Annotated in this window: 410 protein-coding genes, 1 tRNA gene, 1 other RNA gene, 5 pseudogenes and 1 riboswitch (2 of these 418 only partly in view); of the genes and pseudogenes, 248 read left to right on the forward strand and 169 right to left on the reverse strand. The window is 70.5% G+C overall.

Translation table 11 applies throughout. From position 1 onward, the window contains the following. On the reverse strand, positions 1 to 247 hold the 5' portion of the coding sequence (locus tag FHS44_RS42255; RefSeq protein WP_184712729.1) for a PucR family transcriptional regulator. 992 nt of this gene lie to the left of the window's left edge; the window shows 247 of its 1,239 coding nt (coding positions 1-247); its start codon is at positions 245 to 247; its stop codon lies beyond the left edge, outside the window. A gap of 469 nt (positions 248 to 716) precedes the next feature. Between FHS44_RS42255 and FHS44_RS05405 the strand changes: the two genes are divergently transcribed. Next, positions 717 to 1,598 (forward strand): DUF4394 domain-containing protein, encoded by an 882-nt coding sequence (locus FHS44_RS05405; protein ID WP_184712730.1) that lies wholly within the window; start codon positions 717 to 719, stop codon positions 1,596 to 1,598. A gap of 112 nt (positions 1,599 to 1,710) precedes the next feature. Here the strand turns inward: FHS44_RS05405 and FHS44_RS05410 are convergent, their stop codons facing one another. Both FHS44_RS05410 and FHS44_RS05415 read right to left on the reverse strand, forming a co-directional pair. After that, positions 1,711 to 2,622, reverse strand: a complete 912-nt coding sequence (locus FHS44_RS05410; RefSeq protein WP_184712731.1) for a GlxA family transcriptional regulator — start codon at positions 2,620 to 2,622, stop codon at positions 1,711 to 1,713. 12 nt (positions 2,623 to 2,634) lie between these two features. After that, positions 2,635 to 3,219, reverse strand: a complete 585-nt coding sequence (locus FHS44_RS05415; protein WP_184712732.1) for a cysteine hydrolase family protein — start codon at positions 3,217 to 3,219, stop codon at positions 2,635 to 2,637. A 185-nt stretch (positions 3,220 to 3,404) separates the two neighbouring features. Next, a riboswitch (TPP riboswitch) is annotated at positions 3,405 to 3,516 on the forward strand. Here FHS44_RS05415 and thiC point away from each other — a divergent pair. Both thiC and FHS44_RS05425 read left to right on the forward strand, forming a co-directional pair. Next, a complete protein-coding gene (thiC, locus tag FHS44_RS05420) occupies positions 3,511 to 5,208 on the forward strand; it encodes a phosphomethylpyrimidine synthase ThiC (protein WP_184712733.1) in 1,698 nt (565 codons plus the stop codon). It overlaps the preceding riboswitch by 6 nt. Positions 5,209 to 5,300: 92 nt before the next feature. Next, positions 5,301 to 5,657, forward strand: a complete 357-nt coding sequence (locus FHS44_RS05425; protein WP_184712734.1) for a DUF5335 family protein — start codon at positions 5,301 to 5,303, stop codon at positions 5,655 to 5,657. Positions 5,658 to 5,747: 90 nt separating this feature from the next. On the opposite strand, the gene FHS44_RS05430 is transcribed toward FHS44_RS05425, so the two are convergent. Together FHS44_RS05430 and FHS44_RS05435 are read right to left on the reverse strand one after the other, a co-directional pair. Further along, positions 5,748 to 6,431, reverse strand: coding sequence for a response regulator (locus tag FHS44_RS05430; protein WP_184713447.1), 684 nt, complete (start codon positions 6,429 to 6,431; stop codon positions 5,748 to 5,750). A gap of 20 nt (positions 6,432 to 6,451) precedes the next feature. Continuing rightward, a complete protein-coding gene (locus FHS44_RS05435) occupies positions 6,452 to 7,738 on the reverse strand; it encodes a sensor histidine kinase (protein ID WP_184712735.1) in 1,287 nt (428 codons plus the stop codon). A gap of 301 nt (positions 7,739 to 8,039) precedes the next feature. On the opposite strand from FHS44_RS05435, the gene FHS44_RS05440 reads away from it, so the two are divergent. Beyond that, a complete protein-coding gene (locus FHS44_RS05440) occupies positions 8,040 to 9,275 on the forward strand; it encodes an alpha/beta hydrolase family protein (protein ID WP_184712736.1) in 1,236 nt (411 codons plus the stop codon). A gap of 6 nt (positions 9,276 to 9,281) precedes the next feature. On the opposite strand, the pseudogene FHS44_RS05445 reads toward FHS44_RS05440, so the two are convergent. Continuing rightward, a pseudogene (locus FHS44_RS05445) lies at positions 9,282 to 9,673 on the reverse strand (VOC family protein). Between the two features lie 63 nt (positions 9,674 to 9,736). Between FHS44_RS05445 and FHS44_RS42260 the strand changes: the two are divergent. The 3 genes from FHS44_RS42260 to FHS44_RS05460 all read left to right on the forward strand — a co-directional run bounded on the left by FHS44_RS42260 (position 9,737) and on the right by FHS44_RS05460 (position 12,307). Further along, on the forward strand, positions 9,737 to 10,189 hold the full coding sequence (locus tag FHS44_RS42260) for a helix-turn-helix domain-containing protein (protein ID WP_312863532.1): 453 nt from the start codon (positions 9,737 to 9,739) through the stop codon (positions 10,187 to 10,189). 19 nt (positions 10,190 to 10,208) lie between these two features. Beyond that, positions 10,209 to 10,781 carry a PIN domain-containing protein gene (locus tag FHS44_RS05455; protein ID WP_184712737.1) on the forward strand — a complete coding sequence of 191 codons (573 nt, stop codon included), beginning with the start codon at positions 10,209 to 10,211 and terminating at the stop codon, positions 10,779 to 10,781. A 314-nt stretch (positions 10,782 to 11,095) separates the two neighbouring features. After that, positions 11,096 to 12,307, forward strand: a complete 1,212-nt coding sequence (locus FHS44_RS05460) for a pyridoxal phosphate-dependent decarboxylase family protein (protein WP_184712738.1) — start codon at positions 11,096 to 11,098, stop codon at positions 12,305 to 12,307. 162 nt (positions 12,308 to 12,469) lie between these two features. On the opposite strand, the gene FHS44_RS05465 is transcribed toward FHS44_RS05460, so the two are convergent. Beyond that, positions 12,470 to 12,877, reverse strand: coding sequence for a hypothetical protein (locus tag FHS44_RS05465; protein ID WP_184712739.1), 408 nt, complete (start codon positions 12,875 to 12,877; stop codon positions 12,470 to 12,472). A 163-nt stretch (positions 12,878 to 13,040) separates the two neighbouring features. Between FHS44_RS05465 and FHS44_RS05470 the strand changes: the two genes are divergently transcribed. Both FHS44_RS05470 and guaA read left to right on the forward strand, forming a co-directional pair. Then, the gene (locus tag FHS44_RS05470) at positions 13,041 to 14,558 is read left to right on the forward strand and encodes a DUF885 family protein (RefSeq protein WP_184712740.1); all 1,518 of its coding nucleotides are present in this window, start codon (positions 13,041 to 13,043) and stop codon (positions 14,556 to 14,558) included. A gap of 61 nt (positions 14,559 to 14,619) precedes the next feature. After that, positions 14,620 to 16,209, forward strand: coding sequence for a glutamine-hydrolyzing GMP synthase (gene guaA / locus FHS44_RS05475; RefSeq protein WP_376771575.1), 1,590 nt, complete (start codon positions 14,620 to 14,622; stop codon positions 16,207 to 16,209). 63 nt (positions 16,210 to 16,272) lie between these two features. Here guaA and FHS44_RS05480 read toward each other — a convergent pair whose 3' ends face one another. Together FHS44_RS05480 and FHS44_RS05485 are read right to left on the reverse strand one after the other, a co-directional pair. Next, the gene (locus FHS44_RS05480) at positions 16,273 to 16,665 is read right to left on the reverse strand and encodes a hypothetical protein (RefSeq protein WP_184712742.1); all 393 of its coding nucleotides are present in this window, start codon (positions 16,663 to 16,665) and stop codon (positions 16,273 to 16,275) included. Between the two features lie 75 nt (positions 16,666 to 16,740). Then, on the reverse strand, positions 16,741 to 17,103 hold the full coding sequence (locus FHS44_RS05485) for a nuclear transport factor 2 family protein (RefSeq protein ID WP_184712743.1): 363 nt from the start codon (positions 17,101 to 17,103) through the stop codon (positions 16,741 to 16,743). 187 nt (positions 17,104 to 17,290) lie between these two features. Here FHS44_RS05485 and FHS44_RS05490 point away from each other — a divergent pair, with 187 nt between their 5' ends. Continuing rightward, positions 17,291 to 18,562: an acyltransferase family protein gene (locus tag FHS44_RS05490; protein WP_184712744.1), complete on the forward strand. Its 1,272-nt coding sequence runs from the start codon at positions 17,291 to 17,293 to the stop codon at positions 18,560 to 18,562. Here the strand turns inward: FHS44_RS05490 and FHS44_RS05495 are convergent. After that, positions 18,469 to 19,269, reverse strand: coding sequence for a polysaccharide deacetylase family protein (locus tag FHS44_RS05495; RefSeq protein ID WP_184712745.1), 801 nt, complete (start codon positions 19,267 to 19,269; stop codon positions 18,469 to 18,471). The genes FHS44_RS05490 and FHS44_RS05495 overlap by 94 nt on opposite strands. A 267-nt stretch (positions 19,270 to 19,536) precedes the next feature. Here FHS44_RS05495 and FHS44_RS05500 point away from each other — a divergent pair, with 267 nt between their 5' ends. Genes FHS44_RS05500 through FHS44_RS05510 form a run of 3 tightly spaced genes read left to right on the forward strand, consistent with a single transcriptional unit; the run spans position 19,537 to position 22,419 of the window. Continuing rightward, on the forward strand, positions 19,537 to 20,328 hold the full coding sequence (locus tag FHS44_RS05500) for a CDP-alcohol phosphatidyltransferase family protein (RefSeq protein WP_246435082.1): 792 nt from the start codon (positions 19,537 to 19,539) through the stop codon (positions 20,326 to 20,328). Positions 20,329 to 20,353: 25 nt separating this feature from the next. Continuing rightward, a complete protein-coding gene (locus FHS44_RS05505; RefSeq protein WP_184712747.1) occupies positions 20,354 to 21,364 on the forward strand; it encodes a sulfotransferase family protein in 1,011 nt (336 codons plus the stop codon). A gap of 2 nt (positions 21,365 to 21,366) precedes the next feature. Continuing rightward, complete coding sequence (locus FHS44_RS05510) at positions 21,367 to 22,419, forward strand: sulfotransferase family protein (protein WP_184712748.1); 1,053 nt, start codon at positions 21,367 to 21,369, stop codon at positions 22,417 to 22,419. A gap of 9 nt (positions 22,420 to 22,428) precedes the next feature. Here the strand turns inward: FHS44_RS05510 and FHS44_RS05515 are convergent, their stop codons facing one another. From FHS44_RS05515 to FHS44_RS05545, 7 genes are all read right to left on the reverse strand, one after another. Next, entirely contained in the window at positions 22,429 to 23,523 is a 1,095-nt protein-coding gene (locus tag FHS44_RS05515; protein ID WP_184712749.1) for a glycosyltransferase, read from the reverse strand. Continuing rightward, positions 23,520 to 26,282 (reverse strand): bifunctional glycosyltransferase/CDP-glycerol:glycerophosphate glycerophosphotransferase, encoded by a 2,763-nt coding sequence (locus tag FHS44_RS05520; protein WP_184712750.1) that lies wholly within the window; start codon positions 26,280 to 26,282, stop codon positions 23,520 to 23,522. The genes FHS44_RS05515 and FHS44_RS05520 overlap by 4 nt, the downstream gene beginning before the upstream one ends. Before the next feature lie 179 nt (positions 26,283 to 26,461). Continuing rightward, positions 26,462 to 29,287, reverse strand: a complete 2,826-nt coding sequence (locus tag FHS44_RS41635; RefSeq protein ID WP_184712751.1) for a helix-turn-helix transcriptional regulator — start codon at positions 29,285 to 29,287, stop codon at positions 26,462 to 26,464. Positions 29,288 to 29,518: 231 nt separating this feature from the next. Beyond that, positions 29,519 to 30,250, reverse strand: coding sequence for an SRPBCC family protein (locus tag FHS44_RS05530; protein ID WP_184712752.1), 732 nt, complete (start codon positions 30,248 to 30,250; stop codon positions 29,519 to 29,521). Between the two features lie 66 nt (positions 30,251 to 30,316). Then, the gene (locus FHS44_RS05535; protein ID WP_184712753.1) at positions 30,317 to 31,189 is read right to left on the reverse strand and encodes an FAD binding domain-containing protein; all 873 of its coding nucleotides are present in this window, start codon (positions 31,187 to 31,189) and stop codon (positions 30,317 to 30,319) included. Further along, a complete protein-coding gene (locus FHS44_RS05540; RefSeq protein WP_184712754.1) occupies positions 31,186 to 33,693 on the reverse strand; it encodes a xanthine dehydrogenase family protein molybdopterin-binding subunit in 2,508 nt (835 codons plus the stop codon). Before FHS44_RS05540 ends, FHS44_RS05535 begins: the two co-directional genes overlap by 4 nt. Beyond that, positions 33,686 to 34,162 (reverse strand): (2Fe-2S)-binding protein, encoded by a 477-nt coding sequence (locus tag FHS44_RS05545; RefSeq protein WP_184712755.1) that lies wholly within the window; start codon positions 34,160 to 34,162, stop codon positions 33,686 to 33,688. Before FHS44_RS05545 ends, FHS44_RS05540 begins: the two co-directional genes overlap by 8 nt. Positions 34,163 to 34,363: 201 nt before the next feature. Here FHS44_RS05545 and tgmC point away from each other — a divergent pair, with 201 nt between their 5' ends. The 11 genes from tgmC (at position 34,364) to FHS44_RS05600 (ending at position 43,234) form a co-directional block, all read left to right on the forward strand. After that, positions 34,364 to 35,488, forward strand: a complete 1,125-nt coding sequence (gene tgmC, locus FHS44_RS05550; protein WP_184712756.1) for an ATP-grasp peptide maturase system methyltransferase — start codon at positions 34,364 to 34,366, stop codon at positions 35,486 to 35,488. Between the two features lie 328 nt (positions 35,489 to 35,816). After that, positions 35,817 to 36,662: an alpha/beta hydrolase gene (locus FHS44_RS05555; RefSeq protein ID WP_184712757.1), complete on the forward strand. Its 846-nt coding sequence runs from the start codon at positions 35,817 to 35,819 to the stop codon at positions 36,660 to 36,662. Between the two features lie 377 nt (positions 36,663 to 37,039). Further along, entirely contained in the window at positions 37,040 to 37,315 is a 276-nt protein-coding gene (locus FHS44_RS05560; RefSeq protein WP_184712758.1) for a hypothetical protein, read from the forward strand. Then, positions 37,284 to 37,802, forward strand: a complete 519-nt coding sequence (locus tag FHS44_RS05565; protein ID WP_184712759.1) for a DUF6879 family protein — start codon at positions 37,284 to 37,286, stop codon at positions 37,800 to 37,802. The genes FHS44_RS05560 and FHS44_RS05565 overlap by 32 nt, the downstream gene beginning before the upstream one ends. A 13-nt stretch (positions 37,803 to 37,815) precedes the next feature. Next, complete coding sequence (locus FHS44_RS05570; RefSeq protein WP_184712760.1) at positions 37,816 to 38,673, forward strand: helix-turn-helix domain-containing protein; 858 nt, start codon at positions 37,816 to 37,818, stop codon at positions 38,671 to 38,673. A gap of 33 nt (positions 38,674 to 38,706) precedes the next feature. After that, on the forward strand, positions 38,707 to 39,198 hold the full coding sequence (locus FHS44_RS05575) for a hypothetical protein (protein WP_184712761.1): 492 nt from the start codon (positions 38,707 to 38,709) through the stop codon (positions 39,196 to 39,198). A gap of 318 nt (positions 39,199 to 39,516) precedes the next feature. Beyond that, positions 39,517 to 39,954: a hypothetical protein gene (locus FHS44_RS05580; RefSeq protein ID WP_184712762.1), complete on the forward strand. Its 438-nt coding sequence runs from the start codon at positions 39,517 to 39,519 to the stop codon at positions 39,952 to 39,954. Position 39,955: 1 nt separating this feature from the next. Beyond that, the gene (gene fxlM / locus FHS44_RS05585) at positions 39,956 to 41,164 is read left to right on the forward strand and encodes a methyltransferase, FxLD system (RefSeq protein WP_184712763.1); all 1,209 of its coding nucleotides are present in this window, start codon (positions 39,956 to 39,958) and stop codon (positions 41,162 to 41,164) included. After that, positions 41,062 to 41,460 (forward strand): lantibiotic dehydratase, encoded by a 399-nt coding sequence (locus FHS44_RS40710; RefSeq protein WP_184712764.1) that lies wholly within the window; start codon positions 41,062 to 41,064, stop codon positions 41,458 to 41,460. Before fxlM ends, FHS44_RS40710 begins: the two co-directional genes overlap by 103 nt. 340 nt (positions 41,461 to 41,800) lie before the next feature. Then, positions 41,801 to 41,944: a hypothetical protein gene (locus FHS44_RS05595; RefSeq protein ID WP_184712765.1), complete on the forward strand. Its 144-nt coding sequence runs from the start codon at positions 41,801 to 41,803 to the stop codon at positions 41,942 to 41,944. A 114-nt stretch (positions 41,945 to 42,058) separates the two neighbouring features. After that, on the forward strand, positions 42,059 to 43,234 hold the full coding sequence (locus tag FHS44_RS05600; protein WP_184712766.1) for a protein-L-isoaspartate O-methyltransferase family protein: 1,176 nt from the start codon (positions 42,059 to 42,061) through the stop codon (positions 43,232 to 43,234). A gap of 84 nt (positions 43,235 to 43,318) precedes the next feature. On the opposite strand, the gene FHS44_RS05605 is transcribed toward FHS44_RS05600, so the two are convergent. Further along, a complete protein-coding gene (locus FHS44_RS05605) occupies positions 43,319 to 44,605 on the reverse strand; it encodes a helix-turn-helix domain-containing protein (RefSeq protein ID WP_184712767.1) in 1,287 nt (428 codons plus the stop codon). A 172-nt stretch (positions 44,606 to 44,777) separates the two neighbouring features. Here FHS44_RS05605 and FHS44_RS05610 point away from each other — a divergent pair, with 172 nt between their 5' ends. From FHS44_RS05610 to FHS44_RS05640, 7 genes are all read left to right on the forward strand, one after another. Next, positions 44,778 to 44,993 (forward strand): hypothetical protein, encoded by a 216-nt coding sequence (locus FHS44_RS05610; protein WP_184712768.1) that lies wholly within the window; start codon positions 44,778 to 44,780, stop codon positions 44,991 to 44,993. After that, entirely contained in the window at positions 44,990 to 45,322 is a 333-nt protein-coding gene (locus FHS44_RS05615; RefSeq protein WP_184712769.1) for a hypothetical protein, read from the forward strand. The genes FHS44_RS05610 and FHS44_RS05615 overlap by 4 nt, the downstream gene beginning before the upstream one ends. 276 nt (positions 45,323 to 45,598) lie before the next feature. Further along, complete coding sequence (locus tag FHS44_RS05620) at positions 45,599 to 45,844, forward strand: hypothetical protein (RefSeq protein WP_184712770.1); 246 nt, start codon at positions 45,599 to 45,601, stop codon at positions 45,842 to 45,844. Between the two features lie 14 nt (positions 45,845 to 45,858). After that, positions 45,859 to 46,092 (forward strand): BldC family transcriptional regulator, encoded by a 234-nt coding sequence (locus FHS44_RS05625; RefSeq protein WP_184712771.1) that lies wholly within the window; start codon positions 45,859 to 45,861, stop codon positions 46,090 to 46,092. Positions 46,093 to 46,357: 265 nt separating this feature from the next. Next, the gene (locus FHS44_RS05630) at positions 46,358 to 47,377 is read left to right on the forward strand and encodes a radical SAM protein (RefSeq protein WP_221460342.1); all 1,020 of its coding nucleotides are present in this window, start codon (positions 46,358 to 46,360) and stop codon (positions 47,375 to 47,377) included. Continuing rightward, positions 47,374 to 47,976: a dTMP kinase gene (tmk, locus tag FHS44_RS05635; RefSeq protein WP_184712773.1), complete on the forward strand. Its 603-nt coding sequence runs from the start codon at positions 47,374 to 47,376 to the stop codon at positions 47,974 to 47,976. The genes FHS44_RS05630 and tmk overlap by 4 nt, the downstream gene beginning before the upstream one ends. Before the next feature lie 20 nt (positions 47,977 to 47,996). Further along, a complete protein-coding gene (locus tag FHS44_RS05640) occupies positions 47,997 to 48,794 on the forward strand; it encodes an endonuclease/exonuclease/phosphatase family protein (protein WP_184712774.1) in 798 nt (265 codons plus the stop codon). On the opposite strand, the gene cyaB is transcribed toward FHS44_RS05640, so the two are convergent. Next, on the reverse strand, positions 48,791 to 49,336 hold the full coding sequence (gene cyaB, locus FHS44_RS05645; RefSeq protein WP_184712775.1) for a class IV adenylate cyclase: 546 nt from the start codon (positions 49,334 to 49,336) through the stop codon (positions 48,791 to 48,793). The genes FHS44_RS05640 and cyaB overlap by 4 nt on opposite strands. Positions 49,337 to 49,526: 190 nt before the next feature. On the opposite strand from cyaB, the gene FHS44_RS05650 reads away from it, so the two are divergent. After that, positions 49,527 to 50,015 (forward strand): NUDIX hydrolase, encoded by a 489-nt coding sequence (locus FHS44_RS05650; RefSeq protein ID WP_184712776.1) that lies wholly within the window; start codon positions 49,527 to 49,529, stop codon positions 50,013 to 50,015. Between the two features lie 170 nt (positions 50,016 to 50,185). On the opposite strand, the gene FHS44_RS05655 is transcribed toward FHS44_RS05650, so the two are convergent. Both FHS44_RS05655 and FHS44_RS05660 read right to left on the reverse strand, forming a co-directional pair. Next, on the reverse strand, positions 50,186 to 50,389 hold the full coding sequence (locus FHS44_RS05655) for a hypothetical protein (protein WP_184712777.1): 204 nt from the start codon (positions 50,387 to 50,389) through the stop codon (positions 50,186 to 50,188). Further along, positions 50,379 to 52,055 carry a PspC domain-containing protein gene (locus FHS44_RS05660; RefSeq protein ID WP_184712778.1) on the reverse strand — a complete coding sequence of 559 codons (1,677 nt, stop codon included), beginning with the start codon at positions 52,053 to 52,055 and terminating at the stop codon, positions 50,379 to 50,381. The genes FHS44_RS05655 and FHS44_RS05660 overlap by 11 nt, the downstream gene beginning before the upstream one ends. A 142-nt stretch (positions 52,056 to 52,197) precedes the next feature. Between FHS44_RS05660 and FHS44_RS05665 the strand changes: the two genes are divergently transcribed. The 5 genes from FHS44_RS05665 (at position 52,198) to FHS44_RS05685 (ending at position 56,810) form a co-directional block, all read left to right on the forward strand. Then, positions 52,198 to 53,412: an ATP-binding protein gene (locus FHS44_RS05665; RefSeq protein ID WP_184712779.1), complete on the forward strand. Its 1,215-nt coding sequence runs from the start codon at positions 52,198 to 52,200 to the stop codon at positions 53,410 to 53,412. Positions 53,413 to 53,414: 2 nt separating this feature from the next. Further along, a complete protein-coding gene (locus FHS44_RS05670; protein WP_184712780.1) occupies positions 53,415 to 54,053 on the forward strand; it encodes a response regulator in 639 nt (212 codons plus the stop codon). 38 nt (positions 54,054 to 54,091) lie between these two features. Next, on the forward strand, positions 54,092 to 55,570 hold the full coding sequence (locus FHS44_RS05675; protein ID WP_184712781.1) for a glutamate-cysteine ligase family protein: 1,479 nt from the start codon (positions 54,092 to 54,094) through the stop codon (positions 55,568 to 55,570). A gap of 107 nt (positions 55,571 to 55,677) precedes the next feature. After that, the gene (locus FHS44_RS05680; RefSeq protein ID WP_184712782.1) at positions 55,678 to 55,941 is read left to right on the forward strand and encodes a WhiB family transcriptional regulator; all 264 of its coding nucleotides are present in this window, start codon (positions 55,678 to 55,680) and stop codon (positions 55,939 to 55,941) included. Between the two features lie 50 nt (positions 55,942 to 55,991). After that, positions 55,992 to 56,810, forward strand: a complete 819-nt coding sequence (locus tag FHS44_RS05685; protein WP_246435086.1) for a CPBP family intramembrane glutamic endopeptidase — start codon at positions 55,992 to 55,994, stop codon at positions 56,808 to 56,810. A gap of 98 nt (positions 56,811 to 56,908) precedes the next feature. Here the strand turns inward: FHS44_RS05685 and FHS44_RS05690 are convergent, their stop codons facing one another. Next, positions 56,909 to 58,411, reverse strand: a complete 1,503-nt coding sequence (locus FHS44_RS05690) for a M1 family metallopeptidase (protein ID WP_312863533.1) — start codon at positions 58,409 to 58,411, stop codon at positions 56,909 to 56,911. Between the two features lie 188 nt (positions 58,412 to 58,599). Beyond that, entirely contained in the window at positions 58,600 to 59,319 is a 720-nt protein-coding gene (locus FHS44_RS05695) for a PIG-L deacetylase family protein (RefSeq protein WP_184712783.1), read from the reverse strand. A gap of 107 nt (positions 59,320 to 59,426) precedes the next feature. Between FHS44_RS05695 and pcrA the strand changes: the two genes are divergently transcribed. Further along, entirely contained in the window at positions 59,427 to 61,685 is a 2,259-nt protein-coding gene (gene pcrA / locus FHS44_RS05700; protein WP_312863534.1) for a DNA helicase PcrA, read from the forward strand. An 11-nt stretch (positions 61,686 to 61,696) separates the two neighbouring features. On the opposite strand, the gene FHS44_RS05705 is transcribed toward pcrA, so the two are convergent. The 3 genes from FHS44_RS05705 to FHS44_RS05715 all read right to left on the reverse strand — a co-directional run bounded on the left by FHS44_RS05705 (position 61,697) and on the right by FHS44_RS05715 (position 64,947). Next, positions 61,697 to 62,572: a hypothetical protein gene (locus tag FHS44_RS05705; protein ID WP_184712784.1), complete on the reverse strand. Its 876-nt coding sequence runs from the start codon at positions 62,570 to 62,572 to the stop codon at positions 61,697 to 61,699. Between the two features lie 133 nt (positions 62,573 to 62,705). Beyond that, a complete protein-coding gene (locus FHS44_RS05710) occupies positions 62,706 to 63,641 on the reverse strand; it encodes a hypothetical protein (protein WP_184712785.1) in 936 nt (311 codons plus the stop codon). A gap of 391 nt (positions 63,642 to 64,032) precedes the next feature. After that, positions 64,033 to 64,947, reverse strand: coding sequence for a hypothetical protein (locus tag FHS44_RS05715; protein ID WP_184712786.1), 915 nt, complete (start codon positions 64,945 to 64,947; stop codon positions 64,033 to 64,035). A gap of 175 nt (positions 64,948 to 65,122) precedes the next feature. Between FHS44_RS05715 and icmB the strand changes: the two genes are divergently transcribed. The 4 genes from icmB (at position 65,123) to FHS44_RS05735 (ending at position 69,566) form a co-directional block, all read left to right on the forward strand. Continuing rightward, on the forward strand, positions 65,123 to 65,530 hold the full coding sequence (gene icmB / locus FHS44_RS05720; RefSeq protein ID WP_184712787.1) for a coenzyme B12-dependent isobutyryl CoA mutase small subunit: 408 nt from the start codon (positions 65,123 to 65,125) through the stop codon (positions 65,528 to 65,530). Positions 65,531 to 65,700: 170 nt separating this feature from the next. Next, positions 65,701 to 66,882: an ADP-forming succinate--CoA ligase subunit beta gene (gene sucC, locus FHS44_RS05725; RefSeq protein WP_184712788.1), complete on the forward strand. Its 1,182-nt coding sequence runs from the start codon at positions 65,701 to 65,703 to the stop codon at positions 66,880 to 66,882. Further along, positions 66,882 to 67,757, forward strand: a complete 876-nt coding sequence (gene sucD / locus FHS44_RS05730) for a succinate--CoA ligase subunit alpha (RefSeq protein ID WP_184712789.1) — start codon at positions 66,882 to 66,884, stop codon at positions 67,755 to 67,757. The genes sucC and sucD overlap by 1 nt, the downstream gene beginning before the upstream one ends. A gap of 147 nt (positions 67,758 to 67,904) precedes the next feature. Next, the gene (locus FHS44_RS05735) at positions 67,905 to 69,566 is read left to right on the forward strand and encodes a cell division protein PerM (RefSeq protein WP_184712790.1); all 1,662 of its coding nucleotides are present in this window, start codon (positions 67,905 to 67,907) and stop codon (positions 69,564 to 69,566) included. 162 nt (positions 69,567 to 69,728) lie between these two features. Here FHS44_RS05735 and FHS44_RS05740 read toward each other — a convergent pair whose 3' ends face one another. Then, positions 69,729 to 70,295, reverse strand: coding sequence for a TetR/AcrR family transcriptional regulator (locus FHS44_RS05740; RefSeq protein WP_184712791.1), 567 nt, complete (start codon positions 70,293 to 70,295; stop codon positions 69,729 to 69,731). A 109-nt stretch (positions 70,296 to 70,404) separates the two neighbouring features. On the opposite strand from FHS44_RS05740, the gene FHS44_RS05745 reads away from it, so the two are divergent. Beyond that, positions 70,405 to 71,133 (forward strand): SDR family NAD(P)-dependent oxidoreductase, encoded by a 729-nt coding sequence (locus FHS44_RS05745; protein WP_184712792.1) that lies wholly within the window; start codon positions 70,405 to 70,407, stop codon positions 71,131 to 71,133. Positions 71,134 to 71,145: 12 nt separating this feature from the next. Then, positions 71,146 to 71,619 carry a TIGR00725 family protein gene (locus tag FHS44_RS05750; protein ID WP_184712793.1) on the forward strand — a complete coding sequence of 158 codons (474 nt, stop codon included), beginning with the start codon at positions 71,146 to 71,148 and terminating at the stop codon, positions 71,617 to 71,619. Between the two features lie 3 nt (positions 71,620 to 71,622). On the opposite strand, the gene FHS44_RS05755 is transcribed toward FHS44_RS05750, so the two are convergent. Further along, positions 71,623 to 72,033, reverse strand: a complete 411-nt coding sequence (locus tag FHS44_RS05755; RefSeq protein ID WP_184712794.1) for a hypothetical protein — start codon at positions 72,031 to 72,033, stop codon at positions 71,623 to 71,625. Between the two features lie 78 nt (positions 72,034 to 72,111). On the opposite strand from FHS44_RS05755, the gene purN reads away from it, so the two are divergent. The 4 genes from purN (at position 72,112) to FHS44_RS05775 (ending at position 75,531) form a co-directional block, all read left to right on the forward strand. Beyond that, on the forward strand, positions 72,112 to 72,753 hold the full coding sequence (gene purN / locus FHS44_RS05760) for a phosphoribosylglycinamide formyltransferase (protein WP_184712795.1): 642 nt from the start codon (positions 72,112 to 72,114) through the stop codon (positions 72,751 to 72,753). A gap of 21 nt (positions 72,754 to 72,774) precedes the next feature. Further along, a complete protein-coding gene (gene purH, locus FHS44_RS05765; RefSeq protein WP_184712796.1) occupies positions 72,775 to 74,319 on the forward strand; it encodes a bifunctional phosphoribosylaminoimidazolecarboxamide formyltransferase/IMP cyclohydrolase in 1,545 nt (514 codons plus the stop codon). A 123-nt stretch (positions 74,320 to 74,442) separates the two neighbouring features. Next, a complete protein-coding gene (locus FHS44_RS05770) occupies positions 74,443 to 74,652 on the forward strand; it encodes a hypothetical protein (protein ID WP_184713518.1) in 210 nt (69 codons plus the stop codon). A gap of 21 nt (positions 74,653 to 74,673) precedes the next feature. Then, positions 74,674 to 75,531: a bifunctional methylenetetrahydrofolate dehydrogenase/methenyltetrahydrofolate cyclohydrolase gene (locus FHS44_RS05775; protein ID WP_184712797.1), complete on the forward strand. Its 858-nt coding sequence runs from the start codon at positions 74,674 to 74,676 to the stop codon at positions 75,529 to 75,531. Here FHS44_RS05775 and FHS44_RS05780 read toward each other — a convergent pair. From FHS44_RS05780 to FHS44_RS05795, 4 genes are all read right to left on the reverse strand, one after another. After that, positions 75,528 to 76,787 (reverse strand): multidrug effflux MFS transporter, encoded by a 1,260-nt coding sequence (locus tag FHS44_RS05780; protein WP_184712798.1) that lies wholly within the window; start codon positions 76,785 to 76,787, stop codon positions 75,528 to 75,530. The genes FHS44_RS05775 and FHS44_RS05780 overlap by 4 nt on opposite strands. Before the next feature lie 70 nt (positions 76,788 to 76,857). Next, positions 76,858 to 77,760 carry an ABC transporter permease gene (locus FHS44_RS40715; RefSeq protein WP_184712799.1) on the reverse strand — a complete coding sequence of 301 codons (903 nt, stop codon included), beginning with the start codon at positions 77,758 to 77,760 and terminating at the stop codon, positions 76,858 to 76,860. Continuing rightward, positions 77,757 to 78,701: an ABC transporter permease gene (locus tag FHS44_RS05790; protein WP_184712800.1), complete on the reverse strand. Its 945-nt coding sequence runs from the start codon at positions 78,699 to 78,701 to the stop codon at positions 77,757 to 77,759. The genes FHS44_RS40715 and FHS44_RS05790 overlap by 4 nt, the downstream gene beginning before the upstream one ends. A 6-nt stretch (positions 78,702 to 78,707) precedes the next feature. Beyond that, positions 78,708 to 80,321, reverse strand: a complete 1,614-nt coding sequence (locus FHS44_RS05795) for an ABC transporter substrate-binding protein (RefSeq protein ID WP_184712801.1) — start codon at positions 80,319 to 80,321, stop codon at positions 78,708 to 78,710. Between the two features lie 244 nt (positions 80,322 to 80,565). On the opposite strand from FHS44_RS05795, the gene FHS44_RS05800 reads away from it, so the two are divergent. From FHS44_RS05800 to FHS44_RS05820, 5 genes are read left to right on the forward strand one after another with little or no spacing between them, the layout of a single operon-like run. Next, a complete protein-coding gene (locus tag FHS44_RS05800) occupies positions 80,566 to 82,524 on the forward strand; it encodes a dipeptide ABC transporter ATP-binding protein (RefSeq protein ID WP_184712802.1) in 1,959 nt (652 codons plus the stop codon). A 14-nt stretch (positions 82,525 to 82,538) separates the two neighbouring features. Then, positions 82,539 to 83,477: an AraC family transcriptional regulator gene (locus tag FHS44_RS05805; protein ID WP_184712803.1), complete on the forward strand. Its 939-nt coding sequence runs from the start codon at positions 82,539 to 82,541 to the stop codon at positions 83,475 to 83,477. Between the two features lie 40 nt (positions 83,478 to 83,517). Next, positions 83,518 to 86,091 (forward strand): N,N-dimethylformamidase beta subunit family domain-containing protein, encoded by a 2,574-nt coding sequence (locus tag FHS44_RS05810; RefSeq protein ID WP_184712804.1) that lies wholly within the window; start codon positions 83,518 to 83,520, stop codon positions 86,089 to 86,091. Then, positions 86,084 to 87,835, forward strand: a complete 1,752-nt coding sequence (locus tag FHS44_RS05815) for a CocE/NonD family hydrolase (RefSeq protein ID WP_184712805.1) — start codon at positions 86,084 to 86,086, stop codon at positions 87,833 to 87,835. The genes FHS44_RS05810 and FHS44_RS05815 overlap by 8 nt, the downstream gene beginning before the upstream one ends. After that, complete coding sequence (locus FHS44_RS05820) at positions 87,835 to 88,833, forward strand: aldo/keto reductase (protein ID WP_184712806.1); 999 nt, start codon at positions 87,835 to 87,837, stop codon at positions 88,831 to 88,833. The genes FHS44_RS05815 and FHS44_RS05820 overlap by 1 nt, the downstream gene beginning before the upstream one ends. A 176-nt stretch (positions 88,834 to 89,009) precedes the next feature. Here FHS44_RS05820 and FHS44_RS05825 read toward each other — a convergent pair whose 3' ends face one another. Together FHS44_RS05825 and FHS44_RS05830 are read right to left on the reverse strand one after the other, a co-directional pair. Beyond that, on the reverse strand, positions 89,010 to 89,474 hold the full coding sequence (locus FHS44_RS05825) for a hypothetical protein (RefSeq protein WP_184712807.1): 465 nt from the start codon (positions 89,472 to 89,474) through the stop codon (positions 89,010 to 89,012). Positions 89,475 to 89,899: 425 nt separating this feature from the next. Beyond that, positions 89,900 to 90,553: an FHA domain-containing protein gene (locus FHS44_RS05830; RefSeq protein ID WP_184712808.1), complete on the reverse strand. Its 654-nt coding sequence runs from the start codon at positions 90,551 to 90,553 to the stop codon at positions 89,900 to 89,902. A gap of 182 nt (positions 90,554 to 90,735) precedes the next feature. Here FHS44_RS05830 and FHS44_RS05835 point away from each other — a divergent pair, with 182 nt between their 5' ends. From FHS44_RS05835 to FHS44_RS05845, 3 genes are all read left to right on the forward strand, one after another. Next, a complete protein-coding gene (locus tag FHS44_RS05835; RefSeq protein ID WP_184712809.1) occupies positions 90,736 to 91,857 on the forward strand; it encodes a citrate/2-methylcitrate synthase in 1,122 nt (373 codons plus the stop codon). 118 nt (positions 91,858 to 91,975) lie between these two features. Then, positions 91,976 to 92,263 carry a DUF3017 domain-containing protein gene (locus FHS44_RS05840; protein WP_184712810.1) on the forward strand — a complete coding sequence of 96 codons (288 nt, stop codon included), beginning with the start codon at positions 91,976 to 91,978 and terminating at the stop codon, positions 92,261 to 92,263. A gap of 102 nt (positions 92,264 to 92,365) precedes the next feature. Next, positions 92,366 to 93,580: an NADP-dependent isocitrate dehydrogenase gene (locus tag FHS44_RS05845; protein ID WP_184712811.1), complete on the forward strand. Its 1,215-nt coding sequence runs from the start codon at positions 92,366 to 92,368 to the stop codon at positions 93,578 to 93,580. A 58-nt stretch (positions 93,581 to 93,638) separates the two neighbouring features. Here the strand turns inward: FHS44_RS05845 and FHS44_RS05850 are convergent, their stop codons facing one another. Further along, entirely contained in the window at positions 93,639 to 95,168 is a 1,530-nt protein-coding gene (locus FHS44_RS05850) for an RNA polymerase sigma factor (RefSeq protein ID WP_184712812.1), read from the reverse strand. A gap of 199 nt (positions 95,169 to 95,367) precedes the next feature. On the opposite strand from FHS44_RS05850, the gene FHS44_RS05855 reads away from it, so the two are divergent. After that, positions 95,368 to 97,362: a bifunctional serine/threonine-protein kinase/glutamate ABC transporter substrate-binding protein gene (locus FHS44_RS05855; RefSeq protein ID WP_184712813.1), complete on the forward strand. Its 1,995-nt coding sequence runs from the start codon at positions 95,368 to 95,370 to the stop codon at positions 97,360 to 97,362. 2 nt (positions 97,363 to 97,364) lie between these two features. Here FHS44_RS05855 and FHS44_RS05860 read toward each other — a convergent pair whose 3' ends face one another. After that, complete coding sequence (locus FHS44_RS05860; protein WP_184712814.1) at positions 97,365 to 97,901, reverse strand: PadR family transcriptional regulator; 537 nt, start codon at positions 97,899 to 97,901, stop codon at positions 97,365 to 97,367. Between the two features lie 55 nt (positions 97,902 to 97,956). Between FHS44_RS05860 and FHS44_RS05865 the strand changes: the two genes are divergently transcribed. From FHS44_RS05865 to FHS44_RS05875, 3 genes are all read left to right on the forward strand, one after another. Then, positions 97,957 to 99,417 carry an MDR family MFS transporter gene (locus FHS44_RS05865; protein WP_312863535.1) on the forward strand — a complete coding sequence of 487 codons (1,461 nt, stop codon included), beginning with the start codon at positions 97,957 to 97,959 and terminating at the stop codon, positions 99,415 to 99,417. Positions 99,418 to 99,458: 41 nt separating this feature from the next. Next, positions 99,459 to 100,436: a malate dehydrogenase gene (locus FHS44_RS05870; protein ID WP_184712816.1), complete on the forward strand. Its 978-nt coding sequence runs from the start codon at positions 99,459 to 99,461 to the stop codon at positions 100,434 to 100,436. 237 nt (positions 100,437 to 100,673) lie between these two features. After that, complete coding sequence (locus FHS44_RS05875) at positions 100,674 to 101,426, forward strand: DUF11 domain-containing protein (RefSeq protein WP_184712817.1); 753 nt, start codon at positions 100,674 to 100,676, stop codon at positions 101,424 to 101,426. A gap of 319 nt (positions 101,427 to 101,745) precedes the next feature. Here FHS44_RS05875 and galE read toward each other — a convergent pair whose 3' ends face one another. After that, positions 101,746 to 102,711 (reverse strand): UDP-glucose 4-epimerase GalE, encoded by a 966-nt coding sequence (gene galE / locus FHS44_RS05880; RefSeq protein WP_184712818.1) that lies wholly within the window; start codon positions 102,709 to 102,711, stop codon positions 101,746 to 101,748. Positions 102,712 to 102,833: 122 nt separating this feature from the next. Here galE and FHS44_RS05885 point away from each other — a divergent pair, with 122 nt between their 5' ends. The 3 genes from FHS44_RS05885 to FHS44_RS05895 all read left to right on the forward strand — a co-directional run bounded on the left by FHS44_RS05885 (position 102,834) and on the right by FHS44_RS05895 (position 106,186). Then, complete coding sequence (locus tag FHS44_RS05885) at positions 102,834 to 104,147, forward strand: hemolysin family protein (RefSeq protein WP_312863536.1); 1,314 nt, start codon at positions 102,834 to 102,836, stop codon at positions 104,145 to 104,147. 14 nt (positions 104,148 to 104,161) lie between these two features. Next, entirely contained in the window at positions 104,162 to 105,166 is a 1,005-nt protein-coding gene (gene trpS, locus FHS44_RS05890; protein WP_184712820.1) for a tryptophan--tRNA ligase, read from the forward strand. 75 nt (positions 105,167 to 105,241) lie between these two features. Continuing rightward, positions 105,242 to 106,186 (forward strand): YihY/virulence factor BrkB family protein, encoded by a 945-nt coding sequence (locus FHS44_RS05895; RefSeq protein WP_184712821.1) that lies wholly within the window; start codon positions 105,242 to 105,244, stop codon positions 106,184 to 106,186. A gap of 28 nt (positions 106,187 to 106,214) precedes the next feature. On the opposite strand, the gene FHS44_RS05900 is transcribed toward FHS44_RS05895, so the two are convergent. The 4 genes from FHS44_RS05900 to FHS44_RS05915 form a co-directional block, all read right to left on the reverse strand. After that, the gene (locus FHS44_RS05900) at positions 106,215 to 106,754 is read right to left on the reverse strand and encodes a hypothetical protein (RefSeq protein ID WP_184712822.1); all 540 of its coding nucleotides are present in this window, start codon (positions 106,752 to 106,754) and stop codon (positions 106,215 to 106,217) included. Between the two features lie 13 nt (positions 106,755 to 106,767). Continuing rightward, positions 106,768 to 107,409, reverse strand: coding sequence for a response regulator transcription factor (locus FHS44_RS05905; protein WP_184712823.1), 642 nt, complete (start codon positions 107,407 to 107,409; stop codon positions 106,768 to 106,770). After that, entirely contained in the window at positions 107,400 to 108,644 is a 1,245-nt protein-coding gene (locus FHS44_RS05910) for a sensor histidine kinase (RefSeq protein WP_184712824.1), read from the reverse strand. The genes FHS44_RS05905 and FHS44_RS05910 overlap by 10 nt, the downstream gene beginning before the upstream one ends. A gap of 87 nt (positions 108,645 to 108,731) precedes the next feature. Next, entirely contained in the window at positions 108,732 to 109,874 is a 1,143-nt protein-coding gene (locus FHS44_RS05915) for a D-alanyl-D-alanine carboxypeptidase family protein (protein ID WP_184712825.1), read from the reverse strand. Positions 109,875 to 109,962: 88 nt separating this feature from the next. On the opposite strand from FHS44_RS05915, the gene FHS44_RS05920 reads away from it, so the two are divergent. Beyond that, a complete protein-coding gene (locus FHS44_RS05920) occupies positions 109,963 to 110,181 on the forward strand; it encodes an SCO4848 family membrane protein (RefSeq protein WP_184712826.1) in 219 nt (72 codons plus the stop codon). On the opposite strand, the gene FHS44_RS05925 is transcribed toward FHS44_RS05920, so the two are convergent. Continuing rightward, on the reverse strand, positions 110,140 to 111,483 hold the full coding sequence (locus FHS44_RS05925; RefSeq protein ID WP_312863537.1) for a peptide ligase PGM1-related protein: 1,344 nt from the start codon (positions 111,481 to 111,483) through the stop codon (positions 110,140 to 110,142). The genes FHS44_RS05920 and FHS44_RS05925 overlap by 42 nt on opposite strands. Positions 111,484 to 112,250: 767 nt before the next feature. On the opposite strand from FHS44_RS05925, the gene FHS44_RS05930 reads away from it, so the two are divergent. From FHS44_RS05930 to FHS44_RS05960, 7 genes are all read left to right on the forward strand, one after another. Further along, complete coding sequence (locus FHS44_RS05930) at positions 112,251 to 113,486, forward strand: amidohydrolase (protein WP_184712828.1); 1,236 nt, start codon at positions 112,251 to 112,253, stop codon at positions 113,484 to 113,486. Positions 113,487 to 113,799: 313 nt separating this feature from the next. Then, on the forward strand, positions 113,800 to 114,879 hold the full coding sequence (locus FHS44_RS05935; protein WP_221460345.1) for a BMP family lipoprotein: 1,080 nt from the start codon (positions 113,800 to 113,802) through the stop codon (positions 114,877 to 114,879). Positions 114,880 to 114,942: 63 nt separating this feature from the next. Continuing rightward, positions 114,943 to 116,493 (forward strand): ABC transporter ATP-binding protein, encoded by a 1,551-nt coding sequence (locus FHS44_RS05940; RefSeq protein ID WP_184712829.1) that lies wholly within the window; start codon positions 114,943 to 114,945, stop codon positions 116,491 to 116,493. Beyond that, positions 116,490 to 117,662, forward strand: coding sequence for an ABC transporter permease (locus FHS44_RS05945; RefSeq protein ID WP_312863538.1), 1,173 nt, complete (start codon positions 116,490 to 116,492; stop codon positions 117,660 to 117,662). The genes FHS44_RS05940 and FHS44_RS05945 overlap by 4 nt, the downstream gene beginning before the upstream one ends. Next, positions 117,659 to 118,936: an ABC transporter permease gene (locus tag FHS44_RS05950; protein WP_184712830.1), complete on the forward strand. Its 1,278-nt coding sequence runs from the start codon at positions 117,659 to 117,661 to the stop codon at positions 118,934 to 118,936. Before FHS44_RS05945 ends, FHS44_RS05950 begins: the two co-directional genes overlap by 4 nt. Then, complete coding sequence (locus FHS44_RS05955; protein WP_312863539.1) at positions 118,933 to 119,337, forward strand: cytidine deaminase; 405 nt, start codon at positions 118,933 to 118,935, stop codon at positions 119,335 to 119,337. Before FHS44_RS05950 ends, FHS44_RS05955 begins: the two co-directional genes overlap by 4 nt. 4 nt (positions 119,338 to 119,341) lie before the next feature. Then, entirely contained in the window at positions 119,342 to 120,613 is a 1,272-nt protein-coding gene (locus FHS44_RS05960) for a thymidine phosphorylase (RefSeq protein WP_184712831.1), read from the forward strand. On the opposite strand, the gene FHS44_RS05965 is transcribed toward FHS44_RS05960, so the two are convergent. Next, on the reverse strand, positions 120,603 to 121,169 hold the full coding sequence (locus FHS44_RS05965) for a TetR-like C-terminal domain-containing protein (RefSeq protein ID WP_184712832.1): 567 nt from the start codon (positions 121,167 to 121,169) through the stop codon (positions 120,603 to 120,605). The genes FHS44_RS05960 and FHS44_RS05965 overlap by 11 nt on opposite strands. An 85-nt stretch (positions 121,170 to 121,254) precedes the next feature. Here FHS44_RS05965 and FHS44_RS05970 point away from each other — a divergent pair, with 85 nt between their 5' ends. Then, the gene (locus FHS44_RS05970; RefSeq protein ID WP_184712833.1) at positions 121,255 to 122,436 is read left to right on the forward strand and encodes an alpha/beta hydrolase family protein; all 1,182 of its coding nucleotides are present in this window, start codon (positions 121,255 to 121,257) and stop codon (positions 122,434 to 122,436) included. Positions 122,437 to 122,512: 76 nt separating this feature from the next. Here FHS44_RS05970 and FHS44_RS05975 read toward each other — a convergent pair whose 3' ends face one another. After that, positions 122,513 to 122,923, reverse strand: coding sequence for a MarR family winged helix-turn-helix transcriptional regulator (locus FHS44_RS05975; protein ID WP_184712834.1), 411 nt, complete (start codon positions 122,921 to 122,923; stop codon positions 122,513 to 122,515). Between the two features lie 86 nt (positions 122,924 to 123,009). Between FHS44_RS05975 and FHS44_RS05980 the strand changes: the two genes are divergently transcribed. The 6 genes from FHS44_RS05980 to FHS44_RS06005 all read left to right on the forward strand — a co-directional run bounded on the left by FHS44_RS05980 (position 123,010) and on the right by FHS44_RS06005 (position 128,570). Further along, a complete protein-coding gene (locus FHS44_RS05980; RefSeq protein WP_246435088.1) occupies positions 123,010 to 124,440 on the forward strand; it encodes an MFS transporter in 1,431 nt (476 codons plus the stop codon). A gap of 157 nt (positions 124,441 to 124,597) precedes the next feature. Beyond that, the gene (locus FHS44_RS05985) at positions 124,598 to 125,218 is read left to right on the forward strand and encodes an AMIN-like domain-containing (lipo)protein (RefSeq protein WP_184712836.1); all 621 of its coding nucleotides are present in this window, start codon (positions 124,598 to 124,600) and stop codon (positions 125,216 to 125,218) included. 27 nt (positions 125,219 to 125,245) lie between these two features. Beyond that, the gene (locus FHS44_RS05990) at positions 125,246 to 125,602 is read left to right on the forward strand and encodes a cupin domain-containing protein (RefSeq protein ID WP_184712837.1); all 357 of its coding nucleotides are present in this window, start codon (positions 125,246 to 125,248) and stop codon (positions 125,600 to 125,602) included. Positions 125,603 to 125,684: 82 nt separating this feature from the next. Next, positions 125,685 to 126,671: an aldo/keto reductase gene (locus tag FHS44_RS05995; RefSeq protein WP_184712838.1), complete on the forward strand. Its 987-nt coding sequence runs from the start codon at positions 125,685 to 125,687 to the stop codon at positions 126,669 to 126,671. A 117-nt stretch (positions 126,672 to 126,788) separates the two neighbouring features. Further along, positions 126,789 to 127,868 (forward strand): adenosine deaminase, encoded by a 1,080-nt coding sequence (locus FHS44_RS06000; RefSeq protein WP_184712839.1) that lies wholly within the window; start codon positions 126,789 to 126,791, stop codon positions 127,866 to 127,868. 75 nt (positions 127,869 to 127,943) lie between these two features. After that, positions 127,944 to 128,570 (forward strand): hypothetical protein, encoded by a 627-nt coding sequence (locus FHS44_RS06005; RefSeq protein WP_184712840.1) that lies wholly within the window; start codon positions 127,944 to 127,946, stop codon positions 128,568 to 128,570. 46 nt (positions 128,571 to 128,616) lie between these two features. On the opposite strand, the gene FHS44_RS06010 is transcribed toward FHS44_RS06005, so the two are convergent. The 4 genes from FHS44_RS06010 to FHS44_RS06025 all read right to left on the reverse strand — a co-directional run bounded on the left by FHS44_RS06010 (position 128,617) and on the right by FHS44_RS06025 (position 132,260). After that, entirely contained in the window at positions 128,617 to 129,171 is a 555-nt protein-coding gene (locus FHS44_RS06010; protein WP_184712841.1) for an I66 family serine proteinase inhibitor, read from the reverse strand. Positions 129,172 to 129,298: 127 nt separating this feature from the next. Continuing rightward, on the reverse strand, positions 129,299 to 130,936 hold the full coding sequence (locus tag FHS44_RS06015) for a phospho-sugar mutase (RefSeq protein ID WP_184712842.1): 1,638 nt from the start codon (positions 130,934 to 130,936) through the stop codon (positions 129,299 to 129,301). Between the two features lie 20 nt (positions 130,937 to 130,956). Beyond that, positions 130,957 to 131,760, reverse strand: a complete 804-nt coding sequence (locus FHS44_RS06020) for a purine-nucleoside phosphorylase (RefSeq protein WP_184712843.1) — start codon at positions 131,758 to 131,760, stop codon at positions 130,957 to 130,959. Between the two features lie 47 nt (positions 131,761 to 131,807). Beyond that, positions 131,808 to 132,260: a gamma-glutamylcyclotransferase family protein gene (locus FHS44_RS06025; protein WP_184712844.1), complete on the reverse strand. Its 453-nt coding sequence runs from the start codon at positions 132,258 to 132,260 to the stop codon at positions 131,808 to 131,810. Positions 132,261 to 132,442: 182 nt separating this feature from the next. Between FHS44_RS06025 and FHS44_RS06030 the strand changes: the two genes are divergently transcribed. Next, entirely contained in the window at positions 132,443 to 133,837 is a 1,395-nt protein-coding gene (locus FHS44_RS06030) for an NAD(P)H-quinone dehydrogenase (RefSeq protein WP_184712845.1), read from the forward strand. Between the two features lie 23 nt (positions 133,838 to 133,860). Then, a complete protein-coding gene (locus FHS44_RS06035; protein ID WP_184712846.1) occupies positions 133,861 to 134,691 on the forward strand; it encodes an alpha/beta fold hydrolase in 831 nt (276 codons plus the stop codon). On the opposite strand, the gene FHS44_RS06040 is transcribed toward FHS44_RS06035, so the two are convergent. The 8 genes from FHS44_RS06040 to FHS44_RS06075 form a co-directional block, all read right to left on the reverse strand. After that, complete coding sequence (locus FHS44_RS06040) at positions 134,688 to 135,887, reverse strand: pentapeptide repeat-containing protein (RefSeq protein ID WP_184712847.1); 1,200 nt, start codon at positions 135,885 to 135,887, stop codon at positions 134,688 to 134,690. The two genes, FHS44_RS06035 and FHS44_RS06040, sit on opposite strands and share 4 nt — an antisense overlap. An 80-nt stretch (positions 135,888 to 135,967) precedes the next feature. Further along, positions 135,968 to 137,653: an ABC transporter ATP-binding protein gene (locus FHS44_RS06045; protein ID WP_184712848.1), complete on the reverse strand. Its 1,686-nt coding sequence runs from the start codon at positions 137,651 to 137,653 to the stop codon at positions 135,968 to 135,970. Next, positions 137,650 to 139,416, reverse strand: a complete 1,767-nt coding sequence (locus FHS44_RS41640) for an ABC transporter ATP-binding protein (RefSeq protein ID WP_184712849.1) — start codon at positions 139,414 to 139,416, stop codon at positions 137,650 to 137,652. The genes FHS44_RS06045 and FHS44_RS41640 overlap by 4 nt, the downstream gene beginning before the upstream one ends. A gap of 9 nt (positions 139,417 to 139,425) precedes the next feature. Beyond that, positions 139,426 to 140,442 (reverse strand): iron-siderophore ABC transporter substrate-binding protein, encoded by a 1,017-nt coding sequence (locus FHS44_RS06055; RefSeq protein WP_246435090.1) that lies wholly within the window; start codon positions 140,440 to 140,442, stop codon positions 139,426 to 139,428. Between the two features lie 120 nt (positions 140,443 to 140,562). Then, positions 140,563 to 141,612, reverse strand: coding sequence for a FecCD family ABC transporter permease (locus FHS44_RS06060; RefSeq protein ID WP_184712851.1), 1,050 nt, complete (start codon positions 141,610 to 141,612; stop codon positions 140,563 to 140,565). After that, positions 141,609 to 142,667 carry a FecCD family ABC transporter permease gene (locus FHS44_RS06065; RefSeq protein WP_184712852.1) on the reverse strand — a complete coding sequence of 353 codons (1,059 nt, stop codon included), beginning with the start codon at positions 142,665 to 142,667 and terminating at the stop codon, positions 141,609 to 141,611. The genes FHS44_RS06060 and FHS44_RS06065 overlap by 4 nt, the downstream gene beginning before the upstream one ends. A 233-nt stretch (positions 142,668 to 142,900) precedes the next feature. Further along, complete coding sequence (locus tag FHS44_RS06070; RefSeq protein ID WP_184712853.1) at positions 142,901 to 144,265, reverse strand: hypothetical protein; 1,365 nt, start codon at positions 144,263 to 144,265, stop codon at positions 142,901 to 142,903. A gap of 107 nt (positions 144,266 to 144,372) precedes the next feature. Continuing rightward, the gene (locus FHS44_RS06075; RefSeq protein WP_184712854.1) at positions 144,373 to 146,145 is read right to left on the reverse strand and encodes an acetyl/propionyl/methylcrotonyl-CoA carboxylase subunit alpha; all 1,773 of its coding nucleotides are present in this window, start codon (positions 146,143 to 146,145) and stop codon (positions 144,373 to 144,375) included. A 370-nt stretch (positions 146,146 to 146,515) separates the two neighbouring features. Here FHS44_RS06075 and FHS44_RS06080 point away from each other — a divergent pair, with 370 nt between their 5' ends. After that, the gene (locus FHS44_RS06080) at positions 146,516 to 146,788 is read left to right on the forward strand and encodes a WXG100 family type VII secretion target (RefSeq protein WP_012888044.1); all 273 of its coding nucleotides are present in this window, start codon (positions 146,516 to 146,518) and stop codon (positions 146,786 to 146,788) included. Between the two features lie 72 nt (positions 146,789 to 146,860). On the opposite strand, the gene FHS44_RS06085 is transcribed toward FHS44_RS06080, so the two are convergent. Then, complete coding sequence (locus FHS44_RS06085) at positions 146,861 to 151,441, reverse strand: type VII secretion EssC family protein (protein ID WP_184712855.1); 4,581 nt, start codon at positions 151,439 to 151,441, stop codon at positions 146,861 to 146,863. A 683-nt stretch (positions 151,442 to 152,124) separates the two neighbouring features. Between FHS44_RS06085 and FHS44_RS06090 the strand changes: the two genes are divergently transcribed. The 12 genes from FHS44_RS06090 (at position 152,125) to FHS44_RS06145 (ending at position 162,770) form a co-directional block, all read left to right on the forward strand. Further along, positions 152,125 to 152,823 carry a hypothetical protein gene (locus tag FHS44_RS06090; protein WP_184712856.1) on the forward strand — a complete coding sequence of 233 codons (699 nt, stop codon included), beginning with the start codon at positions 152,125 to 152,127 and terminating at the stop codon, positions 152,821 to 152,823. Between the two features lies 1 nt (position 152,824). Further along, positions 152,825 to 153,580: a hypothetical protein gene (locus FHS44_RS06095; RefSeq protein ID WP_184712857.1), complete on the forward strand. Its 756-nt coding sequence runs from the start codon at positions 152,825 to 152,827 to the stop codon at positions 153,578 to 153,580. Beyond that, positions 153,577 to 154,878: a TadA family conjugal transfer-associated ATPase gene (locus FHS44_RS06100; RefSeq protein WP_184712858.1), complete on the forward strand. Its 1,302-nt coding sequence runs from the start codon at positions 153,577 to 153,579 to the stop codon at positions 154,876 to 154,878. The genes FHS44_RS06095 and FHS44_RS06100 overlap by 4 nt, the downstream gene beginning before the upstream one ends. Continuing rightward, on the forward strand, positions 154,875 to 155,795 hold the full coding sequence (locus FHS44_RS06105) for a type II secretion system F family protein (RefSeq protein WP_184712859.1): 921 nt from the start codon (positions 154,875 to 154,877) through the stop codon (positions 155,793 to 155,795). The genes FHS44_RS06100 and FHS44_RS06105 overlap by 4 nt, the downstream gene beginning before the upstream one ends. Beyond that, complete coding sequence (locus tag FHS44_RS06110) at positions 155,785 to 156,723, forward strand: type II secretion system F family protein (protein WP_184712860.1); 939 nt, start codon at positions 155,785 to 155,787, stop codon at positions 156,721 to 156,723. The genes FHS44_RS06105 and FHS44_RS06110 overlap by 11 nt, the downstream gene beginning before the upstream one ends. A gap of 1 nt (position 156,724) precedes the next feature. Further along, on the forward strand, positions 156,725 to 156,994 hold the full coding sequence (locus tag FHS44_RS06115) for a hypothetical protein (RefSeq protein WP_184712861.1): 270 nt from the start codon (positions 156,725 to 156,727) through the stop codon (positions 156,992 to 156,994). Beyond that, positions 156,978 to 157,424: a TadE family protein gene (locus FHS44_RS06120; RefSeq protein WP_184712862.1), complete on the forward strand. Its 447-nt coding sequence runs from the start codon at positions 156,978 to 156,980 to the stop codon at positions 157,422 to 157,424. Before FHS44_RS06115 ends, FHS44_RS06120 begins: the two co-directional genes overlap by 17 nt. Next, complete coding sequence (locus tag FHS44_RS06125; protein WP_312863540.1) at positions 157,421 to 157,828, forward strand: TadE/TadG family type IV pilus assembly protein; 408 nt, start codon at positions 157,421 to 157,423, stop codon at positions 157,826 to 157,828. The genes FHS44_RS06120 and FHS44_RS06125 overlap by 4 nt, the downstream gene beginning before the upstream one ends. Next, positions 157,825 to 158,262 (forward strand): pilus assembly protein TadG-related protein, encoded by a 438-nt coding sequence (locus FHS44_RS06130; RefSeq protein WP_312863541.1) that lies wholly within the window; start codon positions 157,825 to 157,827, stop codon positions 158,260 to 158,262. The genes FHS44_RS06125 and FHS44_RS06130 overlap by 4 nt, the downstream gene beginning before the upstream one ends. Positions 158,263 to 158,354: 92 nt before the next feature. After that, entirely contained in the window at positions 158,355 to 161,135 is a 2,781-nt protein-coding gene (locus FHS44_RS06135) for a hypothetical protein (RefSeq protein ID WP_184712863.1), read from the forward strand. After that, positions 161,132 to 161,782 (forward strand): hypothetical protein, encoded by a 651-nt coding sequence (locus FHS44_RS06140; RefSeq protein WP_184712864.1) that lies wholly within the window; start codon positions 161,132 to 161,134, stop codon positions 161,780 to 161,782. The genes FHS44_RS06135 and FHS44_RS06140 overlap by 4 nt, the downstream gene beginning before the upstream one ends. 49 nt (positions 161,783 to 161,831) lie before the next feature. Then, a complete protein-coding gene (locus FHS44_RS06145) occupies positions 161,832 to 162,770 on the forward strand; it encodes a hypothetical protein (protein WP_184712865.1) in 939 nt (312 codons plus the stop codon). A 9-nt stretch (positions 162,771 to 162,779) separates the two neighbouring features. Here the strand turns inward: FHS44_RS06145 and FHS44_RS06150 are convergent, their stop codons facing one another. From FHS44_RS06150 to FHS44_RS06170, 5 genes are all read right to left on the reverse strand, one after another. Then, entirely contained in the window at positions 162,780 to 163,301 is a 522-nt protein-coding gene (locus tag FHS44_RS06150; protein WP_184712866.1) for a methylated-DNA--[protein]-cysteine S-methyltransferase, read from the reverse strand. After that, entirely contained in the window at positions 163,298 to 164,689 is a 1,392-nt protein-coding gene (locus tag FHS44_RS06155; RefSeq protein ID WP_184712867.1) for an AlkA N-terminal domain-containing protein, read from the reverse strand. Before FHS44_RS06155 ends, FHS44_RS06150 begins: the two co-directional genes overlap by 4 nt. 61 nt (positions 164,690 to 164,750) lie before the next feature. Then, positions 164,751 to 165,692 (reverse strand): NYN domain-containing protein, encoded by a 942-nt coding sequence (locus FHS44_RS06160; RefSeq protein ID WP_184712868.1) that lies wholly within the window; start codon positions 165,690 to 165,692, stop codon positions 164,751 to 164,753. Between the two features lie 102 nt (positions 165,693 to 165,794). Continuing rightward, on the reverse strand, positions 165,795 to 165,992 hold the full coding sequence (locus FHS44_RS42685) for an acyl-CoA carboxylase epsilon subunit (RefSeq protein WP_184712869.1): 198 nt from the start codon (positions 165,990 to 165,992) through the stop codon (positions 165,795 to 165,797). Beyond that, positions 165,989 to 167,581, reverse strand: a complete 1,593-nt coding sequence (locus FHS44_RS06170; RefSeq protein WP_184712870.1) for an acyl-CoA carboxylase subunit beta — start codon at positions 167,579 to 167,581, stop codon at positions 165,989 to 165,991. The genes FHS44_RS42685 and FHS44_RS06170 overlap by 4 nt, the downstream gene beginning before the upstream one ends. A 176-nt stretch (positions 167,582 to 167,757) precedes the next feature. Here FHS44_RS06170 and FHS44_RS06175 point away from each other — a divergent pair, with 176 nt between their 5' ends. The 3 genes from FHS44_RS06175 (at position 167,758) to FHS44_RS06185 (ending at position 172,828) form a co-directional block, all read left to right on the forward strand. Beyond that, the gene (locus tag FHS44_RS06175) at positions 167,758 to 168,546 is read left to right on the forward strand and encodes an ABC transporter ATP-binding protein (RefSeq protein WP_184712871.1); all 789 of its coding nucleotides are present in this window, start codon (positions 167,758 to 167,760) and stop codon (positions 168,544 to 168,546) included. Then, a complete protein-coding gene (locus tag FHS44_RS06180; protein ID WP_184712872.1) occupies positions 168,522 to 170,126 on the forward strand; it encodes a hypothetical protein in 1,605 nt (534 codons plus the stop codon). Before FHS44_RS06175 ends, FHS44_RS06180 begins: the two co-directional genes overlap by 25 nt. Before the next feature lie 65 nt (positions 170,127 to 170,191). Beyond that, complete coding sequence (locus tag FHS44_RS06185; protein ID WP_184712873.1) at positions 170,192 to 172,828, forward strand: phosphoenolpyruvate carboxylase; 2,637 nt, start codon at positions 170,192 to 170,194, stop codon at positions 172,826 to 172,828. 6 nt (positions 172,829 to 172,834) lie between these two features. Here FHS44_RS06185 and fdhD read toward each other — a convergent pair whose 3' ends face one another. Further along, entirely contained in the window at positions 172,835 to 173,704 is an 870-nt protein-coding gene (gene fdhD / locus FHS44_RS06190; protein WP_184712874.1) for a formate dehydrogenase accessory sulfurtransferase FdhD, read from the reverse strand. 98 nt (positions 173,705 to 173,802) lie between these two features. Here fdhD and FHS44_RS06195 point away from each other — a divergent pair, with 98 nt between their 5' ends. Further along, complete coding sequence (locus FHS44_RS06195; RefSeq protein ID WP_312863542.1) at positions 173,803 to 174,627, forward strand: biotin--[acetyl-CoA-carboxylase] ligase; 825 nt, start codon at positions 173,803 to 173,805, stop codon at positions 174,625 to 174,627. A 33-nt stretch (positions 174,628 to 174,660) separates the two neighbouring features. Continuing rightward, positions 174,661 to 175,179, forward strand: coding sequence for a PH domain-containing protein (locus FHS44_RS06200; RefSeq protein ID WP_184712876.1), 519 nt, complete (start codon positions 174,661 to 174,663; stop codon positions 175,177 to 175,179). A gap of 98 nt (positions 175,180 to 175,277) precedes the next feature. Here FHS44_RS06200 and FHS44_RS06205 read toward each other — a convergent pair whose 3' ends face one another. The 6 genes from FHS44_RS06205 to FHS44_RS06230 all read right to left on the reverse strand — a co-directional run bounded on the left by FHS44_RS06205 (position 175,278) and on the right by FHS44_RS06230 (position 183,917). After that, entirely contained in the window at positions 175,278 to 176,936 is a 1,659-nt protein-coding gene (locus tag FHS44_RS06205) for an outer membrane protein assembly factor BamB family protein (RefSeq protein WP_184712877.1), read from the reverse strand. 265 nt (positions 176,937 to 177,201) lie between these two features. Continuing rightward, positions 177,202 to 178,890 (reverse strand): carboxylesterase/lipase family protein, encoded by a 1,689-nt coding sequence (locus FHS44_RS06210; RefSeq protein ID WP_221460347.1) that lies wholly within the window; start codon positions 178,888 to 178,890, stop codon positions 177,202 to 177,204. Positions 178,891 to 179,157: 267 nt separating this feature from the next. Continuing rightward, the gene (locus FHS44_RS06215; protein WP_184712878.1) at positions 179,158 to 180,435 is read right to left on the reverse strand and encodes an ROK family transcriptional regulator; all 1,278 of its coding nucleotides are present in this window, start codon (positions 180,433 to 180,435) and stop codon (positions 179,158 to 179,160) included. Next, positions 180,428 to 181,909, reverse strand: coding sequence for a glycoside hydrolase family 3 protein (locus tag FHS44_RS06220; protein ID WP_184712879.1), 1,482 nt, complete (start codon positions 181,907 to 181,909; stop codon positions 180,428 to 180,430). The genes FHS44_RS06215 and FHS44_RS06220 overlap by 8 nt, the downstream gene beginning before the upstream one ends. Next, on the reverse strand, positions 181,906 to 182,886 hold the full coding sequence (locus FHS44_RS06225; protein ID WP_184712880.1) for a BadF/BadG/BcrA/BcrD ATPase family protein: 981 nt from the start codon (positions 182,884 to 182,886) through the stop codon (positions 181,906 to 181,908). The genes FHS44_RS06220 and FHS44_RS06225 overlap by 4 nt, the downstream gene beginning before the upstream one ends. Further along, a complete protein-coding gene (locus tag FHS44_RS06230) occupies positions 182,883 to 183,917 on the reverse strand; it encodes a hypothetical protein (RefSeq protein ID WP_184712881.1) in 1,035 nt (344 codons plus the stop codon). Before FHS44_RS06230 ends, FHS44_RS06225 begins: the two co-directional genes overlap by 4 nt. 66 nt (positions 183,918 to 183,983) lie before the next feature. On the opposite strand from FHS44_RS06230, the gene ngcE reads away from it, so the two are divergent. The 10 genes from ngcE to FHS44_RS06280 all read left to right on the forward strand — a co-directional run bounded on the left by ngcE (position 183,984) and on the right by FHS44_RS06280 (position 193,006). Then, complete coding sequence (gene ngcE / locus FHS44_RS06235; RefSeq protein WP_184712882.1) at positions 183,984 to 185,378, forward strand: N-acetylglucosamine/diacetylchitobiose ABC transporter substrate-binding protein; 1,395 nt, start codon at positions 183,984 to 183,986, stop codon at positions 185,376 to 185,378. Continuing rightward, on the forward strand, positions 185,371 to 186,282 hold the full coding sequence (locus FHS44_RS06240; RefSeq protein ID WP_184712883.1) for a carbohydrate ABC transporter permease: 912 nt from the start codon (positions 185,371 to 185,373) through the stop codon (positions 186,280 to 186,282). The genes ngcE and FHS44_RS06240 overlap by 8 nt, the downstream gene beginning before the upstream one ends. Then, positions 186,282 to 187,121: a carbohydrate ABC transporter permease gene (locus FHS44_RS06245; protein ID WP_184712884.1), complete on the forward strand. Its 840-nt coding sequence runs from the start codon at positions 186,282 to 186,284 to the stop codon at positions 187,119 to 187,121. Before FHS44_RS06240 ends, FHS44_RS06245 begins: the two co-directional genes overlap by 1 nt. 79 nt (positions 187,122 to 187,200) lie before the next feature. After that, the gene (locus FHS44_RS06250) at positions 187,201 to 188,178 is read left to right on the forward strand and encodes an adenylate/guanylate cyclase domain-containing protein (RefSeq protein ID WP_184712885.1); all 978 of its coding nucleotides are present in this window, start codon (positions 187,201 to 187,203) and stop codon (positions 188,176 to 188,178) included. A 90-nt stretch (positions 188,179 to 188,268) separates the two neighbouring features. Then, positions 188,269 to 189,354 (forward strand): S-(hydroxymethyl)mycothiol dehydrogenase, encoded by a 1,086-nt coding sequence (locus FHS44_RS06255; protein WP_184712886.1) that lies wholly within the window; start codon positions 188,269 to 188,271, stop codon positions 189,352 to 189,354. Then, positions 189,351 to 189,968, forward strand: a complete 618-nt coding sequence (locus FHS44_RS06260; protein WP_184712887.1) for an MBL fold metallo-hydrolase — start codon at positions 189,351 to 189,353, stop codon at positions 189,966 to 189,968. The genes FHS44_RS06255 and FHS44_RS06260 overlap by 4 nt, the downstream gene beginning before the upstream one ends. Before the next feature lie 151 nt (positions 189,969 to 190,119). Then, positions 190,120 to 190,299 carry a (2Fe-2S)-binding protein gene (locus FHS44_RS06265; RefSeq protein WP_184712888.1) on the forward strand — a complete coding sequence of 60 codons (180 nt, stop codon included), beginning with the start codon at positions 190,120 to 190,122 and terminating at the stop codon, positions 190,297 to 190,299. Between the two features lie 15 nt (positions 190,300 to 190,314). Beyond that, positions 190,315 to 190,797, forward strand: a complete 483-nt coding sequence (bfr, locus tag FHS44_RS06270; RefSeq protein ID WP_184712889.1) for a bacterioferritin — start codon at positions 190,315 to 190,317, stop codon at positions 190,795 to 190,797. A 259-nt stretch (positions 190,798 to 191,056) separates the two neighbouring features. Beyond that, positions 191,057 to 191,725: a response regulator transcription factor gene (locus tag FHS44_RS06275; RefSeq protein WP_012888073.1), complete on the forward strand. Its 669-nt coding sequence runs from the start codon at positions 191,057 to 191,059 to the stop codon at positions 191,723 to 191,725. Between the two features lie 3 nt (positions 191,726 to 191,728). Beyond that, positions 191,729 to 193,006 carry an ATP-binding protein gene (locus FHS44_RS06280; RefSeq protein ID WP_184712890.1) on the forward strand — a complete coding sequence of 426 codons (1,278 nt, stop codon included), beginning with the start codon at positions 191,729 to 191,731 and terminating at the stop codon, positions 193,004 to 193,006. 1 nt (position 193,007) lies between these two features. On the opposite strand, the gene FHS44_RS06285 is transcribed toward FHS44_RS06280, so the two are convergent. After that, positions 193,008 to 193,493, reverse strand: a complete 486-nt coding sequence (locus FHS44_RS06285; RefSeq protein WP_184712891.1) for a GtrA family protein — start codon at positions 193,491 to 193,493, stop codon at positions 193,008 to 193,010. Positions 193,494 to 193,881: 388 nt separating this feature from the next. Between FHS44_RS06285 and FHS44_RS06290 the strand changes: the two genes are divergently transcribed. Both FHS44_RS06290 and purE read left to right on the forward strand, forming a co-directional pair. After that, on the forward strand, positions 193,882 to 194,967 hold the full coding sequence (locus FHS44_RS06290) for a 5-(carboxyamino)imidazole ribonucleotide synthase (RefSeq protein WP_246435309.1): 1,086 nt from the start codon (positions 193,882 to 193,884) through the stop codon (positions 194,965 to 194,967). Between the two features lie 43 nt (positions 194,968 to 195,010). Then, the gene (gene purE, locus FHS44_RS06295) at positions 195,011 to 195,514 is read left to right on the forward strand and encodes a 5-(carboxyamino)imidazole ribonucleotide mutase (RefSeq protein ID WP_184712893.1); all 504 of its coding nucleotides are present in this window, start codon (positions 195,011 to 195,013) and stop codon (positions 195,512 to 195,514) included. Between the two features lie 187 nt (positions 195,515 to 195,701). Here purE and FHS44_RS06300 read toward each other — a convergent pair whose 3' ends face one another. From FHS44_RS06300 to FHS44_RS06310, 3 genes are all read right to left on the reverse strand, one after another. Next, positions 195,702 to 196,238 (reverse strand): histidine phosphatase family protein, encoded by a 537-nt coding sequence (locus FHS44_RS06300; protein ID WP_184712894.1) that lies wholly within the window; start codon positions 196,236 to 196,238, stop codon positions 195,702 to 195,704. 80 nt (positions 196,239 to 196,318) lie between these two features. Further along, the gene (locus FHS44_RS06305) at positions 196,319 to 197,539 is read right to left on the reverse strand and encodes an MFS transporter (RefSeq protein WP_184712895.1); all 1,221 of its coding nucleotides are present in this window, start codon (positions 197,537 to 197,539) and stop codon (positions 196,319 to 196,321) included. Positions 197,540 to 197,719: 180 nt separating this feature from the next. Further along, a complete protein-coding gene (locus tag FHS44_RS06310; protein WP_184712896.1) occupies positions 197,720 to 198,538 on the reverse strand; it encodes an alpha/beta fold hydrolase in 819 nt (272 codons plus the stop codon). A 237-nt stretch (positions 198,539 to 198,775) separates the two neighbouring features. Here FHS44_RS06310 and FHS44_RS06315 point away from each other — a divergent pair, with 237 nt between their 5' ends. From FHS44_RS06315 to FHS44_RS06330, 4 genes are all read left to right on the forward strand, one after another. After that, entirely contained in the window at positions 198,776 to 199,012 is a 237-nt protein-coding gene (locus FHS44_RS06315; protein WP_184712897.1) for a DUF397 domain-containing protein, read from the forward strand. An 88-nt stretch (positions 199,013 to 199,100) separates the two neighbouring features. Further along, positions 199,101 to 200,594 (forward strand): alpha/beta fold hydrolase, encoded by a 1,494-nt coding sequence (locus tag FHS44_RS06320; RefSeq protein WP_184712898.1) that lies wholly within the window; start codon positions 199,101 to 199,103, stop codon positions 200,592 to 200,594. A gap of 167 nt (positions 200,595 to 200,761) precedes the next feature. Next, entirely contained in the window at positions 200,762 to 201,589 is an 828-nt protein-coding gene (locus tag FHS44_RS06325) for a helix-turn-helix domain-containing protein (RefSeq protein ID WP_184712899.1), read from the forward strand. Further along, positions 201,574 to 201,777 carry a DUF397 domain-containing protein gene (locus tag FHS44_RS06330; RefSeq protein WP_184712900.1) on the forward strand — a complete coding sequence of 68 codons (204 nt, stop codon included), beginning with the start codon at positions 201,574 to 201,576 and terminating at the stop codon, positions 201,775 to 201,777. Before FHS44_RS06325 ends, FHS44_RS06330 begins: the two co-directional genes overlap by 16 nt. An 84-nt stretch (positions 201,778 to 201,861) precedes the next feature. Here FHS44_RS06330 and FHS44_RS06335 read toward each other — a convergent pair whose 3' ends face one another. Further along, positions 201,862 to 203,163, reverse strand: coding sequence for a UDP-glucose dehydrogenase family protein (locus tag FHS44_RS06335; protein ID WP_221460524.1), 1,302 nt, complete (start codon positions 203,161 to 203,163; stop codon positions 201,862 to 201,864). 170 nt (positions 203,164 to 203,333) lie between these two features. Here FHS44_RS06335 and FHS44_RS06340 point away from each other — a divergent pair, with 170 nt between their 5' ends. After that, positions 203,334 to 204,497 (forward strand): acyl-CoA dehydrogenase family protein, encoded by a 1,164-nt coding sequence (locus FHS44_RS06340; protein ID WP_184712902.1) that lies wholly within the window; start codon positions 203,334 to 203,336, stop codon positions 204,495 to 204,497. A gap of 113 nt (positions 204,498 to 204,610) precedes the next feature. Here the strand turns inward: FHS44_RS06340 and FHS44_RS06345 are convergent, their stop codons facing one another. Further along, positions 204,611 to 205,813, reverse strand: a complete 1,203-nt coding sequence (locus FHS44_RS06345; protein ID WP_184712903.1) for a helix-turn-helix domain-containing protein — start codon at positions 205,811 to 205,813, stop codon at positions 204,611 to 204,613. Next, a complete protein-coding gene (locus FHS44_RS06350; RefSeq protein WP_246435092.1) occupies positions 205,810 to 206,106 on the reverse strand; it encodes a putative quinol monooxygenase in 297 nt (98 codons plus the stop codon). The genes FHS44_RS06345 and FHS44_RS06350 overlap by 4 nt, the downstream gene beginning before the upstream one ends. Before the next feature lie 186 nt (positions 206,107 to 206,292). Between FHS44_RS06350 and FHS44_RS42265 the strand changes: the two genes are divergently transcribed. Then, positions 206,293 to 206,667 carry an ATP-binding protein gene (locus FHS44_RS42265; RefSeq protein WP_376771576.1) on the forward strand — a complete coding sequence of 125 codons (375 nt, stop codon included), beginning with the start codon at positions 206,293 to 206,295 and terminating at the stop codon, positions 206,665 to 206,667. A 331-nt stretch (positions 206,668 to 206,998) separates the two neighbouring features. On the opposite strand, the gene FHS44_RS06360 is transcribed toward FHS44_RS42265, so the two are convergent. Together FHS44_RS06360 and FHS44_RS06365 are read right to left on the reverse strand one after the other, a co-directional pair. Then, the gene (locus FHS44_RS06360; protein WP_184712905.1) at positions 206,999 to 208,921 is read right to left on the reverse strand and encodes a hypothetical protein; all 1,923 of its coding nucleotides are present in this window, start codon (positions 208,919 to 208,921) and stop codon (positions 206,999 to 207,001) included. Positions 208,922 to 209,183: 262 nt separating this feature from the next. Beyond that, positions 209,184 to 209,528, reverse strand: a complete 345-nt coding sequence (locus FHS44_RS06365) for a hypothetical protein (RefSeq protein ID WP_184712906.1) — start codon at positions 209,526 to 209,528, stop codon at positions 209,184 to 209,186. A gap of 433 nt (positions 209,529 to 209,961) precedes the next feature. On the opposite strand from FHS44_RS06365, the gene FHS44_RS06370 reads away from it, so the two are divergent. Beyond that, positions 209,962 to 210,738: a hypothetical protein gene (locus tag FHS44_RS06370; RefSeq protein WP_184712907.1), complete on the forward strand. Its 777-nt coding sequence runs from the start codon at positions 209,962 to 209,964 to the stop codon at positions 210,736 to 210,738. A gap of 6 nt (positions 210,739 to 210,744) precedes the next feature. Here the strand turns inward: FHS44_RS06370 and FHS44_RS06375 are convergent, their stop codons facing one another. Then, complete coding sequence (locus tag FHS44_RS06375) at positions 210,745 to 211,161, reverse strand: GlcG/HbpS family heme-binding protein (RefSeq protein WP_221460349.1); 417 nt, start codon at positions 211,159 to 211,161, stop codon at positions 210,745 to 210,747. A 264-nt stretch (positions 211,162 to 211,425) separates the two neighbouring features. On the opposite strand from FHS44_RS06375, the gene FHS44_RS06380 reads away from it, so the two are divergent. After that, on the forward strand, positions 211,426 to 212,637 hold the full coding sequence (locus tag FHS44_RS06380) for a multidrug effflux MFS transporter (RefSeq protein WP_184712908.1): 1,212 nt from the start codon (positions 211,426 to 211,428) through the stop codon (positions 212,635 to 212,637). Here FHS44_RS06380 and FHS44_RS06385 read toward each other — a convergent pair. The 6 genes from FHS44_RS06385 to FHS44_RS06410 form a co-directional block, all read right to left on the reverse strand. Continuing rightward, positions 212,573 to 213,511, reverse strand: a complete 939-nt coding sequence (locus tag FHS44_RS06385; RefSeq protein ID WP_184712909.1) for a glycerophosphodiester phosphodiesterase — start codon at positions 213,509 to 213,511, stop codon at positions 212,573 to 212,575. The genes FHS44_RS06380 and FHS44_RS06385 overlap by 65 nt on opposite strands. Before the next feature lie 178 nt (positions 213,512 to 213,689). Continuing rightward, entirely contained in the window at positions 213,690 to 214,274 is a 585-nt protein-coding gene (locus FHS44_RS06390; RefSeq protein WP_184712910.1) for a hypothetical protein, read from the reverse strand. Positions 214,275 to 214,389: 115 nt separating this feature from the next. Continuing rightward, on the reverse strand, positions 214,390 to 215,187 hold the full coding sequence (locus FHS44_RS06395) for a response regulator (protein ID WP_184712911.1): 798 nt from the start codon (positions 215,185 to 215,187) through the stop codon (positions 214,390 to 214,392). Beyond that, a complete protein-coding gene (locus tag FHS44_RS06400; RefSeq protein ID WP_184712912.1) occupies positions 215,184 to 216,332 on the reverse strand; it encodes a sensor histidine kinase in 1,149 nt (382 codons plus the stop codon). Before FHS44_RS06400 ends, FHS44_RS06395 begins: the two co-directional genes overlap by 4 nt. A 68-nt stretch (positions 216,333 to 216,400) precedes the next feature. Beyond that, positions 216,401 to 216,745 (reverse strand): STAS domain-containing protein, encoded by a 345-nt coding sequence (locus FHS44_RS06405; RefSeq protein ID WP_246435094.1) that lies wholly within the window; start codon positions 216,743 to 216,745, stop codon positions 216,401 to 216,403. A gap of 46 nt (positions 216,746 to 216,791) precedes the next feature. Next, a complete protein-coding gene (locus tag FHS44_RS06410) occupies positions 216,792 to 218,315 on the reverse strand; it encodes an LCP family glycopolymer transferase (RefSeq protein WP_184712914.1) in 1,524 nt (507 codons plus the stop codon). Between the two features lie 64 nt (positions 218,316 to 218,379). Between FHS44_RS06410 and FHS44_RS06415 the strand changes: the two genes are divergently transcribed. Continuing rightward, positions 218,380 to 219,405, forward strand: a complete 1,026-nt coding sequence (locus tag FHS44_RS06415) for a glycosyltransferase family 2 protein (RefSeq protein ID WP_184713460.1) — start codon at positions 218,380 to 218,382, stop codon at positions 219,403 to 219,405. 4 nt (positions 219,406 to 219,409) lie between these two features. Here the strand turns inward: FHS44_RS06415 and FHS44_RS06420 are convergent, their stop codons facing one another. After that, positions 219,410 to 220,690, reverse strand: coding sequence for a bifunctional cytidylyltransferase/SDR family oxidoreductase (locus FHS44_RS06420; RefSeq protein ID WP_184712915.1), 1,281 nt, complete (start codon positions 220,688 to 220,690; stop codon positions 219,410 to 219,412). Between the two features lie 155 nt (positions 220,691 to 220,845). Between FHS44_RS06420 and FHS44_RS41645 the strand changes: the two genes are divergently transcribed. From FHS44_RS41645 to FHS44_RS06450, 6 genes are all read left to right on the forward strand, one after another. Continuing rightward, on the forward strand, positions 220,846 to 222,450 hold the full coding sequence (locus tag FHS44_RS41645; protein ID WP_184712916.1) for a CDP-alcohol phosphatidyltransferase family protein: 1,605 nt from the start codon (positions 220,846 to 220,848) through the stop codon (positions 222,448 to 222,450). Positions 222,451 to 222,460: 10 nt separating this feature from the next. Beyond that, positions 222,461 to 223,084 (forward strand): DUF5941 domain-containing protein, encoded by a 624-nt coding sequence (locus FHS44_RS41650; RefSeq protein WP_184712917.1) that lies wholly within the window; start codon positions 222,461 to 222,463, stop codon positions 223,082 to 223,084. Positions 223,085 to 223,187: 103 nt separating this feature from the next. Then, complete coding sequence (locus FHS44_RS06435; protein WP_184712918.1) at positions 223,188 to 223,922, forward strand: phosphocholine cytidylyltransferase family protein; 735 nt, start codon at positions 223,188 to 223,190, stop codon at positions 223,920 to 223,922. Between the two features lie 5 nt (positions 223,923 to 223,927). Then, positions 223,928 to 224,968, forward strand: a complete 1,041-nt coding sequence (locus FHS44_RS06440; protein ID WP_184712919.1) for an iron-containing alcohol dehydrogenase family protein — start codon at positions 223,928 to 223,930, stop codon at positions 224,966 to 224,968. Beyond that, positions 224,946 to 225,713, forward strand: a complete 768-nt coding sequence (locus tag FHS44_RS06445; RefSeq protein ID WP_184712920.1) for a CDP-alcohol phosphatidyltransferase family protein — start codon at positions 224,946 to 224,948, stop codon at positions 225,711 to 225,713. The genes FHS44_RS06440 and FHS44_RS06445 overlap by 23 nt, the downstream gene beginning before the upstream one ends. A gap of 196 nt (positions 225,714 to 225,909) precedes the next feature. Continuing rightward, positions 225,910 to 226,791, forward strand: a complete 882-nt coding sequence (locus FHS44_RS06450; RefSeq protein ID WP_184712921.1) for a glycosyltransferase family 2 protein — start codon at positions 225,910 to 225,912, stop codon at positions 226,789 to 226,791. 126 nt (positions 226,792 to 226,917) lie between these two features. Here the strand turns inward: FHS44_RS06450 and FHS44_RS06455 are convergent, their stop codons facing one another. From FHS44_RS06455 to FHS44_RS06475, 5 genes are all read right to left on the reverse strand, one after another. Continuing rightward, entirely contained in the window at positions 226,918 to 227,868 is a 951-nt protein-coding gene (locus tag FHS44_RS06455; protein ID WP_184712922.1) for a TIGR03620 family F420-dependent LLM class oxidoreductase, read from the reverse strand. Between the two features lie 1,042 nt (positions 227,869 to 228,910). After that, positions 228,911 to 229,744: an aldo/keto reductase gene (locus FHS44_RS06460; RefSeq protein ID WP_184712923.1), complete on the reverse strand. Its 834-nt coding sequence runs from the start codon at positions 229,742 to 229,744 to the stop codon at positions 228,911 to 228,913. Between the two features lie 296 nt (positions 229,745 to 230,040). After that, positions 230,041 to 231,243 carry an MFS transporter gene (locus tag FHS44_RS06465; protein ID WP_184712924.1) on the reverse strand — a complete coding sequence of 401 codons (1,203 nt, stop codon included), beginning with the start codon at positions 231,241 to 231,243 and terminating at the stop codon, positions 230,041 to 230,043. A gap of 85 nt (positions 231,244 to 231,328) precedes the next feature. Further along, complete coding sequence (locus FHS44_RS06470) at positions 231,329 to 232,150, reverse strand: ABC transporter ATP-binding protein (protein ID WP_184712925.1); 822 nt, start codon at positions 232,148 to 232,150, stop codon at positions 231,329 to 231,331. Beyond that, positions 232,147 to 232,851 carry a FadR/GntR family transcriptional regulator gene (locus tag FHS44_RS06475; RefSeq protein WP_184712926.1) on the reverse strand — a complete coding sequence of 235 codons (705 nt, stop codon included), beginning with the start codon at positions 232,849 to 232,851 and terminating at the stop codon, positions 232,147 to 232,149. Before FHS44_RS06475 ends, FHS44_RS06470 begins: the two co-directional genes overlap by 4 nt. 179 nt (positions 232,852 to 233,030) lie before the next feature. On the opposite strand from FHS44_RS06475, the gene FHS44_RS06480 reads away from it, so the two are divergent. Beyond that, complete coding sequence (locus FHS44_RS06480) at positions 233,031 to 233,906, forward strand: sugar kinase (RefSeq protein WP_184712927.1); 876 nt, start codon at positions 233,031 to 233,033, stop codon at positions 233,904 to 233,906. A gap of 5 nt (positions 233,907 to 233,911) precedes the next feature. Here the strand turns inward: FHS44_RS06480 and FHS44_RS06485 are convergent, their stop codons facing one another. From FHS44_RS06485 to FHS44_RS06505, 5 genes are all read right to left on the reverse strand, one after another. After that, positions 233,912 to 234,652 carry an acetoacetate decarboxylase family protein gene (locus FHS44_RS06485; RefSeq protein ID WP_184712928.1) on the reverse strand — a complete coding sequence of 247 codons (741 nt, stop codon included), beginning with the start codon at positions 234,650 to 234,652 and terminating at the stop codon, positions 233,912 to 233,914. Then, positions 234,637 to 235,767 (reverse strand): glycosyltransferase family 4 protein, encoded by a 1,131-nt coding sequence (locus FHS44_RS06490; protein WP_184712929.1) that lies wholly within the window; start codon positions 235,765 to 235,767, stop codon positions 234,637 to 234,639. The genes FHS44_RS06485 and FHS44_RS06490 overlap by 16 nt, the downstream gene beginning before the upstream one ends. 49 nt (positions 235,768 to 235,816) lie before the next feature. Beyond that, complete coding sequence (locus tag FHS44_RS42270) at positions 235,817 to 237,721, reverse strand: acyltransferase family protein (protein ID WP_184712930.1); 1,905 nt, start codon at positions 237,719 to 237,721, stop codon at positions 235,817 to 235,819. A 211-nt stretch (positions 237,722 to 237,932) separates the two neighbouring features. Continuing rightward, positions 237,933 to 239,621 (reverse strand): LCP family protein, encoded by a 1,689-nt coding sequence (locus FHS44_RS06500; RefSeq protein ID WP_184712931.1) that lies wholly within the window; start codon positions 239,619 to 239,621, stop codon positions 237,933 to 237,935. A gap of 154 nt (positions 239,622 to 239,775) precedes the next feature. After that, positions 239,776 to 241,218, reverse strand: a complete 1,443-nt coding sequence (locus tag FHS44_RS06505) for a hypothetical protein (RefSeq protein ID WP_312863543.1) — start codon at positions 241,216 to 241,218, stop codon at positions 239,776 to 239,778. Positions 241,219 to 241,321: 103 nt separating this feature from the next. On the opposite strand from FHS44_RS06505, the gene FHS44_RS06510 reads away from it, so the two are divergent. The 10 genes from FHS44_RS06510 (at position 241,322) to FHS44_RS06555 (ending at position 254,516) form a co-directional block, all read left to right on the forward strand. Next, positions 241,322 to 243,469 (forward strand): hypothetical protein, encoded by a 2,148-nt coding sequence (locus FHS44_RS06510; protein ID WP_184712932.1) that lies wholly within the window; start codon positions 241,322 to 241,324, stop codon positions 243,467 to 243,469. A 125-nt stretch (positions 243,470 to 243,594) separates the two neighbouring features. Next, entirely contained in the window at positions 243,595 to 244,428 is an 834-nt protein-coding gene (locus FHS44_RS06515) for a permease-like cell division protein FtsX (protein ID WP_184712933.1), read from the forward strand. 55 nt (positions 244,429 to 244,483) lie between these two features. Next, complete coding sequence (locus FHS44_RS06520; protein ID WP_184712934.1) at positions 244,484 to 245,413, forward strand: glycosyltransferase family 2 protein; 930 nt, start codon at positions 244,484 to 244,486, stop codon at positions 245,411 to 245,413. After that, positions 245,414 to 246,487, forward strand: a complete 1,074-nt coding sequence (locus FHS44_RS06525) for a glycosyltransferase family 4 protein (RefSeq protein WP_184712935.1) — start codon at positions 245,414 to 245,416, stop codon at positions 246,485 to 246,487. It begins immediately after the preceding gene. 49 nt (positions 246,488 to 246,536) lie between these two features. Beyond that, the gene (locus FHS44_RS06530) at positions 246,537 to 247,400 is read left to right on the forward strand and encodes a class I SAM-dependent methyltransferase (protein ID WP_246435096.1); all 864 of its coding nucleotides are present in this window, start codon (positions 246,537 to 246,539) and stop codon (positions 247,398 to 247,400) included. 2 nt (positions 247,401 to 247,402) lie between these two features. Beyond that, positions 247,403 to 248,329 (forward strand): lysylphosphatidylglycerol synthase transmembrane domain-containing protein, encoded by a 927-nt coding sequence (locus FHS44_RS06535; protein WP_184712936.1) that lies wholly within the window; start codon positions 247,403 to 247,405, stop codon positions 248,327 to 248,329. A gap of 91 nt (positions 248,330 to 248,420) precedes the next feature. Next, positions 248,421 to 249,542 carry a glycosyltransferase family 4 protein gene (locus tag FHS44_RS06540; protein WP_184712937.1) on the forward strand — a complete coding sequence of 374 codons (1,122 nt, stop codon included), beginning with the start codon at positions 248,421 to 248,423 and terminating at the stop codon, positions 249,540 to 249,542. Between the two features lie 71 nt (positions 249,543 to 249,613). Then, complete coding sequence (gene manB / locus FHS44_RS06545; RefSeq protein ID WP_184712938.1) at positions 249,614 to 250,708, forward strand: mannose-1-phosphate guanylyltransferase; 1,095 nt, start codon at positions 249,614 to 249,616, stop codon at positions 250,706 to 250,708. Between the two features lie 21 nt (positions 250,709 to 250,729). Then, a complete protein-coding gene (locus FHS44_RS06550) occupies positions 250,730 to 251,635 on the forward strand; it encodes a DNA-3-methyladenine glycosylase family protein (protein ID WP_184712939.1) in 906 nt (301 codons plus the stop codon). Between the two features lie 286 nt (positions 251,636 to 251,921). Beyond that, complete coding sequence (locus FHS44_RS06555) at positions 251,922 to 254,516, forward strand: bifunctional FO biosynthesis protein CofGH (RefSeq protein WP_184712940.1); 2,595 nt, start codon at positions 251,922 to 251,924, stop codon at positions 254,514 to 254,516. A 41-nt stretch (positions 254,517 to 254,557) separates the two neighbouring features. On the opposite strand, the gene FHS44_RS06560 is transcribed toward FHS44_RS06555, so the two are convergent. Further along, positions 254,558 to 255,193, reverse strand: a complete 636-nt coding sequence (locus FHS44_RS06560) for a TetR/AcrR family transcriptional regulator (RefSeq protein ID WP_184712941.1) — start codon at positions 255,191 to 255,193, stop codon at positions 254,558 to 254,560. A gap of 96 nt (positions 255,194 to 255,289) precedes the next feature. On the opposite strand from FHS44_RS06560, the gene FHS44_RS06565 reads away from it, so the two are divergent. Further along, positions 255,290 to 255,925 carry a DUF4386 domain-containing protein gene (locus FHS44_RS06565; protein WP_184712942.1) on the forward strand — a complete coding sequence of 212 codons (636 nt, stop codon included), beginning with the start codon at positions 255,290 to 255,292 and terminating at the stop codon, positions 255,923 to 255,925. Between the two features lie 10 nt (positions 255,926 to 255,935). On the opposite strand, the gene FHS44_RS06570 is transcribed toward FHS44_RS06565, so the two are convergent. Continuing rightward, positions 255,936 to 256,430, reverse strand: a complete 495-nt coding sequence (locus FHS44_RS06570) for an FBP domain-containing protein (RefSeq protein ID WP_184712943.1) — start codon at positions 256,428 to 256,430, stop codon at positions 255,936 to 255,938. A gap of 72 nt (positions 256,431 to 256,502) precedes the next feature. On the opposite strand from FHS44_RS06570, the gene FHS44_RS06575 reads away from it, so the two are divergent. Together FHS44_RS06575 and FHS44_RS06580 are read left to right on the forward strand one after the other, a co-directional pair. Beyond that, the gene (locus FHS44_RS06575; RefSeq protein WP_184712944.1) at positions 256,503 to 257,072 is read left to right on the forward strand and encodes a TetR/AcrR family transcriptional regulator; all 570 of its coding nucleotides are present in this window, start codon (positions 256,503 to 256,505) and stop codon (positions 257,070 to 257,072) included. A gap of 50 nt (positions 257,073 to 257,122) precedes the next feature. Beyond that, positions 257,123 to 257,596, forward strand: a complete 474-nt coding sequence (locus FHS44_RS06580; protein WP_184712945.1) for a DUF1203 domain-containing protein — start codon at positions 257,123 to 257,125, stop codon at positions 257,594 to 257,596. Between the two features lie 166 nt (positions 257,597 to 257,762). On the opposite strand, the gene FHS44_RS06585 is transcribed toward FHS44_RS06580, so the two are convergent. Next, positions 257,763 to 258,089, reverse strand: a complete 327-nt coding sequence (locus FHS44_RS06585) for a type II toxin-antitoxin system Phd/YefM family antitoxin (RefSeq protein ID WP_184712946.1) — start codon at positions 258,087 to 258,089, stop codon at positions 257,763 to 257,765. Between the two features lie 644 nt (positions 258,090 to 258,733). Between FHS44_RS06585 and FHS44_RS06590 the strand changes: the two genes are divergently transcribed. Continuing rightward, positions 258,734 to 259,525, forward strand: coding sequence for an AfsR/SARP family transcriptional regulator (locus FHS44_RS06590; RefSeq protein WP_312863544.1), 792 nt, complete (start codon positions 258,734 to 258,736; stop codon positions 259,523 to 259,525). A gap of 52 nt (positions 259,526 to 259,577) precedes the next feature. Continuing rightward, on the forward strand, positions 259,578 to 260,390 hold the full coding sequence (locus FHS44_RS06595; RefSeq protein WP_184712948.1) for a 3-oxoacyl-ACP reductase: 813 nt from the start codon (positions 259,578 to 259,580) through the stop codon (positions 260,388 to 260,390). A 58-nt stretch (positions 260,391 to 260,448) separates the two neighbouring features. Here the strand turns inward: FHS44_RS06595 and FHS44_RS06600 are convergent, their stop codons facing one another. The 4 genes from FHS44_RS06600 to FHS44_RS06615 all read right to left on the reverse strand — a co-directional run bounded on the left by FHS44_RS06600 (position 260,449) and on the right by FHS44_RS06615 (position 264,226). Next, positions 260,449 to 261,369 carry an aromatase/cyclase gene (locus tag FHS44_RS06600; protein WP_184712949.1) on the reverse strand — a complete coding sequence of 307 codons (921 nt, stop codon included), beginning with the start codon at positions 261,367 to 261,369 and terminating at the stop codon, positions 260,449 to 260,451. Positions 261,370 to 261,386: 17 nt separating this feature from the next. Next, positions 261,387 to 261,638, reverse strand: coding sequence for an acyl carrier protein (locus tag FHS44_RS06605; RefSeq protein WP_184712950.1), 252 nt, complete (start codon positions 261,636 to 261,638; stop codon positions 261,387 to 261,389). Positions 261,639 to 261,701: 63 nt separating this feature from the next. Continuing rightward, entirely contained in the window at positions 261,702 to 262,958 is a 1,257-nt protein-coding gene (locus FHS44_RS06610; RefSeq protein ID WP_312863545.1) for a ketosynthase chain-length factor, read from the reverse strand. Beyond that, on the reverse strand, positions 262,955 to 264,226 hold the full coding sequence (locus FHS44_RS06615; protein WP_184712951.1) for a beta-ketoacyl-[acyl-carrier-protein] synthase family protein: 1,272 nt from the start codon (positions 264,224 to 264,226) through the stop codon (positions 262,955 to 262,957). The genes FHS44_RS06610 and FHS44_RS06615 overlap by 4 nt, the downstream gene beginning before the upstream one ends. 214 nt (positions 264,227 to 264,440) lie before the next feature. Between FHS44_RS06615 and FHS44_RS06620 the strand changes: the two genes are divergently transcribed. The 26 genes from FHS44_RS06620 to FHS44_RS06745 all read left to right on the forward strand — a co-directional run bounded on the left by FHS44_RS06620 (position 264,441) and on the right by FHS44_RS06745 (position 290,468). Beyond that, entirely contained in the window at positions 264,441 to 265,199 is a 759-nt protein-coding gene (locus FHS44_RS06620; protein ID WP_184712952.1) for a phytanoyl-CoA dioxygenase family protein, read from the forward strand. A 63-nt stretch (positions 265,200 to 265,262) separates the two neighbouring features. Next, complete coding sequence (locus FHS44_RS06625) at positions 265,263 to 266,384, forward strand: DegT/DnrJ/EryC1/StrS family aminotransferase (protein WP_184712953.1); 1,122 nt, start codon at positions 265,263 to 265,265, stop codon at positions 266,382 to 266,384. Between the two features lie 25 nt (positions 266,385 to 266,409). Beyond that, a complete protein-coding gene (locus tag FHS44_RS06630; protein WP_184712954.1) occupies positions 266,410 to 267,153 on the forward strand; it encodes a class I SAM-dependent DNA methyltransferase in 744 nt (247 codons plus the stop codon). 7 nt (positions 267,154 to 267,160) lie between these two features. Continuing rightward, positions 267,161 to 267,775 carry a dTDP-4-dehydrorhamnose 3,5-epimerase family protein gene (locus FHS44_RS06635; protein WP_184712955.1) on the forward strand — a complete coding sequence of 205 codons (615 nt, stop codon included), beginning with the start codon at positions 267,161 to 267,163 and terminating at the stop codon, positions 267,773 to 267,775. Positions 267,776 to 267,794: 19 nt separating this feature from the next. Beyond that, positions 267,795 to 268,550, forward strand: coding sequence for an SDR family oxidoreductase (locus FHS44_RS06640; RefSeq protein WP_184712956.1), 756 nt, complete (start codon positions 267,795 to 267,797; stop codon positions 268,548 to 268,550). 21 nt (positions 268,551 to 268,571) lie between these two features. Continuing rightward, entirely contained in the window at positions 268,572 to 269,636 is a 1,065-nt protein-coding gene (locus FHS44_RS06645; RefSeq protein ID WP_184712957.1) for a glucose-1-phosphate thymidylyltransferase, read from the forward strand. Further along, on the forward strand, positions 269,633 to 270,628 hold the full coding sequence (rfbB, locus tag FHS44_RS06650) for a dTDP-glucose 4,6-dehydratase (protein WP_184712958.1): 996 nt from the start codon (positions 269,633 to 269,635) through the stop codon (positions 270,626 to 270,628). Before FHS44_RS06645 ends, rfbB begins: the two co-directional genes overlap by 4 nt. After that, positions 270,625 to 272,022: an NDP-hexose 2,3-dehydratase family protein gene (locus FHS44_RS06655; protein WP_184712959.1), complete on the forward strand. Its 1,398-nt coding sequence runs from the start codon at positions 270,625 to 270,627 to the stop codon at positions 272,020 to 272,022. The genes rfbB and FHS44_RS06655 overlap by 4 nt, the downstream gene beginning before the upstream one ends. Positions 272,023 to 272,045: 23 nt before the next feature. Continuing rightward, the gene (locus FHS44_RS06660; protein WP_184712960.1) at positions 272,046 to 273,050 is read left to right on the forward strand and encodes a 3-hydroxyacyl-CoA dehydrogenase NAD-binding domain-containing protein; all 1,005 of its coding nucleotides are present in this window, start codon (positions 272,046 to 272,048) and stop codon (positions 273,048 to 273,050) included. 79 nt (positions 273,051 to 273,129) lie between these two features. Continuing rightward, positions 273,130 to 273,615, forward strand: a complete 486-nt coding sequence (locus tag FHS44_RS06665) for a nuclear transport factor 2 family protein (protein ID WP_184712961.1) — start codon at positions 273,130 to 273,132, stop codon at positions 273,613 to 273,615. Then, positions 273,612 to 274,139, forward strand: coding sequence for a hypothetical protein (locus FHS44_RS06670; RefSeq protein ID WP_184712962.1), 528 nt, complete (start codon positions 273,612 to 273,614; stop codon positions 274,137 to 274,139). Before FHS44_RS06665 ends, FHS44_RS06670 begins: the two co-directional genes overlap by 4 nt. 92 nt (positions 274,140 to 274,231) lie before the next feature. Further along, entirely contained in the window at positions 274,232 to 274,897 is a 666-nt protein-coding gene (locus FHS44_RS06675) for a hypothetical protein (RefSeq protein ID WP_184712963.1), read from the forward strand. 6 nt (positions 274,898 to 274,903) lie between these two features. Then, the gene (locus FHS44_RS06680) at positions 274,904 to 276,028 is read left to right on the forward strand and encodes an acyl-CoA dehydrogenase family protein (RefSeq protein WP_184712964.1); all 1,125 of its coding nucleotides are present in this window, start codon (positions 274,904 to 274,906) and stop codon (positions 276,026 to 276,028) included. 52 nt (positions 276,029 to 276,080) lie between these two features. Further along, positions 276,081 to 276,992, forward strand: coding sequence for an MBL fold metallo-hydrolase (locus FHS44_RS06685; protein ID WP_184712965.1), 912 nt, complete (start codon positions 276,081 to 276,083; stop codon positions 276,990 to 276,992). Between the two features lie 32 nt (positions 276,993 to 277,024). After that, entirely contained in the window at positions 277,025 to 278,134 is a 1,110-nt protein-coding gene (locus FHS44_RS06690) for a nucleotide disphospho-sugar-binding domain-containing protein (RefSeq protein WP_184712966.1), read from the forward strand. Continuing rightward, positions 278,131 to 279,267, forward strand: a complete 1,137-nt coding sequence (locus FHS44_RS06695; protein ID WP_184712967.1) for a glycosyltransferase — start codon at positions 278,131 to 278,133, stop codon at positions 279,265 to 279,267. Before FHS44_RS06690 ends, FHS44_RS06695 begins: the two co-directional genes overlap by 4 nt. Positions 279,268 to 279,284: 17 nt before the next feature. Continuing rightward, complete coding sequence (locus FHS44_RS06700) at positions 279,285 to 279,878, forward strand: NADPH-dependent FMN reductase (protein WP_184712968.1); 594 nt, start codon at positions 279,285 to 279,287, stop codon at positions 279,876 to 279,878. Then, the gene (locus FHS44_RS06705) at positions 279,868 to 280,902 is read left to right on the forward strand and encodes a quinone oxidoreductase family protein (RefSeq protein ID WP_246435098.1); all 1,035 of its coding nucleotides are present in this window, start codon (positions 279,868 to 279,870) and stop codon (positions 280,900 to 280,902) included. The genes FHS44_RS06700 and FHS44_RS06705 overlap by 11 nt, the downstream gene beginning before the upstream one ends. A 91-nt stretch (positions 280,903 to 280,993) precedes the next feature. Continuing rightward, positions 280,994 to 281,656 carry a DsbA family oxidoreductase gene (locus FHS44_RS06710; RefSeq protein WP_184712969.1) on the forward strand — a complete coding sequence of 221 codons (663 nt, stop codon included), beginning with the start codon at positions 280,994 to 280,996 and terminating at the stop codon, positions 281,654 to 281,656. A 50-nt stretch (positions 281,657 to 281,706) separates the two neighbouring features. Beyond that, a complete protein-coding gene (locus tag FHS44_RS06715; protein ID WP_184712970.1) occupies positions 281,707 to 282,564 on the forward strand; it encodes an LLM class flavin-dependent oxidoreductase in 858 nt (285 codons plus the stop codon). A gap of 155 nt (positions 282,565 to 282,719) precedes the next feature. Beyond that, complete coding sequence (locus tag FHS44_RS06720) at positions 282,720 to 284,369, forward strand: MFS transporter (protein WP_184712971.1); 1,650 nt, start codon at positions 282,720 to 282,722, stop codon at positions 284,367 to 284,369. 313 nt (positions 284,370 to 284,682) lie between these two features. Then, positions 284,683 to 286,119, forward strand: coding sequence for an ABC transporter substrate-binding protein (locus tag FHS44_RS06725; protein WP_312863546.1), 1,437 nt, complete (start codon positions 284,683 to 284,685; stop codon positions 286,117 to 286,119). Next, a complete protein-coding gene (locus FHS44_RS06730; RefSeq protein WP_184712973.1) occupies positions 286,116 to 287,078 on the forward strand; it encodes an ABC transporter permease in 963 nt (320 codons plus the stop codon). The genes FHS44_RS06725 and FHS44_RS06730 overlap by 4 nt, the downstream gene beginning before the upstream one ends. Then, positions 287,075 to 287,917 carry an ABC transporter permease gene (locus FHS44_RS06735; RefSeq protein WP_184712974.1) on the forward strand — a complete coding sequence of 281 codons (843 nt, stop codon included), beginning with the start codon at positions 287,075 to 287,077 and terminating at the stop codon, positions 287,915 to 287,917. The genes FHS44_RS06730 and FHS44_RS06735 overlap by 4 nt, the downstream gene beginning before the upstream one ends. Next, complete coding sequence (locus FHS44_RS06740; protein WP_184712975.1) at positions 287,917 to 289,572, forward strand: dipeptide ABC transporter ATP-binding protein; 1,656 nt, start codon at positions 287,917 to 287,919, stop codon at positions 289,570 to 289,572. The genes FHS44_RS06735 and FHS44_RS06740 overlap by 1 nt, the downstream gene beginning before the upstream one ends. Then, positions 289,569 to 290,468, forward strand: coding sequence for a glutathione S-transferase C-terminal domain-containing protein (locus FHS44_RS06745; protein ID WP_184712976.1), 900 nt, complete (start codon positions 289,569 to 289,571; stop codon positions 290,466 to 290,468). The genes FHS44_RS06740 and FHS44_RS06745 overlap by 4 nt, the downstream gene beginning before the upstream one ends. On the opposite strand, the gene FHS44_RS06750 is transcribed toward FHS44_RS06745, so the two are convergent. Next, positions 290,463 to 290,666, reverse strand: a complete 204-nt coding sequence (locus FHS44_RS06750) for an acyl-CoA carboxylase epsilon subunit (RefSeq protein WP_184712977.1) — start codon at positions 290,664 to 290,666, stop codon at positions 290,463 to 290,465. The genes FHS44_RS06745 and FHS44_RS06750 overlap by 6 nt on opposite strands. After that, complete coding sequence (locus FHS44_RS06755; RefSeq protein ID WP_184712978.1) at positions 290,663 to 292,273, reverse strand: acyl-CoA carboxylase subunit beta; 1,611 nt, start codon at positions 292,271 to 292,273, stop codon at positions 290,663 to 290,665. Before FHS44_RS06755 ends, FHS44_RS06750 begins: the two co-directional genes overlap by 4 nt. A gap of 197 nt (positions 292,274 to 292,470) precedes the next feature. Between FHS44_RS06755 and FHS44_RS06760 the strand changes: the two genes are divergently transcribed. Continuing rightward, positions 292,471 to 293,079, forward strand: a complete 609-nt coding sequence (locus FHS44_RS06760; RefSeq protein ID WP_184712979.1) for a response regulator transcription factor — start codon at positions 292,471 to 292,473, stop codon at positions 293,077 to 293,079. Here the strand turns inward: FHS44_RS06760 and FHS44_RS06765 are convergent. Further along, entirely contained in the window at positions 293,044 to 293,988 is a 945-nt protein-coding gene (locus tag FHS44_RS06765) for a sensor histidine kinase (protein ID WP_184712980.1), read from the reverse strand. The two genes, FHS44_RS06760 and FHS44_RS06765, sit on opposite strands and share 36 nt — an antisense overlap. A gap of 185 nt (positions 293,989 to 294,173) precedes the next feature. Here FHS44_RS06765 and FHS44_RS06770 point away from each other — a divergent pair, with 185 nt between their 5' ends. Genes FHS44_RS06770 through FHS44_RS06780 form a run of 3 tightly spaced genes read left to right on the forward strand, consistent with a single transcriptional unit; the run spans position 294,174 to position 297,401 of the window. Continuing rightward, positions 294,174 to 295,658 carry a nitrilase-related carbon-nitrogen hydrolase gene (locus FHS44_RS06770; RefSeq protein WP_184712981.1) on the forward strand — a complete coding sequence of 495 codons (1,485 nt, stop codon included), beginning with the start codon at positions 294,174 to 294,176 and terminating at the stop codon, positions 295,656 to 295,658. After that, positions 295,627 to 296,748, forward strand: a complete 1,122-nt coding sequence (locus FHS44_RS40740; protein WP_221460351.1) for a sensor histidine kinase — start codon at positions 295,627 to 295,629, stop codon at positions 296,746 to 296,748. The genes FHS44_RS06770 and FHS44_RS40740 overlap by 32 nt, the downstream gene beginning before the upstream one ends. Continuing rightward, the gene (locus FHS44_RS06780) at positions 296,745 to 297,401 is read left to right on the forward strand and encodes a response regulator (protein ID WP_184712983.1); all 657 of its coding nucleotides are present in this window, start codon (positions 296,745 to 296,747) and stop codon (positions 297,399 to 297,401) included. The genes FHS44_RS40740 and FHS44_RS06780 overlap by 4 nt, the downstream gene beginning before the upstream one ends. A 63-nt stretch (positions 297,402 to 297,464) precedes the next feature. On the opposite strand, the gene FHS44_RS06785 is transcribed toward FHS44_RS06780, so the two are convergent. Continuing rightward, entirely contained in the window at positions 297,465 to 298,784 is a 1,320-nt protein-coding gene (locus tag FHS44_RS06785) for a coenzyme F420-0:L-glutamate ligase (protein ID WP_184712984.1), read from the reverse strand. Beyond that, entirely contained in the window at positions 298,781 to 299,734 is a 954-nt protein-coding gene (gene cofD / locus FHS44_RS06790; RefSeq protein ID WP_184712985.1) for a 2-phospho-L-lactate transferase, read from the reverse strand. The genes FHS44_RS06785 and cofD overlap by 4 nt, the downstream gene beginning before the upstream one ends. 262 nt (positions 299,735 to 299,996) lie before the next feature. Here cofD and FHS44_RS06795 point away from each other — a divergent pair, with 262 nt between their 5' ends. The 4 genes from FHS44_RS06795 to FHS44_RS06810 all read left to right on the forward strand — a co-directional run bounded on the left by FHS44_RS06795 (position 299,997) and on the right by FHS44_RS06810 (position 306,921). Further along, positions 299,997 to 301,970, forward strand: a complete 1,974-nt coding sequence (locus tag FHS44_RS06795) for a hypothetical protein (protein ID WP_184712986.1) — start codon at positions 299,997 to 299,999, stop codon at positions 301,968 to 301,970. Positions 301,971 to 302,197: 227 nt separating this feature from the next. Beyond that, positions 302,198 to 302,461 (forward strand): WhiB family transcriptional regulator, encoded by a 264-nt coding sequence (locus FHS44_RS06800; protein ID WP_184712987.1) that lies wholly within the window; start codon positions 302,198 to 302,200, stop codon positions 302,459 to 302,461. Between the two features lie 177 nt (positions 302,462 to 302,638). Beyond that, positions 302,639 to 305,503, forward strand: coding sequence for a glycosyltransferase family 2 protein (locus FHS44_RS06805; RefSeq protein WP_184712988.1), 2,865 nt, complete (start codon positions 302,639 to 302,641; stop codon positions 305,501 to 305,503). Further along, positions 305,500 to 306,921, forward strand: coding sequence for a DUF5719 family protein (locus FHS44_RS06810; RefSeq protein ID WP_184712989.1), 1,422 nt, complete (start codon positions 305,500 to 305,502; stop codon positions 306,919 to 306,921). Before FHS44_RS06805 ends, FHS44_RS06810 begins: the two co-directional genes overlap by 4 nt. Before the next feature lie 39 nt (positions 306,922 to 306,960). Here FHS44_RS06810 and FHS44_RS06815 read toward each other — a convergent pair whose 3' ends face one another. Next, complete coding sequence (locus FHS44_RS06815; protein ID WP_184712990.1) at positions 306,961 to 307,416, reverse strand: metallopeptidase family protein; 456 nt, start codon at positions 307,414 to 307,416, stop codon at positions 306,961 to 306,963. Positions 307,417 to 307,584: 168 nt separating this feature from the next. Here FHS44_RS06815 and FHS44_RS06820 point away from each other — a divergent pair, with 168 nt between their 5' ends. From FHS44_RS06820 to FHS44_RS06840, 5 genes are all read left to right on the forward strand, one after another. Next, complete coding sequence (locus FHS44_RS06820) at positions 307,585 to 307,971, forward strand: DUF3499 domain-containing protein (protein ID WP_184712991.1); 387 nt, start codon at positions 307,585 to 307,587, stop codon at positions 307,969 to 307,971. A gap of 334 nt (positions 307,972 to 308,305) precedes the next feature. Then, the gene (locus FHS44_RS06825) at positions 308,306 to 309,658 is read left to right on the forward strand and encodes a phosphomannomutase/phosphoglucomutase (RefSeq protein ID WP_184712992.1); all 1,353 of its coding nucleotides are present in this window, start codon (positions 308,306 to 308,308) and stop codon (positions 309,656 to 309,658) included. Between the two features lie 4 nt (positions 309,659 to 309,662). After that, positions 309,663 to 309,836 carry a Trm112 family protein gene (locus tag FHS44_RS06830; protein ID WP_184712993.1) on the forward strand — a complete coding sequence of 58 codons (174 nt, stop codon included), beginning with the start codon at positions 309,663 to 309,665 and terminating at the stop codon, positions 309,834 to 309,836. Next, positions 309,833 to 310,939, forward strand: coding sequence for a bifunctional phosphoglucose/phosphomannose isomerase (locus FHS44_RS06835; RefSeq protein ID WP_184712994.1), 1,107 nt, complete (start codon positions 309,833 to 309,835; stop codon positions 310,937 to 310,939). The genes FHS44_RS06830 and FHS44_RS06835 overlap by 4 nt, the downstream gene beginning before the upstream one ends. A gap of 43 nt (positions 310,940 to 310,982) precedes the next feature. Further along, entirely contained in the window at positions 310,983 to 311,942 is a 960-nt protein-coding gene (locus tag FHS44_RS06840; protein ID WP_184712995.1) for a cation diffusion facilitator family transporter, read from the forward strand. Positions 311,943 to 311,952: 10 nt separating this feature from the next. Here the strand turns inward: FHS44_RS06840 and FHS44_RS06845 are convergent, their stop codons facing one another. The 3 genes from FHS44_RS06845 to FHS44_RS06855 all read right to left on the reverse strand — a co-directional run bounded on the left by FHS44_RS06845 (position 311,953) and on the right by FHS44_RS06855 (position 314,182). Next, the gene (locus FHS44_RS06845) at positions 311,953 to 312,612 is read right to left on the reverse strand and encodes a response regulator (RefSeq protein WP_184712996.1); all 660 of its coding nucleotides are present in this window, start codon (positions 312,610 to 312,612) and stop codon (positions 311,953 to 311,955) included. Next, complete coding sequence (locus FHS44_RS06850) at positions 312,609 to 313,784, reverse strand: sensor histidine kinase (RefSeq protein ID WP_184712997.1); 1,176 nt, start codon at positions 313,782 to 313,784, stop codon at positions 312,609 to 312,611. The genes FHS44_RS06845 and FHS44_RS06850 overlap by 4 nt, the downstream gene beginning before the upstream one ends. Positions 313,785 to 313,846: 62 nt before the next feature. Further along, a complete protein-coding gene (locus FHS44_RS06855; protein ID WP_184712998.1) occupies positions 313,847 to 314,182 on the reverse strand; it encodes a MerR family transcriptional regulator in 336 nt (111 codons plus the stop codon). Positions 314,183 to 314,385: 203 nt separating this feature from the next. Between FHS44_RS06855 and ahcY the strand changes: the two genes are divergently transcribed. After that, positions 314,386 to 315,813, forward strand: coding sequence for an adenosylhomocysteinase (gene ahcY / locus FHS44_RS06860; protein WP_184712999.1), 1,428 nt, complete (start codon positions 314,386 to 314,388; stop codon positions 315,811 to 315,813). A gap of 72 nt (positions 315,814 to 315,885) precedes the next feature. Next, positions 315,886 to 317,127, forward strand: coding sequence for an adenosylhomocysteinase (locus tag FHS44_RS06865; protein WP_184713000.1), 1,242 nt, complete (start codon positions 315,886 to 315,888; stop codon positions 317,125 to 317,127). A 4-nt stretch (positions 317,128 to 317,131) separates the two neighbouring features. Here FHS44_RS06865 and FHS44_RS06870 read toward each other — a convergent pair whose 3' ends face one another. Beyond that, positions 317,132 to 317,770, reverse strand: a complete 639-nt coding sequence (locus FHS44_RS06870; RefSeq protein WP_184713001.1) for a DUF305 domain-containing protein — start codon at positions 317,768 to 317,770, stop codon at positions 317,132 to 317,134. A 184-nt stretch (positions 317,771 to 317,954) separates the two neighbouring features. Between FHS44_RS06870 and FHS44_RS06875 the strand changes: the two genes are divergently transcribed. Beyond that, positions 317,955 to 319,364 carry an LVIVD repeat-containing protein gene (locus FHS44_RS06875; protein WP_312863547.1) on the forward strand — a complete coding sequence of 470 codons (1,410 nt, stop codon included), beginning with the start codon at positions 317,955 to 317,957 and terminating at the stop codon, positions 319,362 to 319,364. Between the two features lie 53 nt (positions 319,365 to 319,417). Here the strand turns inward: FHS44_RS06875 and FHS44_RS06880 are convergent, their stop codons facing one another. Continuing rightward, positions 319,418 to 320,284, reverse strand: coding sequence for an RDD family protein (locus tag FHS44_RS06880; RefSeq protein WP_184713003.1), 867 nt, complete (start codon positions 320,282 to 320,284; stop codon positions 319,418 to 319,420). A 48-nt stretch (positions 320,285 to 320,332) separates the two neighbouring features. Further along, positions 320,333 to 320,857, reverse strand: coding sequence for a pyridoxamine 5'-phosphate oxidase family protein (locus tag FHS44_RS06885; RefSeq protein ID WP_184713004.1), 525 nt, complete (start codon positions 320,855 to 320,857; stop codon positions 320,333 to 320,335). A 106-nt stretch (positions 320,858 to 320,963) separates the two neighbouring features. Between FHS44_RS06885 and FHS44_RS06890 the strand changes: the two genes are divergently transcribed. Next, positions 320,964 to 321,446 (forward strand): winged helix-turn-helix transcriptional regulator, encoded by a 483-nt coding sequence (locus tag FHS44_RS06890; RefSeq protein ID WP_184713005.1) that lies wholly within the window; start codon positions 320,964 to 320,966, stop codon positions 321,444 to 321,446. Here the strand turns inward: FHS44_RS06890 and FHS44_RS06895 are convergent. Both FHS44_RS06895 and FHS44_RS06900 read right to left on the reverse strand, forming a co-directional pair. After that, the gene (locus tag FHS44_RS06895; RefSeq protein WP_184713006.1) at positions 321,415 to 322,107 is read right to left on the reverse strand and encodes a B3/B4 domain-containing protein; all 693 of its coding nucleotides are present in this window, start codon (positions 322,105 to 322,107) and stop codon (positions 321,415 to 321,417) included. The two genes, FHS44_RS06890 and FHS44_RS06895, sit on opposite strands and share 32 nt — an antisense overlap. A gap of 70 nt (positions 322,108 to 322,177) precedes the next feature. After that, positions 322,178 to 322,588: pseudogene (locus FHS44_RS06900) on the reverse strand (arylamine N-acetyltransferase); the annotation flags it as partial. Between the two features lie 320 nt (positions 322,589 to 322,908). Here FHS44_RS06900 and FHS44_RS06905 point away from each other — a divergent pair. Then, positions 322,909 to 323,904: a stage II sporulation protein M gene (locus FHS44_RS06905; protein WP_184713007.1), complete on the forward strand. Its 996-nt coding sequence runs from the start codon at positions 322,909 to 322,911 to the stop codon at positions 323,902 to 323,904. 46 nt (positions 323,905 to 323,950) lie between these two features. On the opposite strand, the gene FHS44_RS06910 is transcribed toward FHS44_RS06905, so the two are convergent. The 5 genes from FHS44_RS06910 to FHS44_RS06930 all read right to left on the reverse strand — a co-directional run bounded on the left by FHS44_RS06910 (position 323,951) and on the right by FHS44_RS06930 (position 329,759). Beyond that, complete coding sequence (locus FHS44_RS06910; protein WP_184713008.1) at positions 323,951 to 325,318, reverse strand: DUF58 domain-containing protein; 1,368 nt, start codon at positions 325,316 to 325,318, stop codon at positions 323,951 to 323,953. A 43-nt stretch (positions 325,319 to 325,361) separates the two neighbouring features. Beyond that, positions 325,362 to 326,321 (reverse strand): AAA family ATPase, encoded by a 960-nt coding sequence (locus tag FHS44_RS06915; protein ID WP_184713465.1) that lies wholly within the window; start codon positions 326,319 to 326,321, stop codon positions 325,362 to 325,364. Between the two features lie 266 nt (positions 326,322 to 326,587). Next, a complete protein-coding gene (locus tag FHS44_RS06920; RefSeq protein WP_184713009.1) occupies positions 326,588 to 327,790 on the reverse strand; it encodes a DUF4350 domain-containing protein in 1,203 nt (400 codons plus the stop codon). Next, positions 327,787 to 328,446, reverse strand: coding sequence for a DUF4129 domain-containing protein (locus FHS44_RS06925; protein WP_184713010.1), 660 nt, complete (start codon positions 328,444 to 328,446; stop codon positions 327,787 to 327,789). Before FHS44_RS06925 ends, FHS44_RS06920 begins: the two co-directional genes overlap by 4 nt. Beyond that, positions 328,431 to 329,759, reverse strand: coding sequence for a glycerophosphoryl diester phosphodiesterase membrane domain-containing protein (locus tag FHS44_RS06930; protein ID WP_184713011.1), 1,329 nt, complete (start codon positions 329,757 to 329,759; stop codon positions 328,431 to 328,433). The genes FHS44_RS06925 and FHS44_RS06930 overlap by 16 nt, the downstream gene beginning before the upstream one ends. Before the next feature lie 361 nt (positions 329,760 to 330,120). Here FHS44_RS06930 and mtrA point away from each other — a divergent pair, with 361 nt between their 5' ends. The 6 genes from mtrA (at position 330,121) to FHS44_RS06960 (ending at position 337,049) form a co-directional block, all read left to right on the forward strand. Continuing rightward, on the forward strand, positions 330,121 to 330,798 hold the full coding sequence (gene mtrA, locus FHS44_RS06935; RefSeq protein ID WP_012888151.1) for an MtrAB system response regulator MtrA: 678 nt from the start codon (positions 330,121 to 330,123) through the stop codon (positions 330,796 to 330,798). Positions 330,799 to 330,826: 28 nt separating this feature from the next. Further along, positions 330,827 to 332,563 (forward strand): MtrAB system histidine kinase MtrB, encoded by a 1,737-nt coding sequence (mtrB, locus tag FHS44_RS06940; RefSeq protein WP_184713012.1) that lies wholly within the window; start codon positions 330,827 to 330,829, stop codon positions 332,561 to 332,563. Further along, positions 332,553 to 334,307, forward strand: coding sequence for an LpqB family beta-propeller domain-containing protein (locus tag FHS44_RS06945; protein WP_184713013.1), 1,755 nt, complete (start codon positions 332,553 to 332,555; stop codon positions 334,305 to 334,307). The genes mtrB and FHS44_RS06945 overlap by 11 nt, the downstream gene beginning before the upstream one ends. A 49-nt stretch (positions 334,308 to 334,356) precedes the next feature. Next, positions 334,357 to 335,061 carry a ComF family protein gene (locus FHS44_RS06950; RefSeq protein WP_184713014.1) on the forward strand — a complete coding sequence of 235 codons (705 nt, stop codon included), beginning with the start codon at positions 334,357 to 334,359 and terminating at the stop codon, positions 335,059 to 335,061. A gap of 517 nt (positions 335,062 to 335,578) precedes the next feature. Then, positions 335,579 to 336,250: a ribosome hibernation-promoting factor, HPF/YfiA family gene (hpf, locus tag FHS44_RS06955; protein WP_184713015.1), complete on the forward strand. Its 672-nt coding sequence runs from the start codon at positions 335,579 to 335,581 to the stop codon at positions 336,248 to 336,250. Between the two features lie 94 nt (positions 336,251 to 336,344). Then, positions 336,345 to 337,049, forward strand: coding sequence for a response regulator (locus FHS44_RS06960; protein ID WP_184713016.1), 705 nt, complete (start codon positions 336,345 to 336,347; stop codon positions 337,047 to 337,049). Between the two features lie 69 nt (positions 337,050 to 337,118). On the opposite strand, the gene FHS44_RS06965 is transcribed toward FHS44_RS06960, so the two are convergent. Next, positions 337,119 to 338,300 carry a winged helix-turn-helix domain-containing protein gene (locus FHS44_RS06965; RefSeq protein ID WP_184713017.1) on the reverse strand — a complete coding sequence of 394 codons (1,182 nt, stop codon included), beginning with the start codon at positions 338,298 to 338,300 and terminating at the stop codon, positions 337,119 to 337,121. A 337-nt stretch (positions 338,301 to 338,637) separates the two neighbouring features. On the opposite strand from FHS44_RS06965, the gene secA reads away from it, so the two are divergent. Continuing rightward, complete coding sequence (secA, locus tag FHS44_RS06970) at positions 338,638 to 341,436, forward strand: preprotein translocase subunit SecA (RefSeq protein ID WP_184713018.1); 2,799 nt, start codon at positions 338,638 to 338,640, stop codon at positions 341,434 to 341,436. 58 nt (positions 341,437 to 341,494) lie between these two features. Here secA and FHS44_RS06975 read toward each other — a convergent pair whose 3' ends face one another. The 4 genes from FHS44_RS06975 to FHS44_RS06990 form a co-directional block, all read right to left on the reverse strand. Next, positions 341,495 to 341,956, reverse strand: a complete 462-nt coding sequence (locus tag FHS44_RS06975) for an Rv3235 family protein (protein ID WP_184713019.1) — start codon at positions 341,954 to 341,956, stop codon at positions 341,495 to 341,497. 212 nt (positions 341,957 to 342,168) lie between these two features. Beyond that, the gene (locus FHS44_RS06980) at positions 342,169 to 343,473 is read right to left on the reverse strand and encodes a PTS transporter subunit EIIC (protein ID WP_184713020.1); all 1,305 of its coding nucleotides are present in this window, start codon (positions 343,471 to 343,473) and stop codon (positions 342,169 to 342,171) included. Between the two features lie 71 nt (positions 343,474 to 343,544). After that, positions 343,545 to 344,882 (reverse strand): PTS transporter subunit EIIC, encoded by a 1,338-nt coding sequence (locus FHS44_RS06985; RefSeq protein ID WP_184713021.1) that lies wholly within the window; start codon positions 344,880 to 344,882, stop codon positions 343,545 to 343,547. A 37-nt stretch (positions 344,883 to 344,919) separates the two neighbouring features. Continuing rightward, positions 344,920 to 345,660 (reverse strand): GntR family transcriptional regulator, encoded by a 741-nt coding sequence (locus FHS44_RS06990; RefSeq protein WP_184713022.1) that lies wholly within the window; start codon positions 345,658 to 345,660, stop codon positions 344,920 to 344,922. Between the two features lie 160 nt (positions 345,661 to 345,820). Between FHS44_RS06990 and FHS44_RS06995 the strand changes: the two genes are divergently transcribed. From FHS44_RS06995 to FHS44_RS07025, 7 genes are all read left to right on the forward strand, one after another. Beyond that, on the forward strand, positions 345,821 to 346,855 hold the full coding sequence (locus tag FHS44_RS06995; RefSeq protein ID WP_184713023.1) for an SIS domain-containing protein: 1,035 nt from the start codon (positions 345,821 to 345,823) through the stop codon (positions 346,853 to 346,855). 52 nt (positions 346,856 to 346,907) lie between these two features. After that, the gene (locus FHS44_RS07000) at positions 346,908 to 347,144 is read left to right on the forward strand and encodes a PTS sugar transporter subunit IIB (protein ID WP_184713024.1); all 237 of its coding nucleotides are present in this window, start codon (positions 346,908 to 346,910) and stop codon (positions 347,142 to 347,144) included. 67 nt (positions 347,145 to 347,211) lie between these two features. After that, positions 347,212 to 347,658, forward strand: coding sequence for a PTS sugar transporter subunit IIA (locus tag FHS44_RS07005; protein WP_184713025.1), 447 nt, complete (start codon positions 347,212 to 347,214; stop codon positions 347,656 to 347,658). Positions 347,659 to 347,747: 89 nt separating this feature from the next. Then, positions 347,748 to 348,386 carry an HAD family hydrolase gene (locus FHS44_RS07010; protein ID WP_184713026.1) on the forward strand — a complete coding sequence of 213 codons (639 nt, stop codon included), beginning with the start codon at positions 347,748 to 347,750 and terminating at the stop codon, positions 348,384 to 348,386. A 47-nt stretch (positions 348,387 to 348,433) separates the two neighbouring features. Further along, entirely contained in the window at positions 348,434 to 348,691 is a 258-nt protein-coding gene (locus FHS44_RS07015) for an HPr family phosphocarrier protein (RefSeq protein WP_184713027.1), read from the forward strand. Next, on the forward strand, positions 348,688 to 350,370 hold the full coding sequence (gene ptsP, locus FHS44_RS07020; protein WP_184713028.1) for a phosphoenolpyruvate--protein phosphotransferase: 1,683 nt from the start codon (positions 348,688 to 348,690) through the stop codon (positions 350,368 to 350,370). The genes FHS44_RS07015 and ptsP overlap by 4 nt, the downstream gene beginning before the upstream one ends. 102 nt (positions 350,371 to 350,472) lie before the next feature. Continuing rightward, a complete protein-coding gene (locus tag FHS44_RS07025; RefSeq protein WP_312863549.1) occupies positions 350,473 to 351,765 on the forward strand; it encodes a glycoside hydrolase family 3 protein in 1,293 nt (430 codons plus the stop codon). A gap of 27 nt (positions 351,766 to 351,792) precedes the next feature. Here FHS44_RS07025 and FHS44_RS41655 read toward each other — a convergent pair whose 3' ends face one another. The 3 genes from FHS44_RS41655 to FHS44_RS07035 all read right to left on the reverse strand — a co-directional run bounded on the left by FHS44_RS41655 (position 351,793) and on the right by FHS44_RS07035 (position 356,939). After that, positions 351,793 to 351,918, reverse strand: coding sequence for a hypothetical protein (locus tag FHS44_RS41655; RefSeq protein WP_281401264.1), 126 nt, complete (start codon positions 351,916 to 351,918; stop codon positions 351,793 to 351,795). An 80-nt stretch (positions 351,919 to 351,998) separates the two neighbouring features. Beyond that, positions 351,999 to 356,444: a cation-translocating P-type ATPase gene (locus tag FHS44_RS07030; protein WP_184713029.1), complete on the reverse strand. Its 4,446-nt coding sequence runs from the start codon at positions 356,442 to 356,444 to the stop codon at positions 351,999 to 352,001. A 231-nt stretch (positions 356,445 to 356,675) separates the two neighbouring features. Continuing rightward, entirely contained in the window at positions 356,676 to 356,939 is a 264-nt protein-coding gene (locus FHS44_RS07035) for a hypothetical protein (RefSeq protein ID WP_221460354.1), read from the reverse strand. A gap of 13 nt (positions 356,940 to 356,952) precedes the next feature. On the opposite strand from FHS44_RS07035, the gene FHS44_RS07040 reads away from it, so the two are divergent. Next, positions 356,953 to 357,516 carry a hypothetical protein gene (locus FHS44_RS07040; RefSeq protein WP_184713031.1) on the forward strand — a complete coding sequence of 188 codons (564 nt, stop codon included), beginning with the start codon at positions 356,953 to 356,955 and terminating at the stop codon, positions 357,514 to 357,516. Positions 357,517 to 357,823: 307 nt separating this feature from the next. Here the strand turns inward: FHS44_RS07040 and FHS44_RS07045 are convergent. Then, positions 357,824 to 358,383: pseudogene (locus FHS44_RS07045) on the reverse strand (acyl-CoA dehydrogenase family protein); the annotation flags it as partial. Between the two features lie 82 nt (positions 358,384 to 358,465). On the opposite strand from FHS44_RS07045, the gene FHS44_RS07050 reads away from it, so the two are divergent. From FHS44_RS07050 to FHS44_RS07080, 7 genes are all read left to right on the forward strand, one after another. After that, on the forward strand, positions 358,466 to 359,113 hold the full coding sequence (locus FHS44_RS07050) for an HAD-IA family hydrolase (RefSeq protein ID WP_184713032.1): 648 nt from the start codon (positions 358,466 to 358,468) through the stop codon (positions 359,111 to 359,113). A gap of 131 nt (positions 359,114 to 359,244) precedes the next feature. After that, positions 359,245 to 360,462, forward strand: coding sequence for an RNA-guided endonuclease InsQ/TnpB family protein (locus FHS44_RS07055; protein WP_221460355.1), 1,218 nt, complete (start codon positions 359,245 to 359,247; stop codon positions 360,460 to 360,462). A 103-nt stretch (positions 360,463 to 360,565) separates the two neighbouring features. After that, positions 360,566 to 361,072: a DUF6912 family protein gene (locus FHS44_RS07060; RefSeq protein ID WP_184713468.1), complete on the forward strand. Its 507-nt coding sequence runs from the start codon at positions 360,566 to 360,568 to the stop codon at positions 361,070 to 361,072. Positions 361,073 to 361,100: 28 nt separating this feature from the next. Then, positions 361,101 to 361,769 (forward strand): HAD family hydrolase, encoded by a 669-nt coding sequence (locus FHS44_RS07065; protein ID WP_184713033.1) that lies wholly within the window; start codon positions 361,101 to 361,103, stop codon positions 361,767 to 361,769. Between the two features lie 70 nt (positions 361,770 to 361,839). After that, the gene (locus FHS44_RS07070; protein ID WP_184713469.1) at positions 361,840 to 362,553 is read left to right on the forward strand and encodes an HAD family hydrolase; all 714 of its coding nucleotides are present in this window, start codon (positions 361,840 to 361,842) and stop codon (positions 362,551 to 362,553) included. Between the two features lie 313 nt (positions 362,554 to 362,866). Continuing rightward, positions 362,867 to 363,799 carry a hypothetical protein gene (locus FHS44_RS07075; RefSeq protein WP_221460356.1) on the forward strand — a complete coding sequence of 311 codons (933 nt, stop codon included), beginning with the start codon at positions 362,867 to 362,869 and terminating at the stop codon, positions 363,797 to 363,799. Then, positions 363,796 to 364,992, forward strand: a complete 1,197-nt coding sequence (locus FHS44_RS07080) for a S8 family peptidase (protein ID WP_221460357.1) — start codon at positions 363,796 to 363,798, stop codon at positions 364,990 to 364,992. Before FHS44_RS07075 ends, FHS44_RS07080 begins: the two co-directional genes overlap by 4 nt. On the opposite strand, the gene FHS44_RS07085 is transcribed toward FHS44_RS07080, so the two are convergent. Continuing rightward, a complete protein-coding gene (locus tag FHS44_RS07085) occupies positions 364,989 to 366,521 on the reverse strand; it encodes a penicillin-binding transpeptidase domain-containing protein (protein WP_184713036.1) in 1,533 nt (510 codons plus the stop codon). The genes FHS44_RS07080 and FHS44_RS07085 overlap by 4 nt on opposite strands. A 109-nt stretch (positions 366,522 to 366,630) precedes the next feature. On the opposite strand from FHS44_RS07085, the gene FHS44_RS07090 reads away from it, so the two are divergent. The 3 genes from FHS44_RS07090 to FHS44_RS07100 all read left to right on the forward strand — a co-directional run bounded on the left by FHS44_RS07090 (position 366,631) and on the right by FHS44_RS07100 (position 370,451). After that, entirely contained in the window at positions 366,631 to 367,551 is a 921-nt protein-coding gene (locus FHS44_RS07090; RefSeq protein WP_184713037.1) for a LysR family transcriptional regulator, read from the forward strand. Further along, a complete protein-coding gene (locus tag FHS44_RS07095; RefSeq protein WP_184713038.1) occupies positions 367,548 to 368,399 on the forward strand; it encodes a serine hydrolase in 852 nt (283 codons plus the stop codon). Before FHS44_RS07090 ends, FHS44_RS07095 begins: the two co-directional genes overlap by 4 nt. A gap of 87 nt (positions 368,400 to 368,486) precedes the next feature. Then, positions 368,487 to 370,451: an acetoacetate--CoA ligase gene (locus FHS44_RS07100; protein WP_184713039.1), complete on the forward strand. Its 1,965-nt coding sequence runs from the start codon at positions 368,487 to 368,489 to the stop codon at positions 370,449 to 370,451. Here the strand turns inward: FHS44_RS07100 and FHS44_RS07105 are convergent. Then, on the reverse strand, positions 370,426 to 371,082 hold the full coding sequence (locus FHS44_RS07105) for a GNAT family N-acetyltransferase (protein WP_184713040.1): 657 nt from the start codon (positions 371,080 to 371,082) through the stop codon (positions 370,426 to 370,428). The two genes, FHS44_RS07100 and FHS44_RS07105, sit on opposite strands and share 26 nt — an antisense overlap. 204 nt (positions 371,083 to 371,286) lie before the next feature. Between FHS44_RS07105 and FHS44_RS07110 the strand changes: the two genes are divergently transcribed. Next, positions 371,287 to 371,958, forward strand: a complete 672-nt coding sequence (locus tag FHS44_RS07110; protein WP_184713041.1) for a hypothetical protein — start codon at positions 371,287 to 371,289, stop codon at positions 371,956 to 371,958. Here FHS44_RS07110 and FHS44_RS07115 read toward each other — a convergent pair. The 3 genes from FHS44_RS07115 to FHS44_RS07125 all read right to left on the reverse strand — a co-directional run bounded on the left by FHS44_RS07115 (position 371,930) and on the right by FHS44_RS07125 (position 376,035). Continuing rightward, positions 371,930 to 372,559 carry a response regulator gene (locus tag FHS44_RS07115; protein ID WP_184713042.1) on the reverse strand — a complete coding sequence of 210 codons (630 nt, stop codon included), beginning with the start codon at positions 372,557 to 372,559 and terminating at the stop codon, positions 371,930 to 371,932. The genes FHS44_RS07110 and FHS44_RS07115 overlap by 29 nt on opposite strands. After that, positions 372,537 to 374,570 carry a sensor histidine kinase gene (locus FHS44_RS07120; RefSeq protein WP_184713043.1) on the reverse strand — a complete coding sequence of 678 codons (2,034 nt, stop codon included), beginning with the start codon at positions 374,568 to 374,570 and terminating at the stop codon, positions 372,537 to 372,539. The genes FHS44_RS07115 and FHS44_RS07120 overlap by 23 nt, the downstream gene beginning before the upstream one ends. Positions 374,571 to 374,631: 61 nt before the next feature. Further along, positions 374,632 to 376,035, reverse strand: a complete 1,404-nt coding sequence (locus tag FHS44_RS07125) for an FAD-binding oxidoreductase (protein WP_221460358.1) — start codon at positions 376,033 to 376,035, stop codon at positions 374,632 to 374,634. Between the two features lie 808 nt (positions 376,036 to 376,843). Here FHS44_RS07125 and FHS44_RS07130 point away from each other — a divergent pair. Next, positions 376,844 to 381,721, forward strand: a complete 4,878-nt coding sequence (locus FHS44_RS07130) for an NAD-glutamate dehydrogenase (protein WP_184713045.1) — start codon at positions 376,844 to 376,846, stop codon at positions 381,719 to 381,721. A 44-nt stretch (positions 381,722 to 381,765) separates the two neighbouring features. On the opposite strand, the gene FHS44_RS07135 is transcribed toward FHS44_RS07130, so the two are convergent. Next, positions 381,766 to 382,833 carry a DUF8094 domain-containing protein gene (locus FHS44_RS07135; RefSeq protein ID WP_184713046.1) on the reverse strand — a complete coding sequence of 356 codons (1,068 nt, stop codon included), beginning with the start codon at positions 382,831 to 382,833 and terminating at the stop codon, positions 381,766 to 381,768. 95 nt (positions 382,834 to 382,928) lie between these two features. Here FHS44_RS07135 and prfB point away from each other — a divergent pair, with 95 nt between their 5' ends. Then, a complete protein-coding gene (prfB, locus tag FHS44_RS07140) occupies positions 382,929 to 384,047 on the forward strand; it encodes a peptide chain release factor 2 (protein ID WP_184713047.1) in 1,119 nt (372 codons plus the stop codon). A gap of 34 nt (positions 384,048 to 384,081) precedes the next feature. On the opposite strand, the gene FHS44_RS07145 is transcribed toward prfB, so the two are convergent. Continuing rightward, on the reverse strand, positions 384,082 to 384,273 hold the full coding sequence (locus tag FHS44_RS07145; protein WP_184713048.1) for a hypothetical protein: 192 nt from the start codon (positions 384,271 to 384,273) through the stop codon (positions 384,082 to 384,084). 235 nt (positions 384,274 to 384,508) lie between these two features. Here FHS44_RS07145 and ftsE point away from each other — a divergent pair, with 235 nt between their 5' ends. From ftsE to FHS44_RS07175, 6 genes are all read left to right on the forward strand, one after another. After that, complete coding sequence (ftsE, locus tag FHS44_RS07150) at positions 384,509 to 385,198, forward strand: cell division ATP-binding protein FtsE (RefSeq protein ID WP_184713049.1); 690 nt, start codon at positions 384,509 to 384,511, stop codon at positions 385,196 to 385,198. A 36-nt stretch (positions 385,199 to 385,234) separates the two neighbouring features. Next, complete coding sequence (gene ftsX / locus FHS44_RS07155) at positions 385,235 to 386,143, forward strand: permease-like cell division protein FtsX (protein WP_184713050.1); 909 nt, start codon at positions 385,235 to 385,237, stop codon at positions 386,141 to 386,143. 80 nt (positions 386,144 to 386,223) lie between these two features. After that, positions 386,224 to 386,691, forward strand: a complete 468-nt coding sequence (smpB, locus tag FHS44_RS07160; protein WP_184713051.1) for an SsrA-binding protein SmpB — start codon at positions 386,224 to 386,226, stop codon at positions 386,689 to 386,691. A gap of 2 nt (positions 386,692 to 386,693) precedes the next feature. Further along, a complete protein-coding gene (locus FHS44_RS07165) occupies positions 386,694 to 388,577 on the forward strand; it encodes a penicillin-binding transpeptidase domain-containing protein (protein WP_184713052.1) in 1,884 nt (627 codons plus the stop codon). Between the two features lie 300 nt (positions 388,578 to 388,877). Further along, positions 388,878 to 389,262, forward strand: a transfer-messenger RNA (tmRNA) gene (gene ssrA / locus FHS44_RS07170). A gap of 160 nt (positions 389,263 to 389,422) precedes the next feature. Continuing rightward, positions 389,423 to 390,256 carry an isocitrate lyase/PEP mutase family protein gene (locus tag FHS44_RS07175; protein WP_184713053.1) on the forward strand — a complete coding sequence of 278 codons (834 nt, stop codon included), beginning with the start codon at positions 389,423 to 389,425 and terminating at the stop codon, positions 390,254 to 390,256. A 6-nt stretch (positions 390,257 to 390,262) separates the two neighbouring features. Here the strand turns inward: FHS44_RS07175 and FHS44_RS07180 are convergent, their stop codons facing one another. Next, positions 390,263 to 391,396 carry a S1C family serine protease gene (locus tag FHS44_RS07180; RefSeq protein WP_184713054.1) on the reverse strand — a complete coding sequence of 378 codons (1,134 nt, stop codon included), beginning with the start codon at positions 391,394 to 391,396 and terminating at the stop codon, positions 390,263 to 390,265. Positions 391,397 to 391,532: 136 nt separating this feature from the next. Between FHS44_RS07180 and FHS44_RS07185 the strand changes: the two genes are divergently transcribed. From FHS44_RS07185 to dprE2, 5 genes are all read left to right on the forward strand, one after another. Further along, complete coding sequence (locus FHS44_RS07185) at positions 391,533 to 392,753, forward strand: hypothetical protein (protein WP_184713055.1); 1,221 nt, start codon at positions 391,533 to 391,535, stop codon at positions 392,751 to 392,753. A 56-nt stretch (positions 392,754 to 392,809) separates the two neighbouring features. After that, the gene (locus tag FHS44_RS07190) at positions 392,810 to 395,188 is read left to right on the forward strand and encodes an acyl-CoA dehydrogenase family protein (protein ID WP_184713056.1); all 2,379 of its coding nucleotides are present in this window, start codon (positions 392,810 to 392,812) and stop codon (positions 395,186 to 395,188) included. 154 nt (positions 395,189 to 395,342) lie between these two features. Then, positions 395,343 to 396,278, forward strand: coding sequence for a decaprenyl-phosphate phosphoribosyltransferase (locus FHS44_RS07195; RefSeq protein WP_312863550.1), 936 nt, complete (start codon positions 395,343 to 395,345; stop codon positions 396,276 to 396,278). Continuing rightward, a complete protein-coding gene (gene dprE1, locus FHS44_RS07200; protein WP_184713058.1) occupies positions 396,275 to 397,600 on the forward strand; it encodes a decaprenylphosphoryl-beta-D-ribose oxidase in 1,326 nt (441 codons plus the stop codon). The genes FHS44_RS07195 and dprE1 overlap by 4 nt, the downstream gene beginning before the upstream one ends. Positions 397,601 to 397,646: 46 nt before the next feature. Then, the gene (dprE2, locus tag FHS44_RS07205) at positions 397,647 to 398,390 is read left to right on the forward strand and encodes a decaprenylphospho-beta-D-erythro-pentofuranosid-2-ulose 2-reductase (protein ID WP_184713059.1); all 744 of its coding nucleotides are present in this window, start codon (positions 397,647 to 397,649) and stop codon (positions 398,388 to 398,390) included. Here dprE2 and FHS44_RS07210 read toward each other — a convergent pair. Next, positions 398,387 to 399,034, reverse strand: coding sequence for a TetR/AcrR family transcriptional regulator C-terminal domain-containing protein (locus tag FHS44_RS07210; protein ID WP_184713060.1), 648 nt, complete (start codon positions 399,032 to 399,034; stop codon positions 398,387 to 398,389). The two genes, dprE2 and FHS44_RS07210, sit on opposite strands and share 4 nt — an antisense overlap. Positions 399,035 to 399,124: 90 nt before the next feature. On the opposite strand from FHS44_RS07210, the gene FHS44_RS07215 reads away from it, so the two are divergent. Genes FHS44_RS07215 through FHS44_RS07225 form a run of 3 tightly spaced genes read left to right on the forward strand, consistent with a single transcriptional unit; the run spans position 399,125 to position 401,214 of the window. Next, on the forward strand, positions 399,125 to 400,588 hold the full coding sequence (locus FHS44_RS07215; RefSeq protein ID WP_184713061.1) for an FAD-dependent monooxygenase: 1,464 nt from the start codon (positions 399,125 to 399,127) through the stop codon (positions 400,586 to 400,588). Positions 400,589 to 400,616: 28 nt separating this feature from the next. After that, the gene (locus tag FHS44_RS07220; RefSeq protein ID WP_184713062.1) at positions 400,617 to 400,973 is read left to right on the forward strand and encodes a DUF1622 domain-containing protein; all 357 of its coding nucleotides are present in this window, start codon (positions 400,617 to 400,619) and stop codon (positions 400,971 to 400,973) included. After that, on the forward strand, positions 400,966 to 401,214 hold the full coding sequence (locus FHS44_RS07225) for a hypothetical protein (protein WP_184713063.1): 249 nt from the start codon (positions 400,966 to 400,968) through the stop codon (positions 401,212 to 401,214). Before FHS44_RS07220 ends, FHS44_RS07225 begins: the two co-directional genes overlap by 8 nt. Before the next feature lie 4 nt (positions 401,215 to 401,218). Here FHS44_RS07225 and FHS44_RS07230 read toward each other — a convergent pair whose 3' ends face one another. Further along, complete coding sequence (locus tag FHS44_RS07230) at positions 401,219 to 401,869, reverse strand: LysE family translocator (protein WP_184713064.1); 651 nt, start codon at positions 401,867 to 401,869, stop codon at positions 401,219 to 401,221. 255 nt (positions 401,870 to 402,124) lie between these two features. Further along, entirely contained in the window at positions 402,125 to 403,003 is an 879-nt protein-coding gene (locus FHS44_RS07235) for a LysR family transcriptional regulator (protein ID WP_184713065.1), read from the reverse strand. Between the two features lie 75 nt (positions 403,004 to 403,078). Here FHS44_RS07235 and FHS44_RS07240 point away from each other — a divergent pair, with 75 nt between their 5' ends. Further along, positions 403,079 to 403,603, forward strand: a complete 525-nt coding sequence (locus tag FHS44_RS07240; protein WP_246435103.1) for a cysteine dioxygenase family protein — start codon at positions 403,079 to 403,081, stop codon at positions 403,601 to 403,603. Here FHS44_RS07240 and FHS44_RS07245 read toward each other — a convergent pair. The 7 genes from FHS44_RS07245 to FHS44_RS07275 form a co-directional block, all read right to left on the reverse strand. After that, complete coding sequence (locus FHS44_RS07245; protein ID WP_184713066.1) at positions 403,582 to 404,349, reverse strand: PspA/IM30 family protein; 768 nt, start codon at positions 404,347 to 404,349, stop codon at positions 403,582 to 403,584. The two genes, FHS44_RS07240 and FHS44_RS07245, sit on opposite strands and share 22 nt — an antisense overlap. 17 nt (positions 404,350 to 404,366) lie before the next feature. Continuing rightward, complete coding sequence (locus tag FHS44_RS07250; RefSeq protein WP_184713067.1) at positions 404,367 to 405,116, reverse strand: hypothetical protein; 750 nt, start codon at positions 405,114 to 405,116, stop codon at positions 404,367 to 404,369. Continuing rightward, positions 405,116 to 406,948, reverse strand: coding sequence for a substrate-binding domain-containing protein (locus tag FHS44_RS07255; RefSeq protein ID WP_312863551.1), 1,833 nt, complete (start codon positions 406,946 to 406,948; stop codon positions 405,116 to 405,118). Before FHS44_RS07255 ends, FHS44_RS07250 begins: the two co-directional genes overlap by 1 nt. A gap of 137 nt (positions 406,949 to 407,085) precedes the next feature. Next, positions 407,086 to 407,706, reverse strand: a complete 621-nt coding sequence (locus FHS44_RS07260; RefSeq protein ID WP_184713068.1) for a TetR/AcrR family transcriptional regulator — start codon at positions 407,704 to 407,706, stop codon at positions 407,086 to 407,088. Positions 407,707 to 407,719: 13 nt separating this feature from the next. Then, positions 407,720 to 409,894 (reverse strand): YhgE/Pip domain-containing protein, encoded by a 2,175-nt coding sequence (locus FHS44_RS07265; RefSeq protein ID WP_184713069.1) that lies wholly within the window; start codon positions 409,892 to 409,894, stop codon positions 407,720 to 407,722. After that, entirely contained in the window at positions 409,891 to 410,511 is a 621-nt protein-coding gene (locus FHS44_RS07270; RefSeq protein WP_184713070.1) for an ABC transporter ATP-binding protein, read from the reverse strand. Before FHS44_RS07270 ends, FHS44_RS07265 begins: the two co-directional genes overlap by 4 nt. Before the next feature lie 96 nt (positions 410,512 to 410,607). Beyond that, the gene (locus FHS44_RS07275; protein ID WP_184713071.1) at positions 410,608 to 411,954 is read right to left on the reverse strand and encodes a M20/M25/M40 family metallo-hydrolase; all 1,347 of its coding nucleotides are present in this window, start codon (positions 411,952 to 411,954) and stop codon (positions 410,608 to 410,610) included. A 274-nt stretch (positions 411,955 to 412,228) separates the two neighbouring features. On the opposite strand from FHS44_RS07275, the gene FHS44_RS07280 reads away from it, so the two are divergent. Both FHS44_RS07280 and ald read left to right on the forward strand, forming a co-directional pair. After that, on the forward strand, positions 412,229 to 413,623 hold the full coding sequence (locus tag FHS44_RS07280; RefSeq protein WP_184713072.1) for an aspartate aminotransferase family protein: 1,395 nt from the start codon (positions 412,229 to 412,231) through the stop codon (positions 413,621 to 413,623). A 115-nt stretch (positions 413,624 to 413,738) separates the two neighbouring features. Further along, positions 413,739 to 414,854: an alanine dehydrogenase gene (gene ald / locus FHS44_RS07285; RefSeq protein WP_184713073.1), complete on the forward strand. Its 1,116-nt coding sequence runs from the start codon at positions 413,739 to 413,741 to the stop codon at positions 414,852 to 414,854. A 56-nt stretch (positions 414,855 to 414,910) separates the two neighbouring features. Here the strand turns inward: ald and FHS44_RS07290 are convergent, their stop codons facing one another. The 5 genes from FHS44_RS07290 to FHS44_RS07310 all read right to left on the reverse strand — a co-directional run bounded on the left by FHS44_RS07290 (position 414,911) and on the right by FHS44_RS07310 (position 418,953). Further along, the gene (locus FHS44_RS07290) at positions 414,911 to 415,921 is read right to left on the reverse strand and encodes a tetratricopeptide repeat protein (protein ID WP_184713074.1); all 1,011 of its coding nucleotides are present in this window, start codon (positions 415,919 to 415,921) and stop codon (positions 414,911 to 414,913) included. Positions 415,922 to 416,102: 181 nt separating this feature from the next. After that, on the reverse strand, positions 416,103 to 416,366 hold the full coding sequence (locus FHS44_RS07295; RefSeq protein ID WP_184713075.1) for an SHOCT domain-containing protein: 264 nt from the start codon (positions 416,364 to 416,366) through the stop codon (positions 416,103 to 416,105). 114 nt (positions 416,367 to 416,480) lie between these two features. Then, a complete protein-coding gene (locus FHS44_RS07300; protein ID WP_312863552.1) occupies positions 416,481 to 417,143 on the reverse strand; it encodes a Uma2 family endonuclease in 663 nt (220 codons plus the stop codon). A 32-nt stretch (positions 417,144 to 417,175) separates the two neighbouring features. Next, a complete protein-coding gene (locus FHS44_RS07305; RefSeq protein WP_184713077.1) occupies positions 417,176 to 417,823 on the reverse strand; it encodes a response regulator in 648 nt (215 codons plus the stop codon). Then, the gene (locus FHS44_RS07310) at positions 417,820 to 418,953 is read right to left on the reverse strand and encodes a sensor histidine kinase (RefSeq protein ID WP_312863553.1); all 1,134 of its coding nucleotides are present in this window, start codon (positions 418,951 to 418,953) and stop codon (positions 417,820 to 417,822) included. The genes FHS44_RS07305 and FHS44_RS07310 overlap by 4 nt, the downstream gene beginning before the upstream one ends. A 130-nt stretch (positions 418,954 to 419,083) precedes the next feature. On the opposite strand from FHS44_RS07310, the gene FHS44_RS07315 reads away from it, so the two are divergent. Beyond that, a complete protein-coding gene (locus tag FHS44_RS07315; RefSeq protein ID WP_184713078.1) occupies positions 419,084 to 420,850 on the forward strand; it encodes a gamma-glutamyltransferase family protein in 1,767 nt (588 codons plus the stop codon). 69 nt (positions 420,851 to 420,919) lie between these two features. Here FHS44_RS07315 and FHS44_RS07320 read toward each other — a convergent pair whose 3' ends face one another. Next, positions 420,920 to 421,087: a hypothetical protein gene (locus FHS44_RS07320; protein WP_184713079.1), complete on the reverse strand. Its 168-nt coding sequence runs from the start codon at positions 421,085 to 421,087 to the stop codon at positions 420,920 to 420,922. Between the two features lie 134 nt (positions 421,088 to 421,221). Between FHS44_RS07320 and FHS44_RS07325 the strand changes: the two genes are divergently transcribed. After that, on the forward strand, positions 421,222 to 421,983 hold the full coding sequence (locus tag FHS44_RS07325) for an SURF1 family protein (RefSeq protein ID WP_184713080.1): 762 nt from the start codon (positions 421,222 to 421,224) through the stop codon (positions 421,981 to 421,983). A gap of 53 nt (positions 421,984 to 422,036) precedes the next feature. Beyond that, positions 422,037 to 422,348, forward strand: coding sequence for a DUF3817 domain-containing protein (locus tag FHS44_RS07330; protein WP_221460362.1), 312 nt, complete (start codon positions 422,037 to 422,039; stop codon positions 422,346 to 422,348). A 51-nt stretch (positions 422,349 to 422,399) separates the two neighbouring features. On the opposite strand, the gene FHS44_RS07335 is transcribed toward FHS44_RS07330, so the two are convergent. The 5 genes from FHS44_RS07335 to FHS44_RS07355 all read right to left on the reverse strand — a co-directional run bounded on the left by FHS44_RS07335 (position 422,400) and on the right by FHS44_RS07355 (position 428,737). Beyond that, positions 422,400 to 422,591, reverse strand: a complete 192-nt coding sequence (locus FHS44_RS07335) for a tail-anchor membrane protein (RefSeq protein WP_184713081.1) — start codon at positions 422,589 to 422,591, stop codon at positions 422,400 to 422,402. 121 nt (positions 422,592 to 422,712) lie between these two features. Further along, a complete protein-coding gene (locus FHS44_RS07340) occupies positions 422,713 to 424,050 on the reverse strand; it encodes a protein kinase family protein (protein WP_184713082.1) in 1,338 nt (445 codons plus the stop codon). After that, positions 424,043 to 425,551, reverse strand: a complete 1,509-nt coding sequence (locus FHS44_RS07345; protein ID WP_221460363.1) for a serine/threonine-protein kinase — start codon at positions 425,549 to 425,551, stop codon at positions 424,043 to 424,045. The genes FHS44_RS07340 and FHS44_RS07345 overlap by 8 nt, the downstream gene beginning before the upstream one ends. After that, a complete protein-coding gene (locus tag FHS44_RS41660) occupies positions 425,544 to 427,151 on the reverse strand; it encodes a protein kinase family protein (RefSeq protein ID WP_184713083.1) in 1,608 nt (535 codons plus the stop codon). The genes FHS44_RS07345 and FHS44_RS41660 overlap by 8 nt, the downstream gene beginning before the upstream one ends. Before the next feature lie 50 nt (positions 427,152 to 427,201). Beyond that, on the reverse strand, positions 427,202 to 428,737 hold the full coding sequence (locus FHS44_RS07355) for a serine/threonine-protein kinase (protein ID WP_184713084.1): 1,536 nt from the start codon (positions 428,735 to 428,737) through the stop codon (positions 427,202 to 427,204). Between the two features lie 404 nt (positions 428,738 to 429,141). Here FHS44_RS07355 and FHS44_RS07360 point away from each other — a divergent pair, with 404 nt between their 5' ends. From FHS44_RS07360 to FHS44_RS07390, 7 genes are all read left to right on the forward strand, one after another. Further along, on the forward strand, positions 429,142 to 430,068 hold the full coding sequence (locus tag FHS44_RS07360) for a GNAT family N-acetyltransferase (protein WP_184713085.1): 927 nt from the start codon (positions 429,142 to 429,144) through the stop codon (positions 430,066 to 430,068). A gap of 121 nt (positions 430,069 to 430,189) precedes the next feature. Beyond that, positions 430,190 to 430,876: a response regulator transcription factor gene (locus FHS44_RS07365; protein ID WP_221460364.1), complete on the forward strand. Its 687-nt coding sequence runs from the start codon at positions 430,190 to 430,192 to the stop codon at positions 430,874 to 430,876. Between the two features lie 57 nt (positions 430,877 to 430,933). After that, entirely contained in the window at positions 430,934 to 434,398 is a 3,465-nt protein-coding gene (locus tag FHS44_RS07370) for a DUF4153 domain-containing protein (RefSeq protein ID WP_246435106.1), read from the forward strand. Between the two features lie 83 nt (positions 434,399 to 434,481). Next, positions 434,482 to 436,005: an N-acyl-D-amino-acid deacylase family protein gene (locus FHS44_RS07375; RefSeq protein WP_184713087.1), complete on the forward strand. Its 1,524-nt coding sequence runs from the start codon at positions 434,482 to 434,484 to the stop codon at positions 436,003 to 436,005. 38 nt (positions 436,006 to 436,043) lie between these two features. Next, positions 436,044 to 437,153 carry an alanine racemase gene (locus tag FHS44_RS07380; RefSeq protein ID WP_184713088.1) on the forward strand — a complete coding sequence of 370 codons (1,110 nt, stop codon included), beginning with the start codon at positions 436,044 to 436,046 and terminating at the stop codon, positions 437,151 to 437,153. A gap of 42 nt (positions 437,154 to 437,195) precedes the next feature. After that, entirely contained in the window at positions 437,196 to 437,582 is a 387-nt protein-coding gene (locus FHS44_RS07385) for a Rid family detoxifying hydrolase (RefSeq protein ID WP_184713089.1), read from the forward strand. A gap of 31 nt (positions 437,583 to 437,613) precedes the next feature. Further along, positions 437,614 to 438,819 carry a hypothetical protein gene (locus tag FHS44_RS07390; RefSeq protein WP_184713090.1) on the forward strand — a complete coding sequence of 402 codons (1,206 nt, stop codon included), beginning with the start codon at positions 437,614 to 437,616 and terminating at the stop codon, positions 438,817 to 438,819. A gap of 38 nt (positions 438,820 to 438,857) precedes the next feature. On the opposite strand, the gene FHS44_RS40755 is transcribed toward FHS44_RS07390, so the two are convergent. Both FHS44_RS40755 and FHS44_RS42690 read right to left on the reverse strand, forming a co-directional pair. Beyond that, on the reverse strand, positions 438,858 to 439,301 hold the full coding sequence (locus FHS44_RS40755; protein ID WP_246435107.1) for an MFS transporter: 444 nt from the start codon (positions 439,299 to 439,301) through the stop codon (positions 438,858 to 438,860). A 274-nt stretch (positions 439,302 to 439,575) separates the two neighbouring features. Then, positions 439,576 to 440,033: pseudogene (locus tag FHS44_RS42690) on the reverse strand (MFS transporter); the annotation flags it as partial. A gap of 250 nt (positions 440,034 to 440,283) precedes the next feature. On the opposite strand from FHS44_RS42690, the gene FHS44_RS07405 reads away from it, so the two are divergent. Then, complete coding sequence (locus tag FHS44_RS07405) at positions 440,284 to 440,781, forward strand: TetR/AcrR family transcriptional regulator C-terminal domain-containing protein (RefSeq protein WP_184713093.1); 498 nt, start codon at positions 440,284 to 440,286, stop codon at positions 440,779 to 440,781. Here FHS44_RS07405 and FHS44_RS07410 read toward each other — a convergent pair. Then, positions 440,778 to 441,335, reverse strand: a complete 558-nt coding sequence (locus FHS44_RS07410; RefSeq protein WP_184713094.1) for a TetR/AcrR family transcriptional regulator — start codon at positions 441,333 to 441,335, stop codon at positions 440,778 to 440,780. The genes FHS44_RS07405 and FHS44_RS07410 overlap by 4 nt on opposite strands. A 76-nt stretch (positions 441,336 to 441,411) precedes the next feature. On the opposite strand from FHS44_RS07410, the gene FHS44_RS07415 reads away from it, so the two are divergent. Then, positions 441,412 to 442,143 (forward strand): alpha/beta fold hydrolase, encoded by a 732-nt coding sequence (locus FHS44_RS07415; RefSeq protein WP_184713095.1) that lies wholly within the window; start codon positions 441,412 to 441,414, stop codon positions 442,141 to 442,143. Here FHS44_RS07415 and FHS44_RS07420 read toward each other — a convergent pair. After that, positions 442,095 to 442,715: a LysE family translocator gene (locus FHS44_RS07420; protein WP_184713096.1), complete on the reverse strand. Its 621-nt coding sequence runs from the start codon at positions 442,713 to 442,715 to the stop codon at positions 442,095 to 442,097. The two genes, FHS44_RS07415 and FHS44_RS07420, sit on opposite strands and share 49 nt — an antisense overlap. Before the next feature lie 131 nt (positions 442,716 to 442,846). On the opposite strand from FHS44_RS07420, the gene FHS44_RS07425 reads away from it, so the two are divergent. Then, positions 442,847 to 445,615, forward strand: coding sequence for a helix-turn-helix transcriptional regulator (locus FHS44_RS07425; RefSeq protein ID WP_184713097.1), 2,769 nt, complete (start codon positions 442,847 to 442,849; stop codon positions 445,613 to 445,615). A gap of 227 nt (positions 445,616 to 445,842) precedes the next feature. Here FHS44_RS07425 and FHS44_RS07430 read toward each other — a convergent pair whose 3' ends face one another. Next, a complete protein-coding gene (locus tag FHS44_RS07430; protein ID WP_184713476.1) occupies positions 445,843 to 446,211 on the reverse strand; it encodes a response regulator transcription factor in 369 nt (122 codons plus the stop codon). 1,049 nt (positions 446,212 to 447,260) lie between these two features. Here FHS44_RS07430 and FHS44_RS40760 point away from each other — a divergent pair. Together FHS44_RS40760 and FHS44_RS07440 are read left to right on the forward strand one after the other, a co-directional pair. Next, positions 447,261 to 447,671: a C40 family peptidase gene (locus tag FHS44_RS40760; RefSeq protein WP_312863554.1), complete on the forward strand. Its 411-nt coding sequence runs from the start codon at positions 447,261 to 447,263 to the stop codon at positions 447,669 to 447,671. Positions 447,672 to 447,785: 114 nt separating this feature from the next. Next, positions 447,786 to 447,860: transfer RNA gene (locus tag FHS44_RS07440), tRNA-Arg, on the forward strand. Between the two features lie 127 nt (positions 447,861 to 447,987). On the opposite strand, the gene FHS44_RS41665 is transcribed toward FHS44_RS07440, so the two are convergent. Then, complete coding sequence (locus FHS44_RS41665; RefSeq protein ID WP_281401268.1) at positions 447,988 to 448,116, reverse strand: hypothetical protein; 129 nt, start codon at positions 448,114 to 448,116, stop codon at positions 447,988 to 447,990. Between the two features lie 532 nt (positions 448,117 to 448,648). Here FHS44_RS41665 and FHS44_RS40075 point away from each other — a divergent pair. The 3 genes from FHS44_RS40075 (at position 448,649) to FHS44_RS40080 (ending at position 450,763) form a co-directional block, all read left to right on the forward strand. After that, a complete protein-coding gene (locus tag FHS44_RS40075) occupies positions 448,649 to 448,876 on the forward strand; it encodes an HAD family hydrolase (protein ID WP_221460365.1) in 228 nt (75 codons plus the stop codon). A gap of 201 nt (positions 448,877 to 449,077) precedes the next feature. After that, complete coding sequence (locus FHS44_RS07450; RefSeq protein ID WP_184713099.1) at positions 449,078 to 449,749, forward strand: DUF7380 domain-containing protein; 672 nt, start codon at positions 449,078 to 449,080, stop codon at positions 449,747 to 449,749. Positions 449,750 to 449,953: 204 nt separating this feature from the next. Continuing rightward, a complete protein-coding gene (locus tag FHS44_RS40080) occupies positions 449,954 to 450,763 on the forward strand; it encodes a hypothetical protein (protein ID WP_221460366.1) in 810 nt (269 codons plus the stop codon). A 449-nt stretch (positions 450,764 to 451,212) separates the two neighbouring features. Here the strand turns inward: FHS44_RS40080 and FHS44_RS07460 are convergent, their stop codons facing one another. The 3 genes and pseudogenes from FHS44_RS07460 to FHS44_RS42695 form a co-directional block, all read right to left on the reverse strand. Continuing rightward, positions 451,213 to 454,188 carry a tetratricopeptide repeat protein gene (locus tag FHS44_RS07460; RefSeq protein WP_184713100.1) on the reverse strand — a complete coding sequence of 992 codons (2,976 nt, stop codon included), beginning with the start codon at positions 454,186 to 454,188 and terminating at the stop codon, positions 451,213 to 451,215. Positions 454,189 to 454,808: 620 nt separating this feature from the next. Further along, positions 454,809 to 455,078 (reverse strand): ion channel, encoded by a 270-nt coding sequence (locus FHS44_RS07465; RefSeq protein ID WP_184713101.1) that lies wholly within the window; start codon positions 455,076 to 455,078, stop codon positions 454,809 to 454,811. Positions 455,079 to 455,745: 667 nt separating this feature from the next. Then, a pseudogene (locus tag FHS44_RS42695) lies at positions 455,746 to 456,502 on the reverse strand (IS5 family transposase) (it continues 159 nt past the right edge of the window).

The raw sequence follows: 456,502 nt of genomic DNA on the forward strand, positions 1-456,502 counted from the left end.
CATGCCGCGCACGCTGTTGACCGATGCTCCCGATGAAGGACAGGTCCCCCGCCACGAGCGATTGATCTTCGCTGACGCACTCGATCGTGCGTCGGCGAAACCAGACGGCGTAATCCAGCGTCTCCGCGTACGCCCGCGAGTTGGCGGTCTCCCTGCGATACTCCGGCAGCTCACGTATGTACGCGCTCACTTCCGCTCGCGCATTGGCGTCGGATCGTTTCATCAACAACCGCAAAAGATCGCTCACGCCGATCGGTCTCTCCCTTTATGCGGGCGGCATCACACGCACCACACCAGCGAATAAATCCTTTGGCCAGGTTTGTCCGAATTGGCCGAGAGCGTCCTTATGGTAACCCGCCACGACGTGACGCCCACCATACGAACGATCCGGGTGGCCATAGGGCCGGGGCGACGGCGATAACACAACATTGTGGTCGCGGCACAACAACTCTTACCGGGCGATTCGCGTAGCCATAAAGCGCATAAGTGAAGACCGGATCGGCGCCATCGCGAGCCTTGCTCAAAGTCGAGTCACATAACCGTAACGGCTTGCGAGAAATGACAATTTCCCCTTGGCCGCGGCAGAGCACTTCCACACATGTCACGACGACAGTGCTCCCATCTCCAGGCCATTCTGTTGCCGCTGGCAGCGTCGGTGAGCCCAGGCGAAGGGCTGCCGGCTGAATTTTCCGGCACAACTCGATGGGGAGGAACCAATGCAGGGACGGATCAAAAGAGGAGTCGCCGCGGCGATCGCACTGGCGGCCGCGACGGCGATCGCCGTCGGGCCTGCGGGGGCCAGTTCGGCGGCAAGCCCCACTCCAAACGCGGCCACCTCGCTGCAGGCGTTCGGCATCCTCAATGACGGCAAGCTGATGGCCGCGTTCAAGACAGACAATCCCGAAGAACTCGACTGGGTCAGGAAGATCACCGGGCTGGTCAACGACACCGTCGTCATCGGAATCGACTTCCGTGTGCAGGACGGTAAGTTCTACGCCGTCGGCAACCAGGGCGGCATCTACACGATCTCGCTCCCGAGCCCCAGCGTCCCCGAGGTGGTCGTCGCAAAGGTCTCCCAGCTCAGCGTCGGGCTGAACGGCACGACCTTCGACGTCGACTTCAATCCCGCCGCCGACCGGCTGCGCGTGATCAGCAACACCGGCCAGAACCTGCGGCACAATCTCGGCAACGGCGCGACGGTGTCGGACTACTCCTTGAGCTCCGCTCCGGGTGCCCCGGCGATCACCGGAGTCACCGCCGCCGCCTACACCAACAACGACCTCAACGGCGCCACCTCGACCACCCTGTTCGACATCAACACGGCGACCGCCCAGGTCGTCGTCCAGTCACCGGCCAACAACGGCCTGCTGGCCCCGACCGGTGCACTCGGCACGTCTGTCGGCGTCAACGCGGGCCTCGACATCTTCAGCAAGCTGAGCAACGGCAAGACCGTCTCGAACTCGGCCTACGCCACCCTTGTCCTCCCGAACGGCGACGCGACGCTCAACACGGTCGACCTGCTCACCGGTGCCGCCACCCAGGTCGGAGTCTTCCCCCTGTCCGTCACCGACATCGCCCTCGCTCTCGACGCGTCCTGACACGCCTCGTCCGGCCAGCGATGGCCAGCCCGCGCCGGTCCCGCCGGCGCGGGTTCATCCATGCCGTCCGGTGCGTGGTGAATCCGTAGCACCAACAGTGCGACGATCGGCTTCACCGACCGGCGGAAGGCGCCGTGCGGGCGCGGAGTCTGCGGAGCATTCGGGCGTCGACGAAGCCTACGGCGCGGGCTGCGGTTTCGACGGTGGCTCCCCGGCCGAGGAGGTGTTCCGCGCGTTCCAGGCGTAGGGCGGTCTGGTAGGCCAGGGGGGTGAGGCCGGTGGCCTGGCTGAACAGGCGGGTCACCGTACGTTCGCTGCATCCGGCGGCCTCGGCCAGCAGGCTCAGCGGCAGCCGTTCGGTGAAGCGGACCTCGATCAGGTCCTGGATGCGGTGGACGGTGTCGTCCACGTGTGAGCGCCAGCGCAGCAGTGGGCTGATCTGCTCCGCCGTACCGTCGCGGTGGGTGTGGACGAGCATGGCGCGGGCGACCTGTCCCGCGGCGTACGGGCCGTGGCGGGTGGTTATCAGGTGCAGGGCCATGTCGGTTCCGCTGGCCACGCCCGCCGAGGTGACGATCCGGTCGTCCTCGATGTACAGCCTGTCCTTGACGACCACCGCGCGGGGGTAGAGGCGGGCGAGTTCGTCCTGGACGGCGTGGTGGGTCGTGCAGCGGCGGCCGTCGAGCAGCCCGGCGCGGCCCAGTGCGTCGGCACCCGCGCACACGCTGGCGACCGTACCGCCGGACGCGTGGTGTTCGCGCAGGTGGCGCAGGGCCTGCTGGCTCGCGGGGCGGGTCGGGCCGCGCCAGCCGGGCACGATGACCAGGTCGTCGGGGGTCAGGGACGGCCAACTGGTCTCGGCTCGCAGGGTCAGCCCCTGCACGGTGGCGACCTCGTCGTCCTCTGCGACGTAGGTGAGCGTGTGCGGGTGGCCGAGGTCGTCGGCGGTGGAGAAGACCTGGGCGGGTCCGGCCACGTCGAGGAGGTGCACCTGCGGGATGAGCAGGAAGACGACTCTCGGCATGACCGGCACCTCCTAGTTTCCGGTGAGCTGGTCCACGGTCCTGATGGTGGCGAAACGACCTGAAAGAGCGTATTCGGTACGGGCCGTGATCTGGTCCACGCCGAGGGTGCGGGGGTCCCGCATGAGGTCGGGGAAGGACAGGCCGTCGGGGGCGGAGCGGTGCGGGATCGGCGTGGTCGCGGTGGCGTCGATGGCGAAGTCGACCTCGAAGCCCAGGTCGGAGGCGATGCGGGTGGTGGTCTCGCAGCACTGCTCGGTCCGGATGCCGCAGATGGTCAGCTTCCTGATGCCGCGCTGGGTGAGGTACTGCTGGAGGTTGGTGGTGGTGAAGGCGTTGTGCGCGGTCTTGGTGAGGACCGGCTCGCCGGGGAGGGGTTCGACGCCGTCCATCAGGCGGACGAATCCTCGGGCCGGGTCGAAGACGGAGCCCGATCCTGGGCGCGAGCCGAGCACCCAGACGACCTCGTCCCCCGCGTCCCTGGCCGCTGCGGCCAGGCGGTTGACCTGGGAGACGATGTCCGGTCGTGAGGTGTACTGCCAGTCGGGGAGGTGGAGGAAGGAGTTCTGGACGTCGATGGCGATGAGGGCGCTGGGCATGCCCTCAGAGTGGCAACGTGGCGTCCCGAGCTGAAGGCATCACCTGGTCAGCCTGCGGATCGATCTGGTCAGAAGCTTCGCCCGCACGCCGTACACAAAATAGCCACAAGAGGACAGAAGGTAGCCCCAGAAAGGTGAATGGGGCATCATTGGGGCGCGAACTGAGGATGATCTCAGTTCGGCACGTATGCCAACGCGGGAGCTCGGGGCAACCGGGCTGAGAGGGCAGCTACCGCCGCTGCCGACCGCTGAACCTGACCGGGTAATGCCGGCGTAGGGAGTAGTTGTCCTATGGTGCCACCTGCCCAGAATGTCCAGAACGCTGCCCAGAACCAGAATGCGAGGAAGGTCTATCTTGTCGGCTCGCGGCCGGACATCCGTGTGCCGATGCGCGAGATCTCGCTGACCGACGGATCGTCCGTCGTCCTGTACGACACCTCGGGGCCGTACACCGATCCGGAGTACGACACCGACCCGGAGAAGGGGCTGCCGCCGCTCAGATCGGCCTGGCGACAGGCCGGGGAGACGCTTGCCTGTGGAGGGAGGGAGTCCTGCGGCGGAACGCTGTCCCACCCGACGCGGCAGACCCAGCTGGCCCGTGCCAGACGCGGGGAGATCACACCGGAGATGGAGTTCGTCGCGCTGCGCGAGGGCGTCGAGCCGGAGTTCGTCCGCGACGAGATCGCCAGGGGCCGGGCCGTACTGCCGGTGAACGTCAACCATCCGGAGAGCGAGCCGATGATCATCGGGCGCAACTTCCTGGTGAAGGTCAACGCCAACATCGGCAACTCGGCCGTGTCCTCCTCGATCGAGGAGGAGGTCGAGAAGATGCGCTGGGCCACCCGCTGGGGGGCCGACACGATCATGGACCTCTCCACCGGGAAGCGGATCCACGAGACCCGCGAGTGGATCCTGCGCAACTCCCCGGTCCCGGTCGGTACGGTGCCGATCTACCAGGCGCTTGAGAAGGTGGGAGGCAAACCCGAGGCCCTGTCGTGGGAGGTCTTCCGCGACACCGTGATCGAGCAGTGCGAGCAGGGCGTCGACTACATGACCGTGCACGCGGGCGTACGGCTCGCCTACGTGCCGCTGACCGCGAACCGCAAGACGGGCATCGTCTCCCGGGGCGGTTCGATCCTGGCGGCCTGGTGCCTGGCCCACCACGCGGAGAACTTCATCTACACCAACTTCGCGGAGCTGTGCGAGATCCTCGCCGCCTACGACGTGACGTTCTCCCTCGGCGACGGCCTGCGGCCCGGTTCGATCTACGACGCCAACGACGAGGCGCAGTTCGCCGAGTTGCGCACGCTGGGGGAGCTGACCCACGTCGCCTGGGAGCACGACTGCCAGGTCATGATCGAGGGGCCGGGGCACGTGCCCATGCACAAGATCAAGGAGAACGTCGACCTGCAGATGGAGCTGTGCTCCGAGGCGCCGTTCTACACGCTGGGGCCGCTGACCACGGACATCGCGCCGGGCTACGACCACATCACCTCGGCCATCGGCGCGGCGATGATCGGCTGGTACGGCACGGCGATGCTGTGTTATGTCACCCCGAAGGAGCATCTTGGCCTGCCCGACCGTGACGACGTCAAGGCGGGGGTGATCGCCTACAAGATTGCGGCCCATGCCGCAGACCTGGCCAAGGGGCATCCCGGGGCGCAGGCCTGGGACGACGCGCTGTCGCAGGCCCGCTTCGAGTTCCGGTGGGAGGACCAGTTCAACCTCTCCCTGGACCCGGACACCGCCCGCTCCTTCCACGACGAGACCATGCCCGCCGCCCCGGCGAAGACCGCGCACTTCTGCTCCATGTGCGGTCCGCACTTCTGCTCCATGCGGATCACCCAGGACGTGCGCGCCTACGCCGAACGCAACGGCCTGACCGACGTCGAGGCCATCGAGGCCGGGATGCGCTCCAAGGCCGAGGAGTTCAGGAACGAGGGCGGAAAGGTCTACCTCCCCATGCCCTCACCCCCGGGCGAGGAGTAGGCCAGACCCGTCCGTTCGTGGGATGTGGTGGGACCGGAAGCCGACCAGCATGGAGAGAGGCGGTTGTCGTTTCCGACGAGAGGGGCTGGCAGATGGCTCAGGAACGACCCGAGGTGCCGCGCGAGGAGTGGCGCCCGTTCTTGGACGGCCTGACGAAGCAGTACGAGGGCTCGGAGGTGACGATCGAGGTGCTGGACTCCTCGTCCGGCGACCTCTACCAGGCGGAGAAGCTTCCCCTTGCCTACATCGAGTACGACGACAGGGACGACATCTTCTCCGTCGGCGTCGGGGGACGCGACCCGCGCTACCCGGTGGTGCTCCGCCACGGCATCGAACACCCGAGGAAGATCCTCGCCGACACCGTCTCGGCGGAGACGCCACGGGTCTTCGACGTCGTGGACGGGGAGGGCACCGAGACGATCATCACCATCCACCGGCACGCCGCGTGACAGGCCCGGCCCCGCTCTCGTCGCGGGGCCGGTCCCCATCCGGTACGGCGGCGCCCTTCCCCGGCCCGCGCCGCCGTACCCCTCGGACGTTCAGGCGTGTCCGCCCGGGGAGATGAGGCCGGTCTCGTAGGCGAGCACAACGGCCTGGACCCGGTCGCGCAGCCCCAGTTTGGCCAGGATGCGCGCGACGTGCGTCTTGACCGTCGTCGTGCTGAGCGTCAGCCGTTCGGCCAGTTCGGCGTTGCTCAGCCCGGTGGCGAGCAGGCGCAGCACCTCAAGCTCCCGTGGCGTCAGCTCGGACAGGTCACGGTGCGACGCGTCGGTCCCCGCCTCCTCGCGCTCCTCACGGCGGGCGAACCGCTCGACCAGGCGGCGGGTGATGGACGGCGCGAGCAGGGCGTCCCCGGTGCGCACCAGCCGTACGGCGGAGACCAGGTGTTCCGGGGTGACGTCCTTGAGCAGGAAACCGCTGGCCCCCGCGGCGAGGGCGGCGTAGACGTAGTGGTCGAGGTCGTAGGTGGTCAGGATGAGCACCCGCGTCTCCTGCCCCTCCTCGGCCATGAGCCGCCGGGTGGCCTCAAGGCCGTCCATCTGCGGCATCCGGATGTCCATGAGCACCACGTCGGGGCTGGTGCGCCGTACGGCGTCGATCGCCTCGGCCCCGTCCGCCGCCTCCCCGACGACCTCGGCGCCGTCCGCGGTGAGGATCATCCGGAACCCGGTGCGGACCAGCGCCTGGTCGTCGGCGATGACGACGCGCGGCGGCCGGTCCATGGACCACTCGGGAGGGCGGGTCACGAGGTCGTCCTGGGCAGGCGGGCCACGAGCCGGTAGCCACGGCCCCGGGGCCCCGCCTCCAGGCTTCCGCCGTACAGGGCGAGCCGCTCGCGCAGGCCGATCAGCCCCCTGCCGTCGCCGGTCGCCGAGAGGGCGGGGCGTCCGGCGCCGGTGTCGGTGACCTCGATCCTCAGCCAGTCGCCGTCGTGGCGGATCACGACGGACGCCGCCGCCCCCGAGGCGTGCTTGATCGTGTTGGTCAGGGCCTCCTGGACGACGCGGTAGGCGGCCAGGTCGATCCCGGGAGGCAGCGGCTCGGGAGGCGGCGACAGCGTGACGTCCACCGGCGTCCCCGCGGCACGGACCCGCTCGACCAGGGTGCTCAGCCGGTCGAGCCCCGGCTGCGGTTCGAGACCCTCACCGGGGTCGGCGTAGCGTCCCCCCGCCGGACCCGCGAGCAGGCCCATGACGTGCCGCAACTCGGCCAGGGCGGTCCTGCCGCTCGCCTCGATCGCGAGCATGGCCTCCCGCGACATTCCGGGATCGGTCCCCATCACCTTGCGCGCCGCACCGGCCTGGATCACCATCACGCTCACATTGTGGGTCACGACGTCGTGGAGTTCCCCGGCGATGCGGGCGCGTTCGGCCTCGACGGCCCTGCGGGTGGTCTCCTCCTGGGCCTGGCGCAGCTCCTCGATCCTGCGCCTGCTCGCCCTGAGCCGCTGCCGCCAGACGTGGACGAGGCTCGCGACGACCCCGGCCCCCAGCAGCAGGGCCGAGGGACCGAACCAGCCGGGCAGCCGGGGGGCCACGCCCTCGAAGGCACCCCCGGCCAGCATGGCGGCCAGCAGCAGCCCGGCCACCGCGGCCACCCGGTTGCGGCTGTGCGCGACGGCGCTGTAGGCCGCGACGGCGCAGGCCAGCACGGTGATCCAGGTCGCGCCCGCGTAGGTGACCAGCGCGGCGGTCAGCACCGTCCAGAAGACGGTCAGCGGAAAACGGCGCCGAAGCGCCAGCGGCAGCGCCGTCAGCACCACCAGGATCGCGGGCGGCTCGTAGACCTTGGGCCAGGTGGGCTCCGAGCCGTCCTCGTCGTGGATGCCGAACACCACGGCGGGTGGCACGGCCGGTACGGCACCGCCTTTCGGCGCGTCGGGACGCAGCCGCAGGACTCCGGCCAGGGGCTGCGGAGCGCCGTGGTCGTCGCGGTTCCCACCGGGGAAGTTCACCGCCGCGACCAACGCGAGGACGGTCAGCGCGAGGGCCAGCAGCACGTCGGTGACGATCGACCTGCGGGACGGCATGACGGGTTCCCCCGCCGGTCGTAGCACCTCAAGCGCGTACCGCCTCCACGACCGTCGTCCCTCTGCCACCACCCGCCCATTGTGGCCTCCACCACCCCGCCCCCACATCCGCCAAGAAGACCACCCTTCCCTTCCCGAGAAGTACACCGCGCGGACGATTTCATGAATCGGTCGTTTTCCGGAGGTATCCAATATCGGTTTGATGGCCGACGCGAATGGGGATCGGCCGCGCCTACCGTCGTTCTCGTCTTCCGGCTGTCCTTTCAGGGGAGCCGTTCCGATGGGGAAGGACGGATATTTCATGACTAATGAGACCGGCCGGTACGGCACGGCGATTCCTGGTCCCGGACGGACAACGAGCGGGCGGGCCGTACGGCGCGGCACGGCTGTCGTCGTCGGTCTGCTGGCCTTCCTCACCTCGACGACCCCCGCCTCCGCCACCGTCGCTTCCGGCTCCGAAGCTGTTTCGGTTGTCACGCCGAGGTTGCCCGCGCCGGCCGGGCCTCATCCGGTCGGTACCGTCTCCCTCCACCTGAAGGACACCTCCCGGTCCGACCCGTGGGTTCCGGCCGTGAAGGTCAGGGAGTTGATGGTCTCCGTGTGGTACCCGGCCGTGGGGAGGAGCGGGCGGCGGGCGCCGTACATGACGGTGCAGGAGTCGGAGGCCCTGATCAGAGGGGAGGGGATCACCGACCTGCCACCGGGCATCCTCGGTGAGGCGCGGACCAACGCCTTCCTCGGCGCCAGGCCCGCGGGGCGCAGGCACGGGCTGCCGCTGGTGGTGCTCTCTCCGGGCTTCATCAGGTCACGCAAGACCCTCACGGCGCTGGCGGAGGAACTGGCGAGCAGGGGATACGTGGTGGCCGGGATCGACCACACCTACGAGAGCCGGGGTACGAGCTTCCCCGACGGGCGGTTCACCACCTGTGTCGCGTGCGAGGTCGATCACGAGGAGGGTTTCGGGGAGAAGGCGGTGGCCGTACGGGCGGCCGACGTCTCCTTCGTGCTCGACGAGCTGACCGGTCCCCGTCCGAAGTGGGCGGGCGCCTCCCTGATCGACCCCACCAGGATCGCGATGGCGGGTCACTCGCTGGGCGGCGCGAGCTCGCTGGCGGCGATGGTGAAGGACGACCGGGTGCGCGCGGGGATCGACATGGACGGCAACACCTACGCCCCGATCCCTCAGGAGGGGCTGGCGCGACCGTTCATGTTCCTGGCGTCGCAGGGGCACACCCCGGGAGGTGGAAGCCCCGCGTGGGACCGTGACTGGAAGCTCCTGACCGGCTGGAAACGCTGGCTCACGGTCACCGGGGCCGAGCACTCCTCCTTCACCGACCTCATCCCGCTGGCCGACCAACTCGGTGTCCCGCATGACGGTGAGCTGTCCGGCACCCGCTCCCTGAAGATCACCAGGGAGTACGTCCTCGCCTTCCTCGACCGCCACCTACGCGGCAGACCGCAACCCCTGCTGGACGCCCCCTCTCCCCGCTATCCCGAGGTCAAGCACTGCTCCCCGCCCGCGAGCACCTGCTCCTAGCCGCGGTCAGGCCGGGCCGAGGAGGTCCCAGCGGTTGCCCGCGATGTCGAGGAAGACGGCGATCTGGCCGTACGGCTCGGCGCGGGGGGCGGTTACGAACCTGACGTTCGCGGCCGTCATCCGCCGGTAGGCCGCGTCGAAGTCGTCGACCCGCAGGAAGAACCCCACCCGCCCCGCCACCTGGTTCCCGACGGCGGCGCCTGGTGGTCGCCGTCCGCACGGGCGAGGAGAATGCCCGTCTCCGCCCCGGGCGGACGGACGACGACCCATCGCTTGGGCCGCCCGTCGTTCGTCAGGGACGGCGAGTCCTCGGCCAGCTCGAAGCCAAGCACCCCGACGAAGAACTCGATAGCCGGGTCGTAGTCGTCCACGACGACCGTGAACAGATCGATTCGCATGATCCCGATCGTAGGGAGCCAGGGGCGCTGTCGGTTACACTTATTGCAGTTATCCTGCAGGAGGTGCTCGTGGCTCGTGCCGGAGTTCTCGCCAATGCCGTCCGTGTCGAGGCCGACAGCGACGATCGTGAGCTGCTGGCCCACCTCGGGGACGTCGCCGAGGACGCGCAGCTGGTGCTGCGCGGACCCGACAGCCGTGACGTCGTGCTGCCCGAATCTCTTCTCGCTCTCGTGCTGGCCGCGGCTCACGACCTCGCGAAGGGCAACGCCGTCCTCGCGCTCCCGATGGAGACCAGGCTGACCCCGAGTGAGACCGCCCGGGTGCTCGGGCTGTCACGCCCCTTCGTCGCCCGTCTGCTCGACGAGGGCGAGATTCCCTCCCAGCACCTGCCCGGCAGTCGTCACCGTCTGGTCCGCCTCACGGATGTCCTGGAGTTCCAGGCTCGACGTGAACGGCGCGCGGAAGGTCGGCGCAGGATCATGGAACTCGCCGAAGAGGTGGACCTGCCCTACTGACCTTCCTGGAGACTGGCCGATGGCCCGTGTCTTCGTCGACACCAACGTGCTTTTCCCGTTCTCGCTGATGGACCTGATGCTCGCCCTGACCGAGGACGCGGTGCACACTCTGGTCTGGAGTGATCACCTGCTGGCGGAGTGGGAGCGGGTCATCGTGCGAGAGCGACAGCGCTCCGCGCCTGCGGCGGCGGGTATCAGCGCGGCGATCCGGGAGTTCTTCGCTGACAGTCGGGTTCCCGACGACGACTACAAGCACCTGCTCGCTCAGATGGAAGGGCCTGATCCGGACGACTGCCACCACATGGCTGCTGCCGTCGCAGGCCGCGTACGTGTCCTGGTGACCTGGAATCTCGCGGACTTCCCGGCGGCTTTCCTCGCCCGGTACGGGGTGACCGTCGCTGATCCTGACGCGTATTTGTGCTCGTTGCTGAGCCGGAGCCCTCGTGAGGTGCTGGGGGTTCTGAGGCGAATGGCGGCGGGGAAGCGGCGCCCGCCCATGACCACGATAGACCTCGTCGGTGCTCTGGATCGGGCAGGGGTGACGCTCTTCGCGCGGAGTGCCCGCGATCGCCTGGATGGCCTGTCTGTCTGATGAAGTGATGGAGTCGAAGTGGTTCCTTCCTGCCCTCGACGTTCCTGGTCGATTTACACCTACCCCGGGGCCAGAGTCGTCCAGCTGAGATCACGGTGACCATGGCGAAAGTGGAGATTCGCGGCGAATTCCTCCAGTATCCGGGTGTGGTTTGGAATGTTGAGGAGTTCGTCGCTGCGGCGGGTGTGACCGTTGGGCGGGTGGCTGACTATGTGGACGGTAGTCAGCGGGGGTTGGGGGCCGTCGTTGGGCGGCGGGGGCCGGGGGAGTTGGCGGAGCGGCTGGATCTGGCGCGGTGGATTCGTGAAGGGGGGATGACGCCGGAGGCCTACGCGGAGTTTCTGGCGGTCTACCTCGACGAGGGGACCAGGTTCCACCATCCCGGTCACCTCGGCCACCAGATCGCCGCGCCCGACTTCCCCGCCGCGCTCGCCGACCTCGTGCACGGCGCCGCGAACAACCCGATGGCGGCCTACGAGATGGGCGCCGCGGCCGCGACCGTCGAGTTCGAGGTCGTGCGCTGGATGCTGGACAAGGCCGGGTACGGCCAGGCGGGCGGGGGCGTGCTCACCCACGGGGGGTCGCTGGCCAACCTCACCGCCCTGCTGGCCGCGCGGGCGGCGGCCGTACCGGACGCGTGGGAGAACGGGATTCCCGGAGACCTGGCGTTGCTCGCGCCCGAGTCGGCGCACTACTCGCTCACCCGGGCCGCGGCGATCCTCGGGCTGGGGGAGCGGGCCGTCGTGCCGCTGGACACCGACTCCCTCGGTCGGATCGACGTGGCGCGGCTGCCTGAGGCTCTCGATCGGGTACGGCGGGCGGGGCGGCGGCCGATGGCGCTGGTCGCGGCGGCCTGCGCGACCGGGACGGGGCTGTACGACGACCTGCGGCGGATCGGGGAGTTCTGCGCCGCCAACGGCCTGTGGTTCCACGTGGACGGCGCCCACGGGGCCTCGGCGCTGCTGGCCGAGGGGCACAGGCGCCTGCTCGACGGGGTCGAGCTGGCCGACTCGCTGACCTGGGACGCGCACAAGATGCTGCGCACCTCAAGTCTCGCGGCGGCCGTGCTGGTCAGGCGTGGGGACGCACTGGACGCGGCCTTCAGGCAGCGGGCGAGTTACCTGTTCTACGGGGACCAGGGGTTCGACTCGATCGGCAGGACCGTCGAGTGCAGCAAGGCCGAGCTCGGCCTGAAGATCTTCCTCAACCTGGCCTGGCGGGGGGAACGGGGGCTCGGGGAGTACGTCGCGCGGCAGTACGCCACCGCGCGTCGCCTGTGGGAACTGGCCCGGGAGCGGCCCGGGTTCGCGCTGCCGTACGAGCCGGAGAGCAACATCGTCTGTTTCCGGTACGGCGGCGGCGACCAGGCGGCGATCAGGGAGGCGTTGACGGCCGACGGGGCCTTCCACCTGACCTCGGCCGAGATCGGCGGGGTCCGTCACCTGCGGGCCAGCGTCATGGCCCCCGCGACCGACGACAAGACACTGCACGCACTACTCGACCGGATAACCGAGCTTGGGGGGTGAACCGCCGCGCCGCCGTACCGGTAGGAGCGGCAGGTGGGGGAGCGAGCCGCCGTACCGGTAGGAGCGGCAGGTGGGGAGTGAACCGCCGTACCGGTAAAAGCGGCAGGTGGGGAGTGAACCGCCGCGCCGCCGTGCCTCATGAGGTACGGCGGCGCGGGGGCGTCAGAGGGTGACGCAGATGTTGTCTGTCACGGGTTGGTTGTTGCCGTCGTAGAACTTGGCGCACCACAGGTGGCCGGACCAGGCGACCACCCAGGGGTAGGAGTTGTACGGCTCACCCCAGCCCCAGGACTTGGTGGGGCTGTTGTCCGACCAGCCGTAGGGGCCGAAGAGGTTGAAGTGTCCGTACTTGGAGCCGGAGGCGCTCCAGGCCTGCACGTGGTTGACCTGGCAGCCGCTGCCGTAGGGCACGTAGTAGACCTTGACGGTGATTCCGTCGCCGGTCTCCGCCTTGTCGCCGGGGCAGCTCACCAGTGCCTTGGTGGACTGGGCGGCCTGGGCCGTGGAGGGGACGGACAGGAGCGCGAGGCCGGAGAGGACGGCCAGCACGGCGAGGACGAGCTTTCGCATGGAGCCTCTTTCCTGGACCGAATGGGGATTTGTGCTCGTCAAACTACTTTTCTCTGGCGTTTTCCTATGAGCCGATAAAGCGCCAAAAACCATCGCTTTCCTGCCAAGCAAGTCGGGAAAAAGCCGGGGATTCGCCCTGATCGCCTGATATAGCGTCAGAGCCATGAGCGAACTCGACAGCCGCCTGCGCGCGGTGTGCGACCTGTCCCTCCCGCAGATCAGGGAGATGGCGGGCAGACACGAGTACGACGGCCGCATCCAGGACCTCTCCCCCGAAGGGGTGCGCACCGGGCTGGCCGCGCTCGGCGCGGGAGAGCCGCCCGCCGACCCCCACGACGCGGCGCACCTGCGGATCTTCGAGGAGGACGCCCGGGTCAGGTACGGCGAGCTGGAGCTGCACCGGCGCAACCCCCTGGCGCACCTGGAGAACCTCGACCTGGCCACCTACGACCGCGAGTACGCCCCGGAGGCGGAGCGGGTCGCCGCGAGGAACGCCCACCTCGCCCTGTGGCCGGAGGCCGTCGACCACGCGATCACCTCCCTCGACCTGCTCAGCGCCCCCGTCGCGACCGCGCTGCTCGGCGCCGTGCGCGGCCTGGCCGCCGGGGTGCCCGCGGACGCCGACGCCTCGGTGCGCGAGGCCGCGCTCAAGGCCCACGCCCGCCTGGCCGAGCACGTGGAGGAGGCCGCCCGCTCCGGCGACCCCGACGCCTCCCTCGGGGCGGCCGGGCTGGCCAGGCTGATGGGGGCCGGTGACGGTCTTCCCGTCGATCTCGGCACGCTGGCCGTACGGGCCGATGCCGAACGTGACCGGCTGCTGGCCAGGCTGGCCGAGTCCTGCGCGCGCCTGGGGCGGGGCGGCGGGTCCCCGCTCGACGTCGCCCGCGAGCTGGTCAAGGACCACCCGGGGATCGACGGCGTGATCGAGGCCGCCAGGGTCGGCACAGAACGGGCCATCGCCTTCACCAGGGAGAAGGACCTGGTGCCCTACCACGACGGCGAGTGCCTGGTCGGGATCGCGCCGGAGTCGCGCAGGTGGGGGATGGCGATGATGAGCTGGGCCGCGCCCGGAGAACCCGAGGCCCCCTCGTGGTATCACGTCACCCCGCCCGAGCCGTCGTGGCCGGAGCGCGACATCGAGGAGTGGCTTGAGGTCTTCAGCGCCACCACGCTTCCCGCGATCAACGTGCACGAGGTCGCCCCGGGGCACTTCTCCCACGGCCGTGCCCTGCGGCACGTCCCCTCGCCGGTGCGCCGTACGCTCATGTCGCTGGCGTTCATCGAGGGCTGGGCGCACTACGCGGAGGAGCTGTGCGTCGAGGAGGGCTTCGCCCCCGAGGACCCGCGCTTCGAGATCGGCGTCTGGCTTGAGGCATTGATCCGGGTGACCCGGCTGGCCTGCGCGATCGGCGTCCACAGCGGCGCGATGACCGTCCAGGAGGGGGCCGCGCGCTTCGAGGCCGACACCCACCTGGCGGGTCCCGCCGCCCTCTCCGAGGCGTCCAGGGCTACCTTCGACCCGACCTACGGCCGGTACACGTGGGGAAAACTGGAGATCCTCGATCTTCGCTCGCGGGCCAGGGCCGAGTGGGGGACGGGGTTCACGCCCAAGCGCTTCCACACCGCCATGCTCGACCTCGGCTCCCCGCCCCTCGGCCTGCTCGGCAACGCCCTCGCCTAGGCAGGTGCCCGGTCGCCGGGGAAGGGCTCGCGGTGGTGAGTAACCGCGCTGATGGGCGCCGATAGACTGGGAGGACCGCTGTGTTTTCTTTGGGGGTCTTGTGTCTGAGTTCGACACGGTCCTCGTCGTCGACTTCGGCGCGCAGTACGCGCAGCTGATCGCGCGACGGGTGCGTGAATGCCACGTCTACTCCGAGATCGTCCCCTCGACGATGCCGGTCGAGGAGATGATGGCCAAGAATCCCAAGGCCATCATCCTGTCCGGCGGCCCCTCCTCGGTCTACGCCGAGGGTGCCCCGGCCGCCCCCGAGGGGCTGTTCGAGACCGGGGTGCCCACCTTCGGCATCTGCTACGGCTTCCAGGTCATGGCCCAGACGCTCGGTGGCCAGGTGGCCAAGACCGGCGTCGCCGAGTACGGCGGGACGCGGCTCGACGTGGCCAGCGAGGGCGTGCTCTTCTCCGGTCTGCCCGCCACGCAGTCGGTCTGGATGTCCCACGGTGACAGCGTCGCCGCCGCCCCCGAGGGCTTCCTCGTCACGGCCACGACCGCCGAGACGCCGGTCGCCGCCTTCGAGCACCCGGGGCGCGGCCTGTACGGCGTGCAGTTCCACCCCGAGGTCCTGCACAGCGACCACGGCCAGGCCGTGCTGAAGCACTTCCTTGAGGCGGCGGGCTGCCGCCCCTCCTGGACGATGCTCAACATCGTCGAGGACGCCGTCGAGGCGATCCGCGCCCAGATCGGCCCCGAGGGCCGCGCGATCTGCGGCCTGTCCGGCGGTGTCGACTCCGCGGTCGCGGCGGCGATGGTGCAGCGGGCCATCGGCGACCGGCTGACCTGCGTCTTCGTGGACCACGGGCTGCTGCGCAAGGGCGAGGCCGAGCAGGTCGAGCGCGACTTCGTCGATGTCACCGGCGTCAAGCTCAGGGTGGTCGACGCCCAGGAGCGCTTCCTGAAGGCCCTCGACGGGGTGACCGACCCCGAGGAGAAGCGCAAGATCATCGGACGCGAGTTCATCCGGGTCTTCGAGGACGAGCAGCGTGCCATCCTCGCCGACGGCCCGGTCGAGTTCCTCGTCCAGGGCACTCTTTACCCCGACGTCGTCGAGTCCGGCGGCGGCACGGGCACCGCCAACATCAAGTCCCACCACAACGTGGGCGGCCTGCCCGACGACCTTCAGTTCACGCTGGTCGAGCCGCTGCGGGCGCTGTTCAAGGACGAGGTCCGCCGCGCGGGCGAGGAACTCGGGCTGCCGTCCGCGATGGTCTGGCGTCAGCCGTTCCCCGGCCCCGGGCTGGGCATCCGCATCGTCGGCGCGGTCACCCGCGAGCGCCTGGAGATCCTGCGCGAGGCCGACGTCATCGCCCGTGAGGAGCTGTCCAGGGCCGGTCTCGACCGGGACATCTGGCAGTGCCCGGTGGTGCTGCTCGCCGACGTCCGCTCGGTCGGCGTCCAGGGTGACGGCCGCACCTACGGTCACCCGATCGTGCTGCGTCCGGTCTCCAGCGAGGACGCCATGACGGCCGACTGGTCGCGGCTTCCCTACGAGGTGTTGGCCCGGATCTCCACCCGGATCACGAACGAGGTCCGCGAGGTCAACCGGGTAGTCCTCGACGTGACCAGCAAGCCCCCGGGCACCATCGAGTGGGAGTAGAACCTCACGGCGCGGCCCCCGGAGAGATCCTCTCCGGGGGCCGCGCCGTTTTCCGCACCCAGCTCACCGGTCGCCGCGGAGGGCGACGTACTGCAGGGCGGCGAATCCACCCACGACCAGGGCCTGCGCGAACACCCAGACGGCCCCGAAGGTCGTCGTGCCCAGCCCACCGAGGGCAAGTTCGACGACGCTCGCCACGGCCCACAGGGCGTTCAGGGCGATGACGGCGGTCACGGCACCCCGGTTGACGGTCTTCGGCATGGCCAGCAGCCAGACCGCGACGCCGTACACCAGAAGAAAGACACCGACACCACGCTGGAGGGGTACGGCCAGGCCGAGCAGGTCGTTGATGGGGCCCGCGAGCAGCAGGTAGGCCAGGCCGTTGACGCCGGTGACGACGGCGTCGAGCCGCAGGGCCAGACGGAGGAGGGGGCCGGTCGTGGTGGTGGGGGCCATGTCAGGAGCCTTTCTCGGGGAGGGGTTCTGGGAACGTCCGGGACGGCGCGGCGGGGCCGTCCCGGACGCCGGGGGTCAGGCCGGGACCTGGTCGAGGAAGCCGTGGACCGTGCTGATCCGGCCGTCCTCGGTCAGCGTCGCGACGTCGAAGCCGACCACGATCGCCTCGCCGCCCTCAAGACCGAGTTTCCAGGTGAAGCGGGCCAGGTCGTGGTGGGCGTCCACGTCGTCGCCGGGGGTGAAGACCAGGCCGGGGAACTGCTGCTGGACGGCGGCGATGGTCGCGTCGATCGCGTCGCGTCCGGTGACGTCGACCAGGGGGTCCACGTAGCGGGCGTCCTCGGTCCATACGGCGTCGATCTCCGCGCGCCGCTCGGCGTCGTCGGTGATGTTCCAGATGGCCAGGTAGCGCTCGACCAGCTTGGTGGCGTCGGTCATGTCGATCTCTCCTCGTCGTCCGCAGTGGGGTCGTTCTCGCAGGTCATAACGCTACGGAGCATCGCGGAACGGGGAATCAGTCATTGACCGGTACTTCTCACGCCGCCTATCGGTCAACCTGGGAGTGTCCTGTGTACGAGGGGAGTCGGTCGGGTCCTGTCGGTAGCGAGAAGGTAACTTGGGGCGAATGTCTCCCCCCGCCGCCCTTCCGACGCCGACCCCGGCGCCGCCACCACCTGTGACGGGCCAGCGACTGGCCTGGCTGGACGCGCTTCGCGGCCTCGGCGCGGTCGCGGTGCTGCTCGAACACCTGCTGCCGTGGTTCATGCCGGCCCTGAGGCCCTACTGGTTCAACCTCGGCATGTACGGCGTGCTGGTGTTCTTCCTGGTCAGCGGCTACATCATCCCGGTCTCCCTGGAGGGGCGGGGGGACGTACGCGCCTTCTGGATCAGCAGGGCGTTCCGGCTCTACCCGATCTACCTGCTGGTCGTGGGGTTCGTCCTGGTCATGGCGTTCTGGCTGCCGGTTCGTGAGCAGGTGCCGCGCGGCCTGGAGGGGGTGGCGGGGCACGTCACGATGCTGATGGACGTCCTGCACATGGGCGGCCTGGCCGACACCATGTGGACGCTCTCCTACGAGATGGTCTTCTACCTGCTGGTGACCGCGCTGTTCGTGCGCGGCCTGCACCTCAGGAGCGGCCTCGTCGCCGTCGTCTTCGGCGTCGTCGGGATCGGGGCCGGGCTGGTGCTGTCGGCGCCGCTGCTCGGGGGGCCGTGGCCCGCCTACGTCGCCGGGGTGCTGTTCTGCGTGGGCATGGCGTGCGTGGTCGGCGGCCGGTTCCGTACGGTCGCCGCCTGCGTGCTCGGCGTGATGGCCGTGGTGCTGACGCTCTTCTCGGGGTTCGTCCCGTGGCTCGGGGCGACGATCCTGGCGGTGATGTTCACCGGGACCGCGATCCGCCGCTGGGAGCAGGGCACGGGCGGGATCGCCCCGGTGGCCGCAGCCGCCGTGCTCGTGGCGCTCGCCCCGGTGTGGTCGATCCAGGCGGGCTGGTGGTGGGTCCAGCCGGGCGTGTGGTTCGCCACGGTCGGGCTCGCGGCGGCGACGTTCGCCGGGGCCATGGCCCTGCGCGGACGTCGCCTGCCGCGTCCCGTCGTCTGGCTCGGGCTGATCAGCTACTCGCTCTACCTGCTGCACCACCCGCTGCTGAGGCTCTTCCACGCCCTCGTCGGGGACGTGACGGCCATGCCGCAGGCGGTGCAGCTCTCGGTCTCGGCGGCCTTCCTGGCCGTCGTGGTCGGCCTGAGCTGGCTGACCTACCGCTACGTCGAGCTACCGATGCAGCGGCTCGGCCGGAGACTGGCTCACAGGCCGTCCTCGGGCGAGGCCGCCTCGGGGGCGTCGGGGGAGTCGGGCGTTTCGGCCGCCAGGTCGTCCTTCTCCGAGCCGACCGGGTAGATCGAGCCCGCCTCCAGCTTGTTCGCGCCGCGCAGCGAGGAGACCGAGACGACGTGGTAGCCCTGCTTCTGCAGGGCCGCGATCAGCTTGGGCATCACCTTGACGGTCTGCTCAACCCAGTCGTGCATGAGGATGACCCCGTCACGCTTGGCGTTCTTGAGCACCTCGTCGTAGATGGCCTTCTCGTTCTTGGTCGCCCAGTCGCGGGAACCGCCGTTCCACAGCACGATCGGCAGGTTCATCTCCTTGGCGATGGCCTGCACCCGATAGTCCAGCTCGCCGTACGGCGGACGCAGCAGGGTGGGGGTCTTGCCGGTGGCCTGCTTGACGATGTCCTGGGTGCGGGTCAGCTCCTCGCGGATCTTCTCCTCGCTCAGGTCGCGCAGGTGGGGGTGGGTGTAGCTGTGGTTGCCCAGCTCGTGGCCCTCGACGGCCATCCGCTTGGCGAACGCCTTGCGTGACTTCACGTACTGGCCCTCAAGGAAGAACGTGGCCTTGGAGTTGGTCTTCTTGAGGGTGTCGAGCAGCTTGTCGGCGTACTTGCCGGGGCCGTCGTCGAACGTCAGCGCGATGCACTTGACCTTCGCGCAGTCCACCGGCTTCGTCTTTTCCGCTTTCGGCTTGTTCGTGCCCCACGCCGCGCCGGGCGAGGACAGCAGGGCCACGGTGCACGTGGCGGCCAGGAGCAGTCGGGCGGGAGACTTCATGAGGGTGAGCTTCCGGGTCGAGTGACTTCTGGGAAGAAAACATGCTATCGAGGCATGTCAACACCCTCGGGGGACATGAGTCACGATGTCCTGTGAAAAATGGATACCTCTGGTTCCCGTACGGCCCCGGGCCATGACCGGTTGGGCGGGGGCGGCACGGTATGCCACGGCTGGTCAAGAACCGGTATGGAGATCCTCTCTTGGCGTCAGAGTGTCGCTCTCCGATCACTCTGGGTGGCCATCCTGGGAGGCATGAGGGCCTATTCGTTGAACGACGTTCACGCGACCCGGAAACGAAAAGACTCCTGGTGGACTGTCTTCCTGGTCGACCCGGTGGCGTGCAGGCTCACGCTCGTCGTCGCCAACCACACAGACGTCACGCCGAACGGGCTCACCCGCCTGTCGCTGCTCCTCGGTCTGGGGTCGGCGGCCTGTTTCGCGCTGGGACAGCTCGTGGCGGGGGCCGCGCTGTTCTACGTGAGCTTCATGGTCGACTGTATGGACGGGAAGATCGCCCGTCTCAAGGGGACGGGGACCCCGTTCGGCCTCTGGCTCGACTACGTGGGAGACCGCATCAGGGTGGTCTGCTGCGCCACGGGCCTGGCGTTCGGCCAGTACGCCGTGACGGGAAGCGTCTCCTTCGTCCTGCTCGGCGCCGGGGTCGCGGTGCTCGACCTGTTCCGGTACGTGAACGCGCCGCAGATGAGGCGGGTGCGTGAGGCGGTCAAGGAGAACAGGGCGGAGCAGCCGCAGAAGGAACGCGTCGTGGTCCAGCGGCCGCCGAAGCCGCCGAGCCTGCGGCGCAGGGTCGGCCGCGTCCTCGTCAAGCACCGGGTGCGCACCCATCTGGTCAGCGGGATCGAGTTCCACGCCGCGGTCTTCGTGGTCGGCCCGCTGCTCGGCGCCCTGGCCGGGCCCGTCATGCTGCTGCCCGTCGCGGCCGCCGCGGGGTCGCTGCTCCTGCTGAACGAGATCGTGCTGATCTATCGAATGTGGCGGTTCACCCGGTCGACGCCTTTCGTCCCGCGCCCGGAGAACGCGCAGCGCGTACCTGTTTGATCATCTTTTTCGGGGGTTCGTTGTCATGCAGTCCGATCGACCGATCTTCGTGATCGGATGTCCGCGTTCCGGCACCACCATGTTGCAGCTCATGCTGCACTCCCACCCGCGCATCGCGGTGCCGCCGGAGACCCGTTTCGTCGTCCCCGGCTACTACCGCAGGCTGGCCTTCGGGGACCTGCGCGAGCAGGCCAACCGGCGCAGGCTGGCCCGGTGGATCGTCGGTGACAAGGACACCAAGTTCAAGGAGCTCAGGCTCGACGGGGACAAGCTGGTCGAGGACATCGTCGCGGGCCCGCCCACGCTGGGCTCCGCGCTCGGCATCGCCTTCCGCTCCTACGCCGAGCAGTACGGCAAGTCCCGCTGGGGCGACAAGCGACCGAGCTACTTCCACCACGTGGACCTGCTGCTGAGGCTCTTCCCCGACGCGCAGTTCGTCCACCTGATCAGGGACGGCCGCGACTGCGTCGCCTCCCTGAAGGAGATGCCCTGGTACACCAAGGACGTCTTCCACGCGGTGACCAACTGGGCCGAGGCCATCGACTACGGCCGTAAGCACGCCAGGAACCTGCCCGCGGACAGCTACTACGAGCTGCGCTACGAGGACCTGACGGCCTACCCGGAGACCGAGCTGAGCAAGCTCTGCGACTTCCTGGGCGAGGACTACGACCCCGCCATGAGCGAGCCGTACCACGTGGGCAGGATGGCGATCCCGCAGCACAAGGTCTGGCACAGCAACACCCACGGTGACGTGACGACCGCCAGGGCCGGATCGTGGCGGACCAGGCTGGAGCCGTGGGAGATCTCGGTCTGCGAGACCGTGCTCGGCGAGCGGCTGACGGCCAACGGCTACGAGCTGACCGGCGCGCCCAAGGCGAGCAAGGCCCACGTGGAGGCGTGCGAGAACGCCGCCTCGAAGCGGCGCTGGGCCCGCAGGCGCAAGGGGTTCCGCGACCGGATCAACCGCTTCCGCGAGCCGGGCCCGGTGGCCGCGCAGCTCACCACCCGGCAGCTCGGCGAGCTGGCGAAGGTCTGAGTATGCAGTCGGACCGACCGATCTTCATCGTGGGCTGTCCCCGCTCAGGGACGACGTTGCTGCAGCTCATGCTGCACTCCCACCCCCGCATCGCGATTCCCCCGGAGACCCGGTTCATGGTCGCCGCCTACCAGAGGCGGCTGCGCTTCGGCGATCTGAACGACCCGGCGCGCAGGCGCGAGCTGGCCGAGTGGGTGGTCGGACGCCGCCAGTCACGCTTCCACGAGCTGCGGCTCGACGGCGAGGAGGTGGTCAGGCAGATCGTCGAGGGGCCGCCGACGCTGGGCTCCGCGCTGGGCATCGTGCTGCGCTTCTACGCCACCCAGCACGGCAAGCCCCGCTGGGGGGACAAGCGGCCGAGCTACTTCCAGAACATCGACGTGCTGCTGAGGCTGTTCCCCGACGCGCAGTTCGTCCACCTGATCAGGGACGGCCGCGACTGCGTCGCCTCCCTGAAGGAGATGCCCTGGTACAGCGGGAACGTCTACAGCGCCGTGTCCGCCTGGGCCGAGGCCATCGACTTCGCCAGGCACGGCGCGCCGAAGCTCCCCGAGGGCAGCTACCACGAGCTGCGCTACGAGGACCTGACGGCCGACCCCGAGGCCCAGCTGCGCAGGCTGTGCGACTTCCTCGGGGAGGACTTCGCCCCGGACATGTGCGAGCCGAGGCGGATCGCGGGCGTGGCCGTACCGGCGCACAAGACCTGGCACTCGCGCACGCACGGCGAGGTGACCGCGGCGCGGGCGGGCTCCTGGCGGGAGCGGCTCGACCCCTGGGAGGTCTCGCTGTGCGAGAGCGTCCTCGGCGACCGGCTCGAAACCTACGGCTACGAGCTGACCGGGGCGCCCAGGACCGAGACCTCCAGGATGGTCACCTACGAGCGGACCGCCGCCAGGCGCAAGCTGGCCCGGGTGAAGCGGGTCGCCTTCGACCGTCTGGTACGGCTGCGCGAGCCGAACCCGCTCGGTGCCCGGCTCACCTCCGGCCAGCTCGTGCTCGCCGGGGTTCCCATGCCGCGCAACGAGCCGGTGACCGTCAGCGGCCGCTCGGCGTGACCCGCCCGGTCAGCGCAGGACCTGCTCGAACAGCGACTCCCAGCGGTCGATGATCCGTTCCGGCCGCAGGGTCTCGACGTGGGCGCGGGCGGCGGCGCCGAGCCGCCGCCGCTCCTCGTGCGAGGCCATCAGGCCGGTCAGCGCCGCCGTGAGCGCGGGCACGTCGGCGGCCGGGGCGAGCAGCCCGGTCTCCCCGTGGACGACCAGCGACCGCACCCCGCCGGAGACGTCGAACGCCACGGACGGCACGCCGTACGACGCCGCCTCCGCGAGCACCAGCGGCAGCCCCTCGTGCTCGCTGGACAGGGCGGCGATCGCCCCGTCGAGGTACTCGCGGCCCATCTCCGCCGCGGGCAGCGCGCCGCGGAACACCACGTGGCGCGCGACCCCGCGCTCGCACGCGTGCGCCCTGAGTCTGCCCAGCTCCGCGCCCTCCCCGATCAGGTGCAGCTCCCAGTCGTCCCCGGCCGTACGGCGGGCCTCGGCGAAGGCCGTGATCAGACGGTCGAACCGTTTGACGCCCTCAAGCCTGCCGACCCCGAGCACCCGGTGCCGGGTCAGCGGTGAGGTCCTGGACGGCCAGCCGGGCAGCGGGTTGGGGATCGCGCAGGCGTTGGGCAGCAGCGCGTGCTCGGAGAAGGACCAGGCGTCCTCCTCGCTGAGGAAGACGGCCTTCTCCAGCTTGCCGTAGTCGCGGCCGGCCGAGCGCAGGTGCCACGACCCCCGCGCGTGCTCGTAGGAGCCGTGGTACTGCCCGATGGGCAGCAGCCGCGAGGGCATCACGTCCTTGAGCCGGGAGACGACCCCCGGCGAGGAGAGGACGGCGAAGCCGGAGCCGAGCGTGCGCAGCAGCCCACGGAGCCGGTGACGCTCCCGGTGCGCGGCGCTCCACGAGAGCCTCCCGGAGGGGAAGCGGTTGATCACGTGCCGCCGGTAGCCGGGCTGCTCCACGTAACGGAAGGGCCGGGCTGCCCGGTGCAGCCCCAGCACGTGCACGTCGTACCCCCGCCCGGCCAGCCCCTGCGCCAGCGTGTGGGTGACCCGCTGGATCCCCCCGAGCGTGTCCGCGTCCAGGCACGCGAACACCACGGTCTCCCCGCTCACCGGACCCCCTCCGCGACGGGCACCACGATCCGTGGCCGTACGGCGGGCACGGGGCCGAAGAAGGCGTCCACGACCCTGGCCGAGGCGTCCCCGCGTTCCTCGGCGCACCAGGTCGCGCGGAAGGCGGCGTAGCGGGCCGCGTGTTCGGCGGCGAAGGCGGCCGGGTCGGCGTCGAGGGCACGGATCGCCCGGATCAGCTCCCCGGTGTCCGTCACGCACGGGCCGGGGGCGATGGCGGGCAGGTCGTGGTTGACGCCCCGCTCGGCACGCCGGTACTCGTCCCAGTCGTCGAGCAGGAAGAACATCGGCCTGCCGGTGACCGCGTAGTCGCACATCAGCGACGAGTAGTCCGTCAGCAGCGCGTCCGAGGCCAGCATCAGGTCGTTGACCTCCGGATAGCCCCCCGCGAACCGCACGAAGTGCCGCAGCCGTTCCGGTACGGCGTAGCGCTCGACGGGGTGGGTCCGCAGGATCACCACCCAGCCGTCGGCGAGCGCCTCGGCCATCATGGCCAGGTCGGCCCTGACCGAGGCGCCGGAGAACTTGGCCCGGTCCCGGTAGGTGGGCGCGTACAGCAGCACCCTGCGGCCCTCGGGGATTTCGAGCCGCTCCTTCGCCCGCCGTACGGCGTCGGGGTCGCCGTTGACCAGCACGTCGCAGCGGGGCGAGCCGTGCCGCAGGACCGGTCCCCGGTAGCCGTTGGAGGTGACGAAGATCCGCTCGAACTCGGCGCTCGGCATGACGAGGGCGTCCCAGCGGGCCACGGCCTCGCGCCAGGTCCTCCTCGGCGCGTCGAAGTCGGCCCGCAGGTCGGGGGCGTCGAAGCCGACCGTCTTGACGCCCTGGCCGTGCCAGGTCTGCAGGTAGCGGGTCCCTGCGGGCTTGGGGTAGGCCAGCGGCAGGCCGTGGCTGTCCACCCAGTGGCCCGCCCTGGCCATGGTCCACAGGTAGCGCCAGCTCATCCGCCGCACCAGGCGGGTGCCCTTGGGAAAGTTGCGCCGGTTCCTGGCCACCGACCACACCATCTCGTACGGCGCCCGCCTGCGCTGCAGCTCCTCGTAGACGTAGCGGGGGTTGCCGGTGTATCCGGCGCCCACGTCGGCCTCGAACAGCACCAGGTTCTCGCGCGGCGGGACGACCTTGATCAACGTCTGGTAGACACGCAGCTTCACCCGGGGGGCGCCGAGGCGCCGTACCAGCCCGGCGCGGAGCCTGCCCAGCCTGGGCATGATCCAGCGCAGCGCCCCCGTGCGCCGCCACCTGATCCGCAGGAACGCCGCCTGCCCCTCGGGACCGGCGACGATCTCGTGACCGGGGGCGGCGATCCTGACCGGTTCCGCCGTGGGATCGACGAGCAGCCGGTCGGAGGTGTCCCGGCCGTCGGCGCGGACGATCGAGATGCTCGGGTCCCGGAAGCTCTCGTGGCCGAAGCGCCCCCTGCCGACCCTGGCCAGGTCAACGGTCGTCTCACTCAGGTAGGAGCCGTCGTCGAGCGCCCGTGGCGCGAGCTCCACCCGGTGCCCGCCGAAGCGCGCGAACGCCCGCCACCCCGGCGTCGCGGTCAGCACCCCGAACGGGTCGTAGGTCCTGACCGTCAGCGCGAGCCGAGAGCCGTCCCCCCGGAAGGCCGCCTCGTGCCGCAGCCTGGCCGCGCCGTAGGGCAGCTCGGCCATCCTGAGCGAGGTGATCTCCAGCTCCCGCGCGGGAGCCGTACCCCAGTAGGTGCGTCCCGCGCGCCGTACGGCGAAGCGCGGCGCGGCCCTCGGGGTGGTCAGCGACCGGGCGGCGACCACCAGCTCGTCGGCGTCCCCGTCGAGGATCAGATGGCAGCAGACCCGCACGAGCGGATCGACGCCGTCCAGGACGCCGGGGTCGAGGCCCGCCAGATAGGGGCGGACGATCCCGGCGAACTCCCGCGCCCAGGCAGGGCCGCGCGAGGGCAGCGGGTTGAGATAGACCGGCAGGTCGTGGCGGACGAACCGGCGCTGCCGGTCGGCGACCAGCTCCGCAAGGCCGTTCCCCCGGAGGATGTCGTCGCTCAGCCCGGCGGCCCTGATCCGGTGCCTGACGTTGTCGATCTCCTGGAGACTCAGCGAGATCGACGGCCTGCCGTCCCCCTCGGCGGCCCGGTGCCAGAGGTAGACGACCCACGGGACGACGGCGAAGCGCCGGGCCACGCAGTACAGCTCGGTGGTGAAGACGTGGTCCTCGTAGTGGAGGTCCTCGCGGAACGGCAGCCCCCGCAGCGTCGCGGTCCGGTAGATCTTGTTGGTGCTGAAGGAGTCGAGGAACATGTCCGGCTCCCCGGCGATCCCCTCGACGACCCTGCGGCGCGCGAACAGGCCGGGGTAGTAGGGCTTGATCCTGCCGTTCCACTCGTGGAGCCGGGAGATCTGCCCGGTCACGAAGTCGGCGCCGGTGCGCTCCATCTCCAGGAGCAGGCTCTTGCACGCGTGCGGCGGCAGCTCGTCGTCACTGTCGAGGAACATCACGTACGGCGCGCGGGCGGCGGCGACCCCGTCGTTCCTCGGCGCCCCGCAGCCACCGCTGTTGACATCCCTACGCAGGTAGCGCACTCTCCGGTCACTCCGCCTGAGCGTGCGCGCGACCTGTTCGGTCCCGTCCGTGCTGCCGTCGTCGGAGATGATCACTTCGATGTTCCGCAGCGACTGGCCGAGCACGGACCGTACGGCCCTGGGCAGCCGGGCGGCGTCGTTGTAGGTGATGACGATCACACTGCACTCGGGAGCCTTGATCACAGTATGGGGCTTTCCCAGGAGTGTGATCGGTATTGTCCGCTTTATGGAGCTATGAATTTGTTTTTGCTGCTTTATGGTTCAGGGGGGATGTGTCTCCCTTCTTGGTCTCATCTCCCTTGATCATGGGTTTCGCGGCATTTATTCATTTTCACACTGTTATGTGGCTGGTTGAAGCTGAATCAGGGGGAGACGACCTCGGTCCGCGACCGGACACCCAGTTTGCGTAACACGGTCGCCACGTGGGTCTCCACCGTACGAGGAGACAGGAACAGCACGTCGGCGATCTCCCGGTTGGTCTTGCCGAGCGCCACCAGCCTGGCCACCTCAAGCTCACGCCGGGACAGAGCGCCCGCGCCACCCCTGCCGCGCGACCTCGGCGGCGCGACGCCGACCCCGGTGTCCCGCAACGTCCGCCTGCACCGGGCGGCGTCGTGGACCGCGCCCAGCTCGTCGTAGCGCCCGGCGAGCCCGGTGAGCAGCGCGGTCCCGGCCGGATCCCCGAGAGTGAGCAGGGACAGCGCCCTGCCCTCCTGCGCCCTCGCCGCCTGGTACGGCTGCGGCAGCGCGGCATAGGACTCCTCGGCCCCGGCGAACAGCTCGGCCGCCGCGGCGTGCCGTCCCGCCGCCGCCGAGACCGTCCCCTCGGCGAGGGCCAGCCCGGCACGCGCGGCGGGCGCGTCGCGACCCTCGACGCCCCCGGCGAACTCGGCGACCAGGGCTGCGGCCTCCTGCGCGCTCCCGGCCCTGACCAGCGCCGCGACGGCGGCGGGCACCAGCGCGGCACCCCAGACCCACACGCCCTTGTGCCGCAGCCGCGTCACCGCGCGGGCGGACTGGTTGACGGCCTCCTGCGTCAGGCCCCTGGCCAGGCACAGCTCGATCATGCCGCCCGCCGCGGTGAACATGACCGGCAGGAAGTGGCCGTCCGGCTCCTCAAGGCCGGTCGCCCGCAGGTGCCTTGCCGCCTCCTCCCACTCACCCCTGGCCAGCGCGAGCATCCCCACGACCAGCCAGATGTCCGCCGCCGACAGGGGAGTCTCCGGGACCAGCTCCGCCAGCGCGCGGGCCCGTTCGCGCAGCCCCTCCCACCGGCCGTTCAACCAGTCCCTGCGCAGCTCCGTCGCGTCGAGCTGGTAGGCGGAGACCGGGGCGTTCGCCGCCGCCGCGAGCCGCAGGCCCTCCCGCGCGAACCGCTCGGCCCACTCCAGATGCCCCAGGGTCGCCGCCGCGTCGGCGAGGTTGGCGTAGGCCCTGGCGACCTCCCTGCGCACGCTCGGGTTCCTGTCGGTGACCGGCAGCCCCGCCACCAGGTCGAACGCGCGCGGGGAACCGACGGCCATCTCGAAGGAGACCCGGTTTACCAGCACCGCCGCCGCGAGCGCCGGGTCGTCGGCGGCAGTGACCAGCTCCTCGGCGCGGTCGATCCACTCCCGGTGGGCCGACAGGGGATCGGGACCCCACCACGGCATCGCGAGCGCCGCGCAGGCACGGGCGGCGAGCATCGGCCGGTCCCGCAGCTCGTCGACCGCCGTGGCGATCTCCGGCCTGCCCGCCGCGCTGTCGTTGGCCTGGTTGCACAGCAGCAGCCCCAGGTTGAGCCGCGCCTCCCCGCGCACGTCGGGTTCGAGGAGGTCGTTGCCGAGCAGACGGCGCAGCAGCCGTACCACCCGCTGGTGGGAGAGCCCGGTCGTGGCCAGGCGGCTCAGCGTCAGCACCAGCGGTCCCCGGTCACGCGGCGGAAGGTCCTGGTCGGCGAGCATGTCCTCGATCAGCTCGACCGCCACGGGGGTGTCGCCCAGCTTCTCCGCGTGGCCCGCCGCCGCCGTGCCGTACCGCAACCAGGCCTCGCGCATCCCCGCCTGCCTGGCGTGGAAGGCGAGCTGCACCAGCGCGAGCGGCTCCGACTCCCGCAGCGCCGCCATCGCCCGCTCGTGCGCCGCCCGCCGCTCTGGCCCCGGGATCGCCTCGTAGACCGCCTGCTGGGCAAGGGCGTGGCGGAAGCCGTACCGGCCAGGGGGATCCTCGTAGAGGACGCCCGCCGCCAGGGCCTCACCGAGCCCGGCCAGGTCGCCGCCGACCGCGGTGACGAGCCGTTCGCCGACCGGGACGCCGAAGACGGCGGCGGCCCTGACCGTCCGCACGGCGGCCTCGGAAAGCCCGGAGAGCTGGTCGGCGGTCGCCTCGCGCAGCAGCAGCGGGACGCCGACGTGGTCGAGCGCGTCCGGCCCCTCGGGGCCGGGGCCGTCCGTCGCGGGCAGCGACCTGAGGACCTCCTCGATCACGAACGGGATGCCCGCCGTACGCTCCCGCAGGCTGGTGACGAACATCTCCGGCGGGTCGGGGCGGCCGAGCAGCGCGGCGGCCATCCCGCGCACGCCGGAGACGTCGAGCGGCGCCAGCGCGATCACCACGCTGTCGGCGCCCGCCGGACGCCGGTAGGCGTGGCCGAGCGGCAACGCGGCCTGCCCGTGGCCGTCCCGCCGGTAGGTCACCACCAGCGTCAGCTCCTCCGGCGGCTGCCCGATGAGGAAGTGCAGCAGGTCCCTGGTCCCGTCGTCGGCCCAGTGCAGGTCCTCGACCACCAGTACGGCGGGGCCCGCGGCGGCCAGCAGGGCACGGACGGCCCGGAAGACCCGGTGCCGCTCGGCCCGGGAGTCGCCGAGCGGCGGCGGCGCCGGGGGAAGGGGCAGTTCCGGCAGGTAGTCACGCAGGGCGCCGATCACCGGGTTCAGCTCCCCGGCCCGTGGCAGCCCGCCCGCCAGGTCCCGCAGCGCCTCGAACACCGGCCCGTAGGGGAACGGCTCGCGGATGCGGTGGCAGCCGCCCAGCAGGACGCGACGCTCACCGGGGGTGAGGCGGGCGAGCGCGGTGCGCACGAGCCGGGTCTTGCCGATCCCGGCCTCCCCCTCGACCAGGACGACCGCGGGTGGCCTGGTCATCGCCTCGACCAACGCCCGCAGCTCACCGCCACGTCCGATCAGATCGGGTGACGCCGGGCTCCTCATAGCTGCTCCTGATGCTGCATCGGCCTCCCCGATACAAGGACGCTATCCGCCATAGCATCCGCGTTCACCATCAGTTTGAGAAATTAACTGACTTGTTGTGACTTACACGGAATCACCGCAGTTCCAGAGCCTGAAGAGGTGGAGCGCTCCCACTATGGGGATTTCACCGTGGGCGCACCCCATAACTCTTGTTTATGGTTTTCTTCATCCTCCGATAAGGATCGGCGACCCTCAGTGACCTCCGGCGGCGCGCCTGCACAGGGCGCGGCGGAGCAGCCACCCGGCCAGCACGAGTACGGCGACGCCGCCCGCGATCGGGGCGATCCGCTTGAGAAGGGGCATCCCGGCGACCTCAAGGAGATCGAGGGCCTCCTCGTCGGGGGTGCGGGAGGTCCGTGAGGTGCCCGTCGGATGGATGTCCCCGGCCGTTTCCGATGTTTCCCGCTTTCCGGAAACCTTTTCCCCGGCCCGCTCCTGGACTTCCCCGGGCCGCTCCTGGACGACGGTGAGCCGGGGTTCCTGGAGCAGTTCGGACAGGTTCTTCGCGAACCGCTCGATCAGCCGGGCGCCCACCTCGGACATCACGCCCCTGCCGAACTGGGCGGGACGGCCCGTCACCGTGAACGAGGTGTCCACGGTCACCCGCGTCCGTTCCTCCTCGGGACGCAGGTGCGCCACGACCGTGGCCGACGCCGTGCCCGGTCCGCGCGTCTCCTTGCCGCTCGCCTGGATCGTCAGCGTACGGCCCCGCTCGTCCACCTCCTCGAACGTGGCCTTCCCCCGGTAGGTGAGGGTGATCGGTCCTACTTTCACCCTTATCTGGCCGGTCAGGTCGTCGCCCTTGACCGTCTCCAACGTCGCCCCCGGCAGGCAGGGGGCCACCCGCTCGACGTCGAGCAGCGTCGTCCACGCCCGCTCGACCGGCACCGGCACCGTGAACTCGTGCTCGAACCGCATCGCCATCGAACCGCTCCTTGTCGATCACCACTCCACACGCGAACTCGGGCCCCGGAAGGACCGTTCGGCGGTTCAGGCGCCCGCGGTGACGACCGCCCTGCGGGTCAGCACCCGGGCCAGGTGCCGCCGGTAGGCGGGATCCCCGTGCAGATCGGCGGGCGGAGAGGCGCCCTCGTCCGCCAGATCACACACCTGCCTGAGCCGCTCCCCGTCCGAGGAACCGAGGGGAACGCCGCGCAACGCGGTCTCGACAGCCCGCGCCCGCACCGGTGTCGGCCCCATGTTGGTCAGCGCGATCCGCGCCTCCTCGACCACCCCTTCGCCGAGCCGTACGGCCGCCGCCACCCCCACGGTCGCCCAGGACTGCGCGGTCCGGTGGAACTTCTCGTAGTGGAAGCCCCAGCCGGGGCCGAGCTTGGGCACCCGAACCCCGACGAGCACCTCGCCGGGTTCGAGCGCGGACTCCAGATAGTCCACGAAGAAGTCCGAGGCCGGGATCTCCCGCTCACCCTCGTCCGACCTGACGACGAACACGCAGTCGAGCGCCAAGGCGACGGCGGGCAGGTCTCCTGCCGGGTCGGCGTGGGCCAGGGAACCGCCGAACGTGCCGCGATGCCGTACCGCCGGATCGGCGACCGTGGCCGTGGCCAGCGCGAGCAGCGGGACCAGTTCCCTGACGACCTCGGAGCGCAGCACCTCGTCATGCGTGGTGAGCGCGCCGACGAACACGTGGTCACCCCGGTCCTCGACCCCGCGCAACTCGGCCAGCCGCCCGACGTCCACCAGCGCCGAAAGATAGGCCAGCCGCAGGCGAAGCAACGGCAGCAACGACTGCCCACCCGCGAGCACCTTGACGTCCTCGCCAGCTTCCTCGGCCTCGGCGAGCACCCGGCACGCCTCGTCGAGAGACCCGGCCCTTACATACTCAAACGGCGCCGGAATCATCGGCCACCCCCCTCGAAACCCTCCGAAGCGCGGGAGCCTTGAGAGCTTTGTGGAGCGCCGGAGCCGTGGGAACCCTCCGAAGCCTCCGAAACCCCGGAAGCTCCGGAAGTCCCTGAATTGATGGCCCGCCAGACGCGTTCCGGGGTGCACGGCATCCGCACGTCCCGCACGCCGTACGGTCGCAGGGCGTCCACAACCGCGTTGACCACCGCCGGGGTCGAGGCGATCGTGCCCGCCTCCCCGACGCCCTTGACCCCCAGCGGGTTGCTGGTCGCGGGCGTCTCCGTCCTGTCGGTGACGAACTCCGGCAGGTCGAGCGCCGTCGGGACCAGATAGTCGGCCATCGTCGTGGTGAGCAGGTTGCCCTCGGCGTCGTAGATTGCCTCCTCGAACAGCGCCTGCCCGATGCCCTGCGCGATGCCGCCGTGCACCTGGCCCTCGACGATCAGCGGATTCACCACGGCCCCCACGTCGTCGACGGCGACGTACGACCTGATCGTGGTCCCGCCCGTCTCGGTGTCCACCTCCACCGCGCACAGGTGGGTGCCGTGCGGGAAGGAGAAGTTGTCCGGGTCGAAGGTCGTCTCCGCGTCCAGGCCGGGTTCGACGCCGTCCGGCAGGTCGTGCGCGGCGAAGGCGGCCAGCGCGACCTCCTGGATGGTCCGTCCCTGCGACGTCCCGCGCACCCGGAAGGAACCGTCGGCGAACTCGACGTCCTCCGCCGAGGCTTCGAGCATGTGCGCGGCCAGCTCCCGCGCCCTGTCCTTGACCTTCTCGCAGGCGGACAGTACGGCGATGCCCCCGACGACCAGCGAGCGGGAGCCGTAGGTGTCCATGCCCTTGTGCGAGATCGCCGTGTCGCCGTGCAGTACCGAGACGTCCTCGAACGGCACGCCGAGCGCGTCGGAGGCGATCTGGCTCCAGGCCGTCTCGTGCCCCTGGCCGTGCGGGCTCGTCCCGGTGACCACCTCGACCTTGCCGGTCGGCAGCACCCTGACCGAGGCGTGCTCCCAGCCGCCCGCGCCGTAGCTGAGCGAGCCCAGCACCCGCGAGGGCGCCAGCCCGCACATCTCGGTGAAGGTCGAGACGCCGATGCCGAGCTGGATCGGGTCACCCTCGGCCCGCCGCCGCGCCTGTTCCTCCCTGAGCGTGTCGTAGCCGAACAGATCGAGCGCCCTGTCCGTCGCGGCCTCGTAGTTGCCGGAGTCGTAGGTCAGCCCGCAGACCGTGGTGTAGGGGAACTCCTCATGGGCGATCCAGTTGCGGCGCCGTACCTCCACGGGATCCAGGCCGAGTTCGTGCGCCAGCTCGTCCATCGCCCGCTCGATGGCGAAGGTGGCCTCCGGCCGCCCCGCGCCCCGGTAGGCGTCGGTCGGCATCTTGGTCGTGAAGACGCCCGTGCAGGTGAAGTCGTAGGCGTCCATCTTGTAGATGCCGTTGTACATGAACGCCCCGAGCAGCGGCACCCCCGGCGTGACCAGCATCAGATAGGCACCCATGTCGGCCAGCAGCTCGACCTGTACGGCCCGCAGCCGCCCGTCCCGTTCCGCGGCGAGCCGGATCCGCTGGAGCTGGTCACGGCCGTGGTGCACGGTCAGGTTCCCCTCCGAGCGCGACTCCGTCCACTTCACCGGCCTGCCGATCCTGCGGGTCAGCAGCAGCGCGAGGACCTCCTCGGCCGTCACCTGGAGCTTCGACCCGAAACCACCGCCCACGTCGGGGGCGACCACCCGCAACCTGTGCTCGGGGATGCCGGTCGTCATGGCGAGCATCACCCGCAGCACGTGCGGGATCTGGGTCGCCGAGTAGAGCGTGAAGGAGTCGCCGTCGGTGGTCGCCACCACGGCCCTCGGCTCCATCGCGGTCGGGATGAGCCGCTGCTGGACGTAGTCGCGCTCGACGACAATCGGCGCGTCACGGAAGGCCGCACCGACGTCCCCCTGGGCGAAACGCCAGGTGAAAGCCCTGTTGCCGGTCTCGTGGACCTTCGGGGAGCCCTCGGTGAGCGCCTCGGTCATGTCCACGACCGCCTCCAGCGGCTCGTAGTCGACCTCGATCTCCTCAAGGGCGTCGGCCGCCGCGTACCGGTCGGTCGCCACCACGCAGGCGACCGCCTCGCCGACGTAGCGGACCTCCTCGACCGCCATCGGCGGGTGGTCGGGGATGACGATGTCCTCGGTGACCGGCCACGCGCACGGCAGGCTGCCCTGCTCGTCGGCGAGGTCCCGGCCGCTGAGCGCGGCCACCACGCCGGGCCGGGCCCGCGCGGCCGAGGTGTCGACCCGGGTGATCCTGGCGTGCGCCATCGGGCTGCGCAGGAACGTCACGTACAGCATGCCGGGGAGCTGGATGTTGTCGGTCCAGGTGGTCCTGCCGGTGACCAGCCTGGCGTCCTCCTTGCGCCTGCGGGCCCTGCCGATCTCCCGGTCCCCGGAGGGGGCGCTCAGTTGGTCGCTCTCGGCGATTCGCTCGGCGACCAGGCCCGCGTCGAGTTGCTCAGTCATGGCGTCCCGCCATCTCCTGGGCGCCGCGCCGTACTGCCCTGACGATGTTGGTGTATCCGGTGCAGCGGCACAGATTGCCCTCAAGGCCCCGCCGTACCGCCTCCTCCGAAGGGTCGGGATCGTTCCTGACCAGGTCGATCGCGGCCATGATCATTCCGGGGGTGCAGTAGCCGCACTGCAACGCGTGCTCAGCGTGGAAGGCCCGCTGCATGGGGTGCCACTCCTGACCGCTGGACAGCCCCTCGACCGTGACGACCTCACTCCCGTCGGCCTGTACGGCCAGCACGGAGCAACTCTTGACGCTGACGCCGTCGAGCATGACGGTGCAGGCGCCGCAGTTACCGGTGTCGCACCCGATCGGGGTCCCGGTCCTGCCGAGCCGGTCCCTGAGCAGATGAACGAGCAGAAGGCGCGGTTCGACCTCCTCCTCGTAGGTGATCTCGTCAACGGTGACGGTGATCCGAGGCATCGGTCCTCCCGGTGCACCTGGCGGCTCGGAAGGCGGAGCCGGTGAAACGTACCCGTACCTCCCATGTCCTGCCCGCTCCCTTCCTCTTTCAAGCAGACAAATCCGCAGCTCAGAGCACATGTCCTGGGGGTTCTGTGGCGGAAGTTCCTCCCAGGACACGAGTTCCCTGAGACGGTGTTCCTCCGTGCCCAGGCTGAAGGGATGGTGGTCGTGAGGTTCCGTCGTGCGCTGGCCGAGGCCGTCGGGTCCTCCCGCTGGCGGGAGGCGTTGGAGGCGACACCGCGTGAGCTGTTCGTGGGGGACGCCGTCTACCAGGCCGACCAGTCCCGGGGTGATCTGTGGACCCCGGTTCGCCGTGCCGAGATCGACGAGGACGACTGGCTGAGCCTGGTCTACGCCGACACGACATGGGTGACCCAGGTGGACGGGACACTGGCCGAGGAGGCGAAGGGGCCGGTGACCGGAGCCCCCAGTTCGTCGTCCACGCTGCCGAGCCTGGTCGTGCGGATGCTGGAGGCCGCCGAGATCGGCGAGGGCGACACGGTTCTGGAAGTCGGCACGGGGACCGGCTACTCGACGGCGTTGATGTGCCGACGCCTCGGTGAGGACGCGGTGACCTCGATCGAGTACGACCCCGCCGTTGCCGAACGTGCCAGGACGGCCATCGCCCACGCGGGACATGCGCCCACCCTCGTTGTGGGGGACGGCCTGCACGGTCACGCCAACGGCACCGGATACGACCGGCTGATCTGCACCTGCTCGGTCCGGACCATCCCTGCGGCCTGGCTGGAGCAGACGCGCCCCGGAGGGACCATCACCACTCCCATGTGGGGCTGGCTGGACGGGGTCGCCTCCGCCCACCTCACCCTGGATGACGCCGGTACGGCCAGCGGACGGTTCCTGAAGCAGGGCTGGTACTTCATGCGTGCCCGCACCCACCTGCCGCCGCCCCGCCCGCCCATCGCGACCGGCATCGGGCGGGCCCGGGAGAGCAGGATCGACCCGGCGGTCCTGGACGACGAGGCCGCCCTGTTCGTCGCCCAGCTGGCCGTACCGGCCGCCCAGCGCTCCTCGGCCGACCAGACGACGATCCTGCTGGACGTCTCCACCGGCTCCCGTGCCGACGTCGGCCCCGCTCCGGGCGGCGGGTGGATCGTCCACCAGCACGGCCCGTCCCGCCTGTGGGACGCCGTTGAGGAGGCTGTCCTGCTGTGGCAGGAACACGGATCCCCCCACCAGTCCGCCTTCGGCCTCACCGCCACCCGCGAACGCCAGCACGTATGGCTAGGCGACCCCACCGGCCCAACCTGGGACCTACCGGCCTGACGAACCTTCACGAGAGCCCTTCCCGGGCTGAAGGATTTTTGCGGCTCTGCGGACCATCCGCGCGATGACCGCAAACGCACGCCCCGCCGATCAGCGACCGGCGGGGCGTCGTCGTTCGTCTCTCAGGCTGACCTGCCGGTTGTCAGCGCGCGGAGTTCCCGTACGGCGGGCAGGCCATACGCTTCCTCCGGGGCGGCTTTCAGCACGATGCGAGCCGCCGAATTCCAGGCCGTCATCGAACGTCAGGCGGAGATCTGGTGTGCCTTTCCCGCGCGGCCCACGGCACTGCTCATTTCACGCGACCAATGCCGTCCGTATGCTCCTGTAGGTGACTTCAACCGAGCAAGAGATCACCTTCCGCACGCTCGACGGCCTTCACCTTGCTGGAACTCTCGTCACACCAAGCGAACCACCCGAGCACGCCGCCGTCCTGGTCCACGGCGGTGGGGTGACGCGTCACGAAAGCGGCTTCTTCACCCGGATGGCCCACGGACTGGGCGACCACGGCCTGGCATCTCTCCGTTTCGACCTGCGCGGCCATGGCGAGAGCGAAGGAAGACAAGAAGAGCTGACCCTTTCGACCATCCTCAACGACATCCGCGCCGCGCTGGGACAACTCCGCGAGACGATCAAGGCCACGAGACTCAGCCTGCTCGGTACGAGCTTCGGCGGCGGCATCTGCGGCTACTACGCCGCCCATCGGCCTGACGAGGTGTCCCGGCTGGTAATGCTCAATCCCCAGCTCGACTACAAGAAGCGCACCATCGACAACCGTCCTTACTGGCACGACGACTATCTGGACGAAGATGTCGCCCGTCAGCTCACCGAACAGGGATTCATCACCTTCACCCCCACGCTGCGCCACGGCCGTCCACTCCTCAACGAGGTCTTCTGGCTGCAGCCACACACCGTCCTTGGCTCCATCAAGGCCCCGACCCTGATCGTGCACGGCACCAGGGACACCCTCGTGCCGATCGAGACCTCCCGAACGGCTGTACCCCGGTTCACCGCCCCGTGCGACCTGGTCGAGGTCGAAGGTGCACAGCACACCTTCGCCGTCCATGACGACCCGCAGTATCACAACCCTCAAAGCCAGGCATGGCAGGCCGCGGTGATCCGGACGGTCGCCGAATGGCTGAGGGACGGCCACCTACGCGACAGGACGATCAGCTAGGAAGTCTTGTCACGATCTCCTGGCCCACCGGCTGACCAGCCTTGCAGCTCAGCTAGCCGTACCGGCCCAAACTGGGACCTACCGGCCTGACGAACGTTCAGATTTCCTGAGAGCCCTTCTCGTGCTGGGGGATTCTCGCGGTGCTCGGCTTCCGTGAGCTCACCGACCAACGGCGCCGGGTGCGGTTGCTCGTTGCACGATCAACACAGCGGCATGAGGGCGAGCATTCCCCTCAAAATCGAAGAACAGGTAAGGCCATGCTGACCTGTTCCAATGCGCTCAGAGCCCAAGCCGGACCGTAAGCGGCGGGACCTTGACCGCGCCTCCTCGTCACATGACTCTTGGGTTCACGGCGTAGGGCAGGAGGGCGAAATCTCGTGCGGTCCCACGATGATGAGGACGGTCTCTCTCTAACCTTCTACTGCAAAGACCCCAACTCCAATCAGGACAACGAGTGCGAGACGTTCTATCGGACGAATTGGGGGTCTTGGCTTGTACAGGCAAAAAAGCATGGTCCCAATGTGAGGGCGCAGCTCATCGGCCTCGGGGAAGATGAGACGTTCGGAGAGCTCTCCGAACGCACCGTGAACGCGTTCGTCCGAAAGTACGTGAAGGAGCACTATGGAGTTGATCTCCCCGAAGGAACGGGCTGACCTGGTCAACGGCATCGGCCGGGAGGCACTCCACGTCGAGATGCGCGACAACTACGGCATAGACGCTGATCTTTTCGCCAACTGGCGGGCCGGTGACCGGGAGGAGGTTCCCCGCGTTCTCAAGCCGTGGTGCGACCGGGTGAGGGCCGGGGTCGCGGAGGGGAAGACGTACCGTCGCGTGTGCGTGGTGTCGGAGCCTCTTTCGGCCTACCAGCGGTGGTGTTTCGAGGCGACCAACGGCCTCAAGGCCGAGGCCGGGGAGGACCTGCGCTGGGTGCCGAGACGACTGACCTCGACGTTGAGCCTGCCCGGGAACGACTTCTGGTTGCTCGACGGCGAAACGGTCGTGTTCAACGTCTTCGACGGAACGGACAGGCGTGCCGAGATCCAGCTCTACCGGGACCTCGCCATCGTGAAGCACTGCGCTGACGCCTTCTCGGTCCTGTGGGACCTGGCTATCCCGCACCGCGACTACCGGCCCGCCTGACAGCGTTCCAGCCGTGTCCGAACGAGAACAGGTACAAGCCGCCCGCGAGGCGTTCGGGCAGAGGCTTCGCGGTCTGCGCCTGGACGCCAAGCTCAACGGTCGCCAGCTCTCAGCGCGATCCGGAATGCGCGACTCCAAGATTTCCCGGATCGAGCTGGGACGGCAGAATCCCACGGAAGACGACATACGGGTTTGGTGCCGCGCGTGCGACGCGGAAGACCAGATCGTCGAGCTGATAGCCGCCCATCGGCAGATCGACGAGATGTGGGAGGAGCACCGGCAGGCGATGCGTGCCGGGCTCAAGCAGCAGAGTGAGCGGATCAAACCGCTCTATGAGCAGACCAAGCTGATCCGCGCCTACGAACCCCAGACCGTTCCCGGCTTCCTGCAGAGGCCGGGCTACACGCGGGCCGTCATCGAAGACGTGTCCCGGTTCCACGGCCTGACCACCGACATGGACCAAGCCGTCGAGGGGCGGCTGAACCGCCTGCGTGTCCTTGAGTCCGGCAGATGCGTGTTCTCGATGGTCATCGAGGCCGGGGCGCTCTACGCCCAGCGTGGCGGCGTCGCCGTGATGCTGGACCAGCTCGACTACATCGAGCGTGCGGCGGGCTTCGCGAACGTGGCGCTGGGCATCATTCCGCTCGGCCGGCTCCGAACCATCTGGCCGGGCGAAGGATTCTACGTCTATGACGATTCGCTGGTCCGCAGCGAACACTGGACCGGGGGTTACCGCACCAGGCGTCCCAGCGAGATAGAGACCTATCTGCGGATATTCAAGCTGTTGCAGTCCCAGGCCGTCTACGGCAGGGCCGCACGAGCGGAGATAGAAGCCGCACGGAGGCTGCTGCAATCTCGGGAAAACTCCTAGCTGCGACTCTGACGGAATTCCTACCGTCAACGCATGGCTTCCGCACAGACAGCGAATGCCCCCGGCGCGGGGCAGCGTCAGGTGAGGTTGTTGTCCAAACTCTCGAAGAACACTGGAAAAGCGGAGAGAGGATCAAAAGTGCTGACAAAGAACGAGCAGGACATCCTCGACCTCATCACGCACTCCCCGGACGGAGAGTCGAGAGGGCTGATCTTCCGGGCCGGAGACGTCTTCCCCATGTCCCCTTCCCACCACATCCTGTCGGCAGCCGACACCCCGGCCAGCGGCGGCCTCGGCCCCAAAGAACGCCGGGATACGGCCATGGACACCGGGAGGTGCAACTCGCTCCCGCTCCAGAAGTGCCCACACCCGCTCCCTGACCACCTGCTTGGCCCGATCGGTGTCTACGCTGGAACCTCGCTTTTCGCTATTTTTCGTAGCATGCTGTGGAATTTGTGTCCGTCATGGCACTCCGTGCCCATTATCCCGTTTTGGCTTGTTGCATGGTTTGCAGGCTTCGCCTGAAACACCATTGGTCTTGTTTTGTATGACCCTTCCTTCGACGATGGTGGCGGCAAGATCCATGTGAAGCGGATCCGTACGGGCTGTAGGAGTGAATAGGGGTCCCCTGATTGTGGAAGGGGTGTGATCCGTGTGCGGTGGTGGGCCCTGCTCTTACGAGGTCATCGAACGCATCGAGTAGCTGCACGGTATCGCGGGCACTTCCGAGCATGTGGATCTGATTAATATGTGCCTGCAGCATCTCCAGCCGATGCGTGTTTCGCGCCAGGTAGCCGTTCTAAACCAGATCATCACGGAACTGGTTGGAAGGAAGGAGTGCTGATGCTACGGCTTGCGGTGTGCGGGACATTCCATGATGCCTATTGTGCGGTGCTGGATTTGGTGACCGCTGTCCCTCAGTACATGACCTCATCTCGTGGTAGCCGTTCACATGAGATGTTGAACGTATTTACTCTTGCCGATCCGTGCCGCCGTACTCCGGCGCTGGCCGCACGCCGTACCAACATCATCTTCAAATACGAAGAGGTGTTGTGGTGTCTGTCCGGACGCGATGGCCTCGACATGATCGGCTACTGCGCGCCACGTCTACGCGCCCTGGCGGTAGACGGCCACCGCCGCCCCGTGGGCCAGCTCCTGGCTCCCGGCCGGTTGCAAGTAGGACTTCTGGAATGCCGCTTAAGCCTGACGCAGAGGGCCGCGATCGGTTACTCAGCGAGTTCGATATCTGACGATATGTATGTTTCCTGCCATGGGAGTTGACATGATCACAGAAACCAGCGCGGACGGCCTTCGCAAGCAGATGGCCGAAGAGCTGGCCGGCTACCCAAGCCTGGTCACCGACCAGATCTTGGCCGCCGTCAGGGCGGTCCCGCGGCATCTGTTCGTGCCCGGGGTTCCGCTTGCGGAGGCGTACAGCCTGGACACGGTCATCACGCACCGGGACGAGCGTGGCGTCGCACTGTCCTCCTCCACGGGGCTGACGACCATGGCCGGGATGCTCAAGCAGTTGGACGTCCACCCCGGGCACCGGGTCCTGGAGATCGGAGCCGGAACCGGATTCAACGCCGGGCTGCTGCGCCACCTGGTCGGGCCAGAGGGGTCGGTGACCACCATCGACATCCTGGAGCCCGCCGTCGTCGAGGCCCGGCAGCACCTGGCCGCCGCCGGCCTCGGCGACGTCACGGTGGTGCACGGCGACGGCGAGCTCGGTGTTCCGGAGAACGGCCCGTACGACCGGATCATCGTCACCGCAGGCGCATCCGACCTGCCCCCGGCCTGGGCCGAGCAGATGGCCCCGGGCGGGCGGCTGGTGGTGCCGCTGCGGATCAACGGCCTGACCCGGGCGGCGACGTTCGAGCGGCCCGGTGGGTTCTGGCGCAGTTTGGACGCCGATGAGTGCGGGTTCATGCCGATGCGCGGGCCGGGCCAGACCGACGAGCACAATCTGTCGCTGCGCGGGCAGACCGGCGTGGTGGTGCGCACTGATGGCGGGCAGCCTCTGGACGCCGCGCTGCTGGAGGGCGTGCTGGACGGCCCGACCACCGAGCGCTGGACCGGGGCGGTCTCCGGCGACTTCGCGAACCTGGACTTCTGGCTGGCCGCGCTGCCCGGCTTCGCCCGCGTGATCGTCATGGGCGGCGGCGTCGCGGCCGGGCTGGTCCGCCCGATGTATCCCTGGGGCGCCATGGGTGTCGTCGACGGCGACACTCTGGCCTACCTGACCATGCGCTCGACCACATCAGGTGATGCGCCGCCGTACGAGATCGGCGTGTGCGCCTACGGCCCTGGCCGAGACAACCTGGTCGACCGCCTGGCCGAGCGCGTCGCGGCCTGGAACGAAGAGATGAACGGCACCGGCGACCAGCTGTGGATCGAGGTCCACCCGCACGACGCAGAACAGGTTCCGGACGGCATGGTGCATGTGATGCGCCGCTACAACCAGATCATCGTCGGCCGCGAGCCGATCTGACGAGCACACCGGCCGACCGCCGGAACAGCACCATTCATCCAACGAGAGGAAAGAACGCGATGTTCACGATCATGGCCCAGCGCGCCGACCCCGCCCGGGCCGGGACCGTCGTGGAAGCCGTCCTGGCCCGATGGCCGCACGCCCCACAGGCCATGGTGTTCGACACGGTCGCCGACCTGGCCCGCCGCGGCTTCCTGCTCACTAACCTGCTGCCAGCCGACGCCGGGAACGACCCAGTCGGGCACCTGCTGTCCGTGCTGCCCGAGACGCATTCGCAGCACTACCTGCTGGTCTAGCTCCGCAACGTGCTCGCTGCGGCCGACACCCTGCGTCCGGGGAGTCCCGAGCGGTGCAAGGCGCTGGGCCCGGCCCGGGACCTGGCCGACACGATCTGCAGGGTAGGCCGGCCCTTGGCCGTCGACACCGCCGCCGACGCCCGAATCGACATCCCCACCCGCCTGGTCGCCAACATCGCCGACCGCTACGGCCGCCACCCGGGGGTCCTGGCTTGTACAGGCAAAAAAGCATGGTCCCAATGTGAGGGCGCAGCTCATCGGCCTTGGGGAAGATGAGGTGCTCGGGGAGCTCTCCGAGCGCGTCGGAACGCGTTCGTCCGAAAGCACGTAAGGGAGCACTATGGAGTTGATCTCCCCGAAGGAGCGGGCTGACCTGGTCAGCGGCGTCGGCCGGGAGGCGCTTCATATCGAGATGCGTGACAACTACGGCATAGACGCTGATCTGTTCGCCAACTGGCGGGCAGGTGACCGGGAACGGTTCTGACGGCCACTGGTACTTCCTAGAAACGAACCAGTCCGGAGAATGGGGCTGGCTCAACCTCAAGACGGGCCTGCCCGTGCACACGGCGATGGCCGACGTTCTACGGAAAGGACCGGCATGGTCGAGGTGACGCCTGCGGCCGACCGGGCCGAGAAACTGGCCAACCACCTGCGGGCGCGGGGAGTGCTCGCCGACCCTCGGTGGGAGCGGGCCCTGCGCGAGGTGCCACGGCACCTGTTCACTCCTTCGACTGCCTGGTTCGGGCCGGACCACGACGGCGCGCCACGCGGACGGTTCGCCCTGGAGGAGGACCCCGGGGCCTATCTGGACGCGGTTTACTCCGACACCGTCGTCATTCTCCAGAGCGACGACGGCGCGGGTGATGCGACCAGTGGGAAAGGGCTCTTCTCCTCCAGTGTCTCGGCGCCCGGTGTGGTGTTTCCGTTCCTGGAGCTGCTGGATCCCCGGCCAGGGGACCGTGTTCTGGACGTTGGGACCGGATCCGGCTGGACGGCGGCCCTGCTGTCGTGGGCGGTCGGCGACGACGGTGTCACCTCCGTCGAGGTGGACGAGGCGGTGGCGGCCCAGGCGGCGGCCAATCTCAGGAATGCCGGATTCACCCCTCACCTGGTCGTCGGCGACGGCGCCAAGGGTTGTCCTGAGCGGGCACCGTTCGACCGCGTCCACGTCACGGCGGGCGTGGCCGACATCCCGATGGCCTGGATCGAGCAGACCAGGCCGGGCGGCGTCATCGTCATGCCGTGGCAGCTCGGCGGACGGCTCGGCCATCGGCTCCGGCTGAGCGTGCTGGATGATGTCACGGCGGTTGGAAGGGTTCACGGCCGGGCCAGCTACATGATGCTGCGCTCACAGCGGTACAACGCCCGCTGGGCCAGCCACAGCCACGAGGAGGCAGATCACTCCACGACCAGGATCAACCCGCGAACCTTCGGGGAGGCGGGCCTGGGCGCGGAGCTGGTGTTCGCGGCGCTGGCCCCGCGCGTCGGCTGGCACGACACGAGCGATGACGACGGTTACTCGCTGCTGATGTACGAGCTGGACGACCACGACGCCACGGGGTCCTGGGCGGCCTGCGACCATGAGCCGGGGGCCGACGTCTTCCGGGTGACGCAGTACGGCCCGCGACGCCTTTGGGACGAGTTGGAGTCCGCCTATCTCCGATGGGTCTCACTCGGCAGCCCCGGCCACGACCGTTTCGGCGTCACGGTCGATCCTGACGGTGTCCACCTGTGGCTCGACCATCCAAGCGGGCTGAACAAGGTCATAACTTGACCCTTGTCCTGATCTGATCGTCTGCGGGACCCCGCAGAACCACAGACGCCCCGCCGATCTCGGCGGGGCGTCGTCGTTCGTCTCTCAGGCTGACCTGCCGGTTGTCAGCGCGCGGAGTTCCCGTACGGCGGGCAGAGCGCCTGCCTTCTCTGGAAGTGTGGTCAGGACCAGCCGGGCGCTCGAAATGGTTTGACGGTCACGTCGTTCGGTGGGAATGCCGTTGAGGGTGCTCAGAGCGTGTCGCACGCCTTGCTCCGGATCGGTTCGCGCCTGTGTCGCCGCACGGTGCAGTTCGAGCACGGTGGACATGATGTGGGTGGCGTCGTAGATCTTCCCGGCGGCCTCCCGTGCCTCCTCGGCCTTCCTGTCGTCGCCCGCGAGGGTGTAGACCAGGCTGCGGCTGTACCAGTCGGGCCGGATGCCCGGAGTCTGCGCGGGAAGGGCCTCCAGCACGTTCTCGGCCCGGTTGAGGGCAGTGATCGCCTCTTCGGTACGGCCCTGCGTCGCGAGGGCCTGAACTTCCACGCGCAGCGCGGAGAACAACGTCACACTCGGCTGATCCCCGGCCAGACGCCGGGCTTCCTGAAGCAGAGGCAGCACGTCGTTGCTGTCATGGCGCCGACGTGACGCTTCCCAACTCCGTACCAGGGACGACTGCGTGCTGTCCCGGGAGACATCGGCCAGCGTGCGGGTTCGCTTCCACCACCGCGATGCTTCCCGATGGTTGTCCAGGTCATACCACGCTGCGGCGATCAGAGCGCTGAAGCGTGCGGCGGCGTGGGAGAGGTTCCGCTCGACAGCCTCCGGCTGGGCGCGGTTGAGGTGGGGTGCGAGGTTGGCGTAGTCCACGGCGAGAGCCGCGAGGAGGACGGCGGGCGAGTCGTAGTAGCCCCGTTCCCAGTGGGCCTCGGCCGCCTCCTCCCAGTCGTCGATCATTTCCTGCGAGACGCTCGCCCCGGAGATGCGCGGCCCGTAGCTCTGCCAGGCGTCGGTCAGGGTGGCCAGGACGGGCGCCACCGCCCCACCGACAGCGACGGCGGCGGCATCACGCATGAGTCGTCTGCGGTCCATGTCCTCATCCTCATCCCGCGTTGAGGCTTTTGCCTCGACGGTACCCTTCCGGAGCCGATTGCTATCGGCCACGGCGGCGTGCAGTCCGAGGGAAATCAGTTTCCCTTCGGCATTGAGCGTGGCATCGAGTGTTTCGATCGCCTCGGCTGAGGGGGTGAGGATGCCGGACTCCCAGCGACTCACCATCGAGTCGGCCCAGCCGATCAGCTCACCAAGCTGTCGCTGAGTTACCTGATGCCCATTTCGCCATTTTCGTAATGCTCTGCCGAATTCGTGCCACTCCTGGGATTCTGTGCCCATTGGTCCTCGCCTGTGTTTGCTACATGGCTTACACGTTTCGTTTGAAAGACGGTGGATCTTGTCTCGCGTACCGGGCGCCTCAACTATGGCACCAGCAAGGTCTGTGTAAAGCGGAACCCCGCAGGCGAGCAGTGCCGTACGGGGTCCCTTGACCGCAAAGGAGGTGCGATCCGTGCACGATGGTAAAGCCATTGCGCCCGCGCTCACCATCCCGGGCTGGCGGCTGATTCACAGCGACCAGAACCGTTTCTGGGCCTTCCGCAAAACCCTTTTCCCCGCCAGGGCGCGACGGGCCGGGGCCGTACCGGACGTGGACGCCGACACCTTCGACGAACTCCAGGCCGTCATCGAACGCCAGGAGCAGATCGCCCGAGGAGCACAGCCATGATCGGGCGGACCCGGCGCGGTGGACGCCACCGTGACGGGCAACCACCCACGACGGTCTACCGGCGCCTGTGGGACGGCCCGGCCCGCTCCGACGCCGAGACGCTGGATCGTTCCACCCCGGGGTGGAGCGTGTTCTACAGCCTGAGCCAGCGCCGCTTCTACGCCATCGCCACCTGGCCCACCCCCCAACCGCTGATCATCTCCGACGCCAGCGCCGAAGGCCTCCAGGACCAGATGCACCAGGCGGAGACCGCCCTCACCTGGCAAAGCCTCCCCGAGCAGGCCCGGCCCCGCCCGGCCCCGGTCCTACACCGGGAGGGGACCCGATGAGCCGGTACGGCGGGCGGGGGACCCCATCCCACCTCCTTGCCCGCCGTACCTCATGAACGTGCGGTCCAGGCGGAAGGGGCCTGGACCGCACACCCCCGTGGCGGCTCCCGAACGGCACGTTCGGGGAAGGGGAGCCGCCCACCCTGGCGGTGCCCGGTCGGCGAGACCCGGCCGGGCACCGCCCCACCTGCCCCCTTCAGAACCCGCTCCTGCTGGAGCCCGTCACCACAGAGTCCGCTCCTGCCAGAGCCCGTTCCTTCTTCCCAGGGATGACGCATGACCGACCACGATCCTGAGCGTGAGCAGCGGCTGATCGAACTGCTGGGCACCATCCATCGCGGCTGGAGATACGAACCGCGTGAGGTGCCGGGCCTGCCCCGGTGGTGGGCTTATCGCTACCAGCCGGTCACCCCGGCCCAGCACGCCGCCGGAGCCCGCGACATCGTCGCCCGCACCAGCGTCCACCGCCTGGCCCAGGCCCTGGGCCGCCAGGACGAGATCACCCACATCATCTGCCACTGACGCCAGGACCCTCTATGACCAGCATCATCAGCCCCGACGGCACCTTCAGCACCGAAACCGGCACCACCGACCGCCTTCTCACGCCCGGCGAGGTCGCTCGGATCTTCGGAGTGGACCCCAAGACCGTCAACCGCTGGGCGTTGACCGGAAAGGTCCCGTCCATCCGCACTCCCAGCAGACAACGCCGCTATCTGGAATCCGAGGTCCGTGCACTGTTGCGTGACGGATCGGTAGGAACTGATGGATAGAGACAACGGCCCCTGACTGTCTGGCTTGGCCTTGCACGACTGCCCATTCTGAAAACAGGCACGGCGAGGGTGATTCTCGAACGCTTCTGCCACCGATCACGACCTGAGTAGCGGTGAGCGACGACCTTCACCCTTAGCGATCACTTTGAGTACTTGTTCAGCTACAAGATCCGTCAAAGGGAGATCCGTGAAGCGCCTCATCATCGACACCCACGCCAGCTCTTGCTATTTCCGAACCTCGGTCGGAGGAGACGAACGCAAGGCATTGGTACAGATCACCGAACGCTGCAACCTGCACTGCGCACACTGCTTCGTCTCCTCGGGCAACTGGGGTGAGCACATGCGCCTGGAGGACCTCGTCGAGACCGTCTTCCCTCGGCTGCGCCGCGCCCGGGTCCAGCGCCTGACCCTGACCGGCGGCGAGCCGTTCGTCCACCCGCACATCATGGACATCTGCCGCGCCGTCGCCGACCTCGGCCTCCCCGTGGGGATCTGCACCAACGCCACCCAGACCAGCCCCGAGCAGATCACCGCCCTGGCCGACCTCGGCAATGTGCACATCAACGTCAGCTTCGACGGGTTCCGGCCGGAGTCCCACGGCAAGTTCCGTGGCAACACCGCGTCGTTCGAGACCACCTTGGCCACCACCCGTGCCTTCGCCGAGGCTGGCCTGCTGCAAGGGCTGCTGTCCACGCCCAACGCGCTCACCGACGTGGAGGAGTTCGGCGCACTGTGCGCCTTCGCCGTCGAGGTCGGCGCCGAGTACGTGCTGATGAACCCGCTGTCGTCGTTCGGCCGCGGCGTGAAGAGCCAGGGCCGCCTGGCCGCCGACACCGGCAAGATGCGCGCCATCGCCGACGTCACCGAGCGGTTCCGCCAGGAGGGCATCGACGTCGTCCACATCCGTTTTCCCAACGACGACGGCAAGCCGTTATCCGGGTGTGACGCCGGAAAGCTCATCTACGTCTTCGCCGACGGCCAGACCGCGGTGTGCCCGTACCTGGTGTTCGCCGCCCGCACCCCGCAGTCGCCCTACCCCGACACTGACTTCCTGGTCGGCAACATCCTGCACGAGGAGGTCGCCCAAGCCCTGGACGGCTACGACCTGACCGGCACCCTCTCCATGGGCGCCAACCCCACGTGCGGCTCCTGCTCGATGAACAGCGCCTGCGGCAAGGGATGCCCAGCCGCGCTCATCTCCCGTGGGCAGCGGATCGGCGAGGTGGACACCGAGCAGTGCCCCGCCTCCGACGGCCCCCTGTTGCAGATCACCCGCCGATCATGAGCGGCGGCCTGTTTGTCGCGGTGGAAGGACCGAATGGCGTCGGTAAGACCACCGCCGTCGCACGCCTGGCCGACAGGCTCCGCGCGAACGGCCGGGCCGTTCACGTGACCACCGAGCCGTCCGACACGCCCCTGGGACGGCTGATCCGCACCAGCGAGGGCTCATTGACCGGCCGGGCCTTGGCCCTGGCGGTGGCCGCCGACCGATACGCCCATCTGGAGGCGGAGATCCTCCCCGCGCTCGCAGCCCGGAAGGTCGTGATCAGCGACCGCTACGTGCAGTCCTCCCTGGTGCTTCAGCGCCTCGACGGCCTGCCGCTGAGAGAGATCTGGCAACACAATGCCCACGTGCCCCCCGCGTCCCTATCCTTCTACCTGCACCACACCCCCGAAGTGCTACGGCAGCGGCTGGAACAGCGCTCCAGGCGGTCACGCCTGGAGCGTGTCGGCTCGCCTCGGCGAGAGCTCGACCTGTACGACGACGCGTTCGCCTTCCTGGCTGCCCGCGGCTGGCGTCAGGCTCGCATCGACTGCCGTGATCTGGACCCGGACGGCGTGGTGACGCAGCTCCTCCAGCACCTGGAGCAGCTCGAACCATGAGACGAAATGAGGTGAGCCGGATGGTCACAGCGCTGACCGTCAACATCGGGGCCGCATCCCGGGAGCGCGCCGAGCTGCTGCTGCGCTGGCTCACCTCCCGTCCCGAGGACGTGTTCCTGCTGACCGAGACCAGCGCGGGCACCGGCACCGCCTACCTGCTGGACCGGTTTCGCCGCGCTGGCTACGCCGTCGTCAAGACGCCCGACGAGGGCGAGCGAGGGGCGGCGCTGGTCAGCCGGATTCCCCTGGCCGAAGACCCCTTCCTGCTGTCTGAGGTGAGCATCCCCGGCCGGGTCGCCGCTGCGGTCCTCGACACGACCCCGCGAACGCGGTGGCTCAGCGTCTACGTACCAAGCCGGGACCGCAGCGCCGACAAGACCACCCGCAAGGAGCTGTTCATCGCCTCCCTGCTCAAGGCGCTGCACGAGCTGCCTGCCGAGCAGCGCGGCCACCTGGTGATCGGCGGCGACTACAACGTGATCGCCGCAGACCACTCCCCCCTCCATCCAGGGTTCCTGCCGTTCGAGTTCGGCCTGCTGGGCACGCTGCGCGCCCAGGGATTCGTCAACGCCTACGAGCACTGCTCACCTGGGACGCAGCCCTACAGTTGGATCGGCCGCACGGGTGCGGGTTACTGCTACGACTACTTCCACGTGGGCGCGGCCCTGACCGACCGCATCGGCGGCTGCGCCTACCTGCACGAGACCCGCGAACTGGGCCTGACCGACCACGCCGCGGTACGGCTGAACTTGGCTCTCGACGCCGTCCGCCTGCCGTACGAAGATCTCGCCGAGCCGGACGAGATCGCGCTGTTCTAAGCCGGTGCCAGCGCAGCGCGCACCAGCGAATCGTAGGTGTCCCTCGTGCGTTCCAGTTCGACGCCGAGCGATCGGGCGAAGGCGTCCAGCTCGTCCTGCACGGCGGTGCCGGGCTCCTGGGCGCTCACGGTGCGTTCGAACTCGACGAACACGCCCGCGTGCTCGACCTCGTCCACGCAGATCGCCACTCTGTCGAGGGTCGCGGTCCTGCGGGTCTTCACGATGCGGACGGTGGGGTGGAAGCCCATCGCGACGATGGCGTGGTGCATCTGCTCGCGGTCGGTGATCTCGGTCTCGTGCTCAAGGCAGGCCATCGCGTTGTCCAGCGGCCGTTTGATCGTGAACAGGTGCCGTCCCTGCTGGGTGCGAAGCCGGGCGAACGTCACGCCGATCTTGCTCTGTTCGTAGGTCCAGCCGTCCTCTGCGTACGCCTGGTCGTCCTGCCGCGCGGGAGACGAAAGGACCGCTCCGCGCCGGGCCAACGCCTCTTCCAGGGCCGCGAGGTCACGCACCCGGTACTTGACCTCGATCTCCTGCGCCACATCTGCCTCCCTGGTCTCTGCTGGGACGCGGGGAGCCTACCGAGAGCGTAGGCGACCTGATGTGAGATTCGGGCTGATGCGAGAGCTGAATCCCCCGGCATAGCTCGTCAGTCTCCATGGCCTTCAGCGGCCACATCCTCGGAATATCGTCGCGGGCGTCATACCCGCCTCTGGAAAGGGTTTTGCTTCCATGACGACGCAGCGCCAGCAGGTCACCGTGGATGTTCATGTGATTCTCGAACGCGACGGCAACATCCTGCTGACCCTTAGGAGGGGAACCGGGTACGCCGACGGGCTGTACTGTCTGCCCTCCGGTCACCTTGACCCAGGAGAGACCGTCATCGACTGCGCGGTCCGCGAGGCCCGCGAGGAGGTCGGCGTCACCATCGACCCCGGCTATCTGCGGCCCGCCACCGTGGTCCACCACCTGTCTCCCGAAGGTCGGCCAAGGGTCGGGTTCTTCTTCGTCGCAGATACTTGGGACGGCGAGGTGGTCAACGCCGAACCGGACAAGTGCGCCAAGGTCGAGTGGGTGCCCGTTGACCTCCTGCCGGACAACACCGTGCCGTACACCGTCGCCGGAGTCGGCTTCTACCGAACTGGCACCGGCATCGGCGTGCACGGCTGGCCCGACTTCCGCCCCGGTGCCAAGCTCACGCCACAAGAGAATCCGGCCTGAACGCGTCGTCGCGTGGATGAAGGGTTTGGGGTACCGGTGCCGTGCGTGAGGAGTGTCCGGCTTGGGCGCGTCGGTGAGCTGGACTGAGGAGTGACGGAGCGCAGCGGAGGAGCGACGAGGGAAGTCACCGACTTCGGGCGCCCAAGCCCGCGCCGCCGAAGGCGGCGCAATTAACGCAGCGCCCGAGCCAGGATGGCCGCCAGACCCGCCAGGCCGAGGCCGCCGAGGATCACGGGGAGCATTACCAAAGGTTCCAGGGCTGGGATGGCGATGAAGAGGATGCCGGTGACGATGAACAGGAGGCCGGTGAGGAGGGCCATCCAGTCCGTTCGGTGCACCCGGCGGCGCACCGCGGGCTCGTTGTCAGGCCGCACGCCGTACCTCCACGTCTCCGATGCCCGCCTTGATGTTCAGCACGATGGTCGGCGCGTCGCCCTTGGGCTGGACCTCGGGCTCCAGGATCTTCTTGTGGTGGACGTCGGCGCCGCCCTCGACCAGGTGGTCGATCTTGACGTCTCCGATCTTGGTGTACGCGTCGATCTCGGCCCTGGCCGTCGGGGGGAGGATCACCTCCAGCTGGCCCACGGAGATGGAGGCGTCGAAGACGGTCCGTGATCCGGGGGTCAGGGGCAGTTCGCTCAGGTCGAGGGTGCCCTCGCCGATCCCCACCGCGTAGGTTCTGGACGCGTCGGCCAGGCTGGTCGGCTCCCAGTGGTAGGTGCCGAACTTCCTCGGCATGCCGGTGAGCGTCGATCCGGCCACGAGGGCGAGCGCGATGATGGTGCCCATCGCGACCAGGGCCGTGCCCCTGCCGTACCAGGCGGCGACCAGCAGACCGGCGCCGATGGTGATGAGCATCGCGCCACCGACGGCGGTCATGTTCACGGATCCGGACGGGGACTGGACCGCCACGATGATTCCTCCGACGATCAAGGCCAGGAACACGGTGATGAGCCCGACGAACGTTCTCGGACGCCTGGGCCTTGCCGTCTTCTGCGGCGGCAGGCTGGATCCGGGCAGGTCGTAGGGGGAGTAGGGCTGCTGCCGCCTGCTGGGGTCCAGCGGGCGGTAGGGGCCGTAGGGGGAGAACGGCTCCCCCGAGGAGTCGAAGGGCATCCGCGTCGCGGTGTACGGCGGGCGGGAGGCCGCCTGGGCGGTCTGGGAGGGGTCATACGGGGTGGAAGACGCACCGACGGTCGTCTCGTCCCGGACGGGGATGGTCGGCTCCTGTATGCGCGTCTCGTCCCGCATAGGGCCCTGTGCGTACGGCTGGGCCGCCGAGGGCGTCTCGTCCGGCACGGAGTGCGTGTACGGCTGGGCCGGGGCGGGCGCTTCGGGCGCCGGGGGTGCCGCAGGGGCCGCAGAGGCCTCAGGGGCGGCCGGGCGCTCCTGGTAAGAGTGGTGCGGCTGCGCCTCGGAGGCGTGGGGCACGGTCTCCCGCGGCTGGCCGTACGGGCCGCCGGTGGGGTCGTACGGTTCGCGGGCCGGGTCGTACGGTGCCCCGGGGGGAAACGGCGGGAAGGGAGGAGGGGGCGGGGGGCGGAAGGTGCGGCGCACGCGGAGCCGTTCCGGCAGGGAACGGGCGACGGCGAGCAGGTCGACGCCGCGCGAGTGGGCGGTGAGCAGCGCGATGGCGAACAGCGTGCCGACCACGACGGTGCCGGTGCCGATGCCGTCGGAGGACAGGTTGATGATCAGGCCGATGGCGAAGACGCCGGTCAGCAGGGCGAGGACGGTCTCTCCGTCGAAGTCGCGCCTGGTCCACTGCTCCATGTAGCCGGGGCCGCCGTTGGTCTCCCGCATGAGCAGGAACGCCGCGATGTAGAGCATGACGCCGATTCCCGACCCCAGCACCAGTACGGCGAAGCCCACCCGGAACAGCACCGGATCGACCCCGGTGTAGCGGCCGAGTCCCGCGCAGACGCCGGTGAGCATCCGGCCCTCCTCCGCGCGCCCGAGTGCTCTGGGCTGCTGGGGAGGGGGAGGTGGCGAGTCGGGCGGGGGGCTCGCCTGCTCCTGGGCGTTCCCGGTGTCGTTCATGTCTCCATCGTGGCCTGGTCGGGGGGATGGTCGCATCCGGGAGACCCCTGAGTCGTCCCCGACCACGAAGGCTCTCCTCAGGGTCCCGTCAGGGGAACGCCGGATGCGGAGACACCGTCCGACGTGTGACGATGCTGGTGATATGGCTGACAGAACGATGATTCGCGACGCGGCTCCCGCGACCTCGGAGGAAACCGCCTCCCCCCGGCTGATGCGGCCGGTCGAGGGGCGCCTTTTCGCGGGTGTCGCCCAGGGGGCCGCCACCCAGCTCGGGCTCGACCCGGTGGTGCTGCGGCTGGCGTTCGTGCTGCTCACGGTCCTGGACGGGATCGGCGCCGTGGCGTACGCGGCGCTGTGGATGTTCACGCCGCGCGAGCTGTACGAGGGCAGGGAGCCCGCACGGGACTGGAGCCAGCTCGCCGCCTACGGCGCGATCGGCCTGGCGCTGCTGGCCCTCGGCTGGCTGACCGGAGCCTCCTCGGGAGGGATCGGCGCGTGGCCGATCGCGGTCGGCGGCATCGGCTCGCTGATCCTGTGGCAGCAGGCCGACCCCGACCGGCGGCAGCGCTGGATGTCCACCACGGTCGGGCAGGTGCGCCAGAACCGGGTCCGCACGTTCGTCGGCCTCGGGCTCGTGGTCGTCGGCGCGATCGGCTTCCTGGCGGCGACCAACGAGCTGGGCAACGCCCGTCCCGGCATCATGTTCACGCTGGTGGTCGTCGGCGGGGTGGGGCTCATCGCGGCGCCCTGGCTCGCGGCCATGTGGAAGGAACTTCAGAAGGAGCGGCGTGAGCGCATCCGGCAGGAGGAACGGGCCGAGTTCGCCGCGCACGTGCACGACTCCGTCCTGCACACGCTGACGCTGATCCAGCGCAACGCGCACGACTCGCGCGAGGTGATGCGGCTGGCCCGCTCCCAGGAGCGTGAGCTGCGCAACTGGCTCTACCAGCCCAAGCAGGACGCGGACGCCTCGGTGGCCGCCGCCGTACGGCGGGTGGCGGCCGAGGAGGAGGACGCGCACGGCGTGCCCATCGAGGTCGTCTGCGTCGGCGACTGCCCGCTGACCCCGGAGCTGTCGGCGATGATGCAGGCGGCCAGGCAGGCTATGGTCAACGCCGCGAAGTACTCTGGCTCACCGGTCGTCTCCGTCTACGCCGAGGCGGAGCCGGAGGAGGTCACCGTCTTCGTCCGCGACCGGGGCGTCGGCTTCGACATGAAGGACGTCCCTGAGGACCGGATGGGCATCCGCCAGTCGATCATCGGCAGGATGGAGCGCCACGGCGGCAGCGCCCGGGTCAGGACGGAGCCGGGCGAGGGTACGGAAGTGATGCTGACCATGAAACTGGAGAAGGTGTGACCGTGAGCGCCGTCAGGGTTCTGATCGTGGACGACCACCGGCTTTTCCGCTCCGGCGTCCGCGCCGAGCTGGGCGACTCGGTCGAGGTGATCGGCGAGGCCGAGGACGTGGACTCGGCGGTCAAGGCCATCGCCGAGCTGCAGCCCGACGTGGTGCTGCTGGATGTGCACATGCCGGGCGGCGGGGGCCAGGAGGTGCTGCGCCGGGTGCTCGGATCGGGCTCGCCGGTGCGTTTCCTCGCCCTGTCGGTCTCCGACGCGGCCGAGGACGTCATCGGGGTGATCCGGGGCGGCGCCAGGGGCTACGTGACCAAGACCATCAGCGGGCGTGAGCTGACCGACGCGATCCGCAGGGTCGCCGAGGGCGACGCGGTCTTCTCCCCGAGGCTCGCGGGTTTCGTGCTGGACGCCTTCGCCTCCAGCGAGGCCCCGCCGATCGACCCCGAGCTCGACTCGCTGACCCAGCGGGAGCGCGAGGTGCTGCGGCTGATCGCCAGGGGCTACGCCTACAAGGAGATCGCCAAGGAGCTGTTCATCTCGGTCAAGACGGTCGAGACGCACGTTTCCTCGGTCCTGCGCAAGCTTCAGCTCTCCAACAGGCACGAACTCTCACGCTGGGCGACCGCGCGTCGTTTGGTGTGATCTGTACTATATGTAACTTATGTGCGACTCTGCGATGTATGGGTCGTGACGTACCTGCCATGGTGTTCAGCCGGGAGGACCGCCGACGCTACCGGGACAAGATCCGGCGGTCCCTCGACGCGCTGGCACGGATGCTGCGTGAGTTCAGGTTCGAGGCCGAGAGGCCGCGAGCGGGCCTGGAGATAGAGCTCAACCTCGTCGATGACCGGGGTGAGCCCACGATGAAGAACGCCGAGGTGCTTTCGGCGATCGCCCAGCCCGACTGGGCGACCGAACTCGGCCAGTTCAACGTCGAGATCAACATCCTTCCCGAGCCGCTTGAGGGGGACGGCGCCGTACGCCTGGAGAAGGCCGTGCGCGACCGGCTCAACCACGCCGAGGAGCGGGCCGACACGGTCGGTGGCCACCTGGTGATGGTCGGCATCCTTCCCACGCTGCGCGAGAGCGACGTGCACGAGGGGACGCTGTCGGCCAACCCCCGCTACCGGCTGCTCAACGAGCAGATCTTCGCGGCCAGGGGCGAGGACATGCACCTGTCGATCGAGGGCGACGAGAGCCTCGACACCTACGCCGACAGCATCACACCCGAGGCCGCCTGCACGAGCCTCCAGCTCCACCTCCAGGTGGCTCCCTCGGCGTTCGCGGCCGCGTGGAACGCCGCCCAGGCCCTCGCCGGGCCACAGGTGGCGGTCGCGGCCAACTCGCCCTTCCTGTTCGGCAGACGCCTGTGGCAGGAGACGAGGATCCCGCTGTTCGAGCAGGCGACCGACACCCGGCCCGTCGAGCTGAGGGCCCAGGGCGTGCGGCCCAGGGTGTGGTTCGGCGAGCGGTGGATCACCTCGGTCTTCGACCTGTTCGAGGAGAACGTCCGCTACTTCCCCTCGCTGCTGCCGCTCTGCGAGGAGGAGGACCCGCAGGAGGAGCTCGACCGGGGTCTCCCACCGGAGCTGGCCGAGCTGACCCTGCACAACGGGACCGTCTACCGGTGGAACCGGCCGGTCTACGCGGTCGTGGACGGCGTCCCGCACCTGAGGGTCGAGAACCGGGTGCTGCCCGCCGGTCCCTCGGTGTCCGACGTCGCGGCGAACGCGGCCTTCTACTACGGCCTCATGCGCGTGCTGCCGGAGGCAGAACGGCCCGTCTGGACGCGGATGCCCTTCTCCGCCGCGCGGGACAACCTGCGCGCCGCCGCCAGGCACGGCCTCGGCGCCCGCCTCTACTGGCCGGGGGAGGGCGAGGTCACCGCCTCGGACCTGGTCCTGCGCCGCCTGCTGCCGATCGCCGAGGAGGGCCTGCGGCTACAGGGCGTGGAGGCGGAGGTGCGCGACAGGCTGCTCACCATCGTCGAACGGCGCTGCGTGACGGGCAGGACGGGCGCAAAGTGGCAGACCGGGACGGTCGAGGCCCTTGAGACGCGCGACGGCCTCGACAGGCACGAGGCGCTGCGCCGGATGACCCTGCGCTACATCGAGCACATGCACACCAACGAACCCGTCCACGCCTGGCCCCTGAACTGACCCGGGTACGCCGCCGCGCCTACCCGGAAATCCGCCACGAGGTTGATGTCGGCGACCCCTGATCGGTCTAGCCTGATGACCGGTGGTCCACCAGGGGGTGATGTGTCATGCGGAAGACGGCCGGGGAGATCGGCTGGGCCGTACGGGGTGCGTGCCGCGCGAGTGATCCCGAGCTGTTCTTTCCGCTGGCCCAGGCCGTCGAGCAGGAGGCGCGGGCGAAGGCGGTCTGCTCCGGCTGCCCGGTTCTGGCCGAGTGCCGCGCCTACGCCCTGAAGGCGGCCGAACCCGAGGGCATCTGGGGTGGTCTCACCGTTCAGGAGCGGCGCGGGCTGCGCTTCCCCGCCGGATGGCGGCGGCCCGAGGCCGGATGACCCGCCCCGGCGTGGGCAGGGGCCGTACGGGACACGGAGGGGCGGAGCTGATGGCGCGGCGTGTGCAACCGGAGAGCATGGGTTTCAGGACCTTCAAGGCGGTACGGCGGGCGACCCGTGATCGGGTCGTTCCGGTACGGCGGCGCCAGCGGGCCGCGCTGGCGGGGGCTGTCGCCGTGCTGGCGACGGCCAACGTGCTCAACAACCGGGTCGCGCCGAGACTGGCCCCGGTGACCTCCGCCGTCACGGTCGGCGTCCTGCTCGCGCTGGCCCGCCGCCGTGGGGTCTCCTGGTCGGAGGTCGGCTTCCAGGAGGGCTCCCGTGGCCTGCTGATCGGGGGCGTGCTGGCCTCGGCGGTCGCCGGGGTCTACGGCGTGGGGATCGCCGTGCCCGCCACCCGCCGCTTCTTCCGCGACGAGCGGGCGCTGGCGCTCTCCCCGGCCCGCGCGGTCGAGGAGGCGCTGATCCAGGTGCCGTTCGGCACGGTCCTGCTGGAGGAGGTCGGCTTCCGGGGGGTGGTGCACGCCCTCGTCGCCCGCTCCCACGGGCCCGTCACGGCGACCGCGGTCTCCTCGGCCCTGTTCGGCCTCTGGCACGTGCTGCCCGCCATGGACATGCTGAGCGCGAACCCGGCCCTCGGCCGTCTGGCGGCGGGGGAGGACCCCGCCTCGGCCGTGCCGTCCACGGGTGAGGTCTCGCGGGCCGTCGTCGGTTCGGTGGTCGCCACGGCGCTGGCCGGGGTGCTGTTCTGCGAGCTGCGGCGCAGGGGAGGGCTGGCGGCGCCGTCGCTGCTGCACGTGGCGACGAACTCGCTCGGCTACCTGTTCGCGCGGCTGGCCCCCGCCGAAAAGACGGTCCCCGCGCCCTGAGGGGGACGCGGGGACCGTGGGACGTGTGCGCTCAGCGGCTGTCAGTGGGTGCGGGGATGGCGTACCTCCTTCGGTGTCGGATGCGGTGGCCGGGAAGGTCAGTGGTCGGCGTGGTCGGCCAGGCCCTCACGCTGGATCTTCTTCCAGGACCTGGGCTCCTGGATCTGGCCGGTGGGGGAGGCGCTGCGGGCGTTGGCCGCCACCGGGGCCGAGGCGGGCCTGCCCGCCGTGAACAGCCAGGTCCTGAAGAGGTTGTTCAGTGACTTGCCCGACTGGCGCTCGGCGTAGGCGACGAAGTCCTCGACGCGGGCGTTGCCGTACTTGTTGGCGGCGGGCCAGCCCTTGAGGATCTTGAAGAAGGTCTGGTCGCCGACCTCGCCGCGCAGGGCCTGCAGGGCGATGGCGCCCCGGTTGTAGACCGCCGCGTGGAACTGGTTGGCCGCACCGGGGTCACCCGGCTTGACCTGCCAGAACGGGTCGTCCGCCGGGTAGAAGGAGTAGGTGTAGGCGGCCAGTTCGGCGGCCGTTCCCTCGCCCTCCTTCTCCGACCAGAGCCACTCGGAGTAGCGCGCGAAGCCCTCGTTGAGCCAGATGTCACGCCACGTCTTGACCGAGACGTCGTCGCCGAACCACTGGTGCGCCTGCTCGTGCACCACCACGTAGGGGTTGGCCCCGCTGCGGAAGTGACGCGGGCTGTAGAAGGGCCTGGTCTGGGTCTCCAGGGCGTAGCCGGTCGGCACGTTGGGGACGTAGCCGCCGATCGCGTCGAACGGGTAGGGGCCGAAGACGCCGACCTGCCAGTCGAGGATCTCCGCCGCGCGCCCGACGCTCGCCTTGGCCGCGCCCTCGTCGGCGCCGAGGTCCCTGCTGTAGGCGCTGAAGACCGGCAGGCCGCTCTCCGTGGTGTCCGTGACGATCTCGAACTTGCCGACCGCGAGGGTGGTCAGGTAGGTCGCCTGGGGCTTGGCCGAACGCCAGTTGTAGCGGGTCCAGCCCAGGCGGGAGGTGGCCGACTGCAGGGTGCCGTTGCTGATGGCCTGGGTGCCGTCGGGGACGAGGACGGAGACGTCGTAGGTCGCCTTGTCGGAGGGGTGGTCGTTGCTCGGGAACCACCACCAGGCGGCCTCGGGCTCGCCCGCCGCCACGCCGCCGTCCGGCGTGCGCAGCCAGGGGTTGTAGCCGTTGACCGACACCTGCGACGGCGTGCCCGCGTATCTCACCACGATGGTGACGGGCTGGTTCCTGCGCAGGGGCTGCGCCGGGGTGATCTCAAGCTCGTGGGCGCCGGAGCGGGCGAAGGTCGCCTTGCGGCTGTTGACCAGCACCTCGTTGACCGTCAGCGCGAAGTCCAGGTTGAACCGGGTCAGATCCTGGGTCGCGGTGGCGGTGATGGTCGCCGTGCCCTCCAGGTGGTCGTCGGCGGGCTGGTACTTCAGCCTTAAGTCGTAGTGGGCCACGTCGTAGCCGCCGTTGCCGTAGTCGGGGTAGTAGGGGTCGCCCACCCCCGGCGCGCCCTGGCCCGCGACGACGGCATCGGCTGGCAGGCTCGTGAACATGCCGGCGAGGGCGACGACTGCGGTGGCGAGGACTCTCTTGCGCACTTCTGTCTCCATCCGGTCGTTAAGCATGTATTACCTACCTGAATAATAGGTAATGCGGGTAAAGCTTACAAGAGGCAAACGCGATCGTCGTCTCGGATGGTCAGGACCTGCTGGAAACCAGACGGTCAGGACACGCGGAAGCCCGGATGGTCAAGGCGCGCTGGACGTCGGATGGTGGAGGCGGGGGGTCATTCGGTCGAGACGCGCTGGAAGGCCTCGGCGTAGTGGTCCTCGCCGAAACCCGCCGCGACAGCCGTACGGCCGAAGCGCTCCCGCACGAAGCCGTCGAGGTCGTCCATGTGGCCGACCTGGCTGGCGTGGGCGCGCAGCGCGTTGATCTTGCGATCGACGGTCTCGGTGATGTCCACGTGGTGGTCGGGTGTCGGGGAGCCGTTGAGCCAGACCTCCCTGGCCTCCCAGGCGTCGAGACCCTCCTCGCGCAGCAGCTCCGGGAAGGCGTAGGGGTTGCGGGCGTCGGGGTAGATGGCGTCCAGCGTGGCCCCGCCGACGGCCCGGTGGTCGGGGTGGCTGGGGGCGACGAACCGGTAGTTGCGCTCGGGCGAGTGGGTGATCACCAGGTCGGGCCTCACCTGACGGATGACCCGGGCGATGTCGCGCCGCAGGTCGAGGCTCTGCACGACGGTGCCGTCCGGGTAGCCGAGGAAACGCACGTCGGTAACCCCGACGGCCTTGGCGGCGGCGGTCTGCTCGCCCCGGCGCAGCTCGGCCATCCCGCCGTTGTCCACCTCGCGGTCGAAGCCCCCCGCGTCGCCGTCCGTGACGACGCAGTAGACCACCTCGACACCCCGGTCGGTGAAGCGCGCGACCGTGCCCGCTGCGCCGAAGTCGACGTCGTCCGGGTGGGCGGTCACCACGAGGACCCGCTCGATCTCGCTCTCGGACAACATGTGCGCCCCCTCGTGTCGTTCACGTACCGGTGAATTCTCATAACCGTCCAGCGGCCCACCCACATTCCTGGACCCGGCTGTCGGCGGGCCGCCTTACCCTAGGGGACGTGCCGATCCCAGCCGCTCCCCTGACCCATCCGTTGCTCGACGGGCTCAACCCCCAGCAGCGTGAGGCCGTCGTGCACCACGGCGCCCCCCTGCTCATCGTCGCGGGCGCGGGCTCCGGCAAGACGCGGGTGCTGACGCACCGCATCGCCTACCTCCTGGCCGAGCGCGACGTCAGGCCGCAGGAGATCCTGGCCATCACCTTCACCAACAAGGCCGCCAGGGAGATGAAGGACCGCGTCGACGCCCTCATCGGCCCGCGTTCGGCCTCGATGTGGGTGATGACCTTCCACAGCGCGTGCGTGCGCATCCTGCGCAGGGAGGCCAAGCGGCTCGGCTTCCCCACGAGCTTCTCCATCTACGACCAGGCCGACTCCCAGCGGCTGATGGCCATGGTCTGCAGGGAGATGGACCTCGACCCCAAGCGCTACCCGCCGCGCTCCTTCTCGGCGCAGGTCAGCAACTTCAAGAACGAGCTGATCGACTACGAGACGGCCTCCGACCAGGCGGCCACCCACCTGGAGCGCACCCTCGCCGAGGCCTACCGCAACTACCAGCGCAGGCTCACCGAGGCCGGGGCGATGGACTTCGACGACCTCATCATGCTGACGGTCACGCTGTTCCAGATCTTCCCCGACGTCGCCGAGCACTACAGGCGCCGCTGGCGGCACGTCATGGTCGACGAGTACCAGGACACCAACCACGCGCAGTACACCCTGGTCAGGGAGCTGGTCGGCTCTCCCGCGCTGGTCACGGCCGACGGCGAGGTGGTCAGGGAGGGCACCCTCGACCCCGCCGAACTGTGCGTCGTCGGCGACGCCGACCAGTCGATCTACGCCTTCCGTGGCGCGACGATCCGCAACATCCTGGAGTTCGAGCGCGACTACCCCAACGCCAGGACGATCCTGCTCGAACAGAACTACCGCTCGACCCAGACGATCCTGACCGCGGCGAACGCGGTGATCGCGCGCAACGAGGGCCGCAAGCCCAAGAACCTCTGGTCAGACCAGGGCGCGGGGCCGAAGATCATCGGATACGTCGCGGACAACGAGCACGACGAGGCCATGTTCGTCGCCCAGGAGGTGGACAGGCTCGCCGACGACGAGGACGTCATCCCCGGTCAGGTGGCCGTGTTCTACCGGACGAACGCGGCCTCCCGGGTCTTCGAGGAGATCTTCATCAGGACCGGCCTGCCGTACAAGGTGGTCGGGGGGGTGCGCTTCTACGAGCGCAAGGAGGTCCGCGACCTGCTGGCCTACCTCAGGGTGCTGGCCAACCCCAACGACGTGGTCTCGCTGCGCCGCATCCTCAACGTGCCCAAGCGCGGCATCGGCGAGCGGGCCGAGGCCATGGTCGAGGCGTTCGCCTCCCGCGAGCGCGTCTCGTTCTGGGAGGGGCTGCGCAGGGCCGACGAGGCGCCGGGCATGGCCACCCGCTCGCTCAAGGCCATCAAGGACTTCGTGGCGCTGCTCGACGACCTGCTCGTCAAGGTGGAGACCATGCCGCCCTCCGAGCTGGCCCAGGAGGTGCTTGAGGCCACCGGCTACCGCGCCGAACTGGCCGCCTCAGAGGACCCGCAGGACGAGAGCCGCCTGGAGAACCTCGACGAGATGGTCTCGGTCGCCTCCGAGTTCGAGGAGGCCAACCCCGAGGGCACGCTGGTGGAGTTCCTCGAACAGGTCTCGCTGGTGGCCGACGCCGACCAGATCCCGGCCGACGACGGCGGCCAGGGCGTGGTCACGCTGATGACGCTGCACACGGCCAAGGGGCTGGAGTTCCCCGTGGTCTTCCTGACCGGCATGGAGGACGGCGTCTTCCCGCACATGCGCTCGCTGGGCGAGCCCAAGGAGCTTGAGGAGGAGCGCAGGCTGGCCTACGTCGGCATCACCAGGGCCGAGCGGCGGCTGTACCTCTCCCGCGCGGCCGTCCGCAGCTCCTGGGGCGCGCCCGCCTTCAACCCGGCCTCCCGGTTCGTCACGGAGATCCCGGTGGAGCTGGTCGAGTGGCGCGGCGACCCCGGCAAGAGCGCCTGGAGCGCCGCGACGACCCGCCGCGAGGCACGGCCCGCCCTGCCGAAGAAGACGGGTGGGCGCCCGGTCCCCAACCTCGCCCCCGGCGACCGGGTCACCCACGACCAGTTCGGCCTGGGCACTGTCGTCTCGGTCGACGGGGTCGCGGAGAAGACCAAGGCGAAGATCGACTTCGGCACCGGCGGGGAGAAGACCCTGCTGCTGACCTACGCGCCCATCGAGAAGCTCTGAGGTGTACGGCCTCAGTCGAGGAAGAGGTTGAGACCGGGGTTCCCGGGGTCGGTGTCGCCGATCTTCAGCTCGTCGAAGTCGGCGACCTCGGCGGCGGGCGGGGCCTTGATGGCCGACCTGACGCCCCAGCCGCCGTACTCGGTGTCGTTGAGATAGGTGACGTCGACGCTGGTCAGGCCCCTGACGGACTGGACGTACGACGAGACCACCCGCCGGGGGAGCTGGTCGGCGCCGAGATAGAGCCGCCAGCTCACCCTGAGCGGGGCCGACTTGGCCGAGGGCTTGGAGCCGAGCACGGCGCGGGCCGTGGGGGAGATCCGGTACAGCTCGCCCAGCGTGAGGGAGCCGGAGCGGACGACGGTCCTCGTGCCGTCCAGGGTGCCACCGGGACGGGCGGAGGTCGCGCGGGCGAGCGCGGCCCGCAGCGTCGCGGGCTCAAGCGGGTCGAACAGCTTCTGCGCCGGATTGACCATGGCGAGGGCGTCGTCACGGCCCCGCAGCCACTTCTTGCCCTCGGGCAGGGCGCCCGCGTAGACGCCGCCCTGGGTGTAGGAGGTGCCCTTCACCGTGACCGTCCTGGAGGGGGCGAACGGCTCGGGGGCCCTGCCCTCCGACGCGGGAAGCTCGAAGGAACTGGTCAGGTCGGAGGCGACGACCCCCGAGGGGCCGAACTCCAGCACTCCCTTGACCCGGCCGTAGACCGTGCGCGGGTTGCCTCCGTCGCCGACGAGCTTGGCCCTCTCGGTGATCTTCACCCCGTACCCGGTCCTGAACTGTCCTTTCAACGCCGCCACGGGATCGGCCGCGTTCGCGGGGGCCGCCACGAGCAGGGGGATCGCCAGGGCCGCGACGGCGGCACCGGTCAGGACGGCGGTCGTTCGCCTCATCGAGAAGGTCCTCCCGGGGTGTCCCCGCGTCGTCGCAGGGGGGTGAGGAAGATTGTCGCCCACCCGGGGGACCAACGGGACGTGCCCGGCAGAGATCGTCTGCCGGGCACGAACGCGCTTGCTGCTCTTCCGACTACCGGGAGGCACCCGTCCCCGGACGGTCGACGAGGGCACCCACTCCGTCGCGCAGGATCGAGAGCGAAGCCTCGGGCTTCTCCAGCTGCAGCTCATTGATCTTGGCGACGGTCTCGGGCGCGGGCGCCTTGACCGAGACCTTGGTACCCCAGCCGCTGTAGACGGTGTCGTAGACCGTCGTCGTCCTCGTGTTCAGGGCGTAGCTGGTCGTCAGGCGCTTGGGGAGCTGGTCGGCGCCGACGTAGAGCTTCCAGTTCACCACGGTCTTGGACGCGCCCTTGGGCAGAGTTTCGCTCAGCGAGGCGCGGAACCACGGCGAGACCTTGGCCAGCTCACCCCAGGTGATCTTCCCGGAGTAGAACCCGACGCGCTTGGTCGTGGCGTGCGCGAGCAGCGCCTTGAGGGTCGTCGGCTCGGCCGCGTTGACCGGCTGGGTCACCGAGCCAATGAAGCCAAGCGTGGCCTGGGGGAAGCGGAGCCACGTCTTGCCCTCGGGGAGGAACTCGCCGAAGGCGCCACCCGAGACGTAGGACGTGTTTCCGACGCGGACCACCCGCTCGGGCTTGACCAGACCCCTGAACAGTTTGTTGGCGACGTCCTCATCGCTTCCCTCTTCGGCCTCGTCGGAGCTGGAGAACTCCTCGATCGCCTTGAGGGTCTCCTTGTCGATTCTGAGCTTTCCGGTCTGGTCGGACGCGACGACACCCGACGGACCGAACTGCAGGACGCCCTTGCGGTCGGCGCCGACCTGGCTCTTCTGGCCCTTGGCGTAGATCTTCGTCCTGTCGACGAAGTTCACGCCCTGGCCGCTGACGAGCTTGGCCTTCAGGGCGGCGACCGGGTCGGCGGCCTTGGCGTGCGCGGTCGACGCGAGCGCGGGGACGCTCACCACGGCCGTGGCCGCGCACGCCAGACCGGCAATGTATCGCTTCAAAGGGGGATTCCTCCTGAACATACCCTCCGCCCCGTTCGGGAGGGTTCAGGGTATTCATATCAGACGTGATCAGTGGGAAATGTCGTATCTGCGAGGATATTCGGAATTAGTTGTGGATATTTTGTGCAGTGTCTCCGCTGTCACTTTCCGTGAGGCCTGCCCAGCGCCCCGCCCGCCGTACCCGCGCCTCGGACTGTGCAAGTGCGCGAGCCGTACGGCGGGCGGCCCGTGGGGGTGGTGACAGGGTGTGGTGACAGCGCCTGTCAGAGGCGGAAGGGCGGGCGGGGGTATGTCAGGGGCGATATGCGAAAGGGAACGGCCGGACATTCGGCGGTCGCAATTCGTTTTCCGCCTTTTATGGATTCCGCGGTTGCACGCGGTATCCGGTAAGTCAGCCGCGGCTGGAAGTGCCGAGGGTCGTCTCCCGGCGTTCGACGGGGGCCTCGGGAGCCTTGGGGGACTCCTCGGTGGGGACGAGGCCCGACCTGGCGCTCTCGGCGGAGGAGTGCGGCGCGCGCTCGATCGCGGCGCCGGAACCGAGGTCGCGGGCGTCGATGACCTGGTCCGCGGGCGGGGCGACCACGGCGAACCGGGAACCCCAGCCGGTGTAGCGGATGTCGTCGTCGCCGTGCGGGTCCTCGGTCACCAGGCGGGCGGGCAGCCCACGGGCGTCGAGCCACAGCCGCCACCTGACCGACAGCTTGCCCGTCCCACCGAGCGGGGTGTAGCCCCGGCGCTCCCTGAAGGAGGGGGAGGCCGCGTAGAGCCGCGCCAGGGTGACCGTGCCCCGGTACTGGACGCCGTCCCCGTTCGGCAGCCTGTGCTTCGCCGTACGCAACAGGAGGGCCAGGGTGGACGGTTCGAGCGCGTTGAGTGCCTGGTCGCCGAGCAGGACCTCCCAGCGGGTGTTCTCCCGGGTGTCGGTCACCCATTCCTTGCCCTGGGGGAGGCGGTCGGCGAAGCGGGGGGAGGAGGTGTAGTTCCTGCCGCCGACGGTGATCACGCGCTCCACGCGCAGCTGGGTGCCGATCCCCGAGGTGGGCCTGACGGTGTCCCGCCGTACGACATCCTGGGCCGCGACGCCCGAGGGGGACAGGCGGAGAGCGCCCGTGCGGTGGGCGATCAGGGTGCCGTCCTTCAGGGGGGCGTGGCCCGTCTCGGTGACGCGGACACCGTCCCCGGACGCCAGCCGTTGCCTGAGCGCCTTCACCGGGTCCACGGGGGCGGCCTGCGCGGCGGTCGGGGCCGTGATGGTCAGCGCCGGCGCGAGCAGCGCGGCCGCCAGCGGGGCGATCCATCGCCTCATGGGGTTCACCGTCCTGTACTTCGGTTTTCTGCAAGGGGAGGGAAAGGCATCATTCCAGACAATGATCATGAATGTGCCGAGATTTCCGGTGGTCCCGTGAAATCCATCGGGGCGTCGCCGGTTACGCTGCGAACAGCTCTTCCGTAGCGCGTGGAGCGCGGACAAGGAGGTCTGCATGGAAGCCGAGTCGAGGATTCGCGTCGTCATCGCCAAACCCGGCCTTGACGGGCACGACCGGGGCGTGAAGATCGTGGCGCGGGCACTGCGCGACGCCGGGATGGAGGTCGTCTACACCGGCCTGCACCAGACGCCCGAGCAGATCGTCCGTACGGCCATCCAGGAGGACGCCGCGGCGGTCGGCCTCTCCGTCCTGTCCGGGGCGCACATGACGCTCTTCGCCAAGGTCATCGAGCTGCTGGCGGAGAACGACGCGAGCGACATCGTGGTGTTCGGCGGCGGGATCATCCCCGACGAGGACATGCCCGAGCTGGAGCGCATGGGGGTCGCCCGGGTCTTCACGCCGGGGGCGACCACGCAGGAGATCGTCGATTGGGTGCGAAGCGCGATCCCGTCCCGCGTATGATTCCGTCCCGCGTCAAGAGGGCCCTTCCGTCCGCAAGGACCCGGTGACCTGGCCACGCCCCTCGGGAGGCTAGGCTTCTTTGGCGCAAAGACGCCGGGCTCCCCCATCAGAGCGAGGAGCCGGCCCGCCCACATTCTGTACACCAGCCGCACAAGCAAGGACGGACCCTCGTGGACCTGTTCGAACATCAGGCGAAGGAGCTCTTCGCGGAGTACGGCATCCCGGTGCCGCGCGGAATCGTCGCGCACACCGTGGAGGAGGCACGCGCGGCAGCCGAGGAGCTGACCGGCCGTGTCGTCGTCAAGGCACAGGTCAAGACCGGTGGCCGGGGTAAGGCGGGTGGCGTCAAGGTCGCCGACGACGCCACCGACGCCGAGCAGAAGGCCAACCAGATCCTCGGCATGGACATCAAGGGCCACACGGTCCACAAGGTCCTGATCGAGGAGGCCAGCGCGATCGCGGAGGAGTACTACTTCTCCTTCCTGCTCGACCGTGCGAACCGTACCTTCCTCGCCATCTGCTCCGCCGCCGGTGGCATGGACATCGAGGAGGTCGCGCACACCGCCCCGGAGAAGGTCGCCAAGGTTCCGGTCTCCCCCCTCGACGGTGTCGACCGCGCCAAGGCCCGTGAGATCGCCGTCGCGGGCGGTCTGCCGGAGGTCGCGCTCGACGGCGCCGCCGAGCTCATCGAGAAGCTGTGGGCCGCCTTCGTCGACGAGGACGCCTCGCTGGTCGAGGTCAACCCGATGATCCTGTCCGCCGACGGCCAGGTGAAGGCCCTCGACGGCAAGGTCACCCTCGACGACAACGCCTCCTTCCGCCAGCCCGAGCACACGGTCTTCGAGGACAAGGCCGCCGAGGACCCGCTTGAGGCCGCGGCCAAGGCCAAGGACCTCAACTACGTCAAGCTCGACGGCAGCGTCGGCATCATCGGCAACGGCGCGGGCCTGGTCATGTCCACCCTCGACGTCGTCGCCTACGCGGGCGAGGCCGTCCCCGGCCAGCCCAAGCCCGCCAACTTCCTCGACATCGGCGGCGGCGCCTCGGCCGAGGTCATGGCGGCCGGTCTGGAGATCATCCTCTCCGACCCGTCGGTCAAGTCGATCTTCGTCAACGTCTTCGGCGGCATCACCGCCTGCGACGCGGTCGCCAACGGCATCGTCTCCGCCTTCCAGCTTCTGGAGAGCCGTGGCGAGTCCGTCAGCCGCCCCCTGGTCGTCCGTCTCGACGGCAACAACGCCGATCTCGGACGGAAGATCCTCGCCGACGCCAGCCTCAAGGGCGTCGAGCTTGTCGACACGATGGACGATGCGGCCAAGCGTGCCGCCGAGCTCGCCGCGGTAGGTGCGTAATGGCTATCTGGCTGACCGAGAACAGCAAGATCATTGTTCAGGGCATGACGGGTGGCGAGGGCACCAAGCACACCCGCCGCATGCTCGCCTCCGGCGCCCGCGTCGTCGGCGGCGTCAACGCCCGCAAGGCCGGGACCGTCCACGAGGGCCTGCCCGTCTTCGGCACCGTCAAGGAGGCCATCCAGGAGACCGGCGCCGACGTCTCCGTGGTCTTCGTGCCCCCGGCCGCGACCAAGGTCGCCGTCAAGGAGGCCATCGACGCCGAGATCCCGCTCTGCGTGGTCATCACCGAGGGCGTCCCGGTCCACGACACCACCGAGTTCTGGGCCTACGCCGTCGCCAAGGGCAACAAGACCCGCATCATCGGCCCCAACTGCCCCGGTATCGCCTCTCCCGGCGCCTCCAACGCGGGCATCATCCCGGCCGACATCACCACCGCGGGCCGTATCGGCCTGGTGTCCAAGTCCGGCACGCTGACCTACCAGCTCATGTACGAGCTGCGTGACTTCGGCTTCTCGACCGCCGTCGGCATCGGTGGCGACCCGGTCATCGGCACCACGCACATCGACGCCCTCCAGGCGTTCCAGGACGACCCGGCGACCGACGCGATCGTGATGATCGGCGAGATCGGCGGAGACGCCGAGGAGCGCGCCGCCGCCTACATCGAGCAGCACGTGACCAAGCCGGTCGTCGCCTACGTCGCGGGCTTCACCGCCCCCGAGGGCAAGACCATGGGCCACGCGGGCGCGATCGTGTCCGGTTCGGCGGGTACGGCCCAGGCGAAGAAGGAGGCTCTGGAGAAGGTCGGCGTGCGCGTCGGCAAGACCCCGAGCGAGACCGCCCGCCTGATGCGCGAGGTCATGCAGGCCCGCTAGCAGGCACTCACCCAGGAAAGGCGCCCGTCTTCCCACGGGCGCCTTTCCTGTTTCACACCCTCTGAACGCACACCATCCCGTACGGCGCCGCGACACGCGGGCAGATGAGTGCCTTCGCCGTGGAAGATCCTGAGACCATCGACTATTGTGACGGCCATTCTCGATCAGCTCCGGACGGCTCCCCGTAACGTCCTCAGCCGACTCCCCCTGCCCGGCGTCACGGGTGACGACGACGACGTCCGCAGGCCGCTTCCCGTCTCGGGGATGCTCGCCGCGGTGTGGACGCTCGGCGTGGGTCTCGCGGTGCTCACCACCTTCACCCTGGTCGGCTGGATCGCCTCCCCCCGGGGAGCGTTCAGCAGCGGCCTGCCCGGCGTCTTCCGTACGGCGGCGCAGCTGTGGCTGGTGGCCCACCACGCGGGCTTCTCGATCTCCGGCGGGGTCATCGGACTGCTCCCGCTCGGGCTGACCCTGCTTCCCGCCTTCCTGCTCTACCGCGCGGGCATCTGGATGGCCAGGGACGCCGACCTGCGGCTCAGGATGCCCGCGAGGCTGCCGAAGAACAGCCCGAAGGACGAGGCCAACGCCCGTCGCAGGGCGCAGCTCGTGCTGGTCGGTCAGGCGGGCATCTCGCTGGCCGCGCCGTACGCGCTGCTGGCGGGGGTGATCGCGCTGATCACCGACAACGAGGTCACCCGGCCCTTCCTCGGCGAGACGCTGCTCAGCCACCTGCTGCTGGCCTTCGTCGCGGGGGCGCTGGCCACGGCCAGGGTGATCGGGCCGTGGCGGGCGATGCTGAGGCTGCTGCCCGAGCGGCTGCGCGCGGTCCTGCTCAGCTCGGCCGCCGCGCTGGGCATCATGCTCGTGGCGGGCACGGTCCTGGTGACCGCCGCGCTCGTGGCGAACTTCTCGCAGGTCAGGGCGCTGTCGGAGATCCTGGCGCCCGGGTTCGTCGGGGGGCTGCTGCTCCTGCTGATCCAGGTGCTCTACCTGCCGAACGCGATCGTGTGGGGGATGGCCTACACCGCCGGGCCCGGCTTCGCGGTCGGCGCGGGGACGCTGGTCGCCCCGACCGGGGTCCAGCTCGGCGTCGTGCCCAGCCTGCCGATCCTGGGGGCCCTGCCGGACGCGGGACCGACCCCGGCGTGGGTGATGGTGGTGGTCGCGCTGCCGTTCGCAGCGGGGGCCGTCGCCGGTGTCCTGAGCGTCAGGATCGCGCCCTCACCGACCTACGAGGGCGCCCCGCTGTGGGGGTTCGCCTGCGGGCTGGTCACGGGCGCGGTCGCCGGGGCGCTTTCGGCGCTGTCCGGGGGCTCGCTCGGCGGCGCGCGACTCACCGTGGTCGGCCCCGCCGCCTGGGAGGTGATGCTCTCGGTCACCCTGGAGGTCGGCGTCGCCGCGGGCATCTCGGCGGGCCTGGCCAACTGGTGGCTGATCTTCCGGGGGCAGAACACCGCCGTCGCCAGGGCCGCGGAGAAGGTCGGCACGGCCACGGCCCCGGTCCGCAAGGCGGGCGTCAAGATCGCCAAGGCGGCGGGCTCCGTGGCCAGCAAGGTCGGCCTCGCCGAGCCCGACGAGCTGGGCAAGCTGCCCGGCCACTGGCTGGACGCCACCGAGTGCGACACCCAGGAGATCCCGGTCATCAGGGACGACTGGCAGGACGAGCACGCCTCGGCCGCCGCGGAGAGCCCGGTGAAACCGGCAGACCGCGAGCCGCCACGCCCGCCCCGGCGCGACATCGTGGACGAGTCCGACGACAAGGGCGGCCACGTCATCTACCTCGACCCCTACGCCTGGGACCGCGACTGAATCCCGGCCTGATGGCCGATGTCGGACGTTTCCCAGGAAAACAGTGGAAAACCAGTGGGTTGCGGGTACGCCAGCGGGGAGTGTGATCCGGCCTTTACGGCCGGGACGCGCGAGGACGGCGCGGCGGCATCTGCTGGGGAAGTGCTTGCCGCCGCGCCCCCTTCAGCGGTGCAGGCCGTCGAGGAAGAACGACAGGCAGCGCCGCCAGGCCTGGGGGGCGGCGTCCGCCGACTCGCGGATCACCTGTGACATGGCCGAGACCAGCAGGGGCAGGTCCTGGACGCCGAAGTCCGCGCGCAGCGCGCCGCTCTCCTTGGCGCGTTCGATGACCCGCGCGGCCAGCTCGAAGCCCCGGTGGCAGGACGCGCGCACCTCCTCGCTCAGCGACAGCCGCCGGGCCAGCGCGTCGTTGAGGCTCTGGTCCTCGGCCTGGAGCGCGAACAGCCCCTCAAGGAAGCCGGTGAAGCCGGTCCACGGGTCGGGGTCGGCCATCGCCGCCTCGGCGATCAGCTCAAGGGCGGCCAGCCGTTCGGGGAGGATCGCGTCGAAGAACGCCTCCCGGGTCGGGAAGTGGTTGTAGAGCGTGCCGATGCTGACCCCGGCCCTGCGGGCGATCTCCTCAAGCGGCGCGTCGAGCCCGCGCTCGCCGAACACCTGCTTGGCCGCGGCCAGCAGACTGTCACGGTTGCGTACGGCGTCGGCCCGCAGCGGCCTGGCCTGAAGCGCCATCTGTCGTCAGTCCCCTCGAAGCGTCGAGTCATGGTACCTTCGCAAGAAATTGAGGTGACCCTCAACTTCTAACTTGAGGGTTTCCTCAACCTAGCCCAGGAGGAGCAGTATGTCCGTTTCACGTGGGGCCGCGGTCGTCATCGGGGCGGGGCCCGGCCTCGGCATGTCCGTCGCCCACCGCCTCGGCCGCGAGGGCCACACCGTCGCCCTGGTGTCCAGGAGCGAGGCCCGCCACGCCGCCTACGTCTCCTCGCTCGCCGACGCCGGCATCAAGGCGGAGGCGTTCGCCGCCGACGTGCGCGACCGCGACCGGCTGCTGGCCGTACTGGACACGGTCGCCGAGCGGCACGGTCCCGTCGAGGTGGTCTACTACGGGCCGGGCTCCGCCGACCCCGGGTCGCACCCGACCCCGATCCTCCAGGCCGGGGCGGACGACGTCCGCAGGGCGATGGAGTGGGCCTACCCGGCCGTGGACGTGGCCCAGCGGGTGCTGCCCGGCATGATCGAACGCGGGGAGGGCGGCCTGCTGTTCGCCACCGGCCTCAGCGCCGTCACGCCGATGCCCGCCCTCGGCAACCTGGCCATCCTGTCGGCGTCCCTGCGCACCTACGCGGTGACCCTCAACGCGGCCCTGGCCGGGACGGGCGTCTACGCGGGCTGCCTGGTCATCGGCGGCGTCATCGAACGCGGCGACATCCACGGGATGATCTCCTCCCAGCCCGAACGCTACGGTCCCGTGGCGGGCATGACCCTCGACCCCGACGCCCTCGCCGAGGCAGCCTGGGAGATGTACGCCACCGGGGACCGCGCGGAGGCGACCTTCAGCGTCTTCGGCTGACGGGGGAGTGGGATGACGATTCAGGTGGCGGTCTGCGGCCCGGGCGAGTGCACCGCCCGGGAGGAGGCCGACGCCCGCGAGGTCGGCAGGCTGCTGGCCGAGCGGGGCGCCGTGGTGGTCTGCGGCGGTTACGGAGGGGTCATGGCCGCCGTCGCGGCCGGGGCGCGGGCTGCCGGTGGGACGGTCGTCGGCGTGCTGTCCAGGGCCGACCGGTGGCAGGCCAACCCCGACCTGAGCATCGTGATCCCGACCGGCATCGGCGAGGCGCGCAACGCCGTCATCGTCAACTCGGGGGACGCCGTGATCGTCGTCGGCGGCTCCTGGGGCACGCTGTCCGAGCTGGCCCTGACCATGCGCGGGGGACGCGCCCCGGTGGTCCAGCTCGGCGGCTGGCGCGTCCTCGACCGCGACGGCACCCCGCTTCCCGGCGTACGGCACGCCGCCTCGCCCCGGCAGGCCGTCGAGCTGACCGGCCTGTGGCCGTGAGGGTCAGGGGGTGAAGGGGAACTGGATGTCACCGGGCTGGATGAAGGGCATCTTCTTCTGCAGGGCCTGTTCGAGCTGGTCGACGCACTCCTTCTGCGCGACGACGGTGCCCGCCCCGGCGCGGCAGTCGCTGTAGGCCGAGAGCTCGTCACTGAGATAGAGCTGCATCGCCGCCATCGACAGGGAGACCGGCAGCGCCAGGGCCGCCAGGACGATCCCCGTGACGGCCGTACCGGTCGGCTTGGAGACGGAGCGCAGGGTGGGGATGGCGCGGATCGCGACGACGAGGGCGAAGATCGACATGACGAGACCGGCGAGGGGGAGCAGGAAGGTCATCACCACGGCGGCGAACGCGAGCCACAGCGCCCTGCGTCCCGCGCTCTCCGCAGGCCGTGCCTGGACGGGCGACGTCAACTGACCTCCTTGCGTCGTACGAGTGCACAGGCCGATACCCTTGCAGCGGCGTGAGTCCCGTCCGAAAGGAGTGCGTCGGTGTCATCCCAGGCCGCTCGGCTTGTGGTCCTCGTATCCGGTTCTGGAACCAACCTACAGGCCCTGCTGGACGCTTCGGCCGACGAGACGTACGGAGCACGCGTCGTGGCGGTCGGAGCCGACCGGCACGGCATCGAGGGACTGGCCCGCGCCGAGCGCGCGGGGGTGCCGACCTTCGTCGAGCGGCTGCCCGAGCACGAGGACAGGGCCGCGTGGGACAGGGCCGTCGCCGCCAGGATCGCCGAGCATCAGCCCGATCTGGTGATCCTCGCCGGGTTCATGAAGATCCTCGGTGAGCCGTCGACGACCTCCTTCACCATGGTCAACACCCACCCCGCGCTGCTGCCGTCCTTCCCCGGCGCCCACGGCGTGCGCGACGCCCTCGCCCACGGCGTCCGCGTCACCGGCTGCACGGTGATCCTGGCCGACGCCGGGGTGGACAGCGGGCCGATCGTCGCCCAGGAGGCGGTGCCCGTGCTCGACGGCGACACCGAGGAGACGCTCCACGAGCGCATCAAGGTCGTCGAGCGGAGGCTGCTCGTCGAGACCGTCGGCCGCCTGGCCCGGGAGGGCTGGACGGTGACCGGACGGACCGTTCGTCTCGGACGATCCGGCGATGAGCCGGACTGCCGGAAAATCTGAACCAAACAGGAGGACCACGAAGTGACCCGCATCGCCATCCGGCGCGCGTTGATCGCGGTGTATGACAAGAGCGGGCTGGAGGAGCTGGCCCGCGGGCTCGACGCCGCAGGTGTGGAGATCGTCTCCACCGGCGGCACCGCCGCGAAGATCGCCTCGTTCGGTGTCCCCGTCACCCCGGTCGAGTCGCTCACCGGGTTCCCCGAGTGCCTGGACGGCCGCGTCAAGACCCTGCACCCGAGGGTGCACGCGGGGCTGCTGGCCGACAGCGGCAACGCGGCCCACGTCAAGCAGCTCGAAGAGCTGGAGATCGAGCCGTTCCAGCTCGTCGTGGTCAACCTGTACCCGTTCCAGGAGACCGTCGCCTCCGGTGCCTCCGACGCCGAGTGCGTCGAGCAGATCGACATCGGCGGTCCCGCGATGATCCGCGCCGCGGCCAAGAACCACGGCACCGCCGCGATCGTGGTCGATCCCGCCGTCTACGGCGACGTGCTCGCCGCGGTCGCGGCTGGCGGCTTCACCCTCACCGAGCGCCGTCGCCTCGCCGCGACCGCCTACGCCCACACCGCCGCCTACGACACGGCCGTGGCCTCCTGGTTCGCCGACGTCTACGCCGCGGAGGAGGGCGCCTGGCCCACCTACATGGGCGCGGCCTGGACGCTCAGGACGCCGCTGCGCTACGGCGAGAACCCGCACCAGGGCGCGGCGCTCTACTCCGGGCAGCGCGACGGCCTGGCCAACGCCGAGCAGCTGCACGGCAAGGAGATGTCCTACAACAACTACCTCGACGCCGACGCCGCGTGGCGGGCCGCGTGGGACTTCGCCGAGCCCGCGGTGGCGATCATCAAGCACCAGAACCCGTGCGGCATCGCGATCGGCGCCGACGTCGCCGAGGCGCACCGCAGGGCGCACGCCTGTGACCCGGTCTCCGCCTACGGCGGGGTGATCGCGGTCAACGGCGAGGTCACCGAGGAGCTGGCCGGGCAGATCGCCGAGGTGTTCACCGAGGTCGTGGTGGCGCCCTCGTTCACCCCCGAGGCGCTGACGCTGCTCACCGCCAAGAAGAGCATCCGCCTGCTGGCCTGCCCGAAGGGGCCGGACAACCGGGCCGAGTTCCGCAGGATCGACGGCGGCCTGCTGGTGCAGACGACCGACAGGGTGGACGCCCCCGGCGACGACCCCTCGACCTGGGAGCTCAGGGCGGGCGCCGCCGCCTCGCCCGAGGTCCTGGCCGACCTGGCCTTCGCCTGGAAGGCCAGCCGCTCGGTGAAGTCGAACGCGATCCTGCTCGCCTCGGGCGGCGCGAGCGTCGGCGTCGGCATGGGCCAGGTCAACCGGGTCGACTCCGCGCGCCTGGCCATCGCCCGCGCCGGTGAGCGCGCCAAGGGCGCGGTCGCGGCCTCCGACGCCTACTTCCCGTTCGCGGACGGCCTCGAACTGCTCGTCGCGGCCGGGGTCACCGCGGTCGTCGAGCCGGGCGGCTCCATCCGCGACCCCGAGGTCATCGCCGCCGCCGAGGCCGCCGGGATCACGCTCTACTTCACCGGCACCCGCCACTTCTTCCACTGATTCAAAGGATCTTCGCAGGTCGTACGGCTGCCGCCGTTTCGTGGGGCAGCCGTACACCAGAGACAGGAACGTGGCGAAACGGACACGATTTTTCGGTCAAAAAGGGTTTAAAGCCCGGTTAGGGTGAAGCGTTCCGTCATCGCGCCCGTGGAGACTCCCATGCCCCTGCTCGGCTCCTTCCTGAACGTCTTCGTGATCATGAACGGGTTCTGGCAGAGTCCCTGGCTCCTCATCATCGTGGCCCTCGTCGCCGCCTACCTGGGATCCAAGGTCGTGGAGTACATCCCCTTCACCCGCCGCATCATCGAGCGCCGGGAAGCGAGTCGCGGCTGACTTCGTGGAAGGATTGACGCCATGAGTGCGCAGATTCTGGACGGCAAGGCCACCGCGGCGAAGATCAAGGCAGACCTCACGGCCAGGGTGGCCGCGCTGAGGGAGCGTGGCGTCGTCCCCGGTCTGGGCACCGTCCTGGTCGGTGACGACCCCGGCAGCCAGATCTACGTCGGCGGCAAGCACCGCGACTGCGCCGAGGTCGGCATCTCCTCCATCCGCAGGGACCTGCCCGCCACCGCCACGCAGGCCGAGGTCGAGGCCGTCATCGACGAGCTCAACGCCTCACCCGAGTGCACCGGCTACATCGTCCAGCTCCCGCTTCCCCGGCACCTGGACGCCCTGGCGCTGATCGAGCGGATGGACCCGGCCAAGGACGCCGACGGTCTGCACCCGATCAACCTCGGCCGTCTCGTGCACATGGTGGACGCGCCGCTGCCGTGCACCCCGCACGGCATCGTCCTGCTGCTCCAGGAGTACGGCGTGCCGATCAAGGGCGCCGAGGTCGCCGTGGTCGGGCGCGGCATCACCGTGGGCCGCTCGCTCGGCCTGCTGCTGACCCGCAGGTCGGAGAACGCGACGGTCACCCTGTGCCACACCGGGACCCAGGACCTGGCCGGCCACGTCAGGCGCGCCGACATCGTCGTCGCCGCGGCGGGCGTACCCCACCTGATCACCGCGGACATGGTCAAGCCAGGCGCCGCCGTACTCGACGTGGGGGTCTCCCGGGTCGACGGGAAGATCGCCGGTGACGTCGCCCCCGAGGTCGGCGAGGTCGCGGGGTTCCTGACCCCCAACCCCGGTGGCGTCGGCCCGATGACCAGGGCGCTGCTGCTCAGCAACGTCGTCGAGGCCGCCGAGCGGCAGGTCCAGGGCGTCTAACCGGGGTTCTGCTCCGAGCCGCACCGCTCGGGTGCGGTCTCGGGGGTACGGCTGGCGCGCGGCCTGGCGATCAGGGCGTACGCCAGCCAGGATCCGACGCGGGCTATGGCGATCCCACCGGTCATCGCGATGGCGCTTGCGCCGCCGAGCGAGGCCAGCGGGGCGAACAGGGCGCCGAACAGGAAGCCCGTGCTGCCCAGCAGGGCGGCGGCCGTACCCGCGTTGGCCGGATGGCGGACCAGTGCGAGCGCGGTCGCGTTGGGCGAGGCCAGCCCGCCCGACATGATCGTGAAGAACAGCGACGTCAGGAACACCCAGAGCGGGGCGTGCACCAGCGCCGCGACAGCCGTACCGACACCGGTGAAGACGGCGATCAGCGCCTCGGGGACCAGCAGCCGCTCCGGGGTGAAGCGGCGCAGGAGCAGGGCGTTGAACCAGCCGCCCAGAATCAGGCCGACCGAGTTGATCCCGAAGATCAGGGAGAACACCTGCGGGCTCACGCCGTAACCGTCCTCGATCACGAACGAGCTGACCGAGATGTAGATGAACAGCGCGATGCTGCCGATGCTGGAGCCCAGGGTGCAGCCGACGAACAGCCGGTCGCGTCCCACGGCGGAGAAGCCCGCCCGCACCCTGGCCATGCCCCCGGCGTGCCGGAGGTCGGGGCGCAGTGTCTCGGGCAGGGTGAACGCCACGACCAGCAGCACCGCGGAGACCGCGGCGAGGAAGACGAACAGTCCTCGCCAGTCCACGAAGTAGAGAAGCTGGCCGCCGATGACGGGGGCGACGATCGGCGCTATCCCGCCGATCAGCATCAGCAGTGACAGGATGCGCGCCATCTGCCGGCCCTCGTAGAGGTCGCGGATCATGGCCTCGACCACGACCATCCCGGCCGATCCGGCCAGTCCCTGCACCAGACGCAGGATGATCAGCGTCTCGATCGACGGCGCCGCCGCGCACAGCAGCGATGCCACCGTGTACGTCATCACCCCGATGAACACCGGGCGCCTGCGGCCGACCCGGTCGCTGAGCGGGCCGATGAACAACTGGCCGAGGGCCAGGCCGATCATGCAGGCCGAGATGCTCCACTGGGCGGCGCCGTCCGAGGTCCCGAGCTGGCGGGCCAGCGCGGGCAGGGCGGGGAGGTACAGGTCAATCGAAAGCGGGCCGAACGTGGACAGTGCCCCCAGGGTGAAGAGCAGTTTACGAGTCCGCGCGATCGGAGGCGGGACGGCCTGCGGGCCGTCCGCGCTCACGTGCGACCCACCGGGTGACCCCGCCGAGGCGAGGTCACCGGGTGGTTTTCCCCCGAATGAGTGGCTGCGCTCACCGGCGCGCCCGCCGCTGCCGTCGCTGCTGGTCGAGCAGCATCCTCGCCCTGGGGTCGACGAACGCGCGCAGTGCCGAACCGGTGAGGTTCAGCAGGAACACGAACAGGGCGATGGTCAGGCCGGGGAAGATCACCATGGTTGGGTGGGTCTGCAGGTAGGTGCGCCCGTCGGCGACCATGTTTCCCCAGGTGGCGGTGGGCGGTGAGATGCCGAGACCGAGGAAGCTGAGCGAGCCGTCGATGAGCATGGCGCCCGCCGACAACAGCACGCACTGCACCACGGCCAGCGGCAGCGTGTTCGGCAGGATGTGCACGGCGAGGGTCTTCCACGGACCCATGCCGGACACCCTGGCCGCCTTGACGTAGGTGCGGGTGGTCAGGCCGAGCACGCGGCTGCGGATGATCCGGGCCGTGTACGGGGTGAAGATGATCGTCACCGCGAGCAGCTCGCTCAGCATGCCGGGGCCGACCACGACCGCGAACACGATGGCCAGGATGATCGACGGGAACGCCATCCAGGCGTCCACGATCCGCATGATCACCCGACCGGCCCGGGCGAAGTAGCCCGCGACCAGTCCGATGAACGTGCCCAGGGCGACCGAGCAGAGGGTGATCAGCAGGGTCATCCCGATCGAGACCCGACCGGCTGAGGCCCATCTGGAGAACAGGTCACGGCCGTACTTGTCGGTGCCCATCAGGTGCTCGCCCGACGGCGAGAGCAACCGGTTCACCGGATCGGCGGCGTTCGGGTCGGGCAGGAACGGCGGAAGCAGCATGACCACCAGGGTGATCAGGATCAGCAGTCCACCCGTCACGATCAGCGTGGGGTTACGCCGGACGAACGTGCGGACCCGGGTGGGGTCCGTCGTGGTCGGCGCGGTGGCGAGGTCGGCGGTCACGACACCCGCACCTTCGGGTCGATCAGCGCGTAGGCGAGATCGACCAGCAGGTTCATCAGCACGAACAGGAACGCGATGAACATGACACCCCCCTGGATGAGCGGGAAGTCCCGGGCGTAGACGGCGCCGAGCAGTGTGGTGCCGAGGCCCGGGATGATGAAGATGCTCTCGATCACCACCACGCCGCCGATCAGCGAGGCGAAGTTCAGGCCCACGGTGGTGAGGACCGGCAGCATCGAGTTGGGCAGCACGTGCCGCAGCATGATCCGCCGCTCGCCGACGCCCTTGGCCCGCGCGGTACGCAGGTACAGCTGGGTCAGCTCCCCGAGCACGCTCTCCTCCATGGTGATCGTGAGGAAGGCGGTCTGCCCGACGACGAGCACCGCAACCGGCAGTGCCAGCTGGGTGATCGCGGTGGCCGGGTCCTCGAACAGCGGGGTGTAGCCGCCGGTCGGGAACCAGCCGAAGGTGAGGGCGAACAGATAGACCGCCAGCAACGCGAGCCAGAACTCCGGCAGGGCGAGGCCGAACTGGGTGGCCCGGTTGACGAGCCGGGCCACCCGGTTGTTTGGCGCCACGGTGACCCAGGTGACGATCAGCACGGTCAGCATGAAGCTGATCACCGTACTGGCGATGGCCAGGGTCAACGTGGGCGCGATGTTGTCGAAGATCATCTGCAGGACCGGGAGGTTGTACTTGATCGACGTACCGAAGTCACCGGTCAGCACGTTGCCCAGCCAGTGCAGATACTGCTCGTACAGCGGTCCGGTCAGACCGAGGTCGTGGCGTAGCCGTTCGAGCTGCTCCGGGCTGGCCTTGGTGCCGAGAAGCACCGCGGCCGGGTCACCCGGAATCGATCGCAGCAGGAAGAACAGAGCGGTGCCGACCACGAACAGCACGATCACCAGATCGCGCAACCGGCGCAGAATGACCCCCAGCATCAGGTGCTACCTCGCAAGCCAGGCGTTGGCGAACTCCAGGCCCCAGCCGTCATAGCCCTGCACCTTCGGGTTGTAGGCCACGTAGGACCTCGCGTTGTAGAGCGTCAGCGTGGGCAGGTTCTCCGAGGTGAACTCCTGGATCTTGTCGATCGCCTGCTTCTGCTCCTCCGGGGTCTGGGCCGCGTTGTACGCGGTCAGCAGCGGGGCGAGCTTGTCCCTCGGGTAGCCCATGTTGTCCATGCCCTGGACGTTGTCGCTGTAGGACGGGACGGGCGGGTTGGCGTCGTCCATCAGCGCGAGCACGTCCCAGCTGTTCGGCTGGTTGTTCTTGCGCCCGATCAGGGTCGCGAAGTCGTAGCTCTCGACTGTCGCGTTGATCCCGATCTTCTTGAGGGAGTCCTGGATGATGACCAGGGCGTCCTTGAACTGCGGGAACTCGTCCGTGGTGATCATGCGGATGGTCTGGCCGGGACGCAGGCCTGCGGCGGCGAAAAGCTGCTTGGCCTTCTCCGGGTCGTGCTGGTCCCACTTGGCCTTGCCGGCCTCGGAGTACATGGCCTTGTTGGTCTGGGTGGCGAAGGCGCCGTTGCTCGGCAGGGTCAGGTCGGGGACGCCCTGCGACTCCATGATCGCCTTCTTGTCGACGAGCAGGTTCATCGCGTCCCTGGCCTCCGGCTTGGAGAAGATCGAGCCGGAGTTGTGGTTGAGGGCGACGTACTGGATGTTCGCCGCGCCCTCGACCCCGATCTTGAGGTTGGGGTTCTGCTTGATCTGGTCGTACTGGTCGTACGACGGCTCGGAGATGTCGAGCAGGCCGGTCTGCAGGCTGTTGAAGGCGGCGTCGCGGTCGGCGATCACCTTGTAGGTGATGGTGTCCAGGTAGGCACCCTTCGCTCCAGCGTACCCGCTGGACTCACCGGTCGGCGGCTTGTACTTGTCGTTGCGCTCCAGGACGATCTCCTGGCCCGCGGTCCAGGACTTCAGCTTGTACGGCCCGGTGCCGATCGCGTGGTCCTGGGGGATTCCGGTCGCTCCCGCGGCGGCCACGTCGGCGGCCCTGCGGATGCCGCTTCCGTGACTGGCCGCCATGAGGGCGACGAGGTTGAAGGGGGCCTTGAGGGAGAACAGCACGGTGTTCTCGTCGGGAGCGGTGATCTCCTTGAGCACCGGCTTGAGCGATCCGGCGTAGCTGCCCTTCTCCACCCAGTAGCGCATCGAGGCCACCACGTCCGCCGAGGTCAGCGGCGAGCCGTCGGAGAACTGGACCCCCTTGCGCAGCGTGAAGGTGTAAGACAGGCCGTCATCGCCCTTCTTGTAAGATTCGGCCAGCACGGGCTGGGGCTGGTAGTTGGCATCGATGGCGACCAGAGACTCGAAGATCTCGTGCCCCAGATAGCTGGTTCCGGCGTTGCTGTTCTGCACCGTGTCCAGCGATCCAGGGTCCTGGGCGAGGCGGACGGTCAGGTTGCCGCCTCGCGCGGGCTGGCCCGCGTCGCTCTGTGCAGCCGGGGTGGCCGGGGTGGATGGGGACTTTGTGGCAGTGCCGCAAGCCGAGAGCAACAGCCCTGCTGTGACAAGGGCGATGATCTTGGGCTTACGACGTTGTCCGGTGCGATCCATTGCGGCTCCTCGCGCCTGTTTCCGCGGGTCGGTGGCGGAGAACGTAACCCGGCCCGCCCGTCCAAGATAGGCGTCAGTGTCGGCTTTTATGTCACTCATACGAAATCGCCCTGCTCCGGGCCGTGAGTGTGGACAGACGCCGTTCCCGATCGGCACACTGTGCCCACAGCCTTGTTAAGCGGCAGCTTTGAGGTGCAGAATCCCCGACCCGAGGTCAGGATGGCCGACGGAAAGGATGACACCCATGTCACTACTCGAGATAGACCGCCTCTCGGTCGGAGTGCTCTCCGACGAGGTGACCACCGATTTGGTCCACGAACTCAGTCTCAGCCTTGATTCCGGACAGACCCTGTGCGTCGTCGGCGAGTCCGGCAGCGGCAAGACCGTCACCGTGCTGTCCATCATCCGCCTGCTTGAGTTCGTCGCCCCTGTGAAGACCACCGGCGCGGTCCGGCTCGACGACGTCGATCTCACCTCCCTGAACCCGGCGCAGATGCGGTCCTTCCGCGGCCGCCGGATCGGAATGGTGTTCCAGGAGGCGCTTGACTCGCTCAATCCGGCGCAGCGGATCGGCGTGCAGCTCGGCGAGGCCTACTGGCCCGCGGACGCCGCCTCGCGGCGTGGTGATCTTCGTGCGCAGGGGCAGGCCAGGGCACTTGAGCTGCTGCGGGAGGTGGGGTTCTCCGATCCGGAAAGAGTGGCGAATCTTTACCCGCACCAGCTCTCCGGTGGCATGCAGCAGCGCGTGATGATCGCTATGGCGCTGATGTCCAGCCCCGACCTCCTGCTGGCCGACGAGCCCACGACCGCGTTGGACGTGACCACCCAGGCCGAGATCCTGCGCCTGTTCCGCAAGGTGCAGCAGGAACACCAGATGGCGTGTGTGTTCATCACCCACGACATGGGCGTCGCGGCGGAGATCGCCGACCGGATCGCGGTGATGTACGCGGGCCGCCTCGTCGAGGTCGGACCCGCCGCCGAGGTGCTCAGCTCGCCCCGCCACCGCTACACGCGGGCCCTGGTCGAGTGCGTGCCGCAGGTGGGGGTGCGCCACACCCAGGGCATGCCGTCCATCGTCGGCTCCGTCCCCGAGGCGGGCGCCAAACTCCCCGGCTGCCGGTTCGCCCCGAGGTGCTCGCACGCCGAGAACCGCTGTCGCTCCGAGGAGCCACCGCTGGCCCTCGTCACCGTCCCGGTGGAGGAGATCAAGCGTCTGGATCGTTCCGAAGCGGCCGAGGTGGAGCGACCGGCGGAGGTCGCCTGCTGGAACCCGGGCGACGGTCCGGTCACCGTGCTCTCACCCGTCCCGACGGCCACCGAGGCCACGGACGAGGCGCAGGGCGAACCGCTCCTGGTGATCGACGACGTGCGCAGGGAGTTCGTCACCCGCAGCGGGCGCTCCAGCGGCCTGCTGAAGCTGCGCCGCCGTGAGCGGATGGCCGCGGTCGACGGGGTCAGCCTGAGCATCAGGCCGGGCGAGTTCTTCGGCCTGGTCGGCGAGTCCGGCAGCGGCAAGACGACGCTCGGGCAGATCGTCTCGGCCCTCGACCACCCGACCGAGGGCACGATCACCGTGGACGGCCAGCGGCACACCTCACGTGGCCTCGAAGGCGACGTGCGGGCGTTCCGCCGTACCGTGCAGCTCGTCTTCCAGGACCCGCAGAGCTCCCTGGACCCGCGCCACAGCGTGGGCAGGATCATCGCCGAGCCGCTGCGCGAGCTGACCGACATGCGTGGCGCCGACCTGCGCCGCAGGGTCGAGCGCCTGATCGACGAGGTCGGCCTGCCCAAGGCGATCATCGACAAGCTCCCCGGACAGATCTCCGGCGGACAGCGCCAGCGGGTCGCCATCGCGCGCGCCCTCGCCCCGGAACCGCGGCTGATCGTGGCCGACGAGCCCACCTCCGCGCTCGACGTCTCGGTGCAGGGTCAGGTGATGAACCTCCTGCTCGACCTGCGGCGCGAGCACAACCTGAGTTACCTGTTCATCACCCACAACCTGAGCCTCATCCTCTCGGTCGCCGACCGGGTCGGGGTGATGAAGAACGGCAAGCTGATCGAGGTCGCCACCCCCGAGAAGCTCGCCGCGGAGCCGCAGCACGACTACACCCGCACCCTGCTGGCGGCCAATCCGGGTATAACCCCATCCCCGTCCTCCCCGGCGTTGCCGGAACCCGAGGGCACCGCTAGTTCGCGTCAGTGACACTGGGAGCCGCCATGCCGTCCGTGTCGTCAGCCACGGTCTCTCCCGTCTCGTTCCCCACCCACAGTTTCGACGACCCCCGCATCGGTGACGGACCCCCCGGCTTCGCCATCGGGTCCTTCGCCGATCTGGCCCCCTGGTCGTACGCCCCCTACCCCCACCGGCACGAGTTCTACGAGCTGGTGTGCGTGACCCAGGGCTCGGGCACCCACGTGATCGACTTCGTGCCCTACCAGGTCGCCCCGGTCACGCTGTACTTCGTCGCCCCGGGTCAGGTGCAGTTCTGGGAGGGCCACACCCCCCTTGAGGGCTTCATCGTCACCTTCGTCGAGGAGTTCCTGGTCCCCCAGTACGGGGACCGGGTCTCCCCGCGTCAGTCCCTGGCGCTCGACCCGCTCGGCACAGGGCACGCCCTGCACCTGGCGGCCGACGAGGTCGAGCCCGTCACCGGGCTGCTGTCCGCCCTGGCCAGGGAGTACCGGCGCCCGGGCGGGGCCGACGTCTCGGTGCTCCAGGCGTACCTGCACATCCTGCTGGTCGAGATGCGCAGGTTCAGCCGGGGCGCCGACGTCCGTACCGTCGAGGAGGACAGCGGCACCGCGCTGGCCCGCCGCTACCTGCGGCTGGTGAGCGAGGAGCTGCCGTACGAGCAGAGTGTCAGCGGCTACGCCAGCCGGATCGGGGTGACCCCCAAGCACCTGGCGGACGTGGTCAAGCGCACCACGGGCAAGCGGCCCGCGGAGATCATCCGCGCCGCGCTGACCGTCGAGGCCAAGCGGCTGCTCAGGCACACCGACCTGACCGTCGCCCAGGTTTCCCAGCGGCTGCTGTTCGACAACCCGTCGTACTTCGGCCGCTTCTTCAAGCGGGAGACCGGGACGAGCCCCGGAGAGTTCCGCAGGCGGGCCGGAGCGGCGGATTACCTCCGTTCAGTGACACGGCCGCCGACCTGACGAGCTATTTGTGCCGCGACCTGCTGCCTAGCGTTAAGTCATGGAATCCTCCGTTGTGGGCATTAGGGCGCGGTTCGCCGAACGCCGCGTCGAGCAGCTACGTTCGTTGATCACCGAGGACCTGGTGACCGCCTGGATCCACGATCCCGAGGCGGTCCACCGGGAGCCGACGAGCCTGCTGGCGAACTTCCTCGGCCAGCGGCCCGCGACCGAGCGTCTGTCCGTCTACGAACAGACCCGGCGCGAGATCTGGCGGCTGGTCCGCCCTCCGGCGCGGCGCGGCGAGACCTACCGGCTCGCCGACCGCCGGGAGTTCACCAGCCTCGACGAGGCACGTGAGGCGGGTCTGCGGCGCGAGCTGTTCGACGTGTTCGGCTGGGGCGAGGCCTCCCAGGACGCGATCGACGGGCCGGAGCTGCGGCACGAGGGACCGGTTCTGCTCGGCTACGCCGACCGGGTGAGCGCGGCCCCCGGCGACCGGGTCACGTTCATGGTCAGCGCCGAGCAGGTCGGCGAGTACACCACGGAACTGGTCAGGCTGCGGCACACCGACGACAACCCGGAGAGCCCCGGCGTCAGGATCGAGCAGGTGCCCGACGCCTGGCAGGGAAGTCACCCCGGCCAGGAGCAGAAGGTACGGCTCGGCTCGCACATCGCCGTCCGCGACCCCCACGGCGCGACCACGGGCACGGACGGTTTCACCGTCGCTGCCTACATCTACCCGACCTGCGTGACAGGCGGCCCGCAGGTCGTGGTGTCGCGCTGGGACCGGGGTCCGCGCGGATACGCGCTCGGCCTGGACGAGACCGGGCGGCTGACCCTCTGGCTCGGTGACGGCTCGGCCGAGAGCGCGGTCCACGCCGACGCCCCGCTTCCCCTGCACCGCTGGTACGGCGTCGCCGCCTCCTACGACCCCGCGACGGGCCGTGCCACCCTGGTCGCCAGGCCCCTGGTGACCAGCGTGAACAGCCGGGTGAGCCCGATCGTGGTCGACGACAGGCCGCAGGTGACCGAGCAGGACGTCGCGGGCTTCGCCCCGGCCGAGCACGGGGACCTGCTGTTCGCGGCGCGCACTCCCGAGGACGACCACTACAACGGCAAGATCGAACGGCCCGGCTTCTGGCCGTACCCGCTGCCCAGGGCGGGCCTGGTGGTCGCGGCCTCCGACGACCACGACGCCCCGCTGCTCTGGTCGTTCGAGCCCGGCGAGACCGCGGCCTCGCTGGTCGTGCCGTGCCTGGGCCGCCCCGGCCTGGACGGCAGGCTGGTGAACCTCCCGGTGCGCGGTGTGACAGGACGCCACTTCACCGGGCGGGTCGAGCACTACGCCGCCGACCCGCGTGGATACGCGGCGATCCACTTCCACGACGACTCGCTCGCCGACGCCGGATGGGCGCCGAGCCACGAGTTCACCGTCCCCGACGACCTGCCGAGCGGCGTGTACGCCCTGCGGGTCGCCGCGACCGACGGCTCCTGCGAGCGGGGCATCCCGTTCGTGGTGCGCCCGCGCGCCGGAACCGCCACCGGCAGGCTCGCCCTGCTCCTGCCGACCGCGACCTACCTGGCCTACTCCAACGAGCGCGGCCTCGGTCACGTGCCGGTCGTCCCCGACGGCACGGTCTTCCTCGAACACCGCTACGACCTGGGGCACTCGGCCTACGCGCGGTACACCGACGGCAGCGGCGTGAGCTACATCTCCTGGCGCCGCCCGATCCTCACCCTGGCGCCGGGCTTCCGCGTCCACCTGTCGCCGTTCATGCTGGCCTCCGACCTGTACTTCCTGGACTGGCTCACGGAGCTCGGCTACTCCTTCGACGTCATCACCGACCACGACCTGCACGCCGACGGCGTGGACCTGCTGCGTCCCTACGCCGGGGTGATCAGCGGCAGCCACCCGGAGTACGCCTCCGAGCAGATGATCGACGCCATCGAGACCTACGTGGACGGCGGCGGCAACTTCGCCTACCTCGGCGGCAACGGCTACTACTGGGTGGTCTCCTTCCACCCCGAGCTGCCGCACGTGATGGAGCTGCGCCGCGGTGAGAACGGCACCAGGAGCTGGCAGGCCCAGACAGGCGAGCACCACCACGCCACCACCGGCGAGCGCGGCGGCCTGTGGCTGAACCGCAGCCGTCCGCCGCAGAAGGTGTTCGGCGTCGGCTTCAGCGCCCAGGGCAGCGGCCCCTCCGGCCGCTACCGGATCGGCCCCGACGCCGTGCCCGAGGACCTCAAGCACCTGCTCGACGGCGTGCCCGAGGTGTTCGGCGACTCCGGTCTGGACGGCGGCGGCTCGGCCGGTGGCGAGATCGACCGTTACGACCTCACGCTGGGCAGCCCGCCCGAGGCGGTCGTGCTGGCCACCTCGGAGGGACTGCTCGACGGCTACCAGTTCGCCGTCGAGGAGCTGAGTGGCACCCACCCGGGCCACGGCGGCTCCGAGGACCCCGAGGTCCGCTCCGACATCGTCTACTTCCACACCCGTGGAGGCGGTTCCGTGTTCGCCACGGGCTCCATCTCCTACAGCGGTGGGCTGTCCGCCCACGGCTATGACAACGGGATCTCCAGGATCACCCGCAACGTTCTCGACCACTGGCTGGGTAAGAAGAATGATTGAGTCGCTCTCGGTCGACCGGATGGTCGCCATTCCGATGCGGGACGGCACCGTCCTGCGCGCCGACATCTACCGTCCGGTCGGGCAGCGCTGCCCCGCCCTGATCTTCCGCACGCCGTACGACCGCACAGGTCTCGGCATGTACGGCACGCTCGCGCTGCGGGCGGCGTCCAGCGGGTTCGCCGTCGTGATGCAGGACACCCGGGGCCGGGGAGCCTCGGGGGGCCGGTTCACGCCGTTCGTCTTCGAACGCGAGGACGGCTACGACTCGATCGACTGGGTCGCGTCCCAGTCCTGGTGCGACGGCAACGTGGGCATGTTCGGCGGCTCCTACGACGGGGTGACCCAGTGGCAGGCCGCCATGTCCGGGCACCCGGCGCTCAAGGCCATCGCCCCGAACGTCACGGCCTCCAGCTACCACCACGGCTGGGTCTACCGGGGTGGCGCGTTCCAGCTCAGCTTCAGCCTGGGCTGGACGCTCTCGCTCGCCGCGCACAACGCCGCCCGTGACGCCTCGGTCTCCAACGAGGTGCGCGGGGCGCTGACCGACGCCCTGGACGACCTGCAGGACACGGTGCTGACGCTGCCCCTGGACAAGCACCCCTACCTCGACGGGGTCGCGCCGTACTACCGGGAGTGGCTGGAGCACCCCACCTACGACGAGTTCTGGGAGCGGCTCGACGTCTCCCGCGCCTACCCCGAGATCAGCGTGGCCGCCTTCAACATGGGCGGCTGGTACGACACCTTCCTCGGCGGCACCCTGGCGAACTTCGCGGGCATGCGGGCCGAGGGTCCCGAGGCGGCACGCGACCGGCAGCGCCTGCTCGTCGGGCCGTGGCCGCACGAGGGCCTGTTCAGCGGCAACCCGGTCGGCTCGTGGAACTTCGGCGCGCGCTCCACCGGAGGCGCCCTCGACGTGGACGGCCAGCAGATCCGCTGGTTCGACAGGTGGCTGCGCGACGGCGGCGACTCGGCGGGGGAGGAGCCGCCGGTGCTGCTGTACGCCATGGGAGCCAGCCAGTGGCGGGTCGCCGACTCCTGGCCGCTGCCGGGAACCGACTACCAGGACTGGTACCTGCACAGCGGCGGCCGGGCCAACACGCTGAACGGCGACGGAGTCCTGTCCAGGGACAGGCCCGGCGACGGGCAGCCGCCGGACAGCTACGTCTACAACCCGCGCAACCCGGTCCCCACGCTGGGCGGCTCGCTGTGCTGCAGCCCGGTGCACACCAAGGGCGGCGTCTACGACCAGCGTCCGATCGAGGCGCGCGAGGACGTGCTCGTCTACACCAGCGAGCCGCTCTCCGAGCCGCTGGACGTCACCGGCCCGATCAGCGTGGTGCTGCACGCCAGCACCTCGGCGCTGGACACCGACTGGACCGCCAAGCTGGTCGACGTCGGCCCGTGCGGCTACGCCCGCAACGTCTCCGACGGCATCGTGCGCGCCAGCCACCGCGAACCGAAGGCCGGGCTGCAGCCGGTCGTCCCCGGCGAGGTCGTGGAGTATCACCTCGACCTCGGCGCGACCAGCAACGTCTTCCAGCCTGGTCACCGCATCCGGATCGAGGTCTCCAGCAGCAACTTCCCGCACTTCGACCGCAACCCCAACACCGGTGAGCTGCCCGGCAGGTCAACCGAGATGATCAGCGCGTTGCAGAACATCCACCACGCGGGCGCCCACCTCTCCCGTGTCGTGCTGCCGGTCGTCAGCCCGGAGGCGACGCGCCCCTACCAGACGGAGCACTGATGTCCATCAACGAATTCCGTGAGCTGGGCCGTACCGGACTGCGGATCAGCTCGGTCGGCTTCGGAAGCTGGGTCACCGGCGGCCCGGGGCTGATGGGCTGGGGCTCGCAGTCCGACGAGGACTCGGTCGCCGCCATCCACCGCGCCGTCGAGGGCGGCGTGAACTGGATCGACACCGCCGCGGTGTACGGCTTCGGCCACTCGGAGACGGTAGTCGGCCGCGCCGTGGCCGCGCTGCCCGCCGCCGACCGGCCGCTGCTGTTCACCAAGTGCGGCCTGGTCTGGGACGAGAACGGCGTGGAGAGCCAGAACCTCACGCCGGAGTCGATCCGGCGCGAGTGCGAGGACTCGCTGCGCCGCCTGGGCGTCGACTACGTGGATCTGTACCAGATCCACGCCCCCGACCCGCAGGGCCCGCCGATCGAGGAGTCCTGGGGCACCGTGCTCGAACTGGTGAAGGAGGGCAAGGTCCGGCACGCCGGGGTGTCCAACTTCGACGTCGAGCTGCTGGACCGGTGCGAGGCGGTCGGTCCCGTCGAGACCCTCCAGCCGCCGCTGTCACTGATCAAACGGGAGTCGGCGGCCGACGTGATCCCGTGGTGCGCCGAGCACGGCGCGGGTGTGCTCGTCTACAGCCCGATGGCGGCCGGGCTGCTGACCGGCACGTTCACCGCCGAGCGGGCCGCCTCGCTGCCGTCCGACGACTGGCGCTCGCGTGACGACGAGTACCGGGAGCCCGCCCTGTCCCGCAACCTGGCGCTCCAGGAGGCCCTGCGGCCGATCGCGGAGCGCCACGGGGTTCCGGTCGGCGCGGTCGCGGCGGCCTGGACGACGACCGTGCCGGGGGTGACGGCGGCGATCGTCGGCGCCCGTACCCCGGGGCAGGTGGACGGCTGGCTGCCCGCCGGATCGCTCAGCCTCACCGCCGAGGACCTGGCGGAGCTGGCGGCGGCCCTGCGGGAGACGGGCGCGGGCCGCGGCCCGATCCCGTCGGTCTAGGTATGAGCCAGTGTGGGCCGGGTGGAACCTCCGCACCGGCCCACACTTATGTGACATTTCACGAAAAATCATGAAATAGGTAAGGGCCGGGCGGAGGGTTTCCGCCCGGCCCTTACCTGTACGAACGGCGTGGGCCGGGTGGAGTCGCTCCACCCGGCCCACGCCGCCCCCGCCGATCAGGTGTGGCGAGGAACGTTCTCGTCCGAGGCGTAGTCCGGGTTGAGCGACAGCGCGATGAACGTGAACGGGCGGTTCACGTAGTTGAACCCGAGCGGGCAGTGCCGGGTGCCCGCGGGGATGAACACCGAACCGGTCGTGGTGACCGTGTGCCGTTCACCCTCGATGTCGAGATACAGTTCCGCGCCGAGGTCGTGGATGTTGTCCGGGTCGTTCCCCATCCAGATGAGCACCTCGTCGTAGGTGTGCTCATGGTCGTTGACCCAGTGCACCTGCTCCGTCGTGGGGTTGATCCAGCTGTAGGCCATGTGGACCGTGCTGAGGTCGACGTCGATGGCGCGCATCAGCCCGAAGGGGTCGCCGATGTTCGCCGGACGCTCGCCGCCCGCTGCGGCACCCTCGTTCACCAGGTCGTCGGCGCAGTCCCGCATGTGATGGACGAACAGGTGATCGTACTTGCCCATGCCTCTCCTCGCTCCTTCACGTCAAGCGGTCGTTTCCGCACTTGAATGGTGCTTCTCGGGGCATAGGTGGAAAAAGACACTTATGACAGCGCTCATGTCACTGAACCTGTCATCCCCCCGGCACTCCGCCCGTCAGAGCCACGCCGTACGGCACGGCATGATCGTCAACAGGGCGTGGAGCCGCTGGTCAGGGCGTTGAGAGGCCGCGCGGGCGCGGTTGTGGCCGGGATCGGAGCCTGTCCCTGGACGGCCGTCGGCCCCTGTGATCTGTCACTGTTTGCCCGTTTCTGGCAGGCGATGGGAACGCCTCAGCACGACGCCCTCCCGGAGGCTTCGGAAGCCTCCGGGAGGGCGTCGTAGGCACGCTTGAGAACGGTGTGCCGGAGGGAGGCACACCGGTGCGCGTGCACGCCACCGGTCGCGGGCTAGGAAGCCCGGCGGTTGGTCGTCGTCGTGGCCGGTTGAGCCTCGGGGGGCCCGGCCGCGCGTTGCGGTGGCACCACCGGGGTCGGCCGGACCAGGCCAAGGGCGACCACCTCGTTGGCCAGCCTGGTGCGGCGGTTGGTGCCCTCGGGTATCCGGAACTTCTGGTACAGCCGCAGCAGATGTTGTTTGACCGCGGCCTCCGTCACCACCAGGTCGTCGGCGATCTCCCGCGCGGTCGCGGGAGCGACGAACGCCTCGTCGGAGAGGGCTGGACGGCACAGTGACGTCAGCACGTCCACCTCCCGACGGGTCAGCTCGGGCGCCGCGGCGCGGCGCAGCTCGACCTCTGGAGCGAAGTCCTCACGTGGGACCCCGCCTATCCTGCCCCGCGCGGCTCCGAAGGAGACGACGTCGCCGTCGTCGAGCACCCTCCTCGCTATCGGCCTTCCGTTCACCCGTGTGCCGTTGCGGGACAGGCCCAGATCAACGACATACAGGTAGGGACCGCGCCGGACGAATTCCGCGTGCAGCCGGGAAACACTTGGATCGTTGAGCCGGATGTCTACTCCCCGGCCACGCCCGATCGTCGTGATCTCGGGGCGCAACGGGACAACCTCGCCTGTGTCCTCGATGCGTATGAACGGCCCCTCCACGGCAGTTCCTCCCCAGGTAGCCCGCCGTAACTATTCCTACAGCTGCGGCTTACCCAAACGAGGGGATGGGGAATCGCCTTTGCCGTAAGGAGAATCCCGCGTGAAATTGGCCTTGACCTCTTGGGAAGGTTTGTCCTGCTCACGGGTAGACTTCGCTGGGAGAAAAGCGGGAGGAAACAGTCATGGCGGACAAGCCCACAAAAGGTCTCGCCGATGTCGTGGCCGCGTCCACAGCGCTCAGCGACATCGACGGCCAGGCAGGTCGTCTCTTCTACCGTGGTTACGACATCCACGATCTCGCGGGCCGTACGACCTTCGAGGAGACCGCGCACCTGCTCCAGCACGGCAGCCTCCCGACCAGGCAGCAGCTCGCCGACTACGGCGCCGAGCTCGTCGGGGGACGCGCGCTCGGCGCGCTCGCCGAGGCGAACATCCCGGAGATAGCCGAGAAGCAGGCCCCCATGGAGGCCCTGCGCACGCTGGTCTCGCTGGCCTCCGGCGACGATCAGGACAAGGACTCCAACAGCCCCGAGGCCAACCTGCGCAAGGCGGCCAGGCTCACCGCGCAGCAGCCGATCCTGGTGGCCCGCTACCACGCGGCCAGGACGGGCACCGAGATCCCCGAGCCCGACCCCGAACTGAGCGTGGCCGCGAACTTCCTGCTCCAGATCACCGGGCGCGTCCCCGACCAGCACGCCGTCGAGGTCTTCGACACCTGCCTGGTCCTGCACGCCGACCACACCATGAACGCCTCGACCTTCGCCGCCCGCGTCTGCGCCGCGACGCTCTCCGACATGCACTCGGCCATCGTCGCGGCCATCGGCACCCTGAAGGGCCCCCTGCACGGAGGTGCGAACGAGCAGGTCATGCGGACCCTTGAGGCGCTCGACCCGGGCTCGGTGGCCCAGTCGGTGCGCGACAGGCTCGCCGCCCACGAGAAGATCATGGGCTTCGGGCACCGGGTCTACAAGACGGAGGACCCGAGGGCGACGCACCTGCGCAGGATGTCCAAGGAACTCGCCGAGGCCTCCGGGGACGACACCTACTACCGGATGTCCAAGGAGATGGAGGAGGTCGTCTTCGAGACGAAGGGCCTCTACCCGAACGTGGACTTCTACGCGGCGACCGTCTACCACTACCTCGGCATCCCGACCGACCTTTTCACTCCCGTCTTCTCGGTGAGCCGCATGTCAGGATGGACCGCACATGTGATCGAACAGCACGCGGACAACCGGCTGATCCGCCCGGACAGTGAGTACGTCGGCGAGCGCGACCAGAAGTGGAAGCCGATCGACGAGCGATGAGCCGGACACACGAGACAAGGGAAGACGGACGGACCGGCGGATGTCCGGGGACGCCGATGACGGGCCGGACGCGCACGGACGCGCGGAAACAGAAGGCCGCCGGGCACGGAGAAGAGCGGTGAACGCGGAGAACGCCGTCAGGGAACGGTGGGGACCGTACCCCCTGGTGCTGGTCGGCGCGGTCCTCGCCGTGGTCTTCGCCGTCGTGGCCGACCCCGAGTGGGGAGGCTTCGCCCTCGGCGCCGTCATGACGCTGGGCGCGCTGCTGCGCCTCGGCGGGGGAGGACGGCTCGCGGTGCGCCGCCCGGCGACCGACGCCGTCACCCTGGCGATCTTCGGCCTCGCGCTGATGGCGGGGTCGCTGCTGTTGCAGTATCCGTGGCTCATGCCGCGATACGGCAGATGACAGGGGGCGTCGCAGGCCGGTCAAACCCGTCCGATAGCCTCAACGGCCAGTGAGCCTCAAGGACTGTCTGGCCAGTGTTAGTTCAGAAGGGGAACCACACGCATGCCCAAGATCAAGGTAGAGGGCCCTGTCGTCGAGCTTGACGGCGACGAGATGACCCGGATCATCTGGCAGTTCATCAAGGACCAGCTGATCCTTCCCTACCTGGACGTCGACCTGAAGTACTACGACCTCGGGATCGAGCACCGTGACGCGACCGACGACCAGGTGACGATCGACGCCGCCAACGCGATCAAGCAGTACGGCGTCGGCGTCAAGTGCGCCACGATCACCCCCGACGAGGCCCGGGTCGAGGAGTTCGGCCTCAAGAAGATGTGGAAGTCCCCGAACGGGACGATCCGTAACATCCTCGGCGGTGTCATCTTCCGTGAGCCGATCATCATGTCCAACGTGCCGAGGCTCGTGCCCGGCTGGACCAAGCCGATCGTCGTCGGCCGTCACGCCTTCGGTGACCAGTACCGCGCCACCGACCTCAAGGTCCCCGGCGAGGGCACGCTGACCCTCACCTTCACCCCGAAGGACGGCTCCGAGCCGATCGAGCTGGACGTCTACGACTTCCCCGGCTCCGGTGTCGCCCTGGCCATGTACAACCTGGACGAGTCGATCCGCGACTTCGCGCGGGCGTCCATGCGGTACGGCCTGGCCCGCAACTACCCGGTCTACCTCTCCACGAAGAACACGATCCTCAAGGCCTACGACGGCCGGTTCAAGGACATCTTCGCCGAGGTCTACGAGACCGAGTTCAAGGCCGAGTTCGAGGCCGCGGGCATCACCTACGAGCACCGCCTCATCGACGACATGGTCGCCGCGGCGCTCAAGTGGGAGGGCGGCTACGTCTGGGCCTGCAAGAACTACGACGGTGACGTCCAGTCCGACACCGTCGCCCAGGGCTTCGGCTCGCTGGGCCTGATGACCTCCGTCCTGCTGACCCCCGACGGCCGCACCGTCGAGGCCGAGGCCGCCCACGGCACCGTGACCCGTCACTACCGTGAGCACCAGAAGGGCAACCCCACCTCCACCAACCCGATCGCCTCGATCTTCGCGTGGACCCGTGGCCTGGCCCACCGTGGCAAGCTCGACAACACCCCCGCGGTGATCGACTTCGCCGAGAAGCTGGAGCAGGTCTGCGTCGAGACCGTCGAGAGCGGCCAGATGACCAAGGACCTCGCCCTCCTGGTCGGCGGCGACGCCAAGTGGCTGACCACCCAGGACTTCCTGGCGGCCCTGGACGAGAACCTCAAGAAGAAGATGGCCTGAGAGCCGTCCTCCCACCCGGAGGGGCCGCCACCTCGGGCGGCCCCTTCCGTCTGTGCGCTCACGGCCCGGTGAGGTCGCCGAGCACGATCGTCTCCCCGTCCGGCAGCCCGGCGACCCGGTGCAGCCGTCCGGTGATCGCGTCGACCCTGAAGAAGCCGAGCAGGTCCCCGGTCCGTTTGTCGGTCAGCTTGACGACGACCTCGCGGACGTTCGGCCAGCCGAGGACCTCCGCCGAGGTGGGGTCGCCCAGCGAGGGCAGCGGCAGGTCCCTGAAGACCTTCCTGGTCCTGGCGTCGATGACGTGCAGGCGGTCGCTGCCGCCCTTGCCCGGACTGACCGCGGCCGAGAACCGCCCGCTCGGCGAGTCGGACCAGACCCGGTAGTTCTCCCGCATCCAGTCGGCGGACTTCTCGGCGGCCGTCCGCCCCTCGGGCAGCGACGTCACGGCGCCGGTGGCGAAGTCGGTGCGCAGCCGCCGTCCGCTCAGCTCGACGACGAAGACGCCGCCGTCGCGCGAGACGCTCACCCCGGTCCCCGTCTCGGTGTCCGCGGGGACCAGGCTGGGCGAGAGGTACCTCTTCTCGCCGCTGTGCAGGTCGTGGGCGACATATCGCCCCTCAGCGGCGCTGAGATAGGCGATGCGCCGCCCGTCGCCGCTGATGGCGGGTGTGAGGCGCCAGTAGCTCCAGTCGTCGCCGTGGGCCAGGTGCTGGGCAGCGTCGGGCACCTTCACCGTGGACTCGCAGTGGCCGGGACGCTCGCACTCGACAGATTCGAGCGCGGGACGGCCCTCGTCGCCCCCGGTCAGCTTCAGCGTCCAGCCCGCGCAGGTGACCTTCCCGGCCCGCGAGGGCGCTGGCTTGCCGTCGGTCGAGGCGCCGTCGTCGGGACACTTGTCCGGTACGGCGTAGCGGATCGTGAACGACGTCCTGGGCGTCTGCCACGCCTGCGGGCCGGGTCCCACGGCCGAGTCCGCCCTGGTCGAGGCGATCTGGTTGCGTTCGCCGAGCGCGGAGTTCCACACCTGTCCCTGCTGCAGGGTGAAGGCCGCGATCAACCCGACCGGGACCAGACCGGCGACCGCGGTCAGGACCGCCCCCCGGACGCGGCGGCGGCGCAGCGCGCGCATGGACCTGGTGGCGAGGTCGGGGACCGAGGCCTCGCCCGCCGTGGTGGCCAGCCTGGTGCCCAGCCGCTTGGCGTCGCCCTTGGCCAGGGCGGTCACGGCCTCGGAGACCTCCGTCTCGACGACCTCCTGGGACAGGCCGAGGGCGGTGGCCATCTCCTCGTGCGTCCTGCCGTCGTGCAGGCACGCCACGACGAGCACCCGCCTGAGCGGGGGCAGCCGCAGCAGTGCCGTCGCCCTCGTCGTGACGGGCCGTCGCAGATAGCGGCGGTACATCGTGATCTGGGCGTGGACGGTGGGGTTCTCCCAGAGTGTCGGGGGCCAGCTCAGCCCGACCGAGCGCAGGGACCCCAGGGTGAGCCGGATGGCCTGGTCGTGGCTACCGGTGAGGAGCAGGGCCGTGCCGACCAGGAGACGCTGATCGCGCTGGATGAAGTCGCGATAACCGGTGTATCGGCGCATCAAGGATTGGCTCCGCTTTGACTGAAGGAACGGTCAACGGTAGCGATCTAAGCGCGTGGCGCGCCATCTTGGGGTGGTTTGTCGGTAATCGGGCAGGTCGGCATGTCCAGAAAACCCGCTGCGGGCCGTACAGGACGGAGATGGGGGGCGCGGGGTCGTAAAGTTTGGCTGGTCGGGGAGTCACCGGATCGTGAGGACGATGATGCCGCAGATCGCGCCGCTGGAGGCGGGGGAACCGCGCCAGCTCGGGCAGTTCCGCATTGTCGGCCGCATCGGGGAGGGCGGCCAGGGGATCGTCTACCTGGGCGAGACCGCGGAGGGGGAGCGTGCGGCGATCAAGCTGCTGCACGTGAAGTTCTCCGGCGACACGATCGCCAGGTCCCGCTTCGCCAGGGAGGCGCGCGCCGCCCGCAGGGTCGCCTCCTTCTGTACGGCGGGCGTGATCGACGTCGATCTGGACGGCGACACCCCCTACATCGCGAGCGAGTACATCGAGGGCAGGTCCCTGCGGGAGGTCGTCGAGGCCGAGGGGCCACTGCGCGGCACCGCCCTGCAGCGGCTCGCGGTCGGCACCGCGACCGCCCTGACCGCCATCCACCAGGCCGCGATCGTGCACCGCGACTTCAAACCGGACAACGTGCTCATCGCCGCAGACGGCCCCCGGGTCGTGGACTTCGGCATCGCCCGCGTCATCGACTCGACCGGCACGATCACCAGCAGGGCCATCGGTACCCCCGCCTACATGGCCCCCGAGCAGGTCTCCGGCGGCGACGTCGGCCCGCACACGGACGTCTTCGCCTGGGGGGCGACCATCGCCTTCGCCGCGACGGGGGAGACGGCCTTCGCGGGCGGCTCGATCGCGGTGGTGCTCAACCGCATCCTCAACCACGAGGTCGACATCGACGCCCTGCCAGAGCCGCTGCGCGGCGTGGTCGGCGCGGCGCTGTCCAAGGCGCCCGACGAGCGTCCCTCCGCCGACCAGATCCTGCTGCGGCTGCTCGGCCACCCGGAGACCGTCAACGCCTCGCCCGCGGTGCTCAACGAGGGGGCGCAGGTCGCGGGCCCCGACGACGAGACCAGCCCGATCAGGATGCCGGTCCGCGAGCAGCCGCCCACGGTCAGGATCCCGCGCTCCCAGACCTCCCCGGCGATCCCGCCACCCCAGCCCCCGCGCCCCCAGGCGGTGCCGTACGGCCAGCACCCGGGGTATGCCGAGCGCCCGCCGGACGTCTATCCGCCGAGCTGGCAGGGGACTGTCGCGAGCCAGCCTCCGCTCCCGGCTCCCCGGCGGCGTTCGCGGGGGCGCTGGATCGCCGCGGCCGTCGTCGTCCTGCTGGTCGCGGGGGCGGGCGTGGCCGCCTACGTCTCGGGCTGGCGGCCCGCGTTCGGCACGGGGGTACGGCAGGCGAGCCTGCCGCCGGTCACCCCGGGCAAGTCCACGAAGAGCTTCTCCTCGGTCGTGGACAAGGCCGCGAGCACCCACAAACTGACCATCGGCATGCGTGACTTCCTGCCCGGCATCGCGCTGAACAACGACGGCGCCTGGCAGGGCTTCGAGGTTGACCTGGCGACCGCGATCGCCAAGGAGCTCGGCGTGCCCGCGAGCGGGATCACCTTCAGGGGCACCTCCCGGGAGGAACGGCCCAGGCTGCTGGCCTCCGGGGAGATCGACCTGGTCGTCTCGACCTACGCGATCAACAAGGCGGACGACGTCACCTTCGCCGGGCCGTACTACGTGGCGCACGTGGACGTGCTCGTCAAGGGCGGCTCGGCGATCGACTCCGCCGCCGACCTCGAAGGCCGCAGGATCTGCCAGCCGGGGGCGAGCGCCTCGGTCGGCGACCTCCAGGGCGTGGTCAAGCGGCTGGACCTGGTCGCGGCGAACACCTACACCGAGTGCATGAACCTGCTGCAGGCCGGAAAGGTGGACGCGATCCCCGGCGACGACCTGGTGCTCGCGGGCTTCGCCGACCGGGAGAGCATCCGTTACAAGGTGGTCGGGCTCAAGCTCACCGACGAGCGCTACGCGGTTGCCGTCAAGAAGGGCGACGAGCGCACCTGCAGGGCGGTCCAGGGTGCGATCGTGAGCCTCTACGGCGACGGCACGATCGGCAGGCTGCTCGACCGGCACTTCTCCAGGGTGGACTTCCCCACCAGGGAGGACACCGTTCCCACGATGGCCGGGTGCGGCTGAGGTCAGCCCTGCCCGGCCGACCTCTCGATCTCGGCGGCGGTCTCCTCGGCCCAGTCGCGCAGCAGGCGGGTCTGCCGGATGCCCAGGTCCAGGGCGTAGCGCCCGAAGGTGGGCTTGCGCCAGGCGGAGTTCTCCGACCGCCTGGCGCGGATGTCCTCAAGTTTGGCCAGTTTCGCGGCGTGCACCTCGGCCTGCTCGCGCAGCAGCGCGACGGCCTCGTGCGGTTCGATCGTGGGCAGCAGGAAGGCGCGCAGCGCCGCCTCGCTGCGGTGCATGCGTGCGGGCTGCTCGTCCAGCATCCACGCGCGCAGCTCCGCCGACCCCTCCTCGGTGATCTCGTAGGTCTTCCTGCCGCGCGGTCCGGCCTCCTCGACCGTGACCAGCCCCTCGGCGGCCATCTTGTTCAGCTCCGGATAGATCTGGCTGTGTCTTGCCTGCCAGGCGTTGTTGATCGAGCTCTCGAAGAGCTTCGTCAGGTCGTAGCCGCTTGAGGGACCCGCGGCGGTCAGCAGGCCGAGGAGCGCGATCCGGAGAGACATGGCCTCATCTTAACTACGCGTTGACATGTCAAAAGTGACACGTCATCATCGACATGTGTCTACAGACGTATTGAATCCTCCCGTTGAGACCCGTTCCGCGAAGAACGGGTTGTTGCTGCTCGCCGTACTCGGCGGCATGTTCCTGGCGATGCTCGACCAGACGATCGTGGGTACGGCGCTGCCCCGGATCACCCAGGAGCTCGGCGGCTCGAACCTGTACACCTGGGTCGTCACCGCCTACCTGCTGACCTCGACGATCACCGTCCCGCTGTACGGCAGGCTGTCGGACACCTACGGGCGCAAGCCCCTGCTGCTGGTCGGCATCGCGGTCTTCCTGGTCGGCTCCGCGCTGTGCGGCGTGGCACAGGACATGACCCAGCTCATCGCCTTCCGCGCGCTGCAGGGTCTGGGGGCGGGGGCGCTGCTCCCGCTGTCGCTCGCGCTGGTCGCCGACCTGTTCCCGCCCGGCAAGAGCGGCCGGGTGCAGGGTGCCCTCGGCGGGGTGATGGCGCTGAGCTACATCGCCGGACCCTTCCTCGGCGGGGTGTTCACCGACCAGGCGAGCTGGCGCTGGGCCTTCTTCGTCAACCTGCCCATCGGCGTCGCCCTGATCGCGATCATCGTCGCCAGGCTGCCGCACGCCGCGGGCCAGGGGCGGGGCACGCGTCCCGACTACCTCGGCATCGCGGTCTTCAGCGTGGCGATCAGCGCGCTGCTCCTCGGCCTGACCGAGAAGGGGATCGACGGGCACACCTGGACCAGCGCCCCCGTGCTGTGGCCCATCCTGGCCTCCGTCGCGCTGCTGGCGCTGTTCGTCCTCGTCGAGAGCCGGGCGGCGGCGCCGATCATCCCGCTCGAACTGTTCCGCCTCCGCACCTACGCCCTGGCCAACACCGCCTCCTTCTTCAGCGCGTTCTGCCTGTACGCCGGGGTGGTCTTCCTGCCGCGCTACTTCCAGGAGTCCGTCGGCCTGAGCGCGACCGAGTCGGGCCTGCGCATCTACCCGCTCATGCTCGGGATGGTCGTGGGCAGCGCCGTCACCGGCGCGCTCATCACCAGGACCATGCGCTACCGGCCGTGGCTGATCTGCGGGGCGGTCCTCATCGCGGCCGGGGCCCTGCTGTTCTCCGGGATCACCGCCGGGACCTCAGGCGTCCTGCTCGCCGGGTGGATGGCGCTGCTCGGCCTCGGCATGGGGCCGATGCTGTCGGGCCTTACCGTCGCCGTGCAGTACTCGGTCCCGCCCAGGTTCATCGGCACCGCCAGCGCCAACCTGACCTTCTTCCGGCAGATCGGCGGCTCGGTCGCCCTGGCCCTGGCCGGAACGCTCTACGCCTCGGTCATCAGGCAGGAGGCGCCCGTGCGCGGACTGGGCGCGGCACACGCCGCCGCCACCGCGAACGTCGTCCCCTGGCTCGCCGTCAGCGGGGCCGTGGTGGCGCTCGTCGCCCTGATCGCACTGCCCTCGGGCCGGATCAAGGTACTCGCCGCGAGGTCGGCGACCATCGACGGGTAACATCCGAACGTCGCAATTCATCCTACGAGTAGGGGAAGGTCATGGCCCAGACTCCCGTAAAGGTCACCGTCACCGGCGCCGCCGGTCAGATCGGCTACGCGTTGCTGTTCCGCATCGCGTCGGGCCAGTTGCTGGGCGCAGACGTCCCGGTCAAGCTGAGCCTGCTGGAGATCCCGCAGGCGGTCAAGGCAGCCGCGGGCACCGCGATGGAGCTCGACGACTGCGCCTTCCCGCTGCTGAGCGGCATCGAGGTCACCGACGACGCCAACAAGGCGTTCGACGGCACCAGCGTCGCCCTGCTGGTCGGCGCCCGCCCCCGCACGGCGGGTATGGAGCGCGGTGACCTGCTGCAGGCCAACGGCGGCATCTTCGGCCCGCAGGGCAAGGCCATCAACGACAACGCGGCCGACGACATCCGCGTGCTGGTCGTGGGCAACCCGGCCAACACCAACGCCCTCATCGCCCAGCAGCACGCCCCCGACGTCCCGGCCGAGCGCTTCACCGCGATGACCCGCCTCGACCACAACCGCGCGCTGTCCCAGCTCGCCGCCAAGCTCCAGGTCCCGGTCTCCGAGGTCAGGAAGATGACGATCTGGGGCAACCACTCCGCCACGCAGTACCCCGACCTGTTCCACGCCGAGGTCGGTGGCAAGATCGCCGCCGAGCAGGTGGACGACGCCTGGCTGCGCGACACGTTCATCCCGACCGTCGCCAAGCGTGGCGCCGCGATCATCGAGGCCCGGGGTGCCTCCTCCGCCGCCTCCGCCGCCAACGCCGCCATCGACCACGTCTACGACTGGGTCAACGGCACCGAGTGGACCTCCGCCGCCATCCCCTCCGACGGCTCCTACGGCGTGCCCGAGGGCCTCATCTCCTCCTTCCCGGTCGCCTCCCGCGACGGTAAGTGGGAGATCATCCAGGGCCTGGAGATCGACGCCTTCTCCCGCGAGCGCATCGACGCCTCGGTGCGCGAGCTTGAGGAGGAGCGCGCCGCCGTACGCGAACTCGGCCTCATCTGAGCTTCCGCACACGAGAGGGGGTCCCGGTCGGCCGGGGCCCCCTCTCGCGTTCTCGCAGGTGAACCGGTTCAGGTCTCCAGAGGGTCGGCGGGCGGCGTGTCGCATGCCCCCGGAGGGTGTCTCGGCGTTGAATGACCACTGACGTTCGGGGGATCGGTGTTCACAGCGCATGGTGCGGCACGTTTTGTCGCCGCAGTAGTTGGTTCTGCTCTTTTCACGGCCTTTGGAGTACCAGGGGTGGCGCGGGCGGATGACGGGGGAGCAAGACCCGGTGGAGCGGACCTGTCGGTGCGGATCCGCGCCCTGCCCGGGGTCGCACAACCAGGGCAACCACTGTCCTACCGGGTCGAGGTGCACAACGCGGGCCCCGAGGACGCGGTGCTGCCCCTCCTCGTCGTACGGCTCCCGCACGGCGTGGACGTCCTCAGCGTCAACGTCGCCGAGTGCCTGCCGGGCAGGACGACCAGCGAGGTGGTCTGCCCCTCCCAGCAGGACGTCCTGGCTGGGACCGACGGCGGGATGACCGTCAGCGGCATCGTCAGGACAGGCGCGCACGGCCCGCTGACCGCGACCGCGACGCTCACCTCCGAGGTGGTCGACGCCGACGAGACCAACAACTCGGCCCGCCTCACGACCCCGCTCGACGAGGGCGCCGACCTGGCCGTACGGCTGGCACGCAAGGCCAGGCAGGGCCGCCTGGTGACGATGGACGCCGTGGTCCGCAACCGCGGCCCCAGGACCGTGAGGGACGCCGCCGTCTTCCTGCGCACCGTCAAGGCCCGCTTCCTGTCGGCGCGGGGCGCGCGCTGCCACTCCTACGCGGGCTACGTGGGCTGCGCGCTGGGCGCGGTCGGCTCAGGCAGACGAATCAGCCTCAGACTCGCCTTCCGCGCCAGGAAGAAGGCCCCCAAGGCCAGGGCGACGGTGTACTCCTCACATATAGGCGACAGACGCCCAGCCAACAACATGGCGCGCATCAGCTTGCGCTGATGTGCGGCGCCTGCGGCGCCGCAAGTCTTGCGCTGTGCTTGCTTTGCGCCGCCTTCGGCGGCGCGGGCTTGGGCGCCTGAAGTCGGTGACTTCCCTCGTCGTTCCTCCGCTTCGCTCCGTCACTCCTCAGTCCAGCTCACCGACGCGCCCAAGCCGTGTTCCTTTGCGACGCCTGGCGGCGTCGCGGGCTTGGGCGCCTCAGGCCAACGCTTTCCCTCGTCACTCATCCGCTTCGCTCCTTCGCTCCTCAGTCCAAGCGTCGGCGCGCCCAAGCCGGACACTCCTCACACTTGGCGCCGGTACCCCAAACCCAAACTCTTCACTCTGGGGTGCGCAGGGCGGTCCAGGCGTCGGTGACTATGTCCTTGAGGGTGGGGTGGTCGGGCTTCCAGCCTAGGGTTTGCTGGATTTTCTCTGAGGAGGCGACGAGGGTCGCGGGGTCGCCGGGGCGGCGGTCGAGTTCTACGGCGGGGATCGGGTGGCCGGTGACCTCGCGGCAGACCGAGATGACCTCGCGCACCGAGAAGCCGGTGCCGCTGCCCAGGTTGTAGATGCCGTGCTCGCCGGGGGAGCAGGCGTCGAGGGCCAGCAGGTGTGCCCTGGCCAGGTCGGCGACGTGGATGTAGTCGCGTACGCATGTCCCGTCGGGGGTGGGGTAGTCCGTGCCGAACAGGCTGACCGTCTCGCGCCCGCCGAGTGCGACGGCGAGGACGTTAGGGATCAGGTGGGTCTCCACGGTGTGCCGTTCACGGTAGGTCCGCCCGTCCCGCGCGGTGTAGGCGCCGCCCACATTGAAGTACCGCAGGCTCACCGCTGCCAGGCCGTACAGACCGGTGAAGGTGGTCAGGGCGGTGTCCACCGCGAGTTTGGAGGCGCCGTAGGGGTTGGTCGGCCGGGTCGGGTCGGTCTCCAGGATGGGGGAGCGCTCCGGCTCGCCGTACGTCGCGGCGGTGGAGGAGAAGACGATCCTGCCGACCCCGGCGGTCCGCATGGCGTCGAGGAGGGCGAGGGTGCCGCCGAGGTTGTGTCCCCAGTACAGGCCGGGCCGCTCGACGGACTCGCCGACCAGCGACTTCGCCGCGAAGTGCAGGACACCGTCAACGCCGGTCAGCACGCCGGAGGCGTCGGTGATCGAGCCGTGGACGAACCGGGCGCCGGGGGGGACCGCGTCGGCGTGGCCGGTGGAGAGGTCGTCGAGCACGACGACCTCGTGGCCCGCCTCGACGAGCTGCGCCGCCACGACGCTCCCGATGTATCCGGCACCGCCGGTGACCAGCAGCTTCACAAGACCTCCTGTTTGATGGTGTGGAAATGTGTTTACTTTTGTGAGGACGGTGCCAGCATATGCTTGCACCTCAAATATCGGCCACAGTCGGAACGGACGGCGGCCATGACGGAGACAATCTCGTGAACAGCGTCCTGGCGAACGCGTCCCTGGTCCTGGTCTTCATCCTGATCGGGGGGTTCTTCGCGGCGGCGGAGATGGCGATGGTCTCCCTCAGGGAGAGCCAGGTGCGCAGGCTCGAAACCCGGGGACGCAGGGGGGCCAGGGCCGCCAGTCTCGCCCACGACCCGAACCGCTTCCTGTCGGCGGTCCAGATCGGCGTGACCGTGGCGACCATGCTCTCGGCGGCCTTCGGCGCCGACACCCTCGCCAGGGAGTTCCAGCCGGTCGTCGCGGGCTGGGGGGTGCCCCAGGCGGTGGTCGCCCCGCTGGCCCTGGTGCTGGTGACGCTGGTGATCTCCTACTTCTCGCTGGTGCTCGGCGAACTGGTGCCCAAGCGGATCGCCAGGCAGCGGGCCGAGGGCATCTCGCTGCTGGTCGCGCCCTTCCTCGACCGGGTGGCCGCGCTGTCGCGCCCGCTCATCTGGGCGCTGTCCACCTCGACCGACCTCGTGGTCAGGATGCTGGGCGGCGACCCCGAGGCCGACCGCGAGGAGATCACGACCGAGGAACTGCGCGACATGGTCGTCGGCCACCAGGAGCTGACCCAGGACGAGCGCGACCTGATCGGGGAGGTCTTCGCCGCGGCCAAGCGCCAGCTCCGCGAGGTGATGCTGCCGCGCACCGAGGTCGAGTTCATGGCGGCCGACACCCCGCTCGCCGAGGCCGCGGTGCTGGCCGCGGCGATGCCGCACTCCCGCTTCCCCGTCTACCGCGACTCCTACGACAACGTCGTGGGCTTCGTGCACATCAGGGACCTGCTGGACCCGGTGCTCACCGGCTCCATCGAGCCGATCAGCGAGCTGGTGCCGATCCGCCCGGTCAAGCTCGTCCCCACCAGCAAGCGGGTCCTGACGACGCTGACGGAGATGCGCGACGAGGGCCACCACCTGGCGATCGTGATCGACGAGTACGGCGGCACCGCGGGAATCGTCACGCTGGAGGACCTTGTCGAGGAGCTGGTCGGCGACATCCGCGACGAGCACGACATTCAGGACAAACGGGCCGCGCTGCCCGCCGGGGAGGCCGAACTGGACGGCCTGGCCAACCTCGACGTGGTCGAGGCCGAGACCGGCATCCGGCTCCCCGAGGGACCGTACGAGACGCTCGCCGGGTTCGTCATGGCGGCCCTGGGACACCTGCCCGCGATGGGAGAGCGCGTCGAGGTTCCCGGGTTCGAGCTTTCCGTGACGGGAATGGACGGCCGCAGAGTGTCAAGAGTCCGGATAAAACACCGCGCCCCCGCGTCTGACGCACCGAACACTCCGGACAGCTGACACAATTACCTGCTATGGCCAGTCCCCGTGTCCTCTCCGGAATCCAGCCCACCGCAGACTCCTTCCACCTGGGCAACTACCTCGGTGCGGTGCGTCAGTACGTCGCCATGCAGGAGGGTTTCGACGCCTTCTACTGCGTCGTCGACCTGCACGCGATCACGGTGGACTACCAGCCGGAGGACCTGCGCAGGCGCAGCAGGATCGCCGCCGCCCAGCTCTTCGCCGCGGGCCTCGACCCCGAGCGCTCCACGGTCTTCGTGCAGAGCCACGTCCGCGAGCACACCGAGCTGGCCTGGGTGCTGATCTGCCTCACCGGCATGGGCGAGGCGGCCAGGATGACCCAGTTCAAGGACAAGTCGGCCCGGTACGGCGAGGGCTCGGCCAGCGTCGGCCTGTTCACCTACCCCATCCTGCAGGCGGCCGACATCCTGCTCTACCAGGCCGACCAGGTCCCGGTCGGCGCCGACCAGAAGCAGCACCTCGAACTCACCCGCGACCTGGCCCAGCGTTTCAACCACCGCTTCGGCGAGACCTTCACGCTGCCCAAGCCGTACATCGTCAAGGACGTCGAGAAGATCACCGACCTGCAGGACCCGACGGCGAAGATGTCCAAGTCGTCCTCCTCGCCCGCGGGCATCCTCGACCTGCTCGAACAGCCGGGGCCGCTGCGCAAGAAGGTCATGCGCGCCGTCACGGACACCGGTTCCGAGGTCCTCGCCGACGACGAGAACAAGCCGGGCGTCACCAACCTGCTGCGCATCCAGTCGGCCCTGACCGGCACGCCGATCCCCGAGCTTGAGGCCCGCTACGCGGGACAGGGCTACGGCACGTTCAAGAAGGAGGTCGCCGAGGCCGTCGTCGAGACCTTCACGCCGATCAGGGAGCGCACCGAGAAGCTGCTCGCCGACGAGGACGGGCTCGACCGGATGCTCGCCGTCGGCGCGGCCCGGGCCCGCGCGGTCGCCGCCGAGACCATGGCCAAGGTCCGCGACCGGGTGGGGTTCCTGCCCACCGTCTGACGCCTCCCACCGCGGGCCGTACGCCCGATTGAAGTCGTACGTACGGCCCGGCGGTATTTGGGTAGGTGACCGCGCGTGACAAGCGTGCAAGAGCGGATCGTCGCGATCCGCGAGCGGGGCAAGGCGGCGATCACCTCCGAGCGGATCAGGTGGCCCTGGTTCGACCACCTGATCAGAACCGTGCAGCGTTACCAGCTCCAGTCGGGTGACCGGCTGGCCGGATCGGTGACCTACTTCGCCTTCCTGTCGTTCTTTCCGATCATCGCGCTGGCCTTCGCGGTCTTCGGTTACTTCCTCTCTGTACGGCCCGACGCCATCACGACGTTGCAGACGGCCATCAACCAGTACCTCCCCGGGCTGGCCGACCAGTTGCCGATCAAGGAGATCGCCGACTCCCGGGGCAGCGCCGGGGTCATCGGTCTGTTCGGTCTGCTCTACGCGGGGCTCGGCGCTATCGACGCGCTGCGTGCCGCGCTCCGTGAGATGTCGATGACCGCCGAACCCCAGCTCAACTTCTTCCTGGCCAAGCTCAGGGACCTGGCCGCCTTCGTCTTCGTGGGCATCACGATGATCGCCTCCGTGCTGGTCGGCGGGGTCGCCACCCAGGCGGGCGGGTTCGTCGCGGAGCAGGTCGGCCTGTCCAGGTCGATCGCGGGGAGCTGGACGCTGTGGCTGTTCGGCCTGGCGGTGAGCCTGCTCGCCGACACCGTCCTCTTCGTGATCATCCTGCGCTGGATGGGCCGGTCGCGGCAGCCGTTCAAGGTGGTCGTGCGGGGCGCGCTGCTGGGCGCGGTCGGCTTCGGCCTGCTGAAGCAGCTCGCCGCGCTGATCCTGTCGCGGACCCTCAACAACCCCATCTACGGCGTCTTCGCGGTGATGGTCGGCTTGCTGATCTGGATCAACCTCTCCGCCAGGGTGATCCTCTACGCCGCCGCCTGGACGGAGACCTCCAGACTCGGCCCGCCGCCCGACCCGACCCCCATCCCCGACATGGGCGCCCTGGGCAAGGAGTCCCCCTGAGGGCTCAGTTGAGGGCTCAGTTGAGGGCTCAGTCCGCCTCGGCGTCCGGGGCGCGGCAGACCGTCCGCGCCGCCGGGGTGAGCGGGCACGGTACGGTCCCGGAGTCGGTCACGACCACCACCTTGACGCCGGGTGGCACCCCCAGTGCGTAGTCGGCCCGGCAGGGCGACAGGGGCTCCCAGGGCGGGCCGCCGCCGGGACAGTCGAGGCTGACCCGCAGCGTCTTGCCCTTCTCCCACGTCTCCCGCATCATGTGGGAGCCCAGGACCGGGGTGACCTTCCGCTCGACCGTGAGCCTGCCCGCCGTACCCGGCGTGACGCTGACCCCGACCGGGCCGGACACGTCGACGATGACCCAGGGCGCGGCCAGCGAGTAGACCCTCGTGTCCCTGCCGTCCGACGACTCCTGGCTTTCGACGAGGGAGGAGCCGTAGGAGCCGGGATAGGCGAAGTCGTAGGCGCGGGGCAGTTCGATCTCGCTCCAGACCGCGATGGCGAGCGCGAGCACAAGGGCGACGCTGAGCGCCCCGCCGCCGACGATCCAGCCGGTCCTGACACCGGTTCGCATGCCGTGTCCTTCCTCAGATCTTCAAGAACCGCAGTACGGCGAGCACCCTGCGGTGGTCCTTGTCCGCGCCGGAGAGGTCGAGCTTGGTGAAGATGTTGTTGATGTGCTTGCCGACGGCGCTTTCCGAGACGACCAGGGCCTCGGCGATCCCGGCGTTGGATCGCCCTTCGGCGATCAGCGCGAGCACCTCGTACTCCCTGCGGGTCAGCCGGTCCAGGGGGTCGCTGCGCCCGCGCAGCAGGAGCTGGGCGACCACCTCGGGGTCGAGCGCGGTGCCGCCGTCGGCGACCCGGCGCAGCGCGTCCACGAACTCGGTGACGTCGGCGACCCGGTCCTTCAGCAGGTAGCCGACGCCGCTGGTCGCGGTGGACAGCAGTTGGGTGGCGTAGCGCTCCTCGACGTACTGCGACAGCACGAGGATCGGCAGCCCGGGACGCTGCCTGCGCAGCACGAGCGCCGCGCGCAACCCCTCGTCGGTGTGCGAGGGCGGCATCCGCACGTCGGTGACGACGAGGTCGGGGACGTGCTCGTCGACTGCGCGCAGCAGCGCCTCGGCGTCGGCGACCGCCGCGACGACCTCGATGCCCGCACCGGCGAGCAGACGGACGAGCCCCTCCCTGAGCAGCACCGAGTCCTCGGCCAGGATCACTCGCATGGCAACTCCACAGTGATGGTCGTGGGCCCGCCGTCCGGGCTGTGGACGCTCAGTCTCCCGTCAACGGAGCCGACCCGCTGGGCCAGGCCGCGCAGCCCGGTGCCGCCGTCCTGCCTGGCGCCGCCCCTGCCGTCGTCGTGGACGCTCACGTGCAGCAGCCGGTCACGGCGCAGCACCCTGACCTCTGCCCTGGAGGCCCGCGCGTGCTTGGCGATGTTGGTGAGCGCCTCGGAGACCACGAAGAAGGCCACGGCCTCGATGGTCGGGGAGACCCGTTCCGGCACCTCGACCCGCAGCGTGACCGGGACCGGGGCGCGGGCGGCGACCCCGGAGAGCGCCGCGTCCAGGCCCTGGTCGTTGAGCACCGCGGGATGCAGGCCGCGCACCAGGTCGCGCAACTCCTTGAGCGCCTGCTTGGCCTCCTCGTGCGCCTGGACGATCACCTCGTGGGCGGGGGCGGGCAGGTCGGTAAGGGTGGTGCGGGCCATGCCCAGGTTCATCGCCAGCGACACCAGCCGCTGCTGCGCGCCGTCGTGCAGGTCCCTTTCGAGGCGGCGCCGCTCGGCGTCCGCCGCGTCGACGACCTCGGCGCGGCTCTCCCGCAGGCTCTCCACCCGCTCGGCCAGCAGGTCGCTCCTGCTGGGACCGAGCAGCGCCTCGGCGGCGATCACGTCGAGCGCGGTGACCCCGCGCGCCACCCACGGCACCGTGACGAACAGCACCAGCGTGGCTCCCGCGGGCAGCAGGGCATACCATCCGCCGCCGACCTGCCAGATCCGGACGGCCACCGGGATCGCGACCAGGCAGGCGGCCCAGCCGCAGACGACCCCCAGGAAGCCGACCGCGCCGATCAACGGCGCCAGCAGGTGGTAGGCGATCTGCCGCCACGTGCCGCCGTCGCGGGCCACGCGCACCAGGAACTTCAGCGGGTTGCGGGTGCCGTACCGCCGATGGATCCCGGGGATGTCCACCCCGAGGAGGGCCTGGAAGCGGCCCCGCTGCAGGCGGGTGAGCAGCGGCACCGCCCAGGCGAGCAGCAGCAGCGCCGCGACCGGGACCACCACGGTCCACACCAGCGCGACCGAGGCCGCGATCAGGCCGGTGACCACGCCGGAGGACAGCAGGGCGATCGGCAACCCCGCCACCACGTGGACGGTGCGTAGCCAGGTGAGCGCCGACCAGTGGTCACGGGCCCGATCCCGGAGCCGGTCCCAGGGGGTGAGCAGCTCGTTCATGCATCAAAGGTATGGACTCGCGGTACCTGTACGACATGGGCGAGGTATCCCGGAAAAAGGTAGGGAGAACCCCACCCCCGGCGAAGCTCAGGAAGACCTGCCCCGGGAACGTCTGCGCAGGCCGTACACCAGCAGGACACCGCCGCCGAGCAGGCCCGCGCCGATCGCGTAGACACCGGGGGAGACGCCGCCCCCGGCCGGTGAGCCGTCGGCCCGCGGAGTGGTCGAGCGCGCCACCTGGGGTGTCCTCGGTACGGCCTGGCCGGTCGGCGTGGGGGCGGCCTCGGGGAGCGGATCGACGAGCGTGCCGACCGGCGTGACCCTGCCCCTGGCGGCGAACCCCCAGTCGAGCAGCCCGGCCACCTCGTCCCAGAAGTAGCCGTCGTGCCGCATGATCGTCACGATGATCGTGTGGCCGTCCCGCCTGGCCGCGCCGACGAAGCTGCCCAGGGCCTTGGACGTCCAGCCGTTCTTGACGCCGATCATGCCCTTGTAGCGCCACAGCAGCTTGTTGTGGTTGCCGATCTCGTAGTAGCCCTTGGGCGCGGGGAACTTGCCGGTCTTCGTGCTGGTGTAGCGCTGGAAGTCGCGGTTGGCCAGCCCGGCGCGGGCGATCAGCGCCAGGTCGTAGGCCGAGCTGCTCTGCCCCGGCTTGTCGAGGCCGCTCGGCGTCTTGGCCACGGTGTCGAAGGCCTGCAGCCGCCTGGCCTCGGCGTTCATCTCCCTGAGGGTCTTGTCGAGGCCGCCGTTGGCCTCGGCGAGCGCCATCGCGCAGTCGTTGCCCGAGACCAGCAGCAACGCCTTGAAGAGGTCGTCAACGGTGTAGAGGGGCTTGGTGACCAGGCCGACGGCGCTGCCCTCCTCGTTCACCGCGCGGCTGCTCGGCCTGACCTTCATGGCCTTGTCGAGCTTGGGGATCAGGGTGACCGCGGTCAGCGTCTTGAGCGTGCTCGCCGGGAGGTAGCGCCCGTGCGGGTCCTTGGCGGCGAGCACCTGCCCGGTCTCCGCGTCGGCGATCACGTAGGCCTTCGCGGCGGTCTTCGGCGGCGCCTTCATCCCGGCGGGGGTGACGATGCCCCGGCTGCCGAGCGCGGTGCCGCCGACGGGCGCCCTGCTCCCCGCGGAGTGCGTGGTGCCGCCGACCGGCTCGTTGTCGGCGTGTGCGGGAACCCCCAGCAGGGCGCTCGCCGCCAGCAGCACCCCGACGGGCGCGACATGTCTGATCCCCATAGTGATCACAGGGTAGCTTCGTACCGATTCGCATCATGTACGCGACGCCCTGATCAGGGGCGGAATGGTGCGACGGAATACTGAACTCATGCAAATGTCGCGAAAGATCGCCGGTTTCCTGATCGTCGTCGCAGTTTTCATGATCTTCGAGTGGATAAACCTCGGTTTCAACCTCGCCGACGGCCACCCGACGGCGTTCTACGTCGTGCACGGCGTCCTGATCGGGGTCAACATCCTCCTGGGGATCGCCCTCGGCGTGATCGGGCTACGCGGGCTGGCACAGCGCCCGAAGAGTCCTGTCGTGTAGGTCGGCCGCCTCCTGCGGGGAGTTCCCGATGCTGGTGAAGCCGAGCTTGCCGTAGCTGTGGATCGCGCCGAGCAGATGCAGCACGTTTCCGGTACGGCTGTCGCGGTCGAAGCCGAGCCCGCTGTCGTTGACGAACTTCACGATCTCCGCGGGCGTACGGCCGAGCAGACAGTCTGAGGCGCAGTTGTCCGTGGCCACGTAGTACTTGGGGCGGCCGTCACGGACCAGCGTGCCGGTGTGCCCGTCGAAGGCGGCGCCGGTGGTCAGCAGCGCGGCCCCGAAGGGATGGGTGGTGCCGCCGAGGCGCAGGTTGATCTCGCACAGCAGCACGCGGTACCCGGCGTCGGTCTTGACGGCGAAGAAGTCGACGCCGAACAGCCCGACCACGCCGCGCTCGGCGAGCGCCCCGGCGATCCGGCCCGCGCACTCCCGCACCTCGGCGCGGTAGTCGGCCGCCGCAGGGAAGACGCACCCCTTGTAGACGTCGCCATTCTGACCGCCGAGGATCTGCTCGTGCGTGGCGATCACGTGACAGGTGCCACCCGGAGTGATCATGGCCAGGGCGCTCGGGGAGTGCAGCGGGCGCTCCTCGATGAACTCTTCGAGTACGGCCCCGCGCTCGGCGATCTTCTCGGCGAACGTCACCCACGTCTCGTCGGGGGCCGAGAAACTCGTCGAACTCGCGCTGAGCGGCCCCTCACCCCTGGTCACGACGGCGTTGCCCAGCCCCGAGTAGCTGTTGTTGAGCTTGACCATCAGCCGGGAGGCGGGATTCAGCGCGCGGGCGGCGTGCTCGACCTCGCTCAGCGACCGCAGGTCGGAGAAGCCCCGCGCCACCGGCACCCCGGCCGCCTCGGCGACCGTACGGCCCCCGCTCTTCGACCCGAAGGACGACAACGAGGTCGCGGGCCCGTAGATGGGCAGGTTCAACAGCGCCGAGAGCCGTTCCTCGTGCTCACTGACGACGAACGGCACCATCCAGGCGTCAGCCGTACGACCAAGAACCGCGCGGATCCGCGCCAGCAGGTCGGGGCGCCGTAACAGGGACTCGGTGAGCTGACCAGAGCCCGTACCACCCAAATTGATCATATGTAGCCGCGAACGAGCCTCACCGGGGTCGTCGAGGAAACTCAGGTAGTAGTCAACCGTGGCGGGGTCCACCGGCGCGGAGGAGAGGTAGACGACCTCGACGCCCGGCCTTCCGAGGGTGAGCAGGAAGAACAGCATGCGTTCCTCGTAGCAGTAGGCCCCGGTGATCCTGCGGAGTTCGTCCTGGGGAAGCGAGAGCGAAGGGACGATCACTATGGTCCCTTCGTCCGGTTCGAAGATGCTCAATCCCGAATGCTTCTCCCCGAACGGGATGCAAGTGATCATAAGCGGAGTTAAACACGCATTACTCCCGTTTGCATCACTCCGTCGGGTTCGATGACTGGTACCTGAAGCCACGAAAATTGCCAGCCCATCGACGTTTCAACCCCCCACAAACCAGCCACTCCCCGAGAGATGGACACTGGCGGAGCCCTCGACGCGGGAAGCACCTGATCAAGAGAGGTCGGGGACACCCCTCAGTTCGGCTCCGGGCTGAGGGGTTTGGGGTACCGGCGCTGTGAGTGAGGAGTTTCGGCTTGGGCGCGCCGACGCTTGGACTGAGGAGCGAAGGAGCGAAGCGGATGAGCGACGAGGGAAAGCGTTGGCCTCAGGCGCCCAAGCCCGCGCTGCCTCCGGCAGCGCCAAGCGACATAGTCAATCCGAGCCATCACCCCTGGTCCATGTGGGTCAGGAGATGTGAATGGAGAGCATGGGGCGGCAAAACATTTGGCCGAGATGACGGCGAGGTGTGTCTGAGGGGAGATAAAGTCGAAGTCATCGTCAACACGCCGGTGGACTCTGACCGGCCTGCCGCTTCCGTGCTGGCGGTCCATCGGTCCGCGCCGGAACGGCTCTGGGCACCCCCTCAGGCTCGTCGGTGCGGTGATCTTTTCTCTGGCTGCCCCATGGGTCGCGTGATTCCGGGCAGTGGCACGGTGCGTCGGGACCCAGGGCTGGCGGCGCGGATAGGACGGTGACCAATGCGGGGGCATAATCTGCGGGGGGAACTCGATGTGTTCCTCGCCGAGGCCGAGCAGGAGCTGATCGGTTTCCGGCGTGACCTGCACATGCATCCCGAACTGGCGTTCGCCGAGTACCGGACGACCCAGCGCATCGCCGACCGGCTGATCGCGGCGGGTCTCACGCCCTCGGTGCTGCCACGCGGTACCGGCCTGATCTGTGAGGTCGGCAGCGGCGACGGGCCGACCGTCGCGCTGCGGGCCGACATCGACGCGCTCCCCGTGCCGGACGAGAAGGACGTCCCCTACAGCTCGACGGTTCCCGGGGTTTGCCACGCCTGCGGGCACGACGTGCACACCACGATTCTGCTCGGCACCTCGCTCTTCCTGGCGAGGCAGGCGGAGGCGGGTCTGCTGCCCGGCAGGGTCCGGTTGATCTTCCAGCCCGCCGAGGAGCTTCCCGGTGGCGCGCTTGAGGTCATGGCGGCCGGGGGCATCAGCGGTGTCGACCGCATCTTCGGCCTGCACTGCGACCCCCGGGTCGACGTCGGCAAGGTGGGGCTCAAGACGGGGCCGATCACCTCCGCGTGCGACAAGGTCTTCATCAGGGTCAGCGGTCCCGGCGGGCACACGGCCAGGCCGCACCTGACCGCCGACCTGGTCTTCGCCCTGGCCAAGGTCCTGACCGAGCTGCCCGCCGCGCTGTCGCGCAGGATCGACCCGCGCTCGTCGCTGAGCCTGGTCTGGGGCCGGGTCGAGGCGGGTTCGGTGGCCAACGCCATTCCCGACGAGGGGCTGGCCGAGGGCACCGTGCGCTGCCTGGACGAGCAGGCGTGGCACGCGGCCCCCGACATGATCAAGGCCCTGCTGGAGTCCGTCGCGGGCGCCTACGGCATCGAGGCCAGGATGGACTACGTCAGGGGTGTGCCGCCGGTCGTCAACGACGAGGTCAGCGTGCAGATGCTGGCCGAGGCCGCGGGTGGCGTGCTGGGGGAGGGTTCTGCGGAGCCGACGCAGCAGAGCCTGGGCGGTGAGGACTTCGGCTGGTATTTGGAGTCGATCCCCGGCGCCTTCGCCAGGCTGGGCACCCGCACGCCGGGGGAGCCGCATCCCGGCGACATCCACCAGGGCACCTTCGACGTCGACGAGACCTGCATCGCGGCGGGCGTGCGTTTCCTCGCGGCGACGGCGCTGACCGCCCTGTGGGAGGGGCAGCGGCCGAGCGCGAGCGAGCACGTGGCGGGGGCCATCGCCTGAGAGTCGCCCGAGAGGTGCCGGCCACCGGCGTCTGGGTGGCCGCCGGTGACCGGAGTGGGTGAAAACCCGGACGGATCACCCATGGACGTCCGCGTGGAAGACGGTGCCCTACCGTGACGCTACCGTGACAACGGCTGAAGCTACCGTTCGGTAGGATCGGCCGTCCCTGCGGGTCACGAGGTGGCGTGTGCTGCATAACGGACCTGTTGCGGACTGGTGCGCTGGTTTGGCCAACCATGGTCAACCAACTATCTTCCGTGCAGGGTTGCCGTGCGTCTCCTCGCGCGTGCACTGAACGCGAAGGGGGTCCATCTTGCTTCGGAACCGATTCGGCAGGCTGGCCGCGGCGGTGGTCGCGGGAGGCATGCTCATGGGGGCTGCCGCGTGCGGGGGAAGCGAGGAGCCGACGACGTCGGCCAAGCCCGGGGCCGGCGCGAGCAGCGCGGCCCCGCAGGAGAAGGGCCCGAAGGTCGGCCTGGCCTACGACATCGGCGGGCGGGGCGACCAGTCCTTCAACGACGCCGCCGCCGCGGGCCTCGACAAGGCCAAGACCGAGCTGAGCCTGGCCGACACCAAGGAGCTTGAGGCGGGCAGCGGCGAGACCGAGGCGGCCAAGGAGGAGCGGCTCAGGCTGCTCGCCCAGGGCGGCTACAACCCGGTCATCGCCATCGGCTTCGCCTACTCGGCCTCGCTGAAGAAGGTCGCCGCCGAGTTCCCCGAGGTGAAGTTCGCGATCGTCGACGACGCCGCGGCCACCGGTCCCAACATCTCCAACCTGCTCTTCGCCGAGCACGAGGGCTCCTACCTCGTCGGCGCCGCCGCGGCGCTGAAGTCGAAGAAGGAGCACATCGGTTTCGTCGGCGGCGTCCAGGTTCCGCTGATCCAGAAGTTCCAGGCGGGCTTCTACGCCGGGGCGAAGAAGATCAAGCCCGACATCCAGATCGACGTCAAGTACCTCACCCAGCCGCCGGACTTCACCGGCTTCAACGACCCGGCCAAGGGCAAGACCGCGGCGCAGGGCATGTTCGACGCGGGCGCCGACGTGGTCTACCACGCCGCGGGCGGCTCCGGCGGCGGCGTGTTCGAGGCCGCGAAGGCCGCCAAGGGCCTGGCCATCGGCGTCGACTCCGACCAGGCGAAGACCGCCGCGGCCGACGTGCAGGGCGTGGTCATGACCTCCATGATCAAGAAGGTTGACGTCGCCGTCTTCGACTTCCTCAAGAGCTTCACCTCCAACTCGGTGAAGGCGGGCAACACGGTCTACGACCTCAAGGCGGGTGGTGTCGACTACTCGACCACCGGCGGCCAGATCGACGACATCAAGACCCAGCTCGACGAGCTCAAGCAGAAGATCATCTCCGGCGAGATCTCCGTCCCCGACAAGACCGCCTGATCCACGACCTCGAAGGGCCCGGCGGATTCCTCCCCGGGCCCTTTGGGTAACGTCCAGCATCACATGGCCATCCGCACGGAGGGGGCCGTCATCAGCACCTCGACACCGGCCGTCGAGCTTGCGGGGATCACCAAGAGGTTCCCCGGCGTCGTGGCCAACCGCGACATCTCCCTGTCCGTCCAGCAAGGCCACGTGCACGCCGTCGTCGGCGAGAACGGCGCGGGCAAGTCAACCCTCATGAAGATCCTGTACGGCATGCAGCGCCCCGACGAGGGCGAGATCCGAGTCAACGGCACGAGCGTGACCTTCAAGTCCCCCTCGGACGCCATCGCCGTGGGCATCGGCATGGTCCACCAGCACTTCATGCTCGCCGACAACCTCACGGTCCTGGAGAACGTGATCCTCGGCAGCGAGCCCCGCGTCGGCGGGGTCGCCATCGACTTCGGCGCCGCACGCGGCAGGATCAAGCAGATCTCCGACTCCTACGGCCTCGGGGTCGATCCCGACGCCATGGTCGAGGACCTGGGGGTCGGCGCCAGGCAGCGGGTCGAGATCCTCAAGGTCCTCTACCGGGGCGCCCGCATCCTCATCCTCGACGAGCCGACCGCGGTGCTCGTGCCGCAGGAGGTCGAGGAGCTCTTCGAGAACCTGCGCGGGCTGGTCAGCGAGGGCCTGACGATCATCTTCATCTCCCACAAGCTGGACGAGGTGCTCTCGGTCGCCGACGCGGTCACCGTCATCAGGCGTGGCACCACCGTCGCCGAGGTCAGCCCCAGGGACGTCACCGCCAGGCAGCTCGCCGAGCTGATGGTCGGCAGCGAACTGCCGAGCCCGGAGACACGCGAGTCGACAGTCACCGACGAGGTCGCCTTCTCCGTGCGGGACCTGACGGTCCGCGCGCCCGACGGCAGGGTCCTCGTCGAGGGGGTCGGCTTCGACATCCACCGGGGCGAGGTGCTCGGCATCGCGGGCGTCGAGGGCAACGGGCAGGCCGAGCTGGTCGAGGCCGTCATGGGGATGCGCGAGGCGGAAGGACGGCTCCTCCTCGGCGAGGAGGACATCTCGGCCTGGCCGACGCTGCGCCGCCGTGAGGCGGGCATCGGCTACATCCCCGAGGACCGGCACCGGCACGGCCTGCTGCTTGAGGCGCCGCTGTGGGAGAACCGGATCCTCGGCCACCAGACACAGAAACCGAACGTCAAGGGCCCCTGGATCGACCGCGCCGGAGCCCGCAAGGACACCCGGCGCATCGTCGAGGAGTACGACGTCCGTACGCCCGGGATCGACGTGGACGCCGCGGCCCTGTCGGGCGGCAACCAGCAGAAACTGATCGTCGGCAGGGAGATGAGCGGGGAGCCGGTCCTGCTGATCGCCTCCCACCCGACCCGGGGTGTCGACGTCGGGGCGCAGGCCGCGATCTGGGACCACCTGAGAGCAGCCCGCGCGGCAGGCCTGGCCGTACTCCTGATCTCGGCTGACCTGGACGAGCTGATCGGACTGTCCGACACGCTGAAGGTGATCCTGCGCGGCCGCCTGGTCGCCGACGTCGATCCGGCGGCGGTCACGCCCGAGCTGCTGGGCTCGGCCATGACGGGCGCGGGGGAGGCGGCGTGAGCGGCGGTACGGCCCGCAGCCCCGAGGCGGGTTCCACCTTCATGGACAGGCTGACGGGCAGGGTCAGACTCGGCGGCCTGCTCGCGCTGGCCGCGCCGGTCCTGGCCATCGTGTTCGCGGGACTGATCACCGCGGTCGTCCTGCTGGTCACCGGCGCCCCGCCGGTCGAGACGCTGGGCGTGATGGTCGACTACGGCGTGCAGCCCAGGCCGCTGACGCTGGCGCTGAACCTCGCCTCCGGCTACTACCTGTCGGCGCTGGCCGTGGCGATCGGGTTCAGGATGAACCTGTTCAACATCGGCGTGGACGGTCAGTACCGTCTGGCGGCGCTCATCGCGGCGGCCGTCGGCGGCGCGATCACCCTGCCCGCCCCGCTGCACGTCGCCGCGATCCTCCTGGTGGCCGTGCTGGTCGGCGCGGGCTGGGCGTCGATCGCGGCGGTGCTGAAGGTCAGGCGCGGGGTCAGCGAGGTCATCTCCACGATTATGCTGAACGCCATCGCGACCGCCCTCGGCTCCTGGCTGCTCAACAAGGACCGGTTCGCGGTTGAGGTCGCGGGCAGCAACAACATCGGCACCCAGCCGCTCGGCCCCTCCGCCCAGGTCCCCGGCATCCCGCTCATCCCGGGCACCCCGCTGAAGGTGGACGGCCTGATCATCCTGGCGGCCGTCATGGGCCTGCTGTACTACGTGGTGCTCAACCGGACCCGCTTCGGCTTCGACCTGCGCGCCACCGGACGCTCCGAGCCCGCCGCCGTGGCCAGCGGCGTCAACGTCAAGCGGATGGTCCTCATCACGATGATCATGTCCGGGGCGGTCGCGGGCCTGGCGGGCATGCCGAACCTGCTGGGCGAGTCCTACAGTTACAGCCTGAACTTCCCGCCGGGGCTCGGGTTCACCGGCATCGCGATCGCGCTGCTCGGCCGTAACAACCCGGTGGGCATCGCCTTCGGCGCGCTGCTGTGGGCCTTCCTCGACACCTCGTCGAACATCCTGCAGATCCACGACATCTCCCCGGAGATCGTCGAGATCATGAAGGGCGCGATCGTGCTCTCGGTGATCGTCGCCTACGAGCTGGTCCACCGCTACCAGATCGCGGCGGGACAGCGCAGGGTGAGCAGGGAGCTGTCCGGCGGGCCCACGGTCCAGGCCGAAGGAGCGTCGGCATGAGCGAAGGCGGTCTCACCCTGACCAAGGCTCCCGTCGTGGAGCCGCCCAAGCCGCGCAGGTTCAGGGTGACCTGGCCGGTCCTGCTGTCCGCCTTCGGCGCCCTGGTCGTGCTGCTCTCGGTCACCAGGCTCGTCACCGGTGCCACCGACCTCACCTCGGCGGGGGCGGTCAACGCCGCCGTCGCGCTGGCGGTCCCGATCGGCCTCGCCGGTCTCGGCGGCCTGTGGTCGGAGCGGGCCGGCGTGGTCAACATCGGCCTCGAAGGCATGATGGTGCTGGGCACCTGGTGCGGCGCCTGGGGCGCCCTCCACTTCGGCAACCCGTGGGCGGGCGTGCTCGCCGGGGCGATCGGCGGTGCCCTCGGCGGCCTGCTGCACGCGATCGCGACCGTGACGTTCGGGGTGGACCACATCATCTCCGGCGTCGCGATCAACATCCTGGGCGTGGGCGTCACCGAGTTCCTCTCCAAGATCACTTTTGCCCAGATGCCCGGTGGCGGCGACTCCCAGTCGCCCCCGGTGCCCAAGCCGGGGCAGGTGAGCGTGCCCGGCGTCGGGGACGGGCTGGCCGCCCTGGAGTCCGGCCACTGGTTCCTCGTCTCCGACCTGGCGGGCATCGTGCGGGGCCTGCTGACGAACGTCTCACTCTTCACGGTCCTGGCCATCGCGCTGGTCCCGCTGAGCTACTACGTGCTGTGGCGTACGGCCTTCGGCCTGCGGCTGCGTTCCTGCGGCGAGCGCCCGGTCGCGGCGGAGTCGCTGGGCGTCAACGTCTACTCCTACAAGTACGCCGCGGTGCTCGTCTCCGGCGCGCTGGCCGGGCTCGGTGGGGCGTTCCTGTCGCTGGTGGCCGCGACCGCCTACCGGGAGGGACAGACCGGAGGCCGCGGCTTCATCGGTCTGGCCGCGATGATCTTCGGCAACTGGCGTCCCGGTGGCCTGGCCGCGGGCGCGACGCTGTTCGGCTACACCGACGCGCTCCAGCTGCGCAGGGGCGGGGAGTCGGTGCACGCGCTGCTGCTCGTGGTGGCGATCCTCGTCGCCGCGGCGGCCGTCTACCAGCTCGTCGTCCAGCGGCGTACCCGGGCCGCGGTGATCAGCGGGATCGCGGCGGTCGCGGTCTTCGTGGTGTTCGCGCTGACCACCACCGTCCCCTCGGAGTTCACCTCGGTCGCCCCGCACATCACGACGCTGCTGGTGCTCTCGCTGGCCGCCCAGCGGCTGCGTCCACCGGCCGCAGACGGCGTGCCGTACCGCAGAGGGCAGGCGAAGTGAGCACGGCGAGCGTGGACTGGGCGGCGCTCAGGGCGGAGGCCGCGCGGGTGATGGCGCACGCCTACGCGCCCTACTCGAAGTTCCCCGTCGGCGCCGCGGCCCTGGTCGACGACGGGCGGCTCGTCTCCGGCTGCAACGTGGAGAACGCCTCCTACGGCCTTGGCCTGTGCGCCGAGTGTGGCCTGGTCAGCGCGTTGCAGGCGTCCGGGGGCGGCAGGCTGGTGGCCTTCACCTGCGTGGACGGCCGTGGGGAGCTGCTGATGCCGTGCGGCAGGTGCAGGCAGTTGCTGCTGGAGTTCGGCGGCCCCGGACTGCTCGTGGAGACCGTCGATGGCCCCAGGCCGCTGGCGGAGATCCTGCCCTACGCGTTCGGGCCGGACGACCTGGAACGGGGAGACTGAAGCGTTGGACGCGGTCGACGTCATCGTCACCAAACGGGACGGCCGTGAGCTGTCCACCGGGCAGATCGACTGGGTGGTGGACGCCTACACCCGGGGCGTGGTCGCCGACGAGCAGATGTCGGCGCTGGCGATGGCCATCCTGCTCAACGGCATGAACCGCGGGGAGATCGCCGACTGGACCCAGGCCATGATCCGTTCGGGCTCCAGGATGGACTGGTCGGGGCTGCCTGGCCGTACGACCGACAAGCACTCGACGGGCGGCGTCGGAGACAAGATCACGCTGCCGCTGGCGCCGCTGGTGGCCGCGTGCGGCGGCTACGTCCCGCAGCTTTCCGGGCGGGGCCTCGGGCACACCGGGGGGACGCTGGACAAGCTGGAGTCCATCCCCGGCTGGCGTGCCTCGCTGTCGGGCGCGGAGATGCTCGGCGTGCTCGGCGAGACCGGGGCGGTGATCTGCGCGGCGGGGGAGGGGCTCGCCCCGGCCGACAGGAAGCTGTACGCGCTGCGCGACGTGACGGGCACCGTCGAGTCGATCCCGTTGATCGCCTCCTCGATCATGTCCAAGAAGATCGCCGAGGGCACCGGCGCCCTGGTCCTGGACGTGAAGGTCGGCTCCGGCGCCTTCATGAAGACCGTGGAGCGTGCCCGTGAGCTGGCCACGACCATGGTCGAGCTGGGTACGGACGCCGGGGTGCGCACGGTGGCGCTGCTCACCGCGATGGACCGCCCGCTGGGCAGGACCGTGGGCAACGCCCTTGAGGTGGCCGAGTCGGTCGAGGTGCTCGCGGGCGGCGGTCCTTCCGACGTGGTCGAGCTGACACTGCGGCTCGCCAACGAGATGCTCCAGGCCGCGGGAATCGACGGCGACCCCGAGCGGGCGCTGCGGGACGGTTCGGCGATGGACGTCTGGCGCCGCATGATCACCGCCCAGGGTGGCGACCCCGACGCGCCGCTGCCCGTGGCCGCCGAGACGCTTGAGGTCACCGCGCCCGCCTCCGGCGTGCTGACCAGTCTCGACGCGTACGGCGTGGGCCTTGCCGCCTGGCGGCTCGGCGCGGGCAGGGCGCGCAAGGAGGACCCGGTCTCCTTCGGCGCGGGCGTCGTGCTGCACGCGGCCCTCGGCGAGACCGTACGGCGGGGGCAGCCGCTGATGACCCTGCACGCCGACGACGCCTCCCGCTTCGAACGGGCGCTGGCCGCGCTCGACGGCGCCTACGTCATCGACGGGGACGACGCCGGGGCGCTGCCGTTGGTGATCGACCGGATCACGGCCTGATCTGGGGATTCAGGCTCAGAAGCCTGTCGACAAGGGTGCGGGCGTGGTCGGGGCCGGCCGGACGGTTGAAGAACATCGCGTGGTAGTACAGGGGCGCGATGACCACCTCCATCAGTTCGAGCAGCGTCGGGGGGCGCTCCCCGCGCCCGGCGGCCCTGTCGAGCATGTTCTGCAGCTGAACCCCTCGCTCGATCAGGAAGGTCTCGCCCTCGGGGCCGCGTGAGCCGATCATGGCCGCGCGCAGGTAGAGACTGCCCAGCGGCCCCGCGACGTCCTCGGCCACCTGGAGCGCGTAGGCCTCCAGGTCACCGCGGAGCGTGCCCGTGTCGGGCACCGGCGACCCCTGGGACAGGCGCTCGACCACCACGTCGTCAACCAGCGCGTTGAGCGTGCCCCAGCGGCGGTAGATCGTGGCCTGGTGCACGCCGGACCGCTCGGCCACCACGGCGATGCTCAGGTCGTCCCATTTGTCCTCCCGCAGCAGGTCGAGCACCGCCTCGTGCACGGCCGTCCTGACCCTCGCGGTACGGCCTCCCGGTCTCTGCGCAGGTTGCATGGGGACATCTTAACGCGAACCTTCTTGCTTTAATGACGGAGCCGCGTTACCTTGAAGCGAAATCACTCGCATTAAGGAGTTCGGGGTGCGACCGTTCATCTTCGATGAAGACACCACGTTCTGGTACGAGACGCTGCGCATGTTCGGCCACATCGCCTACGGCGGCGCCGACTTCGGCGAGGTCGTCACGACCGCCCAGCGCATCGCCGAGAGCGACTACGACAGCTGGCACGACGGGTGGCTGGCCACGGCGGACCGGGTGGCGGCCGAGGCGGAGCGCTCTCTTGAGCAGGGACACCGGATCAGCGCCGCCGACGGCCTCCTGCGCGCGTCCAACTACTACCGCGCCGCCGAGTTCTTCCTGCACGGCGACCCGGAGGACCCGCGCGTCGACGCCGCCTACGCGCGGCAGGTCGCGACCTTCAGGGAGTTCGCCAAGATCCGTGACATCGAGCCGGTCGAGATCCCCTACGAGGGGACCACGCTGCCCGGCTACTTCTACCGTGGCGACGGGGGTGCCACGGTCGTCATGCACAACGGCTTCGACGGCAGCGTGGAGGAGATGCACTTCTTCGGCGCCGCCGCGCTGCGGGAACGCGGCTTCAACGTGCTGACCTTCGACGGCCCCGGGCAGCCGGGCGCCGTCAGAAAGGGCCTGGTCTTCCGGCCCGACTGGGAGAACGTGGTCGGCCCGGCGCTCGACTGGCTCGCGGCCAGGCCGTACGTGGACCGGGAGCGGGTCGCGCTGCTCGGGGCGAGCATGGGCGGGCTGCTGGCGCCGCGCGCGGCGGCGTTCGAGCCCAGGGTCAGGGCGCTGGTCGCCTTCGACGGCGTCTACGACATGGGCATCGTCATCGCCGAGAGGTTCGGCGGCGACAGGAAGGCGGCCCGGGAGTCCCTCGACGACCCCGGGGCCGACGCGTTCATGCGTGAGCTGATGGAACAGGACGCGGTCGCGCGCTGGGCCATCGGCCACGGCACCTGGGTGACCGGGACCTCGCCGAGCGGCTACGCCAGGGCGATGCTCGACGACTATCACCTGGGGGATGGCGTCGCCGAGCGGATCGCCTGCCCGACGCTCGTCTGCTCGGCCCCCGACGACTTCACCTTCAAGGGCCAGCCCGAGACCCTGTACGCCCACCTGACCTGCGAGAAGACGCTCATCGAGTTCGGTGAGGCGGAGGGGGCCGACGCCCACTGCCAGTCGGGCGCCCAGCGCCTGGCGATGGCCCGCATCGGTAACTGGCTGGAGAGGACGTTCCGATGAGAACCACGGCGCCGTCGGCGCGTGGAGCGGGTGATCACGGCTTCCTGAGCCTCACCCGGGGCCGTGCATCGGGCCGTCAGACCTCGGCGGGTCGCAGCTCCGCGGGCTTCGCGGGCTCGGCGGCGAAGACCTGGCGCAGGACGGCCCGGTGGGTGGGCACGGCCTCCCTGTGGCGGGTGCGGCCCTCGTCGGTGATGCGGACGAACACCCCGCGCCGGTCGGCCTCGCACATGTTCCTGCAGACCAGACCGGCCTTCTCAAGCCGTGCGATCAACCGCGAACACGCGCTCTGACTGAGGTGGACGGCGTCGGCCACCTCCTGGACGCGGTATTTCTCCCGGCCGCCCTCGACCATGCGCTCCAGGACCTCGAACTCGCTCATCCCGAGGCGGTGCCGTTCGGAGAGCTCGCGTTCCAGCACGCACGAGGCCGCGGCGTGCTTGGCCAGCACGTCTCGCCACTTCTGCACGACGGGGTCCTCGTTCATGCGGCGGAGCATACCATGTCCCGTCAATTAATGCACACGAATTAAGTTCGCTTGCATTAGATGCGTCTGCATGTATGGTTGTCCGCATGCTTTCCTCCACGGAAGAGCGCTGGGACGCGCGCCTCTGGGCAGCGCTCGCGGTGCTCTGCGCCGTCATCTTCCTCGACGCTCTCGACGTCTCGATGGTGGGAGTCGCGCTGCCGTCCATCCAGGCTGACCTGGGACTTTCCACCTCCGCGCTGCAGTGGGTGGTCAGCGGCTACGTGCTCGGATACGGCGGCCTCCTGCTGCTCGGCGGCCGTACCGCCGACCTTCTCGGGCGGCGCAGGGTGTTCCTGGCCGCTCTCGCCGTCTTCGTGTTCGCCTCACTCCTCGGCGGCCTGGTCAACGACGGCACGCTGCTGATCGCCGCCCGGTTCGTCAAGGGCGTCAGCGCCGCCTTCACCGCCCCCGCCGCGCTGTCCATCATCACCACGACCTTCGCCGAGGGCCCCGCCCGCAACAGGGCCCTGAGCGTCTTCACCGCCTCCGGCGCCAGCGGATTCTCCCTGGGCCTGGTCATCTCCGGCTTCCTGACCGAACTCGGCTGGCGCTGGACGTTCCTCATGCCGGTCCCCGTCGCGATCATCGCGCTGTTCGCGGCCCTGAAGTTCCTGCCCAAGCGGCACGAGGAGCGGGCCGAGAGCGGCCACGACCTCGTCGGCGCGGTGACGATCACCGCCTCCATGCTGCTGCTCGTCTTCACCGTCGTCGAGGCGCCCGCCGCAGGCTGGTTCTCCCTGCGCACGATCGCCTCCCTCGTCGGCGCCGCCGTACTGCTCGGCCTGTTCGTGCTGACCGAGTCGAAGGTCAGGCACCCTCTGGTACGGCTCGGCATCCTGCGCTCGGGGCCCATCGTCCGGGCCAACCTCGGACTGGTGATCCTGTTCGGCTCCTACGTCGGCTTCCAGTTCGTGGCCATGCAGTACTTCCAGAACTTCCTGCACTGGTCGGCCCTGGAGACCGCGCTGGCCTTCCTGCCCGCCGGTGTCCTGGTGGCCGTGACCTCGACCAAGATGGGCAGCCTGGCCGACAGGTTCGGCACCGGAAGGCTGATCGCGATCGGCTCGGCCTCGCTCGCGGGGGCATTCGCCCTGTTCCTGAGGGTCGACGCCAACCCCAGCCTGGGCACGCTGATCATCCCCGGCATGGTCCTGCTGGGCATCGCCTTCGCCCTGTCCTTCCCCTCGCTGAACATCCAGGCGACCAACGGCGTCGCCGACGACGAGCAGGGCCTTGCCTCCGGCCTGCTCAACACCTCGGGGCAGGTCGGCGGAGCCATCGTGCTGGCCGTCGTGACCGCCGTGCTCACCTCGAACACCAGCGCCAACCCGCTCGACGCCTTCCACGCCGCGATCATGGTCTCCGCGATCCTCGCCGTGGTCGGCCTGCTGGTCGCCCTCACCGGCCTGCGCCGCCCCCGCGCGCTGCCCGAGGTCGAGGACACCGGGGAGGACAGGGTGCTGGAAACCGTCTGAACCCAGGCGCGAGCCGTACGGCACGCACACCGGCCAGGGGGCCGCCGACGCAGAAACCGGGGCGCGTCGGCGGCCCTTTGCCGTATGCCAGAAGAGGATCTTCGCAGGTGGTGAACCCGGCCCGGTTGCTGGGCATCTAACCGGACAGGAGGCCACCATGAAGCGCACTCGCGTCGCACTCGCCCTTGCTCCGTTTGTTCTGCTGGCCGGTTGCGGCGGTGTCTCCGGCGCTCCGCCCTCCGCGGCTCCCCAGACGAGCGTTCAGCCGACGGTCACGGCCACCGTCACCGTCTCCCCGACGCCTTCGGGGGAGATCTCCGAGGGGCCGGGGGAGGGCGAGCTGGGGCCCCCGACGACCACGCGGGAGGTCGAGGTCAGGCGGACCACGAACAATCCGCCCCTGGTGCTGGGGGCGCGTTTCGCCAAGCATCCCGGCTTCGACCGGGTGGTGATCGACCTGCGGGGCGGGCAGCCTGGCTACAGCGTGCGCTGGGTGCCCAAGCTGGTCCAGGACGGCTCTGGCGACCCGATCGACGCCCCCGGTGGGGCCTACCTCCAGGTGACCGTCACCCCGGCCAACGCGCACAGCGAGACCGGCTCCCCGACCTGGGTTGGCGGCCCGGTCTTCCACGCGGGGCTGGGCAACGTGCGCAGCGTCGTCAAGACCGGTGACTTCGAGGCCGTGGTCGGCGTGGGCATCGTCCTCGACCACAGGGCGCCCTTCCGGGTCCTCGAACAGCGCAACCCGCAGCGCCTGGTGATCGACGTCGCCCACTGATCACGCACGTGCTGCCAGACTGGCCCGATGGTACGCAGAATCGACAATGCCACCCGAATCCCCGTCCCCGGCGGCAAGACCATCGACGAGTACGTCGGCCGGGTCAACAGCGGCGACTCCCAGATCTCGATCGCGCACATGACGGCTCCCCCCGGATGGGACGAACCCGCCCAGACGCCGGAGTTCACCGAGTACACCCTCGTGCTCAGGGGCACGGTCGTCGTCGAGCACGACGGGGGCGTGACCGAGGTCGGCGCGGGCCAGGCGTTCGTGAGTGAGCCGGGGGAGAGGATCCGCTACAGCTCCGGTCCCGAGGGCGCCGAGTACGTCGCCGTCTGCCTGCCCGCCTTCTCGCCGGAGGGCGCCAACAGATCCGACGCGTGACGGACTTGACCTGGAGTCCACTCCACGTCCCAGACTCCTTCTCCGGGGCCAGGAAACACCAGGCCATACCGGAGGAAACACCATGAAGTACCGCACGATCGGCACCGACCCGAAGACCCGCCGCGAGGTGAGCGTGATCGCCCTCGGCGCCATGCTCTTCGGGTCGAAGACCGACGAGGAGACCTCCTACGCGATCCTGGACCGCTACGCCGAGGCGGGTGGGACGTTCGTCGACACCTCCAACAACTACGCCTACTGGGTCGACGACAGCCTGGGCGGGCAGAGCGAGGAGCTGCTCGGCAGGTGGCGGCGCAGCCGCGGCGTCGGGAACGAGATCGTCATCTCCACCAAGCTGGGCGCCCGTCCGCTCGCGCCGGGCACCGGCTACTTCGACGGTGCCGACGGGCTGTCGGCGAAGGCGATCAGGGAGTCCGCCGAGCGCAGCAGGGACCGGCTCGGGGTGGACAGGCTCGACGTGCTCTACGCGCACATCGAGGACAGGAACGTTCCGGTGCGCGAGACCGTCGAGGGCTTCGCCGAGCTGGTCACCGAGGGGACGGTCGGGCTGCTCGGGGTGAGCAACCACGCGGTCTGGCGGGTCGAGCGGGCCCGTGCCATCGCGGCCGAGGCCGGGCTGCCCGGCTACGAGCTCCTGCAGTACCAGCACAGCCACCTGCGCCCGCGCTACGACATGCCCTACGGCATCTTCCCCGAGGGCAGCCTCGGTCACGCCGGGCCCGAGCTGCTGAGCTACCTGAAGGTGGAGCGGGACCTCACCCTGGTCGCCTACTCCCCGCTGATGGGCGGCCTCTACACCCGGCAGGACAAGCAGCTCCCGCCGGACTACGACCACCCGGGCACGCCCGTCAGGCTCGCGGCGCTGCGCCAGGTCGCCAAGGAGACCGGGGCGACGGTCAACCAGGTGGTGCTCGCCTGGCAGCTCGGCGGGCCGTACCCGATCATTCCGCTGGTCGGGGCGTCCTCGGTCGCGCAGCTCGAAGAGAGCCTGGCCGCCGTTGACCTGGAGCTGACCCAGGAGCAGCACGCCCTGCTGGACGGCGCCTTCTGAGCGCCTTCCAGGTGCTTCCCGGACGCGGCCCGGCGCGGCCTTCGAGGGCGGCCACGCCGTACGGCATACGCGGTGGTCCAGAGCGCTCGTTCTGGACCACGCGTCTAGGATGAGGAGATGAGTCAGCCACTCGCCCTTGAGGAGATCCGCCAGGCTCCCAAGGTGTTGCTCCACGACCACCTTGACGGTGGTCTTCGGCCGGAGACGATCGTCGATCTGGCGCGTGAGACCGGATACGACAGGCTGCCGACGACGGACCCGGACGCGTTGCGCACCTGGTTCCGTGAGGCGTCCGACTCCGGGTCGCTCGAACGCTACCTGGAGACCTTCGACCACACGGTCGGGGTCATGCAGACCCGTGAGTCCCTGGTGCGGGTCGCCGCCGAGTGCGCCGAGGACCTGGCCGCCGACGGTGTGGTCTACGCCGAGGTGCGCTACGCGCCGGAACAGCACACCCAGACCGGCCTCAGCCTCGAAGAGGTCATCGAGGCCGTGATCGAGGGCTTCGAGACCGGGTCGCGGGGTCGCGGCATCAAGGTCGGTACCCTGCTGACCGCGATGCGCCACCAGGCCAGGTCCAGGGAGATCGCCGAACTGGCCGTCCGCTACCGTGACGTGGGCGTCGCGGGCTTCGACATCGCCGGGGCGGAGGCGGGCTACCCGCCCACCCGTCACCTCGACGCCTTCGAGTATCTCCAGCGGGAGAACTCCCACTTCACCATCCACGCCGGTGAGGCCTTCGGTCTGCCGTCGATCTGGCAGGCGATCCAGTGGTGCGGCGCCGACCGGCTCGGCCACGGGGTCCGCATCATCGACGACATCACGGTCGCCGGGGACGGCCAGGCCAAGCTGGGCAGGCTGGCGGCCTACGTCCGTGACAAGCGCATTCCGCTGGAGATGTGCCCGACCTCCAACCTCCAGACCGGCGCCGCGACCTCCATCGCCGAGCACCCGATCGGGCTGCTGCGGGCGCTGAACTTCCGCGTCACGGTCAACACCGACAATCGGCTGATGAGCGGCACCTCCCTGTCTGAGGAGTTCGCGAAGCTGTCGGAGGCGTTCGGGTACGGCTGGGACGACCTGCAGTGGTTCACGATCAACGCGATGAAGTCGGCGTTCCTGCAGTTCGACGAACGGCTCGCGCTCATCAACGGCGTCATAAAGCCTGGTTTCGCCCGGCTCAAGTGGAAGGCGTGACCTGCCCTCGGACGTGTCGGAACCTCCCGTGGATCAGGTTGGATGGAGGTCCGTGACGAGAGTGGGAGCTGTGTGATGAAACAGGCGTTCCGGTCGAGGGCTGCGCAGGTGCTCGGCTGGGTCTGGATGGCCTTCGCCGCGTTCAACGCGGTCGATCTGGTCGTCCGGTACAACGGGCCGTCCTCGATGGCGGCCGGGGCGGTGCTCGCCGTACTGACCGCGGTGGTCTTCGTCACCTGCCTGCGCCCGGTGACCCTGCTCGGCGAGGAGGGTGTGCTGGTCCGCAACCCCCTCAGGAACTTCTTCGTGCCGTGGCGGCTCGTGGACGACGTCACCGTCTCCCACTCGATCACGATCACCTCGGGAGACAGGAAGGTCCGCTGCTGGACGCCGCAGGCCTCCGGGCGGGAGCGGGTCTCCGCCATGCGCAGGGCCGCCCCGCCGATCGGCAGGGGCCGGTTCAGGACCGAGCCCGTGCGCTCGAAGGCCGAGCAGGCGGCGCACGAGGCGCTGGCGGGCAAGACCCACGCCGACTGGGTCGCCGAGCAGCTGACCGCGCGGGCCGGTTCGGCCAGGAAGGTGACGCCCGGCGTCGCGGGCACCACCCCGGACCCGGGAACGGTCAGGGAGACCTGGTCACCGACCGCCCTCGCGGCCCTCGCCGCCTCGTTGGCCGTGGTCGTCGCCGCTTTTCTTGTCTGACCCGGGCTCCTCGCCGGGTGTCGGAAGCCCGGCGAGGAGAGCGGGGTCAGAACACGGGACGGATGACGAACAGCGGGGCGTTCACCCCCGAGGGCAGCAGGAGCACCCGCTTGGGCAGCAGGCTGCGGTCCTCGACGAAGTGACGGCCGATGTACTGGTCGGTGCCCGCGAGCCTGATCCTGGCCAGCCTGATCACGTCACCGGGACCGTCCGGCGTGAGGTCGCTCTCGGCTGAGGCCACCCCCTCGATGACGAAGACCGAGTTCTCCGGCACCCAGCGGGGCTCGCTCACCCGGAGCTGGGTGAAGGGTTCGGTGTCGGGGACGTAGACCAGGCCACCGGTGCTCTCGTCGCGGAAGCGGACGCCGCCGGGGGCGGGCAGGACGCGGAACCGGGTGGCGACGGGCGTGGGCAGCAGGGCGGCGAAGACCCTGCCGTTGATGTTCACCACGTTCCCCCCGCCGGTGCTGAGCGTCACCCGGGGTGGCAGCGGAGCCGGGGCGGTCCCGGTCTCGGCGGAGGCGGCGGGGGACAGCCCTGGCATCAGGACGGTCGCCAGAACGGTGGCCAGTACGGCCAGGCGGGTGCGGATCAGGCGCATGCTCTCTGCCTTCCTTGTGGAGGGAGGCCACGGGGGCCTCGTCTGCAACAGAAAGCATGCATTCGATTACTCAGCGTCGCTGTAGCCGTGAGGTGAGGGCTGCCCTACCACCCCCGATCACGGAGGGTCACAGCCCCAGGGCGGCCGCCAGGTCGGCGCGCAGGGCGTCGAGTTCGCGTACGGCGCGCTCCCTGGCCTCCGCGACCTCCCCCTCGACCGGAACCACGACCTCCAGATAGCACTTGAGCTTCGGCTCGGTGCCCGAGGGGCGCACCACGACGCGGGCGCCCCCCGCCAGGCGGTAACGCAGCCCCTCGGTCGGCGGCAGCCCGTCAAGGCCCGCCCCCAGGTCCTCCGCCGCCTCGACCTTGCGCCCACCAAGCTCCACGGGCGGTACGGCCCGCAGCCCGGCCATCGCCCCGATGATCAGCGCCAGGTCGGCGACCCTGAAGGAGAGCTGCGAGGTGGCGTGCAGGCCGTACTTCCTGGCCTGGTCGTCGAGGAGGTCGAGCAGGGTGCGCCCCCGGGCGGCGGCCTCGGCGGCGAGTCCGGCGACGGTCAGCGCCGCGCCGACGCCGTCCTTGTCGTGGACGGGCAGGCCCGCGTCGGAGCCGACGCTGTAGCCGAGAGCCTCCTCGTAGCCGAAGACCAGCCCCGGCCCGGCCTTCATGATCCATTTGAAGCCGGTGAGGGTCTCTGCGTGGCGCACGCCGTACTCGGCGGCGATCCTGCCGAGCAGTGAGGAGGAGACGATCGTCGTGGCGACCAGGCGGTCCTCGCCGGAGGTGTGCCTGATGACGTGCTCGCCGAGGAGCGCGCCGACCTCGTCGCCGGTCAGCATGCGGTATCCCCCGCCGGGCAGGCGCACGCCGACCGCGCACCGGTCGGCGTCGGGGTCGTTGGCCAGCACGAGGTCCGCGTCGATCCGCCGGGCCAGCCCGAGCGCGAGATCCATCGCGCCGGGTTCCTCCGGGTTGGGGAAGGCGACGGTGGGGAAGTCCGGGTCGGGGGCCGCCTGCTCCTCGACGGCAACCGGGGCCTCGAACCCGGCCGCCAGGAAGGCGCGGGCCGTCAGGTCGCCGCCGACGCCGTGCAGCGGGGTGTAGGCGACCCGCAGCCGCCTGGCCTCCCCGATGGGCAGCGCCGTCACCGCCGCCAGATAGGCGGTCACGACGTCGTCGCCCAGCGAGGTCCACTCCGAGCCGAGCGGCAGTTCGGAGACCGGGCCGACGGCGTCGATCGCGGCGGAGATCTCGGCGTCCACCGGCGGCACGATCTGCGAGCCGTCCCCCCAGTAGACCTTGTAGCCGTTATCCCTCGGCGGGTTGTGGCTCGCGGTGACGGTCACCCCGGCGTCCGCCCCGAGGTGCCGTACGGCGAAGGCCAGCACGGGGGTCGGCAGCGGGCTGTCGAACACCGAGGCCCGCAGCCCGGCACCGGTGAGCACGGCGGCGGTGTCGTGGGCGAAGACGTCGGACTTGTGCCGGGCGTCGTAGCCGATCACGACGTGTGCCCCGGGGCCGAGGACGTGGGCGAGCCCGGCCGCGGCGCGCATGACCGTGACCCGGTTCATCCGGTTGGGGCCCGCGCCCAGCTCGCCGCGCAGGCCCGCCGTACCGAACTCAAGTCTGGTGTCGAACCGCTCGCGCAGCGCGCCCAGGCTCTCCGGGAGCCCGTCGAGCAGGCCGGTGAGTTCGGCCCGGGTCTCCGGGTCGGGGTCCTGGGCCAGCCAGGCGCGGGCACGCCGTACGAGATCGTCGCTCATCGTCACCCTCCGCGAGACCGTCAGAGCTTGCAGACGACCTGGGCGAGCAGGTCACCCATGCGCGAGGCGGTGGCGCGGCCGACCGCGAGCACCTCCTCGTGGTTGAGCGGCTCGCCGACCAGGCCCGCGCCCGGGTTGGTGACCAGCGAGAGGCCGAGCACGTCAGCCCCGCCCTCCCTGGCCGCGATGGCCTCAAGAACCGTGGACATGCCGACCATGTCGCCGCCGAGGATCCTGCACATGCGGACCTCGGCGGGCGTCTCGTAGGTCGGGCCGCGGAAGGCCACGTAGACCCCCTCGGTCATGGACGGCTCGACCTCCCGGACGAGGTCGCGCAGGCGGGGGGTGTAGACGTCGGTCAGGTCGACGAAGGTGGCGCCGGTGATCGGGCTGGCGCCGGTGAGGTTGATGTGGTCGCTGATCAGTACGGCCTCGCCGACCCGCTGGGTCTCCGGGCGCAGCCCGCCCGCGGCGTTGGTCAGCACGACCGTGCCCGCGCCCGCCCTGATCGCGGTCCGCACGCCGTGCACGACCGGCTCGACGCCACGGCCCTCGTAGAGGTGGGTGCGGCCGAGGAAGATCAACGCGTTCGTGCCCGACCCGGTGCGCACCGCGCGGATCCTGCCCGCGTGGCCCTCGACCGCGGGAGGGGCGAACCCGGGCAGGTCGGTCACCGGGATCTCGGCGATCGTCTCGCCGATCGCGTCGGCGGCCGGGACCCAGCCCGAGCCCATCACCAGTGCGACGTCGAAGGAACCCACGCCGACGGCCTTCCTCAGTGCGGCCGCGGCGTCCGTTGCGAGGGCATAAGGGTCGTTGGTCACGAACCGAGGGTACTCGTCCCGCCATGGAAAACGGCGGGACCGCGCTGTCAGCCTCCCGTGGACGTGCAGGGGCGGCCCCGCAGCCTTCTGACGTAGTCGTCCGGCGCCCCCGCCTTCTCCGCGGCCTCGGCCAGGAGACCGAGATAGCGCGCGGACGGCAGGCCGCCCTCGTAGCCGTCGATGACGTAGAACCAGGCGACGACCTCGCCGTCCAGGGTCTGCACCCGGAGCCTGACCTTGTGGTAGAGGCCGCGTGCCGCGCCCTCCCACTGGTCGAGGGAGTTCTCGTCCCACTCGGGCACGTCGTAGAGGACGACGAAGACCTGTTCGAAGGAGTCTTCGACGATGGTGGCGAGAGCACCCTCCCAGCCGAGATCGTTCCCGCCGAAGGTGAGACGCCAGCCCTGAAGCCAGCCCGACCCCCTCATGGGGGAGTGAGGGGCCCGCAGGGCCATCTGCTTCGGGTCCATGTTGGTGCCGTAGGCGGCGTAGACAGGCACGGCATCCAACACTAATCGAAGATCCGGCGGGTGCTCACGCGGTGCCGGTGTGGTGTCGGTGTCTTTTGTCCCATGCCGTTGCCCGCCGTACCCGGGTGTCCTTTGCCATAACCGGTTCTTCCATGACAACCGAAGGGGACCCACCGGGTGAAAGCCGCGAAAGATGCGGGACAATGGAGTACGTGACGAGGATCGTGATCATCGGTGGCGGGCCCGGCGGATACGAGTCGGCCCTGGTGGCCGCGCAGCTTGGAGCACGGGTGACCGTGGTCGAGCAGGACGGCCCCGGAGGGGCCTGTGTCCTGACCGACTGTGTGCCCTCCAAGACTCTGATCGCCACCTCGGTCCGTAAACAGGCCCTGCTCGACGCCAGCATGCTCGGCGTGCACTTCACCGGCGGCCCCGACGGGGAGGTCGGCGGCGTCATCGCCGACATGCCGCTGGTCAACAGCCGCGTCAAGGACCTCGCCCAGGCCCAGTCGGCCGACATCGCGGCGCGGCTCGCCGCCGAGGGGGTCGAGGTGATCAGGGCCCCGGGGCGGCTTGTCGATCCCCAGGTGGTCAGGGCCGGTGACCGTACGATCAGGGCGGACGTCGTGATCGTGGCGACCGGCGCGACCCCGCGCATCCTGCCCTCCGCCGAGCCGGACGGCGAGCGCATCCTCACCTGGCGGCAGATGTACGACCTTGAGGAGCTTCCCGAGCACCTCATCGTGGTCGGCTCCGGCGTCACCGGCGCGGAGTTCGCGGGCGCCTACCGCTCGCTCGGCTCGGAGGTCACCCTCGTCTCCTCGCGCGACCGGATGATGCCCAACGAGGACGCCGACGCCTCCGAGGTCCTGGAGGAGGTCTACCGGCGCCGGGGGATGAACGTCATGGGCCGCTCCCGGGCCGAGTCCGTCAAGCGCACCGCCGACGGCGTGGTCGTCACCCTTGAGGACGGCAGGACGGCCGAGGGCACCCACTGCCTGATGACGGTCGGCATGATCCCCAACACCTCCGGCATCGGCCTTGAGGAGGCCGGGGTCACCCTCGACCGGGGCGGGTTCATCCAGGTGGACAAGGTCTCCCGCACCTCCGCCCCCGGCGTCTACGCGGCCGGTGACTGCACCGGCGTGCTGATGCTCGCCTCCGTCGCCGCCATGCAGGGCAGGATCGCCGTCTGGCACGCGCTCGGCGAGGCCGTGCAGCCGCTGCGCCTGGCGACCGTGGCCTCCAACATCTTCACCGACCCCGAGATCGCCGCCGTCGGCGTCACCCAGAAGGCCATCGAGGCCGGTGAGATCGTGGCCAACGTCGTCAAACTGCCGCTGGCCACGAACGCCAGGGCCAAGATGCAGGGGTTCAACGACGGCTTCGTGAAGCTGTTCTGCCGTCCGAACACCGGCATCATCCTCGGTGGCGTCGTGGTGGCGCCCCGGGCCTCGGAGCTGATCCTGGCGGTCTCGGTGGCCGTCCAGCAGCGGCTGACCGTGGACCAGCTCGCCCACACCTTCGCGGTCTATCCCTCGCTCTCCGGATCCATCACCGAGGCGGCCCGTCGTCTGATGCAGCCGATGACCCCCAGCGGGATCTGACCTCGCCAACCGACGGGAGTCTCATGGCACGTCTCGACGTCAACGGGATCGGGCTCGACGTCCAGGTCGAGGGGGAGGGACAGGCCGTGCTGCTCGTGCACGGCTATCCCGACACCCACGCCTGCTGGCGGTACCAGGTGGCGGCGCTGAACGCCGCCGGATACCGCACGATCGCTCCGGACCTGCGGGGGTTCGGCGGGTCGGACAAACCGCCCGGGCTTGAGCCCTACGAGCCCCAGCGGTTCGTCGGGGACCTGCTGGGCGTCCTCGACGCGCTCGGCGTCGAACGGGCGCACGTGGTCGGGCATGACTGGGGTTCGGCGCTCGCGCAGTTCCTCACCATGTTCGCCCCCGACCGGGTGGCCAGCCTCACCTGCCTGTCGGTCGGCCACCCCGCCGCGCTGGCCGCCGCGGGCTGGCGGCAGCGGGAGAAGTCGTGGTACATGCTGCTGTTCCAGTTCGAGGGCGTCGCCGAGCGCTGGCTCAGCCAGGACGACTTCCGCAACGCCAGGCAGATGCTGGCCGGGCACCCCGACGCCGCCGAGGTCGTCGAACGCATGCGTGACCCGGCGGCGCTCACCTCGGGCCTGGCGATCTACCGCACCGGGGTGCCCCCGGAGAGCCTGGTCGCCCCGCCGCCCGAGCTGCCGCCCCTCCAGGTCCCCACGCTCGGGGTGTGGAGCAGCCGCGACCCGTTCCTCACCGAGGAGGCCATGATCGGCACCGCCGCGTACGTCAACGCCCCCTGGCGCTACGAACGCGTGGACGGGGCGGGCCACTGGCTGCAGCTTGAGGCCTCAGACCGGGTCAACGACCTCCTGCTCACCCACCTGGCCCGCTACCCGGCCATCTAGCGGGACGTCCTGGCGCGCAGCCTGTTCAGGGCGTTCCTGCCGTCCTGTACGGCGCGCGCCACGAACTGCAGCTCCCCGTCCCGCCTGGCCACGGTCAGCGCGTTCTTGGCGGCCTCGTAGGCGTCGATGGCGTGCCGCCAGTCGGCGTCCGCGGTCATGCCGCCCCGCCCGCTGATCTGGAACTCGTAGTCGAGCTGGTCGATCTCCTCGCCGAGGCGGGTGATGTCCTCCTCGGCCCCGCGCCGCATGTGCGCGAACCTGGCGTTGCGCCTGTTGCGCCGCTGGGCGCTGACCCCCCAGGCCACCACGGTGACCGCGAGACCGAGGGCGCTGAGCACGACCATGACGAGCCCGACGGACACCCTTGAAGGCTGGTCCGTCGAGGCCACCGGGCTCTCCGTCTCGTCGTCGGCGGGCGTCTCCGCGGGCGTCGGTACGGTGAACGGCAGCCCGCCGACGCCCTTGGGGGTTCCCCTGGCGCCGGTCAGGTCGGCGTCGTCGGCCTGGGTGAAGGAGGCGTCGTCGACCAGCGCGCCGACGAAGGAGGCCCCGTCGAGCTCGGCCTGGTCGAACACGGCCTCGCGCAGGTCGGCGTCCTTGAAGACCGCGTGTCCCAGGTCGGACTGCCCCATCTTGGCCTCGTGCAGCTTGGCCCGGGTGAAGTCGGCCTTGCGCCCCTTGAGCTGGCCCGGCCTGCTCTCGTTGAGGTCGGCGTCGACCAGCTTGGCGTTGACGAAGTTGACCTGGGTCAGCACGGCCCTGGTCAGCTTCGCCCCGGTCAGGTCGGCGTGCGGGAACTCGGCCTGCCCGGCCTCGGCGTCCACCAGGATCGCCCCGCGCAGGTCGGCGTGGTCGGCGTGCATCTGGCCGAGGTCGGCCTCGCTGAGGTTCGCCCCGCGCAGGTCGGCGTACTTCAGCGTGGCCTGGGTGAGGTTGGCCTGCCTGAGGTCGGCCCCGCGCAGGATCGCTCCGGTCAGATCCTTCTGGATGAGCTCGACGCCCCCCAGCTTCGCCTTGGTCAGGTCGGCGCAGCGCAGGCTGTACGGCAGGGCGGCACCCTTGGTGAAGTCCTTGCCCCGCAGGTTGGGGCCCTGGCCCGGCCTACACGGCCCGGCCGCGGCCTGGGCGGGAGAGATCATGGCCCCTGACAGCGCGAGGATCGCGATGAGGAGTGTCAGGGAAACGGAACGACGCACGGGAACCTCCTTGGAACAGTCCCGATCGTGTCAGTGGATCATTGCATCCCGCTAGACGGCCGCTTGCACGTCGTGGGCGGTCACCGGGCCACGGCCAGGCGGTAGGTCTCGTCGGCGAGGAGGTCGCGGTGGGTGCCGTCCGCGATGACGGCGCCGTCGTCCAGGACGAGCACGCGGTCCGCGGCGCCGAGGAAGGCCGGGCTGCCGGTGATCACGACGGTGGTGCGGTCGCGGCGCAGCTTCGCGACGTTGTGCGCGACGAGCTGTTCGGTGACCGCGTCGACGGCCGTCGTCGGGTCGCGCAGGACCAGGACGCCGGGGTCGGCGGCCAGGGCGCGGGCCAGGGAGAGACGCTGGCGCTGCCCACCGGAGAGGTTCGCGCCCCGGTCCCTGACGCCGTGGTCGAGCCCCTCGGGGTGGAGGGCGACGACGTCGGTCAGCATGGACGCCTCGACGGCCTCGGGGATAATGCGACCGGTGCCCGCGGGGTCGATGTTCGTGCGGAGGGTGCCCGCGAAGATCTCCCCGTCGTACGGGTTCACCAGCAGGTGCTCGCGGACCGTCTCGACCGGCAGGTCCTCAAGCCTTCGCCCGCCGAGCCGTACCGTGCCCCCGTAGGAACCGGGCGGGGCGGCCATGGACAGGACCGCCGCCAGGTCGGCCGCCACCCGGGGCCGGTAGGCGACGACCGCGACGAACTCCCCGGCGGACACGTGGAAGCCCAGATCCCGCAGGGAACCGTACCGGACGCCGTCGAGCGTGAGGTCCCCGCCCTCCGGCGGGCTCTCACGCCCCGGGACCGTCACCGGGGGCGCGGCCAGCACCAGCGCCATCCGCTCGGCGGAGGCACGCGCGACCATCACGTACTTCGGCATCTCGGAGAACAGTTTCAGCGGCTCCATGATGAACTGCGCCAGCCCCACGGCCATGACGAGCTCCCCGACGGTGATGCGGCCGTCGAAGGCCAGCCAGCCCGCCGTCAGGGTCACGGCGGTCGCGAGGAGCGCGTTGAGCGCGAGCGCGGTGCCCGCGTAGACGCCGTTCACCCCGGCGACGGCGACCGCCTGGTCCCTGGCCCGCGCGCTGACCCTCCGGTAGGACAGGAACGCCGCGTGGTTGCCGCCGAAGCCGTGCAGCGGGCGCAAACCGGCGATCAGGTCGGAGACCTTCGCGGCCGCGCGGGCGACCCTGGCCTGCTGTTCGCGGGTGGCGGTGCCGATCCGTCTGGACATCACGCTCAGGACCGACAGGATCGCGGCGGTTCCCACGATCACCAGCAGGCCCAGCCGTACGTCCGCCAGGCCCAGGGCGAGCGCCGCGACCAGGACCGCGACCAGTGAGCTGACCAGCAGCGGCACCACCTCGATGATGTCGGCGGTCTGGTCGGCGTCCTCGGTGGCGACGGTCAGGATCTCCCCGGACCTGAGGTCGAGGTCCCTGGCCACGGGCTGGAGCCCGTGGGCCGCGACCCGCACCCGCCAGCGGTGCGCCTCGGTGGTGTTGGCCCTCTGCAGGATCCGCATCCCGAACCGCCACGAGAGGGAGACGGTCGTGATGATCACGGCAAGCGCGGTGATCGACAGGGCGAGCGCGCCGAGGCTCCTGTCCCGCAGCGTGTGTTCGACGATCAGGCCGAGCGCGATGGGGAAGGCGGTCTCGGCGGCCTGGTACATGCCCATGAGGACGGTGCCCGCGGCCATGGCGCCCGCGTTGCGCCGCAGTGCCGTGCGGAGGATGCCGGTCCCCGTGACCTCTGGAGTCGTCATCTGCCCTCTCGCCAGGCGCGCCACAGCCGCGCGTACCGGCCGTCCAGCGCCACCAGCTCCTCGTGGGTCCCCTGTTCCACGACCCGCCCCGCGTCCAGTACGGCGATGCGGTCCGCCGCCCTCGCCTGGGTCAGCCGGTGTGCCACGAACAGTGTCGTACGGCCCCGGCACGCGGCGGCCACGGCCCGTTCCAGTTCGGCGGCGCCCTGGCTGCCCGCCTCCGCGGTCGACTCGTCGAGCACCACCACGGGCGAGCGGCCGAGCACCAGCCTGGCCAGCGCGACCTGGGCGGCCCCGGTGCCGTCGAGGCGCTCGCCGCCCTCGCCGACCAGGGTGTCCAGCCCGTCGGGCAGCGTCGCGACCCACGTTTCGGCGCCGCTCTCGCGCAGGGCGTCCATCAGCTCGGCGTCGCTCGCCCCGGGCGCGGCCAGCCGCAGGTCGTCGGCGAGCGTGCCGGAGAACACGTGCGTCTCCTGCGTCAGGATGCTCACCAGGGCCCGCGCCCCGGCCTCGTCCAGGTCGGCGAGGTCGGTCGATCCGACGCGCACCGACCCGGCCTGCGGGGTCCCGACGCCCGCGACCAGCGCCGCCAGCGTCGACTTGCCCGCGCCCGTGGCCCCGACCAGCGCGAGTGAACCGCCCGCCGGGATCACCAGGTCGACCTCCCGCAGGACCGGCCGCTCTGAGCCGGGGTAGCCGAACGTCACCCCTTCCACGGTCACCGGGTACGGCCCGGCCTCCGCGACGGCCACGTGACCGACCAGCCTCTCCTGCGTCGCCTCCCCGAGCACCCCGACCAGCCGGGTCAGGCTCGCGCCCGACTTCTGCGCCTCGTCGAAGGTGAACATGATGGAGCCCAGCGGGTTGAACAGCCGGTGGAACAGCAGGGGAGCCGCCGACGCCTCGCCCAGGGTGACGGCGTCGGCCTCAAGCAGGGCGTAGCCCGTCACGATGATCAGGACGAGCCCGACGAACTCGGCGCGGTTCTCCCTGCCGACGAACCGGCCGAAGAGCCGGAACACCTCGATGCCGAGGTCACGCACCCGCAGCGACTCGCCGGTGACCTTCTCGCGGAAGGCGCCCTCAAGGCGGTACGCCCGTACCGTGTCGATCCCGTCCAGGCCGCTAACCAGCGCCTGCGCGCGGTCGGCCTGGGCCTCGCGCTGTTTCCTGTACAGCGGGGCCGACCTGGGGAGATACCAGCGCAGGGCCAGCGCGTAGGCGGGCAGCGCCCCGACACCGGCGAGCCCGAGCCGCCAGTCCAGCCCGAACATGCCGGCCGTGGCGACGACGACCAGCACGCCGGCGGACAGAACCGTGGGGACTGCCGTGCGGATGCCCCTGGACAGCACGGCCACGTCGTCGCCGACCCTGGACAGCACGTCTCCCCGGCCCGCCTGCTCGATCCGCGCGCTCGGCGTCCCCAGCACCGCGCGGACGGCGCCCTCCCGCAGCCGCGCGAGCAGGTCCGCGCCCAGCCGTCCGATCAGGTACGTCGAGGCGGCGGTGGCCGCCGCGGCGAGGAGCGCGGCGGCCAGCATCAGCGCGCCGACCGTGACCAGGATCGACCGGGGCTCGTCGTTGATCACCCCGTCGACCACCCGGCCGAGCAGGAGCATCGGCAGCACCTGGAGCGCGGCCCCGGCCACCGTGGTGAGCATGGTCGCGGTCGTCAGCCACGGCGTCTCGCGGCAGCGCGCAACGACCCAGCGGGCGGCCTCACGGCCGCCCGCCGTGCGCAGGGTGTCTACGGGGGTGTTCAATCCGGGGGTTCAGCCGACGGACTTGACGAGTTCGTCGATGGCGTACGGCAGGGACAGCAGGGTGCTCTGCGACAGGGCGGCGCCGATCGCCGGGCCCTCGCTGTCCAGGAGGTAGGTGACCTTGCCGTCCTTGACCGCGGACAGGTTGGTGAACAGCGCGAACTTCTTCAGCGCGTCCTGGTCGGCCTGGTCGGCGATGACGAAGATGCGGTCCACGTCGACCAGGTCGATGCGCTCGGGGGAGAGCACGGTGTAGAACTTGCCGCCCGCGACCTTGTCGATCTCCGTGGCGCCCTTGAAGCCGATGCCCGTCACGATCCGTCCGCGCACGTCGGTGGTGGCGAACGGCGCGACCGAGTCCTTGTACCAGGACAGCGCGACGGCGGTCTGGTCCGCGAACTCCGGGTGCGCCTTACGGGCGGCGTCCAGCTTGTCCTGGATGCCCTGCACCAGCTTGGCGCCCTCGTCGGCCTTGCCGAGCGCCTTGGCGATGTGGAGAGCGTTGTCCTGCCACGGCGCGCTGAACGGCTCCGCCTCGCCCTTGGTACGGCCGACCGTCGGGGCGATCTTGGAGAGCCGGTCGTAGGCGGCCTTGTCGATCTCCGAGTAGACCGCGATGATCAGGTCGGGCCGCAGGGCGGCGATCTTCTCGTAGTTCGGGCCCGAGTCACCGTTGTTCATGATGACCTCGGGGCGGGCGTCGCCCCACCTGTCCTTCACCCACGGCCACTGGGTGTTGATGTCGGGGGTCTTGCCCGGGGGGTTCGGGTACTGGTCGACCATGCCGACCGGCTTGACGCCCAGCGCCAGGATGGCCTGGTCGTCGGTGTAGCCGACGGAGACGACCCGCTCCGGGGCCTTGGTGATCTGCGTCGATCCGAACGCGTGCTCGACGGTGACCGGGAACACACCACCCGGACTCGCCGCGGTCTCGCCGCCCGGCTTCTCCGCGGGTTCGGAACCGCATCCCGCGAGGAGGCCGACACCGAGGGCCGCGACGGAGAACGCCGTTGCGAACCGCCGCAAGGTCTTCGTGACCGTTGTTCTTTGGAGGAGCATCCCGGAATCCCTTGCTTTCGTGCAATCCGCTACAAAACCAACCAGCAGCGGAGAAACCGTAGCATGTGGGATTAGGGGAGCCTAACCTCACCTCGCTCTGAGGTTCGCCCGCACCAGCAGGTAGACGAGGAAGGGGCCGCCGATCGCGGCGGTGACCACGCCGACCGGAAGGGTGACCGGCAGCGCCGTACGCGCCACGAGGTCAGCGCAGGTCAGCAGCAGCGCGCCCGTCAGCCCCGAGGCCACCAGCGGCGGCGCCGGGTGCCGTGTCAGGCGCATCGCCACCTGCGGCGCCACCAGCGCGACGAACGGGACCGGGCCCGCGGCGCTCACCGCCACGCCCGCCAGCAGCACCGCGCACAGCAGCAGGACCGCCCGCACCCGTGAGTGCCGGACGCCCAGGCCCGTCACGACGTCGTCGTCCAGCTGCAGCGCCCTGAGGTGGGGCGCCACGCACGCCACGACGGCCAGGAGGGCGAGCGTGCACCACAGCGCCACCCAGACCTCCCCCCACGACCGGTCGTTCAGCGAGCCGACCAGCCACACCTGGGCCCGCGCCACGTCCCTGATGTCGGCCGTGACCAGCAGCCAGGTTGTGATCGCCTCCATCACGGCGCTCACCGAGATGCCGATGAGGATGAGCCGCAGGCCGTTGATCCCGCGCCGCCAGGCCAGGAAGTACACAAGCAGGCCGGTGCAGAGCCCCCCGGCCAGCGCCGCGGCGGACAGGCCCACGGAGCTGACGATCGTCGCGGCGGCCCCGCCGGAGACCGTGACCAGGGTCACCGCGACCGCGCTCGCGCCCCCGGTGATGCCCAGGATGTCGGGGCTGGCCAGCGGGTTGCGCGCGATGGACTGCGTGATCGCCCCGGACACCCCGAGCGCGGTCCCCACGACGATCCCGGCCAGGGCGCGCGGCATCCGCAGATCCATGATCACGAACTCGTCGACCTGCTCTCCCCGGCCCAGGAGCGTGGTGACCACCTGGGGCAGGCCGATGGGGAAGTCCCCGGCGCCGATGGACAGGCAGAACACCACGAAGGCCGCCACCGCCAGCAGCAGCGTGACGAGCACCATCCAGGGCCGCCACACGAACGACACGGAGCCGAGCCGTACGCCCGGGGCCGAGGTCTTCATATTGTCTTGAACTTTCCGCGCCACACCAGCGCCGCGAAGAACGGGGCGCCGACGAGAGCGACGACGATGCCCGCCTGTAGCTCCCCGGGCCGGGTCACCACGCGCCCCACGATGTCGCAGACCAGCAGGACGAGGGCGCCGAGCAGCCCCGCGCACGGCACCAGCCAGCGGTAGTCGGGGCCGATGAGGTAGCGGGCCACGTGGGCCACCATGAGGCCGAGGAACGCGATGGGGCCGCACGCCGCCGTCGTCGCGCCCGCGAGCAGGGTGATGGCCGCGATGCCGACGGCCCGGCTCAGCGTGAGGTTCACCCCGAGCCCTCGCGCCACGTCGTCCCCCAGGTTGAGCAGGTTGATGGCGGGCAGCGTGAGGGCCGCCAGCACCAGGCCGACCACCACGAACCCGGTCAGCGGCCAGATGACGCCGAACCCGACCCCGGACACCGAGCCCGCGTTCCAGAACCGCAGCGCGTTCAGCGACGCCTTGTCCGACAGCGCGACCGCTATGGTCATCGCCGCCAGGAACACCGTGACCCCCTGCCCGGTCAGCGCGAGCGTCAGCGGGTTGCCCGCCCCCCGGCCGAGACTCGCCAGCCCGAACACGATCACCCCGGCGATCCCGGCCCCCAGGAAGGCGAACCAGACGTACTGGTACGGATTGCCGAGCCCGAACAGGATGATCACCGAGACGACGGCGAACGAGGCGCCGGAGTTCACCCCCAGCAAGCCCGTGTCGGCGATCGGGTTGCGCGTGTATCCCTGGATCAACGCCCCACCGACCCCCAGAGCGACCCCGGCCACGATCGCGAGCACGGTCCTGGGCACCCGTACGGTCCGCACGATGAGCGTTATCTCGGTGAGCCGCTGGTCGGAGCCCGAGGCCGTGAACAGCCCGTGCCACACCTCGGCGGGACTCAACGCGCGGGCGCCCACGGCCAGCGAGACCGCCCCCGCGAGCAGGAGGACGACCACGAGCGCGCCCAGGCTCACCCCTCGCCGCCGCCGACGGACCTCCGTGGCCTCGGTCGTGGGACGTTTCACCACAGACGTACTCATTCGACGTACGTTATCCCTTTGCCCCACTGGAGAGCCGACCGGAGTGCCACGGCCTCTCGGGAGCATGCCGTACGGCGTGCGCGCCTTTCAGGTGTGCACCTCTCCGAAGGCGAGGGCTTCAAAGGCAGGGCTTCAAAGGCGAAGGGCGCGCCCCCCGGAGGGGACGCGCCCGTTCACACTGCTGGCCTTCTGACCGTGCTGACCGTGATGGTCGCCGGGTCGGTCAGCGGTGACTACCAGTCGCCGCCACCGAAGTCCCCACCGCCGAAGTCGCCTCCGCCGCCGAAGTCACCCCAGCCTCCGCCGCCGAAGTCGCCTCCGCCGCCGCCGAAGTCACTGCCGCCACCGCCGTCCATCATGCCCTGCTCGTAACCGGCGCCGTAGCCGCTGTGACCCCAGCCGCCGCTGAGCATGCTGCCCATCATCGTGCCGACGAGCATCGCGCTCATGACGTCGCCGAAGCCGCCGTAGTAGCCGTAGGCGTAGGGCTGGTAGGCAGGGCCCGCGTCGTAGTAGGGGCGGTACTGGCCATCGACCATGACCTGACGCGTCTGCGGCTCGAAGCCACGCTCGATGGCCTCGGCGTCGGCCGCGCAGGCGGGCACGTCGCGCACCGCGCCACCGGGCGGGGCCCAGCGGACGTCACGGACCGAGGGGCCGTGCTGCGGGTTGAAGAAGCAGGGCGAGCGCCGCTCGGGGAGCGGCTGGTTGTTCACCCGTGCCTTCACACAGGCCAGGGCGTAGCGGCCCTCCTCAAGGGCGGTGGTCACCCCGCGCAGCTCGTCGGAGCGCTTGACCGCCGCGAGCTCGACCTTGGCCCGCTCGTAGGAGTCGAGGGCGCGCTGCCAGTCCTGCAGGTGCTCGGAGCCGCTGCCGAGGAGCTTGACGTCGGTGTCCAGCTCGGTGATCTCCTCGCCGAACTTGGTGACGTCCTCGTCCACGGTCTGCTTGACGGCGGCCAGCTCGGCGGCCTCGCGGGCCTCGCGCTGGCGCTTCTTCTTGCGGGAGTAGAAGAAGATGCCCAGACCACCGGCCGCGGCCAGCACCAGGATGCCGATCAGCACGCCGCCGCCGGAACCACCGGAGGAGGAGCCGGACGAGCTGGGGCTCAGACCGGCGCCGGTGGCCGCGTCGTCGGCCAGCTTCACGAAGTTGACGATGTTGTCCGTCGGGCTCTGGGTCGTCGCGGCCCTGCTGAGCAGCTCGTCGACGTCGATGCCCTTGACGTTGGAGACGCCGAACGGCTGCTTGCCGTTCATGACCAGGATGGTCGACTTGCCCCCGATGTCCTTACGCAGGGAGGTCAGCAGCGTCCTCGCCTGGGACTGGCTGGTGACCGAGCCGGAGGGCAGCAGCGCCACGTAGACCGTGGAGGTCTGCTCGGCGGCACTGCTCATGGCGTCCTGGGCGTTGGTGGGGATGCCCGCCGCCGGGTCGGCGTAGAAGTGGTCGCCGTCCTTCAGGCCGGACGCGATCGTGCTCGGGTCGGGCGCCGCGGCGTTCGCCGCCGGCGCGATCATGAAGATGGTCAGCAGCCCGGCGAGCAACGCGATGATCGCGGCACCGAGGCGACCTGACGCAGTTTGCTTGGTGGTCACGGCAGAAAGCCCTCCTTCGCCCTGGAAGACGAGCGAGTGGACGTCAGAGTTCCCCCCTGACCGTAATCCTTTCCCAATCCGGACGCGCCCCCGGAGGCGGGAAGAGATCAGTTGTCACGGATGTCACAGATGGCGGCACCCGCCGTGACGGTCTGCCCGACCGCCGCGCTCAGCCCGGCCACGACCCCGGCCCGGTGCGCGGTCAGCGGCTGCTCCATCTTCATGGCCTCAAGGACCGCGATCACGTCCCCGGCCGCGACCACGTCCCCGTCGGCGACCGCGACCTTCACGATCGTGCCCTGCATCGGGCTGACCAGGCCGTCCCCGCTCGCCGCGGAGGCCCGGCCGCCGCCCTGGCGCCTGCTCGCGCGCCTGCCGCCCGCCGCGTTCCCGGTGGCCACGGCGCCCGCGCCACTGCCGAGCCCCGCGGGCAGGACCACCTCAAGGCGCTTGCCGCCGACCTCGACCGTGACCCGCTCGCGCTCGGCCGTCCCCGGCTCGGCGACCGGCCCGGCGTACGGCTGGACCGGGTTGACGAACTCCGTCTCGATCCAGCGGGTGTGCACCGCGAACGACGACGCCCCGCCCGGCGCCGTGAACGCCTCCTCCTCGACGACGACCCGGTGGAACTCCGCGACCGTCGGCATTCCCTCAAGGCGGAGCTCGGCCAGCGCCCGCCTGGCCCGCGCCAGCGCCCGCCCCCGGTCGGCCCCGGTCACGACGACCTTGGCCACCAGCGAGTCGAAGGCACCGGGGACCGTCATCCCCGCCTCGTATCCGGCGTCCACCCGCACCCCGGGGCCCGCGGGCCAGCGGACCGCGGTGATCGTGCCCGGCGCGGGCAGGAAGCCCCGTCCCGCGTCCTCGGCGTTGATCCGGAACTCGATGCTGTGCCCGCGCACCTGAGGGTCGTCGTAGCCGAGCGGCTGTCCCTCGGCGATCCGCAGCATCTCGGAGACCAGGTCGAGCCCGGTGACCTCCTCGCTGACCGGGTGCTCGACCTGCAGGCGGGTGTTGACCTCCAGGAAGGAGATCGTGCCGTCCTGGCCGACGAGGAACTCGCAGGTGCCCGCGCCGACGTAGCCCGCCTCGCGCAGGATGGCCTTCGACGAGGAGTACAGCAGGGCGATCTGCTCCTCGGTCAGGAACGGCGCCGGGGCCTCCTCGACGAGCTTCTGGTGCCTGCGCTGCAACGAGCAGTCACGGGTGGAGACCACCACCACGTTGCCGTGTTTGTCGGCCAGGCACTGCGTCTCCACGTGCCGGGGCCGGTCGAGGTAACGCTCGACGAAGCACTCGCCCCTGCCGAAGGCCGCGACCGCCTCGCGAACCGCGCTGTCGTACAGCTCCGGGATCTCATCGAGGGTCCTGGCCACCTTCAGGCCACGCCCGCCACCGCCGAAGGCCGCCTTGATCGCGATCGGCAGGCCGTGCTCGGCGGCGAAGGCCACCACCTCCTCGGACCCGGAGACCGGCTCCGCGGTCCCGGCGACCAGGGGAGCCCCCACCTTCTGCGCGATGTGCCTGGCCTGCACCTTGTCGCCCAGCGCGACGATCGCTGAGGGGGGCGGCCCGATCCAGGTCAGCCCGGCGTCGATCACGGCCTGGGCGAAGGCGGAGTTCTCGGCGAGGAAGCCGTATCCGGGGTGGACCGCGTCCGTGCCGCTGGCCTCGGCGACCGCGAGCAGCCTGGCGATGTCGAGGTAGGTCTCCGCGGGGGACTGCCCGCCGAGCGCGTGGGCCTCGTCGGCGAGCTGGACGTGCAGGGCGTCCAGGTCCTGCTCGGCGTAGACCGCGACACTGGCCAGACCCGCGTCCCTGCAGGCGCGGATGATCCGTACGGCGATCTCGCCACGGTTGGCGACCAAGACCTTCTGCACCGACGTTGTTCCCTTCATCACGTGCGAACGGGGGGCTGGCGGGCCTTCATCGGAGTTTAGGCGTCAGGTGGCGTCTGGGAAGAGCGGGGTCCCGCCCGCCGGGATTGGGATTTGACGGTTCCCGTTTTCGGTCGTCCGGATCGGCTGTCATCTCCCCAGGTGGGGGCCGGGCGCGACCGTCGGCGGGTGACTCTTCTCGCGCGCTGATTCCCCATATGACACGCGACTTACAGCAAATGACGCGTTATCCGGTGTGCAGGTATGGGAAGATCCATAGCCGCTCGGCATAATCCGAGTAACTCCGTGATCCACTCACCTATCGTGATGTCGTTTGGTGAGCCCCCGACACCGATCCAGAAGGAGTGCTGGCATGAGCCAGAACTTGCTTGGTGGCAATCCCGCGGAAATGCAGCAGATGGCCACCCAGTTCACCCAGCAGGCCGACCAGGTGAGGGCCACTATGGCGGCTCTGGACCGTGAGGCGGGAAAGGTCGGCACCGCGTGGACCGGCCCGGGCGCCCAGCGTTTCACCGAGGCCTGGCAGAACTACCGCGCCGCCTTCCAGCGCATGTCCGAGGAGCTCGCCGAGGCCTCCCGCGTGATCAACACCTACCGCGGCAACATCGAGTCCGCCACGCGCTGACTTTCGCCGCGCGAACGCCGCCCTGGATTTCCGACGTCCGGGGCGGCGTTCGCGTTTTCTCACAAAGAGAGTTCAGCCGGGCAGGGCCGTCTGCATGGGGGTGACCGTGCCCAGCGCGACCAGCAGCCCCCGCCCCGGCGGGCCGCCGACCGCCCCTCGGGGCAGGCGGATGGTGAACAGGTCGCCGTCCGCCGGGCTCTGCACGGAGAGCAACAGGCCGGTGCGGGCCTTCCTGGCCTCGGCGACGAAGCCCCGGTAGGCGGTGGTCAGGTCACCCGTCGTGCCGCCGATGATGAGGCCGTGCTCGCTGTCGCGGCCGGTGCGCAGCACCTGTTCCAGGGACATGCCCAGGGGGGAGTCCGCGGAGACCAGCTCCGCGTCGTCCACGATCGCCACGTAGCGCTCGTGCCCCGCCACGGCCCCGTCGAGATCCCCGTCCGCGCCGAGTACGGCCAGCACCCCCTCCTGTCCGGCGAGCGTGCTGAGCGGGCTGCGCCTCGGGGTGACCACCACGACGGGCGTCCCCCTGTCCAGCAGGGAGCGCGCGGCGGTCAGCAGCGCCGAGGAACGCCCGGAGCGGGACGGCCCGGCGACGACAGCGCCCGGCCCCTGGGTGAGCAGGTCCACGCCGAGCGGGGTCAGCGAGTCGCCGCCGACGCCGAACAGCGCCCACAGCGGCGAGGACGGCTCGAAGGACGGCGCCAGCTCAAGGGCCTGCGACGCGGTGATCCGCATGGGCAGCGCGTCCACCCGCAGCGGGGGCTCGCCGTCCCACACCCACCGGCCTGGCTCCGCCGTACCGGACAGACCACCGAAGCGCTCCGGCACCGCGCGGGCCAGCGCCTGCAACGTCGCGACCTGGGCCGGTCCCGAGGGGTCGTCGCACAGCAGGGCGATCTGGCTCTCGACGATGCCGTGCTCCCCGGTGGACAGCGCCCTGCCCAGGGCGAGCGTGGCGGGCAGGTCCTTGACCGGCAGCCCGGCCAGGCCGTAGTCGGTGGGGTCGGCCAGGCGCAGGATCAGCCGGTCCTCGAAGACCGTGGAGATCTGCCCGAGAAGCACTGACCTGTCCCCGGTCACCACGGCGCGCAGCCCGACCGCGGGGCCCTCCCTGAGCAACTGCATCGCCGACTCGATCAGACGCCCGTAGTCGTAGCCCTCGAACGCGGCGACGAACCCCTCCCACCGGTCGAGCATCAGCACCATCCACGGCAGCCTGGGCCCGGTCGTGGCGGCGCGCAGCTCGGCCAGCGACGCGTAGCCCGCCTCGGCCAGCAACTGCTGGCGCCGCGCGACCTCGGCCCGCAGCCGGGTCAGCAGCCGTTCGACCCGGTCGAGCTGGTCGCGGGTCACCACGGCGCCGCAGTGCGGCATGGCCATCAGCGGCAGCAGCGCCCCCGAGCCGCAGTCGATCGCGTGCAGGTGCACGTCCTCCGGGGAGGCCCCGGCGGCGATGGCCCCGGCGAGCGTGCGCAGCGCGGTCGAACGGCCGCTGCGGGAGGAGCCCGCCAGGAGCAGGTGCCCGCCCGAGGCCAGGTCGAGCGCCAGCGGCCTGCGGGCCTGCGCCCACGGCAGGTCAGTCGTCCCGAACGCCAGCGGCGGCACCTCCTGCGTCCCCGGCCTGTACGGCGGCGCGTCCCCAGGGCCGACGGTGGCGCCGGGGGCCACCAGCAGGTCGTCCAGCGGCGGCAGCCAGGGACTCGGCTGCCTCGGGATCCCGGCGACCTGGGCGGCCTCGACCAGCGCGTCGGCCAGGATGGACAGGTCGGTGACGGCGGCGTTCTCCGGGCCCGCCTCCGGTGGGGCGAGCGACTGCCCCAGTGCCCGCCAGCCGACCTCCGTCACCCTGGCCCGCACCTCGCTCTGCGCGCCGGGGCCGCGCCCGCCGATCCGCGCGGTCTGCACCGCCGCGGGCGTGCCGACGCCCGACTTCACGTAGCACCGGCCCGGGGTCGCCTTGGAGATGTGCGCGGCGTCCGGCCTGCCGATGACGTCGGAGGACTCGGCGGCCTCCGTCACCCGCAGCGCGATGCGCAGCGAGGTGTTGGCCTGGATGTCGGCGGTGACCACGCCCCCTGGCCGCTGGGTGGCCAGGATCAGGTGGATGCCCAGCGAACGGCCCCGCCTGGCGATGTCCACCAGGCCGGTCATGAAGTCGGGCAGCTCGCTGACCATGGCCGCGAACTCGTCGATGACCAGCACCAGGCGGGGCAGCGCGATCAGGGGGTCGGTGCGCAGGGGAAGCTGCCTGACCGCCGAGCCCGCCCCGGCCACCAGCAGGTCCCGTGAGGCGCGGGCCCGCTGCGCGTCGCGCAGCTCGTGGTAGTCCTCGATGTCCTTGGCCCCGGCGGCGAGCAGCAGCCTTTCGCGGCGGCGGATCTCGGCGGCCAGGGAGGCGAGCGCCCGCTGCGTCAGGTGGCCGTCGAGGTCGCTGACCATGCCGACCGTGTGCGGCAGCCGTACACACTCCTTGAAGGCCGCGCCGCCCTTGTAGTCGATGAGCACGAACGTCATCTCGTCGGGGCGGTTGGCCACCGCGAGGGAGCAGATGAGGGTCTGCAGCAGCTCCGACTTGCCCGCGCCGGTGGTGCCCGCGATGAGCGCGTGCGGCCCGTCGGTGCGCAGGTCCACGGCGAAGACGCCGTCGGGGCCCGCGCCGATCACCGCCTGTGTCGTACGGCCCCAGCGCTCGGCGAGGACGGTCCCCGAGACCGAGGGCAGGTCGAGCAGGTCGAGCAGCCGGGCCGAGCCGGGCAGGGCGAGGGCGGCCTCGTCGCGGCTGACGTCGCGCACCGGCGCCAGGGAACGGCCGAGCCGGTCGCACCAGGAGGAGGAGACCCGGTCGGCCAGGATCTCGCCGAGCCCGTCGAGGCCGCCGCCGCGCAGCCGTACGGTGCCATCTGAGGCCACGTCGGCGACGGTCGCGCACTCCTCGGGCAGCAGCCGCTGGTCGTCGTCGAGGGCCAGGGTGTAGACGCCCGCCCTGGGGCCCTGGCGCAGGACCTGAGGCATGCCGGGCAGGGCGCGCAGGACCTGGGCGCCGTCCAGGACGACCAGCACGTCGTAGGGCCGCTCGTCGTAGACGGGCGCCACGTCGGCGCCTCCCTGGGCGCCGTCCCCCCAGCCGGAGGGGATGCGGCCGAGCTTGGACAGCGAGCCCTCCTCCTCTCCCTGGCGGCCCTCGATCAGCGCGGTCAGCTCGGTCACCCTGCGGGCGGCGGCCTCGGGGTCGGCGCCGACCAGCGCGACGCAGTCCTCGCCGCCGTGCGGGGCGCTGTGCGGCAGCCAGCGCACCCAGTTCCAGTTCTCCTCCCCGTCGCGGTGCGCGGAGAGCACCACGATCGCCAGGTCACGGGGGCTGTGCAGGGCCGCGGCCTGGCCGACCAGCCACCGGGCCAGGCCCGTGACGGCCTGCCGCGGCCCGGTCAGGCCCGCGACGCCGAGACGGCGCATGGCCAGGGCGACGGGCACCGCGTGGCAGTCGGGCGGGTCGGGGAGCGCGGTGTCGGCGGGGGCGGAGCGCTCTGGGGCGAACTCCAGGGCGGCGGGCAGGTCGGCGAGCCCCACCCGGAGCCTGAGCGCGTCCTGGTCGTGGTCACGGCGCTCCCACAGCCGCCGTCGTGGCCCGGTCGCGGTGAGCAGCACCTCGGCGGGGTCGGGCGCGGCGGCGCGGCGCTCGGCCTCGTCCTCGGCGCGGGCGCGCTCGACCTCGGCCTCGAAGACCTTCAGGCGCGCCTTGTACTCCTTCATCTGCTGGCGGTACTGCTTGCGGCCGTGCCGCCGGTCGCTCCACCACTGACCGATCATGATCAACGGCGTCATCAGCGCCATCAGCAGGAAGTACCAGATGTGCAGGGCCCAGGCCATGACGATGCCGAGCACCGCGGGCAGGAAGGCGGTCAGCAGTTGCAGCCGCATGGTCTCGGCGCGCTTGGGTTCGGCGGGGACCTCGAAGCGCCGGGTGCCCGGGGGCGTGCGCAGCCTGGGCGGCCGGTTGTAGGCGAGGCCGCCGTCGGGCTGGGCGTCCAGGTGCGCGTCCGGGGGCTCGACGGCCCTGAGCGTCAGCACGCTCGCGCCACAGGTCAGTACGGCGTGCTCCGGCCACGGCACCGCCTCCCCAAGCGGCTCGCGGTCGAGCCTGGGGGTGGAGTCGGGCCCGGCCTCGACGGTGATGGCCTCCGGGGTGAGCCGTACGACGGCGGCCCACGGGGGGAGCATGGGGTCGGCGACGGAGACCGCGCAGGCCGGGTCGGAGCCGACGGTGTGGACGCCCAGGCTGAGGCGGTGCACCGACCCGGCGGCGGGGCCGCCGACGACCCGGATCTCCACGATGCCGCCCGGCTCCTCGGCGAGCGTCGCGGCGGCCAGGTCGCGGTCGAGGGTGACGAGGTCGCCGTCGCGGAGCAGGCCGAGGGCGGGCGCGTCCGGGTCGAGGAGGCGGCCGTCGAGCCACAGGGGCGGGGGTTCGGACCCGGCGTCGCGGTCCAGGCCGTAGGGGGCCTTGGTGCGCGTCAGCCGTACCACGTTGCTCGGGCGCTCACCGGCCTGGCCCGCGAGCGCCTCGGCGAGCCTGGCCACCGTGGTCGTGTCGTCGGCCTCGACCACGACATCGCGGTCGGCGTGCTCGCTGAGCACCGTGAGCATGATCCGCATCGACGCTCTCCTCGGGTCGGAGCCCCGGTCCACGGTACAGAGTGGCTCTTGCCGCGTAAGGGTGGTTTGCGGCAATGCCATGGGTTGTGGAGCGGTATGTGGAAAACGTGGCGGCCTGTGGAAAACCGCCCGATGGCAGTGGCCAGTCGTGCCGTTTTAAATGGGCGTTCGCTCATGGGACCGCGCACGGGAATGGCCGGGTGAGGCTGTGGAAAACTCAGGCCGCCGCCTCGCCGTACGGCCTGACCTGGGGGGTCGTGACGCCGGAGTGACACGGGCTGTCCGTTTTCCGGGGGGAGGACCGGATCCGGCGCGGAGCCGGGGCGGCGCGCCCGAACCGGTTCGCCATGACACAAGCCATGTCGCAAGCCATGACGCAAGGATGACACACGGGGAACGACCTTCTGACCGCATGGTGAAGAGCGCGGACCTTTCCCGCCGAATGGGTCACCTAAACGCCGAGACGGATGATACACGAGTTAATCGGAGTCCTTATCACCCCGATAAGTCACCTGTCATCTCACCAAACCGCCAGCATCCCCAGCATCGGCGTTGACAGACCTGTTCCTATCAAACGAGCATGGGACCTGGATTTTGTCTGCCTGTTCATCGGTGCGGTGCGCATAATGGCGTAAATTCGAGCAGTAGTCCCATTTGCGAAGACTCTGGGAGTCCCCCTACCCATGAGGACCAGTGAGAAGCCGGGCGGCCGCCCCTCGGCGAACACCGAGCGGCCAGGCGCGCAACCAGGTCTTTCCGGCCCGGCGTCGCGCAAGCTCCCCGTGTCCCCGCGCGAGCGCAAGCCCGCGCTCGCGGCCCTCGCCCTGCTGCTCATCCTGGGCGGCGCGCTCGCGACCACCCTCCTGGTGCTGCGCAGCGGCGACCGGGTCTCCGCGATCAGGATCGTCAAGCAGATCGGCGGAGGGCAGCAGATGCTCGTCACCTCCATGGAGGAGGTGCAGATCGCCGACACCGGCGTCGACTACGTCCCGTGGTCCCAGGCCGCCCAGGTCGCCCGTAACTTCGCCAGCGTCACCCTCCTGCCCGGCACCCTGCTGACCCCCAGGATGGTCGCCTCGGCCAGCGGGGAGCTCGGACCGGGCAAGGCCATCGTCGGCCTGTCGCTCAAACCGGGCCAGCTCCCCATCACCCTCGACGAGGGCGACCGGGTCCAGGTGATCTACGTGCCGGGCCGGGGCAGTGACGGCACGCAGAGCCGGGTCCTCGCGCAGAGCGCGCTCGTCCACCGGATGACCGCGACCAGCAGGGGAACCCCCGCGGGCCCGCTGGCGATCGTGGTGGACGTCAAGGACGCGCCCCTGATCAGCACCTACGCCTCAAGCGGCGAGGTCGCGGTGGTCGAGCTGCCCGGGGCCCGCTGAGATGGCGCTCATCGTGCTGGCGGCCGACAAGGGGGCGCCCGGGGTCACCACGGCGGCGACCGCGCTCGGGGCGGTCTGGCCGCGCTCGGTCCTGCTCGCCGAGTGCGACCCGGCCGGGGGCGACCTGGCCTACCGGCTGCCCGCGCAGGACGGCGGCGTGCTCAACCCCGGCAGGGGGCTGCTCACCCTCGGCGCCACGGCCCGCAGAGGTCTGCGGCCCGAGCAGATCCACGAGCACACCCAGCAGATCGTCGGCGGCCTCGACGTGCTGGCCGGGCTGACCCACGGCGAGCAGGCCGCCGGTCTCACCTGGCTGTGGGGGCCCCTCGGCCGCGCCTTCGCCGCGCTGCCCGGCGCCGACGTGCTGGCCGACTGCGGGCGCCTGGGCGGCCATCCCGAGATGGGCGAGCTGGTCTCCGAGGCCGCCCTGGTCGTGCTGTTCACCAGGGCGAGCCTCGACCACGTCGCCCACCTGCGCGAACGCCTCCAGGTGCTGCCCTCCTCCGTGCAGGTCGCGGTCGTGGTGATCGCCGACCCCCGCCAGTACCGCACGACGATCGACGAGGTCCGCAGGATCGTCATGGCCACCGGCAGGCAGGTCGCCTTCGTGACCGGTATCGCGCACGACCCCAAGGGCGCCGAGCTGCTGCGCGGCCAGTGGGGCGGGCGCCTGGACCGCTCGCTGCTCATCCGCACCGCCCGTGAGCTGGCCGGACGCCTCGCCGCCCAGATCCGCGCCCCGGAGCACGCCCTATGACCGTCGACCACGCCCTGGTGAAGCGCTTCCGGCAGGAGGTCGGCGACCGGCTGGCCCACCAGCGCCGCCTCGACCAGGCCAGCGGCCTGCCGCCGATGAGCGGCGAGGACGAGCGCCAGTTCGCCCGCGCGCTGATCGCCCAGGTGCTTGAGGAGTTCGCCCGCGGCGAGATCGGCGTCGGCCGTACCCCGCCGAGCGCGGAAGAGGAGGAGGCGCTCGCCGGGGGCATCCACGCGGCGCTCTTCGGCGTCGGCCGCCTGCAGCCGCTGCTCGACGACTCCGACGTCGAGAACATCGACATCAACGGCTGCGACCGGGTCTTCGTCAGCTACGCCGACGGCCAGGAGCTCATGAGGGAGCCGGTCGCCGACTCCGACGAGGAGCTCATCGAGCTGATCCAGGTCCTCGCCGCCTACAGCGGCCTGTCCAGCAGGCCCTTCGACACCGCCAACCCCCAGCTCGACCTGCGGCTGCCCGACGGCTCCCGGCTCTCGGCGGTGATGGACGTGACGGTCCGCCCCGCCGTCTCCATCCGCCGCTCCCGCCTGGGCAAGGTCTTCCTCAGCGACCTGGTGGGCAACGGCACCGTCACCCCCGAGATCGGCCGCTTCCTGTCGGCTGCGGTCGCGGCCCGCAAGAACATCATGATCTCCGGCTCGACCAACGCCGGGAAGACGACCCTGCTGCGCGCCCTGGCCAACGAGATCCCGCCGCACGAGCGCCTCATCACCGTCGAGCGCGCCCTGGAACTCGGCCTCGACCAGTTCTCCGAGCTGCACCCCAACGTGGTCGCCTTCGAGCAGCGCCTGCCCAACTCCGAGGGCCAGGGCGAGATCTCGATGGCCGAGCTGGTGCGCCGTTCACTGCGCATGAACCCCTCCCGGGTGATCGTCGGCGAGGTCCTCGGCGACGAGATCGTCACCATGCTCAACGCCATGACCCAGGGCAACGACGGGTCCCTGTCGACCATCCACGCCAACTCCTCCATGGAGGTCTTCAACCGCATCGCCACCTACGCCCTCCAGGCCGCAGAGCGCCTGCCGATCGAGGCGACCCACATGCTCATCGCGGGCGCCATCGACTTCGTGGTCTTCATCGAGAAGCGCAACGACTACGCCAAGGGCGGCAGGCTGCGCCGGTTCGTCTCCAGCGTGCGCGAGGTCGCCGGGGTTGACGGGCGGGTGCTCTCCTCGGAGGTCTTCGCCACGACCCCCGACGGCCGGGTCCTGCCCAACGCCCCCCTGTCCTGCATGGAGGAGCTGGCCCACCACGGCTACGACCCGGGAGGCTGGGCGTGAGCGGCCTTCCCCCCGGCCTGTTCGACCCGCTGGTCATGCTCACGGGCGCGGCCCTCGGCGCCGGCCTGTTCCTGCTCGGCCTCGCCCTGTACGGCGTGCGTCCCCGGCCCGCCTCCCCGGGCAGAAAGGCGGGAAGGCGCGACCTCCTCAAGGCCCTGTCTACCCGCTCGGCCATCGGCGCGATCGTGGGCGTCCTGGTCCTCGTGGTGACCGGGTGGCCCGTCATGGCGGCCGGGGCCGTACTGCTCGCGCTCGGGTGGCGGGGCCTGGCGGGCGGCGCGGCGGAGGAGCGCACGGCGATGCGGCGCCTTGAGGGCCTGGCCGCGTGGACCGAGTCGCTGCGCGACACCATCGCCGGGGCGGCGGGCCTTGAGCAGGCGATCCCGTCGTCGATCAGGGCTGCGGCGCCGACCCTGCGCCCGCACCTGCTCTCGCTGGTTGACCGCCTGCACACCAGGATGCCGCTGCAGGACGCGCTCAGGCTGTTCGCCGACGAGCTGGACGACCCGTCGGCCGACCTCGTGGTCGCCGCGCTCATCCTCAACTCCAAGCTGCGCGGCCCCGGCCTGCGTGACGTGCTCGGCGCGCTCGCCGTCTCGGCCCGCGAGGAGCTGGACATGCGCCGCCGCGTGGAGGCCGAGCGCCGCTCGACCCGGCGCAGCGTGCAGATCGTGGTCGGTACGGCCGTCGCCTTCGCCGTGGCGCTCGTGGTGTTCAACCCCTCCTACGTCGCCGAGTACGACAGCACCCTCGGTCAGGCCGTGCTCGTGGTCGTGGCGGGGTTCTTCGGCGCGGGCTTCGCGTGGATGCGGCGCCTCGCCCGCTTCGACAAGCCCGCCAGGCTGCTCGGCCTGCCCACGGGCCTTTCGGGGAGCCCCGCGGCCCTCGCGGCAGGGGAGGTGCGCGATGCCGACTGACGCGTTGTTCGCCGGGGGAGTGTTCGGCCTCGGGCTGTTCCTGCTGATGCGGGCGCTGTTCCCGGCCCGCCCCGGGCTGGTGACCCGGCTGCTGGCCCTCGACGCGGCCAGGGAGGGCACCCAGGCGCCCCGGGCCAGGCTCATCCTGCCGGACGAGGACGTCAGCGCCCTGCGCAGGGAGCTGGGGGTACGGCTGGCCCGCTTCTACGCGGCCAGGGGCTGGCAGGTGCGCTCGGCGAAGGCCGACCTGGCGCTGCTCGGCAGGTCGTTCGAGGCGTTCCTGGCGACCAAGGTGCTGCTGGCCGTCTCCGGGCTGCTGGCCTTCCCCCTGCTGGCCGGGTGGCTGGTGCTGATGAGCTGGGACGTCTCGCTCACGATGCCGCTGTGGGTCGCCCTCGCGGTCTCCGGGGTGTTCTTCGTCCTGCCCGACCTGCAGGTCAGACGGGACGCCGCGCGGATGCGCCGTGACTTCCGGCACGTCGTCGGCGCCTTCCTCGACCTGGTCGCGATGAACCTCGCGGGCGGCCGGGGCGTGCCGGAGGCGCTGCTGATGGCCGTCTCCGTCGGCGCGCCCGCCGGGGACGAGGAGGAGGCGAACTGGGCGATGGCGCGCATCCGCGAGGCGCTCGGCAACGCCAGGATCGTCGGCATCACCCCCTGGCAGGCCCTCGGACAGCTCGGCGACGAGATCAACGTGGACGAGCTGCGCGACCTGTCCGCCGCCCTCGGGCTGGTCGCCGACGACGGTGCCAAGGTCCGCGCGTCGCTGACCGCGCGCGCGGCCACCCTTCGGCGGCGTGAGCTCGCCGAGATCGAGGGGCAGGCGGGTGAGCGTTCCCAGTCGATGCTCGTCGCCCAGCTCCTGCTCTGCGCCGGCTTCGTGATCTTCCTGAGTTTTCCGGCAGCGATGAAGATGTTGGGGTCCTGACATGCTGAACCATCCGTGGATCGTCTACGCGACGGCCTTCCTGAGCGTACGGATCGACCGGGCGCGCAACGCTCCGAGCCGGGGCGCCTCCGCCGTCGAATGGGTCATCATCACCGCCATCATCGCCGGGGTCGCCCTCGGCCTGGCCACCCTCATCAGGTCTCTGGTCGAGGGCAGGCAGGGGGAGATCTCCGACCAGTTCGGCGACAGCGGTGGCGGTGGTGGTGGCGGGGGCGGCGGCGGAGGTGGCCCGGTTGGCGGCAACGGCTGAGACATCCCGGCGCGGGCGTCGCCGGGACGGCGAGCGCGGAGCGACCGTCGTCGAGCTTGCGATGATCATGCCGGTCGTGCTGGCCATCGTGCTGCTCGTCGTGCAGTTCGCCCTGTGGTTCCACGGCCGCCAGGTGGCCGACGCCGCGGCGCGGGAGGGCTCCCGGCTGGCCAGGATCGACTCCGACTCCTGGCAGGAGGACGCCACCTCCAAGGCCGAGGAGGTGCTCAAGGCCATCGGCCCCAAGCTCCTCGACGGCGCGAAGGTGACGACCTGGGAGGAGGACGACCAGCGGGGGGTCGAGATCACCGCGACCGCCGTCCAGGTCGTCCCGCTGCTGCCCTCGACGAGCCTGACCATCACCTCGCGCTTCGGCGGCCCTGTCGAGTGCTTCCGTCCCGACGACGGAAGTGAGGGGTGCCAGGAGTGACCCGGCGACCGGACAGGGACCCGGAGCGGGGATCGCTGTCGGCGGAGACGGTGCTGCTCGCGCCGGTCTTCCTGCTGTTCCTGCTGTTCCTGGTCGGCGCGGGACGCGTCGTCGAGGCCCAGGGCGAGGTGAACGGCGCCGCGAGGGACGCCGCGCGGGCCGCCTCCGTCGAACGCTCCCGCTCCGAGGCGGAGAGCGCGGCCGAGGAGGCGGCCAAGGCGTCGCTGTCCGGGCAGTGCGAGCCCGAGGTCAGCCTCGACGGCACGGAGTGGAAGGCGGGCGGCCAGGTCAAGGTGACGGTGACCTGCTCGCTGAACCTGGACTTCCTCGGCTTCGGCGCGGCCAAGGACATGCGGGGGGACGCGGTGACCCCCCTTGAGCAGCTCCGGAGGGTGGAGGAGTGACCCCTTCCCACGGCCCCCGTGACCGGGGGTCGATGTCGGTCTTCACGGTGATCTTCTCGGCCGTGGTCTTCATGCTGGCCGGGCTCCTCGTGGACGGCGGCGGCGCCATCAACGCCAGGCTGCGGGCCGCGGACATCGCCGAACAGGCGGCCAGGGCCGCCGCCGACAGGATCGACGTCGAGTACCTCCGCGAGAGCGGCCAGGCCCGGCTGCTCGGCGAGGACGAGGTCTGCGCGAAGGCGAAGGAGATCGTCTCCGCCTACAGCGGCTCCGACGTCCGCCTCGGCGAGTGCTCGGTCGGCGCCGGGCAGGGCGAGGTCACGGTCCGGGTCTCGGTGGCCTGGACGTCGTTCTTCCTGGCCGCGCTCGGCTTCCCCGGCTCCGACATGGAGGCCGCGGCCACCGCGGGACCCGACATGGGGGACGACGGGTGACGGCCGCGGGCCGTACCTCAGGCCGTACCGATTGACACGAATCGCTGGCAGAGCCGGCCGAGGACGACGAATCTGGACAGGAAGGGAGACGCATGCCCACGCGACAGCCAACGCGCATCCGACCGAGACGTACGGCGGGCGACCTGGCCGCCGGTCTCGGCGCGCTGGTCGTGCTGGTCGCACTGGTCGGCGGGGTTCCCTACGCGCTGCTGAGGCTGGCCGGGCCGCCGCTCTCACCCGAGCTGCTCCACCTGAACCTGCTGACCAGCCAGGTCGGCACGAGCATGATCGTGGCGATCCTCGTGCTGCTGGTGTGGCTGGCGTGGTTCCAGCTGACCGTCTGCGTGATCGTCGAGATCTACGCGGGGCTGCGGCGGGTCGGCATGCCCGCCAGGGTTCCCTTCTCCGGCGGCACCCAGATGCTGGCCAACCGGCTGGTCTCGGCGGTGCTGCTGCTGTTCACGGTCTCGGCGGTCGTCGTGCCGATCGTCAGGCCGACGGCGGCGCCCGTCGCCCGCCCCGCGTCCGCGGCGGCCTCGGTCACCACCCCCGAGGCCGAGGAGCGGGCGCCGCTGGTGCACGTGGAGAAGGCCAGGAAGGTCTACGTGGTGCAGCCGCCGCACGGGCGCCACCACGAGAGCCTGTGGGAGATCGCGGAGAAGTGCCTCGGCGACGGACGGCGCTATCCGGAGATCTACCGGCTCAACCAGCACAAGGAGCAGCCGGACGGCAGCCGCCTGCACATGGCCGACCTGATCAGGCCCGGCTGGGTGCTCGACATGCCGGACGACGCCAGGAACGTGCACATCGTCCCGGCCACCCAGCAGCGCGGGGAGACCCTCAAGGACCACCCGGGCAAGCCCGCCGAACTCGACGGCAACACCCAGGACATCTCCACCAGGGGCGCCGATCTGCCGGGCGAGTCCCGAACCGAGTCCAGGCCGGAGGCCAGGCCCGAGTCCAGGAACGGGGACACCGCGGACAGCGGTCGGCGGGAGCCGTACAGCACGAAGGACACAAGCGGGGAGCAGAAACAGGACGGGCAGCAGGGGCTTGAGCTGCTCGACTACCTGGCCGGGGCCTCGCTCGCGGCGGCCGGGCTGCTGGCGGCCCTGGGCCGCAGGCGCAGGCAGCAGTTGTGGCACCGGGCGTTCGGGCGCAGGATCGTCAGGCCGAAGGACGACGCGGCCAAGGCCGAGGTGGCGCTCAGGCTCGGCGCCGACGCCCCGGGCAGCCGGATGCTGGACATCGGGCTGCGGCTGCTCGGACGTTCCCTGGCCGCGCAGAAGCGGATTCCGCCGACCATCTACGCCGCCCACCTGTCCGCGCAGAGTCTCGACCTGTGGATCCACCCGCCCGCCCCCGAGGCGCCCGCCCCCTGGAGCGCCCACGACGGCGGCCAGGTCTGGCGGCTGCCCGCCCACGAGGGCAGGATGCTCGACGAGCGGTCCCTGTCGGAGGCGCCCGCGCCGTACCCCGGGCTGGTCTCGCTCGGGTCGAACGGTGAGGGCCGCGTGCTCGTGGACCTGGAGGCGGCGCACGGCCTGATCAGTCTCAGCGGCCCGCAGACCACCGCGGCCCTGGCCGCGCTCGCCGTCGAGCTGGCGACCAACCGCTGGTCGGACCGGATGACCGTCACGCTCGTCGGGTTCGGCGAGGAGCTGACCGTGATCGCCCCGGACCGGATCAGGTACGTCGAGACCCTCGCCGAGGTGCTGCCCGAGCTTGAGGCCAGGGCCGAGGAACGCGGTCAGGGCGGGGACGTGCTGACCGGAAGGATCCAGGGCCGGGCCGCCGAGCCGATCTGGCCGCCGCACTACGTGCTGTCCGCGCTCGTCCCCGGCGAGGAGGAAGGCCACCGGCTGGCCGTGCTGGCCAGGAAGGGCGTCAGGACCGCGGCGGGCTACGTCGTGGCCGGGCAGGTCCCGCACGCCACCTGGAACTGGGAGATCACCGAGGACGGCAAGGCGAAGGTGGACGCGCTCGGCTTCGAGGTGGACGCCCAGTTGCTGCCCCGGCGCCACTACCGCGCCCTGATCGACCTGTTCGAGACCGCGGGACGGTTCGACGGCGAGTCCATGGCCGACCGGCCAGAGCCGGTCCCGGCGACGGCCTCGGTCGAGGTTCGGGTCCTCGGTCCCACCGAGATCGCGGGTCCCGAACCGATGGAGGAGGGGCGGGCCACGCTCGCCGTGGAGCTCGTCGTCTATCTGGCGACCCATCCCGGCGGCGTCCACCCGGTCGTGCTCGGCGGCGTGCTGTGGCCGCGCGGCGTGCAGGCGGCCGTCAGGGACGCGACCATCGCCAGGGTCGTCGACTGGCTGGGCACCGACGGCGCAGGGCGTCCCAACCTCTACGCCGACGAGGCGGGCAGGTTCAGGCTCGGCCCCGAGGTGCGGACCGACTGGATGGTCTTCCGCGACCTGGTCCGCCGCTCCCACACGGACGCCGGGGTGCGGGCCGTACTGCTCGAACGGGCGCTGAACCTGGTGCGGGGGCCGCTGCTCAACGGGCGCCCGCGGGGGCGCTACGCCTGGCTGGCCGACGACGACCTCGAGTACGACGTGACGGCGGCCGTCGCGGACGCCGCGCACCGGCTCTGCGAGATCCGGATCGAGGAGGGCGACGCGGGACGGGCCGTGGCCGCGGTGCGGGCGGGCCTGCTGCTCGCCGCCGACGACGAGGGGCTCTGGCGCGACCTGCTGCGGGCCACCCACCTCACCGGCGACCAGGAGCGGCTGCGGACCGTGGTCGAGGCCCTGCACAGGAGGGCCGCCGCCCAGCAGGGCGGGGGCGGGATGGCCCCGGAGACCGAGGCCCTGATCGACGAGCTGCTGCCCTCGTGGCGGATGCGCTCGGCGCCGTCCGCATGAGGGGCTCCAGGGTCCTGAGTGGCCTGCTGGCGGTCTCCGTCCTGGTTTCGGGGTGTACGGCGGAGCGGGAGCCGTTCATGCCGGAGGGCGACGCCGGGGGGGTGAGCGCGACGCCCGAGGTCTCCAGGGCGCCCGTCGCGGTCCCGACGACGCGTGAGGAGACTGTCGAGGTGGCCCCCGGGGTGCGGCTGGTCGTCGAGTGGCCCGCCGCGCCCGACCGGGACACCGCGGGGATGGTCGCCGCCTTCCGCGACCACCTGGCCGGGTCGTTCAGGGCCGTCGTCACCGGGGGCAGGGACATCGGCTATCTCGACGTCGTCACCGGCGACGCGGTCGAGGAGCTGAGCGCGTGGGTCGGGGAGTTCCTCGACCAGAGCCGTTCGGTGCGGGGCACCGTCCGCGTCTACGCGCTGACCGTCGGCCCGGTGAACGGGAAGGGGGCGCAGATGGAGGCGTGCATGGACGAGTCCGGCATGCGCCTGCTCGACGCGGCGACCGGAAAGCCGGTCGCCCGCCAGCCCGCGTGGACCCGCGAGCCCTTCCTGCAGGCGGCCGGGATGCGGCTCGGCGACGACGGGGTGTGGCGGGTCGCGCTGCTGCGGCACACGGAACTTCCCAACGAACGCGTGAAGGGATGTCGTCGATGACCTCCTCCCCACGCCAGAAGCCCGGGGCACCCACACTCAAGGAGTTTCGATGATCGGGAAAGTGGTCGTCGCGGGGCTGCTTCTGCTCGCCCCCTTCGCGGATCCCGGTGGGGGTACGGGTGGGAAGCCGGAGGCGAAGGGCTTCCAGGAGGGCAAGAACGGCGAGACGGTCGGGGTCATCCTGAAGGACTCCCGGATCATCGTCTCCGGCAACGGGACGAGCGGGAAGAGTGACGGCTACCGGGTCAGGCGGCCCTGCTGGTACGAGCCCGGGGGCAACGCCAAGGACATGCTGAAGAAGCAGGAGGAGTCCAAGCCCGAGTGGATGCCCGCGACGGAGTGGAACAGGCACCTGGAGTCCCTCAAGGAGTTCAAGGACAAGGTCGGCAAGGAGGGCACCTGGTGGACGCGCGCCTACAACGAGGCCGACCCGAACGCGCTGTCCTGCCTGGCGGCGCTCGAACCGTACGTGTTCGTCCCGCCGAACACCACCCCGCCCGCGGGGATCACCATCCAGGAGCTGGCCGACATCGCCAGGGCCGCGCTGACCGTGCCCGAGCCGAAGATCGAGGTCAATCCCGACGCCAGGAGCTACGTCAACCTGGACACCTGGGTCTGGCTCGGTGACGTCGGTTCCAAGACGCGCTCGGTGACCGCGACGCTGCCCGGCGTCATGAGCGCCACGGTCACGGCGACCCTCGGGCGGCTGGAGATCAAGTCGGGCACCACGGATGATCGCGCCACGGTCAAGCAGGACTGCGCGGACGGCGGTAAGCCGTACAGCAAGGGGGCGGCGTTCAGTTGCGGGGTGACCTATCGGCGGGCCTCGGCCGACCAGTCACGCGGGGTCTACACGATGACCGTCACCGCGGTGTGGCCCGTCACGGTTGAGGGGAACGTGAACTTCGGCTACGCCCCGGTCCAGGTGAGCGCGGACCGGGACGTGGCCGTCGGTGAGGTGCAGAGCGTCGTCAAGGGCGATGACTAGGACTGGCGGCTAGGACTGGACCGCGCCCTCGTGGGTGAGCAGCCACCGCTTGACCGGGACGCCGTAGTAGTAGCCGCCGAAGCCGCCCGTCGACGGCAGGACGCGGTGGCACGGCACGAACGGGGCGATCAGGTTCTGCGCGCAGGCGCCCCCCGCCGCCCTGGCGGCCGTCCTGGGTAGTCCCGCCCGCTCGGCCAGCTCGGCGTAGCTGACCGTGACGCCCGGCGGAACCTGCCGCAGGGCTTCGAGCAGCCGCTGCCGCGTCGGCGTGCCGGGCTGCGCCACCTCGACGGTGTCGAGCGCCTTGAGGTCACCGTCCAGATAGTCCCGTACGGCTCGCGCCGGCTGGCCGAGGTCGTCCACGACATCCAGGCCGAGGGCCCTGAGGGTGGGCGAGAGCCGTACGAACATCTCGTGGGGGTCGGCGGTGAAACCGGCCGCCACGACGACGCCCTCGTGCGTGAGCAGTGACAGCGGTCCGGTGGGCGTGGGGAGGACCTGGGCCTCGACGGGGTCGCGGGTCTCGGTCATGACGCACTCCAGAGGTGTAGGGCGGCGTAGGCCCGCCAGGGCCGCCACCGCTCGATGTGATCTTCGGAAATGTCCAGCCGGGCCATGGTTCTGCGCAGCACCAGGTCGCCGTCTGGCCAGGCGTCCGGGTCGCGCAGCGCCCGCAGCGCCACGTAGCTCGCCGTCCACGGCCCGATGCCGGGGACAAGCAGCAGCCGGGAGACGGTCTGGGCGGGCTCCTGGGCGCCGTCCAGGTCGATCTCCCCGTCGGCGACGCGGGTGGCGAGCGCCCTGAGCGTGGCGATCCGCCGCCCGGTCAGGCCGAGCCCTTCGAGGTCGGCCCCGAGCAGCTCCTCGGGGGCCGGGAACAGCACGCCTCCCTGCCCCGCGCGGGCGACGATCCTGCCCAGGAGCGTACGGGCGCCCGCCACGGAGATCTGCTGGCCGACAACGGCGCGCACGGCGACCTCGAAGCCGTCCCACGCGCCCGGCACCCGCAGCCCCGGCCTGGCGGCGACCAGCGGCCCGAGGGAGGTCCCGCCGAGCGCGTCGGCGATGGCCTGCGGGTCGGCGTCGAGGTCGAGAAGACGGCGGCAGCGGGCCACGACCCGGGCCAGCCCCCGGGTGTCGTCGAGCTCGACGTCGAGCCGTACGTGACCGGGCAGGGGGGTGAGGGTGACGGTCCCGCCGGGGACCACGCGGCTGTAGGAGGTCTCGTCGACGGTCTCCAGGCCGGGGATGGCCCTGGCCCGCAGGAACCGCAGGAGCGTCCCCGCGTCGTACGGCTCGCGGCGGTGCAGCCGCAGCCTCAGCGAGGTGTCGGCAACGCCCCTGCTCCCGCCCGCTGTCGCCCGCAGTTCGCCGGGCGTGAAGCCGTACGTCTCCTTCATGGTCGCGTTGAACTGGCGCACGCTGCCGAAGCCGGAGGCGAAGGCCACGTCGGTGATCGGCAGGCCCGTCTCGGTGAGGAGCTGCTTGGCCAGCAGCAGCCGTTTCGTCCTGGCGACGGCCAGCGGGCCGACGCCGATCTCGGCGGTGAACAGGCGGTGCAGGTGCCGTTCGGTGATGTGCAGGCGCCCGGCCAGCCTGGTGACCCCGCCGTCGTCGGCCACGCCCTCGTCGATCAGCCGCAGGGCCCTGCCGATCAGGTCGCCCCGGTGGTCCCAGCCGGGATCTCCCGGGCTCAGCTCGGGACGGCAGCGTTTGCACGGCCGGAACCCGGCCGCCTCGGCGGAGGCCGCGTGCCGGTAGAAGCGCACGTTGCGCGAGGCGGGCGTGCGCGCGGGACAGATGGGCCTGCAGTAGATGCGTGTGGAGGTGACAGCCGTGTAGAACCGCCCGTCGAACCGGGCGTCCCTGGCGGCCACCGCGCGGTAACAGGAGGCGAAGTCAAGCTCTGCGACGGACATGCCGACAACGATATGCACAGCGTAGATGGGGTGACTGGCGGGTTTCGGACGTGACCGTGGATCACTTCGAGGAGATGCCGACCCCGATCTCGAACTCACGATAGACCCTGGCCCAGAAGCCGTCACGCAGCCAGACCCTGGCCTCGGGGAAGGGCCGCAGCGAGTGGCCCAGCTCCTTTTCCGCCTCGATCAGCAGCTCGGTGTCGATGACCGTGGGCAGGATCGGGCCGGGGAGCAGGTCGCGGATGTTGTCGCGGCCCCGGGTGAGGATCCACTTCTGGGCCACGTGCTCGCCGACGTCCTCGACCCGGGGACGGCTCGGCCCGAGCTTGGCGGGCTGTCCCGCGGGGGCCTTCGGCTTGGCGGCGGTACGGCCCGCGAAGACCTGGGCGGGCGAGGGGGTCGTGGGCGGCACCGGGACGGGGACGGGCGCGGGGGCGCGGCTGAAGAAGGAGCGCAGGAAGTCGGCGCTGATGATCTCCACGGTGTCGGACTCCCAGACCAGCCGCTCGGCCTGGTTGGTGCCGTAGGGCGGCTCGACGCCCCACAGGTGGATGCGCACGCCGTAGGCCTGGGCCGCCTCGACGGCCGGGACCATGTCCTCGTCCCCGGCCAGCAGGATCGTGTCGCTCACCGCGTGGTGCCTGGCCAGGGCCTCCAGGTCGCTTCTGATCTGGGCGTCCACGCCCTTCTGCTGGCCACGGGCGTTGAGGTTGCCGAGCCGTACCTTGACCCAGGGGAGCTGGGCGATGACGCGCTGGTCCACGGTCGGCACCCGGTCGCGGGCCGCGTCGTACCAGTAGATGCGCAGCAGTTCGCCGTGGATGCGGGCCTCGGCGTGCTTCTGCAGCGCCTGGATGAGCTCGTCGGCCGCGACGCGGTACTCCTTGCGCTCCTTGGCGCCGAGGAGGACCTCTCCCGCCGCCGCGTAGAGGTAGCCGACGTCGACGAGGACGGCGTACTTCGCGGCGACGGGATGCGTTGTGAGGTCCAGGATGGTCATGTCGTCCTCCAGGCCTCGGAACTCAGTGATCGGGCTGACTATATGCGCCCATTTCTTAGATAGTCCCAAGTCTCGTGCAACTTGACACCCCGTTCCATGGATCTAACGAGGTAGACCGCTTGATCTCCAAGCACCATGTCCAGTGGGAAGATACTTTCGCATGCGCTGTGCGGGATTACGCCAATTTTCGCGCTTTGGTGGTGCTTTCACCTCCGGAACCGTCCGGGCGGCGAGGGCGACCACCAGCGCGGCGACCTCCTCCTGCGTCGCGTCTCCGTGAACGATCTTCAGATGTGTCACAGCGGGATGTTCCCATGCTTCTTGGGGGGCAGGACCGTCCGCTTGTTGCGCAGGGCGCGCAGTGCTCTGACGACCTGGACCCGGGTGTCTGACGGGCGGATCACGGCGTCTACATACCCGCGTTCCGCGGCGAGATACGGGTTGGCGAGGGTGTCCTCGTATTCGGTGACGAATCGGGCACGCTCGGCGTCGGGGCTGTCGGAGGAGGCCAGCTCGCGCCGGTAGAGGATGTTGACCGCGCCCTGGGCGCCCATCACCGCGATCTGCGCGGTCGGCCAGGCCAGGTTGACGTCCGCGCCCAGGTGCTTGGAGCCCATGACGTCGTAGGCGCCGCCGTACGCCTTGCGGGTGATCACGGTGACCAGCGGGACGGTCGCCTCGGCGTAGGCGTACAACAGCTTGGCGCCGCGACGGATGATCCCGTTCCATTCTTGATCGGTTCCCGGAAGGAATCCGGGAACGTCCACAAAAGTAAGAACAGGAATGTTAAAGGCATCACAAGTGCGGACAAATCTGGCGGCTTTCTCTGAGGCCGCGATGTCCAGTGTTCCGGCGAAACTCATCGGCTGGTTGGCGACGATCCCCACAGAACGGCCCTCGACCCGGCCGAAGCCGACCAGGATGTTCGGCGCGAACTGCGCGTGCACCTCAAGGAACTCCCCGTCGTCGAGCACGTGCTCGACGACCGCGCGCATGTCGTACGGCTGGTTCGCCGAGTCGGGGATCAGCGTGTCCAGCTCCCTGTCCTCCTCGGTGGTCTCCAGCACCGGCTCCGCGTCGAACACCGGGGCGTCGTCCAGGTTGTTCGACGGCAGGTAGGACAGCAGCGCCCTGGCGAACTCCAGGCAGTCGGCCTCGTCGACGGCCTCGTAGTGCGCGACCCCCGACCTGGAGTTGTGCGTGCGCGCGCCGCCCAGCTCCTCGAACGTCACCTCCTCGCCGGTGACGGTCCTGATGACGTCGGGGCCGGTGATGAACATGTGCGACTTCTCCGCGACCATCAGCACGAAGTCGGTGAGCGCGGGGGAGTAGACCGCGCCGCCCGCGCACGGACCCATGATCAACGAGATCTGCGGGATGACCCCCGAGGCGTGCACGTTCCGCTTGAAGATCTCGGCGTACAGGCCGAGGGAGACGACGCCCTCCTGGATGCGGGCCCCGCCGGAGTCGTTGATGCCGACCACCGGGCAGCCGGTCTTCAGGGCGTGGTCCATGACCTTGACGATCTTCTCGCCGAAGACCTCGCCGAGGGAGCCGCCGAACACGGTGAAGTCCTGGGCGAAGATCGCGACCGGCCTGCCGTCCACGGTGCCGTGCCCGGTCACCACGCCGTCGCCGTACGGCCGCTCGCGGTCGAGGCCGAAGCTGGTCGAGCGATGCCTGGCCAGCTCGTCGAACTCCACGAAGCTGCCCTCGTCCAGGAAGGAGAGCACCCGTTCCCTGGCCGTCATCTTGCCCTTGGCGTGCTGTTTCTCGACAGCCCGCGCCGAACCGGCGTTCGCCGCCTCGTGCAGGCGGCGTTCCAGGTCGGCGAGCTTGCCCGCGGTCGTGTGGATGTCGATCCCCGGGGCTGTCGGCTCGGCGCTCATCGGGTTCTTCACTCCTCGCTCGCTCCAACACTGCGTACATGTCGCTGCGCTACTGGTCGGGCGCGTTCCCCGCTCGTTTCCCAGCAGGGTAGCCCTCCCTTGGGCCCACGACCCAGAGGGGCTGCCGAGCCCACGAACATGCCCGTCAAAGGGGCAATTCTGGCAAAGTGGAAGTCATGACGGACAGCGCCGAAGCGGTACGAACACATCAGCTCTTCAAGAGATTCGGGCAGCAGGTGGCCGTCGGCGGTGTCGATCTCATCGTGCCCCGAGGCAGCTTCGCCGGGCTGGTCGGGCCGAACGGCGCCGGCAAGACGACCACGCTCAGCATGGTCACCGGCCTCCTCCGCCCAGACGGCGGCACCATCCACATCGACGGCCTCGACGTCTGGCGCGACCCGGTCCAGGTCAAGGCCCGCATCGGCGTGCTGCCAGAGGGCCTGCGCCTGTTCGAGCGCCTGTCAGGCCGGGAGCTGCTGTCCTACAACGGCCAGCTCAGGGGCATCCCCAAGGCCGAGGTCGAGCACAGGGCCGAGGAGCTGCTCCGGGTCATGGACCTGACGGAGTCGGCCGACAAGCTCGTCGTGGACTACTCGACCGGCATGCGCAAGAAGATCGGCCTGGCCGCCGCGCTGCTGCACAACCCCAGGGTGCTCTTCCTCGACGAGCCCTTCGAGGGCGTGGACCCGGTCAGCGCCAACACGCTGACCGAGGTGCTGCGGCGCTACACCCACTCCGGCGCGACCGTCGTCTTCTCCAGCCACGTCATGGACCTCGTCGAGCGCCTGTGCGACTGGGTCTCGGTGATGAGCAGGGGCCAGATCGTCGCCCAGGGACCGCTCGACCAGGTCCGCGCCGGGCGCAGCCTCAACGAGGCCTTCCTCGGCCTGGTCGGCGCGGGGGAGCACGGGCACGGCACCGACGGGGGAGAGGGGCTGTCGTGGCTGGGCGCGACCTCGGCGTGACCGAGCGGGCCGCCCGGGTCGGCCCCCTGCTGTTCGTACGGCTCAAGCTCAGGCTTGTCGCCGGGAACCTGCGCGGCAACGGCGTGCGCGTCGCGGGGTTCGTCTTCACCGTGATCGCCGCCCTGGTCGTCGCCGGACTCGGCTTCCTCGGGGTGTCCGCGCTGCGGTTCGCCCCCGCCCAGATCGCGGCCGACGTCGGGATCGTGCTGTTCACCGTCTTCCTGGTCAGCTGGGCCATCGTGCCGCTGCTCGCCTTCGGCCTCGACGACACGCTCGACCCCTCGCGCCTGGCGCTGCTGCCGCTGCGCACCGGCCAGCTCGCGACCGGGATGTTCGCCGCCTCGATCACCGGCGTCTGGCCGATCTCCGCGCTGGTCGTCATGTCCGGCGCTGTCTTCGGCATCGCGACCGGCCTCGGCGGCGTGCTCCTCGGGATCGTGGCCGTGCTGCTGGAGTTCGCGCTGTGCATCGTCACCTCGCGGCTGATCACGACCTCCATGTCCGGCGTCATGCGCACCCGCAGGGGACGTGACGTGCTGGCCGTCTCGGTCGTCCTGTTCGCCCTGGCCGGGCAGATCCCCAACCTGGTGCTCAACGGAGGCTTCTCCACCGACCCCGCGCGGACGCTGCACGCCATGGCCTCGGTGCTGCGCTGGACCCCGCCCGGCCTGGCCGCCCACGCCATCGCGGACGGCGGCCTGGTCGGACTCGCCGAGCTGGTGGTGCTGGCCGTACTGGTGCTGGTGATCGGGAGGCTGTGGATCGCCGCGCTGAACAGGGCGCTGGTCACCCCGGACGCCTCGACGCAGGGCGCCTCCGTGCGCAACTCCCGGGGCCTGCTCGCCCGGTTCCTGCCGGACGGCCAGCTCGCCGCGGTCGCGACCAAGGAGCTGAAGTACGCCCGCCGCGATCCCAGGGGCAGGGTCCTCTGGTTCACCTCCCTGGCGGTCACCGGGGTCATGGCCTTCTCCCTGAGCCGGGGAGACGGGGTCGGCGGCCCGGGTCTGGTGGTCGGCCCGGCCTGCCTGGGCGCGGTGATGATCGCCCTGCAGTCGGCAAACTCCTTCGGCATCGACGGCCGCTCGCTGTGGATGAACGCCGTGACCTACGGCACCGGCCGCGAGTGGCGGATCGACCTGACCGGGCGGCACCTGGCCGTCGCGACGATCGGCGCCCCGCTGCTCGCCGTACTGGCCGTGGCCGCCTCGCTCCTGGCCGGGGACCTGGCCCTTGCCGTTCCCGGGGCGCTCACCGCGTGGGGCGTGCTGGGCGTCGGGCTCGGGATCGGCGCCGTGACGAGCGTGCTGGTGCCGTACTCGGTGCCGGACCGCCTGAACGCCTTCACCGGCGCGGTGCCGGGACAGGGCGGCATCGCCTTCGTGGCCTCCTTCGGCGCGATGATCGGCGGCGGCCTGCTCGCGCTGCCCGTCGCCCTGCCCGTCCTCCTCGGCGCCACCTGGGTCAGCGTCCTCGCCGTGCCGTACGGCCTGCTGATCTCGTGGGCGGGTCGCAGGCTGGCCGGGAACATCGGTTTCCGCAGGTATCCGGAGCTCGTCGGGGCCGTCTCCCAGGGGGGTTGATTGGTCTAGTCCAATAGGTGGGACCGGTCTGCGGTCACGAATTCGGACTGACTACGCTGGCGATTATGTCCGCTATCGCGAACACCGCAGAACGTTCATCCGCTGTCACCGAGATGCCCGACGAGCTCCGCGCGGATGTGCGGCTGCTCGGTGGGCTTTTGGGGCAGGTGATCGCCGAGCACGGCGGCGACGACCTGCTCGCCGACGTCGAACGGCTCCGCAAGGCCGTCATCGACGCCCGTCGCGGGAAGGTCTCCGGCGACGAGATCACCGCGATGGTCGCGGAGTGGCCGGTCGACAGGGCGGTGCTGATCGCCCGCGCCTTCACCTGCTACTTCCACCTGGCGAACCTCGCCGAGGAGCACTTCAGGATCCGCACCCTCCGTGTCCGCGACACGGGGGAGGAGCCGCTGCCGGAGTCCATCGCGCAGGCCGTACAGGAACTGGGCGGTGAGCGCGTCGCCGAGCTGGTCGAGGGGCTGCGGCTGCACCCCGTGCTGACCGCCCACCCGACCGAGGCCCGCAGGCGCGCGGTCGTCACCGCGATCCAGCGGATCAGCGGCAGGCTCGCCGCCTACAACAGCCCAGAGCGGGGCGCCGCGGAACGGGACGAGACCCGGCGGCGCCTCCTTGAGGAGATCGACCTGCTGTGGCGGACCGCGCAGCTCAGGTCGACCAAGCTCGACCCGCTCGACGAGGTGCGCACGGCCATGGCCGCCTTCGACGAGACGCTGTTCCGGGTCGTCCCGCTGGTCTACCGCTCGCTGGACGCCGCGCTCGGCGAGGGCACGGGCACCCGTGAGCCGCTGGCCAGGGCGTTCATCCGCTACGGGAGCTGGATCGGCGGCGACCGCGACGGCAACCCCAACGTCACCGCCAAGGTGACCAGGGACGCCGTGCTCATCCAGTCGGAGCACGTGCTGATCGCGCTGGAGAACGCGACGCTCAGGATCGGCAGGTCGCTGACCCTGACCTCCTCCTACGTCCCGGCCTCCGCCGAGCTGCGGGCGGCGCTGTACTCGGTGGAGAACGACCACCCCGAGCTGGTCTCGGAGATGGCCACCCGCTCGCCGCAGGAGCCGCACCGGCAGTGGCTGCTGTTCGTGGCCGCCAGGATCGCGGCGACCAGGAAGCGCGGCCTCGACCTGGCCTACCGCTCGCCCGAGGAACTGCTGGCCGATCTTCGCCTGACCCAGGAGTCGCTGGTCGCCGCCAGGGCGCCCCGGCAGGCCTACGGCGAGCTGCAGCACCTCATCTGGCAGGTGGAGACGTTCGGCTTCCACCTGGCCGAGCTGGAGGTCCGCCAGCACTCGCAGGTCCACGCCCAGGCGCTGACCGAACTGGCCGAGGGCCGTACCTCCGAGCGCACCGACGAGGTCCTAGCCACCATCAGGACGATCGGCTGGATCCAGGAGCGGTTCGGCACGACCGCCTGCTCCCGCTACGTCGTCTCCTTCACCCGCTCCGCCGACGACGTCGCCGCCGTCTACACGCTGGCCAGGCACGCCCTCGGGGACCGGGCGCCGAGTCTCGACGTGGTCCCGCTGTTCGAGTCGGGCGCCGACCTCGCCAACGCGACCGCCGTACTGACCGGCATGCTGGACATCCCCGGCATCCAGGACAGGCTCGCGGTCAACGGCCGCCGCCTTGAGGTCATGCTCGGCTACTCCGACTCCGCCAAGGAGCTTGGCCCCGCCGCCGCGACGCTGAAGCTGTACGAGGCGCAGGAGGCCCTGACCGCCTGGGCCACCGAGCACGACGTACGGCTGACGCTCTTCCACGGCAGGGGCGGCGCCCTCGGCAGGGGCGGCGGTCCCGCCAACCGCGCCGTGCTCGCCCAGGCGCCGGGCTCCGTCGGCGGCAGGTTCAAGGTCACCGAGCAGGGCGAGGTCATCTTCGCCAGGTACGGCCACGCCGCCATCGCCCGCCGCCACATGGAGCAGGTCACCTCCGCGGTGCTGCTCGCCTCGACCCCGACCATCGAGGACCGTACGGCCAGGGCGGCGGGACGTTTCCGCGGCCTGGCCGAGCAGGTCGCCTCCGCCTCCGAGCGGGCCTACCGGTCGCTGACCGAGGCACCCGGCTTCCCCGAGTGGTTCTCCCTGGTCAGCCCGCTTGAGGAGCTCGGCTCGCTGCGCCTCGGCTCCCGCCCCGCCAGGCGCGGCCTCGGCGCTCCCCGCTCCCTGGACGACCTGCGGGCCATCCCGTGGGTGTTCTCCTGGGCGCAGACGCGGGTCAACCTGCCCGGCTGGTACGGCCTGGGCAGCGGCCTTGAGGCGGCCATCTCCAAGTCGGGCATCGACGAGCTGCGCGCCGCCTACCGCGAGTGGCCGCTGTTCGCCTCGCTGCTGGACAACGTGGAGATGTCGCTGGCCAAGACCGACAGGGACATCGCGGCCCGCTACCTCGCCCTGGGCGGACGGGACGACTTCGTCGAGCAGGTGCTCGCCGAGTACGACCGCACCCGCCGCCTGGCCCTCGATGTCACCGGGCACAGCCGCCTGCTGGAGAACCGCAGGGTTCTCTCCCGAGCGGTCCAGCTCCGCGACCCGTACGTGGACGCGCTCTCGCACCTGCAGCTGCGCGCCCTGTCCGCCCTGCGCTCCGGCGACGCCCTGACCGAGGAGGAGCGCGAGCGGCTGTCCACGCTCCTGCTGCTGTCGGTCAACGGCGTGGCCGCGGGCCTGCAGAACACCGGGTGACCGGGCCTACCCGGTCACCCGCTCGGCGCCCGCGTAGAGGTTGAAGCGCTCCTCGCGCAGGAAGCCGACCAACGTCATCCCGAACTCCCTGGCCAGGTCGACGGCCAGGGAGGAGGGGGCGGAGACGGCGCAGACGACCGGGATGCCCGCGCTCAGCGCCTTCTGGGTGATCTCGTAGCTCGTGCGCCCGCTCACCATCAGGACGTGCCCGGTCAGCGGCGTCATGCCGTTCATCAGGGCCCAGCCGACGAGCTTGTCCAGCGCGTTGTGCCGCCCCACGTCCTCGCGGAGGGCCACCAGGTCGCCCTCCGGGGTGAACAGCCCGGCGGCGTGCAGGCCCCCGGTCTTGCCGAACACGCCCTGTGCCTGTCTGAGGCGCTCCGGCAGGCCGTACAGGATCTGGGGGGAGACCCGCAGGTCACCGGCGGGCAGCGGGGCACACCGGCCACGCAGGGCGTCCAGGCTGGCGCTGCCGCAGACGCCGCAGGCACTCGACGTCACGAAGTGCCGGTCGAGGGAGGGCAGGTCGGGCAGCGGGCCGCGCAGCCGTACGGTGACGGTGTTGTATCGGGCCTCGGGCGCCACGTCCTCGTCCGTGCAGTAGGCGATGGAGGCGATCTCGGCCTGTCCGGCGAGGCCCTCACCGGACAGGAACCCGGCCGCCAGCTCGAAGTCCGCGCCGGGGGTCCGCATGGTGATCGCCACCGTACGGCGCGCACCACCCGACTGGACCCTGATCTCCAACGGCTCCTCGGTCGCCAGGTCGTCACGCCTGTCCCGCACGACCCCGCCCGTCACCTCTCTGACCCGGGTCCTGGTGCTCGGACCTGGGCGCCTGGCGGGCACCGGATGGCGTGGGTCGAGGCCTTCGTTCATGCCTCCCATCCTGGCGCTCCCGGTGTGCGTGGGCGTCACCGCCCCGGTGTTCCCCGCTCGTCGCCCTGGCTGGATGACAGATGAGGGAAGATGGGCGGGTGGACGACTCTCCCTTCACCGACCTCGACCGTCCGCCGCTGTCCCAGGCGGCGCTGACCCGCGCCCTGGTCCGCCCCGGCGGCCTGTGGTCGGACATCGCCGTCGTCGACAGGACCGGCTCGACCAACGCCGACCTCGCCCAGGCCGCGCGTGACGGCGCCAGGGAGGGAGCCGTCGTCATCGCCGAGGCGCAGTCCGCGGGCCGTGGCAGGCTCGGCCGCGTCTGGAGCGCGCCGCCCCGTTCTGGTTTGACCTTCTCGGTGCTGCTGCGCCCCGAGGTCTCGCCGGCGAAGCAGGGCTGGCTGCCGCTGCTGGTCGGCCTGGCCGCCGCTTCGGCCGTGCGCAGGGTCGCCGAGATCGAGGCCCGCCTGAAGTGGCCGAACGACCTGCTGGTCGGGGAGCGCAAACTCGCCGGGATCCTCGCGGAACGCATCGACAGCGCGGTCGTCGTCGGCGTCGGGCTCAACGTGAGCCTCCGCGCGGACGAGCTCCCGGTCGAGACCGCGACCTCACTGGCGGTCGAGAACGCCGTCTGCGCCGACCGTGACCCCCTGGTCAGGGCGGTGCTCCGGGAGATCGAGACCCACTACCGCGAGTGGTCGCAGGCCGACGGCGACGCCGACGCGTGCGGGCTGCGGGCGGCCTACCTGGGGCTCAGCGCGACCGTCGGCCGCGAGGTCAGGGTGGAGCTGCCGGGCGAGCGGGTGCTCACCGGCCTGGCCACCGGCGTGGACGGCGAGGGACACCTGCTCGTCGAGTCGCAGGGGAGCGTGCACACCCTGGGCGCGGGAGACGTCGTGCACGTGCGCCCGCACGTCCCGTGACTAATGGGGCCGGGACGTGCCACGATTTGCCCCATGGGTCTCGCTGATCACCATCTGGCGGAGGGGGAACTGCGCATCCGCACGTTCCACCCCCACTGGAAGCGTCTCGTCGCACCGTTCCTCGCCCTGGTCCTCATCATCCTCGGGTCCAGCGCCGCGATCTTCTTCATGCCCGTCTTCGACTACGACGGCTACGCCCGCATCGCCGTGGCGGTGATCGCCGTCGGGCTGATGACCGTGTGGTCGTTCGCGCCGTACCTGCGGTGGAAGAACACCACCTACGTGCTGACCTCACACCGGCTGGCCATCAGCAGGGGGGTGCTGAACAAGTCCACCGAGGACATCCCGATGACCAAGGTCAACACGGTCAGCGCCGACCAGACCCTGCTTGACCGGCTGTTCGGCAGCGGCACGCTCAACGTCGAGTCGGCGGGGGAACAGGGCCACGTCACGCTGCGCGACATCCCCAACATCCAGGACGTCCGCGCCGACCTCTTCAGAGCCGTCGACGAAGCCGACGACGAGGAACCCCGCGAACCCCGGCCTGTCTGAACACACGGCCCGGACGGGCCGGGGGCGGGATTGCCCCCGGCCCTTCCCTCAGGGAGAGCCAACTGCCTGAGGGAAGCCCTGGGTCTTCTCGGCGAGGGTCACAGGCCGAAGGCCAGCAGGACCGAGCCGTGGTCAGGGTTGGGGTACGGGGTGAACATGTAGCCGGAGTGGATGTAGACCATCCCGTGCGAGACGACCGCGCCGCCCGCGCCCGAGACGGCGCCGCCCCGGCCCGGCAGGCCGTTGACGCCCTGGACCTCGGTGATCGTGTCGTAGGTCCACAGCACCTCACCGGTGCGCGCGGAGTAGGCTCGCATCTTGCCGTCCATGCTGCCCAGCCACACCAGGCCGGGGGTGGTGGTCACCGCGGGGCCGTGGCCGAGCTGGCAGACGGCCGGGTACTGCGCGGCGCCGCCGGTGGTGCAGCCGTCGGCCGGGTTGGGGGTCTTCCAGATGATGTGGCCGTCGGCCGGGTTGATCGCGAACAGGGTGCCCGGCCTGCCCATGTAGGTCGAGACGTACAGGCGCTGGCCGTCGAAGCTGGTGCCCCACTGGATGCCGGACAGGCCGCCGCTGGGCATCGGCTCGGAGAGCTGACGCTGCCACACGATCTTGCCGGTCCTGGCGTCGAGCACGTGGTAGACCCCGGCCTTCTGCCCGATGCCGACCAGGTGCCTGCCGCCCGCCCTGAACAGGTTGGGCGCGGCACCCAGGTCGAAGTCGAGCGCGGTGCCGTCGTCCAGGTTCGGGCAGTACTGCCTGTCCTCAGGCGTGCGGGCCGAGCACTCGATCCGCCAGGTGTCGACGTCGGTCATCTTCCTGGTCCAGCGGGCCTTGCCGGTGGTGATGTCCAGGGCCAGGACCGAGTCGTAGTTCCCGGCGCTGCCGGTGTAGTTCTGCCCGGTCCCGACGTACAGGGTGCGGGTGACCGGGTCGATGGCCGGGGTGCTCCACACGCCCGCCCCCGACGGCTCGTACCTCGGCACGCCGTTGGGCCAGGTCCCGTTCTGCTTGGGCTCGGGAACCGTGTAGTAGCGCCAGACCTGCTCGCCGGTCTCGGCGTTCAGCGCGTCGATGTGGCCGCGGAAGGTGCAGCAGGGGAAGGTCTTGCCCAGGATGTTCTGGCCGCTGGAGACGCCCACGTAGACGCGTCCGCCGAAGACGATCGGCGAGCTGGTCACGCCCGCGGCGACCTCGGTGTCGATCTGCCTGGCCCAGGCGAGTTTGCCGGTGCGCTGGTCGAGGGCGTAGAAGTAGCCACGGCCGTCACCGAAGTAGACCTTGCCCCCGGAGACCGCGGCCCCGTCCTGCACCACGGCGCCGTAGCCCGCGGGGCCGACGGTGCTGAGGTCGAAGTCCCATTTCGCGGCGCCGGTGCGCGCGTCGCGGGCGTAGAAGTGGCCGTCGGGCGCGCCGAAGTAGATCGTGTCGCCGACTACGGCGGGCTGGCTGTGCGGGGTGCCCGCGGTCTTCGGGTAGGCGAAGGCCCACTTCAGCTTGAGTTTGCCCACGTTGGCCGGGGTGAGCCTGCGTTCGAAGGGGTTGGAGCGCGAACCGCTCAGGTCCTTCTGCCAGGATGGCCAGTCGCCGGGGAAGGAGCCCCCGCCGAGAGCCGTCGTCTCGGTGGCCTGGGCGGTGTCGTCGGGGGGTGCGGCGCTCGCCACGACGGGCGTGTTCAGCAGCAGTGCCAGGCACGACGCGGCGACGACCGCGGTCGATCTGAGCACTCTTCCCCTGCGGGTGGAACGTGATCCCATTGTCTTCTCTCCATGTGTGGTCCCGAGGCGGCGCGCGCCGTACCGGGAACGGGGAGGTCGGGTACGGCCAGCGGGACCCGGGGCGGTCCGGTGGCCGGTTCGACGGGCGGGCACGGTGGTGGAGGACGGTCGACCGGAACGGCAGGACAGGGTGGAACCAGCCGGTGCGCCGGGCCGTACGCGGGAAGGGGTGTGCGTCGGCTCGTCCGGCGCACCGGCTGGGGGTCGTGCCGCTCGGTGCGTGAAGGCCCTCGGTGGGAACCGCTCAGCGGTTGAAGGCCGCGTACTTCTGCCAGAAGTCGCAGTGGTGCTGCTTGGAGATCTCCTCGGTGAGCTGGCTGTCACCGGCGGGCACGAGCGACATGACCGTCGGGTGCGAGCGGGTGAACCTGGACCAGTACGGCGTGCCGTCCACGGTGGGGTTGCCGGTCCTGGCGAACCCGGTCCACTGGGCCACGAGCTGCTTGCCGAAGGTCTGCTGGTTGGCGCTCAGGTCGGTCCTGGGGAAGATCAGGAACGGCACCTCGTTGATGTGGTACGACCCGTTCGGCTTGGTCGCGTCCAGGAAGAACAGCGGCGGGGCGTCGGCGTTGTCCACCTGGAAGGCGAAGACCGGGATGTGGCGCGACAGCCGCTCGTCGTTGAGCAGGGCGGGGCAGACGGAGTTGGAGTCGGCGACGAGGGTGCGGTAGGCGATGAAGGCCGCGGGGTCGGGGAAGCGCTTCAGCGGGTAGCGCCTGAACACCTCGGGGGCCAGGGTGTCGTACTGCTCCTTGACCAGCTTCTCGTACTCCTCGGCGGTGTTGACGCCGGGGAGCTGGGTCTCGTCGCGGTCCACACCGTGCATGAGGGAGACCTTGTTGATGCGCCCTGTCTCGAAGGCCTCGGCCGGGGACAGCGGCAGCACCGTGCCGTCCACGATCGGGGCCAGCGTGCCGTTGTCAGGACCGAGCCCGTCGCCCGCCTTCTCCAGCAGGGTCTTCGCGGGTACGGCGCGCAGGCAGGCGGCCACGTCCGCGACGTTCCCGCAGCCGACGGCGGCGGCGAACCGGTCACCCGCCTGCTGCGCCTCGGCCTCGGTCGGCAGGTCGGCCTTGCAGTCCTGGGTCTGCCACATGGTCTCGTGGCCGCGCAGCGAGTTGTACTCGCCGCTCTGCGAGATGCCCTTCTGGAACAGCCCCCGCGACAGCGGCGAGGTGGTGTGGGCGCACACGCTTGACCCTCCGGCCGAGGCGCCGTAGATGGTCACGTTGCGCGGGTCGCCGCCGAAGCGGGAGATGTTGCGCTGGACCCAGCGCAGCGCCTCCTGCTGGTCGCGCAGCGCCCAGTTGCCCGAGCGGGCGCCGAGCGCTTTGTGCGCGAGGAAGCCGAGGATGCCGAGCCGGTAGTCCACGCTGACGTGGACGACCCGGCCCGCTCCCGCCAGGTAGGTCCCGTCGGTCGAGGAGCCGAGCCTGAACCCGCCGCCGTGGAACTCGACCATCACGGCCAGCGGCGTGGTGCCCGCGTCGGCGGGCGCGGCGACGTTCAGCTTCAGGCAGTCCTCGTTGAAGGTCTCGGGGGTGAGGAAGGCGGGCTGCGGGCAGGGGGCGGAGCGTTCGGTGGCCTGCAGGGTCTCCGTCCACGGGGCATGCTGCCGGGGTGGCGCCCAGCGCAGCTCGCCGACGGGCGGCGCGGCGTAGGGGACGGCGAGCCAGGACCTGACGCCGTTGGTGACCAGGCCGCACACCGCGCCCCGGTCGGTCTGCACGGTGGTGTCCGCGGCGCACGCGGGGGCGGCCGCCTGCCGGGTCGCGGGGTCCGGCGCGCTCCAGGGGGTCTGCGGGGAGGTGGCGTTCGGCGCTCCCGGGGGTACGGCGGAGGCCACGGCGACGGGAACCGAGGAGGTGAGGGCCATCGCCGCGACGAGTGACACGCCCACGGTGAACGTGAAGTGCCGTTTCTTCGTCTTCATGTTGGGTTTCCTTTTGGGGCCGACAACAGAGCTGGGGGGATCGGCCGGTGGGGCCGACTTCGATCTGCCGGGCAAATGAACACGAGAGGGCACCCTGACCATAGGACGGGCCGATGGTGCGGAACAGGCATGCTGTGCCGGGATGGACGAGCGGCGTCCCCCGAGCGCTCACCGGTCCCGTGGCGTCGGTGAGCGGTCGAAACAGATCGGCCAGCGGTCAGGAGATTTCTGACCGTTTCATGACAGTTCGAGTAACTGTCGGCGGCGCTACTCCGCCGCCTGCGACGGTCGTGCGCCGAGCCGGTCGACGGCGGCCGCGGCGTGGACCGCGTGCTCGCCGAGGAGCTTGACGTGCGCCTCCTCAAGGCTGAGGACGACCGCGCCGAAGACGGTGGCCAGCTCCCCGATGACGCTGCCGGAGACCACCAGGAACTCGTGCAGCGGCCTGGCCGCGGCCTGGACCGCCTCGACGACCTCGGGGACGTCGCCGATCTCCCCGCCGATCACCACGAGGTCGGGATCGACGACGGCCGCGAGCGCGACACACGCCCTGGCGACGTCGCGCACGTATCCGTCGTAGACGGCCCTCGCCTCGGTCGAACCCGCCGCGACGTCGGCCAGGATCGACCGCACCACGTGGCCGACGGACGGGTTCGCGTCACCGGAGGAGCCCGAGCGGCCCGAGCGGCCCGAGCGGCCCGAGCGGTAGGAGTCAACCAGGCGGGAGGCCGCCAGCCGGTCCTCCATCGCGTACCGCGAGGCCTGCTCGGCGCCGTCGGCCCAGGGGAAGGGCAGCCGTGACAGCTCACCCGCCGCGCCGTGGGCGCCGCGGACGAGACGGCCCTCGTTGATGATCCCGGCGCCGACGCCCACGCCGAGCTGCAGATAGGCCAGGCTCGGCACCTCGGCGCCGACCCCGATCCGCATCTCGGCCACCGCCGAGCAGTTGACGTTGTTCTCCAGCCTGACCGGGCCCTCGTAGTGGTCGGCGAGCGCGCGCAGCAGGGCCGCGAGGGCGCCTCGCTCCCGGTCGGCGTCCGCGGCCGACACCTGACGGCGGCCCGCGTCCACGATCTGCGGGACGGCGATCGTCACGGCCCGCAGCCTCCGCAGCCGGTCGGGGCGGGCGCACCACGCGACGAGCCGCTCGACCGCCCGCTCGACGACCGGAGGGGACGGCTCGCGCGGGCGCGCGGCGCCGGGGCCGCCGGGTTCGGCGAAGGAGACGTGCGTGCTGTCCGTCCCGGCGAGATCGACGGCCATCAGCTCGATGTGGGAGCTGCCCAGGTCGATGCCGAGCGCCCAGCCGACCTCCTCGGCCGCCTCGAACACCACGGCCGGTTTGCCGGTCGCCGGGACGTGCCTGCCGTTGCGGCGGACGTATCCGGCCTTCTCCAGGAAGCTGACGGCGTCGTTGACGCTCGGCTTCGACAGGCCCGTGGCCGCGAGCAGTCGTGGCCGGGTCGTCGAACCGTGCCCGAGCGTGTGACTCAGGACGTGCCGCTGGGTGGGGGGCAGTTCCGTGGAACGCGCGTCGTCATGCAATCGAGGTCACACCGGTCCCTGTCAGGGCGCGTACGGCGGCGGCCGCACTGGCCCGGGACGCGCCGAAGGTTCGGACCACGCCGGTGGCGTGGGGGTATTCGGTCCCCGGATAGCCCATGTCCACGACGACCAGGCGCGGCGCCCGCAGCCTGGCGAAGACCTCCGCGCTGCCGGGGTGCAGCGGCAGGTCCCTGACGACCGCGACCACGACGTCGTCCTGCGCGACGCCCGACAGGTCGGGAAGGTCGTGGATCGGCGGGGTCAGGACAAGGTCGTTGAAGGCGACCCCGGCCGCGCGCAGCTCCGGGCCTACGCCCCACGGCACCGGTCCGGCCGCGATGGACGTGCGGTCGTCGAAGGTCAGGACGTGCACGCCGCCACCGGCGACCGACACCTCCCCCTCGGAGACGGTCGCCCCCCAGGCCGCGGCGAGACCCGCCGACCGCTCGGCCGTCGTGTCGGTCGCGCCGGGTGCGCCCGGTGTGCCGGGATAGGCGGCGGCCATCGCCCGGATGCGCCGGTTGGCCTCCTCAAGGCGCTCGACCGCCAGCTCGCCGGACTCCACGGCGGTGACGATCGCGTCCACGACGGCTCTGGCCGCGTCCTCGAACTGCACGGCGCCGAGGCAGAGCGCGTCCACCCCGGCGCGCAGCGCGCCGACGGCCGCCGCGGGCAGCGAGGAGGCGTGGTCCAGGACGCCGCGCATCTCCAGGGCGTCGGAGATGACGACGCCGTCGTAGCCGATCTCGTCGCGGAGGAGGTCGCTGATCACAGTCTCGCTCAAGGTCGTGGGGACGCCGGGGTCCAGACAGTCAACCACGACATGGGCGGTCATCATGCTCGCCACGTTCGCGCGTGCGGCCCGCACGAAGGTGCGCAGGTGCTCCGTCTCGAACTCGGCGCGCCCGGCGGCGACCCGGCCCAGCGACAGGTGCGAGTCCAGCAGCGATCCGCCGAGTCCCGGGTAGTGCTTCACGCACGCCGCGACCCCCGCGCTCTGCAGGCCCTCGACCCAGGCCGCGATGTGCTCGGCGTTGGCCTGCGGCGTACGGCCGAACGAGCGTGTGGTGAGCGGGCTGGTCGGGGAGGTCACGTAGTCGCCGATCGGCGCCAGGTTGAAGTTGACGCCGAGGTCGCGCAGCTCGGTGCCGATGCCCCTGCCGACCGCCCGGGTGGCGTCGAGGTCGTCGTTCTCGCTCAGCACCCGGTTGCCGGGGTAGGGGCTGCCCTCGTCGTGGTGGATCCGGGTGACGTCGCCGCCCTCCTCGTCGATCCCCACGACGGCGTCCGGGCGCGCGTCGAGGATCTGCCGTACCAGCTCCGCCACCTGCGGCGGCGAGACGATGTTGCGGCCGAACAGGATGACGCCGCCCAGCCCCTCCCGCAGCAGGTCGAGCAGCCACGTCGGGGCCGTGGTCCCCTCGAAGGCGGGCAGCACGGTGCCGAGGGCGAGGCGACGCAGGTGGGCTGTCATGTCAGTTGCTCCTCATCGTTGCACAGGGCATCGTTGCGCAGAGTGCCCTTGCGTGAAACGTCGTCGCGCAGGGCCAGGGTGGCGAGCCGTACCGCCCCGAGGACCGGCTCTGTTTCGAGGACCGACAGCGGCAGCGTCACGTCCTGGGCGACAAGTCCCGAGGCGAACGCGGACCGGAAGGCGGGCTGCTTGACCATGATCGCACCCGCGCCCACGACGACGTCGGCACGGACACCCAGCCGCAGCGCCGTCGCGACGCTGCCCGCGAGCCGCCGGGCGTTGTCGGTGACGGCCTTCCCCGCGCAGGGCGAACCGGCCTCGGCGCAGGCGAAGACGCCCGCCGCGAGGTCGCCGAGGGTCTCCCGGGAGCGCTTCACGGCCCCGGGAAGGCGGCGGGCCTCGGCGACGCCGAGCGCCCCGGCCACGAACGGGCCGAACACCGGGTCGCTCTCTCCCCGGTCGAGGACCGCGGTGTAGAGCCGCAGCGCGTCGAGCACGATGCGCGGCGCGCTCCCGTGGTCGCCGAGGAGCCAGCCCCAGCCGTCGGTGAGCACCGTGACGCCGTCCGCGGTCAGGCCGCCGACCACGGCGCCGGTCCCGGCGATCACCGAGAGCGCGTGCTCGTGACCTCCGGCCAGCCCGACCAGCAGGGCGTCGTTGCGGACCCGTACGGCCACGCCGGGACCCAGCTCGGCACAGACGGCGGCTTCGAGCTCACGGGTCAGCGCCTCGGAGTCGCATCCCCTGGCGCCCACGCCGACCGCGGCCAGGACGTGGCTCGCGGGGGTGGTCCGGCGCAGCACACCGCCGACCAGCCCGGCCCGCTCGACGGGCGACAGGTCGTTCCAGCCCGGGTTCGGTCTCGTCTCCGCGGCGAGGGGTTCGCCGGTGGCCGCGTCCTCGACGCGGACCCTCAGGTAGGACCCGCCGATGTCGAGGCCCGCGACGCCGTGGCGCGGCAGGTCGGGCGTGCTCACGCGGCCGACCCGACCTTCGTGTCGAGGCGGACGAACACCGGGTCCTCGGGGCGGCGCCCTGTGCTCGCGCAGACCTCCTGGACGACCATCTGGAGGAACACGCTCGCCGCGATGGACAGCTCGGCGTCGGTCAGCCCGGGCAGGGAGGTCTGGTGCAGGGGACCGGCTCCGCCGTACTCGATCGGGGTGGTTCCGAGGAGGTGGACCGTGGCGCCGTGGTCGGCGAGCTGCCGGGCGAGCAGCGCCTCGGTCCCACGGTTCACGATCAGGTGCACGGTGCCGGGCCTGGCGCTGTCCATGAAGCCGTGCAGGTAGGACCGGGTGTCGAAGGAGGCGGCGGGCAGGCCGAGACCCTCGCGCAGCAGCAGCGAGCCCCCCTCCGCGGCGGCCAGTCCCGCCCCGGAGGAGACCAGGTCGGCGTGACCGGCGGCCAGGAGGTCCGCCGCGACGCGGCCCGCGGCCTCGCGCTGCCGCGTCACCGTGGCCAGCCGTTCGCCGAAGCCACGCCAGCGTTCCTCGTCGAGGCCGTCGGTGAGGTGCTCGGCGAGCAGGGCCAGGGCCAGGGCGGTCGCGGTGTAGCCGACGGTCGAGACCCGGGAGTCGGCGACGTCGCCCAGCCAGAGGTGCCGGGGCGTCAGGTCGGCCACCGGCGACGGCACCCGGTTGACGATGCTCATGCGTGACTCCGCGGGGGCCGCCGACAGGGCGCGCACGATCTCGACGCTGCGGCCCGACTGGGAGATGCCCAGATAGGCGGTGCCGGGCCGTACCTGGGACTCGGTGAAGTCGGCGCCGGTCAGCAGGTCGCACGGGACGCCCCGCGCGGTGAGTCCCGCGACGAGCACGTGGGCCGCGGCGCGGCTCGCCCCGATCCCGAACACGACGAGGCGGTCCGCGTCCTTGCCCACGTGGCGGTCGAGCAGGCCCGGCAGCGTCTCGGTGAGCCGGGTCAGCGCCTCGGGCTGACTGTGGAAGGCCTGGTCGAACGTGTTCCACGGGGGGTTCTGAAGATTGCCGGTTGCTGTGGCCATGTTAGTAAGGTAGCTTACCTTACTCAGGATCGTCAAAAGCTCCTGGATCCTGTGGAGGCACATCCCATGAACGACCGTCCGTCCCAGCCCCAGCCGACCCGTCGCTCGGTTCTGGCGCTCATCGCCCTCACCCCCGTCGCGGGCGCGCTCGCCGCCTGCGCCACCGGTGGCACCCGGAAGTCTCCCGCCGCCGTCGCCACCCCGACCGGCGCCGCGAGCGCGGGCAACCCGTTCGGGGTCGCCGTGGACGCGCCCGTCGAGGTCGTCGTCTTCGACGGCGGCTACGGACAGACCTACATCAAGCTGCCCGTCGAGCTGTACGGCAAGCAGCACCCCAAGGCGCGGGTCACCCAGACGGCGACCCAGCAGATCCAGCAGTCCCTGCAGCCCCGCTTCGTCGCGGGCAACCCGCCGGACGTGGTGAACAACTCCGGCTCAAACGCCATCGACTACGGCGCGCTCGTCAAGGACGAGGCCCTGCTGCCCCTCCAGCCGCTGCTCGGCGCCCCCTCCTGGAACGATCCGAAGGTCACCGTCGGTGAGACCCTGCGCCCCGGCGTGGTCGAGGTCGGCACGCACGGCGGCCAGTTCACGGTCCTGAACTACTCCTACGGCGCCTACGGCGCGTGGTACAGCGCCTCGCTGTTCGAGGAGAAGGGCTGGACGTACCCTCAGACGTGGGACGCCTACCTCGGGCTGTGCGACAAGATGGCCACCGCCGGAATCGCCCCCTGGACCTACCCCGGCCAGTTCCCGTACTACATGTTCTGGTGGCTGGCCTCGATGATCTACAAGGTGGGCGGCAAGGAGGTCATCGACAAGATCAACAACCTCGGCAAGGACGCCTGGACCGACGAGAGGGCCGTCGCCGCCCTGCGGGCCTTCGAGGCGATCCCCGCCAACGGCTGGGTGCTCAAGGGCAGCTCGGGGCTGAACCACACCGACGCGCAGATGCAGTTCCTGCTGGGCAAGGCCGGGTTCGTCCCCGGCGGCTCCTGGCTGGAGAAGGAGATGGGGGACAGCGTCCCCAAGGGCTTCGACATGTCGATCTGCCGCGTCCCGTCGATCACCGCCACCGACGACCGGCCCTTCGGCGCCCTGTGCGCAAAGGCGGGCGAGCCGTACATCGTGCCGCGTGCCGCGAAGAACACCGCGGGCGGCCTGGAGTTCCTGCGGGCCATGCTCTCCGACGACAGCGCCGCGAACTTCATCGCCGAGGCGGGCACCCTGTCGTCCAACCGCAGGGCGAAGCTGCCCGCCGACGCCAAGCACGGCCTCGTGTCGATCAACGCCGCGCTCGCCGAGGCCGGGGACAACGTCTTCGGGGTCACGCTCGACACCCGCGACAGCAGGCTGTGGGGCGACATCGCCAAGGTGATGGGCCGCTTCATGAACGGCGACGTCAAGGCGGACCAGCTCGCGAAGGAGGCCCAGCGCCTCACCGACGCCGCCCGTGGCTAGCCGACACCGGAGCCGCGTCATCGTCGGCTTCCTCGCCGCGCCCCTCCTGCTGTACACGGTGTTCGTGGCCTCGCCGTACGTGCAGGCGTTCTACATCGCCCTCACCGACTGGCGGGGCCTGTCCGCCGAGGCCGACCTCGTCGGCCTGGCCAACTTCGCCGAGCTCTCCGGCGACCCGGTGTTCTGGAAGGCGCTGCTCAACAACGTGATCCTGCTGGTGACCCTGCCCCTGGTCACCATAGGACTGGCGCTGTTCCTGGCCTTCATGCTCAACGCCGCGGGCGGTCCCCGCAGCGGGGAGATCAGGGGGGTGAAGGGCGCCGGGTTCTACCGGGTCGTGTACTTCTTCCCGTACATCCTGTCGATCGCGATCATCGGCGTGCTGTGGACGAACATCTACAACCCCATCAATGGCCTTCTCAACGGCGGGCTGCGGGCCGTGGGTCTCGGCGAGGTCCAGCCGTCGTGGCTCGGTGACGAGAGGCTGGCCTTCTGGGCCGTGCTCGCCGTCCTCGTCTGGAACGGCGTCGGATTCTACGTCGTGCTCTTCACCGCGGGCATCAAGGCGATCCCCGCCTCGCTGCTTGAGGCGGCCGTGCTCGACGGGGCGTCGAGAACCCAGATCTTCTTCCGCATCACGGTGCCGCTGATCTGGGAGAACATCCGCACGGCCACGGTCTATCTGGGGATCGCCGCGCTGGACGCCTTCGCCGTCGTGCAGATCATGACCGCGGGCGGGCCGAACGACTCCACCCAGGTCGCCTCGTTCTACCTCTACCAGAACGCCTTCTCCTACGGCCGGTTCGGTTACGCCTCGGCGATGGGCGTCGTGCTCTTCGCCGTCACCCTCGCCCTGTCCGCGTTCACGCTCAGGGCGACCCGCAGAGAGAGGATCGAGTTCTGATGGCCCTGCGAAAGTCTTCGGGACCGACGGTCACCGTCGCCCAGGCGTTCCTGGTTCTGTGGGCCGTGGTCTCGACCGTGCCGCTGCTGTGGGCCGTCGTCAGCTCCTTCAAGTCCGACCCCGAGATCGTCGCCGACCCCTGGGCGCTGCCGAAGATGCTGCGCTGGGAGAACTTCGCCCGCGCCTGGGACAGCGCCTCGATCGGGACCTACTTCGGCAACACCGTGATCGTGGTCGGCGGCGGCGTCACGCTGACGCTCCTGCTGTCGGCCATGGCCGCCTACGTCTTCGCCCGTTTCGAGTTCCGCCTCAAGGGGGTGCTCTACTACTTCTTCGTCGCGGGGATGACCTTCCCGGTCTTCATGGCGCTCGTCCCGCTGTTCTTCGTGGTCCAGAACCTGGGGCTCGGCGACTCGCTGGGCGGCCTCATCCTGGTCTACACCGCCTACTCGCTGCCGTTCTCGATGTTCTTCCTGGTGGCCTTCTTCAGGACGCTGCCCGGGGAGATCGCCGAGGCCGCCACGCTCGACGGCTGCGGGGAGATCGCGACCTTCTTCAGGATCATGCTGCCGATGGCCAGACCGGGGCTCATCAGCGTCGGGATCTTCAACTTCATCGGCCAGTGGAACCAGTACCTCATCCCGCTCGTCCTCGTCAGCGACGACAGCAGGTTCGTGCTGTCGCAGGGGCTGGCCAACCTCGCCGTCGAACAGGGCTACGCCGGTGACCGCTCCGGCCTGTTCGCGGGGCTCACGATCGCCATGCTGCCGATCCTGGTGGTCTACGCCCTGCTGCAGGGCAGGGTCCAGGCCGGGATGACGGCCGGCGCGCTCAAGTAGGGGCACCTGGGAGTGCCGGTGGTGGCGTAACCTCCTGGGCGGAAGCCTGAGCGCGACGGAGGGGACGGCGGAGAAGAACGTGGCGGAACGTCCGACGGCCGAGCAGATCGAACGCCTCTTCGTCGGCACCCCACCCCACTACACCCGGGGCGAGGTGGCCGAGCTGGCGGGAGTCCCGCAGGAGCTCACCGAGCGCATCTGGCGGGCGCTCGGCTTCGCCACACTGGCCGACGACGTGGTCGCCTTCACCGACGCCGACGTGGAGGCGCTCGGCCGGGTCAGGGCGATGCTCCAGGACGGCCCACTCGACGAGCGCGCGGTCATCAGGATGACCAGGGCGATCGGCCAGACGACCGCCAGGCTGGCGCAGTGGCAGGCCGAGATCATGGTCGGCGCCGTGCTCGACGGACAGGGACGGCCCTCCGACGCCGACCTCGCCGCGGTCATGGAGGCCTCCCGCAGGCTGCTGCCGGACTTCGAGCAGGTGCTCGTCCACGTCTGGCGCGCCCAGCTCGCCGCGGCAGGGACCCGCCTGCTCGCCACGACCGACCTCAGCGAGGAGATCGTGCCGAACCGGCTGACCCTCGCGGTCGGCTTCGCCGACCTGGTCTCCTTCACCCAGCTCTCCCGCGAGCTCGACGAGCACGGCCTGGCCGAGCTGGTCGAGGGCTTCGAGTCACGCGCCGCAGATGTGGTCGCCTCGTACGGCGGGCGGCTGGTCAAGACGCTCGGCGACGAGGTGCTGTTCACCGCGTCCTCCCCGCACACGGCCGCGAGGATCGCGCTCGGCCTGGTCGAGGTGATCCGCGCCTACGGCCCCGAGGTGCGGGTCGGGCTCGCCTACGGTCCCGTGGTGCCGATGATGGGCGACGTCTTCGGCACCACGGTCAACCTGGCCGCGCGGCTGACGGCCATCGCCCGCCCCGGCACGATCATCGCCGACGGCGAGCTGGCCGAGGCCGTCGAGGGGGCTCCCGAGATCGCACTCCACCGCATGCGCCGCCGTCCCGCGCGCGGCCTCGGCATGGTCCAGCCGTACGTGCTCAGAAGGGCGTGACAGGAGTCCGCTCCAGCCTGATAAGCATGGAGATGAGGTGTCCCGCGCGGGCGCCTCGGGAACGCCAGACGATCAAGGACGAGGTGCAGCATGCCGTACACCGTGCAGGGCGTGGTCGCGCGAGGCAAGGGGGAGCCCGTCTCCCTGGAGACCGTCCACGTGCCGGACCCGGGCCCGGGGGAGGCGGTGGTGAACATCCAGGCGTGCGGTGTCTGCCACACCGACCTGCACTACCGGGAGGGCGGGATCAACGACGAGTTCCCGTTCCTGCTCGGCCACGAGGCCGCCGGGATCGTCGAGGCCGTCGGCGAGGGCGTCACCGACGTGGCTCCCGGCGACTACGTGATCCTGAACTGGCGGGCGGTCTGCGGACAGTGCCGCGCCTGTCGTAGGGGCCGCCCGTGGTACTGCTTCAGCACCCACAACGCCACCCAGCGGATGACCCTTGAGGACGGCACGCCGCTCAGCCCGGCGCTGGGCATCGGCGCCTTCATCGAGAAGACCCTCGTGGCGGCGGGGCAGTGCACCAAGGTCGATCCCGCGGCCCCCGCGACGGCGGCGGGGCTGCTCGGCTGCGGCGTGATGGCGGGCATCGGCGCCGCGATCAACACCGGTGGCGTGACCAGGGGCGACAGCGTGGCCGTCATCGGCGTCGGCGGGGTTGGCGGCGCCGCCGTGCACGGCGCCCACCTGGCGGGCGCGACGAAGATCATCGCGGTGGACATCGACGACCGCAAGCTCGCCTGGGCCAAGGAGTTCGGCGCGACCCACACCGTCAACTCCCGCGAGAGCGACCCGGTCGAGGCGATCAGGGAGCTGACCGGGGGCGACGGCGCGGACGTGGTGATCGAGGCCGTCGGCCGTCCCGAGACCTACCGTCAGGCCTTCTACGCCCGCGACCTGGCCGGGACCGTGGTCCTCGTCGGCGTCCCGACCCCGGAGATGACGATCGAGCTGCCGCTGCTCGACGTCTTCGGCAGGGGCGGGTCGCTGAAGTCCTCCTGGTACGGCGACTGCCTGCCCAGCCGTGACTTCCCCCTGCTCATCGACCTCTACCTCCAGGGGCGGCTGAACCTCGACGGCTTCGTCTCCGAGACGATCGGGCTCGGCGACGTCGAGGAGGCCTTCGCCAAGATGCACCGTGGCGAGGTGCTGCGCTCGGTGGTGGTCCTGTGATCGACAGGGTCGTCACCTCGGGGACGTTCTCGCTGGACGGCGGGACGTGGGAGGTGGACAACAACGTCTGGCTGGTCGGCTCGGAGCGCGAGGTCGTGATCGTGGACGCCGCGCACGACGCCGCCGCCATCGCCGAGCGGGTCGGCGACCGTGAGGTCAGGGCGATCGTCTGCACCCACGCCCACAACGACCACATCGACGCCGCGGCCGACCTGGCCGCCAGGGTCGGCGCGCCGATCATGCTCCACCCCGCCGACCAGCCCCTGTGGGAGATGGTCTACCCGGACCTGCCGTACACCCCGCTCGGGGACGGCCAGGTGATCGGCGCGGGCGGCGTGGAGCTGAGCGTGCTGTACACCCCGGGGCACTCGCCGGGCGCCGTGTGCCTGCACGCGCCCGAGCTGGGCGTCGTCTTCAGCGGCGACACGCTGTTCAACGGCGGCCCCGGGGCGACGGGCAGGTCCTTCTCCTCCTTCGAGACCATCATCGACTCGATTAGAGAGAGGTTGCTCACCCTGCCGGGCGAGACGGTGGTCGAGACCGGGCACGGCGAATCGACCACGATCGGCGCCGAGGCCCCGCATCTCCAGGAATGGATCGCCAGAGGGCACTGATCGTCAGATCTGATCGTTTGACGCGCCCGGGCGTGCACGGCGGGAAATGTTTTCCCTGTGTTCTACATCACATAGGCAAGCCTTACTGAATAAGTTATGTTAGGTATGCCTTACCTAGTTGTAGAGCATTCGAGAAAGGCCTGCTCCCGCCGTGTATGTCTGCGTCTGCCGCGCTGTCACCGAGAACGAGGTGCATGACTGCATAGCGGCCGGAGCCAAGAGCGCACGTCAGGTCCGTGACCGGACCGGCGCCGGCGCCGACTGCGCAACTTGTGTGCGGAAGATCTGTGCGATCCTGAAGCGGTCTGAAGACTTGCTGCCGACCGCTTAGCACGAGGAGCCCGCCATGCAGGGCGACAAGAAGATCATAGAATTGTTGAACGAACAGCTCACGGCAGAGCTGACCGCGATCAACCAGTATTTCCTGCACGCGAAGATGCAGGAGAACTGGGGATACACCAGACTCGCGAAGTACACCCGCGAAGAGTCCATCGACGAGATGCGCCACGCGGAGAAGCTGACGGATCGCATCCTCTTTCTCGAAGGCCTGCCCAACTACCAGAGGCTCGGCACGCTGCACATCGGTCAGACCGTTGAGGAGCAGCTCCGAGCCGACCTCAACGTCGAGCTTGAGGTCGTCACCCGGTTGAAGCCCGCCATCATCTTCATGCGCGAGAAGGGCGACGCCACCTCCGCGCGCCTCTTCGAGGAGATCCTTGAGGATGAGGAGCACCACATCGACTACCTGGAGACGGAGCTGGGGCTGATCAGCAGCCTCGGCGAGCAGCTCTACCTGGCTCGCTACGCCGAGCCGCCGTCGGCTTCCTGAGGCCGATGGCCCGAACACGCCCACCGAATCCCTTTCGGCGGGCGTGTTCTGTTTTGTCGGAAATATTTGAGGGAAGGGTTTGCGGGTCTGCCTTTTCAAGGCAGTTCCGAGGCGGGAGCGCTACCGCGAGCACTCCTGCCGTTGCGGGACGACTATCCGGGATTTATCAGTGTTTGCCCAGGTCAATGGATAGGTCAATGACGAGTCAAACCGCGCGCTGTACCCGGGAAACGATCCCTTAAGGTCCTACGATCGCAACATGACCTGTGTACTTCTCGCCGAGGACGATACCTCGATCTCCGAGCCACTGGCGCGTGCGCTGCGTCGGGAGGGCTACCAAGTCGAGGTGAGCCCCGACGGCCCGCAGGCCCTGGAACGGGCGCTGTCGGGTGGCATCGACTTGATTGTTCTTGACCTGGGCCTTCCTGAGATGGACGGCCTGGAAGTCGCAAGACGCATACGCGCTGAGGGGCACGGCACTCCCGTGCTCATCCTCACCGCCCGTGTCGACGAGGTCGACACCGTGGTCGGCCTCGACGCCGGGGCCGACGACTACGTCACCAAGCCGTTCAGGCTGGCCGAACTCCTGGCCAGGGTCCGCGCGCTGCTACGGCGTGGCACCTCCGAGACGCCCGTCGTCCAGGGGGTGCGCATCGACGCCGACTCCCGCCGCGCGTGGATGGGCGACAAGGAGCTCCATCTGACGACCAAGGAGTTCGACCTGCTGCGTGTCCTGGTCCGCGACGCCGGGAAGGTGGTCACCCGCGAGCAGATCATGCGCGAGGTGTGGGACACCAACTGGTGGGGCTCGACCAAGACCCTGGACATGCACATCTCGTGGCTCCGCCGCAAGCTGGGGGACGACGCCGCCAAGCCGCGCTACATCACAACGGTGCGAGGGGTTGGCTTCCGCTTCGAACGCGAGTAGGGAATGCGCCGCCGCCTGCTCTCGTCAACCCTGCTTGTCGCCGTCATCGGGGTGTTGCTGCTGGGCATCCCCCTGGGCGTCGCGGTAAACCGGCTGATCGAGGAAGAGGCGACCCAGGAGCTTTCCTCCCAGGCCAAAAGCCTGCTGGGGGAGGTGGAGTATGCCCGGATCCAGGACCAGCCCATCGATCCGGAGCAGCTCAAGCGCAAATACCCCGACCGATATATCCAAGTCTACGCGAAAGGGACTCCCCCCCAGGTGACGATGGTGGGGACCGAGCCCCCCGACAATCGCAAGATGACCCAGGACGCACAGTCAGAGAACGGCGTGTACGTCGCGGTCAGCCGGGACAAGACCCAGGTGGAGCGGGAGGTCAGGGCATGGCTCCTGCTCATCCTGGCACTGGCCGCCGCGGCCCTCGCGGTCGCGGTCGGACTCGCGGTCGTGCAGTCACGCCGTCTGACACTGCCGCTCAGCGACCTGGCCATGATCGCCGAGCGGCTGGGCTCCGGCGACGCCAGACCAAGTAAGCACCGCTACGGCATCCAGGAGCTCGACCGGGTCGCCGAGGTGCTGGACCGCAGCGCCACCCGCATCTCGGACCTGCTGGCCAGGGAACGGGAGTTCGCGACGGACGCCTCGCACCAGCTCCGCACCCCTCTCACAGGTCTGACCATGCGGCTTGAGGAGATCGTGGCGGCCGCGCACGAGCCGGGAATCGTCAAGGAGGAGGGCGAGGCGGCCATCGTGCAGGCGGAGCGGCTCACGGCGGTGATCGACGAACTGCTGGCGGCGGCCAGAAGACAGCGGCAGGCGCAGGCGGACGCCGTCGCCCTTGACGACGTGCTCGACCAGCAGTTCATCGAGTGGGGCCCGGCCTTCCGCAGGGTGGGGCGGAAGCTGAAGCTGTCCGGGACACGCGGTCTGCACGCGCTGGGCACCAGCGGCGGCGTCAGCCAGGTGATCTCCACGCTGCTGGAGAACTCCCTCGAACACGGCGGCGGCACCGTGACGGTCACGACCAGCGACAAGGACAGATCGATCGTGATCGAGGTCGCCGACGAGGGACAGGGCGTCTCGGACGAGCTGGCGGGACGGATCTTCGAACGGAACGTCAGCGGGGCGGGCGGCACCGGGCTGGGACTGACCCTGGCACGGGCGCTGGCCGCCGCGGACGGCGGCCGTCTGGAACTCGTCCGTCCCCGTCCCGCGGCCTTCGCGCTGTTCCTGCGTCAGGTGGACGACACCACGAGAAACCGCGTGGTCAGCGGCCCCGCGTGACTCAGACGACCCGCCTGGTCTCGCCGGGAAGCTCCCTGGGCACCTCTTCGGTGACCTCCACGACGGCCAGGAAGACCCACTTCTTGTAGGACCAGAAGCGGAACAGCGTCCCCAGGCCGGTGCCGACCAGGTTCGCGATGTTCGTGCTCAGCGGGTCGGTCAGGCCCAGCGTGTACTGGGTGAAACCGATGCACAGCAGGCCGATCAGCAGGCCGATCCCGTTGAGCAGGAAGAACAGGAAGTACTCCCTGGCCATCCCGCTCTGCTCGCGGTGCCTGAAGGTCCACAGGCGGTTGCCCAGGTAGGCGAAGGAGGCGGCGGCGACCGTGGAGAGGACCTTGGAGGTCAGCGGTCCCCAGTGCAGGCCGTAGTGGAACAGGTTGAAGCCACCGGTGTCGATGACGAAGGCGATCGCCCCGATGATCCCGAACTTGGCCAGTTCACGGATCAGATCGGCGAGCCGCTCGTAGGCACGTCGCAACTGCACGTCTCCCGCACGGTCCTTTCCGGATTGGCTGAGGCCGCCGCTTGGGGAGGACCTCGGACATCGTTCTGTCAGGCTACCGGCGCACCCGCTCGTCCCGTGTTTCGGTTGACCAGATGTTCCGCAATCAGTCAGTTAGCGGTGTTTCAAGAAATATCGGATTTAAGGCGATAAATCTAGGCATCTGACGTTACTCCCATCCGGAACGTCACACCTGGCACTCGCGGCAAAAGCGCGACCGGCCCCGCGCCGTACCCGGGGGCGCGGGGCCGGTGCCCCCTGCCGGTTCCCGTGCGGCGGGCCGGTAAACTCGACCGACGTGAGCAGCCCTTCCCCGGTCAGTCCCATCGGTCCCGTCGTCGGCATCATCGGAGCAGGTCAGCTGGCCCGGATGACTCAGCAGGCGGCCATCGCCCTCGGGATCGAGCTGCGGGTGCTGGCCAACTCCCTCGGCGAGAGCGCGGCCAGAGTGATCGCCGACACCCGACTCGGCGACTACCGCGACCTCGCGGTCCTGCGCGACGTCGCCAAGGGGTGCGACGCCATCACCTTCGACCACGAACACGTGCCGACCGAGCACGTCCGTGCACTGACCGAGGACGGCTTCGCCGTACACCCCGGGGCCGAGGCGCTCGTGCACGCGCAGGACAAGGCCGTGATGCGCGAGCGGCTGACCGAAATAGGCGCTCCCTGCCCGCCGTGGCGGCGGATCGCCTCCGCCCAGGACGTGACGGGGTTCGCCGCCGAGCACGGCTGGCCGGTCGTGCTCAAGGCGGTGCGCGGCGGCTACGACGGCCGGGGCGTGTGGGTCTGCCGGTCGGCGCAGGACGCCGCCGAGGTGCTGGCCAGCGGGGTGCCGCTGATGGCCGAGGCGTTCGTGCCGTTCGAGCGCGAGCTGGCCGTCCTGGTCGCCAGGTCGCCCCACGGGCAGGGCGTCAGCTACCCCGTCGTCGAGACCGTCCAGCGCGACGGCATCTGCGTCGAGGTGCTCGCCCCGGCCCCCGGGCTCGACCCCGAGCGGGCCGCCGAGGCGCAGCGGATCGCCCTGAAGATCGCCCACGAGCTCGGCGTGACCGGGCTGCTGGCCGTCGAGATGTTCGAGACCTCCTCGGGGCTTGTCGTCAACGAGCTGGCCATGCGCCCGCACAACAGCGGCCACTGGACCATCGACGGCGCCCGCACCTCCCAGTTCGAGCAGCACCTGCGGGCCGTGCTCGACCTGCCGCTCGGCTCGCCCTCGATGGCGGCCCCCGTCGTGGTGATGGCCAACCTCCTGGGCGGCGACGACCCGGACCTGTTCTCCCGCTACGAGCACGTCATGGCGCACGACCCGGGAATCAAGATCCACTTCTACGGCAAGGACGTACGGCCCGGCCGCAAGATCGGCCACGTCACCGCCCTCGGCACCGACCTGGACGAGGTCAGGGAGCGTGCCCGGCACGCCGCGGTCTACCTGACCGAGGGCCGCTACACGTGAACAACCGTGAGCGCGGTCGCCGACCGCGAGGCGAGGAGAGAGCATGACCGCTGTCGGTATCGTCATGGGCAGCGACTCCGACTGGCCGGTGATGCGGCTGGCCGCCGAGGCGCTCGCCGAGTTCGACGTCGCCTTCGAGGCCGACGTGGTCTCCGCGCATCGCATGCCCGAGGAGATGATCGCGTACGGCAAGCAGGCGGCGGGCCGTGGCCTGAAGGTGATCATCGCGGGGGCCGGGGGCGCCGCCCACCTGCCCGGCATGCTCGCCTCGGTGACCCCGCTGCCGGTGATCGGCGTGCCGGTGCCACTGAAGTATCTCGACGGCATGGACTCGCTGCTCTCGATCGTCCAGATGCCCGCGGGGGTTCCGGTCGCGACCGTCGCCGTCGGGGGCGCGCGCAACGCGGGGCTGCTGGCCGTACGGATCCTGGCGGCTTCTGACGAGGGGCTGCGGGCCCGGATGGAGGGCTTCCAGGAGTCGCTGCGGGACCAGGCCCACGCCAAGGGCGCCAAGCTGCGCGCCGAGGCCGCCTCTCTCGGTTCCTGAGCCCCGGCTCTCCTCCTTCGCGTCGCGTTGGGGATATCTCCGACCTCAGGGGGAAGGGGATGACTCCCGGCGGGGGCGAGGAAGGAGGAGAGCGATGAGAAACGCGATACGGACGGCCCTTGGGGTGACGGTCCTGGTCCTGGGGGTTCTCGGCAGCATGGGAGCCGGAGGCCGTCACTCCCTCACCTCAGGGCAGGCGGTACTCCCAGCCCTCGCGCCAGGCGAAGTCGGCGACGGCCAACTCCTCCAGCGGCCTACCCTCAACGAGATGGTCGAACGCCCAGCGAGTCGCCACGTGGCCGATCACCAGCACCCTGGAGCCCGCCCAACGCGGTGACAGGTCGCCAAGGAAGCCGCCGACCCGCCGCACCGCCTGCCGCCAGCTCTCCCCACCGGGGTAGGGCCGGTCGAGATAGGCCGACCGCTCGCCGTGCACCTCGGCGGCGGGTCCGCCGTTCCAGTCGCCGTAGTCGCACTCCCGAAGCCGCCAGTCGTGCAGGATCGGGACACCGCTGTCACCGAAGGCGAGCCGGGCGGTCTCGGCCGCCCGGGCGAGATCCGAGGTGAAGACGGCCGCGAACCCGTCCGCGCGCCGCCGCTCACCCAGCTCCGCGGCCAGTGCGCGGCCGCGTTCGGACAGCTTCCCGGGTAACCAGCCGGTGGCCACACCCCGCTCGTTGTCCTCGCTGGTCGAATGGGTCTCGAACACGAGATCAACTGGCATGTGGCCATACTTCAGGCTTCACCCGGATGAGGGAAGCACCCGCGCACCTCGGGAGGTGGCGCGGGCGCGGGGGAAACGGACTAGCGGGAGTCTGTCGAGGCGGGTGGGGGAGGGGCGGAGCCGTACAAGAAAGCGGCGGCGACGCAGAGGTACGGCGCGGCGAAAAGCGCGAAGATCATGCCATGTGTGGCGAAGGGTGACAGAGCGGCGTAGACGCCGTAGACCACCACCGTGCCCGCGTCCATGCCGATGCCTGCCAGTGAGGTCACCGTGGCGCGGCTCGGTCCGGTGATCCGCCGTTGGAGGCGGGCGTCGGCGATCACGCTCGCCAGCTGGAACACGCAGAAGCCCGCGCCGACCGCGACCAGCCCCGCGGGACTTCCCGTCAGCGCCCCGGCCGCCATGACGAGCGAGGCCACGGCCAGCACCACGGCGAAGGCCCTGACCGGCATCCTGTTCGCCGCCCCGGCCAGCAGGCCGCCGATCGCGACGCCGCCCCAGACGATCAGTACGAGCAGTGGCACGGTCGCCTCGGAGACGCCGGTCGCCGCCGCGAGCAGCGGGACGTACTCCTCAAGACCGCCCCAGACCGCCGTCACCACCGCGACGAGCAGCAGGGCGCCCCTGACCGGCCGATTGTGCCGGACCTCGTTCAGGCCCGCCCGCAGCACGGCGACATACCGTCCTGTTTCCTCGTCGTCCTGTACGGCTGCCGCCCGGTGCTCGGGCAGTGCCGTACCGGCCAGGGCGCACAGCACGCAGGTCAGCACGCTCGCCACGCCGAGAGCGAAGTAGCCGCCGACGGCCAGCACCGGGGTCGCGACCGCGGTGGCCGCCGCGACGGCGACGAGCCCGATGGCGCGGACCCGGCCCATCACCGTGACGTAGCGCTCGGCCTCACCGAGATGGTCGAGCTCCTCGTAGACGAGCGCCTCCATCGAGCCGGAGCGGAGCGAGGCCCCGGCGTTCCAGAGGACGAACCCGAGCGCGAACGACCAGTAGGCCGGGACCAGGAACCACAGGGCGAAGCCCGCCGCCGACAGCAGCGGACCGACCGAGAGCAGCACGCGGCGGGAGACGGCGTCGGCCCACGCTCCCGAGGGGATCTCCAGCAGCATGCCGGAGGCGGCGCCGATGACGAACAGCGAGGAGATCTCGGGAACCGACAGGCCGTTGTCGGCGAACAGCAGAGCATAGACCGGATAGAGGAGGACGAAGTCCTCAAGGGCGGCGTAGACGTAGAGGGGCCGGGTCAGCCGTTTCACACGGGCGCCGGACGCCCGTGGAGAAAGTGCGATCATGAGGTCTTTCCACGAGACGAGATGGGGTGGGGCTCCAGGTGCTCGGAAGCGCCAGGTGGCCCACGGCATCCGCTCTCGGTTCGACCTCTGGTCGTTCATCAATGTCGCCAGATCATGCGAGGAGTATAGGGACGCCCTGCCCGCGTCCGCCTTCCGGTTTTTCCCCGCCCCGGTGGTCCCTCAGCCCTTGATCAGGTCAAGGATGTCGTTGTTCAGCCGCTCGCTGTGGGTGGCGAACAGGCCGTGGCCGCCCGTGGGGTACTCCTTGTAGACGCAGCCGGGCACGAGCTCCGCGGTGCGCCTGCCGGTCATCTCGACGATCGCGGACTGGTCGGCCGTGCCGTGCACCACCAGCGTGGGGACGGTGATCGCGCGCAGCCCCTCGCGGTGGTCGGCGTGGAAGGTCGCACGCCACACCTCGACCGTCGCCCACGGCGCGGTCTCCAGACACTGCCGCATCGTGAGGTCGATCAGCGCGGGCGAGACGTCGTTGCCCAGGTGGGTGGCGTAGAACCCCTGCGCCCGCTGGGCGAACCAACTGGGCCTGTCCGTCCTGAACTGGGCGACCGCCGCCTCGCACAGTGCCTCGGGCGCGCCCTGCGGGTTGTCGTCCGTCAGCTTCAGGAACGGCAGCACCGCCGAGACGAACGCGACCCGCGAGACCCGCTCCTCACCGTGCCTGACCAGGTAACGCGCCACCTCGCCGCCACCGGCCGAGTGCCCGACCAGGGTGATCCCCCGCAGGCCGAGGTGCTCGATCAGGGCGGCCAGGTCGTCGGCCCTGGTGTCGATGTCGTATCCCGTCGAGGGACGGTCGGAACGGCCGTGCCCGCGCCTGTCGAGAAGAACGCACCGGTAGCCCCGGTCCACGAAGAACGGCACCTGGTACTCCCACATGTCCGTTCCCAGCGCCCAACTGGCCACGAACACGATCGGCGCGCCGGTGCCGTAGTCCTCGTAGGCGAGGCGGGTGCCGTCGGTGGTCTCGAAGTATGGCATTTCGGTCTCCTTTGGATTTGCGCTGATCAGAACGCTATCGAGGTCCTTTTCTGGCGGAATCAGTCGTTCCTTAGGTAATTCCGCCAGGCTTCTCTCCGGTGGTGGTCGGCGATGCGGATACTGTGTGCGGGAATCCGACGCGTGCGGGGGACGCCACCGGCCATCCTGTGAAGCGGAAGATCTCCGTGCGGAGGCGCCCCGGGGCGGGCGCCGACCTGACAGCGAAGGTGATGAGAGATGGATGTTGACCTGAGCAAGGCCGTCTGGCGCAGGGCGGTCACCACCGACGACCCGGCCGAGGACTGCGTCGAGGTGGCCGTGATCGACCCCGTCGACTCCGGCCACAAGGCGAACCTCGGCTCGCTGTACGTGCTGCGCGACTCCAAGAACCCCGAGGGCCCGAAGCTCTTCTTCACCCGCTCGGAGTGGGAGGCCTTCGTGGGCGGCGTGAAACTCGGCGAGTTCGACAACTGACAGGCGGCGTGCCCTTTTCTGAACCCCGGGCGCCGGAGTGGGAGTTTGGGTCTGGTGGAAAAGTGGGCGAACATCAACAATCCCGATCGTGAACTTGACGTCGATCACCCTCGCCCTGTCCATCGCCCTGTCGGGCGTCACCACTCCGACTCCCGCCCCCGTCGCTCCCGCCTGGTGTCCTGAAATTTCCGGTCACCGGGTGGAGTGCGGGACGCTGCCCCGGCCCCTCGTGCAGGGGAGGCCGGACCTGGGTTCCGTCAGCGTCGCGTACGCGTGGATCCTCAGGCGGGAGTCGGCGAAGCCTCCCAGGGGGACGATCCTCGCCAATCCCGGTGGTCCGGGAGGGCAGGCGATCGCCCAGCACGGGACCTTCACCGGCCTGCTCGGCGGGCTGCTCACCAACCACGACCTGCTGCTCGTCGATCCCCGGGGCGTCGGCCAATCGGATGCCCTGACCTGCGGCGTCCCCGCGGGTGTCGTGGTGACCGAGCCACGGGAGGGCCTGTTACGCCTGGTCGGCAGGTGCGCGGACAACCTTGGTCCCCGGGCCGCGGGCTACACCTCGGCCGCGACCGCCGACGACCTCGACGCGGTCAGGGCGACCCTGGGCATCCCCAAGGTCATGCTGTACGGCCTGTCCTACGGCACCTATCTCCTGCCGGTCTACGCCCAGCGGTATCCGGGGCGGGTCCAGTCGGCCGTGTTCTCCGCCGCCTACCCGATCGACCTCGACCCGCTGGGCAGGGAGAGCGCCCAGGCCGTCTCCCTGACGCTGCGGCGGATCTGCCAGCGGAGCGGGGCCTGTGACGGGGAGCGGGCCGTACGGGACCTGGGGAGGGTGGCCGCCCGGCTGCGGGCCGTACCGGCTCGGGTGCCTCTGACCGTCGGCGGGCAGAACAGGTGGGTCTCCCTCACCGAGGACAGGTTCGCGCAGCTCGTCTACTCCTCGGCCAGCGTCGCCGTCGGGGCGGTGCCCTCCGAGGTCCCGGTGGTCGGCAGGCTGCCCAGGGCGCTGCGCGGTGCGGCGCGGGGCGATGACCGCGAGCTGGTCGCCCTGATGGGGGAGATCATGGCCGGGGACCTGGCGGCCTACGAGGGCATGGACATGGGCATCGCGGCCACCGTCTCGTGCAACGACTACCCCCGCCCGTGGCCGGTCGAGGCCCCGCTCGCCGAACGGCGCCGCCTCTTCGAGCGCGCGGTCGAGCGGGCCAGGCCCGGTGAGTTCGGCGCGTTCGACCCCCTGGGATTCGCCAGGGCGCAGGCCGACGCGGGGGACTACTGCCTGCGCTGGCCCGCCAGGGGGACCGGCAGGCCGTACGTCTCGACCGGGCGTTTCCCCGACGTGCCGGTGCTGGTGCTCAACGGCGACCTGGACGGCATCACCGCTGAGGCCAACGGGCGCAAGGCCGCCGCGCAGTTCCGCAGGGGGGTCTTCGTGCCCGTGCCCAACGTGGGTCATGTGTCCGAGTTCGAGCCCAGCGGATGTGTGACGGGCATCGTGGGCGGCTTCCTCCGCGACGGCCGGACGGGGGACACCTCGTGCCTGGCGGCCATCCCGCCGGTCAAGGTCCTCGGGTGATCTCCGGGGTTTCGCTTTGCTGATCTTGACGTGTTTTGGGGATGCGCTTCCAAACGAGTCGGCGTCACATTACCGTGCGTGATGCAGTTGTCACTGAAGGCATGACCGTGTCCCATCGTGACCGGTCATGCCGTGATGCCGGTGTGAGACGTAAGACAGGAGTTCGGATGCCACCGTCGCGTGAGCTCGACAGCAGGTCAGGCCCGCTGGCGTTCTTCGCCGCAGAGCTTCGCCGCCTGCGCGACCAGGCCGGGTGGACGCAGGAGCAGCTCGCAGAGGCGATCTCCTCCTCCGTCTCCCTGGTCGGGATGGTCGAGACCGCCAAGCGCAATCCGTCGCGTGACTTCATCGAGCGCTGTGACCGGATGCTCAACACCGAGGGAACCCTCATGCGGATCTGGCCGATCCTCAGCCAGGCCGCCTACCCCGCCTGGTTCCGCCCGTGGGTGGAGATCGAACGCAGGGCGCACGTCCTGAAGAACTGGCAGCCGCTGGTGTTCCCCGGCATGTTGCAGACCCCCGACTACGCCCGTGCCCTGCTGAAAGGCAGGCGGACGCTGACGGAGGAGAGGATCGAGGAGCTGGTCGCCGCCAGGATCGAACGCCAGGGCCTGCTGCACGGCGCCAATCCGCCCCTGCTGTGGGTGGTGCTCGACGAGAGCATGCTCTACCGGCGGATCGGCAGCCCCGAGATCATGCGCGGCCAGATCGCGGCCGTCATCGCGGCGATGGAGAACAGACACATCTCCATCCAGGTGATGCCCGGGGACGTCAGCGTCACGGCCGGTCTGAGCGGGGCCTTCGTCATCGCCGGAATCGAGGGCAGTACGGACACGGCCTATGTGGAGTGCGCGATCGAGGGACGGGTAACGGATCATCCGCGTGACGTGGCGGAGGTCAGCAGACGCTACGAGGAGCTTCGCACCGAGGCCATGTCCCCGGCGGCGAGCATCGAACTCATGACGAAGGTGATGGAGACATGGAAGCAGACCTGAGCGGGGCCGTGTGGCGTAAGGCGTCGCTGAGCAGCGACAACGGCGGCGAGTGCGTCGAGATGGCCACGGTCGGTCCGGTGTTCGCCCTGCGCGACTCGAAGGACCCCGACGGTCCGAAACTGCTCTTCGGTCGTACGGCGTGGCGGACGTTCGTCGGTGAGATCAAGCTCGGCGTGTTCGACGTCTGATCAGTCGGCCCCCTGGCGCCAGTCTCTCCGGATTTTTCGGGGTTTTTCCCGGCTTTCCGGTGGCGCAGGGGGCCGTCGCGTCCGTCAGGGGCGTCCCAGGGCGCGGTAGTGCCAGCCCGCCTCGCGCCAGATCTCCGCGTCGAGGGCGTTACGGCCGTCAACGATCTTGCGCCTCGCGACCACCGACCCGAGGGCCTCGGGATCGAGGTCGATGAACTCCTGCCACTCGGTCAGCAGCAGCACCACGTGGGCGTCCTTGGCCGCTTCGAGGGCGGACTCGCCGTAGGAGAGCTGCGGGTGGGCCCGGCGGGCGTTCTCCTGGGCGGCGGGGTCGTAGACGGTGACCCGGCCCCCCTGCTGGCTGATCGTGACGGCGACGTCGAGGGCGGGCGAGTCGCGGATGTCGTCGGAGTTCGGCTTGAACGCGGCACCGAGGACGGTCACCGTACATCCGTGGAAGGAACCGCCGGTCAGCTCGCGGGCCAGGTCGACCATGCGGGCGCGGCGGCGCATGTTGATCGCGTCCACCTCGCGCAGGAAGGTCAGCGCCTGGTCGGCGCCGAGCTCCCCGGCGCGGGCCATGAAGGCGCGGATGTCCTTGGGCAGGCAGCCGCCGCCGAAGCCCAGGCCCGGGTTGAGGAACTTGCCGCCGATCCGGTCGTCGAAGGACAGCGCCAGCGAAAGCTGCTTGACGTCGGCGTGCGCGGCCTCGCAGACCTCGGCCATCGCGTTGACGAAGGAGATCTTGGTGGCGAGGAAGGCGTTGGCGGCGACCTTGACCAGCTCGGCGGTGGGGTAGTCGGTGATCACCAGGGGGGTCTGGCGTTCGAGCATGGAGGAGTAGACCTCGCGCATGATCTTCTCGGCCCTCTCCGAGGCGACGCCGAGCACGATCCGGTCGGGGTACAGCGTGTCCTTCACGGCGAAGCCCTCGCGCAGGAACTCCGGGTTCCAGGCCAGTTCGGCGCCCGAGCCGATGGGAGCGAGTCGCGTGAGTTTCTCGGACAGCCGTTGCGCGGTGCCCACCGGGACCGTCGACTTGCCGATCACCAGGCACTCACGTTCCAGGAACGGCGCCAGCGACTCGATCGCGGCGTCCAGGTAGGAGACGTCCGCGCCGTACTCTCCGGGTTTCTGGGGGGTGCCGAGGCACAGGAAGTGCACATCTCCGAAGGCCGCGGCCTCCTCGTAGGAGGTCGTGAAGCGCAGTCGCCCGTTGGCGAGGTTGCGCCGGAGAATCTCCTCAAGGCCGGGTTCGTAGATGGGCAGATCCCCAGCCTGCAGGCGGGCGATCTTCTCCGCATCCACGTCGACGCCGAGGACTTCGAAGCCCAGCTCCGCCATGCATGCCGACGTCGTCGCACCCAGGTATCCGGTTCCCACCATCGTCAGGCGGTAGGCCACTGGTGTTCCTTTCGGTTTCTGCCCGATTCTGTGCCGTCAGAGTAGCGTCATCCCCTTGTCTGTACTCTCTCGCCACCTGCACAAACATCTGGCCAGGCGGTTCTCCCACCCTGGAGCGGTCCATATTTTGTTGGACGTCCTAGTATTTCTCCATGAGCTTCCCTCTCTACGCGCTGCCCGAAGAGCACCAGATGCTCCGGGAGACCGTCCGTGACCTAGCCGACGAGAAGATCGCTCCCCGGGCCGCAGAGGCCGACGAGACAGGGGAGTTCCCCTGGGACGTCTACAAGGCGCTCGTCGCGGCCGACCTGCACGCCGTACACGTGCCGGAGGAGTACGGCGGAGCCGGGGCGGACGCGCTCGCGGCCGTCATCGTCATCGAGGAGGTCGCGCGGGCGTGCGCCTCGTCCTCGCTGATCCCCGCGGTCAACAAGCTGGGGACCGTCCCGCTGCTGCTGTCGGCCTCCGAGGAGCTCAAGCAGCGCTACCTGCCGCCGGTCGCGCGGGGGGAGGCGATGTTCTCCTACGCCCTGTCCGAGGCGGAGGCGGGCAGCGACGCCGCGGCGATGAAGACCCGCGCCGTGGCCGACGGCGACCACTACGTGCTCAACGGCGCGAAGATGTGGATCACCAACGCCGGGGTCTCCGAGTACTACACGGTCATGGCCGTGACCGAGCCGGGCGCGGGCGCCAGGGGCATCTCCGCGTTCGTCGTGGAGAAGTCCGACGAGGGCGTCAGCTTCGGCGCCAAGGAGCGCAAGCTCGGCATCAGGGCCTCCCCGACCCGCCAGGTGATCTTCGAGGATGTCCGCATCCCGGCCTCCCGGATGATTGGCGCCCCCGGCACCGGCTTCAAGACCGCGCTGGCCACCCTGGACCACACCCGCGTCACGATCGCCGCCCAGGCCCTCGGCATCGCCCAGGGGGCGCTGGACTACGCGATCGGCTACGTCAAGGAGCGCAAGCAGTTCGGCAAGCCCGTCGCCGACTTCCAGGGCCTGCAGTTCATGATCGCCGACATGGCGATGAAGCTGGAGGCGGCAAGGCAGCTCACCTACGCCGCCGCCGCGAGGTCCGAACTGGCCATGCACGGCGAGCCGCAGAAGGACCTCACGTTCATCTCCAGCGCCGCCAAGTGCGCCGCCTCGGACGCGGCCATGGAGATCACCACCGACGCGGTCCAGCTCCTGGGCGGGTACGGCTACGTGAGCGACTACCCGGTGGAACGCATGATGCGCGACGCCAAGATCACCCAGATCTACGAGGGCACCAACCAGATCCAGCGCCTGGTGATGGCTCGCCAGCTGTTGAAGTAGGTCGTTGAACAGCGAAGACCCGCTCCTCTGAGGTGCGGAGCGGGCTTTCGCCACTCCTGGGCAGACCTCGCTGGATAACTTCGCGTTCTTGGGGTGCGAGACGGTTTCGAGGGTTACGTCCCGACTCTGTCGGCGAGGGCTCGTAGGTTGGGCGAGGGCGGGTCCTGCATGGTCAGTAGGTCGGAGACCAGTCTGCGGACGGTACGGTGGCCGCGGATCTGCTCCGGGGTGATCGCCTCCGCCGCGAGCAACGCCGAGACGGCCTCGTCGATCTGGCGGCGCTGCGCGTGCGCGCGGGCGAGTTCGATATGGAGGCGGGTACGGCGTTCGCCTGAAAGCACGGAGACGTCCACCTTCGACCCGGCCCGCAGGGCGTGACCGGCGTCGCCGAGTTCGACCGCCACGCTCACCTCGTGCAGGGCGACGTTGGCCGGGCCGAACTCGGTGTTGTGGTCGTTGCGGCCCTCACCGACCCGTTCGGCGATCTCACGCGCTCTGTCCAGATGCCGGTAGGCGGTGTCGGCGTCGTTGACCAGGGACGCGGCCACCGCGCGTTGCAGGGTGAGGGCACCCCACAGGGACATGGCCTCCGGCCTGCCCGCCTCGACGAGAGGCCACAGCGCGTGCGAGGCCGTACGTGCCGTCTCCTCCACCTGGTCGAGGTGACGGGCTCCCATGAAGACGAAGCCGAGCCGGAAGGCGCCGGCCGCGACCAGAAGCGGGTCTCCCGTCCGTTCGGCCGCGACGATTGCCCGGTCTGCGGCGATCCACGCGGCCTCGGGTTCTCCGAGTTTGGCGAGTGCCGCTGAACACGCCTGGTAGGTCGCGGCGAGCAGTTCGAAGAATTCGGCTGCTCGCCCTTCCTGGGCCGACCGGACGGCGGTCTCCAACGTGGGGACCAGCTCATGGAGAAGCCGGGTCAGCTCCGTGTACCGACTCTCATGGGTCAGTTCCCAGGCCCGCTCGACCTGCGGTCTGATCTCCTCAGCGGGTGGCGCGGAGACCGGATGCAACATCGCCCGCAGGGCGTGGGTGCCCGAGAGGAGGAGACGAAGGCTGGTCGCGTCCGGTATCTCCTCGTTGACGGCGGCGACCACCGGTGCTTCGGCGGCCAACTCCGACAGCGGCACGTCCAGGACCTCGGCGACCTTCTCCAGAACCGACATCCGGTCGACTTTCCGTACGCCGCGCTCCACCTGGGAGATCCAGGCGACCGACCGGTCGATCATCTTCGCCAGCTCGGGCTGTGACAGGCCGCGTCGTCTGCGTTCCTGGGCGATGCGGCGTCCCAGCGCCCGTTGATACTCGGTGCTCACTCTGTGGTTCCCTTACCGGCCTGCAGATGGAGAAAGTCGACCTCGACCGAGGTCAGGAGATCGTCACGAGCGTTCAGGAAGTGTCTGGTGTGCTCCTGCGCCTCGTGAGTGTCGAAGGCCACCCGGTCTTCATACAGCTCGTAGAAGATCCGCTGGAGCGGTTGTCCTTCGACCAGGTGTGTGGCGTACACCAGCGTCCCCGGTTCATTCTCGCGGATCTTCTCGACGATCTGGCCGGTCAGTTGGTCGAACGCCTCGGCGCTGGCCTGGTCTTTGCAGGTGAAACGCACCATAAGTCCGAACATGGATGCCTCCCTCGATCGCAGCAGTACTTATTGTGCGGCCCAAGTATCTCAAGTGGCTTGTACTTAAAGTACTGTACCCGTACTTTAAGTATCAGCCTACTGGTGGCAACTTCTCTGACCTGCGTGATCGTGAGGTGAGCTGACTTGATTCCACCCCAAGCCCGCTGGGACGTCGTGGACGGATGGCAGCGGGCTTTCCCCGGCACGAGAGAACAGGTGGGCCAGGCCCGTCGCTTCGTCAGGGCATGTCTTCCTCATCACCCAGACGCCGAACTCGTCGCCAGCGAACTCGCCACCAATGCCGTCGAGCACACTCGCACCGGTGAGCCTGGTGGAATCTTCACCGTCCTTGTACGGCTCCGCGCCGATGGCACCGCCTATCTCGCGATCGAAGACCAGGGTGGGTCCGCCGTGTTCGGTGTCCGCACTCCCGGCAGGGAAGGGGGACGGGGACTTCACCTCGTCGCGGCTCTCACCCTCTCCTGGGGAGTCAAAGGTGACGCTGCCAGCCGTACCGTCTGGGCCGAACTGCCTGCGCCCCTCCCATGACACAGGTCCCCCCGCTCCTCCGTGGGCGCCGAACCACTATCACCCAGGAACTGGCGGTCCGTATCGCCAACCTCCCGGCCAGACCCCGACCATGGCGATGATCCGTCACTCCCACGCGATCACACCGGCTTGTCCCGTCGCGTGCCTCAGGCCGGTGCTGTCGGCCAGGGCCTACAACCCCCTCAGCCAAGCGGGCACGGTCGCGGAGGTGGTCAGGTTGTGGCGCACCGGTGACCTCTGTCGAGTCTGGGGGCTGGGGCCTCGGCGCATCGGTGAGATTGAGATGGTTCTGATCGTCACCGGTCTGGCGACGCCCCATGGTTGATCACGGCTATGGCTTCCGAGGGAGTCCGGCGGTGAGGGCGAGGAGGGTGCAGGCTGCGGTTGTTGCGGCTGGTAGGTGCCAGGGGAGGGCGCCGTCTTTGGTGACGGCGATGAAGAAGAGGGCGTGCCAGGTGGTGGTGGCGATCACGAGGGCGGTCATGGTGAGGAGGGGGATCGTTAGGTGCCATCGGGGGGTGCTGAGCCAGGTGGTCAGGAGCAGGATGAGCACTCCTGCGAGGCCGAACAGGGTCAGCCAGGTGCCGAGTCTGGTTCGGGGGGTCGCGGCGTCGATCCAGCCGCTGCCCGGGATGGTGGTTTCCAGGACGGGAAGGGTCGCGTAGGCCGCGCGGGCGACCTGTGGATACTGCCCTCGGGTGTCGCTGACGACCACGAGCAGGTTCCTGGTCTGTTCTGTACGGCCCCGGCCCACCTGGCTGGTCAGGGTGCGGAGGCCGTACCAGACCTGAAGCTCCTGCAGCCTGCTGTCCTCGGGGTTCACGGGGGCCGGGGTGGTGGTGCACGGGAGTTTCAGCGTCCGGAGGGTTCCGCATGGGCCGATGAGCGTCGCGTGCTCGCCGTTCTCGCTGGTCAGCAGTACCGCGAGCGCCGAGGAGGCGGGAAGGGCCCGGGAGAACGCCTCCAGGTTCGGGTGCTCTGCCGTACGCACGACAAGGAGAGTGTCACCGATGCGTCGCTCCGTCGCCAGGGCGGCTCTCGCCGTCTCGCCGAGGTGTCCCTCCCAGATCTGGAGGAGGGTCACGGTCCCCAGCAGGATGATCAGCGCCGTGGACAGGCGCGCGAGCGGTTTGGGGTGTGCCGCGAGCCGTTGGCCGTCGATGAGAGCGGTCGTGAGGGAGGGCAGCAGGAGCCACATGCCGATGGTGCCGACGGCGAAGGTGATCAGTCCTCCGGTCGAGGGGACGTACTGGCTGAGGGCGATGGTCGCGACGGCGAGGGCACAGGCTACGAGGCGCCATCGCGGAACTGGGCGTGGTCGGGCGGCACTGACCTCTTCGGCCTCTCGGTCTCTTCCGGCATTTCGCTTCTTTTCGGAGTCCTGTTCCCCTCTGGCCTTCCGGTCGCTTTGTGCCTCGTGATCCTTGCCGATGTCCCGGTCGTTTTGGGCCGCGCGGTCTCTTTTCGTCTGTAGGAGCGTTACGAGTGCGAGGCCGGTGGCGAAGCTTGTGAGGAGGGTGGCGCAGGCGAGGGGCCAGGCGGCTCGGATGTCTGTGGAGTTCAGGATGTAGCCGGTGGCTGGGATGGGCAGGTCGGTGGATGCGGTCAGGATGAGGGGGAGGCTTCCTGCGGCGCTGCCGATCGCGAGTGGGGGAGCCTCCTTCAACGCTCCACGCTTACGGTTCCCGGTTCGTGAGGCGGTCGCCATGAGGGCCAGGGCGGGGAGCAGGGTGAGGGCGCCGAGGGCGAGGAGGACCTCGGGGAGGTCGCGTTGGTTCAGCGTCTCGACCAGGGGGAAGGGGCGGCCGAAGCCGCTGATCGGCAGCCACGAGTCCGTGTTCGGGGGCGCGGGTGGGCGGACGTAGGCGAGCCGTTCCGAGGGGGCGACAAGTCCTTCGCGCCCGATGAGCCCGCCGAACCGGCCGTAGCGGGTCCGGATGCCCTCCGCGGCGCCACGGCTCAGCAGTTCCGGCGAGAGCATCGCCTCTCCCGGTGCGGGCCAGCGGGTCAGGCCGGGAGGCGGCGGGGCCGAGGTGCCCAGAGGTTCGACGAGGACGACGCTGTGTTGGAAGTGGCCCACCGAGTCGAACCTTGACGACCACCAGGCGATGGCGTCCTGTGGTTCGGTGACGATCGGGCCGCGTGCCCGGTCTCTCGCCGCGCGTCCTTCGTAGGTCGCGACAGCGATCACCATGAGCGACGCGACCGTGGCCAGCACGCACGAGGCGACCATGAGCGCCCACCGGCGCGTCACGGGACGGCCTCCGGGCGCGACCCGTGATCGGTTCGTACGGCGCCGCCGAGGGGGGCCGGTTCCCAAGGGTCTTCTTGGCGCTTTCGCCGCCGCGGATGGAGACGGCCCTGACTTCCTCGGCGTCGGGAGAGGGGAGCCACTGTGAAGGGTGGCTCCCGGTCACCTTGTCGGTCGGTTTCCACGTGCCTCCCGCCGCTCTCCGAAGGCTGAAAGACGGAGGCCGGGACGGCGGAACCGGCCCGGCCAGGTCATGGGCTTCGGGTCAGGGGGCGACCCAGGGGCCGACGTCGTCGGCGGCGAAGTCGTTGTCGTCGATGGCGCGAAGCCTGATGATCTTCGAGCCGTGCGCCGAGTAGACGGTCCTCCGGTAGCCGCTGTGGTTCCAGAGGGTCCGCTTGGTGCCCGGGCTGCTCTGCCGGTAGTACTCGGCCTTCACCGGGTCGCCGTCGTCGCTGTTGTCCTTGACCGCGATCTTTCCCGGGTCGTTCTGGGCGGGTGCCCACGCGTGGGCGCCGCCGCCGTAGGAGCTGACCGCGACCGCGTTGGCGGTCGGGAGCGCGAGGCCGGCCACGAGCACCGCCCCCACGATCCATCTGACTCTCACCATGATTCCTCCGTAGCACCGATCTGGTCACGGAACCGCTCGAATCTGATTGGGAAGTGGCCCATTAAAAAGAGCGGTCACAATAACAATATGTTTTCGTTCCGTGCCGTCAAGGTGGTTCGCGCCGCCGAATTATGGCGTACGGCCTGGCCAGGAGGGTAGAAGTCAATTCCGGCGTATATTGCGCCGACTATTTCCGCATAAAAGGTGATTGGTTGTTCTCCGGCGGATGAAAGCGTTTCCCGTTCGGTGCGGGCCGTACGGCCAGGGCGGGGAGGGGGAGCGGCGCCGGTGATGAGCCGGATGTGTAGTCGCCGTTCGATCCGAAGGGAAATGTGCGGCGACGACTCGCTAAGGTTAGGCATTCGATCTTGTTGATTCCGGGAAGTGTCGCGTGTTACGTCCTTATCGTTTTGGTGTTCCCGCCCTGCTCGTCGTGGGCCTTTATCTTGTCGCGGTGGTGGTCGCCGTCGTGGTCGCCTGGACGGCCGGTGACCTCGGTGTGCTGTGGCGGTTGACGGTCTTCATGGAGGTGGAGGAGGTCACGGTGGTGACGTGGCCGAACGTGATCTCCCTGGTTCTGGCCGGGGCGGTGTGGGCCTGGGCGCTGTGGCAGGGGCTCCGTGGGCCGCTGGCGGGACCGTCGCCCGCGCTGGACCGGGACGAACGGCGGCTGAGGCTGGCGCTGTACGCCACGGCGGCGACCTGGCCGCTCTACTTTCTGGCGCCGTCCTGGACCTGGTGGATGGCGGTGCTCGACGCCACGCTGATGGTGGCGGTCGTGTGGTCGTTCCGGCCGGTGCTGACCCGCAACTTCAAGGCGGTCGACTATTTGTGGACCCTGGGCGTGGTGGGGTACGGAGGCGCCATCGTCGCCGAGACGCTCGACTTCTTCGGCCCGGGCGCGCCCGGCGAGATCGAGGCGATCTACGGCCTGGCGACGCTCGTCTGGGTGATGCTGGTCCTGCGGGCCCAGCGGATGGACGGTCGCTGGCGGCTGACCACCGTCCTGTACGGCGTCGCCGCCCTGCTGCTGCCCGCTCTCCTGCCCCTGGTCAGGCTCTTCACGGACGGGGAGGCCGTATACGGAGTCCTGGCGGTGGCCGAGGCCGTGAACATGGTCTGGCTGATCCGTTCCGCCCACGACCTCGCCGACCCCCGGCCAACGGCCGACCCCGCAAACCTGCTGACCGTCTCCGAGGAGAGCGCGTGAGGACGGTCAGGCGGTGGTGAGGACGGTGATGCCCGCTTTGGCGCACTGGACGTCCTGGATGGGGGTGGCGCCGCTGACGCCTATGGCACCGAGGAGGTCGCCGTCGTGTTCGAGGAGGAGGCCCCCCGGCAGGGTGGTCGGGCGGAAGGGGAGCTGGTCGCCCGCCAGGTCGAACACGTCGGGGTAGTTCTCCCTGAGGGCGGTCACGTCGGCGCTGTCGCGGCGGAAGGCGGCCGCCGTACGGGCCTTGCAGCGGGCGACCTCGGGGGTGAACCAGGTGGCCCCGTCGCCACGGACGACGAGGACGTCCCTGCCCAGGGCGTCGACGATCGCGACGCTGACCCGCAGGTCGTCCTGGGCGGCGTGGGCCAGCGCGGCCTCCGCCATCGCCCGCGCCTCGTCCAGCCTCAGTTCCCGTGCCACAGCCGGCCTCCCCTTCGTCCTGTTACGTAGAGCCTCACAGCGCCCTGCCGTACGGTCCCACTATGTAGGACATCGCAGCAAATGTCCTATACGACCGGACCCGGTGGGAATCGGGGGAATCGGCGTCGTGATACTGGTTCGTGGCTGTCGTTCCGTACCCGGGGTCTCGACGGCTCCGTGCGCGCGAACCGGAAGGAGATCCATGGACCTCGGCCCAGTCGGCACCCCGGACCGGGACGGACGGTATCAAGGAGGGCGGACGCGATGACGGTCGTCGAACGGCCCGTCGCGCTGTCCGGGTTCCGCAAGGTGCGGGTGCTGGCCACGCTCGGCGCCCTGTCGGCCTTCGGCCCGCTGTCGATGGACCTCTACCTGCCGGTTCTGCCCGAGCTGGGCAAGGCGCTGCGGACTACCGACGCCCTGGCCCAGATGACCATGTCGATGTGCATGGTCGGGCTGGCGCTCGGCCAGCTCCTGGCGGGCCCGATCAGCGACCGGATCGGCCGTCGCCGTCCGCTCCTGCTGGGCGTCGCGACGTACGCGGTGGCCTCGGTGCTGTGCGCGGTCGCCCCCGGCATCTGGTCGCTGATCGGCTTCCGTCTGATCCAGGGTCTTGCCGGGGCGGCCGGACTGGTCATCGCCAGGGCCATGGTCCGCGACCTGTTCGACGGCGACGAGGCGGCGAAGGTGTTCTCGCTGCTCATGCTGGTGGGTGGCCTGGCGCCGGTGGTCGCCCCGCTCGCCGGGGGCCAGCTTGCCCGCTTCACCGACTGGCGGGGCATGTTCGTCGCGCTCGCCGTCATCGGCGTGCTGCTGCTCCTGGTGGGCCTCACCCTGCCGGAGACGCTCGGCGAGCAGGCACGGCACACCGGCGGGCTGCGCGAGACGGGACGGCAGTTCACGGTGCTCGTGCGGGACCGGGTCTTCGCCGGGTACGCGCTGGTGTCGGCGCTGGCGGGCTGCTCGCTCTTCCTCTACATCACGCTCAGCCCGTTCGTGCTGCAGGAGAACTACGGGGTGAGCGCGCAGCTCTTCTCGGCGATCTTCGCGGCCAACTCCGTCGGGATCGTGATCGGCGGCAACGTCAACGGTCTCCTGGTCGGCCGGTACGGCGCACGCGGCATGCTGGGCGCGGGGCTCGTGGCCGGTCTGGTCGGATCGCTGGCGGCGCTCGCCGGGGTGCTCGCCGGTTGGGGTCTGTACGGCCTGCTGCCCGGCCTGTTCCTGGCGGTCTCAAGCATCGGCATGGTCATGCCGAACACCAACGCGCTGGCCATGACGCCGCACGGCGAGCGGGCCGGGACGGCCTCGGCGATGCTGGGGGTGCTGCAGTTCCTCCTCGGCGCCGCGGTGCCGCCGCTGGTCTCCCTGGCGGGCGCGAGCGCGCTGTCCATGACGCTGGCGATCTGCGTCACCTCGGTCGCGACGCTGGCCGTGCTGGTCGCGACGCTGCGGGTACGGCCCCGCGCCGTTTGAGTGAGGACGTGGCCCGGCGCTGTTTGGAGGAGGTCGTGGCCCGGCGTTGGGGGAGGGAGACCACCTCGCGCAGCACGTCGGGCCGGTTGGTGATGACGCCGTCGACCCCCTGGGAGATCACGCGGCGCATCGCCTCCTGGCTGTCGACGGTCCAGGTGAACACCTCCATGCGGTGCTCGTGGACACTCCTGACATAGCCGGGGGTGAGGTCACCGTACGGCGGATTGATCTGACGGGCGAAGCCCGACAGCTCGGCGAGGCGGGAGACGGGCGGCGTGCCGAGCAGGCCGACCGGGACCTGGGGCATGACACGGTGGAACGTCCGCATCGAGTCCCAGTCGAACGACTGCACGACGAGCCGTCCCGGGGTCAGCCAGGCGGGGTTGCGCCGCAGTTCGTCGGCGACGCGCTCCTCGATGCCCGGATACAGCTCCGGCGCCTTGACTTCGAGCAGCAGGCCGAGGCCGCCGCCGTCCATCGCGCGCAGCGCCTCGGCGAGGGTGGGCACGCGCTCGTCCCGGTACTTCGCGGCGAACCACGAGCCCGCGTCCAGCCTGCGGATCTCGGCGAGGGTGAGGTCCCTGACCCGCCACGGCGACCGGCCGGGGAAGACCCGCTCGGCGTCGGTGGTGCGGGTCAGGGTGGTGTCGTGCACCACGACCAGCTCGTGGTCCTTGCTCTCCTGGACGTCGAGCTCGAACAGGTCGGCGCGCTGGTCGCGGGCCAGTTCGAAGGCCGCGAGGGTGTTCTCCGGCGCGTACGCCGACGCCCCCCGGTGGGCGACGACGCTCACGGGCTGTACGGCGGAGGCCGGGACGGGCACCGTCACCAGGGCGACCACGGTGGCGGTGAAGAGGCCGAGTCGTCGGAACATGGGTCTCCTCGGTTCGGAGGGATGACCTACGATTCCAAGCTGACTGCGGCTTGTGACGCGGAGTTGATGAACAAGTGGACCGGCGATGCCGGGCAGGTGAGCAGACGCGGTGGCGGTTTACCCGAAGCCGGGTGGATCTTCCCCTTGGCGAGAGCGAGGGGAAGATCCACCCGGGGGGTCAGCCCCGGCGCCCGGACAGGGTCGCGTTGTAGGTGGAGTAGCCGCAGGGGTAGCCCCCGAAGCCGCGGATCGAGATCCGTCCCGAGACGGTGCCGTCGTTGTGGAAGGTGTAGGAGGCGCCGCCCTCGGTGGGGAAGTAGATGCAGCTCGTGAGGCTGCCGGTCGCGGTGAAGTTGTTCGAGCCCGAGGCGCTGATCCGGCTGTCGGGGGAGACGGTCGCGGTGTTGCCGTTGGTCCTGACGTAGGTCATGTCGAGGGCGGCGGTGCTGCGGAAGCAGGCCGAGTTGCTGCCGTACCAGATGGCGCCGACCTGCGGGGCTCCGCCGGGGAAGCCCGACTTCAGACAGACGTCGACGGGGTTGACGCCGTTGGTGGTGACACGGGTGACGGTGCTGCGCAGGACGAGCGTGGCGGAACGCCGGAAGCTCCTGCCGCTGACGGTGCCCGCGATGACGACGTTGTAGCCGACGGAGGCGCGAGCCGTACCCGACCTGTCGGCCGTGCTCGCGGTGGCGGGAGAGGGGAGTGCCGCGGCGATCAGTGCGGCACCGGCGAGGGTGGACGTGATGACGCGTGTGCGCATGTTGTGTGCTCCTGACGGAAAGGGCGGACCCCCAAGGGGGATTTTGGCGTGGCCACTCCACGGACGGCCATCCCCAAACATGGGGATGCCGCCGGGGTGAGGGAGGGCGGCAGGATCAGCACAGGCGCAGCTCCATCGCCCAGCGCAGCGCCGCGGCGCGGGGAGAGAGGTCCCTCTCCCCGGGATGGGAGGCCAGGTACTTCCGCTTGACCGCCTCAAGGTGGTCAGCGACGGTGCCCGGTCTGATCCCCAGCTCCCTGGCGGTCTCCTTCAGGCCGAGGCCCCGGCAGCCGACGACGGCGACCACGTCGAGCTCGCGGGGGGACAGGCGGTTGACCCTGCGGCGGCGGACGGTCAGGGCGAACGCCCCGGCGAGCGCGGCCTCAAGCGCGGCCTCGTCGGCCCCGGTCACGGCCAGGACCTCCTCGGGGCCGTCGCCCTCGGCCAGCGCGCGCAGCGCCGTACGTTGCAGGACCGACAGGTCGCCCGCGCCCAGCGGACGGGCCGTGGCGTCGTCGAGCAGGAGGGCGGCGAGCAGCGGGGAGACATGGTGACGGCCCGCGCCGACCAGGCCGACCGCGTGGACGTACTCCGCGTGGGTGGTGAAGCGCTTCTCCACGTATCCCCAGGCCCCCGCGGCGATCACGTCGAGCACCTGGGTACGGCCGGCGACCCCGGAGGTGGCCACCACCCGCCAGCCCCTGGAGGCCAGGTAGGCGACGGCGTCGGCGCCGGAGCGGCCCTCGGGGAGCGAGCAGTCGCAGACGGCCACGCTCCCCGGACCGCCCTTCGGCAGGGACTCCACGGCGGTGACCGGTTCGAGCACCGTGTGCCCGGCACGGCGCAGGGCGTCGGCCAGGGGATAGGACACGATCGGGTGGTCGTCGACGATCCCGACCAGTCTTTCGCTCACTCCCGGCCCTCCGGCCAGCGCAGGACGACCTTGGTGCCGCCGCCGGGGGGACGTTCGATCGTCCAGCTCCCGCCGTGCCGTTCGACGGCGGCGAAACTGCGCGACATCCCGCCGCCCCGCCGTACCGGACCCTCGGGCAGGCCGCGGCCCCGGTCGCGCACGACGACCGTCACGCCGTCGTCGGCCGCCGCCGCGTACAGGTGCACGCCCTTGGGCTCGCCCGCGTGCCTTGCCACGTTGTTCAGCGCCTCGCGGGCGGCGGAGGCGAGCACCTCGCCGACCTCGGGGGGCGGATCGTGGTGGACGCGCAGCACGTGGGTGAGTTCGAGGCCCAGGTCGGCGGCGCTCTCGGCGACCTCGGCCATCAGGTCGGCGAACGCCGTCGCGTGCTCGTCGGTGATGAACCGCCTGGCCCGCTGGGCGGCCCTGCGGGCGGCGCGGGCGGTCGGCGGGTCGAGCGACGGGCTGCCCGCGACCCGTTCGACGATCGGCAGCAGGTCGTCGTGGATCGCCCGGTGGGCCGACTCGCGCTGGCGCATCGCTTCTTGACGTCGTTTGTACTCGGCGAGCAGCTCCTGGCGCTCCTCGGCGAGCCGCTGCGCCAGCACGGTCTGGCCCGCCAGGTCACGCAGCTCCCTGCCGATCAGCACCGCGATCAGGAACCACAGCGTGAAGCCCAGCAGGTCGGACACCAGCTTCTGGGTGAGGTTGGGGTAGATGGAGACCGTCCACGCCGCGGCCAGCACGGCCACCGAGGCCACGGCCCTGCGGCTCCAGCCGAAACCGAAGCCGAGCACCGCGGAGGTGGCGAGACAGAAGGGCAGCAGGGCCGTCAGGACGACGTTGCGCTCGTGGGGGAGGGCGGCCCGCGAGCCGACCGTCATCACGACCACGCTCACCAGGACGTCCGCCCAGACGAGCGCCGGGTCGTGCAGGGTGCCGCCGCGCCACGCCCTGACCGCGAACCACACGGCCTCGACGGCCGCCAGGAGTGCCACGCAGACCGCCGCCCAGGGCAGGGCGAGCCGGTCCCAGGAGACCAGCGGGACCAGCAGGAACGCCGTCGTGCCCGCCCTGGAGTAGATGATCATCCTGGCCATGCGCCGTTCGGTGGCGGCCTGGACGTCGTGCCGGAGCAATTCCACGACCAGGTGACGTGTCCGGCCCCTTACCCGGGTTACCGCGTGCCCTGATCGTTATGCCCGGCAGGGGGTCAGGCGGCGGCCAGGGCCTCCCGCAGGCTGCCACGGGTCTCGAAGTACCGGTCGAGGTTGGTGATCGTCAGCAGGCGGGCGACCATGCCGGGCCGTACGACCAGGATGAGGCGGCCGTGGGCGTCCCTGACGCGGGTGAGCGCGCCGACCAGGACCCCGAGCCCGACCGAGTCGCAGAAGGGGACCTCGGTCAGGTCGAGCACCAGGCAGGGGCACTCGGCCAGGTCGAGAGCGAGGCCTATCTCCACGTCGAGACGCGGTGCCACCGCCATGTCCAGCTCTCCCGCCGCCCGGACCACGACGCACGGCCCCCTGCGCCAGCTACGAACCTCGAAAACCGTCATGACCATCACCTCCGTACCGGGTTCCCTGCCCGGGGAGGCGCCGATCTCACTTCTTGCAGATGTTCTCCGTCGCGGTCCTGGCTTCGGGGAGGTCGCTCGCCGTGGGACTCGCGGACGGGGTCGCCGAGGGAGTCGTGACGGTGACCTTCTTGACCCCGGGGTAGCGCTGTCCGACGACCACCTCGATCCGGTCGCCGAGATCCTCGACCTCGCGGAGCTCCACCCCCGGCAGCGCGGCGGCCAGGGTGCGCGCGGAGTCCTCGCGGCCGGGGCCGTACCGGACGAGGGTCTTGTCGTGGTCGCGCTCGCGCGTGTCACCGGCGGGCTGGGGGACCAGGAAGCCCGCCCTGAGCAGGTCGTTCCTGGTGCGCGCGCCCAGGCCCCTGATGAGGGTGCCGTTGAGCACCCTGACGGCGATCCGCGACGGCGGCACGGTCAGCGGCGTCGCCGACGGCTTCGCGGACGGGGTGTTCGAGGGGCTCGCGGACGGCGTGGCGGACGGGCTGGCCGTCGGCTTGGCGGGCTTGGTGAGCGGGTCGTCGGCGGCGATCCTTCGGAACAGCTCGGCCGCCGCCTCCTTGTCCCACAGCACGGCGGACTCGCCGGTCGGCGTCTTGTAGTCGACGTTGGCGAGCGGGACCGTCGCGAAGGAGACGTCGTCGGTCGAGACGTTCTTGAGCTGGTCGGCCAGGCCGAGCAGGTCCTTGCGGAGCGCGTCGTCCACGCTGAGCGTGCCGAGGGTGCTGTTGACGAACGCGCTGAGCTTGACCGGGTTGGCCAGCGTGCCGCCGCTCAGCGCCCGCTGCAGCAGGGCCGAGATGACCTGCTGCTGACGGTCGATGCGGTCGAGGTCGGAGCGGGCGGTTGCCCGGGTGCGGGCGTAGGACAGCGCCTTGGTGCCGTCGAGGGAGTAGTTGCCCGCGTCGAGCTTGAGCCCGGTCTTCGGGTCGTCGATGGCGACGGGGGTGCAGACGTCAACGCCGCCCAGAGAGTCGACGACCTGGATGAAGCCCAGCACGTTGACCTCGACGTAGTGGTTGATGGTCAGTCCGGTGGCGTTCTGCACGGTCCGCACGGCCAGCTTCGGGCCGCCGAGCTGGTAGGCCGCGTTGATCTTGTGCGGGCCCTGGCCGGGGATCGTCGTCCAGGTGTCGCGGGGAAGGCTGACCACGGTGACGCGGGTGTGGTCCTCCGACAGGTGCAGGACCATCATCGTGTCGGTGCGCTGCCCGCTCTCCCGGCCCAGCTTGAGCTGGTTCTGCTGCTTGCGGCTGAGGTTGTCGCGCTTGTCCACGCCGACGACCAGGATGTTCATCGCCCCGGTGGACTGCGAGCCCGGCACCCCCGCGTCGACCGACTTGATCTGGCTGCCCACGTAGTTGGTGAACGCCCAGGTCGTCCCCGAGGCGCCGAGCACCAGGAAGGAGAGCGCGCCCGCCAGGACCAGTCCGCGCCGCCGCGACCGGGCACCCCGGGCGGACCTGCGCTCACGCCGGGGGGCGACCCGGACCTTGCCGTAGGCGTCGCCGCCCACCCGCACCCCCGAGTCCTCTTCTCCCGACTCGCGCATGCGTCGCCCCCTAGGCTTGCTGGGTCGATGAGGTACCCGTCCGTACAGTAGCGTGAGCGACGCCATGAAGCAGTTCCCCGACTCGCCCGCGCCGGCGTCGTCTCCCGAGACACGCGTCTGGCCCCCCATCTCCATCGTCATCCCGGTGCTGAACGAGGAGCGCCATCTGCGGGAGGCGGTGCGTCAGGTCCTGTCGCAGCGTTACGACGGCCCGATCGAGGTCGTGCTCGCGATCGGACCCTCCAAGGACCGCACCCAGGAGGTCGCGGACGCGATAGCCGCGGAGGACCCGCGGGTGGTCGTGGTCCCCAACCCGACGGGCCGCACCCCCAACGCCCTCAACGCCGCCATCGCCGCCTCGCGCAACGGCATCGTCGCCCGGGTGGACGGCCACGCCATGCTGCCCGAGGACTACCTCAAGGTCGCGGTCGAGACCCTTGAGGAGACCGGGGCCGACAACGTCGGCGGTGTCATGGCGGCCGAGGGCGTCACGCCCTTCGAGCAGGCCGTCGCCCGCGCCATGACCTCCAAGATCGGCGTCGGCGGGGCGAGGTTCCACACCGGCGGAACCGCCGGGCCCGCGGACACGGTCTACCTCGGGGTCTTCCGCAGGGAGGCGCTCGAACGCGTCGGCGGCTACGACGAGCACTTCCAGCGGGCGCAGGACTGGGAGATGAACCACCGCATCCGCGAGACGGGCGGCCTGGTGTGGTTCCAGCCCAGGATGCGCGTCTCCTACCGGCCGAGACCGTCCATCAAGGCGCTGGCCAAGCAGTACTTCCACTACGGCCGCTGGCGCAGGGTGGTCGCCCGCACCCACGAGGGCACCATCAACATGCGCTATCTGGCGCCGCCCGCCGCGGTGCTGGCCATCGTCCTCGGCCTGGTCGTCTCGCCGTTCTTCTGGCCCGGCCTGCTGCTGCCCGGTGGCTATCTCGCGGCGATCCTCGCCGGGTCCGCGCTCACCGGCAGCGGACTGCCGGCCTCCGTCCTGCTCAGGCTGCCGCTGGTCTACACGACCATGCACATGTCGTGGGGCTGGGGCTTCCTGACGAGCCCGCGCAGGCTGGCCAAGCCGCCCAAGGGCTGAGCCCTCAGGTTCCGGTACGGCCCGTGCGCACGGTGGTCACCCGGCCGCCCGGCCCGGAGACGAGGACGTCGAGCGCGGCGCGGGCGACGTCCTCCCGCGAGGGGGCCGGTCCCTCGGGCTCGGGGACCAGACAGCTGACGCGCACCCCGTCGGCCGCCCACTCCTCGGCCAGCGCCTGGGTCAGCGCGACCACTGTCGCCCGCTGCACGGAGCGCAGCGTGCCGTACGGCGAGGCGGTGTGGAACAGCAGGTGACCCCGGCTTTCGCGGAGGTACGGCAGGGCGGCCCTGGCGACGTTGACTGGACCGAGCTGGGCTTCCGCGAGCACGGCGCCGTCGGTCTCGTCCAGGGTGCCGGTTGGCGGTGGTTCGGCCGCGTTCACGACGTAGTCGACGCCGCCGCTCTCCTTGGCGGCGTGGGCCAGGGCGTCCTCCACCCGGGCCGCGGTCGTGGGGAAGGAGAACACCACGGCGCCGTGCCGCTCCGCCAGCTCCGCCACCGCCGCGCCTTCGCCGAAGACCACCATCGTCCTGCCGCGCAGGGCCCGGCCGTACGCGGCGAGCTGGAACAGGCGCTCGGCGATGAACACGTCAACCGGGTGGGTGACCTTCATGTTGTGCTCGCTGCCCGGCACGACGTGGACCGGCACCTCCGGCAGGTAGCGCAGCACGACGCCGCAGTCGTCGGTCGGCGGCCGGTCGGCGAAGCCGGGGTCGGCGAACGCCCGCTCGTAGGCCTCCCGGATCACCGAGAGGCGGAACCCCTGCGGGGTCTGCACGCGCCGCAGCGCCGCCCTGTTGGGCACCTCGCGGACGACCTCCCCGTCCGGCCTCCGCTCGACGACCACGATCGTGTCGGAGGTGGGGATCGCGACCTCAACGGCCCGGTGGGTCCGCAGCGCCTCGACACACCCGGTGATGATGCCCGGTTCGAGCAGCGGCCGTACGGCGTCGTGCAGCAGCACGTCGCACTCGCGCCCCTCTAAGGCTTGCAACGCCCGCCAGGTGGTCTCGGTACGGCTGGCGCCGCCCTCGATGACCGCGCTGACCTTCGTGAACCCCCCGGCGGCGACGAGGCGCTCCACGTCCTCGGTGTAGCCCGGCGTCATCAGCACGAGGATCTCGTCGATCTCCGGCGCGTCCTGGAACACGGTCAGCGTGTGCTCGATGATCGTCCTGCCCGCGATCTCGACGAGCTGCTTGGGGGTGTCGAGCCCGACCCGCCTGCCGACCCCGCCGGCCAGGAGGACCCCGACGGTGTGCGGGCGTGGTTCAAGAGCGGTCAAGGTCTGCATCCTCCAACGGTCTGGATACGGCGAGCGTAACGGCTGGCCGTCCGATCCCGGGTCGCGGTCCCGTGCTACGCGGTCAAGATCTCGCTACGCTAAGTGGGCACTCCCCGATTCGTACGGCGAAGCCGTCGGATACGAAGGAGCTCCTCTTGCCCGATCCCGATGCCTCCGTCCCCTCGGAGGTTCCCCCGGACGACCCCTCCGGTGGCTCCTTCAACGACCCCGCGCCCGCGCCGAGGACGGCCACCGTCGTGCTCGCCACGACGGACGCCGCCCGCCTGCGCGGCAGGAGCGGCACCCTGCTCGACCGGCTGACCGGCCAGCTCGCCGGGCTGTCCACCGGGGACGTGCACGTGGTCACCCGGTCGAGCGACGTCATCCACGCCCCCGGCGGCGCCTACATGATCGGCTCGGAGGGCTCGGGCGGCCTGGCGGACGACCTGCGCAGGGTCGCGGGCGTCGCCCGTACGGCCACCGGCCCGGTCGCGGTGCTCGCCGGGAACCTCGTGGCCCACACCGAGGCGCTGGCGCTGCTGCTCGAACGCCCAGGACGTGACACCGGCGCCCTGGTCGCCAAGGACGAGGCGAACCCGCCCGTCAGGATCGACAGGGGGCTGGTCACGTCGGCGGGGACCTCCTTCCACGACGTCGAGGGGCCCAACGGCTCCTTCCGCGGCGCCTTCCAGGTCGGTGCCGACGACCTGCTTGCCTTGGCGGCGACCGCCGAGACGCTGGCCGACCTCGCCGAGGTCGGCAGGTTCGGCGCGATGGACGGCGCCGAGGCGGGCGAACTGCTGCTGTCCGGCCTGCTGCGCTCCGGCGTCGCCGTACGGGCCGTCGGGCTCGGGCGGCTGCGCTGCGACCGGGTGACGACGCAGGAGGAGGCGGACACGGCCCTGCGGCGCCTCGGCGAGGTGGACGAGTCCGACGCCCGGCTGGACGCGGCGATCAAGTCCGACGACGGCTTCTTCGCCACCTTCTTCGTCAGCTCGTGGTCCAGGCACGTGGTCAGGGTCGCCGCCATGCTCGGCCTGCGGCCCAACGCGGTCACCGGTGTCTCGGTCGGCCTGGCCGTACTGGCCGCCGTCTGGTTCTCCGCGGGCACCAGGCCCGCGCTGGTCACCGGGGCCGTGCTGGTGTACCTGTCGTTCGTGCTCGACTGCGTCGACGGTCAGCTCGCCCGCTACACCCGGCAGTTCTCGCCGCTCGGCGCCTGGCTCGACGCCACCTTCGACCGGGTCAAGGAGTACGTCGTCTACGTGGGGCTGGCCCTGGGCTACGCGGGGGAGGGCGTCTGGCCGCTGGCCGTCGGGGTGCTGATCCTGCAGACGCTGCGGCACACCGTCGACTTCTCCTACGCGGGCGCCAGGGTGGACGCCGAACGGGCGGGCCACGCCTGGGCCGGGGTCGCGGGCTCGCTGACCGCCAGGAGCGACGTGGCCGTCGCCGCGGAGGCCCCCCGGCGCCGGGGCCGCGAGCCGTACGGGCCGGTGACTCCACCCGCGCAGGCGCCCGCGCGGCAGGGCGGGCAGGGCAACTGGGTCGTACGGCTCTCGCGCCGTCTTGAGCGGGACTCCCCGACCCGCTGGCTGAAGAAGATCATCGTGCTGCCGATCGGGGAGCGGATGGCGCTGATCGCGGTGACCGCTGCCTTCTTCGACGCGCGGGTGACGTTCCTCGCGCTGCTGACCTGGGGGTCGGTCGCCCTGCTCTACACACTTTCCGGTCGGGTCGCCAGGTCGTTGAGCCGGTGAGAGGGGGATCATGGTCACCGTCCACATGACGCCGGTGCCGCGCGGCAACGTGGTCGCCTACCGCGACGACGGGGTGCTGTCGCGGGCGATGGGCGCACTGGTCGTCGGGCAGTTGCCGCCGCTGCCGCCCGTGCTGGTCGGCACGTTCGTGACCGGGGTGCTGCTGCTGGTCGGGGTCGCGGGCACCGACGGGCTGGCCGTGCTGGCCCCCGCCGTGGCGCTGCTGCTCGCGGGGCCCGGCAGCTCCCACCCGCACGACGGCCGCCTCGACTGGCTGGTGCCGCCGATCCTGCGCCTGACGGAGTACGGCTTCGTGGCCTCCGTGGGGTTCGCCCACGACGTGCCGCCCTGGTTGATCTTCACCTTGCTCGGCGCGATGGCGTTCCACCACTATGATCTTGTCTACCGCCTGCGGCAGCGCGTCTATCCGCCGCAGTGGCTGGCGACCTTCGGGCTCGGCTGGGATGGCCGGATGCTGCTGGTCGCGCTCGGTGGGTTCACCGGGCAGGTCACGCTGGTCTTCGCCCTTCTGGCGCTGTACCTGTGGGGGCTGTTCGGGTGGGAGAGCCTCACCTGCTGGCTGGCCGTACCCCGTGCCGGGGCGGACGCGGTCGACCTGGAGGCGCACGATTGAGAACACCCGGCAAACCTCCGATTACACGATCAAGGCCTGAAGGCAACTAACCTTTGGGACCAGGAGTGCCCGTCGAGGGGCTCACTTGGATGAGGAGTGCACGTTGCTGGGAATGGTGCTGGCCGCCGGGGCCGGACGACGCCTGCGGCCGTACACCGACACGCTGCCCAAGGCGCTCGTGCCGGTTGACGGTGACACCACGATCATGGACATCTCGCTGCGGAACCTCGCCGCCGCCGACCTCCGTGACGTCGTGGTCGTCGTCGGATACCAGGCGCAGGCCGTACACGAGCGCAAGGCCGAGCTGGAGCGGCGGCACGGTGTGAAGCTCACCCTCGTGCACAACGACAAGGCCGAGGAGTGGAACAACGCCTACTCCCTGTGGTGCGCCCGCGACCACTTCGACCAGGGGGTCCTCCTGGTCAACGGTGACACCGTGCACCCGGCCTCCGTCGAGGAGACGCTGCTGTCGGCGCCCGTGACCAGTGACATCCTGCTCGCGGTCGACAACGTCAAGAAGCTCGCCGACGAGGAGATGAAGGTCACCCTCGACGACGACGGCCACCTGAAGCTGATCACGAAGCTGATGGACCCGGCCGGTGCCGCCGGTGAGTACATCGGCGCGACGCTGATCCGCCCCGGTGCCGCCGAGCGCCTCGCCGACGCCCTCAGGGCCACCTTCGAGCGCGACCCGCAGCTGTACTACGAGGACGGCTACCAGGAGCTGGTCACCCGCGGCGAGAAGATCGCCGTCGCCCCGATCGGGGACGTCCCATGGGTCGAGGTGGACAACCACGACGACCTCGCCAAGGCGCGGGAGATCGCGTGCCGATACTAGCCAGGATGCTCCCCGTCCCCCTGACCATGGAGGTACGGCGGGGCGCGGTCGCCCAGCTCGGCACGCTGCTGGCCGACAGCAGGGTGGCGACCTCGGGGCGGGTCGCGGTGGCCGTCGGGGCGGGACAGGGTGACCGGATCGCCTCGGTCATCGCCCCCTCGCTCGGTGAGGCCCGGGTCTTCCGGGTGGCGGACGGTTCCGTCGACGCGGCGGTCTCGCTCGGCGCCGACCTGCGCAAGGGCGCCTACGAGGCGCTGGTCGGCATCGGCGGGGGCAAGACGATCGACGCGACCAAGTACGCCGCGTCGCTCGCCGGGATCCCCATGGTCGCGGTGGCCACCAACCTGTCGCACGACGGCATCTGCTCGCCGGTCGCCTCGCTGACCCACGACGGCGGCAAGGGCTCCTTCGGGGTGCCCATGCCGCTGGCCATCGTGGTCGATCTCGACTTCGTGCACGACGCGCCCGCCTCCCTGGTCCGCTCCGGGGTCGGCGACGTGGTGAGCAACCTGTCGGCGATCGAGGACTGGCAGCTCGGCAACGCCGAGCGGGGTGAGCCGATCGACGGCGTGGCCTGCGCGATGGCCCGCACCGCGGCCGAGGCGGTGATCGGCAGGACCGACTCCATCGAGTCCGACGCCTTCCTGACCGTGCTGGCCGAGGCGCTCATCCTGTCGGGGATGTCGATGGTCATCGCCGGGTCATCCCGTCCTTCGAGTGGCGGAGACCATGAGATCCTGCATGCCGTGGATCAGCTTTTCCCCGGCACCTCCAACCACGGCGAGCTCGCCGGGATCGGTGCGGCTTTCTGCTTCTTCCTCCGCGAGGACTCGCGGAGACTCAACCAGGTCGTCGAGTGTCTGCGCGGGCACGAGCTTCCGGTCACCCCCGGCGACGCCGGACTGACCGAGGAGCAGTTCACCGAGGCCGTCATGCTGGCGCCCTCGACCCGCCCAGGGCGCTACACGATCCTGGAACACCTGCGCCTTTCGGAGCCGGAGATTCGCGAGCGGGTGAGGGACTATGGCCGGGCCGTCGGTCGCTGAGTTCCGCGCGGTCGCCCAGCCGCAGTCGACCATGGGCCGTAACAGCGGCGAGCACTGGGCCGGTTCGCTGTACATGCGCAAGCTGTCGATCTACGTCACCTGGTTCCTCGCCAAGACGCCGATCACCCCCAACCAGACCACCTGGCTGATGATCCTGACCGGGCTGCTGGCGGGCGTGGTGCTCACGGTGCCCGGGTTCTGGGCCGCGGTCGTCGCCGCCCTGCTCGTCCAGCTCTACCTGCTGCTCGACTGTTCCGACGGGGAGCTGGCCAGGTGGACGGGCCATACCTCGATCACCGGCGTCTACCTGGACCGGGTCGGCCACTACTTCGCCGAGGCCGCCCTGCTCATCGGGCTGGGCTTCAGAGCCTCAGAGGTCCTGCCGGACTGGTACACGGTGCTGGGCTTCGCCGCGGCGCTCGGCGCCATCCTGATCAAGGCGGAGACCGACCTGGTGGACGTGGCTCGGGCCCGCTCGGGCCTGGTCGCGGCGACGGAGAGCTCGGCGGAGCAGTTCCGGTCGCGGGGCCTGGGCCTGGCCCGCAGGGCCGCGGCGGCGCTGAAGTTCCACCGGCTCGTGCAGGCGGTCGAGCTATCCCTGATCGTGGTGCTCGCGGCGCTGTGGGACGCCCTCAGTGGCGGTCTGGCCGCGACGCGGGTGCTCATGGTCGCCTGCGTGGTGGTCGCCGTGCTGCAGACGGCGCTGCACCTGGTGAGCATTCTGGCCTCCAGGCGGCTTTCGTGAGGAACCGGATAACGTTTCGGCGCGTCGTAGGTGCGGACATCCCGCTGTTTGGTGGGTGTTCGCCAGAGGTTCCGATACGCTTATTTCCCGGTAAATCAGGAAGTTGTACTGAAGCCAGCATTGCCCCACCCAGCAGACTCGGTGATCATGAAAGTATGCCCCGCACGTGCTCTCGACGCGTCAAGGCGATGACGCGTTGAAGATCTCGTGCGTCATCCTCACCATGGGCAACCGGGTCCCCGAGCTGGCCCGGGCCGTCGAGTCGGCCCTGAACCAGGTCGACGGCGATGTCGAGATCGTCATCGTCGGCAACGGCGCGGACGTGCCCGAGCTGCCGATCGCCGTGCCCGCGGGATCGGCGGCCTCGATCAGGACCGTCCGGCTCAGCCACAACACCGGCATCCCGGCGGGCCGCAACCGCGGCGTCGAGGAGTGCTCGGGCGACGTGGTCCTCTTCCTGGACGACGACGGCTGGTACGGCGAGACCAACGTGGTCTCCCACCTGCGCGAGCGCTTCTCGACCGAGCCCGACCTGGCGGTCGTCTCCTTCCGCGTGATGGACCCCGAGGGCGGCGTCGGGCAGCGCCGCCACGTCCCGCGTCTGCGCGCGGGTGACCCCGAGCGGTCCTCCCCGGTCACCACCTTCCTCGGTGGCGCCTGCGCCATCCGCCGCTCCGCCTTCCTCCAGGTCGGCGGCCTCCCCGAGCGTTTCTTCTACGCCCACGAGGAGACCGACCTGGCCTGGCGGCTGCTGGGTGAGGGCTACCGCATCGAGTACGACGCGCAGACGGTCATGTACCACCCGCAGGTCCCGCCGACCCGGCACGCGGACTTCTACCGTCTCAACGCCAGGAACCGCGTCTGGCTGGCCCGGCGCAACCTCCCCTGGCCGCTGGCGGGGTTCTACCTCCTCAACTGGATCGTTCTCACCCTGCTCAGGGAGCGTTCCCGTCAGGCGCTGCGCGCCTGGTTCACCGGCTTCACCGAGGGAGTGCGCGAGCCCGCGGGCGAACGCCGCCCGATGGGCTGGAAGACCGCCTGGCGCATGCTCCGCCTCGGCCGCCCCCCGATCGTCTGATCCTGGTTCCCGTGTAGCCCCTGTGTGCTCGTTCACCTCACGTGGCGGGGGTGCTGACGGACAGGGGGCCGGGGTTCGTCACGGTCTCGGTGATCGGCCTGTTCGGGAACGTTCTTGGTGCGAGTACTACCTCCGGGGGCTCGACTCGGTCGGGAGGTCCTCACCGGGACTTGTCGCGTTGGGGTGGGCGGTGAGCAGGGGGGCGAGGCGTTCGAGCTGATCTACGGCGGAGACCAGGTCTGCTGTCAGGGGATGTACGAGGACGTGGTCGGCGCCCGCCTCCAGGTGGGCGTTGAGCCTCGTGGCGACGGCTGTCTCGTCTCCCCAGGCCAGGATGGCGTCGATGAGCCGGTCGCTGCGTTCGCCCGCGAGGTCGTCGTCCCCGTAGCCCAGGCGCCTGTAGTTGACGGTGTAGGGGGTCTCGACGTCGCGGAACCGGGCCGGGGTCAGGGCGCGCATCCGGGCCCTGGCCGACACGGGGTCGGTGTCCAGGACGACCGCCTGGTGGGGGATCAGCAGCTTGTCGGACCCCAGGTGCTCGCGTGCGATCGCGGTGTGTTCGACCGGCTGGAGGAACGGGTGCACGCCGTCGGTGCGGTTGACGGCGAGCCGGTGCGCCTGGGGTCCCAGGGCGGCCAGGACGCGGGGATAGTCGATCTCGGGCAGCACCGTCGTGGCGGCGGTCTCCATCGCCTCCAGGTAGTCCCGCAGGACGCGTAGCGGGCGGTCGCCGCCGTGCCCGCCGAGTCCGAGGACGAACCGTCCGGGGTAGGCCTCGGCGAGGGTGGCGGCACCGCTGTGCGTGGCGAGGGGGTCGCGCGTCCGGATGTTCGCCACACCGGTCCCGACGACGATTCGTTCGGTCGCGGCCAGCATCACGGCGTGCTGGGTGAACACCTCACGCCCGGCACCGGGGCTGTCCGCCGGAGGTTCGCCACTCCACAGCGAGCCGTAGCCGAGCCGTTCGACGCGGGCGAACTGCTCGCGCTGCACGCTGATGGGGGTCTTCAGCAGGATGGGCGGGGATATCCAGACGCCGAACCGGCCCAGTCTCCGACGTGTCTCTTCCACGGTCACGATCGCTTCCCTCCGGGGGACGGCCTTTTGAGGGAGGCCGTGTGGGTTATTCGGAGCGCTGCTCCGCTTTATGTGCGCAACGATACGGAGCTGTCCTCCGTTTGGCAATCGGTGTATTCCGGGGTGGTGGTCCTTTCCGCAGGCCGTGTCTCCTGGGCGGAGCGTTCGTGGCCAGGGGCGTTCTTGGATGAAGAGGCGTGTTCGTGGCGCGGAGAGGGTGTGCCTTGGAGGGGAAGGTGTGCTCCTGGGCGAGTGCGCGAGGCCTTGGAGATGCGTTTCTGGCGCGGGAGGCGTGGGCTTGCGGGTGGGCGGGCTCGAACGGGTCGATCAGGGCGCGGTGGTGACGCCGGGGCAGCAGTTGGGCGCCCACCTCGAAGCCGAGCGCGTCCCCCTTCGCTTTGCCTCCCTTGGTGATCTTCCATTCCAGGAGACGTGTGCTCGGAGCGGAGGTGCATGCCTGGGACGAGAGGCGCGTACCTGGAGCGAGGGGCACCTCTCTGAAGTGAGGGACACGTGCCTGGGCCGAGGGGCATCTCTGGAGTGAGAAGCGTGTTCCCGGGGCGATGGGCGCGTTCCTGGAACGGGAAGTGTGTGCCTGGAGCGGAGAGGACGCATCCCGGAGCGAGGGGCGCCTTTCAGCGTGGGAGGCGGCACGCCGCCATGCACGGCGTCGCTCCTTGCTCTTCCGGACTTGACGCGCCATCACGCTTGACGCGCCATCACGAAGGAACCGCGAGTCCGGGAACGCTGATGGGCGCGGTATCGGCGATCGTGGAAACTCCACGAAGGATCCACCCCCTGGTGTGCCCTTCACGTGATGGCCGTCCTCATGTCTCGGCCACCACGCTCACCACCCCCATGGACGCGACCGGCGGAATGCGCGTCCTCAGGAGAGGCCCGACAGAAAGCCCTTGGGAAAAGGGAGAAGCGACGCGCCGGTGACGACCGTCCGGCCGGGCGGCCGTCACCGTTGTGACCTGCCGACGTGGCCGCCCCTGGAGCCGGACCGCCCCAAAGAAGCCACGGGTCACCGCACGCGGGATCAGGGGATCCAGTTGAAGGTGTCCGGGTCGGGGCCGACGCGTTCGTCGCGGTTGAGGGCCGAGATCTCGTTCATCTCCTCCTCGGACAGGTCGAAGTCGAAGATGTGGAAGTTCTCCTCCATGCGCTCGACGTTGACCGACTTGGGGAAGACGATGTCGCCCCGCTGGATGTGCCAGCGCAGTGTCACCTGGGCGGGTGTCCTGCTGTGCCGTTCGGCGATCCGGATGATCGTCGGGTCGTGGAGCACCTTGCCCTGTGCGATCGGAGACCAGGCCTCGGTGGCGATGTCGTGTTCGGCGTCGAATGCCCTGACCTCGTCCTGGGTGAGGTACGGGTGCGCCTCGACCTGGTTGACGGCGGGCACGGTCTCGGTCTCTTCCAGGAGTCTGCGCAGGTGGCTCGTCTGGAAGTTGGAGACGCCGATGGCCCTGGCGCGTCCCGAGCCGTAGATCTCCTCCAGGGCCCTCCAGGTCTCCACGAAGCCGCCGACGGCGGGCAGCGGCCAGTGGATGAGGAACAGGTCCAGGTAGTCGAACCCCAGGTCCTCCAACGTCCGGTCGAACGCCTTCAGCGCGTCGTCGTGGGCGTGGAAGCCGTTGTTCAGCTTGCTCGTGACGAACACCTCGCCCCGGTCGAGACCGGACTCCCTGATCGCCTCCCCGACCTGCTTCTCGTTGCCGTACATCTCGGCGGTGTCGATGTGCCGGTAACCGACGTCGAGCGCGGCCAGCACCGCCACCTTCGTCTCGGCGGGTTTGATCTGGTAGGTCCCGAAACCCAGCTGCGGGATCTCGACGCCGTTGTTCAACCTGATGGTGGGTACCGAAGCCATTCGATCTCCCCCTGGTGTCTGGTGTGTTGAGCCCCAAGCATGCGGTACCCGGCCTCGTCCCGTTTAACAGGTCAAAAGGCGTGTCGCCCGACATATCCACCAAGCGCCGCGACCCCGCTGACCAGGAGATAAGGAACAAATTTTCCTTAAGTGGTGATAAGTGAACCGAACCGGGAAGGGATCCGGCACCCAAGGGCGGGGAAGAGCCCCCGGGCCGTGAGGTCCGCCGAGCCGTACGAGGGCGGTGCCGGTGGTTGCCAGGCCCGGGGGTTCCGCACTTTCTGGGACCCCAGGTGTCATGCGGCGGGTTCCGCCACGGGACGGGGAGCTTGGACGAGACCGGAGGGCTCGGGGAGCCTCAGCGTGAGCAGGACGGCCACGGCCAGGACCGCGATGAGGGTCGCCAGCACGGTGTGCACTCCCCAGGCGTCGGCCAGGGCGCCGAAGGCGGGGGAGAGCAGGCCGCCGACCGACAGGGTTAGCCCCAGGGTGAGGCCGCTGGCCGTTCCCACCCGGTTGGGAAGGTAGTCCTGGGCCAGGGTGACCTGGGCGGCGAAGGGCACGAACAGGGCGGTGCCGAACAGCAGCGTGCAGCACAGCACCCCCGCCAGGCTGGGCACGAGCACCACGCCCGCCACCGCGAGCGCGGCCGTCAGGTAACCGAGGCGGATCGTGCTCAGCCGCCCCCGCCGCTCGGCGAGCCATCCGCCAACGAGGGTGCCGACCACGCCGCCCGCGGTGAACGCGGTGAGCGTGGCCGCCCCGGTCGCGGTCGAGACGTGGAAGCGGCCGATGACGTTCAGGGCGGCGAACGAGCCCATCACGACGTAGGGGACCGACCAGAAGACCGCCAGGGCCGACAGCCAGCCGAATGCCCGCCAGTCGTCGCGCCCCGTGACCCCGGCCGCGCTCACCGAGGCGGCCGAGGCGGAAGGGACGGAGCCGGAGGCGCGGGGAGAGCGCCGTGCCAGGAGGTAGCCGACCCCGGCCACCACGGCGGGCACGGCCAGCAGCCAGGTGCCCCGGGTGCCCGCGGCGTTGAGGATGAGGGCGACGAACAGCGGGGCGAGCGCGACCCCGACGTTGCCGCCGACGGAGAAGATGCCCATCGAGCGCGCGGAGCCGCCGCCGACGACCCGCGCCGCCTTGGCCGCGGCCGGGTGGTAGGCGGCCACGCCCAGACCGGAGAGGGCGATGGCGAGCCACGTCCACGCGTAGTCGTCGACCAGGCCGGACAGGCCGACCCCGAGACCGGCCGCCATCATGCCCACGGCGACCAGCCAGCCCATCGGACGGCGGTCGATGACCACGCCGAACAGCGGCTGCACGACGCTGGACAGGCCGGTGGCGGCCACGATGATCCCCGTGACCAGCGCGTAGCTGTAACCGCGCTCGGCCACCAGGAAGGGGAGCAGGGCGGGGACGGCTCCCTGGTACATGTCGTTGACCCCGTGGGTGACCGTGAGCAGCCCCAGGGCCCTGTTGTTCTTCACTTCCATGTCTTTCTCATAAGAAGAGAGGACTGACATCAGACCTCAGACGACTTGCGGCAGTGATCTTCCCCGATGGAACCGGGGAAGAAGGTCAGGAGGCCGTCACCAGGGTGGCGGCCTTGGCGCTCCAGCGGCCCTCACCGCGGGTGATCCGCACCGGATGGTCGAAGCACGCGCTGATCAGGTCGGTCGTCAGGACGTCGTCAACGGGACCCGAGGCCAGGCAGTGGCCCTTCCTGAGCAGCATCGCGTGGGTGGTGCTCGCGGGGAGCTCCTCCAGGTGATGGGTGACCAGGACCGTGGCCAGCGAGGGATGCTCGTGCCTGAGGGCGTCGATGCTGCCCAGGAGCTGCTCGCGGGCGGCCAGGTCCAGCCCCGTGGCGGGCTCGTCGAACAGCAGCAGCCGTGGGCTGGGCATGAGCGCCCTGGCGATCAGGGCCCGGCCGCGCTCGCCCTGGGAGAGCGTCGGCCAGCGCGCCTCACCCCTGGAGCCCATGCCCAGCAGCTCGATCAGGTGGTCGGCGCGCCGTGACTCCTCCTCGGTCGGCTCCCAGCGGGGCACGAGCGCGATGGTGTTCGTCAGGCCGGTCAGGACGACCTCCCTGACTTGCAGCGGGGAGTCGGGGGCGTGACGCGGATCGACGTGGCCCAGGTAGGAGCGCAGCTCCCGCATGTCGACCCGGCCCAGCCTGCGCCCGAGCACCTCGACGACGCCACGGGTGGGGTGGGTGACCGCGCCCAGCAGGTTGAGCAGCGTGCTCTTGCCCGCGCCGTTGGCGCCGAGCAGGGCCCAGTGCTCGCCCCTGCGCACCGTCAGGGAGATCTGCCGCAGCAGGTGGTTGCCGTCGCGCACGACGTCGACCTCCTGCGCGCGCAGGACGGGCCCGTTGCCCGAGGGGTGGGAGACGATCATCGGTCGGCCATCTCCGCCCTGATGAAGGCCATCGTGCCCTCCAGGTTGTCGGCCGTCGCGGCCACCGCGGCCTCGGCGTCGCCACGCTCCAGTGCTTCGAGCACGGCGGCGTGGGCACACGAGACGTCGGGCAGGGCGGCCTCGTGGGTGACCATCTCGATCAGCGCCGCGCGCAGCACGGGACGCACCACGTCGAACAGGCCGACCAGCACGGCGTTGCCGGAAAGCTCCACGATCGCGTGGTGGAAGTCCAGATCGGCGTCCACGAAGGCCGCGGGGTCGCCGCCGACCCGCTCCTGACGCTCGCGCAGGCTCGCCCGTAGCCGCTCGACGTCCTCGGGGCGGATGCGTCGCGCGGCGAGCCTGGCGGCCTCGACCTCAAGCGCCCTGCGCACCTCGTAGGCCTCAAGCAGCCTGGCCCTGCGCAGGAGCTGGCGCACGTCGGGCCCCTCGTGGGGGATCGTGGACAGGTCCGTGACGAACGTGCCGGAGCCGTGCCGTACGTCAACAAGACCGTCACGGGCCAGCAGGCGGATGGCCTCGCGCACCGAGGAGCGGCCGACACCGAGCTCCTCGGCCAGCCGCACCTCGCTGGGCAGCCGTTCACCGGCCTTCCACCGCTGCTCCCTGAGCAGCTCGCGCAGCAGACTCTCCAGTTGCGGCACGACGGGTCCGTGCCGCAGGCCGGGCGACTCGGCCATCTCCCACCTCCCGGGGGCTTTCCTTCGACACCAGGACCATAGCAGGTCCTCAGACCTCTGATGACCTGAAAGGAACTGGGAACCAGGAGGGAAGCCGCACGGGGCTGGACGAATCGCTAGAGTTCGGAATCCGAACATGGCTCCATCGGCGTCGCAGCGCGCCGCGAAAGGTTTCCCCCGTGGACGTCTACACCCTCGGCGAGGCCTTCGCCGTCGTCAGCAGCGGTCGGATCCGGCACGAGCACGAGGTCAGACTGGACGTCACGGGATCGGAGTTCACCGTCGCGATCGGCCTGGCCAGACTCGGGCACAAGGTGGCGTGGCTGGGCAAGGTGGGCGCCGACGAGCTGGGCCAGCGGGCGCTCACCGCGCTGCGCGGCGAGGGCGTGGACGTCTCCGACGCCAGGACCGAGGACGGCTCGGCGACCGGGATGATCCTGCGCGAGGCCAGGCCGGGTCAGGCGGCCAAGGTCACCCACTACCGGACGGGCACCCGGCTCGCCCAGGGGAACGTTCCCATCGACCGGATCGCGGCCGTGCGCATCCTGCACGTCAGCGGGATCACCGCGGCGCTGAGCGCGCGCGACGCCATGCACGCGGCGGTGCGGGCGGCGCAGACGGCGGGGGTCGTGGTCTCTGTCGCCGTCGACTACCGCGACCAGCTCTGGCCCGACCTGCGGGAGGCGGAGGAGGTCCTCGGCGCCCTGGCCTCCTCCGCGGACCTGCTGTTCGTCCGGCAGAGCGAACTCGACCTGGTCAAACCCGCGCTCGGCGGCGGCAGGCAGGTCGTGGTGCTCAGGGGGACCAGGGGCGCGAGCGTGCGGGTGGACGGCGTCCGCCACGACGCCCCGGGCATCGTGGCACCCGTGGTCGATCCCGGCGGGTGCGAGCACGCCTTCGTCGCGGGCTATCTCAGCGCCCTGCTCGACCGGCTGCACCCGACGGACAGGCTGCGCAGGGGCGCCCAGCTCGCGGCCTTCGCCGCGTCGAGCCCCAGCGACTGGCAGGGCCTGCCGACCCGCGCCGAGCTGCCGCTCCTCGAACTGGAGAACTGAACCAGTTAGAGCTGCTTGGCCTCGCCGAACGTCATGGCCAGGTGGGAGACCGTGCCCGTCAGCACCGCCCGTCTGGGCAGGCCCAGCTCGCTCAGCTCCTTGGCGATCGGGTGGTTGCCCAGCCGGATCAGCGCCCCGCCGAGCCGGGCACGGACCCCGCGCAGGGCCGCTGACCAGGGAACACGCCGGGTGACACCGTCGAGCTGGCCGTAGGCCCTCGGCGGCGTGACCGTGCCCGCGAAGGGCAGGGGCATGCCCGGCTTGACGAGCAGGTCGAGCACAAGGCGGCCGTCCCTGCGCACCACGCACCGCTTGTACGGCGAGGCCAGCCGCAGGTCGATGTCGGCGACCTCCCGGGGGAAGCCCCAGATCACGCGCCCTGCCTCGGCGGCGAAGCTCCGGTCGGCGGGCAGCCAGTGGACGAACGACCCCGCCCCCGTCCTGCGCAGTTCGGCCAGGTTCGCCCGCAGGCCACGCGCCCTGGGCGGCGGCCCCGCGTCGGGCGGCCTGGTCAGGAAGGAGACGGCGAACTCCCGGCAGGGCTCCAGGTCGCCGTCGGCGTGCTCGGCGAACGCGAGCGTGCACAGGGCCCTGCCCGGCAGCACCTCGGCGACGTCGAGCCCCGAGTAGGCGATCACGGCCCGGGCGGCGTCCGCCCTGACGAGATAGGAGGCGGCGCACGCCACCGCGTCGCGGACGCGGACCGGTGTGGCGATCTCACGTCCCTGGATCAGATGGCGTGCCATGCCTCCAGTACACCAATCTCCACGGCCGACGTCACCGGTTTGCCCGCCCATTCCTCAAGGCGGCCGACGAACTCGCCCGCCTGGTCGGGCCAGTGGTGGTGGGTCAGCGCCTCCTCATGCCCGCGCTTGCCCATCGCCGCGGCCCCGCCGAGGTCGTCCCGCAGTCCCAGTACGGCGTGCAGCGCCGCGTCCACGTCCCCGAACGGCACCACGACGCCGCAGCCGACCCGCTCAACCATGGAGGCCGCCGCGGGCAGCGGCGTCGTCACCACCGGCACACCCCTGGCCATGTACTCCACGACCTTGGTCGGCATCGACTGCCGGTAGTTGGGCACGTCGTGCAGCAGGGAGAGCCCGGCGATCGCCCCCTCGGCCATTCGCAGCGCGTGCTGGTTGGGCACGTAGCCGTACCAGTCGAGCACGCCCTCCCGTTGCGCGTCCCGCAGCAGCGGCCTGATCTCCTGGTCGGCCGCCCCGACCAGGTCGGTCCTGATCCCGTACGGCAGCAGCCGCCTGGCCAGCTCGACCAGCTCGACGGCCCCCCTGGCCGCCGACAGGTGGCCGACGTAGATCACCCGGTTCCCCACGGGCGGAGCGGGCTGGCGCCGGGGCACGTAGGTGGTGTTGAGCACCACGGGGTGGGTCCCGGAGAAGCGCTCCTGATATGCCTCCTCGGCCAGGATCAGGTGCATACGACGCTCCGCCCTGGCCTCGATCCCGCGCACCAGCGACGGCAGCGTACGGCGCAGCACCCCCGGCAGGTACGGCTTGGCCTCGATGGCGGCCGCGGTGTCTTCGTGCACGTCCCACACGGTCGCGGGACGGCGCCTCGGCAGCCGGAGCAGCAGCTCGATGTCGTGGACGATCAACAGGTCGGCACCGTCGAGCCCGCGTTTGAGGGCCTTCCTGGCGGCCTTGAACGCGCGCCTGCGGCGCCGCCCGGTCGCGCGGGGCACGTCGATCGCCCTGATCCCGGGATCGGGCGTGACGTTGCAGTCGGTGAAGGGCGCGACATAGGTGATGTCGTGCCCGGCGTCGAGGAGCGCCCGGATCTGCCGATGCATGATCCGGGCGTCTTCGGGGTGATGGACGATCGTCCCGACACATACCCGCATATGCCGATGCTGAGTGTCGGTTCCGTCCTCACCGGATGTGTTGAGTGAACTACCGGGGAATGGCGGCTGAACTCTCCCTGGAGGAGGGCCTGCGGTACAGCCAGACCAGGCGCGGTTCGAGCAGCCACTTGAAGAGCGTCCGGGTCTGCGGCAGGCACAGGATGATCGCCAGCACCAGGGCACTCGACGCGATAGCCAGCACGCCGAGCGGGCCGTACAGCCACGGAACGCTCAGCCACTTCTGGTCCTTGGCGATGAGCACGATGACGCCGTGCAGCAGATAGGCGTAGAGCGTGCGGGTGCCCAGGTCGGAGAACCAGGTCTCGCGTCTGGGCACGAGCGCCAGCACCGCGATGGAGAGCGTCAGGCCCGCCAGCAGCATGGCCGCGCGCACGATCAGGCCCATCCACCAGCTGATGTGCATGTACTTGAAGCTGTAGCGGTAGTAGACCGGGTCGAGGCCCACCCGGGGGGCGATGTAGATGGCCACCGCGACGGCCCCGGCGATGACGAACCCGGCGGCGATCCGCACCCAGAGCGGCTTGAGCAGGTCGAAGTGCTCGGGCTTGAGCAGCAGGCCGAACACGTAGAACGGCAGCAGGCCGAAGAACCGGTCGAGGCTGAAGTCGCCGGAAATCTCGGAGAAGCCCGCCACCATATATATGGTCACCGCGACCAGCAGCGGCCTGCGCATCCTGGTCCAGATGGGCGTGGAGATCCGCCAGAGCACCAGCGCGACGAGATACCAGTTCAGCCAGGCCGGGTCGATGATCGTCAGGGTCCACTTCTGGCCGAGCGAGTAACGCAGCAGGGCGTAGCCGATCTCGATGAACGCGTACGGCACCAGCATGGTGTCGACCAGCTTGTTGATCTTCGCGTTCGAGTTCCAGAAGTTACGTCCCAGGTAGCCGCTGATCAGTACGAACGCCGGCATGTGGAACGTGTAGATGAACAGGTAGGCCGACTTGGACGAGTGTGCGGCCAGGGTCGGCACCAGCGAGTGCCCGGTGACCACCAGGGCGATCAGGATGAACTTGACGTTGTCGAGGTACGGCTCGCGCTTCTTCTTCGCCGGGGCCGCGGGGGGCTCCTCGGCGTAGGCCCGCTGCTCCCACTCCAGGGCCGTCATGTCCCTGGTGGACAGACCGGGGGCGGCGTGCGCGCCGACGGGAACCTGCACGCCCTGCTGCTCGGTGGCCGGGGCGTGCTCGTTCAGGTAGGCGGGGATCCTGGGCCGGGCGTCCATCCGGGCGGCCCGCGAGCCCCGCCGCCGCGGCGCGGCCCGCTCGGGAACCTCGGCGGAGACGGGCTCGGTGTACGGCGTGGCGGGGGGCGGGCCGGGAGGTGCCTGGTCCCAGGACTCGGCGTGCGGGGGGACGGGGGGCACGTGCTCCCAGGGAGAGACGGTCGCCTCTCCCCACGCGGAGGGCTGCCGGTCGTTCTCTCGGGGCTCCGGCCGCTGCCGCGCGGGGTTCTCCCCGTAGGACCCGTGGGAGGGCTCAGGCTGCTGGCGGGCGGAGTTCTCCCAGTAGGAGAAGGTCTCCGAGGAGGAGGTGCCCGAGGTCCACGCCCGCGCCTGCGCCGCGCCGAACTCCTGCGCCCACCGCGCGTCCCGGTCCCTGGGGTCGGGTGCGGGGGCCGGGGTCTCGTGGGGGTCGGGGTAGGGGCTGCGCGTCTGCCGCGCGCCCGACGCGGCCTCTCCGGAACTCGCTCCGTTTCCTGGGGCGTTGCCCGGTTCCCGGTAGGCGGGGTAGCCCCACGCGGTGACCTCGCCCGCCCCTTCGGAGCCTGCCCCTTCGGAACCCCCGCCTTCGGAGGTGACCGGCCAGCTCGGGGGTTGGGGCCAGGGAGCCGCCCTTTCGCCCTGTGCGCCGGGTTGCCCGCCGTCTCCGGCGCCGGGGGCGCCGTCGTCTCGTGGGGCCGGTACCTGGGAAGAGGGTCGGGTGTCGCTCACGAGGAAAACGCTCAGCTATCTGTCGGAGACGGGAAGCGGACCGGCGAGATCGCCCGTGACACGGGCGGGCGACGGAGTCGCCCCACCGGTCGGACCACCATAAACGCTCTTGGACGCGATGTCGCACGAGCACACCGCGTTTCACGGGGTTTCGTGACCGTCGGACGGTCCGGAGCTGGGAGAACGCCCCGGTTTCCGAGGAAACCGGGGGTCAGAGGCAGGGGTTGGTGTTGGCGTCGACCACGTCGTCCTTGATGCTGTCCGGGATCTTGATGGGGGCGGCGACGCCCTCCCAGTCGGCACCGATGACCAACTGGATCACCGGTCCCTGACCGTCGACCGGGGCGGTGGGCGCGCTCGCCGTCGGCGTCGCGGTCGGGGCCGTGGTCGCGGCCGTGGGGACGTACGGCTTGCTGCTGCCCGGCCTGATCTTGCCGCCCTCCGGCTTGACCTTCGTCTTGTTGAGGAGCTTGGCGGTCACCGGGGTGGCGTAGTCGGCGCCCTCCTGGGCGTTCTTGGCGTACAGGACGCGCGTCCTCGGCTGGTCGGCGCCGCTGGGCAGCCGCGCGTCACCCACCTCGACCACCGTGAAGCCCTGCGCGGCCAGGGCGTCGGCCACCTCCTGAGCCCTGCCCGAGGTGTTGGTGCCGTTGAGCACCTGGACCCTGACCTGGGCGGGCTTGATCGCGGGCTTGGCGGGGGCCGTGGTCTGACCCGGGCTGGCCGAGGGCTTCGGCGTGGCGGTCGGCTGCACCTCGATGTCGCTGCGGATCGCGGCGAAGAGCTGGTCGGCCTTCGGCTGGGCCCACTCGACCCGGCCCGGGTCGGGCGCGTACGGCTTCCACGGCACGGTGACCGACTTCAGGCCCTTGGCGTTGAGCGAGGCCGCGCTCTGCGCGATCTCCAGGAGCCGTCCCGTGGTGAGGTTGCGGTCCATCGTCACCGAGGAGGTCGCGGCCTCAAGGAAGGCGGTCAGCTTGGGCAGGCTGGTCAGCAGGTCGGAGCTGGTGGCCTTCTTCATCACCTGGGTGAGGAAGACCTGCTGGCGCTTGATGCGGCTGATGTCGCTGCCGTCGCCGAGCGTGTAGCGGGCACGCACGTAGGCCAGGGCGGTCTCGCCCTTCACGATGTGCTTGCCCTTCTTCAGGTCGAGCTTGGCCTTCTTGTCCATGACGTCCTTGGGCAGGCAGATCTCGATGCCGCCGAGGGCGTCGATGATGCCCTTGAATCCGGAGAAGTCGACCTTGACGAAGTGGTTGATGTGGATCTGGGTGAGCGTCTCGATCGTCTTCCACGTGCAGGCGATGCCGCCGTCGTTGAAGGTCGCGTTGATCTGCCGGAGACCTGCGGGGATGAGCGCCTTGGTCTTGGGGTTCTGGCAGTCGGGCGCCTGGACCATCGAGTCGCGGGGGAAGCTGATCAGCGTCGCCTTGTCGCGGTTCGGGGAGATGTGCAGAAGGATGATGGTGTCGGTCCGCTCGCCCGTTCCCTGCAGGTGCTGGCCGTACTTCTTGTTGCCCGCGCCGTCGCGGCTGTCGGAGCCGACGACGAGGACGTTGAGCGCGCCCGTCTCCGGTGGGCGGTTCGCGCCAAGTTTGTCCTCGACGTCCTCGCGGGAGATGTTGCCCTCGATGTCCCGGTAGAACTTGTAGCCGGTGAGGGTGCCGACCACCATGACGCCGGTCAGCGCGATGCTGATCCAGGAGCCGATGCCGAGTTTCCCCGTTTTGCCACCTCCCTTGGAGCGGCCGCCGCCGCCTTTCCTGGGAGTTTCCTGGTAAAGAGGAGAGATCTCCTCGGGAGCCACCCCGTTCCTGCCCGCGCGCCTGGACGCCCTGCGTCCGGGAAGGGCCGGTTCTGTGGTGTGATCGCTCACGGCGACGTGCCGGTGGTCGCTCATGCGATCTCCTTGCTCGGCGGCAACGCCCGCTTTCCCAGCTCGCTCATTGCGCCCAAAGAGTAGGTCACGAAGTCAGCGCGGGGGGCCGTGATGATGTGAACTCGGCCATGACCGCCCCCCGGAGCCTTCGTGATGATACGGCGGCCCAGCATACTCAAATACGGACATTTCTTGGAATGTTACTGAAAGAAGGTTTACTCGCGGCGAAAGCCGCTGCAAGCCCGGCCAGTGGTACGGCGGGCAGCACGTAGCGGTAGTCGAACTCGGCCACCGCGGCGGGCATGACCAGCAGCGTCACCGCCGTCGCCCACGGCAGCACCCACGCCGTCGAAAGCTCCGCCCGCCGTACGACCGCGACCACCGGGGGGACGAGCAGGATCACCAGCAGCGCGGCGCCGGGCAGGGCGGCGACACCCTGGTAGGCCCGCATCCAGCCCGCGTACGGCTCGACGACCTCGGTGTCGATCGGTCCCCGCTCGTAGCGCTGGGCGAAGCCGGCGCCGACGACGGCCGGGTAGCGCCCGGGCGGCTCCGGCGTCGTGACCGGGAACAGGTAGTGGTCGTAGATCTCCTGGTCGGGATAGACCGGCCGGTCCAGGGTGAAGGAGCGGCCGAGTTCCGTCAGGACCGAGCCCAGATAGTCCAGTGGCTGACTCCGGATGGCCAGCGAGGCGAACTCCCCGGCCAGCGCGTCGGTCTCCCGGGTGAAGGTGATGCCCGGCAGCTTGACCAGCGGAGACGCCGGGTCCCAGATGTACTCCTGCGAGGGAGGCCGCTGCGCCGGAGGGCGAGGGTCGCACAGGACGGCCAACTCGGGAGAGGGCTTCATCACCGCGCAGTCGGCGAACGTCATCGTCTTGGCGTAGAGGAAGGCGCCGTTCGCCCCGACCAGGCCGATCCGGCCGGTGGTCGCGTGGAACCAGACCCCGTAGCCCACGATCGGCAGCGCCGCGGCGGCCAGCGTCACCGCCGCGACCGCCACCCGGCCCCGCTCCCGGTAGAGCAGCCACGCGCCCAGCAGCGCGACCAGCGGCAGCCCGACCGTCCTGGTCAGCGTCGCCCCGGCCACCAGCAGCCCGATCGCGCTCGCCCTGACCACCCACCCCCGCCCGTCGGCCCGCCGTACGGCCAGGCAGACGGCGGCGACCACGAGCGTCGTGAACAGCGTGTCGGAGACCAGCAGGTGCTCAAGCTCGATCTGGTAGGCGTCGAGCAGGATGGGGACGCAGGCGAGCGTCGCGGCCCAGGCGGGGGCGCGCAGCCGCCGCGCGGTGAGGTAGACCAGCACCCCCGTCAGCAGCCCCAGCAGGTGCTGGACTCCCGCGACGACGGCGAAGCTGTGGAAGGGCTCGAACAGCCGCAGGAACATCGAGTAACCGGCGGGACGGACCAGGTCGGGCCTGGGCCGCATCGCGGTGACCACGTAGGTGTAGGAGTCGGGGAACCACAGCGCGGGCCGGTAGCCGAGCATGGCCAGCGCCCGCAGGGCGGCCCCGAGACCGAGCACCACCAGGAACCACCGCTCCCGCAACGCCCCCGGCAGGGCCAGGGAAAGCCCGTCAGGAAGCCCTCGGCGCCCCCGCACCCACCCGACCACCGCTGCCCCCTTCGCACGCTGCGCGTACGCTACCCGCTCGGGGCCGCCCGTCGCGCGCCCCCGTCGCCGTCGCGCGGCGCTGCCGCTACGCTCGGGGCCAGCCATGAGGATCGGCCCGTGGGACAGCGCGCGCGGACCCACGGCGGGCAGGGTGCTCGCCGTGCTCTCCGCCGTGCCCGCGCTCCTTCTGGCGGGCTGGCTGCTGGCCGGGTTCACGCTGCTGATGCTCGGCTGGTTCAGGCCGCTGGCCGCGCTGCCGCTCGGCCTGCTGGTCGCGGCGCTGCTGTGCCGCTACGGCCTGCGCCGCCTGCCGGAGACGGTCGAGGCGACCGCGGGACAGACCGCGGCGGTCGTCGCCGTCGCCCTCGGTTCGGCGGTCTTCAACACGGTGTTCGGCAGCGAGCAGCTGATCGTCCGCCGTGACCCGGCGACCTACGCGCAGTACGCCGTCTGGCTCGCCGAGCACGGCTCGCTGCCGATCCCGTACCAGGAGGCGGCCTTCGGCGGCCCCGATCCCGCACTGCGCTTCGGGAGCATGGGCTTCTACGACTTCGGCGGCGCGGTCGTGCCGCAGTTCATGCCGGGACCGCCGATGATCCAGGCGCTCGGCCACTGGCTCGGCGGGCTCGGCGGCCTGCTGCTGGTTCCCCCGCTGCTCGGCGCCCTGGCGGTGCTGGTCTTCTCCGGGCTCGTGGCGCGGTTCGTCGGCGCCCGCTGGGCTCCGCTGGCCGCCCTGGTGTTCGCGGTCAGCCTGCCGATCCTCTACACCTCGCGGACGACCTTCAGCGAGATCCCGTCCCTGATCATGCTCTTCGGCGGGCTCGTGCTGATCCACGACGCCAGGGCAAGGCTGCGTTCCGGCGTCATGGGGCTCGGCTACCTGCCGCCCGTCCCCTCGGGGGAGCGCCCCGGGCTGGTCCGCGCGGCCCAGGCCTACGGTGCCGTCGCGGGCGCCGACCTGGCGGGCCTGGTGTTCGGGCTGGCCGTGCTGGTCAGGATCGACGGCCTGCGGGACATCCTGCCCGTGCTCGCCTACGCCGGGCTGCTGATTGCCATGCGCAGGGTCGGCGGCCGTCAGGAGGGGCGGCTCGGCCTGCCGCTGCTGTGCGGCCTCGCCGTGGGCACCGGGATCGGCCTGGCCGCCGCCTACTTCCTGTCCAGGCCGTACCTCACCTACCTGGGAGGCTCGGTCAGGCCGCTGCTGGCCATCTGCGGCGCGGTCCTGCTCCTCACCCTGGCCGCCGCCGCCCTGGCGCCGGTGCTCGCCCCCTTCCTGCGCCGGGCCGTACGGCTGCGCTGGCTTCCCGAGGTGGCCGCGGGCCTGGTCGTGCTGGCCGTCGCGGTCTTCGTGGCCAGGCCGTGGCTGCAGACCGTGATCCGCATCCCGGTGACCCCCGAGGACGCGCTCAACGCCGCGTTCATCCAGCGCACCCAGACGGACAACGGCCTGGCGCCGGACCCCACCCGGCTCTACTACGAGGAGTCGCTCTACTGGGTGATCTGGTACCTCGGCATTCCGGCCGTCGCGCTGGCCACGATGGCCGCCGCCCTGCTGACGCGCAGGCTGGTCAGGCGGCGCGGGTTCGGCTGGCTGCTGCCGCTGGCCGTGGTCGGCTGGACCACGTTCGCCACCCTGCTGCTGCCCTCCATCACCCCCGACCACCCGTGGGCCTCCCGGCGCCTGGTGCCCGTCGTCATCCCCGGCCTGGCCCTGCTGTCGGTCTGGGGCCTGCGCTGGGTCAGGGACAAGGCCCGCAGGCTGGGGTACGGCAGGGCCGTACAGCGTGGGCTGGTCGTGGCGGGGGTGCTGTTGCTGCTCGTCCCGCCCGTGGTCACCTCGGCGGGCGTGGCCTTCACCCCGGTCGAGCGTGGTGAGCGCGCCGCGGTCGAGGCGATGTGCGCGGCCCTGCCCGCCAACGCCTCCGCGCTGATCGTCGAGCGGGTCACCGGCGACCGGCTCACCCAGGTCGTCCGGGGCACCTGCGGCGTGCCGACCGCCAGGGTCTTCTACCGCGAGGGCGCGGACATCCCCGTCCCGGCCGACGTCGACCGCCTGGTCGGCCACATCCGCGCCGCGGGCAGGGTGCCCGTCCTGCTCGCGGTCAGGGCCGACCAACTGGCCCCGTACGGCGAGCCGGTGCAGGTGATGAAGCTGCGGGCCCGCCAGGACGAGCGTTCCCTCGTCGATCCGCCGAACGGCACCTGGTCGATGGCCGTGGACGCCTGGATGACCGTCCCACCCGCCTCCTGAGTCCCGTAGGTAACGGTTCGGTTGGCAAGGGGTCCTGCCGTCGAACGGTGATCGAATCCGTGATATCCATTCATGGCTGTTGTGAAGAACGTCTGGTTAGCGCGGTGGGTGACGCATTGGACGCCATGGTTTTCGGAAGTGGCGCGCGGGCACGGGTCCGCCGTGCCGTACTGTGCGGGATCGCGGTGGCCGCGGTGCTGCCGGTGAGCGCGCAGGCCGCACAGGCGGCGCCGTCCCCCAGGGTCACGCAGGGCGTCACCGACGGGAAGTTCTCCCCGCCGCCCAGGGGGCCGTGGCCGAAGGGCGGGACGTTCTCCGTCTTCCTGTGCTGGGACGGCGCGCCGGGGAAGAACTGCCACGGTAAGGCCGCGACCGCCGAGCAGCGGCGCGCCCTCGACGCGAGGCTGCGGGCGATGCCCCAGGTGAGGAACGTGCGGTTCGTCTCCCGTCAGGAGGCGCTGGCGGACTACCGCAGGGCCTACGCCGACGACGAGATCATGCTCTCCGTCGTCGAGGCCAGGGACCTGCCGGAGTCGTTCGTCGGGACGCTCCGCGACCGGGCCGACATCGCCCCCTTCCCCGGGACGCTCAACCCGGTTCCCGGCGTCGCCAACACCGCCGCCTACGGCCACCACTTCTGGCACGGCAAGGCCGACGCCCACGTCACGCTGTGCGGGCCGGACGACTGCGAGGGACGCGGCCCGGTCACCTCCCAGGAGCGCAGGGCCGTCGAGGCCAGGCTGGCGGGCATGGCGGAGGTCGAGCACGTCTACGTCGAGGACGCCGCGCACGCCAGACGCGTCCTGTCCTTCATGACGGCAAGACGCCTGCCCGACTCGGCGCCCGCCTCCGAGGGCTACTACGTCAGGCTCGCCGACCCCTCGGGTGCCCGGTCGTTCGCCGCGACGATGGAGAAACTGCCGGGCGTGAGCCTCGGCGAGGCCGTGGGAGAGGGCTGAGCCGGACGGGCGAAGTGGATCCGCCCGCCAGCCGGGCAGAGTATCCTCGCCCGACGTGAGCACGCCCGAGACGCCGAAGAGTGGAACCGCCGTGGACGCAACGCCGTACGTCACCATCGTCCTGCCCTGTTACAACGAGCAGAACCATGTCATCGACGAGGTCGAGCGCATCTGCAGGGCCATGGACGAGAGCGGTTACACCTACGAACTCGTGGCCGTGGACGACTTCTCCACCGACGCGACCCTGGCCAGGCTGCACGAGGCAGCGCCGCGCTTCCCCAACATGCGGGTGCGGGCCTTCCACCGCAACGGCGGCTCGGGCACCGTGCGCAGGATCGGCACGCAGGAGGCCAGGGGCGAGATCGTCGTGTGGACCGACGCGGACATGACCTACCCGAACGAGCGCATCCCCGAGCTGGTGGCGATCCTGGAGAAGGACGCGACGATCGACCAGGTCGTCGGCGCGCGGACCACCGAGGAGGGCTCGCACAAGCTCCTGCGGGTGCCCGCGAAGTGGTTCATCCGCAAGGTGGCGGAACGGCTCGCCGGGCAGAAGATCCCCGACCTGAACAGCGGGCTGCGGGCCTTCCGCAAGTCGGTCGCCAAGCCGTACCTCAGGCTGCTGCCCCCCGGCTTCTCCTGCGTCACCACGATCACGCTGTCGTTCCTGTCGAACCAGCACGACATCTACTACCTGCCGATCGACTACAGCAAGCGGGCCGGCAAGTCCAAGTTCAGCTTCATCTCCGACGCCTACCGCTACATCCTGCAGGTGCTGCGGATGGTCATGTACTTCAACCCGCTCAAGGTCCTCATGCCGCCCGCGCTGTGGCTGGTCGGCATCGGCCTGGTCAAGGGCGTGGTGGACATGATCCGCTACGGGTTCTACCTGACCAGCAACACCATCGTCATCTTCCTGTCCGGCCTGCTCATCGGCTCGCTCGCGCTGCTGGCCGACCTCATCGTGCGCTCCAGGAGCGAGTAGATGCGCGTCGCGATCGTCGGGCCCGCCCACCCCTACAAGGGCGGCGGGGTCGCGCACACCACGGAGCTGGCCCACCGCCTGCGGGCGGCAGGGCACGACGTGCTGATCGAGTCGTGGCGGGCGCAGTACCCCTCCTTCCTGTATCCCGGCACGCAGACCGTGGACACCCCCGACGGCGCCCCCTTCCCCAACGTGCTGCGCGACCTCGACTGGCGCCGCCCCGACGGCTGGGTGCGCGCCGGGCGCCGCCTCGCCGGTGCCGACCTGGTGATCCTCGTCGTGCTCAGCCCGGTGCAGGTGCCCGCCTACCTCGGCATCCTGTACGGCCTGCGCCGCCGCACCCGGGTCGTGGCGCTGTGCCACAACGTGCTGCCCCACGAGCGCAAGCCGTACGACGTGCCGTTGATGCGGGCGCTGTTGCGCAGGGTTGACGGGGTGGTGGCGCACTCCCCGGCGCAGGGGGAGCTGGCCGGGGGGCTGACGCCCGCCCCGGTGACGGTCGCCGAGATGGCGCCGCACCTGCCCGCCGTGCTGCGCGGCCGGGCGCGCACGAGCGGAGAGGTCGCCAACCGGCTGCTGTTCTTCGGCCTGGTCCGTCCCTACAAGGGGCTCGACGTGCTGATCCGCGCGCTACCCGAGGGGGTCTCGCTGCGCGTCGCCGGGGAGTTCTGGGGTGGCCTCGACGAGACGAAGGCGCTGGTCGCGCGACTCGGACTGACCGGCAGGGTGGAGCTGCGGCCCGGCTACGTTGCCGACACCGAGGTGCCCGGGCTGTTCGCCGACGTGGACGCGCTGGTCCTGCCCTACCGTGGCGGTACGGCGAGCCAGCAGGTGTGGCTCGGGCACGAGCAGGGTGTGCCGGTGATCGCCAGCCGGGTGGGGACGCTGGGAAACCACGTCACCGACGGCGTTGACGGCCTGCTGGTCGAGCCGGGTTCCGTGGAGTCCCTGCGGGCTGCGCTTGAGGCGTTCTACCGGCCGGGAGAGCCGGAACGGCTGCGCGCCGGGGTCAAGCCGGTCGATCCCGACCCCTACTGGGCCGCCTACCTCGCGGCTCTCGTGGGTGACCGGTGAGAGTGACGACGCGCCGGTACGCTTGCCCGGCGGAGGGCAGGGGCCGGTGATGACGAGGAGCGGTGAGCGGGCGATGGGCGGCGAGCGGGTTGCGCAGCTGGAGTACTCCGAGTTCCAGGCGGCCATGCTGGACGAGGAGAAACGCCGCCGCAAGGCCGCCAAGATCGTGGCGGTGCTCGGCCACTTCCTCGGCAGGAAGGAACGGGTCCTTGAAGGCCTGACGGTCGCCGACATCGGCTGCTCGGCGGGGTTCATCGCCGACGAGCTGGCGGCGGCGGGCGCGCACCGGACCTTCGGCGTGGACATCGACGTGCCCGGCCTGCGCAAGGCGTCGGCGCGCTTCGGCGAGCGGGTCCGGTTCCTCTGCGCGGACGGTACGGCGCTGCCCTTCCCCGACGACTCCGTGGACGTGCTGGTCTTCAACCACATCTACGAGCACGTGGTGGACCCCGACGCGATCATGGCGGAGATGCGCCGGGTGCTGGCCCCCGACGGCGTGCTCTACCTCGGTCTCGGCAACCGGCTCGGGGTGATGGAGCCGCACTACAAGCTGCCGTTCCTGTCCTACCTGCCGCCCGCGCTCGCCGACCGCTACGTGCGCCTGTCCGGGCGGGCCGACAGCTACTACGAGCGCTACCGGACCCGCCGTGGACTGCGCCGGATGGTCAGAGGGCTGCGGGTGTGGGACTACACCTTCCCGGTGCTCGCGACCCCCGCGGAGTTCGCGGGCTCCGAGCTGTTCCCCGGCGCGGTCGGCCGGGTGGCGGAGGGCGTGCTGTCCCGGACTCCCAGGCCCGTCCTGGGCGCGCTGCTTCCGGTCGTGCCGACCTACCTGTGGGTGGCGACCAAGGGGAATCGCCGTCCGGCCGGGCCGTCCCTGCCGCAGCCGCCGGAGCCGGTGCTTCCCCTGTGAATGTGAAACGCCTGGTTCGCGTCGCGTTCCTGGTCGTGGCGCTGGGCTTCGGGACGTGGGTGGTCGCCAGGCAGTGGGACGACATCCGCGCCGGGTTCGCCCTCCTCTCCTGGCCGGGTCTGGTCCTGTCGCTGCTGGCCGTCATCGCGGCGCTCGGCGGCGGCATGATGACGTGGCGGGCGCTGCTGGCCGACCTCGGCTCGCCGCTGCCGCTGCGCCCCGCCGCCAAGGTCTTCTTCGTCGGTCAGCTCGGCAAGTACATCCCCGGCTCGCTGTGGCCGGTCCTGGCCCAGATGGAGATGGGCAAGGAACTCGGCGTGCCCAGGTCACGCAGCGCGGCGGCGTTCTTCCTGACGATGCCGGTGCAGCTCGGCAGCGGCCTGGTCATCTCGGGGGTGACGCTGCTGGCCGCCATGCCGGGCTCCGCGGCGCCGTACGCCTGGGTGTTCCTGCTGATCCCGGTGCTCGCGGTGGCCTTCGAGCCCCGGGTGGTCAACGCGGTCCTCGGGTTCGGGCTGCGCAAGCTGCGGCGCGAGCCGCTCGAACGGCCGCTCACCCGCAGGGGCATGCTCACCGCGCTCGGCTGGGCGCTGCTCGGCTGGACCGCGTACGGCCTGCACCTGGCGGCGATCGTCCACGACTTCGGGCCCTCTGGGCTCTCCGCGATCGTCTTCTCCGTCGGGGCTTTCGCGCTGTCGTGGTGCCTGGGCATCATGACGTTCGTCGTCCCCGCGGGAGCCGGGGTGCGGGAGGTGGCCATGGTCGCGATCCTGGCCCCGGTGCTGAGCCAGGGGCAGGCGATCACGGTGGCGCTCTGCTCCAGAATCGTGATCATTGTGGGTGACCTCGTTTGCGCCGGTGCGGCGGGTTTCGCCGCCCGTCGTGACGTCGGTCCCACGCACGATCAAACAACGGGAAAACCCGTGTGATTTACCCCACGTTTTCGGAGACGCTCGCAATAGAGTGAGGGGGAAATGGGAGAAGGATCCCGCGTGGACCCTTGAGGGGGAGTGATCGTTCTTGACGCCCCGAGTGCTCGTCGACGCCGCCGCGGTACCAGCCGACCGCGGTGCTCTGATCAGATATGTCGACGGACTTCTCGCCGCGCTTGACCGGGCGGGAGCCGATCTGGCGATCGTGTGCCAACGCGCCGACGCCGAACGCTACGCCGCGCTCGCGCCCTCGGCCAGGATCGTTCCAGGACCGCTCGGCATCGCCAACCGCGCCGCCAGGATCGCCTGGGAGCAGACCGGGCTGCCGGTCGTCGCCCAGCAGGTGGGGGCCCAGGTGATCCACGCCCCCTACTACTCGATGCCGCTGCGCTCGGGGCTGCCGACCGTGGTGACCGTGCACGACGTCACGTGGTTCACCGAGGCGTCCCAGCACGACACGGTCAGGGCCTCCTTCTTCCGCTCGGCCACCCGCACCGCCGTACGGCACGCGGCACGGGTCGTCGTCCCGTCGAAGGCGACGCGGGACGAGCTGGTCAGGGTGCTGACCGCCGACCCGACCAGGATCGACGTGGCCTACCACGGGGTCGATCCACGGCTCTTCCACCGCCCCTCCGAGCGGGAGCTGACGCACGCGGCCGACCGGCTCGGCCTGCACGGCACGCCGTACGTGGCCTTCCTCGGGCCGATGGAGCCCCGCAAGAACCTGCCGAACCTGATCAGGGGGTTCGCCGGGGCGGTGCGTGACCTGCCCTTCCCGCCCGCGCTCGTGCTGGCGGGTGGCGTCCACGAGGCGGACGTGGACGCGGCGATCAACGAGGTGCCCTCGGACGTCAGGGTCGTCAGGCCCGGTTTCCTGGCCTTCTCCGACCTGTCCGGCTTCCTCGGCGGCGCGCTGGTGGCGGCCTTCCCCTCGCGGGGGGAGGGCTTCGGGCTTCCCGTGCTTGAGGCCATGGCCTGCGGCACGCCGGTGCTCACCACGCACCGCACCTCGCTGCCCGAGGTCGGCGGGGACGCGGTGGCCTACACCGAGCCCGACGCGGCCAGCATCGCCGACGCGCTGCGCTCGCTGCTGACCTCCGAGGATCACCGCGACGCCCTTTCCACGGCGGGACAGGCCAGGGCGAAGGAGTTCACCTGGGACGCCTCGGCCGAGGCCCATCTGTTGTCCTATCAGCGCGCGCTCGATTAACGAAAGAATCGATCTTCTATCGATTAATGGGCTATTCAGCGTGTCGTTGAACGGTGAGCTAATCTCGCGGGATGATGGAGACCCCTTTGCCGGAACTTGAGGCGATTCTTCTTGTCGGAGGACAAGGAACGCGACTGCGTCCGCTGACCCTGGGCACCCCGAAGCCGCTGCTGCCCACGGCGGGGGTCCCCTTCCTGGCGCACCAGCTCGCGCGGGCCCGTTCGTTCGGGGTGCGGCGCATCGTGTTCGCCACCTCCTACCGGGCCGAGATGTTCTCCGAGGCGTTCGGGGACGGCTCGGCCTTCGGGCTCTCCCTTGAGTACATGACGGAGGAGACGCCGCTGGGCACCGGGGGCGCCATCAGGAACGCCGCCGACGCGCTGACCTGCGGCCCCGACGCCCCGGTGCTGGTGCTCAACGGTGACATCTTGTCCGGCCACGACATCGGCGACCAGGTGGCCAGGCACACCGCCAGACAGGCCGCGGTGACGTTGCACCTGACCGAGGTTGAGGACCCCTCGCGTTTCGGCTGCGTGCCGACCGACGAGGACGGCCGGGTGACCGCGTTCCTGGAGAAGACCCCCAACCCGGTCACCAACCGGATCAACGCGGGCTGCTACGTCTTCACCCGGTCGGTGATCGACACCATCCCGGCGGGCGAGGTCGTCTCCGTCGAACGGGAGACCTTCCCCGGCCTCATCGAGGACGGCGCCCTGGTGCTCGGCTACGCCGACGCCTCCTACTGGCTGGACGTCGGCACGCCCGGCGCGTTCGTCCAGGGCTCCCGCGACCTGGTCCTCGGCCGTCTGGCCTCCCCGGCGCTGCCGGGCCCGACCGGCGACCTGCTGGCGCTGCCCGGCGCCGTGGTCGACGCGGGGGCGAAGGTGGACGGCGGCTCGGTCGTCGGCGCCCGGGCGGTCGTCGAGGCGGGCGCGCAGGTCTCCGGCAGCGTGCTCGGCGACGACTGCGTGATCCGCGCCGGGGCGTCCGTGACCGACTCGGTCGTCGGCATTGGCGCCAGGATCGAGCCGGGCGCGGTCCTGCGGGACGTGGTGGTCGGGGACGGCGCCGTCGTGGGGCCGGGCAACGAACTCCTGGCGGGCAGCCGTGTCTGGCCGGGCATCGTGCTGCCCGAGTGCGCCATCCGGTTCTCCAGCGACCGCTGACGTTCCCGGTCGGTTTCTTCGGTGGAAAGGCGGTGGCGGCCGGACAGGCCGCTCGACCTGAGGGCGACCCTGCGCCCGTTGCGGCACGGTCCCACGGACCCCGCCTGGCGGCACACCGCCGACGGGGCGTTCTGGCGCACCTGCGCCACCCCCGACGGGCCGGGCACGCTGCGGGTCGCCATGTCTGTCGGGGGGTCTGCCGGGGGCGTCGTCGGCGCCGCGTGGGGTCCTGGGGCCGGATGGCTGCTGGAGACGCTGCCCGCGCTGCTCGGCGAGGACGACGACGCCTCGGGCTTCACCCCCGAGCACGAGGTCGTACGGCGCGCCGCGAAACGGCACGAGGGACTCAGGATCGGACGGACCTTCCGGGTCTTCGAGTCGCTGGTGCCCGCCGTACTGGAGCAGAAGGTTGTCAGTGAGGAGGGCTGGCGGGCGTGGCGGTGGCTGCTGCACCGCTACGGCGAACCGGCGCCGGGGCCCGCGCCAGAGGGGATGCGGGTCTTTCCCGAACCCGAGGTGTGGCGGTCGATCCCCTCGTGGGACTGGCACAGGGCGGGGGCCGAGGCCGTACGGGCCAGGACGATCGTGAACGCCGCCAGGCACGCCGCGAAGCTGGAGGCGGCGGGGGACAGCGCCGCGACGGACCTGCTGCTGCGGGCGCTGCCGGGGGTCGGGGTGTGGACGTCGGCGGAGGTGCGTCAGCGTTCGCACGGGGACGCGGACGCGCTCTCCGTCGGCGACTATCACCTGTCGTCGCTGGTCGGCTGGGCGCTGACCGGGCAGCGGACCGACGACGCGGGCATGTTGCGGCTACTGGCCCCCTATCTGGGGCACCGCCACCGGGTCAGCAGGTTGCTGAGGTTGGCCGGCGAACGCCCGCCCGCACGGGGGCCGAGGGCACGGGTACGGGACTATCGCTCGTTCTGAGCGGGGTTCTTCTTCGGACCTCGGGGGCTTCTTCGTCGCGCCAGTCGCGGCTGTCACGGGTGTCGGTGCCGATCAGCGGGGCCAGCGCGGACACGGCCAGCAGGACGAGAAGGAACCAGGGCATCGTGACTCCTGAGAGAGCGGTTTCCAGGGGGACGTCCTAAATATATGCAAGCGCAATAATTTACGTCCATCGAGATTTGCTTGAGCGTGTGGTTAAGCAGTGCTGAAGTCCCAGCCCCACCCCGCGCCCGGCTCACCGGCGGCCGGGTCGTAATGTGCCGTCATGAGCGTCAACCCCACCGACAGCGCGATGCGCAGGGCCCTGGCCCGCGCCCGTGACGGCAAAGCTCTTGATCTCACCGAAGCCACCGTTCTCCTGCACGCCAGGGACGGCCACCTCGAAACCCTGCTCGAACACGCGGGACGGGTCAGGGACGCGGGTCTCGAAGCCGTCGGACGGCAGGGAACCATCACCTACAGCCGCAAGGTCTTCATACCGCTGACCCGCCTGTGTCGTGACCGCTGCGGATACTGCACGTTCGCGACGGCCCCGCACAAGCTGGAGAGCGTGTTCCTGAGCCCCGACGAGGTGCTGGAGATCGCCAGGCAGGGCGCCGCGATGGGGTGCAAGGAGGCGCTCTTCACTCTCGGCGACCGTCCGGAGGACCGCTGGCACCAGGCCCGCGAGTGGCTGGACGCGCACGGCTACGACGACACGCTCTCCTACGTCCGCGCGATGGCCATCAGGGTCCTTGAGGAGACCGGCCTGCTGCCGCACCTCAACCCGGGCGTCATGACCTGGCGTGACCTGCAACGCCTCAAGCCGGTCGCGCCGTCGATGGGCATGATGCTGGAGACGACCTCACGGGAGCTGTTCGAGGTCAAGGGCATGCCGCACTACGGCTCACCCGACAAGGATCCGGCCGTACGGCTGCGCGTGCTTGAGGACGCGGGCCGCAGCAACGTGCCCTTCACCAGCGGCATCCTCATCGGTATCGGCGAGACCGTGCAGGACAGGGCCGAGTCGCTGTTCGCGCTGCGCAGGATCGCCAGGGAGTACGGCGGGCTCCAGGAGACGATCGTCCAGAACTTCCGCGCGAAACCGGACACCGCGATGCGCGGCATGCCCGACGCCGACCTCCAGGAGTTGGCCGCCACGATCGCGGTAGCCCGGCTGGTCCTCGGTCCCCGCATGCGGGTGCAGGCGCCGCCGAACCTGGTCGACTCCGAGTACGACCTGATGATCAGGGCCGGGATCGACGACTGGGGCGGCGTCTCGCCGCTGACCCCCGACCACGTCAACCCGGAACGGCCGTGGCCGCAGATCGACGAACTGGCCGCCAGGACCGCGGCCTCCGGTTTCACACTGCGGGAACGGCTGACGATCTATCCGGAGTACGTGCTCGCGGGCGAGCCCTGGCTCGACCCCCGGCTGAGCGCGCACGTCGCGGCCCTCGCCGACCCGGAGACGGGCCTGGCCCGCGAGGACGCCGTGCTGGTCGGCCGCCCCTGGCAGGAGCCTGACGGCGGCTTCGTCTCCGCGGGCCGTACCGACCTGCACACCGCTGTGGACACCGAGGGGCGCACCGGTGACCGCCGCGAGGACTTCGACAACGTCTACGGCGACTGGGACGCGCTGCGGGAACGGCTTCCCGCGGCCGCCGCTCCCTCGGCACTGGTCGGCGAGGTCGGCAGGGCCCTGCGGCGGGCCGCGGAGAACCCCGCCGCGCTGACCGAGGAGGAGGCGATCGCCCTGCTCGACGTGGCGGGCGACCAGAACGGGGCAGGGGCCGACGACGCCGCCCTTGAGGAACTGTGCCGGATCGCCGACGACCTGCGCAGGCAGGCGGTCGGCGACGACGTGACCTACGTGGTCAACCGCAACATCAACTTCACCAACGTCTGCTACACCGGCTGCCGCTTCTGCGCGTTCGCGCAGCGCCGTACCGACGCCGACGCCTACACCCTCAGCCTGGAGCAGGTCGCCGACCGGGCGTGGGAGGGCTGGCAGGCCGGGGCGACCGAGGTGTGCATGCAGGGCGGCATCCATCCCGACATGCCGGGCGACGCCTATTTCGACATCGCCAGGGCGGTCAAGGCGCGGGTGCCGGGGATGCACGTCCACGCCTTCTCCCCGATGGAGGTCATCAACGGCGCGAGCCGTACGAACCTGTCGATCGAGGACTGGCTCGTCGCCGCGCGGGAGGCCGGGGTCGACTCGCTGCCCGGCACCGCCGCCGAGATCCTCGACGACGACGTGCGCTGGGTGCTGACCAAGGGCAAACTGCCCGCCAAGGAGTGGGTCGAGGTCATCTCGACCGCGCACAGGGTGGGCATTCCGACGACCTCGACGATGATGTACGGCCACGTGGACACCCACGCCCACTGGGTACGGCACATCCGGCTCATCCGCCGCATGCAGGAGGAGACGGGCGGTTTCTCGGAGTTCGTCCTGCTGCCGTTCGTGCACCACAGCGCGCCCATCTACCTGGCCGGGATCGCCAGGCCGGGGCCGACGGCACGGGAGAACCGCGCCGTGCACGCGCTGGCCAGGATCCTGCTGCACGGCGCGATCGACAACATCCAGTGCTCGTGGGTCAAACTCCGTGACGACCTGTGCCGTCAGGTGCTCCAGGGCGGCGTCAACGACCTGGGCGGCACACTGATGGAGGAGACGATCAGCCGGATGGCGGGCTCGGAGAACGGCTCGTTCAAGACGATCACCGAGATCGGGGAGATGGTGGCGCCGACGGGGCGCCGGATCCGTCAGCGGACCACGGAGTACGGCACGCCGGACGCCGAGCGCCTCGCCGCCTCGGCCGCCAGCGACGGCGTCTGCCGCAGCGTCCGGGGTCTGCTGCCCCTCGAACAGGTCTGAGTCACCGGGCGGGGGCTCTCTTGGGGTCTCCGCCCGGTAAGTCACTTCTTCTGGGTGAGGGCGTCGAGGATCACGTCGAGGCCGAAGTCGAACTCGTCGCCGAAGTCGTAGCCGGGCCTGAGGACGTGTTCGGTCGCCATCTCGACGAGGTGGGGGTAGGCGTCGGCGAAGGCCTGCCGTGTCATCGGTTCGACGACGTCGGTCACGCTCTGCGGGCCGTCGAAGGGCAGAGTCGTCTCCTGGAGGGCGAAGCCGTACACGTAGCTGTCGAGCAGCGCGTAGGCGTGGGCGGCCATCCGCACCGAGAAGCCCGCCCCGCGCAGGATGCCGAGGACCGCGTTGTGGTGCCGCAGGGTCGCGGGCCCCGGGGTGGTCCGTGACTCCAGGAGCCCGAGCGCCCAGGGATGGCGCCTCAGCACGCGGCGGGCCGACTCCGCCCGCCGCCTGAGCTCCGAACGCCAGTCGCCGTCGGCCGACGGCAGTTCGATCTCCTGGAAGACGAGATCGACGATGCCGTCGAGGATCTCGTCCTTGTTGGCGACGTGGTGGTAGACCGACATCGGCTTGACGCCGAGTGCCTGGGCGAGCGAACGGATCGTCAGCGATCCGATTCCCCCGGCGTCGGCGACCGCGAGTGCGCCGTGCAACACCCGTTCCCGGCTGAGCGGAGCCATCATCCTCCCCGGCGATTGTCCTTTCGTACTTAGTACGTTACCTTGGCCGTACTTAGTACGAGGACGCTCCGAGGATCGGGTGCGGTGGGGAAGGTAGAAATGTCAGTGAGAACAACGGGGCGAGCCGTGGGCGCCCTCTTCCTGCTCGCGTTCGTCGTCTACATGACGGGCAACGCCCTGGCCGGTTCCGGGGAGGCCGCCGACCAGGCGCGAACGGGGGCGGGAGCGCTGTTGATGCTGGCCAACTCCGCCGCCGTCGCGGGCATCGGGGTGCTGATGTTCCCCGTCCTGAGGCGTCACCACGAACTCTCCGCCCACGTCTACCTGGTCTCCAGGGTGGTCGAGGCGGTGATGCTGGCCGTCGGGGTCGTCTTCCTGCTGCTGCTGATCCCCCTCGCGCGGGACGCCTCCGCCCTGCCGTCGCTGGCCTCCGTCGCCCGGCAGGGGAACCTCTACGCCTACCAGATCGCCATGATCTCCCTGGGCCTCGGCAGCCTGATGTTCTGCCGCGTCCTGTTCCAGGCGAGACTCGTGCCCAGGTTCATGGCGATATGGGGGATGGTGGGGTACGCGGTCTTCGCGACGGGGGCGATCCTTGAGGTCCTCGGGTACGGCGTCGGCGTCACCCTGTCGATCCCGGGCGGCCTGTTCGAGGTCGCCCTGGGAGTGCTCCTGGTGGCGAAGGGCTTCCCCGCCGAGCCGAGCCACGACCGCGAGGAAGCGGCCTATCTCTGAGGGGACGGGGTCACTCGACGACCTTGTTCAGGAAGGTCGTGAGATTTGTGGTGGTGCGGGTTATCTGTTCTTCCAGGGTCAGGGACTCGTGGAGGCGGGCGCCGGGGGCGGCTTCTTTCTTGCCGCGTAGGTAGAGGGAGCAGGCCAGGTCGGTGCAGATGTAGGCGCCGACGGAGTTTCCCTGCTGTCCGGTCTTTCCGGCCCTGCGGGCGGTCAGCAGGCATACGCCGTCCCCGGGGTGCATGGTCAGGCACAGTGAGCACATGCTTCGCCGTACATGACCGGCGTGGGGGGCTGCCTGGCGCAGAGCTATGCCGATGAGGCCGTCGCCGGACTCGGCGACCAGATAGGCCCGCTCCGGGGAGGCGGGGTCGCGCCAGCCGAGGAAGTCCAGGTCGTCCCAGGGCCGCGTGGCCAGATCGCGGGGTACGGCCAGCCGCTTCGCCTCCCCCTTGGTGCAGTTGACGAACGACGCGCGGAGGTCGCGCTCGGTAACCGGTCTCATGGCGGGGACGCTATCCTTTCTTAGGAGGTCTAGGCAAATGCTTAAACCCACTAAGTAGGCAGAGGGAGGCGCATGGCACGCGCGGGAGTGACCGTCGAGCGGCTGACGAGGGCGGCGGCGGATCTGGCCGACGAGATCGGCTTCGAGAACGTGACCGTCTCGGCGCTCGCACGCGGGTTCGGCGTCACGGACGCGAGCATGTACTCCCACATCAGGAACGTGCGCGACCTCCGGACGAAGGTGGCGATCCTCGCCCTGACCGAGCTGGCGGAGCGGGCCGCCGCCGCGCTGGCGGGGCGTTCCGGTAAGGACGCGCTGGTGGCCTTCGCCAACGCCTACCGCGACTACGCCAGGGAGCATCCCGGGAGATACGCCGCGACACGCTTCGAACTGGACCCGGACAGCGCCTCAGCCGAGGCGGCGACCCGGCACTCGGAGATGACGCGGGCGCTGCTGCGCGGCTACGACCTGCCGGAGCCCGCCCAGACCGATGCGGTACGGCTGCTGCACGGCTTCTTCCACGGATACGTCAGCCTGGAGACGGCGGGCGGGTTCAGCCATTCGCAGGCGGTCGACGCCTCCTGGGCCAGGAACCTGGACGCCCTCGACGTCCTCCTGCGGAACTGGCCGTCCCAAATGTGAGGTCCGAGGAGCGCCGGTGCCCGGGGTGCGGGCCGTACGACGATGGCGGAATGGGATATGAGATTCGGGCGATCGACGTCCAGACCGTGAAGGAGCTGCTTGAGGGTGACGACGCGGGCCGGCGGCCCCGGGTGTTCGTCACCGAGGAGGAGGGCGCCCCGCTGCGCTGCTGCCTGACCAGGGCGGGAGTGGGGGAGCGGATCGCGCTGCTGTCGTACGCGCCGCTGCGCCGGTGGGCGGCGGAACGGGGGGTGGACCCGGGCGCCTACGACGAGCAGGGGCCGGTCTTCGTGCACGCGGGAGACTGCCCCGGCGCCGGGTCCGGCTGGCCGGAGGGGCACACGGCGCACCGGATGCTCCGGATCTACGCCCCCGACGGGCACATCCTGGGGGGCCGCTACCTGGCCGCCGACGAGGACCCGGACCCGGCCCTGCGCGAGGTGTTCGAGGACCAGGAGGCGGCGGTGGTCCACGTGCGGGCCATCGAGTTCGGCTGCTTCCACTTTGAGGTACGGCGTAGCTGAGGACAGACTGGCCACGGTGACGCTGTCAGGTGTGACGGTGTTTGATGACCTGCACCGTCACCGTGTGCTTGCCCTCGTCGATGCGGTAGGTCCCACGTCGGCGACATGAAGTCCCTCTGAAGGGGTTTGCCGACACGCCATGGTTCTCTGGCGAGCGCACCGGTGATCAGCTCCCGGGCTCTCGGGTAGGCCCGTCGTCAGGGCACGTCGCGCGGCCGGTCGCACACACGCTGGCCCTGCCGAGGCGGTTCGCCATGATGGCGGCCATCTCCTCCTCGGTGGTCACATCACCACGTGCCTCGGCGGACGTCGCCTCGACCAGGTCGGCGAGAAGCTCCAGGGTTTCCTGGAGGGACTCCCACTCGGCCACGGACACGATCACGGCGTGTGGCCGTCCGTTCCGGGTGAGAGTGAAATGGTCGTGCTCGCGAGCGGCCCGGTCGGCGAGTTCGGGCAGCCGATCCCTGGCCTCACTGATCGGAATGGTCTCCACACGCCCATGATCTCTGCCTGGCGGAGGTAGCGGACAGATTCTCCGCCATCTGCCGCGTGACGTTGTAGGACGGGGTCAGCTCTCTGGGTGGAAGAGGGTGTGGCCCGTGGATGACGTCGCCTCCCTGCCAGGAGGTGTTCGGGAAGACCGCGCTGACGGGTGGGCACCCTTGATGGACGGGCGGGTGGTGTCTATTGAAAACGCCTCTTCGCTGACATCTCAGGGATATTTGAAAGATCGCACTTGACACAATGTCGAAAAGAATTTTTTCTGTCCGGAGTCGGTGGCGTGCGGAGAGTGATGTGCACCCTTCTGGCCTGCTGAATGGGCGGTCCGGTCGTGGAAAAGGGGGCGAGGGCCGGGTGGGGAAGGGGGAGTGACCTGCGTGTTACGCCTACGTTAACGCTGTGAACTGTGTCGTTCTGTAGTGCGGGTGCCACCGGAATGAATCACCGTGGATTTTTCATAGTCAAGATCATGATGTGGTCACATGGTTTCACTGATGGATGTGTGTAAGGCTCTGAGGGTGCTGGACAAAGTGCTGGCAACGTCGGATGTAAAGTGCCTGTAAATAAAGAGGGAGGTATCCGTTGGATATCAGTGTCCTCGGCCCGCTGAGAATCAACGAAGGCGGAATCTCTGTCGTGCCGAGTGCCGGCAAACCCCGGCAGGTCCTCTCCCTTCTCGCGCTGCGCGGGGAACGGGTGGTGCAGGTGTCCACCCTGATGGAGGAGCTCTGGGGGGACCGCATACCGCGCAGCGCCTCCACGACCCTGCAGACCTACGTGCTCCAACTGCGTAACAAGATCGCCGCCGCGCAGCCAAGGGAGGGACGCTCACCCAAGGACCTGCTGGTCACCTGCTTCGGCGGTTACATGCTCAAACGGGGCTCTGGCCGGTCCGACATCGAGGAGTTCGAGGCGGAGGCCACCGCGGGCATCGCCGCGCACGAGGCGGGCGACCCCAGGGCCCTGACCACGCTCGAACGGGCGCTGCGGCTGTGGCGGGGACCCGCGCTGGTGGACGTCCCGCACGGCAGGATCCTGCAGCGCGAGATCATGAGCATGGAACACCTGCGGATGAGCGTGCTCGAACAGCGCATCGACGCCGCCCTGCGCCTCGGCAGACAGGCCGCGCTGCTCCCCGAGCTGAGCGTCCTGGTCGCCGAGCACCCCATGCACGAGGGTTTCCGTGCCCAGCTCATGCTGGCGCTGTACCGCACGGGCAACGTGTCGCGGGCGCTTGAGGAGTTCCAGCGGCTGCGGGCCAAGCTCGTCGAGGAACTCGGCATCGAGCCCTCGGCCCGCCTGCGCCGCCTGCACCTGGCGATGCTCGCCGGAGACCCGACCCTCGACCTGGTCACCGACGGCGGAGGGGTCATCAGGCCCAGGCCGTACGGCGCGGGCCTGCCCGAGAGCTTCTCGACCACGGTTTGAGCGGGCTGCGGGACCCTGCACGTGACGTGTTCGCCGAAGCGAGGGAGCCGAGATGACCGACACGACAGACATCGCGCCGACCGACCGCCCCGCGCGTCCCGTCGCCCTCGTCACCGGGGCGACCAGCGGGATCGGGCGGGAGATCGCCGAACGGCTCGCCCGCCGCGGCGCCGCCGTCTTCGTTTGCGCCCGTGGTGCCGAGGACGTCGCCGCGACCGTCAAGTCCCTGCGCGAGCAGGGGCACGAGGTGGACGGCACGACCTGTGACGTCTCCAGGCCCGAGGAGATCCGCGCGTTCGTGCGGACGGCCAGGGAGAGGTACGGCCCCATCGACATCCTGGTCAACAACGCCGGACGCAGCGGGGGCGGCGCCACCGCCGAACTCGACGACGACCTCTGGTTCGACGTCATCAACACCAACCTCAACAGCGTGTTCCTGATGACGAAGGAGGTGCTGAACGCGGGCGGGATGCTGGCCGCGGGCCGGGGGCGCATCATCAACATCGCCTCGACGGGCGGCAAGCAGGGCGTGGTGCACGCCGCGCCGTACTCTGCCTCAAAACACGGGGTCGTCGGTTTCACCAAGGCGCTCGGCCTCGAACTGGCCAGGACCGGCATCACCGTCAACGCGGTCTGTCCCGGGTTCGTCGAGACCCCCATGGCGGAGCGGGTGCGCAAGCACTACGCCGCGATCTGGGGGGTGAACGAGGAGGAGACCAAGAACCGCATCACCACCCGCGTCCCGATCGGGCGCTACGTGGAGCCGAAGGAGGTCGCGGCGATGGTGGACTATCTCGTCGACGACGACGCCCAGGCCGTCACCGCCCAGGCCCTCAACGTCTGCGGTGGCCTGGGCAACTACTGACCCGCCCGAGACAGAACAGCGCCGCCCCGGAGCCGGAAAGCCCCGGGGCGGCGCTGTGTCAGGCGCGGGCCGCGGCGGCCTTCAGGGTGGCCAGGCTGTTGCGGCTCAGGGCCGTACGCACGTATTCACGGGCGTCGGCGAGCGTACGGCCGGGCCCGAGGACGGCGGGCACCGCCTCGGGGGAGATCACCGCCGTGTGCTGGGAGGTCACGACGGCGCCGTCGGGGCCGTCGGTGAACGTCCACAGCCCGCTGTGGCCGAGCAGCAGGGCCGGGGTGAGCTGCTGCTTGTAGGCGATCCACGTGTTCGGCTCGCAGATACGGACGGAACGGGTCTCGTGGGCGGCGCCGTCCGAGGTGCGGGTGCTCATCTCCAGCACCTGCGCGCCCTCGGCGTCCTCGCGCAGGTTGACGCGCTCGACGTGCGGCAGCCGTTGCGCCCACAGGTCGGCGCGGTGCACGAAGTCGTACGCCTCGGCCGCCGTGCCCGGCAGCTCGACGGTGTCGGTGAAGGAGACGACCACCTCCTCGGGTCGCGGGGCCAGGGTGGCGACGCGGGCGAGGGCGGCCAGCTCCTCGGGGCTGTTGCGGTCGAGCGCCGCGGTGACCCAGGTGAGGGCCTCGGGGGTGCCGTCGGTCTCGAAGACGTGCTCAAGGACGATCTCGGTCCTGCCGCCGGGCAGCTCGCGGAAGCGCCAGCCGCCCCCCATCGAGGAGAGCGGGGGTCTGCTGTGCTCCTGCTGGAAGGTGACCGAGAGGCCGTCGGGGTCCAGTTCCCTGCGCGAGGTCCAGTTCCTCACCTCGTCGTTCACCACGGCCCAGATGCGGAAGCGCTCCCGGCCCGCCTCGCGTTCCAGGTGCCGGACGTACACGCTGGGGCCGAAGACGGCGGGCCAGGTCCCGGCGTCGGCGACCAGGTCGTACAGCACGCGGGCCGGGGCGTCGACCGTGAGCGTGTGCTCGGTGCGGTGTGTGCTCATCTGCGGGCCTTCCGAAGTCACGGGCGGGTCGCCGCGTTGGCCAGGGACAGGAGCGCGGCCGGGGTCTCGGCCGCCATGACGTCGCCGTCGTCGAGGTCGATGCCGTAGCGCTGCTTGAGCCTGGCCGCGGTCTCGATCAGGGCGAGGGAGTCGTACCCCAGCTCCTCGAACGTCCGCTCGACGCCGTCGCCGTCGAGCGTGGCTCCCTCGACCTCCCCGGCGCACTCCACGAGGACGCGGTGCAGGTCGTCGATGCTCAGTGCGGGCATGGTCGTGCTCCTTTCAGGCCACACCGTCTCGTACGGCGCGGCTCGGGGCTGGGGTTCCTCGGGTCAGCTCGTCCAGGCGCGTACCACGACGGCCGCGTTGAAGCCGTGTCTGCCACGGGCGACGACGAGGGCGGTCGAGACCGGCAGGGAACGCGGCTCCCCGACGACGAGGTCGATGCCGTAGGCGTCGGGGACCTCGCGGGTGTGCGCGGTCGGCGGGATCACCCCGTCCCTGATGGACAGCAGGGCCGTCACCACGTCCAGCGGGCCGCCGCCCGCGTAGAGCCGTCCGGTCAGGGCCTTGGGCGCGGTCACCGGCACCGCCCCCGGGCCGAACAGGCCGCTGATCGCTTGCGCCTCGGCCTGGTCGAGGTGCGGCACGCCCGCGGCGTCGGCGAAGACCACGTCGATGTCGTCGGGGCGCAGGCCCGCGCGGGCGATGGCCTGCTCCGCGGTGTGGCGCAGCGCGGGCGGCCGCTCGGAGCCGGGCGGCGGGTCGAAGGCCGCCGCGTACCCGGCGATCTCGCCGTAGATCTTCGGCGCTCCCCGCTTCCCGGCGGCCTCGGCGGACTCGACGATGAGCACGGCCCCGCCCTCGCCCGGCACGTAGCCACCGGCCTCGGCGTCGAAGGGCAGGTAGGCGCGGCGCGGGTCGGTCTCCGCGCTGAGCAGGCCGCCCGCGAACTGGGAGACGTACCCCCACGGGTCGAGCGCGGAGTCCACCCCGCCGCTGATCACCAGGTTCGTGCCCTCCCGCACCGTACGGCAGGCGTGCCCGAGCGCGTCCAGCCCGCCCGCCTGTTCGCCGACGAGGGCGGCTCCCGGGCCGCGCAGCCCGTTGCGGATGGAGATCTGGCCGGTGTTGACCGCGTAGAACCAGGCGAAGGACTCGTAGACGCTGACGTAGGACGGCCCCTGGTTCCACAGCTTGCGGAACTCCCTGTGGGTGAACTCGAACCCGCCGGTGGCGTTGGAGGTGATGACCCCCATGTCGTAGTTCTCCCCGTCGCCCGGTTTCACGGCGGCGTCGGCGAGCGCCCAGTCGGCGGTGGCCAGCGCCAGCCGGGTCGAGACGTCGGTCTGCGGCAGCAGCCTGGCGGGCAGGTGCTCCTCGGCGACGAACCCGGTGATCTGCCCGGCCAGCTTGAACGGGTAGCCGGAGACGTCGAACCTGGTCATCTCCGTGATGCCGCTGCGGCCTTCGAGGACGTTCCTCCAGTACTCCTCGGTGCCCAGCCCATTGGGCGCGGCCACGCCAACGCCCGTGACGACCGTGGGGACGTGCCCCACCGGCGCGGGCCGTACGGTCAGGCCGCTCACGCGACGGCTCGCAGGACCATGGCGCTCTGGAAGCCGCCGAAGCCGCTGCCGACGGTGAGCACCGTGCGCACGGGCAGCTCCCTGGCGGTCAGCGGCACGTAGTCCAGGTCGCAGGCGGGGTCGGGTTCGTGGAGGTTGGCGGTCGGCGGCACCACGTCGTACTCGATGGCCAGCGCGCAGGCGGCGATCTCGATGGCGCCGATCGCGCCGAGCGAGTGGCCGACCATCGACTTGATGGAGCTGACCGGGACCCGGTAGGCGTGGGAGCCGAGGGCCAGCTTGAACGCGGCGGTCTCGTGCCGGTCGTTCTGCTGGGTTCCCGAGCCGTGGGCGTTGACGTAGTCGATGTCGGTGGCGTCGGCCCGCGCGTCGTCGAGCGCCTTCCTGATGGCCTCGGCCATCTCCCTGCCGTGCTTGGTCAGGCCCGTCATGTGGTGGGCGTTGCACCGGGTGGCCGAGGCGCCGAGTTCGGCGTAGATGTGCGCGCCCCTGGCCCGCGCAGCCTCGTACTCCTCAAGGACGAATACGGCGGCGCCCTCGGCCAGCACGAACCCGTCGCGGGTCCTGTCGAAGGGCCGGGAGGCGTGCTCGGGGTCGTCGTTGCGCGGCGTGCTCGCCTTGATCGCGTCGAAGCAGGCGACCACGATCGGCGAGATCGGGGTGTCCGTCGCCCCGGCGATCATGACGTCCGCGCTGCCCTCCCTGATGAGCCGTACGGCGTGGCCGACCGCGTCGATGCCGGAGGTGCAGCCGTCGGAGACCAGCGTCACCGGCCCCTGCGCCCCGACCGTCCAGGCGACCTCGGCGGGCATCGCCCCCGGGCTCAGGTAGTCGAACATGTGCGGCGACAGGTAGGCGTGGTCGACGAGCCAGTTCCTGCCCGCGTCCGACATGACGAGGTACTCGTTCTCCAGGCTCGTCGCGGAGGCGACCGCGCTGCCCAGGCTCACCCCCACCCGGTAGGGGTCCAGGGCGTCGAACTCCAGGCCGCTGTCGGCGACCGCGTCACGGGTGCAGGCGACCGCGAACTGGGTAGCCCGGTCCATCCTGCGGATCTGCCGGGGACTCAGCCCCTCGGCCACCGGGTCGAAGGCCGCCTCCGCCGCGACCTGTGAGCGGAAGGGCGAGGCGTCGAAGAAGGAGATCCGGCGGGTTGCCGTCCTCCCCGAGGTGAGCAGGTCCCAGAACTCCTTGGTGCCTGCCCCGCCGGGAGTGCGGACGCCCATCCCCGTCATGACGACGCGCCGGCCTCTGGCTGAACTTTCCATCGGCGTACCTCCAGGCTGTCTACCCGTGTGCGGGCGTCCGACGATCGCGGAGCCAGCAGCAGCATCGGTCAGTCGCCTTGAGCACAGCTCGAAATCGGCTCGGGGGACCCGATGGAGGACGGCTCGACCGCGGTTCGAGTCACGTCGGAGACACTCGCGCCGTCCGATGGTTCCCGAGGATGCCCGGAGCACTCCGGTGGGAAGGAGCAGGCAGATGCCGGACCTCGTCTCCGACGAAGTTGTCGAACATTATCGGCAGGAGGGGTTCATCCGAATCCCCGGCGTACTGACGCCGCAGGAGGTGAAGAGCCTCCTTGAGGTCTCTCTTCTCCGTCTCGACGAGGCGGAGAAGGTGAACTGGGACCGGGAGGACGGGCGGGTCATGGACTGGGTCCCCCACGTCGACCGGGCCAGTGAGGAACTGCGCGGCCTGGCGCTGCACCCCAGGATCACCGCCATCGCCGAACGGCTCGCGGGCGTGCCGCTGCGCCTGTTCAAGTCGGAGCTGCTGCGCAAGGGTACGGCGGGCTCGGCCCTGACGCCGTTGCACGCCGACGCCCCGGCCATCCCGTTCTCCGGCAGGCCCGTCGGGCTGACCGCCTGGGTCGCGCTGACGGACGTCCCGGTCGAGCGGGGCTGCATGAGCTACATCCCCGGTTCGCACCTGGTCCCGCACGAGCAGGACGAGGCGCGGGAGCGCGACCCCTTCCGCTGCCCGTCCAACCTGGTCTGGGAGCCGCGCGTCACCGTCCCCGTCCGGGCGGGCGACGTCACCTTCCACCACGAGCGGGTCCTGCACCTGGCGGGCCGCAACGACACCGACGAGGTCAGGGTCTCGCTGGCCACCGTCTACATGGACGCCGAGTCCGTCTACGAGCCGAGCGACCTCGTCCCCGACGACCTGGGCGGCCTGCTGCCCGGCCAGCGGCTCGACGACGACCACGTCTTCCCCCTCATCGGCGCCCGCGGCTGACCGCTGGGAACCGGCGCGCGTGGCTGACCCCTGAAAAACACCAGTAGAACCGGGAGCGCGTTCATGAGCACCTACGTCTGGAGCTACCTGGCGGAGTACGAGAACGAGCGCGAGGACATCCTCGACGCCGTGGACACGGTCTTCCGTTCCGGCCAGCTGATCCTGGGGCCAAGCGTCGCGGGCTTCGAGGAGGAGTTCGCCGCCTACCACGGGCTCAGGCACGGCGTCGGCGTGGACAACGGGACCAACGCCGTCAAGCTGGGGCTTGAGGCGCTCGGGGTCGGCCCCGGCGACGAGGTCATCACGGTGTCGAACACCGCAGCCCCGACCGTGATCGCGATCGACGGGGCGGGGGCGAAGCCGGTCTTCGTGGACGTCCGCGAGGAGGACTTCCTCATCGACACCGCGCAGGTGGCGGCGGCCATCACCCCGAGGACCAAGGCGCTGCTGCCGGTGCACCTGTACGGCCAGTGCGTGGACTTCGCGCCGCTGCGCGCCTTGGCCGACGAGCACGGACTGAAGATCCTTGAGGACTGCGCCCAGTCGCACGGCGCCCGCCACCACGGGAGGCTGGCCGGGACGCTCGGGGACGCCGCCGCCTTCTCCTTCTACCCGACCAAGGTGCTCGGGGCGTACGGCGACGCGGGGGCGGTGGTCACCTCCGACGACGAGATCGACCAGAACCTGCGGCGGCTGCGCTACTACGGCATGGAGAAGGTCTACTACGTCGTGCAGACGCCCGGGCACAACTCCCGGCTCGACGAGGTGCAGGCCGAGATCCTGCGCCGCAAGCTGCGCAGACTCGACGCCTACATCGCCGGGCGTCAGGCGGTCGCCAGGCGTTACGAGGAGGCGCTCGGCGACCTCACCGGCCCCGGCGGGCTGCTGCTGCCGTCCACGACGCCGGGCAACGAGCACGTCTACTACGTCTACGTCGTCCGCCACCCCGAGCGGGACCGGATCATCGAGCGGCTCAGGTCGTACGGCATCGCCCTGAACATCAGCTACCCCTGGCCGGTGCACACGATGACCGGCTTCTCCCACCTGGGCTACCAGGCCGGGTCGCTGCCGGTGACGGAGCGGCTGGCCAAGGAGATCTTCTCCCTGCCGATGTATCCGGCGCTGTCGGAGGAGCTGCAGGACAAGGTGATCGCCGCGCTGCGCGAAGTGCTGTCCACGCTGTAGGAGCCGACCCGTTGGAGGGCGTCAGATGAACGAGAGCGAGGTCCTCGGGGCCTACGACAGGGCCGACCTCTACGAGGTGGTCTACGAGGGCAGGGGCAAGAACTACGAGCGGGAGGCCGCGGTGACCGCGGCCCTGATCCGCGAGCGCAACCCCGGCGCGCGGAGCCTGCTCGACGTCGCCTGCGGGACCGGCTCGCACCTTCGGTACTTCGTCGGGACGTTCGGCGAGGTCGCGGGGGTCGACCTGTCGGAACGGATGCTCGACAGGGCCCGCGACCGGGTCCCCGGGGTGCCGCTGTGGCAGGGGGACATGCGCAAGTTCGACCTGGACCGCACCTTCGACGCGGTGACCTGCATGTTCAGCTCGGTCGGCTACCTGGCCGACGTCGGCGAGCTGACCGCGACGCTGGAGAGCTTCGCCAGGCACCTCACCCCCGGCGGCGTCGTGGTCGTCGAACCCTGGTGGGCGCCGGAGAACTTCCTTCCCGGGCACGTCCAGGGAGACGTGGTGCGGGTCGGCGAGCTGACGGTCTCCCGCGTCTCCCACTCGACGTGGCAGCGGGAGGGGGCCGCCAGCCGCATGGAGGTGCACTGGACGGCCGCCCACCCCAAGACGGGCATCAGCCACCACGCCGACGTCCACGTCATGTCGCTGTTCTCCAGGAAGGAGTATCTCGACGCCTTCGCCCGCGCGGGCTTCGCCGCGGAGTTCGTCGAGCACGACTGGGCGGGACCCGGCCTGTACGTCGGCGTCCTCGGCGGCGGGTGAGGGCCGGATGCGCATCCGCGAGCTGAAGGTCGAGGGGGCCTACGAGCTGACCCCCGAGGTGTTCGGGGACGAACGGGGCTACTTCCTGTCGCCCTACCAGGAGGAGCCGTTCCTCAGGGAGATCGGGCGCCCGCTGTTCCCGGTGGCGCAGGCCAGTTACAGCCGGTCGCGCCGGGGCGTGGTCCGCGGCGTCCACTTCACCGCCACGCCGCCCGGCATGGCCAAGTACGCCTACTGCGCCGGGGGCGTTGCTCTCGACGTGGTCCTCGACACCCGGGTGGGGTCGCCGACCTACGGCGTGTGGGACAGCGTCGTCCTCGACCAGCGGGACTTCAGGTCGGTCTATCTCCCGGTCGGCGTCGGGCACCTGTTCGTCGCCCTTGAGGACGACACGGCCGTGTCCTACCTGCTGTCCACGGGATACGTCGCGGAGAACGAGCTGGCGGTCTCGCCGCTCGACCCCGACCTGGGGCTGCCGCTGCCGCGCGACCTCGACCTGATCCTGTCCGAGCGCGACCGGCGCGCCCCCACGCTCGCCGAGGCGGAACGCGCGGGAATCCTGCCCGACTACGCCGTCAGCCGGTCGCTGGACGGCCTGCGGCCTGCGGAACACGGCACGTGAGCGGAAGGGAGCGTACGGCATGAGCCTGCGAGAGGCCGCGGTCGTGGTCACCGGCGCTGGACGCGGCATCGGGGCCGCGCTGGCCAGGCGGTTCGCCGAGGAGGGCGCCAGGGTCGTCGTCAACGACCGCCATCCCGAGCGGGCCGAGGAGGTGGCCGGGGAGATCGGCGGGATCGCGCTGCCCGGCGACGCCAGCCGGAGCCTGGTGCCCGAGGCCCTGCGCCTGCTGGGCGGCAGGATCGACGTCTACTGCGCCAACGCGGGAGCCGTACGGACCGGTGGGCCCGAGGCGCCGGACGAGGACTGGGCGAGCGCGTGGGAGGTCAACGTGATGGCCCACGTGCGGGCCGCGCGGGACCTGCTGCCCGGCTGGCTCGAACGGGGTCAGGGGCGTTTCGTCTCCGTGGTGTCCTCCGCGGCGCTGCTCACCATGGTCGGGGCGGCGCCGTACGCGGTGTCGAAGCACGGCGCGCTGGCCTTCGCCGAATGGCTGTCACTGACCTACCGGCACCGCGGCGTCAGGGTGCACGCCGTCTGTCCCCGCGGCGTCCGCACCGAGATGCGCAGGGCCGCGAGTTCGAGCGGGTTGACGCTCACCTCCACGGCCATCGGCCCGGAGGAGGTCGCCGACGCGTTGCTCAAGGGGATCGCCGACGAGCGGTTCCTGATCCTTCCGCATCCCGAGGTCGCCGACCAGGCCGCCGAACGCGTCACCGACCACGAGCGCTGGCTTGAGGTCGTCAACGGGTTCCAGCGGCAGCGGGAGAGCACGTAGCCGTCGAGAGAGGACTCCGCCGTGAAGGCTCTGGTGCTGGCAGGCGGGACGGGAACCCGCCTGCGCCCTTTCAGCTACTCCATGCCAAAACAGCTCATCCCCATCGTCAACAGACCGGTTCTCGAACACGTCCTGGACAACGTCAGGGCCGTCGGCGTCACCGAGGCCGGGGTCGTCGTCGGCTCCGGGGAGCGGCAGATCCGCGAGGCGATCGGCGACGGCGACCGGCTGGGGGTGAAGGTGACCTACATCCCGCAGGACGAGCCGCTCGGCCTGGCGCACTGCGTCACGATCGCCAGGCCGTTCCTCGGCGACGACGACTTCGTGATGTATCTCGGGGACAACATGCTGCCCGACGGCATCGCCGAGCCCGCGGCGCGCTTCACCGCGACCAGACCGGCCGCGCACGTGGTGGTGCGCAAGGTCGCCAACCCGCAGTCGTTCGGGGTTGCCGAGTTCGGGCCTGACGGCACGCTTGAACGGGTGGTCGAGAAGCCCAAGCGCCCCCGCAGTGACCTCGCCCTGATCGGCGTCTACTTCTTCACCGCCGCCGTCCACCGGGCCGTCGCCGCCATCGGGCCGAGCGCCAGGGGCGAGCTGGAGATCACCGACGCGATCCAGTGGCTCGTGGACGACGGGGCCGAGGTCACCGCCGCCGAGTACCCCGGCTACTGGCGGGACGTGGGCCGGGTCGAGGACGTCCTTGAGTGCAACCGGCGGCTGCTCGGCGGCCTGCCCCCGCGCCTGGACGGCTCGCTCGACGCGGCCAGCGACGTCACCGGCCCGGTCGTCGTCGAGGCGGGAGCCCGTGTCGTACGGTCCCGCATCGAGGGACCGGCGCTCATCGGCGGTGACAGCGTGGTCGAGGACAGCGAGGTCGGCCCCGGCACGACAGTCGGCAGGGGATGCGTCATCAGCGGCACCCGGCTGCGGGACTCGGTCGTGATGGACGGCGCCCGCCTGACGGGGGTGGCCGGTCTGCGTGACTCCGTCATCGGGCGCGGCGCGGTCGTCGGCGGCCATCCACCGGGCGGGGTGTTCCGGCTCGTGGTCGGCGACGAGGCCAGGATCGAGACGGCGGCATGAGACTGCTGGTCACCGGCGGTGCCGGTTTCATCGGCTCGCACTACGTGCGGACCGTCCTCGACAACGGTTACCCGGACTTCCGTGACGTTCCGGTCACCGTACTCGACACGCTCAGCTACGCGGGCAACATCGCGAACCTGCCGATCGGGCACCCCAGGCTCGACTTCGTGCACGGCGACGTCTGCGACCTGCCGCTGCTGCTCGACCTGCTGCCGGGCCACGACGCGGTGGTCCACTTCGCGGCCGAGACGCATGTGGACCGCTCGCTCAAACACGCCGCCGAGTTCGCCCGCGTCAACGTGGGCGGCACCCAGGCGCTGCTTGAGGCCTGCCTCGCGGCGGGGGTGGAGCGGGTGGTGCACGTTTCGACGGACGAGGTGTACGGCTCCATCGAGGAGGGCTCCTGGCACGAGGAGTGCCCGCTGCTGCCCAACTCCCCCTACGCGGCCTCGAAGGCGGGTGCCGAGCTGTTCGTCCGCTCCTACTGGCGGACCTACGGGCTCGACGTCTCGATCACCCGCTGCTCGAACAACTACGGCCCCTACCAGCACCCCGAGAAGATGATCCCGCTGTTCGTCACCAACCTGATCGAGGGCGAGCCGCTGCCCCTGTACGGCGACGGCCTCAACGTCCGCGACTGGCTGCACGTGGACGACCACTGCCGGGGCGTCCACCTGGTCCTGACGAAGGGGAACGCGGGGGAGGCCTACAACATCGGCGGCGGTAGCGAGCAGACCAACATCGCCGTCACCGAACGGCTGATCGAGCTGCTCGGCGCCGACAGCTCGGCGGTCCGCCAGGTGGCCGACCGCAAGGGGCACGACCGGCGCTACTCCCTCGACGACACCAAGATCCGGGAACGGCTCGGCTACCGGCCCGCCGTACCGTTCGAGCGGGGGCTTGCCGAGACCGTCGCGTGGTACCGGGACAACCCGGGCTGGTGGGAGCCGGTCAAACACGCCCTGCGGACCGCGGCGGGGGTGGGGGCATGACGGCCGGGCTGTTCGACCTGCCGGAGCTGCGCGCCCGTGAGGACACCGGGCTGCCGGAACGGCTCGCGCGCTCGCTCGCGGAGACGACGGCTGGCTGGCAGCTGAGCACCGCGCAGGTCGGTGACTGGCTGGCCGAGCGCGCCCTGGCCAACCGCTTCCTCGTCGAGCGCATCCCCTTCGACCGGCTCGACCAGTGGGCCTTCGTCGAGGACGGCGCCCGCCTGGCCCACCGCAGCGGCAAGTTCTTCACGGTCGAGGGACTGCGCGTCACCGTCGACCAGGGGCCCGTCCTGAACTGGGACCAGCCGATCATCAAACAGCCCGAGGTCGGCATCCTCGGTCTGCTGCTCAAGGAGTTCGACGGGGTTCCGCACCTGCTGATGCAGGCCAAGATGGAGCCGGGCAACCCCAACCTTCTGCAACTGTCGCCGACCGTCCAGGCCACCCGGAGCAACTACACCAAGGTGCATCGCGGCTCCGCGGTGCGATACCTGGAGTACTTCGTCGATCCCACCCGGGGACGGGTCCTGGCCGACGTGCTCCAGTCGGAGCAGGGCTCGTGGTTCCACCAGAAGATCAACCGCAACATGATCGTCGAGGTGGACGAGGACGTCCCGGCCGGCGACGACTTCCGCTGGCTGACGCTCGGGCAGATTGGGGAACTGCTGCGCCGGGACAACGTCGTCAACATGGACGCCCGTACCGTCCTGGCCTGCGCGCCGATCGGCTCCGACGAGGTGGACGCGCTGCACAGCGACACCGAACTGCTGTCCTGGTTCACCGCGGAGCGGGCCAGGCGGGAGATGCGGGTGGAGCTGATGCCGCTGACCGAGGTGAACGGCTGGCGGCGCGGGCCGTGGTCCATCGACCACGAGGCGGGCCGCTACTTCAGCGTGGTCGCGGTCTCCGTGGCGGCGGGCAACCGCGAGGTGACCCGCTGGACGCAGCCGCTGCTCGAACCGCACGGCCTGGCCGTCACGGCCTTCCTGGCCCGGCGCATCGGCGGGGTCCCGCACGTCCTGGTGCACGCCAAGGCGGAGGCGGGGTTGCGCGACACCATCGAGCTGGCCCCGACCGTCCAGTACACCCCGGAGAACTACGCCCACCTGACCGGCGCAGACCGCCCGCCGTACCTCGACCTGGTGCTCGCGGCCGGGCCGGAGAGCGTCCGCTACGAGGCGGTGCACTCGGAGGAGGGCGGCAGGTTCCTCAACGCCGAGGGCCGCTACCTCGTGGTGGACGTGAACGAGGCGGACGTGCCGCTCGACCCGCCGCCCGGCTTCCGCTGGGTCACCCCGGGGCAGCTGCGCTTCCTCGCGCGCCACCCCCACTACGTCAACGTCCAGGCACGCACCCTGCTCGCCTGCCTCAACACCGGCGCGGTCGGCTGGTGAGCCGTACAGGAAGGACGCAACGGATGGGAACGCGACCAGACGCCGTGACGGTCATCGGCGCGGGCACGATCGGGCTCGGCTGGATCACGCTGTTCGCGGCGCACGGGCTGAGCGTCACCGTCAACAGCAGACGGCCCGACGCCAGGCGCGTCGTCGAGGAGGGGCTGCGGATCTTCGCGCCGACGCTGCCCGGGGGCGGACGCGACCCGGAGGAACTGCTGGCCGGGCTGCGCTTCGAGCCCGACGTGGCGCGGGCGGTGGCCGGGGCCGACGTGGTGCAGGAGAACGCCCCCGAGGACCCGGCGCTGAAGCGGGAGCTGTTCGGGGTCGTCGCGCGCTCGGCCCCGCCGGGGGCGCTGCTGCTGTCCTCGACCTCCACGCTCGTGCCCGACGACTTCGGCGCCGAGGTGCCCGACCAGGGCAGGCTCGTGGTCGGCCATCCCTTCAACCCGCCGCACGTGGTGCCGCTGGTGGAGGTGGTCGGCGGCACGCGCACCACCCCGGAGGCGATCGAGGAGACGATCGCGTTCTACCGCTCGGTGGGCAAGGTCCCGATCGCGCTGCGCAGGCCGGTGCCCAGGTTCGTGGCCAACCGGCTGCAGACGGCGCTGCTGCAGGAGAGCATCCACCTGGTCCGCGAGGGCGTGGTCACGATGGAGGAGCTGGACAGCGTCGTGGTCAACTCGATCGGCCTGCGGTGGGCGACGGTCGGGCCGTTCCAGGCCTTCCACCTGGGCGGCGGCGAGGGCGGCCTGCGCCGCTGGCTCGGGCACCTCGGCAGGGGCCTTGAGGCGAGCTGGCGGGAGCTCGGCCGTCCCGAGCTGACGGAGGAGACCATCGAACTGCTCAGCTCCGAGGCCGAACGGGTCTATGGCACAGGAAATTACCCAAAACTCTCCACGGAACGGGACATCAGGCAGAATGCCATCCTTGAAGCCCTTGCCCGTATTGAAAACGGCAATAACGGACAACTGAACGGTGTGGCACCGGCCGGTGGGCACCGTGGCGCGGCGGCGGAACACGGATGAGCGGGCCAACCCGTTTCTCAAGTGTCATTCGAGCGGCTCTTTCTAGCATTATGAGGACTTCTCGAAAGGAGTCCGCCAGATGAGAGAAGTTACGGTCCCACCGGATTTGTACGCGCGGATACAGCAGTTCCACGCCACCCAGATGCACGCGCTCGACGGCGGTGAATTCGACACCTACGCCGCGACCTTCACCGAGGACGGCGAGTTCCGGCACACCCCGGGACGGGCCCCCGCCAGGACCCGCGAGGGCATCGCCGAGGAGCTGCGGGCCTTCCACCGGGAGCGCTTCGCCGGCGACCCCGTGCAGCGGCGCCACTGGTTCAACATGCTGCGGGTCGAGCCGCGCTCCGACGGCGAGATCCACGCCACCTTCTACGTGCTCGTCGTCGCCACCCGCCCCGGGGTCAGGCAGCCGGAGATCGCGCCGAGCTGCGTGGTCCACGACGTGCTGGTCGACGACCCCGAGGACGGCCTGCTGCTCAGGTCCCGCTGGGTCGAGCACGACTGGCAGCCGGAACCTGTCGGCGCGGCCAGCGGTACGGCGGGCAGCGGGGTCGCACGGTGAGCGTGGCATACCTGGCCAGGACCAGGATCGAGGGCGAGTGGACTCCGATCGAGTACTCCAGGGAGTTCACGGTGACCGCGCCCGAACGGGCAGCGCCCGGCGAGGAGTTCACGATCGTCTTCGCCAGCGCCCCGATCCTGGCCCTGCCCGCGTTCAACCGGACGCTGACCGACCTGCGGATCGCCTACCGGGTCTCCGGCGAGGCGAGCGTCCTTGAGTGGGACCTGCGCGGGGGCGACACCCCCGGCGGGCGGGAGTTCCTCGCCGAACGGCAGGGCGAGGACCTGGTGGTCCGCTTCGAGGGGACCATCGCGGGCGGGGTCGAGGTCGCGGTGCCCGAACTGGTCGTCACGGTCCACGCGGGGGAGTCGGGTGCCGTCACCACCTCACCGGGGGGCTCGGGGTTCGACCGGCCCGCCTTCGGGTGGACGCGCGAGCACGCGGTCAACGGCCAGTGGGACCCCTTCCAGTGCTACGTCCCCGTTGACGCGCCGGTGGTCTTCACCACCACCCTGATCGGCTGAGCTTCCGCGACACAACACGGCACGGGGGGCCTGTGCCGTACAAACCCCAAAAACCTCCCGGAAAACCCTGAGGAAAGAAAAAGGAAACGCACATGAACAAGTGGACCCTCCGCACCGCCGCCGTGGCCTCCGTCGCCGCCGTGGCCCTGACCGGCCTGACCACCCCGTCCTACGCCCAGACGTCCGCGACGTCCGCTCAGCAGAGCACCGCGCGGACCACCGCGACCGTGACGGTTCCGTACATCTCGCGGACCCGGATCGACGGCGTGTGGACCGCCATCGAGGGTTACACCCGCGACTACACCGTGACCGCCCCCGCGACGGCCTCGCCGAACAGCGTCTTCCGCGTCAAGTTCGACTCGGCGCCGATCTTCGCGGTGCCCGCGCACAACGAGAAGCTGACCGACCTGCGGATCGCCTACCGGGTCTCCGGCAACGTCACGATCCTCGGCTACCGCCTCAAGGGGGGCAGCAACCTGGGTGGCGCCCACTTCTGGGTCCAGCGCAACGGCTCCGACCTGATCGTGCGCAGCAACGCCACCTTCCAGGGTGGGGTCGAGTTCGACGCGCCCGACCTGGTGGTGAAGGTCCGCGCGGGCGCCTCGGGCGCGGTCACGACCTCGCCCGGCGGCTCCAGCTTCGCGGACCCGGCCTTCTACTGGTACCGCAAGCACGCGGTCAACGGCCAGTGGGACCCGTTCGAGAACTACGTGGACCCGGCCAGCCCCGTGACCTTCACCACGACCACCATCGGGTGATCCGTCATGCCCACCCCCACCTCACTGTCCCCTGACACCGTCCGGGAGGCCGCCGCCGTCGCCGCCAAGCGCGCGGCGGAGGCCGAGGCGAACAGACAGCTCACCCCCGACGTGGTCGAGGCGATCGTCCACGCGGGCTTCGTCAGGCACTTCGTGCCCGCCAGACACGGCGGCGCGGCGGGAGGCTTCACCGAGCTGCTGTCCGCCGTGACACAGGTGGGGGAGGGCTGCGCGTCCGCCGCGTGGTTCGCCTCCCTGACGGCGGGCACCGGCAGACTGGCCGCCTACCTTCCCGAGGAAGGGCAGCGGGAGGTCTGGGCGGAGGGCCCCCACACCGTCGTGGTGGGGGGCCTGGTCCAGGCCGGTACGGCCGAGCCGGTCCCCGGTGGCTGGCGGGTCCGTGGCCAGTGGCCGTACGTCAGCGGGATCGCCCACTCGGGCTGGGCGCTGCTGTGCGCGAAGACGGAGCGGGGGGCCAGGTTCTTCGCGGTCCCCCGCGCCTCGTACGGCGTCGCCGACACCTGGTTCAACAGCGGCATGCGGGCCACGGGGAGCAACACCCTGATCCTTGACGAGACCGAGGTGCCCGACGCCCGTTCCGTCGCCCTCGACGACCTGCTCGCCGGGGAGGCCCCCGGCGCGCAGGCCCCCTGTCACCGGGTGCCGATGAAGGCGGGCAACGGCCTCACCCTGACCGCCCCCCTGCTCGGCGCCGCGCGCGGCGCGCTGCGGCGCTGGTCGGAGCTGGTCGGCGACAAGCTGCTCGCCCCCGCGGGGGCGATCTCGGGCGGGGTCGGCAGGGCTTCCTACGAGCTGATCCTCGCCCGCGCCGACGGCGAGGTGGACGCGGCGGCGCTGCTGCTGCGGCGGGTCGCCGAGGTCGCCGACCAGGCACCCGTCGGCGCCCTGCACACCGCGCGCAACGGGCGTGACTGCGCGCTGGCCGCCGACCTGCTCGCGACCGCCGTCGAGCGGCTGCTGCGCAGCTCGGGCAGCCGGGGCCAGTCGGAGAACGAGGCGCTGCAACGGCACTGGCGCGACGTGACCACGGGCGCGGGCCACGCCGGTCTGCAACTGCCCGCCGTCGCGGGCGCGTTCGTGAGCCAGTCCGCCCTGCCGTCAACGGGGTGACCGACCACAGGAACATCCACGGGGTGACCGACCACAGGAAGGGGAACGACCCATGGCCACGCCGGAGCTGGTCGAGGTCGCGAAGGGTGTCCACGCCTACCTCCAGCCCGACGGGGGCTGGTGCCTCAACAACGCCGGGGTGATCACCACCCCGGACGGGGCCGTGGTCGTGGACACCGCCGCCACAGAACGCAGGGCCCTGGCGCTGCGCGACGCCGTGGACTCGGTCGCCGGGGGAGCCCGCAGGCTCGTGGTCAACACCCACTTCCACGGCGACCACGTCTTCGGCAACGCGGTCTTCGGCCAGGAGGCGACCGTGGTGAGCCACGAGGGCACCCGCGCCGAGATCGCCGAGACCGGGCTCGCGCTGACCGGCCTGTGGCCCGACGTGGAGTGGGGCGACGTCAGCGTCGTGCCGCCCGACGTCACCTACACCGACCGCCTGACGGTGCACGCGGGCGGCCGGCGGATCGAACTGATCTCGGCGGGTCCCGCGCACACCCGGCACGACACCGTGGTCTGGCTGCCCGAGGAGCGCGTCCTGTTCGCCGGGGACATCGTCATGCCCGGCTGCACGCCGTTCGTGATGATGGGGACCGTCAGGGGGTCACTGGCCACCCTCGGCCTGCTGCGGGAGCTGCGGCCCGAGGTCGTCGTCGGCGGCCACGGCCCCGTCTCCGGGGCGCACGCCCTCGACGAGACCGAGGCGTATCTCCGCTGGCTGCGACGGGTCGCGGCCGACGGGGCACGGCGCGGGCTCGACGCCCTCACCACGGCCCGCGAGTGCTCCCTCGGCGAGTACGGCAGGCTGCTCGACCCCGAGCGGCTCGTGGGCAACCTCCACCGGGCCCTGCTCGAACCCGACGGCGGACCGGACCACGAGCTCGGCGTGCCGCTGGACGTGCCCGCCGTGTTCGGGGAGATCGTCGAGTTCAACGGCGGCCTGCCCGCCTGTCACGCCTGACCAAGCCCTCGCAGGAAACCAGGGGTGTGCGCATGAGAGTTCTCTTCGTCGCGGGCCACACGGCCGGTGCCTCCTATCCACTGGTCCCGCTGGCCCAGGCCGTACGGCTCGCGGGGCACGAGGTCTTCTTCGCGGGACACGAGGACCTCCTGCCCGTCATCGCCTCCGCCGGGCTGCCCGCGGTCGCGGTCTCCTCGGGGAGGCTGCCCGACTTCCTCGTGGACCGCAGGGGGCAGACCGTCGAGCTGCCCGAGCCGGGGCACGAGCGTGACGTGGCCGTGGGGCGCGTGTTTGGCCGCTTCGCCGCCGACAGCCTGGACGGGCTGCTGGCCCTGGTGCGGGACTGGCGGCCAGAGCGGGTCATCGGGGCGGCGACGGCCCACGCCGCGCCGCTGGCGGCCCACGACGGCGGCGTGCCGTACGTCCGCTTCGGCACCGACCTGGCGGAGCCGGTCGTCCACACGCTGGCGGCCGTCGCCGAGCTGGGACCCGAGCTGGAGAAACTCGGCCTGTACGAGCTTCCCGCGTCGTGGCGCGCGGTCAGCGTGGCGCCGCCGAGCCTGCGCCCGCCCGACGCCACCCCCGCCCTGCCGCTGCGGCACATCCCCTACGAGACGCAGACGGCCCTGCCGCCCTGGGCCTACGCGGGCGGCGACGGGCCAAGAGTCCTGGTCAGCGCGTACGGCGAGGCCCCGCCCGAGCGGTTGGACGACCTGCTGGCCGGGCTGCGCGAGCTGGACGCCGAGATCGTGGTGACCGCCCCGCAGGAGACGCTCGACGGGCTGGGACAGCCGCCGGGCGTGCGCCTCGGCCGGGTCCCGCTCGGCGTCGCCGTACGACCCGGAGACGTCGTGGTGCACCGGGGGCACGCGGACGCGGTCCTGACCTGCCTGGCACGGGCGGTTCCGCAGGTCCTGCTGCCGGGGGAGCCAGACCCGGACGAGCACGCCGCCCGGCTGGCCCAGCTCGGGGTGGCCAGACTCTCGGCCGGAGCTTCGGCCGAGGAGGTCGTCGGGGCGTGCCGGGAGGTGCTGGCCGAACCCTCCTACGGGCAGGCCGCGCACCGGCTGCGCGCCGAGATCCACGAGATGCCGCTGCCCGCGGACCTCGTCCCCCTGCTGACCGAGGAGGTGGCGGCGTGAGGATCCTGTTCGTGGCCGGGGGCACCTCGGGGGTGATCTTCTCGATCATCCCGCTGGCCCAGGCGGCGCGTAACGCCGGGCACGAGGTGGTGATGGCCGGGCCGGAGAACGTGGTGTCCACCATCACCTCGGCCGGGCTGACGGCCGTCGCGGTCACCTCGCGCAAGATGCTGGACACCCTGCTGTACGACGACGGCGAGCGCCGCCCGATCCCCACGGACCTGCACGAGCGCTACATCTTCAACGGGCGCTGCTTCGGGCGCTACGCCGACTGGTGCCTTGAGGGGCTGCTCGCCTTCGCCGACCACTGGAGGCCGGACGTGGTGGTCGGCGGCACCCTGGTCTTCGCCGCGCCGCTGGTGGCCCGCCACGCGGGCGTGCCGTACGTCAAGCAGGCGGTTGACATGGGAGAGCCCCGCACGATCGACCTGGCGGCGGCGGCCGAGCTCGGGCCGTGGCTGAGGCGGCTCGGCTTCCACGAGATGCCGCGCTCCGACCTGTTCGTCGACGTCTGCCCGCCCAGCCTCAGGGAGGCGGACGCGCCGCCCGCCCAGATCATGCGCTACATCCCCTACTCGACCAAGGGACGCATCGAATCCTGGATGTACACCAGGGGGGACAGACCGAGGGTGCTGGTCTCGGCGGGCAGCCGGGTCACCCCGGACCGCGACTTCGAGATCCTCAGCGGCCTGGTCGCCAAGGTGGGCGCGCTGGACGTGGAGCTGTTCGTCGCGGCGCCCCCGGACGTGGCGGCGGCGCTGCGGCCCCTGCCGGACAACGTCAGGGCGGGCTGGCTACCCCTCGACGTGGTCGCCCCGACCTGTGACCTGGTCGTCAGCCACGCCGGTGGCACCACGGTCCTGGGGAACATGCACTACGGCGTGCCGCAGTTGCTCATCCCCTACCTGCCCTACGCGATGGGCTTCACCCGCAGGCTCACCGAGTACGGCGCAGCCAAGATGCTGCCCCCCGAGGACGACTCCCCGGAGAACGTCGCCGAGGCCTGCCGGGAGGTGCTGGGCACGCCCTCCTACCGGCAGCGCGCCCGGGACGTCTCCCAGGAGATGTCCCGGCTCCCCGGCCCCTCCCAGGCGCTGGCCGCCGTCGAGCGGCTGGTCCACACCTCCCGATAGATCGTTAGGAGTTCGCGTTGTCACAGACACCCCTCCACCTGGCCGTGGTCGTGGGAAGCGTGCGTGAGGGCCGCTTCGGGCCGACCGTGGTGAACTGGTTCGCCGAGCAGGTCACCCAGTACGGACGCTTCACCACCGACGTCATCGACCTGGCCGAGCTTCCGCTGCCGGTCGTGCTGCCGCGCTTCGGGGACGACCCGGCCCCCGAGGTCGCCGCCGTCGCGAAGCAGTTGTCGGAACGGCTCGCCGCCGCGGACGCCTTCGTGGTGGTCACCCCCGAGTACAACCACAGCCTGCCCGCCTCGCTGAAGAACGCGCTGGACTGGAGCGACGCCGAATGGCAGGCCAAGCCGGTCGCGCTGGTGGCCTACGGCGGCCGGTCCGGGGGCATCCGGGCGGCCGAGCACACGCGGCAGATCCTCTCGGCCCTTGAGGCGGTGACCATCCGCGAGGTGCTCACCTTCCAGTTCCCCAGGGAGGTCTTCGGCGAGGACGGCGGCCCCAAGGACCCCGAAAGCTACGCCGCGACGGCCAAGGAGATCCTGCGGCAGCTCGAATGGTGGGCGGGCGTGCTGCGCGAGGGACGTGAGCAGCGGCCCTATGTCGCGTGAGGGGACGATGCTCGCCGTCCGCGTCCACGAGTACGGCCCGCCCGAGGTGCTGCGCCCCGAGGAGGTCCCGGTGCCGAGGCCGGGACCCGGGCAGGTGCTGGTCGAGGTCGAGGCGGTCAGCGTGGGCTTCGCGCAGACCCAGATGCGCCGCGACCTCTTCCCCGCCCCGATGTGGCGGCCTGCCTTCCCCATCGTGCTCGGCGGCGACGTCGTCGGCGTGGTCACCGAGACCGGTCCCGGTGTCGAGGGGGTACGGCCCGGCGACAGGGTGGGCGCCTACACGCTGCACGGCGCCTACGCGGAGTACGCGGTGCTCGACGCCGCCTCGCTCGTCCCGGTGCCCGGGGACCTGGACGCCGTACGGGCGACCGTGCTGCCCGGCTCGGGGCCGATCGCGATGGGCACGCTCGGGGTGGCCGACCCCCGGCCAGGGGAGCGGGTGCTGGTCCACGCGGCCTCCGGCGGCATCGGCCACCTCGCCGTGCAACTGGCCAGGCTGGCGGGGGCGGGACAGGTGATCGCGACGGCGGGTTCGGCGGCCAAGCGCGACTTCGTCCGCGGTCTCGGCGCCGACGTGGTCGTCGACTACGGCGAGGACGGCTGGGCCGAGCGGGTGCGCGAGGCGACGGACGGCGCCGGGGTGGACGTCGTCCTCGACAGCGTCGGGGGACAGGTGCTCCGGCAGGGGATCGGTCTGCTGGCGCCGTTCGGACGACTGGTGTTCTACGGCTCATCCAATGGCGGACTGGACATTCCTCATATATCGCCCATGGAGTTGATAGGGATTAAATATGTGACGGGATTCGCCCTTTCCGCCTGGCGGGCCGCGCGTCCCGACCGATATCGGACAGACCACAAACTGCTGGTGGACTATCTCCGGGACGGCGCCGTCCGGGACGTCGTGCACGCCGTACTGCCCCTTCATCAGGTGGCACAGGCGCACGAAATCATCGAGAGCCGGTCCCATATCGGGAGAGTTGTCCTAAAGGTCGGCCGAAACGCCGAGGATCGTCTCTCGACTTGACCTCTAGCGTGCTTGAGGTTGCAGCATCGAAGGCGTCGAAACCCGTTTTCCGAGTCCGCTGCGCACAGGCCGCGGGACGGGAGGATTCCCCATGTCTACCGATAACCAGACCAGAACCGTCGAGGTCTACGCCGACGTGCTGTGCCCGTGGAGCTACATCGGCAAAAGGCGGCTTGAGACGGCCCTGGCCGGGACGGAGGGCAGGGAACGGCTTGAGATCGTCTGGCGCAGCTACGAGCTGTCGCCGGACGAGGGCCGTACTCCCGGCAGGACCGCGGCCGAGGCGATGGGCGACTGGTGGGGCGACCAGGGCACCGCGCGGGTCGAGCTGATCCACACCCTCGGCAGGGCGGAGGGCGTGGCCATCGACCTCACCCTCGCCAGGCCCGTCAACACCTTCGACGCCCACCGGCTGCGTCACCTGGCCGCCGACCACGGTCTGGCCGACGAGGTGATGGAGCGGCTGCTGCGCGCCTACCTCTGCGAGGGCCGCAACGTCAGCGACCCCGAGGTCCTGGAGAGCGTCGGCGTCGAGGCCGGTCTCGACGCCGCGCAGGTGCGTGCCCTGCTCGACGGTGACGCCTACGCCCAGGACGTCCGCGCCGACGAGCGCAGGGCGAAGGAGCGGGGCGTCAACGGCGTGCCGATGCTGATCGTCGACGACAGGCCGCCCGTCACCGGCATCCAGCCTCCCGCCGACCTGACCCGCCTGCTCCAGGACGCGCTGCGCCCGGCGTCCGTCGCGGGCGACTGACGGGTTCGACACCTCACCGACCAGACAGCACGAGAGGAAACCACACCCGCATGGACATCGGTATCGGGCTTCCCGGGCACGCCCCGTGGACCGAGGGCAGGACCCTGGTCGACTGGGCGCGCCGCGCGGAGGAGCGCGGCTTCTCCACGCTCGCCGTCAGCGACCGCCTGGTCTGGACGACGCCTGAACCCCTGATCACGCTGGCCGCCGCGGCCGGGGCCACCTCCCGCATCCGGCTGCTCACCAGCGTGCTGCTGGCGCCGCTGCGGGCCAACCACGCGCTGTTCGCCAAGGCCGTCACCACCCTCGACCAGCTCGCCGGGCCGGACCGGCTCCGGCTCGGCCTGGCCCCGGGGCTGCGGGACGACGACTTCACCGAGGGCGGGGTGGACTACGCGACCCGGGGGCGGCAGTTCGACCGGCTGCTCGACCGGCTGGCCGGGGTCTCGCTCGGGGAGGACCCGGTCGGCCCGCGCGCCGCGACGGAGGGCGGGGTGCCGCTGCTGTTCGGCGGCCACTCCGAGGCGGCCATCCGGCGCATCGTCACCCGGGGCACCGGGTGGATCGCCGGGGACGCGACGGTCGAGGGGGTGCGGGAGTTCGCGCCCGGCCTGGCCAAGGCGTGGGCGGACGCGGGCAGGCCGGGTTCCCCGAGGCTGGTCGCGACCGTGATGTTCGCGCTCGGCCCGAACGCCCGCCAGGCGGTCTCGGCCGCCATCGAGCCCTACTACGCCTTCGCGGGCGAGGAGTACGCCACCTACGGCGCCTCGGCCGCGCTCACCACGCCCGAGCAGATCACGACCGCGGTGGCCGGGTTCGCCGAGATCGGCGTCGATGAGCTGATCTTCGCGGGCAACGACCCCGACCCCGGCCAGGTGGACCTGCTGGCCGACACGATCGGGCTGTAGGGCCACGTCCCGACGCGGACCCCGCGAGTCTTTGCGGGGTCCCGTCCGCACGGCCACGCCCCGAAAAGTGCCGAAAAATCATCAAAAAGCACGCGAAAAGCGGGCCCGTCGCGGTGCGGCGGCCTTCCGGACGAACTCGACGAAGGGATCAACCGATGGTCGCCGCTGCACCGGCGCGCGCAACCACGCGTGACTGGCTTGGACTGGCGGTCCTGGCGCTGCCGACTGTCGTGATCGCGATCAGCATGACCGTGCTGAACCTGGCCGTGCCCAAGCTGAGCGCCGACCTGCGGCCCAACAGCACCCAACTGCTGTGGATCATCGACGTCTACGGGTTCGTGATCTCCGGGTTCCTGATCACGATGGGCAACGTCGGCGACCGGATCGGCCGCCGCAGGCTGATGATCTGGGGGGCGGGCGCGTTCGGCCTGTCCAGCGCGTTCGCCGCCTTCGCCCCCAGCGCCGAGCTGCTGATCCTGGCGCGGGCGCTGATGGGCCTCACCGCGGCGACCCTGATGCCCTCGACGATGTCGCTGATCCGCACGATCTTCGAGGACCCGCGTCAGCGCGCGGTCGCGGTCAGCGTCTGGATCTCCAGCTTCACCGCCGGAGCCGTGCTCGGCCCGGTCGTGGGCGGGGCGCTGCTCGAACGGTTCTGGTGGGGGTCGGTGTTCCTGCTGGCCGTACCGGTGGCCGTGCTCCTGGTCGTGCTCGGCCCGATCCTGCTGCCCGAGCAGCGGGACCCCGAGCCGGGGCCGCTCGACTTCCTCAGCGCCGGACTCCTGCTGGCGACCGTGCTGGCCGTGGTCTACGGGCTCAAGCAGATCGCCGCGAGCGGGGTGAACCTGCCCGCCGTCGCCGTCACGGTGGCCGGGATCGTCGTCGGCGTAGTCTTCGTCCGCCGCCAGCGGGTGCTGCGTGACCCGCTGCTGGACACCCGGCTGTTCGCCAACCGGGCCTTCACCGCCTCGCTGGGCACGACCGCCCTGGCCATCGCGGCCTCGGCGGGCATGCAGTTCTTCATCAGCCAGTACCTCCAGACCGTGCTCGGCCTGTCGCCGCTGCGGGCGGGCCTGGTGGTCGTGCCCAGCGCGGTGGCGAGCATCACCGGCACCATGCTCGCCCCGATGCTCGCCCGCCGCGTCCCCAGGGCCTACCTCATGGCCTTCGGCCTCGTGGTCTCCGCCCTGGGCATGGGGGTGCTGACGCAGATCAGCGCGGATTCCGGGGTCGGCATCGTGATCGCGGCCACGGTGATGACCTCGCTGGGCTTCGGGCCGACGCTCGCGCTGGGCAACGACCTGGTGCTCGGCTCCGTTCCCGTACGGCAGGCGGGGGCGGCCTCTGCGATCTCGGAGACCGGGGCCGATCTGGGGCTGGCCCTGGGCATCGCGGCCATCGGCAGCGCCGGGATGGCCGTCTACCGGGGCGAGGTCGCCGGGAACCTCCCGCCCGGCATCCCCCCGCAGGCCGTCGCCGCGGCCCACGACACGGTCGGGGCGGCCTTCGCCGCCGCGGCGCGGCTGCCCGCCGAGCTGGGCGAGAGCCTGCGCCTGGTGGCCGGGGAGGCGTTCACCCACGGCCTGCGGCTCGCCGCGGGCATCGGCACGGTCGGCGTGCTCGGCCTCGCGGTCGCGGTGGCCCTCCTGCTGCGCGGCGTACGGCCCGCGGCCCACGGATCGGAGCCGCCCAAGGAGCCGTCCGGTCAGCCGTCCGAGGGGCCGTCCGATCAGCCGGATAAATCGGAGAAGAGGGAGGAGAACGAATTATTGAACCATCGCGCAGATGTGCCTGACATGTCCTGAAAAAAAGGCTACATTTCCTACCAGGAAGCTATGTAATTTGGACGGCGAGGCCCCCCGGGGTCCTGGCCGATTCCTGGCACGCACTACCCGTAAAGGTGCTGACGGAGTGTACTTGACCGGCAGATTCGCGCCCCCCGCGTTACTGCTCACCACCGCCCTGGCTCTCTCCGCATGCGGCACTGCCGCTGAAAGCGACACGAAATCCACCAAACCGGTCAGCGGTGGAATTCTTCGCTACGCGGTGAATACCGAGCCGAGTAATCTCGACCCGCACGCGAGCCCTTCCGACATAACCGCTGTTTTCACCCGACCCGTGCTCGACTCCCTGGTCTCCCTGGACCCCAAGGGCGGGGTGCACCCCTGGCTGGCGACATCGTGGGAGGTCTCGCCGGACGGGAAGAGCTACACCTTCGCCCTGCGCAAGGACGTCACCTTCAGCGACGGCACGCCGTTCGACGCCGAGGCGGTCAAGGCCAACCTCGACCACGTCGTCGATCCCAAGACCAAGTCGGAACTCGCCGCCGGGCTCATCACTCCCTACAAGGGCACCGAGGTGGTCGATCCGCACACCGTGCGCATCACCCTCTCCCGGCCGCACTCCCCGCTGCTGTCCGCCCTGTCCACCCCCTACCTCGGCATCCAGTCGCCCGCCACGCTGAAGCTCGGCGCCGACGCCCTGGCCAGGAAGGTCGTCGGCTCGGGACCGTTCGTGATCGACGCCTTCACCCCGCGGCAGGGCATCACCTACCACCGCAACCCGAAGTACGCCTGGCCGCCGCAGGGCGCCGCGCACGCGGGACCGGCCTACCTGGAGAAGCTGGAGTTCAAGGTCCTGCGGGAGGACTCCGTCCGGGTCGGCGCGCTGACCAGCGGCCAGGTCGACGCCATCGGCAGCGTCCCCCCGGTCAACGTCAGCCAGGTCAAGGCCGACTCCCGGCTCTGGCTGGAGACGCGCCAGGCCCCCGGCGGCAACTACAACTACTACCCCAACACCCAGAAGGGCGTCTTCTCCGACGTCCGGGTACGGCAGGCGTTCCGGGCGTCGATCGACTTCAAGACGATCATCGGCAAGCTCTACTTCGGGGTCTTCCAGCCCGCCGCGAGCCCCATCGCGCCCAGCACCTTCGGCTACGACCCCGGCACCGAGCAACTCGGCGGATACGACCCGCAGGCGGCGTCGAAGCTGCTCGACGAGGCCGGGTGGACCACCCGCGACGCCCAGGGCTACCGGACCAAGGACGGCAGGCGCCTGACCGTCCGGTGGATGTTCGTCAAGATGATCGCCCGCGAGCAGCGCGCCGTACTGTCCGAGCAGGTGCAGGCCGAGGCGAGGAAGGCGGGCATCGACGTCCAGTTCCTCGACGTCACCCCGAGCAACTACGCGCCCATCGCCCTGCGGGGCGACTACGACCTGTCCGACTACAGTTGGCAGCGGGTGGACGCCGACGCGCTGCGCGACCTGTTCGCGTCGAGCAACATCCCCAACGACCAGGGCGGTTCGGGGGCCAACGCCTCGCGCTACTCCAACAAGGACGTGGACGCCTGGCTCGACCAGACCCTCGACACCACCGACCCGGCAAAGCGCGTCGAGCTGTACGGCAAGGTGCAGCGCAAGGTCGTCGAGGACGCGGCGGTCTTCCCCGTCTACACCTTCAACTACGTGCTCGGCGGCGCGAAGAAGGTGCACGGCATCACCTGGGAGGCGCAGGCCTACCCGAGCTTCTACGACGCCTGGGTCTCCGCGCCATGACGAAAGCCGCCCCCCGAGCCCGCCGTACGCGCCGCCGACTGCGCGCGGTGCTGGTCAGGCTGGCCACCTCGCTACTGGTGATCTGGGGGGCGGCGACGGTCTCCTTCGCCGCCCTGCAGCTCACCCCGGGCAGCGTGGCCGACGCCCTCGTGGGCACCTCGATCGTCTCCCCGCAGGTCAAGGCGCAGATCATCGCCGACTACGGCCTCGACCGGCCCGTCCTGACGCAGTACCTCTCCTATCTCGGCATGGTCGTCAGGGGCGACCTCGGCCACTCCTACCAGCTCAACGAGTCGGTCGGCACGGCCATCTGGGCGCAGCTCGGCGCCTCGCTCCAGCTCACCGCCGCCGGGATGGGACTGGCGCTGGTGCTGGCCACGGTGCTGGCGCTGCTGACCGCGAAACGCTCCCGCTGGATCCGCGGGGTCTCCTCGGGCGCCGAACTCGTCGGCACCTCGGTGCCGATCTTCTGGGTGGGCATCCTGCTGCTGACGGTCTTCTCCTTCCAGCTCGGCTGGTTCCCCGCGGCGGGCGGTGACGGCCTTGGCGGGCTGATCCTGCCCGCGATCTCCATGGCACTGCCCGTGACGGCGCTGCTGGCCCAGGTCATGCGGGAGGGCCTGGAACGGGCGCTGGACGAGCCCTTCGTGCTCACCGCCCGCGCCCGCGGCATGTCCGACGCCGCCGTACGGCTCAGGCACGCCCTCAGGCACGCGTTGCTGCCGGTGATCACCCTGGCCGGGTGGCTCTTCGGGCTGCTGCTCGGCGCCATGGTCGTGATCGAGCAGGTCTTCTCAAGGCAGGGCCTCGGCACGCTCATGCTCGGCGCCGTCACCGGCAAGGACCTGCCGGTCGTGATGGGCGTCGTGCTGCTCACCGCGTCCGTCTACGTCGTCATCAACACCCTGCTCGACCTGCTCTACCTGGTCATCGACCCCAGGCTGAGGGAGGCCACATGACGGCCGTCACCCTGCGGGCCCCGGCGCGCGAACGGCCCGGGATCAGGCCCGGCGTCTGGGCCGCCTCCATCACGCTCGCCCTGATCGTCCTGGCCGCCGTGGCGCCCGGCCTGCTCACCCACGGCGCCCCCCACGAGTCGGACGCGCTGATGGCGCTGCAGCCCCCCGGGGACGGCCACCCATTCGGCACCGACGCCATCGGCAGGGACGTCTTCACCCGCATCGTGTACGGCGCCCGCCAGTCGTTGCTGGCGGGGGTCGGCGCCACGGTGCTCGCGGTGAGCGCGGGCACGCTGCTCGGCCTGCTGGCCGCCCTCGGCGGCAGGGTCGCCGACGAGATCATCATGCGGCTGACGGACGTGACGCTGTCGCTGCCCACCCTGCTCCTGGCCCTGCTCGTCCTGACGATCACCGGGCCCGGCACCCTCAACTCGATCTACGCCATCGCGCTGTACACGATGCCCAGCTACACCCGGCTGGTCAGGGTGCAGACGATGGTGATCCGCCGCTCCGGCTACGTGGAGGCCGCGACCTCGCTCGGCCTCACCCGGGCCTGGATCGTCCTGCGTCACATCCTGCCCAACGCCTTCGCCCCGCTGCTGGTACTGGCCACCATCGAGGTCGGCACCGCGCTGGTCGCGGCCTCCTCGCTCAGCTTCCTCGGACTGGGCGCCAGGCCGCCCGCCCCCGAGTGGGGGGCGATGCTGGCCGGTGGGCGGGACTACTTCTCGGTCGCGTGGTGGGTCGCGGTCTTCCCCGGCGTGGCCGTCACACTCACCGTGCTGTCGATCACGGTCGTCGGACGCGCCCTGCAGCGCCGTCTTGAGGGGAGGGGCTGATGAACACCGGTCCGCTGGTCGAGGTCGAGGACCTCACCGTGTCCTTCGGGACGCTTGAGGCCGTACGAGGAGTGTCGCTCGCGGTCAACCCCGGCGAGTGCGTGGCGATCGTGGGGGAGTCGGGCTCGGGCAAGAGCGTCACCGCCCGCAGCCTCATCGGGCTCACCGGCGAGAACGCGACGGTCCGCGCCTCCCGGCTGCGCGTGGACGGGCAGGACGCCCTGCGGTTCGGCGAACGGCAGTGGCGGCAGGTGCGCGGCACCAGGGTCGGCTACGTCCTGCAGGACGCGCTGGTCTCCCTGGACCCGCTGCGGCCAGTCGGCAAGGAGATCGCCGAGACGCTCAAACTGCACGGCACGGTGCCGCGCGCCGAGATCGAGGAGCGCGTCGTCGAGCTGCTGCGCGAGGTCGGGGTGCCCGAACCCGAGCTGCGGGCCGGGCAGTACCCGCACGAGCTGTCCGGCGGCCTGCGCCAGCGGGCGCTGATCGCCTCGGCCATCGCCTGCGACCCCGAGCTGCTCATCGCCGACGAGCCGACGACCGCGCTCGACGTCACCGTGCAGGCGCAGATCCTGCGGCTGCTCGACGAACGGCGCGGGGCGGGCACCGCGCTGCTGCTGATCAGCCACGACCTGGCGGTCGTCGCGCAGCTCGCCGACCGGGTGCTGGTGATGAAGGACGGCGTGGTGGTCGAGGAGGGACCGACCGGCAGGGTCCTCACCGACCCCGCCCACCCCTACACCAGGGCGCTGCTGGCCGCCATCCCCGGCGAGCACAGCAAGGGCACCCGGCTCTCGGTGACGTCCGGGCACCCCCAGCCCGCGCCGCAGCGGCCCCCCGGGGAGGTGGTGATCGAGGCGCGCGGCCTGGTCAAGGACTTCCGTGGGCGGCGCGCCGTGGACGAGGTCTCCTTCGAGCTGCGCGCCGGTGAGACGCTCGGCCTGGTCGGCGAGTCGGGGTCGGGCAAGACGACGGTCGCCAGGCTGGTGCTCGGCCTCCTCGAAGCCGACGGCGGGCAGGCGCTGATCGAGGGCAGGACCTGGCGGGAGATGACGGCCAGGCAGCGCCGCGAGGCCCGCCGCCACATCCAGGTGGTCTACCAGGACCCGCTCAGCTCCTTCGACCCGCGCTTCAGCGTCAGGCAGATCCTCGACGAGGCGCTCATGGTCGGCGGGGTGCCCCGCGCCGAGCGCCGCGACCAGGCCCTGCTGCTGCTCGACCAGGTCGGGCTCGACGGCGGCGTGCTGGAACGCCGTCCCCGGCAGCTCTCCGGAGGGCAAAGGCAGCGGGTGGCCATCGCCCGCGCCCTGGCCCCGCGACCCCGGGTGCTGGTCTGCGACGAGCCGGTCTCCGCCCTGGACGTCTCGGTGCAGGCGCAGGTGCTCGACCTGCTGGCCGACCTGCAGGCGGACCTGGGCGTCGCCTACCTGTTCGTCTCCCACCACCTGGGCGTCATCCACCACGTCAGCGACCGCGTCGTGGTGCTCAAGGAGGGCCGCGTCGTCGAGACCGGTGACGTCGGCCAGATCTTCACCAACCCGAAGGCCGACTACACCCGCGAGCTGCTGGCCGCGATCCCCAGGCTCGACCAGCCGGGCGCGGCCTCCCTCGTCCCGGCCGCCCGCCCACGACCGACCACGGAGGTCATCCAATGACCGCTTCCATCTCCACGGCACCGGAGCCGCTGAAGGGACGCGTCACCGCAGACGGATCGAGCGGCTTCCCCGCGGAGCCGGGCCGCTACCACCTCTATCTGGCCTGGTCGTGTCCCTGGGCGCAGCGTACGGCCATCGTGCGCGGCCTCAAGGGTCTTCGGGAGACCGTCACGCTGTCCTACGTCGAGGACGACCTCGGCGCCGAGGGCTGGACCTTCGGCACCGGCCGTGGCCCCGACCCGGTGAACGGCTTCACCCACCTCAGGCAGGCCTACGAGGCGACCGTGCCCGGCTACACGGGCTCGGTCTCGGTGCCCGCGCTGTGGGACAGGGCGACCGGCGGCCTCGTCAGCAACGACTACGCCGACATCACCGTGGACCTCGGCACCCAGTTCGAGGAGTGGGGCGATCCCGAGGTCAGGCTCTACCCGCCCGAGCTGCGCGCCGAGATCGACGAGCTCAACGCCTACCTGCACGCCAACCTCAACGGCGCGGCCTGGGAGGTGGCGATGACGACCACCCAGGAGGAGTACGAGACGGCGCGGAGCCGTGTCATCGCGGCCCTCGACCTGATGGAGGCCCGCCTGGCCACCCACCGTTTCCTGTTCGGGGACACGATCACCGAGTCCGACGTCTGGCTGTGGCCGACCCTGGCCCGCTTCGACCTCCTCGACAACCCGCTCGGGAAGATCAGCGAGCGGAGCCTGGGCGACTTCCCCAACCTGTGGGGCTACGCCCGCGACCTGTACCAGCGGCCCGCCTTCCGCGACACCACGGACTTCGCGACCTTCCGCAGGGACCGCTCCTCGATCCGCAGGCCGGGTCCGGTGCGGATCGAGGTCGAGCCGGTCGAGGCGGACTGGGAGCTGCCGCACGGCCGCGAATCGGTCCTATGAACGGCTCGCCTCCCGGGGGAGCCCGGCCCAGGAGGTGGGCGAACGGTAGCCGCCAAACTCCCTCGGCCAGGAGACGGTCTCGTCGGACGCGGTACCGGGTGCGGGGGTGGCGCGTCTGCCCAGTGCGAGCAGCACGACGGCGAGCGCGGCGAGCTCCTCGGCTTCCGCCCGGCCCCGGACCACGTGGATGGCCGTCACTGTGGCTGGTTTCCGTGCTTGCGCGAGGGCAGCGCGCGATGCTTGCCGCGCAGCATCGCCAGGGCGCCGATCAGCGCGGAGCGGGTGTCGGCCGGGTCGATGACGTCGTCGACGAGGCCGCGCTCCGCGGCGTAGTACGGGTGCATCAGCTCCTGGCGGTACTGCTCGGTCCGCAGGTCGAAGACGACCTTGGGGTCCTCGGCCGCGGCGATCTCCCGCCTGAAGATGATGTTCGCGGCGCCCTCGGCGCCCATCACCGCGATCTCGTTGGTCGGCCACGCCAGCGACAGGTCGGCGCCGATGGAGCGCGAGTCCATGACGATGTAGGCGCCGCCGTACGCCTTGCGCAGGACGAGCTGGACGCGGGGGACCGTGGCGTTGCAGTAGGCGTAGAGCAGCTTGGCGCCGTGCCTGATGACGCCGCCGTGCTCCTGGTCCGTCCCGGGCAGGAAGCCGGGGGTGTCGACCATCGTCACCAGTGGAATGTTGAAGGCATCGCAGAACTGGACGAACCTGGCGGCCTTCTCGGCGGCGTCGATGTCGAGCACCCCGGCGAGCTGGGCGGGCTGGTTGGCGACGACGCCGACGACCCGTCCGTCCAGCCTGACCAGCGCGCACACGACGTTCGGCGCCCACTGCTCGTGCAGTTCGAGCACCTCGCCGTCGTCCACGATCTCCTCGATCACCTCCCGCATGTCGTAGGCGCGGCCCGTCTCGACAGGGACCAGGTCGAGCAGCCGTTCCACCCGCCGGTCCGGCGGGTCGGTGGGCGCGAGAGCGGGCGCCGACTCCCGGTTGTTGGCGGGCAGCAGCGACAGCAGGTACCGCACGTCCGCCAGGCAGGCCTCCTCGTCGTCGTAGACGAAGGAGCCGACGCCGGAGCGCGCGTGCACGTCGGCGCCGCCGAGCTCCTCGTGGGTGACGCTCTCGCCGGTCACCGCCTGGACCACGTCGGGGCCGGTGATGAACATCTGGGCCACCCCGCGCACCATGAAGACGAAGTCGGTGAGCGCCGGGGAGTAGGCCGCGCCTCCCGCGCAGGGGCCGACGACCACGCTGATCTGCGGGATCACCCCGGAGGCGCGGACGTTGCGCTGGAATATCCCGCCGTAGCCCGCCAGCGCCGTCACCCCCTCCTGGATGCGCGCGCCCGCGCCGTCACACAGCCCGACGATCGGCGCGCCCGTGGTCTCCGCGAGGTCCATCACCTTGTGGATCTTCTCGGCGTGCGCCTCGCCGAGGGCGCCGCCGAAGATGCGGAAGTCGTGCGCGTAGGCGAAGACCTTGCGCCCGTGCACCTGTCCCCACCCGCACACCACCCCGTCGGTGTACGGCCTGCGGTCCTCAAGGCCGAAGCCCGTGGCGCGGTGCCTGCGGAAGGCCTCGATCTCGGTGAAGGTTCCCTCGTCGAACAGCAGCCTGAGACGTTCCCTGACGGTCAGCTTGCCCTTGGCGTGCTGGGCGCGGGAGGCCTGCTCGCCGGGTCCCACCCTGGCGCGGGCCCGCAGCCAGGTCAGCGCGGCGACGCGCTCGCGCATCGGCGACGCGGGACCCGTGGTGACGGGCTCGGGCGGTTCGTGCGTGACGGTACTCAGCGGTGTGCTCATCGGTGTCCCCTTCGGCGGTTCGGCCTCCGGTGTGTGTTCTGCTGGAGCCCAGCATGGCCGGGGCCGATCGAGGAACGCTTGAAACAGCCTCGCACCCGATGCATTTGGGGGAATATGTCGGCTTTTAAAGCGCGATCAATGGATTTTTCGCGAGAAAAGGTAAGAAAAGGCGCGGTACACCAGTCGAGGAGGGCGTAGTGATCCGGGTCCTGGTAGCCGAGGACGTCAACATGATCCGGGGCGCACTGGTGGCCCTGCTGGAGCTTGAAGACGACCTCACCGTGGTCGCCGAGGTCGGCGACGGCGACCGGATCGTCCCCGAGGCCGTACGGCACCGCCCAGACGTGGCCCTGATCGACGTGGGCCTGCCGGGGCTCGACGGCATCAGCGCCGCGACCAGGCTGCGCGAGACCCTGCCCGGGTGCCGCACGCTCATCCTCACCGGCCTGGGCAGGCCGGGGACGCTGCACCGCGCCATCGAGGCGAAGGTCTTCGGATACGTCCTGAAGGACGCCCCGCCGGAGGAGCTGGCCCACGCCGTACGGGCCGTCGCGGACGGGCAGCACGTCTTCGACCCCAAGCTCGCGCTGGCCGCGTGGAACGACGGGGCCAACCCGCTCACGCTGCGCGAGGCCGAGGTGCTCAGGCTGGCCGGGTCGGGGGCGGGAGCGCGGGAGATCGCCGCCTGCCTGTCGCTGTCGCCGGGGACCGTGCGCAACTACCTCACCGCCATCGTCGCCAAGCTGAACGCGCGCAACCTCATCGACGCGCTACGTCTCGCACAGGAATCGGGGTGGCTGTCCTGACACCCCCTCGACGGAACCGGAGACACCCGAGGAGCCGGAGGAGAACGTGCCCTGGGGGATCGCGACCTCAAGCACGAACCGGCCACCGGAGCGGGCCGCGGAGAAGCGGCCGTTGACCGTGGCGACCCGGGCCGCGAGGTTGGCCAGCCCGTTGCCGCCCCTGGAAGGACGCCAGGGGCTGCCCGGCGCGCAGTCGTTGGCCAGGACCATCGTGACCGCCTCGTCCGTCGACCGGACGGCGATCTCACACCAGCGGCCCGTGCCGTGTTTGAGGAGGTTGGTGACGCCCTCCCGCAGCACGATCGCCAGGACGGTCCCCGTGTCGGGGTCGAGCGGCTCAGGGGAGATGTCCGCCTCGACCCGGATGCCCAGGCCGGACAGCGTCGAGCGCACCGAGTCCAGTTCGTCCCGCAGCGACATCCTGCTGTGGTTGTGCGACAGCTCACGGACGTCGGCGAGCGCCTTGCGCGAGATCTCGATGATCTCCGAGAGCTCCTCCCTCACCCGGGGCGACTCGGCGGGGGTGATCCGCCGGGCCAGCTCCCCCTTGAGAGTGATCGTGGAGATCCCGTGGCTGAGCAGGTCGTGCAGGTCGCGGGCGATCCGCTCGCGCTCCTGCGCGATGGCCGCCGCGCACAGCAGCTCCGCCTTGGCCGCCTCAAGGGCCGCCCGGTGCCCCCGCCACCTGACCAGGGCGTCCCCCAGGCGCCGCAGGGTGAGGAAGCCGATCCCGGTCGCCCCGGCGACGGCCAGCGCGACGAGCCCGCCGAGCAGCAGGTCCTCGCCGAAACTCGCGTCGAGGACGCGGGCGCCCCAGAAACCGCACTGGGCGGCGATCATGACCGCCGCGAGCGAACGCAGCCGTGCGGACGCCCGCCGCGAAGTGTCTGACCTTGCGATTTCTTCCATCGTCACACTCCAAAGCACAAGCTGGGGCGTCGACTGCAACGGATGCGTAGATCAGCGGTCCATAGCAACTGTACGAGGGGGGAATGCACCCCTTCACCGGGCTGTCCGGTCGCTCCCAGGAGTGACATCCCGGATCACTCCCGCGCGCGACGCGCCGCAGAGGGGCTACGTCCGAGCATCGGAGCATGAACTTCCCCTCCCGTGGAAGGCCGCGCGGCGGCCTGCTGCTCACGGCCCTGCTGACCGTCCTGTCCGCCGTCCTGCTCGGCCTCGGCACCGGGCTCGCGCCCCTGTGGTGGTGCACCTGGATCGCGGCGCTGCCCGTGCTGGTGGCCGCCACCAGGACCGGGCCGTCCCTCGCCTTCGCCGCGGGCACCCTGGCCTGGCTCGGCGCGCAGACCCCCATGTGGGGTTACTACGGCGGCACCCTGGAACTGCCGACGCCCATGGTCATCGGGCTCATCCTGGGCACGTCGGTCCTGTTCGGGCTGTCGGTCGCGTCCTTCCGCGCGCTCGCCGTACGGGGAAGGCCGGTGACGGCGGCGCTGACGTTCCCCGCCGCCTGGGTCGCGGTCGAGTTCGTCGTCTCGCTCACCCTGCCGCACGGCGCCTGGTGGAGCCTGGCCTACTCCCAGGCCGAGGACCTGCCGGTGCTGCAGCTCGCCTCGCTGACCGGCCCGTGGGGGCTGACCTTCCTGCTGTTCGGCACCCAGGCCGCGCTCGCCGTCCTGCTGGCCCGCCTGCTGTCCACGGCCCGCGCGCTGTGGCTCGCCGGAGCCGTCGTCGCGGTGCTGACGCTGGTGCTGGGCTACGGTCTCGTACGGCTGACCGCCCCGGCCGGCGGGAGCGGTGTCCGGGTGGCGCTGCTGGCCACCGACAACCCCAACGACCCGGCACCGGTGAACACCCCCGAGGGCAGGAAGCTGCTCGTCCGCTATCTCACCGAGCTGGACGGACTGCGCGCCGACGTGGCGGTGCTGCCGGAGAACACCTTCGTCGTGGAGAAGTCCCACCTGCGGCTGCTCTCCGGCCCATTGGGCGAGCTGGCCGCGAAACGGCACATGACCATCCTGGCCGGGACGACCCTGATCGACGGCACCCGGCACACCAACACCGCCTTCGCCTTCCCCGCTGACGGCTCGGCGCCCGTCCGCTACGACAAACGTCACCTCATCCCCGGCCTTGAGTCCGAGTTCGACACGGGGGACAGGGACGTGTTCATGCCGGGCTCGGACGGCAGGTGGGCCATCGCGATCTGCAAGGACCTGGACTTCCCCGCCCTGGTGCGCGGCTACCGGCAGCGGGGCGCCTCGGCGATCTTCGCCCCCGCCTGGGACTTCCCCGGCGACGAGTGGATCCACAGCAGGATCGCCCTGGCCCGCGGCGTGGAGAACGGCATGGCCGTCGCCCGCGCCCCACGCGGCGGCGACCTGCTGGCCAGCGACTCCCGGGGCCGGGTGCTCGGTATCGCGCGGACGAACCCGGGCTTCGCCTCCGTCGTCCTCACCCTGCCCGAGGCCACCGGAGGCACGCCGTACAGCATGTTGGGCGACTGGCTAGGATGGGCCGACCTCCTGCTCCTGCCCGCGCTGCTGGTCGTGGGCCTGCGGGGACCCGTGGGAGGGACAGGAGGTGAGCGTGCGGCGCGTCGCCTGGAATCTCACATCTGAGCTGTCCCCCCGCACGCTCGACGTCCTGCTCGCCCTCGCCGCGACCGCGGCGACCGTGGTGCCCACCCTGTGGCCCAGGCCCGCGGAGTGGTGGGTGGTCGCGCTGGCGTTCGCCTCCTCGGCCCCGGTGCTGTGGCGCAGGCGGGCCCCGGTGCTCGTCTCCTTCCTGACCGGGCTGGCGATGACCGGGCTCGTGCTGTGGGAGAAGCCGTTCCTGCCGTGGGGACCGCTGATCGGCGTCTACACCATCGCCGCGCTGAGCGGCGCCACCGTACGGCTGCTCGCCGTCCCGTTCATCGGGGGCACCGTCTACCTCTCGCTGGTCATGCCGGGGGAGGAGACGGAGGCCTACCGGATGGTCGGCACCGCCTTCGTCGCTGCCTACGCCCTGGGCACCAGCACCCGGGCACGGGCCGCGGGACGCGCCGAACGGGCCGAACGGGACCTTCGGCTCGAACAGGAGCAGGAGGCCGCCGCCGCGCGGGAACGCACCCGCATCGCCCGCGACGTGCACGACATCGTGACCCACTCGGTCGGGCTGATGGTGGTGCAGGCCGAGGCGGGCTCCGCGGTGCTCGACGTCGATCCCACCCGGGCGCGCACGGCCCTCGACGCGGTCGCCGAGACCGGCAGGACGGCCCTGGTCCAGCTACGGGGCCTGCTGGGCACCCTCAGGGACGACGGCCCCGTGACACGCACGGAACGGCCCAGCCTGGCGGCCCTGCCCGAGCTGGTCAGGCGGACCCGGCTCGCGGGCCTCGACGTGCGGCTGCTGACCGAGGGCCGTCCGGGGAAGGTGGCCGCGGAGACCGAGGTCACGGCCTACCGCGTCGTCCAGGAGGCGCTGACCAACGTCGTCAGGCACGCGGGCGCCCGCGCCGCCCTCGTCACGCTCGGCTGGACGGCCACCCACCTGACCGTGACCGTCGCCGACGACGGCAAAGGAGACACCGGGAGCGGGGGCGGCCACGGTCTGCGGGGGATGCGCGAACGCGTCACGGCGGGCGGCGGCGTCCTGCGCGCGGGAACCTCGGAGGACGGCGGGTTCGTCGTGCGGGCCGAGCTTCCCCGGGGGGTGGGGGAGCCGTGATCCGCGTGCTCGTCGCCGACGACCAGGACCTGTTCCGGGCGGGTTTCGCCATGATCCTGGGGGTCCAGCCCGACATCGAGGTGGTCGGCGAGGCCGCCGACGGGGAGGCCGCCGTCGCGCAGGCCGTACGGCTGCGCCCGGACGTGGTGCTCATGGACGTGCAGATGCCGGGAATGGACGGCATCGACGCCACCGCGCGGATCTGCGCGGAGACCGACGCCAGGGTGCTCGTGCTGACCATGTTCGACCTGGACGACTACGTCTACGACGCGCTGCGCGCCGGGGCGAGCGGCTTCCTGCTCAAGGACATCCGCAGGCAGGAGCTGGCCGACGCCGTACGCGTGGTGGCCAGGGGAGAGGCCCTGCTCGCCCCCACCGTGACCAGGCGGCTCGTGGAGACCCTGGTGCGCCGCCCCGGGACGGTTCCCCGGGCCTCGTCACGGCTGTCCGGACTGACCGAACGCGAGACCGAGACGCTGCGGCTGATGGCGAAGGGGCTGTCCAACATGGAGCTGGCCGAGAGGCTCGTCGTCAGCGAGCACACCGTCAAGACGCACGTGAGCCGCGTCCTGACCAAGCTGGGGCTGCGCGACCGGGTCCAGGCCGTCGTGTTCGCCTACGAGTCGGGCCTGGTCGTCCCCGGCGAGGAGTAGCCCGGTGGGGGTGCCCCGCCGAGGGCGGGGGGCCGGGTCTGGGCGGACGCCTCAGCGGACGTCTCAGCGAACGACGAGGAAGTCGTCGGCCTTCCTTGGGGCGCGGTCCCTGGGCGGGGCCGCGGGACGGCCGACGGCGACGGCGCCCATCGGGTCCCAGTCGCGGGGCAGGCCGAGCACCTCGCGGACCACGTCACGGCAGAACATGGTCGAGGAGACCCAGGCCGAGCCCAGCCCCTCGACCGCGAGCTGGACCAGGAGGTTCTGCACCCCGGCACCCGCCGCGACCACGAACATCTCCCGCTCGGCCGCGTTGCGCCGGTCGTCGCGGTAGGTGTGCGCGCCGTCCGTCACCATGCAGGGCACCACGAGGTACGGCGCGCCGCGCAGCACCTCGCCACGCCCGACCCGCCTGGCGATCCTCTCCTCGGAGAGACCGTCACCGCGCAGGTCGGCGATCCACGCCTCCCGCATGGCGTCCAGGAGCTTGGTCCTGACCTCGGGCGACTCAAGCAGGACGAACCGCCACGGCGTGGTGTGGTGCGGGGCGGGGGCGGCGATCGCCGCCTCGACGGCCCTGCGGACCTTGGCGCCGTCGACGGGCTCCGGGGAGAAGGAGCGCACGGTCCTGCGGGCGAAGAGCACGTCCCGCGAGCCGTACCGGAACATGTCGTCCTCGGACTGGCGGACCAGCTCGCGGACGCCGAGACCGTCCTCCCGGGTGGTGTACTCGGCCATCCCCCTGACCACCGCGACCGGGGTCTGGGCGAGCTTGCCCTTGACCAGGTCGCCTGCGGCGGCCAGTTCGTCGGCGACCGCGGTCAGGGTGACCTCAAGGGCGTTGCCGTGGTCGTCGGACATGCCCCGGTAGTCGAGCATCGGGGTCACCCCCGCCACGCCGATCGCCATGTCGGTCTGGCCGTTGCGCCACGGACGGCCGAAGGTATCGGAGACGACCACGCCGACCGAGACGCCGAGCCTGCGCCGTACGCTCTCCCGCACCGCGGCGGCCGAGGCGTCGGGATCGACCGGCAGCAGCACGACGGTGCCCGGCTCGGTGTTGGAGGCGTCAACGCCCGCGGCGGCCATGACGAACCCGTGCGCGGTCTGCGCGATCACCGTCTCACCCCGGCGGGCGACGACCCGGACGGTCTCCTCGGCGATGGCCTCCGGCCTGGTGACGTCCCGCAGGACCCGGCCCTCGGCCTTGCTGGAGATCTTGGAGGTGACGACGAGGATGTCGCCGTCCCGCAGGTCGGGCGCGGCGTCCGCGATCAGCTCGCCGACGTCGTCGCCCTCCTTCACCTCGGGGATGCCGGGGACGGCGAAGATCTCCAGCCTGGCGTCCTGGCCGTCGTCCTTGGCGCGGCGGATCCTGCTCATCGGGCGTCCCCGTCCCCACGCAGGGACAGGGCAAGGTCGAGGGCGGCCCGCGCGATGTCGGCGGCGGCCTCGACGTCGTGCATGATCAGGGGCCGGGCCTCGACGCGCACGCCGTCGAGGGCGACCCCGGCGTCCTCCTCGGCGACCAGCCAGCCGTCGACCAGCGGCGAGCCGTACAGGTCGAGGACCGCCTGGGCGGTGGTCTCCACGCCGATCGCGGTCAGGCAGGCGTCGGCCATGCCGCGCACCGGGGCGCCGCCGACGATGGGGGAGACGCCAACGACAGTCTTGGCCTCAAGGGCCTCGCGGATGCCCTTGATCTGCAGGATCGTGCCGATGCTCACGACGGGGTTGGACGGGGGCAGGATCACCACGTCGGCCTCGGCGATGGCCTGGAGCACGCCGGGGGCGGGCCGCGCCTCCTCGGCGCCGACGAGGATGATCCGCTCGGCCGGGACCGAGGCGCGCAGCCGTACCCACCACTCCTGGAAGTGGACGGCCCTGCGGCCCCGCTCGTCGGAGATGACCACGTGGGTCTCTGTCCTGTCGTCGGTCATCGGGATCAGCCGCACGCCGGGCTGCCAGCGGGCGCACAGCGCCTCGGTGACCGCCGACAGCGGGTATCCGGCCGAGAGCATCTGGGTGCGCACGATGTGCGTGGCGAAGTCGCGGTCGCCCAGGCCGAACCACTGCGGTTCGACGCCGTAGGCGGCCAGCTCCTCCTTGACGACGTGGGTCTCCTTCTGCCTGCCCCAGCCCTGCTCCTCGTCGATGCCGCCGCCCAGGGTGTACATCACGGTGTCCAGGTCGGGGCAGACCTGGAGGCCGAAGAGGGTGATGTCGTCACCGGTGTTGCCGATGACGGTGATCTCTGAATCGGGAACGGCGGAACGGAGACCGCGCAGGAAACGGGCGCCGCCGATTCCGCCTGCGAGGGACACAATGCGCATGCGCCCCAGTGTTCCACTGCCCTGTTCGCGCCGTCCTCAGGGGCCTTCACGGGGTTCGTCAAGGGGGCGGGGCGAGTTGTCTTGATCGTTATGTGCGGTGTCTTCGCTGGCAGGATGATCTCTGGAGCTGCCCGAAATATGTCGTAATAGGGTGCTATGAAGTACTTATGGGATTCATGGGCTTCCTGGGTCTCCCGACACCTAAGTCAGCCGTGTGCAAAACTTGCCCCCGGGTTTACCTGAGAACCCTTTGGGAGTAATCGTGATCAATGCGGAAGCGGGTCGGCTCAGGGAGCCGGCCGCGTGGCTCATGATCGCCGTAGCGTCCACGGGCGTTCTCGTCGGCGTCGAGCAGTTGCTGTTCGGTACATCGCTCGGAGGCTCCTTCGCGTTTCGCGCGGCCAGCCACGTGGGCGGGCTCACCTCCCCGGTGACCACCGCGCTGCTCGTCGGCGCCGTGCTGCTGGCCGGACACGCGGGCCCGGCGCTCGCGCGCCTGAGGCTCATGACGCAGGTCGCGGTCGGCACCCTCGGCCTGGCCGCCCTGTTCGGCACGGTCGGCGTCTTCGGCGGCCTGTTCGCCGGGGAGACCGGGCTCTGGCAGAAGGTCGAGTTCCTCGTCGTCAACCTCCCCGCCCTCGGGCTGACCGGCCTCGCGCTGGCCTACCTGCTGCCCAGGATGGCCGCGGCGGGACCCGCCAGGAAGCAGCCCCCCTTCTCCCACGCCCAGCCCTTCCCCGGCGCGCACCCTGGCTCTCAGCCCGGTGTGCCCTACCCGGGCCCCCACGCCCAGGAGCAGGGCCCGGCGCAGGTTCCGGTACAGCCCGCCGCGCACGGCATGCCCCCGCACGAGCAGGGCGTGCCGCCGTACGAGCAGGGCGCGCGTCCCCAGGAGACGGCCCAGCACGGCTTCCCCGTCCAGGACCAGCACCACGCCTTCCCGCAGCAGGACCAGCACGCTTTCCCCGTTCAGGACCAGCACGCCTTCCCGAACCAGGACCAGAGCGCCCACACTTTCCCTGTTCAGGACCAGAGCGCCCACGGCTTCCCCGTCCAGGAGCAGTTCTCCGCCCAGGACCAGAGCCACGGCTTCCCCGGTCAGGCTCAGGGTGGCCATGGCTTCCCGCAGCAGGCCCAGTCCGCGCCCGTGAGCAGGCCCGCGCACAGCCAGCCCGCGCTCCCGCCCGCCCCGGCCCCCGCTCCCGCGCCCTCCGAGGGACCCGGCGACAGGTACGGTCAGGACCTGCTGAACCCGCAGACCGGCTCCCACACCTCCGCGCCCACTTCCTACGGGCAGCAGTACGGCACCGCGGAGTCCTACAACCCGGGTCCCTACGTCCCCGCGGACGTCCAGCCCCCGGCGCCGTCCTACGAACCGCCCGCCTACGACCCCTCCGGCTACGGTCCCCGGACCGAGCCGCAGCCGCAGGCCCCCGTCTCGTACGGCGAGCCGCAGGTCCCGGCCTACACCGACCCCCAACTGCCCGGCTACCCGCAGCCCGCCGAACCCCAGACCGGCGGGTACGGCCAGCAGGCCGGGCAGTTCCACGGCGCCGACTCCTACAGCGCGGACTCCTACAAGGCCGATTCCTACGGCGCCGACTCCTACGGCGGGCGGCCCGAGCCCCAGGCGGCCTCGCCGTACGGCTCGGAAAGCCAGCCGAGGCTGTCCTTCGACACGCAGACCTCCTTCCCGCAGCCGCCGGACAACTACGGTCAGCCGCTCACCGGCTACTCCGGCGCCGAGTTCGCCCGTCAGACCGAGCCGAACCTGCACTACCCGGCGCCCGACCCGGTCGATCCCCGCTCGCAGCAGATGGCCCAGGCCTACCAGCAGGCGGAGAACTACCAGCAGTCGCAGGCGGGCACGCCCGAGCCGCAGCTCCGCGTGCCCGAGTACACCTCGAACCCCCACCCGAACCAGCCCGGCGGCTCCTACGACAGCCCGCTCGGACACCCGCAGGCGCAGCCGTACCAGCAGGGCGGCCAGTGGGAGAATTCGGCGGCGGAGACCACGATGAGGTTCGATCCCGCCGCATACCAGGCAGACCCGCTCAACGCGCCGGGCCCGGCGCCGCGCACCTGGGACTCGCAGCCTCCCATCGACCCCACGGCGATATACAAGCCGGAGCGCTCGGGCCAGGTCACGGGAGAGGAAACTCAGGACAGAGAAAGGGTGGGCCCCGGTCAGGAGCAGAACATGTCCTGGTACGGTTCCGACCGCCGAGAGCACTGAAGGGCCAGGCGATCGTCACGGGAGACCGGGCGGGGCGCCGTACGGGCAGTAGGACGACGAGTCACCGGGGAGGGCAGGTCTTTCCCCGGATACCGGCATGCCGCTTGACGTCACACAGGCCACGCGCGTGTAATTACACACGTGTTGTTACGCCTTCCCGCTGGTGGGTAAGAGGGAGGCGTTCATAGGGGGGCTCCATTTGCGGGCAGGCGGCAGGGAGGTGTGCAGTGGCCGACCTGGTCATCGCACAGGACGACAGCATCGCTGAAGAGCAGCTTGGTTGGCAGGAACGCGCGCTCTGCGCGCAAACCGACCCCGAGGCGTTCTTCCCCGAGAAGGGGGGGTCCACCCGGGAGGCCAAGAAGGTCTGCCGCTCGTGCGAGGTGCGTGCCGAATGCCTTGAGTACGCTCTGGAACACGACGAGCGGTTTGGGATCTGGGGGGGTCTCTCCGAGAGGGAACGCCGCAGGATCAAGCGCGAGGCGGTCTGAGCGAAGGTTGACGCGCTCGACGAGGGTCACGTGCCCACGGAGGGTGCTTGATCATATATCGATGGAGCATGTGGCCGGTCGGCCACATGCTCCTTTTTTGGTGCATCAGACATACCTCAACAGAGGGTGCCGTATCGTGGTCGCGCCGATCATCAGCCCTTCCTGAACCCGGGACGCATGTCCAGCACCGACTCCCCCCGACCCACCCACACCGTCACCGCGATTGTCGTGGCCCACGACGGCGCACGCTGGCTCGGTGACACCCTCGCCGCGCTGCTGCGGCAGACCCGTCCCATCGACCGGGCGGTCGGGGTCGACAACGGCAGCAGGGACGGCAGCGCCGCGCTGCTGACCGGCACCCTCGGCCGCAACGCCGTACTCACCCTGCCGCGCTCGACGAGCTTCGGGCAGGCCGTGGCCGAGGTCCTCGACCGGCTCGGGCCCGCCGAGGAGAACGAGTGGCTGTGGCTGCTGCACGACGACTGCGCGCCCGACGACGGCGCCCTCGAAGCCCTGCTGAAGGCCGCCGACGAGGATCCGGGCGCGGCCGTGTTCGGCCCCAAGCTCCGCGACTGGCTCGACCGGCGCCTACTGCTTGAGGTCGGCGTCACCGTGGACCTGCGGGGGCGCAGGGACACCGGCATCGAACCCCGCGAGTTCGACCAGGGCCAGTACGGCGGCGCCAGGGACGTGCTGTCGGTCTCCACGGCCGGGATGCTGGTCCGCAGGGACGTCTGGGAGGAGGTCGGCGGACTCGACCCCTTCCTGCCGCTGTTCCGCGACGACCTCGACCTGTGCTGGCGGATCAGGAGCGCCGGATACCGGGTCCGCAACGTCACCCAGGCCGTCGCCTGGCACGCGGAGGCGGCCAGCAGGCGCCGCCGCCGCATCACCGTCAGCGGCGACCACCCCCGCCGCCTCGACCGCCGCAACGCCATGTTCGTCGTCATGGCGAACCTGCCCTCGCGGTCGCTGCCGTGGGCGCTGCTGCGCAACCTCGTCGGCTCGCTGGTCAGCACGCTGCTGTTCCTGCTGGCCAAACAGCCCGCCGACGCGCTGGACGAGCTGCTCGCGCTCGGCTCGATCCTCAGGCACCCGGGCAGGCTCGTCAGGGCGAGGCGGCTGCGCGCCGCGGGCAGGAGACGCGGCGGCGCGGCGGCGGCCAGGCTGCTCACCCCACCCGGCGCGGGCTACCGGCGCGTCGCCGACCGGTTCCAGAGCTACCTCGCGGGCAACGGTCTCGTCGAGTCGGCCGGACGCCACCACTACGCCGCGACCCCCACCCAGGAGGACGGGGAGGAACTGCTCACCGACGACGTCGGGGCGACCCGGCGCCTGTTCGGCAGTCCGGGCATGGCGCTGTTCCTGGTCCTGGTCGCCGTCACGCTGGTCGCCGAACGCGGCCTCCTCGGTGGCTCCCGGCTCGGCGGCGGCGCGCTCGTCCCCGTGGTCGGCGGTGCCTCCGACCTGTGGAACCTCTACGTCGAGAGCTACCACCAGGCGGGACTCGGCGGTGACGGGTGGGCTCCGCCGTACGTGGCGGTGCTGGCCGGGCTCTCGACGGTGCTGTTCGGCAAGCCCTGGCTCGCCGTGACGGTGCTGCTGCTCGGCTGCGTGCCGCTGGCCGGGCTGTCGGCCTACACCGCGACCCGGGTGATGATCCCGGGGCGCTGGACCCGCGTCTGGCTCGCCGCCTCCTACGCCCTGCTGCCCGTCGCCACCGGGGCGATCGCGGCGGGAAGGCTCGGCACCGCCGTGGTCTTCACGCTGCTGCCCTGCTACGCGGCGCTGGCCACCAGGATGCTGTCGGCCGACCCGCGCGGGGCGCGCCGCGCCGCCTGGGGACTCGGCCTGCTGCTTGCGGTGGGTACGGCCTTCGCCCCGCTCGTCTACCCGCTGATGCTGGTCCTGGGCGCGCTGGCCGCGCTCGCCTTCCCCCGCAGGGGGCTGACCAGCTCGGTGGTCATCGCCTTCGGCGTCCCGGTGGCCGTGCTGCTGCCCTGGCTGGTCCAGGTGGTCTCCACGCCGGGACTGCTGCTGCTCGAAGCCGGACTGCACCGGCCCGAACTGGTCGATGCCGCGCTGCCCGCCTCCTCGCTGCTGCTGCTCAGCCCCGGAGGCCCGGGGATGCCGCCGCTGTGGGTGACGGGCGGTCTCATCGCCGCCTGCCTGGCCGCGCTGCTGATGCGCCGCAACCGGACGATCGTCGCCGTCGGCTGGGGCGTCGCGCTCTTCGGCATGCTGGTCGCGATCCTGGTCAGCCGCACCCCGGTCACCTCGCTGAACGCCGACACCCGGGCCCCCGCCTGGCCGGGCGTGCCGCTGGCCTTCGCCGCGACCGGCATGCTCGTGGTCGCCGCGCTCACCGCCAACCGCATCGCCGAACTCAGGAGGGCGGGCGGCCTGCGCAGGGTCGTCGCGGCGGCCGTCGTCGCCGTGGCCTTCTCCACCCCGGTCCTCGCGGCCGGCATGTGGATCTCCAGGGGAGCGGGCGGCCCTCTCGACGGCGACGTCCGCGACGTGGTGCCCGCGCTCGCCGCCCTCAACTCCGGGGGCGGCGAACGGACCCTGCTGCTGAGCGAGCGGGACGGCGGCCTGGCCTTCACGGTGCTGCGGGGCCGTACCCCACTGGTCGGAGAGGCCGATATCCCCACCCCGGCGGGTCCCAGGGAGCGGGTCTCCGTCGCCGCGGCGGGACTGGCCTCGGGCAGGGGCGGTGACGACGCCGACGTGCTCGCCTCCTACGGCATCCGGTTCGTCGTGATCATCCCCCCGGTGACCGAGGCGATCAGTCATGCTCTCGACTCCCAGCCCGCCCTGGCCAGGATGAGCCTGTCGCGTGCCGTGGGCGTGTGGCGGCTGACCCAGCCGGTCGCCGTGCCCCCGGCCCCGCCGGGCGACCCCTGGCACGGCCGCTGGCTGTGGGCGCAGGCCGTGCTGGTGCTGCTCGTCTCCGTCCTGGCCGCCCCGGGCTCACGCGGCACCGACGGCCAGCTCCGTTCCGAGGTCCCCGAGTCAGGCAGGGAGCCGTCCGTCCGATGAAGTCCCTGATCGAGAACCGGTTCAGCCTCCTCGCCCTCGTCCTGGTCGCCCTCCTCGCCCTGTACGGCGTCGCCTCCGCGACCCGTCCCGGGGCAGAGGCGGGCGCCGCGCAGGGCCTCAGACGGGTCCCCGTCGCCTCGGTGACGGTCGTCTGCCCCGACCCCGGCGACACCGACGCCGCCGTCGTCACCCCGCCGGGCGGCCAGGACGCCGGGACCGCGACGCTCGTCACCGGGGACACCACCGTCGAGACCCTGCGGACCCCCGGCACCCTCTGGCACGAGAAGATCCCCGCCAAGTCGGCCCCGCTCGTCGTGTCCGCGAGGGCGAGCATGGCCGCGGGCCTCGAAGCCTCCCAGACCCGCAGGGAGACCTCGGGCAAGCACCGGGGGCTGGCCGGAGTGCGGTGCACGGAACCCACCGCCGACACCTGGCTGGTCGGCCCCGGGCCCGCGGCGGCCGACGTCACGCTCTATCTCGCCAACCCCGACCTCGCCCAGGCGACCGTCGAGATCACGGTCTACGCCGGGGAGGGGCCCGTGGTCGCCGACTCGGGCGACGTGATCGTCATGGGGCCGGGGGAGAGCCGGGCGATCGACCTCAAGGAGATCGCGCCCTCACCGCTCGTCATGGCGGTCGGCATCCGCACCGCCGCGGGCCGGGTCACCGCGGCGGCCCGGGCGATCACACACGGCGGCAAGGGGGTCGACTGGCTGCCCGTCTCCGCCCCGCCCGCCACTCGCGTCGTGGTTCCCGCCATTCCCGGTGGCGGCGGCGACCGCCAACTGCTGGTCGCCTCCATGGCGGAGACCGACACCCTGGTCGAGATCAGGGCGATCACCTCGGACGGCACCTACGCCCTCAAGGGCAAGGAGGTGCTCGAAGTGCCCGCAGAGTCGGTCGCGACCATGGACCTGTCGAGCGCCATCGCCGACCGGCCCTCCGCCCTCGTGCTCACCTCGGAGACGCCCATCCTCGCCGGGGTGATGGTCACCGGGACCGGCAAGAAACCCGACGTGGCCTTCACCGCGGGAGCCGCCCCCATCGACCTGGGCAGCGTCGTCGCCGACAACCACACCGGCGGTGACAAGGGCGCGAGGCTCGTGCTGAGCGCGCCGGAGACGGCGGGCAGGGTGAGCGTGCGGGTCCTGCCCCGCAAGGGAGAGGCCCCGGAACCGTTCGAGGTGGACATCCCGGCCGCCCGCACCAAACAGGTCAGCCTGCCCAAGGTGGACGGCCCCTTCGGGGTGCTGGTGCTGCCGGTCCAGGGCTCCGGTCCGGTGTACGGCGGGCGCGTGATGGACGAACGCGTCAAGAAGGGCCTCGCCCTGACCATCCAACCCCTGGCCGCGGCCCGCGTCTGGGCCCTGGTCCCCCCGACCACCGAGTCAGTGGATGTGGTTTTTGGGGATGACTGAGGTAAGGGAGATCTACCCGTGAGGTAAGGCGGGGGCTTCCTAGGTGTCTTCCTCGTAGCCGGGGTCCACGGATTCGGGGGACAGGCCGAGGAGACCGGCGATCTGTTCGACCACGGTGTCGTGGACCAGCGCGCCGAGCTGGTCGCGGTCGCGGGCCCTGGCCTCAAGGGGGCGCCGGTAGACGATCACGACGGCGGGGCGCTTGCCGACGGCGGGCTCGGAGCGGCCGAACGGGATCGGCTCACCGGACAGGAACCCGGGGCCGTCGCCGAGCTCCGACAGCGGCGGCACCTCCTCGATCGCGAACTCCACGGCCGCGAGCTGGCTGCTCCAGCGGGGCTTGAGGCGGTCGACGGCGTCCAGGACGAGATCGTCGAAGCGCTCGCTGCGCGACTTGGCGATCGGCACGTGGGACGGTGCCAACGGACCTCGCAGGCCACGACCGTGTCGATCGCGTCTGCGGGGAGGGCGAGGTCTACCTGGTGCCGGGCTCACGGGCCAAGCTTAGACACGCCTGGTGGGGAGGTGGAAAGGGGTTGACGACAGGGTGTGCAAGCCGTACAGGGGGGTGGAAGCCGGGACACGTGTCCGAATTGTGGCGACACGCTCGTTAAGAGCGCTCAGATAGTGGCGCCCCGGACGCTTACCGGATACGGTCCCACCGTGAGCCCCGTCCGCCGCTGTTCCCGCACCGCGTGCAGTCAGCCTGCCGTATTCACGCTCACGTACGTCTACGCCGACTCGACCGCCGTTCTCGGGCCCTTGGCGACGTACGCCGAGCCGCACTGTTACGACCTGTGCGCCGAGCATGCGGAGCGGCTCACCGCCCCACGGGGCTGGGAGGTCGTCCGGTTGCCGACCGACGGCGCACCGCCGAGCACCGACGACCTCGAAGCGCTCGCCAACGCCGTCCGCGAGGCGGCCAGGCCCGCCACGAAGGGCACCGAGCCCGTGGGCCAGGGGGTCGAGGTCGGACGTCGTGGACACCTGAGAGTGCTGCGCTCGGCCCAACCACAGCCCCACCCCGTGCAGCCCCAGCGCGACCGCTGAGCCGTACGTCCCCACCTTCCGGAGCGGCGAGGGTTCCGGACCCAGGACACAGCTCAACGAAGCATTGGCCCACGACCCCACCCGAGCGCTCTTGATCTTCGAGGTGAAGGGTTCCGGCGCCGTGCGTGAGGGGTTTGGGGTACCGGCGCCAAGTGTGAGGAGTGTCGGTTTGGGCGCGCCTGTGCTTGGACTGAGGAGCGAAGGAGCGCAGCGGATGAGCGACGAGGGAAAGCACAGGCTTGAGGCGCCCAAACCCTCGCGCTGCCGAAGGCAGCGCAAAAGCAAACACAGCTAGGCTTGGCCGCAACAGACGAGTCAAAGGGGCGGAGCTGGAGTGGGCGACCTCGCCAGGATCTTCAAGGCGTACGACGTGCGTGGCGTCGTGCCGGACGAGTTAGACGAGGAGACCGCACGGGCGGTCGGCGCGGCCTTCGTTGAGGTCACCGGCGCCGGGTCCGTGGTGGTCACGCATGACATGCGTGCCTCCTCGGTGCCGCTGGCCGAGGCCTTCGCCAGCGGGGCCGTCTCGCGCGGGGCCGACGTGGTGGACACCGGCCTCGGTTCGACCGACATGCTCTACTACGCCAGCGGCAGCCTCGGGATGGCCGGGGTGATGTTCACCGCCAGCCACAACCCGGCCCGTTACAACGGCATGAAGATGTGCCGCGCGGGCGCGGTGCCGATCGGCGGCGAGACCGGGCTCACCGAGATCCGCGACCGCGCGGCCGAGCTGCTCGCCTCCGGTGTCAGCGAAGTCGGGGCCGGTACGGTGACCCGCCGTGACCTGCTGAAGGGGTACGCGGACCACCTTCGCACCCTGGTCGACCTGTCCGGCATCCGGCCGTTGCGGGTCGTGGTCGACGCGGGCAACGGGATGGCGGGGCACACGGTGCCCGTGGTCTTCGAGGGGCTTCCCGTCGAGCTGACCGCCCTCTACTTCGAGCTCGACGGCACCTTCCCCAACCACGAGGCCAACCCGATCGAGCCGGAGAACCTGCGCGACCTGCAGAAGGCCGTGCTGGACGTGGGCGCGGACATCGGCCTGGCCTTCGACGGCGACGCCGACCGCTGCTGGGTCGTGGACGAGCGCGGAGAGTCAGTCTCGCCCTCCACGATCACCGCGCTGGTCGCCGCGCGTGAGCTGGCCAAGCAGCCCGGCGCCACGATCATCCACAACCTGATCACCTCGCTGGGCGTCCCCGAGATCGTCGCCGAGCACGGCGGGGTCCCGGTCAGGACCCGGGTCGGGCACTCCTTCGTCAAGGCCGAGATGGCCAGGACCGGCGCGGTCTTCGGCGGGGAGCACTCCGCCCACTACTACTTCAAGGACTTCTGGTTCGCCGACACCGGCATGCTGGCCGCGCTGCACGTGCTGGCCGCGCTGGGCGAGCAGGACAGGCCGCTGTCGGAGATCCTTGCCCGGTTCGCCCGTTACGCGGCCTCCGGGGAGATCAACAGCACGGTCGCCGACCAGCGGGCCGCGACGGCACGGGTCAGGCGGACCTTCGAGGACAGGGATGGCGTCACCTTCGACGAGCTGGACGGTCTGACCGTCTCCGGCCCCGGATGGTGGTTCAATCTTCGTCCGTCCAACACCGAACCGCTGCTCAGGCTGAACGCCGAGGCGGCAGACGAGATTCAGATGGCGGCGATCAGGGACGAGGTCCTCGCCGTCGTGAGGAGCTGAGCGCGTGAAGATCGACGAGTGGTTGCTGGAGATCCTGGCCTGCCCCAACTGCAAGTCTCCGCTGCGCGCGGAGCCGGAGGTGGACGAGCTGTCGTGCACGTCGGCCTCGTGCGGGCTGGTCTATCCGGTCCGTGACGACATCCCGGTCCTGCTGGTCGACGAGGCTCGGAAATCGTGAGCTGGGAGCCGGATCGGCTCGACGACCAGCGCTGGCTGACCGACGGTGACCCCTCCGGCATGTTGCGCGCCGTCGCCGCCTCGGCGGCGCAGGTGCGCATCTCACATCGGGGTGCCCGCGAGGCCGATCTGACCCGGGTGACCGGGGAGGGCAGGCCGAGGGCGATCGTGGTCGCGGGCATGGGCGGTTCCGGCATCGCCGGGGACATCCTCGACGCGGTGTGCGGCAACGGGGCTCCGCTGCCGATCGTGACGGTGCGTTCCTACCAGCTTCCCGGCTGGGTCGGCGCGACGGACCTGGTGGTCGCCGTGTCGTGCTCGGGCAAGACGGAGGAGACGCTCGCGGTGGCGACGGAGGCGGCCCGCAGGGGGTGCCGCGTGCTGGTGCTGGCCGCCGCGAACTCCCCGCTGCACGCCATCGCCAGGCAGACGGGCGCGTCGTTCGTGCCGGTCACCACGGGCGGGCAGCCCCGGGCGGCGGTCTGGGCGCTGTCGGTCCCGCTGCTGGTCGTCGCCGCCGACCTCGGGGTGCTCCAGGTGGACGACGGGGTGTTCGAGGCGGTCGCGAAGCGGCTTGAGGAGATCGCCCATCGCTGCCGTCCGGTGAGCGAGTCCTTCATCAACCCGGGCAAGACGCTGGCCATGGAGCTGGCGGAGACGGTGCCGATGGTCTGGGGTTCCTCGCGGCTTTCGGCAGTGGCCGCCTACCGGTGGGCCTGCCAGCTCAACGAGAACGGCAAGTACCCAGCCGTGTGGGGGGAGATCCCGGAGGTCAACCACAACCAGGTGGTGGCCTTCGACGGCCCGCTCGCGCAGCGGGACATCTTCGCCGACGAGGCGGGCCGGTCGCTGCGGCTGTTCGTGCTGCGTGACACGGAGGAGCATCCGCAGGTGGCGCGGCGTCGTGAGGTCTCGGTGCGGATGGCCGAGGACCGGGGCGTCCCGGTCAGCCAGATCGTCGCCGAGGGCGCGCATCCGCTCGAACGGCTCGCGACGCTGATCGGACTGGGCGACTACGCGAGTACGTACCTCGCCCTCGGGTACGGGATCGACCCGACCCCTGTGTCGGCCATCACGGAACTCAAGGCGAGAATTTCCCAATAGGATCCTCTCGTCTTTTTCGGACTAAAAGTTAGCGGAGGCTGTCGTGAGTGCGGGCGGCGGTACAAAGGCGATCATCGCGGCATTGAGCGCGAACCTTGCGATCGCGGCGGCCAAGTTCGTCGCCTTCCTGATCACGACCTCGTCATCCATGCTCGCCGAGTCGATCCACTCGCTCGCCGACTCGGGTAACCAGGTGTTGCTGCTGGTCGGCGGGAAGCGGGCACAGCGCGGGCGCACTCCGGAGCACCCGTTCGGCTACGGCAGGGAGCGTTACTTCTACGCCTTCGTGGTCGCGGTGGTGCTGTTCACGATCGGTGCTCTCTTCTCCCTCTACGAGGGCTGGCACAAGATCAGTGACCCGCACCCGGTGGAGACGCCGATCGTGGCCTTCGCGGTGCTGATCTTCGCGATCATCGCGGAGGGCTTCTCCTTCCGCACCGCGATCAAGGAGTCCAACCCGCTGCGCGGCAAGCAGACGTGGGTCCAGTTCATCCGCAGGTCCAAGTCGCCCGAGCTGCCCGTCATCGTCCTTGAGGACCTGGGCGCCCTGGTCGGTCTGGTCCTGGCGCTGATCGGTGTGACGCTCGCCGTCATCACCGGCGACGGCGTCTGGGACGGCGTCGGCACGATGGCGATCGGTGTGCTGCTCGCGATCATCGCGATCGTGCTGGCCATCGAGACCAAGTCGCTGCTGATCGGCGAGAGCGCGGGTCCCGAGGTCGAGCGTCAGATCATCTCCGCCCTGGAGAGCGCGCCCGAGGTGGCCAGGGTCATCCACATGCGCACGCTCCATCTGGGCCCCGATGAGGTCCTGGTCGCGGCGAAGATCGCGGTCGACCACGACGACACGGCGGCCGAGGTGGCCAGGGGCATCGACGAGGCGGAGCGGCGCATCCGCTCCGCCGTACCGATCGCCCGCGTCATCTATCTGGAGCCCGACCTCGACCGGGCGAGGAAGGGCGAGAGCGTCCCGGGGCCGCACTCGGCCAACGGCAGGGCGTGACCCGGGAGGCTCACGCGCCGGGGACCACCAGCCCCGTCTCGTAGGCGTGGATGACGGCCTGCGTGCGGTCACGCAGGTTCAGCTTGGCCAGCAGCCTCGCCACGTGGGTCTTGACTGTGTGCTCGGTGACCACGAGACAGGCCGCTATCTCGGCGTTCGACAGCCCCTGGGCGATCAGCCGCAGCACCTCGACCTCGCGCGGGGTCAGCGGCCTGCCGTCCCCGCTCGGCCGCCGCTGCCGGGAGAACTCGGCGATCAGCCGCCTGGTGATCCTGGGGGCCAGCAGCGCGTCCCCGCGCGCCACGGTCCTGACCGCCTCGACCAGGTCACCGGCCCTGACGTCCTTGAGCAGGAACCCGCTCGCCCCCGCGGTGAGCGCGTCGTACACGTAGTCGTCAAGGTCGAACGTGGTGATCATGATGATCCTGGTCGCCTCGGTCTCCAGGATGCGGCGGGCCGCCTCGATGCCGTTCATCTCCGGCATCCGGATGTCCAGCAGCGCGACGTCGGGGTGGGTCCGCCGTGCCAGCCGTACGGCCTGGGCACCGTCTGGAGCGGTTCCCACGACGGTGAGGTCGGGCTGCGCCCTGAGCACCGCGGCGAAGCCTCGCAGCACGACCGGCTGGTCGTCGGCGACCAGCACCCGGATGGGAGTCTCTGGGGAGGTCATTCGAGTGGCAGGCCCACCTGGATGAGGAAGCCGCCGGAGGGGCCGGGGCCCGCGGTGAACCAGCCGCCGAGGGCGAGGGCGCGTTCGCGCATGCCGACCAGGCCGTGCCCGTCGCCGGTGTCGCCGATCTCGCCGGAGGGGCCGGGGCCGTTGTCGGTGATCCGCAGCGCCAGCAGGGCCGGGCGGTAGGCCAGCTCGATCGAGACGCGGGCGCCGGGCGCGTGGACACGGGCGTTGGTCAGCGCCTCCTGGATGATCCGGTAGGCGGAGATGTCCACGGCCTGCGGGACCGGGAACGCCTCCCCGACCACGTCGAGATCGACCTCGCCCCCGTGCCGTTCGAGCAGCTCGGGAAGGCGCGCCAGCCCCGGTTGTGGCGCGGTTTCCGGGGCGGCGACGACGTCGGCGCGCAGCACGCCGAGCAGGCGGCGCATCTCGGTGAGCGTGGTGCGGGCGGAGGTCGCGATCTCGGCGAACTCCTGGCGGGTGCGCTCGTCGAGGCCGTCGAGCGTGTAGGGGGCAGTCTCGGCCTGCACGGCGATCTTCGAGACGGAGTGGGCCACGATGTCGTGCATCTCCCTGGCGATCCTGGCCCGTTCGGCCATCGCGGCCTGTTCCCTGAGCGTCTCCAGGTTGTCCGCGCGCATCTCCCTGATCGTGCCGCTGCTGCGCCGTACATGGGCGAGGAAGAGGACCGTGACGGTGCCGAGGAACAGGATGAGCAGTCTGCCGTCGTTCGTGAGGGACCACAGCGACCTGGGACCGCCCAGCAGGAACGCGACCGCGAGAAGCAGGACCGTCACGGCGCCGACGGCCAGCCCGGCACGGAGCGGGCCGAGCCTGCACGCGATCGTGTAGAGGGTGAGCGCGCCCGACAGCAGTACGGCGAGCAGGGGGTTGTTGGGCAGCATGCCGGTGTAGAGGAGGCAGAGCGCGCCGCAGGAGACCAGCGCGACGACCAGCCAGGGGTGTTTGCGGCGCAGGGCGTGCGGCAGTGTGGCGAGCATGGCGGCCAGCAGGGTCAGGGCGGAGCGATCGTTGAGCTGGGCCAGGGCGAAGAACGCGAGCACGACGCCGACGGCGACGTCCGCCAGGGGAGAGGCGATGATCCGCCGCAGGTCCAGGGCGCCGATCCTCCGTTCGGCCTCGGCTAACGCGGTTGTGACATCCATGGGGAGAATTGTGGTGATGGTCGCGCCCGGTGTCGTCACTCCTGGGAGCGACGTTCCCGGTGTCAGGAGCGGCCCTGGAGCAGGCGCAGGGCCTTCTCCTTCTCGAAGTCCAGTGCCCTGCGCGGTGCCTGGAGGCGGCCGATCCGCAGCCCGAGGTCCCGTACGGCCTGCGCGACGGCGGGCTCGCTCAGCATCCGCAGCGCGAACGCCAGCTCGGCGGGGGAGATGTCGAAGCGCCTCTCAAGCTCGACGCCCTGGGCCACGGCCGCCAGCTCCTCCTGGCCGAAGCGGCGGTGCGCCCCCTGGGTCCTGACGGGGGGCAGCAGTCCCAGGGCCTCGCGGTAGCGGAGCATCCTGGGGGACATGCCCAGCCGTTTCGCGGCCTCGGTGATCCGCATCTCGCACCCTTCCTGGGAACCTGACATTCTTGTGTAAGGTTACCGCCTCGCGAGGTGCGCGGAGCCGTACAAGGCGCCTAGACTCACCTCGTCTGCTTCCCGGTGGAGTGACGAGCCGTGCCCGGAAGCGAAGCGGGGCCGCGCACGCGGCGAGCCCGGCGGGGGCATGAGGCGCGAGACCATCAACCAGAGGGGTTTAATTCATGGACTTCAAGGTCGCCGACCTCTCCCTTGCCGCCTTCGGGCGCAGGGAGATCCAGCTCGCCGAGCACGAGATGCCCGGTCTGATGGCCGTCCGCGCGGAGTACGCGGACTCTCAGCCGCTGGCCGGTGCGAAGATCATGGGCTCGCTGCACATGACCATCCAGACCGCCGTGCTGATCGAGACGCTGGTCGCGCTCGGCGCCGAGGTCCGCTGGGTGAGCTGCAACATCTTCTCCACCCAGGACCACGCGGCCGCCGCCGTCGTCGTCGGCCCCGAGGGCACAGTCGAGGACCCCAAGGGTGTGCCGGTCTTCGCCTGGAAGGGCGAGACCCTTGAGGAGTACTGGTGGTGCACCGAGCAGGCGCTCAACTGGCCCGGCGGTGACGGCCCCAACATGATCCTCGACGACGGCGGCGACGCCACCCTGCTCGTCCACAAGGGCGTCGAGTACGAGAAGGCCGGGGCCGTCCCCAGTGCCTCCGAGGGTGACTCCGAGGAGTGGAGCATCGTCCTGGAGCTGCTGCGCCGTACGGTCGGACCGGACAAGCGCTGGACCGAGATCGCCTCGCGCATCAAGGGCGTCACCGAGGAGACCACCACCGGTGTCCACCGCCTCTACGAGATGTTCAGGACGGGCTCGCTGCTCTTCCCGGCGATCAACGTCAACGACTCGGTGACCAAGTCGAAGTTCGACAACAAGTACGGCTGCCGCCACTCGGTCCTGGACGGTCTCAACCGCGCGACCGACGTGCTGATCGGCGGCAAGGTCGCGGTCGTGGCCGGTTACGGCGACGTCGGCAAGGGCTGCGCCGACGCCCTCAGGGGCCAGGGCGCCCGGGTCATCATCACCGAGATCGACCCGATCTGCGCGCTCCAGGCGGCCATGGACGGCTTCCAGGTCACCACGCTCGACGAGGTCGTGGGCATCGCCGACATCTTCGTCACCACGACCGGCAACTTCAACATCATCACCGCCGACCACATGTCGCAGATGAAGCACAACGCGATCGTGTCCAACATCGGTCACTTCGACAACGAGATCGACATGGCCGGTCTGGCGAGGATCCCGGGCATCGTCAAGACCGAGGTCAAGCCGCAGGTCCACACCTGGACCTTCCCCGACGGCCGTCAGATCATCGTGCTCGCCGAGGGCCGCCTGATGAACCTGGGCTGCGCCACCGGCCACCCCTCGTTCGTCATGTCCAACTCGTTCACCAACCAGGTGATCGCCCAGATCGAGCTGTTCGCCAAGACCGAGCAGTACCCGGTCGGCGTCTACGTGCTGCCCAAGCACCTGGACGAGAAGGTCGCCCGTCTCCACCTCGACGCCCTCGGTGTGAAGCTCACCAAGCTCACCAAGGAGCAGGCGGAGTACATCGGCGTGGACGTCGAGGGCCCCTACAAGGCCGACCACTACCGTTACTGATCGGGAACGTCACCCAGGCCCCCGCGTGTCACGCGGGGGCCTTCGGGTCATCCGGGCATTCAGGGGAGGACCGTGGACAGCGCGCTGACGGCCGCGGGTGAGCGGCGGATCGGGTGGGCGGCGCGGGCGATGCCGGTGCTCACCGCGATCGGGGAGCGGTTCGCGGCCGAGAGACCGCTCGACGGGCTGCGGATCGCGGCCTGCCTGCACGTGACGGCGGAGACCGCCGTCCTCATGGGCGCCCTGCGGGCGGGAGGGGCCGAGATCGCGCTGGCCGCCTCCAACCCGCTGTCCACCCAGGACGACGTGGCCCAGGCTCTCGGTGAGTACGGCCTGCGGGTGCACGCGCTGGCGGGGGTCGATCGGCAGACCTACTACCGGCACATCAACCAGGCCCTGGACATCGCCCCCGACCTGGTCCTCGACGACGGCTGCGACCTGGTCAACACCCTGCACACCGAGCGGACCGAGCTGCTCGGGACGGTCTCCGGCGGCTGCGAGGAGACCACGACCGGGATCATCAGGCTCCGCCAGATGGCGGCCGAGCGGGCGCTGCGCTTCCCCGTCGTCGCGGTCAACGACACCCGCACCAAGCGGATGTTCGACAACCGGTACGGCACCGGCCAGTCGACGCTCGACGGCATCATGCGCGCGACCAACACGCTGTTGGCGGGCAAGGTCGTGGTCGTCGCCGGGTTCGGCTTCTGCGGCCGGGGGGTGGCCGAACGGGCCAGGGGCCTCGGCGCCAGGGTCGTCGTCACCGAGATCGACCCGGTCAAGGCGCTCGACGCCTCGCTGCAGGGCTACGACGTGCGGACCATGGCCGCCGCCGCTCGGATCGGCGACGTGTTCGTCACCGTGACCGGCAACCGCGACGTCGTCAGGGGTGAGCACCTGGCGGAGATGAAGGACGGCGCGATCCTGGCCAACGCGGGCCACTTCGACGTCGAGATCGACGTCAGGGCCCTTGAGGACCTGGCCGGTGAGGTGCGGCCCGGGGTGCGGCCGAACACCGACGAGTACGTCCTGGCCGACGGGCGCAGGCTGCTGCTGCTCGCCGAGGGCCGCCTGGTCAACCTCACGGCCGCCGAGGGGCACCCGGCCGCCGTCATGGACATGTCCTTCTCCGCCCAGGCGCTGGCGGTCGCCTGGCTGGCCAGGGAGCGCCTGCGGCTCGAACCCGGCGTCTACGACGTGCCGGAGGAGGTCGACGTCGAGGTGGCGCGGCTCAAGCTCGCGGCGGCGGGCATCGAGGTCGACCATCTGACCTCGCAGCAGGAGGACTACCTCCACTCCTGGCGCCTGGGCTCCTGACGTTTCAGGGGGAGCTCCGCAGGCGGGCCATCCTGCGGATCTCCCCGGCCTGGGTCGTGGCGATCTCGTTGGCCAGCTCCTCGACCCTCAGGTGCGAGCCGTGGGTCAGGACCTCCTCCGACATCGTGATCGCGCCCCGGTGGTGGGCCGTCATCAACTGGAGGAAGAGCCGGTCGAACTCGGGTCCCGAGGCGGCCGCCAGTGCCCTGAGCTGCTCGGGGGTGGCCATGCCGGGCATGGTGCCGTGTTCCGTGTGGTGGTCGGGCCCGCGCAGGCCCTGCTGACCCAGCCACAGGGACATGACCTGGACCTCCGGCCCCTGGGAGTCCCTGATGCGGGAGGCCAGGGCGCGGACCGTCGGGCTTTCCGCGTGGGTGAGGGCCAGGGTCGCCATCTCCAGGGCCTGCCGGTGATGGACGATCATGTCCCGCACATACCGCACGTCCGCCGCGTTCGCCGTCGGGGTCGGTACGGCGGTCGCCGCCTCGTCCGCCCCGAGTGTCCTGGCGACCTCACCCGGTCTGCCGGGGGCGATGACGGGGGCGGTTGGCGGCGCCGCGGCTGACGGCTCGCTCGCCGACGAGACCGAGCAGGCGGTGGCCGTCAGGACGGCGAGGGTGGCGAGCACCAGCTTGACGCGCACCCGGCCTCCTTCTTCCTTCGCGATCTCCCTCGGGCAAGGACGATAACCCGCCGGGAGAGGGGAGTAAAGGCCGCATATCGGAAAAATTTACTGACACAGTGAGGGCTTGTAAGGATCGCCGTTCGGATAAAAGATTCACTTATTTATCTGTGCTTTATGGCATATGCGGCAAGGAGGATCACCAGTGTTATCCCCTCTCAGGAAGGGCCTGACCGGCCGATTCCTGATCGCGGCCGCGGCCGCGGCGGCGCTGGTCCTGGCCACCGTACCGGCCCAGGCGTCCGACATCCCGGCCCCCGGCCAGGTTGTCACCAGTGCGAATGTTACGCATGTGACAAATGTTCCCAAGCCCGCCGGTTTGGAGAACACGATCAACACCGACATCGCTTTCCAGGGTGACTATGCGTATGTCGGAAACTACGGTGGATTCTCCATCTACGACATCCGGAACCCGAGACACGTCAAGGTCGTCAGCAGCGTCGTGTGCCCCGGCTCCCAGATGGACGTCACGGTCCACGACAACCTGCTGTTCACCGCGGTCGACTCGTCGAGGACCGACGACTCCTGCAACAGCACCGCGCAGAGCGCGTCGATCAAGGAGTCGTGGGAGGGCGTACGGATCTTCGACATCAGTGACAAGCGAAACCCGAAGTACATCAAGTCGGTCGAGACGAACTGCGGCTCCCACACCCTGACCCAGGTGCCGGGCAAGGGCAGGGACCGCAACAAGGTCGTCTACCTCTACGTCTCCTCCTACAGCCCGAACGCGACCTTCCCCGACTGCCAGCCGCCGCACGACAAGATCTCGGTCATCAAGGTGCCGCTGCGCAAGCCGACGGAGGCCGCGGTCGTCAGCACGCCGGTCATCTTCCCCGACGGCGGCAACGAGACCCAGCCCGGTCTGCTGCTGCCGACCACCGGCTGCCACGACATCACCGTCTACGCGGAGCGGGACATCGCGGCCGGGGCCTGCATGGGTGACGGCGTGCTGCTGGACATCTCCAACCGGGAGAACCCGGTCATCACAGCCCGCGTGACCGACCCGAACTTCGCCTTCTGGCACTCGGCGACGTTCAACAACGAGGGCAACAAGGTCATCTTCACCGACGAGCTCGGCGGTGGCGGCGCGGCCACCTGCAACGAGGCGACGGGGCCCAACCGTGGCGCCGACGCCATCTTCGACATCAGGCGCGGCAGGCTGGTGTTCAGGAGCTACTACAAGATCCCCCGCTACCAGGGGCCGACCGAGAACTGCGTGGCGCACAACGGCTCGCTGGTCCCGGTCAAGGGCCGCGACATCCTGGTCCAGGCGTGGTACCAGGGCGGCGTCTCCGTCGTCGACTTCACCGACTCGGCCCACCCGAAGGAGATCGGATTCTTCGAGCGCGGCCCCGACCCCAGCGGCGGCTCGGGCGGCATCTGGTCGGCCTACTACTACAACGGCCACATCTACGGCAGTGACTTCAACTTCGGACTCGACGTGCTCAGGGTCAACGACCGGCGCACGGACCCGGCCAGGTGGGTCCGCTTCGACCGGCTGAACGTGCAGACCCAGACCTCCTACGAGGGCTGGTTCGGCCTCGCCGAGGAGTGATCCCCGCTGCTTTCTTCGTGCCCCGGTCCCTCAGGGCCGGGGCACGGTCACGCTCAGGCCGGCGGGACGAAGCCCCCCGGGGTGGCCTGTGGTGCCTGTGGTGCCTGCGGCCTCTGCTGGTACGGCGGAGCCGGGAACTGTGGCTGGAACCGGGGCTGGGCGGGGGGCGCGCCGTTCCGCTGTGCCAGCCGTACCTGGTCACGTCTGCGACGCTCGGCCAGCACGGCGGTCAGGTAGGCGAACGGCGGGACCCCGGGCGGCGGGGGTGGCGAGACGAAGGCCGACATCTCGGTCGCGATGCGCACCCCCATCTCGTGCTGTACGGCGGGCGACAGGTCGTGCCAGCGCATGAGGTACTGCCTGGCGGTCGCGGCGACCCCCTCGGGCAGCCGGGACAGTTCGAGCGTCGCGGCCCAGGCGGCCAGCGGTGGCGGCATCTCCAGGGGCGGGCCGTACTGCCTGGGGCCGCGCTCGGCGATCACGACGGTGCCCGCGAAGATGTCGCCGAGCCGTTTGCCCTTCTCGGAGATCAGCGAGCTGATCAGGGCGGGGGCGCCGCCGAGCATGATGAACTCCACCATCCCGGACAGGCCGCGGAAGAGGGCCTGCCGGAACCGCTCGGGGCCACCGTCGTCGCTGACGACCCGGAGCCCGAGGGCGAGCTTGCCGAGGCTGCGGCCCCTGGTGAGGGTCTCGAAGATCACGGGGTAGCCCACGAGCACGAGCACGGTGAACGCGATGTAGAGCATCGTGGCCAGCGCCCCGTCGAGGTTCCAGGCCAGGACGCCGATCAGCATGGAGACCCCGAACAGCGTCGCGAACTGGACCGCCAGGTCGATCAGCAGCGCCAGGGCCCTGGTCGGCAACTGGGCGATCCGGACTTCGACGACGACGGCCTCGCCGGTTACGACATCGGTCACACCAGCACCCTACCTATGGCGGACCCTCCCACCTGCCCGCACAGGGGGTCACTCCTCCTCGAACCGCCAGCGCGTCGCCGTCGCGCCGTCGGCCCCGTAGCCGAAGGCCCGCGTCGGGACGATCCGGTAGAGACCGTACTCGGGGGAGCCGGGCAGGTCGTCGGCGAAGGCGGAGCCGTCCCGCACGGAGAGCTCCCAGCCGTACTTGGCCTTGAAGGCGTCGAGCACCCGCCTGATGCCGTCCTCGTCGGTGACCCGGACGGCCTCGCCCTCGACGACGAGGTCGAGCGTCCCGTCGGTCGCGGTGAGGACGCACCGGGGGTCCCGGGCGAGGTTCCTGCTCTTGCGGGAGCCGGGGCGGCTGGCGAAACAGGGCACGTCGTCGGCCCAGACCGGCATCAGCGGTACGGCGTGCGGACCGCTGTCCGGCCGTACGGACGACAGCCAGGCCCGGGGCACCGACTCGACGCACGCGCGGGCCAGGTCCCAGGGCTTCACCGTCGCCGGGTCCGTGCTGATGGGGACGGCGTCGGTCTCGCTGAACAGGAGCTCGGCCACCGGCTTCTTCGTCATCGTGGATCTTCCTCTCTTCGCGCCTCAGTCAGTTCCCTGAAGGAACTCATAGGACGACCGTAGCAGAGTAAGTTCCTTGAGGGAACTCATCGCCTAGACTGGGGTGATGCAACGCACCCGGTTCGGCGACATGGCCTGTTCCATCGCCCGCACGCTGGACGTCGTGGGCGAGCCGTGGTCGCCGCTGATCCTGCGGGACGTCTACGTCGGTATGAACCGCTTCGAGCAGATCCAGCAGGACCTGGGCATCTCCCGCAAGGTGCTCGCCGAGCGGCTCAGATGGCTGACCGACAACGGCGTGCTCGAACGGCGGGCGTACTCGGAGCGGCCACCGCGCCACGAGTACGTGCTGACCGCCAAGGGCAGGGAACTGTGCGACCTGCTGATGGTGATGGTGCGCTGGGGCGACCGGTGGGCCTCGGGCGAGGAGGGGCCGCCGGTGCTCTACCGCCACCACGCCTGCGGCGAGATCGGTCACGTCGAGCTGTGCTGCTCGGCGTGCGGCGGGCCGATGCGCGCGACCGACGTGGACGTGCTGCCCGGGCCTGGGGCGCGGCTCAGAACTCCAGACGCGGGGCCGACCGGCTGAGCATGGTGGTCTTCGGCGCTACCGGCCAGACCTCGCCGAGCCGCCCGGCGAGCGTGGTGATCAACTCCTCGACGTCCCTGGCCGCCGAGTCGTGCAACGCCTCGGCGACGATCAGCACCGAGGCCGTGCTGGGCCGTACCGCCGAAAGACCGCTCTGCCGGTTCGTCCACCGCCGGGCGTGCGCGCGGCCCTCCGCGTCGGCGAAGACCACCTCGCGCGGCTCCGGATTCTCCGTCTCGCCGGAGAAGGTCAGGTAGGTCTCCTCGCCCGTGGCGTGCCTGACCTCAAGGCCCCCGGAGACGTTGGCCAGGTCGAACACGGCGACCGGGATCGCGAACGCCAGCGAGGCCGCGTTGCACAGGTCGATCAGCGGATGGATCCTGGGCAGGTCCCCCTCCTTCTTGAAGCGCCGCAGCAGCGCCTCCGAGGCACAGCGGTACTGGGTCGGCTTGAGCCCCATCTTGGAGAAGGTGCGCCGCCAGGCCTGGATCTCGGGAAACTCGGCCTCGGGACCCGCCGCGAGCCGCCGCCCTGCGACGGCGCCGAACTCCGCGATCGGCTCCTCGACGGACACGTCCGGGGTGATTCCGGTGGCCAGGACGACCCCGGCGGCGAGACCGGGGTGCTCCGCCCAGAGATCGCTGGAGTGCTGGAAGTACATGGGAGACCCCCTGTGATCACGTGTGTAGGAGGACACCGTAACCGGTGCCGATCATCCTGTACGGCCCCGCTCAGGTGAGGCGGGTGACGAGGGCGGCGGTGTCGGCGGGGCCGAGACGGATGCCGAAGACCTCGTCGAGGGCCTTCGGCACCTCGGCGGGTTCGAGCAGCCGTTCCTCGACGGTGCCGTCGGCGCGGCGGGCGGTCAGCGCGGTCCCGGTGAGGCCGTACAGGACCTCCGCGTCGGGGCGCCTGGCCACGGGGCGGCCGACGAACGGCGAGTTTGGATGAGTGGAAATGTAGTGATTTATCACGACGTAGTCGGCTGGGTAGCGCGGGTCGAGGGTGAACGCGTGCAGGTCAAGCCAGTCGTCACCGGCCGGGACGCCTCGTGCGGAACGCAGCACCCACTCCTGCGAGGTGAGCCGTTCCAGCCGGAAGCGCCGCCCGTTCCGCTGTGCTTGCTTTTGCGGCGCCTTCGGCGCCGCGGGCTTGGGCGCCTGCGGGTCGGTGCTTTCCCTCGTCGCTCATCCGCTGGCGCTCCTTCGCTCCTCAGTCCAAGCACCGACGGCGCCCAAGCCGGACACTCCTCACACACGGCACCGGTACCCCAAACCCTTCACACACGGCGCCGGTAATCCAAGCCTCCTCACGCTTGGCATCGATACCCCAAACCCCTTGCGTACGGCGCCGGTAATCCAAGCCTCCTTGCGCTTGGCGTTGGTACCCCCACGCTCTTCGCCAATGGGTGGGTTGGGGATGGTTTCGTTGTGGGGTGGGTTTGACGCCCTAGGCTTTGCTGGTGGACATCGACGCCTTCGTCAACGCGCACCGGCCGGTCTGGGACCGCCTTGAGGAGCTGGTACGGCGCCGCAGGTCGCTGGATGGTGCGGAGATCGACGAACTCGTCGAGCTCTACCAGCGGGTCGCGACCCACCTGTCCATCGTGCGCTCCGGGCAGGCGGACCCGTTCCTGGTGGGACGGCTCTCCGCGCTGGTCGCCAGGGCCCGCTCCGCGGTGACCGGTGCGCACACCCCCGCCTGGCGGGAGTTCGTCCGGTTCTTCACGGTCTCCTTCCCGGTGGTCGCCTACCGCGCCCGCTGGTGGTGGGTCGGCACGACCGTGGCGTTCCTGCTGGTCTCGACGGTCATGGCCGTCTGGGTCGCGCACGACCCCGCCGTCCAGGCCGCGGTCGGCACGCCCGAGGAGATCCGCAGGCTCGTCGAGCACGACTTCGCCGACTACTACTCCGAGCACCCGGGAGCCTCGTTCGCGGGCCAGGTCTGGGTCAACAACGCCTGGGTCTCGATGCAGGTCATCGTGATGGCCATCCTGCTCGGCCTGCCGATCCCGTACATCCTGTGGCAGAACGCGGCCAACGTTGCCGTCTCCGCCGGGCTGATGGCCTCCCACGACAGGCTGGACATCTTCTTCGGGCTGATCACCCCGCACGGCCTGCTCGAACTGACCGCGGTCTTCCTGGCCGCCGCCGTCGGCATGCGCCTGGGCTGGACGGTCGTGAACCCGGGGCCGCGCAGGCGTGGCGAGGCCCTCGCCGAACAGGGCAGGGCCGTGGTGAGCGTGGCGCTCGGCCTGGTCGTCGTCCTGCTGGTCTCCGGGCTCATCGAGGGCCTGGTCACCCCCTCGGGGTTGCCGACCTGGGCACGGATCGGCATCGGGGTCGTCGCCGAGGTGGCCTTCCTGGCCTACGTGATCTTCTTCGGCCGCCGTGCCCTGGCCGAGGGGGAGACCGGCGACCTGGAGCGAGCCCCCGACCTGGCCCCGAGCGCCGGATAAGCCGGATAAGCGGGATAGGCCGGATATAGCCCGGTGACCAGGAGCGTCACAGGCGGCCGGCCGCCTTCAGGGCCAGGTAGGCGTCGGCGAGGGCCGGGGCGATCTGCTCGGGGGCGGCGTCGACGACCTCGACGCCCTGCCGCCTGAGCCTGGCGGTGATCCTGCGCCGCTCCGCGCTGTGCCGTTCGGCAGCCGCGGCGTCGTAGACCAGCTCCGCCGTACCGCGACCGGCCTCCATCGCCGCGACCTGGGGGTCGGAGACGGCGGCCAGCAGCACCAGGTGCCGGGAGGAGAGCTGGGGGAGCACCGGCAGCAGCCCCTCCTCAAGGGAGGCCGGGTTCAGGTCGGTGAGCACGACCACCAGGCAGCGCCGCTTGGCCCTGGACAGCACGGCCGAGACCATGCCCGCCGAGTCGGCCTCGATCAGCTCGGCCTCGATCGGCGCCATGGTGTTGACCAGGGTGGCCAGCAGGTCGGTACGGCCCGCGCCGGAGACCCAGGCCCGGACCGCGCGGTCGTGGGCCATGAAGTCCACCCGGTCGCCCGCCCGCGAGGCCAGCGCCGCCAGCAGCAGCGCCGCGTCCATCGACCAGTCGAGGCGGGGCCAGCCGGGCGCGATCCCGGCTCCACCGGGGACGTTCCGGTTCCTGGGAAGCTCACCCGCGAGCGGGATCGGGGCGGTGCCGACCCGTCCGGCGGAGGTGCGCCCGGTGTCCAGGACGATCAGCACGCGGCGGTCGCGTTCCGGACGCCAGGTGCGCACGACCACGTCGTGACGGCGGGCGGTCGCCCGCCAGTCGATCGAACGGACGTCGTCGCCGACCACGTACTCGCGCAACGAGTCGAACTCGGTGCCCTGCCCCCTGATCATCGAGGGGTGCCTGCCCTCAAGCTCCCTGAGCCTGGACAGCTTGGCGGGCAGGTGCTTGCGGCTGAGGAACGGCGGCAGCACCCTGACCGACCACGGCACGCTGTGGGAACCCTGACGCCCCGCGATGCCCAGCGGTCCCAGCGTCCGCACGGTGACCGTGACCGCCTCGCGGTCGCCCCTCCTGGAGGGGGTGAGCGTCGTGACCAGGCGGCGGCGCTCCCCGGGAGGGACGTCGAGGACGAAACGGCGGGGGTTCGCCCCGGCAGAGGGGGGCCAGGCGTCCCTGAGCAGTCCCCTGGCCCTGCGGGGGCCGGGGTTCTCCACGATCAGCTCGACCGTGGCGGTCTCGCCGAGCCGTACCAGACGGTCGCCCGCGCGGTGCAGCCGCAGCGGGCGCACCCCCGCGGCCAGCGCCAGATCGATCGCGACCAGCGCGGCCAGCAGCAGCGCGACGGCGGCGACCGCCAGGGCGGGCCTGGGCGCGAACAGCACGGCCAGGGTGCCCAGCAGGGCCAGCAGCGCGGCCCGTCCCGTCAGAGCCATGCCCGCACCGCCCCGCCTTCTCCTTCACGGACCGTTGTCATGATCAACGGGGGACGGGGACGGAGGCGAGGATCGCGTCGATCAGGCCGTCCGCGGTCGCGCCCTCAAGCTCGGCCTCGGGGCGCAGCTGGATGCGGTGCCGCAGCGCGGGCCTGGCCAGGGCTTTGACGTCGTCCGGGGTCACGTAGGAGCGGCCGGACAGCCACGCCCAGGCGCGGGCCCCGGCGAGCAGTGCGGTGCCGCCACGCGGGGAGACGCCCAGTTGCAGCGACGGCGACTGGCGGGTGGCCCTGGCGATGTCCACGATGTAGCCGAGCACCTCGGGGCCCACGTGCACCCGGCTGACCGCCGCGCGCCCCGCGTCGAGGTCCTCGATGGTCGCGACCGCCCTGATCCGGGACAGGTCACGCGGGTCGAAGCCGAGCGCGTGCCGTTCCAGCACGGCGATCTCCTGGTCGCGGGCGGGCAGCGGCACGGTCAGCTTGAGCAGGAACCGGTCGAGCTGCGCCTCGGGGAGCTGGTAGGTGCCCTCGTACTCGACCGGGTTCTGGGTCGCGGCCACGATGAACGGCTCGGGCAGCGCGCGCGCCCTGCCCTCCACGCTGACCTGCCGCTCCTCCATGGCCTCAAGGAGGGCCGCCTGCGTCTTCGGGGGCGTGCGGTTGATCTCGTCGGCGAGCAGCAGGTTGGTGAAGACCGGCCCCTCCCTGAACTCGAACTCCGACGTCTTCGCGTCGTAGACCAGGGACCCCGTGACGTCGCCCGGCATCAGGTCCGGGGTGAACTGCACCCGCCTGAAGTCCAGGGAGAGCGCGGCCGACAGCGTCTTGACCAGCAGGGTCTTCGCGACGCCGGGCACACCTTCGAGCAGCACGTGCCCCCGGCAGAGCAGGGCGATCACCAGCCCGGTGACCACCGCGTCCTGCCCGACCACGGCCTTGGCGACCTCGGCACGCAGCGCCCCGAGCGCCTCCCGCGCTCCGTCAGCCTCGGCGGGCGGCACGGCGGGCGCCCCGGCAGACGGCCCAGCGGGGGGCCCAGCAGGGGGTACGGCGGGCGGCCCCGCGGCGGGTCCGGCGGCGAAGGCCGGGGGCGGCCCGAAGGCGGGAGGCGGTCCGGTGGGTGGGGCCGGGGGCGCCGGGAAGCCTCCCTGACCGAAGCCACCCTGACCAGCGGGAGGACCGTCCTGGCCGCCGTTGTCCGGCGGCGTGCCGGGGGTCCCACCGGCCCCGTGACCGGGGTACTCGGCGCCCGGCTCGCTGCGCTCGCTCACGACTCTCTGACCTGCCTTTCCAACATGTCAAGATATGCGGCCACGGCTATCAGCCCGGCCTCGTCAGCCGGTGCCTGGCCGTACAGGGCGGAACCCACGTAGGCGGCGGGCTGCCCTGTCCTTTCGACGATCGCGCCGACCACCGCGTCGGGTGTCGCCGTCGCGGGCAGTCCGAGCCTGGGGATCACCCGGTCCACGAAGCCCGTTCTGAGGGCGGACACGGCCCGGTCGCGGGCCCGTCTCGCCCGGTAGAGCCTGGCCCGTCCCTCGACGGTCTCCGCGGCCCTGACCACGACCGGCAGCCGCTCCGTCACCACGGGGCCGAGCCTGCGGCCCTGCCAGAGCGCGAGCAGCACGACCACGACACCCAACTGCACCACGGCCCAGCCAACCGCGGGCGGGATGAGGTCGTACACGCTCTGCGGCGCGGCGCCGCTCTCCGACGGTGTCTCCGGGGCGACCAGCCACACCAGCGTGGGCCGCGCCCCGGCGAGGTTCGTCGCCAGCGCGGCGTTGCCGTCCTCCGCCAGGCGCAGGTTGCTCATGAACTGGCCGTCGCCGACGACCGTGACCGTACGGCCCTCGTCCGCGTAGCTGATCAGCGACGGAGAGCCGTTGGCCGGATAGCAGCCGACCCCGCCGAAGGGGGTGGTGAAGGTCGTCCCGCCCAGATAGGCACTGCCCGCCTTGACCGCGGCGGGCAGCGAGCACCCCGGCTCGCGCGAGCGTGTCCGCACCGCGGGACCGGGGTTCACGCCGGGGGCCAGCAGGGTGAGGTACGGCTGGTCGCCGACCACCAGCCGGTCGGCGGGCGCGGCGGCGAGCCGCTCGACCTCCTCCTCGTCGAGGAAGGAGGTGTCGCCGATCAGCAGCGTGCTGCCTCCCGCGCTCTGCGCACCCTCGGCGGCCGTGACGGCCTCGGTCACCGAGGTGACCCGGACGACCCGTACGCCGTTGGCCCGCAGCAGTTGCGCCATACCCCTGGACCCGGTCAGCGCGGTGCTCTCGGGGTCGAGTGGCCTGCCCGGGTCCTGACCGCCGCTGAGCAGCACCCCGCCGACGGCGACCAGCACCACCAGGAGGGCGGCGAGCAGGGCGCCCCGGCCGCCGCGCCACAGGCTTCCCGCGGTCGGCGAGGTCGGCCTCGACTCCCCGGTGCCGGGGACGTTCACGGGGGCGAGCCCCGTCGGGGAGCTCACGGGACGGCCACCTCGGGGGCGAGGGAGGGACGTGCCGCGCGCAGGCGCTCGTCGAGGTCGCGCATGAACGCGTAGGCGGCGGCGGTCCCCGGCACCTCGCCGTAGGTCACGTCGTCGAAGGTCCGCGCGGCGGTGGACAGGTCCTCGGCCAGGCCGGGCAGCGCGCGCCCCGCCTCTGCGGCCAGCTCGTCGGCGGTACGGCCGGGCATGGAGTCGATGATGACGCGGTCCTCCAGGTCCCTGGCGACGGCCCTGAGCCGTTCGCGGATCGCCTCGGCCCACTGCTCCCGCGCGGCCAGTTCCTCCGAGGCCCGGCGGTGTTCGGCCGCGCTGCGGCGGCCGTCGCCGAAGACGCCCTCCCGCCTGGCGCCGCCCCGTCCCGCCGTCCTGCGGGCGACCAGGACGACAGCGGTGACCGCGGCCAGGATGATCACGCCGAGGACGATCCACGCGACCATGCTGCCGACGGTGCCGACCGACTCCTGGTCGAGCAGGTCGCCGATGAACTGGTTGACGAGCCGCATGAAGCGGTCGATGAGGTTCTCCTTGGCGTACTCGGGCCTGAGCAGCTCACGGATCGCCTCACCCGCCGCCCGTCCACGGTCGACGTCGACGGGAACCGCGAGCGGTGACGCCGCAGTCAGCGGCCCGGCCACGGGGCTCCCTGGCCCGGCTGCCCGGGGGTGGGCGGCGAGCTCCACAGGTCGTCGGCGGAGGCGTGCACCCAGCCCTGGCGCTGCTGCTCGATGGCCGCGGTCTGCAGCACCAGGTCGAAGGCCTCGGCGCGCATCCTGCGGTCGGCGTAGAGCAGGCCGTACACCCCGGCCTGGAACGGGTAGGTGATCATGGCCGCGATGGTCCCGCCGATGGCGATGAGGACCGCGACGAGGATCTGCGCGCCCGTCCCGCCGGAGCCGAGGACGCCGACGAAGGCCGCGGCGAAGGAGAACGGGACGGAGATCACCAGCCCCACCAGGCCCGCGAGGATCCCGGTGAGCAGCACGATGCCGAACACCCGCCAGAAACTTCCCCGGGTCAGGTCCCACGACCTGCGCAGGGAGGCCATGACGCCGGTTCTCTCCAGCACCGCGGCGGGTGCCGCGAGCACGAGCCGGGTGGTGAGGAAGGCGGCGTAGGCCATGTAGACGATCAGCACCAGCACCGTGACCAGCAGGAACACCCCGAGGTCGATTCCGGGTGTGATGAGTCCGAACAGCAGCGCGACGACCACGGCCAGCGGCAGCAGCAGGGCGACTGACTCGATGGCGACCACCCCGAACAGCGTGGGCACCCGTCCCCTGGTCAGCCGCCACGCCTCACCCGCGGTCATCTTCCCGCCGAAGACGGCGCGGCCCAGGATGCGGGTCAGCACGCCGCTGAGCAGGGTCACCGCGACGAACTGCACGGCGTAGGAGATCAGGGAGCCGCCGGACTGGGCGAGGAAGTCGGTCTGCCCGGTGGTCTCCAGCCCCGTCGGGTCGTTGGTCCGTACGGCGGTGCCGAGCCTGTCGAGGGCCAGGGCCTGGCCGATCGCGACCGGGATGGCGGCGAGCGCCGCGGCGATGACGGACAGCCCGAGCACGGCCTTCGGGTTGGAGCGGATCAGCTTGATCGCGCCGTCGATGATGTCGCCGACCCCGAGGGGCCGCAGCGGGATGATCCCCGGCCGCAGCGCGGCGGGCTGCTGGTAGCCGTACGGCGGCGGGGGGTACCCCTGCCCCGGGGGCTGCTGGCCCGGATGATGCTGGTACGGCGGAGGCGGGGGAGGGGCCTGCGGCTGCTGGCCGTACTGGGGCTGGCCGTACTGGGGCGGCGGGGGCTGTGACGGGGGTTGGGGCGGTGACGGCGGGCCTCCGGGGTTCGAACCGGGGGCCGCCCACGGCGTTCCCTGGGCGTCGCCGTACGGCGGGGGCTGGTTGGGCGCCCAGCCGGGTGGGGTGTCGGGAGTGGAGCCGTGGCCGTCTGACATATCCCAATCCTGACATGTACCCCCACTCCTTGGGCTGATCGGGAGATCACGTCGAGGTTTCACCCCCCGAAGGTGGCCGGGTCCGTCCCAGGGATGGCCGAGACGGTGTCGTTTACCTCAGACTGGGACCGTGACCGTCTTCACACGGTGCCCCGAGGGTGCCGTGGCCGAAGGTGGCCACATGGGGGGCTTACGCCGCGTGGGGGTGCTACTACGCGCTTTACGTCGTGTGCGCCTAAAATTCGGCATTCGGATGTCTGGTGGTCAGACTGTGTCATCCGGTGGTCCGGCGAGGGTAATCTTCGACAGCCGTGCCGTTTACCCCAAAAACTCCCAAACTGCGTAAAACGAATGAGGGGCCATGAAAGGACGCGTGCTGGTCGTCGACGACGACGCCGCTCTCGCCGAGATGCTCGGCATCGTGCTGCGCGGGGAGGGCTTCGAGCCTTCCTTCGTCTCCGACGGGGACAAGGCACTCGACGCGTTCCGTGACACCCGCCCGGACCTGGTGCTGCTCGACCTGATGCTGCCGGGAGCCGACGGCATCGACGTGTGCCGCCGCATCCGCGCCGAGTCCGGGGTGCCGATCGTCATGCTGACGGCCAAGAGCGACACGATCGACGTCGTCCTGGGGCTGGAGTCCGGCGCCGACGACTACATCGTCAAGCCGTTCAAGCCCAAGGAACTGGTCGCCAGGGTCCGCGCGCGGCTGCGCCGTACGGACGAGCCGACGCCCGAGATCCTGCAGATCGGCGACATCACGATCGACGTCGCCGGACACTCGGTCAAACGCGACGAGGAGACGATAAACCTCACCCCGCTCGAGTTCGACCTCCTGGTCGCCCTGGCCCGCAAGCCGCGTCAGGTCTTCACCAGGGAGGTGCTGCTCGAACAGGTCTGGGGCTACCGTCACGCGGCCGACACCCGCCTTGTCAACGTGCACGTCCAGCGGCTCCGCGCCAAGATCGAGAAGGACCCCGAGCACCCCGAGATCGTGGTGACGGTGCGCGGCGTCGGCTACAAGGCCGGTCCGGCCTAGGCCTTCGGCCTCGCCGGGAACTCCCGAAATGCCCACCCAGAAGAGGCGCCGCCGTACCCTCCCGCAGATCGTCAGGGGGGGACGGCGCAGGGCCCGGCGCGCCGTCGGCGGCGTGCGCAGGGTCTGGCGGCGCTCGCTGCAACTGCACGTGGTCACCAGCACGATGGTCATCTCCATCGTGGTCGTCGCCGTGCTCGGCGTCTTCCTCATGCAGTCGATCAGCGCGACCATCCTGGGGGCGAGGGACCGCGCGGCGCGCAGCGAGGCGCAGGCCGACCGCAAGGCGGTGCTCGGCTACCTGAACAAGCAGGACGGCGACACCTCCAAGCAGTCGACAGACCCCGGGCAGGGGCTCCAGCCGGGCGCGGACAGCCCGCTCGGCCAGGCGGTCGCGGCGCTGGCGGTACGGGCGGGGCCCGCGGCGAGATACTCGGTGATCGTCCGCAACGAGAACCGGCCGGGGGAGTTCTACGGCACCACGAACATCGACCCGGTGAGCATCCCGCCCAAGCTGCGCGAGGAGGTGCTCAGGAAGTCCGCCGACGAGGACAGCACCCAGTACTGGAACCTGCGCTACAAGGGCAGGGCCGAGCCGGTGCGCGGCCTGGTGATCGGCACCCGTCTCGACACCTACGGCACCGGGCTCGACGACGGCTACGAGATCTACCACCTGATCCCGCTTGAGGAGGAGGAGAAGAACCTCACCTCGGTCAGGCAGATGCTCATCCTGGTCGGCGCCGCCCTGGTGCTGCTGCTCGCCGCCATCGCCTCGCTGGTCACCCGCCAGGTGGTCACTCCCGTACGGCTGGCCCGCCAGGCGGCCGAACGGCTCGCGGGCGGGCACCTGGACGAGCGCCTGAAGGTCAGGGGCGAGGACGACCTGGCCCGGCTGGCCGCCTCCTTCAACGAGATGGCGACGACCCTGGCGCTGAAGATCCACCAGCTTGAGGAGCTGTCCCACGTCCAGCGGCAGTTCGTCTCCGACGTCTCCCACGAGCTGCGCACCCCGCTGACCACCGTGCGGATGGCCGCCGACCTGCTCTACGACGCCCGTGAGGACTTCGACCCGATGGCCGCGCGCTCGGCGGAGCTGATGCAGAACCAGCTGAACCGGTTCGAGTCGATGCTCGCCGACCTGCTGGAGATCAGCCGCTACGACGCCGGGGCCGCCGAGCTGGACATCGAGCCGGTGGACATCAGGGACGTGGTGCTGCGCGCGGTCGCCGACTCCGAGGCGCTGGCGGAGCGCCACTCGACCCGCTTCGACCTGCGCCTGCCCGGCGATCCCTGCATGGCCGAGATGGACAGCCGCAGGGTCGAGCGCATCCTGCGCAACCTGCTGTTCAACGCGATCGAGCACGGCGAGGGCCGCGACATCGTCGTCTCCGTCGGGGCCGACCGCGACGCGGTGGCGGTAGCCGTACGGGACCACGGGGTGGGTCTGAAGCCGGGGGAGGAGAACATGGTCTTCGACCGGTTCTGGCGGGCCGACCCCTCCCGGGCGCGGACCATCGGCGGCACCGGCCTCGGCCTGGCGATCTCCCGCGAGGACGCCATGCTGCACGGCGGCTGGCTGCAGGCGTGGGGGGCGCCGGGAGAGGGCTCGCAGTTCAGGCTCTCGCTGCCCAGGGCCGCCGGGGCGCCGCTGCGGGGCTCACCGCTGCCGCTCGTGCCGCCGGAGGTGGAGATGCGGCGGACGTGGCGAGGACAGATGACGCCGGTGCTCTCTCCGGCCGCCGCCGACGGGGGACGCGATGCCGACTAGGACGTTCCGGGCCCGGGTGGGCGTGACGGCCCTGGTGGTCGCGCTGGTCTGCGGGCTGGCCTCCTGCTCGGTCATCCCCGTGGGGATGCGCTCCATCGTGGGAGAGAACGGGCGCAAGGGGAACCCGCTCGGCGACCCGTACGCGCGGGTGATCGCGGTGCCGCCCAACCCCGACTGGTCGGCGGCCGACGTCGTCAACGGGTTCAAGGCCGCCATGGCGAGCGTGGACGACCCGGGGCGCGAGGTGGCGCGCAAATACCTCACCGACTCCTTCGCCAGGACCTGGAACCCGCAGAGCGGGGTGACGGTCTACCGGCAGGGCGAGCCGCCGACCGTGCAGATCGGCGAGAAGGACACCCGGGTCACCCTCAAGGGGACCGTCACGGCGCTGATCGACCAGGACGGCCGCTACCGGCCGAGCGGCGGCCCGCTGAACGAGCCCTTCGTCCTGGTCAAGGGGCAGACCGGCTGGCGGATCGACAGCGCGCCCCCCGGGCTGCTGCTGTCGGAGGCCGACGCCGAGCGCGCCTACCTCAAGGTCGATCTCTACTTCCTCGACGACGAGGAGAAGGGCCTGGTGATCGACCAGGTCAGGGTGCCGATCGACCCGGCCTCCAACTTCGCCAAGACGACGGTCGAACGGCTGCTGCGCGGGCCGAGCAGCTCGCTCAAGGGCGCGGTGCGCTCGGCGTTCGACGGCACCCGGCTCATCGACGTCACCACCGAGGACAACCGCGTCGTGGTCGACCTGACCAACCGGGTCGCCCCCGAGCTGGTCGGGCCGATGACGGCCCAGCTCGCCGGGACGCTCGCCGGGCTGACCAAGGGCGGCTGGGGCTTCGAGGTCAGGGTCAGGGGCGAGCCGTACTACACCGACAACCCGCTCACCGTCGACGCCCAGGAGCAGACGAGGTTCGACCCCTGGATGGCGCCGGGCGAGATCTACCCGTACTACGTGGCCGACGACGCGCTGTGGCTGCTGGGCAAGGACAACACCGGTCAGCCTGTGCTCGGCAAGGCGGGGGAGAAGGACGCTACGCGGACCGACATGGCGATCAGCGCCCACGCCCAGGTCGCGGCCCTGTTCCAGAAGGGGAAGGCGCTGTCTGTCGCGCCGCTGGCCACCGGTGGCGAGTGGCGGCAGTGGGCCACCGGCAAGTCGCTGGCCCCGCCGTGCTGGGACCGCTACCAGACGCTGTGGACGGTCGAGCGGCCCGACGACCACACCTCCAGGGTCATCAGGATCCGCGACGGGCAGCGGTACGCGGTCTCCGCCCCCGACCTGGACGCCGTCCACGTCAGCCTGCTCAAGGTCGCCAGGGACGGCGTGCACGTCGCGGTCGTCGTGCGGGACGGCGCGGGCGAGCAGGTCAAGGTCGGCACGGTGATCGGCAGGGGCGCCGCGACCCGCATCACGAACCTCCAGGTCGTGGTGCCGGTCGAGGACAAGCAGCAGATCAGGGACATCGCCTGGAAGGACGGCAAGACCCTCTACGTCCTGACCGGCAAGTCCGACCTGCTTGAGGTCTCGCTCACCGGCGAGTCGAAGTCGCTGCCCTCCAACACGGGCATCAGGAACATCACCGCCCTGGAGGGCTCCCTGCTCGCCGGGGCGGTCGACGACGACAAGCGGCAGATCCTCTACTGGACCTCCTCCAAGTGGGAGCCCCGGGTCAAGAACGAGAACGGCAGGACGGACTTCGCCGACCAGGGGCCCGCCTTCCCGGCGTATCCCCTGGACTGAGCACCCCTGACCCGCGGTTTTGTCGGTGGGCTCTGGCACGGTTGGTTGCGTGCCGACCGCTCTGCTCGACCTGGTCCTGCCGCCCCGCTGCGCCGGATGCGACGCGGCGGGCGCCCTCGTGTGCCCCCGCTGCGCCGCGCTGCTGCACGGCGCGCCCGAGCGCAGGACGCCCGACCCCGCCCCGCCCGGCCTGCCCGAGTGCTGGTCGGCCGCCGACTACACCGGTGCCGTACGGCGCGCCCTGCTCGCCTACAAGGAGCACGGCCGTACGGCTCTCGCGGCTCCTCTGGCGGGTGCGCTGGCGCTCGCCGTCGCCGAGGGGGCGGGCAGGCGGCCCGTCGTCCTCGTCCCGGTGCCCAGCTCGCGCCTCGCGGGCAGGCGGCGCGGCCACGATCCGGTGAGCCGCCTCGCCGACCTGGCGGCGGCCTACCTCCGCGCGGCGGGCTGGCCGGCGACGGCCGAGAGGCTCCTCCTGCAGCGCCGCCGCGTCGCCGACCAGGCGGGCCTGAGTTCGTCACAGAGGGCCGCCAACCTCTCCGAGGCATTCAGGGTTACGGCGGGCCGGAACGTCGCTGTGCCGAGATCCTGGGGTGGCGCGGGGGCGGTTGTGCTGGTTGACGACATCGTCACCACCGGCGCGACCCTGGCCGAGGCGGCCAGGGCGCTGGGAGCGGCCGGGATCACGGCGCCGCTGGCCGCGACGGTCGCCGCGACACGCCGGTGGGAACGGCCTTCCGGTCGTCACCGAGGGTGAGAAGGATGGGTGACGATCGTCACCATGGCGGCAGATCTTCCTGACCTGGCCGGAAGTTTGCTGCCGATGGATGGATATGGGAAACGCCTATATGTCGGGATATCGACCCACCGCGAAGACGGCCCCCGGCGGAGGACCTCCCCCCGTGATCACACAACGTGAGGATCGGGCACTCTCCCAGGCTGACATTCGGCCCCGATACGGATAGCGTCTGTGCCATGGCACCCGCTCGGGTCCGTGGTTGCGCCGGACCGACCCCCGCAGGGGGGCCGGCCTGGCTAGCCGATGCCAGCCGCAGGCCAAACGGTCCACGTAAGACGACTTTTCGTCGATCGATCACGGTGCGGCTTAGAGGTAAGTCCTGCCTTCCCGGGGAGCCAGATGTTCCTCGCCAGAAGAGAAGGGCATGTAGTGGCAAAGAGCTGCGAAACCCTCAGCAGGCGGATGTGGGGACGAAGACCAGGTCGGCCGAGCGGGTGTCGCTGTACCACCGTCGAGGTTCGAAGGGGGGCTGTGCATGGAAATCATCGTCAAGGGTCGGCACACCGGAGTGAGTGACCGATTCCGAGACCACGTGACGACCAAGCTGGCCAAGATCGAGCGTCTGGACCACAAGCTCATCAGCGTTGACGTGGAGGTGACCAGGGAGACCAACGGGCGCATCAACGGACCGCGCGAACGGGTCGAGCTGACCATCCACTCGCGGGGCCCCGCCGTGCGTGCCGAGGCCGCCGCGGATGACCGCTTCGCCGCCCTCGACATCGCCATCGGAAAGCTGGAGGGAAGGCTCAGGCGCCTGGCCGACCGCCGCAAGGTCCACCACGGCAACCACTGCCCTCCCTCCGTCGCCGAGCTGACGGCGACCGCGACCGCGTTCGCGCAGGTCGCCGAGGCCGACACCCTGGGGGCCGAGACCGGCTCCGCCGGCGAGACCTCCCGGCGTGAGGACGACGCCGATCACTCCGTGGACAGGGCCATCATCCCGATCCAGATGGACGGCGACGGCCCGCTGGTGGTGCGCGAGAAGTATCACGAGGCCGAGCCGATGACCATCGACCAGGCCCTCCTGGAGATGGAGCTGGTCGGACACGACTTCTACCTGTTCCGTGACAAGGAGAGCGGGCAGCCGAGTGTCGTGTACCTCCGGCAAGGTTACAACTACGGCGTGCTGCGGCTCGTCGAATCCTGACGGTCGCGTTCGAAGATCCTCTCCGACCAACCCTAGGACCTGAAACCCGTGTAATCATGGCGGTCCAACGGCTCTGGCCCCCCGAGGAGGAGGCGTGACGGAACCCGACGAAGCGACCCGCCCTGCCAGGCGAGGCGACCCGATCCGCGTGCTGATCGTCGATGATCACGCGCTGATCCGCCGAAGCCTGGAGATGGCGCTGAGCGCGGAGACGGACATCGAGGTGGTGGGTGAGGCGAGCGACGGGCAGGAGGCGATCGAGCTCGCCGACCGTCTCACCCCGGACGTCATGCTCATGGACGTCCGCATGCCGCGCAGGAGCGGCATCGAGGCCGCCCGTGAGATCAAGGCCTCGGTGCCGAGCACACGGATCATCATGCTCACGGTGAGCGACGAGGAGGAGGACCTCTTCGACGCGATCAAGGCGGGTGCCACCGGCTACCTGCTGAAGAACGTGCAGCTCGACGAGGTCCCCGAGGCCGTGCGTGGCGTTCACGAAGGTCAGTCGCTGATCAATCCGGCCATGGCCGCGAAGCTGATCACCGAGTTCGCCAACATGAGCCGCAAGGAGGCGGAGCGGCCCCCCCAGCTCCCGGTCCCGAGGTTGACGGACCGTGAGATGGAGGTGCTCCGCCTGGTCGCGAAGGGCATGAACAACCGCGAGATCGCCAAGCAGTTGTTCATCTCGGAGAACACCGTGAAGAACCACGTCCGCAACATCCTGGACAAGCTTCAACTCCACTCCAGGATGGAGGCCGTGGTCTACGCGGTCCGCGAGCGGATGCTGGAGATCACCTGACGGCTGGTTCCGGCGGGCTCGTCCCCGCCGGAACCGCCGTTTTCGTCTGATTCGCGTATCTGAACGCGGTCAGCGCATCAGGGCCTCGAACAGCGGGGCGGCGAGCCGGGGATCGACGCGGTCGACGCGCACGTCGTCACAGCCGACCCAGCTCGCGGCCTCCCACAGGGCCTCGGCCATCCCCTGCGCGGCTCTGCGCGGGCTCACGCCGTCCTCGACGCCGACCTGCCGCGCGACCAGGGTTGTCCCCTGGCGGGCCGGGTCGATCCTGCCGATCAGGCGGCCCCCCGCGAGCACCGGCATGGTGAAGTAGCCGTGGACGCGCTTGTCCTTGGGGACGTAGGCCTCAAGGCGGTGGTTGAAGCCGAAGACCCTGGCGGTGCGGGCGCGGTCCCAGACGAGGGAATCGAACGGCGAGAGCGGAGCCGTACGGTGGCGTCCCCTCGGCTCGGACTCCAGGGCGGCGGGGTCGGCCCACGCGTTCGCCGAGCGCTCGGGCCAGCCGGGGACGTGGACGGGCACGAGCCCGGCCGAGCCGTCCAGGAGGGCCGCGTCGAGCAGCGCCGCCTCGGGGGCCCGCAGGCGCAGGAAGTCGACAAGGTCGGGGCGGGTCGCGACTCCCAGAGCACGGCCCGCGACGGCGGCCAGGCGGGTGACGCACTCGGCGTCCGAGAGGTCCTCGGCCAGCAGGGGAGCGGGAACCGCCCGCTCGGCCAGGTCATAGACACGCCGCCAGCCCGTACGGCGGGTGCACACGACCTCACCCACGTTGAGCAGCCACTCGATGGCGATCTTGGTGTCCGAGCGGTCCCACCAGCCCCCGCCCTTCCTGCTGCCGCCGATGTCGGCGACGGTGACGGGACCGGCCTCGCGGACCTGTTCGAGCACCTTGTCCATGGCCGCCGGGATGTCGTCCCCGCGGTGCTTCCAGGAGCGCATGTGCCTCCTGCGGAAGGCGTACAGCGGCCAGTCCTCGATCGGCAGGATGCAGGCGGCGTGGCACCAGTACTCGAAGGCGCGGGCGGGCTCGTCCCAGTAGGCCCGCTCGATCTCGGCCCTGCCGACGGCGCCGAGCCGGGCGTAGGCGATCAGCTCGTGGGAGCGGGCCAGGACGGAGATCGTGTCGAGCTGGACCGCCCCGAGGCGGCGCAGCGTCGCGGCGGCGCCCGCACGCCGGGCGTCGGCCCCCAGGAAGCCCTGGGCACGCAGGATGATCCGGCGGGCCTCGTCGGGGGACAGGGTGAGCGTCATGGCCGGATGGCGGGGAGGGAACACGTCAGCATGGCCCAGAGGCTAGCGCGCCACACCGACGAAAATGCTACGCCGGTGTCATCGAGGGTCTCCCGGCGCCGGGCGCGACGCGCCGTACGGCCTGACTCGTCGTCATACACCTCTGCAAAGCGACATACCCTTTAAAGTGAGCACTAGCCTCTATGAAAAGGGTGCTGGGAACTCCGCGGACACGAAGAGCGTCTTTCAGGTGGCTGTGTCGGGTGGTAGAACCGCCTACGATGGCAGCGGAGAACCATGACTCGTCCTCATCCGGAGCCATCCGGCCACGGAAGACCTGCGAGGAGCCTTACCTAAAGTGCCAGCCTTTCTCGATAAGATTCTTCGCGCAGGCGAAGGCAAGCTTCTGCGTAAGCTCAAGCGGATCGCCGACCAGGTCAACTCCATCGAGGACGACTTCACCGGTCTGAGCGACGCCGAACTGCGCGCCCTAACCGCCGAGTACAAGCAGCGCCACGCCGATGGCGAGTCCCTCGACGACCTGCTGCCCGAGGCGTTCGCCACAGTCCGTGAGGCGTCCAAGCGCGTCCTGGGCAAGCGCCACTTCGATGTGCAGATCATGGGCGGGGCCAACCTGCACATGGGCAACATCTCCGAGATGCGTACCGGTGAGGGCAAGACCCTGACCTGTACGCTCCCGGCCTACCTCAACGCCATCTCGGGCAAGGGCGTCCACGTCATCACGGTCAACGACTACCTGGCCAAGCGTGACGCGGACGAGATGGGGCGCATCCACCGCTTCCTCGGCCTTGAGGTCGGCGTGATCCTGGCGAACATGCCGCCGGACGAGCGCCGCAGGCAGTACAACGCGGACATCACCTACGGAACGAACAACGAGTTCGGCTTCGACTACCTGCGCGACAACATGGCCTGGTCGCTGGACGAGTGCGTCCAGCGCGGCCACAACTTCGGCATCGTGGACGAGGTCGACTCGATCCTCATCGACGAGGCCAGGACGCCGCTGATCATCTCGGGTCCCGGCGAGCAGTCGGGCAAGTGGTACGCCGAGTTCGCCAAGATCGTGCCCAGGCTCCGCAGGGGCACCGAGGGCAAGGACGGCGAGGAGAACACCGGCGACTACTCGGTGGACGAGAAGAAGCGCACCGTCGGCATCTTCGAGTCGGGTGTGGAGAAGGTCGAGGACTGGCTCGGCATCGACAACCTCTACAAGCCCGAGCACACCCACCTGGTCGGCTTCCTCAACAACGCGTTGAAGGCCAAGGAGCTCTACAAGAAGGACAAGGACTACATCGTCGTCGACGGTGAGGTCCTGATCGTCGACGAGTTCACCGGTCGCGTCCTGCACGGCCGCCGCTACAACGAGGGCATGCACCAGGCCATCGAGGCCAAGGAGGGTGTGAAGATCAAGGACGAGAACCAGACTCTCGCCACGATCACCCTCCAGAACTACTTCCGCCTCTACAGCACGCTGTCCGGCATGACCGGTACGGCGACCACCGAGGCCAACGAGTTCCACCAGACCTACAAGCTCGGCGTCGTCCCGATCCCGACGAACCGGCCGATGATCCGCAAGGACCAGGCCGACGTGGTCTACAAGACCGAGGACGCCAAGTTCCTGGCCTGTGTCGAGGACATCAAGGAGCGCTACGAGCGCGGCCAGCCGGTCCTCGTCGGCACCACCAGCGTCGCCAAGTCCGAGCGCCTGTCCAGGGAGCTCAAGCGCCAGGGCGTCAAGCACGAGGTCCTCAACGCCAAGAACCACGCGCGTGAGGCGACGATCGTCGCGGAGGCGGGCCGCAAGCACGCCGTGACCGTCGCGACCAACATGGCCGGTCGAGGCACCGACATCATGCTCGGCGGCAACCCCGACTTCCGCGCCGACCTGGAGCTGCGCAACCGCGGCCTCGACCCCGTCGAGACCCCGGAGGAGTACGACAAGGCCTGGGGCGAGGCGCTGGAGAAGGCCAAGGAGGCCGTCCAGGCCGAGCACGACGAGGTCACCGAGCTCGGCGGCCTGTACGTGCTGGGCACCGAGCGCCACGAGTCGCGACGCATCGACAACCAGTTGCGCGGTCGTTCCGGCCGTCAGGGTGACCCGGGCGAGTCGCGGTTCTACCTCTCGCTTGAGGACGACCTCATGCGCCTGTTCAACTCGGCCAGGGTCGAGATGATCATGACGCGGCTGAACATCCCGGACGACGTCCCGATCGAGTCGGGCATCGTCTCCAAGGCCATCGCCTCCGCCCAGCACCAGGTCGAGCAGCAGAACTTCGAGATCCGCAAGAACGTTCTGAAGTACGACGAGGTCATGAACCGGCAGCGCAAGGTGATCTACGCCGAGCGTCGCCGCGTGCTTGAGGGCGCCGATCTGAACGAGCAGATCCGCACCTTCATCAACGACGTGATCGACGAGTACATCGCGGGCGCGACCGCGGAGGGCTTCGCCGAGGAGTGGGACCTCGACAAGCTGTGGAAGGCGCTCGGCCAGCTCTACCCGATCACCCTCGTCCTCGACGACCTCATCGAGGAGGTCGGCGGCCGTGAGGAGCTCACCGCCGAGATCCTCGCCGAGAAGGTCAAGGCCGACGCGAAGGCCGCCTACGACCGCCGCGAGGAGGAGCTGGGCGCCGAGACCACGCGAGAGCTTGAGCGCAGGGTCATCCTGTCGGTCCTCGACCGCAAGTGGCGCGAGCACCTCTACGAGATGGACTATCTCCAGGAGGGCATCGGCCTGCGCGCGATGGCCCAGCGTGACCCGCTGATCGAGTACCAGCGCGAGGGCTTCGAGATGTTCACCCAGATGCTCGACGGCATCAAGGAGGAGTCCGTCGGCTACCTGTTCAACCTTGAGGTCGAGGTTCAGACGAACCCGATCGTCGAGGAGCAGGAGGAGCACGAGGACGAGGCGATCGCCGAGACCCGCTCCATCATCGCCCGGGGGCTGCGCGGTCCGCAGCGCCCGTCCGAGCTGGAGTACTCCGCGCCCGGCGAGGGTGGCGAGGTCGAGCACACCAGGATCAGCACCAAGGCCGAGCGCGACGCCTACGGCAATGTCGAGCGCAACGCCCCGTGCCCCTGTGGCTCCGGCAAGAAGTACAAGCGCTGCCACGGCGACCCCAAGAACGTCGAGGTCTGATCCACCCGCTCACAGGGCCCGCACGATCACCGTGCGGGCCCTGTGGCGTTCCCGGCTTCTACGGTGCCGCCTCGACGTCCGTGCACAGCCAGCGGGCGCCCACGCGTTCGAGCCGCAGCGCCAGCACCCGTGACCGGTCGCCGCAGTGCACCAGGACGCACATCTCGACCACCCCGTCACGCGGCTGGGAGACGTGGGGGATGCCGACCCGCAGGGGCCGTACGCACCGCATGACCTGCCCGCTGCGCGCCAGTTCCGCGCAGGCCCTGCCGGTGAGGTGGGCGGCGACGCTGGAAGGCGCCCTGCGGCCCGCCAGGACCTCGGCGACGGCCTGGCAGAGGGCTCGCAGCCGCCGCCCCTCGGGGACCGCCGGGGGCGGCCCCGGGCTGCCGGACTCCGCGTGGTCGAGGGCGAGCGCGAGCGCTCCCTGGACGTACGGCGCGGCTTTTCTGGCGGGGGGCTCGTCGCCGGGGAGCCTGGGGGCGACGACGCGGGGCAGGCGTGAGGGGTGGCGTGGCATGGTTGACTCCGGTTTCTCCTCCGGGGGGCTGACACAGCTAGGAGTTTCCGGTCCTGTCGCCGAATACGTGGCACGCCAGCTTTCCCGTGTCCGGTGGTGTTTCCTCCGGAAAGGGCGTGGAAGATCACCCCAAGCTGGAGTGCCGTACGGCGGAAGCCCGGCGTTTACGGCGTGAACCCACCCTTTGCGGGGACCGGCCGGAACACCGCCCCTCAAGAAGAGACCGGGGCCTCCTCAGGTTCGCGGCCCGGGGTCGCGAGGTTCAGTTTCCTGATCAGCACGGTGAACAGCAGGTAGTAGACGACGAAGTAGACCAGGCCGAAGCCGATGATCAGGCCGAGTTCGTGGGTGTTGGACTTGCCCGCGTTGAGGAGCATGTCGATGCCGCCCCCGGAGAAGGTGAACCCCAGTCTGGCCCCGAACTCGGCCATCAGGGCCATCGAGATCCCGGTGAGCAGCGCGTGCACCGCGAACAGCATGGGCGCCACGAAGACGAAGGCGAACTCCAGGGGTTCGGTGATGCCGGTGACGAACGAGGTGAGACCGGCCGAGAGCATGATGCCGCCCACGACGCCCCGTTTCTCCTTGGGGGCCGCCCGCCACATCGCGATGGCCGCGCCGAGCAGGCCGAACATCATGACCGGGAAGAAGCCCGTCATGAAGATCCCGGCCCCCTGCTCGCCCGCGAAGTAGCAGTTCAGGTCGCCGGTGGCGTTCTTGGTCGCCCCCTGGACCCCGGCGTGGCACTCGGGCAGGGTGAACCAGACGATCGTGTTCAGGAAGTGGTGCAGGCCGATCGGGATGAGCAGCCGGTTGGCCACGCCGTAGATCCCGGCGCCCGCGGTGCCGTGGGCGGCCAGCCAGTCGCCGACATCCGCGAGCCAGTCGCCGACCGGCCGCCAGAGCAGGCCGAGGACCACGCCGATGACCATCGCGGAGACGGCCGTGATGATCGGGACGAACCTGCGGCCGCCGAAGAAGGCGAGCCAGGCGGGCAGCTTGATCCGGTAGTACCGCTCCCAGAGCAGGGCGGCGACGATGCCGATGATGATGCCGCCCAGGACGCCGGTGGGGTTCTGGACGCCGAGGTTGAGCGCGGGAACCGGTTGCCCGTCGGGGCCGACGACGGTCAGCGCGACCTTCTTGTAGACCTGGGAGGCCGGGGCCGAGGTGAAGAACAGCGTCCTGGTGACCCGGTCGAAGACGAGATAGCCGACGAGGGCCGCGAGCGCGGTCGAGCCGTCGGCCTTGCGGGCGAACCCGATGGCCACGCCGATCGCGAACAGCAGCGGCAGGTTGTCGAACAGCGCGCCACCGGCCGCCGCGAAGACGCCCGCGACCTGGTCGAGGAAGGCGTTGTCCGTCCGCCCGAGCATGTCGTCCTGGCCGAACCTGAACAGCAGGCCCGCGGCGGGCAGCACCGCGATGGGCATCATGAGTGAGCGCCCGACGCGCTGCAGGATCGCCAGAGCCGACGCCCACCCCGAAGGGCCGCGCTCCACGGCCGCCGTGCCCATCCCAGGTCCCCCTGCCTGTCGACGGAGGGGGATGTCTGGTATCTACCACCGGGCGCGGCGGCTACACGGCCTCAGCCCTTCTCAGGCTCCCGTTCGGCGGGTACGGCGGACTCGACGTCGGCCTCCGGCTCCCTGCCCGGCGTCATGATGTTGAGTTTCCTGATCAGGAAGCTGAACACGACGTAGTAGATCACCGCGTAGATCAGGCCCATCACGATGATGACCGGGATGCCCTCGGCGTTGGGGGCGGTGCCGTACAGGATGAGGTCGATCAGGCCGGAGGAGAAGCTGAAGGCGAGCTTGGCGCCCAGGGCCGAGGCGATGGCCAGGGAGATGCCGGTCAGCACGATGTGGACCACGAACAGGACCGGGGCCACGAAGACGAAGGCGAACTCGATCGGCTCGGTGATCCCGGTCAGGAACGCGGTGAGGGCCGCGGAGATCATGATCGAGCCGACGGCGGTACGGCGGTGCGGCGGGGCGGCCCGCCAGATGGCCAGGGCCGCGGCGGGCAGGCCGAACATCAGCACCGGATACAGGCCCGCCTCGAAGCCGCCGAAGCCGGGGGCGCCGTTGTTGAAGCAGATCAGGTCACCGGCGAGTTGCTTGCCGTCCACCACGCAGTTGGGGACCTGCGTCCAGACCACGTTGTTGACGATGTGGTGCAGTCCGAGCGGTAGCAGGGCCCGGTTGAACATGCCGTAGATCCCGGCGCCCGCGACGCTGTGGGCGGCGAGCCAGTTGCCGAACATGCTCATCAGGTTGCCGACGACCGGCCAGACGAAGCCGAACAGGACGCCGAGGACCAGCCCGGCGAAGGCGGTGATGATCGGCACCAGGCGGCGGCCGCTGAAGAAGGCGAGCCAGGTCGGCAGCTTGGTCCGGTAGAAGCGCTGCCACAGCGTCGCCGAGACCAGGCCCATCACGATGCCGCCGAGCACCCGGGTCGGGTTCTGCGCCCCGAGGTTGAGCACCACGTCGGGCACGCCGGGATGGGCCGGGTTGAAGAGCTCCTTGGAGATCGTCGCCTTCAGGTCGGGGTCGAACAGGTCGAAGAACATGGTCATGCTGACCGCGTGGAAGACGAGGTAGCCGACGAGCGCCGCGAGCGCGGTGGAGCCGTCGGCCTTGCGGGCGAACCCGATGGCCACGCCGACGGCGAACAGCAGCGGCAGGTTGTCGAAGAGGGTCTGGCCCGCGGTGCCGAGCACGTGGGCGATGTCGTCGAGCAGGACGTTGTCCGTGCGGCCGATGAGGTCGTCGTATCCGAGCCGCTGCAGCAGTCCCGCGGCGGGCAGGATCGCGATCGGCAGCATGAGAGATCGTCCGAGGCGTTGGAGCACGCCCATCACGGCGGACCCGGCCGAGGGCGGGGCGGGAAGTCCCGCGTCCGCTGAGGGGGAACTCATCGGACTTTCCTCCAGGGGGGTGGGGATCGCGAGGAGGTCAGGTACGGCGTGCCGGGGTCTCCAGGACCGTGCGGAGCTGGTAGCGGTCGGCGCGGTAGGTGGAGACCCCGAGCTCCGCGCAGACGTTCCCGGCGAAGGAACGCCGCTGGAGCAGCAGCACGGCGCCACCACGTGGCAGTTTCAGCAGGTCGGCGTCCCCGGGATCGGCGATTCCGCCGTCGATGGTCAGCTCACCCGCGTCGAGGATCAGACCGTACCGGCTTTCGAGCAGGGCGTACAGGGACCGGCCCGTCAGGTCGTGGGTGTCGAGGTCGGGGGCGAGGGAGACCGGGATGTGGGCCCGCTCGATGCACATGGGCTCGTCGGCCGCGGTGCGCAGCCGCTCGATGAAGTGGACCTCGTCCCCCGGCTGGATGCCGAGCTCCCTGGCCAGATGGGCGCTTGCCCTGACGATCCTGCGGTCGAGGTCGCGGGAACCCGGTTCCATGCCACGGGCGCGCATCTCGTCGCTGAAGGAGGTCAGCCTGAGGGCCATCTCTATCTTGGGGCGGGCGACGAAGGTTCCCTTGCCCGCGACGCGCTGCAGCCTGCCCTCGGAGACCAGGTGGTCGACCGCCTGCCGTACGGTCATGCGGGACAGCTCGAAGCGCTGGCAGAGCTCGCGTTCGGACGGGATCGCCGCGCCGATCGGCAGCTCGTTGTTCTCGATCAGGTCGAGCAGGATCTCGCGAAGCTGGAAGTACTTGGGGACAGGGCTGTCCGGATCAATCTGGGCCACGGGATCCTCCCCTCTCGATCTGAGAAGTGTAGATAAGTTATGGTTCGTACTGGTCTAGTCCGGACTAGACCACAGGCTGGAAAAGGGTGTCAATGTGCGGACAGGCGACGGATCAATAACGGCCCGGTCTCCGTCCGTCCGACCGAAGGATGAGCGCGAGATGACGACCAAGATGCGCAGCGAGATCGCTGAGCAGCCCGCCGCGTTGCGAGCCACGCTGGACGCCCTCCTCCCCAGGGTCGGGGAGGTGGAACGGCTCGCGGGGCAGACTCGCCAGCTGCTGTTCATCGCCCGAGGTACCTCCGACAATGCCGCAGTCTACGGCCGCTACCTCGCTGAGGCGCACGCGGGCCGTCTGTCGACCCTGGCCGCGCCGTCGATCGCCACCACCTACCGGCGCAAGCTCGACCTGGACGGGGTGCTCGCGGTCGCGCTCTCCCAGTCCGGCAGGACCGAGGAGATCGTCGAGACCCTGGCCTGGGCCAAGGACTGCGGCGCCAGCACCGTGGCCATCACCAACGGCGGCGAGCAGAGCCCCCTCGCCCAGGCCGCCGACCTGGCCCTGTGCACGCTCGCCGGTGAGGAGAAGGCAGTCCCGGCGACCAAGACCTACACCACCCAGCTCGCCGCCCTGGCCGTGCTCGGCCTCGGTCTCGGCGCCGACGTCAACGCCGACGACCTGCAGCGGGTCCCGGACGCCGTGGAGAAGCTGATCTCCGACCCCGGTGACCTGGAGGCGGTCGTCGAGGGCCTGGCCGACAAGCCCGGCGTCGTGGTCTCCGGGCGTGGCCTGGCCTTCTCGACCGCCCTTGAGCTGGCCCTGAAGCTCAAGGAGGCGTGCTACCTGCACGCCATGGGCCTGTCGTACGCCGACCTGCTGCACGGCCCGATCGCCGTGGTGGACGAGGACACCCCCGCCATCCTGGTCGCCGCGGGCGAGGGCCCCACCCTGGCCGGGACCGTCGCGCTCGCCGAGCGGGTCACCGGGGCGGGCGCCTCGGCCTTCACCGTGGGTGGCGGCACCGCCCTCGCCGCCGCCGGGACCGCCGCGCTCAACGGCCCCGACCTGCCCGAGTGGGTCTCCCCGCTCGGCCTCATCGTCCCCGGCCAGCTGCTGACCGAGGCCCTGGCCCGCAGGCTCGGCATCGACCCCGACGCCCCGAGAGGTCTCAACAAGGTGACCCAGACGGACTGATCGTCTCGTGTCGTTTAGCCTGGTCAGAGACCGATGACGACTGGAGGACGACATGGCGGCTGACGCCGACGCGATCATCGCGGGACTCGGTGGCGCGGAGAACATCATCGAGATCGAGCCGTGCATCACCCGCCTACGCACCGAGGTGCGTGACGCCGCCAAGGTCGACCAGGCGGCTCTCCGGGCGGCGGGCGCGCACGGCGTGATGGCCGCGGGCAACATCGTCCAGGTGGTGGTCGGCCCGGAGGCGGACACCATCGCCAGCGACATCGAGGACATCATCGGCTAAGAGACGCCGGGCTCCCCCCTCTCCGTCCACCGGTGAGGGGGACGGCGGGGGACGCTGAGGGGGTGTGATGACCACCGTGCTTGCCCCGGTCGCGGGAGCGGCTCTCGCTCTGCGGGCCGTACCCGACCCGGTGTTCTCCCAGGGCCTCGTCGGGCCTGGGCTGGCGATCGAACCGGTGAGGGAGCCCGGCAGGGCCGTCGCTCCCATCGCCGGTACGATCGTGAAGCTCCACCCGCACGCCTTCGTCGTCGTCGGCGACGACGGCAGAGGGGTCCTGGTCCATCTGGGCATCGACACCGTCCAGCTCAGAGGTGAGGGGTTCGAGGTGCTGGCGTCGGAGGGGGACAGGGTGGAGGCGGGGCAGCCCGTCGTCGCCTGGAATCCCGCTGAGGTCGAGGCGGGCGGGCGCTGTCCCGTCTGCCCCGTCGTGGCGCTCGACGCCGTCGCGGAGGCCGTGACCAGGATCGCCGACGGTCCGGTGGACACGGGAGACGAGCTCTTCGTGTGGACGTGAGCCGGTGGGTGCCCCTCCCCGGGGTGTGAGCCCTTCGCGCGGCAACGGGGCCCGCGAAGACCACGACGATCTTCTAGGCGGGGACGACCATGGACGCTGCCCTGTTCGACCTGGACGGCACGCTCATCAACTCCGAGCGGCGGAGCCAGGCCATGTGGGCCATGCTGTTCGACAGACACGGGATCGGCCACGACCGGGACGTGCTGCGCGGGTTCATCGGGCGGCGGGGGCGTGACGTCCTCGTCGAGCGGCCCGATCTCTTCCCCGGGACGCGGATCGAGGACCTGCTGGCCGAGGTCCGCTCCTTCCACGACCATCCCGGCCTGCCGGAGGTCACCCCGGTGCCCGGCGCCGCCGACCTGGTGCGCAGGGCCGCCGAGTACGGCGCGCGGATCGCGGTCGTCACCTCCGCCCACCCGGACTGGGCGGACAAGCGGCTCGCCGAGGCCGGGGTGAGCGACCTCGTGCTGACCGTCGTCTCCTCCCACGACGTGACCGCCGGCAAGCCCGACCCCGAGGGGTTCCTGCTGGCCGCGGAACGGCTGGCGGTCGAGCCCGCGCGATGTGTCGTCTTCGAGGATTCGATAGCCGGGATTGCGGCGGCCAAGGCGGCGGGTATGACATGCGTGGGGATAGCGACGACCCACGTGGGCTCCGAGCTGGCCGAGGCGGACCTCGTGGTCACCGACCTGACGACGGTCGACTGGCCTCCATCCACCATCCGATGAGCCCCGGGCGGTCTAGACCGCTCGGTCGATCCTTGCAGGAGGAGCACGTGGCCCAGCGCCAAATCACCGTTGAGTCCGAGGTCGGCCTGCACGCCCGCCCCGCCGCGACGTTCGTGCAGACCGCGGCCAAGGCGTCCCTCGACGTGACCGTCGCCAAGCAGGGCGGACAGCCGGTGAACGCCAAGAGCATCCTCGCGGTCCTGGCCCTCGACGTCCGGCAGGGGGACACCGTGGTGATCGAGGCGGAGGGCGAGGGGGCCGACGAGCTGCTGGACGCGCTTGCGCTCATCGCATCGGCTCCATGAACGCGCTCGCGGGGGTCGGCGTGAGCCCGGGTGTCGGATTCGGGCCGGGATACGTCCTGTCACGCGAGGTCCCCGTGCCGGATCCCGAGGCCCGTCACGGCGGTGACGCCGAGGCCGAGCGCGACAGGGCCGCCCGCGCCCTCGAACGGGTCGCCGCCGACCTTGAGGAGCGGGGGGTCAGGGCCGGTGGCCAGGCCCAGGAGATCCTCAGGGCCCAGGCGCTGATGGCGCGCGACCCCGGCCTCGCCGTGGGGGTCGCCGGGCTGATCGACGCCGGGGCGAGCGCGGCCAGGGCGGTCTACGAGGGGTTCGGCGGCTACCGCGAGATGATCGTCGGCGCCGGGGGATACCTCGGGGAGCGTGCCGCCGACCTGGACGACGTGCGCGACAGGGTCGTCGCCCTCCTTGAGGGACTGCCCGCCCCGGGGCTGCCCGACGCCGGGGCCAGGCCGTACGTGCTGCTGGCCCGTGATCTGGCGCCCGCGGACACGGCGGCGCTGTCGCGCGAGGTGGTCGCCGCGTTCGTGACCGAGCAGGGCGGCCCGACCAGCCACACCGCGATCCTGGCCCGCGCCATGGGCGTTCCGGCCGTGGTGGCCTGCCCGGGGGCCGCCTCGGTCGTGGCGGGCACCGAGGTGCTCGTCGACGGCTTCTCCGGTCTCGTACGGCTCGATCCCTCCCAGGAGGAGGTGGAGACCGTGACGAGGGCTGCGGCGGCCAGACAGGCCGTGCTCGCCGCGGCCACGGGGCCGGGGGCGACCTCGGACGGCCACGCGGTGCCGCTGTTGGCCAACGTCGGCGGGCCGCGCGACGTCGAGGGGGCGCTGCGCGGCGGCGCCGAGGGGGTCGGGCTCTACCGCACCGAGTTCCTCTTCCTCGACAGGACGGTGCCGCCGACGGAGGAGGAGCAGGTCGCGGCCTATCTCGGGGTGCTCGACGCCTTCCCTGGGCGGCGGGTCGTGGTGCGCACGCTCGACGCGGGGGCGGACAAGCCGCTGGCCTTCCTGCCGCCGCCGGGCAGGGAGCCCAACCCGGCGCTCGGCCAGCGCGGGCTGCGGCTCTTCCAGCGCCACCCGGAGATCATGGAGACCCAGCTCAGGGCGCTGGCCAGGGCGGGGCTGCAGTCCTCGGCCAAGCTCCAGGTGATGGCCCCGATGGTGGCCACCAGGCAGGAGGCCGCGTGGTACGTGGCCGCGTGCAAGGAGGCCGGGCTCACCTCGGCGGGGGTGATGATCGAGATCCCCTCCGCCGCCCTGCGGGCCGGGGACCTCGCGGCCGAGGTGGACTTCTTCTCGATCGGCACCAACGACCTGGCCCAGTACACCCTGGCCGCCGACCGGGAGGTCGGGGGTCTCGGGGCGCTGCACGACCCCTGGCAGCCCGCGCTGCTCGACCTGGTCCTCGCGGCCGTCAACGGCGCCGCCGAGCGTGGCAGGCCGTGCGGGGTCTGCGGGGAGGCCGCGGGGGACCCGGCGCTGGCCTGCGTGCTGGTCGGGATGGGCGTCACCTCACTGTCAATGGCGCCGACCGCGCTGCCCGCCGTACGGGCCGCGTTGTCGCTGCACAGCCAGGAGCAGTGCGTGCTGGCCGCGCAGGCGGCGCTGGCGGCCTCCTGCCCGCCCGACGCCCGTGCGGCGGCCCGCGCCCACCTGCCGGAACTGGCCGGGCTGGCTCTCTGAGCCCGGAGTTATCCACAGGTTGGGGAGGTGCGGTGTGTCGAGGTCCGGGACGCGGATAGCGTGGAACCCATGGTTCGGTGTATTCGCACGACGGGTCTCGCAGTGATCGCGACGATGGTGGCCGGGTGTGCCGCGACGGGAGCCTCGGCGCCCGTCAGGGCGCAGGGCCAGGCGGCTTCGCCCTCTGTGGCCTCCCCTTCGGCGGCCTCGCCTGAGCCGTCCACGCCTGCTCCCGCGGGCTCGCCCGCCCAGGTCGAGGCGGTGCTGCGGAAGATGAGCCTGGAGGAGAAGGTCGGCCAGCTCTTCATGCCCGTGCTGTACGGCCCGGCCGCCGACACCTCCTCGCCGGAGAACCGCGCCCGCTACGGGGTGGACACCCCGGCGAAGATGATCGAGAAGTATCGTCCGGGCGGGGTGATCCTGTTCCCCTGGGCGAACAACGTCAAGGGCGTCAGGCAGGTCGTCGCGCTCACCAACGGGTTGCAGAAGGCCTCTCCGAAGATCCCGCTGCTCGTCGGCGCCGACCAGGAGAACGGCCGGGTCTCCCGCCTCGCGCCGCTGGTCACCGACATGCCGGGGGCCTCGGTGATCGGCTCGACCGGCGACCCCGCGCTGGCCCGCAAGGCCGCGAAGGTGACGGGCACCGAGCTGAAGGCGCTGGGCATCAACCTCGACTTCGCCCCGGTCGCCGACGTGAACGTCAACCCGCGCAACCCGGTGATCGGGCCCCGCGCCTACGGTTCCAACCCCAAGAAGGTCGCGCCGATGGTCGCCGCGGCGGTCGAGGGCTTCCACGACGCGGGCATCGCCTCGACGGCCAAGCACTTCCCTGGGCACGGCGACACCAACGTGGACAGCCACACCGGGCTGCCGGTCATCCAGCACTCCCGGGCCCAGTGGGAGAAGCTGGACGCCCCGCCGTTCGCCGCCGCGATCGGCGCGGACGTCGACGCGATCATGAGCGCCCACGTGGTCATGCCCAAGCTCGACCCCTCCGGCGACCCGGCGACCCTGTCCAAGCCGATCCTGACGGGCCTGCTGCGCGACAAGCTCGGTTTCGACGGCGTCGTCTCGACCGACGCGCTGGACATGGCGGGGGTGCGCAAGAAGTACGGCGACGCCCAGGTGGCGGTGCGGGCCGTACAGGCCGGGGCGGACATCCTGCTGATGCCGCCCAACTACTCGGCCGCCTACGACGGGGTGCTGTCCGCGGTGAAGTCGGGGAAGATCTCCAAGGCGCGGCTCGACCAGTCGGTGCGGCGGGTGCTGAAGCTGAAGTTCAACCGGGGCCTGCTGGTGAAGGCGCCGGTCGCCGATCCGGACGAGGCGGAGCGGGTGCTGCGTTCACCCGAGCACCGCAAGGTCGCCCGGCTCATCAACAGCAGGGCCCGCTGACGGGCCCTGGAACGGCGTTGGTCGGGGTCAGGCGGGCAGGAGACCGCCGCGACGGATCATGGCGAGGGTGAGCGACTGCACGATGCGCATGATGAGGGCTTCGAGCAGGAGAGCCACGGCCTTGGCGAGGACCGAACCCAGGAATCCGGACATGTCTACCTCGAATCGCTGAAACGCTACTTCGGGGATAATTCCCGACAAAGCGTCATAAAGCAATACCTTGAGGTTTCCATTCAGTGAACGGTTGGTGACAGGTCCCGGGTCCAGCGCTCGAACACCGTTCCGGCGAGCGTCGCCGTCAGGGCGCTGCCCAGGGCGATGCCCCAGCCGACGGGGCCCAGGGGCCGGCAGCCGAAGAACACGCAGACGGCGGGGATGGAGACGCTGGCCGCCAGGACGCCCATCGAGGCGATCACGGCCAGCAGGACCACCCGGTCCCGGCCACCGCTGACCAGCGTCTGGAAGAGCTGCGTGGAGATCAGGGCGACCAGCGCGATCGTGTTCGCCCGCCCCCGGGTGCCCGTCGCCCGCCCGACCAGCCAGGCCACGCTGGCCGCCGCGGCCGTCGTCGTGGCGCGCAGGTAGATGTCACGGGTCAGCGAGGCGCCCAGGGAGGCCTCCGGCCCCTCGGCCAGCAGCTTCTCCGGGCTGGCCGCGGCCGGGGGCCTGACCGCGACCGCCATCGCGGGCAGCATGTCGGTCAGCAGGTTGACCAGCAGGAGCTGACGGGCGTTCAGCACGTTGCCGCCGGTGAGCAGGTTCGCGCCGACCGCGAAGACGATCTCACCGACGTTGCCGCCGAGCAGGATGCTCAGGGCGTCGCGGACCGAGCTCCACATCGCCCTGCCCTCGATGAACGCGTCCACGATCGTCTCGATGCGGTCGTCGGTCACCACGACGTCGGCCGCCGCCCTGGCCGCCGGGGTCGCGCGGGAGCCCAGGGCGATCCCGACGTCCGCGGCGCGGATGGCCGGGGCGTCGTTGGCCCCGTCGCCGGTCACCGCGACGACCTTCCCCGCCCGGCGCAGGCAGCTGACGATCCTGACCTTGTGCGCGGGGGTGGTCCTGGCGAAGACCGCCACCCCGGGCAGCTCCTCGACCAGGGCGGCGTCGTCCATCGCGTCAAGCTCGGGGCCGGTCATCACCCGCCCGCCGTTCAGCAGGCCGAGCTCGGAGGCGATCGCCGCCGCGGTGCTCGGGTGGTCGCCGGTGATCATGACGATCCTGACGCCTGCCCTCGTCAGGCGGCCGACGCTCTCGGCCGCCGTCGGCCTGACCGGGTCGGCCAGGCACAGGAACCCCAGGAAGGTCAGCCCGTCGACGCGGGACTCGTCCAGGTCACGGCGGTCGGAGGCGGGCCGCTCCGCGACCGCGAGCACCCGGTAACCCTGCAGGGCGAGCCGGTCGACCTCCTCCTCAAGACCCTTCCTCGCCGCGGCGTTCATGCGGGTCGTACGGCCGTCGCGCAACACGTGCGAGCAGCCGGTGAGCACGATCTCCGGGGCGCCCTTGACGCTCAGCACGTGCCCGGAGGGCCCGAGGCCGAGCACCGCGTGGTAGCCGCGTCCCGGCTCGAAGGGCAGCTCGTCCACCCGGCTCCAGACGCCCAGCCCCTCCTCGGGCGTCACGTCGAGCCGCCGGGCCCCCTCGACCACCGCGCGGTCCGTCGGGTGGGCGATGGGCTTGCCGTCCTCGTAGCGGGGGCTCGCGCGCAGCCCGGCGGACACGATCCGCCGCAGCCCCTCGTCCAGCCGCTCCGTCGAGTGCTCGGAGCGGCCGTCGGAGACCACCCTCAGGCTGATGCGTCCCTCGGTCAGCGTCCCCGTCTTGTCGAAGCAGAGCACGTTCACCCGGCCCAGGGCCTCGATCGTCGAGGGGTTGGGCACCAGGGTCTCGCGGCTCGACAGCCTCCTGGCCGCAGCCAGCTCCGCCGCCGAGGCGATGAAGGGCAGCCCCTCGGGCACCGAGGCCACCGCGAGGCTCACCGCCAGGGCGAGCGCCTGCGGCATCGACCGTCCGCGCAGCAGGTCCGCGACCAGCACGACGACCCCGGAGCCGATCGCGACCGGCAGGATCCTGCGGCTCAGCGTCCGCAGCCGCAGGTGGACCCCGCTCTGCGGGCGCTCGTCGGCCGAGAGCCGCGCGGTGCGCGCCGCCTCCGTCTCCTCACCCGACGCCACGACCACGGCCAGCCCGTGCCCGGCCGCGACCGTCGTGCCCTGGTAGACCATCGAGCTGCGGTCGGCGACCGCCGAGGCGTCGACCGGCGCGGGCGCCTTCGGAACCAGCAGGGACTCACCCGTCAGGCCCGCCTCGTCGATCTCCAGGCCGATCGCCGACAGAATCCGGCAGTCGGCGGGTACGGCGTCGCCCGCCCGCAGCTCGATGACGTCTCCCGGCACGAGCACGTCCGGGGTCACGGACTCGGTCGTGTGGGCCGAACCCTTCTTCTTCGGCTTGTCCGCCTCCTTCTGGAAGGGGCGGCGCAGCCGTACGTGATCGGCGACGGTCTCGGTGAGGCGGTGCACCGCCCGGTTGGCCGACATGCGCTGACCGCCGCCGATGAGCGCGTCCACGATCATGACGCCGCCGATCAGCACGCCGTCGAGGACGGAGCCCACCAGGGCGGACACCCCCGCCCCCGCGGCCAGCACCGGGGTCAGCGGGTTGGCCAGCTCCTCCACGGAGGCGCGCAGCAGCGAGTCGGTGCCGTCGGGCTCTCCGGGCGGGGGAGGAGGCCTGCGCCGTACGGCCTCAGCCTTGGGCAGGCCGTCGAGAGAGGAGCCGAGCCTGGACAGCACGGCATCGACGGGAAGGGCGTGCCAGGGGGTCGTGTCGGCCCGCTCGGCCGGTGCCACGCCCCCGAGGCCACGGGCCGTCCACTCGCCGAGGACGATGGCGGCCAGCGCCGTACCGTCGCCGACCAGGCGGGCCCTGCCGACCGAGGCGGTCCTCGGGCCGGTGCTCGCGATGGCCGCGCCCGCGGCCGCCGTCGCCAGGCTGAGCCGTACACACCGCTCGCCCGCCTGCCTGGCCGGGGCCAGGCAGCTCAGCATCAGGTGGGCCGTCTCCAGGTCGCCCAGCACGTGCGCCTCCCACGGCACGCCACCGGGGGCGCCCAGCACGCCGACCCCCAGGTCGGCCTGGGCCATCGCGGACGTGGAGCGCCTGGAGACCACCGCGACCCCGTGGCCGTCCGCCTGGAGCGCGCGGATCCGCGTCGTCAGCCGGTGGCCTCCCGGCAGGGTCTTCGGCGGGTCGCCGTCCCCGGTGACCCTGAGCCGCTTGACCACCTCGCGGGCACCCTCGCCCGCCAGCAGCACCGAGCAGCCCTGGGGCGCGGCGACCAGCGCGTCGGCGAGCGAGACGAGTCCCGGCGCCAGGCCGACCAGGGCGACCGGCACTCCCTGCCTGGTCACCCGGACAGGGCGCAGCCCGAGGGAGCGCCACTCACGTGCCTGCGTGGCGGGAAGTTTGACGGGTTCGGCCACCCAGTGGCCACGCTCGCGGCGCGCACCGGGATCGGTGGCGTCGAGCAGGCCGGGCAGCAGGGCGTTCAGCTCGCCGAGGTCGATGCCCTCGGCCAGGGGGACGACCCGCTCGATCGTCCACGAACCGGTCAGGAACAGTTCGGCGTCGAGGATGACCGTGCTGAGGCCGTCCATCCGGCGCAGCGCGTGACTGTCGAGGACGACCGCGCCCCGCCGGGCCAGCGTGCGCCCGACCGCGCTGGAGAACGCCTCACGCCCGGCCTTCGCGGCACTGGGCGTCGCGGCGATCATCATGGCGAGGCCGCGTTCGTGGCTGCCGCTGACGACGTGGGTCAGCACGGAGACGCCGAGCGCGGCCGGGCTCGCCAGCCGTTCGAACCGCTCGACGGGGCTGTGCGCCATGGGCGCTGTCCTGGTCCTCCTGCGCCTGCGGACGTGCCGGTAGGCGCCCTCGTCCGAGGCCAGGTCCTGCGCGCGCGACTCCCAGGCGCGCCGCGCGTCACGCGCCTCCACGTAACGCTCGGCGGCGGAGACCGCCTGCACCAGCAGTCCGACGGGCTGCAGCGCGAGCGTGCTGGTGACCACGTTCGCCGTCGTGAACAGGGCGGAGGTCGCCTGGTGGCCGATGCGGTGCGTCAGGCCCGTGCGGATCGCCGGGGTGGACTCGGCCAGGTGCAGCAGCGCGGGGACCACCGGGGACAGCGCTGGGAGATGGACGAACCGCCCCGCGAGCGCCAACCCGGTCCCCAGGGCGCTCGCGCCCAGCCTGATGCCCGCCCGGGTACGCTGCTCGACCACCCTGGCCAGGGCGGGACCCGGACCCCGTCCCGCCGGCTCCTCCGCCTCCTCCGTCTCTTCCTCCTGCTCGGCCGCGTCCTCGTCGTCGAGGTCGGAGATGACCGACAGCAGCTTCTCCAGATCGATCGCCTCGCCGTCGCCGCCGACGAAGACGGTGCCGAGCACCCCGTTGACCTCGGCCCGCTCGACCCCTTCGAGCGCGAGCAGCAGTTCCTCAAGCCGCCGGGCGAGCCGTTCGGTGCCGGGACCGCCGATCGCGCGCAGGTCCACGTGGAAGCCGCCGGGGGCCGCCCGCACCGCGCGGGGACGGGGCAACGCCCGCCGCACGGCGTCGGGTATGGCCTCCCACAGTGTCTCCGCGGAAAGCGTGAGCACACGTGACAGCAACATTCGGCTCTCCAGACGGATCACTCGGGCCTGACGGCCATCCCTTGGGCCTGATGGCCATGACGAAGCCGTACGGCCCGCGTGGGCGGGCCGGACGGCGGGTGGTGCTTTCCTGCGGTCTCTCCTGGCCCGGTGCTTTCCAGCCCGGTTTTTTCCGGCCCGGTGTTTTCCGGCCGGTCAGGTCACGAGGACACGCCGGAGCGGCCGTGTCACCGTTCCGGCGTGGTCACGTCCTCACGCGGAGGCCCTGGCACGTCCGGAACGGCTCAGGCCACGGGCACGCTGGGCGATCACCGTGCCGACCCCGATGGCCGCGGCGACCGGCCACTCGATCAGGCCCGCGACGGCCAGCGCGCCGAGCCCTCCGTAGTAGGCCATGCGCTCGGGCGGTGGCAGGAACGACTTGGCCGCGTCCACGGCCTGGCCCGCCTCCTGACGGCTGACATGCGGCAGGCTGACGTGCGGCAGGTGCGGAGCGTGGAACTTCACGGTCATCATGGGCAGGTTCACGGTGACCGAACGCTTGCCGTTGCTGCTCGCGCGGTGCGTCGAGGCCGTACGCGAAGTGGAACCCTGCGCCGTGGCCTGCTGCGCGGTGTTCTTGCGCTGCGCGGTGGTCCCCGTGGCCGACGTCTTGCTCGGCGTCCTGCTCGTGGCCGAGGTCCTGCTCGACGTCTTGCTCGCGGCTCTCGTGCTTGAGGACCTGCTCGGAGACTTGGTGCTCGAAGTCTTCGTGCTCGAAGGCTTGGAGCTCGAAGCCTTGGCACTCGACGGTTTGGTGCTTGAGGCCTTGGTGCCTGAAGCCTTGGTGCTCGAAGCTCTGGTACTCGACGGTTTGGTGCTCGAAGACCTGCTGCTCGAAGACCTGGTGCTTGGAGACTTGGTGCTCGATGACGTGGCCGAGGGCCTGGTCGAGGTCCCGGTCGAAGCGCCGGTCGAGGCTCGCGCGGTGCTCCGCCGTGTTGTCGTCTTCGCCGCCGAGGACGTCGCGGTGCTCTTCCTCGCGGCCGGTTTCCGCGTGGCCGATGGGCTGGACTTCGAAGCCGTACGGCTCCGCGTCGCGCCACCTGTCTGACTTACGGTCATGGCCCCTCCCCAAAGGAGTCGAGGGATCGTTCCAACATCGTTCCGACATGTTGCCCGCGAGCGGCGGCGACACCTCTCACGTGCGGTTATTCACTGCTGGGGCGTCCTCCTAACGTTCCTCACCCCAGGTCTCCGAAACGCGGTCACGTTCCAAGAATCGGACATTAAGTCGGGGAACGACGGCGATGTCAGGACAGGTACGGCTTGAGTTCGCGGCGGGCGACGGCGCGCAGATGCACCTCGTCGGGGCCGCCCAGGAGGCGCATCGCGCGGGCGTGGGCGTACATCGCGGCCAGCGGGGTGTCCATCGGGACCAGCACCGTGGACCGCCTGCGGTGCGCGGGCGCCTCGGGGTCGGTGTTGCCCAGCACGATGACGACCCGGCAGCGCGGGTCGGCGGCGCCGCTGACGAACCACTTGCGGCCGTTGACCACGTAGTCGTCGCCGTCGCGGGTGATGGAGGTCGTGAGGTTCGTCGCGTCGCTCGACGCGACGTCGGGCTCGCTCATCGCGAACGCCGAGCGGATCTCGCCCGCGAGCAGTGGGACGAGTCAGCGGGCCCGCTGCTCGGGGGAGCCGAAGGCGCGCAGTCGGGGGAGCGGCCGGTGACCTCGGCGAGGCTGGCGTGGTCGAGAACGGACAGTCCAGACTCTTCGGGCAGGAACAGGTTCCACAGGCCGCGCGAGCGGGCCTCCGCCTTGAGGTCCTCGACGACCGGTGGAAGACGGTGGTCTCCGGGCCCGGCGTCCCGCCGCCAGGCGTGGTAGGCCGGCTCGGCCGGATAGCCATACGACACCATGAAATCGGTCAGATCGGCGAGGTACTCCTCCGCCTTCGTGCTGAGCGCGAAGCCCATGGCGGCCAGTTTGGCACCCCCCTTCGCCGGTGCTCCGCACAGGGCGGACCTAACCTGGAACGGGTTCCACGAGGGAGGCCGGATGTTCAGGGGCGTACTGATCGACTGGGGCGGCGTGCTCACCACGAACATGTCCGAGGCGATAACGGAGTGGATCGTCGCGGACCGCATCGACGCGGACCACTACCACGGGGTGATGCGCGAGCTGGTCGCCCGCGCCTACTCGGGTGTCCGTGACGACGAGGAGAACCTCGTGCACGCCCTGGAGCGCGGAGAGATCTCCGGGGCGGACTTCGAACGACGCCTGGCCGCCCTCCTCCTCACGGCCGACGGGGTTCCCCCGGCCGCCGAGGGCCTGCTGACCAGGATGTTCGCCGGATTCCGGCGGGTCGAGTCCATGTACGGCATGCTGCGTGAGGCCCGTGCCGCGGGGGTGCGCACCTGCCTGTTGTCCAACTCCTGGGCCAACGAGTATCCCCGCGAGGGCTGGGAGGAGTTCTTCGACGCGGTGGTGATCTCGGGGGAGGTCGGCATGCGCAAACCAGAGCCCGGCATCTTCACGTACGCCCTCGGCGCGCTGGGCCTGACCGGTCCCGAGTGCGTGTTCGTCGACGACGCCGAGGCCAACGTCGCCGCCGCCCGTGCCCTCGGCATCGTCGGCCTCCACCACAGGGACCCCGGCCCGACCATCACCGAGCTGGAACGGCTCCTCGGGACGCCGCTGCGTTGACCGGCGGTGCGCCGTACCTCGCGGGCAGGGCGGCGGGGCTGTCACCGTGCGCCTACAGCGTGGATGCCCCGTGCTTCAGGGCGGGGAGGAAACGCGGCACGGTCGGGCACTTCGGTCTCCTGGTTTTGTCGGTGGTGGTCGGTAGGTTCGAAGGCGTGTCCCGTTACCGTCTTCAGCCCACGCCCGCTCAGGAGCGGGCGCTGTTGGAGCATTGCGGGCACGCCCGATACGTGTGGAATCTGGCCGTCGAGCAGCACGCCCACTGGAAGCCGGGGCGGGCGTCCGCGCCGGGTTTCGCCGAGCAGTGCCGCCAGCTGACCCAGGCACGGGCCGAGCATGAGTGGCTGCGCGGCGGGTCGGTCATCGTGCAGCAGCAGGCGTTGAAGGACTTCGCGCAGGCGATGGCGAACTTCTTCGGCAGAACCCACCGCCGACCGACGTGGCGCAGGCGCGGGCGGGGTGAAGGGTTTCGGATCGTCGCCGTCACAGCGGGCGATGTGCGCCGCCTGTCGCGCACCGTGGGCGAGGTGAGGGTTGCGAAGGTCGGTTGGGTGCGGTTTCGCTGGTCGCGTGCCGTCCCGGACGGCGTGAAGTCCTACCGGATCACCTGCGACCGGGCGGGCCGCTGGCATGTGGCGTTCGCCGTGATCCCGGAGCCGATCCCCGCGCCCGGCACCGGTGAGGTCGTCGGTGTGGACCGGGGCGTCGCGGTAAGCGTCGCCCTGTCCACGGGTGAGCTGTTGAACGCGCCCACGCTTCGCCAGACGGAGAAGGCCCGGCTTCGGCGTCTCCAGCGGAAACTGGCCAGGGCGAAACGCGGCTCGAACCGGCGCGGCAAGGTCAAGGCCGCGATCGCGACGCTGAAGGCCCGCGAGACGGACCGCCGCAGGGACTGGGTGGAGAAGATCTCCACCCGCCTGGCTCGGCGCTTCGACGTGATCGCCGTCGAGAACCTGAAGATCGCCGGCATGACCCGATCCGCCAGGGGCACGGTTGAGGCGCCCGGCGGGAACGTCCGTCAGAAGGCGGGCCTGAACCGGGGCATCCTGGCGGCCGGGTGGGGCCGGCTTGTGGAACGCCTGGAGCACAAGGCCCCCGGGCGGGTCGTGAAGGTCAACCCCGCGTACACGAGTCAGCGGTGCTCGGCGTGCGGGATCGTGGAGCGGACGTCGCGCGAGAGCCAAGCCGACTTCCGGTGCCGGTCCTGCGGATACGCCGGCAACGCCGATGTGAACGCGGCCAGGAACATTCGCCACGCGGCAGGGCATGCCGTGTCCGCACGGGGAGGCCCGCCGTTGGGTGGGCCTGCGAACCGTGAACCTCAACGCGATCTCCTCCTCGTGGGGTAGTTGCCGTTGGAATCCCCCGCCTTCAGGCAGGGGAGGATGTCAAACTCGATGGGTGATCGGCGCCGGGGCGGCGCCGATGTCGGAAGAACAGATCGAGGCACTGATGCGCGTCTATCTGCCGTGCACGCTCCCGGCGCTGGCCCGCGTGGCCGCGGACGGGGAGCTCGGCCCGGCCCCGCTGACCGGTTACGCGGTGACCCCCGCGCTGGTCGAATGGTATGCCTCGGGTGACACCGAGGAGCTGGAGTACGTCGCCCTGACCGAGGCCGCCAGGGCGTCCCTGCGGATGGTCGCCGCCGACCGGGCCGACGGCGTCAAGACGCCCGCGCGCCGGGTGGTGATCGCCGTCGAGGTTCCGGATGGTGAGGTGAACGGCGGCGCCGACCTGGAGGAGCGTGCCACGGTACGGCTGTCCGCCGCCGTGCCCCTCTCCAGGGTCGCCGCGGTCCACGTGGACGAGGAGGCCGCGGTGCCCGACGTCGAGGCCGCCGTCGCCGCGCTGCCCGACGCCGACCGCGGTGACGACGACGCCCGCTTCACCGTGGACGGCGCGGAGGCCAACGAACTGCTGTGGTACGCCACCCAGGAGATTCCCGACCTGATCGGCTGAGCCGTGAGCGGTTAGTCTTGAAAGCAATATGAGACACATCGTTTGGGACTGGAACGGCACCCTCTTCCACGACATCGACGCCGTGGTCGGCGCCACGAACCTCGTGTTCGAGCCGTACGGGATAGCCGCCTACGACGCGGACGGTTTCCGGGCGGTCTACACCCGCCCGATCTGGGCGGCCTACGAGCGCATGCTGGGCCGCCCCCTCAATGACGGCGAGTGGGAGCGCCTCGACCTGGGCTTCCACGAGCACTACCACCGGCTGATGCTGGAGTGCGGTCTGACGGCCGACGCCGTGGGCGCGCTTGAGGCGTGGAGCGCCACGGGCAACGGGCAGTCGCTGCTGTCCATGTGGACGCACGACCGGCTGGGTCCCAAGGTGGCGGAGTTCGGCATCGACCACCACTTCAGCCGGATCGACGGCCTGGGCATCCTCTCCTCCTCGGCGGGGCACTCCGGGGGACGTCAGACCTCGGGGGGACACAAGGCCGACTCGATGGTCGCCCACATCGCGGCGCTCGGTATCGACCCCGAGAACGTGCTCGTCATCGGTGACAGCCTGGACGACGCCCACGCGGCCCAGCACGTCGGGGCGCGCGCCGTCCTCTACACCGGCGGTATGACCAGCCGCACCGACCTGCACGCCCTGGGCGTCCCCGTGGTGGACTCTCTCACCGAAGCCCTCAACCACGCCTGAGCGGTGGCCGTACCCTGAGCCCGTAGCTCTGGGTGCCCGTGGGCGCCCACCCCCCACCCCGGAGGCCACGATTAGCCGTCTCGTTCTCTGGAGCGTCGATCTCACGCTGGTCGACGTGTCCATCCTCACCCGTGAGGCGTACGTCGACGCCTTCCGCCAGGTCACCGGACGGCCCCTGGTCAAGCTCACCCAGCACAACGGCCGCCCCGACTCCGAGATCATCTTCGAGACGCTGGCCCTCAACGGCATCGTCGCCGAGGACGCCCACCTGCCCAAGTTCCTCGACGCCCTGGCCGAGGCCTTCGCGACCCGGCGAGGGCGGCTGGCCAAGGAGGGGCGGATGATGCAGGGCGCGGCCGAGGCGCTCAAGGCCGTGGGCAAACTCGACGGCACGGTCCAGTCGGTGCTCACCGGCACCATCAGGAGCAACGCCGTACACAAACTGAAGGCCTTCAAACTGGACCGGCACGTCGACTTCGAGGTCGGCGGCTACGGCGAGGAGGTCTACCCCAAGGCGACCCTGCTCCAGGTCGCGCAGGGGAGGGCCAGGCAGAAGTACGGCGCGGCGTTCGACGGCGCCAACACGGTCCTGATCGGCGACTCTGCCAGGGACGTCCAGGCCGCCAAGATCGCCGGAGCCTCCATGGTCGCCGTGGCCACCGGCCGCTCCCTCCCGGCCGAACTCCGCGAAGCGGGCGCCGACGTCGTCCTCCCCGACCTGTCCAACCCCTCAGAGGTAGTGGCCGCCGTCGCCCACCTCACCACCCCGGTCCGCAGGACCTGACTTCGAGCGGTTCCGAAAAGCCAGCACGAGAAGATCGTCGAACTCATTCACCTCCAGCACCTCTGACTCCCGAAATCCTTGGAAGCCGCCGGGCGGGGTTGCCGAGTGTCCTTCGGTGGTGACTGATGCGGCGTATGGGGTTATTGGGACTAATGGTGTAAGTGGGAACTGTGTTGTTAGAACGCGCGTTCCCTCTCCTGGAATGCCGTATGCATGATCAGGAGCGACGATGACCTATCCCCCGCCCGCGAACCAGCCTCCCCCAGGGGGGCAGGGGTCGGGGCCGTATCCACCGCCGGGTGCGCCGTGGCCGGTGCACCCCCTTCAGGAGAACCCCTACGGGGCCTCCCAGCAGCGACAACCCCAGCAGCCGCAGGTGCCGCCGCCCCAGCAGGGATATCCGTACCAGGCACCCCAGATGTATCCGCCGCAGGGACAGCCGGGCGGGCCGTACCAGACGCCTCCTCAGATGACACCTCCGGGCCAGACGGGAGCCCCGGAGGCGCCACGACGAGGGGTGGGGCGGATCATCGCCGGGGTTCTCGTGACCGGGGTCGGGGTGGTGGCGGCGCTGGGGGGCGGCACGATCGTGGCCCGCGCTGTGGCCAACAGCAGGCAGGAGATCATCAGCAAGGACTACATGCGCGACCTGTGGCGTAACGTGCCCGTCGAGACGATCTTCCCCGCCTCCATCGGGGTGCGCGACCCCGATGCGAACGTCAGCGTGGAGCGCGGCTGGACCAGGGTCGCGATCTCGCAGGACACCTCCTGCAAGACGGCGCTCTCCGGTCAGTTCGCGGCGGCGGCGGCCAGGCACGGCTGTATCGCGGCGCTGCGGGCCACCTATCTCGACCCCGGTGGGGGGACCGCGGCCACGGCCGTCGTCGTGGCACTGCCCAACGAGAACGACCGCAGTGACCTCGTCGACGTGCTCACCCGGACCCAGGACGACGAGGGCAGGGCCGATCAGGCGGTGCACGCCCTCGGCGTCCCCGGCCTGCGCTGGAAGGACTCCGCCAGGGCGGGAAGCGGGGGAACCAGCGTCTTCGCCCCCTACGCCACGGCGTTCGTGGTGGTCACCTCGGGCCCGACCGACGGCCGGGTGGCCGGACACGTGCCCGAACCGTGGGGGAAGGGGCAGTTCAAGCAGCGGGAGGACCGCGAACCATGGGCGAGAACGGCGTACGGCCTCGCCCAGACGCTGTCCGAGCGCCTGAAGGCCGAAGCCGCGAAGGTGCGGCCATGATCCGCCGGACGCTGACCGCCGCCCTGCTCGGCACCGCTCTGCTCGTGGGTACGGCGACGCCCGCCCTGGCCGAGGCGCCGCACGGCTGGGAACTCCAGGTCATGAAGGTACGGCAGGCGCAGACCCTGGCCCAGGGCAGGGGGGTCACGGTCGCCGTGCTGGACACCGGGGTGATGGCGAACCATCCCGCCTTCAGGGGACGCGTGACCTCGGGCCCCGACCTCGTCGGTGGCGGCGCCAGACCCGGCCAGCCGTACTGGGGCGAGCACGGAACCGCGATGGCGTCGAGCGTCCTCAACGTCGCCCCGCAGGCGCGTGTGCTGTCCGTGCGGGTCATCTGGGACCACGAGGACCCCGCCCGCAAACGGGCGGAGCGGCTGGCGAAGAAGGGCAGGAAGGCCGCGGAGGAGGAGAGCCGCAAATGGGCGGGCGCGGTGGCCAAGGGCATCCGCTACGCGGTGGACCACGACGCCAAGGTCATCTCGATGTCCCTCGGCACCGACGAGTGGTCGTGGGTGGGCTACGAGGAGGACACCGCCGCGGCCGTCGACTACGCGTCGAGCAAGGGCGTCGTGGTGGTGGCCAGCTCGGGCAACGGCGGATCGACCGACGCCATGGACCTCGACGCCAACAACAGGGTGTCCTACCCGGCGGCCTTCCCCAGCGTGATCGGGGTCGCCGCGGCGGGTCCCAACGGCGCGCGGGCGGAGTTCTCCCAGGTGCACACCTACACCACGATCGCCGCGCCCGGCGTCGACATCTACGCCGCCCGCAACACGGGTGGCTACCGTTCGGGCAGCGGCACCTCGCCCGCGGCGGCGCTGGCCTCGGGCACGGTCGCCCTGATGCTGTCACGTAACCCCAAGCTGACCGTCGCGCAGATCCGCGAGATCCTGACCAGGACCGCGATGAAGCCGCCCGCGGGCTACACCCTGTATCTCGGCCACGGGATCGTCGACGCCGCCGCGGCGGTCCAGGCCGCCGGTTCGCCACCCCCGACGACGAAGACCGCCGCCTACACCGGCAAGAAGTATCTCGGCGGAGGCCCGGTCGGCTCGCCCGTCGACCACCCGCCCATCGACTCCGACTACCTCGTCATCGGCGGAGCGGGACTGGGCATCGGGCTGCTCTGCCTGGTCGGTGCCTTCTTCCTGTTCCGCAGACCCCGTCCCAAGCGGGCCGCCCGACACTAGCCGCGTGACAGGGCGGTCAGGAAGCGGGCGGCGATCGGGGCGGCGGCCTCGGCGCCGGTGCCGCCGCCCTCGACGATGACCGAGAAGGCCAGGTCCCCCCGGTAGCCGATGAACCAGGCGTGCGTCGGGGGTTCCTTGCCGGTGCCGTACTCGGCGGTTCCCGTCTTGCCCGCCGTACCGGACGGGAAGGGGACGCCCGCGGCGGTGCCCTCGCTCACCACCGCGGGCATCAGGGTGCGCAGGGCCCTGACCACCGCGGGCTCCAGCTTTCTCGGGGCGGCCTGGGGGAGCAGGTCGGCGGCGACCAGGCGGGGCGGGCGCCAGGAGCCGTCGGCGATGGCGGCGGCGACGGTGGCCATGTTCAGCGGGCTGGTCAGCACGCGGCCTTGGCCGATGGAGGCCGAGGCGAGGTCGGTGTCGTCCTTCGGGTCGGGAAACTGAGCCCGCACGGAGGGCACCCCGGGATCGACGGGGCCGCCGAACCCGAAGCTCCCCGCCACCTCGGCCAGTCGCCGCCCGCCGAGCCTGTCCACGCTCAGCCGTCCGAACGTGGTGTTGCACGAGTGCGCGAACGCCTCGCGCAGCGCGATCGTCCCGAACTCCTCGAACCCGGCGTTGTGGAAGGGGAAGCCCCCGATGTTCTCCTCCGCGGGACAGGAGACACGTTCGTCGGCGGTCATGCCACCGGCGACGAGCGCGGAGGCGGTGACCACCTTGAAGGTCGAGCCCGGCGGGTAGTGGCCGAGCAGCGCCCGGTTGAAGCCGCCCGGTTTGTTGGCCACGGCCAGGATCTCGCCGGTCGACGGTCTCAGCGCGACCAGGGAGGCGGGTTTCCTCACCGTCTCCAGCGCGTCGGCGGCGGCCCGGTGGACGCGCGGGTCGATCGTGGTCCGCAGCTCCGTGCCCGGTCTGGCGTCGGACGTGGCGAGGGTGGCGACCCGCTCGGATCCCCGTACCAGTTCGACCCGGGCGGAGGCGGTGCCGGTCAGGCGGGAGCCGTACCGTTCCTTGAGGCCCTCGACGAGCTGCTGCACCGAGCCGGGCGCGGAGGCGGTGTCGATCCTGGTGCCGTCGGCGGCCAGGATCGGCGCCTGCTCCGCCTTGACCCGCACGGTCCGAAGGCGTGTCCCGGCCTTCAGGCGGGGATGGATGGCCGCCGGGGTCCACCTCACCCGCCAGGCCCGGTCGTGCTCGACGAGCTGGAGGGCTCCGTCGTAGGCCCAGGTCACCGCTCCCCGCAGGGTGGCGCGGAAGCCGATCCGCGGTCCCTCGTCCTGGCCCCCAATGATCGCGAATCCGGCCGTCGAGAGCTTCAGGTCGGTCCTGAAGCGGCGGTACCACTCGTCGAAGTCGCCCGGCGGATCGACGGTGAGCTCCCGCATCGCCGCGTAGTCCTGCCTGTCCCAGGCGGCCAGGAACTCCTGTGCCGTCTCCCGCGCCGAACCCTGCGTGCGCAGCGCCCACGCGGTCCCGCTGATCGTGACGACCGGCACCAGCAGCGCGGCCGCGACCAGACCCTTGCGTCTCATGAGTCGTCCCCCTCGTTGTCGCGGTGAAGAGAAGACCAGAGGCGTGCCGTTTATGTCCAATATTGATATGCCGCCATGATCCATATAAAAGTGGATATAGTCACTGGTCATGGACCTTGTCCGGCATCTGCGGTACTTCACCGTGGTCGCCGAAGAACTGCACTTCGGCAACGCCGCGATCCGGCTCGGCATGGCGCAGCCGCCGCTCAGCCAGCGCATCCGGCGCCTTGAGGAGGAACTCGGCGTCCGGCTGTTCGACAGGTCGAGCCGTCAGGTACGGCTGACCGCCGCGGGACGGCTGCTGCTCGCCGAGGCCCACGAGATCGTCGCCAGGATCGACCGGCTGCGCGACCTGGTCGGACGTGCCGAGGACGCGGTGCTGCGCGTCGGCGTCCCGCCCGACCTGGGCTCCGCGGTGATCGCGGCGCTGATCGCGGGGTTCCGCGACCGCGATCCGGAGGTACGGCTCACGCCCGCCGAGATGTGGAGCGCCGACCAGGTCGTCGCGCTCCTCGACGGGACCCTGGACGTCGGGCTGGTCCGCCATCCGATCACCGCGCCGGGGCTCAGCTTCGGCCCGGTGCTCGTCCAGCGCGCCGGGGTGGTGCTGGCCGAGGACGACCCGCTCGCCGCACTGTCGTCGGTCCACCTGGCCGACCTGGCCGGACGCAGGCTCGTGCTCTTCCCCAGGGAACCCGGCCTGCACGAGGAGACGCTCGCGGAGTGCCGCCGTCACGGGTTCGTCCCCGAGGAGGTGCACGAGGCGCAGACCCTCGGGCTGGTGCTCGCCGGGACGGCCGTGGCCTTCGGGCCCGAGGTCGCGCTGCCGGGACTGCGCTGGCGGCCGCTGCTGGGGAGTCCCCTGGCCTGGCGGCTCTCCACCGCCTGGCGAGGACAGGCCGGGGCGGCTGCCGTAGCCTTCGGGGCGGTGGCCCTGCGAGTGCTGAAGGAGAGCGCCGGGATGACGGACGACGGGACGGCCCCCGCTCGGCGGCTGCGGAGCAGGCCCTCCTCGGGGTTCCTGGCATGACCGACCTGGAGGGGCTGTTCCGCACGGCCGGGGTGACCGGGTTCCTGCACGCGGTCGACGTGGACACCGGGGCGGAGGTCGCCCACCGGGCGGACGATCCCGTGGTCACGGCCTCGGTGTTCAAGGTGGCGCTGCTTGTCGAGTTCTTCCGGCAGGCGGACGGCGGGCTGCTCGACCCCGCCGAGCGTGTCACCGTCAGGGCGGACCGCCACACGGCCGGATCGACCGGGGTCTCGGTGATGGCCGACGACGTGACGATGTCCCTGCGCGACCTGGCCTACCTGATGGTCGCGGTGAGCGACAACACCGCGGCCGACACCCTGATCGACCGGGTCGGCCTGCCGGAGGTCAACGCCATGCTCGCCTCCTTCCGCCTGGACGGGACGTGGGTCGAGCACAACTGCCACGACCTGTTCTCCAGCATCGTCGAGGACACCGGCCAGGCCGAGATGTCCACCGACCCCGCGCTGATCGCCGGACTCAGGGCGCTTGACCCGGCGCGCACCAACCGGAGCACCCCGCGTGACATGACCAGACTGCTCGGCATGATCTGGCGCGACGAGGCCGCCTCCGCCGCCTCGTGCGCCGCGATGCGCGGGCTGTTCGGCCTCCAGGTCTGGCCGCACCGGCTCGCCGCCGGGTTCCCCTACGACGACGTCGCCGTCAGCGGCAAGACCGGCACCCTGCCGACGATCCGCAACGAGGTCGGCGTCGTCGAGTACCCCGACGGGGGGCGTTACGCCGTCGCGGTCTTCACCCGTTCGTACGGCACGGCCCAGAACCAGCCCCGTGCCGACGCGGTGATCGGCACCGCCGCCAGGGCGGCCGTCGAGCACCTGCGCGGTTGAGGGCACGTGGCCGGGCCACATCGAGAGGCGGGGGAGTGTGTGTCCACGGGGGATGACATTCCCGTTGGCCGTCGGGAGGATGGGGACATGGTTGAGGAAGGTACGCTCCTGTGGGAACCCACCCCCCAGACCGTGCGGGACGCCAAGGTCACCCGTTACGCGGAGTGGCTCGGCAGGTCCGGCGACTACCAGGATCTGTGGCGGTGGTCGGTCGACTCACCGGCCGAGTTCTGGGCGTCGCTGTGGGACTACTTCGACGTCGTCGGGGAGCGGGGCGCGGGGCCGGTCCTGTCGGGGACGATGCCCGGGGCCGAGTGGTTCGCCGGATCGACGCTGAACTACGCCGCCAACGCGCTGCGCGGGGCGGCGACCGACCCGGGACGGCCCGCGGTGGTCTTCCGCGACGAGTCGGGGCTGCGCCGTACGCTCACGCTGGGCGAGCTGGCCGGGGAGGTCGCGCGGGTCCGCGCGGGGCTGGTCGCGCTGGGCGTGGGACGCGGGGACCGGGTCGCCGCCTACGCGCCGAACGTGCCCGAGACGCTGGTCGCCTTCCTCGCCACGGCCTCCCTGGGGGCCGTGTGGTCCTCGTGCTCCCCGGACTTCGGCGCGTCGAGCGTGATCGACCGCTTCACCCAGATCGAGCCGAAGGTGCTGGTCGCGATCGACGGCTACGCCTACAACGGCAGGTGGTTCGACCGCTCCCAGGTCGTCGAGGACATCGCGGCCAAACTGCCGACCCTGACCGCCCGGGTGCGGATGCCCCTGTACGGCGCGCCGCCCCAGGAGGCCGGGAAGACCCAGCGCAGTGGGCACCGTACGGTCGAATGGGACAGGTTGCGGGCCGTCGAGGGGCCGCTTGAGTTCGAGCCGGTGCCCTTCGCCCATCCGCTGTGGATCGTCTACTCCTCAGGTACCACGGGACTGCCCAAGCCGATCGTGCACGGGCACGGCGGCGTGGTGCTCGAACACCTCAAGGCGCTCTCCTTCCACCAGGACCTGGGGGAGGGCGACGTCTTCTTCTGGTACACCACGACCGGCTGGATGATGTGGAACTACCTCGTCGGCGGCCTGCTGGTCGGTTCGGCCATCGTGCTCTACGACGGCTCTGCCACCCACCCGGGGACGGACGCGCTGTGGCGGCTCGCCGCCGAGGAGGGCGTCACCTACTTCGGCACGGGCGCGCCGTACATCGTCGCCTCCATGAAGACGAACCTGCGCCCGGAGGGGCTCGGGGCGCTGCGCGGGGTCGGCTCGACCGGCTCGCCGCTGCCCCCGGAGGGTTTCGCCTGGGTGCACGACACGATGCCGGAGGTCCAGCTCGGTTCGTTCTCCGGGGGCACCGACGTGTGCACCGGCTTCGTCGGGGCGGTTCCGCTGCTGCCGGTGCGGGCCGGGGTCATCCCGTGCCGGTGCCTGGGGGCCAGGGTCGAGTCCTTCGACCCGTCCGGCGAGCCGGTGATCGGTGAGGTGGGGGAGCTGGTGCTGACCGCGCCGATGCCCTCGATGCCCGTCATGTTCTGGAACGACCCCGAGGGGACGAGATACCGGGAGAGCTACTTCACCGACTATCCCGGGGTGTGGCGGCACGGCGACTGGATCAAGATCCTCCCCGACGGCGGATGCGTGATCTACGGCCGGTCCGACTCCACGCTCAACCGGGGTGGCGTGCGGATGGGGACCAGCGAGTTCTACCGGGTGGTCGAGCGCTTCGGGGAGATCGCCGACAGCCTCGTGATCGACACCGGGCAGCTCGGCCAGGAGGGACGGCTGCTGCTCTACGTCACCATGGCCGAGGGGGCGCCGCTGTCCGACGCGCTGATCATGCGGCTGCGCAGGGCGATCAAGGAGGAACTGTCACCCCGGCACGTGCCCAACGAGATCGTCGAGGTGCCCGGCATCCCCCGCACGCTCAGCGGCAAGAAGCTTGAGGTCCCGATCCGCAAGATCCTCCTCGGCGTCCCCCCGGAGAAGGCGGCCAACCTCGACGCCATGGCCAACCCGGAGGTCCTGTCCCACTTCGTCCCGATCACCGATCCGGAGGCGCAGGGGTAGGGGTCGCGCCGAACAGCGGCAGGCAGGGTTCGAGACCGTGGATCTCGAACCCCGGCCTGGCGACCCAGTCCTCGCGGGCCAGCCGCAGCCGCAGGGTCGTCACGGGCTCGCCCCGCCTGCTGTGGAACTGGATGCCGTCGTCGCGGTAGCCGAGCTTGCGGGAGACCGCAACGGAGGCGTGGTTGTCGGCGAAGGCGGCGGAGGCGGCATATCGGGCGCCGAGCCCCTCGAAGGCCAGGTGCAGTACGGCGGTGCGCATCTCGGTGCCGATCCCCCTGCCGTGGAAGCGCCTGCCCAGCCAGGAGCCGCTGGTGACCTCGCGGATGACGGCGAACTCGGTGGCCGCGATCGCCTGGGTGCCGACGACCTCCCCCTCGAAGATCACGGCGAACGCGCAGACCCACTCCTCCGGGGTCCAGGTGCCCCACTGGGTGAAGTGGTACTGGACGGTCCTGAGGACCCGCTCCTGCGGCTCGGCCTCGCTCCAGGGCACGATGAACGGCATGACGTCCGGGTCGTGGACCCCCTCCGCGGCGCGGTCGGCGAGCCGGTCGAGGTCGTCGAGGGAGGGCATGCGGAGTTCGAGGCGCGGAGTGGTCACCCGCAGCCCGGTGAGCGGCCAGTTACGCATCCCCCGATGCTGTCGGCTCCGCCGTACACGGGTCCAGTCGTTTTCCGGGCACGGAGTCCTTCCCGGGCGATCGGACCGGCGCCACAGTTCGGGGTGGTACGGCCCGGCATCCTTTCCAGGTCGCGGGGTGGCCTGGGATTTCTCCCGGCAACCCGGGACAGACACCCCATACGCCCCGGGACGCCGCCCGGATTCGATGTGCAAATGCTGAAAAATCCGGACTCGTTTCGGCGGATCGTCGCCGGGATCGCCCTCCTCGCCTGGCCCGTCCTCGAATTCCTCGCATTCCTGACCTCGCCCCCCTCCGCCACCCACGCCCCCGCCGTCTTCCGCGCGCACCCCGACCTCGTCCAGGTCAGCGGACTGCTGTTCCTCTGGGCGACGCTCAGCCTCATCCCGGTCGTCCTCGCCCTGGCCCACCTGCTCCGCCGTGGCGCCCCGGTGGCCGGGAACGTCGGCGCCGCGCTCGGACTGCTCGGCACCGGGCACGCGCTCACGCTCTTCACCACCGACTTCTACGACCTGGCCCTGGCCCAGACCCTGCCGGACGCGCAGGCCGAGCTGGTCACGGCCCGCACGGGCGAGCTGTGGGGTTTCCTGTACGGCATGCTGCTGCCGGGCTTCCTGTCCCACGTCGGGCTGTTCGTCCTGTTCGTCGGCCTGCTCAGGGCCGGGATCGTCCCCTGGTGGGTGCCGGTCGCGGCGCTCGCCGGGACGCTCACGCCGTTCCTGACCCAGGACCGGGCGCCCGCCGTACAGGCACTCGGCGCGCTGTTCCACCTGGCCGCCTACGGGTGGATCGCGCTGCGCGTGCTGCGGGCCTCGGACGGCGCGTGGCGCGCGGGTCTCACAGCCCCGCCTGCCTCGCCCGCGTGATCGCCTCGCTCCGATCGTTCACCCTGAGCTTGGTGAAGACGGCGGAGACGTGGTTGCGCACGGTCTTGTGGCTCAGCCCGAGCCTGGCCGCGATCTGCGGGTTCGTCAGGCGCTCGGCCATCAGGGCGAGGACCTCCCGCTCCCGCCGGGTCAGCGCGGGCAGCGCGGGCTCCGCGCTTTCCCGCCCGGCGAAGTAGCCGACCAGCCTGGCCGCGATGGCGGGGCCGAAGATGGCCTCGCCGTCGGCGGCGGCCTGCACCGCCCTGACCAGTTCCGCCCTGCGCGCCCCTTTGAGCACGTAACCGCGCGCCCCGGCCCGCATGGCGGCGAACACCGAGTCGTCGTCGTCCGACATGCTGAGCACGACCACCCGGATGTGCGGGTGGTCGCGGACGAGCTTCCCGGTCGCCGCGACCCCGCCCATACCGGGCATCGTCAGGTCCATCAGCACCACGTCCGGCTGCAGCCGCCCGACCACGGCCAGCGCCTGCTCCCCGCTGGACACCTCGTCGGCGACCTCGATCCCCTCCGCGGTCGCCAGCAGCGTGCGCAGCCCGGCGCGGAACCCGGCGTGGTCGTCAACGAGCAGGACACGGATCATCGCGATCCCCTCCCTCACGCGCGGGAAGCGTGACCCTGACCAGGGTCCCGCCCTCGGGACGGTCCTTGGCCGCGAACGTGCCGCCGAGTTCGAGCGCCCGCTCCCGCATCGACGCCAGCCCGAGCCCGGCTCTCTCGTCGGGTACGGCCCGCAGCCCGTCGCCGTCGTCGGCAACCTCAAGGGTGAGCGTGCCTCCGGACACCTCGACCCGCAGCCGCGCGCCGCTCGCCCCCGCGTGCCTGCGCGCGTTGGCCAGCGCCTCCGCCGCGATGCGGTAGGCCGCCACCTCCGTCGCCGCGGGCAGCGGCCCGAGCCTTTCGGGGGTCAGCACGGTGACCCGCAGCCCGGGCGGCTGCCGTACGGCGTGGGCACGCAGGGCGCCGAGCAGGCCGAGGGTGTCGAGCGCGGGCGGGCGCAGGCCGTCGACCAGGGTCCGCACGTCGGCGACCGCGGCCTCGGCGTCGGCGACGATCTCGGCGAGCAACCCCCGCGCGGGCACGTCCCCGACCAGGTCGCACGCGGCCTCGGCCCGCATGGTCAGCGCGGCCAGCGTGGGCCCGAGCCCGTCGTGCAGGTCGCGCCTGAGACGGCGGCGCTCCTCCTCCCTGGCCATCACGAGCCTCTCCCGCGAGCGCCGCAGGTCGGCGGTCAGGCGGGCGGCGTGCGCCGCGATGGCGACCTGCCTGGCCAGGTCGGTCAGCACCCGCAGGTCACGACGGCCGAAGCCGCTCTCTCCCGACCTGGGCGACAGGACGAGGTCACCGGCCCGCTCACCGTTGTGGGTCAGCGGCAGCCGTACCGGAACACCCGTGGGGGAGCCGAAGGCGTGTCGCGTGCCCGCGGAGGTCTCCACCGCCGCGTACGGCAGCCGCAGCGCCTCGGCGACCGCGCGGGCGACCCCGGGCAGCACGCCGTCCGGCTCCCCGCTGTTCTCCAGGCGCCTGCCAAGGCGGGTGAGCGCCGCGTAGGGGTCGTCCCGCTCGCCGTACATCAGCAGGTTCACCCAGCCCTGGAGCCGTCTGCGCAGCGGCGCGAAGGCGAACGCGACGAGCCCGGCGGCCAGCACGGACACCGGTAGGTCCCCGCTGGGGAAGACCGCGCCCAGGTAGCCCGCGATGGCCACGTACCCGACGCTCACGCAGCCGGACAGCAGCGCGTAGACCAGGGTCCTGTTGGTCACCAGGTCGATGTCGAAGAGCCGGTGGCGCAGGATCGCGACGCAGACGGCGGCCGGGAGCAGCGCCGTGGTCGCCGAGCCGAGCTCCCAGAAGGTGTCGGTAACGGGCCAGATGCGCCCGGGGACCGCGTCGGTCAGCCCGGCGGCCAGGCGGGCGGCGACGACCACCATCTCGATCCCGACCGCGTAGGTGAGCCACATGATCTGGCGGCGTTCGACGCCGGAGCTGCGCAGCGCCCTGCGGACCAGGTCGGCGCCGCCGACGACGAACACCACCGCCATGAGAGCCGTCATCGCGGTCTCCGCGACGGGCGCCAGGTCGGCGAGCGCCGAGACCCCGAGCGGGTTGACCACCCCGGTGTCCGTGCCGACCTGGTCGTTCTCGCCCGGCCTGAGCGCGCTGAGGATCATGACCGGTACGGCGGCGGCGAGCGTCAGGCGGACCAGGCGCCGCAGCCCGGGGGAGGACAGCGTCCCACCGGGGAAGATCATCGGGATCAGGGTGATCGACAGGTTCGCCGGGACCCACAGCCACGTCTGCGGCCAGGCGGCGGCCTGGGCGAGCGGCAGCCCGTTGACCAGGCCGAGGATGGCGTACTGGCCGCAGGCCTCCATCAGCGCGAAGCACAGGCCGCCCAGCGCCAGCGCCCTGCCGACCGGGTGCTCGGGACGCCGCGAGCCGATCAGGCCGCCCGCGAGCGCGCAGGCGGCCACGAAGAGCAGGTGACCGAGGCCGAGCGGCCCGACCCCGTTGCGCGTGGCTAGTACGGCGGCCGCCACGACCAGCAGCGACGTCAGGGCGCAGCAGGACCACGCGAGGCGCGCCGTCGTCATTGGCACACCGTACCGGTGCTTTGTCCTGGATTGGGAGGGTCGGTGTCCCGGGACACCCAGGTCAGAACCCCTGGGGCAGCCGGAAGAGACGGCCGGGGTCGTAGGCGGCCTTGACCCGGGCGAGCCTGGTGGCGTTGGCGCCGTAGTAGGCCGCGCGCCAGCCGGTCAGCCCGGGATCGACGTAGTTGACGTAGGCGTGGTCGCCGTAGTGGGGACGCATCGCGGCGCGGGCGTTCGCGGTCCAGGAGGCCGCGCCCGCGCGGTGGGCGTAGTACTGGACGCTGTAGAGCGCCGCCCGGTGCGGGAAGGCCGTCGCGTCCGGCCGCACCCGGGCCACGGCCCCGCCGAGGGCGTCCAGCAGCACGGTGTGGCTGCCGGGCTTGGCGACCTGGGCCACCAGGGTCTTCGCCCCCGCCTCGGACAGCGGGGCGTAGGCCATGTGCGACCTGCCGCTGAAGGAGTCACGCGGCAGTTTGCCGTCGCGGGTCTGGCCGGGCAGGGAGCCGGGCCTGTGGCACTGGGAGACCGTCAGCGTCGAGCAGCCTCCCATGATCATCATCGCGTGACCGTAGGACGTCTGCCTGACGAAGGAGGACGAGGTCGGGCCGATCGCGTCACCCAGCCGGTCGAGCAGCCGCTCGCACTCGGCCCTGCCGCCCAGGTGGAGGCCGCCGATCTGCACGTCCATCCCGCCGTCGCTGCTCAGGTGCATCGTGGACCACAGCTCGTCGGGTACGGCCCGCGACCACGACTGCCAGGCCTTGAGCGCCTTGGCGGCCCTGGCCCACGGCCAGTGCAGGAAGAAGACCGTGACCTCGCGGGTCGGATGGGTCCTGAAGCCGAAGGAGACCGCCACCCCGAGGTTGCCGCCGCCCCCGCCCCGGCTCGCCCAGTAGAGGTCGGGCTCGTGGTTGGCGTCGCTCGTCACCAGCCGCCCGTCGGCCGTGACGAGCTGGACGGACTCCATGACGTCGCACGTCAGGCCGTACTTCCTGGACACCACGCCGATCCCGCCGCCGAGCGTCAGGCCGCTGACCCCGACCGTGGGGCAGGTCCCCGCCGGGATGCTCACCCCGTGCTTGGCGAGGCTGTCGTAGACGTCGACCAGCTTGGCGCCCGCCCCGACGCTCGCCCGTCCCGCGGAGTAGGAGACCTTGCTCATCCGGGAGACGTCCAGGACCAGGCCGGTGCCGGTGGACCAGCCCGCGTAGGAGTGCCCACCGGACCGTACGGCCAGCGGCACCCCCACCTTCCTTGCGAAGGTCACGCACTCGGCCACGTCTGAGGGGTTGGCGCAGTAGGCGACGCCCGCGGGCCGTACCGCGTCGAAGGCGGTGTTGAACAGGCGGCGGGCGGCGTCGTAGGAAGCGTCGCCGGGCCGTACGAGAGTGCCGTCGAGCCCCCGGCCGAGAGCCGTCCACTCCGCGGCGGCGGGGGAGGCTGCCCCGATGCTGAGCGCGGCCATACCGCCAAGCCTAAGGAACGTCCGCCTGTCCGGAGCGCGCTGCATGCTGGTTCTCCCCGTTGGGTTCCGAGTCGTCTGCCCGATGAGACGGCCGCGTCCCCGGTCTGGTTGGTTACATTCACATCACGGTGCGACCGGTGAGGCTTTTGTCGGCATGGGAGGCATGGGAGGCGAGGGCGGTGTCGGCGTGGCGAGGGGGCCGAGGGGCGGGGGAGCATAATCTTGGGCTGGAAGGCTGAGACGGGGACGCGGTACGGCCGTCCGTGGGAGACTGATGACCCATCGGATACGGCTGGTCCGGGTTCGTGTGGCCGGCGAGGTGGCGGAGACCCCGGGCCTCGCGGGAGCCCCTGATCCCCCGAAGATCGGGAAGCCCTCGGCCCACCCGGGCTGGAGCGCTCCAATTCGCCGGATGTTGGCCGTACGTCACATTGACGTTTCACGGCTTTTCGGGTGGTATCAGAGCGGCGGTGTGCTCGGGTCAACGGGGACCGGGGCAGGTGGCCGCTGGAGGTGTTGTGCCACGGGCCATGCCCGATGGACGGGGATCCGGAGAGGTGGGCGATGGGCGGTCACGTCCCGTCGCGCACGGCCGGGGACCGGCACGCCGTGAGCCCGCTCCATGGCGGGCCGACCACGCGGTGGTCGAGTGACGGATCCACATAAGACCGGGCAGAGGCGACATGACGGGGCGTCTCTCCCGGTAAGCGGCATGTGCCGCATTACTTCTCCCCGCTCGGGAACTACGACATTGATCGCAGATCCCTCATCTAATACGAAAAATCCCTCACAAAGGAGTGAGAGCGACATGCCGCTCGACGAGGCGAAGGACGAGCTGCTGAGGAGTGCCGCCGAGACCTGCGCGCACACACCCGGCGGCGACCACGGGAGTGACGAGGAGGCACTCGAGTTCCTCAGGCTCTACTACCGGCATGTCGCGCCAGAAGACCTGCTGGACCGCAACCCGGTCGACGTGTACGGCCCGGCCACGGCCCAGCGTCAGCTCGCCGACAAGCGCCCCCAGGGCCGGGCCCTGGTGCGCGCCTACACCCCCAGCCTTGAGGAGCACGGCTGGGACCCCGGCCGCTCGGTCGTCGAGGTGGTGACCGACGACATGCCCTTCCTGGTCGACTCCGTCACCATGGAGCTCGACCGGCACGGCATCACCACCCACCTGGTCGTCCACCCCCAGATGCGGGTGCGCAGGGACGTGACCGGCAAGCTGCTCGGCGGGGACCGCGACCAGGACGCCGGACAGGAGATCACCGAGTCCTGGATGCACTTCGAGATCGACCGGCAGTCCGACCCGGCCGTGCTCAAGCAGCTTGAGGCCGACCTGCAGCGGGTCCTCCAGGACGTCCGCTACGCCGTCGAGGACTTCACCAAGATGCGGGCGCTGGCCCTGCAGACCGCCGAGGACGTCTCGGTCAACCCGCCCCCGCTCGACCTCGCGGGCGTCGAGGACAGCCTGGAGCTGATGCGCTGGCTGGCCGACGGCCACTTCACCTTCCTCGGCTACCGCGAGTACCGCCTTGAGGCGGACGAGCAGGGCGACACCCTGCGCCAGGTCCCCGGCACCGGCCTGGGCATCCTGCGCCACGACAAGGCGGGCTCGGAGAGCTTCGCCGCGCTCCCGCCCGAGCTGCGCGCCAAGGCCCGTGAGAAGCAGCAGATGCTGATCATCACCAAGGCCAACACCAGGGCGACCGTGTACCGTTCCGCCTACCTCGACTACGTCGGCGTCAAGCTCTTCGACGGCACCGGGGAGGTCGTCGGCGAACGCCGCTTCCTCGGCCTGTTCACCCACGTGGCCTACAGCGAGTCGATCTCGCGCATCCCGGTGCTGCGCCGCAAGCTGGCCGAGGTCCTCGACCTGGCCGGGCTCGCCGCCGACAGCCACGACGGCAAGGACCTCATCGAGATCCTGGAGACCTTCCCCAGGGACGAGCTGTTCCAGACCTCGGTCGAGCAGCTGCTGCCGATCGCGCTCGGCGTGCTCAGGCTGCGCGAGCGCAAGCAGGTCAAGGTCTTCCTGCGGCCCGACGACTACGGCCGCTACATCTCCTTCCTGATCTACCTCCCGCGTGACCGTTACACCACCCAGATCCGCATCAAGATGCAGGACATCCTGCTCAGGGCGGTCGGCGGCACCTCCTGCGACTACAGCGCCATGATCGGCGAGTCCGCCCTCGCCCGGCTGCACGTGGTCGTGCGCGGCGAGCGCGGCAGGCCGCTGAACACGCGCGACCTCGACGTCGAGGAGCTTGAGGGCAGGCTGGCCGCCGCCACCCGCTCCTGGGACGACGACCTGGCCACCGCGATCACCGAGCTGAGCACCGAGGAGGAGGCGCCCCACCTCGTCCGGCGCTACTCCACGGCCTTCCCCGAGGGCTACAAGGCCGACTTCCCGCCCCGCCCGGCCGTCGCCGACCTGCGCCGCCTCGAAGCGCTCGCCGACTCGCCCGACGAGATCGGGATGAACCTCTACGAGCCCTACGACGCCCCCGAGGGGGAGCGCCGCTTCAAGCTCTACCGGATCGGCGCGCCCATCTCCCTGTCGCACGTGCTGCCGCTGCTGCAGCGCCTCGGCGTCGAGGTGGTCGACGAGCGCCCCTACGAGATCGACCGTGACCGTGACCCGGCGACCAAGGACGCCTGGATCTACGACTTCGGCCTGCGCTACGACCTGTCGCCCGAGGTGGACAGGGACGAGTTCAAGCGGCTCTTCCAGGACGCCTTCGACGCGCTGTGGCGGGGCAGGGTCGAGAGCGACGGCTTCAACGCCCTGGTCCTGGCGTCCGGGCTGAACTGGGAGCAGGCCGAGATCCTGCGGGTCTACGCCAAGTACCTGCGCCAGGCGGGCACCACCTTCAGCCAGGACTACATCGAGCGGGTGCTGCTGGGCAACGTACGGCTCGCCCGCCTGCTGGTGCGCCTGTTCGAGGCCAGGCTCGACCCCAGGCGCGACGCCGAGGTCCGCACCGACCTGACCGAGGCGCTGAACGAGGAGATCCTCGGCGCCCTCGACGACGTGGCCTCCCTGGACGAGGACCGCATCCTGCGGGCCTATCTGGAGATGATCAACGCCACGCTGCGGACGAACTACTTCCAGACGGTCGACGGGGTGCGCAAGCCGTACGTCAGCCTGAAGCTCGACTCGCCGTCGATCAGCGTGCTGCCGCTGCCGAGGCCGAAGTTCGAGATCTTCGTCTACTCGCCGCGGGTCGAGGGCGTGCACCTGCGCTTCGGCAAGGTCGCGCGCGGCGGCCTGCGCTGGTCGGACCGCAGGGAGGACTTCCGCACCGAGGTCCTGGGCCTGGTGAAGGCGCAGATGGTGAAGAACACCGTCATCGTCCCCACCGGCTCCAAGGGCGGCTTCGTGGTGAAGAACCCCCCGAGGTCGGGCACGCGTGAGGACCTGCTCGCCGAGGGCGTGGCCTGCTACCGGATGTTCATCTCCGGCCTGCTGGACGTCACCGACAACCTCGTGGACGGCGAGGTCGCCCCGCCCGCCGACGTGGTCAGGCACGACGGGGACGACACCTACCTCGTGGTCGCCGCCGACAAGGGCACCGCGACCTTCTCCGACATCGCCAACGCGGTGGCCAAGGAGTACGGCTTCTGGCTCGGGGACGCCTTCGCCTCCGGTGGCTCGATCGGCTACGACCACAAGGCCATGGGCATCACCGCCCGCGGCGCCTGGGAGTCGGTCAAGTACCACTTCCGCACCACCGGCGTCGACATCCAGACCACCGACTTCACGGTGGCCGGGATCGGCGACATGTCCGGCGACGTCTTCGGCAACGGCATGCTGCTGTCCCAGCACATCAGGCTGGTCGCGGCCTTCGACCACCGGCACATCTTCATCGACCCCGACCCCGACGCCGCGCGGAGCTACGCAGAACGGGCCAGGCTCTTCGCGCTGCCGCGCAGCTCCTGGGCCGACTACGACCCCTCCCTCATCGGGCAGGGCGGCGGCGTGTGGTCGCGCACGGCCAAGTCGATCCCGCTCTCCCCGCAGGCGCGCGCCGCGCTCGGCATCGCCGACGGGGTGACCTCGCTGGCGCCGAACGACCTGATCAGCGCCATCCTGCGGGCCCCCGTCGACCTGCTGTGGAACGGCGGCATCGGCACCTACGTCAAGGCGACGAGCGAGTCCCACACCGAGGTCGGCGACAAGGCCAACGACGGCCTGCGGGTCAACGGCGCCGAACTGCGCTGCAAGGTGGTCGGCGAGGGCGGCAATCTGGGCTTCACCCAGCTCGCCAGGATCGAGTTCGCCCGCGAGGGCGGCCTCGTCAACACCGACTTCATCGACAACTCCGCCGGGGTGGACACCTCCGACCACGAGGTGAACATCAAGATCCTGCTGGACCGCGCCGTCCGCGACGGCGAGCTGACCGACAAGCAGCGCAACGAACTCTTCCTCGACATGACCGACGAGGTCGGCGAGCTGGTCCTGCGGGACAACTACAACCAGAACGTGGTGCTCGCCGCCGCCCGCGCCCAGGCGTCGGACATGCTGCACATCCACGCGCGGCAGCTGCGCAGGCTCGAACGGGCCGGGCTGGTCAACCGGGAGCTGGAGTTCCTGCCTTCGGACAAGGCCCTGGCCGAGCGGCGCCAGGCCGGGCTCGGGCTGACCGCGCCGGAGTTCTCGGTGCTGCTCGCCTACACCAAGCTGGTCACCGACGCCGAGATCCTCGCCTCCGACCTGCCCGACGACCCCTACCTCGCGTCCTGGCTGGTGTCCTACTTCCCCTCGGCGCTGCGCGGGCGCATGCGCGACCACATGGACACCCACCCGCTGCGCAGGGAGATCATCACGACCGGCGTGGTGAACGACCTGGTCAACTCGGGCGGCACCACCTTCATGTTCCGCCTCGGCGAGGAGAGCGGCGCCTCGGCGCCGGACATCGCCCGCGCCTACCTGGTCACCCGCGAGGTCTTCGACCTGCCCAGCTTCTGGCGCCAGGTCGAGGAGCTGGACAACAAGGTGGACACCTCCACCCAGATCGCCATGCTCCTGGAGTCCCGCAAGCTGACCGAGCGCGGCACCCGCTGGCTGCTCGGCAACCGGCGGGCGCCGCTCGACCTGGCCTCGACGGTGACCTTCTTCGCCAAGGGCATGAACGGCCTGCTGCCCCACCTGCCCAAGCTGCTCACCGGCTCCGACCTGGCGGGCTTCGAGGAGCGCCGCGACTCCTTCGTCGCCAGGGGAGTGCCCGCCGAGCTGGCCGAGCGGGTCGCCTCCATGGTCCCGGCCTACTCGACCTTCGACCTGGTCGAGGTGGCCGCCCAGGCGAGCCGCCCGGTCAACGAGGTCGCCGAGGTCTACTTCGACCTGGCCGACCGGCTCCAGCTGTCCAGGCTGCGCGAGCGCGTGATCGCGCTGCCGCGTGACAGCCGCTGGAACTCCATGGCGCGGGCCGCCCTCCGCGACGACCTCTACGCCGCGCACGCCTCGCTCACCCGTGACGTCCTGGCCCACAGCACGCCGGGACTGACCCCCGAGGAGCGCCTGGCACGCTGGACGGAGGCCAACTCGGCCGCCGTCGCCAGGGCGCGGCAGACGCTGTCGGAGATCTGGGAGAGCGACAACTTCGACCTCGCGACGCTGTCGGTCGCGCTGCGCGCCATCCGCACGCTGGTCGCCTCGACGAGCCTGCCGCTCGGCGAGGCCTGAGAGACACCTCGCACGTCCTGTACGGCCTGGCCGTACAGGACGTGTCAGTTGGCGGAGACCTTGGTGACCCCGCCCAGGTAGCCGATCACCCGGGCGGGACCCCTGCCGGTCTTGGCGGGGACCGTGCTCACGTACTGCTGCGTCTCGACCGTGCGCAGCTCCTTGCGCGCCCCGGTCGCCGAGGCCAGCCGCTCGGCGTTCGGCGGCACCCTGATGTCGGCGCACGGCTCGATCTTGGCCGTCACGGTCGTGGTCCTGATCAGCGAGTACATGACCATGGCGCCCCCGTCCGCGGTGCGCAGCGCGTGGACCGGGTAGTTGCTCGCGCCGAAGATCGAGTCGTAGCCGAGACAGTCGCCCTTGTACTTCGGCCGCTTGCCCGCGATCTCCTCGGCGTAGCCCGTGGTGTGCGGTCCCTTCTCGATCAGGCCAGCCGCGAAGCCCGCGCTGCCCTCCTCGGCGGAGGTCGCGTGCAGCGGCGCCATGAGCCGGGGGCTGATCGCGGTGGTCGGGTCGTCGTCGTCCAGCTCGGTCGCGTAGCCCCCCGCGTCCTTGGCGATCTCGGGGACCCGTTCCTCCGGGTCGAGCAGGGAGGTCGAGCTGAGATACCACTCGTGCTCGCCGTACTTGGTCATGACGAGAACGGCCGAGCGTTTCTCACCCTTGCTGTCCTCGCGCTCGACGACCGCGGCGAACCAGAAGGGGTCCCACTGGACCCTGGGCACCAGCAGCTCGGGCTTGCCCCAGGTGTAGTGCGGCAGCGGCCCCGGCGTGCTGTTGAAGGCGGCCATGGTGAGCGCCTCCTGCGAGTCACGGGTCTGCGCGAGGAGGTTTCTACGGTCGGCCTCCAGGTGTGGCGTCGCGCTCTCCAGCACCGCCTGCGCGCCGAGCGCGCCCGACAGCGCCCTCTCCGCCTCGGTCAGCGTCACGGGAGGCTCCTGCAACACGGCCGGGGCCGGGCTCGCCGTGAGTCCGGCCGCGCGTGTCCCCTGCTCCGGCGTGCCGCCGCCCCGGTCGGAGCAGGCCGTCACCGTGGCCGCCGCCACGGCCACCAGGACCGTCGTCAGGGTCATGGCGGGCACGAGCAGCCCTCGTCGCGCACGTCCCCGCACGTCGCCTCCTCACGGTCCCTCCGGCGCCCATGCTAGCCATGGCGCGGGCCCGGCCGTACACAACGGGGTGCGCCGGTCGCGTACCCTTTACAGACGTGGCACTCATCGATCCGGTAGAAGAGATCAACGAGCTCATCGGCACGCTGAAGAACATCCAGGACGTGCTCGACCTCGGCGCGATACGCAAGCAGATCGAGGAGCTCGAGGAGCAGGCCGCGGCGCCCGACCTGTGGAACGACCAGGAACGGGCCCAGAAGGTCACCAGCAAGCTCTCCTACCTGCAGGGTGAGGTCAACAGGATCGAGTCGCTGGCCCAGCGCCTCGACGACCTGTCCGTCCTGTACGAGCTGGCCGCCGACGAGGAGGACGACGACACCCGCGAGGAGGCCGACCGCGAGCTGGCCTCCCTCAGGAGCGACGTCGGTGCCCTTGAGGTGCGCACCCTGCTGTCGGGCGAGTACGACGCCCGTGAGGCGGTCGTCACGATCAACTCCCAGGCGGGTGGCGTGGACGCGGCCGACTGGGCCCAGATGCTCCTGCGGATGTACATCCGCTGGGCCGAGCGCAAGGGCTACCCGACGGAGGTCTACGAGACCTCCTACGCCGAGGAGGCGGGCATCAAGTCGGCCACCTTCACGGTCAAGGCCCCCTACGCGTACGGCACGCTGCGCGGCGAGCACGGCACCCACCGCCTGGTGCGGATCAGCCCGTTCGACAACCAGGGCCGCCGCCAGACCTCCTTCGCCGGGGTCGACGTGGTTCCGGTGGTCGAGACGACCGACCACATCGACATCAACGAGGACGACCTGCGGGTCGATGTCTACCGCTCCTCCGGTCCCGGTGGCCAGGGCGTCAACACCACCGACTCGGCGGTCCGCCTGACCCACCTGCCGACCGGCATCGTGGTCTCCTGCCAGAACGAGCGCTCCCAGCTGCAGAACAAGGCGACCGCGATGGCGGTCCTGCAGTCCAAGCTGCTTGAGCGCAAGCGGCAGGAGGAGGTCGCGGCGCTCAACGAGATCAGGGGCGAGACGACCACCTCGTGGGGCACGCAGATCCGTAACTACGTGCTGCACCCGTACCAGATCGTCAAGGACCTGCGGACGGGCACGGAGGCGGGCAACCCGAGCGCGGTGCTCGACGGTGACCTCGACGAGTTCATCGAGGCGGAGATCCGCTGGACCCGCCGCCAGGAGTCCGGCGCCGAGGGATAGGAACCCCCGTGACGGCCCGCTGGTCAGCGGGCCGTCAGAGTCCGGCCAGGTGCCTCAGGGCCACGGTGAGGAAGAACAGCGCGAGCAGCAGCAGCGCGATCATGGTGGGGGTCAGCCCGCCGAAGCCGTGCTGGTGCATGCGGTCGCGATACGCGCGGCACTGGGGACAGCGGCCCTCCGCGACGGGATGGGCGCACCGGGCGCAGACGAGGTCTTCACAGCTCATGAGAGCCTCCGTCTCCTAGGTCAGAACTACTTTATGTGGTCGTTACCGGGCGCCGAATCGTTTTGTTTCCGTTATGGACGTTCCATGCCAGTCTTCCCCCTAGACTGGGCTCCGGCCAACCGGAACGTCGATCGATAGTAAAGACCGGCGCCCCCCGGCCGGCGAGAGGCGGAAGTGAACCTCTGCCACCACCGCGACTGTCCTAACCCCTAGACTGGCATGCCGTGATGCGCCCGTGATCCATTTTGATAATGTCACCAAGGTCTACGCGAACCAGAAGCGGCCCGCGTTGGACCACGTCAGCGTCGATGTCGACAAGGGCGAGTTCGTGTTCCTCGTCGGCCCCTCGGGGTCCGGGAAGTCGACCTTCCTCCGCCTGGTCCTGAAGGAGGAGCGCCCCGACTCGGGGGCGATCCACGTGGCCGGCAAGGACCTCGCCCGACTGTCGAACTTCAAGATCCCCCACCTGCGCCGCCGTATCGGCTGCGTCTTCCAGGACTTCCGGCTGCTGCCGAACAAGAACGTCTACGAGAATGTCGCGTTCGCCCTGGAGGTCATCGGCAAGCCACGCCGGTTCATCCGCAAGGTCGTGCCCGAGGTCGTCGAGCTGGTCGGCCTTGAGGGCAAGGCGCACCGGATGCCCGACGAGCTCTCCGGTGGTGAGCAGCAGCGGGTCGCGATGGCCCGTGCCTTCGTCAACCGCCCGATGATCCTGCTGGCCGACGAGCCGACGGGAAACATCGACCCCGCGACGAGCATCGGCATCATGAAGGTGCTCGACCGGATCAACAGGACCGGTACGACCGTCGTCATGGCGACGCACGACGCCGCCATCGTCGACTCCATGCGCAAGCGCGTAGTGGAACTGGAGGACGGCAAGATCGTCCGTGACCAGTCGCGTGGCGTGTACGGCCAGGCGTACTGACCCAGGACCTCAAGGAAGCGAAGCGACAGGAAGAGCATGCGGGCAAACTTCATCTTCTCCGAGGTCTGGATCGGCCTCCGCCGTAACCTCACGATGACGATCGCCGTCATCGTGACCGTGGCGATCGGCATGGCGTTGCTGGGCGTCGGCCTGATGATCAACTCCCAGATCTCCACCATGAGGGACTTCTGGGTGGGCAAGGTCGAGATCTCCGTCTTCCTGTGCAAGAAGAACGACGCCTTCCCGCAGTGCAAGGGCAGCGGGGGCGTCAACCCTCAGGAGCAGGCCGCCCTCAAGGCGCAGATCGAGTCCATGCCCCAGGTCGAGCGGGTGGAGTTCGAGAACGCGGCCAAGGCCTACGCCAACTTCCGCGAGCAGTACAAAGACAACAACGTGTTGCTTTCGGTGCTGCAGGTGTCTGACATGCCCGAGTCGTTCAGGGTGAAGCTCAAGAACCCCGGCGACTACCCGGCCGTCATCGAGTCCCTCAAGGGGGCCAGCGGCGTCTCCTACGTGGTCAACCAGCAGGAGATCCTGGACAAGTTCTTCGGGCTGCTGGAGAGGTTGCGCTGGGCGGCGCTGGTCGTGGCCATCGTCCTGGTGTTCGCGGCCACCCTGCTGATCGGCAACACGGTTCGCCTGTCCGCGTACAACCGCAGACGTGAGACGGGCATCATGCGGCTCGTCGGCGCCTCGAACCTGTACATCCAGCTCCCCTTCGTCATGGAAGGGGTCATCGCGGGCCTGATAGGCGGTGTGGTCGCCGCGGTGATGCTGATCGTCAGCAAGGTCTTCCTCTTCGACGGCGTGCAGCTCTACCTGGCCAACACCAGCCCGCTCACGTGGGAGACCGTCGCCTCGACGATCAGCCTCACGATGGTCATCGGCGTGCTCATCTGTGTGCTCGCCTCGTTCGTCACGCTCCGCCGCTACCTGCGGGTGTGAGCCCCGGGGAGCGCGTCCACGGGGCGCGCTCCCCACGCGGGACGCGGTCGGCCGTCCCGGTCCCCGGTAGGCTCGGGGGCATGCCACGTGAGACCGGGCGGAAGGTCATCGCCCAGAACAAGCGTGCCTGGCACGACTACCACATCGAGGACACCTACGAGGCTGGTCTCGTGCTCCAGGGCACCGAGGTCAAGTCGCTCCGTCTGGGCAGGGCCTCCCTGATCGACGGATACGCCGTGCTCAAGGACGGTGAGGCTTGGCTGATCAACGTCCACATCCCCGAATACACCATGGGGACGTGGACCAACCACGCGGCGCGTCGCACCCGGAAGCTTCTGCTCCACCGCAAGGAGATCGACAAGCTGGTCGCGAAGACCAAGGAGGGCGGCCTGACGCTGGTGCCGCTCGCGATCTACTTCAAGGACGGCAAGGCCAAGGTCGAGCTGGGTCTCGCCAAGGGCAAGAAGGACTGGGACAAGCGGCAGACCCTCGCGGAGAACCAGGCCAAGCGTGAGATGGCTCGCGCTCTCAGGCACAGGAACAGGTAATTGTGACGGGGAAGGCTCGGCGGACCGTCGCCGCGGCACTGACGCTGGCGGCGACGGTCCCCATGCTGTCGGCCTGCCTTGAGGAGCCCTCGGCCCACGAGGCGGTGCGCGACTTCCTGGTCGGCTGGCAGACGGGCGACTACGTCGCGGCGGCCAGGCGCACCGACGGGGACGAGCGGACGGTCAGCAAGGCCCTGGAGGACGCCAAGATCCAGCTTGACGCCGCGTCCTTCCGCTTCCGGGTCAAGGCCGTGCGCCGCGCGGGAGACGAGACGGAGGCCGACTTCGACGCCGAGGTCGACCTGGGGGAGAACAACCCCCTATGGCAGTACACCGGCAAGCTCCCCCTGCACCTGGTCGACGGCCGCTGGAAGGTGCACTGGTCGCCAAGCGTGCTCCACCCCGACCTGCACGAGGGGCAGCGCTTCGCGGTCGACGTCATCCCCGAGGGGCGCAAGCCGATCCTCGACCGCAACGGCGACCCCCTCCAGCAGGAGGCGACGCTGTACGTGGCGAACGTCGTCCCGGCGACGCTGAAGGACCCGGTCGCGGTCTGCGAGCAGCTGTCGAAGATCACCGGCTTCCCCCAGGACCGCCTGCTGAGCCGCATCAGGTCGGCCAGGCCCAACGTCCAGGTGCCACTGGTGACCTTCGGACGCGCCAAGTACGCCCAGATCAGCGACAAGCTGGCCGCCATCCCCGGCATCGTCGTCTCGCCGCAGAAGCAGCCGGTCGCCCCCGACTCGCCCGCCCAGATCGTCGGCACCGTCACCGCGGTGACCCCGGAGACCGAGCAGCAGCTCGGCGGCCCGCAGCGGGCGGGAGACACCGTCGGCAGGACCGGGCTGCAGAAGGCATACCAGGAGCACCTGACCGGCTCGACGGAGACGCGGGTCATCACGGTCGACCTGAAGACGAACCAGCAGGTGGCCGAGCTGCGCAAGTGGCGGCCGAGCCGTTCGACCTCGCCGGTGCGCACCACGCTCGACGGCCCGGCCCAGAAGGCGGCCGACACCGCGCTCTTCGGCACCACCCCCGGCATGCTGGTCGCGGTCCAGGCCTCGACCGGTGAGATCCGCGCGGTCGGCAGCACCAAGGAGTACAACCAGGAGAAGGACGCCCTGGCGGGCAAGTTCCCCGCGGGCACCACGTTCTCGATCATGACGGTCGAGGGGCTGCTCAAGGCGGGCATCAGCACCAAGCAGCGCCTGGCCTGCCCCGTGGAGCGCAGCGTCGGCGGTGCCCGCTTCCGCCAGGCCGACCCTCCCGGAGGTACGGCGCCAAGCCTGCTGGGCGACTTCGCCAGCGGCTGCGTGACCGCGCTGACCGCGCTGGCCCGCAGGATCGACGGCACCGAGCTGACGGCGAGCGCCACCAGGTTCGGCATCGAGTCGCCGTGGACGCTGCCGCTGAAGTCCTTCAGCGGCTCGATCGGCCCCCTGCGCACCGACGCCGCGACCGCCAAGGCCATCGCCGGGCAGAACGTGCTGGTCAGCCCGCTGTCCATGGCCCTGGTCGCCGGGGCGGCCGCCTCGGGCACCTGGCGGCCGCCGACCCTGGTCACCGACCCGAAGAGCCCGGACCCCGCGGCCGAGGCGGAGCCGCCGAAGCCGCCGAGCCCGATCAAGATCGACGACAAGGCGGTCGCCACGCTCCGCACGCTCATGCGCTCCGGGGTGGTCGCGGGCTCCGCCCGCTCGGCCACGGCGCCGGGTGCCCCGGTCCACGGGCTCACCGCCGCCGCCACGCAGAACCGCAAGCCGCTCGCGTGGTTCGTCGGCTGGCAGGGGGACATCGCGGTCGCCGTGCTCATGGAGAGCGCCGACTCGACGGCGGGGGCGGCCGTCGCGGGCCGTTTCTTCCAGAAGCTGAACGCCGGAACATGACGTTCTGAGATTTTCTCCTCACCCTGAGCAACCATCGAGGGCCCGGTCTGCGTCTTCCCAGATGACCGGGCACCGCTTGGGGGGTTGCGGACCCGGTCACCTCGACGGGACCGGGGCCTCGTCTCGGGGGAGGTCCCGGCCGTCACGGCCGGTCAGACCCTGCCGGTCACCCCGGGGACGTGCGCGATCACGCCGCGTTCCCGGGGCCCTCCGTTCACCGGGAATCGAGTTGGCGTTACCGGTGTTGTACCGGGTATCTTCAGATTCCCGGTCCCCAGGGCCGGGTTGACAACTCAACAGGGGGGTGACTGGTTTCGACTTTGGCTTTGCAAGTCAGGGGAAGCGAGTCGAGGACTGCGGACATAACCTCGTTAACACTGTGACCGCGACCAACAAGTGCCAATAAGACGCACTCCGAAGTCAGCCAGGCTCGCCTGGCACTCGCCGCCTAAGCAGCGAGTGACTTCTGCCGGCCCGGGAGCGCCTCCGGCCCGGATCCGGCATCGCTAGGAGGCTCAACCGTTCGACCCGGCCACGGGGAAGATCGGGAAATCAAACAGTGGCTGAGCCCGTCGGCGTCTTGCCTGTGTGATCGCCGGGGCTGAGAAAAGCAGAACAGGCTGCACTCGGAGAAGCCCTGCCTTGGAGTTGAAGGACGCGGGTTCGATTCCCGCCACCTCCACCCCCGTTCCGTGCCTGGGAGCGCGGAACACACCGTCTGAGGGCGGTCATGCGGACTCACGTCCGTGTGACCGCCCTCGGCGTTTTTCCCGGCCTGGCCGTACGACGAGAATCGAACGGGTTTTCCCCTCCGGGGGAGGATCCGAACTGGTTTACTGCTTCCCATGACGAGTCTTCGTGAGAAAGCAGAGCTGTTCCACTCGTTGCATCAGGGTGGTGGGCCGTTGGTGCTGGCCAACGCCTGGGACGTCGCCAGCGCGCGTCTTGTCGAGGAGAGCGGGGCCGGGGCGGTCGCGACGACCAGCGCCGGGGTGGCGTGGAGCCTCGGCGCCCCCGACGGCGACCGGCTCGACCGTGACCAGGCGATCGACCTGATCGCCAGGATCGCCGCGGCCGTCGAGCTGCCCGTCACGGCCGACATCGAGAGCGGCTTCGCGGCCGACGCCGAGGGGGTCGCCGAGACGGTCAGGCGCGTGATCGCGGCCGGTGCCGTGGGGGTCAACATCGAGGACGCGCTGCGCGACGGGGGCACGCCGCTGCGTCCCGTCGAGGAGCAGTGCGAACGGCTCGCCGCGGCCAGGCAGGCGGCCGACGAGGCCGGGATTCCCCTCTTCGTCAACGCGCGGGTCGACGTCTACCTGCGCGGGGTCGGCGAGACGCCCAAGGAGCGGTTCGAGACGGCCGTCGAGCGCGCCACGGCCTACCTCGCGGCCGGGGCCAGCGGCGTCTTCGTGCCCGGGGTCGTCGATCCCGAGACCGTCGCCGCGCTCGCCGGGGCCGTCGCGGTGCCGTTGAACATCCTGGCTGGGCCCGGGGCTCCCACGGTCGCCGAGCTGGGCGCGCTGGGCGTCGCCCGGGTCAGCCTGGGCTCCTCGATCGCGGAGGCGGCCTACGCCCTCGTGCGCGAGGCGGCCAGGGAGGTGCTCGCCTCGGGCACCTACACGGCTCTTGAGGGCGCCCGGGAGTACGGCAGGCTCAACGCGATCCTGGGCGGGTGAGGCCCGTCAGTCGCCCGGGAGCTGGCCGAGCGTCACGGTGACCGTCGCCCTGGAGGCGTCGGCGCGCAGGAGCTGGATCTGGGCGTGGTCGCCGGGGTTGAGGCTCGCCATGACCTCGGCCAGCGCCTGGGTGTCCTTGGTGGGGGTGCCGTTGATCGACAGGATCACGTCGCCGCGCCTGATGCCCGCCTTCCCGCCGCTGCCGTCGGGGGCGACCCGTACGACGCCGACGCCCGCCGGTCTGCCGTCGGAGCCGATCACCGTCTGCACGGTGATCCCGAGGGCCGCCCTGTGGGTGTTGGAGACCTTGCCGTACCTGATGATCTGGTTGGCGATGTCGGTCGCGGTGTTCGAGGGGATCGCAAACCCGATACCGGGGGCCTGCCCGCCCCCTAGCTCCGGGTTGACGGCCGTCAGGGTCGGGATCCCGATGACCTCGTTGGAGAGGTTCACCAGGGCGCCGCCGCTGTTGCCGGGGTTGATCGCGGCGGAGGTCTGGATGGCTCCGGTGATCGTCGCCCCCGGTCCGCCCTCCTCCTGCGGTTCGCTGACCGTACGGCCAAGCGCGGAGACGATGCCGTTGGTGACGCTGCCGGACAGGCCGAGGGGGTTGCCCATGGCCAGGACCAGCTGCCCGACCCGGAGCTTGCGTGAGTCGCCGAACCTGGCGGGCCGCAGCCCCGTCGGGTCGTCCACCTTGATCACGGCCAGGTCGCCCAGGGCGTAGGCCTTGACGAGCCGCGCGGCGCGAGGTTTGCCGCCGCTGGCCAGCGTCACCTCGAAGCTCGTCGAACGCCCGATGACGTGGGCGTTGGTGATGATGTGTCCCTGGGTGTCGTAGATGACGCCGGAGCCAAGGCCGTTCTTCGTGGTGATCTGCACGATGGACGGCAGCACCGTGGCGATGACCTGTTCGTACTTGGACTCCAGGCCCTCGGGACCGACAGGGGAGGCGCCCGGTGGCGGGCCCACGGGAGCACCGGCGGACGAGTCCGCCGAGGGCGGGGGCGGCGTGGTGGCCGTGGTGCCCGGCTGTGAGGGCTCGGCGCCCAGCCCCGGTGGTCTCGCGCTCTGACCGCACCCCGCGAGCGTCATGACGACGGCGACCGACAGCGCGGCCCGTGAACTCCATCCCTGCATGCGGGAGTATCTTCCCAGCTCAGCGCGGAAGATGCTCTTGCCGGGTACGGCGGCGCGCCCTCCTGGGGGCGCCTCGTGGCCGAAGCGTGATGGGATGCGTTTCGCCCATCAGGCGAGGTGACATAGCCTGGCGGTCATGGCGGACGTTGGTGGCGACTCCTCCGGGCGCCCTCATGATGGATACATCCCGTCCTATGACGCGCCCACGGCGCCCATCCCCGCCGTCCGCGCGGAGGACGGCTCGCTGATCAACCCCCGGGTGCCGCGCCGGTTCCCCATCGGCGACGGCGAGGAGACCGTGCTGGTCCCCAGACCCGAACCGGCCAAGGAGCCCGAGCCCGGGAAACCGGGCGAGGAGCAGGAGTCCGTCTGGCTCTTCCCCATGGCGGGCTTCCCCGGCCTCGAACAGGACGAGAGGGAACGCGCCCCCGAGGAGCCGGAGAAGGCGGACACCGCCCCCGGTGGGCTGTCCGGCATCTGGGCCTGGGAGGCCACCGCGAGGAAGGCGGAGGAGAGCTCTCCCTCGAAGCCCGTCTGGACGCCCGTTCCCGTGGAGAGGCCCGAGGCGCGTCTGGTGCCGGGGCCGCCTCCCGCGCCCTTCGCGCCCCGGAAGAAGACGCGCGGGGACGGCCTGCTGACGCGGATCGGGGACATCCCCATCCGGTTCGTCTACAGCGTCGGCGCCGCGCTCGTCACCGCCCTGGCGGTCTTCCTGATCTTCGTGGCGTTCTCCGGCGACCGGCCCGCCAGGATCGACCAGTCGGGCAGCGGGACCGGCGTCACGGTCCCGCCCTCGCCGTCTCCGACGGCGATCACCCTTCCCGGCCTGCCCGCGGCGACGACCCTGCGGGCGCTGCCCGGCACGCCGAGCCCGGTGCTCGGCGCGGTCACCGACAGCAGGGCGGCGATCACCTACGCCAAGCTGGGCAAGCCGTGGCAGACGGCCGACGTCGCCTCCTTCTCCGCGGGCCAGCAGGTCGGTACGGCCCGGCAGCCGGGCACGATGATCGTCTCCGGCCTGCTTCCCGGTGCCTCCCCGCAGGCCGACCTGAAGACCGACGCCGAGTTCCGCAGGGCCGCGGCGGGCGCGGTGAAGTGGACGATCGCCAACCACTACCCGGCCGGGGCCAAGGTGGCCTGGACGGCGTCGCAGAAACCGGCGACGGGCAAGGGCTGGACGCTCGGCTACCGGGTGACCTACACCGTGAAGGGCAAGCGGCACACCTCGCAGGCGGCGCTCACGCTGCTGGACATCGGCCGCCGCAAACCGGCCATGCTCTTCATCACCGTTCCGGACACCCGTAAGGCGCTCTGGGCGGATATCGCACCATTGGTGGCAAGTGCTCGGGCGCTGTGACGGAAACACATTCTAGAATCTGGTTCTGTCACTGAACCGTGTCTGGAGGCTCTGTCATGGCGATCGGGTTGGGGGAGGAGCACCGGGCGCTTCGCGAGTCGGTGACCGGCTGGGCGACCCGGAACATCTCCCCCGAGATCCTGCGGGCAGCCGTACAGGCCGAGGAGGAGACCGTCCCCGGCTTCTGGGCGAGCCTCGCCGCGCAGGGACTTCTCGGTCTCCATCTGCCCGAGGAGTACGGCGGCAGTGGATACGGCCTGCTGGAGACGGTTGTCGTCGTCGAGGCCCTGGGGGAGCGGGTCGCCCCCGGCCCCTTCCTGCCGACCGTCCTGGCGAGCGCGGCGATCCTGGCCTCGGACGGCAAGGCACGCGCCGACCTGCTTCCCGGGCTCGCCGACGGCACGCTGACCGGCGCCGTAGCGCTGACCGGTTCCCTGACGGGCACCCGTGAGGAGGACGGCACGCTGACCGTCGGCGGCGTCGTCGAACCGGTCCTGGGCGGCGGACTCGCCGACATCCTGGTGCTCCCGGCCGCCACGGACGAAGGGTCGGTGTGGGTCGCCCTCGACGCCTCGACGGTGACCGTGACGCAGGTCAGGGCGCTGGACCTCACCCGGGGCGTGGCCAGGATCGAGGCCGGGGCGGTCGCGGTGCCGCCGGGGCGGGTCCTGGACGGCCTGCGGTCCGAGCGCGTCCGCGACCTGGCCGCGATCCTGCTCGGCGCCGAGGCCGCGGGCGTGGCCTCCTGGTGCGTGCGGGCCGCCGCCGAGTACGCCAGGGGACGTGTGCAGTTCGGCCGTCCCATCGGGCAGTTCCAGGGGGTCAAGCACAAGGCGGCCAGGATGCTCGTCGCGCTCGAACAGGCCCGCGCGACCGTGTGGGACGCCGTCCGCGCCGCCCGCGCAGCCGGAGAGAACGCGGTTGGAGAGAACGCAGCCGGAGGGAACACGGCTGGGGAGAACACGGCCGGGGTGGGCGTCGCCGTACAGGCCGTGGAGAATGCCGCCACGGGGACCTCGGGGGAGGCCGTTGCGCGAAGCGCAGAAGTGGGCGTCGCCGTACAGGCCGTGGAAGAGGACGGTTGGGAGGCGGTTTACGCGGCTGCGGTCGCGGGGGTGGTGGCGCCTGACGCGGCTGTCGGGTGTGCCAGGGACGCGATCCAGATCTTCGGCGGCATCGGCTACACCTACGAGCACGACGCCCACCTCTACTACCGGCGCGCGCTGAGCCTGCGCGCGCTGCTCGGGCCCTCCGCCGGGTGGGCCGACACGGTCGCCACGCTGGCGCTGGACGGCGTGCGCCCCAAGATGGAGCTCGACCTGCCCGAGGAGGCCGCGGGACTCCGCGAGCGCGTCCGCGCCGAGGTCGCCGGGTTCGCCCGCCTCGAAGGCAGGGAGCAGCGGCGGGCGCTGGCCGAGGCCGGTTACGTCATGCCGCACCTGCCGAGGCCGTGGGGGCGCGAGGCCACCCCCCTCGAACAGGTGCTCATGCACCAGGAGCTTCGGGCGGCCCGGGTCAAACCACCCCAGATGATCATCGGGGCGTGGGTCGTGCCGTCGATGGTCGCCTACGGCACCCCCGAGCAGCAGGAACGCTTCCTGCCCCGCACGCTCAGCGGGGAGATGATCTGGTGCCAACTGTTCTCCGAGCCGGGCGCGGGCTCCGACCTGGCCTCCCTCCAGACCAGGGCGGAACGGGTCGAAGGGGGCTGGCGGCTCAACGGGCAGAAGGTCTGGACCTCGATCGCGCACCTCGCCGAGTGGGCCATCTGTCTCGCCCGCACCTCCTCGACCGGCTCCAAGCACGAGGGCATCACCTACTTCCTGGTGGACATGAAGGCGCCGGGCGTCACGGTCAGGCCGCTGACCGAGATGACCGGGGAGAGCCTGTTCAACCAGGTCTTCCTCGACGACGTGTTCGTCCCCGACGAGCTGGTCGTGGGCCAGGTCGGTGACGGCTGGCGGGTGGCCCGCAACACCCTGTCCAACGAGCGGATCCTGCTCTCCTCGGGGTCGGGCGGCACCGGCGCCTCGATCCGCGACCTGCTCGGGCTCGTGGGAAGGCTCGGCCGCGACCTCACCGCCGTCGAACGCCAGGACCTTGCCGCCGTGCTCTGCGAGGGACACTCGATCGACGCGCTTGGCCTGCGGGTGACGCTGCGGCAGTTGAGCGGCGCAGAACCGGGCGCCGACGGCTCGGTCCGCAAGCTGCTGTCCACCTCGCACGCCCAGCACGTCGCCGAGTGCGCGGTCGGCCTGCTGGGCACGACCGCCGTGGTCGCCGCCGACCTCACGCTCGGCGACGCCGGTTACTGGAACCGCGCCATCCTGGCCACCCGTGCCATGACGATCTACGGTGGTACCACCGAGGTCCAACTGAACATCATCGGTGAGCGGATGCTCGGCCTGCCCCGAGACCCGGAACCCGGCAGGTGAGCCGCGCCGTCACCGTGCGCTTTCGGCCTGGATGACTTTTCCCGTCGTCAATGACCTTGTGGACGACGCCACAGGAAGGCAAGAATCAGATCACCATGCCCAAGGTGACAATTCCCCCCACATCTCCCTCGGGCGCCGTCCCAGCCGCGAAGCGGTGAGCGAGGAGACGGTGCTCGGACGACCGCAGGCCGAGCCGCCTGTGGACGTCGAGCCTGCGCGGAGGTTCTCGCCCTTCGCCCTCCTGCGCGCCTGCCGCCCCCGCCAGTGGCTCAAGAACGGCCTGGTCTTCGCGGCGCCCGCCGCTGCGGGCGTGCTGTTCACCGTGCAGGGGATGCTGGACGCGCTGATCGCCTTCGCCGCCTTCTGCATCGCCGCCAGCGGGGCCTACCTGCTCAACGACGCGGCCGACGTCGAGGCCGACCGCCGCCACCCGCGCAAGCGCCACCGCCCGATCGCCGCCGGTCTGGTCCCGGTACGGCTCGCCTGGGTGGTCGGGATCGCGTTCGTGCTGCTGGCCCCCGCGGTCGCCGCGCTGTCCGGGGGCTGGCGGCTGCCGCTGGTCGTCGCGGGCTACCTGTCGCTGACCTTCTCCTACACCTACTACCTCAAGCACCAGGAGGTGATCGACCTCGTCGCGGTCGCGGGATGCCATGTCATCCGGGCCTTCGCCGGGGCGATCGCCGTACAGGTGCCGGTGACGAGCTGGTTCCTGGTGGTCATCTCGCTCGGCTCGCTGCAGCTCGTCGCGGGCAAGCGCGAGACCGAGCTGCGCGCCGCCATGGGCAACGCGACAGGCAACGCGACCCGGGCCATCCTGGCCGCCTACACGCCCGCCTACCTGGCGGGGGTCAGGGCGATGGCCTCCGGAGCCATGATCGTGACCTACTGCCTGTGGGCGCTGAACGAGCACTCCGGGCCCTTCTACCCGATCAGCATCGTCCCCTTCGTGCTGATCGTCCTGCGGCACAACCTGCTGGTCGACCGTGGCGTCGGTGAGGAACCCGAGGAACTCGCCCTGCGCGACCGGCCCATCCAGCTCTTCGTCGTCCTTCTTCTCCTTCCTCTCCTGATCGGGATCTACCTCACATGACCCTGCTGACCGGCTGGGGCCGTACCGCGCCGACCGTCGCGCGAGTGGCCAGGCCTCGTTCGTCCGAGGAGGTGGCCGAGCTCGTACGGCGGGCCTCGGAGCGGGGTGTCGTGCCCAGGGGGCTCGGCCGGGCCTACGGCGACGCCGCGCAGAACGCCGGGGGGCTCGTCCTCGACTGCACCGGGCTGACCACGTGGTCTCTCGACGAGTCCACCGGGCTGGTCACCGCGGGCGCCGGGATCAGCCTGCACGACCTGATGACGGCCCTGGTGTCCAAGGGGTGGTTCGTCCCCGTCACGCCGGGAACCCGGCACGTGACGGTCGGCGGGGCCGTCGCGGCCGACGTGCACGGCAAGAACCACCACGTGGACTCCTCCTTCGGCGCCCACGTGCGTTCCCTGACGCTGGTCACCGCGGACGGCGGCAGCCGTACGGTGACACCCGCCGACGAGCTGTTCTGGGCGACGGTCGGCGGCATGGGGCTGACCGGGGTGATCGTCGAGGCGGTCTTCCAGTGCGTGCCGATCGAGACCTCGCGGGTCAGGGTGGACGTCGAGCGCACCCGCGACCTGGACCACACGCTTGAGACGATGACCGCGACCGACGACCGTTACCGCTACACGGTCGCCTGGATCGACCTGCTCGCCTCGGGGGCCAGGCTGGGTCGCAGCGTGCTCACCAGGGGCGACCACGCGAGCCGCGCCGAGCTGCCCAGGGGGACCGAGCCGCTGGCCTTCGCGCCCAGGACGAGGCTGAAGGCACCGCCGTGGGCGCCGAACGGCCTGCTCAACCCGCTGACCGTGCGGGCCTTCAACGAGGCGTGGTACCGCAAATCGCGTCCTGCGACCGGGCTCATCCAGGAGATCGGGCCGTTCTTCCACCCGCTGGACTTCGTCGAGGGCTGGAACCGGGTCTACGGGTCCAACGGCTTCGTCCAGTACCAGTTCGTGGTGCCCTTCGGACAGGAGGCGACGCTGCGGCGGATCGTCTCCAGGCTCTCGGCCGAGGGCGTCGTGTCCTTCCTGACCGTGCTCAAGCGCTTCGGTCCCGGCACGCCGGGGATGCTGTCGTTCCCGATGCCCGGCTGGACCCTCGCCCTGGACATCCCGGCGGGCCGGGTGGGGCTCGCCCGGCTGCTGCGGGAGTTCGACGAGTGGGTCATGGAGGCGGGCGGGCGGCTCTACCTGGCGAAGGACTCGCGCATGTCGGCGCAGGCCCTGGCCACGATGTATCCCAGGCTCGACGAGTGGCGCAAGATCCGCGACGAGGCCGATCAGGGCGGGGTCTTCCGCTCCGACCTGGCCAGGAGGCTCGCGCTGTGAGCTCTGTGAGCGCTGTGACGATGACAGGTTGTGGGAGGCTCGTCCGATGAAGAACGCCCTGGGCTCGGTCGACACCGTGCTGCTGCTCGGCGGGCGCAGCGAGATCGGCCTCGCGATCGTCGAGCGGCTGGTCCGCGACGGCGCCCGCAAGGTCGTGCTGGCCTCCCGGGACCCCGGCGAGACGCCCCCGGTGATCGGCGCCGCCGAGGTGCACCTGCTGGAGTTCGACGCCTCCGCGCCCGAGACGCACGGGGAGGTGGTCGAGGCCGCGGCGAAGCTGGTCGGCGACCTCGACGTGATCATCCCGGCCTTCGGGGTGCTGGGCAGCCAGGAAGCCTACGACGCCGATCCGGTGGCCGCCGCGCGCGCGGTCGCCGTCAACTACGGCGGGCACGTCTCCATGGGCCTCTTCGCCGCCCGGCGGCTGCGCGAGCAGGGCCACGGCACGCTGGTGGTCCTGTCGTCGGTCGCGGGCATCCGCGTGCGCAGGGCCAACTTCGTGTACGGCTCGGCCAAGGCGGGCCTGGACGGCTTCGCCCAGGGGCTCGGCGACGCGGTGCACGGTTCCGGTGCCAGGGTGATGGTCGTACGGCCCGGCTTCGTGGTCGGCAGGATGACCAAGGGGATGTCCCCGGCGCCGCTGTCCTCGACCCCCGGCCAGGTCGCCGACGCGGTCGTGGCCGGGCTGCGCTCGGGCGCCGAGGTGGTGTGGGTGCCGGGCGCGCTGCGCGCGATGTTCGCGGTGATGCGCGTCCTGCCCCGCGCGGTGTGGCGGAGGATGCCCCGCTAGTCCTTCCGCAGGAGGGCGCGCATGCCGTCGATGATGATCCGCAGGCCGTACTCGAAGCCCGCGTCGCCGTCGGCGTCGAACAGGCCGCCGAGGGCCTGTGTGGTGAGGGGGAAGCGCTCGGGGTCGAGGGTGGGGGCGAGTCGTCCCTCCTGGTAGGGGTTGTCGGCCTCGCCGTACGCCGAACCGGTGCGCGCCTGCTCCTCGATGGTGAAGCCGACCGTGTAGTGCAGGAGCGTGGGGAAGGCGCGGGCGGCCACCTCAAGGGGGAAGCCCGCCTCCCGCATGGTCCGCAGGGCCAGCTCGGTCATCCGGAAGATGGCCGGGTCGGTGACGTGGGTGCCCGCCATCATGCGTGCCCCGTCGCGATAACGCAGCATCGTACGGCGCAGCCGCCTGAACCTGTCGGTGAGCCATTCGTCCCAGCGGGTGTGGCGTCCCGGCAGTTCGAGCCCCTCCGTGCTCTCGGCGAGCACGATGCCGGTCATGACGTCGAGTAGTTCCTGCTTGTTCTTGACGTGCCAGTAGAGGGCCGGAGCCTGTACGCCCAGCTCCCTGGCCACCAGGCGCATGGTCAGCCCGTCGAGGCCGACCTCGTTGAGCAGCCGCAGTGAGGTTCGTGCGACCTGCTCGGTAGTGATCTTCATCCTGTCCTCCGTCCTGGCGCGCTTGACAGCTTAACATTGTTCAGCTAATCCTTAACGCAGTTAAATTTAACGTCGTTAAGGGAGAAGATCATGGAGAAGACGGACGTGGTGATCGCCGGTGGCGGGCCGACCGGGCTGATGCTCGCGTGCGAGCTGCGGCTGGCGGGCGTCGAGGTCGTCGTGCTCGACCGGCTCGCCGAGCGGGGCCGGGATTCGCGGGCGGGCGGCATCCACGCGCGCACCATGGAGATCCTCGACCAGCGGGGCATCCTCGGCGGCTTCCTCGACGAGGGGCGGAGGCTGGGGGTCGGGCACTTCTCCGCGCTGCCGCTGGACTTCAGCGGCTTCGAGACCAGATATCCGTTCCTGCTCATGATCGTGCAGACGGCCATCGAGCGCCTGCTTGAGGAACGCGCCGCCCAGCTCGGCGTGCGGGTGCGCTGGTCGTCAGGGGTGACGGGCCTGCGCCAGGACGAGAGTGGCGTCGAGATCGAGACCGAGGGCGGCGGGAGGCTGCGCGCGGCCTACCTGGTCGGCTGTGACGGTGGCCGCAGCACGGTGCGCAAGCTCGCCGGGATCGGCTTCCCCGGCACCCCGGCGACGATGACCGCGCTGCTCGGCGACGTCTCCCTCACCGACCCGCCTCCCGGACGGATCTTCCAGGAGCGCAGGGAACACGGCTCCTTCAGCGTGCTGCCCTTCGGCGAGAACTGGTACCGGGTGATGACCGACGAGCACGACCACGTGGCGGACCGGGACGCCCCGGTGACCTTCGAGACGCTGCGGGAGACGTTCGTGCGGATCGCCGGGACCGACTACGGCATGCACAGCCCCCGCTGGGTCTCCCGGTACGGCGACGCCGCCCGGCAGGCGGAGCGCTACCGCGCGGGCCGGGTGCTGCTGGCCGGGGACGCGGCGCACATCCACTTCCCCGCGGGCGGCCAAGGGCTGAACATGGGCGTGCAGGACGCCTTCAACCTCGGCTGGAAGCTCGCCCTGGTCGTCAACGGCACCGCGCCCGAGGAACTGCTGGACAGCTACCACGCCGAGCGGCACCCGGTCGCGGAGACGGTGCTGGGCAACACGCGGGCGCAGACGGTGCTCGGTCGGCCTGGCGCGCAGATGAACGCGCTGCGCGAGACGTTCAGCCGCCTCATCGAGGTGGACGAGGTGAACCGGCTGCTCGGCGGCATGATCACCGCGCTGGACATCCGCTATCCCCTGGGGGACGGTCACCCGCTGCTCGGCCGCAGGGTCCCCGACCTCGACCTGCTCACCCCGCACGGCCCGGCCAGGCTGTACGGCCTGCTGCACGACGCCAGGCCGCTCCTGCTCGATCTGGGGTCGGGGGAGAGCGTCAAGGGGTGGGCGGACCGGGTCGACGTGGTCGAGGCGAGCTGCGCTGACCGGGTGTGGACGCTGCCGGTCGTCGGGGAGGTGCCGGCCCCCGAGGCGCTGCTCGTGCGTCCCGACGGCCACGTCGCCTGGGTCGCCGGTTCGGGCTCCCTGGAGACGGCCCTCACCACCTGGTGTGGTCCGGCGACTACCGCTTAACGGGCAGGTCAGCGGGTACCAGCACCTCATGCCTGATCTCCTGCCGGAGGAGACCCTGGAGGAGGTCGTCAACCTGCTCGTCCGCCTCGTCGAGGCGATGGGAGCGATCGTCATCTTCGCCGGGGCGGCCACGGCCTTCGTGCGGTTCGTGGTGGCCGCCCTGCGCGGGAACGGCGACGGCTTCGTCACCGTCCGGCTGTTCCTGGGCAGGTTCCTCGCGCTCGGGCTGGAGTTCCAGCTCGCCGGAGACGTGCTGCGCACGGCCGTCTCGCCGAGTTTCGCCCAGATCGGGCAACTGGCGGCCATCGCGACGATCAGGACCGCGCTGAACTTCTTCCTGAGCAGGGAGATCGAGCGGGAGAGGAGCATGGTCGGCGGTGGCTGACCTGGTCCAGACGGCCGTCCCCCTGGTCGTCGCCATGGGACTGGCCGCCGCGCTCGCCGTGCTGGCACGTGGCGCCGGTCCCAGAGAGGCGATGGCGGTGCTGCTCGACTTCCTCGTCGCGGCGGGCCTGTTGCGCCTGTCACAGGCCCAGACGTGGACGGCGATCATCCTGGCGGCGCTCACGGTGGTCGTCCGCAAGGTCGTCGTCGCCGGGTTCCTGATCCGGCCGGGGGACCGCTGAGAGCTCAGGCCCGAGCCGCGTGGGCGCTCTCGCCGGTGAGGGCGGCCACGGCGCCCAGGCCGAGATAGACCACGCCGCTGGTGACGTCCAGGCGGCGCCGGGCGCGGGCCGAGCCACGCAGGCGTCCGGCCATCGCCGAGGCGAGCAGGGCGAAGGCGCCGTCGCTCATGGCGCCGAGCGCGATCCAGACCAGGCCGAGCACCACGACCTGCGGGGCGATCGGGCCGAGCGCGGGGTCGGTGAACTGCGGGAGGAAGGCCAGGAAGAAGATCGCGGTCTTCGGGTTCAGCACGTTGACCACGAAGCCCTCCCAGAACAGCCGCGATCTTGAGGCGGCCGCGACCTCGACGGGGGCCTCCCCGTCCGCGCGGGCCGCCATGAGCTTGCGGACGCCGAGCCAGACCAGGTAGGCCACGCCGAGGTACTTCACCACGGTGAACGCGGTCGCCGAGGCGGCCAGCAGCGCGCTGATGCCCAGGGCCGCGGCGGCCACGTGGACCACGGACCCCAGGTGGATGCCCAGCACCGAGAGCAACCCCGCGGTACGGCCCTGGGAGACGCTGCGGGTCACGATGTAGAGGACCGCGGGGCCGGGCACGAGGAGCAGGGCGAGGGTCGCGGCGGCGAAGAGGGCGAGCGTTGTCAGGTGCGGCATATCCGGATCGTAGGGGCGAATCCTGACTGTCCGCCTCAGATTTTCCCGCCGTACGGCCCGGCCCGCCGTACGACCCGGCCCGCCGTACCGCCCGGCCCGCCGTACGACCCGGCCTGCCGGATGGCCCCGCCGTTCTGCGGCCCGGCACCGGATGCCCCTCCCGCTCTGTGCTTCGGCCTGACTGTACGGCTCGCCGTCCACGGCCCCGGCCTGGTTGTACGGCCCCGCCGCACAGCCAGGCCGGGCCGTACGGGCTCATGGGATGTCGGTCGCGTGGGCCGCGGCTGCCAGGGTGGTCAGCAGGGCGGCCGTGGCAGGGGGCAGGGGCGGCTCGCCGTAGGTGGCGGCGTAGACGTGCCGGGTCGAGCCGGGCACCTCGACAGCGTTGACCCCCGGATGGCGGTGCGCGCGCAGGGCCAGCCCCGGCAGGAGCGTCACCCCCATCCCGGCGGCCACGAGCGCCTGGACGGCGACGATGTCGTCGGTGGTGAAGGAGATGTCCGGTTCGAAGCCCGCCCGCGCGCACAACTGGAGCAGATGACTTCGGCAGCGGTCGCAGCCCCCGATCCAGGGGGAGTTACGGTGCGCGGGCAGGTCGCCCGTCACGCCCGAGGTGACCAGGTAGCTGGGGTCGTCCATCAGGTGGGTCAGCCGGACGCCCTCCGCCTCGGGGTCGGTGTCGGCGTAGCGGAAGACGACCGCCACGTCCACGTAGCCCGCCCGGAGCATCCGCAGCGCCTCGGGCGGCTCGGTCTCGGTCAGGCGCAGCCTGAGCCCCGGGTGCTCCCTGGCCAGCAGCGCGGCGGCCCCGGGCACGAACGTGCCGAGCGCGGAGGGGAAGGCGGCCAGCCTGACCCGGCCCGCGCGCAGGCCGACGTGCGCGGACAGTTCGGCGGCGGCGGAGTCGATGCGGCCGATGATCTCGGTGGCCCGTTCGGCGAGCAGGCGTCCCGCCTCGGTGAGCCGGATGCCCCGGCCCGCCCGCTGGATCAGTTTGGCGCCGGTCTCGGCTTCGAGCCGGGCGAGATGGTGGCTGACGGAGGGCTGGGAGTAGTGCAGTTCCCTGGCGGCCGCGGTGACCGAGCCGTGCCGCGCGACGGCGGCCAGGACGCGAAGCCGTACGACATCGAGCATGTATCAAAATTATCGATAGGTGAGCGGAAAGATAGGCATTGGACGTTATGTATTGGTATGGCGCACGCTGGCCGTATGGCAACCATGACATTCGTCCGTCCCGGCCTCGCCGAGTTGGTCGAGCGGGTCCGGGGGCTGACCCGCGTGCCCGCGTCCCCTCGGCTGACGGCCTTCGCCGTGGCCGACGCGCTGCGCGGCCACCTGCCCCCGCCGGAGATCCTCACCGAGGAGGAACGGCTCGGCGACCCTGACCGCTACGTCGGCCACACCCTCCACGCCGAGAGCGCCTTCTCGGTCGTGGCCGTCGTCTGGCGGCCCGGCCAGGAGACCGTGATCCACGACCACGTCGCCTGGTGCGTCTTCGGGGTCCTGCGGGGCGCCGAGTACGAGACGATCTACCGCCTCGACGGCGACCACCTGACCGAGGCGGGCCGTACGGTCAACCACGTGGGGGAGGTCAGCGGCTTCGCCCCGCCGGGGGACATCCACCGGGTCCGCAACATCGGCGAGACCACGGCGATCTCCCTGCACGTCTACGGCGCCGACCTCGGGGCCACCCCCAGCAGCGTCCGCCGCGTCTACGACCTGCCGGTCCGCTGATCCCCCGGTCCCTCGTCCCGCTGACCGAGACCGAGACCGCGCCTGATCTCCTCAAGCCGGGCGGCGCCCTCGACGTCGAGACTGGCCCGCTCGACCTCCAGCATCCTGGCCTCGACGGAGTTCGTGGTCAGCTCCGCCTCACCGAGGGCGCGGGCGTAGCGCCTGTCGATCTTCTCCCTGACCTCGTCGAGGGTCGGGGTGTCTCCTGCCGGAGCGAGTCCTGACATCTCACCCATGGTCGTGTTGAGCTGCTCCTGCATCTCGGCCTGGTCGAGCTGTGAGAGCAGCCGCATCCGCTCGGCGAGCGTGCGCTGCAGGGCCGCGGCGTTGGTGTCGACGGCGGCGCGGGCCTGGTCGGAGGCCTGCCGGGCGCGGTCGTACATGAGCTTGGTGTCCCGCAGCGTGCTCTCGGCGGCGACGAGCTTGGAGGCGAAGGCACGGGCCGACTCCTCGTAGGAACGGGCCTTGGTCTCGTCCCCCTCCGCCCTGGCCCGCTCGGACAGCAGGATCGCCTGCCTGGCGTTCTCCTGGAGCCTGCCGGTCTCCTCCGTCGCGCGGGTGAGCCGCAGCTCCAGCTCGTGCTCGTTGCCGATGACCGAGGCGGCCCGCTGGCTCAGCACCCGGTGCCGCTCCTTGGCCTCCTGTACGGCCTGCTCTATCTGGACCCGGGGGTCGGACAGTTCGGACAGTCTGCCGGACAGGGCGAAGACGAGATAGCGCCAGGCCCGTCGGACGAGTGTGAACATGGGGACTCCTTACCGCTTCACCGCTCCGGCGGGGGTTGCCGGTCCAGCGCGTCGCGAGTGATCTGTTCGGTTTCACGCAGGCCCATCCGGACCCCTTCGAGCCCGGCCGCCAGCTCGTCGAGCACCCGCGCCGGGTCGAGGACCCCGGTGGCCGACGTCGCCGCCAGCTCGACCACCCGCGCCAGGAGTCCCTCAATGCTGATCGTGCTCGACTCCATCCGGGCGAGCACCCGGTCCCTGGTCTCGGCGAGCCGGTCGACCACCTCAAGCTGGGTGGCCAGCGAGGCGAGGGCGCGGTCGATGTCCTCGACGACCTCCCGCCTCGCCTGTTCCCTGGCGCCGGTCAGCCGCAGGCGTTCCCCCATGAGATGGTCGAGGTCGAACCTGGCCAGCGCGGTGCCGGTCAGCGACGCCTGCTGGGCCAGCCGCCGCAGGGCGGCCATCGCGTCGTCCACCTGGGGACGCATCCGCGCGATCCGCCCGGCCAGCGGGCCCTCGTCCATCGAGGCTCCGAGCTCGTCGAAGCTCCGCGCCGCTGCCTCGGCCCGCCGCAGCCACCGCTCCTCCTGGCTGCCCGAGGTGACGGCCGCCGTACGGCTGCCGCGACGGCCCTGCAGGGCGGCCGTTCCCACCTTGGTCAGCCAGACGGCGGCTCCCACGAACACCGCGGCGGCCGGGGGCACGTTCACGGCCCAGGCGGCACCCGCCGCGGTCGCGCCGAGCAGCAGCCCCCACGGGTCGCGCAGTTCCTCACCGAGCCGGGACATCAGAAGTTGGACACCACCGCGGTGAACACCTGGTCGATGCTCCCCGGCTCCCGGGAGTCGTAGGCGGCGGCGTTCGTCACCTCGGAGATCTTCCTGAGCACGCCGAGGTCGGCGTCCTGGCCGTAGGCGATCGTGAACATCCGCACCGACTCCCTGGACTGCTCGGTCCGCAGCCCGGCCAGCAGCCCGTCCAGCGAGAGGCTGTTGTTGTCCTCGTTCCTGCCGTCGGTGAGGAAGACCACCGCGTTGATCGCCTCACCGCTGTGCCGTCCCTGGACGTGCTGGTAGGCGGCCAGCGCCGTGTCGTAGAGCCCGGTCCCGCCGTCCGGGGTCAGCCCTTCGAGCCTGGACCGCAGCCGCCCGCGCTGGGCGTTGTCAACGGTCGCGATGGGGGCCAGCTCCAGATAGTCCTTGTCGCCGTCCCGCTGGGTGGAGAACATCCACAGCCCGACCTGGTCGTGCGGGCCGAACTGGGTCAGCGCGTTGACGGCAGCCTGCTTGGCCAGTTCGAGCTTGCTCTTGCCCGTGTCGGGCACCTGGGCGCCCATCGAGCCGGAGACGTCGATCACCATGAGCACGTTGGCGGGCTTGCGCAGCTCGGCCCAACTGGTCAGCACCTTGTCGAGCACGTTGGGGGCGGGCGGGCTGAGCGTGCTCCTCGGCTCCGCGGGCAGCAGCCCGTTCGCCTGGGTGATGAGCTTGCCCGGCTTGCCGTCGTGCGACCTGAAGGCGTGGTCGGCGAACTTCTTCTGCTGCGGCGCCGCCTGGAGGTAGGTGAGGAAGTCGGCGGCGACGGCGCGCTTGGCGTCGTCCACCCACGGCGTGGTCAGCACCGCGTACGGGTTGTCCGAGTAGAGGGTGCCCTCCTTGGGATAGATCGCCACCAGCGGCACCTTGGGCTTGGGGTGCTTGCCCAGCGTCGTGGGGTCGCCGGTCGGGTTGCCCTCGTTGTAGTCCCAGACGGACTTCTCCTCGACGGCAACGGCGGAGATGTAGCTCAGGCCGGTCCCGGCGTCGTCGGCCCGCTGGAGGTTCGACAGGAACGTCAGCGTCGTGTCGCCGTAGTGCACGATCGAGTGCTCGACCCCCCGCACGAACTTCCGCGCCCCGGGGTCGGCCACATTGCGCTCCGTCAGGTCACCCGACAGGCCGGTGGCCGCGAAGTAGGTGCCGACTGTGGCGTTCAGGCCACTGGTCGAGAAGTTGGGGTTGGTCTTGCCGAGGCGGAACGCGCCCCACTCGGGGTGACCGTACTTGGCCCAGGAGCTCTTCGACAGTTCGAGCAGGTCGGACCAGCCGAGTTTCTTGCCCGGCCAGCCGAGCGCCTCGGCCATCGGCTTGGGCATCGCGATGACCAGCGGCGTCTTGGCGACCGACGGGTTGTCCCCGGAGACGGGGGAGGCGGTGTCAGCGGCGGCGGCACGCTGCCTGAGCAGGGCGAGCCAGCTACTGCTCGCCGGGGACCAGACGTCGGGGCGTGGGCCGTCCCTGCCCTCGTCCCAGCCCCTGGCGAGCGCCTGGATCAGGGCGCCGCTCGACCTGGTCACGGCGACCTCCGCGCACTGGCCGCCGACCTTCCTGCCGCTGTAGTCGGCCGCCATCTTGCGCAGCAGCTCGGCCTTCTCCAGGGAGGCGGCGACGGTCAGCCGCACTCCCTTGCCCTCGCAGGCCACGGGCTGGGCGTTGTTCGCGGGCTTGCCGCCCCCGCTCCCGCCGCCCCCGTCGTCCCGGCTTCCGATGAACAGCCGCAGGCCGACGATCAGGCTCCCGGCGACGAGGATCGCGATGACGAACGGGGCGACGTTCCTGCGTCGTCGCTGCGGCTGCTGCACCCGGCCTCCTGATGGTGTTGGTACCTGTCCGACGAACGAGCCCTCACCGGAGTTCACCGTGATGATTCACCGCATATCCCGGCACTGTGATCAGGGGAAGGCCGGGGCGCCGTCAGACGATCGTAGGAAGAACCGTTTTACTCGGACAAGAGGGGATCGGCCACCCGTCCGTGGACGAGATCGACGAGCGTGGCGTGCAACCGCTCGATCGGCCGGGCGGGATGCAGCGCCCTGCGCTCGATCGAGGTCGTCAGCACCATGCCGAACAGCGCGGTCGCCGCGGTCTCCACGTCCAGGTCCGCGCGGACGACCCCTTCGGCGACCGCCCGGCGCAGCACGTCGGCGTAGACGCCCAGCACCTCCCGCCTGAGCGTGGCGACGGTCTCCTGCCAGGCCGTACGCCACATCTCGGTCAGCAGCACCCGGGCGAAGGCGGCGTACTCCTCGAAGAACCGCAACTGCGCCATGATCACCGCGTCCAGCGCCCCGAGCGGGCTCTCCTGGCCTTGGGCCGCCCGGGTCATCGTGTCCGCGAGCTGCCGGATGCCGTGTTCGAGCAGGGCGGTGAAGAGCCCCTCCTTGCTGCCGAAGTTGTAGAAGACCGTGCCCTTGGCCACCCCGGCGCGCTCGGCGATGGCCTCGACCGTGGCCGCCGCGTAGCCGTCCTCGGCGATCACCTCGACCGCCGCGCCGTACAGCCGCAGCCGTGTCGCGGCCCTGCGGCCGTCCTCCCCGCCTCCGGCACGCTGTCTCGTCATGCGGCCACCGTAGTCACAGCGACAGCTCGGGGTGCAGGCGGCGCATCGTCCAGGTACGGCCCCGCTGCACGGCGTAGGCGCTCAGGGCCAGGCCGAGGACGGTGAACAGGGCCAGCACCCCGCAGGCCTGCCAGACCACGGTCAGGTCGCCGCCGCTGATCAGCCTGCGCAGCGCGCTGACCACCCAGCTCATCGGCAGCCACGGGGAGATCGCCCTGAAGAAGCCCGGCGAGGTCTCGATGGGGTAGGTCCCGGCCGCCGAGGTGAGCTGCAGCATCAGCAGCGCCAGCACCGCGACCCGTCCCGGCGGCCCGAGCAGGGCGTTGACCGCCTGCACGATCGCCAGGAACGCCGCCGTGGTCAGCAGCAGAACCCCGGCGACCCCGGCCCAGTGCGCGGCCTCCATGCCGAGTGCGAACCTGATCACGGCCAGCAGCACGCCGACCTGAGCCGCGCCGAGGACGAGCCCGGGAAGCCACCCCGCGAGCGCGATCCGCCAGGCGGGAGCCGTACCGGCCAGCAGGCGGGGGTTGAGCGGGCGCAGCACCATGTAACTCACCATCGCGCCGACCCACAGCGCGAGCGGGACGAAGAACGGCGCGAAGCCGGTGCCGTAGTTCGGCACCCGGTTGGAGACCTGGCTGGCCAGCCTGACCGGGTCGCTCATCATGTCGGAACGCCGCGCCCGCTCGTCCCCGTCGTAGTCGGGGATCTCGGCCGCGCCCTCACCGAGTTTGTCGCTCAGCTCCTTCGAGCCGTCGGCCAGCCTGCCGATGCCGGTGCTGAGCTCTCCGGCGCCCCGGCTCAGCCTGCCGACCCCGGTGTCCACCCTGCTCGCGCCGTCGCTCAGCCTGACGATGCCGCCGTCGAGTTGGGCGAGTCCCCGGCTGAGCCGGTCGGCCCCGGCGCCGAGCTTCGTCAGGCCCTCGGTGAGCCGGTTGCCCGCCGTACCCGCTCTGCCGAGTCCCGCGCTGACCTTGGCCGAGCCCTCGGCCAGCTCGCCGAGGCCCGCGTCCAGCCGTTCGACGGCTTTCCTGGCCTTCTGGAGGCGTCCGCCCGCCTCGGTGACGCGGGCCGCGAGGTCGGAGACGCGCCGCAGCCTGGCCGTGTCCTGTCCGTCGAGGGGCGAGCGGGTCGAGGCCGCGAGCCGGTCGGCGATGCCGCGCAGCGCGGGGTCGGCCTCCGGGTTGGCGGCGACCCACTCCTGCAACCGCCGCGCCTGCCGTACGGCCTGGCCCGAGTCCTGCCCGCCTCCGCCCGAGCCGTCCGCGAGCACGGACTCGGCCAGGGACCGGAGCCGGGACAGCTCGTCGGCCGCCCTGTTGAGCGCCGCGACCTGGGCGTGGACCTGCCGGTAGACCTTGGCGTTGCCCGCGGCGACCTTCCTGGCGCCGTCGCCGAGTCTGTCCAGACCCCTGCCGAGCTCGCGGGCGCCGTCGCGTGCCCTGCCCAGGCCGCCCGCGAGCTCGGCCGCCCCCGACGACAGCTTGCCGGTCGCGGCGTTCGCGCCGTTCAGGCCCGTGACGAGCTGCCGGGTCCCGTCTTTTGCCCGGTCGAGCCCGGAGTCCAGCGCGGAGGCGCCCTCGCCCGCCTTCGCCGCGCCGTCACGCAGCTCACCGGCGCCGTTCGCGGCCTTGGCGGTGGCCTCGTGCAGCTCGCCGAAGGACACGAAGACCCGGTCCCAGTAGTCCTTCAGCGCCGTACGGCCCGCTGACTCCCTGACCTCGGCGAACACCGCGTCGGAGATCGTGCGCATGACGTAGCTGCGGCCGGTGTCCACCCGCACGCCCAGCTCGGCCGGGGTCGGCGTGCCCTCCCCGGAGGGAGAGGCGAGCTTCGCGCTGAAGTCGGCGGGGATGGTCAGCGACAGGTAGAACCGGCCGTCGTTCACCCCGTCCACGGCCTGCCGGGCGTCGGTCGTGTGCCAGTCGAAGATCCGGCGCTCGCGCAGCCTGTCGGCCAGCTCCCGGCCCGCGTCGATCGTCTTCCCGTCGGCGGTCGCAGGGCGGTCCTCGACGACCAGCGCCACCGGGATGTTCCCGAGGTTGCCCTGCGGGTCCCAGAACGACCACAGGTACAGCCCGGCGTACAGCAGCGGCAGCGTCACCACCCCCGCGAGCGCCACCCTGGTCAGCCGTGACCGGGTGAAGCGCCGCAGCTCAAGGTTGCCCAGCCGAAGTGATCTCATCGTTCCTCCCCGCCCGGCAGGCGCAGTGCCTCCGTTGCGGCGTTTTGTGGGGGTTCGGTACACGAGGCGAGGAGGGTCAGTCCCAGGGCCGCCAGCTCCGTGAGCGTCGCCCAGAGCGCCGCGCGCCGTTCCGTGTCGAGCCCGGTGTCCACGTTGTCGAGGACCAGCAGCCCCGGTTCGTCGAGCAGGGCCAGGGCGAGGCCGAGCCGTACCCGCCGCTCGCGGTCCAGGGCGCGCACCAGCGTCCTGTCGGTGGGGGAGCGGTCAAGACCCGCCAGTTCGAGTACGGCTCCCGCCCGCCGCCGTGCCCCCCGCTCGCGAAGGTGCTCGGCGACCGAGAGCGCGGGTTCCAGGTCGTTGACCCCGTCCACCAGGCCGAGCGCGGCCAGCCGCCTGATCGCCCTCGGCGTGTGCTTCCCGCCGACCAGGAGTGTGCCCGAGGTGGGTCTCATCCGCCCCGCCAGGGTCAGCAGGAGGCTCGTGCGTCCGCTGCCCGCCTGCCCGGTGACGGCCGTGAGCCCGCCGGGGTCGATCTCGACGGTGACGTCGCGGTAGACCCAGCCGTGCCCGCCCCGCAGGGAGAGACCGTTCGCGCGCACCGCGACCCCGGGGAACATCCCGCCTCCACACTTCAAACTGACCAGTCAGTACAAAAACTAACACAACGAAAAACCCCACCCGTTCCCGGGCGGGGCCTTTCACGTCACCGCGGGTCAGAAGGGCGCCGAGCCGTACCCCTGCAGGAAGAGCGCCTCCGTGGTGATCGTACGGCGAAGCTCCTCGATGACGACGCGCTCGTTGGGCGCGTGGATCGAGGCGTCGTCGTCCTCGGCCCCGAAGAGCAGGATCGAGGCCGCGGGGAACTGCCTGACGAGCGTGGAGACCAGCGGGATCGAGCCGCCCGCCCCGACGTCACGCGGCGGCCTGCCGTAGGCGCGCTCCATGGCCCGGTTCAGCGCCGAACGGGCCACGCCACCGGTGTCGGCGAGGAAGCCAGAGCCGAGCACGTGGTCGCTGAAGCCCACCCTGACGCCCCAGGGAGCGACCTGCCTGAGGAAGTCGACCACGGCCTCGGTCGTGGTCTTGGGGTCGCCCGCCGGGGGCACCCGTACCGTCACCCGCGCCCTCGCGACGGGCTGGACCGCGTTGATCGCGCCCGAGACGGTCGGCACGTCCAGACCGGTGACCGTGATGGCGTAGGAGGCCCACAGCCGGTCGGCCAGCGAGCCCGAGCCGACCAGGGAGACGTCGTCCAGCACGCCCGCCGTGGCCCTGAAGTCCTCCTCCGAGGGGCCCGCGCCGAGGAAGGTGCCCCGGGGCAGGCCGGGGACGCGGATGTCGCCGTTCTCGTCGTGCAGGGCGGCGAGCATCCGCAGCAGCGCGGCCAGGGCGTCGGGGGCGGCGCCGCCGAACGAGCCACTGTGCAGCGACTCCCGCAGCGTGCGCACCTCCACGGTGAAGGCGGCCAGGCCGCGCAGCGAGGTCGTCACCGCGGGGTCGCCGACGCGGGGGTTGCCGGTGTCGGCGACCACGATCGCGTCCGCGCGGACCAGCTCGGGGTTGCGCTCGATGAAGGACTCAAGGCGCTCCCCGGCGTACTCCTCCTGGCCCTCGATGATCACCTTGACGCCCACCGGGAAGCGGCCCCTGAAGGCGCGCAGCGCGGCGACGTGCGTGATGACCCCGGACTTGTCGTCGGCGGCACCGCGTCCGTGGATGGCGCCGTTGATCTCGGTCGGCTCGAAGGCCGGGGTGCGCCACAGGGCGGGGTCACCCGCGGGCTGCACGTCGTAGTGCGCGTACAGCAGGACGGTCGGCGCGCCGGGCGGGGCCGGGGCCTCGGCGTAGACGGCGGGGAAACTCCCTTCGACCGGTATCTGCTGGACGTGCGGCAGTCCCGTACTACGCAGCAGTTCCTCGGTCACCGCGGCCGCGGCGAACACCGGCTCCTCCGGGTGGCCGGGGAAGGCCACGGAGGGGATGGCGACGAGGCGCTTGAGGTCCTCTACCGCATGGGGCAGTCCCGCGGCGACGGCGCCCTCGATCTCGTCAGGAGTCACGACGTTCCCTCGCATCTCAACATCTGGTCCGTCCTATTGGATCACAACGGGTGGACGACCTGCTTCGTCATTGGTGTCCGTTTCCAGCGTCAGGGGGTTCACGCCTCATTCCACGGGACGGAATCGCCCGGTTCATGTTCGCGGATTTCGTTGTCGTTGCGTACGGCGATTGCGGATTCCGATGTCCTTGCACTCTGTTGCCACGTTTTCACTTGGCAAGGTGCGGTACGGCGTGCAGACTGTGGGGAGCCCAGCTCATCGAGGGAAGATCGCAATGAACCACCCCGAAAACACCGACGTCACCTCGATCATGAAGGCCGCGCAGGACAACCTGTGGCTGCACTTCACCCGGCACGGCTCCTACCGGGACGCGGAGATGCCGATGATCGTGCGAGGCGAGGGCAGCTACGTCTACGACATCCACGGCAAGCGCTACCTCGACGGCCTGGCCGGGCTGTTCGTGGTCCAGGCGGGCCACGGCCGCAGCGAACTGGCCGAGGCCGCCGCCAAGCAGGCGCAGGAGATGGCCTTCTTCCCGCTGTGGTCCTACGCCCATCCCAAGGCCGCCGAGCTGGCCCAGCGGCTGGCCGCCCAGACCCCCGGCGACCTCAACCGCGTCTTCTTCACCACCGGTGGCGGCGAGGCCGTGGAGACCGCGTGGAAGCTCGCCAAGCAGTACTTCAAGATCACCGGAAGGCCGCTCAAGCACAAGGTCATCAGCCGCCAGATCGCCTACCACGGCACCCCGCAGGGCGCCCTGTCGATCACCGGCATCCCGGCCTTCAAGCAGATGTTCGAGCCCCTGGTGCCCGGCTCGGTCCGGGTGCCGAACACCAACCACTACCGCGCCGACGAGATCACCGGCGTGCCCGGCATGACCCCCGAGCAGTACGGCTACTGGGCCGCGGAGCGCGTCGCCAGGGCCATCGAGATGGAGGGCCCCGACACCGTGGCCGCCGTCTTCGTCGAGCCGGTGCAGAACGCGGGCGGCTGCTTCCCGCCCCCGCCCGGACACTTCCGGCGGCTGCGCGAGATCTGCGACGAGTACGACGTCCTGCTCGTCTCCGACGAGGTCATCTGCGCCTTCGGCCGCCTCGGCACGATGTTCGGCGGGCAGAAGTTCGACTACGTCCCCGACATCATCACCTGCGCCAAGGGCATGACCAGCGGCTACTCGCCGATCGGCGCCATGATCGCCTCCGAGCGCCTCTTCGAGCCGTTCAAGGACGGCACCGAGATGTTCGCCCACGGCTACACCTTCGGCGGACACCCGGTCTCCGCCGCCGTGGCCCTGGCCAACCTCGACCTGTTCGAACGCGAGGACCTGCTCGGCCACGTGACCCGCAACGAGCCGGTCTTCCGCGCCACCCTGGAGCGCCTGCTGGACCTGCCGATCGTCGGCGACGTGCGCGGCTCCGGCTACTTCTGGGGCATCGAGCTGGTCAAGGACAGGGCGACCAAGCAGACCTTCGACCTCGACGAGTCCGAGCGCCTCATCCGCGGCTACCTGTCCTCGGCCCTGTACGAGGCCGGGCTCTACTGCCGCGCCGACGACCGGGGCGACCCGGTCATCCAGCTCGCCCCGCCGCTCATCTGTGGCCAGAAGGAGTTCGACGAGATCGAGTCGATCCTGCGTTCGGTCCTGACAGAAGCGTGGAATCGTCTCTGACGTCACCTCGGCAGCAGCACAATGGTTCTCACCCAATCGTCACGGCATTCGCTGAAACGTCACCACGTTCGGCGAGCGATGCGGTGACATCCTTTGGAAGCCGAAAGGACCGATTATGAAGATCGGCGTGCCTGCCGAGGTCAAGAACCACGAGTACCGCGTCGCCGCTACTCCGGCGGGCGTCCACGAGCTGGTACGACACGGCCACGACGTCTACGTGCAGCGCGGCGCGGGCCTTGGCTCGCACCTGCCCGACGAGGAGTACCTGTTCGCCGGAGCCAAGATCCTCGACACCGCTGACGAGGTGTGGGGCGAGACGGACATGATCCTCAAGGTCAAGGAGCCGATCGCCGAGGAGTATCACCGCATGCGCCCCGGGCAGGTGCTCTTCACCTACCTCCACCTGGCCGCGGGCCCCGAGTGCACCGACGCCCTGCTGAAGCAGCAGGTCACCGGCATCGCCTACGAGACCGTCCAGGTCAACGGCACCCTGCCGCTGCTCGCCCCGATGTCGGAGGTCGCGGGCCGCCTGGCACCGCAGGTCGGCGCCTACAACCTCATGCGCTTCAACGGCGGCAGGGGCGTGCTGCCCGGTGGCGTGCCCGGCGTCGCTCCGGCCAAGGTCGTCGTCATCGGCGGCGGCGTCTCCGGCCTCAACGCCGCACAGATCGCGGTCGGCATGGGGGCCGACGTCACCGTCCTCGACCTCAACATCGACCGGCTGCGCTTCATCGACGCCGTCTACCAGGGCCGTCTGAAGACCCTCGTCTCGACCTCCTACGCCATCGAGAAGGAGGTCCTGGAGGCCGACCTGGTCATCGGCGCCGTGCTGATCCCCGGGGCCAAGGCGCCGACCCTCGTCTCCAACGAACTGGTCTCCAGGATGAAGCCGGGCTCGGTCCTGGTGGACATCGCCATCGACCAGGGCGGCTGCTTCGAGGACTCCCGCCCGACGACCCACGCGGAGCCGACCTACCAGGTCCACAACTCGGTCTTCTACTGCGTGGCCAACATGCCAGGGTCGGTGGCCAACACCTCCACCTACGCCCTGACCAACGCGACGCTGCCCTACGCGGTCAAGCTCGCGGGCCTCGGGTGGAAGTCGGCCCTCCAGCAGGACGTGGGCCTCGCCCTGGGCCTCAACACCCACGCGGGCCTGCTCACCAACGACCAGGTAGCCCAGGCCCTCGGCCTGCCGTACACCCCGGTCTCGCAGGTCATCGCCGACTGACCGTCTTTTCGCCGCGACCGTGCCCCGCGCTCCCGGCACGCGGGTCACGGCCCCCCTCACCGCGCTCCCGCCGTACGGCCGAGCCTGGCCCACAGCTCACGGGCCGTCACCAGGGCGGAGCCGACCTCGGCGGGTGAAGGCCAGGCCGGTCCACGGGGACGCGCGACCCCGGCCCTGACCGCCCCGAGGCGCTCGATGGCCTCCTGGGGCAGCCCGCTGCGGCCCGCGAGCCAGCCCGCCACGTCGGCGTGGTCACGCAACGACCTGGTGAGCAGGTCCCACGTGCCGAGGATCTCGGCCAGATCGTCCGCCCGCAGCGGGACACCGCCCCGCCCGGCGACGGCCGAGGCCAGCTCGGCGCGGGCGGCCAGCTCGGGCTCGACGACCAGGTCCGACCCGCCCCGGGCCGGGGGCTCGCAGAAGAGAGGCCGCCGGGAGAGCAACGAGGCCACCTCGGCCGCGGCCCGCCGATGCCCGGTCTGCGCCGCCCTGCGCAGCCAGCGCAGCCCGCCCGGCAGGTCGTCGTCCTCGGCGATGAGCAGCAGGCCGAGGGTGAAGGCCCCTTCGGGATCGCCGCCCGCCGCGGCCCTGCCGAACCAGCGGCGCGCCGCAGGCACGTCACCGAGCTCCAGACATACGAACCCGGCCATCCGCTGGTCACCGGTACGGCCCGCCCCCGCGGCCCGCTCGAACCAGACGCGGGCCGCCCGCAGGTCGCCCCGCGCCAGCACGAGCCCGCCGAGCCGGGAGGCCGCCCCGGGATGACCCGTCCCCGCGGCCGGCAGGTAGCACGCCTCCGCGCCCTCGGGATCGCGGTTGGCCTGCAGGAACAGGCCGAGCTCGTAGGCCGCGCCCGTGTGGCCCCCACGGGCGGCCAGCTCCCACCAGCGCAGCGCCTCGTCCTCCTCGCCCCGGCCGTAGGCGAGGGAGCCCAGGTCATGGGCGGAGGTCAGATCGCCCCCGGAAGCGGCCTCACGGTGCCACCGCCTCGCGGCGTCGAGATCACCGGCGTCCTCGCAGAGCAGCGCGCGCCGCCGGGCCGCCTCCGTGCCCTCCGGCCACCCCACGTCGTCCTCCTCGTGGCCCAGCGAACAGGGAGCACGTAACCATACGACGACGGGGTGTCACCGCGCCGGGCCTTCGGCTTTCCGGTTATTCACATTCGGGTGTCCGGCTTCCGGCGCCAATTCTTTTCGGACCGTGCCGATTTCGCTTTACGGCGGACTTGTCATTACACGCCAGTTTTTTTCAGAGCGCGCCGCTTCTGAGCACCGACATCCGCTCGAAATACTCCTCGGCGCCGAGCTCTCCTCTGGCGTACCGCTCGGCGAGAATCCGCTCGGCCGCCGCCGTCGTGCTCTCCTGCGGTGTCTGGACCGTCCGGCCGCTCCACGGCCCCAGGCCCCGCCGCCGCGCCCGCACCACCAGCGTCGCGACCCCGGCCCACACCAGCACCCAGAACAGCGGGAAAATCGGCCACCAGGGCGCGTGACCGACAGCGAGAACGTTCATCTCCTACCTCCTTCGACGCCTCCCACCCTCCCGCGCGCGAGGCCACGGGCCATCGCCCCCACGTCTCATCACGACGTACGGCACCGGGCGTACCCGTGGCCGGGAGGCGTCAGGTCAGGAGCGCACGAAGACCGAGGTGTCCAGGGTGAAGCCGACCGGCTCCGGGAGGTGCACGGGCGACCCCATAGCGACCCGGGTCGAGGTCAGGTAGGCCCCCTCCTTGGGGTCGCTGAGGACCGTCACGGTCGCCGGGCTGGCCACGGGGTCGATAACGACCATCACGGGAACCCCGCCTAGGGCGTAGATGCCGGGCTTCCTGTCGCGGTCGTCGTTGACACTGCCGGGCGAGACGATCTCGGCCACCATGATCAACCCGGACGACAGCAGCTCCCGCTCTCCCCAACGGGGGCAGTCGGGCGGGGCGAGCACGAAGTCGGGCTCAACGGGGTCGCGAGGCCCGTCGATGCAGACATCGACATTGCCCGTGTAGGCGTGCCAGCCGCGCTCCCTGACCAAGGGGTGCAGCTCGTAGGAAAGAAGTGTCGCGGTCCAGCCGTGCTCGGGGGTGCCCACCGGGCTCACTATGAGTCTCCCGTCGATGATCTCGGTACGAAGCCCGGGAAGCTGGGGGAGGGCCTCGAACAATTCGCGTGGCGTCCCGGGCAGGGGGTGGGACGCGGTTTCGGGAGTGGGCCTCAGAGTGGCGGGCCGTCGTGATGTCATAAGCACGATTGTTTCCCTTCGTGTCCTTGAGAACACGCAGGGTATCGCCGACATGCCGTGCGGACACGGGTTTTCCCTGATCGGGCTCACAACCACCCCGGGCGGACCAGGCCCGACTCGTAGGCGATGACGACGAGCTGGGCGCGGTCGCGGGCGTGGAGTTTCATCATGGCCCGGCTGACGTGGGTCTTGGCGGTCGCGGGGCTCATGAAGAGCCGCTGGGCGATCTCGTCGTTGGTCATCCCGGTCCCGACCAGGGTGAGGACTTCCCGCTCCCGCTCGGTCAGCAGGGAGAGGTCCTGGGAGGGGTGGGGCGCCTTGGCGCGGCTGGCGTACTCGGCGATCAGGCGGCGGGTCACCCCGGGCGACAGCAGCGCGTCCCCGGCCGCGACGACGCGGACGGCCTGGATCAGCTCGGCGGGCTCGGTGTCCTTGACGAGGAACCCGCTGGCGCCGTTGCGCAGCGCCTCGAAGACGTACTCGTCCAGTTCGAAGGTGGTCAGGATGATGATCCTCGGCCCCGGGGGCATCTCCCTGGTCGCGGTCAGGCCGTCCATGCCGGGCATCCTGATGTCCATCAGCACCACGTCCGGCCGGTGTTCGGCGGCTAGGCGCAGCGCCTGGGCGCCGTCGGCCGCCTCCGCCACGACGGTCATCCCGGGCTGGGCGTCGAGCAGGGCGCGGAACCCGGCCCTGACCAGCGCCTGGTCGTCGGCGAGGACGATCTTGATCATGCGGTTTCCTCCGGGATCGGCAGCCGCGCCTCGACGCGGAAGCCCCGTCCGTGCGTGCCCGCGGTCAGGGTGCCGCCGAGGGCCGAGGCGCGTTCGCGCATGCCGGGAATGCCGTTTCCGCCGCCCAGGGATTCGGCGGCGCCGACCCCACCGGTGTCGGTGACCCGGATGAGCAGCTCGCGCGAGCCGTACCTCAGGAGAACCGTGACGGTCGAGCCGGGGGCGTGCCTGGCGGCGTTGGTGAGGGCCTCCTGGACGATGCGGTAGCCCGCCCGTTCGGTTCCCGGGGGCAGTGGCCTGACCCGGCCCTCGACCTTCCGTTCGATGGTCAGGCCGCCGTGCTCGGCGCGGCCGGTCAGCTCGTCGAGGCGGTCGAGCCCGGCCGTCGGGGAGCGGGGCGCGCCCTCGCGGAGCACGCTGATCACCGAGCGCATCTCGGTCAGCACGTCCTTGGAGGCGTGCTTGATCGTGGTGAGCGCGGTACGGGCCTGCTCGGGATGGTCGTCGATGAGGTGCAGCGCGGTCGAGGCCTGCACGTGGATGAGGGAGATGTTGTGCGCGAGCACGTCGTGCAGCTCCTGGGCCATGGTCAGGCGCTCCTCGCTGGCCTGCCGTCGTGACTCCTCGGCCGCGACCCGCTCCCGCTCGGCGAGCCGTTCGCGCCTGGCCCCGGTGTACTCCCCGGCCGCCAGCACCACGCCGACGAAGGCCGCCACGGCGAGGTTGTGGTACCAGGAGGGGATCGGCAGGTTGGCGAACCAGGACGCGTAGACCGAGAAGAAGGCGTACATCAGCCCCCCGGTCAGCCAGGCGGCCCTGCGGTGCCCCGAGGAGACGGCGCTGTAGATCGCGATGACCGGGCTGGCGAAGACCGGGCCGTAGGAGTAGCCGAGGACGACGTACGCCCAGGTCACGACCTGTGTAGCGGCCAGGCAGAGGACGGGGTTGCGGTGCCGTACGGCCAGGGCGAGGGGGCCCGCGACCAGCAGCGCGTAACCGACGGCGTCCAGCGGGACCCGCATCAGGCCGGAGTTGTGCACCTGGTTCCACTGCGCGCCGGTGCTGCCCGCGACCTGGACGACGGCCACCAGGAGCGGGAGCAGGGGGAGGGACAGGCGGGTGACGCGCACGGTGTGCACTTTACGTCCAGGCCCTGACCTGCGCGTCCGCCCCCGGAGGCAGGCGTGGCTACGTCGCGGGGAGTAGGAGGGGGCTGACAGTTACGGTCAACTGAGTCAAGCTGGGCTGCGGGAGGCCAACATGATCGGTCGAGGCTCAGCCGTGCTCGCCGCCGCGATTCTGGCGGGAAGCTCCGTCCTTCTCGTACGGCCCGCCGCCGCGGCTCCACCGGGGCCGGGACAGCAACAGCAGCAGGAGAAACGACCCGTCGCCGAGGGATACGGTGGCGCGGTCGCGACCGTGGACCTGGACGCCAGCAAGGCCGCGCTCGGCGTGCTGCGCAGGGGCGGCAACGCGATCGACGCCGCGGTCGCGGCCGCCGCCACGCTCGGCGTCACCGAGCCCTACTCCGCGGGACTCGCCGGGGGCGGCTACATCGTCTACTACGACGCCCGCCACCGCAGGGTCCACACGATCGACGGCAGGGAGACCGCGCCGAAGGCGATGAGACCCACCTCGCTTGAGGGCATCCCGTTCGACGACGCGGTGACCAGCGGCCTGTCCGCCGGGGTCCCCGGCAGCGTCGCGCAGTGGGAGCTTGCCCTGAGGCGGTTCGGCACGCTCTCCCTCGGCGAGGCGCTCAAGCCCGCGATCGAGGTCGCCTCGCGGGGGTTCACGGTCGACCAGACCTTCCACGACCAGACGGCGTCGAACGCCGCCCGTTTCAAGGACCTCACCTCGACCGCGAAGCTGTACCTCCCCGGGGGCGCCCTGCCCGCGGTCGGCTCGACCTTCCGCAACCCCGAGCTCGCCGACACCTACCGGCAACTCGGCAGACGCGGCGGCTCCTGGCTGTACGGCGGGCGCCTCGGCGCCGAGATCGTGGCCACCGTCAAACGGCCACCGGTCACCCCGGGCTCGACCAGGACCGTACGGCCCGGCCTGATGGAACTGTCCGACCTGGCCGCCTACCGGGCGGTCGAGCGTGCGCCGACCAGGGTCACCTACGAGGACAACGACGTCTACGGCATGCCGCCCGCCTCCTCCGGCGGCTCGACGGTCGGGGAGGCGCTCAACATCCTGCAGGCGCTGCCCAGGGTCGGCGTGCACGAGTATCTGGAGGCCTCGAAGCTGGCCTTCGCCGACCGGGGCAAGTATGTCGGCGACATCCCCGGGGTGCCGCTGCGGCAGCTGCTGTCGGAGGGGTTCGCCAAGGAGCGCGCCTGCCTGGTCGGGGAGCGGGCGATCCCCGCCCCGGCCGCGCCCGGTGACCCGGACGGCTCCTACGGGCCGTGCCGTGCCGTACCCCCGGAGAGTCAGAAGCCGACGCCCGCGGAGGGGCCGGAGACCACGCACCTGGTGGTGGCCGACCGGTGGGGGAACGTCGTGGCCTACAACATCACCATCGAGTCCACCGGCGGCAACGGCATCGTCGTCCCGGGACGCGGGTTCCTGCTCAACAACGAGCTGACCGACTTCACCTTCGGCCCGGCCCCCGGCGACCCCAACCTGCCGGGTCCCGGCAAGCGGCCCCGCTCGTCCATGGCGCCGACGATCGTGCTGAAGAACGGCGAGCCGCTGCTCGCGGTCGGTTCGCCGGGCGGTTCGACGATCATCACGACCGTGCTACAGATCCTGGTCAACCGCTGGGACTTCGGCATGACGCTGCCCCAGGCGCTGGCCGCGCCGCGCGCCACCCAGCGCAACACCGCCCAGACCCAGGCGGAGCAGGGCTTCATCGACCGCTACGGCCCCGAGCTGACGGCCAGGGGGCACAGCCTCGTGCTGAACCCGGAGATCGGCGCGGCCACCGGCCTTGAGTTCCTCGGCGGCGGCAGGGTCCAGGCCGTGGCGGAGCCGGTCAGGAGGGGCGGCGGCAGCGCGCTGGTGGTGAGCGGACACCGCTGACGATCTCTCGGCCCCGGAGAACGCGAAACGCGCCGACGGCGAGTGTCGTCGGCGCTTCGGACCCCTGCCCTAGCGGAACAGCAGGAAGGCCAGGACCGCCACGACCAGGACCCCGACCACGATCAGGATCGGCGTGAGCAGCGACCGCTTGGCGGGGGCGGCCTCGGGCTCGTTACGCTGGGCGAACGCCTTGAACTGCTGGGTGTTGCCCGCCGGGTCCATCTGAGGTTCAGACATGGGGCTGACTCTAGCGACATCCATGACCGCGTCACTACCGGTTCATGTCACTTTCGTGGGCATGCATGGTGCTTGGGCGTTCAGTGGGCGGTGCTGAAGACAGGACCGCCGGGTCAGGCGGATAGCGTGGTGTCATGCTCCGGACCCTGTTCTCTCCCCGCGCGCTGGTGCTTCACCTGCTCGCGATCGGAGCGCTCGTCGCGTGCGCGCTGCTCGGCCGCTGGCAGCTTGGGGTGTTCGAGGACTCGGGCAAGCCGCAGGCGGCACAGGACCCCGCGCCGGTGGCCGTCGCGACCCTCACCCAGCCGGGCAGGCACATGACGAGCGACGCGGTCAGCCGCAGGGTCACGGCCTCGGGGACGTTCGACGCCTCCCGGCAACTGCTGGTCGCCGGGCGGGACGGTGGGGCGTGGCTGCTCACCGCCCTCGACCTCGGCGACGGGACCTCCGTTCCCGTCGTGCGGGGCTGGGTCTCCGGGGCGGACGACCCGGCCGTGGGGGCGGGCGCCGTACCAACCGGAACGGTGACCGTGACCGGGCGCCTGCGTCCCTCTGAGGCGACCGACAGTGTGCGGCGCGGGTCGGAGCGGCTGCCCGAGGGGCAGGTGCTGACCGTCTCGTCCGCGGAGCTGATCAATCTGTGGCGCGGGGTGAAGCTGCGTGACGGGTTCGTGGTCGCGGCCACCCAGAGCCCGGCCCCCGCGGTGGCGGTCAAACCGGTCGCCGTCGCACCCCCGACCGAGCCGGGCGGGTTCACCTGGCGCAACCTCGCCTACGCCGCCCAGTGGTGGATCTTCGGCCTCTTCGCGGTCTTCATGTGGTGGCACTTCCTGCGTGACATGGTGCGAAGCCGTACGGCGGGGCGGGAGCACAAGCCCGAGCCCGCAGCGGCCTGAGGCACGCGGAAGCCGACATATCGTTTAGTGTCCGAACTCCCAGACCGAGGTAGATGACCGTGGAATCCGCCCTCAAGCCCTTCCGCATCCTGGCGTACGTCGTCGGCGTGATGCTGCTCGTCCTGGTCACGTGCATCGTGCTGAGGTACGGCTTTGACATCGACGGGCCGTCGAGGGTCGTCTCCCCGATCCACGGCTTCCTCTACATGATCTATCTCGTGGCCACCATGAACCTGGGCATGAAGGCCCGCTGGTCGTGGCCGTACATCGCCGGGGTGATGCTCGCGGGCACCATCCCGCTGCTGTCGTTCGTCTTCGAGCGCAGGGTCACCCGGCGGGTCGAGGCCGAACTGGCGACGGCCTGACCTCTGTGGCGGAGGGGGCCGCGGGAGCGCCGCGGCCCGTCCGGCGAGGGGTCAGCGTCCGATGCCGCGCTTGCGGGCGCGCTTGAGCCTGGCGCGCTGCGAGGGGTCGAGCATCAGATAGCCCACGATCGGGGCGGCGATGACACCCACGAGCACGAGCGTGAACAGCAGGTTGGGCAGGAACAGCCACGACAGGAACACCACCGCGCCTGCGCCGAGCAGATACTTCTGGACGGGCGACATCGTCAACTTCCTCCGAACGCGGAGCGCGCGCCCCGCCTGTCGTTCATTGTGCGTCTCCTGTCCAACGCGTGGGCGCCCTCCCGGGTTCCATCCGAGATATATCGTGTTGACCCGTCCTGGATCAGCGTCCCCGGCTGAGCGATTCGACAGCCCACCTGGCCGCGGCCAGGGCGTTGCGCGTGATCTCCTCGTCGGGTGGGCCCCCGGAGTTCTGGTACTGGACGGTCAGGAGCAGGTTGTTGACCCGGACGATCACGGTCACCGAGTAGCTGCCCCCGGTGACCTCGCCGACGACGGCCTCGTTGCCCAGTCCACTGACCGGCCGCAGGGGGGTCTGCGGGCTTCCGTACTTGTTCGTCCGGTGCTTGGCGGTGTAGGCCACGCTGCCGGCCAGTGACTCGGACGCCTTGTCCGCCGAAGGGAACAGCCGCTCCTCGACGGAGAGCTGGCGCTGGAGGCTGCGGGGGTCTTTCGAGTTCGCCGTGCCCCAGTGGGGTTCCTCGCCGGTGCCGCTCGGGACGGTCTTCACGCCCAGTTGGTTGAGCTGCTCGGCGGTGAAGAGCCCCCTGAGGTCAGGCTTCGTGGTGAAGGGCCCGGGGTCCACGTACGGCGCCGCCTCGACGGCGGGCGTGGAGGAGCGGGACACGCCCCAGACCACCCCTCCCGCGACCGCGAGCACGCAGGCCGCGATCGCCGCGACGACGAGCGGAGACCTGAGCCGGGACCTCGGGGGCTTGGGGGAGACCTGTTCGAGCGCGAGCCGGACCGAGGTCGCGTCCGGCCGCCGCGCGGGATCGTCCGCCAGCAGGCCCTCGACGATCGGCGCCAGCACCCCGGACCTCGTGGTCATCCCGCCGGTGAACTCGGAAGGGTCGGTGAGCGGCGAGCCGTCGGCCATCCTGGGGACGGTCTGCGACCCGGTGGTCGGCGCCCTGCCCTCCATGGCGGTGAACAGGGTGGTGCCCAGGTCCCGCAGCTCGTCGGTCCCCGAGAGACTCAGGATGCCGGTCAGCACGACCCGGCCGTCCGAGGTGAGCACCACGGTGTCGGGGGTCGCGGCCAGGTTGACGCCCCGCTCGTGCGCGGCGTTCAGCGCGTCCAGCACCCGCAGGCCCACCTCGGCCGCCCGTTCCTGGGGGAGCGGACCCTCGTGCCTGACGATCTGGACCAGCGAACGGCCCGTCACCGCCTCCGCGACCAGCCACATCCGGTCGGGGGCCGAGATCACGTCGTGCAGGGTGGTGACGCCCGGATGCCTGAGGTCGGCCGCCGCACGGATCTGCCCCAGCAGCCGGTCACGGCCGGGGCCGGGAGGCGGCAGCCGTACCTCGGCGATCGTGACCTCCCTGCCGAGCAGCTCGTCGCGGGCGCGCCACGAGGTGCCGGTGTGGTCACGGCGTTCGAGCAGCCGGTAACGCCCGGCCAGCAGACCCGGGTCGGGGGACGGCACGTCAGTCACGGCTGTTCAGCTCCTCGGCGACGAGCCTGGCGGCGCGCAGACCCCTGGCGCGCAACTCGGGGCTCACCTTCTTCGCCTTCTCCGACAGGTTGACCTCGACCAGCAGGTTGCTGATCCGGAAGCGGACCACCGTGTGCGCCCGGTCGAGGGCGCCGACGTCGTAGGTGAACGCCTCGGCGCCGACCCGGCTCACGTCGCGCAGCGGGCCGACCCAGCCGACAGGCGAGGTCCCCTCGTCCGCCTTGATCTTGGCCCGTTCCGAGGAGAAGAACGCGTGGGCGACCTCCGGCGCCGGTTTGCCGGACACCGGGGTCTTGCGGCTGAACTGCACCCTGAGCGAGGGATCGCTTCCGGCGTCGCTCCAGGCGCAGTACGCCTCGTCGTCCCCCTTCGCCTCCACGGAGAGCGGCGCGGAGGTCGGTCCGAGCGCGTGGACCTGGGCCTCACCGAGCAGCGAACACGGGTCGGGATCGGCCGCGAACCGCCCCACGCTCGTCCCCGAGGGGGAGGGCGAGGGTGACGGCGCCGCGGTTCCTCCAGTGGTCAGCAGCACGGCCGCGGTGACCCCGGCCGCCACGACCGCGACCCCGCCGCCGACGAGCCATCCGGTACGGCCCCGCCCCACCCGGGGGGTTCCCGTGGGCTCGGTGACCGGCTCGGCGGAGGGCGCCAACGGCCCCGGCGGCAACCCCTGCGCCACCCGCTGCAACGCCGTACGGAGCACCGCCTCACCGGGCCGCAACCGAGGATCCTTCTCCAGTACGGCCAGCAGCACGGGAGCCAGGTCCCCCGCGTGGGCGGGGAACGGGGTCGGCTCGGTCAGCACCGCGCCCAGCGTCGCCACCGGGACACCCCGCTGGAACGGCCCCCGCCCCTCCACGGCGGCGTAGAGCGTGGCGCCAAGAGACCACAGGTCGGCGGCCGGGCCGTCCCCGCCGCGCAGCCGCTCCGGGGCGATGTAGCCGGGGGAGCCGACCAGCGAGTCCGCCGAGGTCAGTTGGGCGTCCCCCTCGACCGTCGCGATGCCGAAGTCGGTCAGCAACACCCCGCCGTCGTCGGCGAGCATGATGTTGGCCGGTTTCACGTCGCGGTGCATGATGCCCCTGCCGTGCGCCAGGGCCAGCGCGTCGAGCACCGCGACGCCGATCGCGGCCACCCGCCGGGGCGGCAACGGCCCCTCCGCGCGGATGACCCGGTCGAGGGAACGGCCCCTGACGAGGTCCATCACGATCCAGGGGCGCCCCTCCTGGGCGATGACGTCGTGCACCGCCACGATGGACGGGTGACTCAGCCGGGCCGCCGCCCGCGCCTCGCGGAGGGTGCGCTCACGCGCCTCCGTCCGCTCGGCCTCGGTCAGGTTCCTGCCGAGCAGCACCTCCTTGATCGCCACCTCGCGGTGCAGAAGCTCGTCCCTGGCCCGCCAGACCACGCCCATCCCGCCCGCGCCGAGCCGGTCGATCGCCCGGTAACGGCCCGCGAGCACGGGTGCCGGGTCAGCCATTGGTCTTCAGGGAGGTGGTGAGCCAGCGGGCGACCTTCTCCGCCCCCGCCGCGATCTGGCCGTCCGCGTCGTCCTTGACACCGCCCCGGCCGTACTCGACCTCCGCGATCAGGTTGCTGACCCGGAGGACCACGGTGACCTTGTAGGCCCCGCCGTACAGGTTGAACTTGCTGTAGGAACCGGTGGTGAAGGCCTCCTCGCCGACGCCCTTCAGGTCCTTCGGGGGCGTGGGTTTGGGGTCGGAGGTGCTCGTCGCGACGTCCTGCCTCTTGCCCGCGAGGTACTGCTTGGCACGCGTCACGCCGGAGGCGTCCTGCTTCTGGGCGACCAGCCGTACGGTGAGGTCGAACTTCTCGGTGCTCGGCTTGCGCCAGTCCTGCTGGTTGAGCCAGTCGCAGGTGGTGGCCTCGACCTCGGAGCTGCGGAAACCGGGCACGACCTCGGCGACCTGCTTGTCGTCGAGCAGACCGCACGCCCTGGGCGCCGAGGCGAACAGGGCACCTCCCGGCCCTGGGACGCGGGCGTCGGCCTCCTCGGTGGGAGCCCCGAGCCGCTGGGAGAGCAGGACGCCGATGGTGACCGCCATGGCCAGCAGCAGCCCACCGGTCAATCCCACGATCGGGCGGGGGACGAGCACGCCCGATCGTGGGGTTGGCGTGGCCGGACGCGTGGGGCTCTCCTGGACGGGGACCAGCTCTTGTGAGACGGGCTGTTGGGGTTGCTGCGGTGGTTGGGGTTTCTGGGCCTGGTTCGGGAAGGGGGAGGTGGGGACGGCCTCCTCGGACGCGGGGGGTGGCTCCTGGGCGGGTACGGCCTCGTCCTGGGGGCCCGCGGGCGGGACCGGCCCCACTGGGCTCATCGGCTCCACCGGCTGTGGCGGTCCCACCGGCCCTGTCGGCCCCATCGGCTGTGGTGGTCCCATCGGCTGTGGCGGCCCCGAGCTGAACGGGTCCGAGCTGAACGGGCCGGAGGTGAACGGCCCCGAGGTGAACGCGACCGAGGAGAGAGGATCGGAGGAGAACGGGTCCGAGGGGAACGAGGAAGCCGGGGGGACCTGCGGAAGATCCGTGGGGAAGGGCGCGGAGGCCGCCCAGGTGGACGGCGGCGGCGCCACGTCCGCGCGGACCGGCGGCAGCGGGGTGTGGCCGCCGTTGCGCGACAGGTCGAGCAGGGTGTTGCGCAGCACCCCCGGCTCGGGCCGCTGGGCCGGGTCACCGGAAAGCAGGGCGAACAGTGCCGAACCCAGCGCCCCCGCGTTGTCCAGGGACCCACCGGGTGAGGGCGGACGTCCCTCGACGGCGGTGTAGAGGGTCGCGCCGAGCGACCACAGGTCGGCTGCGGGCCCCGTCACCCCCTCGGGGGCGGTGAACGCCGGGGAACGCAGGGTGGGCGCGGCGAGGGTGATCCGGTCGTGGGGACCGACCAGCACCGAGCCAGGCCGTACGTCACCGTGGAGCATCCCCCGGTTGTGCACGGCCACGAGCTGATCCAGCACGGCCAGGCCGACGGTCGCGGCCTGCTGCGGGGTCAACGGCCCGAGCCGCTCGACCACCTGCTCCAGGGAGGTCTGTTCGAGCACCGCGGACCCGGGCACGTCCACCGCGTGCCTCCCCGAACGCCTACCCTGCGAGCCCGGGACGTCTGGACGGTTCATCCTCTCGCCTTCTGTTTGTTCAGCGTTTGCGCGACCCAGGTCGCCGCGGTGTGGGCGCCCGTCTGGATCGCGGGGCCGTCCTTGGAGCCGTCGACCACCGTGTAGGAGACGTCGAGGACCAGGTTGTCGACGCGGAGGACCACGTGGCTCTGTTCGAGCCTGCCGGTCTTCCTGTTCTCGTACAGGTCGTAGCCGAACGCCTCGTCACCGGCGGGCTTGACCGTGAGCGGTCCCGTGGTCCTGGCCGAGCGCGCGCCCGCCCGGATCTCGGACCAGCTCCACCCGATCTGTCCGCTGGGCAGTGTGGCGTTGCGCTGGTTGACGAGGAGTTCGTGGGCCTGGCGTGGGCTCTTGCCCCACTGCTTGTCGGATACCGGGACGACCTCAAGGCCGATCCCGGGGCTCGTCCACTGGCAGCCACCCCGGTTCGTCTGCTCGCCCGCGCCTTGCACGGCGGGCAGGAGCCGTTTGACGTCGGCCGCGGAGACCAGGTCGCACATGTTCAGCGGGACGGTGAAGGCGCCCGGCTTCTCGCTGAGCCTGGGTGACCCCTGCTGTGCCGTACGGCCGAAGGCGAAGTGGGCGACGCCCGTGGTGGCCGCGATGACCGCGACGACCGCGGTGACCTCGACCGCAGCCCACACGAGGGTACGTCTGCGGTTCGCCTTCGGGGGCGGGGCGCTCTCCTGCGCGGGTTCGTGGGCAGGGACGACGGCCACCTCGGAGCCTGGGCGGCCGAGGGCGACCTCCTGCAGGACGCGGGCGGCCTCCTCGAAGGAGGGCCGTTCCCCGGCCTCGGGCGCGAGCATCCGCATGAGGAGAGGACCGAGTCGGCCCGCCCGCTCGGGGGGCCTGGCGGGGTCGGTCAGCACCCGGCCGATGGCCGCGACGGGGCTCTCCGCCGGGTGCGGGGGCATTCCCTCAACGGCGAAGTAGAGCGTGGCGCCCAGGGACCACAGGTCGGAGGCGGGGCCGCCGCGCTCACCGCGCAGGCGCTCGGGGGCGATGTAGTTGGGGGAGCCGACCAGGTGGCCGGTGCGTCCCGCGGTCTCCTCGCCCTCGACGGCCGCGAAGCCGAAGTCGGTCAGTACGGCCCGGCCCGTGCGGGTGAGGAAGACGTTGCTCGGCTTGACGTCCCGGTGCACGACCCCGGCGGCGTGGGCGGCGGCGAGCGCGCTGAGGATGCCCACGCCTACCCTGGCCGCCTGGTGGACCGGCAGTGGCTGCCGTCTGAGGACGGTCTCCTCAAGGGAGGAACCGGACAGCAGTTCCATGACGAGCCAGGGACGCTCGTGCTCGATCACCACGTCGTGGACGGTCACGATCGAGGGGTGCTTGAGGCGGGCGGCCAGGTTGGCCTCCCTGAGCGCGGAGGCACACGCCTCCTGCCGCCTGACGGGGTCGAGGCCCGGCGGGAGCCGTACCTCCTTGACCGCCACGTCACGGCGGAGCATCTCGTCGGCGGCGAGCCAGACCGCTCCCGTCTCGCCCTCGGCGAGGGGATTGAGCAGCCGGTAGCGGCCCGCTAGCACTTGAGTGTCTATCCCGCTCACCCCGTTCGCCGTCCCATCGCGGACAGCAACATAGCCACTTAGCGCCATATGAACCAATGAATGAGGACTTGCTGAAACAAAACGTGGTTACGCATGGGCGTTGTCCACAGGCGGAGAGTTATCCACAGAACGGGATTCGGTGCCGACGGGCGTCGCCGGGCTGGGACATCCTGTCGCCATGGCATCCACGGCAGATCGTCCGCACCCTGCCCCGAGGGCGTTTTATCCGATTGAGAGTCGGTCCCGAGGGGGTTAGTGTCCGCCTTCCAGATCTTCGAGAGGAAGGAGTGAGATGCGGATGTTCACCGACCCGATCACGCGTCCCCGACTTGGGCGGCAGACCGCCTGAGATCCGGGAGGCGCACCGCTTTCTGGAGTTTCACGTGTCCGATCTGTTGTTCCGTCCGCTCCGGGCGGACGAGTTCCATCTGTTCCACAGCTACGGTCCGCTACCCGCCTCGGGTGTCGGCCTGCGTGCCCGGCCGTTCGAAGAGCTCGGCTACCGCTCCGGCTGGGTCTGGGTCGCGCTGCGCGGCGACGAGGTGGTCGCGCGTGCGGGCTTCTGGGCGCCGCACGGCTCCGACCGTCCGGGCTTCCTCGACTGGTTCGACCCCGGTCACGGTGATGACCGGGTCGAGGTGGGCGCCGCCCTGCTGGAGGCCGCCCACGCCGCCCTGGTGCCCGAGGGGGGCGTACGGCCCGAATACCACCTGTTCCTGCCCGCGAACTGGCAGGAACGGCCGGACGCGCTGGCCGACGCGACCGACCGGATCGACGCGGCCGAGCGGGTGGGGTGGCGCAGGGCCGTCGAGCGGCTCAACCTGCGCTGGATCCCCGAGTACGGCCTGCCGCCCCGGTCAACCCGCCTCACCTTCACCCCGGCCGACGACGACGAGACCTTGCTCGGCCTGCTGGCCAGGGTCACCGAGGGCAGCCTCGACGACTGGGACCGGCGCACCCGCGCCACGAGGGGGGCCATGGAGACCGCGCGGGAGACCGTCGCGGTGCTCGCGGGGATGGCCGGTGGGCGCTCCCGTTGGCGGCTGGCCCACGACGCCTCCGGGGCCCTGGTCGGCGCCGTGCTGCCGACGCGTAACGACAGCTCGGCGACGGTCGGCTACGTCGGGGTCGATCCCGCGCACCGTGGCCACGGCTACGCCGACGACCTGGTCGCCGAGGCGCTGCACATCTTCGCGGCCGAGGGAGAGTCCCAGGTCAACGACAACACCGATGTGGGAAACGCCCCCATGGCGGCCTCGTTCGCCCGGCTGGGCTACCGCATTACCGGCCACCGGATGATCCTCATGTAGTCCCGGCCCACTCCCGCGCCCCCCACGGTGTCGGCGCCGGCACCGGTGGGGACGCGGGATGCGCGAAACCTTCACAATTCATCACCGGTCATCTGCACGCGGCCCCCTTACGCTGCGAGGCATGACATCCCCTCAACAACGCCGTGTCCTCGTGGTGGAGGACGACGAGACGATCGCGCGGGCCGTCCGACACCGGCTGGCGGCCGAGGGCTTCGACGTCCAGGTCGTGGGCGACGGTGAGGGGGCGCTCACGGCCTACGCCAGGACCGGGGCCGACGTGGTGGTGCTCGACCGGCTGCTGCCCGGTCTCGACGGACTGGAGGTCTGCCGCAGGATGCAGGCGGCCAGGCCGGTTCCCGTGCTCATGCTGACCGCGCTGGGCGAGGAGACCGACCTGCTCGTCGGCCTCGGGGTCGGCGCGGACGACTACATGGCCAAGCCGTTCAGCATGCGCGAGCTGGTCGCACGGGTGCACGCGCTGCTGCGCCGGGTGGAGCGGGCCTCCCAGCTCGCCGTGGAGGACACGGTCATCCGGGTCGGTCACGTCGAGATCGACACCGCCGAGCGCCGGGTCTACGTGCGGGGTGCCGAGGCACAGCTCACCAGGACCGAGTTCGACCTGCTGCGCCGCCTCGCGGAACGGCCAGGTCAGGTGTACGAGCGTGAACGGCTGCTCGCCGACATCTGGGGGTTCTCCGAGGCGGCGGCCACCCGGACGGTCGACAGCCACGTGCGCGCGCTGCGCCGCAAACTCGGCCCCGGCGTGGTCAGGACCGTCCACGGAGTGGGCTACGCCCTCGTCCGCTGACCCGTCATCCGAAGCTCTCCGAACCGCCATTCACTCGACCACCGGGACGGCCCCCCATTGAGACCCCTCGACTTCCTCGGCAGGATCAAGGTCAAGCTCGGCATGGTCATGCTGCTCGCCGTGGCCGCCGCGTTCGTCGCCAACGAGGTCGGCATCAACGCCGGATACTCACGCAACGTCCGTGTCGCGGTCGCCGTCGCGTTCGCCCTGGTCATGATGCAGTTGCTCGCCCGGGGGATGACCAAGCCGCTGCGTGAGATGGCCGCCGCCGCGCAGACCATCGCCAAGGGCAGCTACGGCCTGCGCGTCACCGCCACCTCGCGTGACGAGGTCGGCGAACTCGCCCGTGCCTTCAACGCCATGGCCGCCGATCTCGGCGAGGTCGACCGGCAGCGGCGTGAGCTGGTCGCCAACGTCAGCCACGAGCTGCGCACCCCGATCACCGCGCTGAGGGCGGTCCTGGAGAACGTGGTCGACGGCGTCTCGACGCCCGACCCCGTCACGCTGGGAACCGCCCTGTCCCAGACGGAACGGCTCGGCAGGCTGGTCGCCCAGCTTCTCGACCTGTCCCGCCTCGACTCCGGAGCCAGGCCGATCGAGCTTGAGGAGGTCGAGCTTCGCCCGCTGTGCGAGCAGGCGTTGCGCGAGGCCGTGCTCGCGAGGGAGGGCATCACCGCCCGCTGCGAGGTGCCCACGGGCCTGTGCACCCGTGCCGACGCCGACCTGCTGGCCCAGGTGCTGGCCAACCTGCTGGACAACGCGGTACGGCACAGCCCGGAGGGCGGGGTCGTGGTGCTCGACGTCGTCCCGCAGGGGACCGGGACGCGGCTGCGTGTGATCGACCAGGGGCCCGGCATCCCGCCGGAGGACCGGGCTCGGGCGTTCGAGCGCTTCTCCCGGCTGGACGCCGGGCGGGCGGCGGACGTGGGCGGCGCCGGCCTCGGCCTGGCCATCGTCAAGGAGATCGTCGAGCTGCACGGCGGTTCCATCCGCTTCGAGGACGGCGAGGGCTGTCGTGTCGTGGTCGATCTCCCCGAAAGGAGCATGATGGACGTCCCGTCCCGCTCGTCTCTCAGCCGGGCGTCGTGCGTCACGGACTCCACGCCGGAGGTTTCCGAGTCCGCGACGTCCCCGGAGAAGGGCGATGACGGTTCCACCGAGGCTGCGGATCCTGTCGAGGGGGAGTTCGCCAAGGTCGTGTGGCCGATCGAGCGACCGGGAAGCGCCGCGCCGCCTTCCAGGAACGTGGATCTCGCGGGGGCGCCGGATGAGTCCGTGACGTCAGTCGTGAAGGAGGACGTCGTCCCCACGGTCGAGGGGGAGCCCGCTGAGGAGTCCTCCGGTGCCGCCGGGTTCGCGCGGTATGCCGAGGGGGTCGGGGAACGTCCCCGGAGGAGTGAGTTCGGTGCCGGGGAGCCGTCGGTGCCGGGCGGGATGTACCCGCCCAGGCCGGTGCTGAGCGTGCCGAGTCGGTCCCGGTCACCCCGCAACTGGGCGGGAGCGTTCGCCGGGCTTCTCAGCGGTGGGATCGCCGGGCTGGTCTGCGGGGTCATCGCGGGGATGATCATCGCCTCGATGAGCCCGATGCTGGGGGTGCTGGCCGGTTTCCTGATCATGCTGGGCGGCGGGTTCATCGGCACGGTGCTCGGGATCACCGACTCCTACGTCCGAGCCGCGGGGGAGCCGCCGGAGCGTCCCGCCGTACAGGGGCCGGTGGGAAGCGAATCGTGGGAGGCGCACATGGCCAGGCAGATGGGAACGGGCGGCCCTCTCGGAGGCGCTTCGGGGAGCGTCTCGGAAGGTCTTGCCGTAGGAGCCGCGGGTTCTACAGGGGGAGCCCCAGAAGGTCTGCCAGGAGGTTCTGTGGAGGGAACCTTGGAAGGTCAGCCGGGAAGCGTCCCGGTAAGTCCTTCGGGAGGCACCTTGGGGAGTCCCACGGGTGGCGTCCCGGGAAGCCTGCCGAGAGACGTCTCGGGGAGCCCTCCGGGAGGTGGTCCCTGGAGTGTTTCGGGAGGCAGCCCAGGGAGCGAGTGGGGGGACCCTCCGGGAGGGTATGTGGCTCCGCCGTTGTTCCCCCGGCCCGACCTGCCCGCCACCCCCCGCTGGCTGCTCGCCGCCTGCGCCGGTGTCGGTCTCGTCGCGGCGCTGGCTCTGCCGTACAGCAGGGCGGGGTTGGGATTCGTGCTCGTCGCCATCGTCATGGGTGTCGCGGTCCTGCCGGTCGCGCGGCAGCGGATCACGCCGTGGTCGGCCGGGCTGGGGCTGGTCGCGTACGGACTTGTCACGGTCGCGGTGTTCAGGGACTCCGACGGGCTGGTGGCCTCGCTCCTGCTGACCGGGTTCCTGCTGGGCGCCCTCGCCCTGTCGGGGGCGGGACGCAGTTGGCTCGGGGTCATCAGGGGCGGCGCCTCGGTGCTGATCGCGCTGCTGCCCGTGCCGTGGTTCCTCGCGGAGCCGGTCAAGGGGGTGCCCCTGCGCAGGCGGATCGTGCCCGCGCTGGTCGGGGTCGGGCTGAGCCTGGTGCTCGTGCTGCTGTTCGGCGGGCTGTTCGTCTCGGCGGACGCGGTCTTCGCCGACGCCGTCGAACGAATTCTGCTGACGCAGGACTGGGCGGCGTCGATGCCGGTGCGGATCGTGCTGTTCGTGGCCTTCGCGGTGCTGGTCGCGGCGGCGGTGCTGGTGGGGCTGCGTCCCGTGGCCGAGCCGACGGTTCCCACGCTGCGGCTCACGGTCGGCCGGGGCCTGTGGGTGCCCCCGCTGGTCGCCCTCAACCTGCTGTTCGCCGTGTTCGTGGGGATGCAGCTGACGGTGCTGTTCGGCAGCACCCGGTGGGTGGTCTCCGCAGCAGGGCTGACCTACGCCGAGTACGCCAGGTCCGGGTTCTTCCAACTCGTCGTCGTCAGCGTGTTCGTGCTGGCGATCGTGGCGGCGGCCTCGGTGCTGGTCGATCTCGGGGGGCGCGAGAGGTGGCTGATGGCCGGGCTGCTCGGCCTGCTCTGCGCGCTGACCATGGTGATCCTGGCCTCCGCGCTGCACCGGCTCGACCTCTATGTCGACGCCTACGGCTTCTCCCGGCTGCGCGCCTCGGTCGAGGCGGCGATCTGGTGGCTGGGTGCCGTCTTCGTGCTGGTCCTGGTCGCGGGGGCGGTACGGCTCACCCGGCGTGGCCGTGCGGCGTGGCTGCCCAGGGCGATGGTCATGATGACCGGGATCGCGCTGCTGGCGTTCGCCGCGTGGAACCCCGACCTGCGGGTCGCCGAGAGTCAGGCCGCCGTCCGGGGTGTCGAACGGCTCGACCGGGTCTACCTGGGCGACCTCGGGGCTGAGGCCGTACCCGCGCTCGACCGGTTGCCCGAGCCGATGCGTAGCTGTGTGCTGCGGGACGTGGTCGCCGCCAACCAGCTCGCGACCCCCGACCCGTGGAACGGGTGGAACCTCGCCCGTCAGCGGGCCAGGGACCTGTTGGCCGAGCATCCGGTGCTCTCCGGCCCCGAGTGCGTGAACCGGGGGCCGTACAACTGATTCCAGCGTCACGGACAGTCACCGCCGGGCCGATGGAACGCTCGAAGATGCACGGAATCCCTCTTCAATGATTGAATCCGAGCATGTCGTTTGATGTGCTGATCAGAGATGGCTGGGTGCTGGACGGCACCGGTGCCCCGGCCTTTCTGGCGGACGTCGGGATCACCGGGAGCGAGATCACCGCGGTCGGCAGGCTGACGGGGGCCGAGGCCGCGACGGTGATCGACGCCTCGGGGCGCCACATCATGCCCGGTCTGGTCGACTGCCACGTCCACGGCGACGCCCTCGTCTTCGACCCCGAGGTGCAGCTCGCCGCGCTGCGCCAAGGCGTGACGACCTTCGTCCTCGGTCAGGACGGCCTGTCCTTCGCGCCGACCTCGACCCGTGAGGCCTTCGCCTACGCCACCCGCTACTTCGCCGCGGTCAACGGCGCCCACCCCGGCGCGGACGGTCCGCTGAGCGTGGCGGAGCTGCTGGCGGGCTACGACGGGGCGAGCGCGCTCAACACGGTCTACCTGCTGCCGCACGGCACGATCCGCTACGACGTGATGGGCGCCGCGGAGCGGGCCGCCTCGTCCGACGAGCTGGCCGCCATGCTCGCCCGCGTCGAGCGTGGCCTGTCCGAGGGGGCGGCCGGGCTCTCCACGGGCCTGGAGTACGCCCCGGGACGCTACGCGGACGCCGCCGAGCTGGCCGCGCTCTGCGCGCCCCTCGGTGCTCTGCCGTACGTCACGCACATGCGCGGCTATGGCGCCAACGCCACGACCGGGATGACCGAGGTGACGGACATCGCCCGGCGTTCCGGTGTCGCCGTGCACGTCTCGCACTACCACGGACCCGCGGCGACTCTGCTGCCGCTGGTCGACCGGGCCCGCGACGAGGGGCTCGACGTCACCTTCGACACCTATCCCTATCTTCGGGGCAGCACGATCCTGGCGATGGTCGCGCTGCCGTCGTGGATCCCGGCCGCCGACACGGACAGGGCGCTGGGGCTGCTGGAGTCCGAGCGGATCGAGTGGGACGAGACGATCTGGCCGAGAATCACCCTCTCGCACGTTCCCGGGGCCGAGTGGGCGGAGGGGCTGACGCTGCCCGAGGCGGCGGAGCGGGCCGGGACGGAGCCGGGCGAGTTCTGCCGCAGGATCCTGGTCGAGACCCGGCTTGAGGCCGGATGCGTGATGGCCCGTCCCGACGAGGGGCCGCAGGGGGAGGAGTCGGTCCGCGAGATCCTGCGGCATCCGGCCCACACCGGGGGCTCCGACGGCATCTACGTCGGGGGGCACCCACACCCCAGGGGATACGGGGCCTTCGCCCGCATGCTCGGCCACCACGTCCGCGAGACCGGCGACCTGACCCTGGAGCAGGCCGCCGTCCACCTCGCCTCCCACCCGGCCCGCCGCTTCGGCCTGACGGGCAGGGGTCTGGTCCGCGCGGGCCAGGTGGCCGACGTCGTCGTCCTCGACGCCGCCCGCGTCCGGGACCTGGCCACCTACGCCGACCCCCGCGTCCCCGCGGCCGGTGTCGACGACGTCCTCGTCTCCGGTGTCGCGGTGCTCACCGGAGGGAAGCTCACCGGGGCCACCCCCGGCCGGGCGATCAGACCCTGACGGATAGGGTCCAGCAAGGGAAGCGAAGGGGGTAGCACGTGAAGGGGATCGTCGATCCCGGCCGGGCAGTCGGGTCCTCACTGTTCGGGGGGGCCTTCAGCTTCCCCGTGATGGTGGCCAACCGCGACGCGATCGAGCACAACATCGCCACGCTCGCGGGATTCGCCGCCGACCACGGGTTGCTCCTCGCCCCGCACGCCAAGACGACCATGTCGCCGGAGCTGGTCAGGGCCCAGATCGAGGCGGGCGCCTGGGGGCTGACGGTCGCGACTCCCAGCCAGGCGCTGACCCTGCGCGAGTTCGGCGTGTCACGCATCCTCATCGCCAACCAGGTCTTCGACCCCGCGGGCCTCGACGCCATCGCCGCCCAGCTGGACCAGGACCCGTCGTTCGAGTTCCTCTGCTTCGCCGACTCCGTCGCCGGTGTCGAGACGCTGTCCAAGCACGCGGGCGGCAGGCCGTTCCAGGTGCTGGTCGAGCTGGGACACGCGGGCGGCAGGGCGGGCAGCCGTACGCTCTCGGAGCTTCTTGAGGTCGCAGAGGCGGCCCAGAGGGCGTCCGGCGTCGAGTTGGTGGGCGTCGCGGGCTACGAAGGCGGGCTGGGGAGCGCGCAGGAGGTGCGCGCCTACCTCGGCAGGCTGGTCGAGGCGCTGGAGCACCTGCGGGTGCGCGACCCGATCCTGTCGGTCGGCGGCAGCCAGTGGTTCGACGTGATCGGCAGGGAACTGGCCACCTGCCAGGCCAGGGTCGTGCTGCGCAGCGGCGCCTACGTCTCCCACGACGACGGCTACTACCGGGAGCGCACGCCGTACAACCGGATCGAGGGAGAGCTGCGGGCGGCGCTTGAGGTGTGGGCGCACGTGCTGAGCGTGCCCGAGCCCGGGTTGGCCGTGGTTGGCTTCGGCAAGCGGGACGCCCCCTTCGACGAGGGGTTGCCGGTGCCGAAGGGAGCCGTCGAGGGCGCGACCGTGCTCAAGGTCCAGGACCAGCACGCGCTCCTGCGGCTCGCGCCGGGCTCCGAGGTGAGGCCGGGGGACCTGGTCTCCTTCGGTATCTCCCATCCGTGCACCGCCTTCGACAAGTGGCGGGTCATCCCGGTCGTTGACGACGATCACACGGTCGTCGATCTGATCACGACCTATTTCTGACGTTCTGTCTTTTGTCGTAAAAGTCTCCGAAGGAGTTTTGACATGAGTGGCAAGCAGGAACTGCGGACGGACGAGGGCGCCGCGCCGGTCGGGGCGTACTCGCAGGGTCTCGTGGTCGGTGACTTCGTCTACACCTCGGGCGCGGGCCCGCTCGACCCCAAGACCGGTGAGGTCGTCGGCACCGACGTGGCCGAGCAGACCCACCAGACGATGCGCAACCTCGGCGCGATCCTGGCGGCCCACGGCCTCGGGTTCGACGATGTGGTCAAGGCGACCGTCCACCTTCAGCACCTCAAGCGGGATTTCGCCGCCTACAACGAGGTCTACAAGTCGTATTTCACCCAGCCCTACCCGGTTCGCACGACCGTCGGCTCCGACTTGATGGACATCCTCGTTGAGATCGACTTCGTCGCCTACAAGGCGCGTTAGAGTCTGACCGACTGCGTGGGAAGGCGGCGGTTTGGACAGCTCGCTATACGTCTACGTCGAGGACGTGCGGGGTGAGGGCCTTGAGGCGGTCCTCGACCGGATCACCGGGTACGGCGTGGCGGGCCTGACCGTCGCCGCCGCCTACCGCCGCGCCCGCGACGTCACCCCGCACAGCCGCCCCCGGGTGACGGTGCGTGGCGACGGCGTCCACTTCCCACCGCCGGAGGACCTGTTCGACGGGCTCCGCCTCGTCCCTCCGGTGCAGGCGGGCGCCGAGGAGGAGCCGCTGGCCGCACTGCGTCTGGCCACTGCCGAGCGGGGCCTGAAACTGCACGGCTGGACGGTCTTCCTGGAGAGCACCACGCTCGGCATGGCCAACCCCGACGTCACCGTGCGCAACTGCTTCGGTGACCGGGGTTCGCCCGCCGAGCTGTGCCCGTCCAATCCCGACGTCCGCCGCTACGCGGTCGCGCTCGGCAGGGCCGTGGCCAGGCAGGGGGTGGACAGCGTGGTCGCCGAGGCGCTGCACTTCGGCACCTTCGGCTGCGGCTACCAGAACGAGCGCTGCTTCGTGCAGCTCGGGCCGATGGACGTTTTCCTGTTCGGCCTGTGCTTCTGCGACTTCTGCATCCGCCGCGCCGCCGACCTCGGTGTCAACGCGGAGGTCGCCAGGGAGGAGTGCGCCAGGATCGTGGGCGGCGTCCTCGACGGCGACCCGCCCGCGCAGGGCGAGGTGACCAGGGCCGCGCTGACCGCCTACGCCGGGCCCGAGGTTGTCTCCTACGCGCGGGCCCGTTCCGAGGTGGTGACCTCGCTGGTCTCCGAGGTCTCCGCCGCGGTCACCGCGGAGGGCAGCAAGCTCGTCTTCCTCGACGCGACCGGCGCGGCGAAGGGCTACATGGACGGTCTGCCCCCTTCCGGGCTGTCCGCGCACGACTCCTGGCAGCTCGGCGTCGACCTGGTGGCCCTGGGCGACCTGGTCCCCTCGCTCGGGGTGCTCGTCTACGCCCGCGACGCCGAGCGTGTCGCCGACGACGTGGTCGCCTACCGTCGTTCCACGGGCAAGGAACTGCGGGCGGTGCTCCGGCCCGGCATGCCCGACACCGACTCGGCGGAACGGCTTGCCGCCAAGGTCAGGGCCGCCAGGGCGGCCGGGGCGGATGCTGTCGACTTCTACGCCTACGGGCTCATGCCGTACCCCATCCTCGACCGCATCCCCGGCGCGCTGTCCGGCTGACCGGCACCGTCACGGCACAGGCCGGTGACGAGGGATCATCAGAGCGGGCACCAGGTCCAGGTGAAGCCGGCGGAGAACGCGGCGGTGCCGTACGAACGGGACAGCGACTGCAGGACGACCGCGATCACGGCGGCGCCGAGCGCGCTCCCCACCCTGATCACGATCTGCGAGGCGGTCGCGGCCCCCGGTACGGCGGCCCCGGGCAGGGTGCGGTAGGCCGAGGCCATGATCGACGGGGTGACGAGGCCTTGCCCGAGTCCGATCACGACGCGGGCGGGGGCTTCTGCAAGCACGGTCACGATGCCCGCGACCCCGGGCAGCCGGGCGCCAATCCGGTCGGTGAGCCGTCCGGCCAGCGGCATGGTGACGATCGCGCCAACACCCATCGGGGCGGCCAGCACGTTCGTCCCCGGGACACTCTGGGAATACAGCAGCAGCAGCACCCCGAAGACTCCGACGGAGTAGCAGAACAGTGCCGCCACGGAGGTCGACGTCGATCAGGGCGTCGGCGCCTCGGCGCAGTGAGTGCGCGACGAAGGCCACGACGAGCACGGCGCCGAGGCCGAGTCCCAGGACCGCCTGGGTGCCGCCCGCCGCCTCACCGAGCCGCGACAGCCCGTAGACCAGCGCGGCCAGCCCGGGGGACAGCAGCGCCAGGCCGAGCAGGTCCAGTCGCCCGGCGCCGCGCTCCTGCCCACCGGGCAGCAGCCGTACGGCCAGCAGCAGGGCTACCACGCACACCGGGACGTTGACGTAGAACATCCACCGCCAGCTCAGGTGGTCCACGAGCACTCCGCCGAGCAGCGGCCCGAGCGCCGGGGCGAGCATCGACGGGATCGAGATCACGGCCATCACCCGTCCCAGCCGCTCGGGACCGGCCGCGCGGGCGAGCAGGGTCTGCGCGATCGGCATGAGCAGCCCGCCACCGATCCCCTGAAGCACGCGGAAGGCGATCAGGGTACCCCGCACAGGATCGACCCGGCCCCAGAGAATATGAGCGAGGTGATCCAGGCGGTTTTGGCACCAAAACGCCCGATGGCCCATCCGGCCACCGGGACCGTCATGGACAGCGCGAGCGTGTAGCCGGTGATCGTCCACTGGACGGTGCTGAGCGGAACGCCCAGGTTACGGCCGAGAACGTCGATCGCGACGTTGACGATGGTCGTGCCCAGGACCACGGCGACGCAGATGGCGCGGAGGGTGGGGGTCGTCATTTCATGCGCTGTGTCGGGAATGCGCTAAGCCGTACATTCGCCGAATGATCCGAGCAGGCACAGGGACCGGTCTGGGCACGTGAGACGGCCGGGCGTCGTCCGAAACTGACCCGCGAGGCGATCGTGCGGGCCGCGATCGGGATCGTCGACGCCGAGGGGATCGAGGCCGTCTCCATCCGCAGGATCGCCGCCGAGCTCGGGGCGCGGGCGATTCACCCACATCGAACGCAAGGAGGACCTGCTCGACCTCATGGCCGACAAGGTCAACGCGGAGATCCTGGTCAGGGAGGAACTGCCCGCCGACTGGCGCGCGGCGATTTCGGCCGTCGTACGGCACACGCGGGACGGAATCCGGCGTCATCCCTGGCTGGTCGATCTCGTCGCCAGCCACCCCCAGGTCGGTCCGAACGGCCTGCGGCACGGCGAGCAGTCGCTGGCCGCGCTCTCCGGACTGCCGATCGCGCCCGAGTGGAAGTGGCGGATCATCGCGGCGGTCGACGACTACGCGCTGGGGTTCGTGATCAGGGAGACGCTGCGGGGGGAGGGGCGTAGCGGATACACCTGGACACCGCAGGAGCGCGAGGCCCTCATGCGGCCGTATCTACGCGAACTTCTCGAAAGCGGCGAGTTCCCCAACCTCGCGCCACTGCTGGGCGAGATCACCTCCGGCCCTTCCGACGCGGACGAGGACTTCGAACGTGGCCTGCGCTGGATGCTGGACGGCATCGCCAGGGAACTCGGCCTCTAGCGTTTCCCGGTGACTCCGTCGAGGACGGCGGACACCGCGTGGGCGGCGAAGTCGTCGTCAAGCGGAAGGCCCCGGAAGATCGCCCGGATCCACACCGCGCCCCCGAGCAGGTCCACGATCAGCAGCGGGTCGGCCGTCTCCGGCAGCTCACCGCGTCGCCGGGCACGGGCGAAGACCGCCTCCTCCCTGGCGAACCGGTCGGTGAAGAACCGCCGGACCGCCGTGGCGAGCTCAGGATGATGTACGGCCGCGCCCAGCGTCGCCACCGCGACGTCCGAGGTGGGGGAGGCGGTCAGCAGCGCGGCCATTCCCCGCACCAGCTCCTCCAAATCCCCCCTGAGGGTGCCGGTGTCCGGAGGGTCGAACAGCAGCAGGTCGGCTTGGATCAGCGCGGCGGCGAGCAGCGCCGCCTTCGAAGGCCACCAGCGATAGATCGTGGTCTTGTTGACCCCGGACCGCTCGGCCACCCCCTCGATGGTCAGCCCCTCGTATCCCCTCACGGTGAGCAGTTCGAGCGTCGCCTGGAAGATCTGCTGCTCCTTGCGCGGTGCCATGCGCCGACTATAGCAACGCAACGGTGCGTTGTGTTTCAATGAGGTTGATTCGTCATGACATATCCGGAGGTGTCCCATGCAACCCATCGTTTTCATCCACGGCATCCGGGTCAGCGCGACCATGTGGGACCCCGTCATCGCCCACCTTGACCGCCCCGCGAAGGCCATCGATCTCCCGGGCCACGGCACCCGGGCGGGAGAGCCGTTCTCCATGGACGCCGCCACCTCCGCGGTGGCCGAGGCGATCGACTCCCTCGGCGGCAGCGCCGTCGTGGTGGGCCTGTCGCTGGGCGGCTACGTCGGCATCGCGACTGCGGAACGCTTTCCCGGCAAGGTCGCCGGCCTGGTCGCCATGGGCTGCACCTCCAGCAGCCAGGCGATGCTCGGCGTCTACCGGTTCGTCGCCCGACTCGCCGCGAGAAACCCCTCCCGCGCCAACCGGATCAGCGAGTACGGCTTCCGCCACCTCCTGCCCGGCCCCACGGGAGCCGCGATCGTCGCCGGAGGGCTGTGGTGCGAGGCGATGCCCCAGGTGGTCGACGCCGTCGCCGAACACGACCAACTCGCCGCGCTGGCCGCCTACCCAGGCCGGGTATGGCTGGTGAACGGCACCCGCGACCCGTTCAGGGCTGACGAACGCGCCTTCCTACGTGCCTGCCGGGACGGCAGACTCATCCTGATCCCCGGACGCGGTCACCTGGGCGTGCTGGCGGCCCCTGGCCCCCTGGCCCGCCTCATCGACGACCTGTGCTCTTGTTTTCAGGTGGAGCGTCCGGCGAGTGCCGTCGCGACCCCGAGGCCCAGGTAGATCACTCCACTGAGGCGGCCGATCGCGTTCGAACGGCCGCGTAGCCTGGCGCCGAGCATCCCCGCCCCCACCGCGTAGACCATGTCCGAGACCATGCCGAGGAGCAGGAGGGTGATGCCCAGGACCACGATCTGCAGCGGGACCGACCCCGCCTCGGGGTGCACGAACTGCGGCAGGAAGGCCAGGAAGAACAGGATTACCTTGGGGTTGAGCAGGTTGACCACCATGCCCTCCAGGAAGATCGCGCGAAGCGGCTGAGGCCGGGCCTCGAAGGAGGTCTCCTCGTGCCTGCGGAACAGTGCCCTGAACCCCAGATAGGCCAGGTAGGCGACACCGGCCCACTTGATCACGTTGAAGAGCGTGGCGGACCTGGCGATCACGTAGGACAGGCCCGCCGCCGCGGCGGCGATGTGCACCAGCGTTCCCATCCCGATGCCGAACACACTCGCGACCCCGCCGGACCTGCCCTGGGCGATGCTCCGGGCGGCGATGTACAGGTGATTCGGCCCCGGGATCAGGACGAGCGCCGAGGACGCGACCACGAATACCAGGAACGTGGACATCGAGACCATGTCTCAACCTTAGGAGCATCTTGCGCTCATGGAGCAAGGCCCTCGAACAGTGACTTTCACCTACCAATCGCCTGGTTACCGACGTACGGTGGCATACTCACCGGGTAGGACAGCGAGCGACGGGGAGTGCTTTGAACGGTGTTCCGGGCACTGCTTCGAGCGGAGTCCTGATCGGACGGTCGGCCGAGTTCGACAGACTTGTCGCGCTGCTCCACACGGCCTCCGAGGGATTGTCGGGGGTCGCCCTGGTCGGTGGCGACGCGGGCATCGGCAAAACCCGTCTCGTCACGGAGCTGGTCGAGCAGGCCAGACGGGATGGCTTCGCCATACTCGTCGGACAGTGTGCGGAGCTGGGTGACGCGCTGCCGTACCTCCCACTGGCCGACGCCCTACGCGGTGCTCCCGCCGAGCTGCGCGCGGAGATCGACGCCCGTCCCGTCCTTGGCAGGCTGCTGCCAGGAGGCACCGACCCCGGCACCGAGAGCGCCTCCGGCCTCACCCAGCAGCGGCTGTTCGGGTCGATGCTCGGCTTCCTGGCCGTACGGCCCGTGCTGTTGGTGCTCGAAGACCTGCACTGGGCTGACCGTTCGACCCGTGACCTGCTGGTCTTCCTCAGCCGGATGCTGCAGACCGAGCAGGTCCTGCTGGTCGGCACCTACCGCACCGACGACCTGCACAGGCGTCACCCGCTACGTCGGCTCCTCGCCGAGCTCAGGCTCCTTCCCTCGGTGACCTCCATCGAACTGACCCCGCTCGACCGGGCCGAGATGGCCGACTATCTCACCGCCCTCGGCGGCACCGACGTCCAGGTCATCGACGAGGTCGCCGAACGCGCGGAGGGCAACCCCTTCTACGGCGCCGAACTGCTCGAAGCCGTGACCGAGGGCTCCTCGATGACCGATGACCTCGCGGGCCTGTTGCTGTCCAGGGCCGAGGTGCTCTCCGACGAGGCCCAGCGGGTGCTGCGCGGTGCCGCCGTAGCGGGCAGACGGGTCGACCACGACCTGCTCCAGGAGGTTTCCGGCCTCCCCGACCTGGCCTTCGACGAGGCCATGCGAGAGATCGTCTCGCGCGGGCTGCTCCGTCTCGACGGCGAGTACGGCTACGCCTTCCGGCACGCCCTCCTCCAGGAGGCGGTCTACACCGACCTGCTGCCCGGTGAACGGGTCAGACTGCACTCCGAGTTCGCCCGCCTGCTCACCGCCCGTCGGGGTGCGGCGGCCGAGCTCGCCTACCACTATCTCGCGGGCCACGACCTCGCGGAGGGCCTGTCCGCGTCGGTCGAGGCAGGGCGCAAGGCCGAGAGCCTCGGTGCCCCCGCGGAAGCCCACCGCCACTTCGACCAGGCACTAGAGCTGTGGGAACGCGTCCCGGACGCCGAACAGCGCGCCGGGATCGACCGCGTACGGCTCACGGCGCGCACCGCCGCCGTGGCGGCCGACATGGGCGACAACCACCGGGCCATCGCCCTGCTGCGTTCGCTCCCTCCCACGTCGGAGGTCTGTGAGCGGCTCGCCTACTACCTCTACGACTCCGACGATCTCCAGGGCGCGATCACCGCCGCCACGGCGGCCGTCGAGGCCGCCCCTCCGGACAGCCCCGCCCTGGCCAGGGCACTCGCCACACTCTCCCGCACATTCACCTGGCCACCGCGATCCGCCGAGGACGCCGGGGCCAAGGAACTGGCCGAACGCGCGCTCGGGGTGGCCAGGGCCACCGGGACCACCGACGCCGAGAAGGGGGCGATCCTCGTGCTCGCCACCTGCGCCGAGTACGAGGGCGACACCGCGCTGGCCGAGAAGCTGTTCGACTCCGTCGCCCTGCGAGACTCCGGCGACCTGGCCATGGACCTGCGCGCCCTGTTCCACCAGGCCCGCATACGGTACGAACGCGGATTCATGGCAGGCGCGACCGAGGCAGCCGAACGTGGTGTACGGCTGGCCGAACGCACCGGACTGTCATGGAGCACCTACGGCACGGACCTGCGGTTCCTGCAGCTGCTCATCCACTACTCGGGGGGAGAGTGGTCCCGCGCCGCGGAGATGGCCGCCGGGTTCGGTGCCCGGGTCGGCAGGGTCGCCGAAGCTGTTCTGTCCTCCTTCGCGTTGTTCGTCGAGACCGCCGTGGGGGCGCCCCAGGTCGAGCAGCGCCTCGCCTGGCTCAAGCCATTCTGGTCCGACCCCCTAGTCGCTTACATGTCACGTGGTCTGGCCGCCGAGCACGCCCTCTGGCAGGGTGATCCCGAACTCGCCCTTGAGCACACCACCGCCGTCCTCGACGCGATCGACCCTCCCGACCTCGGGACGATCCGCATCAGCGCCGTCGCGCTGTGGGCGCTGGCCGATCTGGGCCGTGCGGAGGGCGCCGACGAACTGCTCGCCCGCGCCCGTGGTGTGGTCAGGGCAGGGATGGGCATCGAGGGACAGGGATGGATGGCCCGCGCCGAAGCCGAGTGGCACCGGGCGCACGGCCGCTTCGACGTCGAGGCCTGGCGCAGAGTCGTCGAGATCTTCGACCCCGCCTTCGTCTACGAGACCGCGCGTGCCCGGTGGCGGCTGTCCGAGGCGCTGCTCGTCTCGGGGGAGCGCGCCGCCGCGCTTGAGGAGTGGCGGCTCGCCGTCGAGACCGCCGACTCCCTGGGCGCCAAGCCACTGGCCGCTGCCCTGGCCGAGTTGGGGCAGCGTGCCAGGTTCGTCACCGCCCAGCAGGGCCTGCTCACCGGTCGCGAACAGGAGGTGCTGGCCCTGGTGGCCGAGGGCCTGCCCAACCGCGAGATCGGGGAACGCCTGTTCATCGCCCAGAAGACGGTCAGCGTGCACGTCTCCAACATTCTTGGCAAACTCGGTGTCTCTTCTCGAACCCAGGCCGCCGCTCTCGCGCGCAAGCGGGGCCTTCTCTGAGGTCCGTGTCTTGATGTGAGGCCGTCTCCCGGGTCTTGGGAGCTCTGGGCGTCTTGATGGCTTCGGAGTCTCGCTTGGATGTGTGATCAGGCGTCAGCTTGAGGGTCTCTGAATCGACTGTGCTGTGTCATCCGGGTGTGCTGTGTCATCCGGGAAGGAGGTCGTGACAGGCCACGTTGCCCGCGAAGGTCGTGACAGGCCGCGTCGCTTGGGAGAGGAGAGCGGACTCAGCCGTTGTGCGCGGCCAGAGCCAGATCGCGGACAACCTGGATGAGCTCGGACGGGTCGAACGGCTTGGTGAGATAGGCGTCGACACCGATCCCCAGCCCACGCCGTTTGTCGTCCTCCTGTGCCCGCGCGGTGATCAGCACCACCTTGATGTGGCTGGTCTCCTCGTCGCCGCGCAGCCTCGTCGCGGTCATCCATCCATCGAGCCTGGGCATCATGACGTCGAGCGTGATGACGTCAGGCCGTACGTCCAGCACCCGATCAAGGCAGTCCTGCCCATCGGAGGCGGTCTCGACCTGGAACCCCTCCAGGGTCAGATTGACCGCGATGAGCTGTCGGATGACCTCGTCGTCATCCACCACCAACACTTTTCCCAGAGGCTCGCCCACGGGCGTGAGGCTAACTCCTCGAAGCGGTGTCCCGCGCGGTTTTCGATGGATGTGTACACAGAGCTGTTCATGGGCGACAGGTTCCCGCAGGCGGAGACCGGCCAGGAAGACGTTTTTCGTCAGGTTTCTCACTTCTGAGGTGGCTAGGCCTGTCGTCATGGGCTTCGGTCATCGGGGCTCTCCCTCGGGGTGGTGTGGAACGCTGCGCCGTACGGAGGCGTCGGAGAACATCTTCAACCGGGGAACGCGCGGAAGCCGATCGCCGAACGCGATTCTGTGGATAACTCGAGTTATCCACAGAACGGGATTCGGTCGCCCGGCGACCCCGCCGTTCCTCCGATCCTGGGCCTCGACCGTTCGTCGATCCCAGGAGGTCACGCATGATCACGACTCTCGTCACCATCACTGTTCTCGTGACGGCACTTGTGGTCGCTCCCCGAGTGTCCGCGAACCGCCCCTGCCGTGAAGCCGCAGACAGCTGGACGAGGTGGCTCCTCATGGGCGGTCCGCCAGGTCTTCTCGATGAGTCAGACCTTCCTGAGGACGCGTCCCAGGCGGCTCGGGGCGCCTGCCGTACGGCTTCACCAGGGGCCGCCACGGCACCGGAAAGGGCAACGGAGACCGACGCCCGCCCGGCTTCCACAGGCCTCCACAGCATTCTGCCGACCGATGCTGCTCCACGAGGAACAGGCTCCGGAAGAGCCTCAGGCTTCTCGAACGTCCCTCCACCTGTCACTCCTTCACCGGGAGCAACTCCTTCTTCGGCCGAGGAGAAGTCGGATCGCGAGTCCGCTGGGACCGGGGAGAGCGACGCGCAGGAGAACCAGATAGGCGGTGGAGTGGGAAGACCTGACGACGACAAGCCCAGGAGAGCCGGTGAGCTCGACGAGAAAGCGGATCCGGGGCCAACCGACCATGGTCCCTTCGGAGATTCTGAAGCACACGGGGCAGAGACGGCCGTAAGCCATGACAGGACAGTCGGCAGGGTCGCGCTGGCCTTTCTGCGGAGGCCAGACTCTTTATCCCCGGTGAGAGCGGCTGTCGCGTTGTCTCCCGGCCGGATGGCCGTGGCCGCGGCCCTACGCCAACTCGGCAGGCCGTACGTCTGGGGTGGCGGTTCGAGCGCCGGACCAACCCGAGGAGGCTTCGACTGCTCAGGACTCGCCCTGCACGCCTGGGCGAGAGCGGGAGTCAGGCTGACCCACTACACCGGCAGCCAGTTCAGGCAGGGGCGCCGGGTGCCGTTCTCCCGCCTTCGTCCCGGAGACCTGGTGTTCTTCGGAGGGGGTAAGGGAGACCCCGCTCATGTGGGTGTCTATGCCGGTGGCGGTCGCATGATTCACGCTCCACGGCGCGGTGACGTCGTCAAGGTGACGATCTTCGCCACCTCCCCCTACTACCGCGCCCGCTACCGAGGCGCCATCCGCCCCACTGGCTGACCTCACCTATGGATGATCGCCCTCCCAAGTCGCCGTCTAACGGTCCCCTAGATCACCGCTTCGGGTTTCGAGTGTCGGTTCCCTCCTGGATGCTGGTAACCTAAACACTCGTTGGCCCCCTTAGCTCAGGGGATAGAGCACCGGCCTCCGGAGCCGGGAGCGCAAGTTCGAATCTTGCAGGGGGCACCAACTCCTGGTCAGCGGATCTACCCGCTGACCAGGTGAACAGCGTAAGAACGGGCGGGTCTCCAGTCTCACGGAGTCCCGCCCGATCTCATTGACGCTTACGAGCTGTGGACCATTCGTGGAACAAGTCTCACAGGGTGAGCACAGCCTCTATGCGGCGGTTGTTCTGGTCTTGGTGGCCATCCAGGCACTTGGCATAGCGCTTGAGGAGCACTTCCACGCTGTTGCTCGCGCGGGCGGCTGCCTCGGTGGCGTCCACCCCTGCGTTGAGCCAGGTGGACAGTGCCGCATGCCGCAAGTCGTAGGGTCGCCTAGCCAGAGGAGAGAGCACCTGCTGAGGGGTGAGTGCGAAGCGGCGCGCCTCTCTCCACACCCACGCGTAGGTGGAAGTTCCCAGAACCCCTCCCCGCTCATTGCAGAACAGCCGGCCTTCCCGCACCGGGGGTCGCCCGGTGCCTGCGCGCAACCCTGCTCTCCAACGGAGAGTAGGCATCAGCGAGCTGGGAGCGAGAGACCGATCCGCTCGCTCTTCTGCGGCGCATCAGTATCGAGCAGCCGGACTTGGTGGCGATGGCGGATGCGGCGCTGACACGGTTGGAAGAGGAAGCCGTCCAACTCGCTCGCCCGACGTCTGGGGAAGAGGCTGTTCTCCGAGCCTGCGTCGAGTCTGGTCGAACCGTCTGGCTGGTCAGCAACAACGCGAGTAGCGCCATCCGGGCCTACCTGAACGCACACGGCCTCAGCGGCCAGGTGGCGGGCGTTTTCGGCCGTGTCCCGGTGATCCGGCATCGATGAAGCCCAGTCCACGGCTGCTGCTGGACGCCATGGACGCCACTGGTTCCGTCCCTACGGAGTGGGTCTTCATCGGCGACGCCGTGCGCGATGTTGAAATTGGTGATGCTGCGGGCGTATCCACTATCAGGTATGCCAACAAGCCTGGGAAAGACACCTACCTGGCAGCTGCCGGCGCTGTGGCGGTCGTGAAATCGATGAAGGCCATCGCAGATGCGATGATTTAAGCTGCGGCTATGGGAGCCGAAACCACGGAGACGACTACAGGTTTTGTGGCGTACCGACATGATCCTGCCAGTGTCGCTGGGTTGGCGCGGCTTGCTGACCAGGCGTGTGACGGCGTAGCTCGTCTACTGGAGGTCAGCGTTCGTGTGACGCAAGTGGCGGCCAGGTTCACGCCTGCTCTGGACTCGGCGGCCGTGAGGGAGGTGCAGAGCACCTTCAGCTACGTGTTAACGAGCAATAGCAGCGGTTTCGCGCAGCCAGGGGCGTCATTGATTCCTCTTGATGGGGAATCGTTGTTTCCGCGCGCGTTGCGGGACGCCGATGATGAGGTACGTACGCTTTGGGTCGCCTTGACAGATGTTGTATCGCATCCGATAGCAAAAGCGCGGTGCGCCGACATCGTCTTCATCTTGCGCTTGGCCAAGAATAATCGCGACAGTGCGGAGAAAGCCGCACGCGCTTATCTCGCCGCCGTTGGTGGCGACCTTTGCCGCAGGGAACAGAGCTTGGGTCTGCTGCGGGCATGGACATTGGCGCGCTCGGTCGGCTCTACAGTTCTAGAAGCAGAAGTAGCGGCAGCCTTGCTGGTTATGGCCAGAGATGTGGTGACACGCGCCGATGATCCGTATGCGGCCGTCCCGCTGCTAGAGGCACTGACCGCACCAGGGCGCAAGGGCCAGGTGTTGCCAACCAGTGCTCAAGCGAACATCCTGTTGGATCGAGCACTAGCTACATACACTGAACCCAAGGTCATCGCAGAAGTAGCGGCGCTGATCCGTAGGCGTTCGGCAGACGATCCTGTTCGTGCCGATCATCCAGCCGGGTCGAGATTGCAGCCTTGCTTGCCGAAGCGGATAAGCTCACTGAGCCGCTGACTATCCGATTTCACCTAGCTGAGGCGGCGTCGACCGCGCCGGTTGGGAGTATCGGACCTTGAAGAGGTAGCGGTAGCTCGGCTACAGTCCTCGCCGCCAGTCGAATGGAAAACAATAGAAACCGATATCCAGATTCCGCCGGTTTATGTCAATCACTTTATGCGCCCCTTCCGATACGCGAAAGACTGGCCAGAGGCGCTGAAAGTGTGGTTCCTCACCGAGGCACCCAGCGGGAACCATGCCGGCAACGAGGCGACGGCACGGCAGATCGTGAACGAGATAGTGTTTACGCGTATTGCGAGAGTCACACTCTATAGCACCAACGACCTTCCTAAGAAGGTCATCTCCGGTGACGATGAGGCATACCGGAATGAACTAGCCCGGGTTGAGCAGTACTCTATGGGCTGTTCTGGAATGCTGCTGGTGAATGCGCTGGACCTGACTAGGGCACGATTCGGTATACCGGCCCAAGGCGATCTAGAGACATTCATCTCTCAGTATGGTGCCCATCCCACGCTTGCGCAGGCCCTTGCACAGGCGTTGCGGCTGTACTGGGTGGGTGAGTATTCCGCAAGTGTTCATCTTGCCGCTCCCAAGATCGAAGCGGCAGCCCGTGCCCTGCTGTTGGAAATCAACAAGCCGCTCTATCGGGCGGCGGTCGGAGATGCCACCGGGCAATTCCCCGGTCTAGGTGTCTTTCTTGAGCACCTCGTCGATAGTGGTTTCGACCCGGATTGGGAGCGTTTTCTACGGACGCTTTTGCTGTCCGATGGGGCCAATGTGCGCAATTTCGTCGCTCACGGTTTCATGCACGACGCCGACCGGAACACTGCTGCGCTCGTGCTCCGCGCGTGCGCGGTGCTGATGTTGATCACATCGGAGGACGCTGCGCAGCGTGACAGCGCAGCGGTTAAGTCAGCGCTGATGAAACCGCTGGGGGGCAGGCCACACCGCTCGTGGCGGCGACGTGTTACCGACACTATCCGAGCTGCATACTTCGAATTTCGCCGATGACCTGGTTGTAGCAAGGCATTGCTGTGGTCTGCAGGTTTGGGCAGTCAAGCTCCTTTGCGGCGAGGAGGATTGACTGATTTGTGACGTCGGAATCACCTGCTGGAAGAGCTCCCACAGTTCATCGGGAACCAGGCGCTCCAGGAAGGATTTGGTGATCAACCTCATAGTTGATCACCAAACACACAGTCTTAGACAGCATGGGCCGGAGATGGCTCAGGCGTCTTGTGGAGATGACTCTTCCCAATGCCTTCCCAAGCTGGAATGTTAGTTCGACGGAAGAGGCGTTTGTGCAGGTAGATAGTGCGTCTCGTTGTGACTGCGTGGGTGTCTCATAATCCCTGGATCGTGTCATGCGGGCAATGGATCCGTCGGAGGCGGGAGGGGCTGGCCATGCCGCAGCTCTTCGGTCGTTATCGTTCCGCGCGTCACTTGTGTGGGTCGCTCATTACCTAGGCATTCGTCAGCCAATCCGGCAGGTCAATTTCGGTGATCTCTCGCCATGTATTTATGACAACTTCTGGGTTGAGTCGGTAAATCTCGCATAATAGATCAGAAATAAAAGGGATTGGCTCCTCCGGCTCTCTTTCAGTGGAGATCGCCAGGCTCTCTATGAGGGGAATCGCTCCGACAGCGTTGCCGTTTTGAAGCAAGATCAATCCCATGAATGTCAATTTTTTCGTCAGGTCGGGGAGGAAGGTGTTGGGGTGGGTTTTGGCCAGGGTTCGGAGGATCTGGACGGCTTCTTCGATCGCGGTCAGTGCCTCTTCCCATCGCTCCAGGCTCGCCAGGCGGTTGGACTGGTTGCTCAGTGAGCCAGCGAGGTTGGGCAGGAAGGCATCAGGGTGGATCTCGGCCAGGGTGTAGTAGAGGTTGGTGGCTTCTTCGGCTGCGGTTAGTGCCTCTTCCCGCCGCCCCAGGTCTGCTAAGCAGCTGGCCCGGTTGTTCAGTGATGCGGCGAGGTTGGGGAGGAAGGTGTTGGGGTGGGTTTTGGCCAGGGTTCGGAGGATCTGGATGGCTTCTTCGATCGCGGTCAGTGCCTCTTCCCGCCGCCCCAGGTTCGCCAGGTGGTTGGACTGGTTGTTCAGTGATGCGGCGAGGTCGGGGAGGAAGGCGTCGGGGTGGGTTTTGGCTAAGGGCCGACGGATCTGGATGGCTTCTTCGATCGCGGTCAGCGCCTCCTCTCGTTTTCCCAGGTTCGCCAGGTGGGTGGACTGGTTGCTCAGTGACATGGCGAGGTCGGGCAGGAAGGCATCAGGGTGGATCTCGGCCAGGGAGTGGTAGAGGTTGGTGGCTTCTTCGGCTGCGGTCAGTGCCTCTTCCCGCCGCCCCAGGCCCGCCAGGCAGCTGGCCTGGTTGTTCAGTGATGTGGCGAGGTTGGGCAGGAAGGCATCAGGGTGGATCTCGGCCAGGGAGTGGTAGAGGTTGGTGGCTTCTTCGATCGCGGTCAGTGCCTCTTCCCGCCGCCCCAGGTCTGCCAGGTGGTTGGACTGGTTGTTCAGTGATGCGGCGAGGTCGGGGAGGAAGGCGTCGGGGTGGGTTTTGGCTAAGGGCCGACGGATCTGGATGGCTTCTTCGATCGCGGTCAGTGCCTCTTCCCGCCGCCCCAGGTCTGCTAAGCAGCTGGCCCGGTTGTTCAGTGATGCGGCGAGGTCAGGTAGGAAAGCATCAGGACGGACCTTGGCCAGAGACCGATAAACGGTGACAGCTTCAGTGACGGCCTCCAACGCCTCTTCCCGCCGACCGAGCTGGGCCAAGGCGGCGGAGAGCCTGCCGCTCCATTCGGCTATTTGGGCCGGATCGGCGTTAGCCGATAGGAGATTTCGGACCCGGCGGGTCACTGCCACATCAGCAACGGCCAAGGCCACCGTCGGGTAAGGGATCATGTCGGCGATCCGCTGGAGATCGGTCACATCGACCGAGGCGTCCTCCAGGACACGGGCGAACAGGTCACCTAGACGGGTGCCCGTCTGGACCGCGACCACGATCGCGGCACCGGCCAGGCCGGTCAGATCCTGCCGTAACGCCTGCTCGATCAGCTTGGGCGCACGGTCGTGATGGGCACAGGCACGTGCCAGAACCGTCAGCGTCTGCACCGCCTGCCGGTCGGTCAGATCGGTCAGGCAGGCCCGGCGCAGCAGTGAACTCCCTACCAGCTCATCGGTGGCGTGCCGCTCGGCCAGCAGATCAGGGCGCAACGCCTCAACCCGCTCCCCACCGCCCGGATATACGCGCCGTAGCCACCGCACCACCGCCCCCACCCGCACGTCATCGGCTCGCGCGAGGTCGGGCACCCGCCGCACCACCGCCCGCACAGCCTCCTCATCATGGTCTTGCGGGTCCAGCAGCAGCGCCACGACCGCGACCACCTGCCGCAACACCGCCAAATCCACCCCCACCTCGGCGCGTCGGGCGGTTTTGTCCCACAGTCGCCGCTCATGGCCCAGCAGCCGATCCAACACCCCCAGATCCGCCGCCGCCCGGCCCCCGGCACTGCCCTGCTCCTCATCCAGCACCGCCACCAGCGCTGCCGCATGCAGCATCAGTACTGGCAAACGCTCGTCCGCATCAACGGCGAAGGACACTCGCGGCACCGGCCGGCTTCGCGCGGCCGCGAAAGCCGGCAACGCCTCCTCGATCACCTGGAGATCACCGCGATCAGCATCCAAGGCGGGCGCCAGGTCCAGCACCGAGACGCGCGTCACCAGATCCCGGACCGCGTCCGATTCGGCGCCCAGCTCCGTCCACCACTCCCCGGCTTGACGGGCCACCAGCAACACCCGCAGCCCGCCCGCATCTCCAGCCGCCTCCACGCCGACCATCTCAGCCAGCATGGCCGCCAGATCAGAGCGAGCCTCGGCGTAATCGACTAGGAGCAGCACCCGCTGATTCACCTGGATGGCAGCCCGGATGGCCGACACTTCCTGCCCCGGCCGGACCTGCTGCCAGTCCCACTCCAGGAAAGGCAGCGACTCGGCCAGATGCAAAGCCAGCCGGGTCTTGCCCACCCCGCCTTGGCCGGTCAGCAACCACACCGGACACGCCGTCTCATCCCTGCACCAGCCGGTCAGAGACTTCAGCTCTTTCACACGCCCGGCAAACGCGACCGTCCCACGCTCGGGACGCAACAACCCCGCCACGCTCTCGCCCGCCGCGGCCACCTCACGAGTGGCCACCAACGCCGCCCGCTGCGCCTCCTCCTCCGCAATCGCGGCATGCTCAGCGGCCTTGAGCGCCCGCCGAGCGGTAAGCCACTCGCTGACATACGACCCCGCGGCACCCGCCGCGATCGCCCCCAGCACGGCCAGTACCAATCGCACCATCGGCGGCCATGTCGAGGGAACCAACTGCACCACCGTTGTCACCGCACCTGCTACCACCAGCAGCAGCAGGAACCAAAACGGCCGTCCACGGCGCCCGTCACCCATGCCTTCAGGATCATGGCCTGCTGAGATCAACGTGCTTGAACACGTCAACCGCGCCGAGACTGTGATCTGACCCAGCCCACTCCTGAACCGTCCTTCTTATGGACCAGTTGTGGACCAAGTAGGGCGACGAGCAATAGCACCTGTGCGTTCGCGCTGGTCAAGAGCATGGCTGGCCAGCGTTCTGCACTCCTCTCCGGAGCCGGGAGCGCAAGTTCGAATCTTGCAGGGGACACCAACGCTTCACCAGGGGGAACCCAGCAACGACCTGCGGCAACGCAGGTCGTTTTGCTTTCCGGGGTGTGCCGCCCTATGCCGCCAGATTCAGCCGTGTGCCACTGGTCGCGTACCAGGGGCGTACCGATCTTGGTGGCGGCTTAACCGCAGGGCTAGAGCTGTGGAGTTGCTCACTGCATGAGCGGGCTGCGGGTTGGTGGCCGTGTGCACTGCGGAACGGGGTTGGAGCCTACATGCGCTGCGGCCTGAGGCAGGTTTGAGGTGCAAGGGTGGCTGGACGCAGGTCGAGTTCGCCGGTTAGGCCTGTTCCGATGGCATGCGGCGGTCGTTGTAAAACGCAGATGAGGCGCTGGTGCGATCCTCAATGACCTGTGTCGCTTGCAGAGCTAGTCATTGGAGGAACTGTTACTGGAACGTCCTGCTGTCTGGATGGCGCCTGCAAAGGCCGACAAAAGGAAGAGTGCATAAATGAAGTTGAGTGCTAATTGCATCATTACGAGCACCTTGCCTAGAGGGGTGATTGGATCAAGGTCGCCATAGGTCATAGCCGTCGCCCATCCAAAATAGAAGGCGCTGATGACATCCAGTTTCCCGACGCCAAAATTCTGTGGCTGCTGCTGAGAAAAGTAGAGGTAGATGACGGAGAATCCATACACGCTAAGAGCGTAGGAAGATATGCCGGCGAGTGCGGAATATGAGGGGGAGGATTTTGTGGAGGTGTCGATTCTGCTGACCGTGAGGAAGAGGCGAAAGGCTCGTGGGAGGCGTGGGTTTATCGAATACAGTCCACAGACTGACTCGAATGCCCATAGTGAGACGAGCATCCACACTTGGATGAACATGAAAATTCCGAAACATAGCGCGATTATTCCGCTGAATCCGGGTGAAGGGTTGCTTGCTACCCATATCGGAACGACGAATAAATAAAAAAGTGCTAACAGGGTCATGATGACTTGGATGGCCACCCGGGCCGCAGGTCTCTGTGCCTGGTTGCGAGCCCACTGGATGGCTCCTAGAATCATAGGTCTCTGTTTCTGTATACGGAGCCGTCGGATAGCCCCTCGGATCACATGCCTCTGCATCTGGCTATGGTTGCATAAGTGCATGCTTGTGCGCTCGTAGTGCGTTCATTTTGTGATGATCGAAGAGGTTCTCTTAACGGATTTAGCTGTGTGCCACCGAGTATATGAGGAGACGTGTGCCGATCTAGGGGCGTCAGCGAAGGCGGAAAGCGTTGAGACGCAAGGAGAGGGTCCCGTTTCCAGTCGTAGAGAGGTGTTTCGGGAACTTCCACTGGTAGGGCTCTAGGTCCTGTCCTTTAGATCATGGGACTGGATCGCGAAGCCAGATCCTGATCGAGGCGACATCGACGGTGCCCTGGTAGATGCGTTCACGCTTATCGGTGCGAAGGGCAACCGCACGATGGCCCTTCAGCTTGTTGACACACCGCTCGGCGGTGTTGCGCTCCTTGTACCACTCGACGTCGAAGGCGGGCGGCCGCCCACCCCTGCGCCCTTGCCTGAGACGATTGACCCGCTGATCCCTCTTGATCGGAATGACCGCCGTGATACCGCGTCGGCGCAGGTAGGCACGGTTGGCGCGAGAGGAGTAGGCCTTGTCGGCCAGCACCCGCGCCGGACGGCGACGAGGACGACCCAGGCCACGACGCCGGATGCGCACCCGCTCCAGCACCCGCCGGAAATCTCCAGCACCCGCCGGAAATAAGGACTGTCGCCGTGCTGGCCAGGGCTGACGATCACCACGATCGGACGGCAGCGCCGGTCGGCGACCAGGTGAATCTTGGTGCTCAACCCACCTCGTGAACGGCCCAGCGCCTCCCGGCCCGTGGCCGGTCTGTGATCTACGCCGTCCCCCTGGGCGGGAAATCGGCCGGGGGCACATGACGGGCTCCGGCGGCGTGCTGATGGGCACGCACCACGGTGGAATCCACACTCACCGTCCAGTCCGCGCCCTCGGCCTCATCACACCCCGCGCGCAGCCCGTCCAGGATCTTCTCCCAGGTACCGTCCATCGACCAGCGACGATGCCGGTTGTAAACCGTCTTCCGGTTTCCATAGCA

The sequence above is a fragment of the Streptosporangium saharense genome (assembly GCF_014203715.1).
In the GTDB taxonomy this organism is placed as follows: domain Bacteria; phylum Actinomycetota; class Actinomycetes; order Streptosporangiales; family Streptosporangiaceae; genus Streptosporangium; species Streptosporangium saharense.

Bases quoted from the DNA above. Each gene is read 5' to 3' on its own strand.
- FHS44_RS05740 (WP_184712791.1), bottom strand. From the start codon at position 70,295: ATGGCGCTTCAGGCCAGGCCGCTGCGGGCCGACGCCGTACGCAACCGT.
- FHS44_RS06530 (WP_246435096.1), top strand. From the start codon at position 246,537: ATGACGAGGAGCGGTGAGCGGGCGATGGGCGGCGAGCGGGTTGCGCAG.
- FHS44_RS06930 (WP_184713011.1), bottom strand. From the start codon at position 329,759: ATGTCAGACGGCCACGGCTCCACTCCCGACACCCCACCCGGCTGGGCG.
- FHS44_RS06785 (WP_184712984.1), bottom strand. From the start codon at position 298,784: ATGAGCAGGATCCGCCGCGCCAAGGACGACGGCCAGGACGCCAGGCTG.
- ptsP (WP_184713028.1), top strand. From the start codon at position 348,688: ATGAACGCGCTCGCGGGGGTCGGCGTGAGCCCGGGTGTCGGATTCGGG.
- FHS44_RS07095 (WP_184713038.1), top strand. From the start codon at position 367,548: ATGACCGACCTGGAGGGGCTGTTCCGCACGGCCGGGGTGACCGGGTTC.
- FHS44_RS06365 (WP_184712906.1), bottom strand. From the start codon at position 209,528: ATGGTGAGAGTCAGATGGATCGTGGGGGCGGTGCTCGTGGCCGGCCTC.
- FHS44_RS05685 (WP_246435086.1), top strand. From the start codon at position 55,992: ATGGCGCGGCGTGTGCAACCGGAGAGCATGGGTTTCAGGACCTTCAAG.
- FHS44_RS07115 (WP_184713042.1), bottom strand. From the start codon at position 372,559: ATGATCCGTGTCCTGCTCGTTGACGACCACGCCGGGTTCCGCGCCGGG.
- FHS44_RS06230 (WP_184712881.1), bottom strand. From the start codon at position 183,917: ATGGCCACAGCAACCGGCAATCTTCAGAACCCCCCGTGGAACACGTTC.
- FHS44_RS06330 (WP_184712900.1), top strand. From the start codon at position 201,574: ATGGAAGCAGACCTGAGCGGGGCCGTGTGGCGTAAGGCGTCGCTGAGC.
- FHS44_RS06635 (WP_184712955.1), top strand. From the start codon at position 267,161: ATGCGCATCCGCGAGCTGAAGGTCGAGGGGGCCTACGAGCTGACCCCC.
- FHS44_RS06140 (WP_184712864.1), top strand. From the start codon at position 161,132: ATGAGGGGCTCCAGGGTCCTGAGTGGCCTGCTGGCGGTCTCCGTCCTG.
- FHS44_RS07250 (WP_184713067.1), bottom strand. From the start codon at position 405,116: ATGTCCCGGCTCGGTGAGGAACTGCGCGACCCGTGGGGGCTGCTGCTC.
- FHS44_RS07315 (WP_184713078.1), top strand. From the start codon at position 419,084: ATGATCGGTCGAGGCTCAGCCGTGCTCGCCGCCGCGATTCTGGCGGGA.
- FHS44_RS05810 (WP_184712804.1), top strand. From the start codon at position 83,518: ATGGAATCCTCCGTTGTGGGCATTAGGGCGCGGTTCGCCGAACGCCGC.
- FHS44_RS07405 (WP_184713093.1), top strand. From the start codon at position 440,284: ATGGCCGACAAGGTCAACGCGGAGATCCTGGTCAGGGAGGAACTGCCC.
- FHS44_RS06440 (WP_184712919.1), top strand. From the start codon at position 223,928: ATGCTCCCCGTCCCCCTGACCATGGAGGTACGGCGGGGCGCGGTCGCC.
- FHS44_RS06680 (WP_184712964.1), top strand. From the start codon at position 274,904: ATGCCCACCCCCACCTCACTGTCCCCTGACACCGTCCGGGAGGCCGCC.
- bfr (WP_184712889.1), top strand. From the start codon at position 190,315: ATGCAGGGCGACAAGAAGATCATAGAATTGTTGAACGAACAGCTCACG.
- FHS44_RS05675 (WP_184712781.1), top strand. From the start codon at position 54,092: ATGGGTCGTGACGTACCTGCCATGGTGTTCAGCCGGGAGGACCGCCGA.
- FHS44_RS05620 (WP_184712770.1), top strand. From the start codon at position 45,599: ATGACCGACCACGATCCTGAGCGTGAGCAGCGGCTGATCGAACTGCTG.
- FHS44_RS05695 (WP_184712783.1), bottom strand. From the start codon at position 59,319: ATGTTGTCCGAGAGCGAGATCGAGCGGGTCCTCGTGGTGACCGCCCAC.
- FHS44_RS05565 (WP_184712759.1), top strand. From the start codon at position 37,284: ATGGAGTTGATCTCCCCGAAGGAACGGGCTGACCTGGTCAACGGCATC.
- FHS44_RS07110 (WP_184713041.1), top strand. From the start codon at position 371,287: ATGCTGAAAAATCCGGACTCGTTTCGGCGGATCGTCGCCGGGATCGCC.
- FHS44_RS07410 (WP_184713094.1), bottom strand. From the start codon at position 441,335: ATGGCACCGCGCAAGGAGCAGCAGATCTTCCAGGCGACGCTCGAACTG.
- FHS44_RS05430 (WP_184713447.1), bottom strand. From the start codon at position 6,431: ATGGACCGGCCGCCGCGCGTCGTCATCGCCGACGACCAGGCGCTGGTC.
- FHS44_RS06380 (WP_184712908.1), top strand. From the start codon at position 211,426: ATGACGGTCGTCGAACGGCCCGTCGCGCTGTCCGGGTTCCGCAAGGTG.
- FHS44_RS06095 (WP_184712857.1), top strand. From the start codon at position 152,825: ATGGCGCTCATCGTGCTGGCGGCCGACAAGGGGGCGCCCGGGGTCACC.
- FHS44_RS05415 (WP_184712732.1), bottom strand. From the start codon at position 3,219: ATGCCCAGCGCCCTCATCGCCATCGACGTCCAGAACTCCTTCCTCCAC.
- FHS44_RS05820 (WP_184712806.1), top strand. From the start codon at position 87,835: ATGTCCATCAACGAATTCCGTGAGCTGGGCCGTACCGGACTGCGGATC.
- FHS44_RS07130 (WP_184713045.1), top strand. From the start codon at position 376,844: ATGCCGCTCGACGAGGCGAAGGACGAGCTGCTGAGGAGTGCCGCCGAG.
- FHS44_RS05605 (WP_184712767.1), bottom strand. From the start codon at position 44,605: ATGGGCACAGAATCCCAGGAGTGGCACGAATTCGGCAGAGCATTACGA.
- FHS44_RS05665 (WP_184712779.1), top strand. From the start codon at position 52,198: ATGGCTGACAGAACGATGATTCGCGACGCGGCTCCCGCGACCTCGGAG.
- FHS44_RS06500 (WP_184712931.1), bottom strand. From the start codon at position 239,621: ATGAGCGACCACCGGCACGTCGCCGTGAGCGATCACACCACAGAACCG.
- FHS44_RS06685 (WP_184712965.1), top strand. From the start codon at position 276,081: ATGGCCACGCCGGAGCTGGTCGAGGTCGCGAAGGGTGTCCACGCCTAC.
- trpS (WP_184712820.1), top strand. From the start codon at position 104,162: ATGGCCAGTCCCCGTGTCCTCTCCGGAATCCAGCCCACCGCAGACTCC.
- FHS44_RS06595 (WP_184712948.1), top strand. From the start codon at position 259,578: ATGACCGACACGACAGACATCGCGCCGACCGACCGCCCCGCGCGTCCC.
- FHS44_RS06620 (WP_184712952.1), top strand. From the start codon at position 264,441: ATGCCGGACCTCGTCTCCGACGAAGTTGTCGAACATTATCGGCAGGAG.
- FHS44_RS06980 (WP_184713020.1), bottom strand. From the start codon at position 343,473: ATGGGCACGGCGGCCGTGGAGCGCGGCCCTTCGGGGTGGGCGTCGGCT.
- FHS44_RS06460 (WP_184712923.1), bottom strand. From the start codon at position 229,744: ATGGCTTCGGTACCCACCATCAGGTTGAACAACGGCGTCGAGATCCCG.
- FHS44_RS06115 (WP_184712861.1), top strand. From the start codon at position 156,725: ATGCTGAACCATCCGTGGATCGTCTACGCGACGGCCTTCCTGAGCGTA.
- FHS44_RS06890 (WP_184713005.1), top strand. From the start codon at position 320,964: ATGCAACGCACCCGGTTCGGCGACATGGCCTGTTCCATCGCCCGCACG.
- FHS44_RS06010 (WP_184712841.1), bottom strand. From the start codon at position 129,171: ATGCGCCTGATCCGCACCCGCCTGGCCGTACTGGCCACCGTTCTGGCG.
- FHS44_RS05795 (WP_184712801.1), bottom strand. From the start codon at position 80,321: ATGGATCGCACCGGACAACGTCGTAAGCCCAAGATCATCGCCCTTGTC.
- FHS44_RS07415 (WP_184713095.1), top strand. From the start codon at position 441,412: ATGCAACCCATCGTTTTCATCCACGGCATCCGGGTCAGCGCGACCATG.
- FHS44_RS06185 (WP_184712873.1), top strand. From the start codon at position 170,192: ATGTCCGCTATCGCGAACACCGCAGAACGTTCATCCGCTGTCACCGAG.
- FHS44_RS06945 (WP_184713013.1), top strand. From the start codon at position 332,553: ATGCCGACTAGGACGTTCCGGGCCCGGGTGGGCGTGACGGCCCTGGTG.
- FHS44_RS06740 (WP_184712975.1), top strand. From the start codon at position 287,917: ATGAACACCGGTCCGCTGGTCGAGGTCGAGGACCTCACCGTGTCCTTC.
- FHS44_RS05805 (WP_184712803.1), top strand. From the start codon at position 82,539: ATGCCGTCCGTGTCGTCAGCCACGGTCTCTCCCGTCTCGTTCCCCACC.
- fdhD (WP_184712874.1), bottom strand. From the start codon at position 173,704: ATGAACGAAGGCCTCGACCCACGCCATCCGGTGCCCGCCAGGCGCCCA.
- FHS44_RS05800 (WP_184712802.1), top strand. From the start codon at position 80,566: ATGTCACTACTCGAGATAGACCGCCTCTCGGTCGGAGTGCTCTCCGAC.
- FHS44_RS05465 (WP_184712739.1), bottom strand. From the start codon at position 12,877: ATGCGAAAGCTCGTCCTCGCCGTGCTGGCCGTCCTCTCCGGCCTCGCG.
- FHS44_RS07145 (WP_184713048.1), bottom strand. From the start codon at position 384,273: ATGAGCTGTGAAGACCTCGTCTGCGCCCGGTGCGCCCATCCCGTCGCG.
- FHS44_RS05860 (WP_184712814.1), bottom strand. From the start codon at position 97,901: ATGTCTCTCCGGATCGCGCTCCTCGGCCTGCTGACCGCCGCGGGTCCC.
- mtrA (WP_012888151.1), top strand. From the start codon at position 330,121: ATGAAAGGACGCGTGCTGGTCGTCGACGACGACGCCGCTCTCGCCGAG.
- FHS44_RS05845 (WP_184712811.1), top strand. From the start codon at position 92,366: ATGCCCAAGATCAAGGTAGAGGGCCCTGTCGTCGAGCTTGACGGCGAC.
- FHS44_RS05460 (WP_184712738.1), top strand. From the start codon at position 11,096: ATGACGCCGGAGGCCTACGCGGAGTTTCTGGCGGTCTACCTCGACGAG.
- FHS44_RS06045 (WP_184712848.1), bottom strand. From the start codon at position 137,653: ATGACGACTCCAGAGGTCACGGGGACCGGCATCCTCCGCACGGCACTG.
- FHS44_RS05870 (WP_184712816.1), top strand. From the start codon at position 99,459: ATGGCCCAGACTCCCGTAAAGGTCACCGTCACCGGCGCCGCCGGTCAG.
- FHS44_RS06340 (WP_184712902.1), top strand. From the start codon at position 203,334: ATGAGCTTCCCTCTCTACGCGCTGCCCGAAGAGCACCAGATGCTCCGG.
- FHS44_RS05975 (WP_184712834.1), bottom strand. From the start codon at position 122,923: ATGAACGAGGACCCCGTCGTGCAGAAGTGGCGAGACGTGCTGGCCAAG.
- FHS44_RS07385 (WP_184713089.1), top strand. From the start codon at position 437,196: ATGAGTGGCAAGCAGGAACTGCGGACGGACGAGGGCGCCGCGCCGGTC.
- FHS44_RS05995 (WP_184712838.1), top strand. From the start codon at position 125,685: ATGAAGTACCGCACGATCGGCACCGACCCGAAGACCCGCCGCGAGGTG.
- FHS44_RS07460 (WP_184713100.1), bottom strand. From the start codon at position 454,188: ATGGGTGACGGGCGCCGTGGACGGCCGTTTTGGTTCCTGCTGCTGCTG.
- FHS44_RS07080 (WP_221460357.1), top strand. From the start codon at position 363,796: ATGATCCGCCGGACGCTGACCGCCGCCCTGCTCGGCACCGCTCTGCTC.
- smpB (WP_184713051.1), top strand. From the start codon at position 386,224: ATGCCACGTGAGACCGGGCGGAAGGTCATCGCCCAGAACAAGCGTGCC.
- FHS44_RS06015 (WP_184712842.1), bottom strand. From the start codon at position 130,936: ATGAGCGACGATCTCGTACGGCGTGCCCGCGCCTGGCTGGCCCAGGAC.
- FHS44_RS06910 (WP_184713008.1), bottom strand. From the start codon at position 325,318: ATGGCTCTGACGGGACGGGCCGCGCTGCTGGCCCTGCTGGGCACCCTG.
- FHS44_RS06155 (WP_184712867.1), bottom strand. From the start codon at position 164,689: ATGTCCGTCGCAGAGCTTGACTTCGCCTCCTGTTACCGCGCGGTGGCC.
- FHS44_RS05405 (WP_184712730.1), top strand. From the start codon at position 717: ATGCAGGGACGGATCAAAAGAGGAGTCGCCGCGGCGATCGCACTGGCG.
- thiC (WP_184712733.1), top strand. From the start codon at position 3,511: ATGGTGCCACCTGCCCAGAATGTCCAGAACGCTGCCCAGAACCAGAAT.
- FHS44_RS05980 (WP_246435088.1), top strand. From the start codon at position 123,010: ATGCTTTCCTCCACGGAAGAGCGCTGGGACGCGCGCCTCTGGGCAGCG.
- FHS44_RS05905 (WP_184712823.1), bottom strand. From the start codon at position 107,409: ATGCGAGTGATCCTGGCCGAGGACTCGGTGCTGCTCAGGGAGGGGCTC.
- FHS44_RS05965 (WP_184712832.1), bottom strand. From the start codon at position 121,169: ATGCAACCTGCGCAGAGACCGGGAGGCCGTACCGCGAGGGTCAGGACG.
- FHS44_RS07035 (WP_221460354.1), bottom strand. From the start codon at position 356,939: ATGATGACCGTGAAGTTCCACGCTCCGCACCTGCCGCACGTCAGCCTG.
- FHS44_RS06895 (WP_184713006.1), bottom strand. From the start codon at position 322,107: ATGTACTTCCAGCACTCCAGCGATCTCTGGGCGGAGCACCCCGGTCTC.
- FHS44_RS06510 (WP_184712932.1), top strand. From the start codon at position 241,322: ATGAGGATCGGCCCGTGGGACAGCGCGCGCGGACCCACGGCGGGCAGG.
- FHS44_RS06580 (WP_184712945.1), top strand. From the start codon at position 257,123: ATGGGATATGAGATTCGGGCGATCGACGTCCAGACCGTGAAGGAGCTG.
- FHS44_RS05535 (WP_184712753.1), bottom strand. From the start codon at position 31,189: ATGATTCCGGCGCCGTTTGAGTATGTAAGGGCCGGGTCTCTCGACGAG.
- FHS44_RS05440 (WP_184712736.1), top strand. From the start codon at position 8,040: ATGACTAATGAGACCGGCCGGTACGGCACGGCGATTCCTGGTCCCGGA.
- FHS44_RS07420 (WP_184713096.1), bottom strand. From the start codon at position 442,715: ATGGTCTCGATGTCCACGTTCCTGGTATTCGTGGTCGCGTCCTCGGCG.
- FHS44_RS06810 (WP_184712989.1), top strand. From the start codon at position 305,500: ATGAAGTCCCTGATCGAGAACCGGTTCAGCCTCCTCGCCCTCGTCCTG.
- FHS44_RS06255 (WP_184712886.1), top strand. From the start codon at position 188,269: ATGCCGTACACCGTGCAGGGCGTGGTCGCGCGAGGCAAGGGGGAGCCC.
- FHS44_RS07220 (WP_184713062.1), top strand. From the start codon at position 400,617: ATGCCTGATCTCCTGCCGGAGGAGACCCTGGAGGAGGTCGTCAACCTG.
- FHS44_RS06735 (WP_184712974.1), top strand. From the start codon at position 287,075: ATGACGGCCGTCACCCTGCGGGCCCCGGCGCGCGAACGGCCCGGGATC.
- FHS44_RS07265 (WP_184713069.1), bottom strand. From the start codon at position 409,894: ATGAGATCACTTCGGCTGGGCAACCTTGAGCTGCGGCGCTTCACCCGG.
- FHS44_RS07050 (WP_184713032.1), top strand. From the start codon at position 358,466: ATGTTCAGGGGCGTACTGATCGACTGGGGCGGCGTGCTCACCACGAAC.
- FHS44_RS07345 (WP_221460363.1), bottom strand. From the start codon at position 425,551: ATGGCTGACCCGGCACCCGTGCTCGCGGGCCGTTACCGGGCGATCGAC.
- FHS44_RS06665 (WP_184712961.1), top strand. From the start codon at position 273,130: ATGAGAGAAGTTACGGTCCCACCGGATTTGTACGCGCGGATACAGCAG.
- FHS44_RS05790 (WP_184712800.1), bottom strand. From the start codon at position 78,701: ATGCTGGGGGTCATTCTGCGCCGGTTGCGCGATCTGGTGATCGTGCTG.
- FHS44_RS06575 (WP_184712944.1), top strand. From the start codon at position 256,503: ATGGCACGCGCGGGAGTGACCGTCGAGCGGCTGACGAGGGCGGCGGCG.
- FHS44_RS06560 (WP_184712941.1), bottom strand. From the start codon at position 255,193: ATGATGGCTCCGCTCAGCCGGGAACGGGTGTTGCACGGCGCACTCGCG.
- FHS44_RS07030 (WP_184713029.1), bottom strand. From the start codon at position 356,444: ATGTTGCTGTCACGTGTGCTCACGCTTTCCGCGGAGACACTGTGGGAG.
- FHS44_RS07365 (WP_221460364.1), top strand. From the start codon at position 430,190: ATGACATCCCCTCAACAACGCCGTGTCCTCGTGGTGGAGGACGACGAG.
- FHS44_RS07190 (WP_184713056.1), top strand. From the start codon at position 392,810: ATGGCGATCGGGTTGGGGGAGGAGCACCGGGCGCTTCGCGAGTCGGTG.
- FHS44_RS05505 (WP_184712747.1), top strand. From the start codon at position 20,354: ATGCAGTCCGATCGACCGATCTTCGTGATCGGATGTCCGCGTTCCGGC.
- FHS44_RS06205 (WP_184712877.1), bottom strand. From the start codon at position 176,936: ATGGGATCACGTTCCACCCGCAGGGGAAGAGTGCTCAGATCGACCGCG.
- FHS44_RS06745 (WP_184712976.1), top strand. From the start codon at position 289,569: ATGACCGCTTCCATCTCCACGGCACCGGAGCCGCTGAAGGGACGCGTC.
- FHS44_RS05485 (WP_184712743.1), bottom strand. From the start codon at position 17,103: ATGACCGACGCCACCAAGCTGGTCGAGCGCTACCTGGCCATCTGGAAC.
- FHS44_RS06210 (WP_221460347.1), bottom strand. From the start codon at position 178,890: ATGAAGACGAAGAAACGGCACTTCACGTTCACCGTGGGCGTGTCACTC.
- FHS44_RS06335 (WP_221460524.1), bottom strand. From the start codon at position 203,163: ATGGTGGGAACCGGATACCTGGGTGCGACGACGTCGGCATGCATGGCG.
- FHS44_RS05410 (WP_184712731.1), bottom strand. From the start codon at position 2,622: ATGCCGAGAGTCGTCTTCCTGCTCATCCCGCAGGTGCACCTCCTCGAC.
- FHS44_RS06660 (WP_184712960.1), top strand. From the start codon at position 272,046: ATGGGAACGCGACCAGACGCCGTGACGGTCATCGGCGCGGGCACGATC.
- FHS44_RS05660 (WP_184712778.1), bottom strand. From the start codon at position 52,055: ATGAACGACACCGGGAACGCCCAGGAGCAGGCGAGCCCCCCGCCCGAC.
- FHS44_RS06110 (WP_184712860.1), top strand. From the start codon at position 155,785: ATGCCGACTGACGCGTTGTTCGCCGGGGGAGTGTTCGGCCTCGGGCTG.
- FHS44_RS06675 (WP_184712963.1), top strand. From the start codon at position 274,232: ATGAACAAGTGGACCCTCCGCACCGCCGCCGTGGCCTCCGTCGCCGCC.
- icmB (WP_184712787.1), top strand. From the start codon at position 65,123: ATGGAAGCCGAGTCGAGGATTCGCGTCGTCATCGCCAAACCCGGCCTT.
- FHS44_RS06085 (WP_184712855.1), bottom strand. From the start codon at position 151,441: ATGCGGATCATGCTCACGGTGCTCAGCGAGCACGCCGACCGCGATGTC.
- FHS44_RS06730 (WP_184712973.1), top strand. From the start codon at position 286,116: ATGACGAAAGCCGCCCCCCGAGCCCGCCGTACGCGCCGCCGACTGCGC.
- FHS44_RS06605 (WP_184712950.1), bottom strand. From the start codon at position 261,638: ATGCCCGCACTGAGCATCGACGACCTGCACCGCGTCCTCGTGGAGTGC.
- FHS44_RS06145 (WP_184712865.1), top strand. From the start codon at position 161,832: ATGATCGGGAAAGTGGTCGTCGCGGGGCTGCTTCTGCTCGCCCCCTTC.
- FHS44_RS06710 (WP_184712969.1), top strand. From the start codon at position 280,994: ATGTCTACCGATAACCAGACCAGAACCGTCGAGGTCTACGCCGACGTG.
- FHS44_RS05750 (WP_184712793.1), top strand. From the start codon at position 71,146: ATGACGATTCAGGTGGCGGTCTGCGGCCCGGGCGAGTGCACCGCCCGG.
- FHS44_RS06220 (WP_184712879.1), bottom strand. From the start codon at position 181,909: ATGACAGCCCACCTGCGTCGCCTCGCCCTCGGCACCGTGCTGCCCGCC.
- rfbB (WP_184712958.1), top strand. From the start codon at position 269,633: ATGAGACTGCTGGTCACCGGCGGTGCCGGTTTCATCGGCTCGCACTAC.
- FHS44_RS06570 (WP_184712943.1), bottom strand. From the start codon at position 256,430: ATGAGACCGGTTACCGAGCGCGACCTCCGCGCGTCGTTCGTCAACTGC.
- purE (WP_184712893.1), top strand. From the start codon at position 195,011: ATGACCGCTGTCGGTATCGTCATGGGCAGCGACTCCGACTGGCCGGTG.
- FHS44_RS05850 (WP_184712812.1), bottom strand. From the start codon at position 95,168: ATGCGCCGATACACCGGTTATCGCGACTTCATCCAGCGCGATCAGCGT.
- FHS44_RS07270 (WP_184713070.1), bottom strand. From the start codon at position 410,511: ATGTTCCCCGGGGTCGCGGTGCGCGCGAACGGTCTCTCCCTGCGGGGC.
- FHS44_RS05745 (WP_184712792.1), top strand. From the start codon at position 70,405: ATGTCCGTTTCACGTGGGGCCGCGGTCGTCATCGGGGCGGGGCCCGGC.
- FHS44_RS06445 (WP_184712920.1), top strand. From the start codon at position 224,946: ATGGCCGGGCCGTCGGTCGCTGAGTTCCGCGCGGTCGCCCAGCCGCAG.
- FHS44_RS05510 (WP_184712748.1), top strand. From the start codon at position 21,367: ATGCAGTCGGACCGACCGATCTTCATCGTGGGCTGTCCCCGCTCAGGG.
- FHS44_RS05985 (WP_184712836.1), top strand. From the start codon at position 124,598: ATGAAGCGCACTCGCGTCGCACTCGCCCTTGCTCCGTTTGTTCTGCTG.
- FHS44_RS05835 (WP_184712809.1), top strand. From the start codon at position 90,736: ATGGCGGACAAGCCCACAAAAGGTCTCGCCGATGTCGTGGCCGCGTCC.
- FHS44_RS06300 (WP_184712894.1), bottom strand. From the start codon at position 196,238: ATGCCAGTTGATCTCGTGTTCGAGACCCATTCGACCAGCGAGGACAAC.
- FHS44_RS06475 (WP_184712926.1), bottom strand. From the start codon at position 232,851: ATGGCCGAGTCGCCCGGCCTGCGGCACGGACCCGTCGTGCCGCAACTG.
- FHS44_RS06310 (WP_184712896.1), bottom strand. From the start codon at position 198,538: ATGCCATACTTCGAGACCACCGACGGCACCCGCCTCGCCTACGAGGAC.
- FHS44_RS05680 (WP_184712782.1), top strand. From the start codon at position 55,678: ATGCGGAAGACGGCCGGGGAGATCGGCTGGGCCGTACGGGGTGCGTGC.
- FHS44_RS05910 (WP_184712824.1), bottom strand. From the start codon at position 108,644: ATGAACGAGCTGCTCACCCCCTGGGACCGGCTCCGGGATCGGGCCCGT.
- FHS44_RS07100 (WP_184713039.1), top strand. From the start codon at position 368,487: ATGGTTGAGGAAGGTACGCTCCTGTGGGAACCCACCCCCCAGACCGTG.
- dprE2 (WP_184713059.1), top strand. From the start codon at position 397,647: ATGAAGAACGCCCTGGGCTCGGTCGACACCGTGCTGCTGCTCGGCGGG.
- FHS44_RS07185 (WP_184713055.1), top strand. From the start codon at position 391,533: ATGGCGGACGTTGGTGGCGACTCCTCCGGGCGCCCTCATGATGGATAC.
- FHS44_RS06175 (WP_184712871.1), top strand. From the start codon at position 167,758: ATGACGGACAGCGCCGAAGCGGTACGAACACATCAGCTCTTCAAGAGA.
- FHS44_RS06325 (WP_184712899.1), top strand. From the start codon at position 200,762: ATGCCACCGTCGCGTGAGCTCGACAGCAGGTCAGGCCCGCTGGCGTTC.
- FHS44_RS06715 (WP_184712970.1), top strand. From the start codon at position 281,707: ATGGACATCGGTATCGGGCTTCCCGGGCACGCCCCGTGGACCGAGGGC.
- FHS44_RS05425 (WP_184712734.1), top strand. From the start codon at position 5,301: ATGGCTCAGGAACGACCCGAGGTGCCGCGCGAGGAGTGGCGCCCGTTC.
- FHS44_RS06100 (WP_184712858.1), top strand. From the start codon at position 153,577: ATGACCGTCGACCACGCCCTGGTGAAGCGCTTCCGGCAGGAGGTCGGC.
- FHS44_RS06160 (WP_184712868.1), bottom strand. From the start codon at position 165,692: ATGACCATCCTGGACCTCACAACGCATCCCGTCGCCGCGAAGTACGCC.
- FHS44_RS05775 (WP_184712797.1), top strand. From the start codon at position 74,674: ATGAGTGCGCAGATTCTGGACGGCAAGGCCACCGCGGCGAAGATCAAG.
- FHS44_RS05915 (WP_184712825.1), bottom strand. From the start codon at position 109,874: ATGGGGATCAGACATGTCGCGCCCGTCGGGGTGCTGCTGGCGGCGAGC.
- FHS44_RS05920 (WP_184712826.1), top strand. From the start codon at position 109,963: ATGCAAATGTCGCGAAAGATCGCCGGTTTCCTGATCGTCGTCGCAGTT.
- FHS44_RS05640 (WP_184712774.1), top strand. From the start codon at position 47,997: ATGGTCACAGCGCTGACCGTCAACATCGGGGCCGCATCCCGGGAGCGC.
- FHS44_RS07260 (WP_184713068.1), bottom strand. From the start codon at position 407,706: ATGACGAGACAGCGTGCCGGAGGCGGGGAGGACGGCCGCAGGGCCGCG.
- FHS44_RS05705 (WP_184712784.1), bottom strand. From the start codon at position 62,572: ATGAGGCGAACGACCGCCGTCCTGACCGGTGCCGCCGTCGCGGCCCTG.
- hpf (WP_184713015.1), top strand. From the start codon at position 335,579: ATGGAAATCATCGTCAAGGGTCGGCACACCGGAGTGAGTGACCGATTC.
- sucD (WP_184712789.1), top strand. From the start codon at position 66,882: ATGGCTATCTGGCTGACCGAGAACAGCAAGATCATTGTTCAGGGCATG.
- FHS44_RS06090 (WP_184712856.1), top strand. From the start codon at position 152,125: ATGAGGACCAGTGAGAAGCCGGGCGGCCGCCCCTCGGCGAACACCGAG.
- ahcY (WP_184712999.1), top strand. From the start codon at position 314,386: ATGGACTTCAAGGTCGCCGACCTCTCCCTTGCCGCCTTCGGGCGCAGG.
- dprE1 (WP_184713058.1), top strand. From the start codon at position 396,275: ATGACCCTGCTGACCGGCTGGGGCCGTACCGCGCCGACCGTCGCGCGA.
- FHS44_RS05855 (WP_184712813.1), top strand. From the start codon at position 95,368: ATGATGCCGCAGATCGCGCCGCTGGAGGCGGGGGAACCGCGCCAGCTC.
- FHS44_RS06705 (WP_246435098.1), top strand. From the start codon at position 279,868: ATGTCGCGTGAGGGGACGATGCTCGCCGTCCGCGTCCACGAGTACGGC.
- FHS44_RS05470 (WP_184712740.1), top strand. From the start codon at position 13,041: ATGAGCGAACTCGACAGCCGCCTGCGCGCGGTGTGCGACCTGTCCCTC.
- ngcE (WP_184712882.1), top strand. From the start codon at position 183,984: ATGAACGACCGTCCGTCCCAGCCCCAGCCGACCCGTCGCTCGGTTCTG.
- FHS44_RS06080 (WP_012888044.1), top strand. From the start codon at position 146,516: ATGAGCCAGAACTTGCTTGGTGGCAATCCCGCGGAAATGCAGCAGATG.
- FHS44_RS07230 (WP_184713064.1), bottom strand. From the start codon at position 401,869: ATGCCGCACCTGACAACGCTCGCCCTCTTCGCCGCCGCGACCCTCGCC.
- FHS44_RS06280 (WP_184712890.1), top strand. From the start codon at position 191,729: ATGCGCCGCCGCCTGCTCTCGTCAACCCTGCTTGTCGCCGTCATCGGG.
- FHS44_RS05575 (WP_184712761.1), top strand. From the start codon at position 38,707: ATGGCTTCCGCACAGACAGCGAATGCCCCCGGCGCGGGGCAGCGTCAG.
- FHS44_RS05900 (WP_184712822.1), bottom strand. From the start codon at position 106,754: ATGCGAACCGGTGTCAGGACCGGCTGGATCGTCGGCGGCGGGGCGCTC.
- FHS44_RS07175 (WP_184713053.1), top strand. From the start codon at position 389,423: ATGACGAGTCTTCGTGAGAAAGCAGAGCTGTTCCACTCGTTGCATCAG.
- FHS44_RS07330 (WP_221460362.1), top strand. From the start codon at position 422,037: ATGACCGTGGAATCCGCCCTCAAGCCCTTCCGCATCCTGGCGTACGTC.
- FHS44_RS07245 (WP_184713066.1), bottom strand. From the start codon at position 404,349: ATGTTCACACTCGTCCGACGGGCCTGGCGCTATCTCGTCTTCGCCCTG.
- FHS44_RS05490 (WP_184712744.1), top strand. From the start codon at position 17,291: ATGTCTCCCCCCGCCGCCCTTCCGACGCCGACCCCGGCGCCGCCACCA.
- FHS44_RS07280 (WP_184713072.1), top strand. From the start codon at position 412,229: ATGAACCACCCCGAAAACACCGACGTCACCTCGATCATGAAGGCCGCG.
- tmk (WP_184712773.1), top strand. From the start codon at position 47,374: ATGAGCGGCGGCCTGTTTGTCGCGGTGGAAGGACCGAATGGCGTCGGT.
- FHS44_RS06065 (WP_184712852.1), bottom strand. From the start codon at position 142,667: ATGAGTACGTCTGTGGTGAAACGTCCCACGACCGAGGCCACGGAGGTC.
- FHS44_RS05580 (WP_184712762.1), top strand. From the start codon at position 39,517: ATGCTACGGCTTGCGGTGTGCGGGACATTCCATGATGCCTATTGTGCG.
- FHS44_RS05540 (WP_184712754.1), bottom strand. From the start codon at position 33,693: ATGACTGAGCAACTCGACGCGGGCCTGGTCGCCGAGCGAATCGCCGAG.
- FHS44_RS06000 (WP_184712839.1), top strand. From the start codon at position 126,789: ATGAGTCAGCCACTCGCCCTTGAGGAGATCCGCCAGGCTCCCAAGGTG.
- FHS44_RS05455 (WP_184712737.1), top strand. From the start codon at position 10,209: ATGGCCCGTGTCTTCGTCGACACCAACGTGCTTTTCCCGTTCTCGCTG.
- mtrB (WP_184713012.1), top strand. From the start codon at position 330,827: ATGCCCACCCAGAAGAGGCGCCGCCGTACCCTCCCGCAGATCGTCAGG.
- FHS44_RS05825 (WP_184712807.1), bottom strand. From the start codon at position 89,474: ATGGGCAAGTACGATCACCTGTTCGTCCATCACATGCGGGACTGCGCC.
- FHS44_RS40075 (WP_221460365.1), top strand. From the start codon at position 448,649: ATGAAGCCCAGTCCACGGCTGCTGCTGGACGCCATGGACGCCACTGGT.
- FHS44_RS06305 (WP_184712895.1), bottom strand. From the start codon at position 197,539: ATGATCGCACTTTCTCCACGGGCGTCCGGCGCCCGTGTGAAACGGCTG.
- FHS44_RS06485 (WP_184712928.1), bottom strand. From the start codon at position 234,652: ATGGCACGCCATCTGATCCAGGGACGTGAGATCGCCACACCGGTCCGC.
- FHS44_RS07295 (WP_184713075.1), bottom strand. From the start codon at position 416,366: ATGAACGTTCTCGCTGTCGGTCACGCGCCCTGGTGGCCGATTTTCCCG.
- FHS44_RS06850 (WP_184712997.1), bottom strand. From the start codon at position 313,784: ATGGATGTCACAACCGCGTTAGCCGAGGCCGAACGGAGGATCGGCGCC.
- FHS44_RS06465 (WP_184712924.1), bottom strand. From the start codon at position 231,243: ATGGAAGTGAAGAACAACAGGGCCCTGGGGCTGCTCACGGTCACCCAC.
- FHS44_RS05650 (WP_184712776.1), top strand. From the start codon at position 49,527: ATGACGACGCAGCGCCAGCAGGTCACCGTGGATGTTCATGTGATTCTC.
- FHS44_RS07120 (WP_184713043.1), bottom strand. From the start codon at position 374,570: ATGACGACGGCGCGCCTCGCGTGGTCCTGCTGCGCCCTGACGTCGCTG.
- FHS44_RS06515 (WP_184712933.1), top strand. From the start codon at position 243,595: ATGGTTTTCGGAAGTGGCGCGCGGGCACGGGTCCGCCGTGCCGTACTG.
- FHS44_RS07010 (WP_184713026.1), top strand. From the start codon at position 347,748: ATGGACGCTGCCCTGTTCGACCTGGACGGCACGCTCATCAACTCCGAG.
- FHS44_RS06625 (WP_184712953.1), top strand. From the start codon at position 265,263: ATGAGCACCTACGTCTGGAGCTACCTGGCGGAGTACGAGAACGAGCGC.
- FHS44_RS07065 (WP_184713033.1), top strand. From the start codon at position 361,101: ATGAGACACATCGTTTGGGACTGGAACGGCACCCTCTTCCACGACATC.
- FHS44_RS07180 (WP_184713054.1), bottom strand. From the start codon at position 391,396: ATGCAGGGATGGAGTTCACGGGCCGCGCTGTCGGTCGCCGTCGTCATG.
- FHS44_RS07000 (WP_184713024.1), top strand. From the start codon at position 346,908: ATGGCGGCTGACGCCGACGCGATCATCGCGGGACTCGGTGGCGCGGAG.
- FHS44_RS07090 (WP_184713037.1), top strand. From the start codon at position 366,631: ATGGACCTTGTCCGGCATCTGCGGTACTTCACCGTGGTCGCCGAAGAA.
- FHS44_RS07215 (WP_184713061.1), top strand. From the start codon at position 399,125: ATGGAGAAGACGGACGTGGTGATCGCCGGTGGCGGGCCGACCGGGCTG.
- FHS44_RS06720 (WP_184712971.1), top strand. From the start codon at position 282,720: ATGGTCGCCGCTGCACCGGCGCGCGCAACCACGCGTGACTGGCTTGGA.
- FHS44_RS07335 (WP_184713081.1), bottom strand. From the start codon at position 422,591: ATGTCGCCCGTCCAGAAGTATCTGCTCGGCGCAGGCGCGGTGGTGTTC.
- FHS44_RS06845 (WP_184712996.1), bottom strand. From the start codon at position 312,612: ATGACCTCCCCAGAGACTCCCATCCGGGTGCTGGTCGCCGACGACCAG.
- FHS44_RS05530 (WP_184712752.1), bottom strand. From the start codon at position 30,250: ATGGCGATGCGGTTCGAGCACGAGTTCACGGTGCCGGTGCCGGTCGAG.
- FHS44_RS06470 (WP_184712925.1), bottom strand. From the start codon at position 232,150: ATGATCGTCTCCCACCCCTCGGGCAACGGGCCCGTCCTGCGCGCGCAG.
- FHS44_RS05600 (WP_184712766.1), top strand. From the start codon at position 42,059: ATGGTCGAGGTGACGCCTGCGGCCGACCGGGCCGAGAAACTGGCCAAC.
- FHS44_RS06275 (WP_012888073.1), top strand. From the start codon at position 191,057: ATGACCTGTGTACTTCTCGCCGAGGACGATACCTCGATCTCCGAGCCA.
- FHS44_RS06600 (WP_184712949.1), bottom strand. From the start codon at position 261,369: ATGAGCACACACCGCACCGAGCACACGCTCACGGTCGACGCCCCGGCC.
- FHS44_RS06135 (WP_184712863.1), top strand. From the start codon at position 158,355: ATGCCCACGCGACAGCCAACGCGCATCCGACCGAGACGTACGGCGGGC.
- FHS44_RS06965 (WP_184713017.1), bottom strand. From the start codon at position 338,300: ATGACGCTCACCCTGTCCCCCGACGAGGCCCGCCGGATCATCCTGCGT.
- FHS44_RS06035 (WP_184712846.1), top strand. From the start codon at position 133,861: ATGGCACGTCTCGACGTCAACGGGATCGGGCTCGACGTCCAGGTCGAG.
- fxlM (WP_184712763.1), top strand. From the start codon at position 39,956: ATGATCACAGAAACCAGCGCGGACGGCCTTCGCAAGCAGATGGCCGAA.
- FHS44_RS05950 (WP_184712830.1), top strand. From the start codon at position 117,659: ATGAGCGAAGGCGGTCTCACCCTGACCAAGGCTCCCGTCGTGGAGCCG.
- FHS44_RS06170 (WP_184712870.1), bottom strand. From the start codon at position 167,581: ATGAGCGCCGAGCCGACAGCCCCGGGGATCGACATCCACACGACCGCG.
- ald (WP_184713073.1), top strand. From the start codon at position 413,739: ATGAAGATCGGCGTGCCTGCCGAGGTCAAGAACCACGAGTACCGCGTC.
- FHS44_RS06885 (WP_184713004.1), bottom strand. From the start codon at position 320,857: ATGACGAAGAAGCCGGTGGCCGAGCTCCTGTTCAGCGAGACCGACGCC.
- ftsX (WP_184713050.1), top strand. From the start codon at position 385,235: ATGCGGGCAAACTTCATCTTCTCCGAGGTCTGGATCGGCCTCCGCCGT.
- FHS44_RS07300 (WP_312863552.1), bottom strand. From the start codon at position 417,143: ATGTCGGCGATACCCTGCGTGTTCTCAAGGACACGAAGGGAAACAATC.
- FHS44_RS06690 (WP_184712966.1), top strand. From the start codon at position 277,025: ATGAGAGTTCTCTTCGTCGCGGGCCACACGGCCGGTGCCTCCTATCCA.
- FHS44_RS07060 (WP_184713468.1), top strand. From the start codon at position 360,566: ATGCGCGTCTATCTGCCGTGCACGCTCCCGGCGCTGGCCCGCGTGGCC.
- FHS44_RS06755 (WP_184712978.1), bottom strand. From the start codon at position 292,273: ATGAGCACACCGCTGAGTACCGTCACGCACGAACCGCCCGAGCCCGTC.
- FHS44_RS05625 (WP_184712771.1), top strand. From the start codon at position 45,859: ATGACCAGCATCATCAGCCCCGACGGCACCTTCAGCACCGAAACCGGC.
- FHS44_RS06630 (WP_184712954.1), top strand. From the start codon at position 266,410: ATGAACGAGAGCGAGGTCCTCGGGGCCTACGACAGGGCCGACCTCTAC.
- FHS44_RS06405 (WP_246435094.1), bottom strand. From the start codon at position 216,745: ATGACGGTTTTCGAGGTTCGTAGCTGGCGCAGGGGGCCGTGCGTCGTG.
- FHS44_RS06410 (WP_184712914.1), bottom strand. From the start codon at position 218,315: ATGCGCGAGTCGGGAGAAGAGGACTCGGGGGTGCGGGTGGGCGGCGAC.
- FHS44_RS06770 (WP_184712981.1), top strand. From the start codon at position 294,174: ATGAACTTCCCCTCCCGTGGAAGGCCGCGCGGCGGCCTGCTGCTCACG.
- FHS44_RS05615 (WP_184712769.1), top strand. From the start codon at position 44,990: ATGATCGGGCGGACCCGGCGCGGTGGACGCCACCGTGACGGGCAACCA.
- FHS44_RS41650 (WP_184712917.1), top strand. From the start codon at position 222,461: ATGGTCACCGTCCACATGACGCCGGTGCCGCGCGGCAACGTGGTCGCC.
- FHS44_RS06615 (WP_184712951.1), bottom strand. From the start codon at position 264,226: ATGGAAAGTTCAGCCAGAGGCCGGCGCGTCGTCATGACGGGGATGGGC.
- FHS44_RS06805 (WP_184712988.1), top strand. From the start codon at position 302,639: ATGTCCAGCACCGACTCCCCCCGACCCACCCACACCGTCACCGCGATT.
- FHS44_RS07210 (WP_184713060.1), bottom strand. From the start codon at position 399,034: ATGAAGATCACTACCGAGCAGGTCGCACGAACCTCACTGCGGCTGCTC.
- FHS44_RS06855 (WP_184712998.1), bottom strand. From the start codon at position 314,182: ATGCGGATCACCGAGGCCGCGAAACGGCTGGGCATGTCCCCCAGGATG.
- FHS44_RS05990 (WP_184712837.1), top strand. From the start codon at position 125,246: ATGGTACGCAGAATCGACAATGCCACCCGAATCCCCGTCCCCGGCGGC.
- FHS44_RS07125 (WP_221460358.1), bottom strand. From the start codon at position 376,035: ATGGCCGCGCTCAGCATCGGGGCAGCCTCCCCCGCCGCCGCGGAGTGG.
- FHS44_RS06245 (WP_184712884.1), top strand. From the start codon at position 186,282: ATGGCCCTGCGAAAGTCTTCGGGACCGACGGTCACCGTCGCCCAGGCG.
- cofD (WP_184712985.1), bottom strand. From the start codon at position 299,734: ATGCGCATTGTGTCCCTCGCAGGCGGAATCGGCGGCGCCCGTTTCCTG.
- FHS44_RS07305 (WP_184713077.1), bottom strand. From the start codon at position 417,823: ATGATCAAGATCGTCCTCGCCGACGACCAGGCGCTGGTCAGGGCCGGG.
- FHS44_RS05480 (WP_184712742.1), bottom strand. From the start codon at position 16,665: ATGGCCCCCACCACCACGACCGGCCCCCTCCTCCGTCTGGCCCTGCGG.
- FHS44_RS06415 (WP_184713460.1), top strand. From the start codon at position 218,380: ATGAAGCAGTTCCCCGACTCGCCCGCGCCGGCGTCGTCTCCCGAGACA.
- FHS44_RS06290 (WP_246435309.1), top strand. From the start codon at position 193,882: ATGACTCAGCAGGCGGCCATCGCCCTCGGGATCGAGCTGCGGGTGCTG.
- FHS44_RS05815 (WP_184712805.1), top strand. From the start codon at position 86,084: ATGATTGAGTCGCTCTCGGTCGACCGGATGGTCGCCATTCCGATGCGG.
- manB (WP_184712938.1), top strand. From the start codon at position 249,614: ATGATGGAGACCCCTTTGCCGGAACTTGAGGCGATTCTTCTTGTCGGA.
- tgmC (WP_184712756.1), top strand. From the start codon at position 34,364: ATGGTGGTCGTGAGGTTCCGTCGTGCGCTGGCCGAGGCCGTCGGGTCC.
- FHS44_RS06765 (WP_184712980.1), bottom strand. From the start codon at position 293,988: ATGGAAGAAATCGCAAGGTCAGACACTTCGCGGCGGGCGTCCGCACGG.
- FHS44_RS06350 (WP_246435092.1), bottom strand. From the start codon at position 206,106: ATGGTGCGTTTCACCTGCAAAGACCAGGCCAGCGCCGAGGCGTTCGAC.
- FHS44_RS06655 (WP_184712959.1), top strand. From the start codon at position 270,625: ATGACGGCCGGGCTGTTCGACCTGCCGGAGCTGCGCGCCCGTGAGGAC.
- FHS44_RS07320 (WP_184713079.1), bottom strand. From the start codon at position 421,087: ATGTCTGAACCTCAGATGGACCCGGCGGGCAACACCCAGCAGTTCAAG.
- FHS44_RS06985 (WP_184713021.1), bottom strand. From the start codon at position 344,882: ATGAGTTCCCCCTCAGCGGACGCGGGACTTCCCGCCCCGCCCTCGGCC.
- FHS44_RS06060 (WP_184712851.1), bottom strand. From the start codon at position 141,612: ATGAAGACCTCGGCCCCGGGCGTACGGCTCGGCTCCGTGTCGTTCGTG.
- FHS44_RS06490 (WP_184712929.1), bottom strand. From the start codon at position 235,767: ATGCGGGTATGTGTCGGGACGATCGTCCATCACCCCGAAGACGCCCGG.
- FHS44_RS41635 (WP_184712751.1), bottom strand. From the start codon at position 29,287: ATGAGGAGCCCGGCGTCACCCGATCTGATCGGACGTGGCGGTGAGCTG.
- FHS44_RS06525 (WP_184712935.1), top strand. From the start codon at position 245,414: ATGCGCGTCGCGATCGTCGGGCCCGCCCACCCCTACAAGGGCGGCGGG.
- FHS44_RS07105 (WP_184713040.1), bottom strand. From the start codon at position 371,082: ATGCGTAACTGGCCGCTCACCGGGCTGCGGGTGACCACTCCGCGCCTC.
- FHS44_RS05940 (WP_184712829.1), top strand. From the start codon at position 114,943: ATGGCCATCCGCACGGAGGGGGCCGTCATCAGCACCTCGACACCGGCC.
- FHS44_RS07085 (WP_184713036.1), bottom strand. From the start codon at position 366,521: ATGAGACGCAAGGGTCTGGTCGCGGCCGCGCTGCTGGTGCCGGTCGTC.
- FHS44_RS07240 (WP_246435103.1), top strand. From the start codon at position 403,079: ATGGCAACCATGACATTCGTCCGTCCCGGCCTCGCCGAGTTGGTCGAG.
- FHS44_RS05595 (WP_184712765.1), top strand. From the start codon at position 41,801: ATGGAGTTGATCTCCCCGAAGGAGCGGGCTGACCTGGTCAGCGGCGTC.
- FHS44_RS05930 (WP_184712828.1), top strand. From the start codon at position 112,251: ATGCGGGGGCATAATCTGCGGGGGGAACTCGATGTGTTCCTCGCCGAG.
- FHS44_RS06005 (WP_184712840.1), top strand. From the start codon at position 127,944: ATGAAACAGGCGTTCCGGTCGAGGGCTGCGCAGGTGCTCGGCTGGGTC.
- FHS44_RS06555 (WP_184712940.1), top strand. From the start codon at position 251,922: ATGAGCGTCAACCCCACCGACAGCGCGATGCGCAGGGCCCTGGCCCGC.
- FHS44_RS06390 (WP_184712910.1), bottom strand. From the start codon at position 214,274: ATGCGCACACGCGTCATCACGTCCACCCTCGCCGGTGCCGCACTGATC.
- FHS44_RS06640 (WP_184712956.1), top strand. From the start codon at position 267,795: ATGAGCCTGCGAGAGGCCGCGGTCGTGGTCACCGGCGCTGGACGCGGC.
- FHS44_RS05545 (WP_184712755.1), bottom strand. From the start codon at position 34,162: ATGCCTCGGATCACCGTCACCGTTGACGAGATCACCTACGAGGAGGAG.
- FHS44_RS41655 (WP_281401264.1), bottom strand. From the start codon at position 351,918: ATGTCCGGATTCCTGGGTTCGGTCCTCGCCAAGGCCGTGGCTCTCCTG.
- FHS44_RS07235 (WP_184713065.1), bottom strand. From the start codon at position 403,003: ATGCTCGATGTCGTACGGCTTCGCGTCCTGGCCGCCGTCGCGCGGCAC.
- FHS44_RS05495 (WP_184712745.1), bottom strand. From the start codon at position 19,269: ATGAAGTCTCCCGCCCGACTGCTCCTGGCCGCCACGTGCACCGTGGCC.
- FHS44_RS05435 (WP_184712735.1), bottom strand. From the start codon at position 7,738: ATGCCGTCCCGCAGGTCGATCGTCACCGACGTGCTGCTGGCCCTCGCG.
- FHS44_RS06385 (WP_184712909.1), bottom strand. From the start codon at position 213,511: ATGTTCCGACGACTCGGCCTCTTCACCGCCACCGTGGTCGCCCTGGTG.
- FHS44_RS06315 (WP_184712897.1), top strand. From the start codon at position 198,776: ATGGATGTTGACCTGAGCAAGGCCGTCTGGCGCAGGGCGGTCACCACC.
- FHS44_RS06975 (WP_184713019.1), bottom strand. From the start codon at position 341,956: ATGCCACGCCACCCCTCACGCCTGCCCCGCGTCGTCGCCCCCAGGCTC.
- FHS44_RS06200 (WP_184712876.1), top strand. From the start codon at position 174,661: ATGGGTCTCGCTGATCACCATCTGGCGGAGGGGGAACTGCGCATCCGC.
- FHS44_RS06565 (WP_184712942.1), top strand. From the start codon at position 255,290: ATGTCAGTGAGAACAACGGGGCGAGCCGTGGGCGCCCTCTTCCTGCTC.
- FHS44_RS06995 (WP_184713023.1), top strand. From the start codon at position 345,821: ATGACGACCAAGATGCGCAGCGAGATCGCTGAGCAGCCCGCCGCGTTG.
- FHS44_RS06150 (WP_184712866.1), bottom strand. From the start codon at position 163,301: ATGACCGAGACCCGCGACCCCGTCGAGGCCCAGGTCCTCCCCACGCCC.
- FHS44_RS07375 (WP_184713087.1), top strand. From the start codon at position 434,482: ATGTCGTTTGATGTGCTGATCAGAGATGGCTGGGTGCTGGACGGCACC.
- FHS44_RS07325 (WP_184713080.1), top strand. From the start codon at position 421,222: ATGCTCCGGACCCTGTTCTCTCCCCGCGCGCTGGTGCTTCACCTGCTC.
- FHS44_RS05715 (WP_184712786.1), bottom strand. From the start codon at position 64,947: ATGAGGCGATGGATCGCCCCGCTGGCGGCCGCGCTGCTCGCGCCGGCG.
- FHS44_RS07005 (WP_184713025.1), top strand. From the start codon at position 347,212: ATGACCACCGTGCTTGCCCCGGTCGCGGGAGCGGCTCTCGCTCTGCGG.